Origin of the sequence: Pseudonocardia sp. CA-107938 (assembly GCF_050936315.1) — a bacterium.
Lineage (GTDB): Bacteria > Actinomycetota > Actinomycetes > Mycobacteriales > Pseudonocardiaceae > Pseudonocardia.
On sequence record NZ_JBNJNA010000001.1, the window covers coordinates 5,655,670 to 6,104,639 of the forward strand.

Genomic DNA, 448,970 nt, shown 5'->3' on the forward strand with positions numbered 1-448,970 from the left:
TCCTGGTCCCGCACATCACGCCGGGCGGCCTGGACGAGTTCGCCGACCGGGTGGTGCCGCTGCTGCAGGAGCGCGGGGCGTTCCGCTCCGAGTACACCGGCACGACCCTGCGCGAGCACCTGGGCCTCGACGCTATCCGCCGACCTTCGACCTGATCTTCGGCACCAACGCCACCGCGGCGTCGACGTCGTGCTGGCCGCTGTTGGTGGCGACCTGCACGCTGCACAGCCGGTTGCCACCGCAGACGAACTCGACCGCGCCGTTGATGTCGCGCATCCCGTTGGGGAGGTTCCGCTCGGGGCCGAGCGAGGGATCCCACTCGGGGAGCGTCCCGTTGATGGCCGTGTCGGTCTGGCCGACCTCGACCGTGAGCGAGAAGGCGTTCTGGGGGTCCTCCCACATGCAGGTGCCGCCGTCGTCGAGCTTGGTCGCGCGGCCGCGCGGCGCGGACTCGATGAGCTTCTTGACCTCCGCGTCGGTGAAGAACGAGCACACGTCGATGGGTGCCTTGCCGGCGCTGCCGCCGCCGCTCGGGGCGCCGGCCGGTGCGGCTGCCCCGACCGGGATCGCGGTGCCGTTCGTGACGGAGGTGCCGCAGCCGGTCAGCAGCGCGGCCGAGACGAGCGAACCCAACAGGAGGACGCGCAGGGTCGGGGCAGGCGAGGTCATGGACGTCCACTCGGTCGAGGTGCGGTTTCGTTAACCCGCAGTGATCGTCGACCTGGCACGTCGGTCAGGCACGAGTAGTGCGCTACCTAAAGAGGGCCGGACTTCCGCTCCGCGTCGCGGAGCGCCCGCATCTGCGGCGGCACCAGTTCCAGAAGCTGGTCGGGGCGCAGCGGGAGGTCGAGCAGGCTCAGCGCGACCCGGCTGCGGGCGCCGTAGCGGGCGGCGTCGAGCCGCACCACCTGGCCGGCGTCGCGCTGCAGCTCGACGTGCACCACGGTGTCGCGGACGGGCTCGACGGCGGCGACCCCGTCGATCTCGATGCGTGCCGGGTCGGTGACCGCGAGCCCGACGGGTTCGGTGTCGCCCAGCACGAGCGACCGGCTGATCCCGGCCATCGGCGCGACCGGCGTCATCAGCACCACCGGGGCGGACGGCGACACCACCGGCCCGCCGGCTGCGTAGCTGTACGCGGTCGAGCCCGTCGAGGTGGCGACGACGACGGCGTCGGCGCGGTAGTAGCCGTACCGGTCGCCGCTCACCGACAGGTCCACCGCGACGGCGGAGCGGCCGGGCGACCGGCTCACCACGACGTCGTTGAACGCAACGGCGCTGGGGCCGTCCCCGATCCGCACGCGCAGGGCGTGCCGCAGCTCCAGCGCGAACGCGCCGCTGGTGATCCGGTCCAGCGCGTCCGGCAGCTCGGCGGGCTGGATGTCGACGAGGAAGCCCAGGTGGCCGTGGTTGACGCCGATGACCGGGGCCGGGCGGTCGGCCAGCAGGCGCAGCGCCCCGAGCATCGTGCCGTCGCCCCCGAGGCTCACGACCGCGTCGACGGTGGCGGCGAACTCGGCGTCCGGCAGTCCGCGACAGCCCGCCCGGTCGGCGTCGACGCTCCTCGCCACGAGCTCCACGCCGTGTCCGGCGCTCCAGCTGCGGAGCGTGGCGAGCGAGTCGTCGGGGGTGCGGGTGGGGTGCAGGACGAGTCCCAGGATCTTCGACGGCACGTCACCCAGTCTGCCCGGCCCGCACAGTTCAAGGATCTTCGCAGCCGGGATCCTGCGCGACCCGTTCGTGGTGTGCTTGACCGTCCGGGTTTCGAGCCCGGTCGGATACACAAAGGGGGCCACGATGATGAAGCGCATGGCGCAGGCGGTCGTTGCCGCACTGCTGGTGGGGGCCGCGTTGACCGGCACGGTCTCGACGGCGGCGCTTGCGGTGCCGACGACGGGGGACGGCACGCGGGTGACCGACCCGGGCGACACCGGCGGCGGAACGCGGGTGACCGGCGTCGGCACCAACAGCACCGACTGGACGTAACAACCGGCACGCTCCCCGCGAGCGGGTGTGCCGAGGTGGTGCACCCGCTCGTCGGCGTGGGGTCACCCGCAGTCGGGCAGCGCGTCGAGCAGCGCCAGGTACTCCTGCACAGCGACCGCCGGCGGCCCGTCCACCACGATCCGGCCGCCGTCGAAGAGCAGCGCGCGGTCGAAGCCGGCGATGGCGTCGAGGTCGTGCGTGACCACGACGGCCTGCTGCGGCAGCGCCGCGATCACCGCCCAGGTGCGACGCCGGTTGCGCAGGTCCAGTGAGGTCGTCGGCTCGTCGAACACGATGCACGCCGGCTCGAGCACCGTCACGGACGCGATGGCGAGCAGCTGCTTCTCCCCGCCGGAGAGCAGGTGGGCCGGGCGATCGGCCAGCTCCGACAACCCGAACCGGTCCAGCGTCGCCGCCACCCGCTCGGCGATCTCCGCCCTGGGCACGCCCTGGTGCTTCAGCCCGAACGCGACGTCCTCGGCGACCGTGGGCATGACGATCTGCAGGTCGGGGTCCTGGAACACGAACCCGACCCGGCGGCGCACCACGCGGCCGGCCCGGCGGGTGTCGTGCCCGTCGACGGTGACCGTGCCCGCTGTGGGCAGCAGCAGCCCGTTGAGCAGGCGGGCGAACGTCGACTTGCCGGAACCGTTCGCGCCGATCACGGCGATCCGCCGCTCGCTCAACGTGACGTCGACGCCGTGCAGGACGGGCCGGCCGTCGTAGTGCAGGTCGACCCCGCGCACCTCGATCATGCGCGTTGCGGTGCCGCCTCGATCACCGGGTAGGCGCGGCGCACCGATACGGCGGCGACCGCCGCGATCGCGACCTTCACCAGGTCACCGAGCAGGAACACCGCCGAGGCGGCCGCGACGGGCAGCAGCGGCAGCCCGGACACGACGGCCGTCCACGGGATGCCGAACGCGTAGACGACGCCGATGCCGCCGACGACGTTGGCGAGCACGGCCCAGCCCAGGTGGTAGCGGTGCCACACCCGTTCGGTGATCAGGCCGACGACGAACGCGCCGACCACCCAGCCGATGATGTAGCCGCCGGTCGGGCCCAGCAGGACGCCGATGCCGCCCCGGCCGCCGGCCAGCACGGGCAGCCCCACGGCGGCCATCAGCACGACCACCAACATCGCGAGCGCACCTCGACGCGCGCCGATGATGGAGCCGGCGAGCATCACGCCCAACGACTGCGCCGTGACCGGCACGGGGAGGAACGGCACCGCGATCGGCGGGAACAGCCCCAGCACCACCATGATCGCCGCGAAGACCGCCACGTAGGCGAGATCCCGAGTGCGCACGCCGTCTCCCGTCACCGCTGTCGAGGCGCGCGACCCGGATCGACGCCGCGCGCGTCGAGAGCCTGAGCGAGACCGTCCGCCGTGCGCAACGTCTTGACCAGCAATGGGGTGAGGAACACGATGCTGCGTTCCACCCCACGGGCGCGCTGCGCCGCGCGGACCCCGTCGGCGTGCTCGCGCAGCACCGGCACGAACCGGATCGTCATCAGCACGACCATGCCGACGCGTTCGGGGCGCACGCCCAGCGGCCGCAGCGGCGCCAGCGCGGCCTCCACGACGGCGATCAGGGCGTCCGCTCGGGTGGTGAGCGTGACCAACCCGGCCAGCGCGAGCAGCGTCAGGATGCGCAGGCCGACCACCAGCGCGGCCAGCCAGCCGCCGACGAGGACCTGCACCACCAGGATGATCGCGAGGAACGGCAGCGCGATGCCGATCTGGCGGGCGGCGAGGCGCGCCGGCACGCGGGCGACGACGAACCCGACCGCGACGGCCAGCAGGAACCCGCCCAGCACCCACGGGTCGGTGACGAGGAAGAGGCCGATCCCGGCACCGAGCAGGCACGCCAGCTTCAGCCACGCCGGCAGCGCATGGACCGGCGTGCGCGCGTCGTGGTAGATGCTCAGCATGGCCGCCGAAGTCTCGCACGCCGCGGCGCAGGCGTTCGCCCACCTCGTCGGGCAGTGGCGCCTGCGCCGCGCGTTCGAACCGGGCATCGGCACGTTCACCGGCACCGCCGTCTTCTCCCCCGTGTCCGCGGAGCTGTTGCACTACCGCGAGGACGGCGAGCTGCACCTCGCCGGCGGGCACCGGGGCGCCGCGTGGCGCGAGTACCGCTACGTGCTCGCCGGCGCGGAGATCCACGTCTGCTTCGTGGAGGACGGCACCACCGGTCGGGTGCTGCACCGCCTGCAGGCCGCCCAGGTCAGCACGGACGTGCACCTCTGCGTGGCCGACACCTACACCGGCCGCTACGACCTCGGCGGGCTGCCCGGCTCCTTCACCGTCGAGATGGACGTGCACGGGCCGGCCAAGGACTACCGGACCCACACGGTCTACACCCGGCCCTCACTCGATCGGGTGCTCTCCGAGGGTTACTGAAGCGCTGCGCCGGGTAATCGCGATGGACGGGGTGAGATGGCCGGAGCGAGCGAGAGGTGGTCACGGGGTGCGCACGACGATCGAGCGAACCGGGACGGCACACGCGACGGTTCCCGGGCAGCGCCCCGCCAGTGACCCCGCCGCCAGTGACCCCGCCGCCGGTGACCGGGCCGACCTGGCGCTGCGCCTCGTCGACGCCCTCGGCCGACTGGGCCCGGTGCTCGATCCCGCACCCGCATCCCGCGACCGGGCGCGCGCCCGCATCGCCGCGCTCCTCGCCGCGGGGCGCCCCGCCTGACCTGATGACAGCGCTCGACCGGCTGCGCGACATCTGCACAGCACTGCCCGAGGTCGACGAGCGGCTGAACCACGGCGAGCCGTCGTGGACCGTCCGTCGACGCGCGTTCGCCACGTACACCGAGCGCTTCCACCAGCGGCCCGACCTCTGGTGCCCGGCCCCGCCGGGCGCGCGAGAAGCCCTGCTGGCGACCGAACGGGACCGGTACTTCGAACCCCGGTTCGGCGGGCGCGCCTGGATCGGGATCCGGCTCGACGGCGACCCGGACTGGCAGCAGGTCACCGAACACGTCCACGAGGCGTACCTGCTGGTGGCGCCGCAGCGGCTGGCCGCGGAGCTGCCGCCGCTCAGGCCACGGGCGAGGTGAGCTCCTCGCCGGGAACGCGTTCACCCAGCCGCACCGCCGCAACCCCGGCCAGCACCAGCACCGCACCCGCGATCTGCATCGGGCGCGGCACCTCGGCGAGCAGGAGCCACGCCAGCACGAGCGCGGCCACGAGCTCCGTCAGCCCGCAGAACGACGCCAGGCGCGCGCCCAGTCGTCGCGCTGCGCCGATCCCGGTGGCGTAGGACAGCGCCGCGGTGACCAGGCCGAGGGTCAGCATGGGCACCCACCACGCCATCGTGACGCCGCCGAGCGCGACGTCCGCGGCCGACGTGGCCAGCGGCAGCAACCCGACGGCTCCGGTGACCAGCAGGCCGACCCCGCCGACGAGCAACCCGGCGGCGGCGAGCACCACGCCGGGCAGCTCGGCGTCGACGCGGGCCGAGAGCACGAAGTAGGTGGCCGCGCCGAGCATGGCGAGCAGCGCCCACGCGATGCCGATCCCGCTCAACGTGCCCGCGCCGAGGTCGAGCACCAGGACGAGGCCCGTCATGCCCAGCAGCGCCCCGGCGACGGTCAGGCCCGTCGGCCGTTGCGCGTGCCGCAGCCACAGCCACACCACTACGGCGATGGGCGAGGTGAACTCGACCAGCAGCGCGATCCCGACGGGCAGGTAGCGGATCGCGGTGAAGTAGGCGAACTGGGTGCCCGCGACCGGGACCAGCCCGTACAGCAACACGACGGGCAGGGACCGGCGCAGGACGGGCCACCGCCCGCGCAGCACCACGAGGGCCGGCGGCACGAGCGCCGCGCCCCCGACCAGCACCCGCGCGGCGACGGCGGCAGCTGGGCTCCAGCCGGCGTCGAGCAGCCCGCGGCCGATCGGGCCGGAGAGCGCGAACGACACCGCCGACACCAGGGCCAGGCCGAACCCTCCGATCGTCCGGCGGGTCACGTCCTGCGCGTTGTCATGAGTCATGGCGCTCATGGCTCATGACGCTATGGACAGCGCGGTAAGCTGTCAACGTGGTTTTCGCCCATGACATCAACTCGACGCTCGTCGCAGCCGTCGCGCTGGTCAACTCCGCGGAGCCACCCGACACGCTCACCACGCTCGCCGAGCTCGACACGTTCTTCACCGAGCACCGCTACTCCGGCCGCCGGCCCTCCGGCGCCGACGACCTCGCCGCGGTGCGGGCACTCCGCGCGCCGCTGCGGCGGTTGCTCACCAGCGACCGCGACACCACGGCCGCGCTGGTCAACGCGATGCTCGCCGAGCACCGGGCGGTACCGCGGCTGGTCCGCCACGACGACCTGGACTACCACATCCACGCGAGCGACGACGACGCTCCGTTCGCGGAGCGACTGGCCGTGGAGACGGCGATGGCGATGATCGACGTCGTGCGCGCCGACGAGCTGAGCCGCCTCTCCATCTGCGCCGACGACACGTGCGAGGGCGTCGTGCTCGACCTCTCGCGCAACCGATCGAAGCGATTCTGCAGCGTGACCTGCGGCAACCGCGTCGCCGTCGCGGCCTACCGGGCACGGCGCAGCTGACTCCCCCCGACGGGACCGCCACGGGACTATGGTCCGAACGGCCGATCCACGTTCGCGGAGGGAACTGCTGATGAACCCGCTCAGCAAGATCGTCGCGGCGGCTCGCGGGCCCGTCCAGGCCGTGAACAAGGCGCTCACCCGACCGGCGGCGCACACCCCGCACGCAGTCGCGCGGATGCTGCGCGGCGGCTCACTGGAAGAGGCGGTCCGCGGGCGGATCGTGCTGATCACCGGAGCGTCGTCGGGGATCGGGCACGCGACGGCGGTGCGGATCGGCGCTGCCGGTGGCACCGTCGTGCTGGTCGCCCGCGGTGAGGAGAAGCTGCGCGCGACAGCGGCGGAGGTCGAGGCCGCGGGCGGCACCGCGCACGTGCATCCGTGCGACCTCACCGACATGGACGCGATCGACGCACTCGTGGCCGCGGTGCTCGAGCAGCACGGGCGCGTCGACGTGCTGGTCAACAACGCGGGCCGGTCCATCCGCCGCTCGCTCGCGCTCTCGTACGAGCGCTTCCACGACTTCGAGCGCACGATGCAGCTCAACTACTTCGCGCCGCTGCGGCTGATGCTGGGCCTGCTACCCGGCATGCGGGAACGCCGGTTCGGGCAGGTCGTGAACATCTCCTCGATCGGGGTGCAGACGAAGGTGCCGCGGTTCGGCGCGTACATCGCGTCCAAGGCGGCGCTGGACACGCTCTCCGACGCGTTCCAGGCCGAGACGCAGGACGAGGGCGTGCGGTTCACCACCGTGCACATGCCGTTGGTTCGCACGCCGATGATCGCGCCGACCACCCTCTACGACAACTTCCCCACCCTCACCCCGGAGGAGGCCGGCGCGGTGGTCTGCGACGCGATCGTGACGCGGCCGCGGCGGTTCAGCCCGGCGTTCGGGCGGGTGGCGTCGTTCGCCGACTCGATCACGCCGGAGATCATGGACTTCGTCCGCAACCGAGGGTTCAAGATGTTCCCCGACTCGGCCGCCGCGAAGGGTCGCCCCGACGCGGGTGCCGAGCAGGACGCGTCCGTGGCACAGCGGGTCTTCGTCGAGTTCACCAACGGCAACCACTGGTAACGGGAGGCGCAACCATGTCCCTGCCCCGTCCCAACCCGAACGCCCACGTCGTCGTCACGGGCGCGTCGTCGGGCATCGGCACCGAGCTGGCCCGCGGGTTCGCCGCCCGCGGGCACAACGTGGCCATCGTGGCGCGCCGGCGCGACCGCCTCGATTCGCTCGCCACCGAGCTGCGCGACGCGCACGGCGTCGAGGTGGACGTGCACGAGCGAGACCTGGAGGACCCGATCGACCGGGCGGCGCTCGCCGCCGACCTGCGCACCGGCGCGCGGGCCGTTGCCGGGCTGTGCAACTGCGCAGGGTTCGGCACCGCCGGCACCTTCCACGAGCTCCCGGTCGGGCGCGAGCTCGCCCAGGTGGAGCTCAACGTCCTGGCCATCGTCGAGCTCACCCATGCCGTGCTGCCGGCGATGGTGGCCGCCGGCCAGGGTGCGGTGATGAACGTGGCGTCGATCGCCGGGTACCAGCCGATCCCCGGCATGGCCGTCTACGCGGCGACGAAGGCGTTCGTGCAGACGTTCTCCGAGTCGGTGCACGAGGAGCTGCGCGGCACGGGCGTCTCGTGCACGGTCGTGTGCCCGGGGCCGGTGCCCACGGAGTGGGCCGACATCGCCGGCGCGCAGGCGGTGATGATCGAGCCGGCGCAGGTGTCCGCGGCAGAGGTGGCCGCCGCGGCGATCGCGGGGGTCGAGCAGGGCAAGCGCTCGGTCGTGCCCGGCATCGTCCCGAAGATCATGGGGTTGGGCGGGCGGTTCACGCCGCGTTCGGTGCTGCTGCCGGTGCTCAGCGCCGGTCGCAGGCTGCGGGGACGCTGAGCAGTCGATACCGAGCGGTCAGAGCGGGGCGCGGCGGTGCCCACACCGTCTTGCCGGTCGCGGTGCGGCGGACACCCCAGCGGGCCAGCGCGTTGACGAGCAGCAGACCGCGTCCGCGGTGATCGCCGAGCCGGGAGACGCCGAGGGTCAGCGGCGAGTCCGGTGCCGCATCGTCGACCTCGGCCGTGAACTCCGTGGCCGTGGCGGTCAGCCGCACGATCCGCGGGCCGGGCGCGTGCTCGATCGCGTTGCTGGCGAGCTCGGTGGAGATCAGCTGGGCGTCGGCCAGCACGTCCGGAACGGCGATGACGTGCGTGCGGATCCATCGGCGCAGCTCGGCGAGCGACTCCGGGCCGCCGAGCCGGCGCTCCAGGCCGGCCGGTGCTGGCCGGGGCGCGTCGTTGCCGGGTCCTGGGGATCCGACTCGTTCCACACCCCCACATTCGACGAACTGCGGTGCACCGTTACGTCGCGCAAGCAAGGGTGTCGGGACGCTCGCGTACGGTCACGAAGAGGCCGGATCATCGGGGTGGGCACGGCACCCGGTGGGTACCCGGCCGGTACGACCGCAGGAGGTGCCAGGTGGCCGAGCGACCCGGTGGGAACGGCGACGGTTCCGGAGCCGAGCTGCGGGAGAACGTCCAGGAGGACCTGCGCGACGGCGCGCCGGACGCGGCCCGGGACGTCGTCGCCGAGGCGGAGGCCCGCGCCGCGGCGATCAGCTCGCCGGCCCTGCCGCTCGGTGAGCCGGGGCGCCCGCTTAACCGACGCTCACCGTTCGTCATCGGCATGGCGGGTGCCGCCGGTGTGGCCGTCACCGCGCTGGCGGTCGAGCTGGTGATCGTCGCCCGTGACGTGCTCGTGCTGATCGGGCTCGCCCTGTTCCTCGCGATCGGGCTGGAGCCGGCGGTGGCCTGGCTGGGGCGGCGGCACCTGCCGCGCTGGGCCGCCGTGACCGTCGTGGCGCTGACCCTCCTCGGCGCGTTCGGCGGGTTCCTGGCCGTCGCGATCCCGCAGCTGGTGACGCAGGCGACGCTGTTCGTCACCCAGGTTCCGGGCTACCTGCAGGACTTCCAGAACGGCAACGCCTGGTTCCGCGACCTCGACGCGCGCTTCCACGTCGTGGAGGGTCTGACGCAGCTCGCCACCGGCGGCGCGCTGGAGCTGTTCAACGGCCTCCTGGGCGCGAGCGCCATCGTCTTCAACGTGCTGTCCAGCACGCTGATCGTGATCGTGCTGTTCGTGTACTTCCTGGGCGACTTCCCGCGGATCCGCCGCGGCCTGCACCGCGCCGTGCCCAACTCGCGGCGACCCCGCTTCATCCTGATCTCCGACGAGGTGTTCGCGAAGGTCGGCGCGTACGTGCTGGGGATCATGGTGTGCGCGGTGATCGCCGGCACGTCGTCGCTCATGTGGATGGCCGCGCTCGGGGTGCCGTTCCCGCTGCTCCTGGCGATCATGGTGACCCTGCTGGACGTCATCCCCGTGATCGGCACGTCGGTGGCCGGCATCGTCTGCTCGCTCGTCGCGTTCACCGTCTCCCCCGGCACCGGCATCGCCACCGCGGTGTTCTTCCTGGTCTACCGGGTGGTGGAGGACTACGTGCTGGTGCCCCGCATCGTCGGTCGGGTGGTGGAGGTGCCGGCGCTGCTCACGATCGTGTCGCTGCTCCTTGGCGGCGTCCTGCTCGGCGTCATCGGCGCGGTGGTGGCGGTGCCGGTCGGGGCGGCGGTCCTGCTGATCGCGAAGGAGGTCGTCGTCCCGAGGCTCGACGCAACCTAGTGTCCCGCACCTCGCAGAGGTCGAGGCGTCGTCGCAGACGTTCGACCTCCTGCGAGGACCACCTGCCCTCTGCGAGGTTGCGGAGATCGTCAGCTCCCAGGTCAGGTGGCCGTTCTGCGGGAGCCTTGCGGGGGTGCCGGGGCCGGCCAGGTCCGCGGCCGTGCCCAGCAACGGTTCCACCCCGATCGAGCGGTACGGGCCGGTGGTCGGCCAGCCCCGCAGGTTGCGCCACAGCAGCAGCGAGCACTCCGCGTCGCCTGCGTGGACCCGCCAGGACAGGTGCAGCTCGTCGGGCCCGTCGACGACGGTCGCCGCGGCGCAGCCGGGCAGGACGGCCGCCACCGCCGTGCCGTCGTCGGGGCCGAGCGCGTCGAGCCCGGACGGCCACGTCACCGCCCCGCCAGGCCCGTCGAGCAGGTGCGCGGTGGTGGCCGAAGCCTCCAGCCGGGCCTTCTCCGACACGTCGAGCAACAGGTGGACGGCGTGGACGAACGGGGAGCCGGGCGGCCCGGTGATCGCGTAGGTCACGGTGACGGGGTCGGCGCCGCGCACCTCCCGGCGAAGGGCCAGCTCGCCCGTGCGGACCGCGCCTCCCTCCCATGGGCGCGTCCACACGTCACCGTGGTCAGGGGTGCCGCGGACCGTGGGGAAGCATTCCTCCCCGCCACCCGCGTCGACGAACGCCGCGCCCGGTCGCACCCCGGCCCGGGCCGCGGCGAGCGGCGGGTTGTGCCACAGCCACTCCCGCGTCGGGGTGCGCAGGGAGGTCCAGCGGCCGCCGTGCCGCGCGTCGAACTCAACCGTCAGCGGGGACACGGTCCACCACGACGACGTCGCAGTCCGGGGCCAGCGCGAACGGCACGTCCAGCCCGCTGACGGCGAGGGTGGCGCCGGTGACGGTCCGCCCGTCGTGGAGGCGGTACGTCGCGCCCGGCTGGAGCCCGGCCAACCGCAGGCGCACGCCACCGGCGTCCGGGCGGGCCCAGACGAGCGCCACGATGCGGTCAGCCAAGGCGTACTGGACCGCGCACCACGGGTCGCCCGGTGCGCCGTGCCGCGTCACCTCGCCGCCGAGGAGCACCGGGCGCAGCTCGCGGTAGCGGGCCACCAGTTCGCGGGCGCGGTCGCGGGTCTTCGCGTCCCAGGCCAGGACGTCGGCGCCGATCCCGAGCACCCCGGCCATGGCGACGACGAACCGGAACTCCAGGCTGGTCGGCGCGGTGTCGAGCCGGTCCGGCTCGTCGGTGACCCACGAGCTCATCACGGACGGCGGGTACACGGACAGGAAGCCGTGCTGGATCGCGAGCCGGTCGCGCGGGCCGGTCTCGTCGCTCGGCCACACCACGTCGCAGCGGGCGAGCACGGCGTTGTCGACCCGCCCGCCGCCGCCGGCGCACGCCTCCACGGTGACGTGCGGGAACTCGTCCCGCAGCAGGTCCAGGAGCCGGTGGTAGGCGCGGGTGTGGGCGACGCTCCACTCCCGGCTGTGCGGGTCGCCGGGCCGCCCGCCGTCGGTGACGGCACGGTTCATGTCCCACTTCAGGTACGTGATCGGGTACCGGGTGAGCAGGCGGCGCAGTGTTGCCGCCGCCCAGGCCTTCACCTCGGGCCGCCCGAGGTCGAGGACGTACTGGTTGCGCATCGTCGTCAACGGGCGGTCGCCGGCTCGGTAGACCCAGTCCGGGTGCGCCCGGTACAGGTCGCTGTCCGGGTTCACCGACTCCGGCTCGATCCACAGCCCGAACCGCATCCCGCGCTCCAGCACACCGGTGACCAGCGGTTCCAGGCCGTCGGGGAACTTCTCGGGGTCGACGTGCCAGTCGCCGAGACCGGCCCGGTCGCTCGTGCGCCCGACGAACCAGCCGTCGTCGACGACGAAGACCTCGGCGCCGAGGTCCGCCGCGACGTCGGCGAGCGCGAGCTGGTGGTCCACGCGCACGTCGAACCCGGTGGCGTACCAGGAGTTGTACACGACGGGCGGCGGACCGACCGGGCGCAGCAGGACCTGCCGCTGGTAGGCGTGCCAGGCGCGGGCCAGACCGGCGGTGCCGGACGGGCTCCACGTGCCGAGCAGGTGCGGGGTCTCGAACTCCTCCCCCGGCGCCAGAGCGATCACCGTGGTCTCGTCGTCGACGCCGGCGCTCACCCGCACGACCTCGCGGAACGGGACGGCGTCGACCTGCATCCGCCACGAACCGCTCCACACGAGCGCGACCCCGTACGCCTCGGTCTCCCCGTTGCGCGAGCGCAGCGCCACCACCGGCGCGTACTCGTGCGAGGTGATGCCCTGCCGGCTGCCCAGCCGCAGCTGCCCCGCCGGCAGGTCCACCTCGACCGGCGAGAACTCCCGCGACCACGTCCCCACCAGCTCGGACACCCGCGCACCGGGCCCGACCGGCATGTTCCAGCCGGCCCCGAACGCGCGGGGCAGCGCCACCTCGTGCCGGGTGGAGCGGACCACCGCCCAGCGCTCGACGACGTCGTGGTCGGGTGCGGTGCGCCAGTGCAGGTCGACCTCGACCCCGGTCCGCTCGTCGACGAGCGACACGTGCAGGGCGTGCTCGTCGCCGTCCATCGAGCGCAGCTGCAGCAACGCTCCGTCTACACCGTTCGCCGGTCCCTGAACCAGCAGCTCGGCGGTCTGCGTGTGCCGGGTGCCGCCGGCGGCGAACTCCAGCGGGGCCACGTCGGCGGCGGTCTCGAAGGACGCCCGCCGCGTCGACGGGATGCGCGGCCAGCGCTCGGGGTCGCCCCAGTGCTGCAGCACCGGCCCGTACTCCGACGCGCCGACGACGTACACCGAGCGGGCCGTCCGCAGCACGTGGCTCACTTGTTCGACCCCACCAGCAGCCCGGACACGAACTGCTTCTGGAACAGGAAGAACACGATCGCCGTCGGTACCGCGGCCACCAGCGACCCCGAGGCGATCACGTTCCACGAGCTGGAGAACCCGCCCTGCAGGTTCAGCAGCGCCGCCGTGATCGGGAACTTGGCCTCCGTGCGCAGCACCGTCATCGCCCAGATCAGGTCGTTGAAGATCCAGGTCGTGGCCAGTGCCGCCAGCGCGGCCAGCGCGGGCCGGCACAGCGGCAGCACGACGCTCCAGAACGTGCGCGCCGGACCCGCGCCGTCGAGCACCGCCGCCTCGAAGACCTCCGCCGGCATCGAGCGCATGAACCCGTGCAGCACGAACGTGTAGAAGCCCATCCCGAACCCGACCTGCACCACCACGACCGCCAGCAGGGTGTCGTAGATGCCCATCGCCTGCGTGATCCGCGAGACCGGGATCAGCAGGATCTGCGGCGGCAGCAGGTTGCCGGCGAGCATGAGCAGCAGGACCGTGCGGCGGAACGGGATGCGGAACCGGGCCAGCGCGAACGCCGCCACCGCAGCGAGCGCCAGCGACGCGGTCACCGTCGCCACCGTGACGATCGCGCTGTTGACCAGCGCGCCCGCCACCCGTCCCGAGCCGAACGCCGTCGCGAAGCCGTCCAGCGTGAACGACGCGGGCAGCGCACCCAGGCCCCGCGCGGCGATGTCGTCGAAGCTGCGGACGGCCACCAGCACCACGAACACGATCGGCGCGAGCCACAGCAGCGTGAACGGCACCATGATCGCGTGGAACCACCCGGACCGCGGCTTGTTGATCACGCTCACGAGGCATCCTCCCGGGACTGCCGCACCAGGTAGGTGATGATGAACGCGATCGCCAGCAGGAAGATCACCACGGCGATCGCCGACCCGTAACCGAGGTTCACCAGCGTGAACCCCTGCTGGAACATGTAGGTCGAGAGCAGCTGCGTCATGTTGTACGGGCCGCCGCGGGTCATCGCCCACACGATGTCGAACGTGCGCAGCGAGTCGATCACCGTGACCGCGAAGACCACCGTGTTGACCCCGCGCAGCTGCGGCATCACCACCCGCCAGAACCGCTGCCAGGCGTTCGCGCCGTCGACGGCGGCCGCCTCCTCCAGCGTCGGGTCGCAGCCCTTCAACCCGGCCAGGTAGAGCACCATGATGTAGCCGACCTGCCGCCACACGGCCGCGACGAGCACCGCGTACAGGGCGGTGTCCGGGTCAGCGAGCCACGGGCGTGACCACTCCCCCAGCCCGAGGCCGTGCAGGCCGGCGTCGATCGGTCCGTCGGGCTGGTACATGACGCGCCAGAACAGCCCGGTGACGGCCAGCGAGACGACCATCGGCAGGTAGATCGCGCTGCGGTAGAAGCCGACGGCGCGACCGGGCCGGTTGAGCGCGACCGCCAGGCCGAGCCCGCCGATCACCGACAACCCGCCGAACCCGACCACCCAGATCACGTTGTTGGTCAGTGCGATCCCGAAGACCGGGTCGGCGAACAGCCGCTCGTAGTTGGCGAGCCCGACCGGCTGCGCCGCCCCGACGCCCTTCCAGCTGGTGAACGACAGCGAGAAGCTGTTGAGCGCCGGCCAGAACACCCAGTACAGCTCGACGGCCAGCGGCACCGCCAGGAACACCCACACCAGCACCGGAACCCTGGCGAGCACCCCGCGCCGGCGCCGCTGCGGCGGGTCGGTGACCGGCGCCCGGTCGGGCCGGGTGACCGTCGCGGCGGTCATGACGTGAAGACCTGCTTGGCCGCCGCCTGCCAGCTCCGCTGCGTCGCGCCGATGTCCGACGGGTCGGCGAGGAACTTGGTGAGCGCGGCGTCGGCGGTGGTCTGCAGCGCGTCGGAGGAGTCGCGGTTGAAGAACTGGGTGATCTCCTTCGTGTCGTTCAGCAGCTTGATGCCCTTCTGCACCAGCGGGCTGAACGTGGACGTGTCGACATCGGGGGAGGTCGGCATGTTCGACGAGCCGGACTTCTGGATGTACGACTGCTGCGCCGCCGCCGAGGCGAGGTAGGACAGCAGCTGCTTGGCGCCCTCGGGGTTCTTGCTGCCGGCCGCGGCGAAGAACCCGTCGGTCGGCGCCTCCTCGGCGCTCGGCACGCCGGTGTTGATGGGCGGCACGGAGAAGAAGTCCAGGTCGTCCTGCTGGTCCTTCGGGAAGTACTGGGTGCAGAACGCGCCCACGAGGTACATGGCGGCCTCGTTGTTGACCATGGGCTGCACGGCCTGCTGGGCGTCCCACGACGTCTGGTTGGGGTGGAAGTACGGGATGAGCCGCTTGTACTGGTCGAGGACGTCGGCGACCTGCTTGTCCTCGAAGGAGTGCTTCCCGGCCAGCAGCTCGCGGTGGTAGGTGGCGCCGTTGATGCGCAGGTCCAGGTAGTCGAACCAGCCCGACGTCATCCAGGCCGTCGAGCCGATGCCGTTGGTGAGCGGGTGGATGCCGCGGGCCTTCAGCTGGTCGCAGAGCGCGATGAAGCCGTCCCACGTCGTCGGCGGCTGGATGCCCCACTGCTGGAAGGCGGACTTGCGGTAGAAGATCGACCACCAGTAGTAGCTGGTCGGCACGAAGATCGCCTTGCCGTCGGCGGACGTGGAGAGCGCGCGCAGGGCAGGAGAGAAGTTGGCGCAGGCCCCACCCGGGGCCCACAGGTCCGAGACGTCGAGCAGGAGCCCCTGCTTGGCGTAGGTGTTGGCGACCGACCCGGCGTACCAGGCCAGCACGTCGGGCGGGGTCGAGCTGGACAGGTACGTCGAGAGCTGGGCGCGGAACTGCTCGGTCGCCACCGAGTTGAGCGTGACCTTCGGACCGGTGAACCCGCTCACGACCTGCTCCAGCGCGGCCTTCGGGCCGGTGTCCTGGATCGACGACTGCAACGTGAGCGTGGTGGCCGTGCCGGCGGACGAGCCGGCGTCCGCGCCCGAGCCGACGCAGCTCGCCAGCAGCGGGACCGCTCCGAGGGCGGCCGAGCCGATCAGGAACCGGCGGCGCGAGACGTTCATGACGACCTCCTGAGCGCCGTCGTTGGCGCGTCGGTGAACAGAGCGGTGAAGATGGCGCTGCATTCGCGCTGGAGTGCGATGTCGTCCCACATCGGGTGCTGAGGTGCGGCGTTGGAGCAGACGACGGTGCCCCACGCGCCCAGGCGGGCCGCCTCGCGGACGGCGAAGCGGCAGATCTCCGCCCCCACCGGCCCTTCCTCGAACTGGCCGCGCAGCGGCGTGTAGCCGACCCAGCCCTCGCCGAGCACGAGCGGGACCCCGTGGGCGGCGGCCCAGTCCGCGGCGACCTCCAGCCACGTGCGCAGCTTGTCCGCCATCGCGACGCGGTGCTCGCCGTAGTGGTCGTAGAGCCAGCGGTCGAACGCGGCCGGGTCGGTCCAGTCGTGCACGTACACCTCGGCCTGCCGGATGATCGTGGCCTGCATCCGCCACCGGTGCTCGTCCGGCACCGTCCACTCCGCTGCGGGCGGCGCGCCCGGCCGCAGGATGGCCGCGGCGGCGTTCTGCGGGAACTCGTCGACGGGCCGGCGCAGCCCGAACTCCTCGATGAGCGCGCCCAGCACCCCGTACACGTAGGGGTGGACGGCGAGCACGTCGAGGTTGGTGGGGATGCCGCGCATGCTCGCGTGCGGCACCCCGCCGTAGTTGACGGTGATCGGCCGGCCGGGGTGGCGGGTGCGGAACCGCTCGACCGCCTTCTCCAGCGCCGGACCCAGCTCCACGACCGGGTCGGCGCCGGCCGGCTGCCCCTCGGTGAGGTGCCCGTACTGCACCTCGTTGTGGAGCTCGGTGTAGGCGACGACGTCGGCGAGCCCTTCGGCGACGAGCAGGTCCATCAGGTCGGCGTGGGCGTCGGCGAGGCGGTCCGGCCGCTCCGCCGGCGGCACCGCGCGGAGGGTGTCCCACCAGTCGGAGGTGGCCGCGAACGCGGAACTCTGCTGGTACTCCCACGACGAGACGATCACGCGCACGTCGTGCTGCTGCGCTGCCCGGAAGAACGCGAGCAGGTGCGCCCGCGCGTCGATGGTCGTCTCCGCCTTGACGTCGTACCAGCGCAGACCCTGCCCGTACGCCCCGCCGAGCGGGCCGAGCCGCAGCGCCGAGGTGTCCAGGCCGGAACCGAACAGCAGGAACGGCATCGCGCAGATCCGCACCGTGTTGTAGCCGCGCTCCACGGCCTGCGCGAACGCGGCGTCGAGATCGGCGAACGGTTCCCCCGGGCCGGTGCGGACGTACCAGGAGAAGTCCCACAGCGAGATGACGAGCTTGTCGGGAGCGGGCGTCATTGCACCTCCAGCAGGTCACGGGTGGCGAGGTCGGCGGCGAGGTCGAGGGCGTCGGTGTGGTGCGGGTCGAGGTCGAGCAGGTCGGCGAGCCGCGTGCGGGCGCGGTCGGGCGTTCCGTCGAGCACGTCGAGCTGGGCACGCAGGAACAGCACGCGGCGGCGCTGCACCTCCGCCGGGTCCTCGGTGAACAGCAGCATCGACGGCAGCGAGGTCGCGAAGTAGTCGACGACGGCCGGGGTGCCGGCGAGCTGGTCGACGAAGCCGCGCAGGGCTTCCGTCAGCTCGCCCGCCTCCGCGCTGCGGCCGAGCCGGCGCAGGGCCAGCACCGCGGAGAACGTGGCCTCGGAGAACGGCTGGGTGCTCATCGACAGGAAGTCGCCGCGGTCGGCGGCGGCCCGCTCCCACGCGTCCTCCGCGGAGGGGTGATCGCCGGCCTCCGCGTGCACGTCGCCGAGGAGGAGGTGCAGTGCGGCGGTGGCGGCCAGCGGGTGGCGGGCCTCCCCGAGCGACGGCGGCGGTGCGAGGGCGGCGGCCGGGTCACGGGTGAGCCGGCACAGCCGGTCCCAGACGCGCAGCACCTCGCCCTCGCCGCCCTCCCACGGCTGGAAGGTGCGGCCGAGCAGCAGCGCCCGCGCGTCGTCCGTCCGGCCTGCGGTGAGCAGGAGGTCGGCGAGCGCCACGGTCGCGTCGTCGCGGGTCTCGACCAGGCCCCGGGCGGCGAGCAAGCGCTCCAGCCGCTGCGCCGGGGGCACCCCGCGTCGGGCGTCGAGGCGATCGCTCTCGATCAGCAACCGGGCGTCCGGCCCGGCGACGGCGAGTGCCCGGTCGTAGGCGTCCCGCGCCGCCGCGGCATCGCCCAGGTGGTTGTGCGCGGCCAGGCCGAGGTTGCGCCACACCACCGGATCCGACGGATCGAGCGCGACGCTCGCCCGCCAGGCGGCGAGGGCGTCGTCCGGCCGCCCCGCGGCGTAGCGCCAGTGCCCGAGCAACCCCCACGCGACGGCATCGGACGGGTTGGCGGCGACCGCCGCCTCCAGCGCGAGCGCGTCGTCCAGCCGGCCGGGGAAGCACCAGGTGGTGTCGCCGGGGTCGGCACGTTCACCGGTGAGCGCGGCCCGGTGGTAGGCGATCAGCGGACCGGCCGCGGTCTGCCCGACCGCGCGGTGCGGCTCCCGTTCCGCGGCGAGGTCCAGCACGCGCAGGGCGGCGGCGGTCTCGTCGATCCCCGCGTACTCGATGGCGACGTCGAGGCAGGTCTGGGCATCAGCGGACGGGGACAGCCCGGCGAGGTCGCGCGACCACGCGTCGAGCGGATCGAGCGCCGGGTCGGCCGTGGCCTCCTGCCCGGCCCGGCGGCGCAGCACCGTCTCCAGGGCCCGGGCCTGCAGGTGCTCGGGCTCCGTCCGCAGCACGTCGGCGATGCGGTGCAGCGCCTCCGCGTCCCGGCCGGCCGCGGCGTCCAGACGCGCCATGCGGTAGCCGGCTGCGGCGCGCCACGGCCGCGTCCAGGAGGCGGCGGCGAACCGGTCGTATGCCTCCTCCGCCCGCCCGGTCCGTTCCAGCACGAGGCCCAGCAGGTACAGGGCGGTCGTGTCGGCCGGGTTGGCGTTCAGGCTGGTCAGGCGGGCGAGCGCGGCGCGCAGCAGCCCTTCTGCGCCCGCCAGGTCGCCGCGGCGGTAGGCCCGGTCGGCCAGCCCGACGTTGCTCGCGACGTGCCCGGGATCCCGCCGCAACGCCTCGCGCCAGTACGGCTCCGGAGAGCGGGTGGCGTGCCGGTACTGCTGCAGGTGGGCCGCGATCACCGCCAGCTCCTCCACGGAGTCGACGTCGTCGGGCGCGGCCGGCTCCCGCGCCGGGACGACCTCCGCGGCGGCCGGCACCTCGGCGTCCCAGGTCACCAGGTCGACGCCGGCGTGGCGCACCTGCAGGCGCACCGGGACCGTCGGCAGCGTCGTGAGGTACGGCCGGCCGGGCGCGACGTCGGCGACCAACTCCGTGACCGTGCCCGCCGCGTCGACGGCGCGGATCGTGCAGCCCGCCCGCGGCGCGGTGACGGCCACGCCGATCTCGGCGCCGGCCACCCGCACCGCCGCGTCAACGGTGGCCGCCTGCACCGGCCCGATCTCCTGGATCGGGTACCAGACCTGCGAGAACACCTTCGTCTCGCCGGGCGCGATGTGCGCGAAGTCGGGCTGGTTGTCGGTGAACACCCCGGCCATCAGCTCGACGTAGTGCGCGCCGTCGTCGGCGAGGTTGCGGTCCCAGGCGTGCCCGAACGGCGCGTTGCCCCACGTCCACTGCTTCTTCCCGACGGCCACCCTGCGGTCGGCGACGTGCACGAACCCGGCCCGTGCCGCGTGGTCGTACCCGCCGAAGAAGCCCTCCCGGCTCCCGATGCACATGTACGACGTCGGGACGGGGATGTTGCGGTACCAGTCCAGCCGGTCCCCACCGTCGGCACGCCGGGCCGGGTAGTCGACGCCGTAGTAGGGGCGGTCCGCGGCGGGGAACGCGGTGACCGCGCGCCGGGCGTGGTCGGCGACGAGCCGCACGTCGCGGGGGAAGAACGACTGGTAGTGCTCGTCGACGCGGGCGGCGACGTTGGCCCACCACAGGAACGTCTGCGGCAGCTCGCTGCGGTTGTACAGCCGCACTCGCAGCTCCAGGACCGCGCGGTCGGGGTGCAGCCGCACCCCGTGCATGCCCTTCATGCGGGTGAACGGGTCGTGGTCGGAGCACCAGACCGTCACGGCGCCGTCGGGCTCGCGCTCGATCTCCACGTCCGTCGGCAGGAAGGTGGCCGGCCGGTGGTGCTGCGGCCAGTTCAGCTCCACCCCGCCGGCGATCCACGGCCCGGCGAGCCCGACGAGCGCCGGCTTGATCACCGGGTTGCGGTAGAAGAAGTCGTAGCCGCTCGTGCGGTCGTGGCCGACGTGGATGCGCCCGCCCAGCTCGGGCAGCACCATCACCCGCAGCCAGCGGTTCTCCAGGTGCACCGCCGCCCACTCGACGGGCCGCTGCTCGGCGCTGATCCGGTCGTGGAACGGCAGCGGGTACACCCGCCCCGACGACCCCTGGTACACCCGGCGGTCCAGGTAGGCGGGGTAGCGGTCGGGCAGTTCCGGCAGGTAGCTGTCGATCGTCACGGGCTCGTGCCAGGCGGCGACGCCGTCGACCGGCTGGTCGGCCGGTCGGGGCGGTAGGTCGAACATGCGGCGACGCTACGAGGGCCCGGCGCTGCGACCCATGGGTGAATCGACCGAGATGCCTGGACGATTCGACTGTCCACGGTCGGTTCGGCGTACGGTGGCGCGATGTTGCTGCCCGACGGGTTCCCCGGCCAGCGCCTGCGCGCGCTGCCGCGCCCGCTCGTCGCAGCCGCCCTGCGCCGCCCGCCGACGGCGGGGCTGCTGGTGACCGACGCCGGCTACTTCCCGCATGCAGCGAACCACGGCCGACGCCGGCCGGAGGGCACGCCCGAGGTCGTGGTGATCGTCTGCGTCGACGGTGTCGGGCACTGCGAGGTCGAGGGCAGGCGCACCACCGTGCGGCCCGGACACGCGCTGGTGCTGCCCCCGGACCAGCCGCACGCGTACTGGGCCGACCCCGTGCAGCCATGGACGATCTGGTGGTTGCACGCTGCCGGCGCGCAGGTGGCGCAGGTGCTCGCGGTCGTCGCCCCAGACGGACGCGAGCAGCTCGTCGAGCTGCACGACCTCTACCGCGCCGTCTCCACCATCGACGACACCATCGGCTTCCTGGAGCGTGACGAGACCGTGCCCAGCCTGATCTCCGCGTCCGGGACGGGCGGGGCGCTGCTCGCGCAGGTGGCGGCCGACACCGTGGCGGGCGGGCTGCGGGCGAGCGAACCCGTCCGGCAGGCCCACGACTACCTGCGCCGCAACTTCGCCAAGCCGGTGCGAGTCACCGAGCTCGCCCGCACCGCGGGCCTCTCGCCCTCGCACTTCGCGGCACTGTTCCGGGCCACCACCGGGCACGGCGTCGTCGAGTACACGAAGCGGCTGCGGATGGCTCGGGCCCGCGAGCTGCTCATCACGTCGTCGCGCGACATCGCCGCGATCGGAGCAGCCGTCGGCTACGCCGACCCGTTCTACTTCTCCCGCCAGTTCCGCACCGTGCACGGCTGCAGCCCCAGCGAGTACCGCACGCTGCACCGACAGAGCTGATCACGGTGTACAACAGGGCCACCACGTCGTCGGCCATCGGGGGGTGCCGGTTGTGCCTGCGTTCCTCCAGGACGTCCTCGACCACTGGCTGATCTACGCGACCATGCCGGTGATCGCCGCACTGATCGGCTACGGCACGAAGATCGTCGCCGTCGAGATGATGTTCGAACCGGTCGACTTCGTGGGCGTACGACCGGTGTTCGGCTGGCAGGGCATCATCCCCCGCAACGCCGGCCGCATGGCCACGATCGCCATGGACCTGCTGCTCAACCGGCTGATCGACCCGCGGGCGATCCTCGCCCGCATCGACGTGGACCGGCTGCTCGAGGAGATCGAGGCCCCGCTGAACAAGGCGGTCGTCGAGATCGGCACCGACGTGCTGGCGAAGTACCAGCCTGCGGTCTGGGAGATGCTGCCGACCGTGGCGCAGGACCTGATCCTGCGCCAGCTGCAGGCGCGTGCCCCGAAGGTCGTCGCCGAGATCATGACCGACATCTCGCGAGACCTCGAGCAGTACGTCGACGTCCGCGACATGGCGATCACGAACCTGGTGCGCGACCGCGCGGTGCTGAACCGCCTGATCCGCGAGATCTCACAGCCGGAGATGCGGTTCATCATCCGATCCGGCCTCTACTTCGGCGCGATCGTCGGCGTGCTGCAGGCCGTGGTCTGGGCGCTGACCCACGAGCCGTGGATCATGCCGTTCTTCGGTGGGCTGATCGGCCTCAGCTCCGACTGGCTCGCCCTCAAGATGATCTTCCATCCGCGGGAGGAACGGCGGATCCTCGGGATCTTCCGCTGGCAGGGACTGTTCCACCGGCGCCGCGAGCAGGTCGCCGCCGACTACGGCCGGCTCATCGCCGACGAGGTGCTGACCATCGACCACATCCTCGAGGCCGTGCTGGCCGGCCCGCGGTCCGACCGTCTGATCATGACGGTGCAGCGGCACGTCGGGAAGGTCATCGACGAGAACATCGGGCTGGCCAAGCCGCTCGTCGTGCTCAGCATCGGATCGACGGAGTATCAGCAGCTGCGCCGTGACGTCGCCGAGCGCGGACTGGCTGCCGTGAGCACGACGATCAAGCCGGCGCTCGGGTACGCGCACGAGGCGCTCGACGTCGAGCACACGATCGTCGACGCCATGCTGCGGCTCTCCCCGATGGAGTACGAGGGCGTGCTGCGGCCCGCGTTCCGGCAGGACGAGTGGAAGCTGATCCTGGTCGGCGGCATCCTCGGCGCGCTGGTCGGCGAGCTTCAGGTGCAGCTGCTGCTCGGCTGAGCGGCGATCGCGGCCCGCAGGCAGCGGGCCGGGTCGGCGGCGTGGAACGGGTGCTCGGACGGCTCGATGTGGTCGAGGAACCGCCGGTAGGTGACCGCGCCCAGCAGGTGCAGCCACGGCCGGGCCAGCTCGCTGGCGCGAGCCGCGTCGCTGCCGGGGACGCGCCGGGCCCACTCGGCCACCCACTGCGCGGTCGCCGGCGCCCGGTCGACCGCGGGCACCCAGTCGTGCAGGCGCAGGAAGTCGACGGCCGGATGGCCGATCACCGCGTCGCCCCAGTCGAGGACGGTGAGCGCGCCCGGCACGCCGCGGACGTTGCCGGGATGCAGGTCGCCGTGGACGAGCGTGTCGGGCAGGCCGGTGGCGGCGAGTGCCGCGTGCCGCTCGTCCAGCCCGGCGACGAGCACGTCCAGCGCGGCGCGCTCGGGCCGGGTCAGCTCGTGGGCGTGCCGCTCGACGACGTCGACCACGAGCGGCAGCGCGGCGGCGGGCCGCCGGTCCGGCAGACCCAGCTCCACCAGCTCCGGGGCGCGGCCGGCCCATTCGGCGTGCAGGGCCGTCGCGATGCCGAGGATCTCCAGCACCGGCGCACCGGTGGCGTCGTAGTGGTCGACGCCGGGGATGTCGGCCATCAGCATCCGGCTCGGCTCGGCCGCGAGCACGGTGGGCGCCACGTGCGGCCCGATGCGCGTGACCAGCGCCGGCTCGTGCCCGAAGAACGCCGGCACCTCCTTCAACCACACCGCACCGCGGTCGGTGGGCAGGCGCCAGATCGCCGACAGGTTCCAGGTCTTCACCTGCTGCGGCGGCCCGGTGCGCGCGGTGCCGGCCGCGCAGAGGGCGGCATCGGCCCACGCGAGGGCCGCGCGCTGCCCGTCCGGTTCCGCGTAGGGCGCGCGCAGCGGATGCGGAGCCAACGGGTCGGCGCCGGACCACGGCTGCAGCGGCGCATCGACGGGCCCGTCGACCTGGGCGAGATAGGTGCCCGATCCGCCGGGCCCGGCCCCGGGTGGCAGCTCGATCGCCCGCAGCACCGCCACGTCCAGTCCGTACCGCTCCCGGCACCCCGTGACGACCTGCTCGACGTCGGGCCAGAACGGCCACGGCACGTCGAACGGCGGCAACGCGCCGAGGACGGCGTCGTCGGTGCGCAGGACGACGGTCACGGTGCGCGGCACGTCTCGATCGTCCCGGTGCGCACAATCCGGTTACCACGCCGGGGCGCTTCGGCACCATCCCCGAAAGGTCGAGACAACCCTGGTGATGTCCAACGGAATCCCGGTGCCGGGGCAATCCCGGGTTCGGGCATTCTGGGCACCATGACCGTGGACCACCTGCTGCAGACGATCCCGCCCCTCGCGGTCTACCTGCTCGTCGGCGCCGTCATCGGCGTGGAGAGCCTCGGCATCCCGCTGCCGGGCGAGATCGTGCTGGTCAGCGCGGCCCTGCTGTCGTCGCACCACGAGCTGGCGGTGAGCCCGATCGGCGTCGGGGTCGCCGCGATCATCGGAGCGATCGTCGGCGACACGATCGGGTACGGCATCGGGCGGCGGTTCGGGATGCCGCTGTTCGAGCGGCTCGGCCGGCGGTTCCCCAAGCACTTCGGACCGGGGCACGTGGCGCTCGCCGAGCGGATGTTCGCGAAGTGGGGCGTGTGGGCGGTGTTCTTCGGCCGGTTCATCGCGCTGCTGCGGATCTTCGCCGGGCCGCTCGCCGGCGCCCTCACGATGCCGTACCGGCGCTTCCTCGCCGCCAACGCGTCCGGGGCGATCTGCTGGGCCGGCGGCACCACCGCGCTCGTGTACTTCGTGGGGATCGCGGCCGAGCGCTGGATGTCCCGCTTCTCCTGGGTCGCTCTCGTGCTGGCCGTCATCGGCGGGATCGCGGTGGCGCTCGTGCTGCGCAAGCGCACCGCGAAGGCGATCGCCGCCATCGAGGCCGAGGGCGAGACGCGCGGCGCCGATCCGGTGGTGTGACGGGCCCGACGATCGGCTAACACGCGCCGGGTCGGGGAGCGACAGCCCCACGTGCACGACCGCCAGAACCCCCCGACCCTCGTCGCCGTCGACCCGCCCACGCTCCCCGCGGGCGATCTCCGTCCCGCACTCGACCCCACCCTCGACCCTCCCGCGTTCCCGGCTCCCCGCCGTTCCAGCGGCGGCCGGTTCGCCCGCCTCGTCCGCCGGTGGCGCCACCGCCGACGCTGAGGGACGGTGGCGGCGTGACCGGACATCCCACGCTGCTGCACACCGTCCTCGACGCCACCGACGCCCGTGGGCTGGCCGAGTTCTACCGGCAGCTCATGGGCCTGGTGTACCGACAGGGTGACGAGGACGCGCACGACTGGTTCGTGCTGCTCACCACGGACGGGACGCGGGTGCTCGCCGTCCAGCAGGTCGACGAGCTCCCGCGGTCGACGTGGCCGCGGCCGGGCGTCCCCCAGCAACTGCACCTGGACCTGACGGTGCCGAGCACCGCAGAGCTGGACCGCCAGCACGAACGGGCGCTGGCGCTGGGCGCGCAGCTGCTGCTGGACCGGCGCGACGACCCGGAGGAACCGCTCTACGTCTACGCCGACCCGGCCGGACACCCGTTCTGCCTGTTCCTGGCCCCGCGTTGACTGGGCGGGGTCAGAGCTCCCGGACCAGCGCGATCGCCCTGACCCGGGTCTCCAGCCGCGCTTCGAGGGTGTCGCCGGCCGGGTAGAGCCGCACGGTGTCCACCCCGGCCGCCTGCCACACGCGCAGCCGCTCCCGCACCACGGGCTCGGTGCCGATGAGCGTGGTGGCCAGCACCATCTCGTCCGTGACGAGGGCGGCGCCCGCGCGGTCGCCGGCCTGCCAGCGGTCCCGCACCTCGACGGCGACCTCCGACCAGCCCTGCCGGCCGTACGCGTCGTGGTAGAAGTTCGTGGTCGCCGTGCCCATGCCGCCGAGGCTGAACGCGAGGCCCGACTTGGTCGTGGCGGTGCGCATCAACCCTGCTCGGCGTGCTGCTTGATCGCCGCGAGTGTGGTGGTCATGTTCGTCTCGAGCTCGCGCAGCCGCACGAAGACGATCTTCTGCTCCTTCTCGGGCATCGCCGTGATGGCGACGCTGAGCCCCGACTCACCCGGCCCCATGCGCATCCACTGGGTCAGCCGCGTGCCCCCCTCGACGGGTTCGAGCGTGAACCGCCAGCTCGCCGACAGCCACTCCGGGTCGCCGACGTCCCACGCGAACACCTCGGGCGCGGCGCAGGCGCTGACCGTCGACGGCGTGGACCACTGCCCGAACGCCGCGTGGCTGTTGAACCCCTGGAACCGGGCGCCCACCCGCGCGCCGGTCGCCCCGTCGATCCACTCGACCCGTTGCAGCTCGTTGCACAGCTTCGGCATCGCGACGGGGTCGGAGACCAGCGGCCAGACCCGCTCCGGCGGCGCATCGATGTCGATCTGCACCTCGACGGTGGGTTGGTCGGCGTAGCGGGCACCCGTCCACTCCATGGAGTCAGAGTTGCGCAACGCGACCCAGCATGTCAACGCGTGCACTACGGTCGGCGTCCGTGCTCGATCACATCTCCCTCCAGGTCGCCGACGTCGCGACCTCCGTCGCCTTCTACGAGCAGGTCTTCGGCCCGGCCGGCCTGCGGGTGATCATGCAGTTCCCCGGTCGCGACGGAATGCCCGTCGCCGGGCTCGGCGGACCTGACGGTCAGCCGCGGTTCTGGCTCGGCCCCGGTCGTCCGGACGGCGTGCCGGAGACGCACATCGCCTTCGCCGCGCCCGACCGGGCGGCCGTCGACGCGGTGCACGCGGCCGCCGTCGCAGCGGGGGTGGAGGTGCTGCACGGACCGCGCGAGTTCCCCGAGTACCACCCCGGCTACTACGGGGTGTTCGTGCGCGATCCCGACGGCAACAACGTCGAGGCCGTCCATCACGGCTGACATTGTCGGACCCGGGTGCGAACATATGTTCGTGTCCGACGACGGGTCCGGCCGCAGCGCCACACCGATCCTGCACGCAGATCTCGACGCGTTCTACGCCTCGGTGGAGCAGCGCGACGACCCGCGCCTGCGCGGCCGGCCGGTGATCGTCGGCGGCGGGGTCGTGCTGGCCTGCAGCTACGAGGCCAAGCGCTGCGGCGTACGCACGGCCATGGGCGGGCGGCAGGCGAAGGTGCTGTGCCCGGAGGCGATCGTGGTGCCGCCGCGGATGTCGGCCTACTCGACGGCGAGCAAGGCCGTCTTCGAGGTCTTCCGGGCCACCAGCCCCGTCGTGGAGGGCATCTCGATCGACGAGGCGTTCCTCGACGTCGGCGGGCTGTGGCGCATCGCGGGCTCGCCCGTCGAGATCGCGCGCCGGCTGCGTCGCGACGTCCGGGAGCAGGTCGGGCTGCCGATCACCGTCGGGGTGGCGCGCACCAAGTTCCTCGCGAAGGTGGCCAGTGGTGTCGCCAAGCCCGACGGGCTCCTGCACGTGCCGGCCGACGGCGAGCTGGCGTTCCTGCACCCGTTGCCCGTGGAGAAGCTGTGGGGCGTCGGCAAGGTCACCGCCGCGAAGCTGCACGCGCTGGGTGTCCGCACCGTGGGCGAGGCCGCCGAGATCGGCGAGGGCCCGCTCGTCGGGCTCGTCGGCAAGGCGGAGGGCCACAAGCTGCACGCGCTGGCGCACAACCGCGACCCGCGGCAGGTCGAGACCGGCGTCCGGCGCCGGTCCATCGGCTCGCAACGGGCGCTCGGCCGTCGCCGGCGCACCCCCGAGGAGCTCGACGCGATCCTCGCCGGCACCGTCGACCGGCTCGGTCGCCGGCTCCGCGGTGCGCACCGGGTGTGCCGCACGGTGGTGCTGCGGCTGCGGTTCGCCGACTTCACCCGGGCCACCCGCTCACGCACCATGGTGGCCGCCACCAGCCACACGCCCACGATCCTGGCCACGGCGCGGATCCTGCTGGCCGGCGCGATGCCGCGCATCGCCGCCGACGGGGTCACCCTCCTCGGCCTGTCGCTCACCAACCTGCGGGAGGACATGCCGCTGCAGCTCACCCTCCCCCTCGCCGCGCGCACCGTCGACGCCGACGAGATGGCCTTGGACGTCACGCTGGACGCGGTGCGCGACCGGTTCGGCTCACGCTCGGTCACCCGGGCCACGCTGCTGGGCCGCGACGAGGGCATCTCCGTCCCGCTGCTGCCCGACTGAAACCCAACCTGAGAGCCCGATCAGGCGGACGGCGGGTCGCAGTGCGGCCGAACGGGCGCATCGGCGACCGTTCGGCGCGTCCGGCGGCCCGAGCGGATCGCTTGCTCCTCAGGTTGGCAACCCGACGCCACCCTGCTCTGTCAGATTCGCGGACGTGCCCGACGACGTCCTCCTCCCGTCCACCGCGCCCGCTCCCCGCCACGTCGAGGGCTCGGTCGAGGGCGCGGTCGAAGGCCCGGTCGAAGGCACAGCCCGCCGGGTCGGCGCCCTCGTCGTGCTGGTCGCCGCGGTGGTCGTCGGTGCCTGGCAGGCCGGCCGCATCGTCGGCCCGCTCGACACCGGTGCCCCGCTGCCGGCGCACGTCTCCGTCCACGGATCGGTGGTGACCCGATGAGTGCTCCGGCCATCGACCCGGTGCTGGAGTCCGCGCCGGCGCCGGCCGTTCCGGCCCTCCCGGAGGGCGCGCGGATCACGCAGCTGCGCGTCGACGGCATGACGTGCGGGGCCTGCGCCGCCCGGATCGAACGGATCATGGGCCGCATCGACGGCATCTCCGCGCAGGTCAACTACGCCACCGGCACGGCGACGATCACCCACCCCGTGGGCGTCGCGGCGGACGCGCTGGTCGCCGTCGTCGAGGACGCCGGCTACACCGCGGCACCCGTCCCGGACCTCGCCACGGCCGAACCCGACGACGACGGGCACGCCGCCCGGCTCGCCGCCGCGGGTGGCCGGGCAGCGGCCTGCGTCGCGCTGGCGGTGCCGGTCGTCGTGCTGTCGATGGTGCCGGCGCTGCAGTTCCCGTTCTGGCAGTGGGTGGCGCTCGGGCTCACCCTGCCGACCGTGTTGTGGGGCGGCTGGCCGCTGCACCGGCGCGCCCTCGCGGCGGCCCGGCACGGCACGGCCACCATGGACACCCTGGTCTCGCTGGGCACGCTCGCGGCGCTCGGCTGGTCGCTGTACGCGATGATCTTCGGCTGGGCCGGGCTGCCCGGCCTCCGGCACGCGTTCGAGCTGACGATCGCCCGCAGCGACGCCGGGTCGGCCATCTACCTGGAGGTGGCCGCCGGGATCACCGCGATCGTGCTGGCCGGCCGGTACTGCGAGGAGCGGGCGCGGCGCAGTGCGGGCTCCGCGGTCCGCGCGCTCTCGGGGCTCGCCGCCGACGAGGCCACGGTGCTGCGGGCCGACGGCACCGTCCGGGTCCCGACCGCCACGCTCGTCGTCGGCGATCTCGTGCAGGTGGCCGACGCCGAGCGGATCCCGACCGACGGCATCGTGATCGACGGCTCCGCCTGGCTCGACGCGTCCCTCGTCACGGGCGAGTCGGCGCCGATGGCCGTCCAGCCCGGCACGGCGGTGATCGGCGGTGCCGTCGCGCGCGGTGGCCCGCTGCTGGTGCGCGCGACCCGGGTCGGCGCCGACACCCAGCTGGCCAGGATGGCCGCGCAGGTGCGCGCGGCGCTGGGACGCAAGGCGCGCGCGCAGCGGCTGGCCGACCGGGTGTGCGCCTGGTTCGTGCCGGTCGTGCTGGTGCTCGCCGCGGGCACCTGCGCGTTCTGGTTGGGCACCGGCGCGCCGGTCGCGACCGCCGCCGCCGCTGCGACGGCCGTCCTCATCGTGGCGTGCCCCTGCGCCCTCGGCCTGGCCACCCCGACCGCGCTGCTGGTCGGCACCGGCCGCGCAGCCCGGCTCGGCATCCTCAGCGCCGGCCCGCAGTCCTGGGAGGTCGCGCGCCGGGTCGACACGGTGCTGCTCGACAAGACCGGCACGGTCACCACCGGCGCGCTCGCCGTGCAGTCCGTGACGGTGGTGGACGACGAGGCGGGCGGCGCCACCGACGACGTGCTCGCCGCTGCCGGCGCGGTGTCGGCGGGCAGCAACCACCCGATCTCGCGGGCGCTCACCGCCTACGCGGCGGAGCGGGTCCCGTTCTGGCCGGCCGTGCACGACGTCGCGGTTCACGACGGGCGCGGCGTGTCCGGCGAGACCGGCGCCCGCTCGGTCCTGGTCGGTAGCCCCGCGCTGATGCAGGAGCGCGGCGTCGAGGTGCCGGGCGCGCTGCAGGACGCGATCGCCGACGCCGGCGCACATGCCCGTACCCCCGTCGTCGTCGCGTGGAACGGACGCGCGCACGGCGTGCTCGGGATCGTCGACACCGTGCGCCCGACGAGCGCTGCCGCGGTGTCCAGGTTGCGCGCGCTCGGGCTCGAACCGGTGCTGCTCACCGGCGACTCGCGCGCCGTCGCCGACGCCGTGGCCGCCGAGGTCGGCATCACCCGCGTGCTGGCGGAGGTGCTGCCCACCGGGAAGGCCGACGCGGTGCACGAGCTGCAGCTCGAAGGACGCGTCGTGGCGATGGTGGGCGACGGTGTGAACGACGCCCCGGCGCTGGCCGAGGCCGATCTCGGCATCGCGATGGCCGGCGGCACCGACGTCGCCGTCGCGGCAGCCGGGTTGACGCTGGTCCGGCCCGATCTCGGCGCGGCAGCCGACGCGATCGTGCTCTCCCGCCGCATCGTCGCGACACTGCGGGGCAACCTCGCCTGGGCGTTCGGCTACAACCTGGTGGCGCTGCCGCTGGCGGCGTCCGGGCTGCTGCACCCGATGCTCGCCGGGGCGGCGATGGTGGCGAGCTCGCTGCTCGTCATCGGCAACAGCCTGCGGCTGCACCGGTAGCCGTCAGCCGGGGCATCCTGGCCACCATGGTTCGCACGGCTCCGCTGCTCCGGCCCGCGGCATCCACGCTGTACCTCGCCGCGGCCGTCTCGTGGCTGGGCCTGCTGGTGCACAACGTCGCCGACCTGCCGGGGCAGACGCTCGCCAGCCCGGAGACGCTCTACCCGACGCTGGTGCTCGCCGCCGTCCTCGTCCTGCTCGGCGCCGGGGTGCGGCGGCTCGCGGGTGGGCTGCTGCTCGCCTGGGCCGTGCTCCACCTGGTGGGCGGCGCGATCCTCAGCGTCCTGCCGCTGCCCGTGCTTCCGTTCGCGCCCGAGCAGTCGGTGCGGCACTACTCGTTCCACGTGCTCTACGGGCTGACCCAGCTCCCGCTGCTCGTGCTCGCCCTCCGCGAGGTCAGCCGATCCGGTCCGCGTGGGAGTACAGGTTCATCGACCCGTTCCTGACGAAGCCGGCCAGCGTGATGCCGGCGTCGTCGGCCAGCTCGACCGCCAGCGACGACGGCGCCGAGACCGCGGACAGCACCGGCGCCCCGGCCATCGCCGCCTTCTGCACCAGCTCGAACGAGGCACGCCCCGACACTTGCAGCACGCAGCCGCGGGCCGGGACGCGGCCCTGCAGCAGGGCCCAACCGAGCACCTTGTCGACGGCGTTGTGCCGGCCCACGTCCTCCCGCGCGACGAGCAGCGTGCCGTCGGCGCTGAAGAGACCGGCGGCGTGCAGGCCGCCGGTGGAGTCGAACACCTTCTGCGCCGCCCGGAGCCGGTCCGGCAGACCGGCGACGATCTCCGCCGATATGCGCAGGTCGCCGTCGAGCACGGGGAAGGCGGTCTTCGTGCGCACGGCGTCCAGCGAGGCCTTCCCGCACACCCCGCACGACGACGTCGTGTAGAAGTTGCGCTCCAGCGACGCCGACGGCGGCGCGACCGACGGTGCGAGCGCCACGTCGAGGACGTTGTAGGTGTTGCGGCCGGCGTCGTCCACCGAGTCGCAGTAGCGGGCTGCGGCGACGTCGTCCAGCGACGTGATGACGCCCTCGGTCAGCAGGAACCCGTGCGCCAGCTCCACGTCGTGGCCGGGTGTGCGCATCGTGACCGACAGCGGGCTGCCTGCCACCCGCAGCTCCATCGGCTCCTCGGCGGCGAGGGTGTCCGGGCGGGTCGTGCGCCCGTCCGGCGTGATCCGCACGACCCGCCGACGCGCTGTCAGCCGCCCCATGTGCACCCCGTCCCTCGGTGATCAAGGGCAGAATGTCGCTTCCGAAGATCCGCTGGCGACAGTTTGCCCTTGATCACCGTTCTACTCCTCGCGCAACCGGGCCGCGGCTGCCGCCAACAGGGGGTCGACCGCAACCCCCGCGGCCAGCTCGGCGAGCAGGTGACGGCGCATCCGCGGGTCCCAGAACTGCCGGATGTGCGTCGCGATCGCCGCCGCGGCCTCGTCGGCCGGGCGGTGGCGGAACTGGGCGGCGATGTCCCCGGCGAGCCGCATCTCCGGACTGATCGTGTCGCTCATTCGCCCGCCACCGGCACGGCTGCCCGCCCTTCCTCGGCCTCGCGGCGGGCCGTCACCAGTTCCACCTGCACCGCGGTCACCTTGTACTCCGGGCAGTTGGTGGCCCAGTCGGAGTGCTCGGTGGTCACCACGTTCGCCCCGGTGACGGGGTGGTGGAACGTCGTGTAGCAGACCCCGACGGGCATCCGGTCGGCGATCACCGCCCGCAGCGTGGTCTTCCCGACCCGGCTGGCCAGGCTCACGGTGTCGCCGTCGGAGATGCCGCGCACCTCGGCGTCGTGCGGGTGCAGCTCCAGCACGTCCTCCGGGTGCCAGGTGCTGTTGGCGGTGCGCCGGGTCTGCGCGCCCACGTTGTACTGCGACAGGATCCGCCCGGTCGTCAGGATCAGCGGGTACTTGCGCGTCGAGCGCTCCGGGGTGGCCACGTACTGCGTCTCGACGAAGCGGCCCTTGCCGCGCACGAACCCGTCGACGTGCATGATCGGCGTGCCCAGCGGCGCCTTCTCGTTGCACGGCCACTGGATGCTGCCGACCTCGTCGAGCTTCGCGAAGCTGACGCCCGCGAACGTCGGCGTGGTCAGCGCGATCTCGTCCATGATCTCCCGCGGATGCGTGTAGCTCATGGGGTAGCCCATGGCCTGCGCGATCTCGCAGACGATCTCCCACTCGTGCTTGCCGGTGCGCGGCGCCATCACCGGGCGCACCCGGTTGATCCGGCGCTCCGCGTTGGTGAACGTGCCGTCCTTCTCCAGGAACGACGTGCCCGGCAGCAGGACGTGCGCGAACTTCGCCGTCTCGTTGACGAACAGGTCCTGGACGACGACGAGGTCCATGGCGGCCAGCGCGCCCTGCACGTGCCGGGTGTTCGGGTCGGACTGCGCGATGTCCTCGCCCTGCACGTAGAGCGCGCGGAACGAGCCGTCGAGGGCGGCGTCGAACATGTTCGGGATGCGCAGCCCCGGCTCGTCCAGGATGGAGACGCCCCACAGCTCGTTGTAGATGTCGCGCACCGACTCGTCCGACACGTGCCGGTACCCCGGCAGCTCGTGCGGGAACGAGCCCATGTCGCACGAGCCCTGGACGTTGTTCTGCCCGCGCAGCGGGTTCACCCCGACGCCGCGGCGGCCGATGTTGCCCGTCGCCATGGCCAGGTTCGCCATGCCCATCACCATCGTGGAGCCCTGGCTGTGCTCGGTCACGCCGAGGCCGTAGTAGATCGCGGCGTTGCCGCCGGTCGCGTAGAGGCGGGCCGCCGCGCGGACGTCGGCCGCGGGGACGCCGGTCTCGGCCTCGACGGCCTCCGGCGAGTTCTCCGGCCGGGCGATGAACGCGGCCCACTCCGCGTAGCCCTCGCACCGCTCGGCTACGAACGCGGCGTCGGTCAGTCCCTCGGTCACGACGACGTGGGCCAGCGCGTTCACGATCGCCACGTTGGTGCCCGGGGCGAGCGGCAGGTGGTACTGCGCCTCGATGTGCGGCGACCGAACGATGTCGGTGCGCCGCGGGTCGATCACGATCAGCTTGGCGCCCTGCCGCAGCCGGCGCTTCATGCGCGAGGCGAACACCGGGTGCCCGTCGGTCGGGTTCGCCCCGATGATCATGATGACGTCGGCGTCGTCGACGGACTTGAAGTCCTGCGTGCCCGCTGACGTGCCGAACGTCTGCTTCAGCCCGTACCCGGTCGGCGAGTGGCAGACCCGCGCGCACGTGTCGACGTTGTTGTTGCCGAACGCCGCCCGCACCATCTTCTGGACGACGTAGACCTCCTCGTTGGTGCACCGCGACGAGGTGATGGCGCCGATCGACCCCGACCCGTGCTCGGCCTGGATCTCCAGCAGCCGGCGCGCGGTGAAGCCGATGGCCTCCTCCCAGGAGACCTCCCGCCACTCGTCGGCGATCGAGTCGCGCACCATCGGGGCGAGCACGCGGTCGGGGTGGGTCGCGTAGCCGAACGCGAAGCGGCCCTTCACGCAGCTGTGGCCCTCGTTGGCGCCGCCGTCCTTGTACGGCACCATCCGCACCAGCTCGTCGCCGCGCATCTCGGCCTTGAACGAGCAGCCCACGCCGCAGTACGCGCACGTCGTGATGACGCTGCGGGTCGGCATGCCCAGCTCGACGACCGACCTCTCCTGCAGCGTCGCCGTCGGGCACGCCTGCACGCAGGCACCGCAGGACACGCACTCCGACGACAGGAAGTCGACGCCGCCCGGCGAGACCTTCGAGTCGAACCCGCGGCCCTCGATCGTCAAGGCGAGGGTGCCCTGCACCTCGTCGCAGGCCCGCACGCAGCGCGAACAGACGATGCACTTGGATGCCTCGAAGTCGAAGTACGGGTTCGACGAGTCGGTGAGCAGGTCCATGTGGTTGGCCCCGGCGTCCACCCCGCTGCCGTAGCGGACCTCGCGCAACCCGGTCACGCCGGCCATGTCCTGCAGCTCGCAGTCGCCGTTGGCGGAGCAGGTGAGGCAGTCCAGCGGGTGGTCGGAGATGTAGAGCTCCATGACCCCGCGGCGCAGCTTCGCGACCCGCTCGGTCTGGGTGTGCACCACCATCCCGGGCGTGCACGGCGTGGTGCACGACGCGGGCGTGCCCTTCGCCCCGTCGATCTCGACGACGCAGAGCCGGCACGAGCCGAACGCTTCGAGGGAGTCGGTGGCGCACAGCTTGGGCACCTCGATGCCGGCGTGCTTGGCCGCCCGCATCACCGACGTGCCCGGTGGGACGCTGACGGCGACGCCGTCGATCGTCACGTCGACGGTGGCCTCGCCCGGACGCGCCGGCGTGCCGAAATCGGGTTCCTTCAGCAGGCTCATCGGTGGAAGTCCTCTCCGAAGTGCTGCACCGCGCTGCGCACCGGCATGGGGGTCAGCCCGCCCATGGCGCACAGCGAACCGTCGGTCATGAGCTCGCACAGGTCCTCCAGCAGGACCAGGTTCTTCTCCCGGTCCTGCCCGGCCCTGATGCGGTCGATCGTCTCCACGCCCCGCACGGCGCCGACGCGGCAGGGCGTGCACTTGCCGCACGACTCCTCCGCGCAGAACTCCATCGCGAAACGCGCCATGCCTGCCATGTCCACGGTCTCGTCGAACACGACGATGCCGCCGTGCCCGACCATGGCCCCCACCTGCGCGAACGCCTCGTAGTCCATCGGCAGGTCGAACTGCGACACCGGCAGGTAGGCACCCAGCGGGCCACCGACCTGCACCGCCCGCACCGGCCGGCCCGACGCCGCACCGCCGCCGAGGTCGTTCACCAGCTCGCCCAGGGTGATGCCGAACGCCGTCTCGACGATGCCGCCCCGGGCGACGTTGCCGCCGAGCTGGAACACGCTGGTGCCCCGCGAGCGCCCGACGCCGAGCTCGGCGTAGGCCTGCGGGCCCTTGGCGAGGATCCACGGCACCGCGGCCAGCGACAGCACGTTGTTGACGACCGTCGGGCGGCCGAACAGCCCCTGCAGCGCCGGGATCGGTGGCTTCGCCCGCACCTGCCCGCGCTTGCCCTCGAGGCTCTCCAGCATCGAGGTCTCCTCGCCGCAGATGTACGCGCCGGCCCCGACCCGGACGTGCAGGTCGAAGGAGAGGTCCGAACCGAGGACCCGCTCCCCCAGCCAGCCGCGGGCGCGGGCCAGCTCGATCGCGGCGCGGACGGTGGCGATCGCGTCCGGGTACTCGGAGCGGATGTAGATGTAGCCCTCGCTCGCCCCGACGGCGTGCGCCGCGATCGTCATGCCCTCGATCAGGGTGAACGGGTCGCCCTCCATCAGCATGCGGTCGGCGAACGTGCCCGAGTCGCCCTCGTCGGCGTTGCAGCAGACGAACTTGACGTCCGACTCCGCGCCCAGCACGGTCTTCCACTTGATGCCGGTGGGGAAGCCGGCGCCGCCGCGGCCGCGCAGGCCCGAGTCGGTCACCGCCGTGACGACGTCGGCGGGGTCGAGACCGAGCGCCGCCCGCAGCCCCGCGTTGCCGCCGTGCGCCTCGTGGTCGTCGGCGGACAGCGGGTCGACCACGCCCACGCGGGCGAAGGTGAGCCGCTGCTGGCGGCGCATCCACTCCAGCTCCTCGACTAGCCCCAGCCCCGGCGCCGTGCCCTCCAGGAGTCCGGCCGCGACCAGGCCGTCCACGTCCTCCGGCGCGACGGGCCCGTACCCGATCCGGCCGTCCGGGGTCTCGACCTCGACCAGCGGCTCCAGCCAGAGCATGCCGCGGGAACCGGTGCGCACGACCTGCGCGCCGGCCCGTTCCAGCAGCGCGGCGACCTCGTCGGCGCCGACCGACCGGGCCGCGGAGTCGCGAGGCACGAAGATGCGGGTCATCGGACCTCCCCCAGCAGTGCGTCGAACCGGGCCGGGGTGACGCGGCCGTAGAGGCGCTCGCCCACCGTGATCGCCGGGCCGAGCGCGCAGTTGCCCAGGCAGAACACCTCGTCGAGGGTCACCGCGCCGTCCGCCGTCGTGGCGCCGAGGCCGATGCCCAGCTCGGCCTGCGCGTGCGCGACCAGCTCGGCGGCCCCTCGGGCCTGGCAGGCCTCCGCGCGGCAGACGCGCACGGTGGTGCGCCCGGCCGGTTCGGAGCGGAAGTCCCGGTAGAAGGTGACGACGCCGTGCACCTCGGCGATCGAGAGGTTCAGCCCGTCGGCGATCACCGGGATCACGTCGCGGGGAACGCAACCCAGCTCCTCCCGCACGGCGTGCAGGATCGGCAGCAACGGCCCGCGCCCGGTGCCGTGCTCGGCCAGCGCCGCTCTGGCGCACTCCTCCGCCGCGGTGCGGGAGGGTGTGACGCTCGTCATTGAGACACTGTCGCAAGCCGCACATGCCCAGGTCAAAGCATGCGTGCCGATGGCTCGATAAGCAGGGCCTATGAAGGGTCGGCTACGTAGGCGTCCATCAGTGCGTCCAGCTCCGTGCGCATGTCGATCCGGCGCGCGACGTCGACGAGCGCGCGGGCCAGCATGGGCTCCGGCTCCCGCTCGGTGAGCACCAGCCCGACGCGGTGCACCCGCCGCGGCGCGGCCATCGGCACCACCCGCAGACCGTCCGGCACCCCGAACATGTGCAGCCACGCGTGCGCGATCACCGTCGACCAGCGCCGGGTGGCGACGTGCGCGTAGAGCACGGAGATGGTGTCCGCCTCCACCGACGGCACCACCGTCACGCCGGCCTCGGCGCAGTTCCGGTCGATGATGCGGCGGTTCTGCATGACGGGCGTGAGCAGGCACATCGGGAGGTCCACGAGCTCCGCCCAACCGATCTCCGTCCGGTCAGCGAACGGGCCGTCGGCCGAGGTGAGGAGCAGGTACCGCTCCCGGTACAGCGGCGTGGTGCGGACCGCGCCGAGCGGCTCCCCGTCGACGTAGGTGATGCCGACGTCGAGGTCGAACTCGGCGAGCCGGTGCACGATCTCCCGGCTCGACAGCGACTCCACGGCCACGGTGACCTGCGGGTGCCGATCGCAGAACGGTGCGGTGAGCAGCGAGGTCACGGTCAGCGCGGTCGGGATGGCGCCGATCCGCAGCGTGCCGGTGAGGCCGGCCCGCATGCTCGTGAGGTCGGCCTTGAGCGCGCCGGCGTCGGACACGATGCGCTGCGCCCAGGCGACCGCCCGTTCCCCTTCCGGGGTGAAGCCCTCGAAGCTGCGGCCGCGGCGCACGATCTGCACGCCCAGCTCGGCCTCCAGCCGCCGGATCGCCTCCGACAGCGCCGGCTGCGACACGTGGCAGGCGTCCGCGGCGCGGCCGAAGTGCCGTTCCCGCGCGAGAGCGGCGAGGTACTCCAGGCGGCGCAGCAACATCGTCGGATCCTATGATCCGACGATGGTCGTATCGGGGGGAACGACGGCGAGGCCGGGCGGTGCACGGGTCGCTGGTGGCCTGCTCGCCGCTGCGGCGGTGCTGACAGTGGTGGGCACGGCTGTGCCGATCTACTCGTTCGGTGGCGGGTCGGAAGACCTCGTCACGGTGACGGGATGGGGCCTCACCGTCACCCATGGTGTGGAGTCCGTCACCTACCCGTCTCCGGGCGGGGGCTTCTGGCTGGTCGTCGTCGCGCTCATCGCCGTGGTCGCCGCCGGCACCGTGCTCGCCGGTGCGCGCGGGTCCTCCTCGCGCAGCCGCCTGTTCGGCGTTCTCGGCGCCGGCATCCTCATTGCCGGGGCGCTCGGGCAGACCCTGCCCACCCTCGACGGCGTTGTCTCCGCCGGGTTCTTCTCCGACTACCGGATGGACGTCGGCTGGATCCTGCTGGTGGTGGCGGCGGTCAGCGGCCTCGCGGCCGCCATCGTCGTGATCGCCACCGCCCCGCGCGCGGCTGCGCCCGCCGTACCGGCGGCGCCCGGTCCGACCCAGCCGTCGGGTGCTCCGCAGCCTCCGCCCACTCGACCGTTCCCGGCGCAGCCCCCGGACGCATGACTGCCCGCGCGGCTCAGAGCGGCAGCACGCACGCAGGCTTCGCGACCGGCAGCGCGCCCACCTGCGCGGCCTGCCCGCTCCCCTGGTCCAGCCGCAGCGCGGTCACCTCGTCGGTGTGCTGGCAGGCCACGAGGACGTGCTCGCCGACCGCGGCGAAGTGGCGCGGGCACCGACCGCCGACCGGCGAGTCCGCGAGGTGGACGGGCCCGTCGGCGGTGAGCCGGAACGTCGAGAGAACGTCCGCCCCGCGCACGGCGATGACCAGCAGCTCCCCCACCACCGCGATGTGCGAGGGGTGGTTGCCCGCATCCGCCGGCGCAGCGGCCGCCGTCGCCGGGACGTGGGCGACCACCGCACCGTCCCGGACGACGACGAGGCCGTCGTCGAGCTCCGTGGCCACCGCGACCGCGCCGTCCGGCAGGACCGCGAGGTGCCGTGGCCCGCACCCGGCGGGCAGCTGGATCGGGTCCAGCTCGGCGCCGCCGGCGAAGCGGCGCAGCCGGTCGGTGCCGAGGTCGGCCACCCACAGCTCGTCACCGACGGCTGTGGTGCTGTGCGCGTGCGGGCCGGACTGCCGGTCGGCGTCGGGGCCCGACCCGGTCGTCGGGAACGCCCGGCCGGGGCCGGCGAACCCGCCGTCGCCGTCGAGCGGGATCGCCGTCGCGGTGCCGTCGCCGTAGTTCGCGACCCACAGGTCGTCTCCGCTGACCAGCAGGTGGCACGGATCCGAGCCGCCGGACGGGACCGTGGCGATCAGCTCGCCCGCCCGGTCGAACGCGGACACCGTCCCGAGCGCCACCTCGGCGACCGCGTACCGCACGCCGGAGCGCGGGTGGACGGCTAAGAAGGAGGGGGCGGCGGTGGTGATCGCTGCCCCGTCCTCCTGGAGCGTGCCGTCGAAACGGGCCTGGTGGATCGCGTCGGAGTAGGTGCCGAGCAGGATCTGCGTCACGCAGAGACCTTCGCACGGGCTCGACGCAGGCCCCCGACGGCGGCCACCAGCCCGACGCCGACCGCGGCGAGCAGGAACGGTCGGGCGACGAGCCCGACCGGCCACCCCGGCCCGGTGAACTCCAGGTCGGCGTCCGGGTACTCCATCGCCCGCGCGACCCATCGGGCCGTCGGCACGTCGACGTGCGCCGCGACGTCGTGCAGGACGGCGTCGAACGGATCGGTGCCCCGTGCCGGAACGAGTTCGGGTGCCGGCCCGCCGTTGATGCGAGGCACGACTCCGCCCGGCACGAGGAGCCGGTCCACGGCGGTGTCCGCGACCGTGCCGCGGGTCAGGAGCACCAGCCCGTGTCGCGATCGCACGACCTGGGCTACTTCCGCGCCGAGCGCGACCGTGCGGGTGGCCAGCACCTGCGCCCCGTAGGTGTCGAACACGGCGGCCAGCGCGCTCTCGCTCACCCCGTCGGTCAGCAGGACCCCGATCCGCGGAGGATCCCAGCGGAAGCCGGCGTTCAGCGCCACGATCGCGTCCGCCGGACTCCAGGTGTGCTGCTCCTGCACGACGGGTCTCGGCGTCCAGTGCAGCGCGACCGCAGCCCGCGCGGCCGCAGCGGGCCCGAGGAGCCGGTCGATCGCGTGCAGGGTGCCGTCGATGCCGGAGAGGACGCCGGCGGTGCTGATCAGGGCGCCGTCGTCGATCCAGCGCTGGCCGCGCTGCCAGTCGACCGCCGGGAAGGCCTGCTGCCAGGAGTCGATGCGGGTCCAGTGCGCGGTCGCCCTGTGCCCGTCGAGCAGGCCGGCGGAGGCGAGCACGCCGGCCCCGTTGCAGATGCTCACCACGAGGCTGCGGCCCCACTGCCGAGCCACCCACTCCTCCACCGGCCGCGACGTCGGGGTCGCCGCGTCCGGCACGGCCGGGACGACCACCAGGTCGGGTGCCGCTCCGCCGAGCCGCTGGTCGACGTCGGCGAAGGACAGGTCCGGCAGCACGTCGAGGCCGCCGGTGAGCGGCAGCGGGTGGCGGTCCGGCGCGGCCAGGTAGACGTTGAACGCCCCGGTGGCGGCCAGCGCCTCGTAGGCGCCGAGCGCGTCGGAGACGGCCGCGCCCTGGGTGCTGGCGACGACCACGGCGGTCCGCCGGGTCGGGTCGTGCGCCGGCGGCGCCGGCAGCGGCGATGGTGCCGGCGGCGGGGCGGTGTACGAGCCGGCGAACGCGGCGCGCGTGTCCACCACGGCGACGGTGGCCGGCAGGGCCAGCGCCGCCACCAGGACGAGGACGATCCGGCCGACGCGACCTACGAAACTCATCAGTGGTGTCCGTGCATGGGGCGCACCAGCATCAGCACGAACATCGCGACGAACATCAGGACGTGGCCCCACAGCACCACGAAGCCGGTGCCGGCGACGCCGAGCCAGTACGGCACCAGCACGGCCAGGAAGGCCACGTACATGACGGCCGACATCTCGGCGATCGCGCGCCACGAGTGGCGGCGCAGCAGCATCGGGACGGCCATGCCGATCGCCATGTTCGTGGCCATCACGGCGAGGTGGATCTCGAACACGTCGGCCGAGCCGGGCCAGACGAACCGCCAGACCGGGGCGAGCGCCATCATCCCGATCATCATCGCGACGGACATCTCGGCGTAGTGGAGGAGGAAGCGGGCGGCCGCCCTGGTGCGGGTGGGCTGGAGGGTTGCGGTGGTCATGGCGAAGAGGGTCGCCGCTCAGGCACCGTGCCCAGCAGTGCCGAAGGTCATGGCCGGGGTCATGACCCGCTACAGGAGGCCCAGTGCCCGGGCCCGCAGTGCCGCCTGGGTGCGGTCGCGGGCGTCCAGCTTGGTCAGCACGTTCGTGACGTGGTTCTTCACGGTGCCCTCGGCGAGGAACAGCTCGCCCGCGATCTCGCGGTTGCTGCGGCCCTGCGCGAGCAGCCGCACGACCGCCAGCTCCCGCTCCGACAGGGGCGTGACCAGCGGCTGCGGCTGCGGCGTCGCCGGGTCGTCGGGCAGGCTCGCGATCCGGGACACCACCTTCGCCGCAACCGACGGGTGCAGCACCGACTCGCCGCGCGCCGCCGCCTGCACGGCCTCCACCAGCCGCGCCGAGCTGACGTCCTTGAGGAGGTAGCCGACCGCGCCGGCGCGCAGGGCGGCGAACACGTCGGCGTCGTCGTCGAACGTCGTCAGGGCGAGCACACGGACGTCCGGTTGCTCGACGCGCAGCCGCCGGGTGGCCGCGATCCCGTCGAGGACGGGCATGCGCAGGTCCATCAACACGACGTCGGGGCGCAGCTCCGCCGCGCGGGTCAACGCCTCGGCACCGTCACCCGCCTCCCCCACCACCTGCACGCCGTCGGCGACGTCGAGCAGCATCGCCAGGGCCTCGCGGAACAGCGCCTGGTCGTCGACGAGCAGCACGCGCACCGTCATCCGGGCACCGCCACGCGCAGGGTGGTACCGGCGCCCGGCACGGACGTGCGCTCCAGCGACCCGCCCAGTGCCTCCGCCCGCTCGCGCAGGCCCACGAGCCCGAAGCCGGGCGTCCCGCCGTCGGCTCCGCGGCCGTCGTCGCGCACCTCGACGGCGACGGTGTCGGCGGCGGTGAAGTCCAGCCGCACGGCCACCGAGCCGGCGTCGGCGTGCTTGCGCACGTTCGTCAGTCCTTCCTGCACTGCCCGGTAGAGGGCCTCGGTGCGCTCGGAGTCCAGCTCGCGGGCGGTGCCGACCAGCTCCAGCTCGGTCGCCACCCCCGCGGCCGACGACTCGGCGACCAGCGCGGCGACGGCGTCCGGCAGCGCCGGCAGCGTCCGGGGTTCGCGCAGCGCCGCCACCGAGCGCCGCACCTCGGCGAGCGCCTCGCCGGCCTGCTGCTGCGCCTTCGCCAGCACGGCGTCGGCACGGGCGGGGTCGTCGGGGAGCACGGCGCGCGCGGCCTGGACCTGCATCTGCACGACCGTGAGGTGGTGGCCGAGCCCGTCGTGGATGTCGCGCGCGACCCGGTTGCGCTCGCGCGTGGTGGCCAGCTCCTCGGCCTGCTCGGCGTAGCCGCGCAGCTGCCGGTGGGCGTCGGCCAGCTCGGCGCGGGCCCGCTGCTCGCGCTCGAAGAACACCACGACCACGGCCGTGAACGCGCCCGCGATGAGGCTGCCCGCCCCGGCCCGCAGACCCTCCCCCATGTCCATGCCGAGGTGCACGAGCGGGGTGACCGCGACGAGCACGACGGCCGGCAGCACCCCCAGCAGGTGCACGGTCTGCGCGATCAGCACGCAGATCAGCAGCGTCGCGCCGGTGCCCGGCTCGGTGCCGAACGTGGCGTAGCCGATCAGCAGCTGCCACCCGACGAACGCGATCGCCCACGACCGCCGGCGCGATCCCGCGTACTCGTCGACCCAGCGGTAGCCGACGATCGCGACCGCCGTGTACAGCAACCCCACGCCGAGCGCGAGCACCGGGACGGGACCGGTCGTGGCCTCCAACCCGAACGTCAGGAACGCCGCGACCGTCAACGCGGCGAGTGCCCACCTCACGGCGTCAGGGTGGAGGGCGTCGTCCCGCAGGTCAACACGGCTCAGTCGAGCACGACCGTACGCAGGTCGAGGCGGTTGAGGACGCGGTCGGCGGCCTCCGGGTCCACGCCCGGCTCACGACGGGCGGCGAGCACCTCGGCCCGGGCCGCGGCGAGCGTCTCGGCCTGCACCCGGTTGAGCAGCTCCCGAGCGCGCTGGACGGCGGCGATCCGCTCGCGGTCCTCCTCGGTCTCCGGCTCGCCGCGCAGCACCGCGCCGAACCGGGCGAACCGGCTGTCCAGGACGTCGGCGAGCTCCGGGGGCGCCTCGGCCCGGAACTCCGCCAGTCTGCGGAACGCCGCGGCCTTGGCCCGCTGCGCGAGGTCCTTCTCGGCCTGCTCCTCGGCCTCGGCGTCGGACGCCAGCCCCAGCAGCCGGACGAGGAGCGGCAGCGTGAACCCGGGCACGAGCAGCGTCGACACGAGCACCGTGCACGCGATGAGCACGATCTCGACGCGAGCGGGAACCGTCGCGGGGATGGACAGCGCGAGCGCCAGCGTGGCGAGCCCGCGCATGCCGCACCACGTGAGGACGACCGCCTCCCGCGCGCTGCGCGGCGCGGCGGTGGCGTCCGGTCGGCGCGTCCGCACCGAGACGAGCGCGCCGGCCATCCACACCGCCCGCACCGCGAACGTCACCGCGACGACGACCAGCGCGTGTAGGAGCATCCGGCCGAGCTCGGCACCGGCGGCCACCACGACCCCGCGCAGCTGCAGCCCGATCAGCCCGAACGCGATGCCGGTGACGAGCAGCTCCACCACGCTCCAGAACGACCGCTGCACCAACCGGTCGGCCGACTCGTCGGGGCCGGCGGCGGCGCGCAGCTGCAGCGCCAGCACGACGACGGCGACGACCCCGGACGCGTGGACCTCCTCGGCCGCGACGTAGACGGCGAAGGGCAGCACGAGGGTCAGTGCGCTGCGCCCGACGGTGTCGGTGACCCGTGCCGTCAGCCACCGCGCGAGCCGGGCGACGACCACCCCGAGCGCCACGGCCGCGGCCGCGCCCAGCACGAACGACAGCACCAGCCCGTCCGCCGTCAGGTCCTGTCCCTGAACGGTCGCGAGGACGGCCGCCTGGAACACGACCAGCGCGGTCGCGTCGTTGAACAGCCCCTCCGCCTGCAGCACGGTGATCAGCCGGCGCGGGATCCGCACCGGCCCGGCGACGGCCTCGACGGCCACCGGGTCGGGCGGCGCGACCATCGCACCGAGCGCCACCGCGGCCGTGATCCCGATGCCCGGGACGAGCAGCCACGCCGCGCCCGCCACCGTCGCCGTCGTCGCCACGACGAGCGCCACGGCCAGGAGCAGGATGCTGCGCCACCGGGCCCGGAACACCGACCACGACGTCCGCTGGGCGGTCGCGTAGAGCAGCGGCGGCAGGAACAGCGGCAGGATCAGGTCGGGGTCGATGTCCACCCCGTCCGGCAGGCCTGGCACCAGCGCGACGGCGACGCCCAGCAGCACCATCAGCGCGGGCCACGGCAGGCGCAGCCGGTCGCCGATGCCCACCAGCAGCACCGCGCCGAGCATCAGCCCCACGACCAGGACCAGCACCTCCATGCCGCCATGATCGGGCCAGGTCGACGGCCGAGGTGTCGCGGGGCTACCGTCCGCGCGGGGGTGCGGGATGGCGGAGACTCGGGTGCGGTCCGCGGCGCGGCGCAAGCTGCCGGCCGTGGCGGACCTGTACGCACGGGCGTTCCAGGACGACCCGGCGTACGTGTGGCTGTTCCCCGACCCCGCGCAGCGTGCCCGCCGGCTGCCCGTCCTGTTCCGGGCGTTCGTGCAGCACCTGCATCGCGGCACCGGCGCGCTCGACGTCGCCGTGCGCGACGGCCGCCTGGTCGGCGCCGCGCTGTGGGACCGACCCGGCAGGACCGGACGGCGCCGCGCTGCCCCGACCGGGGTACCGGCGCATAACGCGTCTGTTGCGACGCCTCGTGTAGCCCTGCTGTTGGTGTAACTTCCGCCCGTTGATCACCGGCCGATCATCCGAGCTTGCCAGGGTCTCGCGGACGCCGGTGAGCGGCGGACGATCTTGAGGAGGTCAGCGCTTGTCGGTGTCCGCGGAACCATCCGACCGGACGTCGGTCGGGGAGCGAGCAGCTCCGCCCGTGCAGCCGGTGCGGCGCCGGTTCGGTCCGCGGGAGCGGCACGACTTCCTGGTGTTCCTCGCCCTCGCGGGCCCGAACATCCTGCTGATCGTCGCCTTCAGCTACCGGCCGGTCCTGCAGAACATCCAGTACTCGATGCTCAACTGGACGCTCGGCTCGGCCAGTGCCACGGCGGTCGGGCTGGGCAACTACGCCGAGTTCTTCAGCTCGCCGAACACACCTGACATCCTGCGCGTGACCGCGATCTTCTCGGTCGCGACGGTCGGCGGCTCGATGCTGCTGGGCCTGATCATCGCGTTGGCGCTGAACCGGCGCATCCGCGGTGTCGGCGTGGCCCGTGCGGCCGTGTTCGCGCCGTACGTGCTGTCCGGGGTCGGCGTCGGCCTGGTGTGGCTGTTCATCTTCGACCCGGCGATCGGCATCCTCGGGGTGATCCTGCGCGGGATCGGGCTCTCCGGCCCGGAGTGGTTCCGCGACCCGAACCTGACGCTGGTCATGGTGATCATCGTCTACGTCTGGAAGAACATGGGCTACGCGGCCGTGATCTACCTGGCCGGGCTGCAGTCGGTGCCCAAGGATCTGCTGGAGGCCGCGTCCCTCGACGGGGCGTCGAGCTTCCGCACGTTCCGCTCGGTCGTGTGGCCGCTGCTGTCGCCGACGACGTTCTTCCTGCTGATCACGAGCATCCTCAACTCGCTGCAGGCGTTCGACATCATCCAGATCATGACCCCGCTGGGGAACGGCACGACGACGCTGATCTACGAGGTGTACCTGCAGGCGTTCGGCCAGTACAACCGCGCCGGCTACTCCGCGACGGTCGCGATCGTCCTGTTCGCGCTGCTCGTGCTCCTCACCCTGGTGCAACTGCGGTACGTGGAGAGGCGGGTGCACTACTCATGACGGTCGTCACCGAGCGGCCGGCGCAGCCGGCCCATCCGCTCGCCCCGCGCAACCTGTGGGCCGCAGCGGCCAGCTCGTACGTCGCGATCGCCGTCGTCGTGCTGCTCGTGGCGCTGCCGCTGCTGTGGATGGTGGTGTCGTCGTTCAAGTCGCCGGCCGAGCTGGTCACGACGACGCCGACGCTCCTGCCGGAGTCGCTCGCGCCCACCAACTACGTCGAGGCGGCCAAGCGGATCCCGCTGGCCCGGATCTTCTTCAACTCGGTGTTCGTCACCGCGGTCGGCGCCGGCATCAAGGTGCTGCTCGCGATCATGACCGCGTACGCGCTGGTGTACGTGCGGTTCCCGTTCAAGAACGTGATCTTCGCGGGGATCCTCGTGACGCTGATGGTGCCGCCCCAGGTCTCGATGCTGCCCAACTTCGCGCTGATCAGCCAGCTGGGCGGGGTCAACACGTACTGGGGCATCATCCTGCCCGGCCTGGGCACCGGGTTCGGCACGTTCCTGCTGCGCCAGCAGTTCCTGTCGATCCCGAAGTCGCTCACCGAAGCCGCCGAGATCGACGGCGCCGGGCACTGGCGGCGGCTCTGGCGGATCGTGGTGCCCGTCTCGGCACCGACCATCGCGACGGTCGCGCTCGTCAGCATCGTCTTCGAGTGGAACGACTACCTCTGGCCGCTGATCCTCATCACCGACCCGACCATGATGACCCTGCCGGTCGGGCTCAACACCCTGCGCAACAGCGAGTCCAGCGCGCTCGGGTATCCCCTGCTCATGGCGGGCTCGGTCGCCATCATCGTGCCCGTGCTCATCGTGTTCGTCGCACTCCAGCGCTACATCATCGCCGGGCTCACCCAGGGCGCGGTCAAGGATTAGATGGGAATGGCAATGACCGGTTCGATCCGCCTCCCCGACCTCGACCGTCGGGGCTTCCTGCGCCTCACGGGCGCGGCCGGTGCGGCCGCCGCCCTCGCCGCCTGCGGCGGCCCGACCGTCAACGCCCCCGGCAGCGGTCCGGCCGCTGTCGAACAGGTCGACTTCACGGGCGTGACGCCGGCGAAGACGATCACGTTCTGGAGCAACAACCCCGGCAGCTCGGGCGCGGTGACGCAGCAGATCATCGACGCGTACCAGGCGGCCAACCCGGGCACCAAGGTCAACCTCGTCAACGCCGGCGCCAACTACGAGGAGATCGCGCAGAAGTTCCAGACCGCGCAGACCGGCGGGCAGGTCCCCGACCTGGTCGTCCTGTCGGACGTCTGGTGGTTCCGCTACTTCATGCAGCGCTCGATCATCCCGCTGGACGGCGCGATCAAGGCCGCCGGGATCGAGCTGTCGGACTACCGGCAGACGCTGGTGAAGGACTACCAGTACGCCGGCGCCCAGTGGGCCGTGCCGTGGGCGCGCTCCACCCCGCTCTTCTACTACAACAAGAGCCACTGGGCCGCTGCCGGGCTGCCCGACCGGGCGCCGACCACGTGGCAGGAGTTCAGCGAGTGGGCGCCCAAGCTCAAGGCCGCAGGTCTGGGCACGCAGAACGCCTTCCAGCTGCCGGCGCTGGCCGACTACGCGGGCTGGACGTTCCAGAACAACCTGTGGGGTGAGGGCGGCGGCTGGAGCAAGGACTTCACCGTCACCTGCGACTCCCCCGAGTCGGTGACCGCGCTCGAGTTCATCAAGAAGTCGGCCGCCCCCGGCGGCTGGGCCGGTGTCTCGGCGAAGGACCAGGCCAACGACCTGGCTGCCGGCGCCGTCTCCGCCACCGTCAGCTCGACGGGTTCGCTCGCCGGCGTGCTCAAGACCTCCGCCGGCAAGTTCGAGGTGGGCGTCGGCTTCCTGCCGGGCGGTTCCAAGGTCGACAAGCCGGTCTGCCCGACCGGCGGTGCCGGCCTGGGCATCCCGAAGAACATCCCCAAGGAGAACCAGCTCGCCGCCGCGAACTTCATCAAGTTCCTCACCTCGCCGGAGAACTGCGTCCTGTTCTCCGAGGCGACGGGCTACCTGCCGATCCGCACGTCGGCGAAGATCGACGAGCTCATCGCCAAGAGGCCGCAGTCGAAGGTCGCCATCGATCAGCTCGCGGTCACCCGGCCGCAGGACAACGCGCGCGTGTTCTTCCCCGGCGCCGACGGGGAGATGGCCAAGGCCGCGGCGAAGATCCTCAACGAGCAGGCCGACGTGGCCGCCACCATGGCGACGCTGAAGACCACGCTCACCGGCATCTACGAGCAGCAGGTCAAGCCGAACCTCTGATCTCGATCCGGCGACAGGGCCACTCCTCCGGGAGTGGCCCTGTCGGCGTTTGACCTCAAGCCGACTTCAGCTCCTACCGTCGCGGTCATGCGCTCCAGCACGCCCATCGGCATCTCCCTCGGACCCGTCTCCGACGGCACCCACCTCCGCCAGGCCCCCGTCCTCGACGAGCTGGGGTTCAGCTCGCTCTGGATCGCGGGCGGGCAGCTCGACCGGCTCGACCACGTCGACGACCTGCTGCGCGCGACCTCGTCGGCCCGGATCGGGACGGGTGTCGTCCCGCTGGGTCGCTACTCCGCCGCCGACGTCGTGGCGCTGGCCGCCCGGGTGGGCACGGACCGGTTCGTCGCCGGGCTGGGCGGCCCCCAGTCCGCGCGTCCGGTGACGGACCTGCTGCCGCACCTGGACGCGCTCGACGCCGGCGGCTTCGGGCCCGAGCAGCGGCTCCTCGCGGCGTTGGGGCCGCGGAAGCTCGAACTGGCTCGCGACCGGGCGGCGGGAGCGCTGACGCTGCTCACGACGCCCGCGCACACCGCGGAGGCCCGCAGCGTGCTCGGGCCGGACCGCCGGCTGGTCGTCCACCAGTTCGTCGTCGACGACGGCGATGCCGTCCGGGCGCGGGCGACGGCGCGTCCGACCGTCGGATTCCTCGTCGGGGTCGGCGGGTACCGGGCCAGCCTGCGCCGGGAGGGCATGTCCGACGTCGACATCGACACTGTGTCCGACCGGCTGCTCGACGCCGTGGTCGCCCACGGGAGCCGCGCCGCGGTGGCGGAACGGATCGCCGCACACGCAGCGGCGGGAGCCGACGAGGTCGTGCTCTCCGTGCTGGCCGGAGAAGGCGAGCCGGATCTGCTCGCAACCGCTCGTCGCTGGATGGCGGCCGAAGAGCTCGAAATGATCTGAAGGCGCTGGTCAGCACTCTTCCGGCGATCTACCACTCGGCGCAGAGGATACGGCCAGATGCCTCGATTTGCGTCATCAGTCCTGTGCGGAGAGTAAAGTCCACCCGGTCGGTGGATGAGGAGCACGGGTGATGGGTCGCGGTGGGCTGGTCGTCCGGCTGATCGGACGCATGTGCTCTGCGATGTGGGGATTCACTCCCGACGTCATCCCCGAGATCGTCGTCGCCATGGGTGCCTGGCGGGCCATCGGCTGGTTCATGGCCAACTTCCCGCGCTACCTCGTCACCCTGTACGTGCTGGGTCCGATCCGCACCCACCTCGCCTGCCTCGCGATCTCGCTGGTCAACGGCTGCACCTACTGCGCGTACGGGCGCGCCCACGCCCTCGAGCTGATCTACCTGCGCGACCGCGGGCGGTTGCTGCCCGTCGACGCCTACACGCTCTCGTCATGGCACGACGTGCCGCTGCGCGAGCTGTCGGCCCGCCTGCGCGGCATGCTCGAGGAGGCCGGCCTGCACGCCGAGGTGATCTGGGTGGAGCGCACGATCGCGTTCAGCACCGGCGACGCCGACCCGATCAACCCGAGCGAGGCCCGTCTCGCGCACCTGTGCCGCATGCTGGGCACGATGAACCGCATCGCGATCGCCGCCGGCGTGCAGCCCGACCAGGCGCACGACATGATCAACAAGGACGTCGCGCTCAAGGCGAGGTTGGCGGAGCTGCAGTCCGCCGGCGGCTGAGCCCGTCAGGGTGAGACCGCGATGAACAGGAACGACGCGAAGATCATCAGGTGGATCACGCCCTGCAGGACGATCGCCGTTCCCCGCACGACGGTGAGCGCGCCGACCAGGCCGGTCAGGGCGAGCAGCACCACGTCGGTGCCCGACAGCCCGAGCATGAGCGGGCCACCGAACCAGATCGACGCCACGGCGATCGCCGGGATCGTCAGCCCGATGCTCGCCAGCGCCGAGCCGTAGGCGAGGTTGAAGCTGGTCTGCAGCCGGTCCCGGGTGGCCGCCCGCGCTGCGGCGAGCGTCTCCGGGAGCAGCACGAGCAGCGCGATCGCGACACCGACCACCGCGACCGGGGCACCGATGGCGGCCACCCCGGCCTCGATCGTCGGCGAGATCGTCTTGGCCAGCCCGACCACCGCGACGAGCGACACGACGAGCAGCAGCAGGCTGATCAGCGCGGCGCGGTCGGTCGGCGAGTCGACGTGACCGTCGTCGTTGACGTCGTCGGGCGAGTGGGGGCCGTCGTCCCCGCTGACCTCCGCCGGGAGGAAGTAGTCGCGGTGCCGCACGGTCTGCACGAACACGTAGACGCCGTAGAGCACCACAGACACGACCGCCGCGAACGCGAGCTGGGGTCCGGAGAACGTCGGCCCTGCCGACGTGGTGGTGAACGTGGGCAGCACCAGGCACAGCACGGACAGCGTCAGCACCGCGGCGAGCGCGCCGCTGGAGCCCTCGGCGTGGAACGACACGACGTGGTGGCGCACGGCCCCGATCAGCAGGCACAGCCCGACGATGCCGTTGCACGTGATCATGACGGCGGCGAACACGGTGTCCCTCGCCAGCGACGCCGTCTCGGGGCCGCCAGAGGCCGTGATGGAGAGGATCAGCCCGACCTCGATCACGGTGACCGCGACGGCCAGGATCAGCGACCCGAACGGCTCCCCCACCCGATGGGCCACGACCTCGGCGTGGTGCACCGCGACGAGGACGGCCGCGATCAGCGCGACCGCGACCAGCACCACCGCCCACGCCGCCAGGTCGCGGCCGTAGACGAACGCCAGCAGCACGATCGCGACGACCGGGATGCCGACGGTGCGCGGAGAGATCGGTGCGTGCACGCGCTCAAGGCTGGCACACGGAGATCACGAGCGCCCCCGGACGGGTCAGGTGGCGATGAAGACGTTCTTCGTCTCGGTGAACGCCAGCGGCGCGTCCGGCCCCAGCTCGCGGCCGAGCCCGGAGGACTTGTAGCCGCCGAACGGCGTCCAGTAGCGGACCGACGAGTTCGAGTTCACCGACAGGTTCCCGGCCTCGATGGCGCGGCTCACCCGGATCGCCCGGCCGACGTCGCGGGTCCAGATCGACCCGGACAGCCCGAACGCGCTGTCGTTGGCCACCCGGACCGCCTCGGCCTCGTCCGCCACGCGCACGACGGCCACGACCGGGCCGAAGATCTCCTCGTGCAGCACCCGGTCGGCCGGGTCGTCGGGCGTCAGGACGGTGGGCGGGAACCAGAACCCCGGCCCGTCGGGCGCGGAACCGCGGAACGCGACCGGCGCGTCCGAGCCGACGTAGGAGGCGACCCGCTCGCGCTGTCCCGCGCTGATCAGCGGCCCCATCTCGGCCTTCTCGTCGGCGGGATCGGTCACCACGACCCCGCGCACCGCCGTCTCGAACAGCTCCATGAACCGGTCGTACGCGCTCGCCTCGACGAGGATCCGCGACCGTGCGCAGCAGTCCTGGCCCGCGTTGTCGAACACGCCGTACGGCGCCGCGGCCGCAGCCGCCTCCAGGTCCGCGTCGGCGAACACCACATTGGCGCTCTTCCCGCCCAGCTCGAGCGTGACCGGCTTGACGTGCTGCGCGCACCCCGCCATCACCTGCTTGCCGACGGCCGTCGAACCGGTGAAGACGATCTTGGCGACGTCCGGGTGGTCGACGAACCGCTGCCCGACGACCGTCCCGGCGCCGGGGATCACCTGGAACACGTCCTCCGGGATGCCGGCCTCGCGGGCCAGCTCGGCGAGCCGGATCGCCGTCAGCGGGGTGAGCTCGGCCGGCTTGAGCACCACCGTGTTGCCGGCCGCCAGCGCCGGGGCGAACGCCCACGACGCGATCGGCATCGGGAAGTTCCACGGCACGATCGCGCCCACGACGCCCAGCGGCTCGTGGATGGTGACGTCCAGCCCGCCCGGCACCGGGATCTGCTGGCCGATCAGCCGTTCCGGCGCCGCCGCGTAGTACGCGATCACGTCGCGCGCGTTGCCGGCCTCCCACCGCGCGTTGCCGATGGTGTGCCCGGCGTTCTCCACCTCGATGCGCGCGAGGTTCTCCCGGTCCGCGTCGACGGCGTCGGCGAATCGGCGCAGCAGGCGAGCCCGGTCCCCCGGCGCCACGTCCCGCCAGGCGGGGAACGCCGCGCGCGCCCGCGCGATCGCCGCGTCGGTCTCCTCGACCGACGCCAGCGGCACGGAGGTCACGACGGTCTCGGTGGCCGGGTTGATCACATCGTGGGACGTGGCAGTCACCCGCCCATCCGATCACACGACCGTCAGATGTCGTTGTCCCAGCCCCGGCGGATGCTCCCGGCGTCGACCGGTGCGCTTACCCGCAGGACGTCCCACAGCTCGTGCGGGTCGGCCGAGTCCCGCAGCGTGATGCGGTCCCCGACCTTCACGCGCGGCTCCACCCAGCAGGTGCGGAACCGGTCGCCCGACCGCAGGTCGACCTGTACGCGGAGGTTCGTCGTGGTCATGACCCCGAGGCTAGAGGCGTCGCTGCGACAGGGCGACCGGATTGCGTCAGGCGAACCGCGAGCTGGGTACCGGGCCGGGCGACGACTCCTGGCCGCGTGAGGCCCGCGGCCACTCCGCGCGCACCGCGGCGGCCAGCGCGGCGGGCACGGTCACGGGATCGGGCGGGGTGGCCCCGTCGCCCGGGTCGATGTCGGGCTCGGCGGCCACGATCGCCGCGGCCAGCTCCTCCGTCGGCCGGTCGTCCGCCGGACCGGTCTCGACGTCGCCGTCCGCGCCGACCCGCAGCTGCCGGCCCCACGGCGCGTCGACGTGCTGGTGCAGGAAGCCCGTGATGTCGGCCGAGACCAGGGGCGGATCGGTCCAGCAGGTCGCGTGCTCGACCAGCACCTGCCCGGGCACCGGCTCATGGAGCGCGGCGAGCAGCTCCTCGTCGACGGCGTCGAGCTGGTAGGCGACGACGAGCGTGTCCGGCCGCTGCGGGTCGAGCGGAGCGGCCGGCAGGTCGAGGAGCTGGGCGGCGGCAAGCCCCAGCACACGGCTGGACCGGTCGGGCAGCAGGCCGACGGCGGTCGGCCGCACGTCCGCCGCCTCGAGGATCGCGCGCACCCGGTCCAGCGTCGTGCGGCAGCGCCCCAGCGAGTCCGACACGAACGCCCACCGGCCCGTCATGCCGGCGTCGAACCCGTAGGGCGAGAGCGTCGCGAGCACCCCGCCGGTCAGCACGTAGTGCCATCCGCGCAGGTCGGTGCGATCCAGCGGGCACACCGTCGCGGCGGTGCGGGCCCGCGCGAGGGCAGCCCGCAGCCGGGTGAGCGCCGCGGCCGCGCCCTCGTCGTCCTGCGGTGGCACAGCCTCGACCGCGACGGCCGCGCCGCGAACATCGCCGGCCAGGAGCGACGACCGGCCGAGCAGGTACCGGAACGGCCACGGCGGCAGGTCGTCCACCCGCGGCTCCAGCCGCGCGACGACATCGCCGTGCCGCTCCTCGTGCTGCAGCGCGGCGACCAGCTCGACCAGCAGCGCCGGCTCGTCCGGCAGCTGCGCGAGCGCCTCTTCGAGCGCCGGCACGGCGAGGAACGCGACACCGCGCTCGATGCAGGCGTACCCGTACTCGTACAGCTCCTGGGGACCCGCCGCGGCGGTCAGCGCCTCGGCCGCCGCCCGCAGGTCGTCGAAGCCGACCATCGCCGCGGCGCTCGCCACCACGCCGGCCACCTCCGGCAGCGGCGCATCGGCCGCGTCCTGACGCAGCTGACGGAGGGCGCCGGCGACGTCGCCGTCGGCGAGGAGTGCCCGAGCCTCGTCCATGATCGACGATCCTGGCCGATCGGCGCCCCGACGGCCACGGGGTTCCTCAGTCGCCGCGCACCGCGCGCCGCAGCTTCGGCACCCGCTCGGCCAGAGTGCGCTCGGCCCCGTGCGTGGTGGGGGTGTAGTAGTCGCGGCCCACGAGGTCGTCGGGCGGGTACTGCTGGGCCAGCACGGCGCCCGGGGCGTCGTGCGGATAGCGGTAGCCGATGGCGTTGCCGAGCTGCTTCGCGCCGGCGTAGTGGCCGTCGCGCAGGTGCGGCGGCACCGAGCCCACCGCGCCGCCGCGCACATCGGACATGGCGGCGTCGATGGCCGTGATCACCGCGTTGGACTTCGGCGCCGTCGCCAGGTGCAGGGTGGCCTGGGCGAGCGCGAGACGGCACTCCGGCATGCCGACCAGCTGCACGACCTGGGCCGCCGACGTGGCCGCCAGCAGCGCCGTCGGGTCGGCCAGGCCGATGTCCTCGCTCGCGTGGACCATCAACCGTCGCGCCACGAACCGTGGGTCCTCCCCCGCGACCAGCATGCGCGCGAGGTAGTGGAGGGCGGCGTCGGGATCAGAGCCGCGGATCGACTTGATGAACGCGCTGATCACGTCGTAGTGCTGGTCGCCCTGCCGGTCGTAGCGCACCGCCACCTCGGTGACCGCCCGCTCGACGGCCGCGACATCGATCGTGGTGTCGCCGGTGCCGGTGACGCCGTCGGCGGCCGCCTCGAGCGCGGTGAGCGCGCGACGGGCGTCGCCCGCGGCCAGCCGGACCAGCGCGTCCTCGGCATCGGGCGCGACCTGGACGGCGCCGTTCAACCCCCGCTCCTCGCTCACGGCCCGGCGCAGCAGCGTCCGCACGTCGTCATCACCGAGCGGCTGCAGCTGCAGCACCAGCGACCGGGAGAGCAACGCGGACACCACCGAGAACGACGGGTTCTCCGTGGTCGCGCCGACGAGCAGCACCACCCGGTCCTCCACCGCACCCAGCAGCGCGTCCTGCTGGGTCTTGGAGAACCGGTGCACCTCGTCGATGAACAGGACCGTGACCTGGCCGGAGCGGTCCCGGCGCCGGCGCGCGTCGTCGATGACGGCGCGCAGGTCCTTCACCCCCGACGACAGCGCCGAGAGCGCAACGAAATGCCGGCCCTCTCCGGCGACGAGCTGCGCGATCGTCGTCTTCCCGGTGCCGGGCGGGCCGTAGAGCAGCACCGATGCCGCCGTACCGCCCTCGACGAGCCGGCGCAGCGGAGCGCCGGCCCGCAGGAGGTGTGGCTGGCCGACGACCTCGTCGAGCGTCCGCGGCCGCATCCGTGCGGCCAGCGGTGAGCTCGCGCCCGCCTGCCGCACCGGCGCGGGCGGCGCCTCCTCGATGTCGAACAAGCCGTCCGGATCCATGCGTCCAGCCTGCCAAGGACGCCGCGGTGGGCGCACGGCGCAGGTCCGTTCCCACGATCCGGAATTCGGTACCGACCAGCGGGACGCGTCGGGCATCATCGAAGCGTCCGACACCCCGGACCTCTCCCGCCCTGCCGACCCAGGACGTGTCCCTCCCGTCCTCACGACAGGTGCCTCGATGATCCCCCTCGCCCGCAGGCTCGACGCCGTCCGCGGCTCGGCCATCCGCGACCTGCTCACCCTCACCGCCCGCCCCGACGTGCTCAGCCTCGCCGGCGGCCTGCCGGCGGCCGATCTCCTGCCCCGCGAGCGGATCGCCACGGCCGCCACCCTGGCGCTCACCGATCCGGCGAACGCCCAGTACAGCGCCACCATGGGTGTGGCCGAGCTCCGCGGCGTGCTGGCCGACCACGAGAGCGTCCGCGCCGGCCGGCCGGTCACGCCCGACCAGGTGGTGGTGACGACCGGTTCGCAGCAGGCACTGGACCTCCTGGCCCGCACCCTGCTCGACCCCGGGGATCCGGTGGTGGTCGAGGACCCGGTCTACGTCGGCGCCCTGCAGGTCCTCCAGGCCGCGGGTGCCGAACTGCACCCCGTCCCGCTCGACGGCGACGGGATGCGGGTGGACGTGCTGGCCGACCGGCTCGCCGCCGGGCTGCGGCCCCGACTCGTGCACACCGTGTCGAGCTTCCACAACCCGCGCGGCGTGACGCTGGCGCAGGACCGCCGCAGGGCACTGGCCGAGCTCGCCGACCGGTACGGCTTCCTCGTCGTCGAGGACGACCCGTACGGGCTCCTCGCCTTCGACGGCGTGCCGCCGCGGCCCGTCGCCGCGTACGGGGAACGGGTGGTGCGGCTCGGTTCCGCGTCGAAGGTGCTGGCCCCGGCCCTGCGGGTGGGCTGGCTGACCGGGCCGCTCGAGGTCTGCGCCGCGGTCGAGCGCGTCAAGCAGCTCACGGACCTGTGCACGTCGTCGCTCACGCAGGCGATCGCTGCCGAGCTGCTCGCCGACACGGCCTGGTTCGACGCGCACCTGAAGCAGGTCCGCGCCGTCACCGCCGAGCGCGCGCTGGCCTTCACCGACGCGGTGGCCGAGCTGCTGCCGGGCGTCGAGTGCTCGACCCCCACCGGCGGCATGTTCTGCTGGCTGGCGTTCCCCGACGGCACCGACACGGCGGCACTCCTGCCGCGCGCGCTGGAGGCCGGCGTCGGGTTCGTGCCGGGCAGCGCCTTCGCCGTCGGCGACGAGCCGCGCACCACGGAAGCCCGCTGCTGCTACGCCTCCTACCCGCCCGAGACCGTCCGGGAGGCGGTCCGGCGGCTCGCCTCCGTCGTGCACACGGCCGCGACGTAGGGTCGGACCCGTGCGGCAGATCCTCGAACTGCTGGAGCGCGACGCCCAGCTCACCCCCGACACCATCGCGACGATGCTCGACCTCCCGGTCGACGAGGTACGGGCGGCGATCGCGGGCTGGGAGGCGTCCGGGGCGATCCGGCGCTACCGCGCCGTGATCGACTGGGACAAGGTCGACGACGACCCCACCAGCGAGGAGGTCACCGCGTTCATCGACGTGTCGCTGACCCCGGCCCGTGGGGTCGGGTTCGACGACGTCGCCGAGCGCATCGCCCGCTTCGAGGAGGTCCGCAGCGTCTACCTGGTGTCGGGCACCCAGGACCTGCGGGCCACCGTCACCGGGCGCAGCATCCGCGCGGTCTCCGACTTCGTGTCCCAGAAGCTGTCCACGATCGACCGGGTGCGCTCCACGGCGACGCACTTCGTCCTGCGCACCTACAAGCGCGACGGCGACACGTTCACCGTGGCCGAGCCCGACCACCGGCTGCCGGTGACGCCCTGATGCGCCCGCTCAACGACGTCATCGCCAGCTGCCCGCCCTCGGGCATCCGGCGGTTCTTCGACATCGCCGCCGAGATGGACGACGTCATCTCCCTCGGCGTCGGCGAGCCCGACTTCGTCACGCCCTGGCGGATCCGCGAGGCGGGCATCTACGCGCTGGAGCACGGCTACACGACCTACACGTCGAACGCCGGGCTGCCCCGGCTGCGCGAGCTCATCTGCGCGGAGCTGGCCACCCGCTACGGCGCGCAGTACTCCTGGCGGGACGAGTGCCTGATCACCACGGGCGTGTCGGAGGGGCTCGACCTCGCGCTGCGGGTGCTGCTCAACCCGGGCGACGAGGTGATCGTGCCGGAGCCCTCCTACGTCGCGTACGAGCCGTGCGTGGCGTTCGCCGGCGGCACCCCCGTCCGGGTGGCGACCCGGTGGGAGGACGGCTTCGCCATCGACGCCGACGCCGTCGAGGCCGCGATCACGCCGCGCACCAAGGCCGTCCTGATCGGCTCGCCGGCCAACCCGACCGGTGCCGTGCAGCCGCGCCCTGCGCTGGAGGCACTGGTGCGGCTCGCGGAGAAGCACGACCTCTACCTGATCTCCGACGAGATCTACGACCGGCTCACCTATGCCGGCACCCACACGTGTCTCGGCGCCCTGCCCGGCGCCCGCGAGCGCACCGTCGTGCTGGGCGGGTTCTCCAAGGCCCAGGCGATGACCGGGTGGCGGGTCGGCTGGATCTGCGCGCCGCAGGCCGTCGCCGAGCTGGCCGTGCGGGTGCACCAGTACACGATGCTCTGCGCCCCGCACGTCTCCCAGATCGCCGCGGTCGAGGCGCTGGCCCACGCCGACGACGACGTCGTCGCGATGGTGGCCGACTACGACCGGCGCCGGCGCGTCTTCGTCAAGGGGCTGCGCGAGATCGGCCTCGACTGCCCCGAGCCGGAGGGCGCGTTCTACGCCTTCCCGTCGATCCGCTCGTCCGGGCTCGACTCGGAGACGTTCGCCGAGAAGCTGCTGCAGGCCGAGCACGTGGCGGTGGTGCCGGGCAGCGTGTTCGGGCCGTCGGGCGAGGGGCACGTGCGCTGCTCGTACGCCACGGCGCTGCCGCTGCTGGAGGAGGCGCTCGTGCGGATCGACCGGTTCCTGAACTCCCTCTGACACCCAGTAGTCGGACGTCGACGCACCGCAGTCTTCGCAGGCCGTTCACAGCGCGGCAACGCGGGCTCTCCATCCTCCAGAGGCATGGATACGACTGACACCGGCAGTTGCCCGCTCTGCGCGCTGGACCGTACGCCGGCCGACGTGGCCGGTTTGGCCTGGAGCAGTCAGCACGAGCTGGACGGCAGCATCACCTGGATCTGCCCCACCTGCACCCGTGCCCAGCTGTGGCGCATCGAGGCCCTGCTGGCGGTCGCCGGACCGACGGCCCCGGTGGCACCCACCGCCCTACGCCGGGCTGCGTGACCGCCCGAGATCGTCCACCAGGCCCTGCACGATGACGGGCCCGAGATCGCGTCCCCGCCGCACCAGCCACGGGATGCCCTTCACGACCAACCACGCGATGCGGTGCGCCGCGGTGATCTCCCGCCCGCCAGCGCACTCCAGCCCGACCGGGTGCGGCACCGCGAACCCGGCGTCCGCGATCAGCGCAGCGAACCCGGCGGCGAGCATCCGGTGCCCCAGCTCGGACGGGTGCAGCCGATCGACGGCCCACGCGGTGCGCTCGTAGGCGCCCGGGAGCGCGTCCAGGTCGAGCAGTGCCACCCCGTCCGCCGTCGCCAGCTCGTCCATGACGGCGTTGAGCTGCCCGATGCGGCGCAGCAGCGCCCGCCGCAGCGGCGCCGGGAGGTGGAAGACCCGGGTGTGGTCGTGGTAGCGGACCAGTAGCACCCGGGCGTCGACGCCGCGCAGCGCAGCGATCACGGCCAACCCGTCCGCCGCCATCGCGGCGGGGTCGAAGTCCGAGCGCAGCGTGTCGTTCATGCCGACGAACACGACCGCGACCTCCGGCCGCGCGGCGACCGCGAGCGGAACCTGCTCCTGCAGGACCGCCCGCATCCGGGCACCGGTGCGCGCCGGGTTCACCAGCGTCGGCGCGCCCAGCGCCGCCTGCAGCAGCTTCGGGAACCCGCGCCAGCCACCGGCGGCGGCCGGGTCGCCGAGCCCCACCGTCGTCGAGTCACCCAGCGTCGCCAGCGTGCCGACCCGCGGGCGGCGGGTGTCGGCCGTCGAGTGCGGGACAGCGGTCGATGCGGTCAGCGTCACGGCCTCACCATCACGGACGAGTACTCCGCGACGGTGTGCGCTGCGTGACGTGTCGTGGGCCGATCGGGGAACGCTCGGTGAGCCGGTCAGGCCACCGAACGGAAGGCCGGGAAGACGGGCAGCGCGCCCGGGGTGTCGGGGAACCGCTTGGTGAGGGCGTCCGCCACAGCCTCCCCCAGCTCGGCCGACGCGGGCCGCGCCTCCGCGGACGACCGCGCCACCTGCCGCCAGTAGTGGGCCAGCGCCGTGCTGATCCGCGGCGACCGGGTGGCGTCGCTGCCGACCGGCACGTCCCGCACCCGGATCCGGGGCAGCAGCCACCAGGTGCACAGCCACACCCACAGCAGCTGGGCGTCGAGCAGCCGGGTCTCCAGGCGCTCGTGGTCGTCGAGGTCGGGCCACACGGGCGCGATCTCGTTGCGCCAGGCCTCCAGCATGGCCTCGGGCAGCCCGGCCGGGAGCGCGAACGAGGCCTCGCACCCGGGGAACGGCACGCGGAAGTACGCCGCGTCGAGCGCGACGTCGCGGAAGCAGCCCCACTCGAAGTCGACGAACCGGACGCCCCGGCTGGTCACGAGGTTGTTGTCGGGGCAGGTGTCGGCCGGGCTGAACGCCCGGAACCGGGTGCCGCCGAGCAGCCGCACGGTGGCGTGGGCCTCGTTCACCGCGGCCGCCGGGACCGACACGCCCAGGTCCTGGCCGAGCATCGACGGCAGCTCGGCCAGCGCCACCCGGGCGTCCTCTGCCATCGGGTCACGCCAGGCCCGCGCACCCAGCCGGCGCAGCAGCGCCCCGAAGTCGTTCTCCCGCCCTGCCGTGGCGGCCTGCATCTTGCCCAGCGCGCGGGCCCAGGACAGCAGGCAGCGCTTCGCCGACTCCGGGTCGGGGCCGAACAGCTTGTCGGCGAGCGTCGAGCTGCGTCCGAGGTCCTCCAGCACCAGCAGGCGGGCCTGCTGGTCGTGGGCGATCAGCACCGGGCTCGGCCGCGCGTCCGCCGGCAGCGCGGTGAACAGCTGGCAGCTGGCCACCTCGTAGTGGAACGGGTCCGGGCGGTCGGGATCGGCGTCGCCGAGGTAGTGCTTGACGACGAGCGTGCGGGGCAACGAGAAGGGGTTGCGCGCCACCCGGGCCCTGGCCACGACCGAGCGGTCGCTGCCGCCGAGGTCCTCCGGATCGGCGAGCACCACCTTCGCGCCAGCACGCCGGGTGAGGAGACGTTCACCCGCCGCCAGTGCCGCCAGCACGGGCCGCGGGAAACCGGCGAGGTCGCGAGCCATCGTGGCCGACCCTACCCCGATCGGAGTCGGCGCATGGGCCGACTCCCGCGGAATCTGCGCGTGCCCACGAGCACGAGCGCGGCGGCCAGCACGATCCCCACGAGGTTCACGACGAGCTGCAGCGCCGACCCGGCGGCCTGGGTGAAGTTGCCCTCCACCAGCGCCGCCGCAGCGAACGCCGCGGCCGGCACCGTGGTGACCGAGATGAACACCCCGACCAGCGACGCCGACTTCGCCGACGTCATCGCCAGCATCCCCGCCGCGCCCGCGAGCAGCGCGACGATGAACGAGAACGGGCCCACCTCGTAGATGAACTCGACCTGCTGCAGCGACTCCAGCGTGCGCGAGTCCAGCAGCCCGGTGACCGTGAACGCCAACGTCGCTGCCGCGGTGACGGACATCGCGACCGGGAAACCGACGTACAGCGCCGCTGCCCCCCGGCGGATCAGGTCGCCGCGTCGCAGCACCAGCCCCACGGCGATGGCCGCCAGCGGCCCGAACTCCGGCCCGAGCACCATGGCCCCGACCACCGTGACCGGCGAGTCGGTGATCGCGCCGATCGCAGCCAGCACGCAGGCGATCGTCAGGAACGACTGGTAGCTGATCGACAGCCGCGACTCCTCGCCCGTCCGCGCCACGAGGTCGTCCCAGATGATCGCGTCGGCCGGGTCGCCCGGTGCCGCCTCCACCGCGCGGTCCGCGGCGTCGGAGAGGCTGGTGTCGATCACCTCGAGCGTGATGCCACCGTCCCGGTCGACGTCGAGCTCCCGCAGCCGGCCGAGCACGTCGTCGACGGCCTCCCGGGTGACGTCGGCCTCCACCACGTCACCGGCCGGCTGCACGGCGGCCCCGCGCAGCGCCACGACGTGCGTGGCCCCGATCTGGCCGAGCACGGCGTCGAGCACGGCGTCCGTGCGGTCGGGTGGGCTCAGTACCCGCAGATGCATCACAGCAGGGCACGCTATCGCCAGCGCCGGCCGAGATGATCAGAGCAGGGTCAGCTGCTCCCCCGTCACGACGGTGGGGGCGATCCGCTCCGGCGGCGTGATGTCGCGCGTCCGGTTGCGCCGGCGGTCCAGCCCGTGGCGGCGCAGCAGCGGCGCCACCCGTGCCGCCAACTGGTCGCGGTAGGCCTTGTCGACGTACGCGCCCCGCCGGTACAGCTGCGCGTACGGCTCGACCAGGTCGGGGCGTTCCCGCTCCAGCCACTGCAGGAACCACTCCCGGGTGCCCCGGCGCAGGTGCAGAGCCAGCACGGTGGCGCCCGTGGCGCCGGCCGCCGCGATCCGTTCGAACACGGCGTCGAGTTGCTCGGCGGAGTCGGTGAGCAGCGGCAGCACCGGCGCGACCATCACCCCGCACTCCAGGCCGGCGTCCGTGATGCGCCGGACCATGTCGAGCCGGGCCGTCGGTGAGGGAGTGCCGGGTTCGAGCCGCGCCTGCAGCTCGCGGTCCAGCAGCGCGATCGACACGCCGAGGCCCACCGGGACGTCGGCGGCCGCGGCCACGAGCTCCGGGAGGTCGCGCTGCAGGACAGTGCCCTTCGTCAGGATCGACAGCGGTGTGCCGGAGCGGGCCAGCGCTCGCACGATGCCGGGCATCAGCCGGTAGCGGCCCTCCGCCCGCTGGTACGGGTCGGTGTTGGTGCCCATCGCGACCTGCTCGCGCTGCCAGCGCGGCGCCCGCAGCTCGCGCTCCAGCACCCGCGCGACGTTGGTCTTCACCACGATCTGGGTGTCGAAGTCGGTGCCGGCATCGAGGTCGAGGTAGGTGTGGGTGTTGCGCGCGAAGCAGTTGTGGCTGATCACGCCCTCGGCGACGAAGTCGCCCGTGCCGGTGGTGATGTCGTACATCGCGATCGTGCGGCCGGTGGCCCGGACGTCCACCACCTCCAGCTCCGGGTCGCCCGCCGTGACCGGTGCGCCGCCGAGCCCGTGGCGTGCCCCGACGGCCGGGTCGACCGTCTGCAGCAGCCGCATCAGCGCCGGCGCCCCGCCGGCGAGCCGCACGGCCCGCACCCCGGCCCGGACGTCGGGGACGAGCTCGACGACGAACCCGAACCCGAGCCGGTGCACGGCACCCGCGATCCGGCCGATCATCTCCTCGTCGTGGTGCTCGATCCGCAGCTCACCGGCGGACACCACGCCGCGCGCGTCGACGCAGCCGGCGAGGAAGCCCGCGCACCACGCCTCGTCGGGATCCGCCGGCCAGGCGGCCACCTCCGCGGGGGTCGCCCGGCGCGCCGGACGGGCGGGCGCGACCAGCGCCATGCGGCCCGGCTCCACGCCGGCGGCGACCACCGGACGGGCCGGCGCCGTGGCCAGCGCAGCCAGGTAGTGGTGCGCGCGGCCGAGCACCTCCAGCGGGAGCCGGTCCGACGGGAAGGCGGCCGGCCCGTCGGACCGGACCAGCCCGCAGAGGTAGCCCCGCCGGTAGGCGCCGGTGTGGGCGGTGCCGCCCGGGGCCGAGCCGGCGTCGGCCGCGTCCCGGCGGAACCGCCCGATGCCCAGCAGCCGGGTGCCCGCCCGCAGGTGCGGCCGCCGCCCTGCGCGACACCAGCCCGGCGCGACGTGCCGCCAGCCGTGGTCGCTGAGGAACCGGTGCTCCGCGCTGGTGACCAGCGTGGTGCCGCCGGCGAGCCGCACGGTGTGCGCGGGCTTGCGGGTGCTCCAGTGCGCAAGCACGCGCGTCGGCACGTACCGGCGGGCGCCCGGTCGTTCCGGATCGGGTTCCGTGCCCAGCACCGCGTCGCCCACCCGCAACTCCGCGATGGGTCGCACGCTGCCGTCGGCCAGCAGGATGCGGGTGGGCCCGGCCAGGCAGTAGACGCACGCGTGCGAGCAGCCACGGTACGGGTTGACGGTCCACGTGAACGGCATCCGGGACGCGCCCGGCACCCGGTTCAGCGCCGACCGCGCCTCCACCTCGTGGAAGGTGATGCCGGCGAACTCCGGTGGCCGTACCGTGCGCAGGAGGCCGCGGAGGCCCGGGAGGGCGGGCTCGGCACCGACGCCGTCGTCCAGGACCTGCTGCCCACTCCATCGCATGGCGCGTATTCGAACACGCGTTCGATGTGTTGGCAAGCCCGTCCGCGGCAGCCACCCGGACGGACGACCGGTGCTTCATGCTGCAACCGCGCTTGACAGGATGGCAGCGTGCGCGGGCCCGATCCTGACAGGGCACCCGGGCCCGACGGGGCCGCGGGCGACTCCGGGTCCCACCGGCACGAGCAGCGTCCCCCGCGCCGACGGCCCCGGCCCGACGACCCCTACGCCGAGGAGCCGCGCCGGCGTGCGCGTCCGGTCGACGCCGAGGGTCGCCCGCGCCGCCGCGACACCGAACCGCCGCGCAGCCGCGACGACCGGCCACGCCGGACCCGCGCGGCCGACGACCCAGCGGGCCACAGCGGCTCCCACCGGCACCCGCGCCCGGACGACGACCGCCCTCGGCGCCGGCACCGATCGGCCGATCCCGACCGCCCGGCCACGGGCGACGAGCCCCGCCGCCGAGCGACCCACGCGTCCGGCGAATGGCCGGTCGACCAGGACGTCGACGGCCCGCCGCGCCGCGCACGGAGGCGCGTCGGCGCCCACGACCGCCCGGCCGGCCACGGACACGGCCATGGCCACGGTCCGGCGGCTCCGGTCGGGCGGCGGGTGCAGGTCGCCATCGCCGCGTTCCTCGTGCCCTGCGTGCTGGCCACGCTCGTCGGGCTGGTGCTGCTGTGGCCGCGGGGCGCGACGCCGCCCCCACCGGCCGGCGCCGAACAGCCGGTCCTCGGCACGGTCGTGTCCGCGATCGCGGCCGACTGTGCGCCGGGCAGCGGGGACGCCGCCTGCGCCGGCCTGATCATCCGCATGGCCGACGGACCCCGGCCCGGCCAGGACATCACGCAGGTCGTGCCGATCGAGCCGGGCACGCCGCGGTTCGCCGTCGGCGACCAGGTGGTGCTGGGCTGGTCGGGCGCGGACCCGACGGACCCGGGCGCGTTCCGGGTCGCCGACTTCCAGCGATCGGCACCGCTGTGGTGGCTGGCAGCCCTCTTCGCCGTCGCCGTCCTGGTGCTGGGCCGGTGGCGGGGGCTCGCCGCGCTCGTCGCGCTCGCGCTGAGCTTCGTGGTGCTGCTGCAGTTCGTGCTGCCCGCGATCCTCGACGGGCACGACCCCATGGCCGTGGCGATCGTCGGCTCGGGGTTGATCATGTTCATGGTCCTGTACCTGACGCACGGCCTCTCCGCCCGGACCTCGACGGCCGTGCTGGGCACCCTGTTCTCGCTTGCGCTCATCGGCGGGCTCTCCGCGCTGTTCTCCGCGACCGCCCGCCTCACGGGCCTCGACGACCAGACGAAGAACCTCATCGCGTCGCTCGGCACCGGCGTCGACGCGCGCGGGCTGCTGCTCGCCGGGGTGGTGATCGGCGCGCTGGGCGTGCTCGACGACGTCACCGTCACGCAGACGAGCGCGGTGTGGGAGCTGCACGCGGCCAACCCCGCGCTGGGTGCCCGTGGCCTGTTCACCGCCGCGATGCGGATCGGTCGCGACCACGTCTCGTCCGCGGTGAACACGCTGGTGCTGGCCTACGCCGGTGCGTCGCTGCCGCTCATGCTGCTGTTCACGCTCTCCGGCCAGCCGCTGGGCACGATCGCGACCCAGCAGGACGTGGCCACCGAGATCGTCCGCACGCTGGTGGGCAGCATCGGGCTGGTCGCCTCGGTCCCGATCACGACGGGGATCGCGGCGCTCGTGGCGAGCCGCGAGTCAGCCGGCTGAGCGGGCGACCAGCCCGGCCTCGCCGTCCTGCTCGACGTCGACGAGCACGTCGAGGCCGGCGAAGGCGGCCCGCAGCTCCCCCGCCGGGGCGCGGAACGGGCCAGGTCCCTCGTCGACCTCGGAGAGCACCGTGATCACCAGCAGCCCGCCCGGTGCGAGCGAGGCTGCCAGCTGCGGGTACAGGCGCGGGTCGCGGAACCGCTGGCACACGACGACGTCGTAGGGGCCGGTGCAGGACGGCGGCAGGCCGTCGTCCAGGTCGTGCAGCACGGTGCGGACGCCGGGACCGACCGCGGACAGCCCCACCGGCGAGACGTCGACGGCGTCGACGGCGAACCCGCGTGCGGCCAGCCACCGCGACACCGCGCCCCGCCCGCAGGCCACGTCCAGCGCCCGACCGCCCGCTGGCAGCAGGTCCTCCCGACCGCGCAGCAGGTCGGGCGGGAGCGGTCCGACGTCGTCCGCGCCGGCGTGCCGGGCGTCCCAGCGCTGCGCATCGTCTCGCACGCCGGTCGACCTTAGTCGGATGCGTCGCGCCACCGGCCCGCAGTAGCGTCGGCCCGATGGGGGTAGGGGTTCGGCTCGTCGATGCCGTCGCGCCACACCGGATGGGGCAGAGCTTCCGCCACCTCCTCGGCTCCACCCTGGTCGCGAACCTCGGCGACGGCATCGTGCTGGCCGCCGGCCCGCTGCTCATCGCGTCGCTCACCGACTCGCCGCAGCTCATCGCCCTGGGTGCCACCATGCAGTGGCTGCCGCCGCTGGTGCTCGGCCTGGCTGCCGGCGTGGTCACCGACCGGTTCGATCGGGTCCGGCTGGTGATCGTCGTCAACGTGGTGCGCTGCGCGGTGCTCGCCGCGCTGGTGCTCGGGGCGGTCACCGGGATGCTGACCGTCGCCGTGGCCCTCGTGCTCCTGTTCCTGCTGGGTACGGCCGAGGTGTTCGCCGACAACGCGTTCGCGACGCTGCTGCCGGCCGTCGTGCCCCGCGCCGACCTGGGGATCGCCAACGCCCGGGTGATGACCGGTTTCGTCACGCTGAACCAGCTCGCCGGCCCGCCGGTGGGAGCCGCGCTGTTCCTCGCCGGTGCGGCGTGGCCGTTCCTCGCCCAGGTCGTGCTGCTCGGTGCTGCGACGGTGCTGATCTCGCGGATCGCGCTGTCCCCGGCGGAGGCGCCGGCGGCGCGGACCGGGGTGCGCCGCGAGATCGCGGAGGGCGTGCGCTGGGTGTGGCGGCATGCCGCGGTCCGCACCCTGGTGCTGACGGTGTTCATCTTCAACCTGACCTTCGGCGCCACGTTCTCGCTGCTCGTCGTGTACGCCACCGAACGGCTGGCGGTGGGCCCCGTCGGGTATGGCCTGCTCACGACGATGACCGGCATCGGTGGACTCGTCGGCAGCGCCGTCTACGGGTGGATCTCGCGCCGGGTGTCGCTGGGCAACCTCATGCGCATCGGGTTGGTCCTGGAGACGTGCACGCACGCCGCGATGGCCGTCACCACGGTGCCCGCGGTCGCCTACGCGATCTTCCTCGTGTTCGGGGCGCACGAGTCGGTGTGGGCCACCACGGCCGCGACGATCCGCCAGCTCGCCGTGCCGGACGCGCTGCGCGGCCGGGTGGGCAGCGTGAACATGATCGGCGTGTACGGCGGGCTGGTCATCGGCTCGACCGTCGGCGGTTTCATCGCCCAGGGCTTCGGCGTCGTCGCCGTGCTGTGGTACGCCTTCTTCGGGTCCGCGGTGTTCGTCGTGGCGATCTGGCGCCAGTTGCGCCACGTCGCGCACGCCGAGGACGACGTGACCGTCAGCTCAGGCGGGTGACCAGCTCCGCGACCACCGTGTCCAGGGCGACGGTGTCCTGAGCGCCCGAGCCGAGGTCCTTGAGCCCGACGGTGCCGCCCTCCAGGTCGCGGTCGCCCAGCACCAGCGCGAAGCGGGCGCCGGAGCGGTCGGCCGACTTCATCCCCGCCTTCATGCTGCGGCCGCCGTAGGCGAGGTCGACGCGCACGCCGGCCCGGCGCAGCTCCGCGGCCACCAGCACGAGCCGGCGGCGGGCCGCCTCGCCCAGCGGCACGCCGAACACCTCGACGCGGGCGGTGGACCAGGGTGCGACGCCCTCGGCACGGCAGGCCAGCAGCACCCGGTCAACGCCGATGCCGTAGCCGATGCCGGCCAGGTCGTCGCCGCCGAGCAGGGACATGAGGCCGTCGTAGTGCCCGCCGCCGCCGATCGCGGACTGCGCCCCCAGGCCGGGGTGCACGAACTCGAACGTCGTCTTCGTGTAGTAGTCCAGCCCGCGGACCAGGCGCGGGTTCTCCTTGTAGGCGATGCCGAGGTCGTCGAGGTGCTGTTTGACAGCGACGTGGTGCTCCTGCGACGCCGCCGACAGGTGGTCGAGCAGCAGCGGGGCGTCGGCGACGAGCGCGCGCACGTCGGGCCGCTTGTCGTCGAGGACCCGCAGCGGGTTGATCTCCACCCGTGCCTTCGTGGCGTCGTCCAGCGGCAGCTTGCCGAGGTAGTCCTGCAGCAGCTCGCGGTACGCCGGCCGGCACTCGGCGTCGCCGAGCGAGGTCAGCTCCAGGGTGTAGTCGCGCAGGCCCAGCGCCCGGAAACCCTCGTCGGCCATGGCGATGACCTCGGCGTCCAGCGCCGGGTCGTCGACGCCGATCGCCTCGGCGCCGACCGTGTAGAACTGCCGGTAGCGGCCCGCCTGCGGCCGCTCGTAGCGGAACAGCGGGCCGGCGTAGCGCACCTTGACGGGCAGCCCCGCCTTGTCCAGCCCGTGCTCGATGACGGCACGCACGACCCCGGCCGTGCCCTCGGGCCGGAGGGTGACAGAACGGTCGCCGCGGTCGGCGAAGGTGTACATCTCCTTCGTGACGACGTCGGTCGACTCGCCCACACCGCGCGCGAAGAGCTGGGTGTCCTCGAAGACGGGCAGCTCGACGAGCCCGTAGCCGGCGCGGTCGGCGGCCGCGACGAGGGTGCGGGAGACGTGCTCGAAGGCGGCCGAGTCCGGCGGTACGTACTCCAGGACGCCCTTCGGGGCCGCGAACCGTCTTGCGCCGGAGGCGTTCCCCGAAGGGGCTGCGCCGGAGGCGCTCGTGGTGTCACCGTCGGTCACGGGGTGCTCCGTTCGTGCAGGTCCTGCAGGTAGGGGTTGGCGGCGCGCTCGCGCCCGACCGTCGTGGCGGCGCCGTGGCCGGGGAGCACGACGGTGTCGTCGCCGCGCGGGAGGAACACGGTGCGCAAGGACGCGCGCATCTGCGCCATGTCGCCGCCGGGCAGGTCGGTGCGCCCGATCGACCCGGCGAACAGGGTGTCGCCCGCGAACAGGATCTCGACACCGTCCTCCGTCGCGCTGCCGAAGACGACCGAGCCCGGGGTGTGCCCCGGCGCGTGCTCGACGCGCATCGTCAGGCCGGCCAGCTCCAGGTCGGCACCGTCGACGAGCTCGCGCACCTCGGCCGGCTCGCGGTACTCGAGCCGGCCGCCGAAGACCGTGCCGGCCTGCGCGGACATGCCCTTGGCCGGGTCGGCGAGCAGCTCGCGGTCGCCCGGGTGGATCCAGGCCGGGACGTCGTGACCGTCGCACACGGGGGCGACGCTGAACGTGTGGTCGAGATGACCGTGGGTGAGCAGGACGGCGACGGGGGTCAGCCGGTGCTTGGTCAGCGTCTCCTCCAGCGGCTCGACCGCGTGCTGGCCGGGATCGATCACCACGCACGGCCCGCCGGCGGCGGGCGCGACGACGTAGCAGTTCGTGCGGAACGAGCCTGCGGGGAATCCGGCGACGAGCACCTGCCAATGCTAGGCGGGCGGGTCCACGCAGTTCCGGCCCGGTGGAGGGGGCTCTCAGGTCCGGCCGATATCGTCCGGTGCCGTGGCGACCAACCAGATGCGACGTGAGGCCGCGAAGCGCAAGCTCGAACGGCAGCAGCAGCGCAGGATCGAGCAGGCGAAGAAGCGCAAGCGCAACGTCGTGATCACCGTCGTGGGGGTCGTCGCCGTCGCCGCCGTCGTCGCCGTGGTGTTCGCGCTGCTGCCGGCCCCGGTCCCGCCGCCGGCGGCGCCGGACGCGAACGCGCTGGGCAACTGCACGTTCGTGACCGGCACGGAGGCCGCGGCCAAGCCCGCCCCGGTGCCGCCGAACGGGCCCACCGCCACCACCGGCACCCAGGCCGTGGCGATGCAGACCTCGGCCGGCCCCATCGGCCTCACGCTGGACCGCGCCACCGGTCCGTGCGCGGTCGAGAGCTTCGTCAGCCTGGCGAAGGCCAGCTACTTCGACGGCACCCCCTGCCATCGGCTCACCACTGCGGGGATCAAGGTCCTGCAGTGCGGCGACCCGTCCGGCACCGGTAGCGGCGGCCCCGGCTACACGATGAACGACGAGCCGCCGACCCACCTGCCGCCGGGCCCGAACGCGCAGACGGCCACCTACCCGCGGGGCACGGTGGCGATGGCGAAGACGTCCGCACCGAACTCCGGCGGCAGCCAGTTCTTCCTGGTCTACGGCGACTCACCGCTGCCGCCGACCTACACCGTGTTCGGCACGGTCGACGCCGACGGCCTCGCCACCCTCGACAAGATCGCGGCCGCCGGTGAGGACGGCAGTAACGGCCAGGGCGACGGCAAGCCGAAGACCCCGGTCACGATCGAGAAGGTCACGGTCGCCTGACCGCTCACACCGCCTCGAGCCGGCGGCCGCGGAAGGTGCGGCGGCAGGCGTCCGGCGCCACGCCGACGGTCCGGCGGAAGTGCCGGCGCAGGGTCGCCGCCGAGCCCATCCCGACGTCGGCGGCGATCCGGTCGACGCCGTCGTCGGTGTTCTCCAGCAGCTCCCTGGCCCGGTCGAGCCGCTGCGTCAGCAGCCACTGCAGCGGGCTGACGCCGGTGGCTGCGAGGAAGCGCCGGCTGACCTGGCGCGGGCTCAGGTGCAGCCGACGAGCCAGGTCGGCGACGGTGATCGACTGGTCGAGGTGGCCCTTCGCCCACGCCAGCACGTCCGCCAGGCCGTCCGCATCGTCGGCCGGGACGGGGTGCTGCACGAACTGGGCCTGGCCGCCCGCCCGGTGCGGGGCGACGACGAGTCGTCGAGCCAGCGCGTTGGCGGCCGCTGCGCCGTGGTCGGAGCGCACCATGTGCAGGCACAGGTCGATGCCGGCGGCCTTGCCCGCTGACGTCAGCACCGTGCCTTCGTCGACGTAGAGCACGCCGGGATCGACGTCGACGCGCGGGTGGCGCCGCGCGAGCGTGGCCGCGTGCATCCAGTGCGTGGTGGCGCGGCGCCCGTCCAGGAGGCCGGCCGCGGCGAGCACGAACGCGCCGGTGCAGATCGACGCGACGCGGGCGCCGCGCTCGTGCGCAGCGCGCACCGCGTCGACGAGGTCGGGCGGCGGGTTGAGGGCGCTGTCGTGGCACGCCGGGACGATGACGGTGTCGGCCTGCACGAGCGCGTCCAGGCCCTGGGTGGTGTCGACCGTGAACCAGCCGCCGACCCGCGCGCCCGGCGTGGCGCAGAGGACGAGGTCGTACCACGTCGATGCCTGCTCGGGGGCGCGCGCTGCCGAAGATCGCGCAGGGCGGAGCGAGCTCGAACAGCGGCGTGCCGTCGGTGACGGCCAGCGCGACGACGGTCATGTCCCGAACTGTACGCATGTTGTCGTTACGGACGCTCGTGCAACCGGGGTGCACGCGCCGAGGATCGGCCCGGTGACGACACGACAGATTTCCGCGCCGGCCAGCACCGGGTGGCTCGGCGCCGCGCTCGCGGTGGCGGCCGTGGGGTGGGGCGCGAACCAGTTCGCCCCGCTCCTGCTGCTCTACCGCGCTGAGCTCGGGCTCTCGGCCGCCGTGGTGAACGCCGCCTTCGGTCTCTACGCCGTCGGACTGGTCCCCGGGCTGTTCGTCGGCGGCCCGCTGTCGGACCGCTACGGGCGCCGGCCGGTGGTGCTCGCCGGTCTGGTGGCCTCGCTCGTGGCGAGCGTGCTGCTGATCGTCGGTGGCGCGGAGGGCGTTCCGTGGCTCTTCGCGGGGCGGCTGGTGGCCGGGTTCGCGAGCGGTGCCGCGTTCAGCTCGGGCGCGGCGTGGATCAAGGAGCTGTCGCCGGAGCGGGCCGGTGCCCGCCGCGCCACCGTGGCGATGACGGCGGGGTTCGCCGGCGGGCCGCTCGTCGCCGGGGTGCTCGCCTATGCGGCCCCCCTCCCCACGACGCTGCCCTACCTGCCGCACCTGCTGCTGATCCTGCTCGCCGTCGCGCCGGCGTGCCGGGCCCGGGAGACCCGAGCGGTGAACCGTGCGGCGGGCCTGCGCATCGTCGGGGTGACGGATCGGCGGTTCCTCGGCGTGGTGGTGCCGCTGGCGCCGTGGGTGTTCGGCTCGGCGTCGGTCGCGCTGGCCTACCTGCCCGGTCTGGTCGGCGCCCGGCTGGGCGGCGCCGGCCTGCTGTTGGCCGCGCTGTTCATCTCCCTGGGCGCGTTGGCCGGGATCGTCGTGCAACCGCTGGCGCGTCGGATCGACGATCCGGGGCGGCCACGCCGGCTCCTGACCGCGGCCGCGGTCTCCGTCGTCGGCGGCCTGCTCGTCGCCGTCCTCGCCGCGGCGACCATCGACACCGCTGCGGGGGTCGTCATCGCCATGGTCGCGATGGTGGTGCTGGGGGCCGCCTACGGCGTCTGCCAGGTGTGCGGGCTGCTGGAGGTCACCCGGCTCGCCGCACCCGACGGGCTGGCCGGTCTCACGGCCGTGTTCCAGGCGCTGTCCTATGTGGGTTTCGCCGTGCCGTACGTGCTGGCCGAGCTGGACGCCGCCGCACCGCCGGCCGTGCTGCTCCTGGGTGTGGCGGCACTGGCGGCGGTGATGCTGGCCTGGTCGACCTGGCGGGCGTGACGCTCAGCTCGCGCTGGTGATCCGGTACACGTCGTAGACGCCCTCGACGTTGCGGACGGCCTGCAGGACGTGCCCGAGGTGCTTGGGATCGCCCATCTCGAACGAGAACCGCGAGACGGCGACGCGGTCGCGCGAGGTGGTGACCGACGCGGAGAGGATGTTGACCTTCTCGTCGGCGAGCACCTTCGTGATGTCGGAGAGGAGCCGGTGCCGGTCCAGCGCCTCCACCTGGATGCCGACTAGGAACACCGAACCCGGCGACACCGACCATCGGACCTCCACCAGCCGTTCCTCGCGGGTCTTCAGGTCGACGGCGTTGGTGCAGTCGGTGCGGTGCACGCTGATGCCGCCACCGCGGGTGACGAACCCGAGGATCTCGTCGCCCGGCACGGGGGTGCAGCAGCGGGCCAGCTTCGTGTAGACGTCGGCCATCTCGCTGGCGCCGTTGTTGACGGTGCCGTCGGCGTGCACGACCACCCCGGAGTCGGGGGCGGCACGGCGCAGGCGGACCGTCGACGGGGTGGCGCGCTCGGCGAGGTCCTCCTCGACCTCCTCCTCGCCGCCGAGCAGCGCGACCAGCCGCTGCACGACGTGCCGCGCCGACACGTGCCCCTCCCCCACGGCCGCGTACAGGCCGGAGAGGTCGGGGAAGTGCAGCTCGCGGGCGAGCGCGGCGACCGCGTCGGCCGACACGAGCCGCTGCAGCGGCATCGACGTGCGCCGGGCCTCCTTGGCGATGGCCTCCTTGCCCGCCTCGATGGCCTCCTCGCGGCGCTCCTTCGCGAACCACTGCCGGATCTTGGTCTTGGCCCGCGGCGACGCGACGAACGACAGCCAGTCGCGGCTCGGCCCCGCCTCCGCCGCCTTGGAGGTGAAGATCTCCACGACGTCGCCCGACTCGAGCTTGCGCTCCAGCGCGACCAGCTTGCCGTTGACGCGGGACCCGATGCAGCGGTGCCCGACCTCGGTGTGCACCGCGTACGCGAGGTCCACCGGGGTGGAACCCGCCGGCAGCGTGACGACGTCGCCCTTCGGCGTGAACACGAAGATCTGCGGCGCGGCGAGGTCGAACCGCAGCGAGTCGAGGAAGTCCGACGGGTTCGCCGCCTCGCGCTGCCAGTCGAGCAGCTGGCGCATCCACGACATCTCGTCGACCTCGACAGTGCCGGCGGACGGCCCGTTGTTGCCGCGCAGCTCCTTGTAGCGCCAGTGCGCGGCGATGCCGTACTCGGCGGTGCGGTGCATCTCGTGCGTGCGGATCTGCACCTCGAGCGGCTTGCCGTCCGGCCCGATGACGGTGGTGTGGAGCGACTGGTAGACGCCGTAGCGCGGCTGGGCGATGTAGTCCTTGAAGCGGCCGGGCATCGGCTGCCACAGCGCGTGCACCATGCCCATCGCGGCGTAGCAGTCGCGCACCTCGTCGACCAGCACGCGGACGCCGACGAGGTCGTGGATGTCGTCGAAGTCGCGGCCCTTGACGATCATCTTGCGGTAGATCGAGTAGTAGTGCTTGGGCCGGCCCTCGACGGTGGCGCTGATGCGGGCCGCGTCGAGCTGCTGGGTGACCTCGTCGACGACCTGCTTCAGGTACGTGTCGCGCGACGGCGCGCGGGTGGCGACCAGCCGCAGGATCTCGGAGTACTTCTTGGGGTGCAGGATCGCGAACGAGCGGTCCTCCAGCTCCCACTTCACCGTCGCCATGCCGAGGCGGTGCGCGAGCGGAGCCATCACCTCGAGGGTCTCCCGGGCCTTCTTCGCCTGCTTCTCGGGCGAGAGGAACCGCATGGTGCGCATGTTGTGCAGCCGGTCGGACAGCTTGATGACGAGCACGCGCGGGTCACGCGCCATCGCGACGATCATCTTGCGGATCGTCTCGGCCTCCGCGGCCGAGCCGAACTCCACCTTGTCCAGCTTGGTGACCCCGTCGACGAGGTGCGCGACCTCCTCGCCGAACTCCTCCCGCAGCGACTCCAGCGGGTAGTCGGTGTCCTCGACCGTGTCGTGCAGCAGGGCGGCCACCAGCGTGGTGGTGTCCATGCCCAGCTCGGCGAGGATCGTCGCCACCGCGAGGGGATGGGTGATGTACGGGTCGCCGGACTTGCGCTTCTGGCCCTCGTGCTTGACCGCGGCGACGTCGTAGGCCCGCTGCAGGAGCGCCAGGTCGGCCTTCGGGTGCAGCGCGCGGTGCACGCTGGCCAACGGCTCCAGCACGGGCGCGACGGTGGCCACCCGCGCCGGGGTCATGCGCCGCGCGATGCGGGCCCGCACGCGCCGCGTGGCCGACGGCCGGTTGGGCGTGGCGGGGACCGGCTGACCGTCCGTGTCGGGCACGGACGCACCGGATTGTTGAACCCCGGTCATCGACGAGACGCCCTCACGTCGACCAGGATAGTCCGCCCCACCCGTGACGCGACCGCAGGTTCAGACGGTGAGCAGGGCGTGCACCGGGACATCGCCGAGCCGGTCGCGCCCGCCCAGTCCCGCGATCTCCAGCAGCACCCCGAACCCGACGACCCGCGCGCCTGCCGCGGTGAGCAGGTCGCACGCCGCAGCGGCGGTCCCGCCGGTGGCCAGCACGTCGTCGATGACGAACACCGCGGTGCCGGGCGCGACGGTGTCGGCCGGCAGCTCGATGGTGGCCGTGCCGTACTCCAGCTCGTACGTGCGCGAGGCCGCGACCTTCGGCAGCTTCCCGGCCTTGCGCACCGGCACGACCCCCACACCCGCCACCAGCGCCGCCGCAGCACCCACCAGGAACCCGCGCGCCTCCACACCGGCCACCAGGGACGCCTCACCGGCGCGCGCGGCCAGCTCCGTGGCGACGGTGGTGAACGCCTCCGGGTCGGCCAGCACCGGGGTGATGTCGCGGAACAGCACCCCGGGCTGCGGGTGGTCGGGGACGTCGCGGACCAGGTCGCGGACCCGTTCCAGCTCCAGGTCGGGCGCCGTATCGGGCTCGCTCACCGGCGGCGCTTCCCGCTCGGACGGGCCGGAGCACCCCGCGTGCCGGCGCGCCGATCGGCCCGCTGTGCACGGGCCGGAGCGCTGGCCGCGGCGGCCATGGCCCGCTCGCGGCGCTGCTCGGCGGCCGACCCGTCGTCGACGGGCAGGGCCTCGGTCTCCAGGTCGACGTCGGTGCCGTCGTCGTCCGCGGGCTCGCCGGACGCTTCCTGGGCTCGCCGCCTGCGCTTCTGCGCGACGCGGGCGGCATGCGCCCGGTAGCGCTTGTCCCGCATCTTCAGGTCCACCAGCAGCGGCGTGGCCAGCAGGATCGAGGACAGCGCGCCCGCGATGATGCCCACCAGCTGCACGAGCGCGAGGTCGGCGAGCGTGCCGACGCCGAGCAGCCCGACGCCGACCACCAGCAGGCCGAGCACCGGCAGCACCGCGATCAGCGAGGTGTTGATCGACCGCATCAGGGTCTGGTTGACCGCGAGGTTCGCCGCCTCCGGGTACGTGCGGCGGGTCAGTCCGAGCAGCCCGCGGGAGTTCTCCTTGACCTTGTCGAACACCACGACGGTGTCGTAGAGGGAGAAGCCGAGGATGGTGAGGAGGCCGATGACCGTCGCGGGGGTGACCTCGAAGCCGACGAGGGAGTAGATGCCCGCCGTCACGAGCACGTCGTGCAGCAGCGCGACGAGCGCCGCGGCCGCCATCTCGCGCTCGAAGTAGAACGCCAGGAACAGCGTCACGAGCACCAGGAACACGCCGAGCGCGATCAGCGCCTGCCGGGTGATCTCCCCGCCCCAGGTGCCCGAGACGGCCGAGTCGCTGATCACCCGCAGGTCCGGCTGGCCGTCGGCACCGATCGGCCGGAACGTGTCGAACAGCCCCTGCCGGAGGTTCACCAGCTCCGTCGGGCTCAGCGCCTGGGCCCGGATCTGGATGGTCGCCGCCGTGCCCGTGCCGACCGCCTGCACGGCCGCGGGCTCGCGGCCGACCGTCCGCTCGAAGACCTGGCGGACGGCCTCCACGTCGGCCGGAGCGGCCGCCGTGTGGGCCGGGAACTGGATCTGGCTGCCGCCGGTGAAGTCGATGCTGGCGTTGAACCCCCGGAAGATGACCGAGAGCAGGCAGATCAGCATCAGCAGGCCGAAGACGGTGTACCAGATCTTGGACTTGCCGACGATGTCGAAGGCACCCGTACCGGTGTAGAGCCGGCTGAACACACCCTGGCGCCGGGGCGCGGCGGTCGCGCTCATGTCAGGCCCCCTTCGACATGGAGACGCGGGTCTTGGCCCGCCGGTCGGCACCGATCCGCGCCACGGCCCCGAGACCGGACAGCGACGGACTGGAGAACACCCTCGAGTTCGATGCCAGCGCCACCAGCGGGTGCGTCACGAGGAACACGACCACCAGGTCGAGCACCGTGGACATGCCCAGGGTGAACGCGAAGCCGCGGACCTGCCCGACGGCCAGGGCGTAGAGCACGCCGGCCGCCAGGAACATCACCGTGTCGGCCGACAGGATGGTGCGCCGGGCCCGTACCCAGGCCCGCGGGACGGCCGACCGGAACGACCGGCCCTCCCGCACCTCGTCCTTCAACCGTTCGAAGAAGATCACGAACGAGTCGGCCGTGATGCCGATGGCGACGATGAACCCGGCGACGCCGGCGAGGTCGAGGGTGAACCCGATCCAGCGCCCGAGCAGCACGAGCACCGCGTACACGATCGACGCAGACAGGACCAGCGAGAGGATCGTGAGGATCCCCAGCACCCGGTAGTAGATGAGGCAGTACACGAAGACCAGCGCCAACCCGATCGCGCCGGCGATCAGGCCTGCCTCCAGCGACGCCAGGCCGAGCGTCGCCGACACGGTCTGCGCGTCGGACGAGGTGAACGACAGCGGGAGCGAGCCGTACCGCAGGATCCCGGCCAGCTCGGTGGCCGAGCGCTGGGTGAAGTTGCCCGAGATCTGGGTGCTGCCGTAGATCGGGCCCTGGATCTGCGGCGCCGACACCACCGCGCCGTCCAGCGTGAAGGCGACGGCCTTCCCGACGTTGGCCGTCGTGTAGGCGCCCCACTTGCTCGCCCCGTCGGCCTTGAAGCTGAGGTTGATGATCCACCGGAAGCCCCGGTCGTCCTGCTGGGCCTGGGCGGTGGCGATGTCGGTGCCCTGCGGCAGCGGCAGCGCGCTCTTGTCCGCCGGATCCGGGCCGAGCAGGTACTTCGTGGTGCCCTCGCGGTCGCACGTGATGAGCGGCAGGTTCGGGTCGTCGAAGCCCCGCAGCGGGTCGTTCGGCGGGCAGGTGTAGCTGGCGAAGGTGGCCTGCACGACCTGCGGGTCGGTGCTCTGCCGGGTCGACTTCGCGAGTCTGATGGCGGCGGCCAGCTCCGGGTCGGCGGGTTCCTGCGCTCCCGGCGCGGCGGGGGCCGGGGTGGCAGCCGGTGGTGGCGGCTCGGGCGACGGCGGCGGCGTCTGCAAGGGGCGGTCGTACGACACCGGCGTGACCTGCGGGACCTGGCCGGCGCCCTGCGGCTTCTCGGTGGGCGATGCCGGGGTGGCGGTCGGGGCTGCGGTCGGGGCTGCGGTCGGGGCTGCGCTCGGTGCACCCGAGGCAGGCGTGCCCGCCGGGGGAGGCGCCGGGTTCACCGCCGCCGAGCTCAGCACCGAGCGGAACCGCACCTGCGCGGTCTGCCCGAGCGAGCGGGCCCGCTCGCCGTCCTGGCCGGGCACGGTGATCGTGATGTTGCTGCCGTCCAGCACGACCTCGGCGCCCTGCACGCCCAGCCCGTTCACGCGCTGGTCGATGATCTGCTGCGCCTGGACCAGCTGGTCCCGGGGCGGGATCGCGCCCTCCTCGGTGCGGGCCTGCAGGTTGACGCGGGTGCCGCCCTGCAGGTCGATGCCGAGTTTCGGGGTCGGGTTGCGATCGCCGGTGAAGAACACCAGCGCGTACATCGCGGCCACGATCGCCACGAACACCGCGAGATAGCGCCAGGGGCGGATCTGCCCCGGGGTCGTTGCCACTGGATCGCCACTGCCTTCGGTCTGAGGTTCCGGTGTGAAGAGTTCCGACCAGGCCGCGCCGCCGCGCGGCTACCGCTCAGCTGCGGGCTGCACCGTTCGAGTCGTTGTTCTTCTCGAGCGACGGCGGCGTGTCGTCGGTGGAGGCAGCGGGCGTCTCGGCCTCGGTGGCGGCGTCCGCGGTGTCGGGGGCGTCCGCGGTGTCGGTGTCCTCGACCTTCTGCCGGACCGCGCCGCGCACCCAGGTGGTGACGACGCCCTCGGCGATCTCGAGGTCGACGGTCTCCTCGTAGGACGCGTCGACGACCGTGCCGCGCAGGCCGGCGATGGTGATGACGACGTCACCCTCGGCCAACGAGGACTGCAGGGCCTGCTGCTCGTTCATCTGCTTGCGCTGCTTGCGCGCCTGCAGGAACAGCGGCACGAACAGCACCAGCAGGAGCAAGGGGAAGATCAGTGTGAGGTCCATGGTCTCCGTAGTCTCCGCACGTCGGAAGCCACCAGAGTCTGCCAGCTCCCACTTCAGAACAATGCGGCAGGGCCACCAGGGAGACTGTCGGGCGGCGGGGTGATCCCGAGGTGGGCCCATGCCGCCGCGGTGGCCACCCGGCCCCGCGGTGTGCGGGCCAGCATCCCGGCTCTCACTAGGTACGGCTCGCAGACCTCCTCGACGGTACCCGGCTCCTCACCTACAGCGACGGACAACGTCGAGATGCCCACCGGGCCACCGCCGAAGCTGCGGACCAGCGCACCGAGGACCGCGCGGTCGAGCCGGTCGAGGCCCAGCTCGTCCACGTCGTAGACGGCCAACGCGGCGCGCGCGACCCCGCGGTTGACGGCGCCGTCCGCGCGCACCTCGGCGAAGTCGCGCACCCGCCGCAGCAGCCGGTTCGCGATGCGCGGGGTGCCGCGGCTGCGGGAGGCGATCTCGGCGGCCCCGTCCGGGCGCAGGTCGACGTCGAGGATCGTGGCCGCCCGCCGCAGCACCCGCTCCAGGTCGGCAGGCTCGTAGAACTCCATGTGGGCGGTGAACCCGAAGCGGTCGCGCAGCGGCCCGGTCAGTGCGCCCGCCCGGGTCGTGGCTCCGACCAGCGTGAACGGGGCGATGTCCAGCGGGATCGACGTCGCGCCCGGGCCCTTGCCCACCACGATGTCGACCCGGAAGTCCTCCATCGCCAGGTACAGCATCTCCTCGGCGGGCCGCGCGATGCGGTGGATCTCGTCGATGAACAGGACGTCGCCCGGGGCGAGGTTGGAGAGCATCGCGGCCAGGTCGCCCGCCCGTTCCAGGGCCGGGCCGCTGGTCAACCGGATCTGCGCGCCCAGCTCCGCCGCGATGATCAGCGAGAGGCTGGTCTTGCCCAGCCCCGGCGGGCCGGACAGCAGCACGTGGTCGGGTGGGGCACCGCGCCGGCGAGCCCCTTCCAGCACCAGCTCCAGCTGCTCCCGCACCCGCGCCTGCCCGACGAACTCGGCGAGGTTCCGCGGCCGCAGCGACGCGTCGACCAGCAGGTCCTCCGGCCCGGGAACGGCCGACAGCTCGTCACTCACCGCAACCACCCTCGTTCCGGTGCCTCCGTCGAGAACGACGTTACGGTGATCAAACAGCCCTGTTGATCACCACAAGTTCGTTCTCGACGGGGGGTGGGGGTGGTGGGCATCACGGGGTGTGACGTCACCGGCTGCGGCCCAGGCGGGACAGGGCCGCGCGCAGCAGCGTGCTGGCGTCCGCGCCGGCCTGCTCGGCCAGCACCGCGGCGACGGCCTGCTCGGCCGGCTTCGCCGTGAACCCGAGCCCGACGAGAGCCTCGACGACCTCGTCCGTCGGCCCGCCGGCGCTGCCGGGCAGCACCGCGGGGGCCGCGCCGGGCGGGTCCACCTTGTCGCGCAGCTCCAGCACCAACCGCTCCGCACCCTTCCGGCCGATGCCCGGGACGCGCGTGAGCGCCGTGATGTCGCCCTCCGACAGCGCGCGGCGCAGCGCGTCCGGGTCGAGGACCGCGATCGTGGCGAGCGCGATCCGCGGCCCGATCCCGCTCACCGTCTGGACCAGCAGGAACAGGTCGCGCTCCTCGTTGCTGGTGAACCCGAACAGCGTCATCGAGTCCTCGCGGACGACGAGCGTGGTGGCCAGGCGTGCCTGCTCGCCGCGGCGCAGGGTGGCCAGCGTGCTCGGCGTGGCCTGGACGGCGTAGCCGAGGCCGCCGACATCGACGACGACGTGGTCGAGGCCGATCTCCAGCACCTCGCCGCGCACCGAGTTGATCATGTCCGTCCCTTCGCCGCGGCTGCCAGCCGCGCTTTGTGCGCTTTCGCCAACTCGTCGGAGCGGGCCTTCGCAGCGGCCATCCGGTCCAGCATCGGCGCCCGCCAGCAGTGGCAGATGGCCAGGGCCAGGGCGTCGGCCGCGTCGGCCGGGCGCGGCGCCTCGGCGAGCCGCAGCACGCGCGTCACCATCGCGGTGACCTGCTCCTTGCCCGCGCGGCCCTCCCCCGTGACGGCAGCCTTGACCTCGCTCGGCGTGTGGAAGGCGACCGGCAGACCGGCCTGCGCCGCCATCAGCGCCACGACGCCGCTGGCCTGCGCCGTGCCCATCACGGTGCGCACGTTGTGCTGGCTGAACACGCGCTCGATCGCGACGACCTCCGGCCGGTGCCGCGCGATCCACGCCGCCACCTCGGTGGCCACGACGTGCAACCGCCGCTCCAGCGGGGCGTCCGCCGGCGTGCGCACCACCCCGACATCGACCGCGGAGACCTGCCGGCCCCCGCCGCCGTCGACGACGCCGAGCCCGCACCGGGTCAGCCCCGGGTCGACGCCGAGCACCCGCACCGCAGCCCCTTCCGCTCCCGAGCGCGAACAGTCGTTCGAGCCGGAAGGTTACCGGGGCGCCGGGCGGACCCGACGAGGACGCGCCGTTCCGTTCAGGCGTGGCGCTCGAACACGCTGTCCAGGTGCGGCGAGCTGGACCAGCGGTCCCTCACGTCCCGGCCACCCGCGCCGTCAGGCTGAACCAGTTGCCGGAGTCGTCGCGCAGGATCGCCTCCAGCCCGTACGGCCGCTCCACCGGCTCCTGCAGGAACTCCACGCCCCGCGCCGAGAGTTCCGCGTAGGTCTTGCGCACGTCATCGGTCTCGAACACACCGGTGCCGAGCGCGCCCTTCGCGACGAGCGCGCGGATCGCCGCGGCCGACTCGTCGTCGTTACCCATGTGGGGATCGGCCAGGATGATCTCCAGCTCCGGATTGCCCGGCGGGCTCACCGTCAACCAGCGGAAGCCGTGGCCGGCGCCCTCGAACCCGTCGCCCATCGTCACGTCGGTGTTCAGGGTGAAGCCCAGTTTCTCCGTGTAGAACGCCTTCGCCCGGTCCTGGTCCAGCACGTAGCACGTGACGTGCGAGAAGCCACTGATCATGCGGTCGAGGCTAGGGCTGCGGACCACGTCGGAGCTTGTCCGAGGTTGCGGTACCCGGCCGGCCCCACGCCATCGCGAAGCAGCCGGGGATGCGCGGGCCGCCGTCGGCGTGCCGGGTGCGGTAGGCGCTCGGCGATTCCCCCATCAGCTCGGAGAACGTGCGGCTGAACGTGCCCAGGCTGGAGAACCCGACCGCCGTGCACACCTCGGTGACGGTCAGGTTCGCCGAACGCAGCAGGTCCGCGGCCCGTTCGATGCGTCGCCGCGTCAGGTAGCGGCCGGGCGTCTCGCCGTACGCGGCGCGGAAGGTGCGCACGAAGTGGTAGCGCGAGTACCCGGCGGCCGCCGCGATCGCGTCGAGGTCGAGCGGCTCGGCGAACCGACGGTCCATCAGGTCGCGGGCACGTCGCAGGTGGAACACGGCGGGCACCGCGGGACGTCCCGGCTCGGCCATGCGGACCAGTGTCGCGCGGCGCGGGCCGCCCGGTCACGCATCTGTCACCTCCCGGCTAGTACCGGCGCAGCCGCGCGGGCCCTACGGTCGCAGGCCATGCGGATGGGGACGCTCGTGGCAGGGGTGCTGGTGATGGCCGCCGGATTCGGCCTCGCCGCACTGCAGATCGGCTGGCCCGTGCTCGTCGCGGGAGCCCCGTTCGTGTTCGGCGGCGTGGTGGTCGTCCTCTTCACCTACCTCGACGCCATGCAGAAGGAGCACGCCCGGCAGTACCGCTACGCGCAGGCGCAACAGCAGTGGGCTGCGGCGACGGCCTGGGACGGCGGCCCCGACGCCGGCTACGACGAGCCACCCGCGTGGACGGGCTACCGCCCGCGCCAGGACGAGGACACCCTCGACTCCGAGGAACTCCTCGAGCTGATCCGCGGCGTGGAGACCGAGGCACCGGGCGACAGCGGAGCAGCGGAACCGGGCAGCACCGCCGGTTAGTGCGCGGCGTCGTCCCAGCTGCGCCCGTAGCCCACCGACACCTCCAGCGGCACCTTCAGGTCCGCCGCTGCCCCCATCTCGCGCCGCACGAGTGCCTCCACGGCCTCCCGCTCGCCGTCAGCGACCTCCAGCACCAGCTCGTCGTGCACCTGCAGCAGCATCCGGCTGCGCAGCCCCTCCGCTGCGAGCGCCCGGTGCACGCCCAGCATCGCGACCTTGATGATGTCGGCGGCGCTGCCCTGGATCGGCGCGTTGAGCGCCATCCGCTCGGCCATCTCGCGGCGCTGCCGGTTGTCACTCGTGAGGTCGGGGAGGTACCGCCTGCGGCCGCGGATCGTTGCGGTATAGCCCTCCTTGCGGGCCACGTCGACGACGCTGCGCAGGTAGTCGCGGACTCCGCCGAACACCTCGAAGTAGTCGTCCATCAGCGCCTTGGCCTCGTCGGTGGAGATCCGCAGCTGGTTGGACAGCCCGAACGCCGACAGCCCGTAGGCCAGGCCGTAGTTCATCGCCTTGATCTTGGCCCGCTGGGCGGGGGTGACCTCGTCGGTGGCCACCCCGAAGACCCGCGAGGCGGTGTCGGCGTGGAAGTCCTGCTGCGAACGGAACGCCTCGATCAGCGCCGCGTCGTCGGACAGGTCGGCCATGATCCGCATCTCGATCTGGCTGTAGTCGGCCGTCATCAGCTCGGCGTAGCCCTCGCCCACGATGAACTTGTCGCGGATCCGCCGACCCGCCGCCGTGCGGATCGGGACGTTCTGCAGGTTGGGCTCGGTGGACGACAGCCGGCCGGTGGCCGCGATGGTCTGGCTGTACGTGGTGTGGATGCGCCCGTCGGAGGCCACCGACTTGAGCAGGCCCTCGATGGTGACCTTGAGCCTGGTGGCGTCGCGATGCGCGAGCAGGTGCTGCAGGAACGCGTGCCCGGTCTGCTCGAAGAGGGTCTGCAGCGCGTCGGCGTCGGTGGTGTAACCCGTCTTCGTGCGCTTGGTCTTCGGCATGTCGAGCTCGTCGAACAGCACGACCTGCAGCTGCTTCGGCGAGCCGAGGTTGATCTCCTTGCCGATCACCGAGTACGCGTCCTGCGCCGCCTGCCGGACCTGCGCGGCGAACTCGGCCTCCAGCTCCTCCAACGCGGCGACGTCGACGGCGATGCCGGCGTGCTCCAGGTCGTTGAGGACGTACTGCAGCGGCAGCTCCAGCTCGGCGAGGAGCTCCGTGCCGCCCTTCTCCGCCAGCTCGACGTCGAGCGCGTCGGCCAGGTCGGCGACGGCGGACGCCGCCACCATCTGCCCGTCGGCGACTGCGGTGTCGGCCTCCTCCTCGCCCCCGAGCAGCGACAGCTGCCCGTCGGCCGGGCCGCCCTCGATCACGAGCTCCCGGCGCAGGTGGCGCAGCGTGAGGTCGGCCAGGTCGAACGTGCGCTGGCCGGGCCGCGACAGGTAGGCCGCGAGCGCGGTGTCGCTGGTGAGGCCGCCGAGGGTCCAGCCGCGGCCCCGCAGGGCGTGCAGCGCGGCCTTCGAGTCGTGCGCGGCCTTCGCGACGGCCGGATCGGCCAGCCACTCCCCCAGCGCCTGCTCGTCGTCGGGCGTGAGCATGGTGACGTCGATGTACGCGGCCTGCGGCACGCCGGCGGTGGCGCCCGCGGCGCGCGCCTCCACGGTGGGCTCGCCGGTGGCCAGCCCGATCCCTGCGAGGTCACCGTCGACGGCGCCGCCGGTGATGCCGTGGAAGGCCAGTCCGACCCGGCGCCCGTCGCGGGCGTGCTCGTCGAGCCAGGCCCGGACCGTGCCGGGCGCGAGCGCGCTGCCCTGCACCTCGATGCCGCCCTCGGCCTCCGGCTCGGCGCTCTGGAGGGTGGAGAACAGCCGCTCGCGCAGGACGCGGAACTCCAGCTCGTCGAACAACCGGTGGACCGCGTCGCGATCCCACGGCCGCACCTCGAGGTCGTCCGGCTCGGCGTCCATCGGCACGTCGCGCACGAGCTCGGTGAGCTGGCGGTTGAGCAGCACGTTGGCGAGGTTCGCGCGCAGCGTGTCGCCCGCCTTGCCCTTCACCTCGTCGACGCGGTCGGTGAGCTCGGCGAGCGACCCGAACTCGCGGATCCACTTCGCCGCCGTCTTCTCGCCCACGCCGGGCATGCTCGGCAGGTTGTCGCTGGGGTCGCCGCGCAGTGCCGCGAAGTCCGGGTACTGCTCAGGCGTGAGCCCGTAGCGGTCCATGACCGCGGCCGGGTCGATCCGGCCCAGCTCGGACACCCCGCGGGTGGGGTAGAGCACCATCACGTTGTCGGTGACCAGCTGGAACGAGTCGCGGTCGCCGCTCGTGATCTGCACCTGGTAGCCCGCCGCCTCCGCCTTGGTGGTGAGCGTGGCGATCAGGTCGTCGGCCTCGTACCCCTCGACCCCGAACCAGGGGATCTGCAGTGCGCCGAGCACCTCCTTGATCAGGTCGACCTGACCGCGGAAGTCGTCGGGCGTGGTGGTGCGGTTCGCCTTGTAGTCCGCGTAGCGCTCCGAGCGGAACGTCTTGCGCGAGACGTCGAAGCACACCGCGATGTGGGTGGGCTGCTCGTCGCGCAGCAGGTTGATCAGCATCGCCGTGAAGCCGTAGACGGCGTTGGTGGTCTGCCCAGTGCCGGTGCGGAAGTTCTCCGCCGGCAGGGCGAAGAACGCGCGGTAGGCGAGCGAGTGGCCGTCGAGCAGCATGAGTCGCCTCCCCGTCGACGGCGGTGCGGCGGGGGACTTCGCGGAAGCTGCTGCTGCGGGGCTCATCGACGGCGAGTCTAGGACCGGCCACCGACAGTTCCGACGGGGCCGTCGTCGCCGATCGTGCGGCCCCATGACGCGGTGGTGGTCCGCACCGGGTGGGGTAACCGATCGGTGAACGGTCAGTGCGTCGGGAACTCGCCGGGACCCCTCGCACGTTCGCAATACGGACAGATGCCGCGGTACGTCCCCGCTATGCTGCCGCGGCCAAACGCTCGGACAGGGGGATCTCCTCCCCTCGAACTAGAGATTCGGAGCAGTGATGGGCGTCAGCCTCACCAAGGGTGGAAACGTCAGCCTGACGAAGGAGGCCCCGGGCCTCACCAACGTGGTCGTGGGTCTGGGCTGGGACGTCCGCACCACGACGGGCACCGAGTTCGACCTCGACGCGTCGGCGATCCTCGTGGGCCAGGACGGCAAGGTCCTCTCGGACAAGCACTTCGTGTTCTTCAACAACCTGACCAGCCCCGACGGCAGCGTCGAGCACACCGGCGACAACCTCACCGGCGAGGGCGAGGGCGACGACGAGCAGATCAAGGTCAACCTGGCCGGTCTGACCGCCGACGTCGACAAGGTCGTCTTCCCGGTCAGCATCTACGACGCCGACACCCGCCAGCAGAACTTCGGGCAGGTGCGCAACGCCTTCATCCGCGTCGTCAACGCCGCGGACCAGAAGGAGATCACCCGCTACGACCTCACCGAGGACGCCTCCACCGAGACCGCCATGGTCTTCGGCGAGCTGTACCGCAACGGTGCGGAGTGGAAGTTCCGGGCGGTCGGCCAGGGCTACGCCTCCGGCCTCGCGGGCATCGCGCGCGACTTCGGCGTCAGCGTCTGAGGCCGCGGTCGTGGCCATCGACTACAACAAGCGTCCTTCACAGGGGCAGGGCGCCGCACCGCCACCCGCGGCGGGTGGCGGTGGGGTCTCGCTGTCGAAGGTCACCCTGACGAAGTCGGCGCCCAGCGTCTCGCTGACCAAGCAGGGCGCCACGAGCGGTCAGCTGCGGGTCAACCTGCAGTGGAGCTCCGGCGCAGCCCCGCAGAAGAAGGGCCTGTTCGGCAGGCTCGCAGGCGGGGGCAGCGGTGCGATCGACCTCGACCTGGCCTGCCTGTGGGAGTTCTCCGACGGCAGCAAGGGCGTGGTGCAGGCGCTGGGCAACGCGTTCCAGGCCCCGTACCGCGGGGCGCCGATCATCCGGCTGGACGGCGACGACCGATCCGGTTCCGCGGTCGGCGGCGAGAACATGTTCATCGACCTGTCCAGGGTCAACGAGATCCGGCGCATCCTCGTGTTCACGTTCATCTACGAGGGTGTGCCGAACTGGGCCAGCGCCGACGGGGTGGTCACGCTCTACCCGACGGCCGGCCCCGAGATCGAGGTGCGTCTCGACGAGCCCGACCCCGGCTCGCCGACGTGCGTCATCGCGATGCTCGAGAACCGGGGCGGTGAGCTCGTGGTGCAGCGCGAGGTCCGCTACATCCGGGGCGGCCAGGCCGATGTCGACCGGGCCTACGGCTGGGGCATGGAGTGGACCAGGGGCAGCAAGTAGGGGACACGAAGTAGAAACAAGCAACCCCTATCCCCGTCCGGCGGCGCACCACCACGCTGACTGACACCGTTCGTCCACTTTCCACAGGGCTCGTGTCACGTCGGGGTGACGCACCAGGAGGGGTTCCCGTGCGCCATTTCAGCCATCTCGCCGGTCCGGCCGAGGAGTCGCTGTTCGAGTCGCCACCCGAGGAGTTCCACCGCGACAGCCCGTCGCGGTTCCTCGCGGTGGCGCTCGGCGCGACTCTCTACATGCCGGCCGACCGGCCGTCGTTGCCGGCCGACATCACCAAGCAGGCCGCGGCAGGCGTCACGTCCGTCGTCGTGTGCCTGGAGGACGCGATCGCGGACGAGCAGGTCGCGACCGCCGAGGACAACCTGGTCGCCACCCTGCGCGGCTTCGCCGACCTGGGCGCGGAGCTGCCGCTGGTGTTCGTGCGGGTGCGCGACCACACCCAGATCCGCGGGCTCGTCAAGCGGCTGGGCACCGCGACCGCCGTGGTGGACGGGTTCGTGCTGCCGAAGTTCACGGCCACGAGCGGCGTCGACTACCTGCATGCCGTGGACCGCGCCGACCGGGCCGTCGACCGGATGTTCCACGTCATGCCGGTCGTCGAGTCCGGTGCCGCGCTCTACGCAGAGACCCGCGTCGACGAGCTGACCAGGATGCGGGCGGTGCTGCACCGCGACCGCGAGCGCGTCCTGGCGGTGCGGATCGGGGCCACCGACCTCTGCGCCTACTTCGGGCTGCGCCGCTCCCCCGACGTGTCGATCTACGACATCAAGGTGGTCGCCGACCTGATCGCCGACGTCGTGAACGTGTTCGGCCGCGTCGACGGCAGCGGCTTCGCCGTCAGCGGCCCGGTGTGGGAGTACTTCACCGACATAGAGCGCATCTTCAAGCCGCAGCTGCGGTCCACGCCGTTCAGCGAGCACAACGTGCCGGAGCTGCGCGGGCAGCTGCTCTCCCGCGCGCTGGACGGGCTGATCCGCGAGGTGCAGCTCGACCGCGCGAACGGGCTCACGGGGAAGACGACGATCCACCCGAGCCACGTCGCCGTCGTGAACGCGTTGCAGGTCGTCCCGCTGGAGGAGTACCGCGACGCGATGGACGTGCTGGGCGCCGGTCGGGCGAGCGGCGTCATGGCGTCCGGGCTCGGCAACAAGATGAACGAGATCCGCCCGCACATGGCGTGGGCGCGGGCCACGGCCGATCGGGCGCGGGTGTTCGGCGTGTCCCGAGAAGGCATCTCGTTCGTGGACCTGCTGGCCGCCGGGATGCGGCGGTGACGGCCGCGGCTGTCCCGGTCCTCGACCGGCTCGGCATCCGCTTGATCGCCCACGGCGAACCCGAGCCGGAGACGCTGCTCGGGCTGGCGCTGCGGCACAACCCGAAGCGCGCGCAGCTCCTGGTGTCGCGGCTGCTCGGCAAGCACGTGCCGACCGACCCGCGGCTGGTGCGGGCGGCCGGGCTGCTGCTGGGTGGCCGCGTCGCCGATGCGCTGGCCGGGCGCCCGCTCCGGGACCTGCCGCACGACCTGCTCCGGGCGGCCCTCGACGGCGATCCGGCCGCTCCGGCCGCGCTTCAGGGCCACGCCGTCGCCGGCGCCGAGCCGACCGATGCGCTGGTGCTCGGGTTCGCCGAGACGGCGACCGGGCTGGGGCACAGCGTCGCCGAGGCGCTCGCGGCCGACTACCTGCACTCCACCCGGCGTCCGGTGCCCTGGTTCGAGCCGGTCGGCGGGTTCTCCGAGGAGCACTCGCACGCCACCGAGCACCTGCTCCTGCCGGCGGGCGCCACCCTGCTGCGGGGTGACCGACCGCTCGTCCTGGTGGACGACGAGCTGTCGACGGGTCGTACCGCGCTCAACACCATCACCGCCCTGCACGCCGTTGCTCCGCGGGAGCGGTACGTGCTGGCGGCGCTCGTCGACGTGCGTCCCGAGACGTCGTCGCTGGTCGACGGCGTGGCGGCACTGGGTGCCCGGCTCGACGTCGTCGCGCTGGGCCGGGCGGGCGTGCACCTGCCGGCCGATCTCGCCGCACGGGCCGAGCAGGTGAAGGCATCAGCGGTGGCGCCGACCGGACCCGCCGGCGGCGGCAGCGGGCGTCCACCGGAGCGGGTGGTCCTGGCCGACCTCGGTTGGCCGGCCGGGCTGCCCGTCGGCGGACGGCACGGTTTCCGCCGGGCCGACCACGCCACCCTCGCGGAGGCGCTCCCCCGGCTGGCGCGGACCGTCGTCACCCTCGCCGGGTTCGCCGACGGCGACCGCACGCTCGTCCTGGGCACCGAGGAACTGATGGCGCTGCCGCTGCGGCTGGCGCAGACCCTCGCCGATGCCGGCCACGACGTCGCGTTCTCCACCACCACCCGCTCCCCCGCCGTCGTCGTCGACGAGCCGGGGTACGCGCTGCGCAGCGGGATCACCTTCCCCGCGCACGACGATCCGGTCGACGGCCCCGGCCCGCGTTTCGCGTACAACGTTGCCGGGCCGTGGGACCGGATCCTCGTCGTGGTCGATCCGGCGGGCGACACCCCCGCCCTGCACACCGGCCTGCTCGCCGCCCTCGCCGCGGCCGTCCCGTCGGCGCGGATCACGGTGGTGGTCACCCCATGAGGACGTTTCCGCCCGTCCTGCGCGGGCCTGCGTTCGGCAGCTACGCCGCCGACGAGGTCGGCTGGCTGCTCACCGACCTCTCCGACGTCGCGCTCGAAGCGCCGACCGAGGAACGCGAGGAGGCGGTGCAGTCCGGCGGCGCGCACTACGCCGAGTCGCTGCCGCAGGAGTTCCAGCCGGACGCCGCGTACCTGCGGCTCTACCAGGACACCCTGGCCGCCTCGGCGGACCGGCTCGCGCACGCCGTCGGCACGGTGGCCGAGCTCGTGCTGGCCGAACGCGGCTCCGACGTGACGCTGGTGTCGCTGGCCCGGGCCGGTACCCCGATCGGTGTGCTGCTGCGCCGGTGGGCCGCCGCTCGGCACGGGCTGGACCTCCCGCACTACGCCGTCTCCATCGTGCGCGGGCGCGGGATCGACCGGGTCGCGCTGGAGTGGCTGGCGGCGCACCACGACCCGGCGCGCGTCGTCTTCGTCGACGGGTGGACCGGCAAGGGCGCGATCACCCGGGAGCTGGCGGCGGCGCTGGCCGGCACCCCGTTCGATCCGACCCTGGCGGTGCTGGCCGATCCCGGCCGGTGCACCCCGGTCTTCGGCACGCGTGAGGACTGGCTGATCCCGTCGGCGTGCCTGAACTCGACGGTGTCCGGCCTGGTGTCGCGCACGGTGCTGAACGACCGGCTGATCCTCCCCGGCATGTTCCACGGGGCGAAGTTCTACGCCGAGCTCGCCCCGGCCGACGTGTCGAACGCCTTCCTCGACACCGTCACGGCGGCGTTCGCGCAGGTCGGCGACACGTCGGCGCCCACCGACCGCGCCCCGGACCACGCCGGGTGGGCGGCGGTCGACCGCATCGTCGACGAGTACGGCATCGGCGACCCGAACCTGGTGAAGCCCGGCGTGGGCGAGACGACGCGGGTGCTGCTGCGCCGCGTGCCGTGGAAGGTGCTGGCTCGGGCCGGAGCGCCGGCCGCCGATCTCGCGCACGTGCGGCTCCTGGCCGAGCAGCGTGGCGTGCCCGTCGAGGAGGTGGCGGACCTGCCCTACACCTGCGTCGGGCTGATCCATCCGCGGTTCACCCGCGGCGCCACCGGTGCTGACGGCCTGGCCGCGACGGGGGTCCCACGGTGACCACCGTGGCCTGCCTCGACCTGGACCGCACGCTGATCTACTCCGCGAACGCGCTCGACCTGCGCGTCCCCGACGCGCAGGCGCCGCGGCTGCTGTGCGTCGAGCTGTACAAGGGGATGCCGCTATCGTTCATGACCGAGGAGTCGGCGGCCGAGTTGGAGAAGCTCGGCGCGCTCGCGACGGTCGTGCCGACCACCACCCGCACCCCCGAGCAGTACGCGCGGGTGCACCTGCCCGGTCCCGCCCCGCGCTACGCGATCACGAGCAACGGCGCGCACCTGCTGGTCGACGGCGTGCCGGACCCGGCGTGGACGGCTGCCGTGCACGAGCGGCTGGCGGGCTGCGCGCCGTTGCCGCAGGTCCGGGCGCGCCTGGAGGCGATGTCCGGGCCGTTCGTCCTGACGCTGCGGACAGCGGGCCTGGAGAGCGGTCCCGGGTTCGTCTACGCGGTGGTCGACCGGGCCGCGCTGCCCGCGGGCTGGGTCGCCGAGCTCGCGGACTGGTGCGCGCCGCACGGCTGGCGGGTGTCGCTGCAGGGCCGCAAGGTCTACGCGGTGCCGGTGCCGTTGACGAAGTCCGCGGCCGCGCGCGAGGTGCTCGCCCGCTGCGGTGGCGACCGGCTGCTCGCCGCAGGCGACTCGCTCCTCGACGCGGACCTGCTCGAGGCGGCCGACGCCGCGGTGCGTCCCGCGCACGGCGAGCTCGCCGACACCGGCTGGACGCGCCCGCACGTGGCCGTCACAGCAGCGCGGGGCGGCTGGGCGGGCGCGGAGATCCTGGGATGGCTGCGTGAGCACAGCGCGCCACCCATGGCAGGCTAGAACCGGACGAAAGTCCTAAAAGGGAAGGGAAGGGGTGCCACCGATGGCACTGTGGGACCAGCTCAAGGCGCGGGTGGCCGACATGTCCGCCCAGACCAAGACACAGGTCGGCAAGTTCAAGAGCAAGGAGTTCGCGAACGCCAGCATGGCGATGTGCGCGCTCATCGCCGCCGCCGACGGCACCGTCGACGCCGAGGAGAAGCGCAAGACGGGCGCGTTCATCCAGAGCAACGACGTGCTGTCGGTCTTCGAGGCCTCCGAGCTGCTGGAGAAGTTCAACTGGTACGCCGGCAAGCTGCAGTCCGACTACGAGTTCGGCAAGGTCGAGGCCATCGCGACCATCGGCAAGCTCCGCTCGAAGCCGGACCAGGCCCGCGCGGTCATCCAGGTCGGCATCATCATCGGCGGCGCCGACGGCAACTTCGACAAGGACGAGCAGCAGGCCGTGCGCGAGGCGTGCAACGCCGTGGGCATCAACCCGGCCGAGTTCGACCTCTGAACACCCGCACCACACGCCGGAGCCCCCGTCCGATCATGGACGGGGGCTCCGGCAGTTCTGGGCTACAGGTGCGCGGCCGTGGCCGGCAGCAGGTCCTGGAACGTGCGGCCGGTCGCGATCGCGCCGATCGCGGTCATCGCCCAGCCGCCGCCGTCACGGCTCACCTTGGCCATGATCTGGGCGTTGTGCCGGCCGGAGCCGGTCAGGTCGTAGCGGGCCAGCTCGTCGCCGGTGGTCTCGTCGACGAGGCGGCAGAACGCGTTCTCGATCTGGGAGAAGTCCTGCCCGGTGAACGAGTTCACCGTGAACACGATCTGCGTGACGGCCGGCGAGAGCCGCGGCAGGTCGACGATGATCGACTCGTCGTCGCCCTCGCCCTCGCCGGTCAGGTTGTCGCCGGTGTGCTGGACGGAGCCGTCCTTGCTCTGCAGCTGGCGGAACCAGACCGCGTCGACCAGCCGGCGCTCGCCGTCGAACAGCAGCGCGGACGCGTCCAGGTCGATCGACTGCGAGCGCCTGCCGAACAGGCCGCGCTTCTTCACCGCGTCCCAGCCCAGGCCCATGCGGACCCGGCTCAGCGTGCCGCCCCCGCGTTTGGCGAGCGAAACCTTCTGGCCCTTGACCATGCTGACGGACATCGTCGTTCCCCCTGCTCGGACCGGCTCCTGGTGATCAGTGCTCGTGCGACGCCGCGGCGATCTCGTCCACGGTGTGGTGGGTCTCGATGCCCTCCGCCTCCAGCCTGCGGTTGCGCAGGACGCTGGACAGGAACGCGGCCGCGATGAACGCGACGCCGATGAGGCCCGTGATGATCTCGTTGACGTGGTAGCCGATGCCCACCAGCAGGATCACCGACAGCGCGCCGATCGCCCAGTGCGCGCCGTGCTCCAGGTAGACGTAGTCGGCCAGCGTGCCCTTGCGCACCAGGTAGACGGTGAGCGACCGGACGAACATCGCGCCGATGAGACCGAGGCCAAGCGCGATCAGGATCGGGTCGGTGGTGATGGCGAACGCGCCGATCACGCCGTCGAAGGAGAACGCGGCGTCGAGCACCTCGAGGTAGAGGAACAGGAAGAACCCGGCCTTGCCGGTGGCCTTCGCCAACTGCGACGGGCCGTTGCCGCTCTTCTTCGCCGCCTCGACCTCGGCCTCGTGCTCGGCCTCCATGCGCGACTCGAAGAAGTCACCCAGCCCGTTGACGAGCAGGTAGGTGACCATGCCCAGTGCGCCGGAGAGCAGCACGGCGCCGGGGTTCTTGGCGAGCGTCTCGGTGAGGACGGCCAGCGCCACGAGCGTGATCACGATGGACAGCCGGTTCAGCTGCCCGATCCGCGCGAGCGGGCGCTCGAGCCACTGCAGCCACTTGACGTCGCGGTCCTCGAACACCCAGTCCAGGAACAGCATGAACAGGAAGACACCGCCGAACGCGGCGATGTCCGGGTAGGCCTCGTTGAGCAGGTGCGCGTACGACGTCGGGTCGGTCTCCGGGCGCTGCTCCAGCGCCAACGTCAACGCCTCGATCGGGTTGAGCTGGGCCGTGATACCGACGATGAGCAGCGGGAACACCAGCCGCATTCCGAACACGGCGATCACGATGCCGACGGTCAGGAAGATCCGCTGCCACCACGGGTCCATGCGCTCCAGCACGGTGGCGTTGACGACCGCGTTGTCGAACGACAGCGAGATCTCCAGGATCCCGAGGATCGCGCAGAGGATGAGCCCGGGCAGCCCGCCGTAGAGGAAGCCGACGACCAACGCCACCGCTGTGACGGCGTAGGACCAGCCGAAGATCCGAAGGTGCATGTCCGCTGTTCCCTGCTTCCTCGCGGCATGGACCGCGTCGGTACCTCCATCTCACCGACGTCGCCGGCAAGTCCGCCGCCACCGTAGTACGCGGTGGGCACGCGATCGCGGGCGCGCCCGGTTTACCCGGTTTCGCCCGTACCGACAACGGGCCGGCGGTCAGTTCGGTTCCGACAGCACCTCGTCCGACCGGGACTTTCCCGCTGTGGCAGCGCTCACGCCGTAGATCGGGACGGGGCCGGGGGGCGCGCCGCCGTCCTCGATGACGGTGGCGCGGGTGCGGCCCACCACCCGCCAGCCGCCGTCCGGTCGCTGGCAGCGCACCCGGTACTCGGTGGCGCCGCCGTCGCCGGGGGCCGCGATCCAGCTGATCCGCACGGTGCCGCCGGCCACGCGGGCCGCCACCACCCCGGACGGCGCCGCGACCGCGCCCGTCGCCGGCGTCGCGGTTGTCGGCGTGGTTGTCGGCGCGGTGGTCGGCGCGGTTGTCGGCGCGGCACCGGCCGGACCGTCGGAGCGCGTCTCCGCCGAGGTGCGCCCGCCCTGAACGGCGGACACGGCGTACACCGGCGCCTCCACCCCGGGTGGCGCGCCACCGTCCTCGATCGACGTGTCGGGCACCCGGCCCACCACCCGCCAGGAGCCGTCGGTGCCGCGGCGGCTCACCCGGTAGATGACACCGGGGGTGTCCGACGGCGCCCACAGCACGAGCACGTCGCCGCGGGCGTCGCGGACGGCGTTGACCCAGGCCGGGGCGCCGATCGGGATGCGGGTGAGCGCGGCGAGCGCACCGGCGTGGTCGGCGCACTCGGCGAGCACCGCCTGCAGTGCTGCTGTGCGTCGCTCGGCCGGGCCGGCCTCGGCCGCCGCGACCGCCCGGTCTGCGGCCTCGACGGCCGCCCGCGCCCGGGCACGCAGGCCGTCGGCGTCGGGCGGTTGACCGAGGTCGGCGGCGGTGCGGGCGAGGTGGTCGAGGTGGTCGAGGGCCTCCACGAACCGGCGGGCCTCGACGGCGGCGACGGCGGCCCGTGCCCGTACCCGAGCTTCGGCGAGCACCGACTCGACCTCGTCGGCGACCGCCCTGACCTGCGTGGCGCCGGCGCTGCCCGCGTGCCGGCGCGCCTCGGCGACGAGCCGCTCCGCCTCGACGGGCCGGCCGGCTCGCAGTGCCGCTCGGGCGGCCTTCAGCGGCTCCTCCCAGGACGGCGGCCGGGCGCGGGCGGGTTCCGGGCGGGTCCGGGACCCGCTCGCCTGCTCGATGGTGGTGCCGAGCTCGGCGGCCAGCGCAGCGAGCAGGTCGGTGGCGCGGCGCCGGTCGAGCCCGCGGGCGATCGCCTCCTCCACCAGGTGCTCGTGGTCCTCCGCGACGAGGCGGTCCTCCACCAGCACGGCGGCGCGCACGCGCGGCATCAGGTGGTCGCGCACGTCCAGCACGACGGTGTCGAGGTAGGCCTCGACGGCGGCGCGCCCGGGCTCGATCAGCTCCGCGACGTGCACCAGCAGCTCGTCGAGCACGGCGCGCAGGCGGTCCGGCGGGAGCTCGCGGGCGCGGGCCCGCCAGGCCGCCGCCGTCGCGGCGATCTCCGCGTCCGGGGAATCGGGGGTGAGGCCGAGCAGCGCGAGCAGGGTGGGTGGGGCCGGCACGTCGGTGAGCCGGCCGAACTCGTCGAGCAGCGCCCGTACCTGGCGGCGGCGCTCCGGCCCGATCACCGGCTCCGCCGGTGCCGCCGGACCCGCCGGATCGACGATGCGGTGCCGGCGCAGCCGCGCGGCGACCTCGGCCGGGCTGAGCCCGGTCAGGGCGCCGACCTCGTCGAGGCCGGGGACCTTGTCGCGGGGCACCCCGCCGTAGCGGTCGACGAGCCGGCGGATCGCGGCGTCCAGCAGCTCGAACCGGGCGGCGTCGCGCTGCTCGCGCTGCTGGCGCACCCGCAGGGCCGCGGTGTGGCGGCGGCCGGCGTCGCGCAGCTCGGCGCTGCGCTCGGCGTGCGTCTCCACCAGCAGCCCGACGAGCACCCGGTACTTGGGGTGGTCGCGCTGGCGCTGCCAGAACCCCCACACCTCGTCGATGCGGGCTGCGACGGCGGCATCGGACAGCGTGCCCGCCAGCTCCAGCTCCAGCGGAAGGTCGTACAGCTCGAAGGGGTCGGACGCGTCCGGGCCGCCCCGCTTCTCGACGGCGGCGAGCACCTGCTTGCGGTAGGCGTTGGGATCGAACGGCGGGAGCCCGGTCATTCGCGCCGCCGCAGCTTGCCGAGCTGGTCGCGCTCGCGGGCCACCTCCGCCTGCGAGAGGGTGGCGCCGGTGGTGGCCGAGAGCTCCAGCGGGATGCCGGCGTCGACGTGGAAGGCGTGCACGTGCAGGACGCCGTCGAAGCCCATCTCGAACGTCACCCGCACCTCGCTGCCCTCGTCGAAACCGGGCGGGATACCGCTGATCTCCCCTTCGATCAGCACCTTCACGTCCCCCACGCGGTCGGACTCGACCTGGCCCTGCTGCTCCACGATCGTGACGTTGATCGCGTCCTGGTCGGGGCGCACCGTGCCGAACGAGCGGCGGGTGCGCACCGGGAGCCGGTCGTTGCGGTGCACCAGCCATGTCGGCTCAAGACGCCCGGTGAACCCGTTGACGGCGAGCACGCCGAACCCGCGCGACACGACCGTGTCCACCTGGATCTCGATCGCCCGGCGCACCTGCCCGATCGGCACCCCGTACGCGTCGGCGACGCGGCGGCAGGCGGCGTCCAGGTCGGCCGGGGCGGCGTCGCCCAGCGGTGCGCCGTCGCGCAGCCGACCGCGGCTGCGCAGGTCGGCGCCGACCATGCGCTCCAGCTCCTTCTTCTCGCCGTACAGCGCGGCGCCGCGAGCGACGGCGAGATCGGGGTCGTGCAGCCGCGGCTCGCCGGAGAACCGGTCACCCAACTCCTTGGTGATCGCCGCCGCGACGGCCGGCATCCGTGACGAGCCCCCGACCAGCAGGATCCCGTCCACCCTCGGGACGCCGCGCCTGGCGGCCTCGGCCAGGCAGGCCTTGGTGAGGTCGAGGGTGCGCCGCAGCAGGGGTGCGGTGAGCTCCTCCACCTCTGCCCTGGTCAGCGTGATCGTGGAGCGGGCGCCGTCGTGCGCGACCACCACGTCCGTGGACTCCGCGTCGGTGAGCTGGTGCTTGGCGCGTTCGGCGGCGAGGACGAGCGCCTGCGCGCCCGCCGAGTCGTCGAGGGGGTCCTCGGCGTCGGGGTTGTCGGCGCAGAACCGCCGCGACAGGTGCAGCGCGATGCGCTCGTCCCAGTCGGCGCCGCCCAGCTGGTGGTCGCCCTCCACGGCGAGGACGGAGATCCGCCGGTCGGCCAGCTCGATCACGGTGGCGTCGAACGTGCCGCCGCCCAGGTCGTAGACCAGCACCGTCTCGCTGGTGTCGCCCTTGCTCAGGTCCGGGCCGCCGTCGAGGCGGCCGAACCCGTACGACAGGGCGGCCGCGATCGGCTCGGACAGCACGTCGAGCACGTCCAGGTCGGCGTAGGTGCCGGCGAGCACGGTGGCGCGCCGCTCCTCGTCACCGAAGTAAGCCGGGACCGTGATCACCACGGACTTCGGGTGGTCCCCCGCGAACTCCGCGTCGGCGACGAGGCTCTTCAGGATCAGCGACGACACCGCGGGCGCCGACCACGCCTTGCCGTGCGCCACGAACCGCCACTCCGCGTCGCCCATCCGCCGCTTGACCAGCGCGCACACGTGCTCGGGGTCGAGCCGCGCCTCGCGCCGCGCGCCCTCCCCCACGACGTGCTCACCGGGAGACGCGAACAGCACCACGGACGGCGTGGTCGGCTCGCCGGACAGGCCGGCGAGGACCTGCGGACGCCCGTCCGCGCCGGTACGGGCGATCGCGGAGTTGGTGGTGCCGAGGTCGATTCCGTGGACGGCCACGCGGCCGAGACTATCGATAGCGTGGCGGGTGTGAGTGACCCTTCCCTCCGGGAGATCGCGGACAAGGTCGACGACGTCGCGCGGCTGGTCCACCGGCAGTCCGCGACCCTCGGACAGCTCGCCGACTCCCGCGCCGCGAACGGCTCCGCAGCGGTCGACGTCCCGCTGCTCGTGGAGCTGCACGCGCTGCGCTCCGACGCGCTGACCTGCGCGGCCACCGCCCGCTCGCAGAAGGAGCGGGCGGCGTTCACCGCGCTGGCGGGCGGGCTGGAGCGGCTGCTCGTCGGGCGCGGCGGCACGGTCGTCGCACCGGTCGCAGGCGCGGAGTTCAGCGGGGCGACGATGGAGGCCGCGGAGATCGTCCCTACGGACGACGTCACGCTCGACCGCACCGTCGCGGCGGTGCTGGAGCAGGGCCTGCAGGTGGGCGGTCGCTCGGTGCGCCCGGCGCGGGTCGCGGTGCACCGCACCCGGAGCTCACGCACACGCTGACGCGTTCACGCACACGTTCCACCGTGTGCGCGGGCACGTGAAGGTGTGCGTGAGCGCTGGATCAGCTCAGGCGTCGACCTCGGCCATGACCTCGTCCGAGACGTCGAAGTTGGCCCAGACGTTCTGGACGTCGTCGGAGTCCTCGAGCGCCTCGATCAGCCGGAACACCTTGCGCGCGCCCTCGGCGTCGAGCGGCACCGACACCGACGGCAGGAAGGTGGGGTCGGCCGAGTCGTAGTCGATGCCGTTGTCCTTCAGCGCGGACCGCACCGGGATCAGGTCGGTGGCCTCGGAGATCACCTCGAACGAGTCGCCGAGGTCGTTGACCTCCTCCGCGCCGGCGTCCAGCACCGCGAGCAGCAGGTCGTCCTCGGTCAGGCCGCCCTTGGGCACGATCACCACACCCTTGCGGGTGAACAGGTACGACACCGAACCCGGGTCGGCCATCTGCCCGCCGTTGCGGGTCATCGCCGTGCGGACCTCGGTGGCCGCCCGGTTGCGGTTGTCGGTGAGGCACTCGACGAGCACCGCCACCCCGTTGGGGCCGTAGCCCTCGTAGGTGATCGACTGGTAGTCGGCCCCGCCGGCGTCGGCGCCCGAGCCGCGCTTGACGGCGCGGTCGATGTTGTCGTTGGGGACCGAGCTCTTCTTCGCCTTCTGGATGGCGTCGTACAGCGTCGGGTTGCCCTCGGGGTCACCGCCGCCCGTACGGGCGGCCACCTCGATGTTCTTGATCAGCTTCGCGAACATCTTGCCGCGGCGGGCGTCGATGACGGCCTTCTTGTGCTTCGTCGTCGCCCACTTCGAGTGGCCACTCATCAACTACCCCTTGCTGCTCTGCTGCACAACCGGCCCGATGTTACCGACGTGGGTCGCGGCCGATGAACGCGAGCATCCTCGCCTGCACGTCGGCGCCGTCGGGCAGCTCCACCTTCGGCCCGTACTGGCCCGAGGAGCGCAGCAGCTCGTCCAGCGGTTCCATGCCGGCGAGCAGGGCGGCGCAGAAGTCGGGATCGAGCCGTTCGTCCTGCCCGGTGGCGCGGGCGAGGTCCCAGGTGTGCATGAAGACGTCCGAGGTGTAGAAGCGGTCGATCGCCTCGGCCAGGGGCTGCACGCCAGGGAGGCGCGGGTGGTCGAACGTGCGATCGGCCGTGGCCGGGTCGTCCAGCAGCACCTGCACGGCAGCGGCGTGCGCCTCCCACGCGCCGACGGGATCCACCGCCGGGTCCGGCCCGGCCGGGAGCTCGACGGCGGCCCCTGCGCTGAGGAACGCCGGGAACCACTCCACGAGGTGGACGACGACGTCGCGCGCGGTCCAGCCGGTCACCGGTGCCGGCGCGTCCCAGTCCCGGGTGCCGCGCACCCGTTCGGTGAACGCGCCGGCGATCTCACGGTGCCGCGCGGCGGGCTGCGCGGTGGTGAGCTCAGACAGCACCGTCGGCCACCAGTTTGTCGAGCTTCGCGTAGCCGTCGTTCACCCCGACCTCCATGCCGCTCTGCAGCCAGCCGTCGCGCTCGGCGAAGCTCGCGCACAGCGACGTGGTGTGCAGCCGGGTGCGCCCGTTCCCGAGGTCCTCGAACGTGAGCGTCTCCAGCGCGACGCCGTCGGGCTGGCCCTCCCACGTGAACGTCTGCACGATCCGGTCGGTCCGCACCTCGTGGAAGCAGCCGTGGAAGCCGTACTCGTCCTCGGGGCCGCCCACGAAGCGCCAGCTGCCGCCGGTGCGCGCGTCCCAGTGGTCGATGTGCACCGGCATGCCCTCCGGGCCGATCCAGCGGACGAAGATGTCGGGATCGGTGTGCGCGCGGAAGAGCTGCTGCGGGGTCGCCGCGAACTCGCGGTAGATGTGGATGACGGGCACCTCGGGGTCGGCCTCGATCGTGGCGTCAGGGGAAACGGTCTGCTGGCTCATCGTTCTTCCTCCTCGTTCATCTGCGCGAGCACGGCGTCGAGGCGCCGGTAGCGCTCCTCCGCGGCCCGCTTGTAGCGGTCGATCCAGGACGTCATCAGGTCGAACACGTCCGCCTCCAGGTGGACGGGGCTGCGGTGGCCCGGACCCGTCCGGGTCACCAGCCCCGACTGCTCGAGCACCTTCAGGTGCTTCGACACCGCCTGCACGCTGACGTCGTACGGGGCCGCGAGCCGGCCGACCGTGGTGTCGCCCGCCGTCAGCCGGGCCACCATGTCGCGCCGGATCGGGTCCGACAGCGCCGCGAACACGCGGGAGAGCTGGTCACTCATTCTCAACCTCTCGGTTGACGATGAGGGTAGACCTGTCCGCGGGCAGACGTCAACCTTGTGGTTGAGGAACTAGCTGGAGACCCGTTCGCGCACCATCGAGACGAACAGCGCGTGGACCCGCCCGTCCCCCGTGAGCTCGGGGTGGAAGGAGGTACCCAGCACCGGTCCCTGCCGCACGGCCACCGCATGGCCGGCGGCCGTCGCGAGCACCTCGACTCCCCCGCCGGTCTCCTCGACCCACGGCGCCCGGATGAACACCGCGTGCACCGGGTCGCCGGGTATGCCGACGACGTCGAGATCGGTCTCGAACGAGTCGACCTGGCGGCCGAACGCATTGCGTCGCACCACCACGTCCAGGCCGCCGAGCTGCTGCTGGTCGGGCCGCCCGTCGCGGACCTCGCGGGCCAGCAGGATCAGGCCCGCGCACGATCCGTACGCCGGCATGCCCGCGGCGATCCGCGCGCGCACCGGCTCCAGCAGCTCGAACGTCTCCAGCAGCCGGCTCATCGTGGTGGACTCACCACCCGGCAGGACCAGCGCGTCGACGGCGTCCAGCTCGGCTCGGCGCCGTACCGGCACGGCCGCCGCGCCCGCCGCCGCCAGCGCGCCGACGTGCTCGCGGACGTCGCCCTGCAGGGCCAGCACACCGATCGTCGACACCTCGGAATCGTAGATCGCGCGGACATGCGGTCAGGAACTGGCCGCAGTGAGCGCAACCATCGACGGATGCAGATGAAACTGGAGCTCGTGGCCGTGCCCGTCACCGACGTCGACCGCGCGAAGGCCTTCTACACCGGCAAGATCGGCTTCGTCGCGGACATCGACCACACCGTGCACGAGGGCCTGCGTTTCGTGCAGCTCACCCCGCCCGGCTCGGCCTGCTCGGTCGTCATCGGCGTGGGCACCACGGAGATGGCGCCGGGTTCACAGAAGGGCCTGACGATGGTGATTCCCGACGCCGACGCGGCGCACGCCGAGCTCGCGGCACGCGGGGTCGAGGTCGGTGCGGTCGACGAGCAGCCGTGGGGGCGGTTCGTGCGCTTCGCCGATCACGACGGCAACACGTGGGCGCTGCAGCAGCTGCCGCAGCGTCACTGACGACCGTCAGGTCCGCCCACTCGCCGCGGACCGGACCGCCTCGGCGACCGCCGGAGCCAGCGTCGAGTCGAACACGCTCGGCACGATGAACGACGCGTTCGGCTCGGGCACCACATCGGCGATCGCGGCCGACGCCGCCAGCAGCATCGCGTCGGTGATGTCGCGGGCCTGCGCGTCGAGCAGGCCGCGGAACACGCCGGGGAACGCCAGCACGTTGTTGATCTGGTTCGGGTAGTCCGACCGGCCCGTCGCGACGACGGCGGCGTGCTGCAGGGCGAGGGCCGGGTCGACCTCGGGGTCGGGGTTGGCCAGGGCGAACACGATCGCGTCGGGGGCCATGGTGGCGAGCTCGGCCGCGCCGAACAGGTTGGGCGCCGACACCCCGATGAACACGTCCGCGCCGACCAGCGCGTCGGCGAGAGTGCCCTGCTGGCCGTGGATGTTGGTGTTCTCCGCCATCCACGTCAGGTTCTCGTCGAGACCGGGGCGACCGCGGTACACGATGCCGTCGATGTCGACGGCGAGCAGGTCACCGGGCGTCGACGAGCCCTGCTTCGACTTCAGCAACCGGATGATCGCCGAGCCCGCGGCGCCCACCCCGCACACGACGATCCGGCAGTCGGCCGGCTTCTTGCCGACGACGCGCAGCGCGTTGCGCAGAGCGGCGAGCACCACGACGGCGGTGCCGTGCTGGTCGTCGTGGAAGACGGGGATGTCGAGCATCTCCCGCAGCCGAGCCTCGATCTCGAAGCAGCGCGGCGCGGCGATGTCCTCCAGGTTGATGCCGCCGTACGCCGGGGCGAGCACCTGCACCGTGCGGATGATCTCCTCGGTGTCCTGCGTGTCGAGGCACACGGGCCAGGCGTCGACGCCGGCGAACCGCTTGAACAGCGCCGCCTTGCCCTCCATCACCGGCATCGCGGCGGCGGCGCCGATGTTGCCCAGCCCGAGCACCGCCGACCCGTCGGTGACGACGGCGACGGTGTTGCGCTTGATGGTGAGCCGGCGCGCGTCCTCCGGGTTGGCCGCGATCGCCTGGCACACCCGCGCCACCCCCGGCGTGTACGCGCGGGAGAGGTCGTCGCGGTTGCGCAGGCTGACCTTGGAGGTCACCTCGAGCTTGCCGCCCAGGTGCAGCAGGAACGTCCGGTCGGACACCTTGCGCACGGTGACACCGGGCAGCGCCTCGAGCGCCTCGGTGATCTCCTGCGCGTGCGCCTCGTTGAGCGCGTTGCAGCTGATGTCGACGACGAGTGTCGAGGTCGCCGCCTCGACGACGTCGAACGCGGTGACGACCCCGCCGACGCGGCCGACCGCCATCGTGAGGTCACCCGCCGCGCTGGCGGAGGCGGGTACCTCGACCCGCGCGGTGATCGCGTAACCAGGACCGGGAACGGGCACGGCGAAACCCTACTCGGACGGGCCTGCGGCCCGGGATTGTGGACGTTGTGACCACCGCGCGGCTCAGCGACGGCACGGTGGGGAGGTGTCGGTGCCCTCGGGCAGGACGAGCATCTCCGCGTGGGAGTAAGGGCGGTCCATCAGCCCGCAGATGTGGCTGAACCAGTCCTCGGCGAGCAGCGGCAGCTCCACGAACGCCTGGCCCTTCGAGAAGCCGGTGGTCATCGACGGACGGATCGCCCGCGGTGCGAGGTTGCGCACCGTCGTGCCCGGCACGAACGTGCCGGCGCCTCGACCACGCGCCAGGTCGAAGAAGAGGACGGAGTTGTGGTGGAAGTCGTCGTTCCCGGTGGCGACCAGGAAGCCGTCGGGCCCGATGGCGATGAGCGCTCCCACATCGGTGGCGACGATCGGGTCCCGGACTCGGGAGAACGTGTCCACGTCGTAGACCTCGATCGCCCCGTGGACGGTGAGGACGGCCAAACGGCGGCCGGTGACGTCGAAGGCCACGCCCTCACTCCCGGTCGCGACGGCGGGGAACGATCCGAGGCGTCGACCCGCGACCGCGTCCCACAGGTCGATGCCGGTCAGACCGTTCGCCACGACCACCTGGCCCGGATGCCCAGGACGGGCCCACAGGTACGGCACCTGCACGGCGGCCGCCACCTCCGCCTCTGTCGTCCCGAGGGGGACGGTCGGGCCGAGCGCAGCACCCGTTCGCTTGTCGAGAGCCGCCATGAGCCCGTCCGCGATCACCACGAGGGGATCATCGGGACGTGCGCCGCTGTCGCCGTCACCGATGAACGCGCTCCCGCCACGCCGCTGGCCGCGCGGCATCGGGTAGGTCGCCACCACCCGCAGCGACGGGAGCTCGAGGCGTTGCAGTTTCCAACCCTCCGGATCGAGCACCTCCAACCACACCCCGTCGTCCACCTCGGTCCAGCTGTTGTCCGCCCGCAGATCCACGGGCAGCTGTGATACCTGCGCGCCGGTCGCGCGGTCGTACACCGTGACCCCGCGGCCCGCCGTCGTGAAGACCGCCCACCGCCCGTCCGTGCTCCGGCGCCGCTGGTCCCCGTCAGCAGTGACGGGTACGGCGCGAACCCGCAGCAGGCCGACGTTCGCCGCGCCGACGTCCACCGTGTTGCCGACCAGCTGCAGCACCATCACGCTGCCGTCCGGGCGCCGTTCCACGGACGTCTCGAACACCTCGGGGAGCGGTTGCTTCCGGGTGAGCGTCGCCGGGCGGATCCGAGGCACGAGAGCCTGGAACACCCCGGGTCCGCTGAGCTCGACGAGCCGGAGCACCTCCTGGTCGCGGTCGGGGAGCATCGCAACACGCTCCACCAGCCATCCACCGTCGACGCTGATCTCGGCCGTTGCACAGTCGTAGCCGGTGAGCGCGATCGTTCGGGCGGGGATGTCGCCGTGCACCGGTTCGAGCGTCACGGAGGCGGACGGGCCACCCGGCTGGCCCTGCACGCAACCCATCCGGGCAAGCCCGTGCTCGATGTTCCGCGCGTCGACGGGCAGCGGTGTCTCGATGTCCTTGGCCGGATCGTCGGAGAGGGTCCGCACCGCCCATCCGGTGGTGCTCCCGCCGGGGGTCGCGGCGAACCGCTCCAGCATCGTCGGTCGACCGTCGGCCAGTCCCATCTGGGTCAAGGTGGGCGCGGCGCCCGGCAGGGCCCGCTCCACCGCTGCACCGGTCCGCACGTCGACGCGGACCAGCACGAATCCCGTCGACCCGCGATCGACCAGCGCAGTGACCACGTCGTCGGCCGGCCGGGCGAAGGCACGCACGGTGCCGGAGATCGGCACCGTGCGCCGCAGCGTCCTGGTGGGAAGGTCCCAGATCCGCACCCCGCCCGCCCCGTCGGTGACGGCGACCCAGGTCGCGCCCAGCGACAGCGGACGATCCGATTGATCGTCCGGCACCTTCCACAGCTGCGGATCCGACCCGAACGCACCGGTGATCACGCCACGGCCGGACTTCGGCGTGGCCAGCAGCACCGCGTCCCCGACGACGTCCCCGATCGCGGCCGAGCTGCCGAACCCCCCGACGATCGTCTCGGCGCCCTGCAGGGACAGGTAGGCGCTGCCCAGCGCGGTGCGAGCGGCCGGGTTCGTCGGATCGGCCCGGTACGCCGCCAGCGCCAGCTGCGCGGCAGCCAACGGATCGGTGTCGGACCGGGCGGTCGAGAGCCGACCCAGCTCGTCGGCGTTCGCCGCCCGCAACTGGTCGGCCAGCCGGGCGCCCCGCTGCTCGGACACCACCACCAACAGCCCCGCGACCGCGGCGAGCACCGCGAGGAGCGCGATGACCAGCCGGGAACGGCGCACGTCGCGGCGCTGGCGCGCGGTGCTGCGGGCGATGAAGTCGCGCGTCTGGGGGGCCACCTCGGCCGAGCGGGACGGCAGCCACTCCCCCGCGGCCACCAGCGCCGATCCGCGCAGCAGGCTCCCGTCGTCGCGGCCGGCGGCCTCCCAGCGCATCCGCTGCTGGTCGGCCTGGGCCCGCCAGGCGAGGAACGCCCGGTCCTGGTCGAGCCAGTTGCGCAGCCGCGGCCAGTGCTCGATCAACGCCTGGTGCGCCAGCTCGACGATCTCGGCGCCGTGCGTGTCGCGGCCCAGCACGAGCAACCGGCCGGCCGCCAGCTGGGGCACCAGCGACCGCAGGTCCGGGGCCAGGGCGGCCGTGGGCACGGGCACGCGCACGATCCGGCCGCCGGCATCCGGGGCGGCGAGCAGCCCGAACAGGCGGCGCAACCGGTCGTGGAAGTCCTCGTCGCTGCGCGGGCCGGCGAGCCGGGACACGACGCGTTCGGCGTGCTGCGCCACCGCACCCATGACGCCCCCGGCTGCGGTGTAGCCACGCCAGGTCAGCCGGCCGCCCTCGCGACGACGCCACAGGTCGACCAGCAGCGACTCGACCAACGGCAGCTGCCCCGGCTCGGAACCGGCGTCGTCGAGGATCCGGTCGACCAGGCCGGGTTCGAAGTCCAGGCCGGGCGCGCGCTCGGCCGGGCGCACGATCGTCTCCCGCAGGTTCGCCCGGTCCAGCGGCGCGACGTGCAGCGTCGCCGCGTTCAGCACCTTCGCGAGGCCGGGAGTCAGCAGGTCGTCGAGGGCCGAGCCGCGCAGCGTCAGCACGGCGCGCACCGGTCCCGACCGGGTCAGCGCGACGACCGCCTCGAGCTGGCGGCGGGCCTGCTGCGGGTGGCGGGCGGCCAGCTCCTCGAACTGGTCGAGCAGCAGGACCTGGTCGGTGCCGTCCGGCTCGAAGTCGGAGATCGACGCCCCGGGCAACACCTCCACCATCTGCGCGCCCGCCCGGCGCAACCTCGGCACCAGGCCGGCGCGGAGCAGCGACGACTTCCCCGCTCCCGACGGGCCGGCGAGCGCCACGATCGGCTCCTTGCCGATGGCCTCGACCAGCCGTGCGATCTCGTCGTCCCGACCGAAGAAGAACGCCGCCTGCTCCTCGGTGAACGGTGCCAGCCCCTGGTACGGGCACGGCAGCAGCTCAGGATCCAGGCCCAGCACCCGGTCGATCGGCACCAGGTACGCCGTGGTGGTGCCGGACCGGTCCGCCGCCACGGTCATCCCGACCACCGCGGCGGCCTTGGTGTCCCACACGGCCGACCCGGAGAACCCGCCGACCACCGGCTGCTCACCGGCGAAGGTCTGCAACTGCACCCAGCCCGTGCCCTGCCCGGCCCGCAGCCGCCCGCTCGACCACACCCCGTCCCAGGCGCCGTCCGGGAACCCCAACGCCCGGAACGAGCGGCCCCACACCTCGTCCGCGCGGCGCAGCGGCGGCATGCGCGCACCGATCGGCAGCGGCTCCCGCACCCGCAGCAGGGCGACGTCGCCGGTGCCGTCCTGGCCGATCGGCAGCCACCGCGAGACCGTCGCGGTGACCCGCGGCGGCGTCCCCCGGCCACCCAGCAGCGGCAGGTCCAACCGGACGACACCGTGCGGCGGCGCTGCCGCGTACGGATCGGCCCCCAGCGCCTCCGCCACCACGTGCGCGCACGTGGCGACCGTGTCGGGACCGGCGACGAACCCGGCCCCCACGACCTCGCCCACCCGTGACCACACGCGGACGGCAGACCCCGCCAGCGCATCAGCTTCCCCCCGGAGCATGGCCGCAGACTAGGTCAGCGATCGCGGGGGCGGCGAGGTGTGGGAAGGGTCGGCGGCCACGCAGGTCGCATCGGATCCACCGGTTGTGTCCGAGCCGCGCCCGGGTGTGAGATGGACCACTCATCCGACGCAAGGACGCGGAGGTGGTCGCCATGGCCGGCAGAGCAGCGACGGGATCGCGACGGGTCGCCGGCAGTGCCGTCACCGATCCCTCCCGGATCCGCAACGTGGTGCTCGTCGGGCCTTCGGGTGCCGGAAAGACCACGTTGGTGGAGGCGCTGCTCGCGCACACCGGCGTGGTCGGGCGGGCCGGCACGATCGCGGACGGCAGCACGGTGTGCGACCACGATCCCGCTTCGGTGCGCCAGCAGCGGTCGGTCTCTCTCGCCGTCGCTCCCCTCACCCACGACGGGCTGCGCATCAACCTCGTGGACACGCCCGGCTTCGGCGACTTCGTCGGGGAGCTGCGCGCGGGGCTGCGCGCCGCGGACGCCGCCCTCTTCGTGGTCCCCGCGAACGCCGGCGCCACCGGCGGCATCGATCCGGTCACCGTCGGGCAGTGGGCGGAGTGCGGTCAGGTCGGCATGCCCCGCGCCGTCGTCGTCGCCCGCTGCGACCACCAGCGCGCCGACATCGAGGCCACCACGGCCGCCTGCCAGGACGCGTTCGGCGCCGGTGTCGCGCCGCTGTACCTCCCCCTGCTCGACGGCAACACGCTGGTCGGGCTCTACGGCCTGCTGTCGCAGACGCCGGCCGACCGTGCGCCGGCGCACGCCGAGGAGGCGCGGGCCGCGCTCGTGGAGGGGATCATCGAGCAGTCCGAGGACGAGACGCTCATGGAGCGCTACCTCGGCGGCGAGGACGTCGACCAGGCCACGCTCGTGGACGATCTGGAGACCGCGGTCGCGCGCGGCGGGTTCCACCCCGTCATCCCGGTCTGCGCCAGCAGCGGGATCGGCCTCGACGCGCTCCTCGAGGTGCTCGCCGGCGGCTTCCCGTCGCCTCTGGAGCGGACGTTGCCGGCGGTCACGGGCATCGACGGGAGCCCGCGACCGCCGCTGACGGCCGACCCCGACGGCCCGCTCGCGGCGGAGGTCGTGCACACGTCGGCCGACGCCTACGTCGGGCGGGTCTCGCTGGTGCGGGTCTTCTCCGGCACATTGCGGCCGGACACGGCCGTGCACGTCAGCGGCCACCACGTCACCGTGCCGGAGCAGCGCAACGGCGACGGCCTGCCCGAGGGGCACGACGAGGACGAGCGCATCGCGCACGTCTACAGCCCGCTCGGTGCCGAGCTCACCGACGTCGACGCGTGCGTGGCCGGCGATCTCTGCGCGCTGACGAAGCTGGCCGGCGCGGAGACCGGCGACACCGTCTCCGACTCCGCGGACCCGCTGCTGCTCTCCTGCTGGGACCTGCCGGAGCCGCTCCTGCCGATCGCCGTGGCCCCCGCCAACCGCGGGGCGGAGGATGCGCTGGTCAAGGCCCTGTCGCGGGTCGTGGCGGCAGACCCGGCGCTGCGCCTGGAACGCAACCCGGAGACGCGCCAGACCGTCCTGTGGACGATGGGCGAGGCGCACGCCGACGTCGTGCTCTCCCGGCTGCGGGCTGCCGGCGCCGACGTGGTCACCGAGGACGTGCGGGTGCCGCTGCGGGCCACCCTGCGCGGCGCGGCCAGGGTCACCGGGCGCCACGTCAAGCAGTCCGGTGGGCACGGGCAGTACGCCGTCTGCCACGTCGAGTTCGAGCCGCTGCCGCGCGGCTCCGGGTTCGAGTTCGTGTCGAAGGTCGTCGGTGGGTCGGTGCCCACGCAGTACGTGCCCAGCGTCGAACGCGGGATCCGGGCCCAGCTGGAACGCGGGATGGACGACGACCACCACCCGGTCGTCGACGTCCGCGCGGTGCTGGTCGACGGCAAGGCGCACAGCGTCGACTCCTCCGATGCTGCGTTCCAGACCGCGGGGGCGCTGGCACTGCGCGAGGCGGCCGCCGCGTGCGGAACGGTCCTGCTCGAACCGCTCGACGAGATCGCCGTGACGCTGCCCGACGAGCACCTCGGCACGGTCCTCGGCGACCTGTCGTCCCGTCGCGGCCGCGTGCTCGGCACCGACGCGGGCGAGGGGCTCGCGGCCGGCCGCACGGTGGTCCGCGCCGAGGTGCCGCGCACCGAGCTGCTGCGCTACGCCATCGACCTGCGGGCCATGACCAGCGGCGCGGCCACCTTCACCCGCACCTTCGCGCGGTACGAGCCGGCACCCACCTGACCCTGCCGGGGTAGCGTGCGGTCGTGTCACCGGTGACGCGGCTGTGGGTCGCGGTGTTCGTCGTCGCGTTCGGCACGAACGTGCCCACCCCGCTGCTGCTGGTCTACCGCGACGAGCTCGGCCTGAGCTCCGACGCTCTGACCGGCGCGTTCGCCGTCTACGCGGCGGGCTTGGTGCCCGCGCTGCTGCTCGCCGGGCCGGCGTCGGACCGGTTCGGGCGCCGGCCCGTCGTGGTGCCGTTCGTGGTGCTGTCGGTGGTCACCTCCCTGCTGTTCCTGGGCGCCGGATCGTCGGTGCTGCTGCTGTTCGTCTGCCGTTTCCTGCAGGGCGCGGTGTCCGGGGTGGTGTTCAGCGTGGGCACGGCGTGGCTGGCCGAGCTGATCGGCGACGCCGGCCGCTCGGCGCGTCTGACGACGGCGGCGCTGAGTGCCGGGTGGGCGCTCGGGCCGTGCCTGTCGGGTGTGCTCGCGCAGTGGTTGCCGTGGCCGACGGTGCTGCCGTACCTGCTGCACGTCGCGCTGATGGTGGTGGGGTTGGCGCTGCTGCCCCGTGTCCCGGAGACGCTCGCGGTCGCCGACCGGCGCCGCGGCGCGGTGGTGAACCTCGGCGTGCCGAGCGCAGCGCGGTGGCCGTTCCTGCTGGTCGTGGTGCCGATCGCGGTCGGCGTGTTCACGTTCCCGTCCATCGCGGTGACGGTGCTCCCGCTGCTGCTGACACCCACGATGCCGGAGATCGCGGTCGCGATCACCGGCTTCGTCGCCGGCGTGACGTTGTCCTCGGGGACCCTCGCGCCGCCGCTGGCCCGTCGCCTCGGCACGGCCGCCGGGCCGGCCGGGCTGGGTCTGGGCGCCGCCGGACTGGGCCTCGCACTGCTGGGCGTAGGCCTGCACGCCTGGCCCGTGCTGATCCCGACGGCGCTGCTGCTCGGCGTCGGGTACGGGCTGTGCCTGGCGGGCGGGCTGACGCTGGTCGGCGAGCTGGCCTCCCCCACGGCGCGCGGAGCGCTGACCGGCACCTTCTACGCCTGCGCCTACCTCGGTTTCGGGGTGCCGCTGCTGTTGTCGGTGATCGGCGGCGCCAACCGCGGCGTGCTCGGCTTCGCGGGCCCGCTGGCCGGGTTGGCCGTGCTCGTCGCCGTGGTCGCCGCGGTGCTGGCCGCGCCGCGCGCCCGGGCCCTCGTCAGCCGGGTCGGGTGATCCTGCGCTCGGCGACGCCGGCGATCGTGCGCGCCATCACCGCGAAGACGAACGCGTGCGCCGGCAGCTGCGCGTACCAGTACAGCCGCCCGGGCAGCCCGACCGGCTCGAAGGTCGTGCGCTGCACGTAGCGGCTGCGCGGGCCGTCGGGTTCGGCGCGCATCTCCAGCCGCGCGACGCCGGGCAGGCGCGCCTCCGCCCGCAGCCGCAGCATCCGGCCGTCCTCCACGGCCTCGACCCGCCACCAGTCGAGGGCCGCTCCGGGTTCGAGGCGATCCGGGCGGGTGCGCCGTGCACCGATGCCGCCGAAGAGCTCGTCGAGCTTGCCGCGCAATGCCCACACCCCGGGCACGGTGTACCAGCCGGCCCTCCCGCCGATGCCGCTGATCACCCCCCACAGCTGCGCCACCGGCGCGTCGACGTGCTCGACGCGCTGCGACACCAGTTCGAACCCGGTCGGGTCGGCCGGCATCGGGCCGGCCGCGCCCTCCGCGGCGAGCGCCCGGCGCACCGCCTCGGCGTACGGGGTCGGCCCGCCGGGCGGGACGCTGGTGGGTGGTTCGCCGTGGCAGACCAGGTCGTAGGCCATCGACTCGAGCAGCGGGCCGGCGAGATGACGATCGACCGGCGTCACGGCCTCGACGGCCCGCGCTGCGGCGGCCGGCGACACCGGCAGCGTCACGGGCACTCCCACCAGCGGGTACCCGGCCACCTCGGCGTACCCGACGAGCATGTCGCGATAGGTCAGAACGTCGGGGCCGCCGATGTCGAAGGCCGCGTTCAGCTGTGGTGGCAGGTCCAGGCAGGCGAGGAGGTGGTGCAGCACGTCGTCGATCGCGATGGGCTGGATGCGGTGGTAGGCGTCATCCGGCATCGGCAGCAGCGGTGCCGACGACGCGAGGTGGCGGAGCATCTCGAAGCTCGCCGACCCGGCGCCGACCACGATGCCGGCCTGCAGCACCGCCGTCGGCACCCCGGACGCCAGGAACGCCTCGCCCACCTCGTGCCGGGACGCGAGGTGCGCCGAGTTCGGCCCGGTCGCGGGCTGCAGGCCGCCCAGGTAGACGATCCGCGCCACCCCCGCGTCGGCGGCCGAGCGGGCGAACGCGCGGGCCGCGTCCAGGTCGCGCTGCCGGAACTCCGACCGGCCCGTCGCGTCCATCATGTGGACCAGGTAGAAGACCGCGTCGATGCCCTGGCACGCCGCCGCGGTGGCGGCGGGATCGGCCACGTCGCCGACGTGCACCTGCACCTGGTCGCCCCACGGCCGCGCCGCGACCCGGCGCGCGTCCCTGGCCAGCACCCGGACGTCGTGACCCGCGTCGAGGAGCCGCGGGACGAGGCGCGCCCCGACGTAGCCGGTCGCGCCGATCACCAGGCAGAGCACGGGCCCAGCATTCCCCAGTACCGGCGTCAGGACACACCGAGCAGCCGCAGACCGGCCGTGGTCGCCGCGGCGAGCACCACCACCAGCACGAACGGGACCCGCCACCACGCCGCGACCAGCCCGACGGCGACACCGGCCGGCCGGGCCCAGCCGGCGAACCCGCCGGCCGCGGTGAGCGCGGCGGTCGCGGCGAGCGCCACCAGGAGCGCCGTCGCGCCGAGGTCGAGCAGCCGCTCCACGTGCTGCGGAACGGTGAGCCGGCCGCGCAGGACGATCCCCGCCAGCCGCAGCAGGTAGGTGCCGGCCGCCAGGGCCAGCACGGCCGTCCACGTCACGACGTCTCCTCGGCGTCCGGCCGGCCCGCCGCGAGCAGGCCCAGCAGACCCACCAGCACCGGCATGCCGGCCGGCAGGAACGGCGTCGCGGCCAGTGCCGCCACCGCGGCGACGAGTCCGACCCGTGCGGAGTCGCTCCGCCCCAGCGACGGGAGCAGCAGCGCCGCCAGCGCTGCGGGGAAGGCGGCGTCGACACCGAACACGTTCGGGTCCGGCACGGCCGCACCGACGACCATCCCGAGCGCCGCGCACAGGTTCCACACCACGAACAGGACGATGCTCGACAGCCAGAACCCCTGACGCGCCCGCTCCGGTGTCGGACGGGCACGGGAGAACGCGACCGACTCGTCGATGATCAAGTGGGCGCCGAGCAGTCGCATCGGCCAGCGGTCCGCGATGACCGGTCCCATCGCCAGCCCGTACGGCAGCACCCGCGCGTTCAGGAGCAGGCCGCCGATGACCGCCGCGACGGGGCTTCCGCCGCCGGCGATCACGGCGACGAGCAGGAACTGCGAACCGCCTGCGAACACCAGCACCGACAGGGCGACCGTCAGGACCGGCGGCACGCCGGCGGCCGCTGCGAGCGCGCCGAACGACACACCGACCAGTCCGATGGCCGCCGCCAGCGCGAGGGCGTCGCGGACGTCGGATGCCAGGAGTGTTCGTTGTAACGACCGCACGTCCGTCATGCTGAACGATCGGTCGCGCGTTCGTCAAGCCGAACAAGTGACCGGCCTGACGAACGGACCTAGCCCACGTTCGGGTGGAACAGGGCGCTCTGGACGTACTGCATGTTCGCGAGGAACGTCTCGTCGCCGAACCGGCGCATCATCTCGTCCTCGTCGACGATCTCGATCCGCATCTGCAGCCAGTACAGGTTGCCGAACGGGTCGGCGATCCGGGCCACGAGGTCGCCCCAGAACAGGTGCGTCGGCTCGGTCACGATCCGCGCGCCGGCGGCGACCGCCTGCTTGATCGTCTGATGGATGTCCGCAACGTAGAACCGCAGGAAGGCCGGCGTCGGCGGCCAGTCCGGCTTGTCGAACATCATCACCATCGAGTCGCCGATGCGCATCTCGGCGTGCCCGACGTTGCCCTGCTCGTCGACGACGGGCTCACCGTGCGGTTCGGCGTCGAACGCGGCCGTCAGGAACTCCATCAACGCGAGGGTGTCGCGGCCGATGATCCACGGCGTGACGGAGTGGTAGCCGTCGGGGATCGGGCTGATGGTGGTCATGGAATCGTCCTCCTCGGTCGTGTGAGAAGGACGCTATCCATGAACTAGGTCTGGTCGCGTCCTAGTTCTGCGCGAGAATTCTCCTCGTGATCGACACCCCCGGACGGCTGCTCCGCCTGCTCTCCTTGCTGCAGAGCCCGCGCGAGTGGCCGGGCAGCGAGCTCGCCGAGCGGCTGGGGGTGAGCGCGCGGACGATCCGCCGCGACGTCGACCGGCTGCGCGAGCTCGGCTACCCGGTGGAGGCCTCGCTCGGCGTCACGGGCGGCTACCGACTGGGCGCCGGCAGCGCGATGCCGCCCCTGCTGCTCGACGACGAGGAGGCCGTCGCGATCGCGGTCGGCCTGCGCACGGCGGCGGGACTGGCGGTGACGGGGATCGAGGAGGCATCGGTCCGGGCACTGACCAAGCTCGAACAAGTGCTGCCGGCCCGGCTGCGGTACCGCGTCGGCACGATCGGCGGAGCGACCGAGCCGCTCGTGCTCCCACCTGCGCTGTCCGGGCACACCCCCGTTCCCGTCGATCCGGCGCAGCTCACGCTGCTGGGAGCGGCGATCGCGAACCGGGAACGGATCCGGTTCGAGTACGCCGGAGCGCCGGTCCGGCGCCGGGTCGACCCGTTCCGGCTCGTCGCGGAGGGGCGGCGGTGGTACCTCGTGGGCTTCGACCTCGATCGTGCCGACTGGCGGACGTTCCGCGTGGATCGCATGGCCGAGCTCGAGGCCACCGGGGCGCGGGTCACCCCACGGGAGTTCCCCGCCGCCGACGCCGCGACCTACGTCCGCGAGTCCCTGTTCACGTCCGCTCCGACGTACGCGGCCGTGGTGACCCTCCACGTCCCGGCCGACGAGGCGGCCCGCCGGCTCGGTGCCGCGGCGACCGAGGTCACGCCGATCGACGAGACGAGCTGCCGGGTGCGGCTCGCCGGCGACACACCCCTGTGGACCGTGCTCCGGTTGATCATGCTGGACGTCGACTTCGAGGTGCACGAGCCGCCCGAACTCGTGGACCAGGTTCGCCGGCTCATCACCCGGCTGAAACGGAGCTAGCTGTAGTCGATCACCTGCACGGGCTCGTAGGTGCGGATCAGGGCCTCGCCGGCTTCGGGGTGGCGGCGCAGGTGCTCGAACTCGGCCTCGGTGATCTGCGCGTGCGCCTCCACGCTCACGAAGCGCGACGTCGGGTGGTTGGTCAGCCAGCGCAGCACGCAGCCCTCGGGAGTGCGTTCGGCGATCCAACCCTGACCGGACAGGTTGTCCGGATCGTCGGATCTCGACGTGTCCGCAGGCACATCGGCACGCTACGCCGACGACACCCCGCGGGAGATCACGGGACTGTCGGTGGCGCAGTGCAGACTGCGCACCATGAGTGCGGCTGCAGCCCTGACCGACGCGGAGATCGACGAGGTGCGCGGGGAGTTGGCCGCCGGCCGACCCGTCACCGTGTGGTTCACGGAGGCGGCGGTGGGTGTGCCGGTCGGCGGGTCGGCGAAGGTGCTCGCGCTGGGCGATCCCGCGGCGGGCGAGTTCGTCCAGGTGCGGCCCACCGGGTCGCGCGACGAGCTGTTCTGCTCGCCGTCCGAGCTCACCCGGGTCCGGCCACCGCGCCGGCGCGCCGCCACCGCGAAGCAACCGGCCAGCGCCCCGGCCGAGGTGCCGCAGCCGCGCAGCGCGCCGCCGGCCGCCGTCGCGCAGCGCCGTGCCCCCGCGGCCCCGGCCGCGAGCGCCGCCGCCCGACCGGCCACGCGCGCCGTGGCCGCCGAGGCCCCGGAGAAGCCGCGGGCCGCGCGCAAGCGCCCGGGCCGCGACACCGGCGCCCCCGATCTCACCGTCGTCCTCCAGCCGTCGAGCGACGGCGAGTGGGTCGCATCCGTCACGCGCGGGGCGAAGACCGTCGTGCGGCCGACCCCGGTCGCGCCCGCCGACGTGGCCAAGGCAGCCCGGTGCCTGCCGCCGGCCGTCGGCGAGGCCGTCGACGCCGCGCTCGCCGCCGCCCGCACGCGGCAGCAGGAACGGGTCGCCGCGCTGCAGGCCGAGCTGGAGGCGGCCCGTCAGGCGTTGGAGGATCTCGGAGGATAGATTGTTCGACAGGTCGTACGGGCGTTCTCGCACCTGAACCCCGGTTCGAGGAGGTCCCGTGCAGCGCGCCGCACCCCTGGCCACCATCGCGGCCGCCGTCCGCCGCGAGCGCGAGCGGCTCGGGATGTCACTGACCGAGCTCGCCCGGCGGGCGGGTGTCGCCAAGTCGACGCTGTCGCAGCTGGAAGGCGGAAGCGGGAACCCGAGCGTGGAGACGCTGTGGGCGCTCGCCGTCGAGCTGGGGGTGCCGTTCAGCCGGCTCGTCGACCCGCCGGCAGCGCCCGTACAGGTGATCCGGGCCGGCGACGGCTACGTGGTGCACTCGGAGCAGGCCCCGTTCACCGCGGTCCTGCTGTCCACGTGCCCGCCCGGCGCCCGCCGCGACCTGCACATCCTGAACGCCGAACCCGGGGGCACCCGCGAGGCGCACGCACACATCGCGGGCACCACCGAACACCTCGTCGTCATCGCCGGCCGCTGGCTCGCCGGGCCGGAGGAGGAACCGGTCGAGCTCGCGGTGGGCGACTACATCCGCTTCCGCGGGGACCAGCCGCACCGCTACGAGGCACTCGAACCGGGCAGCTCGGCCGTGCTGGTGATGGAGCACGTCTGATTCGACGGCACTTCCCGCAGGAGCCTCGGGAAGTGCCGTCGAAGGTCACATCCGGTCGGGCCAGCCCTCGGTGCGGTCGCCCTCGGTGCCCGCCGTCGACGGGTACTGGCGGACCCAGTCCACCTGCATGCTGGACGGCGTGACCGGCCCGCCGGTGCCGAAGTAGTCGAGCTGCACGCACAGGTGCATCGGACCCTTCGGGATCAGCGCCGCGTCCGTCGTCTCGAACCAGCGGTGCCCGTCGACGTAGGTGGTCACGCGCGTCGGCGTCCACTCGACGGCCCAGTTGTGCCACTGGGTCGCGTCGATCGCGGTCTTGCCGACGGCCTGGCCGCCCTCGACGGCGTGCACCGCCGCGATCGCGCCGGCCCGGGCCGGGTCCTGCAGCTCCATGAAGTCGATCTCGGCGCCGTTGTCGTCGTCGGACCACAGCATGAGCACCGCGTTGTAGACCGGGTCCCCGGCCGGCACCCGGGCGCGGACCTCCCACCTGCCGAACGCCTGACCGGTGCCCCACGCCATGCCACCGGTCGCGCCCTGCGCGTCGCCCGTGATCGTCAGGATGCCGTCGGCGACGCTCAGGGCGTCCGGCGTACGGGTGCCGCGACCGGCGAACCCGGTGCCCGTGTAGGCCGTCCAGCCCTCCCTCGCCGTCGTCGTCGCGGCGGCGGTCGTGAAGTCGGCCGACCGGGTCGGCGTACCCCACCGCATGGTCGTCGCCGCACTCGCCGGTTCGGCGCACGCCCGCGTCGTCGCGGACTGCGGCGCCAGGCTGGTGTCGCCCACGGCCGGGGTGGCGGGTGCGGGGCCGTTCGGCGATCCTGCCTGCGGCTCGATCGCGGCCGGTACCGGGCCGGCCGGGTTGCCGGCGGCAGGACCTGCACCAGGATCGGTGGCCGCCGGGACGGGACCAGCGGGCGCGGCCGGAGCCTCCGCAGGCGCGGACGGTGCTGGAGCGGCCGGCACCGGCGCACTGCCGGCGGGTGCAGGAGCGGCCGGACCGCGCACAGCAGGGGCGCCACCCGCCGGGATCGGACCACTCGGATCACCAGCGGCCGGCGCCGCTGGACCCGCCACCGGCAGTGCCACCGCAGGAGCCCCGGCGGCGGGCGCACCACCCGCTGGTGCCGGAGCAGCCGGGTCTGCCGCCGGGGGAGCACCGCCGGCCGGAGCCGCCGGCGCGAGCGCAGGAGCGGCAGGTCCACCGAGCGCGGGAGCGGCGGGACCGACAGCGGCGGGCGCACCAGCCGTCGGAGCACCCACGGCTGGGTCCGCCCCTACCGGGGACGGCGCAGCTGGGTCTCCTGCTGCAGGAGCACCGCCGGCCGGAGCCGCAGGATCACCGACCGCGGGGGCCGGAGCAGCAGGAACAACTGCGGCAGGCGCACCAGCCGCCGGTTCAGCCCCTACCGGCGCTGACGCAGCCGGGCCACCCGTCGCCGGAGCACCGCCGGCCGGAGCCGCCGGTTCCGCAGCAGGAGCCGCAGGATCACCGACCGCCGGGGCAGCAGGACCACCTGCGGCAGGCGCACCAGCCGCCGGTTCAGCCCCTACCGGCGTTGAAGCAGCCGGATCACCCGCTGCCGGAGCACCGCCGGCCGGAGCCGCCGGTTCCGCAGGATCACCGACCGCCGGGGCCGGAGCAGCAGGAGCACCCGCTGCCGGTTCTGCCGCAGGAGCGGCAGGTTCACCGGGTTCACCGGCCGCGGGGCCCGCTGCAGGCGCCGCAGGCTCACCGGTGGCGGGTACCGGCGCTACCGGAGCACCCGCCGCTGGGGCGTCGCCGGCCGGAGCTGCAGCGCCGGCCACAGGGAGTGCCACCGTCGGAGCACCAGCGGCGGCGGGGTCACCACCGGCAGGCGCCGCTGGAGCAGCCGGCTCCCCCACCGCCGGAACAGCACCCGCTGGAGCCGCTGGTTCGCCGGCTGCCGGCGCGGGGCCGGCGGGAGGAGCCGGATCACCCGGAGCCGCTGGAACGGCGGGGGCGCCCGCAGCAGGAACCTTCCCTGCCGGAGCCGGCCGGCCGACGGCTCCTGCGGCTGGTGCGGTGGCCCCCGGTCCACCCGCCGCAGGGGCGGCCGAAGCCGGGGCGCCGGCAGCAGCCGCCGGGTTCGGCTCAGGCTCCACCGCGCTGGCTGCGGCGACGGCGCACGCGCCGGGTGCCGCGTCGCCCTCTGCGGCCATCGCCGCGGCGGGTCCGCCGAGCAACGCCAGCGCGAGCACGCTTCCGATGGTCACGGTCCGCTTCATCGGTCTCTCCACCCTTGCCGCCGACGATCACGATCGTGCGGACATTAGGCGGAGTCGACTACGCCGTGCGGCCGTATCACCGTTCCAGGTGACAGTGCCGATCGGGCGAATCACCGTGGGTCTCGGACACGCCGATCGACGGCGGGCGGGCCGTCACCATCCGCGACCGGCGTAGCGCTGGTCGGCGGGGAGCTCCGAGATGTTGATGCCCACCATCGCCTCGCCGAGGCCGCGGGAGACCTTGGCGATCACGCCGGGGTCGTCGTGGAACGTCGTGGCCTTGACGATGGCCTCGGCCCGGCGGGCCGGGTCACCGGACTTGAAGATGCCCGATCCGACGAAGACGCCCTCGGCGCCGAGCTGCATCATCATCGCCGCGTCGGCGGGGGTGGCGATGCCGCCGGCGGTGAAGAGCACGACCGGCAGCTTCTGCGTGCGCGCGATCTCCGCGACCAGCTCGACGGGGGCGCGCAGCTCCTTGGCGGCGCCGTACAGCTCGGCCTCGTCGAGGGTGGCGAGGCGCCGGATGTCGGCGCGGATGGTGCGCATGTGCCGGGTGGCCTCGACGACGTTGCCGGTGCCGGCCTCGCCCTTGGACCGGATCATGGCGGCGCCCTCGGAGATCCGCCGCAGCGCCTCGCCCAGGTTGGTGGCGCCGCACACGAACGGAACGGTGAACGGCCACTTGTCGATGTGGTGGGTCTCGTCGGCCGGGGTCAGTACCTCGGACTCGTCGATGTAGTCGACGCCGAGCGCCTCCAGCACCCGTGCCTCGACGAAGTGCCCGATGCGCGCCTTGGCCATGACGGGGATGGAGACGGCGTCGATGATGCCGCCGATCATGTCCGGGTCGCTCATGCGCGCGACGCCGCCCTGGGCGCGGATGTCGGCCGGGACCCGCTCGAGCGCCATGACGGCGACGGCGCCGGCGTCCTCGGCGATCTTGGCCTGCTCCGGCGTCACCACGTCCATGATCACGCCGCCCTTGAGCATCTCGGCCATCCCGCGCTTGACGCGCGCGGTGCCCTGCTGCGGGCCGGCAGGGGCGGGAACGAGCTGGTCGGACGACACGGCGGTACCTCTCGACAGGGCCTGATAGGGGTCCCGGTCAGGCTAAGCGCGCTCGGGTGCTCCGAGGGGTGTCACGCAGATTGCACCGAGCTCTGCCTCGGCGTGCTCGGGATCGGCGATCTCGAAGTACCGCGGCTCGGGCGCGTGTCCCGCGAGGTGCAGCCGCCGCACCATCCAGAGCTGCCGCAGGCCGAGTGTGTCCCGCACGGCGTCGTTGTGCACCCGCCTGGCGAGCGCGAGCATCTGCTCGGCGTCGGCGAGCTCGGTGCGCACGCCGTCCGGAAGCGCGACCCGGTCGATGACGGCCAGTGCCTGCCCGAGGACGTTCGCCGCCGCCTCCCGCTCCGCCCAGGTGCCGGTCGGCAGAGGGCCGGCCAGGCCCGCCGACCGCGCCGCCGCCGCCCGCCGGACGAGCGCGTCCTCCAGCGCGGACCGGGCGGCGTCGAGCCTGCGGTGCAGCCGGTCCAGCCGGCGCACCCGGGACGCCGCCAGGAGCACGATGCTCGTCGCCCAGACGGCCGACAGCGCCACGACCCAGCCGAGCGGCCCGGACATGACGACGCCGTCGGGGCCGGTCACGACGCGACCCGGTGCCCGCGCGGGTCGGCCGCGACGGCCGCTCGGTACACCTGCACCACCCGGGCCGCGACGGCCGGCCACGCGAACGCCTCCGCCCGGGTCCGGCCGGCAGCGGCCAGCTCGACGCGACCGTCGGGGTCGGCGAGCAGGGCGTCCACGGCGGTCGCCAGTGCCGCGGGATCGCCGGGTGGGACGAGCACGCCGTGCCCGTCTAGGACGGCGGCGAACGCGTCGAGGTCGGACGCGACGACGGGCGCACCCGCGGCCATCGCCTCGGCGAGGACCATGCCGAAGCTCTCCCCGCCGAGGTTGGGCGCGCAGAACACGTCCATGGCCCGCAGGGCACGGTTCTTCGTGGCGTCGTCGACGGCGCCCAGCACGGTGACGGGCACCCCGACGTCCGCGAACATGCTCGGGTCACCGGGCCCGACGACGAGCAGTCGCAGGTCCGGGTGGGTGCGGGCGAGCCGCCGGCAGGCGTCGAGCAGCACCGGCATGCCCTTGCGGGGCTCGCCGTAGCGGCCGAGGAACCCGACCGTCGGGCTGTCCACCGGCCACGGCTCCGCGGCGGCCAGCCCGGCGACGTCCACGCCGTTCGGGATCTCCACGGCGTCGCCGCCGAGGTGCTCCACCTGGACGCGGCGGGCGGTCGGCGAGACGGCGATGCGGGCGGTGACCCGCTCCAGCAGCGGTCGGGCCACCCCGCCCATGGCGCGCAGGACGAGCGAGCGGTCGGTGGCGGTGTGGAAGGTCGCGACGACCGGCCCCTCGGCGAGCATCAGGGCGAGTGCGGACAGGCTGAACGTGGTGGGTTCGTGCAGGTGCAACACGTCGAACCGGTGCTCGGCGAGCCACCTCCGCACCCGCGCGTACGACACGGGCCCGAACGCCACCCGTGCCACCGAGCCGTTGTAGGGCAGCCCGAGTGCGCGTCCGGCGGGCGTGACGAAGTCCGGGACGGGTCCGGCGCCCGGCGCGAGCACGGCCGCGTCGTGGCCGAGCGTGCGGAGGGCGTCGGCGAGCCCGAGCACGTGCGCCTGCACCCCGCCGGGCACGTCCAGCGAGTAGGGGCAGACGAGCCCGACCCTCACACCGCTACCCGCTCGCCGTCGGCCAGCCAGATCGGTTGCAGCGCGTGCCAGTCCTGTGGCCGTTCCCGCAGCAGCTCGCCCAACGCGTCGGCGACCTGCTGGACGGCAGCCGGGACAGCCGCCCGACCGGCGACCGGCACCGGGTCGGCGAACGCGATCGCCCAGCCGTCCGGGGTGAAGGTGGGGCAGGCCGGGACGAGCAGCGAACCGGTGAGCGCGGCGAGCCGCGCCGGTCCGGACGGCAGCCGGGCCGGCGCCCCGAGCAGGGTGACCGGCAGGCCACCCCCGGTGACGTCGCGGTCGGCGACCAGGCAGACGACTCCCCCGTCGCGCAGCCGCCGGGTCAGCGCGCGGTGCGCCGCGGTGCCGTCGCCGGCGGCGACAACCTCCATGCCGAGCTGCTGGCGGTAGCCGACGAACCGCCGGTAGAGCGACTCGGGCCGCAGCCGCTGCGCGACGGTCGTGAACCCGGGTTGCCGGCCAAGCGCCCGCAGCTGCTCGACCAACCAGGCGCCGGCCGCGTCCCAGTTGCCGCTGTGCGGCAGCGCGATCACGATGGGACGGCGCTCGGCGAGGGCTGCGAGCAGTACCGGCGCGCCGGGCCCGGTGATCCGGGTGGCCGCGTGGATGCGCGGCAGGTCCCGGGCGGCCAGCCGGAACGTCTCGCTCCAGTACCGCCCGTAGCTGCGCATCCCGGCCACGACCAGCTCGTCCAACGCGTCCGGCGAGGCGTCCGGGACGAGCCGGGCGAGGTTGGCGCGCAGCTGGTCCGGGCCGGCGCCGCCGCGCTGCGCCACCCGACCCGCGCCGGCCTCGAACAGCCCGCGGGCGGCCCGCTCCGGCACCGCGCGCAGCAGCCGCCACGCGGCGGCGTACTGGAGGTCGGCGAGGCGTTCGGCGCGGCTGACCGGCGCGTTCACGGGGTCGGCTCGCCAGGGTCGGCCGCCACCGACGGGCCGGTGCGGGAGTTGCGGCGCGCCGACCACAGCCGCTGCAGCATCGTCCACACCGATCCGGCGGCGAGCAGCCACAACGCGGCCGGCAGCGCGTACGGGACGCCGAGCCCGGCGAGCCCGGTGCCGACCAGCGCCAGCAGCAGCCGTTCGGCCCGCTCGACCACGCCGCCGTCCACGTCGACCCCGACGCCCTCGGCGCGCGCCTTGATGTAGGACACGAGCTGGCCGGTCACCAGGCAGATCAGCGCGGCCGCGCCGGTGCCCGGGTCGTCCGCCACCTCGAAGCACCACCAGATCAGCCCGGCGAACAGCGCCGCGTCGGCCAGCCGGTCGCACGCCGAGTCGAGGATCGCCCCGAACGGGGTGCCGCCGGCCGCGCCCGCGCGGGCCATCGCGCCGTCGACCAGGTCGAACAGCACGAAGAACGTCACCACGAGGGTGCCGGCGAGCAGCTCACCGCGCGGCAGGAACCACAGCGCTGCGGCGATCGAGCCGAGCGTGCCGGCCACCGTGACGGAGTCCGGGGTCACCCGATGCGCCACCAGCCACCGGCCGAGCGGGTCGGCCACGCGGTTGACGTGCTTGCGCGCGTGGGCGTTGAGCATGGACTCCTGCCTGGTGGGCGGTTCCCCCCGGAACCCGGGCAGCCTATCCCTGCGCCGGCCACGCCTCGGCGAGCACCGCCCGCGTCTCGCTCAACAGCTGCGGGATCACCTTCGTCTGTCCGATCACGGCGATGAAGTTGGCGTCGCCGCCCCAGCGCGGCACCACGTGCTGGTGGAGGTGGTCGGCCAGCGAGCCGCCGGCGACCGTGCCGAGGTTGAGTCCGACGTTGAACGCGTGCGGCGCCGACACCGTCTTCAACGTGCGCACCGCCTGCTGGGTGAACGCCATCAGCTCGGCCGACTCGTCGGCCGTCAGGTCCTCCAGCTCGGCCACGTGCCGGTACGGCACCACCATGAGGTGCCCCGGGTTGTACGGGTGCAGGTTGAGCACCGCGTACACGGCGTCCCCGCGGGCGACGAGCAGGCCCTCCTCGTCGTCGAGCGACGGGATGCGGCAGAACGGGCAGCCCTCCGTGCCGGCGTCCTTGATGTACGCGAGGCGGTGCGGCGTCCACAGCCGGCGGAAGCCGTCCGGGGTGCCGACGCCGTCGCGGGGCTCCAGGTCCGGCTCTGTCGGCCCGGGGACGTTCATGGCCGCGACTCTAGGCCCTGCCCTCGCCGAGGTCGTGGGTCCACGCTGCCACTTCGCGGAGGAAAGCCTGCGCGACCGGCGTGACGTCGACCAGATGCATCAGCGCGGTGCACGAAGGCTCACCGTCCGCGATCGGGATGAGGACGACACCGGGCTGGCGGTGGTAGTCGAAGATCGTCGAGACGGTCGGGTGGACGATCTGGCCACGAGCGACGGCCGCGAACGCCTCGGCGGTGGTCGTGACGTCGATGCCGACCCGGACGGGCCGCCCGGCGGGCGTGCGTTCGGGGATGACGGCCCGGACCATCTGCTCCGGGAAGCCGATGAGCCGGCACACGGCGTAGTCACCGAGGTCCTCCATGACGGCGTGACCGCGGCGGGCGAGCGGGTGATCGGCCGCGACCGCCATCATGCGGGAGTCGCGGGTGAGCAACGGCCCCTGGACGACCCCCGGAACATCCAGCGGCAGTCGGGCGGCCAGGAGGTCGAGCTCCCGCCGCAGCAACGGACCCAGCGGGTCCTGCAGCGACACGTCCACGACCTCGACCCGGCAACCCGGGTGGCTCCGCTCGAACGACTCCGCGATCTGCGGCAGCCGCGGCCCTCCCGCGGCCGGGCCGACCATCCCGACCCGCACCACACCGCTGCGCTGCGGGTCCGTCGCGGCGGCCATCGCGGCCAGCAGTGCCAGGTAGGCGGGTTCGACGAGCTCACGGACGCGGCGCCCGTGCGTCGAGACCACGACCCGCCTGCTCGACCGGTCGAACAGGCGGCCGCCGAAGCGCCGCTCCAGCATCGCGATCGTCTGGCTGACCCGCGACGAGGTCAGACCCAGCCGCGCCGCCGCCCGGCCGAAGTGCAGCTCGTCGGCGACGGCCAGGAACACCCGCAGATCTCGGAGCTCGATGCCGTCGATCGGTGAGCGCCGCTCATCACTGCGTTGCGGCATCCGCCGTTGATCAGCAGCGTCCACCGACCCGAGCCTAGCCGGGTGACCGACACTCTCGAACCGCGTTCGGCCGGCCTTGCACGGCGCGACCGACTGATCCTCCTCACCCTCTGCGCGGCTCAGTTCATGGTCGCGCTCGACTTCTCCGTCGTCACGGTCGCGCTCACCGCCATCGGGCGGGACCTCGACCTCACCTCCACGGCGGACGTGCAGTGGGTGATGACGGCGTTCGTGCTTCCCGTCGCGGGAACGATGCTGCTGTTCAGCCGGATCGGTGACCGGGTGGGCCGACGCAGGTTGCTCACGATCGGCGCCGCCGTCGTCGCGCTGGCGTCCGTCGTGGCCGGGTTCGCCCCGAACGCGGGCGTGCTGGTGGCGGCTCGCGTCGTGCAGGGGGTCGGCTCGGCGATGATCGGTCCGACCGCGCTGGCCCTGTTGACGACCTCCTTCGCCGAAGGGCCGACGCGGGACCGGGCGCTGGGGATCAACGGAGCGATGCTGTCGCTGGGCTTCGTCGTCGGCACGGTCGGCGGCGGCGTGCTCACCCAGACCCTCGGGTGGCGTTCCACGATGTTCCTGCTGGCCCTCATGTGCGCGCTCGTACTGGTGGGTGCTGCGACCGTCCTGCCGGCCGGGCGCGTCGCGCGGTCCGGGGCACAGCTCGACCTGCCCGGGGCGCTGCTGGTCACCGGCGGGCTCGTGGCGCTCGTCTACGCCATCTCGACGGGAGAGCACGCCGGCTGGACGAGCGCGCCGACGCTGGGGGCGTTCGCGGCCGCGGCGGTCCTGCTGATCGGGTTCGTGGTGGTGGAGGGGCGGCAGCGCGACCCGCTCGTGCCGCTCGGGTTCCTGGCCCGCCGGACGATCGGCGCCGGAGCGGTCGTCGGCTTCGTGACGTTCGGCATGTGCGGCGGCGCCACCGTGCTGCTCAGCCTCTACATGCAGGACGTGCTGGGGTTGACGGCCCTCCAGACGGGGTCGGCCCTGATCGGCGAGGGCGTCGCAGCCGCAGCGGCGGGCGCGCTGGCCGCAGGGGTGATCGCACGTCTCGGCACGACCAGGACCCTCCTCGTCGGGCTGCTCGTCCAGGCGGTGAGCACCGCGGCCATGGTGGCGTTGCCGGATGCGGGGGGCCTGGCACTGGTCGTGGTGACGTCGTCGGTGATGGGGCTCGGCCACGTGCTCGCCGTCGTCGCGTTCATGACGACGATGACCTCCGGCCTCACCGCGGCGGAGCAGGGGCTGGCCGGCGGGCTCGCCCAGACCGCGCAGCAGATCGGCACCGCGGTGGGGGTCGCGGTGCTCGCGACGGTCGCCGCGACGGCCGGCACGTCGCCGCGAGCCGCTGAACTGGTCGGGCTGCACGGCGGTTGGCTGCTCGCCGCCGTCGCGGTCGCCGCCGCTGCGGGGGTGGCCGCGGTGTTCCTGCGCAGTCCGGCAGCCGTTCCGGCCGGAGGCCTGCAGGCCTCCTGAACGGCCTCACGCACCGCTGGGTCAGGCGAGCGCGTCGGCCGTCGGGCTCTCGTTCTTCCGGTCCGCGATCCAGCTCGTCACCAGCTCGACGGCCTCCGCGACCGGCACGCCGTTGCGCTGGCTGCCGTCGCGGAAGCGGAAGCTGACCGCGCCCGCCTCGACGTCGCGCGCTCCGGCCAGCACCATGAACGGCACCTTCGCGAGGGTGTGGGTGCGGATCTTCTTCTGCATGCGGTCGTCGCCGGCGTCGACCTCGATGCGCACGCCCTTGGCCCGCAGCGCGGCCGCGAACTCCTCGACGGCCGGCACCTGCTCGTTCGTCACCGGGATCGCGACGGCCTGGACCGGCGCGAGCCACGCCGGGAACGCCCCCGCGTAGTGCTCGGTGAGCACGCCGAAGAACCGTTCGATCGAGCCGAACAGGGCCCGGTGGATCATGATCGGCTCCTGGCGGGAGCCGTCGGCCGCGGTGTACTCCAGCCCGAACAGGCCCGGTTCCATCAGGTCGACCTGGATGGTGGAGAGCTGCCAGGTGCGCCCGATCGCGTCCTTGGCCTGCACGCTGATCTTGGGCGCGTAGAAGGCTGCACCACCCGGGTCGAGCACCAGTTCCAGGCCGGACGCCTCGGCGGCCTCGCGCAGCGCGTCGGTGGCCTTGTCCCAGTCCTCGTCGCTGCCGATCGACTTCTCCGGGTCGCGGGTGGACAGCTCCAGGTAGAAGTCGTCCATCCCGTAGTCGCGCAGCAGGTCGAGCACGAACGTCAGCAGCGAGCGGATCTCGTCCTGCATCTGCTCGCGGGTGCAGTAGATGTGCGCGTCGTCCTGGGTGAAGCCGCGGGCCCGGGTGAGCCCGTGGATCACGCCGGACTTCTCGTAGCGGTACACCGAGCCGAACTCGAACATCCGCAGCGGCAGCTCGCGGTAGGACCGCCCGCGCGACCGGTAGATCAGGTTGTGCATCGGGCAGTTCATCGGCTTCAGGTAGTAGTCCTGGGCCTGCCGGCGCAGCTCGCCGTCGCTCCCGTACTCGGCGTCGACCTGCATGGGCGGGAACATGCCGTCGGAGTACCACTCGAGGTGCCGCGAGGTCTCGAACAGCTGCGCCTTGGTGATGTGCGGGGTGTTGACGAAGACGTAGCCCGCCTCCTCGTGACGGCGGCGCGCGTAGTCCTCCATCTCCTTGCGGATCACGCCACCCTTGGGGTGGAAGACCGGCAGGCCGGAGCCGATCTCGTCCGGGAAGGAGAACAGGTCCAGCTCCGAGCCGAGCCGGCGGTGGTCGCGCTTCTCCGCCTCGAGCAGCCGGTCGAGGTAGAGGTCGAGCTGCTCGACGGACTCCCACGCGGTGCCGTAGATGCGCTGCAGCATCGGGTTCTTCTCGCTGCCGCGCCAGTACGCCGCCGCGCTGCGCATCAGCTTGAACGCCGGGATGTACTTGGTGGTGGGCACGTGCGGGCCGCGGCACAGGTCCGACCAGACGACCTCGCCGGTGTGGGCGTGGACGTTGTCGTAGGCGGTGAGCTCGCCCTCGCCGACCTCCATCACCTCACCGGTGTCGACCTGCCCCTTCAGGTCGATCAGCTCCAGCTTGTACGGCTCGTCGGCGAGCTCCTTGCGGGCGTCGTCGAGGGAGTCGTAGCGGCGGCGGGAGAACCGCTGGCCGGCCTTGATGATCTTCTTCATGGCCGACTCGAGGGCCTTGAGGTCCTCGGGGGTGAACGGCTTCTCGACGTCGAAGTCGTAGTAGAAGCCGTCGGTGACGGGCGGGCCGATGCCCAGCTTCGCCTGCGGGTGCAGCTGCTGCACTGCCTGCGCGAGCACGTGCGCCGCCGAGTGCCGGATCACGCTGCGGCCCTCGTCGGTGTCGGCGCCGACCGGCTCCACCTCGACGTCGACGTCGGGCGCCCAGGCGAGGTCCTTGAGGTTCCCGTCGGCATCCTTGACGACGACGACGGCGCTCGGGCCGCTGGAGGGGAGACCGGCCTCGCGGACGGCGGCGCCCGCCGTCGTCCCGGCCGGCACCCGGACGCGAGCGGACGCGGGACGGGGTACGGGCGCGGACACGGGAAGCCTCCAGTGGGGATCGAGCGATGTCCTCCGATGCTAGAGGGGAGGTTGCACCGGCCCGAACCGGGTTTGCCCGTCGGTCAGGATCGGCCGGGTCCGGGCGGCGGAAGGGCGGAGGGTGGCGCAGGCCGCCGCTCGGGCTGCTCCTGCTGCGGGCCGGGCGGCGGACCCGGCGGCGCGGCAGGCGGATGGGCCGGCGCAGCCGGGGCCGCGGGCCGGACCGCAGGCATCGACGGGACCGTCGTGTTGCCCGACAGCGGCGGCGCGAGCCCGTCCGCATCGGCGAGACCGGGAACCGGGCCACGGGTGCTGCGCGGCCGTGGCGGCAGCGGATCGTCGAGGATGGCGAGCGCCGGCGTCCGGTCGACCGGGTCCGGCTCCGGGACGGCCCGGGGCGGGGTGCGAGACGGTGCCCGGAGCGCGGGGCGCTCCTCCACGGCGCCGGGCACCCAGGCACCGTCTCGCGGTCTCAGGCTCACCGTGGGACCTGCGGTGAGCGCGGCGGTGGACACCCAGCCGAGGCGGCGGCGCACCCGCCGCAACGCCCGCGGTGGCCCCTCCACCAGCAACGACAGGGCCAGTCGATCGCCGTAGGGGTCCGCGATCCGACGCACGACCAGGTGCTGCCGCGCCCCGCGGTGGACGGTGACCTCCGTGTCGAGCGCGCCCGGATCGACCGGTTCGCCGGCCCCGGCGCCTGGCACCGCACCGCAGGCCAGCCGCATCAGCTCGCCGTGCAGCGCGCCCAGTTCCTCCCGGTCCGCGCTCGTCGGGTGCCCGGTCGCGCCGAGCACCATCCCGCTGTCGATGTCGATCAGCAGGGCGGCACGCACCGCGGGATCGTCCCCGATCGGGCCGAGTACCGCCGTCAGCCCGTCCGCGCGGACGTTGACGGCGTGCCGGTGCCGTGCCATTCGACTCACGTCCCCCGGTGACCGCCGGTCAGCGCTGGCCGCTGGCCGGGAAGAACGGCGCGTTCTCCTGGGCGGGCGGCCGTCCCGGTGCGGGCACCGACATGTAGAACGACTGCTCGATGACCCGCAGGTCCCGGCGCGCCATCGCCAGGTTGGCCTGCGCCCGGCTCAGCACCAGGTAGAGGAACAGCTTCTCGTCGCTGCTGCCGTGGATCGGCCGGATCAGGTGGTACTGGGTGTCCAGGGTGATCAGGATGTCCTCGATGGTCTCGCGCAGGCCCAGCTTCTGCATGACCTCGAGCTTCGTGCGCACGACATCGCTGTTGCCCGGCGCGGCCACATCGAGGTCGAACTCGGGGCTGCCGCCGCGCGAGCCGAGGGTCATGCCGCTGTCGTAGTCGACGAGCGCCACCGCGAACGCACCCTTGATGTTCGCAGCCATGTCCAGGCAATGATCGATGTTGCTCATGTGGGATGAATTCCTCCAGGTTGGTGCGCCGCCGAATTGATCGAGGGCGCCCTCAGATCGAAAAGGGTGAAAAACTCTGCGGAATGGGCCCGACGACAATCATCGGAGTCTGCGCAGCGCGTGCAGGAGGCGGTCGAGCGTGTCGACGTCCGTGTGCCAGCGGCCACCCTCCGGCCGGACGCCGATGGTGCTGGGAGCGGGCGTCGGGAGCGGGCGGCGAGGGGCCGGCAGCGCCACCGGGTGGCGGCGCGGCAACGGGACGCGACCCGCTGCCACCAGGGCCGGGGCGGACTCCGCCCGATCCTGCTTCGGGACCGTCGGGGCCCGCGGACGCGCCGTCGACAGGCCGCGCCGGGCAACGGCGAGGTTGCCCCGGTGTCGATCGACGCGCAGGTAGACCAGCAATGACTCCTCTCCCGACGCGGTCGCGAGCGGGCGCACCAGGTGGTAGCAGGACCTGGTGGTGATGATCAGGTCGTCCATCTCGTCGTCGGCGTTCGACGCCAGGAAAGCTGCCGCACCGGCCCCCCACCCGAGCACGGCGAGTGACGTGTCGGCCTGGGCGCCGGGCTGCACACCGACCTCTTCCAGCACTCTCCCCTGCGCCGCGTCCGCGACGCAGCAGTATTGCGCACCGGTGTCTGCGATCAGATCGCGCAGCAGTTCCCCGAACATCGGGCGGGAGCCTGCCACCACGAATAGTCGCAACCGCGATTAGCCCTTTCAGTGAGCGACACGCCGAGGCGGGAAATGTCGCGGTCGGACCTTCGGCAGAATGACCGTGCGGCCTGATGGACCTGACCTTCGAGCGGGGTCGTGCACCATCCGGCTCAGGCGAGCCGGCGCAACCCGTCGAGCACGCGCTGGAGGGTGCCCAGATCGCTGCTCCACGTCGTGGCCAGGACACCGCCCGGCCGCGCGGCGCCGCCCCCGCGCCGCGGCAAGGGAACGGCGGCCGCGGCGAGATCACCGAGCACCTGGGCGGCCAGCCGGCCGGTCCGACGGGCCATCGGGGCCCCGCTCAGGGACGCCAACGCGGGCTGGCGCTCGCCCGGGAGCGACGGCTCGGGTGCGCGGGGCAGCGGCACGGCGTGCAGCACTCCCCGCCCCGACGCCCGCTGTTGCGGCAGCGCGCCGACCGACGTCGGTCGTGCTGGCGGCGGTGCCGTCGGCGGTGCCGTCGGCCGGAGCCCAGGCGCACCCGGATGGCCGGCGCGCAGCGCCGCGGCGAGCTGCGTGCTGGCCAGCGCGCGTCGCGCGGCCGCCACGTCCCCGCCCGGGCCGAGCCGCAGCGCGACCACCGATCCGTACGGCCCGGGCGCCAGCACGTGCGTCGCGCGTGGGCTCGCGAGCACCAGGTCCACGAACCCGCCGTCCGCCGTCGCCGCGGCGAACGCCGTCGAGGCCAGGCGGGCCATCGCCGCGTCACCTGCGGGATCGGCCGGGATCGGCCGGGCGACGCGCTCGCCGAGCGCCCGGCCCGTGCCCACGTCGATCACGCGGACCGTCTGCGTCCCCCGCACCGCGAGCAGGTCGGCGAGGGAGGCGTCGAGCTCCCTCGGTCCTCCGTCCGGGGTGCCCGTGGCGGAGCCGGCTGGCATCGACACGCGCACCTCCACCCGCCCGGACGGGGCGCCCGGGTCCAGGCAGCATGCCCTCGTGGTGGGGAGCAACGACGGTCCACCCGCACGGCCGACCGTCGCCGTCTTTCCGGCGGTCCCGGTCGGGGCCGATCGCCGTCGCCCCGGGCGGAACGGATCGCCCCAGGGAAGATCCGCCGGCCCGCGCGCGTTGCAGATCGTCGTGGTCCCGCTCTCCGTGCTCGATCTCGTCCCCGTCGGATCCGGCGTGTCCCCCACCGACGCGCTCGCGGCGAGCACTGCGCTCGCCCGCCGCGCCGACGAGCTGGGCTTCACCCGATACTGGGTCGCCGAGCACCACGCGATGCCAGGTATCGCCAGCTCCGCACCCGCCGTGCTCATCGCCCACCTGGCGGGCGCGACCAGCCGCATCCGGGTGGGATCGGGCGGGGTGATGCTGCCCAACCACCAGCCGCTGGTCGTGGCGGAGCAGTTCGGCACCCTCGACGCGCTGCACCCCGACCGCATCGACCTCGGCATCGGCCGGGCACCCGGCACCGACCAGCGCACCGCCCGCGCGCTGCGCCGCGGCACCGCGCCACTGGGCGCCGACGACTTCCCCGACCAACTCATGGAGCTGGTGTCGTACTTTCGCGGCGACGGACCGGTCCTCGCCGTGCCGGCCAAGGGCGCCCGGCCGGCACTGTGGCTGCTGGGCTCCAGCGACTACAGCGCGCAGGTCGCCGGCATGCTCGGGCTGCCGTTCGCGTTCGCCCACCACTTCAGCGCCCAGAACACGCTGCCGGCGCTCGCGCTCTACCGCGAGCGGTTCCGCCCGTCGGCCGTGCTGCAGCAGCCCTACGCGATGATCGCGGCCGCCGTGTTCGCTGCCGACACCGACGCCGAGGCACGCCGGCTGGCCATGCCGTCCGCGGTGCAGTTCCTGCAGCTGCGCAAGGGCAACCCCGGCCTGCTGCCGACCCCGGAGGAGGCCGCCGCCCATCCCCTCTCGGAGCTCGACGAGGCGTTCATCGCCGACCGGATGGAGCAGCAGATCATCGGCTCCCCCGACACCGTCCGGGACGGCGTTCGCGAGCTGCTGGACCGCACTGCAGCCGACGAGCTGATGATCGTCACCGCCATGCACGGCGCGGCCGACCGGATCCGCTCGTACGAGATCGTCCACGACGCGCTGGTCGGCACACCGGTCTGACCGCTTGAATGGCGGCATGGCCACCCCGTACGACGCGTTCCGAGCCGCCGTCGAGGCGAAGGACATCGACGCGGCCGTCGCGCTGTTCCGCGCCGACGCCGTGTTCAACTCGCCCGTCGTGCACAAGCCCTACCAGGGCGTTCCTGCGCTGCACGCGATCCTGTCGGCGGTCGTGCAGGTGTTCGAGGACTTCCGCTACACGGCGGAGTACGCATCCGACGACGGGCACGTGCTGCTCTTCGAGGCGCAGATCGGTGATCGCGAGCTGCAGGGCGTCGACGTCCTGCGCGCCGAGGGCGGCGAGCTCACCGAGCTGACCGTGATGATCCGCCCGTACTCCGCGGCGACGGCGCTCCGCGAACGCATGGCCGCTCTCCTCGCCTGACCGGCGCCTCCCGCTCACTGCTCCATTCGGCGGAGAGCAACTCACGCACCGTCGCCATACCGCATGCGCTGGTCGGCGTCACGGCAGACGCGCACGACCTTCGGGTGATCTCCCGTGTCGTTCCACATCGCCGTCGCCAGGCTGCACGTTGGGGGTCGCAGGACCGGGGAGGGGCAATCCGGTCCCGGTCGGTGGACGAGCGGAGGTGGCGGATGACGCGGGCCCACGACGCGCGCCCCCGGCGCGTCCCGACCCAGGCCGGGTCGCCCGCGGACTACCCGACCCACCCGAGCCTGCCTGCCATCCCTCGTGTCGTGCCCGGACAACAGCGTCCGCGCGCACGGCAGGCAGGCTCCTCCACCGACCAGCACCCTGCTCCGCTGCCGGGCCCGCAGATCCCGCGATTTCCGCGGATCCCGGCGGAACAGGCGCCCACGCGGCCGCGACCCCCCGAACGCGGCCGCCCGTCCGCCGCCGGCCCGGACACCACCCGGGCCGGCGGCCGACCTCTCGCAGGTCCGCCCGCGAGCACCGAGCGCGGCACCCGCCGGCACGCCGCGGCGGCAGGCGGCCCGGGCTGGTGGCGTCCCCCACCCCGTACGGGCCCCGTGCCCGCCGCCGAGGTGGAGCCCCGCCATCGCGCCGGTGCGCGCGCGGAGCACGACCCGGCGCCGAACGGGCGCCGACCGGCGGCCTGGGCGGCGCTCGAGCGACCGCCGTCGTCCGAGCGCCCCTCCCGAGCCGACCGGCAGCCGCGCACGCCGCGGGAGCTCCGCCGGTTCGTGATCAAGCTCGTGCTGTGGTCGCTCCTGGGCGTCCTCGCCGCCCCGGTGCTGGCGTTCGGGGCGGGCTACCTGTTCTTCCCGGTCCCCAACCCCGACGACGCCGTCAACAACCAGGTGGCGCTGGTGTCGTTCGCGGACGGCACCCAGCTGACCCGGCTGGTGCCGGAGGCCGGCAACCGCACCAAGGTCGGCATCGACGCGGTGCCGGTGCACGTGCGGGAGGCGGTGCTCGCCGCCGAGGACCGCACCTTCTACTCCAACCCCGGCTTCGACCTGGCCGGGATCGTGCGGGCGGCCTGGAACCAGCTGCGCGGCGGCGTCGGCGGCGGCTCGACGATCACGCAGCAGTTCGTCAAGAACGCGCTGGTCGGCGACGAGCAGACGCTGTGGCGCAAGTACAAGGAGCTCGTCCTCAGCGTCAAGATCTCGCAGGAGCGCACGAAGGACGAGATCCTCGGTGACTACCTGAACGCGATCTACTTCGGGCGCGGCGCGTACGGCATCCAGTCCGCCAGCCAGGCCTACTTCGGCAAGGACGTCGGGCAGGTCAGCTCCGAGGAGGGGGCGCTGCTGGCGGGGCTCATCCAGTCCCCGTCGCGGTGGGACCCGGCGATCAACCCGGACCGTGCGGTGCAGCGCTGGAACTTCGTGCTGGACGGGATGGTGGCCCAGGGCTGGCTCGACCCGGCGAAGCGGGCCGCCGCCCAGTTCCCCGCCACGATCCCGCGCTCGACGGCCACGGGCGGCGGCGTCCCGTCCGACAGCAGCGGCCACATCATCACCGCGGTCACCCGCGAGCTCGCCGACCTCGGCATCACCGATCAGGACCTCGCGCAGGGCGGGCTGCGGATCACCACGACGATCGACCCGGTCCGGCAGCAGCAGGCGGTGGACGCCGCGCACTCCGCGCTGCGCGGGCAGCCCGATGACCTGCGCAGCGCCGTGGTCGCGATCGACCCGAACACGGGCGCGATCCTCGCCTACTACGGCGGCGACAACGGACACGGCCTCGACTACGCCCGCACGCAGCGTCTCGCCGGGTCGACGTTCAAGCCGTTCGTCGTGCTCGCCGGGCTGCTGCGCGACCCGCCCGTCGGGCTCGGCGAGACCTTCGACGGCGCACCGCGGCGCGGCCTGCGCAACGCGGCGGGGGCGGACTGCGCGCGCTGCGACCTCAAGGAGGCGATGACGGTCTCCAACAACGTCGTGTTCGCCTCTCTCGCCCGCAAGGTCGGACCCGCCGCCGTCGCCGACGCGGCCCGCGCCGCCGGCGTCACCGCGCCGTTGACCGACCCGGACGGCGGGATCGCGCTCGGCAACAAGGAGGTCTCGACCATCGACCTCGCCTCGGCCTACGCCACGATCGCCGCGGGCGGGGTGTGGCACCCTCCGCACCTGGTGGCGAGGGTGACCCGCGCCGACGACACCGTCCTCTACCAGGCATCGCCGCAGGGTGAGCAGCGCTTCCCGGAGCGGGTCGCGCGCAACGTCACCGAGGCGATGCTCGACGTCGCGTCCGCCGACGGACTGGCGCTGCCCGACGGCCGCCCCGTCGCGGCCAAGACCGGGACGGTCGAATCCCGGGTGGAGGGCCAGAACAACGACGCGTGGATGGCCGGGTTCACCCCCACCGTCTCGACGTCGGTGTGGATGGGCACCGACATGAACTCGCCCATCCGCACGTCCGCCGGGACCCCCGTCGAGGGCAAGAGCCTGCCGGGCGAGGTGTGGCAGGAGTTCATGGCCGATGCGCACGACGACGCCCCGGTCGCGCAGTTCACGCCGTTCCGGCCGATCGGCGAGCCGCCGCGCAGCCGCGCCACCGCCCCGCCCACCGCCCCGCCCACCGCAGCGCCGGCCACCCCGACGGGAACCGCGCAGGCAACACCGTCGGGAGCACCCGCGGGAGCACCGCCCACCGGCGCGGAAGCGACCTCCGCGCCGGCGGAGCCGTCCGCCGATGCTGCCCGGCCGAGCCCGACGGCGAGCAGCGAGCCGTCCCGCACCGCCCGTCCCACCCCGCCGCCGCAGCACGACCCGGACGAGGACGGCGCGGAGCCCGTCGGCTGACCGGACCCCCGGGGACCGTCCGGACCTGTGGTCCGACGGTCCCCGCGGGCTACGGTGAACGCATGCGGCGCGCCGGACGACAGCCCACAGGCCCGTGACCGACGCGGCCGCGGACACGTTCGAGGTGGTCGCCTGGCCCGCCGAGCGGCGCCTCGTGCTCTACGTGCCCGCGATCGAGGCGGCCACGACCGTCACCTCGATGACCGAGGCACCCGACGCGGCCCGCTCCCTCATCGCGGATCTCACGGGACTCCCGGCGGAGTCGATCTCGTGCGACATCCACCTGCGCCGCTCCCCCGGGATGCTGGGTGGCTCGACGCCGCTGGCCTGATCCAGACTGGGCGCCATGGGCACCTCCCCGGCCGCGCAGGTCGCGAGCCGCATGGCCGATGCCGCTGCCGCCTGGCTCGACGGGCTCGACGAGGCACAGCGGGCGCTCGCCTGCTGGGCGCCGCCGAGCCCTGACCCGGCAGCCGACGCGGAACGCAGGCGGTGGTTCTACACGCCGACCGACCACGGCGGGCTCACCTTCCACCAGCAGCGACCCGCCCAGCAGCAGGCGGCGATGGCGCTGGTGGCGACGGGTTTGTCGCACGCCGGGTTCGTCACCGTCTCGACGATCATCGGCCTGGAGAACGTGCTCGACCACGCCGACGGGTTCACCGTGCGGTTCGACCGTGAGCGCGGCCGTGACCCCGGCATGTACTACCTGCGCGTGTTCGGCGAGCCCGGCGGCGGGCAGCCGTGGGGCTGGCGGTTCGGCGGCCACCACGTGTCGATGTCGAACCTCGTCGTCGACGGGGAGCTGGTCTCGACCACCCCGTCGTTCCTGGGCGCCGACCCGGCGACCGCGCCACTGCTCGGCTCCCGATTGCGTCCGCTCGCGGCGACCGAGGACCTCGCGCGCGAGCTGGTGCGGTCACTCCCCCGCGATCTCGCCGAGGTCGCCGTGCTGCTGCCGCGCGCGCCGTCGGACCTGGTGGGCGGCAACCGCACCACCCTCGCCGACGGCGACGAGGTCCCGTCCCTCAAGGACGTGTGGCGCGGCCCGTTCCGCGACGTGCAGCAGTGGGCCGGGCTCGTCCGCGCGAGCGACGCGATCGACGCCGCCAGCGCGCTCTCCGTCGACGACCGCCGCCGCATCGCCTACACCAGCACCCCGAAAGGGCTGCCGGCCTCAGCGATGGACACCGGCCAGCGCGAGCTGCTGCGCGCGGTGCTCGCCACCTACCTGGGACGGGTGCCCGAGGAGGTGTCCTCGCTGGACCGCTACCGCAGCGACACCGCCCTCGACGCCGTGCACCTGGCGTGGGCCGGCTCGACCGAGCCCGGCGCGCCGCACTACTACCGGCTGCAGGGCCCGCGGCTGCTCGTCGAGTGGGACAACACGCAGCGGTCGGCCACCACGCGCACGCGGCCTGGCGCGACCCCGGGCACGACTTCGGTGTCGACGCGCTGGCCGCGCACCGCTCCGCGCACCACGCGTGAGCCCCGCCGCGGGTCAGCGCGGGATCGTCGCGAGCACGTCCGGCCCCACGACGAGGTCGGCGCGCGCCCGGGTGGCCTCGACGAGCGCCGCGTTCGGTTCGTCGACGGCCGCCACCCAGGCCGCCGCAACCTCCGGCGGCTTGCCGAACGCGACGTGCCGGGCGGTCAGCCGGTGCAGCCGCAGCTCGGGGTCGGGCGCGCAGAACCACACCTCGTCCAGCAGCGCTGCGACCTCGGGCCAGCGGCCGCGCTGCAGCAGCAGGTAGTTGCCCTCCGTGACGACGAGCCGGACGCCGCGCGGCACCGCGATCGCGCCGGCGATGGGTTGCTCCAGGTCGCGCTCGAACGCCGGCGCGTAGACGACGTCCTCCGCGGCCGCCCGCAAGCGGCGCAGGAGGGCGATGTAGCCGCCGACGTCGAACGTGTCCTCCGCGCCCTTGGCGTCGCGGCGACCGAGCGCGTCGAGCGCCACGTCGGCGAGGTGGAAGCCGTCCATCGGGACGTGCACGGCGCCGTCGACGGCGGCGGCCAGTGCCGCTGCCAGTGTGGTCTTGCCCGCGCCGGGGCTGCCCGTGATGCCCAGCACCGCGGTGGGCCCGCCGCGCGCCGCCAGCGCGGTCGCCCTGGCGACCAGGTCGGCGAATCCAGCTGCATGATCCACCGCCGGATCGTAGGGCTGCCATGCTGAGCGCGTGGACCGGCCCGAGTACGTCAGCGGCCGGCCGCACCGCGCCCTCGCCGGGCTGGTGCTCGACTACGGCGGCTACGTCGAGGTGAGCCCGCACCCGATCCGCCGCCGGCAGGCCCCGACCGGCGCGCTCACGCTGATCGTCTCCTTCGGGCCGCCGCTGCGGCTGCACGGGCCGGCCGGCCCCAGCGTGCCGGGCTCGTTCCTCGCCGGCATGCACGACGCCGCCGTCGTGACGGAGTACGTCGGGTTGCAGCGAGGGGTGCAGGTCAACCTGACCCCGCTGGGCGGGTACGTGCTGCTCGGCGTGGCCATGGACGCGCTCACCAACCGCTCGACCAGCCTCGACGAGCTGTCCGTGCCCGCACTGGCCGCTCTTCCCGAGCAGCTCGCCGACGCGCCGGACTGGCCGGCCCGGTTCGCCCGCGTCGACACCGTGCTGGTGCGCCTGCTCGCGTGCGCCCGCCGGCTGCCCGATCCCGAGGTGCGGTGGGCGTGGCAGCAGCTGCGCCGCACCGGTGGCGCCGCCGGCGTCGCGGAGCTGGCCGCCGGCACGGGATGGAGCCGGCGGCACCTGCTCACGCGGTTCCGCACCCAGGTGGGGCTCACGCCGAAGACGGCGGCGCGGGTGCTGCGGTTCGAGCGCGCGGCACGGCTGCTGGTGCCCGTGCTCGCGGACGGCGGGCCCGGCGCCGGCACCGCACGGTCGATCTCCGACGTGGCCGCAGGCTGCGGTTACGCCGACCACGCCCACCTGACGCGCGAGTTCCGCGCGCTGGCCGGGGTCACCCCGTCGACGTACGTCGCCGAGTGGCGGGCGGCTGTTCCCATTCGTTCAAGCCAGGACGACGAGGCCGCCCTACCGTCGCAGCCATGAGCATCCATCCGACCCTGCGCTACGACGACGCGAAGGCGGCGATCGGCTTCCTGGTCTCGGCGCTGGGCTTCACCGAGAAGCACGTGTCGATCGCGGACGACGGCTCCGTCGGACACGCGGAGCTCGCCTGGGGAGCCGACGGCGACGAGGGCGTCGTCATGCTCGGCACCCGCACCGCCGACCGGCGGTTCGACACCGGTCGGGCAGTGGTGTACCTCGCCGTCGCCCCCGGCACAGCGGTCGATCCGCTGTACGACCGCGCGGTCGCGGCCGGTGCGACGGTCATGCACGAGCTGGTCGACCAGCCCTACGGATCGCGCGAGTTCGCCGTCGCCGATCCCGAGGGGAACGTGTGGTGCGTCGGCACCTACCGCCCGTCATGACCGCGGCCGTCGCCGACCGGGCCCGGGTCGTCCGGATGCTGTGGGGGTTCTTCCCCGCGCAGGTGCTGCGCACCGCCGCCGAGCTGCGCCTCCCCGAGCTGCTGGACGAGCCGCGCACCGCCGCCGAGCTCGCCGCCCGTGCCGGCACCCGGCCCGACACGACGCACCGGCTGCTCACGGCCATGGTCGGGCTCGGGCTGGCCACCCGCGACGCCGACGGCCGCTTCGCCCTGAGCCCCGACGGTGAGCTGCTGCGGCCGGGCGCACCGGGCGGGATCGGTGGGCTGGCCCAGCTCTTCTGCGGCGACGGTCCGTGGCGGGCCTGGGGCGAGCTGCCCACCAGCATCCGCGACGGGGAGCCCGCGCTCGCACGGATCACCGGTGCCGCGACGTACGAGGCGATGGCCGGCGACCCGGCGACGCTCGCCGTGTTCGTCGCAGCCATGACCGAGGGCACGCGCATGATCGCGGCCGACGTCGTCGCGCGCTGCGACCTGGCCGGCGTCCACCGGCTCGTCGACGTCGGCGGGGCCGAGGGCACGCTGCTCGCGGCGTTCCTGGCTGAGCACCCGCACCTGCAGGGCGTGCTGTTCGACCTCCCGCGCGGTGTCGGCGGCGCGGCCGAGGCCCTGCCCAGCGGTACCGAGATCGTGACCGGCGACATGTTCGTCGAGGTGCCGCGGGGTGACGCGCACGTGGTGAAGAGCGTCCTGCACAACTGGGACGACGAGCGCGCGGTCGCCGTGCTCTCGTCGGTGCGCGCCGCGATGCCCGAGCACGGCCGGCTGTTCGTGGTGGAGCCGACGCTGCCCGAGGACCCGGCCGAGCTGCCCGCCGCGTTCAGCACCCTGATGAGCGACCTGAACATGCTCGTCTGCACCGGCGGCCGGGAACGGACCGCGGCGGAGTTCGCCCGCCTGTTCGACGCGGCCGGGCTGGTCCTCACCGACCAGCGGCCGCTCCCGCCGCCGAGCGCCTACGCCGTGCTGCGGGCGGTCCCGGCGTGACCGGCGATCCGCTCCCCCGGCTGCGCGAGCTGTGCCTCGCGCTGCCGGAGGCGACGGAGAGGCTCAGCCACGGCTCGCCGACGTGGTTCGTGAAGAAGGTCTTCGTCACCTACGCCGACCACCACCACGACGACCCGCGCACCGCGTTCTGGTGCGCGGCGCCGCCGGGCGCCCAGGAGGCGCTGGTCGCGGCCCGTCCGGAGGCGTACTTCCGTCCGCCGTACGTCGGCCACCGCGGCTGGCTGGGCGTGAACCTCGACGCGCTCGGCACCGGTGAGCTGGACTGGGACGAGATCGACGAGATCGTCACCGACGCCTACCGGCAGGTCGCCCCGAAGCGGCTGTGCGCGCTGCTCGACACCCGGGACTGACCGCCCGGCCCGGCTAGGGTGGCGCTCGTGCCCACCGAGCTGCCGACCGTCGCCGTCCCCGGCGGGCGGGTGGAGTACGCGGACCTGCCCGGCCGCCCCGACCGTCCGCCGCTGCTGTTCCTGCACGAAGGCCTCGGCTCGGTCGGGCTGTGGCGCGGGTTCCACGACGACGTCGCCGCAGCGACCGGCCGGCGCACGGTCGCGTACTCGCGCCTCGGCCACGGGTGGTCCGACCTCCCACCGGCCAAGCGCACTCCTGCGTTCATGCACGAGGAGGCGCACGCCGTCGTGCCCGCCCTGTGCGCCGCCCTGGGCCTCGACAGGCCCGTGCTCGTGGGCCACAGCGACGGCGCCTCGATCGCCCTCCTGCACGCCGCAGCCGCCGAGGTGTCGGCGCTCGTCGTCATCGCCCCACACGTGTTCGTCGAGGACATCGGACTGGCCGGCATCATCGCCGCCCGCCGCGAGTTCGACGACGGCGACCTGCGCGCCCGGATGGCCCGCCACCACCGCGACCCGGAGGTCACCTTCCGCAACTGGAACGACGTCTGGCTCGACCCGGCCTTCCGCGACTGGGACCTCCGCCCCGACATCGCCACGATCACCTGCCCGGTCCTCGCCGTGCAGGGCACCGTCGACCGGTACGGCACCGTCGCCCACGTCGAGGCCGTCCGCGACACCGTCCGCAGCGACGACGTGCAACTGCTGGTGCTCGACGGCGGCCACTCCCCGCACCTGGAGCACCGCGACCGCGTGCGCGACGCGATCGTCGCCCGGCTCGACGGGGAGTAGCGGAACATTCGTACAAGACCGGTGTCCGCACCGCGGGTCAGGGTGACGCCATGCGAACCTACGATCCGGTCGCCATCGCCGGAGAGCTCTCGTCGTTCGAGTTCGTGGACGAGCTCGCGGCGTTCAACGAGATCCTGACAGTCGACGACCGCCACCGGCTCACCCTGTCGGCCGGGCAGTTCACGATCGTGCCGAAGGGTCGCTGGCACCGGCACGTCGACGCTCGTGACGTCGTCGAGCTGTTCCACACGCCCGGCGCCACCGTGAACTCCGACGCCGACGATCCCCGGGGCGCCGAGGCCGCGCCACTCGAGAGGAGCAGGTGACGTGGACCTCCAGGGAGCGAGAGTGCTGCTGACCGGGGCCTCGGGAGGGATCGGCCGAACCCTGGCGCGGGCTATGGCCGGACGCGGCGGCGACATGATCCTCACTGCGCGTCGCGCCGACCTGCTCGAGCCACTGGCCGCCGAGGTGGGCGGGCGGGCCGTCCCGGCCGACCTCATCGATCCCGACTCGATCGCCGATCTCCTGGCTCGGGTGGGCGAGTTCGACGTGCTCGTGGCCAACGCCGCGCTGCCCGCGACCGGCCTGCTGACCGACTACTCGATCGACCAGATCGACCGGGCGCTCGACGTCAACCTCCGCGCCCCCGTCGTGATGGCCAAGCTCGCCGCCGAGCAGATGGTCGCCCGAGGTCGCGGGCACCTGGTCTTCATCTCCTCGCTGTCGGGCAAGACCGCCTCGGCGCAGGCGTCGCTCTACAACGCCACCAAGTTCGGGTTGCGCGGCTTCGCGCTGGCCCTGCGCGAGGACCTGCGCCCGCACGGCGTCGGCGTCTCGTCGATCTTCCCCGGCTACATCAGCGATGCGGGGATGTTCGCCGACTCCGGCGCGATCCTGCCGCGCGGTGTCGGCACCCGATCGCCGCAGGACGTCGCCGACGCGACGATCCGGACGATCGAGAACGACGTCGCGGAGGTCGACGTGGCCCCGCTGGGCCTCCGGCTGGTCGCCCGGCTCGGCGGGGTCGCTCCCGGCCTGTCCGCCGCGATCCAGCGCCGCACCGGCGGCGACCGGGTCACCGCCCAGCTCGCCGAAGGACAGCGCTACAAGCGATGACGGATCCGCAGCAGTACGAGCAGTTCAGGGCGGCGCTGCTCGCCCGCCACGAGCACCCCGTCACCGCCCGGATCGCGACGCTGGGCGACGTCGCGATGCTCGCGGGACTCGGCATGATCCCCGTCCGCCGGCTCCGCGCCACCGCGTTCCTCGTGGTGGGGTTCGGGCTCGCGCTGGCCAACGTCGCGCACCTGTTCCAGCCCGGGACGCTGCTCCCGGAGAACAAGGCGATCATGGAGCATCCCCTCTGGGCGGCCAGGGCCGAGGCGCACCGGGTGCGACTCGCGTTCGCCCGCCGCACGCACCTCGGCTGAAAGGGCAACGCAGTTGTCGACCGCGCAGCAGCACCCGCCGCTCGTGCACACCGTGCGCATCCGTCCGGCGGACACCGACCACCAGGGAATCGTGCACGCCTCGAAGTACGCCGCGTTCTTCGAGGCGGCGTTCATCGAGGCACTCCGCGAGATCGCCGGCTCCCTCGAGGCGCTCGGGCGCCACGGTGTGGACCTGGTCATGGCCGAGATCACCATCCGCTACCGGTCGCCCGCCCGGTTCGACGACCTGCTCGACGTCGCGGTCCTGCTCCGGCACATCGGCACCACGTCGCTGGTCATCGACTACCGCGGCACGGTGAACGGCAGGGACGTGGTGCTCGCGTCGGCCCGCTACGTCGCGTTCACGTCGGGTCTCACGAAGACGGCCATCCCCGGGCCGCTCCGGGCGACGCTCGAACGCATCCCCCGCGCGCCCGACGACGTGCAGCAGGCGGTCAGCTCCCCGCCCACCCGGTCCACGCTGCCGGGATGATCGTCAGCACGGCGGCGAACGCGGCGTTCGCGTACTGCGGGTACCGGTCCCGCAGAGCGGCGACGGCGTCCGCGGGCCCGTCCTCGTGCACGGTGGCGACCCCGTCGACGCGCACCCACCACAGCTGCGACCAGTCCTCGGTGTAGCCGTCCGCGAGCAGGGCCACCCGCGGATCGCGGTCGACGTCGGCGAGGCGGGCGAGCCGTCGTCCCGACTTCGGCTTCACGTCGTCGATGCCGATGCAGATCTGCTCGGCGACCAGCGCGAACGTCACGGGGACGAGTCGCGGGGCACCGTCGGCGCGCAGGGTGGCCAGTCGCGCCACCCGCGCCGCGGCGAAGCGCGCACGTGCAGCGGCCGGATCGAGGCGGGGCACCCTACGCGGGAACCTCCACCGTGACGGCGAGGAGTCGGGCCTCCCGCGCCGCCCGGCGCGCGTGCTCGGCGAAGTCGGGGGCGGTGCACAGGAACAGGGTGCGGCCGTCCTCCCCACCGAGTGCGAGGGCGTACACCCCGGTTCCGACGTCGACGGTGTCGACGATCTCCCCGCCCCGCACGCGGGCGGCGCGCTGCCCGAGCGCGTCCGCGATCCACACGCCGCCCTCGGAGTCGACCGCCGAACCGTCCGGCCCCACCCTCGTCTGGCCGAGCACCGTGCCGAGGTCGTCGCCCGTGGGCAGGTCGCCGAACACGGCGAAGTCGCGCCGCGCGCCGAGCGAGCCGTCCGGCGCGACGTCGAACTCGCTGATGCGGTTGCCCAGCGTCTCGTTCACGACGAGGGTGTCGCCGATCTTCACCATCCCGTTGGGGAACCAGAGGTCCTCCGCCACGACGGCCACCGTCCCGTCGGGGTCGACGCGGACCAGGTCGGCGGTGCGCGGCTCCCCGCCGCCCATCAGGTCGAACCCGAAGTTGCCGGCGTACGCCCGACCCTGGTCGTCGACGAGCATGTCGTTGAGCAGACCACCGCAGTGCGCAGAGAGGTCGGCGTGCTCGACGAGCGATCCGTCCGACTCGCGCCGCAGGATCCGCTGGTCGCGCATCGAGACGACGAGCAACCGCCCGTCGGGCAGCCAGCCCAGCCCGGACGGCTGCGCGGGCACCTCCGCCTCGACGCGGACGTCGGAGCCGTCGGAGCGGGCCGAGACGACCTGGTTCGTGTAGAAGTCGGACACCCAGATGCGGCCGTCGTGCCAGCGCGGCCCCTCCAGGAACGAGTAGCCCTCGAGCACGACGACGGGTTCGGAAGACATGCGGTGACAATAGCGTTGAGCCGGGCAGTTAGTTGCACGCTCAACTTGGAGGTCGCCATGCCTGCCGTCACCGTTCCCGACATCACGGTGCTGCCCCGCGTGCCCGAGCCCGGCGAGGCCGCGGTGGAGCGCACCGTCCGCTCGGTGACGACCGCGCCGACCGGGTTCGAGGGAGAGGGCTTCCCGGTCCGCCGCGCGTTCGCCGGCATCGACCTGCGCGATCTCGACCCGTTCCTGATGATGGACCAGATGGGCGAGGTCGAGTACGCGCCCGGCGAACCCAAGGGCACCTCGTGGCACCCGCACCGCGGCTTCGAGACCGTCACCTACATCATCGACGGCACGTTCGAGCACCAGGACAGCCACGGCGGCGGTGGCACGATCACCAACGGCGACACCCAGTGGATGACCGCGGGCGGTGGCCTGCTGCACATCGAGCGGCCGCCGGAGACCCTCGTCGCGAGCGGTGGCCTGTTCCACGGGCTGCAGCTGTGGGTGAACCTGCCGAAGGCGCACAAGTGGCTCGAGCCCAAGTACCAGGACCTGCGCGCCGGCGAGTCCGCGCTGCTCACCACGCACGACGGCGGCGCGCTGCTGCGGGTGATCGCCGGCGAGCTGGCCGGGCACACGGGTCCCGGCTCCACCTTCACGCCCATGTCGATGATCCACGCGACCATCGCTCCCGGAGCCACCCTGCGACTGCCCTGGCGGCGCGACTTCAACGCGCTCGTCTACGTCCTCTCCGGGCGCGGCACCGCCGGCGCGGAACGCAGCCCCGTCCGCACCGGCCAGGCCGTCCTGTACGGGCGCGGCGACACGATCACCGTCGCCGCGGACCCGACGCAGGAGTCGCGGCTGTCCGGCATGGACGTGGTCATCCTCGGCGGGGCGCCGATCCGCGAACCGATCGCCTGGGCCGGCCCGTTCGTCATGAACACGAAGGCCGAGGTGATGCAGGCGTTCGAGGACTACCAGAAGGGCAAGCTCGGGGTCGTGCCCGCCACCTACGTGCCGCACGGATCCGCAGGAGGGAACGCCTGATGTCCAGCACATCGGAGACCACCGTCGCCGACGCGCCAGACCGCCACCGGTTCGAGATCACCGTCGACGGCGAGCTCGCCGGGTTCGCCGAGTACCGGCTCCGCGACGACCACATCACGTTCGTGCACACCGAGATCGACGACGCGTTCGCCGGGAAGGGCCTGGCCGGGGTGCTGGTCCGGGCCGCGCTCGACGACGTGCGGGGCCGCGGCCTGCGCGTGGTGGCGGTGTGCCCGTACGTGAAGGCGTGGATCGAGAAGCACCCGGACTATGCGGATCTCACTCGATCTTGACCTCGACTCGGGTCGAGGTCCCAGGCTTGCCCCATGAGAGCGATCATGGCCGCGCGCACGGGTTCCCCCGACGTACTCGAGCTGGTCGAACTGCCGACGCCGGCGCCGGGTCCGGGCGAGCTCCGCATCGCCGTCGACGTGGTGAACGTGACGTGGATGGACACGGCGATCCGGGCGGGCAACGGCCCCACTGTGTTCGCGGTGGCGCCGCCGTACGTGCCGGGGAGCGGGATAGCGGGCACGGTCGAGGCGCTCGGCACCGACGTCGACCCCGCCTGGCTCGGTGCGCGGGTGCTCGCCAGGGCCGGCACCGGGTACGGCGGTGGCTACGCGGACACCGTCGTCACACCGGCGGCGGGCGTGTACCGGGTGCCGGAGGGGCTCGACCTGCGCAGCGCCCTCGCCGTGATGGACGACGGCAGCACGGCACTGGCACTCCTCGAAGCGACGCCGGTCCGCGCCGGCGAGCGCGTGCTGGTCGTGCCAGGGGTGGGCGGCCTCGGGAACCTGCTCGTGCAGCTCCTCCTGCGCGCGGGAGCGGACGTCGTCGCCGGGGTCCGTGGCGCGGCGAAGGTGGCGACCGCACGCCGGCTCGGCGCGGGGGCGGTGGACTACTCCCACCCGGAGTGGCCCGATCAGGTACGAGCGCTCAACGCGGGCCACGGACTGGACGTGGTGTTCGACGGCATCGGCGGGTCGGTCGGCGCGACCGCCGCGGAGCTCCTCGTGGACGGGGGGCGGTTCTCCGGGTACGGCATGAGCAGCGGCGCGGAGGCCGAGATCGCCGCCGACCGGCCACTGAGCGTCGTCGGCATGTCCCAGCTGCCCGGGTTCTGGGCCGACACCGACCGGCGGGTGCGGCACGTGCTGGACGAGGCCGCCGCCGGCCGCTTGGCCCCGATCATCGGCCGGACCTACCCGTTGGCCGACGCAGCCGCCGCGCACGCGGACATCGAGGCCCGGCAGTTCGTCGGGAAGAGCCTGCTGCTGGTCTGAAGGCCGCCGCCGCGCGCAGCGTTGTCGGTGCCCGTCCGTAGCCTGGGCACGTGCTCGCCGTCCATGCCCTGTGGTCCCCCGGCCGGGGGCTGCTGCTGTGGGCCGAGGACGGCGAGCGGCCGGCCACCACGTCGAGCAGGGCGCTGCGCACGGCGCGGCCGCACCCGTTCGCCGTTCCGTCGGCCGAGCTGACGGCGCTGCACCCGGGCAAACCCACGTCGGTCACGTTGCTGCTGCCGTCGCGGCAGTCCGGGCCGCTGGCGTCGCCGGAGCTCGTGCGGTCCCGCCCGGAGGCGGCCCGGTTGCGCACCCCGCCCGAGCTGCGGCCGTGGTCGGTGCCCGCGCTGGTCGTCGACCCTGCCGAGCTGGGCGATCCGGTGGAGAGCGTCCGCTACGGGGCCACCGTCGCGCACCTGCGGGCCGTGGCCGAGCTGGCTGCGGACCTGGCGGCGCGCGGCCGGGTGCTGCCCACGGTCGACACCACCGGCGGCACGCCGGTGGCCCGATGGCGGCCGGTGGTCCAGGGCGTCGACGCCGTCGCGTTCGCGGCGCTGGTCGATGCGCTGCCGCCGGCCGGACGGGCCGAGCACACGGCCCGACCCGGTCGGCCGTTCACCGGCACCGATCCGCACGCCCTCCTCGTCGACGCGCTCGGGGTGATGGTCGACGGCCAGGTGCGCGACCGGCTGGCCCGCGCCGATCCGCCGCTGGAGCTGGCGCCGCCCGGCGACGGCCCGGTGCACGCGTGGCTCGCCGCCCTGCAGCACGTCGACCCCCGGTTGGAGCTGCCGCGCAGCGATCTCGCCGCGCTCGTCGAGGCCGTGTCCGGGTGGGACGCGGTCGGCGACGCCGAGCCGGTCGAGGGCCGGTTGTGCGTGCGGCTGGCCGAGGTGCCGACGCTGCACGATCCGCTCGATCCCGCGCCCGACCACGACGACCAGACCGGCGACGGCACGCGCTGGCAGCTGCAGTTCCTGCTGCAGTCCGCGGCCGACCCGAGCCTGCTGGTGCCGGCCGAGCAGGTGTGGACCGGCCAGGCCGACCGCCTGCTGGCCGGCCCCCAGGAGCTGCTGCTCGCCGAGCTCGGCCGGGCGGCCGTCGTGGTGCCGTGGCTCGCGCCGGCACTGCGCAAGCCCCGTCCCGGCACGCACGACCTCGCCGTCGAAGAGGCGCACGAGTTCCTCACCGCGTCGGCGGCGCTGCTGGTGGAGGCGGGGTTCGCCGTCCAGCTGCCGGCGAGCTGGGACGGCGGGCGGCGGCTCGGGCTGCGGCTGTCCGCGCGCAGCACCCCCACCGAACGCGTGGTCACCCGCGGCGGGTTGGGCCGGGAGGAGCTGGCGGCGTTCCGCTGGTCGCTCGCCGTCGGCGACGAGGAGCTGGGCGCCGACGAGCTCGCCGAGCTGGTGGCGGCGAAGGCGCCGCTGGTGCGGCTGCGGGGCAAGTGGGTGGCCGTCGACCCCGACCGGCTGCGCGCGGGCCTGGAGTTCCTGCGCCGCGAGGCCGACCGGCCCAAGGCGGCGATGCCCACCGCGGGCGAGCTGCTCGCGCTCGCGCACCGCCTGCCCGAGGAGTGGACGGCGGGCGGCGAGGTCCCGCTGCCCGTCACCGACATCCGCGCCGACGGCTGGATCGGCGACGTGCTCGCCGGGCGCGCGGAGCAGGCGGTCACGCCGGTCGAGCCGCCGCCCTCGTTCCTGGCGACGCTGCGGCCCTACCAGCAGCGCGGGGTCGCGTGGCTGGCCTTCCTGTCGTCGTTGGGGCTGGGGGCGTGCCTGGCCGACGACATGGGGCTGGGCAAGACCGTGCAGATGCTGGCTCTGGAGGCGACCGAGCGGGACGCCGGCGCGGAGGGGCCCACCCTGCTCGTCTGCCCGATGTCGCTGGTCGGCACGTGGCAGCGGGAGGCCGCGAAGTTCGCGCCCGACCTGCGCGTCTACGCCCACCACGGCAGCGCCCGCCTGCACGGGCCGGAGCTGCTCGCCGAGCTTGCGCAGGCCGACCTGGTGGTCACCACGTACGCGACGGCGGCGCGCGACGTCGAGGAGCTGTCCGGGTGCGCGTGGCGCCGGCTGGTGCTGGACGAGGCGCAGGCGATCAAGAACCCGCACGCAGCACCGGCCCAGGCGGTGCGCCGCATCGACGCCGAGCACCGGGTCGCGCTCACCGGCACCCCCGTGGAGAACCGGCTCTCGGAGCTCTGGTCGGTGATGGACGTGCTCAACCCGGGCCTGCTGGGCCCGGCCGAGCGGTTCCGCCAGCGGTTCGCCATCCCCGTCGAGCGCCACGGCGACACCGAGGCCGCCGGGCTGCTGCGGCGCATCACCCAGCCGTACCTGCTGCGGCGGGTCAAGACCGATCCCGCGATCATCGACGACCTGCCGGAGAAGATCGAGATCACCCAGCACTACCGGCTCACCCGCGAGCAGGCGTCGCTGTACCGCACGATCGTCGACGACATGCTGGAGCTGATCGAGGACTCCCAGGGCATCCAGCGCCGCGGCAACGTGCTGGCGGCGATGACGAAGCTGAAGCAGGTCTGCAACCACCCGGCGCACCTGCTGCACGACGGCTCCCCGATCGGGCGGCGCAGCGGCAAGATCGTGCGGCTGGAGGAGCTGCTCGCGGAGATCCTCGACGAGGGCGACCGGGTGCTCTGCTTCACCCAGTTCACCGAGTTCGGGCACATGCTGGTGCCGCACCTGTCGGCCCGCTTCGACACCGACGTGGCGTTCCTGCACGGCGGGGTGGCGAAGGCCCGGCGCGACGCGATGGTCGAGCGGTTCCAGGCCGGCGACGGGCCGCCGATCCTGCTGCTGTCGTTGAAGGCCGGCGGCACCGGGTTGACGCTCACCCAGGCCAACCACGTCGTGCACCTGGACCGGTGGTGGAACCCGGCGGTGGAGAACCAGGCCACCGACCGCGCGTTCCGCATCGGGCAGAAGCGCTCGGTGCAGGTGCGCAAGTTCGTCTGCCCCGGCACCGTCGAGGAGCGCATCGACGCACTGATCACGAAGAAGAAGGCGCTGGCCGGCATGGTCGTCGGCGACGGGGAGGGCTGGCTCACCGAGCTGTCCACCGAGACGCTGCGCGAGGTGTTCGCACTGGGCGACGAGGCCGTGGAGGACCGCGCTGAGGAGGGTGGCGACGATGCCTGACCGCGACGGCCGCCCCTGGTGGATGGACGCTCGCGGCGCGGACGCCAGGAGCCGCCCGCGCCGCGTCGAGGGCGGCATCCAGATCAACTCGACCCGCGGCCCGGTGGCGCGCACGTGGTGGTCGCAGCGGTTCCTGCAGGTCCTGGAGTCGATCGGGGTGGGCGGCCGGCTCGCCCGCGGGCGCACGTACGCGCGGCAGGGGCAGCTGGTCACGTTCGCCGTCGGCCCGGGCGCCGTCACCGCGGAGGTGCAGGGCACGCGCGCCGTCCCCTACGCGGTGCGGATCGGGGTGCCGACGTTCGGCAAGGCCGAGTGGGCACAGATCGTGCAGGCGCTGGCCGACGACGCCTCGCACACCGCGGCGCTGCTCAACGGCGAGCTGCCCCGCGAGGTGGAGGACGTGGTCGCCGCCACGGGGTCCACGCTGTTCCCGGCCACGAAGCGCGACCTCGCCATGGACTGCACGTGCCCCGACTTCGAGGTGCCGTGCAAGCACCTGGCCGCCGTCTGCTACGTACTGGCGGAGCGGTTCGACGCCGACCCGTTCACGATCCTGGAGCTGCGCGGCCGCACCAAGGAGGCGGTGCTGGAGGAGCTCCGGCGGCGGCGCGCCGACCCCGACGCCGCCCGGGAGAGCAGCGCCCGCCCGCTCACCGAGGTGCTCGACTCCTTCTTCGACGCCGGGGCCGCTCCCGGGCTGGGCCGCCCACCGCTGGTCGGGCCGCGCACCCGGCCCGACGCGCTGCTCGACCAGGTCCCGGCGTTCCCGATCACCGTGCGCGACGTGGACGTCCGGGAGCTCCTGCGTCCCGCCTACCTGGCGCTGCCCGACGGCGAGCGCGGCTGAACGCGACGCTGCCGACCGCGAGTCGCGGTTTCCGTCCCGGCGAGTCGTGGGTTCCGGTTGGGCGAGTCGTGGGTTCACGACGTCGAGATGCGAAATCGGCACGCCGTGCGCGTCCGAGCGGCGTCACGGAATCCACATCTCGGCGACAGGGAACAACGACTCGCCAACACGAGAACCACGACTCGCCGGCAACAGCAGCGGACGCCTAGTTTCCGCCGTCCGCGTTCTCCCCGCCGCCGTCACCACCTCCGTCACCGCCGTCGTCGCCGTGGGCGGTGTTGTCCGGGTTGCCGTTGCGGGCGTGCAGGTAGGTGGGATCGGGCGGGGGCAGCGGGAGGACGGGCTGCCCGGCGAGGATCGCCTGCATGGCGGGGTAGAAGGTGCGCGCGGGGACGGTGCCGCCGTAGATGTTGCCGGTGCCGCACGGGTGCGGCGGGTCGCCGATGCAGATCGGCTGGGGTGAACGCGAGTCGTCGAACACGATCGCCGCGGCGGCCAGCTGCGGCGTGGCACCGACGAAGGCCGCCGACTTGTACTCCTGGGTCGTGCCGGTCTTCGCGCCGATCGGGCGGTTCCAGCCGGCCGCTGCCGCGGCAGCGGCCGAGGTGCCGCCGGGTTGGTCGTCCTTGGAGAGGCCGTTCATCAAGGTGTCGGCGAGGCCGGGCGGCACGGCCTGCGTGCACGGCTGCGCCGCCACCGGTACGGCCGCTCCCGTCCGGTCGGTGACCGAGACGATCGGGTTCGGCGGGCACCACATGCCGTGGCTGGCCAGGGTCGCGTCGACGTTGGCGAGCTCCAGCGCGCTGGTCGGGGTCACGCCGAGCGTGAACGACGCCTGGTTCTGCTTCTTCGTCACGTCGGCGATGGACGGGCCGCCGTTCGGTCCAGGTTGCGCGAGCGAGGTCATGCCCAGCTTCACCGCCATGTCGACGACCGCCGGCACACCGACCCGCCCCTCGAGCTCGACGAACGCCGTGTTCGGCGACTGCGCCAGCGCGTCGGTGAGCGACAGCTGCCCCGGGTAGTTGCCGGCGTTGCGCACCGGCAGCGGGTGACCGGCGCCGTCGACGTAGTTGGGCATCGTCGCGCCGCTGGGCGGCACGTCGAGGATCGAGTCGATGCCGGCGACGCCCTGGTCCAGCGCCGCGGCCGAGGTGAAGATCTTGTAGACCGAGCCGGCGCCGAGGTTCTCCGGCACCGACGGCAGCCCGAACGCCGACTGGCCGGGCCCGTTGCCGAACGGCCGGTTCGCCGCGAGCGCCACGACCCGATGGCTGTCCTGCCCCGGCGCCACGATCGCCATCACGTCGGCGACGTGCGGGTTGTCCGGCGGGTCGGCGGCGTCGATGGCCGCCTTGAGGTGTGTGAGGGCTGATCGGTCCAGCGTCGTGCGCACCGTGTAGCCGCCGCTCGCCAGCTGCTCCGCCGAGATCCCGGCCGACTGCAGGTAGCGCTCGACGTAGAGGCAGAAGTAGCCGGCGTCGCCTGCGCCCGTGCAGCCCTCCCCCGGCGCGGCCGGCTGCGCGACCGTCCCGAGGGGTGCCGCAGTCGCGGCCGCTGCCTGCGTCGCGTCGATCGCACCCTGCTGCTGCATCGCGGCGATCACCGTGTCACGACGGGCCTTGGCCGCGTCGGCACGCTCGGCCGGGTCGTACGCCGACGGGCTCTGCACCATGCCGGCGAGCAGCGCGGACTGCGCAACGGTGAGCTTGTCGGCGGTGGTGTCGAAGTACACCTTCGCGGCCGCCCCGACGCCGTACGCGCCGTGGCCGAAGTACACGACGTCGAGGTAGCGGGAGAGGATGTCCGCCTTCGACAGCTCGTTGTCGAGCTGGAGCGCGAGCTCCGCCTCCTTCACCTTCCGGGTGATGCTCGGCGCGACCGCAGCCCGGCGCGCCGCATCGGTCTTGGCCGCCACGTAGAGCTCGTAGTTCTTGACGTACTGCTGGGTCAGCGTCGAACCGCCCTGCTGCGCGCCGCCGTTGGCGTCGTTCACCAGCGCCCTGGCCGTCCCGATGGGGTCGACGCCGCCGTGGTCGTAGAAGCGGCGGTCCTCGATGGCCACGATCGCAGCCTTCATCGACGGCGCGATCCGGTCACCCGGGACAGGGATGCGGAACTGGTCGTAAAGGTACGCGAGCGGCACACCGGCCGAATCGGTGACAACTGTCGTGGCCGGCGTCACGCCCGAGCGCAGATCGTCGGAGACGGTGGCGGCGGAAGTGCCGACCTGGCCGGCGAGAACACCGATTCCACCGACGACGGGAAACGCCATTCCAGCCGCGGCCACCCCTGCTACCAGGGACAACGCGGCGAGACGCCAGATACCGGATCGCGAACGCACCCACCCGGTGTATCAGATCCGGCCCGCCGGGGTGCACACTGACGGGCAGCATCACGTCGTACCGGGAAGGTGTCGGAAATGGGCGAGCTGAGTCCTTGGCATTGGGCTGTGGTCATCATTATCGCAGCTTTACTCTTCGGCGCGAAACGACTGCCCGACGCCGCCCGCAGCCTCGGCCGCTCGGCCCGGATCCTCAAGGCGGAGCTGCGGGCCGACGACGCACCGGAGAGCACCGGCTCCAGCTGATCTCGACCCGGGCTGCACCCGCGATGCACGATGGCCGGGCCCGATCCGGTCCGCGAAAGGTGCAGTCACGATGGCGTGGGACTTCTCCACCGAGCCCGAGTTCGAGAAGAAGCTGGACTGGATGCGCGGCTTCGTCCGCGACGAGATCATCCCGCTGGAGACGCTCGACCTCGATCGCGCGACCTACGCGCGGATCACCGCGCCGCTCAAGGAGCAGGTGAAGGAGCAGGGTCTCTGGGCCGCGCACCTGCCGCCCGAGCTCGGCGGTGGCGGGTTCGGGCAGGTCAAGCTGGGGTTGATGCACGAGATCCTCGGCCAGTGCGCCTACGCGCCCGGGATCTTCGGCAACCAGGCGCCCGACTCCGGCAACGCCGAGCTGCTCGCCATCGGCGGCTCGCCCGAGCAGAAGGAACGCTGGATGTTCCCGCTGCTCCGGGGCGAGCTGCGCAGCTGCTTCTCGATGACAGAGCCGGGCGCGGGGGCCGACCCGACCCTGCTCACCACCCGCGCCGTGCGCGACGGTGGCGACTACGTCATCAACGGGCACAAGTGGTTCTCCTCGAACGCCTCGCACGCCGACTTCCTGATCGTCATGGCCGTCACCGATCCCGACGTCTCGGCGTACCAGGGCTCGTCCATGATCATCGTGCCGGTCGACACGCCGGGCGTCGAGATCGTGCGCGACATCCCTGTCATGGACCATCCGGCCATCGGGGGCGACCTCTACGGCGGCCACGCCGAGATCGTCTACCGCGACGTGCGGGTACCGGCCGAGAACCTCGTCGGCAACCCGGGCGACGGGTTCCGGCTGGCCCAGCAGCGGCTCGGGCCCGGCCGGATCCACCACGCGATGCGCTGGCTCGGGCAGTCGCGGCGGGCGTTCGACATGTTGTGCGAGCGGGCCGTCAGCCGGTACACGCACGGCTCGGTGCTCGCCGAGAAGCAGATGGTGCAGGACTGGGTCGCCACGTCAGCGGCGGAGATGCAGGCGGCTCGGCTGCTCACCCTGCAGGCGGCGTGGACCATGGACCAGGTCGGCGCGTCCAACGCGCGCGTCGAGATCGCCATGATCAAGTACTGGGGTGCGCGGGTGCTGCACGACGTCATCGACCGCGCCATCCAGGTGCACGGCTCGCTCGGCTTCTCCGGCGACCTGCCGCTGGAGCAGATGTACCGCTCAGCCCGCTCGGCCCGCATCTACGACGGCCCCGACGAGGTCCACAAGCAGACGGTGGCCCGCCGCATCCTGCGCGGCTACCAGCCCGTCGAGGTGCCGACCGAACACATCCCCACCCGCCGCGAGGCCGCCCGCCGCAAGTTCGCGGAGTACCTGGACACGGCCACGGCCAACCTCTGACCACCCCACCGCCCGCGAGTTGCCCGGATCAGAACGGCGAGTTGCCCGTCCCGGGACGGCGAGTTGCCCGTCCCGGGACGGCGAGTTGCCCGTCCCGGGACAGCGAGTTGCCCGGCTCGCGACGCGCGGGTCGGCGTGATCGCCGTCCTGATCGGGCCAACTCGCGGTCCCGATCGGGACGACTCGCCGACCTGGAAGGGGCAACTCGCGCGGGACGGGACCGCACACCCCGGGGCCGCGATCCTCAGCTGCGGCTCTGCTCCACGCGCTCGTGGAGGCGGTTGCGGATCTCGTCGGGGGTGTAGGCGCGGCGCTTGCGCTCGCCGCGGGCGACGACGACGCCGGTGGCGGCGACGCCGGCGAGTCCCGCGAGCCCCAGCAGTTTCCACATCCGCATGCGGCTAACCTACCGCCGTGCCGCGGCAGGTGACGTCGATCTCCCTCGACGAGGCGTGTGCGCTCACCCGCACCGGTGACGTGTGGGTGTTCCGCGGCGACAGCGGCGCCGACCGCGCGATCCGCAGCCTGACGAACGCGCCGGTCAACCACGTGGGCATGGCGATCGTGGTCGACGACCTGCCGCCGCTGATGTGGCACGCCGAGCTGGGCAAGGGCCTGCCCGACATGTGGTCGGGCACCCACCAGCGCGGGGTGCAGCTGCACGACCTGCGGGCGGCGGTGCTGCAGTGGGGCCACCGCTACGGGCAGCAGGGGTGGTTGCGTCAGCTCGAGGGCCCGATGACGGGCGAGATCGAGGACGCCGCGCTGCGGACGGTGGCCCGGCTGGACGGCACCCCGTTCCCGTCGACGGCGCGGCTGGCCGGGCGCTGGATCCGCGGCCGGGTGCCCCGGCTGCGCCTGCGGCGCCGCCAGGACGCCACCACCGCCGACCCGGTCACGATGGAGACGGCGTACTGCGCGGAGGTCGTCGCGGTGACCTACGAGGACATGGGTCTGCTACCCCGCGGCCGCAAGGCGAACTGGTACGACCCCGGCCGCTTCTGGAGCGGCGACGACCTGGAGCTGGCCGACGGCTTCCGGCTCGGCGGCGAGATCGCGGTGACCCTTCCGCCCGCCTGACTACCGGCCCGGCCAGCGTGGCGCCCGCTTCTCCCGGAACGCCGCGACCCCCTCGGCCGCGTCGTCCGACGATTCGGCGAGCTCGCTCGCCCGTTCGGTGGCCGCCCAGCCGGGCCCGTCGAGCACGGCCTCGACCTCGGCGACGGCGGCCAGGGTCGCCGCCTGCGCGACCGGTGACTGCGCGGCGACCACCTCGGCGAGCTCCAGCGCCGCCGGCACCGCCGTGCCGGGCTCCACGAGCCGGTTGACCAGCCCCAGTGACCACGCGCGCTCGGCGCCGAGCGGTTCCCCGGTCAGCAGCATCTCCAGCGCGATGTTGCGCGGGAGCGCCCGCGGCGCGCGGAACAGCGCACCGCAGTTCGCGACCAGCCCCCTCGCCGTCTCCGGCAGCGCGAAGCGGGCGTCCCGGGACGCGACGACGAGGTCGCAGGCCAGGACGATCTCGAACCCGCCGCCGTACGCCAGGCCGTCGACGGCTGCGATGAGGGGTGTCCGCCGCGCCCGCCGGACCACGCCGTAGTTGCCTCCGCGGGCAGTGGGCTCACCGGGACCGTCGACGAGGTCGGTGCCGGCCGAGAACGCCACCGGGGTGCCCGCGAGCACGCCGACGGCGAGACCGGGATCGTCGTCGAGCTCGTTGAGCGCGGCGTCCAATGCGGCCGTGGTCTCGGCGTCGATGGCGTTGCGGCGGGCCGGCCGGTCGATCGTGACGAGCAGGGTGGGGCCGCGCCGCTCGGTGGTCACCGTCATGGCGTTCGACACTAGTGTCCCACCTCCGTTGCGCAACGAAACCCAGAGTTCCTACTCTCGTTCCATGAGCGCACCCGACACCGTCCGCGAACGGGTCCACGACTGGGACGACCCGATGGCCACCGCCGCCGGCGCGGTCGGCGTCGACGGCATCACGTTCCTCCGCCGCATCGCGGCCGGCGAGATCCCCGCACCACCGATCGCCCGTACCCTCGGGATGGACGTGGAGTCGGTCGAGGAAGGACGCGTGGTGTTCTCGCTCGTGCCCTCGGAGTTCCACTACAACCCGATCGGCTCGGTGCACGGCGGCGTGTACGCCACGCTGCTCGACTCGGCAGCCGGCTGTGCCGTGCACTCGATGCTGCCCGCCGGGGCGCGCTACACGAGCCTCGACCTCACCGTGAAGTTCCTCCGCGCCCTCGGCCGCGACACGGGCAAGGTGACGTGCGAGGGCACCGTGATCCACATGGGCGGGCGCACCGCGCTCGCCGAGGCCCGGTTGTTCGACGGTGCCGGCCGGCTCTGCGCGTACGCCAGCAGTTCCTGCCTGATCGTCCGCGCCGCGTCGTGATCCGCACCGTCGCCTCGCTGCTGGCCCTGGTCGGACTCGGCCGGGGCGTGGCGCGGTTGCGGCGTGCGGCGCGCGGCCTGCCGACGGCCATGGGCGCTCCGGCGGCGGACCTGCGCGTCGCAGCGCACGCGTCCCCGCACGGCCGGAACGGCCGGTTCACCAACACCGAGCCGGTCTCGCCGCTGCGGCCGCTCGCTGTGGCCGGCGTGCTGATGCACCGCGGCGGAAGCGGCCGCCCGCCCCGCCCGATCCCGCTGGTCAGCGATCCCGGGCCGGCCGTCGCCGCGCCGCTCGCCGTCACCTGGTACGGCCATTCGTCGGTCCTCATCGAGATCGACGGGTACCGCGTGCTGACCGATCCGATGTGGGGCGAACGGGCGTCCCCGTCGCCGACCATCGGACCGCGCCGGCTGCATCCGCCACCGGTCGCCCTTTCCGAACTGCCCGACGTGGATGCGGTGCTCATCTCCCACGACCATTACGACCACCTCGATCTGCCGACGGTGCGTGCGGTGACGACGTCGATGTCCGCACCGTTCGTGGTGCCGCCGGGGATCGGCGCGCATCTGCGGTTCTGGGGAGTGCCCGCGGAACGGATCGTCGAACTCGACTGGGGCGGCCAGGTCGGCATCGGCGACCTCGTCGTGCACGCCACGCCGGCACGGCACTTCTCCGGCCGCGGTCTGGTCCGCAACAGCACGCAATGGGCGTCGTGGGCGCTCACCGGGCCCGCGCACCGCGTGTTCTTCGGTGGCGACACCGGCTACACCAGCGCGTTCCGTGAAATCGGCGCCGAGTTGGGGCCGTTCGATCTGACCGTCCTGCCGATCGGCGCCTACGCCGATGCCTGGCCGGACGTGCACATGACGCCGGAACAGGCCGTGCAGGCGCATCTCGACCTGGCGGGCAGGGCGCTGCTCCCCGTGCACTGGGCGACGTTCGACCTCGGGATGCACACGTGGGCCGAACCGGTGGAACGGCTCACCCGCGCGGCCGCTCCCGCCGGAATCCCCCTCGCTGTGCCCCGGCCGGGCGCCCGGGTCGATCTCGCCCTGCTTACCGCACCCGAGCAGTGGTGGGCCGAACCGGGTGCCGGAATCACCTGATTCGACGATCTCCCCTGTTCCCTGTGGGTGGACGTGCGCTGCAGAACGACAGAGATTCGACAAAAAGCGCATGCCTGTTCTATTCTCCCCGCGAGAAAGAGTCCGGCTCCGGGCAGCGCCCCGAAATCCTCACCCCTTCCCCCGGGGTGGTTCGGCGTGCCCGGTCCCCTGGGAAAGGCACGCAGATGGCGAAGCAGACCACGGTCACACTGATCGACGACCTTGACGGTTCCGTGGCCGACGAGCAGGTGGAGTTCGCGGTCGACGGCCGCAGCTACGAGATCGACCTGTCCGCGGCGAATAGCGCGAGATTGCGCGAGCTCCTGGCGCCGTTCGTCTCGGCTGGTCGGCGCACGGGCGGACGCCGTTCCCCCGCCGGTCCGAGCCGTTCCACGAGCGATCGCGAGCAGAACCAGGCGATCCGGGAATGGGCGCAGCAGAACGGCTTCGCCGTCTCCGACCGCGGCCGCCTGCCTGCGAACGTGATCGAGGCCTACCAGAAGGCGCACTGACCGTCCGACACCGCGAACGGCCGGCCACCCGAGGGGTTCGGGGGGCCGGCCGTTTCGTGCTGTCAGCGGGTCAGCGCGGCGCCATGCGGATCGCGCCGTCGAGGCGGATGGTCTCGCCGTTGAGCATCGGGTTCGCGATGATGTGCGCGGCCAGCGCGCCGTACTCGGCCGGCTGGCCGAGCCGCGCCGGGTGCGGCACCTGCTTCCCCAGCGCCTCGCGGACGTCCTCGGGCAGGCCGCCCAGGAGCGGGGTCTCGAACAGCCCGGGCGCGATGGTCACCACACGGATCTGGGCAGACGCGAGGTCGCGCGCGATCGGCAGGGTCATGCCCACCACCCCGCCCTTGGAGGCGGAGTAGGCGGCCTGGCCGATCTGCCCGTCGAACGCGGCGACCGAGGCGGTGTTGACGATGACGCCGCGGTCGCCGTCGAGCGGCTCGTTGGCGACCATGCGCTCGGCGGCGAGCCGGATCACGTTGAACGTGCCGATCAGGTTGATCTCGATGACGCGGCTGAAGTCGGCCAGCGGGAACACACCGTTCTTGCCGACGGTCTTGGCGGCGTTGCCCACGCCCGCGCAGTTGACCGCGGCGCGCAGGGTGCCCAGCTCGGCCGCGACGTCGAGGGCGGCGGTGATCGCGGCCTCGTCACGGACGTCGGCGGGCGCGAACGCCGCACCGTCACCGAGCTCCTTCGCCCGCTCCTCCCCCGCCGAGGTCGGCAGGTCGACCAGCACGACCTTCGCCCCCGCCGCGACGAGGGTCTGCGCCGTGGCCAGGCCGAGGCCGGATGCGCCTCCGGTGATCAGTGCGACGCCGCCGTTGATGTCCAACTCGATCTCCTCCGCTCGAAAGGGCAGAACCGTCAGGTCTGACTGTTCATACCATCCTCGGCCGCGGCGGCGCCGATCAGCTCCAGTGCGACCTGCCGCGCCGCGGCCCGCCGCTCCTCCTGGGTGCCCGGCAGGTCGTCCTTCGCGAAGGTCCCGAAGTGGACGGCGACCAGGGCCAACCGCGTCTTGAGCAGCGCGGTGACCGACGCGTCCGGCTCGGCCAGCAGCTCGGTCAGCTCCACGAACCGGGCGCGCATCTGCGCGGCGGAGGTGAGCGACTTCACGGCCGTCTGGTTCTCCTGCAGGAACCGCACCATGTGCGGGTTCACCCCGGAGCCGGCGAGGTGCGCGGCGTAGCGCTCGACCAGATCGCGGCTGCGCTGCGGGCCGGGCGGCTGGGTCCGGCCCCACGCGACGATCTCGTCCATCCCGGCGAGCTGGTCGTCGAACAGGCTGCCGACGATCTCCTCCTTGGTGCGGAAGTGGTAGTAGACGGCCGCCTTCGTGACCCCGAGCCGCTCCGCGATCTCGCGCAACGACGTCTTGTCGTAGCCCTGCTCGGCGAACAGCTCCATCGCGACGATGCGGATCTGCTGTCTGGTGTCGGTGCGCCGCTCATCGGTCACCGACCGTCCTGTGTTCGTCACCACGCCCTCCCTGGCGCCAACTAGCTTGACGGCCGGCTAGTAAACGTCCTAGCCTGTCGACAAGTCAGATACTAGCCGGCCGGCAAGGCAGTCGGCGAGAGGGGGAGAAGATGGACACACCCGTGAAATCAAAACGCGAGGTCTACGTCGCGCTGAGCGGCCTGATGATCGCGATGCTCCTCGCGATGCTCGACAACACCATCGTCGGCACCGCGATGCCGACCATCGTCGGCGAGCTGGGCGGCCTCGCCCACCTGTCTTGGGTGGTCACCGCCTACGCGCTGGCCACCGCCGTCACCACCCCCGTCTGGGCCAAGATCGGCGACCTGTACGGGCGCAAGGGCGTCTTCATGGTCTCGATCGCGGTCTTCCTGGTGGGCTCGGCGCTCACCGGGCTCGCCGCCGACATGGGCCAGCTCATCGCCTTCCGCGCCCTGCAGGGCGTCGGTGCCGGTGGTCTGATGGTCGGCGCGATGGCGATCATCGGCGACCTCGTCCCTCCGCGGGAGCGGGGCCGCTACCAGGGCCTCATGGCCGCGATCATGCCGATCGCGTTCATCGGCGGCCCGCTGCTCGGCGGCTACCTCACCGACAACCTCAGCTGGCGGTGGGCGTTCTACATCAACATCCCGCTGGGCATCGCCGCGCTGATCGTCACCTGGTTCACGATGGACCTGCCGCGGGTGCGTCGCGAGGCCCGGATCGACTGGAAGGGCGCCGGCCTGCTCGGCGTCGCGATCTCGGCGCTCACGCTGCTCACCAGCTGGGGCGGCAACACCTACGCGTGGGGCTCGTGGCAGATCATCGGGCTGGCAGTGCTGGCGGTCGTCGCCGGCCTGCTGTTCGTCCGCGTGGAGCGGCGCCAGGTGGAGCCGATCCTGTCGCTCGACCTGTTCCGCAACCGCAGCTTCACCGCGGCCACGACGCTGTCGTTCCTCACCGGGTTCGCGATGTTCGGCGCGGTCACGTACCTGCCGCAGTTCCAGCAGATCGTGCAGGGCGCCTCGGCGACGAGCAGCGGGTTGCTGCTGCTGCCGCTGATGGGCGGCATGCTGACGATGTCGCTGGTCGGCGGGCAGATCGTGACCCGCACGGGGCGGTACCGCTGGCTGCTGATCGGCGGCTCGATCGCGATGACGGTCGGGCTCGTGCTGCTGTCGACGATGGGGCTGGGCACCACGCAGCTGACCAGCTCGCTGTTCATGGTGGTGCTGGGGATCGGCATGGGCATGCTGATGCAGACGACGATGCTCGTCGTGCAGAACAGCGTGCCGATGCGCGACCTCGGCGCGGCCAGCGGCGCGGCGACGCTCTTCCGCACGGTCGGCGGTTCGCTGGGCGTCTCGCTGCTGGGCGTGTTCTACACGAACCAGCTGCAGGGCACCCTGTCCGCGCACCTCGGTGACGCGGCCGGCGCCCAGGTCGCCGGCGGCCAGATCACCCCGGCGGCGCTGGCGCAGCTGCCGGCCGCCGTGCGGGACGCGTTCACCGCGGCCGTCGACAACGGCGTCACCACGGCGTTCCTGGCGGCCGGCCTGGTGGCGGTGCTGGCGATCGGGGCGGCACTGCTGGTCCGGGAGACCCCGCTGCGCGGCAGCACCCCTCCTGCCGAGCGGGAACCCGCCCTGGCGGCCTGACGCACACCTCCGCGTGCCCGCGCACATGTTCCGGCATGTGCGCGGGCACGTCAGCGTGTGCGTGCGGCGTAGCGGCGGCGGCCGACCGTCGCCGTGATCGCCACCGGCACCGCCACCAGGGCGGAGGCGGCGAACTGCGCCGGGTACCGCCCGGCCTCCGCCAGCGGGGCCGCCCCGGCGGCGCCGAGCGCGCTGCCGAGGAAGAGGCAGGCCGCGAAGAGTGCCACGGAGGTCGCTCGCTCCCCCGGCACCATCTCCGTCGCCCACGTCTGCAGGGTGGTGTGCAGGAACGCCCACGATGCGCCGACGAGCAGGCCGGCCAGGGCGAGCGTCGGCCCGCTCACGACGAGCACGGGCAGCAGCCACGCCACCACCAGGCACGACCCGCCGATCGCGGCCATCCCGGCAGGCGGGATCCGGGGCACCAGCGCCCGCACGACGCGGGAGCAGCCGAGCGCGCCCACCCCGAACGTGGCGGCGACCAGTCCCGCGACCCCGGCCGAGAATCCGAGCGACTGCACGGCCGGCGCGAGGTAGGTGAGCACGCCGAGCACGACCGAGCCCTCGACCATGACCACCAGCAGGACGAGCAGGCCCCAGCGCGACCGCAGCACCCGCCCGATCGACCGCACGGGCGTGCCCGTCACCGCTTCCCGCTCCGGCTCGGGCAGCCGCGCCAGCGCCACCCACAGACCGGCCGCCACCGCGCCCGTCACAGCGGGCACCGCTCGCCAGCCGACGAGATCGGCCAGGACTCCCGAGCCGACGGTGGCGAGCGCGATCCCCAGCGCCGACGCCGTGAGGATCTCGGAGACGGGCTGCTGGCGGGTCTCGACGGGCCACACGTCACCCACGTACACGAGCGTGGACGGCACGATGGCCGCGAAGAACGCGCCGGCGAGCACGCGGGACACCCCGAGGACCACGATGTTCGGCGCTACGACCGACACCACACCGGACAGCGCGGCGCCGAGCAGGGCCACGCGCATCACGCGGACCCGCCCGATGCGGTCGCTGACGATCCCCCACACGGGCTGCATCAGCCCGTACGCGAGGAAGTAGCCGCTGGCGACGGCCGCTGCGGCGACCAGCGGAACGCGCAGGTCGAGGCTGATCGCGACGAGGAGCGGCGCGATCGCGAACCGGTCGCAGTTGCTGGTGAACGTCGACAGCTGCAGCAGGCGCAGGCGGCCGCGCTCCCCGGTGACCGGCGCTGTCCCCATCGGGCCATCATGCGACCTTGTCGTGAGCCCGGCCGAGCGCAATGGTGTGGTGATGGGCACATCGCACGCGGGCATGACGATGAGCGACATGGTGGCGCGTCTCGCGCGCACCGCACCGGACGGCGTGGCGACCCGCGCCGGCGACGAGACGCTGACCTGGCAGCAGTTCGACGACCGGGTCACGCGCCTGGCGCACCTGCTGGCGACGGGCGGCGTGCACCGCGGGGACCGGGTCGCGGTGCTGGGGCTGAACAGCAGCGCGCTCCTGGTCGCGATGGCGGCGACGCTGCGCCTGGGTGGCATCTGCGTGCCGGTGAACTTCCGCATGGTCGCCGCGGAGATCGCCTACGTGCTGTCCGACAGCGGCGCCGTGGCCGCGGTGGCCGACGAGCGCTTCCTCCCCGTCCTCGACGTGGCGCTCGCCGAGGCGCACGCGTGCTCGACGGTCGTCCCGATCGATGCGGACTGGGCGGAGCGGCTGGCCGCGGCGTCGGACGCGCCCATCGAGCTCGACCCGCCGGACACGGACCCGGCCTTCATCATGTATACGTCCGGGACCACCGGGCGCCCCAAGGGAGCCGTGCTCACCCACCGCAACCTGCTGCTGCACGCCTACTCGAACGTGCTGCACATCGGCTCGGACGCGACGCCGACCGTCTCGATGTCCGGGGCGCCGCTGTTCCACATCGCCGGGGTGAGCGGCTTCTACATCACGCTGGTGCGCAGCGGCACCACCGTCATCACACCGTCCGGCGGATTCGATCCCGGGCACATCGTCGACCTCCTCGAACGGGAACGGGTCACGAGCACGTTCATGGTGCCCGCGCAGTGGGCCGCGATCGTCGCGCTGCCGGGCATCGCCGAGCGCGACCTGTCGGCGCTGCGGCAGCTGTCGTGGGGTGCGGCACCCGCGTCGACGACGCTGCTGCGGACGATGATCGACACGTTCCCGCAAGCCCAGGTGATCACGGCGTTCGGGCAGACCGAGTGCAGCCCGGTCACCTGCATCCTGCGCGGCGAGGACTCGATCACCAAGATCGGGTCGATCGGGCAGCCGATGCTCAACGTCGAGGTCCGCATCGTCGACGACGACATGAACGACGTGCCGCAGGGCGAGATCGGCGAGATCGTCTACCGGGGTCCGCTGGTGATGAGCGGTTACTGGAACAAGCCGGAGGAGACGGCGGCGGCGTTCACGGGCGGCTGGTTCCATTCCGGTGACCTGGTGCGGGCCGACCCGGACGGCTACCTGTACGTGGTCGACCGCAAGAAGGACATGATCATCTCCGGCGGGGAGAACATCTACTGCGCCGAGGTGGAGAACGTGCTCGCCGCCCACCCGCAGGTCGGCGAGGTCGCGCTGATCGGCGTCCCGCACCCGCGCTACGGCGAGACCCCGCTGGCCGTGATCGCCCCGCGCGACCCGGCGAACCCGCCGTCGGCCGAGGACATCGAGCAGTTCTGCCGCGAACGGCTCTCCGCCTACAAGTGCCCGCGGGAGATCGCGCTGGTCGACGCGCTGCCGCGCAACCCGAGCGGCAAGGTGCTCAAGACCCGGCTGCGGGAGGCGTACGGCGGTGCCGACATCGTGGCCGCGCCGGTGGTGTGACAGGTTCTGCCGATGACCGACCGCGACGATCCCGAGGAGTTCCGCGCGCTCGCGCACGCCGTCGTCGACTGGATCGCCGACTACCGCGCCGGCATCGCTGCCCACCCCGTCCAACCGCACGTGGAGCCGGGGTCGGTGCGGTCCGCGCTGGCCCCGCTGCCGGAGCAGCCGCAGCCGTTCGACGCGCTGCTCGACGAGCTCGACCGGGTCGTGGTACCGGCGTCGACGCACTGGCAGTCGCCCTCGTACTTCGCCTACTTCCCGGCCAACGCGTCGCTGCACTCGCTGCTCGGCGACATGCTCTCCGGCGGGCTCGGCGCCCAGGGGATGCTGTGGGCCACCTCGCCGGCGTGCACCGAGGTCGAGCAGCACCTGATGGACGAGCTCGCCGCCGCGATGGCGCTGCCGGACGCGTTCACGTTCGCCGGCGGGGGCGGCGGCACGATCGAGGACTCCGCGTCGTCGTCGGCGCTGGTGGCGCTGCTCGCCGCGCTGCACAGGGCGAACCCCGGCTGGATCGCCGACGGCGTGCGCGGGGACGAGCGCGTCTACGTCTCGGCGGAGACGCACTCGTCGCTGGCCAAGGCCGTGCGGGTGGCCGGGCTGGGCGCTCGCGCGCTCGTCGTCGTCGACGCCGCGCCGGGCGGGCACGCGCTGTCCCCCGACGCGCTCGACGCCGCCATGGCCGCCGACGTCGCCGCCGGTCTGCGACCTGTGCTGGTGTGCCCGACCATCGGCACCACCGCCACCGGCACCGTCGACCCCGTCCGCCGGATCGCCGAGGTCGCCCGCCGGCACGGCGCGTGGGTGCACGTCGACGCAGCGTGGGCCGGGGTTGCCGCACTATGCCCGGAGCACCGCGCCCTGCTCGACGGCGTCGAGCTCGTGGACTCGTTCTGCACCGACGCCCACAAGTGGCTGCTCACGGCGTTCGACGCGTCGCTGCTGTGGGTGCGTGACGCCGCAGCGCTCCCCGCCGCGCTGTCGCTGACCCCGGAGTACCTGCGCAACGCGGCGTCCGAGTCCGGCGCGGTCGTCGACTACCGGGACTGGCAGGTGCCGCTCGGTCGCCGGTTCCGCGCGCTCAAGCTGCGGGCCGTCGTCCATGCCCGCGGGCTCGAGGGGCTGCGCGCGCACCTGCGCGGGCACGTCGCGCTCGCCGCGGAGCTGGAGCGCTGGGTCGCGGCCGACCCGCGGTTCGAGCTGGCCGTGCCGCGCTCGCTGGCCCTGCTCTGCCTCCGCGTCCGCACCGGCCGCGGCCCCGAGGAGGACGACGCGGCCACCCGACAGGTGATGGAGCGCGTCAACGCGTCGGGCTCGGCGTTCCTCTCGCACGCGGTCGTCGACGGCCGGTACGTGATCCGGGTGGCGATCGGCGCGGTCACCACCGGGCCGGAGCACGTCGAGGCGCTGTGGCAGCGGCTGCAGGCGGAGGCCGCTGCGGTCTGACGCTGTGACGTGGGTCGCCGGGTCGGGCTGAGCCGCCGCACAGGCGTGCTACTGTCCCCGGCAGGTCATGAGTGCCAGCGTCAAGCCCCGGCTTGCTGGCCGGCAACCCTCCTCCGCGGTGGGGTGCTCCGGGTGACGACCAGGCCGCACGCGCCCGCGTGCCGGCAAGCGCGGACCTCTGCTGGGGTCCCCGGCATGGGAGATCGTCATGACTGCCGCCCTCACCCGCCTGCCCGCTGTCCTCGGTAGCGACCTGCAGGTCCCGCTCGTCACCGGCGCCCGCATCGGGTACGCCAACCTCGACGTGGCGGCCAGCGCGCCGGCCTTGGCCGCCGTGGCCGAGCACGTCGCGGAGGTGCTGCCGTTCTCGTCGAGCGTGCACCGCGGTGCCGGCTACGCCTCCCAGGTGTGCACGTCGCTCCTGGAGACGGCCCGCACCACGATCGGCCGCTTCCTCGGCGCCCGGCCCGACGACGCCGTCGTGATCACGCGATCCACCACCGACGCATTGAACCTGCTGGCCACGGCCGTGCCCGGCCCCGTCCTCTGTCTGGACGTGGAGCACCACGCGAACCTCCTCCCGTGGCGCGACGTCCGCCGCGTCACGGCCGCGCCGACGATCGAGCAGACCCTCACCGACCTGGCGACGGCGCTCGCCGACGGTGATCACGCGCTGGTCGCCGTCACCGGCGCCTCCAACGTGACGGGCGAGGCGCTGCCGATCGCCCAGATCGTCGCGCTGGCGCACGCGGCCGGCGCCCGGGTCGTCCTCGACGCTGCGCAGCTCGCCCCGCACCGGCGCGTGGACATCGCCGCGTGGGGCGTCGACTACGTCGCCGTCTCCGGGCACAAGCTCTACGCCCCTTACGGCGCCGGCGCACTGGTCGGACGCCAGGACTGGCTCGACGCCGCCCCGCCGTTCCTCGCCGGCGGCGGCGCCACCCTCGCCGTCGACAGCCGGTCGGTGCGCTGGGCCGCCGGCCCGCAGCGGCACGAGGCCGGCAGCCCCAACGTGCTCGGCGCCGCGGCCTTGGCCCAGGCCTGCCGCACCCTCACCCCCGTGCTGGACGCGGCCGCGCCCGAGCACGAGCGCGCGCTCTCGGCGCAGCTGTCCGCCGGCCTCGCCGCCATCCCCGGCATCGCCGAGCTCTCCATCTGGGCCGACTCGACCGACAAGGTCGGCGTCCACGCGTTCACCGTCGCCGACCGGCCCGCCGGCTACGTCGCCGCCTACCTCTCGGCCGAGCACGGCATCGGCGTGCGCGACGGCAAGTTCTGCGCGCACCCCCTGCTCGACCGGCTCAACCCCGGCTCCGGCGCCGCCCTCCGGGCCAGCTTCGGACTGGGCACGACGCCCGAGCACGTCGACCGCCTGCTGACCGCACTGGATGCGCTGGTGCGCCGCGGCGCCCGCTGGACCTACGCCCCGGTCGACGGCCGCTGGGCGCCCACACCGGACCCGCGCCCGCGCGACCCGTTCGGCGTCGGCGCGCCCTGACCGCCGGGGGCACGCGTCGAGAACGACGTTACGGTGATTTCGAATCGATTCAGTTCACCGCAACGTCGTTCTCGACGAGGATCCCGGGTCAGGCCAGCGGCAGCACGCGGGAGCCGAGGGCCGGCAGCACCGGCTCGCACGGCAACGGCCTGGCGGCGCCCGGGTCGAGCGCGTTGAGGATGATCTGGCCGGTCCGCCGCGAGGTGATGATCGACAGGTGGTCGGAGAGGTCGACCGCGCACCCGTCCTGGACGACGATGTTGGTGGCGCCGTCGAGCCGGCCGCTGGTGTACGGGACGACCAGCTCGTCGTAGCGCGTCATCACCGTCGTGTAGGTGACGCCGTCGACCTTGGGCCCGGCCTCGTGCATCCGCCTCAGGTACGGCGAGCCGGAGATGAACTGCGGGCACGAACCGCACACCACGCCGGCGACGGCCGAGGCCGGCTCGCGCACGCCGAGCGCCTCCGCGAGCTCCTTGGTCGGTAGCGGCGCGGCCAGCGTGCCGTCGTAGAGCGGGGTGACGGCGACGTAGTCGTCGGTCTTCGCCGCCCCGCCGAGGAACTGCAGCCAGTACTGCGGCATCAGCGTGCCCTCGGAGTGCCCGACCAGATCGACCTTCTCGGCACCCGTCGCCTCCAGCACGCGCGACACGAACGCGTCGAGCTCGCGGGCGCTGTCCTCCATCCGGGTCAGGCCGCCGACCTGGTCCTGCGGGTACCTCGCGCCGGGCGGCACGCCGTAGGTCAGAGCGAACACGCAGTAGCCGTTGTTCGCGAGCAGCGGCGACATCGTCCGCCAGTTGGTGGTCTTCGACCCGAGCAGGCCGTGCACCAGGACGACGGGCTCCGGGTGCTCGGCCGAGGGGCGACAGCTCCAGTCGTTCGCGCCGGGCGGGTCGGCGTACGGCGAGGTGGCGGCGTGCACCACCGCCGTCGCGAACCCGTACGGCACGGGGAGCGGCTGCTCCTCCGCTGCTGCCGCGGGCAGTGCGGCGGCGACCACGCCGACCAGCACCGCCGTCACCAGGACAACCCAACGACCGCGCTGTCGTCTCCCCATGGCGGGTCAACGACCGGTCGTACCGCCGGTTACGGCATCTCACCTGCAGGATCGGCCGGAATGTGCTGGCGCAGCAGCACCCGGCTGCCGCGGTCGTCGAAGTGGATCAGCACCGACTCCACCATGGTGTTCATCAGGCCGATGCCGCGCGACGCGTGCGGCGCGGTCTCCGGGACGTGCTGCGCGTCCTGCGGCGGGGGCCGCCACCGGCCGTGGTCGACGACCTCGATGCAGAGCGTGTCGGGTTCGGTCCACAGCGTCAGCTCGACCCGGCCCGACTCGCCCGGCCCGTACGCGTGCTCGACGGCGTTCGACACGGCTTCGTCCACGGCCAGCACCACATCGGCCGTCTCCACCTCGGTCAACCGCAGCGGCGCGAGCCAGTCGGCGAGCTGGTGCCGGATCGTCGAGAGTTGGACGGGATCCGCAGGCCAGCTCCGGTGGACGAACTCCACGTGTCCCGGTGCCTCCATGCGCCCGGTGTTCCCGACATCCCGTGTGCCCAAAACCCCGTTCACCGCACGTGGCAGGCCGTTCGTGGCGTGGCCCGTCTACGCGAGTCCCACGCGGATCACCTCGGCCGACTCGGCCAGCAGGGCCTCGGCCGCCGTCCTGCCCGTGGCTGCCAGGTAGGCGTCGACGAGCCGGTTGCCGGCCGCGTAACCGGCGCCCGTCGGCAACCCGACGGGCGTGCCGCCGTACCGCACGGCCGTCGCGTCGCCGTGCACCCAGGCGGCGAAGTTCTGCATGCCCGTGGTGCCGAGCCCGCTCACGACCTTCGCGAACACGGCGTCGTCCGCGAGCGACGCGACGCCGATGCGGGCACGACCCAGCTCGTCGCCGTAGAGCTGGCGGGCGAACGCGTCGGCCAGCCCCTCGGACACGACCTGCTCCCCCACCGTCACCGTCGCCGGGTTCCAGAAGTCCGGTCGCGTCGTGTAGCGGAGGTTGTGGTTCAGCTCGTGCACCGCCGTGGCCTCGATCCGATCCAGGTTCTCCGGGTACGGCCAGACGTTGATGACGATGTACCCCGAGACGCTGCTGTTGGCCGTCATGCCCAGGTTCGGGCCCATGAGGTGCGCGTCGCCGGGATCGGCCAGGGTCAGCAGCACGACGATGTCCGGCACCACCACGTCCGGCACCGCGGCCCGCTGCACGGCGACGGCCTCGTCGAGCGCCCGGCCGATGCGTTCCCACGCGTCGGCGGCGTGCAGAGCGGCGAGGCCCTCCCGGCACCGCTCCTCGTCGCGGTCGATCGGGAACCCCGAGCTCAACGCGTGCATCTGCACGACGTCGACCTCGCCGGGGAAGTACCGGTACATGCCCTTCGCCGGCTCGAGCATGGCCCGCAGCAACTCCGGCCGATCCGCCTGCGGCGCGTCGAGGATCTCCTGCATCGCCGTGTGCGTGTCGAGGACCGTGATCGTCATGTCCTCGACGTTAGGGGTTGACGCTCCGTCAACGGCAAATCTGGATCGAGCGGCGCCGCCGGCACCGCGCGCGGCGTGCCGAGCAGCACCCCGCCCACGATCACGACGGCCGACACGAGCTCGACGAGCGTCGGCCGCTCCCCCAGCAGCAGCGCCGCCATGGCGATCCCGACCACCGGCACGAGCAGCGAGTACGGGGCGACAACGCCGGCGGGGTGCCGGCGCATGAGGCTCGTCCAGATCCCGCTGCCCACCACCGTGCCGAAGACGACCAGGTAGCCGAACCCCACGAGGCCGGGCAGCGCGGCCACCCCCGTCAAGGCAGCGAACGCGGCCGGACCGGCGCCCGGCCCCTCCACGACGAGCGACAGCGCGAACATCGGGATCGGCGGGATCACCGACATCCAGAGCATGAGGTGCAGCGGGTTCACGCCCGGGCTGCGCAGCGCGACCTTGCTCGACAGGTTGCCAAGGGCCCAGCCCAGCGCGCCGAGCAGCGTCAGCACGACCGGCAGCAGCGCCGCTGCCTGCGCACGGGAGACGGCGATCGCGGCGAGGCCGGCCACGGCCAGCCCGATGCCGGCGGCCTGGCGCGGTCCGATCCGCTCCCGCAGCAGCACCGCGCCGAGCAGCACGGTGAACGGGGCGGACGCCTGCAGCACCAGCGACGCCAGCCCGGTCGGCATGCCGACGTCCATCGCGATGAACAGGAAGATGAACTGCAGCGTCCCGAAGCCGAGTCCGTAGCCCAGCAGCCAGCGCAACGGCACCTGCGGCCGCGGCACGAGCAGGATCGCCGGAACGGCCAGCACGGCGAACCGCAGGGCCCCGAGCAGCAGCGGCGGGAAGAGGTCGAGCGCCTGGTGGATCGCGATGAAGTTGCAGCCCCAGAGGACCGCCACGAAGACGGCGAGGAGACGGTCGCGCATGCTCACGAACCCACCCTCCGTGACGGATACCTGTAAGACCAGCGAATAGAACTGAACCATCTCTTCAGTCACGCTTCACGAACGCCCTACGATGGGATCGTGGACGTCCAGCGGCTCCGGGTGCTGCGGGAACTCGCCGACCGCGGCTCCGTCACCGCCGTCGCCGCGGCGCTGTCGTACACGCCGTCCGCGATCTCGCAGCAGCTGAAGATCCTCGGCACCGAGGTCGGGCTCGTCCTCACCGAACCCGACGGGCGCGGCATCCGGCTCACCGAGGCCGGCCTCGTCCTCGCGGGCGAGGCCGAGCACGTCCTTGCGGCGCTGGCCAGGGCGGACGCCGCGGTGGAACGGCTGCGCACGGAGCCGCACGGCGAGGTGCGGATCGCGCTGTTCCAGTCCGCGGCCCGCATGATGGTGCCCGGCCTGCTCGCCCGGCTCGACGAGGAGCCGGGCCTCCAGCTCGTCGTGCGCGATGTCGACATGGTGCCGGCGCAGGTGCCGGCGCTGGCCGCCGAGTACGACATCGTCGTGAGCCACCGCGACGAGCACACCGACCTGCCGCGGTACGTCACCGAGGGCCGCTGGCAGGTGGAGCCGCTGCTGCGCGAGCCCCTCGACGTGGTGCTGTGCCGGGATCACCCGCTCGCCGGCCGGAGCGGGGTGGCGCTCGTCGAGCTGGCGGACGAGGCGTGGATCGGCGTCCGGGTCGGCTGGCCGGTCGACGACGTGCTGCGCTCGCTGGCCATGCAGACCGGCACCACCCCGCGGGTGGTGCAGCGCCTCAACGACTTCTCGGTGACCGAGGAACTGGTCGCGGCCGGGCGCGGGATCGCGCTGCTTCCGCGCTGGTCCACCGACCTGCGCGGTGGCCGGCTGGTGCACGTGCCGATCACGGGCGTGCGTGCCGCCCGCCTGATCGAGGCGGTGCTGCGGCCGAGCGCCGCGCAGCGCCCCGCCGTCGGCGCGGTGCTGGCCGCGGTCCGCGCCGAGGCAGCCACGATCGCGGCGCGCTGATGCAGCCGGACCGGATCGCGGCCGCTGTCGCGATGCAGGAGCGGCTCGCGCCGCTGGTGCGGCACACCCCGCCCGCGGGATTCGTCCCGCGGATCGCGGCCGGCTGCGACGTCGCCTACAGCGGTGACGGGACCGGCGCCGCCCGGGTGGCCGCGGCCGTGGTGTGCATCGACGTCGAGACCGGGGCCGAGGTCGCGTCGGCGACCGCCACCGGCACCACCGACTTCCCGTACGTGCCGGGGCTCTTCGCGTTCCGCGAGCTGCCGATCCTGCTCGACGCGCTCGGCGCGCTGCGCACCGTCCCGGACCTGCTGGTGGCGGACGGGCACGGCGTCGCCCACCCGCGCCGGTTCGGCCTGGCCAGCCACCTCGGTGTCGCCACGGGCCTGCCGACGATCGGGGTGGCGAAGACCGCCCCCGGCCCGTTCGAGGCGCCGCCGCGCGACCGCGGTGCCGCCACGCCGCTGCTCATGGACGGCGCACAGGTGGGTGCGGTGCTGCGCACCCGCACCGGCGTCAAACCGGTGTTCGTCTCGGTCGGGCACCTCATCGACCTGACGACGGCCTCCGACCTGGTGTTGCGACTGTGCCGCGGAACCCGCCTGCCGGAGACCACCCGGGCCGCCGACCGGCGTTGCCGAACCGTTCTCGACGAACTCGCGACGCAGACCCAACCGCGGTCGTACGGTCCACCGTCATAGCGGTGGAGGGCGACGACCGCTGCCCGAGCCGACCACAGGGGGACCACATGACCGACGGATCCGACTTCGAGATCATCCACGCGCCCCGGGTGCGCTTCCCCGAGATCAGCCCGCGCGCCTACGAGCATCCGGCGGACAAGGGCGCGCTGGCCGGTCTGCGGGCGGTGCCCGGCGTGTCGGAGGTGCTCAAGGCGGCCGCCGGTCTGTTCAGCGAGCGCGGTGAGCGGCTCATGGCGCTGGCGTCGGCGATCCGGGTCGGCGAGCGGCAGTTCCCGACGCTCGACCGGCTCCGACTCGAGTGCGCGGCCACCCTCGACCTGCCCGTGACGCCCAACGTCTACGTCGCCCGCTCCGGCGAGGCGAATGCGTTCGCGATCGGCATGGACCAGCCGTTCATCGTGCTCACCACGGACCTGGTGGAGGCGCTCGACGCCGAGGCCCTGCGGTTCGTCATCGGCCACGAGATGGGGCACATCCTGTCCGGCCACGCGGTGCTGCGCACCCTGCTCATCCGGCTGGTCCAGCTCCAGGCGTCGATGTCACTGGTGCCGATCGGCGCACTGGGACTGCGGGTGGTGATCGCGGCGCTGCGCGAGTGGTTCCGCAAGGCGGAGCTGACCTGCGACCGCGCCGGCCTGCTCTGCGGCCAGGACGCGCAGGCGGCGCTGCGCACCCACGTCTACCTGGCCGGCGGCACCGACCTCAGCGAGATCGACATCCCGTCGTTCCTGCGCCAGGCCGAGGAGTACGAGCAGATCGAGGACATCCGCGACAGCATCCACAAGTTCCGCAACGTCGAGCTCATGACCCACCCGCTTGCCGTCGTGCGGGCCGCGCAGCTGCAGCGCTGGTCGGCCAGCGCGGACTACCGCCGGATCCTCTCCGGCGACTACCCGCGCCGCGGCGATGAGGACCCCGGCTCCACCTTCATGGACGACCTGCGCGGCGCGGCCCGCTCCTACCGCGACAGCGCCACCCAGTCCACCGACCCGCTGCTCAAGGTGCTCAGCGAGGTCGGGGCCGGGGTGAGCGACGCCGCCGGCCGGATCTTCCGCGGCTTCACCGGGGGCGGCCAGCAGGACACCGACAGAGGTTGACGGCTCACTGGAGGCAGAACTCGTTGCCCTCCGGGTCCTGCAGCACGATCCACCACCCCGTCGGCTCGTCCATCTCGCGCAGGATCGTCGCGCCGGCACTGACCAGCTGGTTGGCGTGCCGGCGCACGGCGGCCCGCCGGTCGGTCGCGCCGTGGCCGGAGTTGACGTCGAGGTGCAGCCGGTTCTTCCCGACCTTGTCCTCGGGGACGCGCTGGAACAGCACCCGCGGGCCGACCCCGGACGGGTCCACGATGGCGGTGTACTGCTCCTCGTCGTCGTCGTCGATGTAGCCCGGTCGCGGCGCCTGCTGCACGTAGCCCAGTGCGAACGCCCAGAACGCCGCGAGCCGGCCGGGGTCGTGCGCGTCGACGGTGATCTGCAGCGGAATCGCCATGCCGGCAGTCTGCCGCACTACGGTGGTCCTCGATGGTCGATCAGGCGACGGCGGTGCTGCACGACCCCTCCACCTACGTGTCCGGGGTCCCGTTCGACGTCCTGGAGCGGCTGCGGCGCGGGCCGGGGATCGTCCGCGTCGGCGAACCGGAGCAGGCGGGCTGGCCGGAGGGCACGGGCTACTGGCTGGTCCTGCGCCACGCCGACGTCGTCGACGTGCTGCGCAATCCGACCGCCTTCTCCTCGCACGCCGGCGGCACCCAGATCCGCGATCCCGCGACGCCCGCCGACCTGGCCTACGTGCGCCGGATGATGCTCAACATGGACCCGCCGGAGCACTCCCGGCTGCGGCGGATGCTCGCCCGCTCGTTCACGCCGCGAGCGGTGGCTGCCCTGGAGCGGCGCATCGCCGACCACTGCCGGCGCATCGTCGACCGGATGCTCGCCGGGCCCGCGTCGGTGGACCTCGCCCGCGACGTCGCCGCGGACCTCCCCCTCCTCGTGCTCTCCGACGTGCTCGGCGTGCCGGCGCAGGACCGGTGGCTGCTCTACGACTGGTCCAACCGCGTCATCGGCTGGCAGGACCCGGACTACGCGATCAGCGCGGCGTTCGACGCCTCCAGCGGTACGGACCTGGCGGCGGCCGCCGTCGCGCTGCGGCCGGCGCCCGACCCGGACGGCCGGATGCCGGATCCGCGCAGCCGCGCCGGCATGCCCGACCTGTACGCCTACGCGGCGGCACTGGGCGAGCACAAGCGCAGCCACCCTGGCGACGACGTCATGTCGATCCTCATGGCCCAACGGGACGACGCCGGCGGCCACGTCACGATCGAGGAGTTCGAGAACCTGTTCTGGCTGTTCGCCGTGGCGGGCAACGAGACGCTGCGCAACGGCATCCCGGGCGGGATGGTGGCGCTGCTCGCCCACCCGGACGCCCAACGCGCGCTGCGTGCCGACCCCGGGCGGGTGCCCGACGCGGTGGAGGAGATGCTGCGCTGGTGGACACCGGTGATGGTGTTCCGCCGGACCGCCACCGTCGACACCGAGATCGCCGGGCAGCCGATCGCGGCAGGCGACAAGGTGGTGGTCTCGTTCGCGTCGGCCAACCGCGACGAGACCGTCTTCGACCGGCCTGACGCCTTCGACATCGGCCGCCGGCCCACCGCGCACCTCGCGTTCGGACAGGGCCCGCACTTCTGCCTCGGCGCCCAGCTCGCGCGCCTGCAGATGCGCACCCTGTTCACCGAGCTGCTCACCCGCACCTCGTGGATCGAGGCGGACGGCGAACCGCGCTGGCTGCGCTCCAACTTCCAGCGCGGCGTGAAGCGGTTGCCGGTGCGCTGGACGGCTTAGGGCCGCAGCCGGCGGGGCAGCTTCGCGACGACCGCGTCGTACGAGGCGTCGACCAGCTCGCGCAGCTCGTCGTCGGGCACGGCCCCGTCCAGCGTGATCGAGTTCCAGCCGTAGCGGCCGATGTAGGCGCTCTGCGTGACGCTGCCCGGGTACGCGTCGCGCAGCTCGGCGGCCTCGTCGGCGTCACGCCCGCACTTGAGGCCGACCCCGGTGCCCGAGCCGAGGAACGCGAAGATCTTGCCGCCGACCTTCGCGACCAGGTCGCCCTCCCACGGCTCGTCCGGCTCGGCGCCGGGCTTGGCCAGGCAGTAGGCCACCAGATCCTCGTGCTTCACGCGACCACCCGCGCACGACGCCGCCAGACCAGCCACAGAGCCACGTAGAGCAGCACGGTGAACCACACGTAGGTGCTGCCGACGACCTGCTGCCACGGGGTCCAGGTCAGCTCGACGTCGCCGGACCGGGGCAGGCCGAGCCGGTGCGGCGCGATCACGAACACGGCCGCCATGAGCCCGGTGACCCACCACCAGCCCGTCGACCGCAGGCGGGCCGCCGTCGCTGCGGCCACGAGCAGCGCGGGGGCGATCCACACCCAGTGGTGGGACCACGACGTCGGCGAGACGAGCAGCCCGAACCCGGCCGTCGCCACCATCGCCAGCGGGGCCGGCGCGCGGGCGATCACCGGTGCGGCGAGCGCGAGCAGGGCCAGCGACAGCGCGACCCACACGACGGTGCGTGCGGTGCCGTCGACCCCGGCGCGCACCAGCACGGCCTGGAACGTCTGGTTCGTGAAGAACGGGGAGGCGCTGATCCCGGACACCGGGTTGTCCAGCCAGAACCGCAGCGACGCCGACGGCGCGACGGCGAACGCGAGTCCCGTCGCCAGCGCGCCGGACACCGCGGCGATCGCCGCCGCCCGGTAGTCGCGGCGCAGCAGGAAGTAGAGCACGAACACGGCAGGCGTCAGCTTGATGGCCGCGGCGATCCCGACCAGCACGCCCCGCGGCCACCGCCCCGACCGCGCCATCAGGTCGACCGCGACCAGCGCCATCAGGATCAGGTTGATCTGCCCGAACTCGATCGTCTGCAGGACCGGTTCCAGTGCCAGCGGCGGCAACCCGGGGACGGGGTGGTCGAAGTCGATGTCCTTGCCGGGCTGCACGGCCAACGCGAGCGGCAGCAGCACGGACGTCACCGACACCGCGCCGCCGACCCCGCCGGACGGCCACAGCCGGCGCGCCGTGACGTAGAGGACCGCGCCCAGCGCGAGCGTGGAGAGCGCGAGCAGCAGGATCCAGCTCGCCGGCCACGGCACCACCGCCAGCGGCACCATCACCAGCGCCGCGAACGGCGGGTAGATGAACGGCAGCGCGATGTGGCCGGCCGTCTCCGGCAGCGGGCCGTACATGTCGCCGCCCGCCAGCCAGGCCTGCACCCCGAACCGGTACACCTCGAGGTCGATGTGCCGCCCGCCCGTGTGCACGACGACACCCGCGAGCACGAGCGCGAGCAGCGGGATCGTGACCGGCAGGACCCGCCGCGGATGGCGCAGCACGTCGAGCAGCCGCTGGGAGTGCTCGGTCACCGTCACGTACCTCACGGTATCGTCCAGCGCTCGCGATCAGTCGAGCGGGCGGTGCGCCGTCTCGGGAAGTCGCAGGTAGACGACGAATCCGAGCACCGACAGCAGGACCACGTAGTACAGGAACCACTCCGGGTGGCCGAGGTCCTTGAGCAGGGTCGCGAGGTACGGGGCGGTGCCGCCGAACAGCGCCACCGTCAGCGAGTACGGGAAGCCGATGCCGGACGCCCGCACCTCACCCGGCACGATCTCGGCGTTGAGCGCCGCCGCGATCGACGTGTAGCCGGTCAGCAGCACCATGCCCGCCACCTGCGCGAGCAGCATCCCGGTGAACGACGTCATCGCGGCGAGCAGGGGGATCACCAGCAGCGCGAACCCGCCCGCGAACCCCAGCAGGAGCGGCTTGCGCCCGTACCTGTCCGACAGCATCCCGCCCAGCGGCTGCAGCACCGCGAACACGGCCAGCGCGATCGTGCCGACCACGAGCGTCGTCGCCGGGTCCAGCCCGCCGTTGAGCTGGGCGTACGTCGGCACGTACGTCGTCCAGGTGTAGTAGGTGATCGTGCCGGCGATGGTGACCCCGACGATCAGCAGCGACTGCCGCGGGTAGCGCTGCAGGGCGGCGAACAGCGGTGGCCGGTTCCCGGCCGCGAGCTGCTCCTGCGCGGGATGCGTCTCGTCGGCGGTGCGGCGGATCCAGAAGCCAACGAGCGCGATCACCGCCCCGACCACGAACGGGATCCGCCAGCCCCACGCCGTCATGTCCGGTTTCGCCAGCGTGGACGCCAGGACGGCCGAGAGCCCCGACGCGATCAGCTGCCCGATCGTCGTCGAGACGTACTGGAAGCTGGAGAACAGCCCGCGCCGGCCGGGTGGTGCGGACTCCACCAGGAACGTCGTCGACGCCGCGAACTCGCCGCCGATCGAGAGCCCCTGCACGAGCCGGGCCACGACCAGCAGGATCGGCGACAGCGCCCCGACCTGCGCGTACGTCGGCAGCACCGCCATCAGCAAGCTGCCGCCGCCCATGAGCAGGATCGTGAGGGTGAGGGCGTTGCGCCGGCCCACCCGATCGGCGACCCAGCCCAGCAGCAGACCACCGACGGGCCGCATGAAGAACCCGACGGCGAAGACCGCGAACGCGTTCAGCAACCCCTGCACCGGATCGGCGGTGTTCGGGAAGATCTGCGTCGAGAAGTAGACGGCCAGGAACGTGTAGGCGTACCAGTCGTACCACTCGACGGCGTTGCCGATCGACGCCGCGACGAGCTGCCGCCCCGGCCGCCGCACCCGCACACTCTGCTCCCCCATGCGCGCATCCTGCCTTCCCGGACGGGCACGTGCACGAGGGACACCCCGACGCCACGGCCGGGTCGGCCGTACCCCCAGGATGGGGGCGGAGGTGGGCGATGACGATGGACCGAGGCGCCTGGGAGGACCGCTGGTCGCAGGCCCTGCGCGAGCACGGCGACCGGATCGCGACGATGCCACCCAACGCGATGCTGAGGGGCGTGGCCACGGAGCTGCGGCCCGCTCGGGCGCTCGACGCAGGCTGCGGCCACGGCGCGGAGACGCTCTGGCTCGCGGCGCGCGGCTGGACGGTCACCGCCGTCGACTTCGCCGCGGCCGCGCTGGCGCACGCCCGCTCGACCGCGGAGACCCTCGGCACGGACATCGCTGATCGCGTCGAGTGGGTCGAGGCGGACCTGACCACCTGGACGCCCCGGCCGGAGTACTACGACCTCGTCGCCTGCCTGTACCTGCACGTCGCCGGGTCGGTGCCCGAGACGGTGCAGCGCCTGGCCACGGGCGTGGCCCCTGGTGGGACGCTGCTCCTCGTCGGCCACCGCCCGATCGACCCGGCCACCGGTGCGACCACGCCGGCAGCCGGCCAGGTGCAGGTCTCTGTCGACGAGGCGGTCGCCGCGCTCGACGCCTCCCGGTGGACGTTCGACATCGCCGAGGACCGTCCACGGGCCGCCGCCGGCACCGGTGTGGACGCCGTCATCTGCGCGCGACGACGGCGCTGAGCGGCCTACGACACGCCGGCAGCGTCCATCCCGCGCAGCTCCTTCTTGAGGTCCTGGATCTCGTCGCGCAACCGGGCGGCCAGCTCGAACTGCAGGTCGCGGGCCGCGGTGAGCATCTGGTCGGACAGCTGCTGCACCAGATCGGCCAGCTCGGCGCGCGGCATGTTCTTCGTGTCGCGACCGGCGACGATGCCCGAGCTCGCGGAGGCCCGACCAGGCTCCCCCGCCGCTCGCTTGCCCCGCGACGCGTTGCGGCCCGAGCCGCCCACCGGCACTGTGGTGCCGTCGTCCGCGGCCTCCCGATACACCTGGTCGAGGATGTCGGCGATCTTCTTCCGCAGCGGCTGCGGATCGATGCCCCGCTCCTCGTTGTAGGCGATCTGCTTGGCGCGGCGCCGGTCGGTCTCGTCGATCGCGTACTGCATCGAGTCCGTGATCGAGTCGGCGTACATGTGCACCTCGCCGGACACGTTCCGCGCGGCCCGGCCGATCGTCTGGATCAGCGACGTGCCCGAGCGCAGGAAGCCCTCCTTGTCGGCGTCGAGGATCGCGACGAGCGACACCTCCGGCAGGTCGAGACCCTCGCGGAGCAGGTTGATGCCGACGAGCACGTCGAACTCCCCCAGCCGCAGCTGCCGCAGCAGCTCCACCCTGCGCAGGGTGTCGACCTCCGAGTGCAGGTAGCGCACCCGGATGCCCAGCTCGAGCAGGTAGTCGGTGAGGTCCTCGGCCATCTTCTTCGTGAGGGTGGTGACCAGCACCCGCTCGTCCCGCTCCGAGCGCTCCCGGATCTCGTGGACGAGGTCGTCGATCTGCCCCTTGGTGGACTTCACGACGATCTTCGGGTCGACCAGGCCGGTGGGCCGGATGACCTGCTCCACGAACTCGCCGCCCGTCCGCGACATCTCGTACGGGCCCGGGGTGGCCGACAGGTAGACCGTCTGACCGATCCGGTCGGCGAACTCCTCCCACGTCAACGGCCGGTTGTCGACCGCGGACGGCAGCCGGAACCCGAAGTCGACGAGGTTGCGCTTGCGGGACATGTCGCCCTCGTACATGCCGCCGATCTGGGGCACCGTCTGGTGCGACTCGTCGATCACCAGCAGGAAGTCGTCCGGGAAGTAGTCGAGCAGCGTGGCCGGCGCGGACCCGGGGCCGCGGCCGTCGATGTGGCGCGAGTAGTTCTCGATGCCCGAGCAGAAGCCGACCTGGCGGATCATCTCGATGTCGTACTGGGTGCGCATCCGCAGCCGCTGCGCCTCCAGCAGCTTGCCCTGGCCCTCCAGCTCGGCCAGGCGCTCTTCGAGCTCCGCCTCGATGTCGCGCACCGCCCTGGCCATGCGCTCCGGCCCGGCGACGTAGTGCGTGGCCGGGAAGATCCGCAGCTCGTCGACCTGTCGCAGCACGTCACCGGTGAGCGGGTGCAGGTAGTAGAGAGACTCCACCTCGTCGCCGAAGAACTCGATGCGGATCGCGAGCTCCTCGTACGCCGGGATGATCTCCACGGTGTCGCCGCGGACCCGGAACGTCCCGCGGGTGAACGAGTGGTCGTTGCGCGTGTACTGCACGTCGACCAGCGCCCGCAGCAGCGCGTCGCGCTCCACCGTGTCGCCGACCTTCACCTGGACCGACCGGTCGAGGTAGGACTGCGGGGTGCCCAGGCCGTAGATGCACGACACCGACGCCACCACGACCACGTCGCGGCGCGACAGCAGGTTGTGGGTGGCGGAGTGGCGCAGCCGCTCCACGTCCTCGTTGATCGAGGAGTCCTTCTCGATGTACGTGTCGGTCTGCGCGATGTACGCCTCGGGCTGGTAGTAGTCGTAGTACGAGACGAAGTACTCGACCGCGTTGTTCGGCAGCATCTCGCGCAGCTCGTTGGCCAGCTGCGCGGCGAGCGTCTTGTTGGGCGCCATCACCAGCGTGGGCCGCTGGAGCCGTTCGATGAGCCAGGCCGTGGTGGCCGACTTGCCCGTGCCGGTGGCACCGAGCAGCACGACGTCCTGCTCGCCGGCCCGGATCCGCCGCTCCAGCTCGTCGATGGCAGCAGGCTGGTCACCGGCCGGCTCGTACGGGCTGACCACCTCGAAACGGCCGCCCTGGCGCGGGATGTCCCCCACCGGCCGGTGCTCGGAGTGCGCCAGCGGCACGTCCTCCATCGGGACGGCAGCGCTGCCCGGAACCTCGGTCGCGAATGCCACTGTCCTTACCCGCCCGTCTGCTTTCGACTTCCCACACCGTCGAGATCCAGGGTACGAGCCCGCCCCGACAGTTTCTGACACCATGGCCCCGGTGCATCCGCCGAAGATCTCGACCTTCGACGTGCCCGGCATGGTCAACATCGACACCAAGGGGTGCGTCCGGCCGGTCGAGGTCTACACCGAGACCTCCTTCGGCCTGTACATGAGCCGCCCCATCGTCGACCGGCCCACCGCGCACTGGCTCGAGACGTGGCTGCTGCCCGACCTGGGGATCGCGGTGAGCGACTGGTGGTGGAACCCCGGCCACGAGCGCGACCAGGACTTCTACCTCGACATCGCCACGATCACCCGCGACGGTGCACGCTGGGTGCTCGTCGACCACTACCTCGACATCGTCGTTCAGCACCGCCGGTCGACGCAGGTGGTCGACGTGGACGAGTTCACCGCCGCGGTGGCCGCCGGCCTGCTCGCCCCGGCCTCGGCCGAGTCCGCGCTGCACGCGACCCTGCGGGCGGTGCGCGGTCTCGCCGCGCACGGCAACGACCTCGACGCGTGGCTGGCGGAGCTCGACGTGCACCTGCAGTGGCGGAAGGGCGGCCGAACCGCCTGACGTCAGTTGCCGAACAGTCCGAGACCCGCCGGCTTCGCCTTCGCCTTCGGGGGCGGGTCCTGCTTGCCCTCGGTGTCGTCGCCGCCGTCAGCAGGCGGCGCGACGGCGGCCGGCTTCGGCTTCGCGGTGACCTTGGGCTGCACCGGCGTGGGCTTGGGCTTCGGCTTGGGCTTCACGGTGACCTTCGGCTTCACCACCACCGTCGGGCGGGACGCTGCGGCGCTGGTCGGCGGCACCTGGGCCGCCCGCTCCCGCTCCCCCAGCGACGGTCCCGGCACCGGCGCCGGGGCGGACAGCAACCCGGCCGGCGGCGGGGACGCCACGAGATCGGCGACCTCGGGTGCCCGTGGTGTGCTGGCCTGTGCGACGGCGGTGATGCCGCCCAGGCTGCCGACGGTGAACACCGCCGCGGCCGCCGCGGTGGTGGCGCGCGTGGTGGTGCCGGCCCGCCGGATCACGCTGTCGACGGCGGGCACTGCGACGGATGCGGCGAGCTCGTCGTCCATGCGCCGGAACTCACTGGTGAGCCTCCGGCGGGTGCGTGCCTCGTCGTCCAACACGGCCCGAACCTCTTCCTCGCCCCCGACGGGTGAACGTGACCGGCCGAAACGCGCCGGTCACCCACCCATCATACGGACACGGCGTGACGACTCATGTGCTCGGCGTCGCCGACTTCGTCTCCCCGGGATTGCCGGCCGCGGTCGTCGTCGCCGGCGGGTCGGTCGGCTTGGTCGTCGTGGGCGGCTCGGTCGTCGGCTTCGGGTCCTTGGTGGGCTTCGGCGGCTTCGGCTTCGGCGGCTTCGTCGGGTCCGGGTTGCCCTCGGAGTTGTCGTCGTTGTTGTTGTCATCGGCGACGGGGGGCTGCTCCGCGGCGGGTGCCGACGTCGCTGCCGGCGGCGGCTGCACCACGCGACCCTGAGGACGCGGCGCCGGTCCGGGCACGTGCGTCGCCTGCGGCGCGTTGCTCGTCTCCGTGATGGCGGGCTCGGTGCTCGTCGCGGCGGGCGGCGGCTGCTGCGCCGCCACGCCCGGAGCGGACAGCCCCGCGGCCTCGGTTCCGGACGGCCCCGCCTGCGCGACGGCCGTGATGCCACCCAGCGCGCCCACCGTCAGCACCGCCGCCGCAGCAGCGGTGCTCGCCCGGTTGGCGGTGCCGGCGCGGCGGATCACGGCGTCGACCGCTGGCAGGGTCACTGCCGCGGCGAGCTCGTCGTCCATCCGCCGGAACTCGTCGGTCACGCGCGTGAGCGTGTCGGTCACCGGTATTCCCCCTCGTCCCGCTGCGCGTCCTGCGCACCGGCCAGCACTGCGGGCAGCTCGTCGGCCAGCCCCTCGACGACCACGTGCCGGGCGGCACCCAGCCGGGACTCGACGATCTCGGCCGCGACCTGCTCGACCGCGGCGATCTCCTCCACGGAGACCCCTGCCATGTGGTAAAGCACCACCGCGCGGCGCTCGGCCGGCTTGAGCCGCCCCAACGCCTGCAGCAGCACGTGTGTCCGCGGATCGACCCCGTCGGCGACGCCGCGCCGGCGGCCGAGACCGATCGCACCGAGCATCCGGCGCCAGCTCCGCATCGTCGAGCGCACCGCGACGCTGCGCACCCACGCAGCCGGGTCGGGCTCGCGGCCGATCTTCGCCCAGTTGCGCCAGGCGCGGGAGTAGGCGTCCTGAACGGCCTCGTGCGCCTCGCCCGGGTCCAGGGTGATCGCGTAGAGCTGCGCGACGAGCCGCTGGTAGTTGGCTTCGAGGTGGGCGCCGAAGTCGATGCGCAGCTGGGCGGCCGCGCCCGACGGCGCGTCCTGGTCGATCTGCGCGGCCTCGTACTCGGCGTCCTCGATGTCGGCCTCGTCCCACTGGTCGACGATCGCGCTCACCTTCTCGCCCCTCATCACGGCTGACGTGTGCTCACTCCTGGGTGATCCCTCTGCGCCCTCATCGGTCACGAACCGTGGTCCGTTACCGACAAATGCGTCCGATCAGTGCAACGACGGTGCCCACCCGGAGGATGCGGCCCAGTCCTCGGCTCGTGGGGAAACAGCCGCCCACCAGGCACGTTCCGCCGTCGCGTACGCAGCGTCATCGCCTGCTCGCACTGTCCGCTCCGCCAGCTGCGACTGCGCCTCCGGGTCGGCGCGCAACCAGTCCCTGGAGAGCAGCGCGGCGCGCCACTCCTCCGATCCCACGGCGTTGACCTGCAGGTTCGCCGGCCGCCCGGGGTCGGCGGAGCGGAAGAGGTGGGCGCGCACCGCGTCGGCGACGAAGCCGGCCGGCCGCAGCGCATCACGCAGAGTGTCCGGGTCGACGTCCGCGTCGACGGCGAGCTGGAGCTCCACGACGTCGGGCGCGGGGAGTCCCGGCACGGCGGTCGGACCGATGTGATCGACGCCTCGTCCGGTCCCTCCGGCGGCGGCCGCGACCCGGGCCACCAGCCGGGCGCCGGCGCCGGCCCAGCCGGGATCGCTCGGCACGACCGGGTGCGGCCCGTCCCGCTCCACGCGGTCGCGCCGCAGGTCCGCCTCGAACGGCACCAGGCGCTCCGCCCACAACCGGTCGACGGCCGCGGCGACGTCGTCGGGGCTGCCGCCGTTGTCCAGCCACACGTCCGCGACGGCCCGCCGCGCGTCGTCCGTGGCCTGGGCGGCGATCCGCGAACGGGCGTCCGCCGCGTCCATGCCACGCTGCTCGACCAGCCGCGCCACCCGCACCTCCGCGTCGGCGTGCACGACCACGACCAGCGCGAACCGCGCCGCCATGCCGCCCTCCACCAGCAATGGCACGTCCTGCACGACGACCGCGTCCGGTGCGGCGGCCGCGACCATGGCGGTCGATCGCTCCCGCACCCGCGGGTGGACGATCGCGTTCAGCCGGGCTCGCGCCTCCGCGTCACCGAAGACGACCGCGCCGAGCGCCGGCCGGTCCAGCTCCCCGTCCGGTCCGACGACGCCGGCACCGAACTGGGCGACGACCTCGGCGAACCCGTCCGTCCCCGCGGCCACGACCTCCCTGGCCAGCACGTCCGCGTCGACGAGCACGGCGCCGCGGGCGACGAGCCGGCGCGCGACCGTCGACTTGCCGGACCCGATACCGCCGGTCAGCCCCACGTGCAGCACGCCGCCACCCTACGGATGGCCGGATCGCGGTGATCAGCCGCCCGTGGCCACGGGCGTCGGGGCGGCGCCGGGTGCTCCCACGGGGGAGCCGACCGCAGCGGCGGGGTCGATCTTCAGCGCGCGCTGGGCGAGGTCGGTCACGAGGTTCTCGCGTGCCCGCCCCTTCGGCACGGCCCGGTCGGGCAGTTGGACGGCGAGCGTCTTCGGCCCGTCGACGACCGTGAGCAGCAGCTCGCCGCGCCGCACGAACAGCACGCCGGTCGCCGTGCCGACCGTGATGTCGTGGCGATCCCCGTTCTCCAGGCCCGCGTTGAGCTGCCACTGCTGGCGCGCCGCCTCCGGGGTCGCGTACGTGGCGGCGCGCACCGTGAACAGCGGCCGCCCCTTCTCCGCCGTGTACGTGCAGTCCAGCTTCTCCGTGCGCCCGACGGCGGGGGCCGGCACGCCGCGCACGGTCCGCACGTCGGTCTGGGCCGGGTCGAGGCCCAGCACACCAGCGACGTCGGCCGGCGCGATCAGGGCGGCGCAGGGATCGAGCGGCGCCCGAGCCGGATCCGACGTCGGCACGGTCGCCGCGAACGTCGGCAGCCCGACGGACGGGCTCGCCCCGGCGCCGCTGCAGCCGGCCAGCACCCCGGCGACGAGCGCGGCCATGAGGATCGGGGCGACCGGCCGACCGGTGTGACGCCTGGCATGCCCCATGCCCCACACGTTAGGGGGTAACCGCCGTCGCTTCGCGCGGCGCGCCCGAATCGACACCCACCGCGACCCGTACGGCTGGAGCGGACCCGAGAAAACGCCGGCGGCCCCGGCGACCGAGTGGTCGCCGGGGCCGCCGGAGTGCTAGCCGGGAACTACCGGGCTCACGCCCCGCCGGACAGCTTCTCACGCAGAGCCGCGAGCTGCTCGTCGCTGGCGAGCGAACCGCCCGACTCGGCCGGGCCGCTGCTGCTGGCACCGGAGGAGTAGCTGGTGCCCGCACCGCCGGCCTCGGGAGCCTCGGCCTCGATCTCCGCGGCCTTCTTGAGCTGCGTGATGTGCTGCTCGTAGCGCTCGTGGGCCTCGGCGTACTGCCGCTCCCACTCCTCGCGCTGGCTCTCGAAGCCCTCCTGCCACTCGCCGGTCTCGACGTCGAAGCCCTCGGGGTAGATGTAGTTGCCCTGGTCGTCGTACTCGGCGGCCATGCCGTAGCGGGTGGGGTCGAACTCCGTCTCCGGGGTCATGCCCTCGTTGGCCTGCTTCAGCGACAGCGAGATGCGGCGCCGGTCGAGGTCGATGTCGATGACCTTGACCATGGCGTCGTCGCCGACCTGGACGACCTGCTCCGGGATCTCGACGTGGCGCTCGGCCAGCTCCGAGATGTGGACCAGGCCCTCGATGCCGTCCTCCACGCGGACGAACGCACCGAACGGCACCAGCTTCGTGACCTTGCCCGGCACGATCTGGCCGATCGCGTGGGTGCGGGCGTACAGGCGCCACGGGTCTTCCTGCGTCGCCTTCAGCGACAGGGAGACGCGCTCGCGGTCGAGGTCGACGTCGAGGACCTCGACGGTGACCTCCTGGCCCACCTCGACGACCTCGGACGGGTGGTCGATGTGCTTCCAGGACAGCTCCGAGACGTGCACCAGACCGTCGACCCCACCGAGGTCGACGAACGCACCGAAGTTGACCACCGAGGAGACGACACCCTTGCGCACCTGGCCGCGGGCGAGCTGGTTGAGGAACTCGCTGCGGACCTCGGACTGCGTCTGCTCCAGCCACGCCCGGCGCGACAGCACCACGTTGTTGCGGTTCTTGTCGAGCTCGATGATCTTGGCCTCGATCTTGCGACCCACGTACGGCTGCAGGTCGCGCACGCGGCGCATCTCGACCAGCGACGCCGGCAGGAAGCCGCGCAGACCGATGTCGAGGATCAGGCCGCCCTTGACGACCTCGATGACCGTGCCCTCGACGGGCTCGTCGGCCTCCTTGAGGGCCTCGATCGTGCCCCAGGCGCGCTCGTACTGCGCGCGCTTCTTGGACAGGATCAGGCGGCCTTCCTTGTCCTCCTTCTGGAGGACCAGGGCCTCGACGTGCTCCCCGACCTCGACGACCTCCGCGGGGTCGACATCGTGCTTGATCGAGAGTTCCCGCGAGGGGATGACGCCCTCGGTCTTGTAGCCGATGTCGAGCAGGACCTCGTCACGGTCGACCTTGACGATGGTGCCCTCGACGATGTCGCCATCGTTGAAGTACTTGATCGTCTGGTCGATGGCGGCGAGGAAGTCCTCCTCCGACCCGATGTCGTTGACGGCGACCTGCGGCGTGGAGCTGGTCGGGGCGGCGGTGGTGTCGGTGGACATGTAGTGGGGTGCTCCGGTAATGGATGGATTGGTGGTGCTGGCGTGGTGCGGGGTGTCTCGTGACGTGGTGCTGTCACCCTTGCTCGTGATGGTGAGACGCTGTGGTCGGCGACCGCAGGACGATTCCGCGACATTGACCACAGTGCGCAGGTCATGCTACGCGGCGGCGGATCACCGCGGCAACGCGGGGTCCCACCATGAGAACAGCCCTCCACCCCCGAGGATTCCCTGGTGAGCGCGGAAGAAGTGCTGGGCACGACGGGCATCGCCCGGCGGACCGTGGACGCGGTCGAGTCAGAGCGGGCGAGCCGCCGGTGGTGGGACGCCGACGCGGACGACTACCTGGCAGAACACGGCTCCGACATCGGCGACGCGGACTTCGTCTGGTGTCCGGAGGGGCTCCGCGAGGCCGATGCCGGCCTGCTCGGTCCGGTCGCCGGACGACGCGTGCTCGAGGTCGGGTGCGGTTCCGCCCCGTGCGCGCGCTGGCTCGCCGCGCAGGGTGCGGCCCCGGTCGCGCTCGACCTGTCCCGCGGGATGCTCGCGCACGCCGCGGCGCTGGGCCGTGCGACCGGTCTGGAGGTCCCGCTCGTGCAGGCCGGCGCCGAGCACCTGCCGTTCGCCGACGCCACGTTCGACGCCGCCTGCTCCGCGTTCGGCGGCGTCCCGTTCGTGGCCGAACCGGACCGGGTCATGCGCGAGGTGGCCAGGGTGCTGCGGCCGGGCGGGCGCTGGGTGTTCGCGGTGAACCACCCGATGCGCTGGATGTTCTCCGACGACCCCGGCACGGACGGCCTGGTGGTGCGCCAGTCGTACTTCGACCGGACGCCCTACGTCGAGGTGGACGGGACGGGCGCCGCCACCTACGTCGAGCACCACCGCACGATCGGCGACCGGATCCGCGACGTCGTCGCCGCCGGGCTCGTCGTCGAGGACGTGGTGGAACCGGAGTGGCCGGACGGCTTCGACCGGGTGTGGGGCCAGTGGAGCCCGCTGCGCGGCGCGCTCTTCCCCGGTACGGCGATCTTCGTGACGCGCCGCCCGACGTAGGGTCGAGCGGTGACGACCGAAGCCACTGATCCGACGGCCGGGATCAGCGCCGATGTGAGCACCGATGTGAGCGCCGATGTGAGCACCGTCGAGCAGCTCGCCGACCGCATGGGCATCGAGCTGCTCACGACCACCCGCGAGGAGGTCGTCGGGCGCATGCCGGTCGCGGGCAACCGGCAGCCGTTCGGCGTGCTGCACGGTGGCGCGAGCGCGGTGCTCGCCGAGACGCTCGGCTCCACGCTGGCGGCGATGCACGTCTACCCCGAGCGGTTCCCCGTCGGGATCGAGCTGTCGTGCACCCATCACCGGTCCGCCACGGCCGGCTGGGTCACCGGGGTGGCGCGGCCGATCCACGTCGGCCGCTCCACGTCGACGTCCGAGATCGTGATCAGCGACGAGCAGGGCCGGCGCGTCTGCACCGCGCGGCTGACCTGCCTGCACCGCGACAGCAGGCCACGCGTCTGAGCTGTTGCCGGGGCGGCCCGGCCGTGGCCAGACTGGCAGGGTGAACAGCCGGCTGCTCGAGCGCACGGTCGCCCGGATGGAGCGGCTGGCCGCGGCCGGACGCAGCACCGACGACCTCATGGACGAGGCCGGCGCGCTGCTCCAGACGGCGCTGCCGCACGAGTCGCGGTGCTGGCACACCACCGACCCGGACAGCCTGATCGAGACCGGTTTCCGCGCCTACCAGATGCCACCGCCGGACGTCGAGGTGGCGCGCTTCGCCTACCTCCCTGACGACTACAACGCGTTCGGCGCCCTCGCCACCGGCCGCCGGCGCAGCGGGGTCCTGAGCGAGGCGACGGGCCGCCGGCTCGACCGCAGCGTCCGCTACCGCGAGCTGCTCCGTCCCAACGGCATCACCGGCGAGCTGCGCGTCGCGCTGGTCGCCGGGGGCGCGTGCTGGGGCACGGTCTCGCTGTTCCGGGAGGCGCCCGGCGACTTCACCGACGAGGAGTGCGCGTTCGCCCACGCCGTGTCCGGTGCGCTGGGGCGGGGGCTGCGCGTCGCCGGACTGCGGGACCGCGTGGCCCCCGGGAGCGCCGCGCGGTGGCCGGGCGTACTGGTCGTCGACCGGAGCGGGGCCGCGGTGTCGGTCACCCCGCCCGCCCGCACCTGGCTCGCGGAGCTGGGCGCCGACCCGGACGGGCCGCCCGAGCTGCCGTTCGCCGTGCACGCGCTCGCGGAGCGGGCCCGCGCAGGGCAGGAGGCCACCGCTCGGGTCCGCACCACGCTCGGCCGCTGGCTCACGCTGCACGCGTCGACCCTCGACGGCACGCCCGCGGCCGACCAGGTCGCCGTCATCGTCCAGGAGGCGACACCGGAGGCCGTCGCGCCGCTGCTCTACGCCGCGTTCGGGTTCACCGCGCGCGAGCGCGAGATCGTCGACGCCGTCATCGAGGGCGGCAGCACCGAGGAGATCGCGGCCCGGCTGTTCATCTCGCCGCTCACCGTCCAGAAGCACCTGTCGTCGATCTTCGCCAAGACCGGGGTGCGCAGCCGCCGTCGGCTCGCGGGGTTGCTGACCGGGTCCGCGAATACCAGGAATCTGGCATAGGCGGGGGTCCCGCAGCTTCCTAGCGTCCTTCCCGAGCCCGCAGTCGCGGGCCGTGGGAAAGGATGGAAGACCTGTGCCGAACGTCGACACCGTCGCCGAGCTGAACGTGCTCGACCCGACATTCCGGCCGGACTCGGCCGAGGTGGCCGCTGCCCGCGCGGCGAGCTGGTACGCCCGGACCCCGATCGGGTTCGCGGTCCTGCGCCACGCGGAGGCGACCGCGCTGCTGGGCGACCGGCGACTGCGCTGGGGCGGCGTGGACTCGCTCGCCGCCCAGGGGCTCACCGCCGGGCCGGCCGTGGACTGGATGCGCACGATCCTGCCGAACATCGAGGGCGCCGACCACGACCGGTTGCGCCGGCTGATCAGCAAGGCGTTCACGCGCGCCGCGGTCGACCGGCTCCGCCCGTCCATGCGGGACGTCGCGAACGAGCTGCTCGACCCGATCGTCGCGGCGGGGCGCTGCGAGTTCATGGCCGAGTTCGCCGACCGCTACCCGGCCAGGGTGCTGGCCGACATGCTGGGGGTGCCGGCCGAGCACCGCGACGATTTCCGCACACTGCCGGCGCGGATGACGCTCATCTTCAGCGTCACGGCGCGCGCGAGCCTCGCCGGGATCGAGGCGGCGATCGAGCAGCTCAACGCCCGCATCGACGAGCTGATCGAGGCCCGCCGCGCCACCCCGGCCGACGACCTGCTCTCCGAGCTCATCGCCGCGGAGGAGGCGGGTGACCGGCTCTCGGGTGCCGAGCTGCGCGAGATCACCGGCTCGTTGCTGTTCGCCGGCCAGGACACCACCCGCCAGCAGCTGGGGCGGGCCGTGCAGACCTTCATGGCCCACCCCGACCAGTGGCGGCTGCTCGCCGAGCAACCCGAACTGGCGCCGCGAGCCGTCGAGGAGGTCATGCGGATCGCGCCGGCCGTCAACACGATCTGGCGGGTCGCCGACACCACGTTCACGTTCGCCGGCCTGACCATCCCGGCCGGCAGCTTCCTCAACATCCTCGCCGATCCCGCGCACACCGACCCGGCCGCGTTCGGCGACGCCCCGTTCGACATCACGGCGACGCGGTCGGCCGGGCAGCTCACGTTCGGCGGCGGCATCCACTACTGCCTGGGCGCGCCCCTGGCCCGGGCCGAGCTCGCCGAGGCACTGCCGATCCTCGCCCGGCGGATGCCCGACCTGGCACCGGACGGGGAGTCGGTGCCCGGCCCGACGCTGGGACCGACAGGACCGGCCACCCTCCCGATCAGGTTCGGTCGACAACACGTCGAGAACGACGTTGCCGTGATCAACAAGGCTTGTTGATCACGGCAACGTCGTTCTCGACGGGGGTGGGGCTCAGCTCGCGACGCCCTCGCCCAGGTACGCCTCCTGCACACGGGGGTCGGCCAGTAGCTCCTGCCCGCTGCCGGAGATGGTGGTGCGACCCAGGTCGATGACGTACGCGTGGTCCGAGAGGGCCAGCGCCGCCAGCGCGTTCTGCTCCACCAGCAGCACCGTGGTGCCCTCGGACTGCAGCTCCTTCACCGTCTGGAAGATCTTCTGCGTCATGATCGGCGAGAGCCCCATGGACGGCTCGTCGAGCATGAGCAGCTTCGGGCGCGACATCATCGCCCGGCCCATGGCGAGCATCTGCTGCTCGCCACCGGAGAACAGGCCGGCCTTGTTGCGCCGCCGCTCCCCCAGCACCGGGAACAGCGTGTACACGCGGTCCAGGTCCTCGAGGATGCCCGCCTCGTCGGTGCGGATGTACGCGCCGAGCCGCAGGTTCTCCTCCACCGTCATGCGGGCGAACAGCCGACGCCCCTCGGGGCTGTGCGCCACGCCGCGGCCGAGGATCTCGTGTGCCGGGAGCTGCTGGATGGGCTCGCCGTCGAGCAGCACCTCACCCGACACGGGCCGCAGCAGGCCGGACACCGTACGCAGCGTGGTGGTCTTGCCGGCGCCGTTGCTGCCGATCAAGCTGACGATCTGGCCCTGCTCCACCGTGAAGCTGACCCCGCGCACCGCCTGGATCGCACCGTAGGCGACGGTGAGATCGCGTACCTCGAGAAACGCCGTCACTGGGATCCCTCCGCGGTGTGGATCTGCGCCTCGACCTCGTCCGGTGGGGCACCGAGGTAGGCCTCGACGACCCGCGGGTCGCCCCGCACCTCGTCCGGGGTGCCCTCGACGAGCAGCTCGCCCTGCACCAGCACGAGCACCCGGTCGCACAGGGTGAAGATGAACTTCGTGTCGTGCTCGATGACCACGACCGAGATCCCGAGATCGCGGATCTTGAAGATCAGCTGCCGGGTGGCCTCGGTCTCCTGGGCGTTCATCCCCGCCGTCGGCTCGTCCAGCAGGAGGACGGCCGGGTCGGTGGCCAGCGCGCGGGCGATCTCGAGCCGCCGCTGGTCACCGTAGGGCAGGTTGCGGGCGAGCTCGCCGGCGAAGCGGGACAGGCCCACGTAGTCCAGCAGCTCGGCGGACCGGTCCCGCGCCTCCTTCTCGCTGCGCCGGAAGCCCGGCCCGTGCAGGAGCGACGACAACGGGCTCTGCTTCATCCGCACATGCCGTCCGACCAGCACGTTCTCCTCCGCCGTCATGCTGGGGAAGAGCCGGATGTTCTGGAACGTCCGCGCCACACCGGTCTCGGTGACGAGCGCGGGATCGCCGGGCAGCGCCTTCCCGCGGAACTCCACCGTGCCCGACGTCGGCGTGTACAGCCCGGTCAGGCAGTTGAAGAGCGTCGTCTTACCGGCACCGTTCGGGCCGATCAACCCGATGATCTCACCATCGGACAGCGCGAACGACACGTCGTTCAGCGCCCGCAGGCCGCCGAACTGCATCGTCACGCCGCTCGCCGACAGCACCGCCGCCGTTCTCACGTCCACCGGGGCGCTCATCGCTCGCCCTCGCCGGCGCTCGGCCGGCGCTTCGCGCGACGGCGCTGTGCCGATGATTCGCTCGCAAGCTCGCTCATGAGACCACCGCCTTGCTCTCCGCCGTCCTGGCTGTCGGCTCACCGGTGTCGACCACCGCCCCGGGTTCGGGTTCCTCCGCCAGCTCGGCGCGCCGGTGCGCGTCGGGCACGATGCCCTGCGGCCGGTAGCGCATGATCAGGACCAGCGCGATGCCGAACAGGAGCAGCCGGTAGTCGGCGAACTCGCGCAGCTTCTCCGGCAGCACGAACAGGATCGACGCACCCAGCACCGCACCCGGGATCGTGCCCATGCCGCCCAGCACGACCGCGGCCAGCAGGGTCACCGACTCCAGGAAGCGGAAGCTCTCGTAGGACACGGTCGCCGTCTTGTGGGCGAAGAACGCGCCCGCGAAGCCGGCCAGCGTGGCACCGATGAGGAACGCGAGGATCTTGATCGGGCCGGTGCGGATGCCCATCGCCCTGGCCGCGTCCTCGTCCTCGCGGATGGCGATCCACGCCCGGCCGAGCCGCGAGTTCTTCAGGTTCGCGAACACCGCCATCACGAACGCGACGATGAGCACGATCAGCACGTAGTAGAGGACGCCGCGGGGCAGCGTCACCGCACCGAGGTGCAGCGCCTGGTCGAAGCCGACGCCGAAGAGCTCCACGGGCGGGATGTTCGGGATGGCGTTGGAGCCACCCGTGAGTCCGCCGATGTTGTTCTGCGCGCTGCGCACGAAGATCTCACCGAACGCCAGCGTCACGATCGCGAGGTAGTCGCCGCGCACCCGCAGCGTCGGCGAGCCGACGATCGCGCCGAACATGCCAGCCACCACCGCGGAGATGATCATGACCAGCGCGAACGGCACGTGGATCCCGACGATCGACGCCGCCGCGCCCGACAGGTTCGCCGCCACGAAGGCGCCGATCCCGAGGAAGGCGACGTAGCCGAGGTCGAGCAGACCGGCAAGCCCGACGACGATGTTCAGCCCGATCGCGGTGGCGGCGTAGACGCCGATGTTCGCCGCGACCGTCATCCAGTACTCACTGCCGGCCGCGGTCAGGGGCAGCGCCAGCGCCGCCAGCAGCATCACGACGATGCTGAACGCCCGGTGCTGCTCGGACAGCGTCGAGATCCAGCCCAGCAGACCGGCCGCGTGCAGGGCACCGAGCAGCCCACCGACCGCCCCGAGGAACGACAGGAAGACCGCGCCTGCGTACGTGGCGGTGGCACCGAACCCACCGCTCGTCAGCACGGCCGCGACCAGGAGCAGGAGCAGCGCGTAGACGACGAGCAGGATCAGCCACTCGACGTAGCGCCCGAACCGCCGGGTGATCTCGGGGACGGGCTCGACGCCACCGGCCACCGCGGCAACCACCAGCACGATCCCGGCGATCAGCGCCACCACGGCGCCGAACGCGACCGCGCCGTCCGACGACGTGATCGCGCCGAGGCCACCGCCCTTGACGGTGATCCAGGCGCCGTTCACGAGCGCCACGACGATCGTGCCGAAGCCCAGCGCCCGCACGATCCGGTTCGCCGCCGGGACCTTGAGCAGCGTGACCGCGATCGCGGCGATCCCGAAGATCACCAGGTGCAGCCGGAAACCGCTGGAGGCCAACGGGTCGGAGAAGTTCTCGAGCGTCGCCTGCTCGGGGTAGCGGCCGTCGTTCAGCACGAACGTCGCCCACGGCAGGAGCGATCCGACCAGCGTCAGCACGCCGCCGAGGACGCTCAGCACGACCGAGTACGGCTTCAGCACGCCCAGGCCGGTGGGCCGCGGCGCCGCATGCCTCGCGATGGTGTTCATGCGCGCACCCGATCCGACTCGCCGAAGAACCCTTGGGGCCGGAACACCAGCACTCCGATCAGGACCACGAAGATCCAGACGTAGTCGTAGGCGGTGCCCCCGGGCATGTACTGGCCGGCCAGCGACTTGATCAGCCCGATCGCGACGCCGCCGACGATGGCACCGCGGATGTTGCCGATGCCGCCGAGCACGGCGGCCGTGAAGGCGAAGATGCCGTTCTGGAAGCCCATGTCGATGTTGACGCTGTTGTAGAAGTTGCCGTACAGCACGCCGGCGACACCGGCCAGTGCACCGCCGAGCGCGAACGTCAGCACGATGATCCGGTCGGGGTCGATGCCCATCAGGCGCGCCACGTCGCGGTCCTGCGAGGTGGCGCGCATGGCCCGGCCCATGCGGGTGCTCTCGATGAAGAAGTTCAGCGCGAAACCGAGGCCCAGCGCGACGACGATGAGGAGCATGCCGGCGTACCGGATCGGCACGCCGTCGCCGATCGGGACGACCAGCGCGCCGTCGAGGAAGATCGTCGGGAACGGGATGGCCGCCGTGGCGCCCGGGTAGAACACCCGGACGACCTCCTGCAGGGCGACCGACACACCGAGCGCGGTGATCAGGGGGGCGAGCCGGGGAGCGTTGCGCAACGGCCGGTACGCGAACCGCTCCATGAGGATGGCGATGACGGTCGAGACCAGCGCACCGACCACGACCATGATCGGCAGCAGGAACCACCACTGCGTCTTGATCGCAGTGGGGAGGATGAAGGTCGCGGTACCGACCGCGCCGTACGCGCCGACCATGAAGATCTCGCCGTGCGCGAAGTTGATCAGCTGGATGATGCCGTACACCATCGTGTAGCCCAGCGCGATCAACCCGATCAACGAGCCGAAGATGAGCCCGTTGACGATCTGCGACAACAGGATGGACAAGCTGTGGGTCCCTCCACGTGCGCCGGGGGCGGGGTGTCCCCCCGCCCCCGGCGTGTGTGCGTGTTCTGTGTCCTCGTGCCTTCGAAGAGGCGGATCAGCCCTGGAAGCTGCCCGTCGACCCCTCGACCGGCGCGAAGTCGTTGCCCTTGACCGTGTACACGGTCAGCACCTTGTTCGTGGTGTCGCCGTACTGGTCGAACGAGATCGGCCCACCGGCACCGTCGATCTTGGTGTCCTGGACGGCCTTCACGATCGCCGGCCGCGTGGTGTCGGCGCTGTAGGCGCCCGACGCGACCGCCTTCTTGACCGCCTGGATGATCACGTTCGTGGCGTCGAACGTGAACGCGCCGTACGCGCCGAACGGGTCGGCGTAGTTCGCCGCCTTGTAGTCGGAGAGGAACTTCGCCGCGCTCGGCAGGGACTCGGCCGGAGCACCGACGTTGGTGGCGAGGTCGCCCTCACGGCCGCCCAGCGCCACGAACTTCGGGTCGACGATGCCGTCGCCACCCATCACCGGGATGTTGAGGCCCTGACCGGCGAGCTGCTTCGACAGCGGGCCCGCGACCGGGTACTCGCCGCCGTAGTAGACCGCGTCCGGGTTGAGCGCGCGGATCTTGGTGATCACGCCGTTGAAGTCGGTGTCCTTCTCGCCGACCTTCTCCCGCGCGACGACCTTGGCACCCAGCTTCTCGGCCTGCTTCGCGAACTGGTCCGCGAGACCGGCACCGTAGGTCTTGCCGTCGTCGATCACCGCGATGTTCTTCTTGCCGGCCTTCTGCACCAGGTAGTTCGCGCCGAACGGGCCCTGGATCAGGTCGGTGGTGGCGACGCGGAAGTAGCTCGCGAACGGGCGCTTCGGGGCCGTGGTGGGCTGGTCGCCCAGCGTCAGCGTCGGGTTCGTGTTGGCCGGCGAGATCTGCACGATGTTCTTGCCCGCGAGGATCGGCTGCACCGTCTGCGACGTCGACGAGTTCAGCGTGCCGACGACGCCGACGACGTTGTCGTCGGACGACAGCTTCGTGGCCGCCTGGCCCGCGACCTGCGGCGTGGCCTGGTCGTCCTCCGCCTGGAACTTGAGCGCGTAACCGGGCACGGTGCACGCCGCGTTGGCCTGCTTGACCGCGAGGTCGGCCGAGTGGCTCATGCCGAGGCCGAGGGCCGAGAGGTTGCCCGACAGCGGCGCCACCATCCCGATCACCAGCGTGCCCTTGCTGGTGTCACAGGACGCCCCGCCGGCCCCGGTTCCCGAGGCCTCCTGCCGGTTGGTCCCGCACGCGGTCAGCGCCAGTGCGCCCGCGAGGATGGCAGCGGCGGCGATGGTGCGCCTCCGAGTCATGCTGTAGTCCTTCCGTTACACCGCAGCGCCAGGGCGCACCCGTCGGGGAGCACCTGCGGCGCTGACGATGACCGCGTTGCCGGGGTGCCCGAACACGCCCCTTGGCTCTCGCCAGTCGAGAGCTTGGCGGACGTTAGGACACCCCACCTCGAGTCGTCACCATCTCGGCCATCCTCTTTACCGGACCGCAACCCGCCATTGCGCGCTGTGACCGACCGAGCGGCAATCCGTCACCCGATCGCGGTGCCGGAAATCACGCCGATCACGCCTTCGGCGCGGCCAACCCGTCGACGACCGCCTCGGCGACCGCCTTCATCGTGGTGCGCCGATCCATCGCCGTGCGCTGGATCCACCGGAATGCCTCAGGCTCGGTCATCTGCTGCCGGGTCATCAACAGACCCTTGGCCCGGTCGACCACCTTGCGGGTCTCCAACCGGTCCGTCAGCGTCGCGACCTCGTCCTCCAACGCCCGCTTCTCCGCGAACCGCGACACCGCCAGCTCGATCGCCGGCACCAGCTCGTGCCGCGCGAACGGCTTCACCAGGTAGGCCATCGCACCCGCGTCACGCGCCTGCTCGATGAGATCGCGCTGGCTGAACGCGGTGAGCATCACCACCGGCGCGATCTTCTCCTCGACGATCGACGCCGCAGCCGTGATGCCGTCCACCTTCGGCATCTTCACGTCCATGATCACGAGATCGGGACGCAGCGCCCGCGCCTGCTCCAGAGCCTGCTCCCCGTCGCCCGCCTCGCCGGCGACCACATAGCCCTCCTCGGAGAGCATCTCCGCCAGGTCGAGACGGATCAACGCCTCGTCCTCCACGACCAGCACCCGCAGACCGGCGGCCGGCCGGGTGCCCTCCGCCACAGGGGCGCCATCCCCGGAAACCTGCTGGGTCACCGAACTTCTCCTCATACCTGGGGCCAACCGGAAGGATTCAGACTACCGGCGTACGAGGACCGTCGACTGTGATCTCAACATCGCCCAGTATGCTGCAGAACGCGATCAGCCCCCGTAGCCCAATTGGCAGAGGCGACGGATTCAAGTCCCGTTCAGTGTGCGTTCGAGTCGCACCGGGGGCACGCGGGTTGGGTGGGCTGTGCCCGCGGAGAGCGCGGGCCGTTCGCCGCGTGCTTCCTTCCTGGGGGCCGAGCCCCCAGACCCCAGCCGGAGGGGCTCCGCCCCCCGGGACCCCCGGGCCTGCCCCGTCCCCCACGGCGTGGTTCCTCTCCTCGCCTCTTCCTGCCGCCATCCGGCCCCGGACCCCTGCCTCTGCCCCGTCCCCACGGCGCGGTTTCTCGTCCGTGCCTGTCCCATCCGGTCTCCCGACCGCGTCAGCCCCCTTGCCGCCACGGGGTCACGCGTCGCTGACCAGCTCGTCCAGGGATCGGTTCAAGGCATGGGTGACGATCTCGGGCAGTGCGGTGCCGCGGGGCGCCGTCTCCGGTGCCGACGCGACGGACCCGAACAGGCCGTGGCAGCGGCACCCGGAAGCGCTGGGCATCGTCGAGCACGGCGTCCACCATGGCGGTGAAGGCCGACGGCCAGTCCTCCGCCAGCCCCAGCTGCGGGTAGCCGAACCCCGGGCCGGTCACGCGGTGCAGCCCTGCGACGAGCTCGCCGACCCGGTGCCGCAGCCTGCTCCGCACGTCGGGCGCCAGGTCGAGGCCGGCCCACGGCGTGCCGGGACTGGCAGGTCCTCGGCCGCAGCGCGGTCGAACGCGGCTCAGCGGAGTCCCCCGCGCTTGACCAGCTGGGCCGCGATGACGTTGCGCTGGATCTCGTTCGTGCCCTCGCCGACGATCATGAGCGGGGCGTCGCGGAAGTAGCGCTCGACGTCGAACTCGGTCGAGTAGCCGTACCCGCCGTGGATGCGCACCGCGTTCAGGGCGATCTCCATCGCCGCCTCGGACGCGAACAGCTTCGCCATCCCGGCCTCCAGGTCGCAGCGCTCGCCCGACTCGTACCGCTCGGCGGCGTAGAGGATCAGCTGGCGCGCGGCCGTCAGCTTCGTCGCCATGTCCGCGAGGTAGTTGCCGATCGACTGGTGCTGCCAGATCGGCCTGCCGAACGACTCCCGCTCCTGGCTGTAGCGCAGGGCGTCGTCGAACGCGGCCTGCGCCACGCCGAGCGCGCGCGAGGCGACCTGGATGCGGCCGGTCTCCAGGCCCTTCATCATCTGCCCGAACCCGCGCCCGGGCGCGCCGCCCAGTACGGCGTCGGCAGGCACCCGCATGCCGTCGAAGACCAGCTCGCAGGCCTCCACTCCTTTGTAGCCGAGCTTGGGCAGGTCCTTGGAGACGGTGAGGCCGGGACCGTGTTCGACGAGCAGCACCGAGATGCCGCGGTGCGCCGGTTCTGCGCTCGGGTCGGTCTTGCACAGCAGCGCGATCAGGCCGGAGCGGCGCGCGTTGGAGATCCAGGTCTTCGCCCCGTCGATCACGTACGCGTCGCCGTCCGGACGTGCCACGGTCGTCATGGCCTGCAGGTCCGAGCCACCGCCGGGCTCGGTCAGCGCCATGGTGGCGCGCACCTCGCCCGTCGCCATGCGGGGCAGGTAGCGGTCCTGCTGCTCGGGCGTACCGAACGCGACCAGCAGCTTCGCCACGACGGTGTGCCCGCCCATCGCACCGGCGAGGCTCATCCAGCCCCGGGCCAGCTCGGCCGTGACCAGCGCGTAGCAGGGCATCGACACCGGCGCCTCACCCCACGGCTCGGGGATCGCCAGTCCGAAGACGCCGAGCTGCTTCATCTGCTCGATCAGCCGCTCGGGATAGGTGTTGGCGTGCTCCAGCTCCTGCACGACGGGTCGGACGTCGCGGTCGACGAAGTCCCGCACCGTGTCGACGACGGCCTGCTCCTCGATGCTCAGCACCCGCCCATCCTGCACGCGATCAGGTGCAACCCCGGCGCGGCGCGAGGGGAATCCCGGCCGGCCCGCCACTATGGACCCGTGTGGATCACGCTGCGTGTCGGTGTCGTCACGGCGCTGTTGCTCGTCGTCGCGGCCTGCGGAACGGGCACCGGGCCGGGTCCGGCGCCGCTCGGCACGGCGGCCCCGACCGCGTCGCCGGCACCGTCCGGCGACTCCCTGCTGCCCACGGCGCCACTGACCCCCGCCCCCGCCGACGGCGGGCGGGCGATGCTGTGGCCCTTCGCCGACGTCGCCGCCGCTCAGGCCTGGCAGGCGGCGTTCCGCGCCGGCGGGGCGCAGCCCTGGCACCTGGACTCGGCGGCCACCGCGCTGGGCTTCACCCAGGGCTACCTCGGGTTCTCCGGGCTCGACCGCGTCACGAGCAAGGAGGGCGGCGGCGCCGAGGCCTGGGTCGGCGTGGGCTACCGCGTTCCGGGCGACGGCCGCCAGGTCACCGCGGCCGTCCTCCACCTCGTGCGCGTCGGCACCGAGCAGGACGCCCCGTGGGAGGTCGTCGGGACCCGCGACGACTCGCTCACCGTCGACACCCCCGCCTACGGCGCCCCGGCGTCCTGGCCGCTGACCGTCGGCGGCACGATCACCGGCGTCGACGAGAGCCTCCACGTGCGCGTGCTGGGCGCCGCCGGGCCGGCCGGCGACGCCTGCTGCACCCCCGCGGGCGGGCAGAACACGCGCTGGCGCGTCCAGGTGCCGCGGCAGACCCCGCGCACGGGCGACCTCACGGTGGTGGTCGCCACCGGCGGGCACGTGGTGGACGTCGAGCGGTTCGCCATCACCGCGGTGCGCGGCTGAGCACCCGTCAGGAGTCGGCGGCGCGCAGCACCCGCAGCACGTTCCGCCCGGCGAGCTTCGCGCAGTCCTGCTCCGACCAGCCACGCTCCAGCAGCGCGGCGAACAGCACCGGGTAGCTCGCCACGTCGCCCAGCCCGACCGGCAGGTTCGGGGTGCCGTCGTAGTCGCCGCCGATCCCGATGTGGTCGATGCCGGCCACCTCGCGCGCGTGCTCGATGTGCGCGACGACGTCGTCCAACGTCGCCTGCGGGCACGGCGACTCGTCCCAGTGCTCCTCGACGAAGCGGTAGCGGGCGGCCAGGTCGCGCGGGTTCAGGCCGGCGTCGGTCATCGACTCGCTCAGCGCCCGGTCCCAGTCCGCAGCCGCCGCCGATACGAACACCGGCACGAACGTGATCATGCAGACACCGCCGTTGGCCGGCAGCGCGGCCAGCACGTCGTCGGGCACGTTGCGCGGATGATCAGCCACCGCCCGGCACGACGAGTGCGTGAACAGCACCGGCGCCGACGTGGCCGCCAGCGCATCGCGCATCGTGGTGGCGGCGACGTGGGACAGGTCGACCACCACGCCGATGCGGTTGCACTCCCGCACCACCTCGACGCCGAAGTCGGTGAGCCCGCCGTGCACGGGCTCGTCCGTCGCGGAGTCGGCCCACGGGGTGTTCTCGTTGTGGGTCAGCGTCAGGTAGCGGACCCCGCGGCGGCGCAGCTCGCCGAGCGCGTCCAGCGACGAGTCGATGCTGTGCCCGCCCTCCGCACCCAGCAACGACGCGACCCGGCCTGCCGCGAACGCAGCCTCCGCCTCGTCCGCCGTCGTCGCCAGCTGCAGCGCCTCCGGGTAGCGCGCCGCGAGCCGGTGCACCAGGTCGACCTGCTCCAACGTCGTCGCGACGGCCTCCTGCCCGCTCAACGAGCACGGCACCCACACCGACCAGAACTGGCCGCCGACCCGGCCGGCGCGCAGGCGCGGCAGGTCCGTGTGCACGTCCGGGACGCCTGCGGCGAGGTCCGTGCCCGCCACCGCGGCCGCCGGATCCGGGCCGGCCAGCTCGCGCAGTGCCCACGGGAGATCGTTGTGCCCGTCCACGAGCGGGTGGTCGGCGAGCAGGGCGGAAGCGCGCGAGAGGTGATCCACCTTCACAGACCCTACGCTGGGCCGCGTGCGGGACCGGGACACGACAGGACGAGCACGCAACGCCCGCCCACGCGACGCGGCCGGGCGGCCGCTGCCCCGCGGCGCGACCGGGGTGGCGCGCGTGCCCGACGACCTCGTCCTCTCCCCCGACGCCACCGTCGTCGAGGCGCAGCGCCTCCTCGACGACGGGCTCCCGTTCCCCGCCCACGACGTGCTGGAGGCGGCGTGGAAGGCCGCGGCGGGGGCGGAACGGCCGGTGTGGCGGGCGCTCGCCCAGCTCGCCGTCGGCCTCACGCACGTGCAGCGGGGCAACGCCCGCGGCGCGGCAGCGCTGTTGACGCGGTCCGCCGACGCGCTGGCTCGGTGGATCGGCCCGCCCGTCGCCGGCGTCGACACGGCAGGGCTGGCGCGGTGGGCGTGCGAGCTGGCGGACCGGATCGAGCGGGACGGCCTGGACGGCGTGGCCGCGGAGGAGCTACGCCCCCAGCTGCGGAGGTGACCGAACCTACGCCGAGCCGCCGTGCCGGCCTGCTCCCCCGGCGAAGCGGGCGGCCCCGGCCAGCGCGTCCGCACCGAGCGAGATGCGGCCGTGCGCGAACTCCTGCGCCATCGCCGCCTCCTCGTCGAGGCCCCACTGCTCCAGTGCGGAGAGCCGGTCGTGGCGCAGGCAGGTCTGCGGCAGTGCGGCCAGTTCCGCGGCCAGCGCCTGCGCGGCGGCGAGCGCCTCCCCCGCCGGCACGACCCGCGTGGCCAGGCCCATGGCGAGGGCCTCGGCGGCGTCGACGGGGCGTCCGGTGAGGATCATGTCCATGGCCCGCCCTGCACCGACGATGCGCGGCAGCCGCACGGTGCCGCCGTCGATCAGCGGCACGCCCCAGCGGCGGCAGAACACCCCGAACACCGCGGTCTCCGACGCCACCCGCAGGTCGCACCACAGCGCCAGCTCCAGGCCGCCCGCCACGGCGTACCCCTCGATCGCGGCGATCACCGGCTTCCCCAGCCGCAGACGGGTCGGCCCCATCGGGGCGTCGCCGTCGTCCGCGAGGCGGTTGCCGCGCTCGGTGCCGACGGCCGTCAGGTCGGCGCCCGCGCAGAACACCCCGCCGGCCCCGTGCAGGACGGCGACGGCCGCGTCCGGGTCGGCGTCGAAGGCGCGGAACGCTGCGGCGAGCGCGGCGGCCGTGGCGCCGTCGACGGCGTTGCGCCGCTCGGGCCGTGCCAGGGTCACCGTGGTGACCGGGCCTTCGCGGGTGACGGTGACTGCTGCGGCTCCCATGCCGTCACCCTCCCGCAACCCGCTCGACCGGCCCAGCGGGGACTGACCAGGATGTCCGCATGACCGACCTGCCCCCGGTGCTCTCCGACGGCGTGGTGACCCTGCGCCCGCACCACACCGACGACGTCCCCGACATGGTGCTGACCGCGGAGGACCCGCTCTTCCGGCAGTACACGACCGTCCCGGTGCCGTACTCCGCGCAGGCGGCGCTGCAGCGCATCGAGCAGGTCCGCGTCGACATGGTGGAGCGCAAGGGCGTCTACTGGGCGATCGAGGCGCAGGACGGCGGGAGGGTGCGGTTCGCCGGGCAGGTCGACGTGCGGATGGGCCCGCCGCCTGACGTGGGGTACGGGCTGGCGCCGTGGGCGCGGGGTCGCGGGTTCATGTCGCGGGCGCTGCGCCTCGCGGCCACCTGGGCGTTCGACGAGCGGGAGCTGCCGATCCTGCACTGGTCGACGCACGCCGGGAACCTGGCGTCGTGGCGAGTGGCGCACGCGTGCGGGTTCACCTTCCACGGCGCCCGGCCGCTGGCCCTGCCACACCGCGGCGCGCTCGTCGACGGCTGGTTCGCGTCGCTGCGCCCCGGCACGGAGATGTCGCCGCGCACCACGTGGTGGGACATCCCGGTGATCGAGGGTGAGCGAGTGCGCCTGCGTCCCCTCACGGAGGCCGACGTCCGCCGCATCGCCGAGGCGTGCGCCGACCCGGCCACCCAGTTCTACCTCGCGCACCTGCCCTCCCCGTACACCGAGGACGACGCACGCGAGTTCGTCGAGCGCAGCCGGCTCAACGCCGCGCTGGGCACCGCGGTGTCGTGGGCGGTCGCCGACCGCGCCGACGACCGGCTGCTCGCCAACGTCAGCGTGTTCCGGCTGGACGACGTCTACCAGCCGGCCGGTGCCGAGATCGGGTACTGGGCGCACCCGGACGCCCGCGGCCGCGGCGTGGTCCGGGAGGGCGCGGCGCTCGCGGTCGCGCACGCCTTCCGCCCGCGGGCCGAGGGTGGCCTCGGCCGCGAACGGCTGCAGCTCGGCGCCTCCGTCGGCAACACCGGCAGCCGCGGCATCGCGGAGAAGCTCGGGTTCACCCTGCTCGCCGTCCACCACAACGACGGCGTCGTCGGCCGCGGCGCGGAGCACCGCCCCGACGACGGCGCCTGGTACGAGCTCCTCCGCCCGTCCCCCTGACGCGTCGAGAACGACGTTGTGGTGATCAACAGGGCGATTCGATCACCGCAACGTCGTTCTCGACGAAACGCCGGGGCTAGTTGCCGCCCTCCGTCAGCTGCACCGTCTCCGGCTTGAAGCTCGCCCCGACGACGTCGACGCCCTGGCCCTTGAGGATCTCCAGCGCCTTCTGCACGTAGGTGGTGTTCTTCGCGCCCGCGTCCGGGTCCTTGGTCAGGACGGTCTGGCCGTCCGCGTTGACCGCGGTGCGCGCGATCTGCACGGTCTTCGCCCAGGCCGCGTCGTCGATCGTGCCGGCGCCGGCGGCCGGGGACGGCCAGATCAGCTTGTTGATCTCGTTGACCTGCCACAGCTGGTGGCTGTTGCCGAGCTTCGACCCCGCCTTGACGACGATGTCGCGGCACTTCGCGGCGTTGTCCCGGCAGAACGCCCAGCCCTTGATCGACGCGGCGATGAACTTCGTCGTCGTGTCCTGGTAGGCGGTGTCGGACGCGAGCCGTTCGGTGTTGGCCCAGATGGCGTCCTGCAGCATCGCGCTGCCGGCGTCGTTCCAGTTGATCACCGAGAAGTCCGAGGGCTGGTAGAGCTGGCCGGTTGCCGGGTTCTTCGCCTCCAGCACCTGCGCGTACTCGTTGTACGACATGGCCTGGGCGGCGTCGATGTCACCGGACAGCAGCGCCTTCATGTCGAACTGCTGCTGCACCAGCGTCACGTCGGCCGGCTTCAACCCGGCCGCGGTCATGCCGGCGAACAGCTCGAACTCGTTGCCGAAGCCCCAGTTGCCGACCTTCTTGCCGCGCAGGTCGCTCGCGGCCTTGATGTTCTTGTTCGCGAACGACACCTGGTAGGTGCCGGAGCGCTGGAAGATCTGCGCGACGTCGGTGATGCCGGCGCCCTGCTCGCGGGAGGCGAGCGCCTTGGGCACCCACGCGATCGCGAAGTCGGCGCCACCGGTGGCGAGCACCTGCTGCGGGACGATGTCGACGCCGCCCTCCTTGATCGTGACGTCGAGCCCCTGCTCCTTGTAGAAGCCCTGGTCGACGGCCGCGAAGTAGCCGGCGAACTGGCCCTGCGTGAACCACTGCAGCTGCAGCGTCACCTTCTTCGGCCCGGCAGGGGCCCCGCCGCTCGAGCTGTCGCCGGACGGGGCGGTGGTCGAGCAGGCCGCCAGCGCGACCGCGGCAACCGCGGCGGCCGCGAGGGCGCGGAGGGATCGTCGGTTCATGGACCAACCTTTCTCGGGGTTCACGCGGTCCGGCCGCGCGTCGCGAGGCGCTCGACGAGCGTCCCTGCGAGGTGGAAGAGCAGCCCCAGCACGACCGAGGCGGCGACGAAGGCCCACGCGCGGGCGTAGGCGGTGTTGGCGGCTGCCGAGGTGATGCGGCTGCCGAGCCCGTTCTGGAGTCCCCCGAAGTACTCCGCGACGAGCGAGGCGATGACCGCCGCGGGTGCGGCGAGCCGCAGCCCGGTCATGATGAACGGCACCGCGCCCGGGATGCGCACGAAGCGGGCGCGCTGCCACGGCGTGGCCGCCAGCGACGTCATGAGCTCGGCGTGCACCGGCCGCACCTGGCGCAGCCCGCGCACGGCGGCGACGAACACCGGCACGGTCACCACGACCGTGACGACGAGCCGGCGCGGGATCTCGGTCGTGGAGCCGAACATCGTGGTGAAGATCGGCGCGAGCGCCACGATCGGGATCGCGCTGGCCGCCAGCACCACCGGCATCGTCAGCTCGGCGACGAGCCGGGAGCTCGCCGCGAGGACCGCCAGCACCACCCCGAGCAGGAACCCGGCGACCAGCCCGACCAGCGCGTTCCACCCCGTGACGCCGGCGGTCGAGACGAGCACGGGCAGGTTGGCGCCGATCTGCGCGCCGATCGCCGACGGAGCGGGCAGCAGGAACGCCGGCACTCCGAGCGCGCGGACCACGACCTCCCACAGCACGAGCGCGGCGATGCCCAGCACGACCGGCGGCCACACCGCGGCCACCCCGGTGATGTTCAGAGCCGGCCCACGCAGGCCGCTCTCCGACAGTGGCGCCGTCATTCGTGCCCCTTCCGCAGCGCCTCGCGCACGGCGGTCACGGCGGCGAAGAACCTGCTGCTCTCGCGCACGTCCTCCACGTCGTCGGGCGCGAGCTCGACGGACTCGCGGTCGCGCGGACGGCAGCCGTCGACGATCTCCGTGATCCGGCCGGGCCGCGGCGACATCACCACCACGCGGTCGGAGAGCACCACCGCCTCGGGGATCGAGTGCGTGACGAACAGGACCGCGGCGCCGGTCTCGCCGGCGATCCGCAGCAGCTCGGCCTGCATGCGCTCGCGCGTCATCTCGTCGAGCGCGCCGAACGGCTCGTCCATGAGCAGCAGCTTCGGTCGCGGCGCCAGCGCCCGCGCGATCGCGACGCGCTGCTGCATGCCGCCGGAGAGCTGGCTGGGCCGCGACGCGGCGAAGTCGGCGAGCCCGACCAGCTCCAGGAGCTCCGTGGCGCGCTCGCGGCGCTGCTGCTTCGCCACGCCGTGGACGTGCAGCGGCAGCTCGACGTTCTCCACGACGCTGCGCCACTCCAGCAGCCCCGCCTGCTGGAAGGCGATGCCGTAGTCCTGGTCGATCCGGGCCTGGCGGGCGGGTTTGCCACCGACCGCGACGGTGCCGGTGGTGGGCTGCTCCAGATCGGCCACCACGCGCAGCAGCGTCGACTTGCCGCACCCCGACGGGCCGATCAGCGACACGAACTCCCCGGCACCGACCGCCAGATCGATGCCCTGCAGCGCCTCCACGGTGGCCCCGAACGTCTTGCCCACACCGGTGAGCTCCACAGCAGTGCTGTTGTTCGTGGTGTTCACGCGACACTCCCCCGGTACCGGCGCAGCACGAGATCCAGCAGGCCGACGGCGCCTGCCGCCACGAGCCCCAGCACGGCGGCGCCGAGGATCGCGGTGTACATCCGCGACGGGTCGCCCGTCGCGGACTGGGCGTACTCGATGATCAACCGCCCGATGCCGCCGCGGGTGCCGGTCGAGATCTCCGCGACGATCGCGCCGACGACCGCGGCGGCCGTCGCCAGGCGCACCGCGGGCAGCAGGTGCGGGACCGCCGCGGGCAGCCGCAGGCGCAGCAGCGTGGTCCACCAGCCGGCGGCGAGCGTGTGGAACAGCTCGACATCCGGCTTCGCCGGCGAGGCGAGCCCGCGCAGCATGCCGACGGCGATCGGGAAGAACGACAGGTAGGACGAGATCACCATGACGCTCGTCCACGGCTGCCAGGCCCAGCCCAGGATCGCGATCTTGCCGCCCCACCCGGCGACGAGCGGCGCGATCGCGATCAGCGGCACCGTCTGCGAGGCCACCACGTACGGCAGCGCGGCCCGTTCGACGAGCCGGAACCGCTGCATGACCAGCGCGAGCGCGATCCCGAGCACCCCGCCGATCACCAACCCGCCCAGCGACAGCACCAGGGTGAACAGAGCGCTCTGCGCCACCGCACCGCCGACCGTCCGGGTGGCCGCGCCGCCGCCGACCTCGGGCGCGCCGAGCGCCGCGAGCACCGACCACACGTGCGGCATGGCCCCGTCGTCGGTGCGCGGCAGGAGCCGCGTGTCGCCGATCGTCAGACCACCGGCCGGCAGGACCAGCTTCGCCAGCTCCCACACCACGACGAGCAGCACGAACGCGGCCACCGCCGCAACCACTGACCGGTACCGCGCCACCCGTGCTCCTCCCGCTCGTTGCGGTGATCCTGCGAGGAAGCGATGACGCTAGCGTTTCCCGGGCGTTTCCCAGTAGGGGTCATTTCCGGTGATCGTCATCGCAGTGCCGCCGCCGCCTCCGCGATCACGGCCGGATCACCCGGACGTGGCCGCCACGGCAGCACCAGCCCGTCGCCGTGGTAGCGCGGCACGACGTGGACGTGGAAGTGGAACACGGTCTGCCACGCCGCCGGGCGGCACGCGTTGAGCAGGTTCACCCCGGCCGCGCCGAGGCCGTCGCGGGCACGCAGCGCGAGCCGCTGCGCGGCGACCGCGCACGCGGCGAGGTCCTGCGGGTCCACCGCGTAGAGGTCCTCGGCGTGCGCCTTGGGGATCACCAGGGCGTGCCCGCGGGTGCCCGGGTTGATGTCCATGAACGCGAGCGTGCGCTCGTCCTCGTCGACGACGGTCGCGGGCGCCGTGCCCGCGACGATCCGGCAGAACACACAGCTGGGAGCGGTCATGACCGCACCCTCTCACCCTCACCGGGGCATGCGCCGCCACAACGCCCGCGGCGCGTGCCGCAGCAGCGCGAAGATCGGCCGCAGGATCCCGGGCACCCACACCTCGCCGCGGCCCTTCGCCAGCGCCGCCACGGTGGCGTCGGCGACCTGGTCCGGCGTCGAGGAGAACGGGGCAGGCGGCATGCCGTCGGTCATGCGGCCGATCACGAAACCGGGCCGCACCAGCAGCATCCGCACCCCCGACCCGTGGAGGGCGTCCGCCAACCCGCTCGCGAACCCGTCCAGGCCGGCCTTCGCCGAGCCGTACACGTAGTTGGCGCGGCGCACCCGCGCACCGGCCACCGAGGAGTACACGACCAGCTCGCCGCCGCCCTGGGCACGCAGGATCTGCGCGAGGTGGGTCAGCACGGCCACGTGCGCCACGTAGTCGGTGTGCACGATCGCCACCGCGTGCTCGACGTCGCGCTCTGCGCGCGCCTGCTCGCCGAGGATCCCGAACGCCACCACCACCGTGTCCAGCCGGCCGCGCCGCGCGACCAGCCCGTCCAGGAACGGGCGCTGGGCGGCGAGGTCGTCGGCGTCGAACTCGACGCGCTCGACGTCGACGGCACCGGCCGCCCGCACCGCGGCCTCCTCGGCCGACAGCTCGTCGGAGCGGCGCGCCGCCAGGACCACCGTCGCCCCGGCCGCCAGTCGGCTCGCGACGGCAACCCCGATCTCGCTGCGCCCACCCAGCACCACCACGGTCCGACTCACCGGCGCACCCTCTCAGGTGGCTCCACAGCGCCACCGACCGGCTCGACCCTGTTCCCACCCTGCGAAACTGATCCGATGCACGCTGCCGTCCTCGGCTCACCCGTCGGCCACTCGCTCTCCCCGGTGCTCCACACCGCCGCGTACCACGCGCTCGGCCTCGACGGCTGGATCTACACCGCCCACGAGTGCACCGAGGACGGGCTGGCGGCCTTCGTCGACGGGCTGGACCGGAGCTGGGCCGGCCTGTCGCTGACCATGCCGCTCAAGCGCGTCGCGCTCGACGTGGCGACCGAGGTCTCGCCGCTCGCCGCCGCCGTCGGGGCCGCCAACACGCTGGTCCTCGGTGGCCGCCGCTATGCCGACAACACCGACGTCGCCGGTATCGTCGGCGCGCTCGGCCCGGTCCGTGGCCGCGCGGTGGTGCTCGGCGCGGGCGGCACCGCGCAGGCCGTGCTCGCCGCGCTCCGCGACCTCGGCATCGACCAGGTCGACGTGCTGGTGCGCGACCTCGCCCGCGCCGGCGAGCTGCGGGCCACCGCAGAACGGCTCGGCGTCGAGTCGGCGATCCACGCCGCGCTGGCCGATCCCGCCGCCTTCGTCGACGGGGCCGACGTCGTCATCTCCACGCTGCCGAAGGGCGCCGCCGACCACGTCGTCTGCCGCGGCGCCGGCACCGTCCTGGACGTCGTGTACGCGCCGTGGCCCACCCGCTTCGCGGCCCAGGCCGCCGGCGCCCGTGTGGTCAGCGGCATGGACATGCTGCTGCACCAGGCCGCCGTACAGGTGGAGCTGATGACCGGCCGCCCCGGCCCGTTGGAGGCCATGCGCGCAGCACTCGATGCGGCGGTGGCCGCGCGGGCGTGAGCCGCCGGGAGCAGCCTCAGTCGAGCAGGTGCGCTGCCCGCAGGGCGGCGCGCACGTCCTCGTGGTGCCACTCGTCGAGCGGGACGAGCGGGAGCCGGATGCCCGGCTCGATCAGGCCCATCTCGGCGAGCGCCCACTTCACGGGGATCGGGTTGGGCTCGGCGAACAGCGAGCGGTGCAGGCCTGCGAGGTCGGCGTCGACCGCCGCGGCTCCCTCAGCGTCGCCGCTGGTGGCGGCCTTGCACATGCGCGCCATGGCGTCGGGGGCCACGTTCGCGGTGACGGAGATGTCGCCGTGGAACCCGGCCAGCATGCTGGCGCGCGCGGTGGCGTCGTCGCCGGAGTAGAGGGCGAAGTCGGGCAGGCCGAGCGCCACGAGGTCGCGCACCCGGTCGAGGTCGCCCTTCGCCTCCTTGATGCCGACGATGTTGGGCACCTCGGCGAGCCGCTCCACGGTGGAGGGGAGCATGTCGCAGGCGGTGCGGCCGGGCACGTTGTACAGGATCTGCGGGATCTCGACGGCCTCGGCCACGGCCTTGAAGTGCCGGTAGAGGCCCTCCTGGGGCGGCTTGTTGTAGTACGGGGTGACGAGCAGCGCCCCGTCGGCGCCGGCGGCCGCGGCGGCCTCGGTGAGGTGGATCGCCTCGGTGGTGGAGTTGGCGCCGGTGCCGGCGATGACGGGCACGCGCCCGCCGACCACATCGATCGTGCGCCGGATGACGTCGGTGTGCTCCTCCACCGACAGCGTGGCCGACTCCCCGGTGGTGCCGACGGAGACGATCGCGGACGTGCCGGCGAGGACCTGGCGCTCCACGAGCCGCTCCAGGGCGGCGTGGTCGATGCGGCCGTCGGCGTGCATGGGGGTGACCAGCGCGACGATGCTGCCGCGCACGATGCCTTCGATCATGTGTCCCACCTCCGGGTCGACTGCCGCGACGACGATAACCCGGCGCCCGTCAGGCCGACCCCGCCGACGTCGCGACGATGGTCCGGCGCGAACGCCACGCACGGGCAGGCGTACTGCGGGTTGCCTCGACGACGCGCGTGGCCAATTCGGCGAGTCCGGCGGCACCCGACAGGCTCCACATCGCCCCGAAACCGCCCGCGATCACCGCCTCGACGAGGGCACCGCGCGAATCACCCGCACATCATCCACGCGGCGACCCCACGGACCGGTGGACCGACACGGCGTAGGGGCCGCCGGCGTAGGGCGCCCGGTCCCACGTGGCGAACCGTTCCGCGAGCGCCAGTCCGGCGTCCGCGCACCACCCGTCGTAGTCGGCGAGAGTGGGCCAGCCGGGACGCAGTGCGAACCCGGCGACGAGCCGACCGCCCGCCATGAGGTGCCGGGCGCAACCGGCCACGGCAGCGGCCCGGTCCGCGACGGCGACGTAGGGCACGACGTTGCCGGCCAGCAGCACGACGTCGTAGCGGTCGGGCAGGGCGAGCCCGGCGAGGTCGGCGCACACCCAGGCCAGCTCGGGCGCCCGGGCGACGGCAGTGGCGATCATGTCCGGGTCGGCGTCCACCACGCGGACGGGGATGCCGCGTCGGGCCAGCTCGATCGCGACCCGACCCGTGCCGCACCCGGCGTCGAGGACCGACCCCGGCTCGTACGACGCGACGAGGTCGGCCTCGCCGTGCGGGTTCTCGCCGCGCTCGACCATCCGCTGCCAGCGCTCGTCGTAGCGGGCGATGTCGAACGCGCCGCGCCAGGCCGTCCAGTCCTCCGGGAGGCTCACCGGAACACCCTGACAGCGCGACGGGTTGCAGTCAGCATGCATGTGGAGATCTGGTCCGACGTCGTCTGCCCGTGGTGCGCGATCGGGGGCGCCCGCTTCGCGAAGGCACTCGCCGAGTTCGAGCACCGCGACGACGTCGACGTGCGGTGGCGCAGCTTCGAGCTGGACCCGCAGACCCCGCGGGAGCCCGCCGGCGACCTGGCCGACCGGCTGGCCGCGAAGTACGGCATGACCCGTGAGCATGCGCTGGCCAAGAACCAGCAGGTCAGCGATCTGGCCGCGGTCGAGGGGCTCGAGTTCCGGCTGGACCGCGCGCAACCCGGCAACACGTTCGACGCGCACCGGGTGCTGCACCTCGCCGCCGACCGCGGCCTCCAGGAGGCGGCGAAGGATCGGCTCTTCCGCGCCTACTTCACCGACGGTGATCGCATCGCCGACCCGGAGACCCTTGTTCGGCTCGGCACCGAGGCCGGACTCGACGAGGCCGAGGTGCGCGAGGTGCTCGCCGGCGACCGCTACGCCGCCGAGGTGCGCGCCGACGAGGAGCAGGCCCGCGTGTACGGCATCAGCGGGGTGCCGTTCTTCGTCCTGGACCACAAGTACGGCGTGAGCGGCGCGCAGTCCACCGAACTGCTGCTCGCCGCCCTGCGGCAGGCCTGGGCCGAGAGCCGGCCACTGCAGCCGATCACCGTGCCGGCCACCACCGCGGACGGCTGCGACGACGGCAGCTGCGCCGTCTGAGTCAGCCGTCCGTTCAGCCCGCGCGGCCGACGAGGTCGCGCAGCCACTCCACCGAGCCGTCGCCGTGCAGCGCGACCGCGGCGGCGAGCTGCCACGCCAGCGACGGCAGGAAGTCGTCGCGCAGGGCGTCGCGGTAGCCCATGATGTCGGCCGCGCGCTCCTCGTCGACCAGCGGCTCGGAGGTGTACCGGGCCCGCGCGGCGTACCGCGGCCCCAGCTCGTCGCGGATCCACGCCAGCACCGGCTCCACGAGATCCGTCGACTCGACGTGGTCGCGGACGACCGACAGCCAGCGCACGAGGATCAGCGTCACCATCAGCTCGATGGTGCGCTGCTCGTCGGTGAAGCCGCCGGACAGCGGCGTCAGCGCCTGCCGCGCGGGCTCGGCGGAGCGCTCGGCGAGGGTCGCTCGCACAGCGTCCAGCACCAGCTCGGAGATCCGGTTGGTCGCAGCCGCGATGTCCGCCAGCTCCTGCTGCTTCGCCATCAGGAGCACACCGCGCCCTGCGCCGCCGACCCGACCAGCCGCGCGTACTTGCCCAGCACGCCCGTGCGCAGGGCGGGCTGCCTCGGCTCCCAGCCCTGCCTGCGCCGGGCCAGCTCGGCCTCGTCGACGCCGAGGTCGAGGGTGCGTGCCTCCATGTCCAGCACGATGGGATCGCCGTCCCGCACGAACGCGATGGGTCCACCGTCGACGGCCTCCGGTGCGACGTGCCCGACGCACAGCCCGGTGGTGGCGCCGGAGAACCGGCCGTCGGTGAGCAGGAGCACGTCCTTGCCCAGCCCGGCGCCCTTGATCGCCCCGGTGACGGCGAGCATCTCCCGCATGCCCGGGCCACCCTTCGGGCCCTCGTAGCGGATCACGACGACATCGCCGGGCTGCAGGTCGGGCAGCGCGTCCATGGCGTCCTGCTCGCCGTCGAACACCCGGGCGGTTCCCTCGAACCGCGCCGAGTCGAACCCGGCGCTCTTCACCACCGCCCCGTCCGGTGCGAGCGAGCCGTGCAGGATCGTGATGCCGCCGGTGGGGTGGATCGGGTTGTCGAGCGCGCGCAGGATCTCGCCGTCCAGGTCGGGCGGCTCGATCGCGGCGAGGTTCTCCGCCACCGTGGCGCCGGTGCAGGTCAGGGCATCGCCGTGCAGGAGACCGGCGTCGAGCAGCGCCTTCATCACCACCGGCACGCCGCCGACCTTGTCGACGGTGGACATCACGTGCGCGCCGAACGGCTTCACGTCGGCCAGGTGCGGCACCCGGTCGCCGACCCGGTTGAAGTCGTCCAGCTCCAGCGGCACGCCCGCCTCCCAGGCGATGGCGAGCAGGTGCAGCACCGCGTTGGTGGAGCCGCCGAACGCCATCACCACGGCGATCGCGTTCTCGAACGCCTCGCGGGTGAGGATCTGGCGGGCCGTGATGCCCTTGTCGATCAGCCCGACCACCGCCTCGCCGGACGCGCGCGCGATGCCGTCGCGCCGCCGGTCCACCGCCGGTGGGCTCGCCGACCCGGGCAGCGCCATGCCGAGCGCTTCGGCGGCGCTGGCCATGGTGTTGGCCGTGTACATGCCGCCGCAGGCGCCCTCGCCAGGGCAGATCGCCCGTTCGATGGCGTCGACCTCGGCCTCGGAGATCAGCCCCCGCTGGCACGCGCCGACGGCCTCGAACGCGTCCGCGATCGTCACCTCCCGCTCCCCCACGTACCCGGGCAGGATCGAGCCCGCGTAGAGGAACACGGCGGCCAGGTCCAGCCGCGCCGCGGCCATCAGCATGCCCGGCAGGCTCTTGTCGCAGCCGGCGAGCAGCACGGTGCCGTCGAGCCGCTCCGCCTGCGCCACGGTCTCCACCGAGTCGGCGATGATCTCCCGGCTCACCAGCGACCAGTGCATCCCGACGTGGCCCATCGAGATGCCGTCGGACACCGAGATCGTGCCGAACTCCATCGGGAACCCACCCGCGCGGTGCACGCCCTCCTTCGCCGCGATGCCGAGGCGCTGCAGCGACAGGTTGCAGGGGGTGATCTCGTTCCAGCTCGATGCGATCCCGATCTGCGGCTTGGCGAAGTCCTCGTCGCGCATGCCGACGGCGCGCAGCATCCCGCGCGCAGCCGCCCGTTCGAGCCCGTCGGTGACGTCCCTGCTGCGTGGTTTGCGGTCGTTCATGACGCTCCTGTGGTGGTGGTCGGGTCAGCTTCCCGCATGCCCCGGTCGCCCCGGCCCACACCCCCGGCTCGTCGAGAACGACGTTGTGGTGATCAACAAGGCCTGTTGATCACCACAAGTTCGTTCTCGACGGGTGCGTGGCGTCAGCTGATCCGGGTCGGGTCCGCCTCCCGCACGGCCTTCCCCAGCGCGAGCACCACCACACCCGACAGCACCATGAACGCGGCCACCGCGAGCATCCCGGCCTGGAACGCGCCGGTCAGGTCCTTCAGCCAGCCCGCGAGGTAGGGCCCTGCGAAGCCGGACAGGTTGCCGAACGAGTTGATCAGCGCGATGCCGGCCGCGGCGCCGACCCCGGTCAGGAACTTCGGGGGGATCTGCCAGATCACCGGGATCGCGGCGAACACGCCGCAGGCGGTGATCGTGACCGCGGCCATGACCAGGTACGGCGAGTTGAACAGCAGCGCGACCGCGATGGCGGCGGCCCCGACGAACGCCGGGATCGCGACGTGCCAGCGCCGCTCCCCCGTCGCGTCGGAGTGGCGGGACCACAGCACCATCACGACGGACGCGACCGCGTACGGGATGGCGGTGACGAGCCCGGTCTGCACGAGCGACAGCTTCGTCCCGAACTGCTTGCCGAATCCCTCGATCACGGTGGGCAGGAAGAACGCCAGCACGTACAGGCCGAAGACGATGCCGAAGTAGACGACCGACATGGCCAGCACCCGGCCGTCGGTGAGGGCCTGGCGGATGCCGACGGTGTGGGGCACCTGGCGCTCGTCCTCCGCGGCGATGACGGCCTCGAGCGCCTCGGCGTCGGCCCTGCCGAGCCAGCGGGCCTTGGTGGGCCGGTCGGGCAGCAGGAACAGCAGCGCGATGCCCAGCAGCACGGTCGGGATGCCCTCGACGAAGAACATGAACCGCCACCCGTGGTCGAACCCGAGCGCGCCGTTGCCGTTCTGGATGAGCAGGGTGGAGATCGGCGCGCCGAACACCGAGGACAGCGGCACCGCGAGGAAGAACAGGGCCACGACCTTCGCGCGTGTGGCTCTCGGGAACCAGTAGGTCAGGAACAGGATGATGCCGGGGAAGAAACCCGCCTCGGCGAACCCGAGCACGAACCGGACGATGTAGAAGCCGATCGGGCCGGTCACGAACGCCGTCGCCGACGCCACGATCCCCCAGGTGATCATGATGCGGGCGATCCAGATCCGCGCCCCGACCCGGTGCAGGATGATGTTGCTCGGCACCTCGAAGAAGAAGTAGCCGATGAAGAACAACCCCGCGCCGAGCCCGTACGCGGTGGCGGACAGGCCCAGGTCGGGGTTCATCGTGGTCGCGGCGAAACCCACGTTGACGCGGTCGACGTAGTTCAGCAGGTAGCAGAGGCCCAGCAGCGGCAACAGCCGCCACATCGCCCGCCGGACGGTCCCGTCAACATGCGTCGGTGCAGCTGCCATCGGGCGACCCTATCCCGAGCGGCCGTCGAAGTTGATCTGGAACGGGCTGCGCCGCCGCGAACGACGGCGACAGGTGCACATCGACCGAGATCTCGCGTCGACGGGTCGTGGAAGGCGACCCGTCGACGCGGTCCCGCGGCTCAGGTCCGGGCGAAGCCGCGGTCGCGGCGCACGTTGGCGCGGCGACCCTTCAGCGTGGTGCTGCCGCGGAGGCTGCGCAGCACGTCGTCGGCGGCGTGCTCCGGGATCTCGACGAGCGCGTGCCGCTCGTGGATCTGGATGGCGCCGATGTCGCGACCGGACAGGTTCGACTCGTTGGCCAGCGCACCCACGATGTCCTGCGGGCGCACCCCGCTCGCGCGACCGGCGTTGACGAACAGCCGGGTGGTGCCGGCCTTCGGCGGACGGGTGCCGGCGGCGCCACCGCGGCCCCGGGGCTCGCGAGCCGGACGGCCGTCGCGGCCGGTGCGCGCGCCTGCCTTCGGGGCGGCCACAACGGGGATGTCCTCGGCGTCGTCGGGTGCGCCGGTGGCGTCCTGCAGCAGCGCGATCGCCGCCGCGGCGACGTCGAGCAGGCCGTGGTCGGCCGCCAGGCCCGTGAGCATCTCGCGGATGTCGTCCAGCTCGGGGGCGTCACCCGCCAGCTTCTCCGTGATCGCGGACCGGGTTCGCTCAAGCCGCGCGGCACGCAGGTCGGCGGCGGTGGGCACCGGGGCGATCTCGATCGGCTGACCGGTGAGGCGCTCGACGGCGCGCAGCGCGTGCACCTTCGACGGCGGCGCCAGCGTGATCGCGACACCCTCGCGACCGGCGCGGCCAACCCGGCCGATGCGGTGGACGTACGCCTCCGACGTCTGCGGGACGTCGTGGTTGACGACGTGGGTGAGCAGGTCGATGTCGAGACCGCGGGCCGCGACGTCGGTGGCGACGAGCAGCTCGGTGCGGCCGCTGCGCAGCCGCTCCACGACGCGCGTGCGGTGCTCCTGGTCCATGCCGCCGTGCAGCGCCTCGGCGCGCAGGCCGCGGCCGGTCAGCGTCTCGGTGACGGCGTCGACGTCGGCGCGGGTGCGGCAGAAGACGATGGCGGCGGTGGGCCGCTCGGCCTCCAGCACCCGGCCCAGAGCCGCGGTGGTGTGCGAGCGCGGCACCAGGTACGCCGTCTGGCGCACCTTCGGCGCCTCGCCCTCCGGCACCTCCTGCCGGCGGATCCGCACGGTGACGGGCTCGCGCAGGTACTTCTGCGCCAGCGTCTCGATGCGCCGCGGCATGGTGGCGGAGAACAGCACCGCCTGGCGGGTGTCGGGGGTCTGGTCGAGGAGGGTCTCGATGTCCTCGACGAAGCCCATGTCGAGCATCTCGTCGGCTTCGTCGAGCACGACGACCTCGAGCTCGGCCAGCCGCAGCGCGCCGCGGTTGGCCAGGTCGATGGCCCGGCCCGGGGTGGCGACGACGACGTCGGTGCCCTGCTGCAGCGCCTTCCACTGCGGGCCGACGGGTGCGCCGCCGTAGACGGTGGCGACGCGGGCGCCGCGGCCGCCGTAGAGGCCGGCGCCGTAGCGGGTGACGGCCTCGGCGACCTGCAGCGCGAGCTCGCGGGTCGGGGCCAGCACCATGCCGAACGGCGCGTCGCCGCGGCCCTGCTCGGCGCGCAGCTCCACGAGGCGCGCGAGCATGGGCAGCGCGAACGCCGCCGTCTTGCCGGTGCCGGTGGCGGCCTGACCGAGCAGGTCGTGGCCGTCGGCGAGCGGGGCGATGGCCTCGGCCTGGATCGGGCTGGGGTGGGTGTAGCCGAGCTCGGCCACGGCGGCGAGCAGCTCGGCGGGGAGGGGGAGATCGGAGAACAAGGGCAGATCGAGCGCAGGCTCGGTGACGGTCACGAACATTCTTTCGTCGCAGCGAGCGGGCACGCGCGTCTCGGCGTCCCGCAGATCGTGTGAGTCCGCGGGGCCCTCTGCACGACTGCTGCCTGGCCTTTGCGGTCTCTCCAGATGGTGTCAACGCACCACCGCCACGACATCATCCCAGACGGGAGCGGCGTCCCGTCCACCGGGCCGGCACCTGTTCGTCACATGAGTCGCAGGTCACGATGTTGCGTGGCGTTCATCCGGCCCGCCGATCCTGGTTCGCATGACCGATCCAGTCAACCTGCGTGACGTCCGCGGGCTGCGCACGGGCGGCGGGCGGATCGTCCGGCGCGGCGCGCTCTACCGCAGCGAGGCTCCCCGCTCCGCGGCCGGGCCCGACGTGGCCGTGTGGCCACCTGCCCACGTCATCGACCTGCGCGCGCCTGAGGAACGCACCTGGGCGCACCCGCTCGACGGTCCGTCGACGGTGCACCAGGTGCCGCTGGGCCGCAGCCTCGCCCCCGCCCTCGCCGAGCAGACCGACGAACCCGACCTGGCGTGGGCGTACCGCCTGCTCGCCAAGGACGCCGCCGACGAGATCGCCGGCATCATCCGGCTCGTCGCGCACTCCCCCGGCCCGGTGCTGGTGCACTGCACGGCCGGGAAGGACCGCACCGGCATCGTCGTGGCCGTCCTGCTGCGCGCGGTCGGCGTGACCCGCAGGGACGTGGTCGCGGACTACCTGCGCACCGCCGACGTGCTGCCGCAGCTGTGGGCGGCGCTGGGCACGGTCGGCGTGCCGCACCCGCGCAACCCCGCGCTGCTGGGCGTCCAGGCCGACGCGATCGAGGCCGTCCTCGACGAGCTGGACGGGCATCCCGACGGCGTCGCCGGCTGGCTCTCCGCGCACGAGGTGCCGGCCGCCGACCTCGACCTGCTGCGGGTCCGGCTGCTCGCGCCCTGACAAGCTGGAGCGCATGCGGCTCGTCATGTGGGACGTCGACGCCACCCTGCTGCGCGACCACGGTCGCTGCTACGGCGCGTACGTCAGCGCGTTCACCGCGCACACCGGCCGGGAGTTCGCGGCGTCGCTCGTCACCGGCGGCCGCACCGACCGGTGGATCACCACCGAGGTGTTCGCCCAGCACGGGCTCGATCCCGGCGGCTTCGACGAGTTCTTCGCCCGCTACGCGACCGCCGTCGCACAGCTGCCGCCAGGGCCGGAACCGGCCGAGGTGCTGCCCGGCGCCGCCGACGTCCTGGCCGCCCTGCACGCCCACCCCGACGTCGTGCAGACGCTGGTCACCGGCAACATCGCGCCGGTCGCCGTGGCGAAGGTGGCCAACGTCGGCCTCGATCACTACCTCGACACGACCATCGGCGGCTACGGCGACCACCACGAGGTCCGCGCCGAGCTGGTGCGCGCGTCGCGTGCTCGCGCCGAGGCCGTCCACGGCCCGTTCGCCGACGCGGACGTGCTGGTCGTGGGCGACACCGAGCACGACGTGCAGGCCGCGCTCGAGTGCTCCGTCGTGGCCGTGGGCGTGGCCACGGGCCGGACCACCGCCGCCGAGCTGGCCGCGGCCGGAGCCCACCACGTGCTGCCCGACCTGCGCGACACCGAAGCCGCCCTGGCGGTGCTCGCCGGATAGGCGACCTCACACAGCGCGCGGCCCCTCACACAGGTTGGGCGGTGTGTGAGGGGGCCGCGCGGTGTGTGACGTCGTTCGCGCCGGTCACTTCTCCTTGGCGAGACCGGCCCTGCGCAGGGCGTCGGCCATCGCGCTGTTGGCGAGGCCCCCGCCACCGGAGCTGCCGCCGCGGCCGCCCCGGCCGTCGCGCCGCTGGTCCTGCTGGCGCTGCCCGCCCTTGCCGCGGCCGGGCTGGTCGCGCGGCGGCCGCTTGTCGGGACCGGACTGGCCCCGGCCGCCGTCACCACGACCGCGGGGAGCCTTCGCCGCGCCGGGCTCGTCGTCGAGCCGGAGGGTGAGCGAGATGCGCTTGCGGGCCTCGTCGACCTCCAGCACCTTGACGCGCACCACGTCGCCGGACTTGACGACCTCCCGCGGGTCGGACACGAAGGTCGACGACATCGCCGAGACGTGCACCAGCCCGTCCTGGTGCACGCCGACGTCGACGAACGCGCCGAACGCGGCCACGTTGGTGACCTGCCCCTCCAGGAGCATGCCCGGGCGCAGGTCGGAGATCTTGTGCACGCCCTCGGCGAACGTCGCGGTGCGGAAGGCGGGCCGCGGGTCGCGGCCGGGCTTCTCCAGCTCACCGAGGATGTCGCTGATCGTGGGCAGCCCGAAGCGCTCGTCGACGAAGTCCTTCGCGCGCAACGACTTGATCTTGGTGGCGTTCCCGATCAGCGTGGCGATGTCGGTCTTCGCAGCGGCCAGGATCCGGCGCACCACCGGGTAGGCCTCGGGGTGCACGCCGGAGACGTCGAGCGGGTCGTCACCGCCGCGGATGCGCAGGAAGCCCGCGCACTGCTCGAACGCCTTCGGCCCCAGCCGCGGCACGTCGGCCAGCGCCGTGCGGGTGCGGAACGGGCCGTTCGCGTCGCGGTGCGCGACGATCGCGGCGGCGAGGCTCTCCGAGATGCCCGACACGCGCCGCAGCAGCGGCACCGAGGCCGTGTTGAGGTCCACGCCGACGGCGTTCACGCAGTCCTCGACCACCGCGTCGAGCGAGCGCGACAGGGCGGCCTCCGCGAGGTCGTGCTGGTACTGGCCCACCCCGATCGACTTGGGGTCGATCTTCACCAGCTCGGCCAGCGGGTCCTGCAGACGGCGCGCGATCGAGACGGCACCGCGCAGCGACACGTCCAGGTCGGGCAGCTCCGCCGACGCGTACGCCGACGCGGAGTAGACCGACGCGCCCGCCTCGCTCACCACGACCGGCACCAGCTTCAGCGCCGGGTTGCGCGCGGCCAGCTCGCGGGCCAGCTTGTCGGTCTCCCGGGACGCGGTGCCGTTGCCGATCGCGATCAGCTCGACGTCGTGCGCCGCGGCCAGCTTCGTGAGCGTGGCCAGGGAGGCGTCCCACGCGCGGCGCGGCTCGTGCGGGTAGATCGTGTCGGTGGCGACGACCTTGCCGGTGGCGTCGACGACGGCCACCTTCACGCCGGTGCGCAGGCCGGGGTCGAGCCCCATCGTGGCGCGGCTGCCCGCCGGGGCGGCCAGCAGCAGGTCGCGCAGGTTGGCCGCGAACACGCCGATGGCGCCCTCCTCGGCCACCGTGCGCAGCCGCACCCGGATGTCGACGGACAGGTGCATGAGGATGCGCGTGCGCCACGCCCAGCGCACCACGTCGCGCAGCCACTTGTCGGCCGGTCGGCCCTGGTCGGAGATGCCGAACGCGGCCGCGATGGTGGCCTCGTAGTCGGTGGTCTCCCCCGGCTCGACGGGCTCGGCCGTCGGCTCCAGCGCGACGTCGAGCACCTCCTCCTTCTCCCCGCGGAAGGCCGCGAGGATCCGGTGGCTGGGCAGCTTGGTGAACGGCTCGGAGAACTCGAAGTAGTCGGCGAACTTCGCGCCCTCGGTCTCCTTGCCCTCCCGCACCTTGGTGACGAGCCGGCCGCGCGACCACATCCGCTCGCGCAGCCCGCCGATCAGGTCGGCGTCCTCCGCGAAGCGCTCGACGAGGATCGCACGGGCGCCCTCCAGGGCCGCCGCGACGGTGGCGACCTGGCCTTCCTCAGTGCCGGTGACGTACCCGGCAGCCACGGCCTCGGGATCCTGCGTCGGATCGGCCAGCAGGGTGTCGGCCAGCGGCTCCAGGCCCTGCTCCCGGGCGATCATGGCCTTCGTGCGGCGCTTCGGCTTGAACGGCAGGTAGATGTCCTCCAGCCGGGCCTTCGACTCGGCCGCGCGGATCCGCTCCTCCAGGGCCTCGTCGAGCTTGCCCTGCTTGCGGATCTCCTCCAGGACGGCGGCCCGCCGCTCCTCCAGCTCCCGCAGGTAGCCCAGCCGCTCCTCCAACGTGCGCAGCTGCGCGTCGTCGAGGGAGCCGGTGGCCTCCTTGCGGTAGCGGGCGATGAACGGGACGGTGGCCCCGCCGTCGAGCAGCTCGACGGCGGCCGCCACCTGGTTGTCGCGTACGCCGAGCTCGTCGGCGATGCGTTGCTGGACCCCGTTGCGGCCGGGCTTGACGCGGGATGCGGGCGGCGTGGTCGTGCTCGTCACCCCACCATCGTGGCGGGTGGGGCCGACAGAATCACGCCCCACCCGTCACCCGGTCGGGACGGCGGCCTCGCTAGCATCCCGCCCCTTGTGCCGTAGGAGCGCGCTCCTACGCCGGTCGCAGCTCGTCCTCGATCCGCCGGGCCAGCGCCGCGAGGCCGCGCCGGCACTGCTCCTCGAACCCGACGAACAGCCGGTTGGCCAGCGGCACCGCCCAGACGAGCCACTCCGCCGCGTTCACGACGCGGTGCACGAGCACGGTGGTGCCGCCGACGGTGCCCGCCGACCACTCCCCGCGGTACCACCAGCCGCCCTGGACGGCCACCGTGCCGGACCCGGCGGGCCTCGCCCCGGTCAGCGCGCGCATCCGGTCGCCGAGCAGGTACGCCCGCAGCTCGGCCTCCCCGACGGCCACCGGCGCCGACCCGTGGAAGAGCTCGCCGCCCGCCACCGCACGCCGGGAGACCCGAACCGCGCTGAGCACGCTCACCGCTGCCCGCCCGACACCCGGGTGTTCTGGAACGCGGCGACCGCCCAGCCGTCCGCGGCGCGCCGGAGCACGAACGAGACCGTCGAGGCGCGCTCGTCGGGCAGCTCCTCCTGGCCCTCCAAACGGATCCCACCCGCCCCGTCGACCAGCACGTACGCGACGTCGTCGGTGATCATGCGCACCTCGCCGGCGCCCGTGCCGGACATGCGGGAGCCGCGCAGCGGGCCGTCGAACAGGAACTGGTGGGTGGCGGCGATCGCCTCCCGCCCGCGCAGCACCTGGCCGGCGAACGTGACGTAGGTGGCGTCCTCGGTGAACTCGGCGCCGTACGCGGTGCCGTCGCCGGCGTTCCAGGCAGCGGCGAGGCGGCTCAGCACGGCGATGATCTGGTCGTGCTCGACGAGTGACGCGGACATGGCGCTGGACATAGTGGTTCCCCTTCCGGGTGGGTGTGGAGGTGCTGGATCCACCACCCGGCGGGCTACGATCGCGGTGCAGTTCCGAGCCGTGCCGCGCCTGGTGGTGCGTGCGGTTCCGGTGCGGGGGTGGGCGTTGCCGCGCCCGCCCCCGCCATCTGCGTCAGGTCATCGGGGGCACCTCCGCGAGCGTGACGAGATCGGCCTGCTCGCGCCACGGCAGGGCGCCGGACTCGATCTCGGTGACGACGCCGGCCACCCAGTCGTGCTCGGCGGTGATCCGGGAGAGCGCGTACTCCGCCTCCAGGAACAGCAGCCGCGGCAGCTCCGCGGGACGGTCGGCGAGGGCGGCCGATGTGCCGTCACGGTGCCGAGCGAGCGTCGCGAGCCGGGTCCGCAGGGCCGCGACAGCCTCCGCGGCCGTCAGGCAGCCGGCGAACGACAGCCCGGCGACCAGCAGGTCCGTGTCGGCGTCGGGCACGGCGAGCAGGCGGGTGACCCGTTCGGTCAGTTCGGCCCGGCCGCGCTCGGTGATCCCGTAGACGATCCGCTCCGGGCGGCCGGAGGGCCGCTCGGTGTCGACGACCTCGACGTGCCCGTCCCGCAGGAGGCGCTCGACGGAGTGGTACATGCTGCGCGGGAGCCCGGTGACGAAGTCCTTGTGGAAGTCGATCATCATCCGGTGCATCTCGTAGGTGTGCCGCGGGCCGGTGGTGAGCAGGCCGAGGACGGTCAGCCCGGGCAGGTCACGATCCGCTCGCTTCAGCTCCACCGGGCACCTCCTTAAGGCAGATTGCAGTATGGCAAGTTGCACTATACGCCGTCAAGGGTGACGGTCCCGGCCAGCGACGGAGCGGCCCCCGCGGCGCCCGCCACCACCGTTCCGCCCGGGTCGCCGCCGGCCACCACCTCGCCGGCGAACGCAGGGCGGGTCAGGCGGTAGGCGAAGGCGGTGACGCACCGCTCGGGCGCCCGGCGGCGCGGGACCTCCAGTGCGAGCAGCGCGAGCAGCGGACCGTGCACGACGAGCCCGGGGTAGCCCTCGACCTCTGTCACGTACGGGTGGTCGTAGTGGATGCGGTGGCTGTTGAACGTCAGCGCGCTGAACCGGAACAGGAGCGGCGGGTCGGCGGCGACGCGCACGAGGGGCTCGATCGGCGGCGCCTCGGCCGGAGCGGCGAGGCCGCGCGCGGTGCCCGGCGGCTGGCTGCGGTAGGCGAAGTCCTGCTCCTCGACCTGCGCGACCACCCCGTCGACGACGAACTCGCTGCGCACCGTCACGAAGACCGAGGCGCCGCTGCGCCCCTGCTTCGCGGTCGCGGACAGCAACCGGGAGCGGCGGGTCACCACGTCGCCGACGCGCAGCGGCGCCGTGACGGTCAACCGGCCGCCGGCGAACATCCGCCTGCGGTGCTCCATCGGCGGCTGGAAGGCGGCACCGACCGGGTGGCCGTCCGCGCCGAGGTCGGCCTGCCGGTGCACGTCGAGCAGGTGGAACGCGTGCCACAGCGGCGGCAGCGGGTCACCCGGCCCGCGCACGGGCGACGGCTGGTCCAGCAGCGCGGCGAAGGCCGTCGACGCCCAGGCGTCGATCCGAGCGGTCGTCTCCACCGGGGCGGGCGACCAGCCGGCTAACGGATCGGGATCCATCAGCCGACGGTAGTCAGTGCGCGGCGTTCCGGCCGCGGAATCGCTACCGTGGAAGCGGACCATGAGGGGGGAACATGGCGGTTGCCCGGGGCTCCGTCCTCGCGGACGCGGCGCTCACCGTCCTCGCCGTGGTGGTCACCGCGCTCGGCGTGCTCGCGCTCGCCCTCGTCACCGACGGCGCGCCCCCGCCCGGCGCGCCCATGACGGTGCTCGCCTGGTTCTACCCCGTCATGGCGCTGCTCACGGCGCTGGTCATCGGCATCGGTGTCCTCGTCGGACGCATCCCGGGCATCGCCACGGTCGTGCTGCTCATGGCGGCACCGCTGCTGGTCACGGCGCTGCCCGTCGAAGCGGTCGGGCTGGCGGACCGACTGCAGAGCCCGCTCGCCTCGTCCACCATCGACCTGCTCGGCACCTACGTGCCGTTCGTGATCGCCGGCGCGCTGCTGCCCTACGTCCTCGACGTGCGGATCCGGCCCGGCACCGTCGTCGCGGTGGTGGTCGGCGTCGCCGGCGCCGCCGTGGCCGTCTGGCTCTCCGGGACGGCGCTGCGGTTCCTGCCGGAGGCCGGTTCCGCGCCGCGCACCGGCACGCTGCTCGGTGCCGGGCTGATGCTCGCCGCCACCGCGGTCGTGGCGATGGTGAGCGCCGCCGCGCGCGGGCGACCGCTGGTCGGGCTGGTCGCCGCCGGCGTCCTCGTCGTCCTGTGGGCGGCCGCCGCCCTCGCTCCGGTGCAGGTCCAGGGCGTGCTCGGGGACGACGTCGGCACCCGCGCGCTGATGACGACGCTGTGCTCGCAGATCTGGTTCACCATCGCCGGACTCCTCGCGCTGCCCGCGGTCGGGCAGAGCGCCGAGCGCGGCGGCTGACCACCCGCGCTACGACGCGAAGACCCGTTGCAGCAGCGCCACGGCCGCGGCCTGCCGGTCCCCGATCGGTGCGGACGCCGCGAACACCTCCACCTCGACGAGCCGCGAGTCGTCGACGGCGATCGCGGCACTGCGCTGCTCGCCGCCGTAGGCCCGCCCCCGCGAGCCGACGGGGATCGGCGTCGACGTGACGTCCTGCGTGCCGGCGTCGCTCTCGAACGACTTGAACTGCTCGTCGGCGATCAGCGCCGGGCCGCTGGTGATCTGCACGTCGACGCCGGTGGCCCGGTCGTCGGACAGGTAGCTGCACCCCGACGCCACCACCACCGACACGCCCGCCTTGAGCTTCACCGGGGACCCGACGAGCGTGGACACCTCGGCCTCGCTCGGGCACTCGGTCTTCGCCCCGGCCGTCACCCCGGAGACCGCGGAGCCGACCCGGTACAGCGCCCACGCACCGAACCCGACCGCCACGAGCACCAGCACGCCGACGACGACCGCGGCGATCACGCAGCCTCGGTTGGAGCGACGCGGCGGTGGCGGCGGGTTCGGGCCCGGTCCGTACTGCTGGGGCTGGTACTGCGGCTGGTACGGCTGCTGGTACGGCGGCGGGCCCTGCGGAGGGCGCGGCGGATACCACCGCCCGTCGGGCGCCTGCCACCAACCCGGTCCCTGCGGCTGCTGCGACATGGCCCTCCTCGATCCCGGTGGACGCGCATTGTGGCGGGTCGGTCAGTCGCGGTCGAGCAGCGCCACGCACTCGAGGTGGTGCGTCATCGGGAACGCGTCGAACGCGCGCAGCCGGCGCAGCGCGTAGCCGCGGTCGGCGAACAGCGCGACGTCGCGGGCGAGGGCCGCCGGATCGCACGCGACGTGCACGATCCGCTGCGGTGCCCGCGCGACCAGCGCGTCCACCAGCTCGCGCCCCAGGCCGCGCCGGGGCGGGTCGGCGACGACGACGTCGGGTGCTTCGAGGATGCCGTCGAGCGCGTGCTCGACGCGCCCGGCCCGCCAGTCGATCCAGGTCAGGTCCGCGAGCGCGCGACGGCCGTCGGCGACCGCCTGCCGGGACGACTCGACCACGACGACCCGGCCAGCGGGTCCGACCTGGCGGGCGAGCACCGAGGCGAACAGGCCCACCCCGCCGAAGAGGTCCCACGCGGTGCCGCCGGCGGGCGCGTCCGCCCATTCCGCCACGACATCGGCGAGCGTGTCCGGCAGCGCCGGATGCACCTGCCAGAACGTGCCCGGGGACAGCAGCCACTCGCGCCCGGCCGCCCTGGCCACGGCCGGGCCGTCGCCCGGTCCGTGCACGACGCCCTCGGCGTCGACGCTCACCTCGATCTCGATGCCGGGCGGGAACTGCTGCGCCAGCACCGGTTCGAGCACGCCCTGCGGGGCGAGCGGGCAGTCGGCGACGGGCAGCACGTCGTGGCTGCGGTGCGCGCGCAGCCCGGCCCGGCCGAGGTCGTCGACGGCGAGGCGGACCCGGCTGCGCCAGCCGAGCGGCCCGCCGGGCAGCTCCTCCACCTCGACCGGCCGGTCGACCCCGGCCAGCCGGTGCAGCTGCTCGGCCAGCACAGCGGCCTTCAGCGCGCGCTGCCCGTCCGGGGTGACGTGCTGCAGGTCGCAGCCGCCGCAGCCGCCGGCGCGCGCCCACGCGCACACCGGCTCGACGCGCTGCGGGGCGGCCGTGAGCACGGACACGGTGTCGGCGCGGCAGAACGCGCCGCCGCCGTCCTCCGTCACGACCGCGTGGACGCGCTCTCCGGGCAGCGCGTGCCGCACGAAGACGACGCGCCCGTCGTGGCGGGCGACGCAGTGCCCGCCGTGCGCGACCGGCCCGACCTGGAGGTCGAGCACGCGGTCCGTCCAGTCGGTCACGGCCGACGCACGCCCGCCGTGGGACGTTCGGCGGCGCTGCCGTTGCCGGCCGTGTCGTCGGCGCCGGTCTCGCCGTCGTAGCCGCGTCGGGTCGAGCCCGGCGGGGTCTCCGGCCGGCGGGCTGCGGCCCGTTCCGACGACGCGAGCTGCCACGGCACGCTCGTCACCATCACGCCCGGCTGGAACAGCAGCCTGCCCTTCAACCGCAGCGCGCTCTGGTTGTGCAGCACCTGCTCCCACCAGTGCCCGACCACGTACTCGGGGATGAAGACCGTGACGACGTCGCGCGGGCTGGTGGTGCGGATCCGCTTCACGTAGTCGAGCACCGGCTTCGTGATCTCGCGGTAGGGCGACTCGACGACCTTGAGCGGGATCGGGATCCGGCGCTTCTCCCAGTCGCGCATCAGCCGCTTGGTGTCGGCGTCGTCGACGTTGACGGTGAGCGCCTCCAGCATGTCGGGACGGGTGGCGCGGGCGTAGGCGACGGCGCGCAGCGTCGGCTTGTGCAGGGTGGAGACGAGCACGATCGCGTGGTTGCGGGACGGGAGGACGCCGTCGACCTCGCCGGCGACGAGCTCGGCCGCCACCCGGTCGTAGTGCCGGCGGATCGCGATCATCAGCAGGTAGAAGAACAGCATGCCCGCGATGGCGATCCACGCTCCGCGGGTGAACTTGGTGATCAGCACGATCACCAGCACGACCCCCGTCATGATCGCGCCGAAGCCGTTGATGGCCTGGGAGCGGCGCATCCGCCGCCGGGCCGCCGGGTCGGTCTCGGTGGCCAGCAGCCGCTGCCAGTGCCGCAGCATGCCCGTCTGGCTCAGGGTGAACGAGGTGAACACGCCGACCGTGTAGAGCGCGATCAGCCGCGTGACGTCGGCCGAGAAGCCGACGACCAGCACGACGGCCACGCCGGCCAGCACGAGGATGCCGTTGGAGTAGGCCAGGCGGTCGCCACGGGTGTGCAGCTGCCGGGGCAGGTAGCGGTCCTGCGAGAGGATCGAGCCGAGCACCGGGAAGCCGTTGTAGGCGGTGTTGGCCGCCAGCACCAGGATCAGCGCGGTGCAGATCACCACGAACACGAAGCCGGGCGTGAACGTGTCGAACACGGTCTCGGCGAGCTGCGCGACCAGCGTCTCCTGGGTGTAGCCCGGCGGCGCGTTCGTGATCTGCTCGGCCGGGAACTCCGCCACCTTCGCCCTGGTCAGCATGGCCAGCGCGATGATCCCGGAGAACATCAGCACCGAGATCGTGCCCAGCAGCAACAGCGTGGTGGCGGCGTTGTGCGACTTCGGCTTGCGGAACGCCGGCACCCCGTTGGAGATGGCCTCGACGCCGGTGAGCGCGGCCGCGCCCTGGGTGAACGAGCGCAGCACCAGCAGCACCAGCGCCAGCCCGGTGAACGCGTCGCCCTCGGCCACGAGCTGCAGGTTCGCGCTCGGCGCGTCCAGCGGCTGGCCGAGGATGACGATGCGGGTCAACCCCCACACGATCATCGCCCCGATGCCGAAGATGAACGCGTACGTCGGCACGGCGAACGCCACGCCGGACTCGCGCACCCCGCGCAGGTTCATCGCCGTGAGCACGATGATCGCCACCACCGCGAAGCCGACCTTGTGCTCGCCCACGTACGGGATCAGCGCGCCGATGTTGGCCGCCGCCGACGAGATCGACACCGCGACGGTGAGCGTGTAGTCGACCAGCAGGGCGCTCGCCACCGTCAGGCCCGCCTTGCGGCCCAGGTTGACCGTGGCCACCTCGTAGTCCCCGCCGCCCGACGGGTAGGCGTGCACGTTCTGCCGGTAGCTGGTGACCACCGTGAGCAGCACCACCACGACCGCGAGCCCCACCCACGGCGCGATCGCGTACGCCGCGATCCCCGCCGCCGACAGCGTCAGGAAGATCTCCTCCGGCGCGTACGCCACCGAGGACATCGCGTCGGACGCGAACACGGGCAACGCCACCCGCTTGGGCAACAGGGTGTGTGCGAGGCGGTCACTGCGCTGCGGCCGTCCCACGAGGATGCGCTTGACGGCGACGCCGAACCGGGACACGGCGAAAGGGTATGCCGTGGTGGCGCCGGGTGAGCAGGCACCGTGCCCGGCGCGGTCGTGGTGTCCCTGTGAGGCTCACGCACACCGTGGTGTGCTCACGCACAGGTTCGAACGTGTGCGCGAGCACACGGAGGGGTGCGTGGGCGGGGGTTACCGGCACTGCCTACAGCGCTCCGTGACGTCGCGCGATAGCGTTTCCCCTCGTGTACGTCGTGATCATGGGCTGTGGGCGTGTGGGTTCCGCGCTCGCCGGCGGGCTGGAGCGCCTCGGCCACGAGGTCGCGGTCGTCGACAAGGACGCGCAGGCGTTCCGCCGGCTCGGGCCCGACTTCCGCGGCCGCCAGGTGGTCGGCCAGGGTTTCCACCGCGACGTGCTGCTGGAGGCCGGGATCGACCGCGCCGACGCGCTCGCCGCGGTGTCCAACGGCGACAACTCCAACATCATCTCCGCGCGCGTCGCGCGGGAGACGTTCGGCGTCGAGCGGGTCGTCGCGCGCATCTACGACGCCAAGCGCGCCGCGGTCTACGAGCGGCTCGGCATCCCGACCGTCGCCACCGTCCCGTGGAGCACGGACCGGCTGATGCGGATGCTGCTGCCCGACGGGGTGGCGTCGGCGTGGCGGGAGCCGACCGGCACGGTGGCGATCCTCCCGCTGCCCATCCACGAGGAGTGGGTCGGACGGCCGGTCCGCGAGCTCGAGGCGGCCACCGGTTCGCGGGTCGCGTTCATCGTCCGGTTCGGCACCGGGGTGCTGCCCAAGTCCGACACCGCCGTGCAGGCCGAGGACACCGTCTACGTCGCCGCCGTCTCGGGCACGATCGGCGAGGTCACCTCCGCCGCAGCGGCCCCACCGCAGGAGAGCTGAGCATGCGCGTCGCCATCGCCGGGGCCGGCGCGGTCGGCCGGTCCATCGCACTGGAGCTCGTGGAGAACCACCACCAGGTGATGCTCATCGAGCGGGAGCTGTCGCACATCGAGCCGGAGGCCGTCGAGCAGGCCGAGTGGGTGCATGCCGACGCGTGCGAGCTGGCGTCCCTGGAGGAGGCCAGCCTGGAGAGCTGCGACGTCGTCATCGCGGCCACCGGCGACGACAAGGTCAACCTCGTCGTGTCGCTGCTGGCCAAGACCGAGTTCGCGGTCCGCCGGGTGGTGGCCAGGGTGAACGACCCGCGCAACGAGTGGCTGTTCGACGAGAACTGGGGCGTGGACGTGGCCGTGTCCACCCCCCGGCTGCTCGCCGCGCTGGTGGAGGAGGCCGTCGCGGTCGGCGACCTGGTGCGGCTGCTCACCTTCCGGCAGGGTCAGGCCAACCTCGTCGAGGTCACGCTGCCCGCCGACACGCCGCTGGCCGGCAAGCCGGTGCGTGCGCTCGCGCTGCCCGCCGACTCCGCGCTGGTCGTGATCCTGCGCGGCGGGCGGGTCATCGTGCCGCAGTCCGACGACGCGCTGGAGCCGGGCGACGAGCTGCTGTTCGTGGCCACGTCCGCCGTCGAGGAGGACATCCACGCGGCGGTGCTGAAGGGCTGACGGGCTACGCGAGGTGGGTGCGCTGCTGGGCCCGCCGCACTGCCCAGATCGTGCCGAGCAGGGCGAGCCCGAACAGCGGGTAGCCCATCGCCAGGCGGGCGATGCCCAGCCAGGTCTCCTCGTTGGCGTCGTACAGGATCCCCTGCACCACCACGCGCGCCCCGAACACGATCGCCCACAGGCCCGTGGCCAGCATGTACGCGCGGCGCAGCGCGGGATCGTCGCGCCACCCCATGCCCTCGCCGTTGATGCCGTGCCAGACCACCCCCGCGAGTGGCCACCGGACGACGAGCGACACCACGAACGCCAGGAACAGCCCCGCCGACAGCAGCAGGCCGGGCAGGTAGAAGCCCCGGGCCTCGCCCGTGCGGCTCGCGATGAACGCGGCCACGCCGACGCCCAGCAGGCCCGACACGGCCGGCTGGAGCGCCTCCTTGCGCACGAGCCGCCAGACCGTGACGAGCACGGCCGCGCCGATCGACGCGAAGAGCGCCGGCTGCAGACCGGCCACGATGTTGACGACGACGAACACCGCCACCGGGATCGAGGAGGCGATGATCCCAGGGACCCCGCCCATCTGCTCCATGATCGTGGGGAACTCCCGCTCGGGGCGTTCCGGTCGATCGGGCTCGGTGGCGGGGTCGGTCATGGGGCCTTCCGGGGCTGCCGGACCGGTCAGGCCTCGCTCGCCTGACAGATCTCGTAGAACGGGTTGTAGATCACCTTGCGGCCGTCGCGGACGGCCAGGCGCCCCCGGGCCCGCATGGTGCGACCCGGCTCGATGCCCGGGATGCGTCGGCGGCCCATCCAGATCAACGTGACTCCGTCGGTGCCGTCGAACAGCTCGGCCTCGAGCGACGCGTTGGCGTCGGGCGAGCAGAACTCGACGCTGCGGAGCCTACCGAACACCGTGACCTCCTGGCCGCAGGCACACTCGGCGGCGCGCTGCGCCCCCTCGCGTTCGGCGTCCTCGGAGAGGTCGTCGGCGTCGAGTACCTCGACGTCGCTCGTCAGCTTCCGCAACATGCGACGGAAGGTGCCGGCCTCGGTGCCACCCATCTCGCTCCCGGTCCCCTTCGACCCACGGCTGTCACTGAGCCGGGCCTCTATGGTGTCCAGCGTAACTCGGATGAAACGATCCCATGTGACCCTGGATTCCGCAGACCGGAGCGCTGATACCCACACCACCCTTTCGGGCGACGAACGGTCGGTCGACAGCGGTGTACGGGCGGTGCTGCTGCCCGGTTCAGGCTCGGACGACCGGTTCGTCCGATCCGCCTTCGCAGGCCCCTTGAGTGCGTTCGGCATCACAGCCGTGACCCCCGTCCCACGTCCCGGGGCGGCGGTCGTCGACGGTTACCGCGCAGCTCTGGACGCTGCTGCGGCCGAACCGGGCCCCCTGGTCGTCGGCGGGGTGTCCCTCGGTGCGCACGTGGCGACGGCCTGGGCGGTGCGGCACTGCGCGGCGCTCGGCTCGCGGCTGCGCGGGGTGTTCGTGGCCCTGCCCGCGTGGACCGGCCCGGCCGGCGCTGCCCCGGCCGCGCAGGCGGCGCGGGCCACGGCGCAGCTCGTCCGGGAGGCCGGGGTGGCGGGCGCGCTCGCCCAGGCAGCCGCCGGGTCGCCGCCGTGGCTCGCCGACGAGCTCGGGCGGGCCTGGCCCCGCTACGGCCCCGGGTTGGCGCCGGCCCTCGACGCCGCGGCCGTCGAACCGGCGCCCACCGCGGACGAGCTCGCCGGCCTCGACGTGCCCGTCGGGATCGTCGCGCTCGCCGACGACCCCGTGCACCCGCTCGCCGTCGCCCGCCGGTGGTGCGCCGCGCTGCCGCGCGCCGAGCTGGTGATCTCCTCGCTCGCGGCGTTCGGCGCGGACCCTGAGCTGGCCGGCCGGGCGAGCCTGCTGGCCTGGCTGAAGGCCGGCGGGCGCTGACGGGCGCTGATAGGCGCTGACGTCAGCGCTGCCCGTCACCAGGCCGGGTGCGCCGGCTCCGCCGCGGGTCGCTGCCCTCGCGGGCCGCTCGCCGGGCGAGTTCGGCGACGGACAGCCGGCCACCACCCGCGCCGTCGTCAGCGCGGCGCCGACCGCCGCCGGTCTGCCCCGCGCTGTCCGAGCCGTTCACCGGCTCGGGTCCGGTGCCCGGCCAGCCCGTCGTCCAGCCACCGGTCCCCCAGCCGTCAGCGTTGCCGGAGGGCGCGCTCCGCCGGTCGGTTCCCCACGTCCGTGGCGGATCGGCCCGGACCCGGTCCTCATCGCCCCACCGCGGCCGCGGGGCCGACGCGGTCTCCCACGGTCGCGACTGCTGAGTGCGCGGGCTGTCCGGCTCGCCGCGTCGCGTCCGGTGCTGCTGGTCGATCCGGGCGAACAGGTCCGCCGGCTCGATGCGGGCCGGCATCGCCGGAGGGCGCACCTCCGCAGCGGGGGCAGCCGGAGCGCGCTCGGCCCACACGTCCCCGGCGCCGCCGCCGTGCCGGCCCGTCGTACCGGGGCGGGACGCCTCGCCGACGTCGCGAGCAGCCGCGCGCCGCCCGCCGGCGGCCCGGTCCGGTCCGGCCGTCCCCGCGGATCCGAGCGGCTCCTCGGCCCGGCGACGGCGTCCCTCGCGAGGCGGGGCGTGCCCGTTCGTCGGGGCGGGCTCGTCCGCGCGGCGGCTCCGGGCAGCGGTCAGATCGGCCCAGATGCTCCACTCGCCGGGGTCGGCGTCGCTCCCGTGCGACGGTCGCGCCCGGTCACCGGGGAGTTCCGGCGCGGGCTCCGGCGCCCTGGCCGCCTCGCGGGAGCGCCGACGGGCGGTGAACGGGTCGTCCTCGCCGTCCTGCCCGCTGCGGTGCCGCCGGGCCGCCCGCCCGCCCGCAGCGGGCTCGGTCAGGCCGTACCGGTCCCAGAACGACGCAGGTGCGGCGTCGTCGGTCGACGGATCCGCCGGCGCGGGGCGGGCCTGTTCTGCGACGGCCCGGTCGAGCTCCTGGCGGGCCCACTCGGCCCAGTCCTGCACCGGTTCCGGTGCCGGCTCGGCCGGTCGCTCGGCGACGACCGGCTCCCACGCGGACGTGACGCCCGGCTCGTCCAACCACCGTGTGTCCACCGGGGCGGCGGGGTCGAGCGGGTCGATCGGGCGCCGCGCGGTTTCGGCGGGCGGCGGCGTCGCGGCAGGCTCGGGCCCGGTCCGGCGACCCCACCCGAAGTAGGCGTCGATGCCGTCCCCGGGACGCTCCGGTTCCGCGGGCGGCGGAGCGGGCGGGGGCGGCGGAGCAGGCTGTGCGGCGGGCGTGACCGCAGGAAGCCTGGTCGTCGCCGCCGGCTCGTCGGCAAGGGGACGGCGGGGCGGCTCCGGCGGCGGGGGCGGTGCCGGCATCGCGGTGATGAGGATCGGCTCGGTTATCGCCGACGCCACCTCCGCGACCGGGGGCGCCGTGCGACGCCGCGGCGGAACCCGCTGCTCACCGGTCCACTCGGGGGTGCGGGGCCGTCCCGTGCTCTCGTCGACGGGCCACGACGAGGTCGCCAGCCCGTTGCCGCCCGCGACCTGGGTGGCCTCCTCGTCCTCGGGTGGAACGTCGGCGTCGCCGGCGTCGCCGATCCGGCGCACCGGATCCGCCCAGGACGGTTCCTCGACCCGTGCGGGCCGGCGCTGGGCCGGCCGTTCCGGGGCGGGCCGGGCGGGCGGCGGGGCCGCGGCTTCCGGCTCGACCTGGTCGGCCAGCTCCTCCGGCGTGGTCAGCGGCAGGACGGTGCGGACCGGGTACGGCGACTTGCCCCGCACCACGACGGTGCCGCGCAGCATGCGGCGCAGCTCCGCGTCGAGCGTCGGGTTCTCCTCGGAGGGACCGGTCGCGACGCCGTACACCATCCAGCGCGGCCCGTCGACGCCCACGAAGACCGACGTCGCGGCACCCGTGGTGGCGTGCAGCTCACGCCCCCACTCCCCCTTGTACGACCGCACCTTCGCGCCGCCCTCGCGCAGCGACGCGTCGATCTCCTTGGCCAGCTGCGGCCACAGCTTCGACGACTTCGGCGCAGCGAGCGCGCTCACCGACAGCCGTCCGCCGGGCAGCGTGACGTGCACGGCCTGCATGCGGCCGTTCGCGGTGGGCTCGACGGTCACGCGTCCGGTCGGGGGCAGCGGCACCCGCAACGAGCCGAAGTCGAGTACCCCGGGCGCGCTGGAGACGCGCGGATCGGCGTCGTCGACGTCGAACGGGCCGCCTGCGCTCGGGCCGGTGGCGGGCCGGGGCCGGGCCTGGCGGGCTCGCCCGGACCCGGTGCGCTCCACCGGGTGGCGGCCCGTGCGTTCGGCGGTGCGCACGGAACCGCCTGGCGGTGTGGGTGCGCCGTTGCGGCCGGCTGACACTAGGGCGTCACCCCGCCGAGCGCCGCGTGGCCGCCGGTGGAGCCGTGGCCGCCGTCGCCCCGCTCGGACTCCGGCAGGGCGTCGACCTCGACGAACCGCACCTCCTCGACGCGCTGCACGACCAGCTGCGCGATGCGGTCGCCGCGCTGCAGCACCAGCTCGGCGCGCGGGTCGAGGTTGATCAGGCACACCCGGATCTCGCCGCGGTAGCCGGAGTCGACGGTGCCCGGGGCGTTGACGATCGACAGGCCGCTGCGCGCGGCCAGCCCGGACCGGGGGTGCACGAAGCCGGCGTACCCGACGGGCAGGGCGATCGCGATCCCCGTGCCGACCAGCGCCCGCTCCCCGGGACCCAGCACCAGGTCGGTGCTGGTGTGCAGGTCGACTCCCGCGTCGCCGTCGCGGGCGTACGCGGGCACGGGCAGACCGGGATCGAGCCTGGTCAGCAGCACGTCGAGCCGCGCCCGCCCCGGGGCACCCGGAACGGGTGCGGTGAGCGGTGCGGTGGACGGCTCGTGCGGGGGAGCATCGACGGGGCCGGGCACGACGGGCGAGGCTACCCTCGTTCCTCGTGAGCGAGCACCCGAACCAGGCAGCACGTGCGACGTCCGGCGTCTCCGGGCTCGATGAGCGGTTGTCGGTGCCGTTGTGGTGGTACCTGATGGCCGCTGGGCTCGGTGTGCTGCTGGGCGCCGAGATCCACATGGGCTACCCGGGGCTGCGCTCGTGGATCGGGTACGCGACGCTCATCCCGCTGTTCGTGCTGGCGCTGGTGTGGCTGGGTCGCTCGCGGGTGCAGGTGACGGCCGACGAGCTGGTCGTCGGCGAGCGACGCCTGCCCCTGTCGGCGGTCGGCCGGGTCGACGTCGTCGCGAAGGCCGACAAGCAGGAGGCGCTCGGGCCGCAGCTGGACCCGTCGGCGTACCTGCTGCACCGGACGTGGGTGGGCCCCGTCGTCCGGGTGGAGGTGCTCGACGGCGCCGATCCCGCGCCGTACTGGGTGTTCAGCTCGCGCCGACCGGACCAGGTGCTGGCGGCGCTGGGTCGCTGACCGGGTCGGGGCACGACGGAACCCCGGTCCACCGGAGCGGAACGGGGTTCCGTGCGCTATGGCCTCGGGCTGCGCTCAGGCGGCGCAGTCGCGGCAGATGTACTGGTTGCCGTGCGTCTCCGCGAGCCGGCTGCGGTGGTGCACCAGGAAACAGCTGGCGCAGGTGAACTCGTCGGCCTGCTTGGGCAGGACCTTGACGGTCAGCTCCTCACCGGACAGGTCGGCGCCGGGCAGCTCGAAGCTCTCCGCGGTGTCGACCTCGTCGACATCGACCGCAGCGGACTGGGCCTCGGTACGGCGAGCCTTCAGCTCGTCGAGCGAGTCCTCGGCCATGTCGTCGGTCTCGTTGCGCCGCGGCGCGTCGTAGTCGGTCGCCATCGTTCCCACCCTCTGCACTGCATCTTGTTCTGTCGTGCCGCTGGAGAACGTCACGGCACCGTCGTTTGTGCCCGGCATCAGAGTGACGCGGGTCTCACCCGTTTGTGCGCTTCCCCCAGCTCGCGGCTCCCGGCGCAGCGCGATCGGCACCGCCGGGGCCGCAGCAGGGTAGCTCACGGGTCGAGCGGGCCGATCGAGGGACACGCCGCGCGCGCTCCCCGGCCGGTTAGGGTTCGGACCCGTGGCGGTATCCGAGCACGACGTTCCCGAGTCCGCGGCCGTGACGGCCGCTGCCGCGCAGCCGGAGACACCGGGTGCCGACCCGGCTGCCGTCGGCGCCTGGCTGGCCGCCGAGCTGGGCGATCCTGCCTGGCGCGACGCCACGCTGACCCCGATCGGCGCCGGCCGCTCCAACCTCACCTACCGGGTCGTCAGCCCGGCCGGAGCCGTGGTGCTGCGCCGCCCACCCGTGGGCACCGTGGCCGCGACGGCCCACGACATGGGACGTGAGCAGCGCGTCATGTCGGCGCTCGCCGGCACGCCCGTTCCGGTGCCTGCGGTGCTGGCCGCGTCCGCGGGTGGCCCGCCCGTCGATGCGCCGTGCTTCGTCATGGAGCTGGTGGACGGCGTCGTGCCGCTGCACGAACTTCCACCCGGTTGGGCGACCACGGAGGCGGAGCGGGCGAGGATCGGGGCGGCGCTCGTCGACGTGCTGGCCGAGCTCCACGCGGTCGCGCCGGACGCCGTCGGGCTCGGCGACTTCGGCCGGCCGGACGGGTTCATGGCCCGTCAGGTGCGCCGCTGGATGAAGCAGTGGGAGCAGGCCCGTCCGGTGCTGACCGCCGACGACGTCGACGACGCGACGGCGGCTGAGCTCAGCGCGCTCGCGGCGGACCTCGAGGCGAGCGTGCCGGCGGCCCAGCGCGCGGCGATCGTCCACGGTGACTACCGCATCGACAACTGCCTGTTCGCCGCCGACGACCCCGGCCGGATCGCGGCCGTGCTGGACTGGGAACTGTCCACGCTCGGTGACCCGCTGGCCGACCTCGGCCTGCTGCTCGTGTACTGGCGCCAGCAGCACGAGGACCCGGCATGGGCGGCCGCGCAGTACCTGCCGAGCCCGACCCGGCTGGCCGGCTTCCCGACCCGGGCCGAGGTGGCAGCGGCCTACGCGGCGCGGTCCGGGCTCGACCTGACCCCGCTGCCCTGGTACGTCGCCTTCGGCGCGTTCAAGCTGGCCGTCGTGCTCGTCGGCATCCTGGCCAGGGTGCGCGCCGGGATGGTGCCGGCCGCGATGGCGGCCGGTCTCGACGGCAGCGCGGGTCCGCTGGTCGCGCTCGGCCGGCACGTGCTCACCGAGGGTCTGCGGTGAGCGATGTGGGAGTCCGGCCCTACCAGCGACGGCGCAAGGGTCCGATCGCCGTCGTCGTCTCGGTGCTCGCCGTGCTCGCGATCGCCACGTGGACGACCGTGCTGACGACGTCGACGACCGGGTCGGGCCCGGGCGCGTGCCCGACGCCGAAGAACGGGGCACCGGTCGGCGAGGTCCTCCCCTCCGACGCGCTGGACGCGACGGCACCCGTGCCGGCGTCGTCGGTCGCGATGCGCGTGTTCAACGCGGGCGGGCAGCGCGGGCAGGGCCTGCTGGTGGCCGCCCAGCTCAAGGAGTGGGGTTTCACCGAGGCCGCGCCCCCGAACAACGACCCACGGTTCCCCGACGGTGACATGGACTGCGTCGGGCAGCTGCGGTTCGGGGCGTCGGGCGAGGCCGCGGCGAGCACCCTGAGCCTGGTGCTGCCGTGCGTGGAGCTGGTGCGCGACGGTCGGCCCGACGCCTCGGTGGACGTGTCGGTCGGCACCGCCTTCGGCGACCTCAACCCTCGCCGGTTCGCCGCCGGGCTGGCCGTGCTGGAGCAGCTGGCCGATCCGGCGCAGGGCGGCACCGGCGCCACCAACGCCGACCCCGACGCCCAGGGCGCGCAGCCGGCCGGGCCGGCCGCCGCGGATCCGGGGCTGCTGCAGAAGGCGCGCGACGCGCACTGCTGATCAGACGGCGCCCGCGCCGTGGGTGCGGACGAGGTCCGCGAGCTCGTCCGCGATGCCGGGGGTCGCGGCGAAGAGGGCGTCGGCGCCCAGGCCGTCGGACGGTGGCGCGCTGCCGGGCGCGCCCGGGGTGCGGACGACGGCACCGGCCTCGCCGGCGATGAGCGCGGCCGCCGCCCAGTCCCACCAGTTGCAGCCGTGCTCCAGGTACGCGTCGGTCCAGCCGGCGGCGACGGCGCACAGGTCCAGCGCCGCCGACCCGGTGCGCCGCACGTCCCGCACGTGCCCGAGGAGCCCGGCCACCATGCCCGCCTGCCGCAGCCGCCGCTCCGGGCGGTAGGAGAACCCGGTGCCGAGCAGGGACAGCCGCACGTCGGTCTGGCGCGAGACCTGCAGCGCCCGCCCGTCGCACGTCGCGCCGCCGCCCAGTGCGGCGCTCCACAACCGTCCCGACTCCGGCTCGATCACCGCACCGGCGACCGAGCGACCGTCCCGCACCGCCGCCAGCGAGATCGCGTACCAGGGCAGTCCGTAGAGGAAGTTGACGGTGCCGTCGATCGGGTCGACGACCCAGCTGATGCTCGACCCGGCGCGGCCCCCGTGCTCCTCGCCGACCACGTCCTCCCCCGGCCGCAGCGCGGCGAGTCGGGCCCGGACGAGCTCCTCGACCGAGTGGTCGGACGCGGTGACGACGTCGGTGGGGGTGCTCTTGGTGTCGACGCCGTCGCCGGGCGCGGCCTCCCACGGCCGGGGCAGGCCCCGCAGGTGCTCTGCCGCCTCACGTACGACCTGCTCCGCGACGGCCCGCAGCGCGGCCGCGTCCGCAGCACGGTTGCCCGATGTGGTCTCGACGTCGCCGCCGGCTTCCCTGCTCACACCGCCATCCGACCACAGCCGCGGCGGTGCCGGCCCGCCGCCCCGCGCCGCTGGTCGGACGCGCCGGACGGCGAGGCGGGTACGGTCCGGCACCCGCAGTTACAATGGTGCGGTACCCCACTTGGGACCGCCCCGGACGAGGCCCGGAAGGATCATCTTCCGGCAGGCTCTCGCCCACGCGCCGAGTTCGATCGGCTACGGTGGCAGGCCCGGGTTCGAACGGCAGATCAGACAGTAGCGAGAGGGCCTAGTGGCAGCCGCAGACTCCGCAAGCCGGAACGAGGACACCGTCGAGCTGACGGCCGCCCTTCCCGCACGTCGACCCCGCCGGGTGTCGGCGGCCGCGACCTCGACCACCACGGCGAGCAAGGCCGTGCGCGCGCCGGCGAAGAAGGCCGCGCCGAAGGCCAAGGCCGGTGCGAAGAAGGCCGCCGGGCCGGACGGTGACGACGTCGAGGGCGTCGAGCCGGAGATGGACGGCGTGCCGGAGGACGGCGAGCTCGAGGACGTCGAGGTCGACCTCGAGGAGGACCTCGCCGATGCCGACGAGCCGGCCGACGTCGCCGATGACGACGACGAGGACGACGACGACGAGGAGCCCGTCTCCGTCGCGCAGGCCACGGTCACCACGTCGGAGCGCCGGGCCGCCGCGGGATCGCGGTCGACGTCGGCCCCGCAGAAGTCGGGTGACTTCGTCTGGGACGAGGAGGAGTCGGAGGCGCTGCGGCAGGCCCGCAAGGACGCCGAGCTCACCGCCTCCGCCGACTCGGTCCGCGCGTACCTGAAGCAGATCGGCAAGGTCGCGCTGCTCAACGCGGAGGAGGAGGTCGAGCTCGCCAAGCGCATCGAGGCCGGCCTCTACGCCGCCGAGCGCATGCGCCGCTCGATCGAGGCGGGCGAGAAGGTGTCGCCGCAGATGCGCCGCGACCTCAACTGGATCGTGCGCGACGGCGAGCGGGCGAAGAACCACCTGCTCGAGGCGAACCTCCGCCTCGTCGTCTCGCTGGCCAAGCGCTACACCGGCCGCGGCATGGCGTTCCTGGACCTCATCCAGGAGGGCAACCTCGGTCTGATCCGCGCGGTCGAGAAGTTCGACTACACCAAGGGCTACAAGTTCTCCACGTACGCCACGTGGTGGATCCGCCAGGCGATCACCCGCGCGATGGCCGACCAGGCCCGCACCATCCGCATCCCGGTGCACATGGTCGAGGTCATCAACAAGCTCGGCCGCATCCAGCGCGAACTGCTCCAGGACCTCGGGCGCGAACCCACCCCTGAGGAGCTCGCCAAGGAGATGGACATCACCCCGGAGAAGGTGCTGGAGATCCAGCAGTACGCCCGGGAGCCCATCTCGCTCGACCAGACCATCGGCGACGAGGGCGACTCGCAGCTCGGCGACTTCATCGAGGACTCCGAAGCCGTCGTCGCGGTCGACGCCGTGAGCTTCACCCTCCTGCAGGACCAGCTGCAGTCCGTGCTGGCCACCCTGTCGGAGCGCGAGGCCGGCGTCGTGCGGCTGCGGTTCGGCCTCACCGACGGCCAGCCCCGCACCCTCGACGAGATCGGCCAGGTCTACGGCGTCACGCGCGAGCGGATCCGCCAGATCGAGTCGAAGACGATGTCGAAGCTGCGCCACCCGTCGCGGTCCCAGGTGCTGCGCGACTACCTCGACTGACCCCTTCCCGTCCCCGAACGGCCCCGGCCGGCGCTCTCGCCGACCGGGGCCGTTCGGCGTGCGCACCCGGCGCCCGCGAGTCGTGGTTCTCGGTCCCGCGAGTCGCGGGTCTCGGCACGGCGAGATGTGGGTTCGGGTCGCAAGGCGGCGGTCCGGCGTCTCCGTCCCGGCTTCCACATCTCGCCGACCCGATTTCCGCGACTCGCCCACCTGATTTCCGCGACTCGCCGACCTCGTTTCCACGACTCGCGGGGCCGTTCGGGCTGCTCAGGAGCGGGGTGCTGTCGTGCCGCGGTGGCCGTGCCCCTCGGCACCCGCCCCGCACGTCCACGGCGCGAACGCGGCGAGGGGGCGGCCGGGGGCGGACTCGCCGCGGTACACGAGCGGTTCCAGGCGGATCGCCGCGTGCGTCTCGTTCGGCGTGCCGAGCCACAGGTCGATCAGCTGGTAGGCCTGCCCGCGCACGGTGACGACGGTGCGGCCCTGCCCGCCGCACGAGGTCGCGGAGATGGCGCGTCGACCGTGCGGTGGTGCGCCCCACTCCGGGTTCTCGTTGCCGGGCGCGGTCCACTCCCCGTCCAGGGCGGCGGCCGTGGCGTAGCTGGTTGGCGTGCCGGTGCAGTACCCGCAGTTGGGGTCGTTGTACGTCATGATCCACCGGCCGGTGCGGGCGTCGCGGTACGCGCCGGGCGACTCGGTGCGGTCGAGCCCCGCGAGGTGGCGCTGCCCGTCCCCCACGCCCTCCGCCCCGGACGGGCCGAGCCGCTCGGACCGGAGCGTCTGGTCCGCCATCGTGCACAGCATCACCGGTGGCCGGGGGTCGTCGAGGACCAGGGAGAAGTCGCCGTTGCCGGTGCAGTCGTGCATCGGTGGCTTGACGGTCGCCGCGTCCGACGCGCCGCACGGACCGGTCGGGCCGGCGCACTGCAGCACGTAGTAGGCGTTCCCGTGGTCGCGCGCGTAGTCGGCGGGCGCGTTGAACCACAGCAGCCACGCACCGTCGTTCACGCCCCAGCCGGAGCGCTGGATCATGCGCGGGTTGAAGCACCCGAGCCCGGTGTCGCCGCACAGCTCCTGCCAGGTGCGGTCGGCGTACGGGCTGCGCCCGGCCGGCGCGACGATCGGGACGGGCGCCGTCCACGGGCCGGCGAGGCTGCTGGCCCGGGACACCCCGAACCCGCACCACGGCGAGGGCGCACCCCACTGGAAGCCGCAGCCGTACATCGTCCCGTAGAGGTGGAGGACGCCGCCGGACTCGACGATCGTGCCGTCGTGCAGGTCGAGCCCGGAGATCGTCACGCCGGCCGGTGGCGCGGCCGCGGCCGGTGAAGCCGGCACGAGCACGAGTCCCGCAGCGACGACGAGCCCGGCGAGCATCCGCCCGACCCAGCCCGCCCGCATGGGCGCCACCCTCTCAACCCCACGCATCGCGGCGGGCGAGATTCACCCGCCCGATCGGGCACGGCGGGTCAGGAGCGCGGGTCGAGCAGGTGCGCGTTCGGCTCGCGGGCGGCAGCGGCCAGTTCCGGCAGCTCGACGACCTCGACACCGGCGGCGGCGAGCACCGCGATGCCGCGCGCCGACGTGACGAACAGGTCCGGCTCGTGCCAGGCCAGCACTACCCGCGGCACCCCCGCGGCAATGATCAGCTCCGCGCACGTCGCCACCCGCGAGGCCCGCTCGCCGCACGGCTCGAGCGTCGAGTAGACGGTGGCGCCGGCGAGGCGCGGGTCGTCGGCCGCCAGCTTGGCCAGCGCCGACTCCTCGGCGTGCACCTTGTCGTCGGTCTCGCGCGACCAGCCGCGCGAGATCTCGTGCCCGTCCGCGTCGACGATCACCGCACCCACGGCGAACGCCGAGTCGCTCGGCGGGCAGCGGTAGGACAGCTCGATGGCCAGCCGCATCCAACCGACGTCGTCGCGCCCCTCGGCGCCCTCGGCGGCTGTGCGCACGCCGTCACGGTATCGGGGCCTCCGCGCCGGCTCCCGACCACTGCCCTGCTGCCAGGGCCGTCGGTGCGGCGCAGCGCGGGAACGCCGCCGACCGGCGTCCGGGCCGTCGAGGCGCGTGCCGACGTTCCCCGACGCGGCACTAGCATCCGATGCCATGTCCCTCGACGCGCCCGACCGCGCACCCGTCCGTGCAGCCGTCACCGACGAGGACCGGTCACGGGTGGCGGAACTCCTGCAGCGTGCCTGCGGGGACGGCCGCATCGGCCTCGACGAGTTCACCACCCGGGTGGGCGACGTCTGGGAGGCCCAGACCGAGCTGGAGCTGGCCCGCGCAGCCGCCGGGATCACGCCGTCCAGGGCGCGCCTGATCAACTGGTCACCCGCTGCCTGGCTGCGCTCGCTGACGGCGTTCGGCACGAGCATCGTCGACGTCCGGCACGCGGCACCCGAGGGTGTCGTCGAGGTCACCGGCACCTGCGTGTTCGGCGACGTCCGGTTGACGGTGCCGGCCGGGGTGGCGGTGGAGGTGCGCGGCATCTCGCTCTTCGGCACCCAGGAGGTCGCCGTGGCGCCCGCGCCGCGCTTCCCCGACACCCCGGTCGTGCGGGTCGCGGTGCACCTGCTGTTCGGGTCGCTGCGGATCACGCAGCGCACCGCGGAGCCGGCCCGCGACTGACTACCGCCCGGCGAACGCGTCGACGCCGGTCAGCTCGGCGGAGAGCGTCCACAGCCGGGCAGCCTGCTCCGGGTCGATCGCGTACGGCATGACCCCGGAGCCGAGCTCCGTCCGCTCGCCCTCGACCACGGTCGCGACGTCGCAGTCCTCCAGGTACAGCCCGCCCAGCCCGTCGAGCTGCGGGGAGAACGCGGCCCAGGTCTGCGTCGCGGCGCCCTGCTCGGGGGTCTTGAGGGTGAAGGCCGGGTTCGGCGTCCCGTCCGGGAGGATCCAGCCGCGCTCGATCTGCTCCTCGCGCGGGGTGTGCCGCTGCAGCGGGGTGAGGATCCCGCCCGGGTGCAGGGCGAACGCCCGCACGCCGGCGTCGCGGGCGAGTGCGTCGAGGTGGACGGCGAACAGCACGTTCGCGGTCTTCGCCTGGCCGTAGGCGGCCCACTTGTCGTACCCGGTGGTGAAGTGCACGTCGGCCCAGCGGATCGGCGAAGCCTGGTGCCCGCGCGAGGAGACGGCGACGACCCGGCCGCGACCGGCGGCGATGGCCGGCCACAGCCTGTTGACCAGCGCGAAGTGGCCGAGGTGGTTGGTGGCGAACTGGGACTCCCACCCGGGGCCGACCCGGGTCTCCGGGTTGGCCATGATCCCGGCGCTGTTGACGACGGCCCGCAGTGGGCGGTCGGTCGCGAGGAAGCGGTCCGCGAACGCGGCGACGCTGGCCAGGTCACCCAGGTCGAGCTCGTCCACCTCGACGCGCTCGATGCCGTCGAGCGCCTCCTTCGCCTGCGCGGGCCGCCGGGCGGGGACGACGACGTGCGCCCCGGCACCGACGAGCGCGCGGGTGGTCTCCAGGCCGATTCCGGAGTAACCGCCGGTGACGATCGCGGTGGTGCCGCTCAGATCGATGCCGTCGAGGGTCTCCCGAGCGGTTGACGTGACGCCGAACCCCGAACCGATGGGATGTTGAAGATCGTTGCTCACGTGTGACGACGCTAGGCCTTCGAGTGCGCGCGAAGGCAAGCCCCGCAGTGCGTCCGAGTCGGTGTGATCCGGGAGACGCCGGCTTGATCCATACCCAGGGTACTCAATACCTTGGGTATGTGAACGAGCACCATCCGGCCCCGGTCCCCCGGCCGAGCCGCTCCGACGTCCGCCGGCGGTTGCTGGAAGCCGCGAGCGTCGTGTTCCTCGAGGCCGGGTACGCCGACGCCCGGCTCTCCGACGTCGCCCGCGTCGCCGGACTGACCAAAGGCGCCGTGTACTCCAACTTCGACTCCAAGCTGGACCTCTTCGCGGAGGTCGTCCGCGGCCGCACCACCGAGCTGGCCGAGCGCGCCATGGCCGCGATCGCGAGCGGCGAGCCGACGGCGCGGGCGCTCGCCACCCAGCTCGTCACCGAGGCGCCCTGGAGCCTGCTGCTCACCGAGTTCGCGGTGCACGCACTCCGCCATCCCGAGCTGTCGAGCGCGTACGCGCAGGTCCGGCGGGCCCAGCGGGACGCGCTCACGGCCGCGTTCGCGGCGAGCGCCGCCACCGACCCGGTGTTCGCCGCCCGCATCGGCGGCCGTCCCGAGCACGCGGCCGTGCTGGTGCTCGCCGCGGTCAGCGGCCTCGCGCTCGACCGCAACGCCGATCCCGAGGCCGTCGGCGTCGACGAGGTCGCCGGCGCGTTCGCCGTCCTGCTGCCGCCCGCACCCGACGGGAGCAGCTGAGATGCAGTGGGAACTCGACGCGGTCTCCGTCGCCGGCGCGCACGCGCCGCTGCTGCACCCGACGTCGCTCGCACTCTCCAGCGGCCAGGTCCAGCTGGCCGTCGGCCCGGCCGGCGCCGGGCACACCGCGCTCGCGCTCGCCGCGGCCGGCCGGATCAAGCCCAGCTCCGGCCGCGTGCTGATCGACGGGCAGGACGCACCGGCGCAGCTGCGCCGCGCCGTCGCCATCGTCGACGCGCCCGGCGTCAGCGAACCCGACGACGCGCTCCCCCTCGCCACCGTCATCGGTGAGGAGCTCGCGATGGCCCGCCGCAGGGCCGGCCGCGGCGCCGTCCACGCCTGGCTCAGCGAGCGGTCCGCCGGTGATCTGGCCCGCACCCGCTACGAGGAGGTGCCGGCGGCCGTCCGGCTGCGACTGATGGTCGAGCTGGCCGCCGCCCGGCCCGGGGTCCGCGCGCTCGTGCTGACCTCGCCCGATCGCCACGGCATCCCGCCGGCCCTGTGGTGGGACATCGCACTCAACCACGCCGGGCAGGGCCTCGCCGTGCTCGTCACGGCCCAGGAGATCGCGGGCGCACTGCTCGACGCCGCCCCGGCGCTGATCGGCGCGAACCAACCCGGCAGAGCGACGACGGTGCTGGCCGTCGAGCCCGCCCCCGTACCGGAGAGGAACGGATCGTGACCTCGATCCGCATGGCCATCAGCGAGCTGCGCCGCATCACCGCGGGTCGGCTCCCGGCGCTGGCGGTGCTCGCGCTCTGCATGATCCCGCTGCTCTACGGCGGGCTCTACCTGTACGCCAACCACGATCCGTACAGCAAGCTCGACGACGTGCCGGCCGCGCTGGTGGTGGCCGACACGGGCGCCCGGCAGTCCGACAGCACCGTCCGCAACGTGGGGGCGGACGTCGCCAAGGAGCTGCTCGACGGGCACGCGTTCGACTGGCACCAGGTCAGCGCCGCAGAAGCGGCCGACGGGGTGCGCGAGGGGCGCTACACGTTCTCGTTGACGCTGCCCGCCGACTTCACCGAGGCGCTGACGTCCAGCAGCAACTACACGCCCCGGCAGGCGATGCTCGTCCTCACCACGAACGACGCCAACGGCTACCTGGTCCGCACGATCGCCGGCACCCTCACCTCGCGGGTGCACGACTCGGTCGCGAAGCAGGTGGGCACGGAGGCGGCCGACAAGTTCCTCACGGGGTTCGCCACCGTCCACGACAAGCTCAGCGAGGCCGCCGACGGCGCCGGGCAGCTGGCGACCGGAGCCGGCACGGCGCGCAACGGCGCCACGCAGCTCGCGTCCGGCAGCGGGCAGCTCCTCGACGGGCAGCGCAAGCTGCTGGACGGGGCGACCCAGCTGCACACCGGCGCGGTCCAGCTCGCCGAGGGCCTGGACAAGCTGCACGAGGGCACCCGCACCCTCCCGGAGGACTCGGCGAAGCTGGCCGACGGCGCCGAGCAGGTCGCCGCCGGCAACCGGAAGCTCGCCGACGCCGGCGCGAAGGTGGCCGGGGTGTCGCAGGAGATCGCCGACCAGCTCGACTCGGTCGACGACGGCCTGCGCGGCACCCTGGTCGGCCTCGGGCTCTCCGACGCGCAGGTCGAGCAGGGCCTGGCCGCGCTGCACCCGCTGCGGGCGAAGCTGCTCGCCGGCAACGACAAGCTGCAGGAGGTCAACGGGCAGCTCGGGCAGCTCGCCGACGGATCGGAGCAGGTCGCCCAGGGCGCCCGCAAGCTCGCCGACGCCGCACCCGCGCTCGCCGACGGCATCGCCCAGGCCGACGAGGGCGCGCACAAGCTGGCCGACGGCGCCGCGCAGCTGGCGACGGGCGAGAAGGCCGCCGTGGACGGCACCATCGCGCTCAACGACGGTGCCGGCAAGCTCGCCACCGGCGTCGGGCAGCTCGGCGACGGCGCCACCAAGCTCTCCGACGGCCTCCACGCCGGGCTCGGCGACGTGCCGAACCTCGACCCCGCCACGCGCGACGCGACCGCCAGGACCATCGGCGACCCGCTGGCCATCCAGAACACCGCCCAGAACGAGGCCGCCGACTACGGCGCCGGACTGGCCCCGTTCTTCATGACGCTGGCCACCTGGATCGGCGCGTACGTGCTGTTCCTGCTGCTCCAGCCGCTGTCGAGCCGCGCGCTGGCCGCGAACCAGACGCCGCTGCGGGTCGCGCTCGGCGGCTGGCTCCCGGCCGCGCTGCTGGGCATCCTGCAGACCACCGCCCTCTACGCCGTGATCGTGTTCGGGATCGGCATCCACCCGGTGCACCCGGTGCTCACCCTGCTCACGATGTGGCTGGCAGCGGGCTGCTTCACCGCGATCATCCACGCGCTCAACGCCGCCCTCGGTGCGGTCGGCCAGTTCCTCGGGCTCGTGCTGATGGTGCTGCAGCTGGTCAGCTCCGGCGGCACCTTCCCGTGGCAGACCATCCCCGACCCGCTGTACCCGCTGCACTACGCGCTGCCGATGAGCTACGTGATCGACGCGCTGCGGCACCTGATCTACGGCGGGGAGCTCGGACTGGTCGCCGTCGACGTCGGGGTGGTGGTCGCGTGGCTCGCGGTGGCGCTGCTCGTGGCCACCCGGGCGGCGCGGACGCGGCGGGTCTGGACCGCATCCCGGGTCCGTCCCGAGCTGGTCCTGTGACCCGCTCGTGACCCCGCCACCTGCGAGTTCGTGCTGTCCGAACGGTAAGGCAAGCGGATGGCAAGAAGTACGCAAACCTTCCGCCACAACGATGGTTGAGCGTGCACACGACCCGTAGCGTCGTCGGCATGAACCCCGGTTACGCCTCGCTCCGCGACGCCCCGCGCGTCCGGGTCCGCCGCCCCTCCGGCGTCACCCACACCATGGTGGCCCTGTGCGCCTGGGCCGTGGCCGCCGTGGTGACGCTCGCCGTCGCCGGCGAGACGAAGATCGGCCCGGTCGTGTTCACCCTCACCAAGACCCACGGGCTGCACGCGGGCGACGTCGTCGCAGCGGTGCTGATGTCGCTGTTCGCCCTGACCGTCACGATCTGCGTGGTCGTCCACTACTGGGCGGCCAGCCGCCGGGCACGGCGCAGCTACGGCGACCGGCGCTACGACGACAGGTACCGCTACCGGTACTGAACGACTCCGCCGCCACCACCGCAGGACCCCCCACCGCGGTGGTGGCGGCGGTTCTCACGCCACCGGTGGGGGCGGCTCCACCGCGCCGGTCATGATCGCCACCGCCTCCGCCATGGAGTGCGACTGCGGCGTGATCACGGTGGCGCGCCGACCGAGCCGCTGGATGTGGATGCGGTCCGCCACCTCGAAGACGTGCGGCATGTTGTGGCTGATCAGGATCACCGGGAGCCCGCGGTCGCGGACGTCCCGGATGAGCTGCAGCACCCGGTTGCCCTCCTTGACCCCCAGCGCTGCCGTCGGCTCGTCGAGGATCACCACCTTGCTGCCGAACGCCGCCGACCGGGCCACCGCCACACCCTGTCGCTGGCCACCGGACAGGCTCTCCACGGCCTGCCCGATGTTCTGCAGCGTCGCGATGCCCAGCTCGCTCATGTGCCGCTGGGCCTCCTCGCGCATGCGCTTGTGGTCCAACATGCGCAGCACGGAGCCCGCGAAGCCGGGTTTGCGCAGCTCACGGCCGAGGAACAGGTTGTCGGCGATGTCCAGGCCCGGTGCGACCGCCAGCGACTGGTAGACCGTCTCGATGCCGGCGCGGCGGGCGTCCATCGGGGTCCGGAAGTGGACCGGCACCCCGTCGAGCAGGATCTCCCCCGCGTCCGGGATGAGCGCCCCGCACAGTGCCTTGATCAGGCTGGTCTTGCCGGCACCGTTGTCGCCGATGACGGCGAGGATCTCGCCCGGGTACAGCTCCAGGTCGCCGCTCGCGATCGCGGTGACCGGCCCGTACCGCTTGACCAGGCCGCGGGCCTGGAGCACCGGACGGCGGACGCCGACCTCCTCGGCGTCCTTGGTGAGCGAGGGCCCCGACTGTGCCGATGATTCGCTCGCAAGCTCGCTCATCTCCGCACCTTCCTGATCCACTGGTCGATCGCCACCGCAACGAGCACCAGCAGGCCCACCGCGAAGCCCTGCCACACGACCTCGACGCCGGCCAGCGCCAGCCCGTTGCGCAGCACGCCGACGATGAGCGCGCCGACCAGCGTGCCCAGCACCAGCCCGCGCCCGCCGAACAGGCTGGTGCCACCCAGCACCACCGCGGTGATCGAGTCGAGGTTGTAGTCGATGCCGATGTTCGGGCTGGCGGACGCGAGCCGGCCCATGATGATCCACGCGCAGATCCCGTACAGCAGACCGGCGACCAGGTAGACGGAGAACAGCACCCGGGTCGTCTGGATGCCGGCCAGCCGCGCGGCCTCGGGATCGTCGCCGGTGGCGTAGACGTGCTTGCCCCACGCCGTGTTGGCCAGCGCGTACACGAAGAAGGCGAACAGGGCCAGCATGATGACCGACCCGTAGGTGACCCGGAAGCCGCCGAGGCCGAACGTGGTGCCCGTCCACGTCATGATCGCCGGCATGTCGGTCCCCCGGATGGTCTCGCTGCGCGAGACCACCAGGTTGAGCGACATGAAGATCGACAACGTGCCCAGCGTGACGATGAACGGGGGCAGCTTCACCCGGGTGACCAGCAGACCGTTCAGGGCACCCATCGCGGTGCCGGCCACGATCCCGATGACGATCGCGAGCACGCCGGGTACCCCGGCCTTCGTGGTCAGCGACGCCATGATGATCGAGGTGAACACCGCGATCGCGCCGACCGACAGGTCGATGCCGGCCGTCAGGATCACGAGCGTCTGACCCAGTGCCAGCAACGCGATGATCGTCACCTGGCCCAGCACAAGGCCCAGGTTGGCGGCTGCCAGGAAGCGCCCGTTGACCAGCGAGAACGCCAGGATCGCCAGGATCAGCACGGCCAGCGGGCCGAGGATGGGCTGGGCGTGCAGCACCTGCTGCACCCGGTCGACGGGCGTCTCCGGACGCTCGAAGTCCGTCGTGGCAGTACTCATCGAACCGATCAGCCCCAGCAGTTCTGCGCGCCGAACGTGGTGTCCTTGCTGGGCACCCCGGTCTGCGGCTCGTCGGTGATCAGCTCGACGCCGGTGTCGTAGAAGTCCTTGCCGGCGGTGGGCTGCGGCTTGGCGCCGTCCTTCGCGAAGGCCGAGATGGCCTCCACCCCGAGCTGGGCCATCTTCAGCGGGTACTGCTGCGACGTGGCGCCGATCTGCTTCGTCTTGACCTGGTTGACGCCGGTGCAGCCGCCGTCGACGGAGACGATCGTGACGTCGTTCTGCCGGCCCGCCGCCTTGATCGCCTCGTAGGCGCCGGCCGCGGACGGCTCGTTGATCGTGTAGACGAGGTTGATCGTCGGGTCCTTCTGCAGCAGGTTCTCCATGCCGGTGCGACCGCCGTCGGCGGCGCCCTGGGTGACCTGGTGGCCGACGATCCGCGGGTCCTTCTCGTCGCCGATGATGTTCTTGTCGCCCGGGTCGATGCCGAAGCCCTGCAGGAAGCCCTGGTCGCGGCCGAGGTCGACGGACACCTGGTTCGCCGACACGTCGAGCATCGCGATCTTGGCCTGCTTGCCCTCCTTGTCGAACTTGGCCTTGGCCCACTGCCCGATCAGGACGCCCGCCTGGAAGTTGTCGGTGGCGAAGGTCGCGTCGGCCGCCGACGGCGGGTTGATCGGGGTGTCGAGGGCGATGACGAGCAGGCCGGCCTGGCGGGCGCGGTCCAGCGTCGGCACGATCGCCTTCGAGTCCGAGGCCGCGATCAGGAAGCCCTTGGCTCCGGCCGAGATCAGCGACTCGATGGCCTGCACCTGCGCCTCGTTGTCGCCGTCGGACTTGCCGGCGAATGTGCGCAGGTCGACGCCGGACTTCGCCGCGGCCGCCTGCGCGCCCTCCTTCATCTTGACGAAGAACGGGTTGGTGTCGGTCTTGGTGATCAACCCGACGATCGGCTTGTCGCCACCGCCACCGCCGGATCCGCCGGCCCCGCCGCACGCGCTGAGGGCGAGCACCGCACCCGTGGCCAGCACGGCGGCAACCCGCCGGGACGTGACTCGCTTCATCCGCTGAACTCCTTCGTTCATCTCGCCGACAACGTTGTCAGCGCACTGTGGCCTGTGCCACCGTGTGCGCACAAGGGGCTCCGCGACAGGAATCGGTCACGGATCCGTAACGGACCACGATCACCCGGAGGCTCGATGGGCGACCGCCGACGGCGGACCACCCTGCGCGACGTCGCCACCGAAGCGGGCGTCAGCGTCAAGACGGTCTCCCGCGTGGTCAACGGTGAAGCCGGCGTCGCGCCGGCGGTGCGCGCGCACGTCGCGGCCGTCGTCGAGCAGCTCGGCTACCGACCGGACGTCGGTGCGCGCACGCTGCGGCGCAACGACCGGCGCTCGGCGTCGATCGCGCTGCTGCTGGAGGACCTGGCCAACCCGTACTCCGCGGCCCTGCTGCGGGCGGTCGAGGACGTCGCACGACCACGCGGCGTGGTCGTGCTCGCCGCCAGCCTGGACGAGGATCCCGTCCGGGAACGCGCGCTCGCCCGCGCCTTCGGCAGCCGCAGCGTCGACGGGCTGGTGCTGGCCCCCGCCGGGGACGACCAGTCGCACCTCGTGGAGGAGATCACCGGGGGAACGGCGGTCGTGTGCGTGGACCGGGCACCGGCCGGCATCGACGTGGACACGGTGGTCTCCACCGACGCCGCGGGGGTCGCGGACGGCGTCCGCCACCTCGCCGACCACGGGCACACCCGCATCGCCTTCCTCGGCGACCTCGCGACGATCGCCACCGCACGTCTGCGGCACGACGGCTACCGCGCCGGGCTGGCGGGCGCCGGCCTCCCGTACGACCCGCGGCTCGTCGTGCGCGGCGTGCGCTCGGACGAGGCGGTGCAGGAAGCGCTCACCGCGCTGCTGGCGCTGCCCGACCCGCCGACCGCCCTGCTCGGCGCGCAGAACCTCATCACGGCCGGGCTCGTGCGCGCGCTGCGCCGGCTCGACCTGCACCACCGGATCGCGCTCGTCGGCTACGACGACTTCCTCTTCGCCGACCTGCTCTCCCCCGCCGTCACCGTCGTCGCGCAGGACCCGGCCACGATCGGGCGCACGGCCGCCGACCTGCTGTTCGACCGGATCGGGGGTGCGCGGGAGGCGCCGCGGACCGTCGAGGTGCCCACCCGCCTGATCGTGCGCGGATCGGGGGAACTGCCGCCCGACCGATGAGTTCGCCTCCCTGGGAGGGTCCCCACTCGGAGGTCACAACCCGAGGAGGACGCATGACCGAACCGGTGGTCGACATCGATGCCCGCTACGGCGACGCCGAGGCTGCGCCCGTCAGCTGGTCGGAGGCGGAACGACTCCTGGCCGAGGCCGAGCTCTACTGGATCTCGACGGTGCACCCGGCCGGGCGCCCGCACGTCACGCCGCTGCTCGCGGTGTGGCGATCGGGCGCACTGCACGTCTGCACCGGGGCCGACGAGCGCAAGGCGCGCAACATCGCGGCGAACCCGCAGGTCACGATCACGACCGGGCGCAACGACCGCAAGGGTGGCACGGACGTCGTCCTGGAGGGCCGCGCGCAGCGTGTCACGGACCGTGCCGAGCTGGCCGCCCTCGCCGCGGCCTGGGAGGCGAAGTACGGCGCCGAGTGGCACTTCGAGCTGGCCGACGGCGGGTTCGCCGGCGGAAACAACGTGGTGGCGCTCGTCTACCGCGTCGAACCGACGACGGTCTTCGCGTTCGGCAAGGACCCGTACAGCCAGACGAGGTACCGGTTCGGGTGATCGACGCGGAATAACCGGAGGCTCCTCCGGCTTGTACGGGGCATGACGCAGAAGTTCTGGTTCATCACCGGTGCCTCGCGCGGGTTCGGCCGCGAGTGGACGATCGCCGCGCTGGAGCGCGGCGACTCCGTCGCCGCCACCGCGCGCGACACCAGCACGCTCGACGACCTCGCCACCAAGTACGGGGATCGCTTCCTCCCGCTGCAGCTCGACGTCACCGACCGCGCTGCCGACTTCGCCGCCGTCCAGGCCGCGCACGACCACTTCGGCCGGCTCGACGTCGTGGTCAACAACGCCGGCTACGGGCACTTCGGGTTCGTCGAGGAGCTGACCGAGGACGAGGTCCGCGCCCAGCTGGAGACCAACTTCTTCGGCGCGCTCTGGGTCACGCAGGCCGCCCTCCCGATCCTGCGCGCCCAGGGCTCCGGGCACATCCTGCAGGTCTCCTCCATCGGCGGGATCAGCGCGTTCCCGCTTGTCGGCGCCTACCACGCGTCCAAGTGGGCGCTGGAGGGCCTCAGCCAGAGCCTCGCCGGCGAGGTCGCCCAGTTCGGCGTCCACGTCACGCTCATCGAGCCGGGCGGGTTCGCCACCGACTGGGCCGGTCCGTCCGCGAAGCGGTCCGCGCAGCTGCCCGACTACGCCCAGTTCCACGAGGCGGTGCAGGAGCAGCGCAAGCAGCGCGTCGGCACCCCGGGCGACCCGACGGCGTCCGCCGCCGCCGTCCTCGAGATCGTCGACGCGGAGGAGCCGCCGCTGCGCGCGTTCCTCGGCAGCGCCCCGCTCGGCATCGCGAAGGCCGACTACGCGCAGCGGATCGCCACCTGGGAGAAGTGGCAGCCGGTGGCGGAGCGGGCGCAGGGCTGAGCCCCGGTCACCGGCCCGGACTGTCGGACCCCTGCCGCAGACTGGGCCGGTGATCGAAGCCCGGCACGAGCTGCCCCCTGACGTACTGGCCCGGCTGCGCGCGATCTGCCTCGCGCTGCCCGAGGCGGGTGAGGAGCCGGCGTGGGTCGGTATCCGCTGGTGGGTGCGGCGCAAGGCGTTCGCGCACCTGCTCGTCATCGACCACGAGTGGCCGCCCGCCTACGCCCGCGCCGTGCCGGTCGAGGAGCCGACGCCGGTGCTCACCTTCCGCAGCACCGGCGACGAGCTGGCCGCGCTCATCGCGACCGGTCCCCCGTTCCACAAGCCGCCGTGGCACCCCGAGCACGTCACGCTCACCCTCGGCCCGGACACCGACTGGACCGAGGTTGCCGAGCTGCTCACCGAGAGCTGGCGGCTGCAGGCGCCGAAGCGGATCGCCGACCTCGTCTGACCCACGTCTAACCCCGTGCGCCGAAGCGGGCCGTGCAGTGCCACACCCGCTTCAGCGTCTGCGGGTCGAACCGCTGGTCACGCACCGCTTCCCCGATCACTCGCGCGTCCAGCACGCCGTCCTGCGCGATCGCGCGGCCCGCGGCCACCACGTCCGGGCCGCGGTAGTCCGGGTGCCGTTCCAGCTCCGCGACGGTCAGCCGGAAGCCGTGGTGCCACTCGACCGGCACCGGCAGCGCCGCGGCGGCCGCCTCGACCTCCGTACCTCGGAACGCCGGGTCCAGCACCACCGCCTCCACATCGCGGGCCAGCAGCAACGGGCCGTGGACGTGGGCCTCGACGTAGTCGTCGAGCAGGTCCTTCTCGTCGGCATCGGCCAGCGCGACGAGCCCCGCCCGCGTCGCCGTCCCGAACGCCGACGGATCGAACACGCTGTCCGGGTAGCAGAACGTGGTGCGCGCCAACGTGGCCGCGGCCAGGCGCAGGTGTGCCGAGCCGAAGCGGACCGATCCACCGGCCGGACGCCCCCGGTGGTTGAGCGAGCCGTACTTGGGCCGGTCCGCGGGCGCCGCCGTGTCGTAGGCGCCGCCGAAGATGCGCTGCTCCCACCGCCACCGGTCGCCGCCGGCGTGCGCGGGTGAGCCCGCCGTTGCTGGTGCCGGTCTCGAACTGCGACCGGTAGACCCCGTCGGTGGCCAGGTGGGCCAGCAGCGGCCGGTCACCGACCAGCCGGTCGGGGTCGAAGTGCACGGTGACCCGCCAGCGCTCGGGCAGCGGCGCGCCCGTGGCCGTCCGCGCCACGTGGGCGAGCGCCCGTTCCACCGCGTCAGCAGGCACTGCGCGCGCCGGCCGCGGCGACGACGGGGGCGACCTCCGCCGGCGACGGCAGGCCGGCGATCTCGGCCGCCACCTCGACCGCCGCGGCGCGCAACGGCGCTGCGCTCAGCAGCGTGCGCAGGAGCGGCGCGTCGATCTGCGCCGCGGTGGTGGCCAGGCCCGCGCCACGGGCCGCGACCAGCCGTGCGTTGTACCTGCGGTCGCCGGCCCCGGCGACCACCAGCTGCGGCACACCGGCGGCCAGCGCCGCGAGGGTGGTGCCCGCACCGCCGTGGTGGACGATGGCGGTCGCGTGGGCGAGCGCCTGGTCCATCGGGACCCAACCGACCGCCCGCACGTTCGCCGGCAGGCCCGCCCGCACGATCTTCTCCGGGGCCCTGACCAGCACGACCTCGGCGTCGAGGGCATCGGCGGCCGCCACCACGCTGCGCAGGTGCGCACCCGCCCCGGGAAGCGTCGAGTGGCTCACGAGCAGCCGCGGCCGGTCCGACGGGCGCAGCACCCAGTCCGGCGCCGACCCGCTCTCCGCGACGCCGTCGGGGCGCATCAGCAGGCCTTCGCGCGGCCCGACGACGCTGCGCGGCGCGGTCGTCACGACGGCGGCCGGTACCGGCAGCTCGGTGACGCCGTACCGGGCCGCGGCGGCCACCATCGCGCGGTCGCGCGCCGTCACGGCCACCAGCTCCGGCCCGTCCCACAGCATGCCCGCGACGAGCGCGGCGGGCACCCGCCGGGCCGCGGCGACGACGGCGCCGGACACCGCGAGCGGTTCGTGCACCACCAGGTCCGGCGGCACAGCCTCGGCCAGCGCGGCCACCTCGTCGACCAGGCGGGCGTTGACGGCGCCGAACATCGGCCCGACCGCCGCGGTGCCGGCCGTGCCCCGCAGCTCCGGGCCGACCAGCCGCGGGTGCGTCGCGGCCAGGCGCAGCGCGAGCGGCGCGAGGCGCAGCCGGGTGCCGATGTCGTGCACCGGGAACCCGGCCACGCTCCGCAGCTCCCCACCGGAGGCGATCGTGACCTCGTGCCCCAGCGCCCGCAGCGCGACCGCGAGCGGGACGAGCGGGAGCAGGTGGCCGGTCAGCGGGGCGGCGACGACCAGGACGCGCATGACCGCACGGTACCGCCGATCACCGTCCGATGATCATCACTTGGTCGCGGCCTGCAGCGCTGCGTCGGTCAGCCCGATCCGCTGCCCGTCGACCAGCACCGTCGGGGTGCCGTTGACGCCCGCCTTCGACGCCGTGTCCGTGACGCCGGCCGCCCACCCCCGATAGGTGCCGCCGGCGATGCATTGGCCGACGGAGCCCGGCGCGCCCGCCTGTTGCGCCAGCGCGGTGAGCTGGGCGTCGGGCAGACCTGCCGAGTTCTCCGGTGGCTGGTTGGCGTAGAGCAGCTTCACGAACTGCGGGAACACCCCGGCGTCCGCAGCGCAGCCCGAGGCGGCCGCGGCCCGTGACGAGTACTGCGTCGACGAGAGCCGGTCCAGGATCGCGATCGGGTGGTAGACGACCTTCGCCTGGCCCGTCGAGATCAGCTGGTCGAGGGTCGCCCCTGACTGCTGCTCGTAGGCGCGGCAGATCGGGCACAGGAAGTCCAGGTAGGCGTCGACGGTGTGCGGTGCGGACGGGTTGCCGACGGTGACCCCGGCGGCGGTCGTCCCGGTCGGCACCGGGCCGCCGGACGCCGGTCGCTGCGCGTACCAGACCCCGAACCCGACCGCGCCCGCGAACAGCACCACCACGACGATCGCCGCGATCAGTGCCGCCGATGGCCCGCGGCGCCGCCCGAGCGCGCCCTTCCCGGCGCCCGCCGTCCGCTGCGCTGCCGCCATGCCGTCACTCCGTTCCCACGCCGGCGGGCCGGCGTACTCGTTCGTCGACCGGACGCCGGCCGAACAGTCCGTCCAGGGCGAACCGGCTCGCCGGCCACCTCGCCAACAGCAGCGCGACCAGCAGCAACCCGCCGTCGCGCGCGAGCTCCCACCCGTAGGTCGGCTCCTCGTCGGCGGCGAGCAGGCCGCCGGATCCGAAGCACCCGCAGTCGATGCGCAGCCCCCGCGCCCACGCCGACGCGATCCCGATCACGAACGCCGCCATCAGCACTGCGGACACCGCCGCGGCCGGGCGCACGAACGCACCCACGACGAGGAGGAGTCCGAGCAGGATCTCCACGAGGGGCAGCGCGGCACCGATCGCGGGCACGACGGGCTCGGGCAGGAGCTCGTAGGCGCGGACGGCGCGGACCGACGCGTCGAGATCGACGACCTTCGCGAACCCGGCCCACAACCACACCCCGCCGAGCAGCAGCCGCGCCAGGGTCGCGAGTACACGGGTCATGGATCACATGACGGTGCGCAGCGCCGTCCGGTTCCCCGCCGTGCCCCATCTCACCCGGGCGGGTGTCAGCCCGTCGTACGCTCACCAGGTGCCGAGCCGACCGTCTCCGCTGCGCCGTCTCGCGCTCCTCGTCGTCGCGGTGGCGGTTTGCACGGGCGCGGGGTGGCAGCTCGGGCGGGTCGCCGGCCCCGCGCTGCCGCCGCCCGGCGTCGAGATCCCAGCGTCGAGCGGGCACAACCACTGATGACGGCCGTCTCCGCGCCGGCCCCGCCGGTCGACCGCGAGTGGGACCGGCTGGTCACCGTCACCGGCTTCGGGCTGCCGGTGCTCGTGCTGGCCGTGGTCCCGGCGGTGCAGTACCCGTTCTGGCAGTGGACGGCACTCGCGCTCGCCACCCCCGTCGCGACGTGGGGGGCGTGGCCGATCTACCGCGACGTGCTGGCTGACCTGCGCCGCGGCACGGTCGGCGCAGAGGCGCCGGCCGCGCTCGCGGCGGCCGTCGCGTTCGCGTGGTCGGTGTGGGCGCTCCTGTTCGGCGGGGCCGGCGCTGCCACCCACGCCCACCCGCTCGAACTGCTGGCCCCCCCGTCCACCGGGACGGCCCAGATCTACCTCGAGGTCACCGTCCTGCTGGTGCTCGCCGCGCTCGCGCTGCGCCGGTTCGTCCCCGCGACCGCGCCGACCGGACGAAGGACCTGGGCCGGCCGCTGGTGCGCCCCGGCGACGCTGTGCCTCGCCGGGGCCGCGGCCGGCTTCTGGACCGGCGCCGACCTGGGCGGTAACGCCGTCACGGCCGGGCTGGCGGTGCTCGCCGTCGCCGCGCCGCTCGCCGTCGACCTGGCTGCACCCGTGGCCGCGGCCGCCGCGCTCCGCCGAGCCGACGAGCTGGACGTGCGCCTCGACGCGTCGGCCGATGCGGCCGCCGGCGCCGTCGACGTGGTCGTGCTCGGCCGCTCCCTCCTGTGCTCCCCGCCCGCCGTCGGCTCGGTCGCGCTCGTATCGGGCACGGGGGAACTCGACGCGCTCGCCGTCGCCGCGGCGCTGGCCGCGCACTCGCCCCTCCCGCAGGCGAGCGCGCTCCTGGGCGGCGCGACGTTCCCGCCGTCGATCGCCGAGGTCGCCGTCGACGGCAGCGGAACCGTCCGGGCGAGCACGGGAGCCCGGTCGATCACGCTCGGCCGGCCCGACGCACTCGACCTGGCCGTGCCGGTCGAGCTGGGCGCCCCCGATCTCGTCGTCGCGTGGGACGGGCAGGTCCGCGCCGGCTTCACCGTCGCGGCGCAGCGGCACCCCGACGCCGTCGACGCCGTCGGTGCGCTGCGCGCGCTCGGACTCACGCCCGTGCTCCTCACCTCCGCAACCGACGCTGAGGCGCAGGAGCTCGCGGCCGGCCTCGACATCGAGCTCGTCCTCCCGGCCGCGGAGGAAGCCGGGAAGGTGGAGGTGGTGCGGCGGCTGCGGGCCGACGGGCACGGTGTCGTGGTGGTCGCCGGCCCGGGCGCGGCCCACGCCGCCGCCGCGGACCTGCCCGTCACGGTCGGCGGCTCCGGCACCAGCGGGCTCGGGATCCCGACCGGGACTCCCCGCGCCGCCGCGACCGTGGTGCGGCTGGCCCGCCGGCTGTCCGGCGTCACCGAAGGCAGCCTCGCGGTCGCGTTCGGCGCCGCGCTGGTCGGGCTGCCCGTGGCGGCCGCCGGGCTGCTGCACCCGCTGCTGGCCGCCGGGTTGGGGCCGGCCGTCACCGCGTTCGTCGTGCTGAACGGGCTGCGGCTGCGGGGAACGCGGTGACGCTCGCCGCGTCGACCTGCTTCACCGGCCGGTGTGGATGCACTGCCCGCAGCCGTGCGTGCCATGGTGCAACGGCTCAACGCCGACCTGATCACGGGTCGGCTGCCCCCGGAGAGCACGGTTCGGCTGGCCTGCGACCTGCTGATGGTCGGCGTCGAGACACCCACGGTTGTGGAACTGGCCGGCGAATCACCGACCCGGCTGACGCTCGGCGATGCTGTACCGCTCGTGCGCCAGGTGTTGGTGGAGCTCGGCGTCGAACCGGTCGACCCCACAAAGGCGGCCTGGACCGTCGCCCGGGACGTCGCCCGCCAGATGCTCACCGGTGACCTGCTGCCCGAGGACGGCGCTGCGATGCTGTGGGATCTGTGGGAGGACTGCGAGAACTCGCCGGTGATCGCGCGCATGCTGGAGCCGCTGGAGGCGTGGCAGGAGACGCTTCCCGAGGACCGCGACGACGAGGCGATCAGGGACGAGATGCGCCGACTCGCCCCAGCCGTGGTCCACACCGGTGATGCGCGGCTCGCCGCCGAGGAGCCCGGCGGGCGGGCCTGATCCGCCGCAGGATCAGCCGCAGTGGTCCTCGTGGTGGGTGTGGGCGTGCGCCTCCACCTGCAACGTCGAGTGGGCGACGCCGAAGCGCTCGCGCAGCATCTCGCCGGCGTGGTCGAGCACCGAGCCGTCGCCGCAGGTCGTGGTGGCCGCGGCCGGCACGACGACGTGCGCGGAGAGGGCCGGGCGGCGGTCGTTGATCGCCCACACGTGCAGGTCGTGCACGTCGGCCACGCCGGGCACGGCGAGCAGCGCCGACTTCACCTCGGCGACGTCGATGTGCTTGGGCGCCCCCTCCAGCAGGACGTGCCAGACCTCCCGCAGCAGGCCGACGGCCCGCGGCAGGATCAGCACCGCGATGAAGAGCGACGCGATCGTGTCGGCGTACGGCCAGCCGGTGGTGAGGAGCACGACGGCGGCGGCCAGCACGCCGACCGAGCCCAACGCGTCGCCGAGGACGTGCAGCGCCGCGCCGCGCAGGTTCATGTTTCCCCGGTCGCCGCCGGACAGCACCGCCAGCGAGACGACGTTGCCCACCAGGCCCAGCACACCGATGATCAGCATCGGCAGGCCCGGGACCTCGGCGGGCGTGGCCAGGCGGCCGATCCCCTCGACGACCACCCAGCCGACCACGACGACGAGCGCCAGCGCGTTCAGCCCGGCCACGAGCACCTCGACGCGGCCGAAGCCGTAGGTGCGCTTCATGCTCGCCGGCCGGACGGCGAGCGCCGCGGCGATGAGTGCGGCGACCAGCGCCCCGGCGTCGGTCAGCAGGTGCCCGAGGTCGGCGAGCAGCGCCAGCGAACCCGTCAGCGCGGCCCCGGCGGCGCCCAGCACGGCGGCGACGAGCGTGACGCCGAGCGCCACCGCCAGCCGGCGCCGATCGCCTCCGCCCTGCCCGTGCCCGTGTCCGTGCCCCATGCGAACCACTAAAACATGCATACTTCTGCATGTAAAGGTGAGGGTCACCTCAGCGACGGTTTCGTGCTCGTTCGGGCGGGGAACCCGACCGTAGACCGGGCCCCCATCAGAACGGAGGAGACATGGGACTCGACGACAAGGTCAGCAACAAGGCCGAGGAGCTGAAGGGCGAGGTCAAGGAGGGCTACGGCAAGGCCACCAACGACCCCGAGTACGAGGCCGAGGGCAAGGGCGAGCAGGCCAAGGCCAACCTCAAGCAGGCCGGCGAGAAGGTCAAGGACACCGCGAAGTCGGTTCTCGGGCGCGACAAGACCTGATCCCGACCCCAGCAGTTCCTGACCACGGGCGGGCGCCGCGGCGCCCGCCCGTCGCGCGTCCGAGCTAGGGCGTGTCCTGTAAGGCTTCTGAGCTGCGGCCGGTGATCATGCTCCTGTGGTGGGACGCGGTGAGCTGACTGAGAAGGCCTGGGCTCGGATCGAGCCACTGCTACCACCGGTGGAGAGCGGGGGCCGGCGCTGGCGTGATCACCGCCAGGTGATCAACGCGATCTTGTGGAAGCTGCGCACCGGGGCGCCGTGGCGGGACCTGCCCGAGCGGTACGGGCCGTGGAAGACCGCGCACGAACGGCTGCGGATCTGGACCGCGGACGGCACCTGGGAAACCATCCTCGACCAGGTCGTGGTCAAAGACGACTCGGTCGGCAACGTGGAGTGGACCTTCAGCATCGACTCGAGCAGCGTCCGGGCCCACCAGCACTCAGCTGGAGCCCGGAAAAAGGGGGCTGCGCCACCGGATGGGTCGAAGCCCTCGCCGTCGAAGGGGAGGCCCTCGGACGCTCCCGCGGCGGACTGACCAGCAAGATCCACCTCGCCGTCGACGGGCGCGGGCTGCCGATGTCGGTGATCCTCACCGCGGGCCAGGCCGGGGACAACCCCCAACTGCTACCCCTGCTCGACCAGATCGCCGTGGACCGGATCGGACCTGGCCGGGCACGGACTCGTCCCGAGCGAGTGCTGGCCGACAAGGCCTACTCCCACCCCTCGACCCGCGCGGCGCTGCGGGCACGGCGGATCGCGTTCACCAGCCCGGAGCGGATCGATCAGATCCAGCGACGCCGCGCGAAGGGATCCCGCGGGGGACGTCCACCCGCCTTCGATCCCGACCTCTACCGCGGCCGCAACGTCGTCGAGCGCTGCTTCAACCGGCTCAAGCAGTTCCGGGCCCTGGCTACCCGCTACGCCAAGCGGGTCGCCTACTACCGCTCCGAGATCATCATCGCCGCCATCGTGTTGTGGCTGCGTGCCGACTTACAGGACACGCCCTAGGAGACTGCTGAAGAAGGCGGGTTCGGTGGGCAGGGCGCCTCGGCAGTCAGGCTGCGAGGGTCAGCACCCGTGGGTGCGACAAGAGGTCACTCCGCCCGGTGGGCAGCGTGGTGGTGTGGGTGGTGACCGTCAAGGCGGGTTTAGGTGATCGCCCATCCGGTGGTGGTGCGGTGCAGGCCCAGGGCGAGGAGTCGGCGCAGGTTGAGCGCGGCCGCGCGGTGGGACAGCCAGAGGTCGTTGGCTCGGGTGCCGCGGAAGCGCAGGCGGCGGTTGCCGCGGGTGAGCCAGGCGATGCTGCGTTCGACCATGGGTCGGTGCCGCCGGTATATCTCACCGAAATCGGCAGCAGCGGCGTGGGCGCGGTGCGCGCGGTGCAGTGCGTCGTGCGGGTGCAGCCGCAACGTTCGTCCGGTGGCCGAGGTGGTGCAGCGCGAGGCGAGGGGGCAGCCGCGGCAGCGGCGGCCGAAGGTGACGTTGCGGGTTCGGGTGATGTGAGCGGTCATCCCATTGGGGCAGGTCACCAGGCCGGTGGTCTCATCGATGGTGAAGTCGTCGATGGTGAACCCGCCGGGAACCGGGGGGCGCAGCGGCCAGGGTTTGATCACCGCGCGGTGCCCGGCATTGGCCAGCGCGGCGAGCATGTCCCCCGTGCCGTAGGCAGAGTCAGCCAGCACCTCCACCGCGTCGGGCGTGGTCTCGGGTGTTGTTGGGGACTGGTCGAGGTCGCGGTGGAGGAGGTCGATCCCGACGGTGGCGTCGGAGTTGTCTGGGCCGGACGCGGGGGTCAGGGCGGTGGCGGTGATGATCCCGGTGTCGGGTTCGACCACGAGGTGGGCTTTGTAGCCGTCCTGGCGCCGGTTGCGGGTCTTGTGGGCATGGCGGGCGTCGGGGTCGACGGTGGAGATGACGCGGTCCGCGGCGGTGCGCCGGGCGATGCGCCAGCGCCCGTCAGTGCCGTCTGAGCCCTGCGCGGGTTCGACGTCTTGACCCGCGACCAGCGCCAGCAACCCGACCGCCTCTGCCGCAGCGGGGCCCAGTTCCTGGTCAGGCAGATGTCCCAGGACCCGGTGGGCGTCACCGATCAGAGCGTCGACCAGCTCGGCCCGCGCTTGCTCGTCGTCCCAGGCGATGCGGGGCTTCCCGGGCTGGGTGTAGTCGTGTCCGCGAGCCTGGGTGGCGATCACGTGCGCGGCGTCGGGGACTTCCCGGGCGACGCGGCGGATCGCGGCGATGATCTGGGTGACCGTGTCCTGGGTGGCCACCGCGTCGTCGAGGATCGTGGAGTCCAACGCGCGCCGGTGCTTACCGGCCAGCGCGCCGGTCGCATCCACGACCGCGCGGACCGCGTCGAAGATCCGTTCCGGGTGCTGTGAGGCGCTCAGGCGGCGCCGCCAATAGGTCAGCGTGGTCGGGTGGAAACCCGTGTCGGTGATCGCGAGTCCGCACGCGGCCTTCCACCGCAGATCGAAGGTGAGTGCCTCGATCGCTTCCCGGTCCGACAGCCCATGCAGGGTCTGCAACACCAACACCGAGGCGACGTGCTCGACCGGCACCGATGGACGCCCCCGGCCGCTCGCGAACAGATCCGCGAACAGCTCGTCCGGGAACAGCTCGTGGCGGTGCGCGGCCAGGAACGCGAACACCCCGCCCGGCGGCAGCAGATGACCGGCTACGGACTCGACATCGAGCAGCTCACGCTGCGGATCAAACCGACCCTGCACACACCAGATCGTCCCAGCCCGCCGAGATCAACAACCGAACCGACATCCGCGATTTTCAGCAGTCTCCTAGTCCCCCGCGCCGGCGACGGGTTCCCGCACGGGTAGCTGCCCCGTGTCCGCCACGTCGGCGGCGACGTCGCGCAGCTTCACGTTCAGCCGCTGCGACGCCTCGCGCAGCACGCCGAACGCCTGCTCCCGGGTCAACCCGCCGCGGGCCATCAGCACCCCCATCGCGACGCCGATCTCGCGGCTGGAGCGCAGGGCCTGGTCGAGGTTGTCCGCGTGCTCCTTCTCCCGGGCCGCCGACACGGCCAGCGCCGCGTGCCCGGCCAGTATCGACGCGACGGCGGCGTCGTGGTCGTCGAACGCGTTGGGGGTCTCTGCGAAGAGGTTCAGCGCGCCGATCACGTCGTCCTGCACGAAGAGCTTGGCGGCGAGGATGGAGCGCACCGGGGTGTCGGCGACGGCCTGCGCCGCGAACCGCGGCCACCGGTCGTCGGTCGCGAGATCGTCGATGTGCACGACGTCGGAGTCCCAGATGGCCTCCAGGCACGGCCCCTGGCCGGTCCGGTACTGGATGGCGTCGACCATCGCCGGCACGTCGTCGGTGGGCGCGACCGTCGTGACGCCGCCGTTGCGGCGCACCATCGAGATCGACGCGTGCGCGCATCCGGGCACGGTGTCGACGGCGGCGCGGGTGATCCGGGCCTGGGTGTCCGCCGGGTCCTCCGCCGCCTCGAAGCGACGCGCGATGTCGACGAACGTCGCGGCGAGCGCGGCGTCGGGCAGGTCCTGCATGGGCGGAACCTAACCCAGCCCCCACACGGAAGGCCACGGCCGATCGGACTGCTCCGTACGGCCGCGACCTGGACCTGCTCAGAGGGCGATCGCGACGGCGGCCACGGCCGTGCCCAGCGCCACCACGACCGCCGCGGGGATCGCCAGCGTCGGGGTACCCCGCTGCACCGACGAGCCGGCCGCCCTGCGCCGCCGCGCGACGAACAACCCCGTCCCGACGAGCGCGATCCCCAGCACCAGCAGCACGAGCGCGACGACGACGGTGTCCGGGAACCGGTCGGCCACCACCCGCGGCACGGCGACGAGCGTCGCCACCGCGCCGACGCCGAGCAGCACCAGGTCCCGCTCCGCGACACCGCCGACGACCAGCAGCGCGGCAGAGCCGATCGCGAGCACCGCGCCCCAGGCGCCGTCGGCGAGGGCGACCGACCCGAGCACGACCGCGACGCCGCCGCACACGTACGCCGCGGTCCGCGGTGTGACCACGCCACCCCACCCGAGCAGCTGCCACGCCAGGCCGGCGCCCCACACCGCGAGCCAGGCGGACTCGCCGGTCGTGGCCGGCAGCAGCTCCGTCGCCGTTCCCGCGGTGGTGACCAGGGCCGCGACGAACGCGACGTGCTGGGGCACCGCATGGTGCGCCCGCCACAGCACGCCCGCGTAGACGGTGGCGCAGCCCGCGGCCAGCACGACCGCGGCGTCGGTGTCGAGGCCGAGCACCTCCTCGCCCAGCAGTCCGACCGCACCGGCCAGCGCGGCGACCGACAGCAGCCACACCACCGCGCGCAGCCGCCCCGGCGCGCCCGTGTGCGGGGCGGGCGCGGCAACACCGGCGACGAGCAGCACCAGCGCCGCGACGGCGGCCACCGCGAGCCGCCCGGCCGTGCCCAGCTCCGCCCAGAACCGCCCGGTCAGCGTGATCGCCGCGACCAGGACGAGGATGCCGCCGACGTAACCGAGCGCCTCGGCGAGCAGCGACGAGCGCGGCGCCGCTGTCCGGTCCGCCTCCGCAGCGCGGATCGCGTCCGCCTGCGCCGGTTCGATCAGCCCGGCCTCGACCCAGCGGTGCAGGGCGGCGTCGAGATCCGGTGACGTGGGCACCCGTCGGACGGTAGCGGTCCGGACGTCAGGACTTGCCGGTGCGCGTGAAGTTCTCCGGCACGATGAGGTCGTCCGGCACCAGGTCGTGCACCGACCCCCGGCCGAGCCCCAGCAGCGCCTCGTCGATGCCGCTGCGCAGGATCTGCAGCACATTCGCCACGCCGGCCTCGCCGTTGGCGGCCATCCCCCACAGGTACGCCCGCCCGATCAGGACGGCACGCGCGCCCAGCGCGAGCGCCTTCACGACGTCGCTGCCGCGGCGGATGCCGCCGTCGAGCAGCACCTCGACCTGGTCACCGACGGCGTCGACGACGGCGGGGAGCGCGCGGATCGAGGCGGGCGTGCCGTCGAGGTTGTTGCCGCCGTGGTTGGAGACGGAGATCGCGGTGGCGCCCGCGTCGACGGCCCGGCGTGCGTCGTCGGGATGCATGATCCCCTTGATCGCGAAGGGCCCGCCCCACTGCTCGCGCAGCCACCGGATGTCGTCCCAGGTGGGCAGCGGGGTGGTCATCCACTCGTAGTAGGCGCCGAAGAACGTGGGCGCCTGCTGGCCGGGGTCGGCCAGGTTCGGGGTCGTGAGGTCGGGCAGCGCGCCGCTCTTCACCCAGTCGAGCAGGTACCGCGGTCGCGACAGGCCCTCGGGCGCGAACTTCAGCATCGCCTTCAGGTCGAACTTCTCCGGGATGGGCGGGCTGCCCCAGTCGCGGCGGTGCGCGAACGTCCAGTCCAGCGTCAGGATCAGGCCCTTCGCGCCGGCGGCGCGGGCCCGTTCGGCGCGGTGCAGGATCACGTCGCGCCCGCCGACCCAGTACGACTGGAAGAACGTCTTCGGGTTGGCCGCAGCGACTTCCTCGATCGACTTCGAGGCGAACGACGACAGGCCCATCGCGGTGCCGGCCGCGGCCGCGGCGCGGGCCACCGCCAACTCGCCGTCGGGGTGGACGGCCTGCACGCCCGTCGGCGAGATCAGCACCGGGAACTCGACGTCCTGGCCCATCACGGTCGTGGCCTGGCGGCGTTCCTGCGGGAGGTCCGCGATGTGCGGGCGGAACCCGATCTCCGCGAACGCGTTGACGTTGTCGTCGAGCGTGATGCCCTGCTCCGCCCCCGCGACCAGCGCCATGTACACCGACTTCGGCAGGCGCTTCTTCGCCCGTCGCTGGGCCTCGGCGACCGACTCGAACCACTCCTTCGTGCTGGCCATCGCCGGTACCTCCAGTGGGTGGGTCGGGAACGGTCCGGCGGATCCTATATCGCCGCGGCAGGGTTGTGGCACCCGGTGCCGAATCTCGTCGTGCCAGACTGCCCCGATGGCGTGGGGGACGCGGTTCGCGGCGGCGCGCACGACGCTGACCGGCGTCGACCCCGGCCTCGAACGGCTGCGGTTCGCCGGTGTCGCGGTGCTGGCGATGGCGCTCGCCGTCGCCGCGATGACGGTGGTGCGGGCCACCACCGGCGAGCCCGTCACCGTGGTCTTGATCGCGGCGGTGCTCGCCATGATCTCCAACCTCGCGGTGAACGAGCCGACCCTGCCGCGCCTGCGGGCCACCACCGCGCTCATGGCGCCGCCGGCGCTCGCCGCCGTCGCCGCGGGCACGCTGCTCGCCCCATACCGGCTGCTGGCCGACGCGGTGTTCGTGGCCGTGATGGTCGGCGCCGTCCTCATCCGGCGCTCCGGGCCGCGGGGCACCGCACTCGGCATGGCGTCGGTCATGGGGTTCTTCTTCACCCAGTTCCTGCAGGCCTCCGTCACCCAGCTGCCGTCGCTGCTGCTGGCGGCCGCGCTCGGCATCGGCTCGACCCTCCTGCTGCGCGGTTGGCTGCTCGCCGAGAGCCCGCGCCGCACGGTGGACCGGATGCTGCGGGCGTTCCACGCGCACGTCCACGGGGTCGTGGCCGCGACGGGCACGCTGCTGGCCACCGACCCCGACGACACCGCCCGGCGCCTGCAGGCCTCCCGCGCACGCCAGACCCGCATGAACGCCACGGCACTGCTCGTCGCGGAGCGCCTCGACCGGCTCCCGGACGACCCGGACGACGCCGCCCGGCTCGAGCTGCGGCTGCTCGACACCGAGCTCGCCGCCGAACGGCTCGCCGTCACCGCGCGCCGGCTCGTGTCCGGCGCCGACGGTCCGAGCACCGAGCAGCGCCGCGCCCTCCGCGCCGGGCTGCGCGACCTCGCCGCGGCAACAGCGACCCGCACCCCTGTCGACCGGCGCCGGGAGCTGCTCGACGCCGCTCGACGCAGTGTCACTCCCCTGGTCGCGGAGACCGACGGGCTGGGTGATCGCGCACAGCGGGTCGCGTTCGCCGTCGCCCGGCTCGCGGACGCGCTGGACCCGGACGCCACCAGCACCGTCCCCGCCCATCCGGGCTCCCCCGACCTGCCCGAGCCCGCACCCGATCCGCAGCCGGCCGCTGCGCCCACCGGGCCGACGACCACCACCCGGCAGGCCGCGCAGGTGGGCGTCGCGACCACGCTGGCGATCATCGGTGGCGAGCTGGTCTCGCCGGCCCGCTGGTACTGGGCAGTGCTCACCGCGTTCGTCGTGTTCACCGGCACCACCAGCCGCGGTGACGTGCTCGCCCGCGGCTCCCAGCGGCTGGTAGGCACGATCGCCGGGGTCGCCGCCGGCATGGCGCTGGCCGTGCTCGTCACCGGGCACGAGCTGCTCGCACTCGGCCTGCTGCTCGCCTGCGTGTTCCTGGCGCTGTACCTGGTGCGGCTCTCGCAGGCGCTGATGGCGTTCTGGATCACCGCGGTGCTCGCGCTGCTGTACGGCCTGATCGGCCAGTTCAGCGTCGAGACGCTGCTGCTGCGGGTCGCCGAGACCGCCGTCGGCGCGGTCGCCGGCATGCTGGCCGGCTTCCTGGTGCTGCCCGTCCGCACGCGGCAGGCGTTCGGCGAGGCACTGGACGCGGCGGTCGCCGCCGCGGACGCGGTGCTCGCGGCGGCGACCGCGCACCTGCTGGGACGCCCCGCACCCGGGACGGTCGAGCTGGCCCGCGACATGGACGACGCCCTCGCCACGCTGTGGCAACGCGGCCGGCCGCTGGACAGCCGGCTCACCTGGCTGCGCAGCAGCACCCGGTCTAGCTACCACCGGACGGTGCGCGTGCTCGGCGCCGTCGACCACTACACGCGCCGGCTGGTCCGCGTCGCGGACGGCGTCACCGTGCCGGAGTGGGCGCCGACGCTCGAACCCGCCGTCGCGCGGGTCCGGGCCAACCTCGCCGCGCTCCGCGATCTCGTGCACAGCGAGGGCCGCACCGGCGACGTCCGCTCGGCGGAGGACGTCGTGGACGCCGCGGAGGCGGCCGCGGCCCGGCACCGCGATCCGCGCGAGCGGGCAGAGCTGCTGACGGTCGCGCGCCTGCTGCGGCGCACCGACCAGACCGTCGTCGGGCTCGCCGCGAGCCTCGGCGGCGTCCGCGAACCGGACGCCGCCGAGACCGACCAGCGCGATCAGAGGCCGGAGTCGCTCGACGCGTAGTGCGTGTGCCCGTTGGCGCCGGCCGGCTCCGTGGCCGGGATCGGGCCGGTGGGGGCGTTGGCGACGGCACCGTTGCGGGCGACCGTCGCGGTCTCCTGCTCGGCGCGGTCGAGCATCCGCTCCCAGCGCGAGCGCATCGGCCCGATCAGGCCGCCACCGACACCGACGACGAGGATGCCGCCGATCGTCGCCAGCACCGTGATCAGCACGGGCAGCGTGACCTCGACGGCGACGCCGATCTGCGAGAGCGCCGCGATCACGCCCAGGCCGATGATGAAGACCTGCGCGATGGTCGCGACGACCCGCCCGTAGGACAGCGCCGACATCATGCCGCCGACGAGGTCCTTCACCGCCGCCGCGATCGCCGCGGTCACCACCACGATGATCATCGCGACGATGATGCGCGGCAGGAACGTCACGATGCTCGCCAGCAGTGCGCTGACCGGGTTGTCACCGAAGGCGCCGAACGCGATCTGCAGCGTGATCAGCAGGATCGCGTAGTAGACGATCGCGGCGATCAGCCCGCTCGCGTCGTACTTCGAGCCGGCCAGCATGGTGGAGAGGCCACCCTTGGCGACGGCCCGTTCGAAGCCCACCTTGTGCAGCACCATCGTCACGAGCTTGCGCAGGCCCTTCGCGACCAGCCACCCGATCAGCATCACGACCAGGAACAGCAGCAGCTTCGGCACGAAGGCGGCGACCATGCCGATCAGGTCGGCCAGCACCCTCTGGATGTTCTCCAGCATTCGTTCAGTCCTCTCCGGAGGCGGTTGCGGGAGTGGACATCACCCCGACCCGTTCGATGTACCCGCAGTGCGTCCGAAAGATCACACTGTGTGATCCCTGTGGGTGTCACCCGACCCGGTGCGAAATGCGTTTGCGGCCGTGTCGGAGTCCGTCGTACGGTCAATTCGTGCTCTTCAGCTGACGCCTGCGCCCGCCGTCCGGCCCGCCTCGTCATTCCTGGAGCACCCTCATGTCACGCACGACGGTCGTGTGCAGCGACCTCTCCTTCACCTGGCCCGACGGCACCCCCGTGCTCGACGCGCTCGACCTGGCCGTCGAGGGCGGGCGCACCGGCCTCGTCGGGGCCAACGGCAGCGGCAAGTCCACCCTGCTGCAGATCATCGCCGGGCGGCTGACCCCCACCGATGGCGACGTCTTCGTGGCGGGCAGCGTCGGCTACCTGCCGCAGACCGTCGCGCTCGACGCCGACGCCACGGTCGCCGAGCTGCTCGGCATCTCCGAGCGGCTCGCCGCCATCGCCGCCGTGGAGGCGGGCGACGCCACCCCGGAGAACCTCGCCGCCGTCGACGACGACTGGCTGGTCGGCGAGCGCGCCCTCGCCGTGCTCGACCGGCTCGGCCTGCGGTTCGGGCTCGACCGGCGGGTCGGCACGCTCTCCGGCGGAGAGTCCGTCCTCACGGCGCTGGCCGGGCTGCTGGTCGACCCGCCGGCGGTCACGCTGCTCGACGAGCCCACCAACAACCTCGACGCGCCGGCACGGGAACGGCTCTACGCCGCGATCGACGGGTGGCCGGGTGTGCTGCTCGTCGTCAGCCACGACCGGGAGCTGCTCGAGCACGTCGACCGGATCGTCGAGCTGCGCGGCGGGGTCGCCCGCACGTTCACCGGCACCTACTCCGACTACACCGCCGTGCTGGCGGCCGAGCAGGAGGTGGCGCAGCGGATGGTGCGGGTGGCCGAGGCCGACGTGAAGCGGGAGAAGCGCCAGCTCGTCGAGGCGCACGTCGCTCTGGCCCGGCGCAAGCGCTACGCCGACAAGGACTTCGCCAACAAGCGCCGTCCGAAGATCGTGATGAACGGCAAGAAGATGCAGGCGGAGGTGTCTGCGGGCAAGTACCGGAACATGCACCGGGAGAAGCTGGAGGGCGCCCGCACCGCGCTCGACGACGCCGAGGCCGCCGTCCGCGACGACGACCGCATCCGCATCGACCTGCCCGCCACCGCGGTGCCGGCCGGTCGGACCGTCGTCGACATGGCCGGGTTCGCGGTGCGCGGGCCGGAACGGATCGGCGTCGTCGGTCGCAACGGCTCGGGCAAGACGACGCTGCTCAAGGCGGTGCGCGACGCCGCGGCCGTGCCCGTCGGGTACCTGCCGCAGCGGCTCGACGTGCTCGACGACCGGCAGTCGGTGCTCGACAACGTCCGGGCCGCCGCCCCGAACGCCACGCCGCAGCACATCCGGGCGCAGCTGGCCAGGTTCCTCGTCCGGGGCGCGGAGGTGGACCGCCCGGCCGGGACCCTCTCGGGCGGCGAGCGGTTCCGGGTGTGCCTCGCGACGGTGCTGCTCGCCGACCCGGCCCCGCAGGTGCTGCTGCTCGACGAGCCGACGAACAACCTCGACCTGGACAGCGTCGCCCAGCTCGTGGACGCCCTCACCGGCTACAAGGGCGCGCTCGTCGTCGCCACGCACGACGCGCACCTGCTGGCCGACATCGGCGCCGACCGCATCCACCGGGTCGGCACCTGAGGTCACACATCGTCGGGCCCCTTCACACATGTCCGGACATGTGTGAAGGGGCCCGACGATGTGTGAGGCGAGGTGTCGCCCCGTGGACGTCAGCTCGGGTGGACGGCGACCGTCAGGTTCAGCGCCGCCGTCGGCCCCAGCAGCTGCTCCATCCCGGGGCGCGTCAGCAGGGCGCCGATCTCCTTCCTCGGGATCCGGCCCCAGGCCCGCAGGGCCGTTGTGCCGCCGGAGAGTCGCGGCAGCTCGACGGCGAGGCGCAGCGGCGCGACCGCGCGGTCGGTGCTCACCGCGCCCTCCACCAGCAGCCCGGCCGCGCGTCGGACGACTCGGTGGGAGCGGAACCCCAGCAGCGGGCCGGCCGTCGGGTCGACCAGGCCGGCCGCGGCGAGCATCGCGTCCCGCGCGGCGCTGCCGGTGGTCAGCGAGGCCGTCGCGACGTCGACGTGCATCCGGCAGCCGGCCACCCGGTCGTCGACGTCGAGGTGGCCGGTGGCCTGGGTGAACCGCCCGCGCAGCGCGAACAGGCCGCGGAACGTGGTCTCCAGCCGCAGGCTCGACGCGGCCGCGTCCACGATCCAGCGGCCCGGGTCCAGCAGGGCGGGAGTCAGGGTCGGCGCTGTCATGGGAGCCAGCCTCTCGGCTGCGGTCTGCTCCGTCGTCCCCCGGCAGAGGTAGATCGACTACCGCCCTGGGTGGACCCTCACGCCCAGCCGGGCCGCACCAGCCCGCTCTCGTACGCGAGCACGACGAGCTGGGCCCGGTCGCGCACGCCCAGCTTCACCATCGCCCGGCTGACGTGCGTCTTCGCCGTCGCCGGGCTGACGAAGAGCTCTGTGGCGATCTCGTCGTTGGTCCGTCCCGCGGCGACGTGCGTGACGACCTCGCGTTCGCGCTCGGTCAGCGAGTCGATCAGCGCGGCGAGCCTGCGGTCGGGACGCACGGCCCGCGCGCGGGTGGCGAACTCCTCGATCAGCGTGCGGGTCACGGCAGGCGCGAGCAGGGCGTCGCCGCGGTGGACCACGCGGATGGCGTGCACCAGCTCCGCCGGCTCGATGTCCTTGACGAGGAACCCGCTCGCGCCGAACCGGACGGCGTCGAACACGTAGGAGTCCTCGGTGAACGTGGTCAGGACGATCACCTTCACGCCGGCGAGCTTCGGATCGGCGGCGATCTCCTTCGTCGCGGCCAGCCCGTCGGTGCCGGGCATGCGGATGTCCATGAGCACGACGTCGGGCCGGTGCTCCCGGGCCAGCTTCACCGCGGTGGCGCCGTCCTCCGCCTCGGCCAGCACCTCCATGTCGGGCTGGGGGCGCAGCAGCGCCCGGAAACCGGCCCTGACCAGCGCCTGGTCGTCGGCGAGCAGCACCCCGATCACGCCATGTCCCCCCTTCCGGCGGGCAACGTGGCCCGGACCCGGAACCCGCGGCCGGGCAGCGGCCCGGCATCCATCGAACCACCGAGCGCGGTGGCCCGCTCGCGCATCCCGGGAATACCGTTCCCGCCGCCCGGTTCCGCGGAGGTGGACGGGCCGGGGCCGTCGTCGTCGACCTGCACGGTGAGGCCGTCCTCGGCGTAGGTCAGCCGCACCGACGCGTGCGCTGCGCCCGCGTGCCGGCGCACGTTCGTCAACGCCTCCTGCACGATCCGGTACGCCGCGAGGTCGACGCTCGGCGGCAGGTCCCGGCGCTCGCCGACCACCTGCACCTCGACGGGCAGCCCGGCGGCGCGCACCTCGGCGGCCAGCGCGTCGAGCCGGTCGATGCCGGGCATCGGGTGATGGGGCGGTGCCTCGTCCACCGCGCGGAGCACGCCGAGGGTGGAGCGCATCTCGCGCAGCAGGTCCTTGCTGGACTGCTTGATCGCCGCGAGCGCGGTGCGCGCCTGCTCCGGGTCGTCGTCGAGCAGGTAGAGCGCCACCCCGGCCTGCACGTTGATCAGCGAGACGTGGTGGCCGAGGACGTCGTGCAGCTCCTGCGCGATCCGCAGCCGCTCCTGCACGCCGCGGCGGCGCTCGGTCTCGGCGAGGGTGGCCGCCGCCTGCGCCACCCGTTCGCGGCGGGCGCGCCACCCCTCGCTGCCCGCGATCACCGCGGTGAGGACGGCGAGCCAGAACGCCGACCCGCTCCAGATCTGCGGATCGCCGCCCGTCCGGATCAGGTGGTAGGTGAGCACCACGGCGAAGGTCGCGCCGACGATCGCGTACGCCGGCCACCGGTGCCCGGCGATGATCGTCGAGGCCAGCAGCAGGAGCAGCGGCAGGAAGATCGGGCCGAACGCGTAGCCGAGCAGGAAGTACGCGACGGTGGCCAGCGCGGTCGCCGCGAGCGCCACCGGCCGGTTTGCCCGGCGGAACACCAGCGCCACCGGCCCGACCAGCAGGAACAGCACGCCCAGCCAGTCAAGCGGGCGGAACCCCGGCAGCATCCTGGAGGAGAACGCGGACCCCATGAGCGTCACGAACCCGACGCCGAGCGGCACCAGGACCGTGGGCAGGACGCCGCCCCACCACACCGGTCGCCGGATCTGCACGGGCACACCGTAGAGCGCGGGCGGCCGTCCGGCGTCGTACCGGCGGCGCAGGCCCGGGTACCGCCCGGGGCGTACGCCGGGCCGGCGAGGTGTCGCCGCGCAACCGACGCGCCGGATGCCCTACGCGCGGAGCATGGCCGGCATGAGCCTTCCGGACCCTCTCCCGATGCCCGATCCCGCGCCTGCCCGTCCTGTGCTCGCCGACGGCGTGCGCGTCAGCGACGCCGACCGCGAGGCCGTCGCCGCGCGCCTGCGCGACGCCGCCGCCGACGGGTACCTGACGATGCCCGAGGCCGACGAGCGGCTCGTCGCCGCCTACGCCGCGGTCACGCGCGCCGAGCTCGCCACCTTGACCACCGACCTGCCCGCCCCACCTCCTGCGCCGGTCGAGATCGGCCGTGGTGGGCTCACCCCGCGGGCCCGGCGGCGCCTGGCGGTGCACGCCGCGATCGTGGCGGTGCTGGCGATGAACCTGATCGTGCGGTTCGTGCTCTCGGGCGCGCCGTTCTTCTGGCCGATCTTCCCGATCACGCTGCTGCTCGGCACGCTCCTGCTGCACTACGCCTTCGCGCGCCGCCCGACGTGGTCGGACATCCAGGCCGTCAACCGGGGCACGACCGCCGCGTAGAGGTCGGGGTCGGTGCCCATGCCGGTGTGCGTGGCGGAGATCTCGACGCACTCGGCGTGCGGGTCGCACGACGAGCGCCAGGCCACCACGCCGTCGGCCTTGGAGTACACCGACAGGGCGGGCACCTGCAACGGCTGCGCCAGCGACGCGGCGGCCTGCTCGTAGCACGGTCCCGAGAGGCAGTCGGCGTCGAGCACTCCGGGAAGCCCCCAGGCGGCGGCGCGCGGCAGCACCTCCGCGAGCCGCGCGGCCAGCCCCGTGAGCTGCAGCGGGGCGACGACGGGGCTGCCGAACATCACCAGGCCCGCCAGCAGGTCCGGGCGGCGCGCCGCGACCAGCCTGCCCAGCTGGCCACCGCGGCTGTGCCCGACCAGCACGACCGGCGCGCCGGTCGCCTCGACGTGCCGTTCGACGACGGCTTCCAGGCGGTCGACGAGGTCGGTCGTGCAGCCGAACACGCCGGCGAGGCCCGAGCCGACCGGACGGTAGCCCCACCGGGTGAGCCAGCGGCGCATCACGCCCAGGCTGGCGTCGACGCCGCCGAGGCCGGGCACGACGACCGCGCCGGTGCCGCGGCCGACGTCGTGCGCGTCCCGCCACACCGGGTGCGCGTAGAGCGCCCGTCGACCGACCCCGGCGACCGGTCCCACGATGCGCCACCAGTCGTGGACCATCGTCTGCAGTCGCGGGAGCACGGGCTGGAGCACTCCGCCGTCCGCCGTCATCGTGATCACCGTCCCCGTGGTTCGGAACCGGGGACCCGGTCCGTTCACAATGGACGTACCCGGCCCAGCTGCAGGAAAACCCTGGTGGGTCAGCCCAGCGGGCCGAGCGCCAGCACGCCCAGGACGAACAGCACGACGGTCGCGATGAACAGCAGGGACACGATCGGGCCGGCCCACGGCGCGGCCACGAGGCAGGGAGCGGCGGCGTCCGTGCGGTCGTCGACCTCGGGGGCCGGCTCCGGCGTGACCGCGCTCATACCCGTTTCTCGGCGGAACGAGTGCCGCCGTTACCGATTCGTCTCCTGATCGAGGACTGGGCATGCTTGCCGGATGCCGGAGATCGTGTGTGTGCGTGGCGACATCACCGAGGCCGACGTCGACGCGGTGGTGAACGCGGCCAACTCCAGCCTGCTCGGCGGCGGTGGTGTGGACGGCGCCATCCACCGCAAGGGCGGACCGGCGATCCTCGCCGCGTGCCGGGAGCTGCGGGCCGGGCCGTACCCGGACGGGTTGCCGACCGGGCAGGCCGTCGCCACGACGGCCGGGGACCTGCCGGCCAGCTGGGTGATCCACACCGTCGGTCCGGTGTACAGCCGGCGGGAGGACCGGTCGGACCTGCTCGTCTCGTGCTACCGCGAGTCGCTGCGCGTGGCGGACGAGCTCGGCGCGGCCACGGTCGCGTTCCCCGCCGTCTCGGCCGGCGTGTACGGCTGGCCGATGGGCGACGCGGCGCGGATCGCCGTGACCACCGTGCGGGCGGCCGCCACGAGGGTCGCGGAGGTCCGGTTCGTGCTGTTCTCCGACGACGCGCTGGCGGCCTTCACCGCCGTCTGATGATCATCACCCGGAACCCCGCGTCCACTGTGCTCGTTGAGCTGTCACACGAGTCGGGGGAAGGAACGTCTCATGCTGTGGTCGATCATCGGTTGGATCGTGTTCGGGCTCATCGCCGGCTTCATCGCCCGCGCGATCGTGCCGGGCAAGGACGACATCGGGCTCCTGCGCACGATCGTGCTGGGCATCGCCGGCTCGGTGGTCGGCGGGGTGCTCTTCGGCCTGCTGACCGGCGGGTTCCGCGGGTTCCAGCCGGCCGGGTTCATCGGCTCGGTCATCGGCGCCGTGATCGTCCTGGTGATCTACAACAAGGTCACCGGGCGCAAGAACCGGGTGTGATCCTCGGGGTCGGGGTGGGGCCAGCCCCCACCCCGATCTCCGGGTCTCCCGGATCGTGACGGGCCGCCGTCCGCGGCACTCTCGACGTCATGACGATCGCGCTCTCCCCACCCACCCCACCCACCCCGCTCGCTCCGCTCGCCCCCGCCCGTCCGGCGTTGGTCGGGTTCGCCGTGGCCGGGGTGATCCTGGTGGCGCTCGACGCGCGCAGCCCGGCCGCCGCGATCACCGACACGATCAGCTCGCACGCGGCGAGCGCGGCCAGGGTCGCGTTCGTGCTGGCCCTGCTGGCGAGCAGCGCCGGGGTCGCGGTCGCGCTGGGCCGGTCGTGGCGCGGGCTCGCCGCGCGGCGGCCGGCCGATCTCGCGCTCCTCGCGCTGTGGCCGCTCGGGATGGGGATCGCCTCGGTCGTCGACCAGAACGCGCAGTCGTGGACCGGGATGGTGCACAACGTCGCCGTGGGCGCCGCCATCGTCGGCGTCCACCTGGCTGCGGCACGCACCGGGTCGCGGCCGCTCGCCGCGCTGACGGCCGCCGGCCTCGCCACCATGACCACCCTGCTGGTGCTCATCGCGATGCACGTGGCCGGCGTGCCCGGCGTACCGGTCGGGGTGGCGGAGCGGGTGCTCGTGGTGATCAGCGTGGTGCTGGTCGTGGGCGCGCTGCGGGCACGCCGCACCGTCGAGAACGAACCTGTGGTGATCAAACAGCCCTGTTGATCACCACAACGTCGTTCTCGACGCGGACGGCCCTCAGCTCGGGCTGATGTTCACCAGCCACGAGACGCCGAACCGGTCGACGAGCATCCCGAACGTGTCGCCCCACGGCGCCTTCTCCAGCGGCACCGTGACCGAGCCGCCTGCGGCGAGGCCGTCCCACCAGCCGCGCAGCGTCTTCTCGTCGTCGCCTGAGAGGGAGATCGAGCCGTTCGGCGAGATCTCCATGCTCGACGGCACGTCGGCTCCCATGAGCGTGAGGTCCGGGCCCGCCTCCAGCTGGGAGTGCATGATGTTCTGCTGCTCGGACTCGTCGACCCCCATACCGCCCGCCTCGGCGAACGTGCTCGACGTGAGCTCGCCACCGAACACGGAGGCGTAGAACTCCATCGCCTCCCGGGCCTCGCCGCGGAAGTTCAGGTACGGGTTCAGCTTCGTCGCCATGGCCGGGCACAGTAGTGGCCCCGTCTGACAGAACGGGGCCACCGGACGGGTGGTCAGAAGTTGCCGCGCTTCTCCTGCTCCCGCTCGATCGCCTCGAACAGGGCCTTGAAGTTGCCCTTGCCGAACCCGAGCGAGCCGTGCCGCTCGATGAGCTCGAAGAACAGCGTCGGGCGGTCGCCGATCGGCTTGGTGAAGATCTGCAGCAGGTACCCGTCCTCGTCGCGGTCGACGAGGATGCCGCGCGACTGCAGCTCCTCGACCGGTACGCGGACCTTCCCGATGCGCGCCCGCAGCTCCGGGTCGCTGTAGTAGGAGTCCGGCGTGCTCAGGAACTCGACGCCGCGGGCGCGCAGGGCGTCGACGGAGGCGAGGATGTCGTTGGTGGCGAGCGCCAGGTGCTGCACACCCGAGCTGCCGTAGAAGTCCAGGTACTCGTCGATCTGCGAGCGCTTCTTCGCGACCGCCGGCTCGTTCAGCGGGAACTTGACGCGGTGGTTGCCGCTGGCGACGACCTTGCTCATCAGCGCCGAGTACTCGGTCGCGATGTCGTCGCCGACGAACTCCGCCATGTTGGTGAAGCCCATGATCCGGTTGTAGAAGTCGACCCAGGCGTCCATCTGGCCGAGCTCGACGTTGCCGACGACGTGGTCCAGCGCCTGGAACAGCCGCTTCGGCTTGCCGATCGCGGACGAGCGGGCGACGTACCCGGGCAGGTACGGGCCGGTGTAGCGGGAGCGGTCGACCAGCGTGTGCCGGGTCTCGCCGTAGGTGGCGATGCTGGCCAGCCGCACTGTGCCGTGCTCGTCGGTGACGTCGTGCGGCTCCTCGAGCACGGTCGCGCCCTGCGCCCGCGCGTGCGTGATGCAGCGGTCGACGTCGGGCACCTCCAGCGCGACGTCGACGACGCCGTCCCCGTGCCGGCGGTGGTGCTCCAGCAGCGGGCTGCTCGGCGAGACCCCGCCCTTCAGGACGAACCGGACGGCGCCGGAACGCAGGACGTAGGCGTGGTGGTCGCGGTTGCCGGTCTCGGGGCCGGAGTAGGCGACGAGCTCCATGCCGTAGACGAGCTGGTAGTACTGCGCGGCCTGGGTGGCGTTGCCGACGACCCACACCACGGCGTCCCAGCCGGTGACGGGGAACGGGTCGGCCGCGTCGTCGTGCTCCACCAGGCCGACGAGCTGGCGGAGCTGGTCGAGATCCAGCTCGGCGAGGCGTTCCTGGCTGGTCAGGGTGTGCTCGATGCTCATGGGGACCTCCTCGGCGACGCGGCAGCGATTTCGTCCAGGACACCTCGATGGGCTTAGTCGCGCAACCTGTGCATCAGATGCTGGTCGGGATGCCCATCTGGCACGTCGGGACCGCCCTTCATCTGGACGATCTGCATAGCCGTGAATTCGAGTGGCTCGATCGGTGCGGAGCTGCCAGCATCGGCGTCCGTGCGCAGTCGGGGCGGGACCGTGTTGGTGGTGGCCCTCGTGGTCGACGCGGCCGGCAACGGCCTGTTCGCGCCGCTGTCGCTGATCTACTTCACCCGGCTCACCGACGTCTCGCTGGCGCTGGTGGGCACCCTGCTCACCGTCGCCAACCTGGTGGCGCTGCCGCTGCCGATCTGGGCCGGGGCATGGGCCGACCGTATCGGGCCGCGCCCGCTGGTCGTCGCCTCCGAGGCGATGATGGCGGCCGGGTTCCTCGCCTACGCCGCGGTCGCCGGACCCGTCGGAATCCTGCTCTCGGCCACACTCGTCGCGGCCGGCGTCCGGGTGTTCTGGTGCACGATCTTCACGCTGCTCGCCGACTACGCCGACGGCGACGACCGCCCGCAGGCCCGCACGACCGACGGCTGGTACGCCGTGGCCAACATGGCCCGGACGGCCGGCATCGCGATCGGCGGGCTGGTCACCGGCGTGGTCGCCGCGGACGGCAGCACCACGGCGTACCGGGGCGTCGCGATCGGCGCGGCCGTGGCACTGGCCGCGGCGGCGGTGCTGGTCGGGGTCTGGGTGCGCACGCCGCGGCACGCCGCGGCCGCCGAGACGGAGCCGCTGGGCTACCGCGACCTCCTGCGCGACCACCCCTACCTGGAGCTGATCGGGATCAACACGGTCTGGGCGGGCACGAGCATGATGTTCGCGCTCGCGTTGCCGACGGTCGTGCTGACCACCGGCGCCCCGCCCTGGCTCACCGCCGCGCTGCTCGCGGCCAACGCGATCCTCATCGCGACGCTGTCGGCGCCGCTGGTGGCCCGGCTCGCCGGGATCCGCCGCACGACGGTGCTGGCCGGTGCGGCGGCCCTCTGGGCGCTGTGGTGCGCGCTGCTCGCCGTTGTCGGTGTGGTCGGCGCGGTCGTGGCGACCGTCGTGCTGATCGCCTCGACGCTGCTGTTCACCGTGGCGGAGACGGCGCACGCGCCCGTCTCGACCGGGGTCGCGGCGGCCGCCGCTCCGCCGTCCGCGCGGGGCCGGTACATGTCGACGTTCCAGTACTCGTTCGCGATCGCCAGCGTGATCGCGCCGGCGTTCTTCGCCACGCTCTACGAGGCCGGCCCGGCGTGGCCGTTCGTCGTGCTGGGCGCGATCAACGCAGTGAGCGTGCTGGGCGCGCTGCGGCTCGCCCGCACGCTCCCGCCCGTCGCCGTGGCGGGGCCGCTCCCCCGCGTCTGACCGGTCAGGCCAGCGCGTTCAGCTCCGCGACGACGTCGGCGGGCAGCTCCACGTCCCGCACGGCGGTGTTCTCCTCGAGGTGGGCCACCGACGACGTGCCCGGGATGAGCAGCACGTTCGGCGCAACGGTCAGCGTCCAGGCGAGCACGACCTGGGCCGCGCCGATGCCGAGCCGCTCGGCGGCCGCGCGCACGGTGTCGTTGTTCAGCACCGGGTTCTGCGGGTTGAAGCCCGAACCCAGCGGGAAGAACGGCACGAACGCGATGCCGGCTGCCGTGCACTCGGCGAGCACCGGGTCGGAGCTGCGGTCGAGCAGGTTGTACGGGTTCTGCACGCAGGCGATCTCGGTCTGCTGCCGTGCCCGGCGCAGGTGCTCCACGGTGATGTTGGAGAGCCCGATGCCGGCGATGAGGCCGGCGTCGCGTGCCTCGACCATCGCGCCGAGCTGGTCGTCGAACCGCTGGCCAGGCGGTTCCTTCTCGTCGAGGAGGCGCAGGTTGACCGCCGCGAGCTGCTCCACGCGCAGGCACGCCAGGTTGTCCTCGATGCCCTGGCGCAGGTCGGCGGGGTCGTCCCACGGCAGCCACGCACCGGTGTCGTCGCGGCGCGCGCCGACCTTGCTCACGATCGCGAGATCGGCCGGGTAGGGGTGCAGCGCGTCCCGGATCAGCTCGTTCGCCACATCGGGTCCGTAGTACTGGGACGTGTCGATGTGGTCGATGCCCAGCTCGACGACCCGCCGCAGCACGGCGAGCGCCTCGGCGCGGTCGCGGGGCGGGCCGAAGACACCGGGCCCGGGGAGCTGCATCGCGCCGTAGCCGACGCGGCCGACGGTGTGTCCGGCGAGCGGGAAGCGATCCATGCCCGCAGCCTAGGAGCCTGCCGCGCGTAGGGTGCGGCGGGTGAAGACCCCGGCCGTGGACCCGCGGCGCGCGGTGCCCCGCACCGACGCCGTGCTGGCCGAGCCGCCGGTCGCCGCGGCGGTCCGGCGCCTCGGGAAGGACCTGGTCAAGCAGGCCGTCGGACGCGCGCAGGACGCTGTGCGGGCCGGGCAGGTCGACCCGGCCGACGTCGTCGCCGCGGTCGTCGCCGAGCTGCCCGCCGGCGCCACCCGGCTGCGCCCGGTGCTCAACGCCACCGGCGTGCTGCTGCACACCAACCTGGGCCGGGCCCCGCTGTCGCCCGCTGCCCGCGACGCGCTCGCCGTGGCCGCCGGGACCTGCGACGTCGAGCTGGACCTCGACACCGGCGGGCGCGGGCGCCGCGGCGCGGCCGCGGTCGACGCGCTGCTCGCCGCCGTGCCGGCCGCGGCCGCCGCGCACGTCGCGAACAACGGGGCCGCCGCGCTGGCGCTGGTCGCCGCCACGCTCGCACCCGGACGCGAGATCGTCGTCTCCCGCGGCGAGCTGGTCGAGATCGGTGACGGCTTCCGGCTACCCGACCTGCTGGCCGCCACCGGGGCGCGGCTGCGCGAGGTCGGCACCACCAACCGCACCCACCTGCGCGACTACATCGACGCGCTCGGCGCGGACACGGCGTTCGTGCTGAAGGTGCACCCGTCCAACTTCGTCGTGCGCGGGTTCACCAGCGCGGTCGCGCCGCGCGAGCTGGCCGCCGCGCTGCCCGACGGTGTCCCGCTCGTCGTCGACATCGGGTCCGGGCTCCTCGCACCGCATCCGCTGCTGCCCGACGAGCCGGACGCCGCGGGGATGCTCGCCGACGGTGCCGCACTGGTCACGGCGTCCGGGGACAAGCTGCTGGGCGGGCCGCAGGCCGGGCTGCTGCTCGGCGGGCCGGGTGTCGGGGCTGCGCTGGTCGATCGGGTCCGCCGGCACCCGCTGGCCCGGGCGATGCGCGTCGACAAGCTGACGCTCGCCGCGCTGGAGGCGACCCTGCGCGGGCCGGTGCCTCCGGTGCGCGCCGCGCTGGAGACCGATCCGGCGGAGCTGCACCGCCGCGCCGACGCGCTCGCCGCGCGGCTCGCCGCGGCCGGGCTCGACGCCGTCGCCGTCGCGTCGACGGCCACCGTGGGCGGTGGAGGGGCACCGGGCACGACGCTGCCCAGCGCCGCGGTCGCGCTGCCGGAGCGGTTCGCGGCCGCCCTGCGGGCCGGTGACCCCGCCGTGCTGGGCCGGCTGGAGCGTGGCCGCTGCCTGCTCGACCTGCGAGCCGTCGCCCCGGCGGATGACGAGCTCGTCGCGCGTGCGGTGCTGGCGGTGCGCTGACGTGTCGCACGTCGTGGCCACCGCGGGGCACGTCGACCACGGCAAGTCCGCGCTGGTCAGGGCGTTGACGGGAATGGAGCCGGACCGGCTCGCCGAGGAGCGCCGCCGCGGCATGACGCTCGATCTCGGGTTCGCCTGGACCGATGTCGACGGCGAGCCGGTCGCGTTCGTCGACGTGCCGGGCCACGAGCGGTTCGTGACGACGATGCTCGCCGGCGTCGGGCCGGTGCCCGCGGTGCTGTTCGTGGTGGCGGCGGACGAGGGCTGGATGCCGCAGTCGGCCGAGCACCGCGACGCCCTCGCCGCGGTCGGCGTGCGGCACGGTGTGCTGGCGGTGACCCGGAGCGACCTGCGCGATCCCGCCCCGGCGATGGCCGCTGCGACTGCCGAGCTGGCGGCGAGCCCGATGGGCGCGCTGCCGGCCGTCGCGGTCTCGTCGGTGACCGGTGCCGGGCTGGCCGAGCTGCGCGCAGAGCTCGCGGCGCTGGTCCATCGCCTGCCCGCCCCCGATCCGGCCGCCGACGTGCGGATCTGGGTCGACCGCGCGTTCACCGTGCGGGGCGCGGGCACCGTCGTGACGGGCACGTTGCCGGCCGGCACGGTCCGGGTCGGCGACACCTTGGTGCTGGCCGGTGCCGCCGGCGAGCGCGAGGTGGTGGTGCGCGGCCTGCAGAGCCGCGGCACGGCCGTCGGCTCGGCCACCGGGGTCGAGCGGGTGGCGCTGAACCTGCGCGGCGTACCGGTGGAGGGGATCGCGCGCGGCGACGTGCTGCTGACCCCGCAGGTGTGGCGGCCGACGGCCGAGCTGGACGTGCGGCTGGTGCGTGCCGACGCGGTGCCCGAGCAGCTCATGTTGCACGTCGGCGCGGCGGCGGTGCCGGTGCGGGTGCGCCCGCTCGGCGCCGACGTGGTGCGGCTGCGGCTGCGGCGCCCGCTGCCGCTGCGCATCGGCGACCGCGCTGCCCTGCGGGACCCGGGCCGCCGGCAGGTGGTGGCCGGTGTGGTCGTGCTGGATCCGGCGCCGCCCGCGCTGCGCCGGCGGGGTGCCGCGGCCCGGCGCGCGAGCGACCTGGGCGGCGCCACCGGCGTGCCCGACGCGGCCGCCGAGCTCGCGCGGCGTGGGCTCGTGCGCGGCGCCGACCTGGTCGCGCTGGGCGTGCCGGCTGCGCAGGTGGCCGCCGTCGAGGCGCTGCGGGCCGGTGGCTGGCTCGTCGACCCGGACCGGGTTCCCGCGCTGACGGCTGCGGTGCGGGACGCCGTCGCCGCGCACGCCCGGGCGGCACCGCTCGAACCCGGGATGCCGCTGGATGCCGCCCGCCGGGCCGCCGACCTCCCGGACGCGGCGATCGTCGCCGCGCTGGTGGCCGGCACCGCGGACCTGCGCACCGCCGACGGTCGGGTGACCGCCGGCGGGCCGGCCCTGCCGCCGGCGCTGGCCACCGCGCTGGCGGCGCTGCGGGCAGATCTCGGGCGGGACCCGTTCGCCGCTCCGGACGCCGCACGCCTCGCCGAGCTGGGGCTGGGGCACCGCGAGCTGGCCGCGCTGGAACGGGTCGGGGCGGTGCTGAAGGTGGCCGACGGCGTGGTGCTCCTCCCCGGAGCGGACGCGCAGGCGCTGGACCGGCTGCGCACGCTCGACGGCGCGTTCACGCTCAGCGCCGCCCGGCAGGCGCTGGGCACGACCCGCCGCGTGGCCGTGCCGCTGCTGGAGCTGCTCGCCCGCACCGGACGCACCCGGCGGACGGCGGACGGGCTCCACGAGGTGGTGTGACGCGCGGTCGCCACGCTGCGTCCATCCGCTGCGCGCGGTGCGCCCGGACGGCCTAGTGTCCGTGACGACCTGACGCTTGGGTTAGGCAATCGGTCGTCCCGATTGATCCTTTCGGGTGAACAAAGCGATCATCGGGCATTCCGTATCTGCGCCTCCTCAGACTGAATTTCTCCGCAAGAGAGGTAAGTACAGCCTCACCTCCGATCCGCTGAGCTGCGGCGGACTGTCGCGTCACCACGGCACCCGTTCGGAACGTGCTACGAAAGTTCGCCGAAACGTCGCGCACCTGTAGCAGCAAAGGGGTCGTTGGCAGCGCAACTGACCTGGCCGTGACTCCGCTCCCCCACGAGATCACCGCGCCGGGCCACGCCGAGAGGACGACGATGCCCGCTCACCGCGCTGCCAGCCGCCGCGACACGGCCGCGTTGAACGCCGAACTGCGCGCCGAGGCCGCCACCCTGAACGCCCGATCCATGCTGCGCCAGGACGTCGGCCGACGCCGCTTCCTCGGCTACCTCGTGGCCGCCCCGACGCTCGTCGTCGCGGCCGAGATGACCCGGGAGGCTGTGGTCGGCTCGCCGTCGGCCGCCGCACTCGGGCTGCCGTCGCCGCCGCAGACCCCCGAGGTCTACGACCTGCTGGACGCGATCCGCGACTCCTGCCGGCCCACCGCGAACCTCATCCGCGTCGAGGTCCGCAAGGACGGCACGGTGCACTTCGCGCTGCCGCGCTCGGACAATGGGCAGGGCATCATCACGTCCACGCAGATGATCATCGCGGAGGAGATGGGCCTCGACGTCGACCAGGTCGAGGTCACCCTCGCCGACGCCCGTCCCGAGCTGGTGTTCAACCAGCTCACCGGCGGTTCCAGCTCCACGTTCTCCACCTACACGCCGATCCGGGTCGCAGCCGCGCTGGCCGCGGGCCGGCTGCTCGAGGCCGCGTCCGCGATCCTCGGCCAGGAGAAGGCCACGCTGCAGGCCCGCAAGGGCCTCATCACCGGGCTGAACGGCCGGTCGCTCCCGTTCGGCGAGCTGACCGAGGCGGCCGCGAGCCCCGTCGACCAGGTCGTCGACGTGGTGCTGAAGGACCGCAAGGACTTCACGATCATCGGCAAGCCGCACACCAAGACCGACGCGCGCGACATCGTCACCGGCCGCAAGAAGTTCACCACCGACCTGCGGATCCCCGACGCCCTGCCCACCATCATCTGCCGGGCGCCACAGCTCAACGGCATCCCGGTGAGCCTCGACAACACCGCGGCCATCCTGGCCATGCCCGGCGTGACGGACGTGGCGAAGGTCGGCACCGGCATCGCGGTGCGCGCGCAGACGTTCGGCCAGTGCATCGAGGCCGTCCGCGCGATGGAGGTGCAGTGGAAGGACGGCACCGTCCCCGGCGAGGACGACGAGTCGGTGCTGGCCAAGGTCCGCAAGGCCGAGCTGCCGCTCGCCGTGCCGGCCGGGGTCGGCGAGACGATCGAGCACTCGTTCACGTTCTACTTCCGCAGCAACTCCTCGCTGGAGACCAACTGCGCCATCGCCGACGTCCGTGACGGGAAGTGCGAGATCTGGGGCCCGTCGAAGAGCCCCATCGCCGCGCAGGCGGACATCGCGAAGAAGCTCGGCCTGTCCGTCGGCGACGTCACCTTCCACGTGATGCAGGGCGGCGGCTCGTTCGGCCGCAAGCTCTTCTACGACGCGGCCCTGGAGGCTGCGCTCGTCTCGCAGAAGATGGGCAAGCCGGTCAAGCTGATGTGGAGCCGCGCCGACGACGCCCGGCAAGGCAGGGTGCATCCGCTCGCCACGTCGCGAATCCGGGCGCTGGTCGGCGCGGACTCCGTGCTCTCGTTCGAGCAGCGCCACACCAGCGTCGCCACCGAGATCAACCCGGGGTTCTCCGAACCGATCACCGCAGCCGCGGCGAAGGCGCCCGGCGGCAACCTCACCGTCTCCGAGCTGATCTTCGAGCTGAGCCAGGTGACGCCGTACAACCTCGGCGTCTCGACCCGGTTCCTCAACGAGGTCGACATGCGCTTCAACACGAGCGCGATGCGCAACATCTACTCGCCCGACACCGCCACCGCGCGCGAGCTCGTCATCGACCGGATCGCGGCGAAGCTCGGCAAGGACCCGTACGAGTTCCGGGCCCAGACGGTCAAGTACGACCGCTGGCGCAACGTCCTCGACCGGGCCGCCAAGGAAGGCGAGTGGGGGAAGTCGATGGCCCCCGGGACGGCCCAGGGCATCGGCATGCACGTCGAGTACAAGGGCGCCGCTGCGTGCGTCGTGGAGATCGACTGCACGCCGGGCATGGTCGACCGGCCGATCCGCGAGGGCGTCACCGGTCCGCGCGTGACCCGCGTGACCTACGTCGTCGACGTCGGGCTCGTGATCAACCCGCGCGGGCTCGAGGCCCAGATGATGAGCGGCATCAACGACGCCATCGCGATGACGCTGACGTCCAGCATGCACCTCGTCGACGGGCACTTCGTCGAGGCCAGCTGGGACAACTACTTCTACACGCGGCAGTGGAACACGCCGTACGACATGAAGATCGTGATCATCGACGACTCGCCCACCGACGAGCCCGGCGGGGCCGGCGAGTTCGGCGTCGCGGCGGCCTGCGGCGCCATCGCCTGCGCGTACGCCCGCGCCACCGGGAAGGTCCCCGACTACTTCCCGATCAACCACAAGGACCCGTTCCCCTTCGAGCCGAAGCCGCTCGTGCCGCCGATCCCGCCCGCACCCACCAACGGCCTCGACTACACGTACTGAGCTGATCCGACTGGAGCGCGCCATGCCCGAACACCGCTTCCACCTCAACGGCCAGCAGGTCAGCGTCGACGTCGACGACGACGTGCGGCTGCTCTGGGTGATCCGCGACATCCTCGGCTTCACCGGCCCGAAGTACGGCTGCGGGATCAACGTCTGCAAGGCCTGCACCAGCCACATCAACGGCCGCGCGTTCAACCCGTGCTCGGTGCGGGTGTGCGACATCGCAGAAGACGACGAGATCACCACCATCGAGGGCCTCGCCGACGGGGAGAACCTGCACCCGATGCAGCAGGCCTGGATCGACCACGACGTGGCCCAGTGCGGCTACTGCCAGCCCGGCCAGATCATGGCCGCGGTGGCGAAGGTGCGCCAATGCACCGAGGAAGGACGCGCCGTCGACGACGCCGCGATCGAGGAGATCCGCAACATCTGCCGTTGCGGCACCTACAACCGGATGCGTGCGGCCATCAAGGCCGGCGCGGCCAACATGTGAGGACGGGGACCCATGAGGATCCGCAGGAGCTACGCCGTCGCCGCGGCGCTCGCCGCCGCCGTCGCCATCCCGGTGGTGCTCGCCGGGATGGCGTCCGCCGAGGAGGACACCCAGTCGCCGCTGCAGGGGCTCGACGCCGGCGTCGCGACGCTCGGGACGCTGACCGCCTCGTTCATGGACGCCGTCAACGGGCCGAACCGCCCGGCCGGCGCCGACGGCACCGAGACAGAGTTCCCGACGGACGCGCCGAACCTGGTGGAGGGCCCGCCGGCGGGTCTGGTCAAGAACGGCCCGTTCGAGTAGTCCCTGCTGTTGACCCGTGCTCCATGATGGGGCGGAGGTCGAGGAGGGGACGGCGTGGAGCTGCGGGAGATCGAGGTCTTCCTCGCCCTCTCCGAGGAGCTGCACTTCGGCCGCACCGCAGAGCGGCTGCATCTGTCGCAGTCGCGAGTCAGCCAGTCCATCCAGGCGATGGAGAGCCAGGTCGGCGGCGCCCTGTTCGAGCGCAGCAGCCGCCGGGTACGGATCACGGCGCTGGGGGCGCAGCTGCGTGACGGGCTGCGGCCCGGCGTCGAGCAGATCCGGCGGGCCGTGACCGAGGCCCGCGACGCGGCGCGCGGACCGAGTGGCGAGCTGCGCATCGGCCTGCTCTCCCTCGGTGCCGGCGGCCCGGAGTTCGACGCGCTCGTCGAGGGGTTCGAGCAGCGCTTCCCGGCGTGCCGGGTCGAGGTGCTGGAGGCGTTCCCCGGCAAGGCGCTGGAACGGCTGCGCACCGGGGAGCTCGACGCGCTCGTGCACTGGCTGCCCCTGCGCCAACCCGGGATCAGCGTGGGTCCGGTGCTGCTGGACGCCGAGCCCGTGCTCGCGGTGCGGCGGGGCCATCCGCTCGCCGAACGCGGGTGGGCGAGCGTGGAGGACCTGGCCGACCACGCGGTGCTCGACGCCGAGGGCGTGCTGCCCCCCGAGACCATCGAGGAGCTGACGCCGCGGTTCACCCCGTCCGGGCGGCCGATCCCCCGGCACGGGCGGGAAGGGCGGATGGCCGAGGTGCTCTCCCTCGTCGCGCGGGGCCAGGTGGTGCACCCGACGGCGGCCTCGGTCGGGGATCACTACGGTCATCCCGGAGTCGTGCTGGTCCCGCTGCGGGACGGGTCGCGCAGGCGGTCCGCGCTGGCATGGGTGACCGACCGGCCGAACCCGGCACTGCACGCGTTCGTCGCGTTCGTCGCCGCGGCCCGGCAGCCGAGCGACGCACCCGCGACCAGCGCGCCGCCCTGGTAGACCTGCCACACGCGGGCGGGATCGCGCAGCGCGTCGACGTCGAGTGTCCGCGCGTCGAGCACGACCAGATCGGCGATCATCCCAGGGGCGACGGTGCCCACGTGCTCGGCCAGGTCCAGCGCCCGGGCCGCCCCGCCGGTGGCCGCGGCCAGCGCGTCGAGCAGCGGCAGGCCGTGGTGCACCATCCGGGCCAGCTCCAGCCCGACGTCACCGAAGGGCTGCCAGTCGAACCCGAGCGCGATCGGCACCCCGGCCGCGTGCGCCGCCCGCAGCGTGCGCCCGGCCTCGTCGAGGTTGTGGTGGGCGAGCTCGACCAGCGGGCGGACCCAGCCGCTGCCCGCCCCGTCCTCGGCCGGGTCGACGCCGACCCGGTCGCCGAGTCCGGCCACCCCGTAGTAGCACGACAGCGTGGGCACGAGCGTCTGACCGGCCGCGGCCATGGCGTCGAGCAGGTCGGGCCGACGCCACAGGTGCATGCCGTGCTCGATGGTGTCGGCCCCGAGTGTCACCGCCAGCTCGGTGCCGGCCAGGCCCTCGGCGTGCGCGGCGACCCGGTAGCCGAGCCGGTGCGCCTCGTCGACCAGCGCACCGATCTCGGGCCGGGTCAGCTGGGCCGGTTCCGGAGCCTCCAGCTCGACCGACCGCGCGCCGGTCGACATCACCTTGACGAAGTCGGCGCCGCGGCGCAGCTGCTCCCGCACGGCGCGGCGCATGTCGTCGCATCCGTCGGCCTCGCGGTACATCCCGTCGAACCACCGGCCGCCCGGAGCCGTCGCCGAGACGATCCGTCCGCAGGTCAGCAGGCGCGGCCCGCGGAACGCGCCGTGGCGCATCGCCTGCCGCGCGGTCAGCACCTCGTCGCCGTAGGAGCCGACGTCGCGCAGCGTCGTCACCCCGGCGGCGAGCCGCTCCCGCAACCGGGCGGCGACCAGGTGCGCGGTCACCCCGGGAAAGGGCACCTCGGCGCCCTCGGCGGGCACCGGCGGATCGGCGTAGACGTGCGCGTGGGCGTCGATCAGGCCGGGCAGCAGCACGCGCCCGCCGAGGTCCACCACCTGGGCCCCCTCCGGCACGGGGTCACCGACCGTGCCGACGCGCGCCACTCGGCCGTCCTGCACGAGCACGGCCGAGCCAGGGACCGGCGCGGCGCCGGTGCCGTCGAACAGCAGGGCGTCGGTCAGCCAGGTCCGACCTGGCCGGGGCGGCGGATCAGCGATCAGGCAAGGGCGGCGATGCGGCATGCCGACACCGTCGCCGCACGCAGGTCGGGCGATCAAGCGCCGATCCCTGCATCCAGCGATCAGCCGGGCTGATCGCTGCGTCCACGGATCGCCCGTTGATCGAGCAACGTGGGGTCCGCACGCTGGAGGCATGTCGCAAGGTGTGCTCCACGACCGGGTCCAGCGCCGTGTCGACGATCTTGTCGACACCGGCGCGGAGGCCGGCCTGCAGGTGGCCGTGTACCAGGACGGCGTGCTCACCGTCGACGTCGCCGCGGGCACCGTCGACCACGACACCCCGATCTTCAGCTTCTCCACCGGCAAGAACGTGGCGGCGGTGCTCGCGCATCTCCTCGTCGCGCGTGGCTTCCTCGACTACGACACCCCGATCGTCGACCTGTGGCCCGAGTTCGGCGCGCACGGCAAGGGCACCGCGACGCTGCGGCACGTGCTCACCCACACCGTCGGGCTCCCGGCCATGCCGCGCGAGATCACCCCGCGCGAGCTCCCCGATCGGGCCAGGGTGTGCGAGTCGTTGGCCGCCGCCGAGCCGCGCTGGCCGCCGGGCACCGCCGTCGGCTACCACTCGTACACGTTCGGCTTCCTGGTCGGTGAGGTCGCCCGCCGCGCCACCGGCCGGACCATGAGCGAGCTGCTGGCCGAGTGGATCACGACTCCGCTCGGCATCGAAGGGCAGCTGCACTTCGGCGCGCCCACCGACGTGCTGCCGCTGCTGGGCCGACTCGAGCAGCCGACGGGGTGGACCGATCCCGGGAACGCGATCCTCGCGCCGTGGGAGAGCCGCCCGAGCGCGGAGTTCGGCACCAGCGAGGACATCCTGCGGGCCGACATCCCGTCGGTGGGCATCGCCACGGCCCACGGCCTCGCCGCGATGTTCAACGGCGTGCTGCAGGGCACGCTCGTCGACGCCACGCGGCTGGCGGAGCTGTCCGCCGTCGCGTTCGAGGGTGTCGACCAGGTCTTCGGCACCCCGGCGCGGATGGCGCTCGGCTTCCCGCTCGGACGGATCGGCGCTCCTGCCGAGGAGCACTCCGGGGCGTTCGGCTGGCCGGGCGGCGGCGGCAGCTACGCCTACGCCGACCCCGCCCGCGGAACCGCCTTCGCGCTGACGAAGACCCGGCTCCTCCCGACCTTCGACACCGTCCTGTCGATCACCGCGATCGTCGCCGACCACACCGGGAGCAGAACATGACCACCGCGCCACGGACCAACCTGGGCCCCTTCTCCGCCCCGGACGCCACCCCGACGCCCTGGGAGGAGGCGGAGTGGGTCCTGCGTGGCACCCAGAAGTTCCACCTGTGCACGGTCCGGCCCGACGGCCGACCCCACGTCACACCGCTGCTGGCGATCTGGGCGCTCGGCGCGATCTGGTTCACCACCGGGGAGAACGAGCAGAAGGCCAGGAACCTCAGCGCCGACCCGCGGTGCGTGCTCACCGCCGGGACCGAGACGCTCACCGGCACCGACGTCGTCATCGAAGGCACCGCCGAGCTCGTCACCGACCCGGCCACGAGGGACGCCGCGGCGACCGCGTTCGAGCAGGCCTACGGCTGGCACCTCACCGGCGAGGACGGGACCTGGCACGGCCTCGGCGACGCCGTCCGGGCCGGGACGACCCAGCTCTACCGGGTCCGGCCCGAGAAGGGGTTCGCCTTCGTGACCAGCAACCGGTCGTCCCAGACCCGCTACCGCTGGAGCTGACGCCAGCGCTGCGCGTACCGCTCCTGGGCCGCCCGCTGCTCGGCGCCGTCGCCCTCGGCACGGGCGGCGGTGACCGTGCCGCGCGGGTAGCCGGCCTTCACGGCGCGGTGCTCGACGGAGAACTCCATGTACGCGAACGAGTAGAAGTAGCCGATCAGCAGCCCGCCGAGGACGGCCATCGCGCGCACCCACGGCTCGCCCGGGACGAACAGGTAGAGCAGCACCGCGATCGGCGCCAGCTGGGCGGTGGCCCGCACGAAGTGGCGCAGCTGCCACGTCGGCGCCGTCACGTCGTGCAGGACCCAGCCGCGGTTGCGGGCCGGCAGACCGGCCCCGTAGGCGTACAGCAGCCAGCGCAACGGACCCGGCCGGACGATCTCGGTCGTCATTTCTCACCCCAACACTTGGCGTACAAAGTATTCTACACTGCCGGCATGACCGAGTCACCCGTCGATCTGCTCAAGCTGGACCGGCAGGTGTGCTTCGCGCTCGCGGTCGCGGCGCGCAACGTCATCGCGCTCTACCGCCCGCTGCTCGAGCCGATGGGCCTCACCCATCCCCAGTACCTGGTGATGCTCGCCCTGTGGGAGCGCGCGCCGCGCTCGCTCACCGATCTCTCCGGCGAGCTCGCCCTCGACCCCGGCACCCTCTCCCCGCTGCTCAAGCGCCTCGAGACCGCCGGGTACGTGACGCGCAGGCGCGTCGCCGGTGACGAGCGCACCCTCGCCGTCGAGCTCACCGACACCGGACGCGCCCTGCGCGACCAGGCCGAACGGATCCCGCCCGCCGTCGTGGAGCGGCTCGGCATGCCGCTCTCCGAGCTCGACCACCTGCGCGAGGTGCTGACCGCGGTCATCGCGGCCACGAAGAACCCGTAGGATGTCGATCATGTCGAGCCCCGAGGCGGACACGGTCGGGCTGGCGGCGCCGCCGTCAGCCCGGTTGAACCCCTGAACCAAGCCGGGTTGTCCGCGGCGCCGAGAAGCCCCGTACCTCGGAGTTCTCGGAGCACCTCGTGCCGTCTCGCCTGCCTCTCCCCCTGTACCTGCTCGCCCTCGTCGTGTTCGCGATGGGCACCTCGGAGTTCATGCTCGCCGGCCTCGTGCCGGACATCGCCGCCTCCCTCGACGTCCCCGTTGCCTCGGCCGGGCTGCTGACCTCGGCGTTCGCCGTCGGGATGGTCGTCGGAGCGCCGCTCACCGCGGCCTGGGCCCGCCGCTGGCCGCCCCGGGCCACCCTGGTGGGGCTGGTGGCGGCGTTCGCCGTCGCGCACGTCGTCGGCGCGCTCACCACCAGCTACACCGTGCTGCTCGGCACCCGCGCGGCGGCCGCGCTCGCCAACGCCGGCTTCCTGGCGGTCGCCCTCTCCGTCGCGATCCGGCTCGTGCCGGCCGATCGGCAGGGCCGTGCGCTGGCCGTCCTGCTCGCCGGCACGACCGTCGCCACCGTCGCGGGTGTGCCGGGTGGCGCGGTCCTCGGTGCGCTGCTCGGCTGGCGGTCGACCTTCTGGGCCGTCGCGCTGCTGTGCGTCGTCGCTGCCGTCGGGCTGGCGGCAGGCCTCCCGACCGGCGCCGCCCCGAACGGGCCGCGGCCCGCCCTGCGCGCCGAGCTGGCCCAGCTCCGCCGGCCGCGTTTGCCGCTCGTCATGATGCTGGGTGCGCTGGTCAACGCCGCGACGTTCGCCACGTTCACCTACCTGGCACCGATCGTGACGGGCACCGCCGGGCTCGATGCGCTGTGGGTGCCCGTCGCGCTGGTGCTGTTCGGCGCCGGTTCCGCGCTCGGCGTCGCGGCGGCGGGCCGGCTCGCCGACGGGCACGCCGGCGCCGTCCTCGGGATCGGCGGCCCCACGCTGCTGGCGGGCTGGCTCGGCACCGCGCTGGTCGCGCACGTGCCGGCGGCGCTGCTCCCGCTCGTGTTCGTCCAGGGCGCGCTGTCGTTCGCCGTCGGGGCGACGCTGATCGCGCGCGTGCTGCGCGAGGCACACGACGCTCCGACGATGGGCGGCTCCTACGCCACGGCCGCGCTCAACGTCGGAGCGGCCGCCGGCCCGGCCGTCGCCGCCGCGGCACTCGGCGCGGGTGTCCTCGGCCCGGTCCTGGTCAGCGCCGGTCTCGTGACGCTGGCGTTCCTGGTCGACCTGACCCAGCGTGCCTGCTAGCCGTCTGACGTCGAGGCGGCCGTGCGGGGCCGGGAGAGCAGTTCGTCCGGACGGCCCGCGATCGGGACGAGCGCCAACGCCAGTACGGTGCCCAGCAGCATCGCGCCCACGACGTCCGACGGGTAGTGCGCTGCGAGCAGCACCCGGGTGGCGGCCACCACGGCCATGACGACGAGGCTGCCGACGACGAGCAGCCACCGCCACCAGCGCCGGTCCACCGACCCGAGCAGCAGCACCGTGACCGACACGCACGCGACGGTGATGCCCATCGTGTGTCCGGACGGGTAGCTGCCCGTCGTGGCGTGGACGAGTTCCACGGGCACCACCGGACGCGGCCGGCCGATCCCGTGCTTGAGCCCGTTCTCGACGACGAACTCGAGCAGCCAGCAGGCCACCAGGTACCCGGCAGCCCGGTAGCGGCGCAGCAGCAGTGCCGCCACGACGACCACGCCCGTGAGCACCCACACCGCGGTCTCGGAGCCGACGTCGGTGACCGCGCCCAGCAGCGTGACGAGCTCGGCGTGCGGCGCCACCTGCGCGTTCAGCGACTGCACGACCATCTCGTCGAACTGCGCGAGCGGGACCCACAGCGCCACGACGAGCCCGGTCAGCACTCCGGCGGCGCCGGCGAGCACGACCAGCAGGACCCGGTGCGCCGGGTACGCGGTGGCACGCGGTCCGGACGACCGCGTCTGCCGCACGGGGGTGTCCGTCACGGCGAGAAGGCTAGGGACTGCTCCCCCAGCGGACGGCCAGCCGAAAGCCAACGGACGGTAAGAACTGGGAGGCCGACGTCTCGGTTCAGGCGTGCTGGGCGAACACCAGCTCCGGATCCCATGCGGCCCGCACCCGCATCCACCGCACCGGGTCCGGTGGGGCCGGCCGCGCCGCCGTGCACGGCCGGGTCAGCAGCCGCAGGGTGCGGGCGGTGACGATGCCGAACCCCGCCGCACCCGCGTGCCCGGCGGCGATCGCCCAGATCAGCTCGGGCGCGGCCGTCCGGGACGCGGCGACCACATGCCCGTCGGCCGTGACCATCTCGACGGCGAGCAGGTCGGCACTCGGTCGCAGATCGTGCGCGGCGGCCGCCGCCTCCACGGCCGACGGTTCCGCCGAGATCTGCACGACCGCGATGCCCAGTGCGGGGTGGACGGTCACCGCGTCCAGCGCGCTGACGTCCACGGCGATCTGGCCCGCTCCGGCGGCGGGACGGCCCGGACCGAGCACCGCGATGCCGAGCCGTTCCCGCCGGGCGAGCCGCACCGTCGCAGCCACCTCGGCCGCCGTTCCGGCGTGGACGACGGCCACCGGCCCGCCGGGCCCTCCCGAGGACGTGCTGACGCGGTCCGCGATCGTGCAGAGCGCCGCCTCCGCGGCGGCGGTCAGCACCGCCGGCCCCACGCCGGGCCGCTCCGTGATCCCGTCCTCGCGCATCCGCCCTCCCCGTCGTGCCGGTGCTCACCACGCTAGGAGCGGCCCGTTTCGCCGCGGTTTCAGCGCGCTCTCCCCCGGCGGGCGGAGAAGCCCAGCCGGTCCCCAGCGCGGTTCTCGAGGCCCAGAACCACCGTGGTGTGCCGTTCGCGCGTCGAACCAGGCCGTGCTCGGCGGATCAGCGGGGGCGGCGCCAGAACGTGGCCAGCTGGGCTGCCGCACCGATCAGCCCGAGGCCGGCGGTGAGGGCGGTGCGCTGGCCGGCGGTGAGCCGGCCGTCGACGCCGAACGCCCGGTCCAGGCTGGCCCGGCCCGGGCCGAGTGCCGATACCGCCACCGCTGCGGTCGCGAGGTTGAGCACGTACTCGTAGCCCTCGGCCGTGATGAAGAACCCGTTGCGTGCGTGCACCGACCGGGCGGCGACGGCGAGCGTGCCCACGACCGCCGACGCCGCCAGCGGGGTGGCCGCGCCGGCGACCAGCGCGGCTCCCGAGCCGATCTCGACGACCGCGCTCGCCCTTGCCTGCAGCGCAGGCCGCCGGAACCCGATCGAGCCGAACCAACGCGCGGTGCCCTCCAGCGAGCGCCCGTGCTTCACCCCGTGCGCGATCATCGTGCCGCCGACGATGCTGCGCAGCACCAGTCGGCCAAGATCGCCTGCGTCCACTCGTCGCCTCCCTCTCGTCCTGGGCCGATCCTTGCACTGCGCGTTCGACGCGCGCCGGGGCCGGGCAGCCGGCAGACTCGGAGCTGTGGCGCGGAGCATGGTCGGGAAGCGGACCCGACAGGTGCTGGTGTTCGTGCACGTGGTGGTGTCGCTGGGCTGGATGGGCGCCGGAGCGGCCAACGTGGTGCTGGCGATGACCGCCGGCTACACCGGCAGTGCCGACGTCCGCCGCGTCTGCTACCTGATGATCGACCGGATCGACCAGTTCCTCGTCATCCCCGGCGCGTTCGCAGCGCTGGCCAGCGGCGTCCTGCTCTCCGTCGTGACGCCGTGGGGGCTGGCCCGGTACTGGTGGGTGCTGGTCAAGCTGGTGCTGACGGTCGCGGTGATCCTCTACAGCACCTTCGGGCTCGGCGTGTGGGTCATCGAGAGCATCGAGGCCACGGCTGCCGGCGCCCCGGAGAGCACGGTGGCGGGCCCGCTGGCCTACGGCGCGACGCTCAACCTCGTGGCGTTCCTGTTCATGACCTGGGCGTCGATCGCCAAGCCGTGGGGCACCACCCCGTGGACCCGCCGCACCCCCGCCGCGCGACGCACCCGGGCGGCCCCCAGCACCTCACCAGCCTAGGGGCGCACGTCAGCCGTACGCGGTGGCGAGCACACCCGCCAGCGCCTGAGTGATCTCCTCCCGCAGGCTGTCGTGCCTGGGGCCGAGGGCGTGCTCCGGCGCGGTGCGCTCGTCCCCGTAGTGCCACACCGGGCCCTGCAGGAGTCGCGGCGGTTCCCAGTCGTAGCGCGGGTGGACGTGGCCGTGCAGGTGCTCCCACGAGTTGCCCAGCACCTCGTAGTTCAGTCGACGAAGTCCCCTGTCGCGCTTGCCGCACGCCAGTTGCACGGCCTCGCCGAGCAACGAGAGGTCGAGGAGGAACTGGGCCCGCTCGGTGCGCGGCAGGTCGGTCAGGTGGTTCGCGCGTCCGGCGTACAGCAGCAGGCAGTATCCGGGGAGGTGCTGGGTGTCGCCGATGACGGCCCAGCCGGTTCTCGTCCGGGCCAGGACGGTCGGGTTCTCGCCCCGCTCGGCGGCTGCCACCCGATCCCTCGTCCAGTGCTCCATCACCCACGGATACCAGGCCTGCGACGCACGGCCATGTCCCGGAGACGCTGCGCCATGGGCATCGCGGCGACGGCCGGATTGACTGCTCCCATGCGCTCGGCAACCCTCGTCATCGTCTGGATCGTCCGCATCGCCGGGATCGTGCAGATCCTGCTCGGCCTGTCGATCTGGATCGGCATCGGCTCGAACCTCTACTCGATCCACATCGGCAACGGCCTGCTCATCGTCATCGGCCTGTGGCTACTGGCGTTGCTCGCGCTCGTCGCACGGGGCCGGGCCGGCCTGGCCGGGTTCGCGCTCGTCTGGGGGCTGGCGCTCCCGGCGTTCGGCATGGTGCAGGCCGACATCCTGGTGGGGTCGTTCCACTGGCTGGTTCGCGTCCTCCACCTGCTGATGGGCCTGATCGCCCTCGCGACGGCGGACGCGCTCGCGAAGCACGTCCTCACGCGGGCCGGGGCCGGGACGGTTTCGCGCAGGTGAGTCGCGGGGTTCAGGCCGGGTTCGGTGCCGTCGCGCCCGTCCACATGCTGGCCACGGCACGCAGGTAACCGCGCACCGCGTCGGGATCGTCGGCGTCGACCGTGCCGGCGGTGAACACCAGCGACAGCACCACCCGCGTGAGCACGTCGACCAGCACGTCGACGTCGACGGCGGGCATCTCCCCTGCCGCGATCGCCTCGGTGAGCACGGGCCCGACGTGCGCCTTCGCCATCGCGATGACGACGTCGGCGCGCGTGGTGAACCACGGCAGCACGATCTCGGGCGAGTCGCGCAGCGCAGCCTGCAGCAGCTCGTGGCGACGGGCGTGGTCGACGATCGTGACCAGCACGTCGACGACGTCGTCGGTGGTCCAGCGAGCGCCGGCGATGCTGGCACGCACCACCTCGAAGAACCGTTCCGTCTCACGGCGCAGCAGCGCGGCCTTGATCTCGTCGATCGAGCCGCCGTGCTTGTAGAGGGTGGGCCGGGAGAGGCCGGCGATCCGCGCGATGGACGTGATCAGGCGGGAGTCGGCGAACCCGCCCGCGGCCATGCAGGCCGCGGCGGCGTCGAGGATCCGGTCGCGGATCTGCGCTCCAGCATCAGAGACGCCCACTGTCCGTCCTCCGATCGCGGTCTTCCGGTTGCGACTTCCGTACCGTGGACTTACGGTAACACCTGGAAGTGTAAATCAGGATGTCTCGTCGAGGAGGCAACGATGGCACCGTCGACCCAGCGCACCGCGCAGCCGGCCGTGTACGCGGTCCCGGACCTGCCGGATCTCGCCGACCTGTCCAAGGACGAGTACCGGCAGCTGCTGCAGACCCTGTCCGAGGGCTCGGTGAACCGGCACTTCGACCCGTACGTCGACATCGACTGGGACTCCCCCGACTTCCGCATCGACCCCACCGACCCGCGGTGGGTGCTCTCGCCCACCCACGACCCGCTGGGCGCGCACCCCTGGTACCAGGCGCAGCCGCTGGAGAAGAAGGTCGCGATCGGGCTCTGGCGCCAGGCCAACGGCGCCAAGGTCGGCCTCGAGTTCGAGAGCGTGCTCATCCGCGGCATGCAGCAGTACGTCATGACGCTGCCGAACGGCTCCCCGGAGTTCCGGTACTGCATGCACGAGATGACCGAGGAGTGCAACCACATCCAGATGTTCCAGGAGCTGGTGAACCGCACCGGCGCGGACGTCCCGGGGATGCGGCGCATCCACAAGCTCACCGCCCCGCTGTGGGGGCTCGCCGCGGTCGTGCCGCAGCTGTTCTTCATCGGTGTGCTCGCCGGTGAAGAGCCGATCGACCACCACCAGAAGAACGTGGTGCGCGACGGCGAGGACATGCCGCCCGTGCTGCGCCGCATCATGGAGATCCACATCGCCGAGGAGGCGCGGCACATCTCCTTCGCCCACCAGTTCCTGCGGGAGCACGTGCGCGAGCAGTCGGCCTTCGGCAAGCTGGTGACCTCGATCGCCTACCCGCTGATCATGCGGATGCTGTGCGGCGCCATCGTGACGCCGCCGCCGGTGATGGCCAAGAAGTTCGGCATCCCCGCGCACGTCATGAAGGAGGCGTTCTTCGCGAGCCCGCGCTCGCAGGAGATCCTCGCCGACTACTTCGGCGACGTGCGGATGCTCGCCGAGGAGCTGGGGCTGCGCAACCCGATCTCCAACGTGCTGTGGAAGCTCTGCGGCATCGACGGGCGCCCGTCCCGGTACCGCGGCGAGGAGCACCGCAAGGCCCGCACGGCCGCCTGACCAGGACCACACCCGTGCCCCACGTCATCACGCAGTCGTGCTGCAGCGACGGGTCGTGCGTGTTCGCCTGCCCGGTGAACTGCATCCACCCGACGCCCGACGAGCCCGACTTCGCGACCTCGGAGATGCTCTACATCGACCCGGCGACCTGCGTCGACTGCGGAGCGTGCATCACCGCGTGCCCGGTCGGGGCGATCGTGCCGCACACCCGGCTGCCCGTCGACCAGCTGGACTTCCTCGACGTCAACGCCGAGTTCTACCGGACCGAACGGCCGCGGCCGCTGCTCGCACCGCGCACCCCGCCGCTGGAGCTCGGGCCGCGCGTGGGGCCGTTGCGCGTCGCAGTCGTCGGCTCAGGGCCGGCGGCCATGTACGCCGCCGACGAGCTGCTCACCGTGCCCGGCGCGCAGGTCGACGTGTACGAGCGGCTCGACCGCCCGTACGGCCTGGCCCGCTGGGGAGTCGCGCCCGACCACGAGCGCACCCGCGCGGTGGCCGCACTGTTCGACGTGATCACCCGGGAGCGCGGGCTGACCCTGCACCTGGGCGTCGAGATCGGCCGCGACCTCTCCCACGACCAGCTGCTCGCCGACCACGACGCGGTGCTCTACGCCGTCGGCGCCGCCTCCGACCGCCGCCTCGACGTGCCCGGCATGGGGCTGCCCGGCACGGGCACCGCCACCGAGTTCGTGGCCTGGTACAACGGCCACCCCGAGCGCGCCGGCCGCAGCTACGACCTGTCCCACCCGCGGGTGGTGATCGTCGGCAACGGCAACGTCGCCCTCGACGTCGCGCGCATCCTCACCGCTGATCCGGACCGGCTCGCTCGCACCGACATCTCCCCCACCGCGCTCGCGGCGCTCCGTGCGAGTGCCGTCGAGGAGGTCGTGGTCGTCGGCCGGCGCGGGCCGCAGTTCTCCGCGTTCACCCTGCCCGAGCTGATCGGGCTGGTGGCCGAACGCGCGGTGAGCGTGCCCGAGTCCGATCTGGTGGACACCGCCACGGACCCCACTGCCGCGCAGAAGCTGCGCATCCTCGCCGAGCACGCCGGAGCGCCCGGCGACGGACGGCGCGTCGTGTTCCGCTACGGGCTCACCCCGCACGCCGTGACGGGTGCCGGCCGGGCCACGGGCATGGAGTTCCGCCGCACCGGCACCGACGAGGTCGAGGTGCTCGACGCCGGCCTCGTCCTCACCTCCATCGGCTACCACGGCCGCCCGGTGCCCGACCTGCCGTTCGACGACGCGGCCGGTGTGGTGCCCAACAAGGGTGGGCGGGTCGTCGACCCCGCGACCGGCGCGATCGTGCCGCGCACCTACGTCGCCGGCTGGATCAAGCGCGGGCCGACCGGGTTCATCGGCACCAACAAGTCCTGCTCGCTGGAGACGGTTCGGGCGCTGGTGGCCGACCACACCGGGGTGCCGGCGCGGCTGGGGTGAGCACGGGCCGGGCCGGCTGCGGTGGCGGTGATCAAGGGCAAACTGTCGCAGTTCACGATCGATTCGCGACGGTTTGCCCTTGATCGACGAAACCCCGACCCCGGCCTCAGCTCACGGGGAGCGGCTCCGCCGGGCACGAGGCGAGCACCTGATCCATGGCGTACCGCTCGGCCGCCGTGACCCACAGGTGGTAGCGCTGCTTCACCGCGATCTGACGGGCCACGTACGCGCAGCGGGCGGACTTGTTCGGCGGCAGCCAGCTCGCCGCGTCGGAGTCGCCCTTGCTCTGGTTGGTGGGACCGTCGGTGGCGACGAGGTTGAGCGGGTCGTTGGCGAGCGACGTCCGTTGCAGCGGGTCGAGCTGCTGCGCGCCCTTCTGCCATGCGTCGCTCAGCGCGACGACGTGGTCGATCTGCACGTCGGCCGAGTTGGGACCACGTTCGAAGGTGATCGTCCGGCCGGTGTAGCGGTCGTACAGGATGCCCGAGCGGACGACGCAGTCGTGGGTGCCGCGTACGGCCACGACGCCCACCAGGTCGCGGCGCAGGATGTCGTTGCGCTGGTCGCAGCCGTTGTGGTCGATGTCGGTCCAGGCGGCGCCGAACTGGGTGCGTTCGTAGCCGGTCTTCGGTGCGCGACCCTTCACCGGCAGCTGGGCGAGCGCCTCGCGCGCCAGACGAGCCGGCTGCGCGGGCGGAGGCGTCGGGGTCGGAGCTGGGGTCGGGGTGGCCGTCGCCCTGAGCCGCGGGTGCACGACGGCAGCGGCCGGTGCCACCAGCGCGGCCGCCGCGTCGGTCCCGGCAGCAGCCGACGGCGGGACGGGCGCGCCGAGGCCGGCGAGCAGCAACGCGGCCGCGGCTCCCGTACCGATCGCGATCCGCCGCAGCACTTGCATTCGTCACACTCCGTGCGCCTGGATGGCCTCTTCCACTGCGCAGCGTGTCGACCGGAACGAGCAGTGCGGCGCGGACACGCGGACTCGATCGGGTGTTCCGGCGGGCGCTCCCCCAGGTGCGCCGAGCGGTCCCCGATCCATGGTGCGTTGCGGCCGTCCGTGATCGGAAGACCACCGACCGTATCGGACGCGCCGGAGGCAGGGGCGCTACGCCGGCCGGGACCCGCACGTCCGGCGGTTGTGGTCGAATGGCTCCGTGGGGGACGCGCACACGCAGACCGGCCCGGAGCAGCTCCCGGCCCCGGAGGCGCTGCTGGCCGCTCCGGGCTACGTGGCGCGCCGGCTGCACGCCGCGTACACCGCGGCGTGGGTGCGCCACGTCGACCCGGTGCTCACCGGGCCGCAGTTCGCGGTGTTGACCGCCGTCGACGTCTACCCCGGCGTCGAGCAGGGCTCGTTGGCCCGCGCCGTCGCGCTGGACCGCTCGACGATGGCGAGCATCGTGCGCCGGCTGGAGGAACGCGGCCTGATCACCCGCGAGGTCCCGCCGGAGGACGGGCGCAAGCGCCTGCTGCGGCTCACCGACGACGGCACGGCGACGTTGCGCTCCGCGTACCGGCGCGCGCGCGAACTCGACGTGCTGCTCATGAAGGGCATCGACGGCGACGCCCAGCACGAGCTCCTCACCCGGCTGAACACCATCGCCGAGCACTGGGAAGGCCTCGTCGAAGACTGAGCGTCCCCCCGTTTCTGACGCGTTACAGATCCCGCTACCACTTGCGCTCCAGAGATAGTCAGTGTTCGGATTATCTCGACGGGCGGATCGGACGCGGGAGGACAGCGTGGCCAGCCAGACGTTCACGATCACCATCGCCGGCGGCGGGCTCGGCGGTCTCACCACCGCGCTCGCGCTGCGTCGGCGGGGGCTCCGCACCGTCGTGCTGGAGGCGGCCGACCAGCTCGGCGAGGTCGGCGCCGGCATCCAGACCGCACCCAACGCCAGCCGGATCCTGTTCGGACTGGGCCTGCGCAGGCAGATGGCGGCCATCGCCACGGTGCCCACCGACCAGGTCCGCCGCCGATGGTCCGACGGCAGCATCATCGCGTCGCTGCCGCTGGGCGAGCGGGTGGTCCGCGAGTACGGGGCGCCGTACTGGCACTACCACCGCGCCGACCTGCACCGCATGCTGCTCGACGCGTGCCTCGACCCGGACGGGCCGGGCCCCGTCACCGAGGTGCACACGGCGTCCGGCGTCGTCGACGTCGACCGGACCGACCCCGAGCACCCCGTCGCCGTCACCGCCGACGGGCGGCGCTTCGCCGGCGACGTGCTCGTCGGCGCCGACGGCATCCGCTCCCGGGTGCGCGACGCCTGCGGCTTCGCCGACACCCTCGTCTTCTCCGGGGAGATGTGCTACCGCGCACTCATCCCCGGCGACAAGATCGCCGCCGACCCCGCGACCCGGTTCCTCGGCGACCGCTTCCACTCCACGATCTGGTACGGCCCCGACCGCCACCTCGTGCACTACTTCGTGCGCAGCGGTGAGTTCCTTAACGTGGTGGCGGTGGTGCCCAACACCCTCGACACCACCGACGCCTGGACGCTGCCCGCCACCGCCGACGAGCTCGTCGACGCCTTCCCCGGCTGGGACGACCGGGTGGCCTCGATGCTGATCAAGGCCGAGGGTGATGCGTCGAAGTGGGCGCTGTTCCGCCGCCGCCGCGACCCGGTATGGGTGGACGGGCGGGTCGCGCTGCTCGGCGACGCCTGCCACGCGATGCTGCCCTACCAGGCGCAAGGAGCGTCCCAGGCCATGGAGGATGCCGCGGTGCTGGCCGAGGAGCTGGGCGCGGTGACGCGGGACGGGATCGACGGGGCGCTGATCCGCTACGTCTCCCGCCGGGCCACGCACGCCGGCATGGTGCAGGACGCGTCCCTGCAGAACATGCGCTTCTACCACCTGCCGGACGGCCCCGAGCAGCGCGAGCGCGACGCGCACCTGCAGGACTTCCGCGGCGAGTCCGACGTGTCCTACGACTGGCTCTGGGGCGGCACGCCGTTGAACGATCCGGACCTCGAGTCCCACTCCTATCCGTTCGCACGTTGACCCGCACAGGAGCACCCATGCGTACTGGCGACCAGATCGTCCAGGACCTCCCGTGGAAGTGGGGCGTCCAGGGCCGCATCTTCGTCATCGGCGGTCTCGGCTACATGTTCGATGCCTGGGACGTCGCCCTCAACGGCTTCCTCACTCCCCTGCTGGGCACCGAGTTCGGGCTGTCCACCGGCCAGAAGGGCCTGGTGGCCACCGCCAACCTCGTCGGCATGGCGGTCGGGGCGATCGCGTGGGGCACGATCGCGGACCGGATGGGCCGCAAGAAGGCCTTCTCGATCACCCTGGCGATCTTCGCGATCTTCTCCGTGCTGGGCGCGCTCTCGCCGAGCTGGGAGGTGTTCCTGGTGCTGCGGTTCCTGGCCGGCATCGGCCTGGGCGGCTGCATCCCGGTGGACTACGCGATCGTCAGCGAGTTCTCCCCCCGCAAGCAGCGCGGTCGCGTCCTCGCCGCGATGGACGGCTGGTGGCCGATCGGCGCCACCCTGGCCGGCGTGACGGCGACGTTCCTCGTGCCCGTCACCGGGAACTGGCGGTGGATGCTCGCGCTGATGGTGTTGCCGGCGCTGCTGCTGTTCTGGGTGCGCCGCGGCGTGCCCGAGTCGCCGCTCTACCTGGCGCGCACCGGTCGCGAGGCCGAGGCCCGCGTCGTCATCGACGACCTGGTGGCGCGCACCGGAGCTGCGCCGGAGCCGTACGCGATCCCGGCGCCGCCGGCGGCCGGACCGCGGGTCCGTGGGATCACCGTCGCGCTCGACCAGCTCCGGCGGGTGTGGGCGTTCAACCCCGTCATCACCGGGGTGGCGTGGTCGCTGTTCGTGTCGGTCATGGTCGTCTACTACGCCGCGCTGTCGTGGATGCCGTCGATCCTGCGGGCGCAGGGCATGGGCGAGGTGGCCGCCTTCGCCTCGACGACCGTCATGAACGCGGTCGGCATCCTCGGCGTCCTCACGTCGGTGCTGCTCGTCGAGGTGGTCGGCCGCAAGTGGATCATCGGGGTGGCGGGACCGCTCGCCGCGCTGTCGCTCGTGGTGTTCTCGCTGGTCATCGGGTCGCCCCCGGCTGCCATCACGCTGATCGCGGTGTTCGGGTTCTTCGCGCTCGTCGTGATCCCGGTGATGTACGCCTACGTTTCCGAGCTCTACCCCACCGAGCTGCGGGCGAGCGGCTTCGGGTGGGCGTCGTCGATGAGCCGGGCCGTCACCGGGTTCGTGCCGCTGATCTTCGGCACGGTGCTCTGGCCGCTCCTCGGCCTGCCGCTCACCTTCATCCTGATGACGGTGATCGTGCTCGGCGCCGTCGCGTACATGGCGGTGGCGGCGCCGGAGACCCGTGGGCGCGAGCTGGACCGGATCGTCGAGCCGGTGGACCCTGCTGCGGTGGAGCCCGTCCGCTCGTGAAGCCCGCCGCGTTCGACTACCACCGCGCCCGCTCCCGGGCGGGCGCGGTGGCGCTCCTCGCCGAGCTCGCCGACGAGGAACCCAAGATCATCGCCGGCGGGCAGAGCCTCGTCGCGATGATGAACTTCCGGCTCGCCCGCCCCGGCCACCTCGTCGACATCACGGGCATCGACGACCTCGCCGGCATCGCGCACGACGGCGCCGGACTGCGTCTCGGCGCGCTCACCACGCACCGGACCGTCGAGAAGGCGGGGCTGGGCGTGCTGTCGGACGCGATGCGCTGGGTGGGGCACCTGCCCATCCGCACCCGCGGCACCGTCGGCGGCAGCATCGCGCACGCCGACGCCACCGCCGAGTGGTGCCTGCTCGCCACCCTGCTCGACGCGCGCGTCCGCGTCCTCGGCCCGTCGGGCACGCGCGAGATCGCCGCCGGCGAGTTCTTCCTCGGCCCCTTCTGGACCGCGCTGGAGCCGGACGAGCTGATCGTCGAGATCGCGTTCCCGTGGCCGCTCCCCCGCGCCGCGCTCACCGAGTACGCCGACCGGCGCGGCGACTTCGCTCTCGTCGCCGCCGCCGTCGACGTCGACCGCGGGCGGACGGTGCTCGGCGGCGTCGCCCCCGTCCCGCTGCTGGTGGAGAGCGTGGACGCCGACGAGATCGCGGCCGGCCTGGACCTGCGCGACGAGCCCGGGATCAGCGCCCACTACCGCCGCGGCCTGGCCCGGACCATGGTGCAGCGCGCGGTGGCCCAGGCGACGTCACACACCGCTGGGCCCGTTCACACACGTCCGGACGTGTGTGAAGGGGCCCAACCGTGTGTGACGTCGATCGGGGAGGGGTCGTGAGCGGGCCGCACCTGCGCCGGGACGGCGCCTGGGTCGGGGCGTCCGTGCCCCGCCGCGAGGATCCACGCCTGCTCACGGGGCGCGGCCGGTTCGTCGACGACATCCGGCTCCCCGGGATGCTGCACGCGGCGTTCGTGCGCAGCACGGAGGCGCACGCGCGGATCCTCTCCGTCGACCTCGACGGGGTGCGCACGACACCGGGCGTCGTCGCCGCGTACGCCGCCGCCGACCTGGACCTGCACGACATCGTCGCGTTGCTGGACCGCCCTGCCCACGAGTTCGTGCCCACCGCGATGCCGGTGCTGGCGCGGGACAAGGTGCGGTTCGTCGGCGAGCCGGTCGCGATCGTCGTCGCCCGCGACCCCTACGCCGCCGAGGACGGGCTGGAGGCCGCGGCCGTCGAGTACGCGCCGCTGCCGCCGGTGGTCAGCGACACCGCGGCGCTCGCCGACGGCGCCGCGCTCGTCCACGAGGAAGCGCCGCGCAACACGCTCGTCGACGTGTCGCTCTTCGCCACGGAGGGCATCGACGCGGTGTTCGACGCGGCACACACGGTCGTCGAGGTGCGCACCCGCACCGGCCGGCAGAACGCGCTCCCGCTGGAGACGCGCGGCGCGGTGGCCGAGTGGGACGACCGCGACGAGCAGCTGCGCGTGCACACCTGCACGCAGGTGCCGCACCAGGTGCGCACGGTGCTGGCGCGGAGCGTCGGCCTGCTGGAGAAGCAGGTCCGGGTGATCGTGCCGGACATGGGCGGCGGCTTCGGCCAGAAGTGCGTGGTGGGGCGTGAGGAGATCGCCGCGGCGGCCGTGGCCCTGCGCCTGCGCACCCCGGTGAAGTGGATCGAGGACCGCCACGACGCGCTCACCGCGTCGTTCCTGGCCCGCGAGCAGCACTACACCGTCCGTGCCGCCTTCGACGCCGGCGGCACGATCCAGGCCCTGGACGCCGACGTCGTCTGCGACATGGGCGCCTACTCCTGCTACCCGTTCACGGCGGGGATCGAGCCGCTGATGGCGTCGGCGGAGATGCCGGGCGTCTACCGCGTCCCTTCCTACCGCGTGCGCGGCCGCGCGGTCACGACGAACAAGGCACCGACCGCCCCGTACCGCGGGGTGAGCCGGCCGCAGTACGTGATGGTGATGGAACGGGTCATGGAGAAGGCCGCCCGCGCGCTCGGCATGGACGCCGTCGAGCTGCGGCGCCGCAACGTGATCACCGACTTCCCGTACCGCGGCGTCAACGGCATCACCTACGACCCCGGCTCCTACCGCGAATCGCTCGACTTGTGCGAGCAGGTCCTCCGCGACGAGGGTTGGTTCGACCGCCGGGACGCCGACGCGACCGTCGGGATCGGGTTCGCCTGCTTCTCCGAGCGCACCGGCTACGGCTCCGGCGCGTTCGCGCAGCGCAAGATGGCCGTGGTGCCCGGCTTCGACGTGTCGGAGATCCGCATGGACCTCGACGGCACCGTCTCCGTCACCAGCGGCACCCTCTCCCACGGTCAGGGCCACGAGACGACGATGGCGCAGCTCGTGGCCGACCGGCTCGGCATCGGCTACGACCAGGTCAAGGTCGTGCAGGGCGACACCGACCGGATCCTCTACGGCTGGGGCTCGTTCGCGTCGCGGTCGATCACGATCGGCGGCAGCGCGGTGGCGGCGTCGGCGGAGCAGCTCGGCACGCAGCTGCGGGAGATCGCGGCGCACCTGCTGGAGGTCGACGTCGAATCGACGGAGCTGGACGGCGGCGGCGTGCGCGCCGGCGACCGGCGGCTCTCGTTCGCCGAGATCGCCGACGTCGCCTACCTGAAGGCGCACCTGCTGCCGAAGGGCGTAGGCCCCGGCCTGACGGCCACGGCGAGCTTCGACGTCGGCGGCGACGGCACGTTCTCCAACGCCACGCACGGCGTCGTCGTCGAGCTCGACCCGGGCACCGGCGGCGTGCAGATCCTGCGCTACGTCTGCGTCGAGGACTGCGGGGTGGCGATCAACCCGAAGATCGTCGAGGGGCAGGCTCGCGGCGGCATCGCGCAGGGCATCGCGGGAGCGCTGTTCGAGGAGGTCCGCTACGACGACGCCGGGCAGCCGCTCGCGCCCAGCTTCATGGAGTACAAGGTGCCCACGGCCGCGGAGATCCCGGACGTGCGCATCGAGCACCTGGAGACCCCGTGCGCGTTCACCGCGAACGGTGCGAAGGGGGCCGGCGAGGGCGGCACGATCGGTGCCCCCGCGGCCGTCCTGAACGCGGTGAACGATGCGCTGCGGACCACCGGCGTCGAGCTGGACGACACCCCGATCCCGCGTGAGGCCATCTACCGGGCCCTCGAATCAGCCCTGGAGGCGCGATGATCCAGCTCATCGAGCTGCGCGTGAACGGCGTGCGCCACGACCTCGTGATCGAACCCCGCCGCACACTCGTCGACGTGCTGCGCCACGACCTCGGCCTCACCGGCACGCACGTCGGCTGCGAGCACGGCATCTGCGGAGCCTGCACCGTCCTCGTCGACGGGCAGCCTGCCCGCGCGTGCCTGGTGTTCGCCGTGCAGTGCGAGCACGCCGAGATCCGCACCGTCGAGTCCCTGGCCGAGGCCGACGGAACGCTCAACGACCTGCAGCAGTGCTTCGTCGAGCACCACGGCCTGCAGTGCGGGTTCTGCACGCCGGGGATGCTCATGCTCGCCGAGGGCTACCTCGCCGAGGAACCGGACGCGACGAAGGAGGAGATCCGCGAGGTGGTGGCGGCGAACCTGTGCCGGTGCACCGGCTACCAGACCATCGTCGAGGCGATCGACGACTGCGCGACCAGGCGGCGGGCCGCGCTCCAGGACCTCCTCGACGGGAGCACGCCATGACCCTCCACGGAGACGCCACCGACGCGACGTACGAGCGGGCCGGCTTCGGCGCCGCCGTGCGGCGCGGGGAGCGGCCGGCCATCGTGGTCGTCGACCTCACCAACGGCTTCACCGACCCCCACTGCCCGACCGGCGCCGACCTGTCCGGCCCGATCGCCGCCACGTCGCGGCTGGTCGACGCCGCCCGACCGACCGGAGTGCCGGTCATCTGGACGACGATCGCCTACTCGCCGGCCGAGCTGCACACCGTGGTCTGGCTGGACAAGGCGCCCGGGCTCCGCGCGCTGGTGGCGGGCTCGCCGGCCGTCGAGATCGACGAGCGGCTCCCGGTCGCGAGCACCGATCACGTGATCACGAAGAAGGGCGCGTCGGCGTTCTTCGACACCGGGCTCGCGGCGATGCTCGCCGCGGCGGGCGCGGACACCGTCATCGTCTGCGGCGCCACGACCAGCGGATGCGTCCGCGCGACGGTCGTCGACGCCGTGCAGAGCGGCTACCCGGTGCTGGTGCCGCGCGAGTGCGTCGGCGACCGCGCCGAAGGCCCGGCGGCGGCCGCGCTGTTCGACATCGAGGCCAAGTACGGCGACGTCATCACCCTCGACGACGCGCTGGCGTACGTGGCGGGTGCCAAGTGACGCGGACGGTCCGGCAGGACGCACTGGCCGATCTCGCCGACGTGCCGGCCTCCTCGCGCTGGGTGCGCAGCGGTGACCTGCGCCTGCACGTGCTCGACTACGGCGGCGACGGGGTGCCGCTGGTGGTGCTGCCGGGGATCACGAGCCCGGCGATCACCATGGACTTCGTCGCGCGCGAGCTGCGCGACCTCGTCCGGCCGGTCGTCGTCGACGTGCGCGGGCGCGGACTGTCCGACTCCGGCCCGTCGTACACCCTCGACGACTACGCCGACGACGCGCTCGCCGTGCTCGACGACCTCCCCGACCCGTTGCTGCTGGGGCACTCGATGGGCGCCCGCATCGCGGCGGCCACGGCGACCCGGCGGCGCCTGCGCGGCACCGTCCTCGTCGATCCGCCGATGAGCGGGCCGGGCCGCGGGCCCTACCCGACGCCGCTGCGCGCGTTCCTCGACCAGCTGGCGCAGGCGCAGCGCGGCACGGACGCCGACGAGGTCGCGCAGGCGTGGCCGCGCTGGCCGCAGCGCGAGCAGGAGCTGCGGGCGCGCTGGCTCTCCAGCTGCGACGCCGACGCCATCACGGCCACCCACGAGGGTTTCGAGAGCGAGGACTTCTTCGCCACCTGGCCGGCCGTTCCCGCGCCCACGACCCTCCTCTACGGAGCCGACTCCCCCGTCGTCACGACGGACGGCGCGGAGGAAGCGGCGAAGGCCAACCCGGCCGCCACGCTGGTGGCGATCCCGGACGCCGGGCACATGGTGTTCTGGGACAACCCCCCGGCGGCTCTGCAGCTCCTCCGGGGCGCACTGCACGACCTGGTGTAGCCCCAGCCGACGTCACACAGCGCGCGGCCGCCTCACACACCGCCCAACCTGTGTGACGTGGCCGTGCGGTGTGTGACGTCGTTCAGCAGTTCGTCCACCTCGGCCCGGGTCGGGGCCGTGGCCGGGCCGTGCCGCGTCACCGCGACGGCCGCGGCGACGTTGGCGCGGCGGGCCGCGTCCAGCACGTCCGCGCCGCGGAGCAGCTCGGCGCCGAGGACTCCGCAGTGCGCGTCGCCCGCACCGTTGGTGTCGACCGCTGTGACCGCCATCCCGGCCACCGGGGTGACCTCGTCGTTCCGCGCCACCACGCAGCCCGCCGCGCCCCTGCGCACGACCGCGACCGGCACCTGCCGGGCCAAGGAGCGGGCGGCATCGGCAGTGTCGGCGATGCCGGTGAGCAGCGCGGCCTCGCGCGCGTTGCAGCTCAGCACCGCCGTCCTGGCGAGGGTCCGTGCCCAGATGCCGGCGTCGATGTCGGCGACGAGCGGGCCGGGATCCACCAGCAGCGTCCCGCCCCGGACGGCCAGCACCTGCTCGGCCTTGTCCGGGACGAGCAGGCTGTACCCGCTCACGTAGCCCAGGTCGTCCGCGGCGAGGTCGCGCAGGGGCGCCGCCACCGCGGTCTCCGCCCCCGTCCCCGTGACGAACGTGCGCTCGCCGGTGCCGTCGACCAGCACCACGCAGACGCCGGTGTCGGCGTCGGGCGTCGGCGCGGCCGCGACGGCGACGCCTTCGGCGGCGAGCGCCGCACGCACCAGGTCACCGCGCCGCCCGACGCCGTGCCCACCGGCGTAGACGACCTGCGCGCCGGCCCGGGCGGCCGCTGCCATGACGTTGAACCCGCCGCCGACGTACTCGTGCGTCGACGAGGCGAGCACGTCACCGCCGGCCGGTGGCAGCGCGGGCACCCGCAACACCAGGTCGACGACGACCTGCCCGGTGTGCACGAACCGGCCCTGCTGTGCCCGTGATCCGCTCGCACGCTCGCTCACCGCAGCGGAACCCCCGGCACCGGGCGCGCGCCGCCGAGCAGCGCGTACCCGCCGGCCGCGACGACGAACGTGATCACCCAGGCCAGCCCGTTCTCGCCGGGCCAGGTGTGCGCCAGCGGGCCGACGAACCACGGCGCTGCGGACGGGCCGAGCGTGGTGAACAGGTACCCGGCGACGATCGCCAGCGCCCACGCGCCGAACGCCCGCCACGCAACGCCGCCGCGGTACCAGTACGCGCTGGTCCGGCCCGTGTCCATCAGGGCGGCCGGGTCGAAGCGGTGGCGGCGCACGAGATCGACGGCGAACACCCCGACCCACGCCGTGATCGGCACCGCGAGTGCGCTGATGAACGCGATGAACGGGCCGTAGAACCCGTCGGCGACCAGGATGAAGTAGATCGCGCCGACGAAGGTCACGACCACGTCGACGACCACCGCGTACACCCGCCGGATGCGGATGCCCAGGGTCAGCGTGGTGAGCCCGGCCGAGTAGACGGAGAGGTGGTTGGACAGCAGCAGCCCACCGAACGCCGCGATCAGGTAGGGCACCGCCATCCAGGTCGGCAGCATCGCGCGGATGGCCGCGACCGGGTCGCCCGCGTCGGCCAGCGCCGGGTCGCCCGCCGCGAGCAGGCTGCCCAGCGAGATCAGCAGCACCAGCGGGACGCCCGCGCCGGCGGCCGCCGAGGTCACGAGCGCGCCGGCCCGCACGGCGGGCGACTGGTAGCGGCTCATGTCGGCGGACGCGTTGGCCCACCCGATGCCCGTCCCGGCGGCGATGACGCCGATGCCGGCGATCACCACACCGACCGGTGCCGGCATCGCCGCCCCCACCGCGGTCCAGTCGACCGTCGCCACGAGGAACCCGCCGACCACGATGTTGAGCGCTCCGAACCCCCACGTCGCCCACCGCTGCACGGCGACGAGCACCGCGTGCCCCAGCCCGGCGACCAGTACCGTGAGCAGCTCGAACACCGCGATCGCGACGATCGTGAGCACCGGGTGCTGCTTGGCCTCCGGGCCCGTCCCGAGCAGGATGGTGGCCAGCGCCAGCAGCGTGAACGCCGCGGTCGTCGTGTTCACCGTCTCCCAGCCCAGCCGGGAGAGCAGCGACACGACCGTCGGGCCGATGTTGCCGCGGACGCCGAACGTGGCTCGCGACAGCGTGAGCCCCGGCGCCCCGCCGCGACGACCGGCGATCGAGATCGCGCCGACGATCGCGAACGAACCGACCGAGCCGACAGCGGCCGCGACGACGGCCTGCCACACCGTCATGCCCATCGCGACCAGCGTCGCGCCGAGCGGGAGGCCGAGGATGGAGATGTTGGCGGCGAACCAGACCCAGAACAGCTGGCCGGGGCGCCCACCGCGCTCGGCGACGGGCACCGGCTCGATCCCGCGCGTCTCGAGAGCGGACTCCCGGGCCGGGCCGGATGTGACGGTCGTTCCGGTGGCCATGGCGGCCTCCTTCGACGATGTGGATCAGCGAGGCACGTGCTGGGTGCGGAGCGCGAGCAGCCCGTCGACGATCGGGTCGAGGTCGAGCTGGTTCACCTGCCGGACCTGCGCGAGCAGGTCGCCCGGCAGCCCCGCGGCGCCGTGGTGGGCGCCCAGCACCGCGCCGCAGATCGCGGCCACGGTGTCGGTGTCGCCGCCCAGCGAGGCGGCGGTGGTCAGTGCGGTCCGCACGTCCGAGCCGAACACGTCGACCAGCGCGAACGCGGCGACGACCGACTCGTTGGCGGCGACGGAGGTGCCGACGACCTCGGCCAGCGCGGAGGCGACGGCGTCCGGGCCCAGCTCGCGGACCCAGCCGCGCACCCAGCGCAGCCGGGCGGCGATCTCACCGCCCGCGACCCAGTGCCCGCGCCGCGCGCCGGCCGCGGCGGCCTCCTCGGCGGCGTCGACGGCCGCGGGCAGGCCGGCACCACCGACGCCGGCGGAGACGGCCGCTGCGACCGCCGCCGCCGCGGCGATGCCGAGGCTCGTGTTGTGCGTGACGACGCAGGAGTCGACGACGGCATCCAGCAGCGCGGCACCGTCGACGTCGCCGTCGACCGCGATGCCGATGGGGGCCACCCGCATCGCGGCCCCGTTCGTGGTGCCGTCGCGGCCGGTCTCGGTGATCGGCTCGCCCGCGGCCAGCCGCTCCAGTGCTCTCCGCGTGGACGGCCCGAGCAGGTCGAGCGATCCGCGGCGGATCACGTCCTGCTCCCAGACCTGCAGCCCCGTGGCGAACGCGCGCGGGTCCAGCCGGCCGTCCCCTGCGACGAGCTGCCGGGCCAGCAGCAGCGCCTGCTCGGTGTCGTCGGTGATCGTGCCGGCCGGCAGGTTCGGCGCGATCGGCTGGTCGGGGGCGCCGGCCAGCAACCGGTCGACGACGCCGTAGCGGGCCGCGATGCCTGCCCGCGACAGCGACTGCGTCGGCATCCCCAGCGCGTCGCCGATCGCCAGGCCGTAGAGGGCCCCCAGCGCCCGGTCCCGGGTGGTCATCCGTGCTCCGGGAACGTCAGGTGGAAGCGGAACCGCTGCGGGTCGAGCAGGCTCACGACGTGCTCGACGAGCCCGCCCTCGCGGCTGCGGGTCACGCGCACGGCCCGCAGGAACAGCTCCCCCGGCGCCCGGTCCAGCAGCGCGGCGTCCGCGGCGTCCAGCGGCTCGACGGAGATCCACTGCTCGCCGCCGGCGCCGCGCAGGCCCGCGGCGCGAAGGGTGGCGGTGATGGAGTCGTCGACGAGGCCGGTCGTGGGGAGCTCGGCGAGCGTCCCGACGGCCGGCAGCGCGGCCACCTCGAGGGAGATCGGGCGGCCCGCGGCGCGGCGCAGCCGCCGGATCGTGACGACCGGCCCGTACCGCTGCTCGACGTCGGGATCGCCGCCGCGGGTGATCCCGAGCAGCTCGGTGCCCACCACCGCGCCCGTGTCGGCCAGTGCCCTGGCCCAGCCGACGCGCTGGTCCAGGCGCAGGCCGTCGAAGGTGACGAACGAGCCGACACCGGTTTGGGTGGTGATCAGCTCGAGCCGCTGCAGTTCGGCGAGCGCGCTGCGTACGGTGCCTCGGGAGACGGCGTAGCGCGCGGCGAGCTGGTGCTCGCCGGGCAGCCGGTCGCCTCGGCCGAGCCGGCCGGCGTGGATGTCGGCGGTGAGGTCCGCGACCAGCCGGGAGCGCTTCGAGAAGCCCGCCTGTTCACTCATGTACATACATGTACAGACGCTGTCCACCGGTGTCCAGACCGCTCGGCGAACAACCTGGTCAGCCGGCCGGCAGTGGCGGGCCCGACCTCAGCCGGCCAGCAACCGCCCCGCGCCCGGCACGACGGGCGGCAGCCCCAGTTCCTGCAGGATCCGGTAGGTCGTGGCCGTGGCGGCCGAGAGCACCGGGATGCCCGCCTCGTCCTCCACCGGCTGGATCGACGGCAGCGACGGCATCTGCACGCACGCGCTCAGCACCAGCGCGTCGGCGCGGGAGAGGTCGAGCGTGCGCCAGTGCTCGCGCAGGTCGGCCGGATCGAGGCGGGCGACCGCGAGGTTGTCCGGCACCTCCAACGACAGCGCGTCCACCACCTCGACGCCGGCGTCCTCGAGGTAGGCGACGACGGCCTGCGTGAGCGGCTTCAGGTAGGGCGTGATGATCGCGACGCGGCGCGCGCCGAGCGCGGCGATGCCGGCGAGCAGCGCGCCGGCGGACGAGATCACGGGCGCCGATGCACCCTCCGCGCGCAGGGCGGCGGTGATCGCGTCCTCGGCCGTGCAGTGGTAGCCGGGACCCTGCGCCATGATCGCGACGAGGCAGGCCGTCGCGACGACGTCCGGGCGCGCGTCGGCCAGCTCGGTGGCCGCGCGCTCGGCCTGCGCGTTCATGACGCGCAGCTGCTCCGGCGTGACGTGCTGCATGCGTGCTCGCGCGGCGTGGAAGACGAACCTGTCCTCGGGCCGGGTCTCCTCGCGGGCGCGCAGCATGCGCGGCAGCTCGGTCTCCATCGTGAGGTTCGAGCTGGGGACGATCATCCCGATGTGGTGGTCGGTCATCGTTTCGCAGCCGGTCGCATCTCGGGCACCGTCAGCTCGCCCGCGTCCACGATCAGCTCGTCGTCGAGGTAGAGGCTGTTGCCGCGCATCGGGATGTCGAAGTGGCAGGGGGTGTCGTTGGGGCCGCCGAGCTCGTTGTTGGGCCCGATGGAGAACATGACGTTGCCGTAGAAGCTGCGCAGCTCCATGCCCATGCCGCCGCCGAACTGGGTCAACCCGTGCCAGTGCGCGCGCTCGTCGAGGCCCCAGCCGACGTGGCTCATGCCGTAGCCGCGCGGGTCGTCGAAGGAGCGGATGTAGGAGCTGAGCAGGTCGGCGTCGAGGCCGCCGCGGATGTCGCGGACGAAGCCCTCCTCGATCGTCAGCTCGACCGGCGTCTGCACGTAGGTGTTGAACGGCAGCAGCACGTCGCCGGGCGCGAGCACGATCTTGCCGTCGACGCCGTCGTCGGCGCCGCCGGTGAACACGAACGCGGCCGGCCAGTGGTCCCAGCGCCCGGGCTGGTCGGTGTAGCCGTACTCACTCATCGTCGGGTAGACGCCCAGCTTGTACGTGACGTCGGTGCCGTGCGGGCTGGTGATGCGCATGGTCTGCGCCTTGGCCAGCAACTCGGCCCCGACCTCGACGCGCTCGCGCAGCTCCTTCGTCGGCATGAGCCGGGCCAGCAGCGGGGCGGGTTCGACGGCGGTGAGGATGCGGGTGCCGGCGCCCTGGATCTCGAACTGCTCCGGGGAGAACAGCAGGAACGTGCAGTCGACGACCATGTCGACGCTCTTCAGCGCCTCGACGGCCAGCCGGTTCTGCGCGAGGCCGGAGTCGCCCACCGCCCAAGCGCCGGACGCGCTCGCGGGCGCGGGCAGCCGCAGGTGGAAGCCCTGCGCGCCGAGCTTCTGGACGGCCCACAGGAAGGCGTCGGCGTACTCGGCGCGATCGGCGCCGCGGGTCAGCACCGCGACGGTCTCGCCCTCGTGCACGCCGGAGAGGGTGAGCTGCTGCAGGCAGATCTCGTTGAACAGGTTCTGGTCCACGCTCGCCTCCGAGGTCCGAACGGAGATAGTCCGAACACTGACGATCGCAAGGTCTGCGGCGTCCGTCAAGCGCTGGGCGTGACGGGTCAGTAAACGATGACTCCCCGCAGATTGCGGCCGGCATGCATGTCGTCGAAGCCTTCCGCCACCTGGTCCAGCGTGTACCGCGTGGTGATGAGCTCCTCCAGCTTCAGCGCGCCCTGCTGCCACAGCCGCAGCTGCGCCGGGATGTCCGCGCTCGGCGCCGACGCGCCGAAGAGCGATCCCTGCAGCCGCTTCTGGTAGAGCACCAGCTCCATCAGCGGGATGTCGCCCTCCCGCGACCGCACCTCGCCGAGCCCCACGACCACGCACGTGCCGCCCTTGCGCACCGCGCGCAGCGCCTGCCCGACGTGTCGGCCCAGCGTCACCCCGACCGTGACGATCGCGGCGTCGGCCCCCTGTCCGTTCGTCAGCTGCCGACCCAGCTCGGTGGCCTCCGCGATGTCCGTGACGGCGTGCGTCGCGCCGAACCGCAGCGCCGACTCGCGCTTGAACGGCACCGGATCGACCGCGATGACCGTCGCCGCGCCCGCGTGCGCCGCGCCCTGCACGGCGTTGATGCCGATGCCGCCGATGCCCATCACGATCACGACCTGGCCGGGCCGGACCGCGGCCGAGTTGACCGCCGCTCCCCAGCCGGTGCCGACACCGCAGCCGGTCAGGCAGGCGACGTCCAGCGGGATCGCCGGGTCGATCTTCACCGCCGACGCCGTCGACACCGTGGTGACCTCGCAGAAGGTGGACAGGCCGCACATCTGGCCGACCGGTCGCCCGTCGAGCGACAGGCGGAACGACGTGGGATCGTCCCAGCGGGCGTTCGTGCCGAGCGAGGCGCCGAGGTCGCAGAGGTTCTGCATCCCGTGCGCGCACCACCGGCAGCGACCGCAGGCCGGCAGGAAGGAGAACACCACGTGGTCCCCCTCCGCGAAGCCCGTGGTGTGCGGCCCCACCGCCTCCACCACGCCCGCACCCTCGTGGCCGCCGGCGAACGGCAGGATCGCGACGCGCTGGTCGCCCCTGGCGTGGTGGTCGTCCGAGTGGCAGAGCCCGGAGGCGGCCATCCGCACCCGGATCTCGCCCTGCCGCGGGTCGTCCACTTCCAGCTCGGCCACCTCGAACCGGCCGGGCACCTCCCGCAGCACCGCTCCCCTGGTCCGCATCCCGCCCTCCTCACCGGCCGCGACGGGCGACCGCGGTGATCAGCATGCCGGACTGGCGCGAGCGTGCCGAGCAGCTCGTGGCCGAGCTGGTCGCGCACGGCACACCGATCGATCCGCGCTGGCAGGCGGCACTGCGCGAGACCCCACGGCACGAGTTCGTGCCGCGCTGGCTCAGCCAGGACGAGCAGGGCCGCTGGTACCCGGTCGCGCCCGACGACCCGGCCACGGCGGCGGAGTGGACCGCCCGCACCTACACCGACGTGCCTCTCGTGACCGCCGTCGACGACGCAGGCATGCCGATCTCGTCGAGCAGCCAGCCCGGGCTCATGGTCCGCATGCTCGACGCGCTCGACATCGCCGACGACTCGACGGTGCTGGAGATCGGCATCGGCACCGGCTACAACGTCGCGCTGCTGTGCCACCGGCTGCCCGCCGAGCAGGTGCACAGCATCGACGTCGAGCCGGAGCTGACCGAGCTGGCGCGCGAGCGGCTGGCCCGGCTGGGGCACGCGCCCCGCCTGGCCACCCGCGACGGCGTGACCGGCTGGCCGGAGCACGCCCCGTACGACCGGATCATCGCGACCTGCGCCGTGCCCCGCATCCCGCCCGCATGGGTCGAGCAGGTGCGGCCCGGCGGGTTGGTGCTGGCCGACGTCAAGATCGGCGCCGGGTCCGGCAACCTGGCGCTGCTGCGGGCCGGGCCGAACGGGTTGCAGGGGCGCTTCGATGCCACGTCCGCCGGGTTCATGGCCCTGCGCTCGCCCACCGTGCCCCTTCGGACCACGTCCAGGGCCGGGGTGTGGGGCAGCGCGGAACGCGCACTCGAACCGGGTGCGCTGCCCGAGCCGTTCGGGCCGGTGGAGGTGTTCTTCGCCGCCCTCGACCTGCCGGGCAACCACCTGGCCAGGGAGCTGCTGCTCGACCACGACAGCCGGGCGGTGCTGGCGGACCGCTACACCGCCGCCGACGGGTCGTGGGTCGAGGTGGACCGCACCGGGCCGGTCGCCGCCGGACGGGCCCGGACCGCCGGCGCCACCCCCTTGCTCGACCTCCTGCTGGACGCGCACGCCCGCTACACCGCGCTGGGCCGGCCCGGGTGGGACCGCTTCACCCTCGCCGTCGCCACCGACGGCACCCACACGGTGACGGTGGACGCGCCCGACGCGCCGTCGTGGGTGCTGCCGCCGCTGTGACCAGGCTCAGACCGGTTCGCGCGGGCCGGCCGCGCGCTGGTCCGCGAGCCAGGACTCCACCTCCGGCGCGGCGGTGGGCAGTCCGGCCGACAGCACGCTGTTCCCGTCCGCCGTGACGAGCACGTCGTCCTCGATGCGGATGCCGATGCCGCGCAGCTCCGCGGGCACCAGCTCGTCGTGCTGCTGCAGGTAGAGGCCTGGTTCCATGGTCAGCACGTGGTTCTCCCGCAGCACGCCCCGCGCGTAGTGCTCGGGTCGGGCGTGCCCGCAGTCGTGCACGTCGAGGCCGAGCATGTGGCCGAACCCGTGCAGCGTCCAGCGCCGGTACGCCGTGGTCGCCGGGTCCAGCGCCTCGTCGAGGCTGCCCTTCAGCAGGCCCAGACCGGCGAGGCCCTCGGCGAGCACGCGCGTGCACACCGCGCCGACCTCGGTCAACTCCGCGCCGGGCCGGATGACGGCCAGCCCGGCGTCGTGCGCGGCATGGACGATGTCGTAGACGTCGCGCTGGGCCGTGGTGAACGTGCCCGACACCGGGAGCACGCGGGTGACGTCGGCGGTGTAGCCGTGCACGTTCTCCACGCCCATGTCCATGAGCAGCACCCCGCCCGGCTCGACGGCGCCGCTGTTGCGCTGCCAGTGCAGGATCGTGGATCGCGGCCCGCCGCCGACGATCGAGCTGTAGCCCACGCCGTTGCCCTCGACCCGGGCCCGCCACGCGAACACGCCCTCGACGTGCCGTTCCGGCACCGCTCGGCCAGCGGGCAGCCGCCGCGCGACGTCCTCGAAGCCACGCACCGTCGCGTCGATCGCCTGCTGGAGCTGCGCGATCTCCCAGGGGTCCTTGTCCATGCGCAGCTCGGACAGAACAGCTGCCAGCAGCGCGTCGCGCGCCACGTTCTCGGCCGTCACGGGCAGCGCGCCCGGCGCCAGGCCGCCGTCGATCGAGGCGTCGTAGCCGCGCAGCACGCGCGCCCGGTCGGACCCGGCGAGCTTGTCCAGCACGGCGCCGAGCTCGGCGAGCGGCGCCGTCTCGATCTGCAGCACCGCGGTCTTCTCGGCGGGCGCGAGCCGCCGCCCGTGCCAGATCTCGCCGTCGCCGCGGTCCAGGTACTGCGCGCCCGACGCCGTGTCGGAGCGTGGCCGCGCGTACAGGACGGCGTCGTGACCGGTGGCGGCAGGATGCAGGACGAGCACCGAGTCCGGGTCGGTGTCGCCGGTCAGCCACAGGAAGTCACTGCCGCCGCGGAACAGGTACGGCGCGCCGAACGTGCGGGAGTGGACGTTGCCCGTCGGGATCACCAGCGTGTCGCCGGGGAACGCCGCCGAGAGCAGTGCGCGCCGCCGCGCCAGGTGCTCGACGTGCGGGGCAGGCGCGGTGTCGATCCCCTCCTCGCGCCACCCGGACAGCATCAGGTCCAGGAACCGCTGCGGGACCTCCGTGTCGTGGGCTCCCGAGAGCTCCTCACGTCCGATGTTGGCCACCCGTCGACGGTACCGACCACCAGCATCTCCTCTGCGCCGCGCTGGAACCGGTACGGGACCGGCCGCAGCTCGGAGGGCAGCCCGGCCGCGTCGAGGTCGGCCCGGAGCGCGTCGAGGAACGGGACGGGTTCGCCCGAGCCCTGCAGGACCAGCGGGTACACCCGCACCTCCTGCCGCGCGACGCGGGCCAGCTCGACGAGCGCGGCGCGGTGCCAGTGCTCGTCGAACCGGTCGGCCCAGGTGAACAGCAGGTGCGAGCAGAGCGCGAGGTCGACGCTGCCCGTGGCCAGCGGCAGGTGCGGCAACGCGCCGGCGACGTACCGACCGGGACGATCTGCGAGGTCGGCGAGGAACGCCGCGGCGGCCGCCGTGCGCATCGACGCGCGGGCCGCGCGGTCGCCGTACCAGCTCCAGTCGAAGCGGTCGGCGTGCGCGGCGATCATGCGGTCGCCGTCGACGAGCCCGGTGCGCACACCGTCGGCCAGCTCGGCGCGGCCGCGCGCGTACGTGGGATCGACGGCGACGACACCGGCCGTCTCCGCCGCGAAGCTCGCGCCACCGGCGCAGCAGTCGAGGACGGTGCCGGGCAGCTCGGGCGGGAGCGCGAACATCGCCCGGTACTCGGCGGCGGACCGCGAGGTCACGAGCACGGCACGAGCTCCTCGACGCGCTCGGCGACCGCCACCGTCACCAGCAGCGCACCACCGATCTCGACGGGCATGGCGTACCGCGCGACCTCAGCCCACCCGACGGACAGACCCATCGCCACCAGGTAGACGGTCAGCAGGCCGGCCGTTGCCTTCCCGGTCCACCGCCGCTGCCACCCCGTCAGCAGGGCCGCGGCCAGCGCGACCTCGGCCGCGGTCGCCGCGACCGCCGCCCCGACGGCGATCGGCGTCGGTGCCCCGAGCAGCAGCACCTGCGTGTAGTCGACGAACGCCGCCCAGCTCCCCCACGACACCCCGGCGCCCCCGGGTGGCCCCCACACCCCGAACCGGTCCGCCACCGCACCGGCGAACGCGACGGCGAGGAGCACCGCGACCACCCGCCCGGCGAGCACCGTGGCCCGTCCGGCCGGTCGCACCACCAGCGCGGCGAGCACCAGCACCGCAGCGACGACCGTCAGCGTCACGACTCCTGGCATCGGGTCGCCCAGGAGCACCCGGACGATGCCGAACACGATCCCTGCGGCCACCCACATCAGCCCGCCCGTCCGGCGCGCCCCGTCCATCCACTCCACGCGATCCCCCAGATTGGTAAGGTTCCGTACTACTTGGCCCGACGGTACGAGCGTGGAGCACAATGGTCAACCCCCTTACCAACCCGCTCCGGGAGCGACCCCTCCCCCTGGGCTCCCTGCTGAACGCCGCCGGCCAGCGCCTGTCCGCAGAGCTGGACGAGGCCGTGGCCGAGGCCGGCTTCGCCGACGTGCGCGCGGCCCACGCCCCGGTCTTCATGGCCATCGACCCGGACGGCACCCGGGTCACCGACCTCGCCCAGCGCGCTGCGGTGTCCAAGCAGGCGATGGGCGAACTGATCCGCCACCTCGCCGCGCACGGCTACCTGACCGTGGAGACCGATCCCGTGGACCGGCGCGCCAAGCGCGTCCGGCTCACCGAACGCGGCTGGGCTGTCGTCGAGGTCGGCGAGCACGTCATCGCCTCGTTCGACGCCTGGCTGGCCGACGGGATCGGCGCCGCTGCCGTCGGCGAGCTGCGCGCCAGCCTGCACCGGATCATCGCCGCGCCGCCGCGGGTCGGGCGGTCGGCCGGAGATCACGCCGTCCGGTCGCTCCGCGCGTAGGCGCCGGGCGGCACTCCGACGACGCGGGAGAAGTGTCGGGTCAGGTGGGACTGGTCGTAGAAGCCGACGGCGGTCGCGACCTCGCGCGCGGGCATGCCGTCGAGCAGGAGCCGGCGGGCATGGTCGACCCGCCGGCTCGTCAGGTAGCGGTGCGGAGCCATGCCGAACACGCTGGTGAACGTGCGGACGAGATGGGCGGGGTGGGCGTGCAGCACGCCGGCGGCCGCCGCCAGGCTGATGCCGGCCGTCCGGTGCGCGTCGAGCAGGTCGCGCAGCCGGTGCGCCAGCACGGCACCGCCGGCGGGCGGGTCGACCGGCGCGCGGGTGCGCAGATGGCCGCGCAGCCGCTCCCCCACCAATGCCAACCGGCCCTCCGCGGCGAACTCCTCCCCCGGCACGACCAGCGCGGCGTGCAACCGCGCGATCCACGCGCGCAGCAGCTCGTCGACGATCACCGGCTCGTCGACCGAGCGGCCGATCAGCTGGTCACCGAGCTGCGAACCGTCGAGGTACACCACGCGCTTGCGGAACCCCGCCGGCGTGGCCGACCGCCCGTTGTGCGGCACGAAGGGCGGCAACAGTGTCACGACCTGCGACGCCGCCAGATGCGGGTGCCGCTCCAGGTCGTAGGTGACCGTTCCGCTGTCGACGATCAGCAGGGTCCACGAGTCGTGCGCGTGCATCGGGTAGGCGTGATCGGTGAACCGGGCGTGGAACACCTCGGTGACCCCCGGCACGGCCGGGCGCCACGCGCGGACCGTCGACGCAGGTCGGCCGGACACGCGCAGATCGTACAAGACGTGCAGGTCGCCGACGGTGTCCACTGGTGGGATGGAAGACCCGACCGGCCCCGTCCGCTTCCCGACCAAGATCGCCGTGCTGGTGCGCGACGACCTCCCCGTCTGGCAGCGGCTCAACATGACCGCGTTCCTGGCCGCGGGGATCGCGCACGCCGTCCCCGAGCTGATCGGCGAGCCGTACGCCGACGCCGACGGCACGCCCTACCTCGCGACGTTCGGGCAACCCGTGCTGGTCTTCGAAGCGACGAAGGAGCAGCTGGTCACCGCGCACCGGCGGGCGACGGACCGCGGCCTGCCGGTCGCGGTGTTCACCGCGGAGCTCTTCACCACGGGCAACGACCGGGACAACCGCGCCGCAGTGGCAGCGGTGCCGCGCGACAAGCTCGATCTCGTCGGACTCGCCGTCCACGGACCGCGCAACGGGATCGACAAGGTCGTCAAGGGTCTCCCGATGCATCCCTGACATCGATCGGCCGACAGGCGTCGTGATCGCGTCGGGCCAGCTAGGCTTTTCGGATGCCCACGGGACGCGCCGCCGGTCAGGCACCGGTCCGCGTCGTGCTCGCCGACGACGAGCCGCTCCTGCGCACCGGCCTGCGCACCGTGCTGGAGGTCGGCGGGGCCGTCGAGGTCGTCGGGCTCGCCGCCGACGGCGACGAGCTGCTGCGGGCGGTCGCCGAGCACCGGCCCGACGTCGCGCTGGTCGACGTCCAGATGCCCGGCACCGACGGGCTCGCAGCCCTGCGCACCCTGCGCAGCCGCCCGGATCCACCGGCCACCGCCGTGCTGACCACGTTCGACCTCGACGACTACGTCGCCGAGGCGCTCCGCATCGGCGTCCAGGGGTTCCTGCTGAAGGACGCCGACCCGGAGGTGCTGGTCCGCGCGGTGCTCGACCTCGCCAACGGCGGCGCCGTCCTCGACCCGCGGATCACCGCGCGGCTGCTGCCCCGGCTCGCCGCCGGCTCCGCCGCCCCCGTCCGGCCACCCGTCGACCTGACGTTGCGGGAGCGGCAGGTGCTCGGCAGGCTCGCTGCCGGCGACTCGAACGCGGCGATCGGCTGCCGGCTCGGGCTCGCCGAAGCTACCGTCAAGAAGTACGTGTCGGCGCTGCTGATCAAGCTGGGCGCGGAGAACCGCGTGCAGGCAGCACTGCTGGCGCGCAGCTGGGAGCGGGAATGAGACCGGAGGCAGCGGCAGTGCGAGCAAGGACGGCGGTGGAACGCCGGTGGCGCGCCACACCGCTGTGGATCCGGCGAACCCTCGCCGAGATCGCTGCGGTCACCCTGCCCGCCGTCGCCGCCTCCTGGGCCGTGCCGCCACACCCGTGGTCGCTCACCGCGGCGCTGATCGGCTGCGCGCTGCTGCCGCTGCGCCACATCCGCCCGGAGCTCGCCGTCATCGGTGTGCTGCCGGCGGTCGCGAGCGGGCTGGGTTGGCCGGCGGCCGCCGTCGCCCTCTACGCGCTGGGCCGCCGCAACCGCCGCGGCGCCACGATCTGGCCGTGGGTCGCCTCCACGGTGCTGGTCGCGGTCGGATCCGTCATGTACTACGAGACGCTGCCCTGGCAGCGCTGGGTGCTCACGTTCACGCTCACCGGCCTGATCGCGGGCGCACCGGCCCTGCTGGGCATGTTGATGAGCACCCGGGAACGGCTCACCACGAGCCTCCAGGAGCTGCGGCGCGCCCGCGAGGACGTCGTCGCCGCCACCCGGGAGACGGCCCGCACCCAGGAGCGCGCCCGGATCGGGCGGGAGATCCACGACTCCGTCGGCCACCACGTCACGCTGATCGCGGTGAGCGCAGCCGCCCTGTCGGCGTCCACCACCGACCCGTCGAGCCGCGACACGGCCGAGCAGATCCGCGAGCTCGCCAAGAGCACCATCGCCGAGATGCGCACCGCGCTCGGGCTCATCGACGAGGCCGAGCAGCGGGCCGGCAGCGGCGCCGAGGTCACCGCGCTGGTCGCGGGCGCCCGCGCGGCCGGGGTCGACGTCGACGTCGTCCACGAGGGGAAGCCCCTCGAACTCGGTCCCGCCGTCGGCCGGGCCGTCTACCGGGTGGTCCAGGAGTCGCTCACCAACGCGGTGCGCCACGCCCCCGGCGCGTCCGTCGAGCTCCGCTACGCGTGGGAGCACCCGCAGATGCGGCTGCAGATCAGCAACCCCCTGCCGTCCCGCGCCCCGCGGGCTGCGGACCGTGGCGGCCGCGGCCTCAGCGGCATCATCGAGCGCGTCCAGCTCGTCGGTGGTCACGTCGACGCCGGACCGCGCGGCGACTCGTTCACCGTGACGGCGACGTTCCCGCAGGCCACCGCGGCAGCCGCGGGCGTCATCCCGCTGCTGGACCCGCCCGCCGGCCAACCCCACCCCGCCTGAACTACCCGCCGGTACCCACGAAAGTCGCCCCCGGTGGGGCGACGTTGGACGGTGGCGTCCGCGCACATCGTCCGATGAAACTGCAAGGACGCGGACGTCCGAACACGAACGGCCGCGGCCAGCAGGTGCGGCTACCGGCGACCTTGGGGGGAGCCACGACCGGCCGAACGGCTCGGATCCGGCGTGTTGTACGCTGATCCAGCCTCCTCGGGGGCGGCCGGGACGTGGCGCAGCTTGGTAGCGCACTTGACTGGGGGTCAAGGGGTCGCAGGTTCAAATCCTGTCGTCCCGACGGCGAAAAGGGCGGTACCTCGCAGCACGAGGTGCCGCCCTTTTGCGTGTCCTGACCTGGGCAACCACGGAATGCGCACGATCATGGGGTGATCGTCTTCAGCGTCGCTCGAAGATCACGTCCGGCGGCGCCTGGGGACCATTTGGGGACCAGCCGCCTTTAAGGTTCGAACGCACCGGTTGCCGCAAGCTCGTGGCCTGCGGTTGCGCGGCCGCCGGTCGCGCTCTCACTGAGGGATTCCCGGCGTGTCGCGCCGACCGACGTGCCGGCGCCGACTTCGGCGAAGCCGAGAGCCGGCCGATCCGCCGCGACGGCTTGCGCCGATCGGGTGGAATCGCCGCTGCTGATCCAGCGGCGGCGATCCACCGGACGATGTCGCGGTGCCCGACGCTGATCTCCGTCCCGGGCAGCGACGCGAGCCTCGACCGCATGCCCGTCGCAGCTGCGCCGAAGCCAGGTCAGCCGCGGTCCCGACATCGCGTGCCCACTCAGCCGGACACGCGTCAGCCACGGGCCGGGTCACCGGCGTGCGGACGGTCGGTCGACGTGGATGTTGCGTCGGGCGCGGGAGACCAGATGAGCGTTGACGAGCGATGGCTGAGCACGCACGAGGTCGCCGCAACGTTGGGCGTCGATCCCTCGACCGTGCGACGGTGGCGCTCCACCTGTCCCCCGCAAGGCCCGCCGTTCGTGAAGGTGTCACCACGCCGGACGATCTACAGCGCCACCGACCTCGAGACCTGGCTGCGCTCGCGCCGCGTTGATCCGGCAGGCCCATCATGAGCACCCGTCCCGTCGAGCTGCCGGTCGGGGTGGCGATCCGCGACGACATCGAGCACCGACCGGACCGGCCCACGCCCTACCGGGCGCGGCTGAGGTGGAACGATCCCCTCACCCGCCAAGTGCGGACGAAGTCGCAGTCCTTCGCCACCGTCGACGAAGCGCAAGCGTGGATCGACAGACTGCTGCGCCTGGCCCACGGTGGCGTCGACCCGGTCAACGCCACATTCACCCTGGCCGAGTACGGCGATTCGGTGATGCCCTTGGCGGTACGTGGCCTGGAGTCCAAGACCCTCGACCCCTATCTCGCCGGCTGGCACAAGCGAGTCGTGCCGAGCCTGGGCCACATCAACGTCTCGATGATCACCAACGGGTTGGTCGACCGGGCCGTGCACGCTTGGATCACCGACGAATGCAGCCGCTCGACGGTCAAGAACAGTCTCGCCATCCTCGTGCGAGTGATGGAACAGGCGGTGCGGGACGGGATCATCGACCGCAACCCTGCCCGCGTCACCGGCTGGCAGCGCGACTACCAGCAGTTCGAAGACGAACTCGACGACCCGCGTGCGCTCGCACTGCCCGACTGGGCCACGTTGGTCGCCCTCGCCGACGAGTTGGTAGCCCGCTCCACTGACAACTTCTCGGCCTGGGGCGAAGTCGTGATCTTCGCCGCGTGCACCGCGGCCCGGATAGGGGAGGTGTCCGGCTGCCGGGTACGCGACATCGACACCGACAGGTGGATCTGGACGGTGCGTCGTCAAACCACGCCGTCGCCGGGTGGACTGATGGACAAGGGGACGAAGGGCAACCGAGCTCGCGCCGTGCCGTTGATCGCCGAGATTCGCGAAATGGTCGAGCGCCGAGTCCACGCCGTCGGGCACCGCCCGGACGCGCGGTTGTTCACCGGCCCGCGCGGTGGGCGAATCGCCACCGCGGTTCTGCGTGACGCGACGCATTGGGATGAGGTCGTCGCGGCACTGGGCTACGAGCACCTGCGGCGGCACTCACTGCGTCACACCGGCTTGACCTGGATGGCCGATGCCGGGGTTCCCGTCCATGTTCTGCGCAAGATCGCTGGGCACGGCAATATCACGACGACCCAGCGTTATCTTCATCCGGACGCAGCGGCCATTGCTGCCGCAGGGGACTCTCTCACCACCTACCTCAACGCGCCTCGTATTCCCGCCCACCGGCATCTCCGCCCGGTGCGCTCACCTCGCGACTTCGCTGCCGGGATCCAACGTTAGTGATTTACGTAGGTCAGCGGTCGAGCCCCGGCGCCTATCTCATCCGTGAGACCACGGCCGGGCCACGACGTGGACGACCTGGACCTCAACCGTCGCTTGCATGACCAACTCTCTTTCACAGCCACACTCGCATGATCATGAACCCGGGATCTCTGCGACGACTACCCCCGACCAGAATTCGGGTCCTGCCGACCGATTCATGGTGGTCCTCGGGACGAACGATGAAGCGCCCGTCATCGAACGGATGCCCACCGAACAGAACCTGCTCCAGTCGCTGTACGACCGGATCGGCTGCCGGACAGTGGACGTCGTCAGCCTCCGCATCAACGGTACCGATGTCACGGCGTGGGTCGATGACGAAGGCGCGTTCACCCAGCGGGAACGCATGAATGCGCAGGCCATGCGGCTGGTCGCGACGCTCGGACGACCCGGATTGATGCTCTTCGGGACCATGGTGATCACCGGGGGCGCTGACCATGACGGCAATGCCCTGGGCTTGCCCAAACACATCGCTGACCAAGTTGCCGCGCATGCGACCGACAGCAGACGTGGAGTCGACCGCCTCATCCTCAGGGCCCTGATCATGAACGGAATGCCGATGTTGGCGGTCGAGCGAATCGCCGCGAATTTGGGCCAAAGCAGGCTCCGCGCTGGCACGTCGCAGAACCCTGCCCCCGCCGTGGATCAGCCTCGGCATGCCGAGCGTGGCGCGGGCGACGGCCAGGTTCCGACAACCGATGATCGGCACCGCAACCCGCGAATGGCGTCACGGCCACACAGACAGGACCCGACGCCGCGGCACGGGAATGGCCCGACCGCAGGCCCCGGTACGTCCTGAGCAACCGGGCCGGCGCTGATCGCGATCTTGCCACGAGCAGCGTTCCGGAGTGTGAGGCGCGGGCTGTCGCGACGACGTGCTGCTGGTTCGTGGTCTGGGAGTACGAGGCGACCACAGCGTGACCACGCGTGGGTGGTCAACCTGGTCACGACGTGCGCCGCGGCACGTGCACCCCCTTGGCGACAGGCGAACCGGCGAGCGCCCGTCGCGAGCACAGCGGCCTCCGTGGTCACGCGACCCGCTGTCACGACCACGGGTTCGCCGACACCGATCGACACAGTTCGCCCGGTGATCAGCACAACAGAGGTAAGCCATCGTCGAACAACGGGGCGAACAGCGCACCGCATCGATCGGGGGGTCAGGTAGTGAATTCTCTGTCCAATCGAGGTCCGCAGATCGCCAGGGCGCTGCTCGCCGTCATGGTGGCTGGGTCATCGGTGGCGTCCTGTGGGGCTGCAGCCGTCGCATCCGGCGGTCCCGCCGCGCTACCGCGCCAGGCCGCAATGGTTTCGCCGAACGCATCCAATCCGGGGAACAGTTTGATCGACCCTGCGATGCTGGAGTCGGCGCAGCGGTCGATCGTCGGTGTGGTCACGATCTGGAAGGAGCCGATCGACCCGCTGTCTGGACTCTTCGCCCCCTACAGCGCCGTTTCACCGGACTCCGGCGACCAGTCGCACATTCCAGTGGTGTCGTTCTGCACGGGGTGGTTCGAGGCAGCGGACACGATCGTCACCGCGGGCCATTGCGTGGATCCGAAGGAAGGTCGGCTGGCGCTGGGTCTGAACGGCCCGCTCCAGGTCGATCCCGAGACAGGGATGCCGGCACCGTTGCCGCCGGTTCGGCCGGACCCGGAGCGGACGGTATTCGTGTTCCAGCCGCGCGAGCTGGAAGGGCGGGTGATCACGGCGCCGACCGAGGTGCGGGTCCACAGTTTCCGATCGGCGGAGGAGGGCGATACAGCGAAGCTGGAGGTTCACGGGCTCCCTGCCGGTCACCCGTTGCCGATCGCGGAAGAGGCGCCCTTACTGGGCGAGCCGGTGACGTCCATCGGCTTTCCGGGGATCAACATCAGCCAGACCGACGGTGTCGAGCTGGATGCGTTGATCAGCGGCAAGAACCCAGCGGAGGTGTTGCAGGACTCGCGCCTGCAGCCGGTCTCGTCCTCGGGCACCATCACCGCCCGGCAGTTCCGCCACGGCTCGGCGGTGTTCCAGACCAATGCCGACGTTGCCACCGGGACATCGGGCGGGCCGACGATCAACGCCCGCGGCGAAGTGCTGGGCGTGAACTCGATGATGAGCATCTCGTTCACCGCGCAGAACTTCAACATCATCACGGACACGGGAATGATGCGGGAGTTCCTCGGCAAGGAGTCCCTACCTGGCGATAGCAATGAATCGGCCGGCGACCACGACCCGCCCGCATTCCCGACGGGCCCGTCGGCCGATCCGTTGCCTAATCCGCCGACAAAGGCGCCGTCGGAGCCACAGCCGATGCCCGCCCCCGCGCTCGGTGGTTCTGTCGCTTCGCCGCCGACGCCGACGCCGATGATCGAGAACGTACCGGTCGGTTGGTTGATCGGTCTGCCAGCCCTGGGTGCGCTCGCGGCCATCGGGATCTCGTGGTTGGCTCGTCGAACGCGGTTCCGTCGGGCTGCTGGGCCGAGCGCTGGCGCGACCGACCAGCCAGAACCCGACGCGAAGATCGTTCCCGAGCGGACAATGTAGACGCCATTCCGCGACGTCACTGCCTACGATCCCGGATCTTGCGTCCTCCTGAGGGGGCGCAGGGTCCGGGATCCTGGCGTTTCGGGGAACAACCCCGTTGGCCTTGGGCACTCCGCGGGCATCGACGCGAGATCCCGCGGGGCAGTCGCTCAGTCGGCCGTCGGGTAGATGCGTCCCGGCCGAACGCTGCGCGGCGGCTGCTCGGCTCCGTCGATGTACCAGGCAATGGAAGTTCGCGTGCCGAGCTCGTCGACGACGAATCGCGTCACGCTCGCGGCAAGTGGCTGTGTCAACCAGAAGTGGCCCCGGAGTTCTTCTCTGATCTGGCCCCACCGGTGGTGCGCGACGGGTCGGGTGTTCTTCTCTGATCTGGCCCCACCCGCTGTTGCGGGATCTGTAGCTGGGCTTGCTCGGCGGCGGCGCGGGCGTCGGCGGCCATCTGCCGGACTTGGCGGCTGTAGTCGTCGACGCGGGTCCGCTCGGGCGGTCGCGGTGCTGCACCCGCTGGGCCGGATCGAGGTCGAGGTCGAGCTGGCCGAGCGGGACGGCGAGACGGTGATCGAGCGCGCATCGCTCGTCCGCACCGCCCGCAAGATCCTCCAGGGTGAGCTGCACCTGCCCGACCACGTGTTCTCGGGAGGTGCGCGAAGCGCCGGCCCAGCGGGCCGAACGGTGCGCTCCGACCGGTCCCGGCCCATCAGGCTAATCGTCCCGACCCCGGCGGCGGGGGCCAACGACGTGATCGCCAGGGCGATCGCGCTCGAGCTCGGACCGCTCCTCGGCCGGCCGGTCGTCGTGGACAACCGGCCGGGCGCGAACGGCGGCATCGCGAGCGAGCACGTGGCCCGCGCGACACCCGACGGCGACACCCTCCTGCTCGGCTACGTCGCCACCCACGCCATGCACCCCGCGCTGCAGAACGTCGCGTACGACCCGGTCGCCGACTTCGCGCCCGTCGGACTGATCGGGCACTCCCCGACCGTGCTCGTCGCAGGCTCCGCAGTCCGCGCGCGGACGGCCGCGGAGCTGGTCGCGCACCTGCGGGCGAACCCCGCGGCATGCACGTACGCCTCCGCCGGGGAGGGCACGGCGCCGCACGTCGCCGCCGAGCTGTTCACGCTCGCCGCAGCCGTCGACATCCCGGGCGTCACCTTCGCCGGATCGTCCGCCGCGATCAACGCCGTCGTCACCGGACGGACGCAGCTCATGTTCTCGAGCCTGTTCACCGGATATCCCTGGATCGCCGGCGGTCGGCTACGGGCACTGGCACTCGCCGGACCCGACCGCGTCGCCGCCCTGCCCACCACCCCGACCCTGCACGAAGCAGGTGTCGACGGCGTGGACGTGACCCAGTGGTACGGGCTCTTCGCCCCGGCGCGGACTCCCGCCGATGTCGTCGGCGACGTCAACGCGGCGCTGAACCAGATCCTCACCAGGACCGACTCGGCCGGACTCATCGCCTCCCGCGGGATCGACGTGCGACCCGGCACCCCGGACGAACTCGGCGCGCTCGTCGTCCACGAACTCGCGAAGTGGCGGCAGCTCGTCGACCATGCCGGTCTCGCTGCCCGCCGGTGGCCGACCACGGTCCCGATGTCCGACATGTCCCTCTCGGGAGGGTGAAGCAGAGCTTCAGGGCTCTGTTCATCGTCGCGATGGTGCTGACACCACCGCCCCGTCATTCTGAAAAGAACTTCGGCTCACGCACTCGGCCGCGTCGTCAAGGGAGACACTCGCCATGCTCAAGAAAGCGTTGAAACTGCTTTACGTGCAAGTGCTGATCGGTGTCGCACTCGGCATCGCGGTGGGGTTCTTCTTCCCCGATTTCGGGGCCGGACTCAAGGTCGTCGGCGATCTGTTCGTGCGCGTCGTGAAGATGATGATCGCCCCGATCGTCTTCTGCACCATCGTCACGGGCATCACGTCGCTGACCGACTCGCGCAAGATCGGGCGGACGCTCGGCAAGTCGCTGGGACTGTTCTACGTCCTGACGATCCTGTCCCTGGTCATCGGCCTCGCCGCCGTGCTGCTGATCCAGCCTGGCCACGGCATGCACATCGACCCGGCGCACCTCGACGCCTCGGCGGCCGCCACCGCGACCAAGGGGGCGCCGCCGGACTCCTTCGCAGAATTCATCCTGCACATCGTCCCGGAGACCTTCTTCGGTGCGTTCAGCGAAGGGCAGGTGCTCCCGGTGCTCCTGCTCGCGGTGCTCTGCGGATTCGGGCTGAGCAAGATCGGCCGGGCCGGTCTGGCTGTTCTCAACGGCATCAACAGCTTCTCGCACCTGCTGTTCGCAGTCTTCGGCTACCTGATGCGCCTCGCCCCGGTCGGCGCGTTCGGCGCGATGGCGTTCACGGTCGGCAAGTACGGCCTCAAGTCGATCGGTTCGCTCGGCCTGCTGATCGCGACGTTCTACATCGCCTGCGCATTCTTCGTGATCGTCGTACTGGGGATCCTCGCCCGGACCCACGGCCTGCGCCTGTGGCAGGTGCTGCGCTACTTCCGGGAGGAGCTGCTGATCGTGCTGGGCACCTCGTCGAGCGAGCCGGTCCTGCCGCGGGTGCTGATGAAGCTCGAACGGCTGGGCTGCAGGCGCGGTGTCGCCGGCCTGGTCCTGCCCACCGGCTACTCGTTCAACCTCGACGGCACGGCGATCTACCTGACGCTGGCGTCACTGTTCATCGCCCAGGCCTGTGACATCACGCTGTCATTCGGGCAGATCGCGGCGATGCTCGGACTGATGCTGCTGACGTCCAAGGGCGCCGCCGGCGTCACCGGCAGCGGATTCGTCGCCCTGGTCGCCACGCTCACGGTGTTCCCGAGCCTGCCCGTCGCCGGCGTCGCCCTGATCGTCGGCATCGACCGGTTCATGTCCGAGGCCCGGGCCCTCACCAGCACGATGAGCAACATCGTGGCCAGCCTCGTCGTCGCGAAGTGGGAGAAGGCCGTCGACGAGCAGACCCTCGCCTACGAGCTGACCACCGGCTACAAGCACACCGAGGAGGTTCTCGAGCACGGCGGCGACATCCTCCAGGACGACAGTGACGGTGACGACGACCACGTCGAGGTCGACGGTCGCCGGTCCGAGGTCGCCGCCGCCACCTGAACCGCAGACCGCCGGGCGCCCTGGTTCGTGAAGACGCAGCCGCGCCGGTCTGCGGCGCGGTGCCCGGCGGTCCACCACCGGCCTCTCCTGGCGGGTGCACCGGCCAGGAGGCCGGAGCGGCTGCGGACGCCGAGCCAGCCCTACGGGGCCGCTGCCACTCCGAGCCGTCCACGACCAGGACAGCACCTGCGGCGCGCCACGGATCACCGCCGAACTCAACGACGGCGTCCAGCCCGGTGCGCGGGTCGACCACAAGCGCGTCGCGCGGGTGCTGCGCGCGCACGGTATCGCCGGCTGTCGGCGCTGCCGCCGGGTGCGCACGACCGTGGCGCAGCCAGCGGATCAATGGGTGCCCGATCTACTCGGCCGCGACTTCACCACCGGCCGCGCCTCACCGTCGCGAGATGTTCACCGCTGTCGAGTGGGTGGTCACCTGCTCGACGCCCCGAAGCGACCCACGCTCCGAGGTCGGCGAGCCGCAGCGCGCACGCTCGCCCGATGCCCCGGGCGCCGCCGGTCACGACGGCAACCGCACCGCTCAGTTCCTGTTCCCATGGTCGCTCCGCGCTGCGCGCCCTCAGAGCGCGACCAGGTCCCGGTCCTTGGTCTCCCGCAGGAAGATCAGGGACACGACACTGATCGCGACGGTGGCCGCCATGAACAGACCCATCGCGACCACGCCCTGGCCGTCGGCACCGATCACCGCCGTCAGCAGCGGCCCCAGCGCTCCACCGAGCATCGCCGCACCCTGGTAGGCCACCGCAGTGCCGGTGAACCGCACCTTCGTGGGGAAGAGCTCGGAGTACAGCGCACCGACCGTGCCCAGCACCGCGCCGTAGAGCAGACACCCCTGCACGATGTAGAACAGGGCGATCAGCCAGACGTTGCCGGTCTGGATCGCCGGGAACAGCAGGAACGACGTCCCCAACATCGCCACGACCGCCGGCACGTAGATCTTCCGGCGCCCGAAGCGGTCAGACAGCCGCCCGTAGAGGGGCATCAACGCCAGATTGATGACCGACACCGCGATCAGGATGTTCAGCATCGCCTGCCGGGGCACCCCCGAGAATGTCGTTGCGAAGGTGATGGCGAACGTCGAGAAGATCGAGTAGATCGTGAACGGGCCGACGTAGATGCCCACCGCGAGCAGCGTGCGCTTCCAGTGCGACCGGACCAGCTCGGCCACCGGGACCGAAGCGACCTCCCCCTCCGCGCGCGCGATCTGCTCCGCCGGCGACGCCTCCAGCTTCGTCCGCATCCACAACCCGAGAACCAGCAGCACCAGGCTGGCCAGGAACGGGATCCGCCACCCCCACGACAGGAACTGTTCCTGGGGCAACCCGGCCAGCAACGAGAACGCTCCGGTTCCCACGAGGAAGCCCGCACCGGAGCCCATCGCCGTCGCACTGCCGGAGAGCCCCCGACGGTCCGGGCGGGCCGACTCCACCGACAGCAGGACCGAACCCGCCCACTCGCCCCCGACCGCGAGGCCCTGGACGACCCGCAGCACGACCAGGAGCACCGGCGCCCACACACCGATCTCCGCGGGCGTGGGCAACAGCCCGATCAGGATGGTCGCCACGCCCATGAGCACCAGCGTCGCGATCAGCGAGTTCTTCCGGCTGAACCTGTCCCCCCAGTGACCGAAGAGGATCCCGCCGATCGGCCGGGCGAAGTAGCCCACCGCCAAGGTGCCGAACGAGGCGATGATCCCCACCGACGGCGGCATCCCCTTGAAGAAGACCGGCGCGAAGACCAACGTGGCCGCCGTCGCGTAGATGATGAAGTCGTAGAACTCGATGGTGCTGCCCAGGAACGCGGACAGGAACGCCCGCCGCCGCTGGGTCGGGGACGCCACCGGGGTCTCCGCGGGACTCGGCTCGGCGGCCACACTCTCGGGAACGGACACGGAGTACCTCTCAGATCGACGGTGACGCGAGGGGTTGATCGGGACGGCGTGCCCGACCCCGACTGTCGACCCCGCTACGTCCTGACGGGAACGGGCGCGGCCGACGCGGTGGGCCTCCCTAGAGCGCAGGCTGGAAGGCCGACCGCAGGAGGTCGAAGTCGCAGACCGCCAGCGCAGCTGCCGAGCGGTACCACAGCTCGACCGGGTGGTCCTTGATGAACCCGTGCCCGCCCAGCACCTGGACCGCGTCGCGGGTGGACTGGGTCGCTGCCTCGGCAGCGCAGCTGACCGCCTCGCTCACCAGCTCCGATGTGGTGTCGTCGCCGGCGTCCAGCCGGGATGCGGCGTCGTGGATGGAGTGCCGTGCGGCCGACAGCCGCATGACGGCCTCGGAGAGCAGGAACGAGACCCCCTGGAAGCCGACGATCGGCCGGCCGAACGCTACCCGATCCTTCGCGTAGTCGGCGGCGTACTCGATGGCCCGCTGCGCGCAGCCCACCAGCACCGCAGCGGGCACGAGCCGGATCCGCTCGACCGAGCACGCCAGCGCCGCCGGCTCGGCATCCCCGCCGCCGACCAACGCCGTGACGGGCACGGTCACGTCCAACTCGAGCGTCGCGGTCGGGACGGCACCGAGGGCCAGTCCGGGCGGGTCCGGGATGACCGCGACGCCAGGGGCGTCCCCGGCAACGAGCACCGCGCGCAGGCCACCCCCGTCCGGATCGTTCCCGACCACGACGATGTCGGCCGCCTGGCTCGCGAACGCCACGCTCTCCTTGCGACCACGGACGCGGATCCCGTCCGCGTGGACCGCAACGGTCGTCTCGTACTCGCGCGGGCTGCGCCCGAACCCCTCGTAGATCGCCACGCTGCCCCGCCAGGCGGCGTCGACGCTGCGCAGGGTCTCCCGCTGCTCCGTCGTTCCGTGCGCACCGACGAGGAGCGCCGCGGCCCCGCTGCGGAGAGCGGCAAGCGCGATGCCGGGGTCGCCGTGGGCCAGGTTCTCGGCCGCAACGACCTCCTCGAGCGCCGACAACACACCGCCGCCGCCGAGTGCCTCGGCGATCGGGGTCGTGAGGCCGGTGCCGAAGACGGTGTCCCACACCTGCGGCGGGACCCCACCGGCCTCGGCCTCGCGAGCCGCGGGTCCCAGCACCTGCAGCCCGACCTCGCGGGCCAGGCCTGCCAACTCGGCGAGCTCTTCGGGCCAGTCCAGGTTCGTCATCGCTCCTCCTCGCCGCAGCGGTCAACATCCGCTGTGCGGGGACACGGTGGCGCCCAGGATGTCTCTCGACAACACCGCGTTCCGTCCCCCGGGACTGCCGGTCGGCGCGCCCGCCGAGGCGCTGGTTCCGGTGGCCGGACCCGCACACTGACGACGACGGCACCAGCACCTACCGTGGCGGCAGTCGTCCCGCGCGGCCGATCACGTCGGTACGGCACGCGGAGCGGTCTGGGAGGTGGGGGCGTGCGGGAAACAGGAGTGGTCGTCGCGGGCGGGGGCGTGGTCGGCCTCACGACGGCGCTGGGCCTGGCCCGGGCCGGTGTGGAGGTCACGGTCTACGACGATGCGGCCGTCGCCCCGATGGGCACCGCGGACGCGGTCTACCACTGGTCGGTCCTCCCGGTGTTCGCCGGGTTGGATGTGCTCGACGAGCTCGTGGCCGCCGGGACCACGTCTGCCCGGTGGGCGTTCGTGGTGCCCGAGCGGGATCTGCGCTTCACGCTCGACCTCGAGGTCCTGGCAGACGAGATCGAGCACCCGTACCACTTGACGGTCCAGCGCGACGTGATCGTCGCGCACCTCGTCGGAGCGCTGGCCGCGCATCCGTCGGCGCGGTTCGTCCGCGGCACGGCGGTGACGGGCCTCGCCCAGGATGCTGGCGGTGTCACCGTCGAGCTCGACGGAGCGGAGGGACCGGACCAGGTGCGGGCGGGCTGGATCGTCGGGGCGGACGGGGCCGGTAGCCGCGTCCGTCAGTCACTCGGGCTGGGCCTGGCGGGCCACACCTGGCCGGAGCGACTGGTGTCCACCACGATCGGGTTCGATCTCGCCGAGCTCGGCGGCCCGCCCTACCAGTCGTGGCTCGGTGCCCTCCAGCCCGCCGTGGCCAACCTGATCCAGGCCGGCCCCGGGGTCCCCACACGCTGGCGGTTCGCCTACCCCGAACTCCGTACGCTGCCCGAGGAGACGGTCGACGCCCGGATGGCGGACGTGTTCGAGGCGATCCTGCCCGACGGTGCGGATCCGCTCGTCGTCGACTGGTCGGCCTACCGGATGCACGAGCGCGTGGTCGAGACCTTCTGCCTCGGACGGGCGCTGCTGGTCGGCGACGCCGCGCACCTGACCAATCCGACGTCCGGCCTCGGAATGGCGACCGGCCTGTTCGACGCCGCGAGCGTCGTCGAGCACCTCCCCCGGGTCCTCGACGGTGCAGATCCGGTGCTGCTGGAGCGCGCCGCGCAGGAGCGTCGGGCCGTCTTCTGCGACCAGGTGTCCCCGGCGTCGGCCGAACGGAAGGACCTGCTCTTCCACTCGGCCGCGACCGGTCGGCTCGACGCGCGGATCGAGTGGCTGCGCGAAACCGTCACCGATCGCGACGCCGCACGGTCCCTGCTCCGCAAGGAGAACCGCCTCGTCCGGGAACAGATCGGCCTCCGCGCCCGGTGATCAGGTCCTGGTGAAGGCCGCCTGCACTGTTCCCAGTCCGCCGATCTCGGCGGTGTAGCGCCCGCCCGGGCTGACGGGGACCATCTGCCCCAGAGCCCCGGACAGCACGATGTCCCCCGCCATCAGGGGCGAGCGGACCGCGTGGGCCGCCCGGGCGAGCCACGCCAGTGCGGCCACGGGGTCACCGAGGCAGTCCGCGCCGCGGCCCCGGCTCACCACCGACCCGGCGCCGTCCGTCAGCCGCATCTCCAGTGGCCGCAGGTCGACGTCGCTGAGTGGGACGGCCTGGGCGCCGATCACGAACAGACCGCTGGAGGCGTTGTCGGCCACCGTGTCGGCGAAGGTGATGTCCCAGCCCGCGATCCGCGAATCGACGATCTCCAAGGCCGGGCTCATCGTCGCGACGGCCGCCCGGACCTGAGCGAGCGTCGGCTCGGCCAGATCGAGATCTGCTCCGAGCCGGAATGCGATCTCGGCCTCGATGCGGGGCTGGAGCAGCCGGCCGAAGTCGATCGGCTCGTCTTCGGAGCAGCGCATGGAGGTGAACAGGAACCCGAAGTCCGGCTGGTCCACGCCCAACTGCTGCTGGACCGCCGGCGAGGTCAGCCCGATCTTCCGGCCGACGATCCGGGCGCCGTGGTCGAGCGCCTCCTCCGTCAGGAGGTCCTGCACCGCGTACGCGGTCTCCAGGGAGGTGTCCGGCAGGATGTCGCGCACCGGCGCGCACGGCGTGCGGGTGCGCGCGGCCTCCGAGAGCCGCAGTGCGGCCACCCGGATCGGGTCCCTCACCGCCTCCTCGGACATCGGCGTGACGGGCTCCGCGCTCACGGTTCCACCGCCGCGCCCCAGCCGGGGGCCGCGGCCGACTCACAGCAGCACGTAGACACTGTCGCCCTCGATCTCCAGCGGGTAGGTGCGCAGCGCGATCGTCGCCGGGAGGCACAACGCCGCCCCCGTCCGGACGTCGAACCGCGCCATGTGCAGGGGACAGATCACCTCGTTCCCCTCGAGATCGGCATCCTCCCCGAGCGACCACTTCTCGTGGCTGCACGTGTCGGCGGTCGCGTGGAACTCGCCGTCCTCGGTGCGGTGGACCGCAATCGGCTCGGCGCGGTGCAGGGTCATGGACGTTCCCGGCTCCAGCGCGTCCACCGTGCAAGCGAAGACCCGCTCTGCCGTCGTCGCGCCCGCCGGGTCCGAGCGTGTCATCGCGCGCCTCCTCGTTCAGTCGTGGTCGTTCGAGTGTCGAGGAGGTCGGCCGCGCTGCGAAGGCCCCGTCTCAGCCGCCGGAACCAGGGCCGGGCGATCTCCGTCATCGCAGATCGGGATGCCATGACCAGTACTTCGCGGTCGCCCCGCCATCGACCGTGGCACTGGAACCGGTGATCATGGAGGCGGCGTCGGCCGCCAGGAGGACCCGCGCAGAGCGATGCGCCTGGGCCGCCCCGGGACCCGGTCGACGTCACGAGACGGCGGCGCGCGGCAGTTCGTGCCACGAGGGGTCGGGAAGGAGCCTGGCGATCCGGGTGGCCGCCTCGATGGCCTGCGCTCCATAGGACCCGAGGCGTCCGTCGATGCCTCCTGACACGACGCTGGGCACGGACAGCGAGACCGCAGCCCGCGCCGTGCCGTCGATGAGGACGGGCGCGGCCACGCACACCATCCCGTGGCAGGCCTCCTCCGCCTCGGTGGCGTAACCGAGGCGCTTGATCTCAGCGAGCTGCGTGGCGAGTCGCCCGGGCCCAGTGACCGAGCGAGGGGTGGCGCGGGCGAGCGGCTCGTCGAGAACGGACGCGACGACCGCCGGATCGGAGTGGGCGAGCATGGCCTTCCCCAGCGCGGTGCACGTCGCCGGGAACCGGCCACCCACCCGCGACGGCAGCCGGGTCCCCGCCGGCTTGCAGATCTTGTCCAGGTACAGCACGTTGCTCCCGCACAGCACCGCCAGGTGCACCGCGACCGCCTGGGACCGCTCGAACAGCCACGCGAGCGGCCGGCACGCGACCTCACGGAGCTCGCCGTACTCCGACCACCGAGCCACCTCGCTCAAGCGGAAGAACAAGGAGCCGACCCGGTACTTGACCCCGACCCGGTCCACGAAACCGCCGGCCTCCAGCGCCTTGAGCAGGCGATGCGCAGTGCTCTTGGGCACTCCGATCATCTCGCCGAGCTGCGTGACCCCGAACTGCGGTTGCGCAGACTCCGCCATCGCCGCGAGCAACGCGAGTGTCTTCGACGCCGACGAGGCGCTCAGCGCCACCTCGGCCAGAGCCACCCCTGCGCCGCCGGACCGTTCCGCCATTCGGTCTGCGCTGACCAACATGTCCGCTCCCGTCCTCGGGCGCCCACCCCCGACGGCCGCCGCACCTCCATGTGACCCGTACGACACTGAGCAGTCCGCACGACGGCGGGAACCATGTGTTCCAGCCACCGGGACCACACGATGCCCGCGCCGCCGCGCCGCAGGCGTTCGCATCGAGGTTCCGGCCCCCAGAACCCGGCCTCGTCCGGGCAGGGCGCCTGCGCGGGGATCTGCCCCTTCGAGGCGTTGATCGCCGTCGCCGAGCTACTGGAGTGGAAGCACGGATGCCGACCTGTTCGCCCTGCAGGACGGGCCCGACGACATCGTCCGGCCACCGCAGGACCGGCCCGCGCGGGTCGATCACCGGTTCCGCCCGCCGGGACGGGCAGTTGGTCGCCGGCCGTGCACAGGTAAACCTTGCCCCGTGACCACAACCCCCTCCCTCGTGCCTGCCGACGCAGACGTCGTCGTGGTCGGGGCCGGTCCGACCGGCTTCGCGCTCGCCATCGACCTCGGCCTGCGCGGTGTGCGCACCGTGCTGCTGGAGCGTGATCCCGGGACCAAGCCGTACCCGAAGATGGACCGGTCCAACGCCAGGACGATGGAGATGTACCGCCGCCTGGGCATCGCCGGACGCGTGCGATCCCTCGGCTACCCGCCCGAGGCGTCGATGGACGTCTTCGTGGCGAGGACCCTCTCCGACCCCGAGCTCGTGCGCCTGCGCTATCCGTCCGTCGCCGAGCACCGGGCCCTGATCGCCGAGTGCGCGGACGGATCCGAACCACTGGAGCCCTACCAGCTCGTGTCCCAGAACGACCTCGAGCCGCTCCTGCTCGAGGTGGCACGCACGACCCCGAACGTGACTGTGCACTTCAGCCACGAGCTCATCGGCTTCGAGCAGGACGCCGACGGGGTGAACGTGCAGATCCGCGACCTCGACGGTGCGGAGCACGGCGTGCGCTGCCGGTACCTGGCCGGGTGCGACGGCGGCCGCAGCACGGTGAGACGCCGCCTCGGCATCGCCCTCGCCGGCCAGGGCGGGCTCTCCGAGCTGCGCCAGATCTCCTTCCGTTCCGAGGGTCTCTACGAGGCCATCCCCATCGGGCAGGGCCGGCACTACTACCTCACCGGCCCGGAGAACGCGACCTTCGTCGTGCAGGGCAGCAGGCGCCACTTCACCCTCAACGCCGTCCTGCCGGCAGACGCCGACCTCGAGGCAGAGGTGCGGTCACGGATCGGCGGCGAGCTCGGGCGGACGGTCGACGTCGAGATCCTCTCCTGCCTCGAGTGGAAGCTGCACCTGCTCCTCGCCGAGCGCTACCGCGACGGTCGGGTGTACATCGCCGGCGACGCCGCGCACCTGGTGATCCCCACCGGCGGGCTGGGCATGAACACCGGTGTCGGCGACGGACTCGACCTGAGCTGGAAGCTCGCCGCGGCCCTGGCGGGGTGGGGTGGGCCCGCCGTGCTGGACTCCTACGAGACCGAGCGGCGACCGGTGGGGGCACGCAACGTCGAAGCCTCCGGCTGGGCGGCCGCGGGGATGATGATGTGGCGCGACGCCTGCCCGCCCGAGATCAACGACGACGGGCCCGAGGGCGCGGCCGCCCGTGCAGTCGTCGCCGAACTCGCCGAGGTCGAGCAGCGCCGCGTGCACGAGATGCTGGGAGCCGAGCTGGGGTACACCTACGCCGGATCGCCGCTGGTCGCCGAGGAGCCCGACAACCCGCGAGAATGGCCGATCAGGCACTACGTGCCGCACACCCGTCCCGGTGTCCGCATCCCCCACCTCTGGTTGGCAGACGGCCGAGCGGTCCAGGACGTCCTCGGCCGCGGCTTCACCCTCCTCGATCTCACCGGCGCCGCCGACACGTCGTCGCTCGCGGCAGCCTTCGCCGAGCGCGGAGCCCCGTTCGAGGTCGTCTCGACGGACGACCCGCACGCCCGGGACGTGTACGGCTGCGGGCTGCTGCTGGTGCGGCCCGACCTGCACGTGGTGTGGCGGGGCGACCGCCCGCCCACCGATCCCCGGGCGCTGGCGTCGACCGCGACCGGGAACGCCGTCGAGCCGTACCGCAGTCCCCGACCCACGGGCGCAGCGCCCGTTCGATCCGGAGCATCGGCGTGAGCGCGTCCGGCATGCCGGACGGTGTCGACGTCGTCGTGGTCGGCGCCGGGCTGGCGGGAGCGGCGGCTGCGGTGACGGCCGCCGAGGCGGGTTGCACTGTCGCGGTGCTCGAGAAGTGCGCGTCGCCGGGCGGCTCGTCCGTCCTGTCGGGAGGCGGGATGATCCTCGCCGGAACGCCCCTGCAGGAGCGCGAAGGCGTGGACGACGACCCGGAGCAGCTGCGGGCCGACATCCTGGCCGCTGGCCAAGGTCGTAACGACCCCGAGGCCGTCGAGGCCTACATCGCCAACCAGGCGGAAGCGGCGCGGTGGCTGGAGGAGTGCGGGGTCGAGTGGACGCTCGTGAGCAACCCCGGCGACGCGCGGCGCCGCCTGCACTCCACCACCCGCGGCTACCTCGTCCCGTTCCTGCTGGACCGACTCCGGCACCTGCAGCCTGATGCCGTGCGCACCGAGACGGCCGCCCGCCGGCTGCACACCGACCCGAGCGGGCGGGTCGTCGGCGTCGAGGTGGAACGGGCGGGGTCGCGGCACACCGTCACCGCGCGTCGCGGAGTGGTGCTCGCCTCCGGCGGGTTCGGCCGCGACGCGGAGCTGTTGGAGACCTTCGCCCCGTCCTGGGCCGGCGCCGTGCCGATGAGCGGCCCCGGCAGCACCGGCGACGGGCTGCGGATGGCCTGGGCGCTCGGCGCCGGGCTCCGGGACATGGCCTGGGTGTCGGCATCCTTCGGGGCCTCGCTGGCGCACTACCCCGACGTGTCCCCGCACCCGGACGACCGGCCGCGACTGCTGTACCCGACCATGGCCGGGGCGATCGTGGTGAACCGTGAGGGCAGGCGCTTCGTCGACGAGTCGTGGAACTACAAGCGCGTCTCCGAGGTGTGTCGCAACCAGCCCGACGGGGTGGGGATCATGGTCTTCGACCAGAAGGTCATGGACCGCTCCGTGGTCGAGCCGCAGCCGCTCAACTGGCGCAGCGGGCTCGACGACGGCACCGTCCGCGCTGCGGACACCGTCGAGGACCTGGCGAAGCTGCTGGACGTCGTCCCTGAGGTGCTCGTCTCCACGGTCGACGACTACAACCGGCACGTCGCGGACGGGAGCGATCCGGACTTCGGCCGCCCGCTGTCGGGTCTGGCGCCGCTCGACACGGGCCCCTACTACGCCTTCCCCTGCGGCAACGGCCTCACCACGACCTACTGCGGGATCCGGGTCGACGCGCGACTGCGCGTTCTGACCGTCTTCGGCGAGCCGATCGAGGGCCTCTACGCCGCCGGCGAGGTGGTGGGCGGTTTCCACGGGGCGGGCTACCTCAGCGGCACGGCACTGGGCAAGGCGCTGATCTTCGGCCGCACCGCGGCCCGGGACCTGGCCCGAGGAGTGAGCTGAACGGCCCGCTGGTCGCGGTCTCCGCGTGTCGGAGGCCCCGTCGGCGGATCTCGCCGACGGGCCCTCGCGCATGGCAGACCGCCCCGGTCAGCCGGCGTCACCCACCCGCGCAGCCTCCTGCGCAGGACCTTCCCGGACGCGTTGCGCGGGAGCAAGCACTGCTGCTGGAGCCGGGGGGACATCGGAGCCCCACATAGCCGATCCTGTCCAGGCTGGACAAGTCCGATCATTCCGCAGTCCGCGAGTCGGTTCGCGACCTCCGGCCGTATCGCATCCACCGAGGCCGGCTCGGGCCACCCCGTCGTCCTCCTGCACGGGAGCGGGCCCGGCGCGACGGGCTGGAGCAACGTCAAGAACAACATCGAGGCGCTGGCCGAGAGGTACCTGGTGCTCGCCGTCGACGGATCCGCGAGATCGCGGTGCCGATGCTGTCGGTGCACGGCCGCGACGACCGCGTCGTCCCGTCAGAGCAGCATCCGCTTGGTCAAGCAGGTGGCCGCCGTCCGGCTGCTGCTGAGGCGGTGCGGGCGCTGGGCCATGATCGAGCAGCCCAGGAGTTCAGCCGCGCGGTGCGCGACGTCGTCGCGAACAACTGAGGTCGGCTTCCGATCGGGACCGGTAGCTCAGCGCTCCTGGTCCCGTGCAGGCCAGGCTCCGGGCTGCTCGGCGAGCGCGGCGAGCACGTCCGCGGTGTGCTGCCCTACCCCAGGAGCACCGACGAGGGGCCGGCCGGGGCTTTCGTGGAAGTCGACAGGCGTGGAGACCTGCCGGACGACCCCGTAGGTCTCCTCGACCTCGACGAAGGCGCCGGCTGCCGTGGCCTGCGGATCGGCGAGGATGTCGTCGACTGTGTTGACGGGAGCCCAGAGCAGGTCCGGTTCGGTGGTCAACAGCCTTGTCCAGTGGGCCAGATCGCGGCGGGCGAAGATCTCGTCCAGCTCGCCGATCAGCTCCCGGCAGTGCTCGGTGCGTGCTGCCTGGCTCACGTAGCGCGGGTCGTCCAGCCAGTCGGTCCGGTCCAGCAGCTTGGCGAGGATCGGCCACGCCCGGTCGGGCGCCGGGTTGATCAGCCACAGCCGGCGGCCGTCGGCGGTGGCGTAGTTGTTCCACAGTGGGTTGAACAGGGACTCCCGCTGCGGGAACTCGGGGTCGTCGTCGCGCATGAGCTTCGTGTTGAGGTCCGCGGCGATGTGGTAGGCGGCAACACGCAGGAGGGACGTGGACACCAACTGCCCCGCACCGGTCCGTTCCCTCTCGAACAGTGCTGCGCTGATCATCGCGGCGGCGGTGACTGCGGTCTGGTGGTCGCCCATGGCGGTGCGCTGGATGGGCGGGGCCTGCCCCGGCACGGTCAACAGACCGGCGACCCCGCCGCGGGCCCAGAACGCACCGAGATCGAATCCGCCGGCCCCGGCGTCGGGCCCGGTCATCCCGTACGCCGTGATGACGGCGTAGACCAGGCGCGGGTTGCGCGCACGAACGGACTCGGGATCGAGACCGAGTCGCGCCAGCCCGGCGAGGCGCACGTTGGTGACGAAGACGTCCGCGGCGTCGAGCAGCGCCAGCATGCCGGCGCGCCCCTCGTCGGACCGGAGATCCAGGACGGCGCTGCGCTTGCCCCGATTGTCCGGTCCGAAGTGCGGGTTCACCTCGGCATCGGGTTGCAGCACCGCGGCGCTGGCCGCCCGGAGCGGGTCACCTCCGGGTGACTCGATCTTGATGACGTCAGCACCCCAGTCCGCCAGCATCGAGCCGGCCGCCGGAGCGGCCACCCAGATCCCCAGCTCGACGACCTTCACGCCCTGCAACGGTCCGTTCACGGCTCTCCTTCACTCCATCGTTCCCCGGACGCCCAGCACCGACCTGCCGGGGACGTCGCCCTCGGCGGGTTGCGTGGTGGAACGGCCTGCCGCCGCTCACGGCTGCGTGAGATCCGGGTTCTTCGTGGTGGGCTGGGCGCGCATCACGCGAGATCGGCCCCAGCGTCGCAGAAGCGCCGGGCGTCGAGAACGGGTCGTTCCGCGACCCGAGACGGACGCCGAGAAGCTACTCGCCGGTGGTCGCGGCGGACCCGGGCCAGCGCTGGGCCAGGCCGGACATCCACCGCAACCGGTCCGGGGTGAGACCGAGGCGGAGGTCCCGGGCGAGGGCGGCCGCCGTCTCGCGAACGGCGCGGGAGGTGTTCGGCTCGGCCGGCGCATCACTCGGGAAGGCGACGGAGAGCGCTCCCACTGCGTATCCGTTGACGATGATCGCGGCACCGAGTCCCGAGAAGCCCAGGTGGTACTCCTCGACCTCGAGTGCGATGCCGTCCCGCCGGACCTCGCGCAGGGCGCGGACGAACTCGGTGGCGGAGGTCTGCGATCTCTCGGTCAGCGCGGACAGCCGCGACGGGAGGAAGAGCGCGAGGTCGTCGAGCTCCTCGTGGGCCAACAAGGCCTTGCCCACAGCGACGCAGTGCGCCGGCACCCGCGCGCCGATCGCGATGGGCGGCGAAGGGTGCCCGACCCCCTCCAGCTTGTCGAGGAAGACGACGTCGAACTGCCGCAGGACCGCCAGCTGGACCGCGTAGCCGGTCCACCGGTTCAGCGCGTGCAGAGCGGGCACGGCCTGGTCCCGCAGGCTGACGGCCGGGCTGACCGCACCGATCCGCAGCATGCTGAGACCGATCTTGTACTCGGCTGGCCCATGGTGCTCGACCACGTCGAGCTCGACGAGCCGGCCCAGCAGCCGGTGCACGGTCGACTTCGGCAACCCGGACGCACGTGCGATCTCGGAGAGGGTCATGACCCGGTTCGCCGAATCGAACGCACGCAGGATGTCGAAGGCCTTCGACAGGATCGACGGTGCCTCGGGAGCGGGGTTCCGCTGCACGTTGTCCGTGGGCCCCATGCTTGTTCTCCGGTTCCCTTCGGCCCGGCCACCCTAGCGAGTCGACAGCGCTCGCGGCACCTCCTCGCCGGTGCAGTGAGCAGCGCGGGCCGATCAGGGCACGACCGTACCGCCGTCCACCGGCAACGCGACGCCGGTGACGTACCGGCCGGCAGGAGAGACGAGCCAGGCGATCGCCTCCGAGACGTCCCCCGGCTCCACGTAGGGGTTGCGCATCGGGGTCATCGCTGCGGCCCGCTTGAAGAACTCCTCGTCCGAGGGCTCCGGGTCGCCGGGCACGTAGAGCTTGCGAATGCCCTCGTTGTCGAACATGGGGGTGTTGCAGTTGCCAGGCATGATCGCGTTCACCCGGATCTGGTGGCGACCGAGCTCCTTCGCCAGGGTGCGGACGATCCCGAGCACGGCGTGCTTCGATGCGACGTAACCGCCCAGGTTGGTGATGCCGCTGACCGAGGCTGCCGAGCCGGTGAGCACGATGCTGCCGCCGTCACCCTGCTCGATCATGATCGGCACCGCGGCCTTGACGGTGTGCCACACCCCCACGACGTTCACGTCGATGACGTTGCGGAACTCGTCCTCGTCGAGCAGCCAGGTCCGCTTGTAGTCGTGGAGGATCCCGGCGTTGCCGAGCACGATGTCCACCCTGCCGAACCTGTCCAAGCCGGCCCGCAGCGCCGCGTCCACCTCCTCCTGGTCGCGGACGTCGCCCTCGACGGCGACCATCTCGCTGCCCGCCTCCTTCACCCGGCGGGCGGACTCGGCGAGGTCGTCGGGGGTGGACATCGCGAACGGCACCGTGTCGATCTGGCGGACCAGGTCGAACCCGATGATCCGGGCACCGGCGCGGGCCAGGCGGACCGCGTGCGACCGGCCCTGCCCCCGAGCAGCCCCGGAGATGAACGCGACCTTTCCCTCGAGCGCCTGCTCACCCGGTGTCGCCATGTCGACCCCTCATTCCGTTCCTCGGTTTCGTTGCGTCGGCGCTGCCGACGGGTACGGGGACCGCACCATCACACGTCGGGAAGCCGACCTCTCCCGACGTTCCGGCTGCCGGAACGACGTCACAGCGGATCGTCGACCACGGCGGCGAACTTCGGGGACCGCTTCTCGGCGAAGGCGGCGAGTCCCTCGCGCGCGTCCTCGCCGACGACGAGGCCGGCCGCGGCCTCGAGCTCGAGCTCCAGGCCGCGCACGTCGAGGGCCGGTCGGCTCATCCGCTTCATGAACGCCAGCCCGGGCTGGCTGCGTCCGGCCATCTTCTCCCCCGCCGCCCAGGCGCTCTCGTCGAACTCGTCGTCGGCGAGCACCTCCTGCACGAGCCCCACCTCCGCGGCGCGGTCGGCGGTCAGGATCTCGCCGGTGTACATCAACCAGCGCGCCACCCGGGATCCGACGGCATCGGGCAGTCGCTGGCTGCCCCCGCCCCCGGGCACCAGCCCGAAGTTCGCGTGGACGTCGCCGATCCGCGCCGAGCGCCGCGCCACGATGTAGTCGCACGCGAGCGCCAGTTCGAGTCCGCCGGCCAGCGCGAGGCCGTTGACGAGGGCGACGATCGGCTTGGGGCAGTCCTCGAACGTCGCGAACGCCCGGTGCCATGCGGCCACCCAGCGACGGAACCTGTCCGCGGTCGCCGTCACCGTACGGGCCTCCACCAGGTCCGCGCCTGCGCAGAACGCACGACCTGCGCCCGTGATGTGCACGACCCGCACGGAGACGTCCCGACGGGCGTCGGTGACCGCGTCCGCCAGACCGGCCACGAGCTCCGTGTTCAGCGAGTTCATCTGGTCCGGGCGGTTCAGCGTCAGCCGCAGGACCCCTCCCCGCTGCTCCCGCAGCACCAGTTCTTCCACGATCTGCGCCTTCCGATGTCGGTGCCTTGCTCGACGGCGCGGGCTCCGGTCGCCCGCGGCGTTCACCGTCCATCTCGCGGGTACGGCAGGAAGTCCCGGCCGAAGAGCTCGCGAGCGATGATGATCTTCTGGACCTGGGCGGTGCCGTCCGCGATCTCGACGGCCAGCACGTCGCGCAGGCGCTGCTCGTGCGGGTACTCGCAGGAGTAGCCGTAGTGCCCGAACTGCAGCAGGCAGTCGTGGATCGCCTGGGAGGAGTAGAGCGGACCGACCCACTTGGCCATCGCGGCGTCCGCCGTGTGCGGCTCGCCCGCGGTGCGCTTGGCGAGCGCCCGGTAGCAGATCATGCGGGCGAGATCGAGGTGCGTGGCGTGCTCGGCGAGGGGGAAGGAGATGCCCTCGAACCGCGCGAGCGGCGATCCGAACGCGGCGCGCGACCGGACGTGCTCCACCGTCTCGTCCAGAGTGGCCTGCGCTGCTCCGATCGCCGTGAGCGCCAGCAGCGGCCGGGTGAAGTCGAAGTTGCGCATGACCGTGCGGAACCCGTCGCCGACGTTCCCGATGAGCGCGTCGCCGTCGACGTCGACGTCGGTCATGGCGATGGTCCCGCGCCCGACGGGGAGCCAGCCCGGGTCCTCGATCGCACCGGTCCGCACACCCCGGTGATCCATCCGCACCATGAAGGCCGACACACCACCGGCGCCGAGGGCCGGATCGGTGCGGGCGAAGATCACCGCGGCCTGGGCGAACGGAATGGCCGTGATCGAGGTCTTCTCCCCGTTGAGCCGCCAGCCCGTCGCGGTCCGCTCCGCAGTGGTGCGCATGGCCCCGGCGTCGGATCCCGAGCCGGGCTCGGTCAGGCCCAGAGCGACCATCGTGTCGCCCGCCACGAGCCCGGGCATCCACTCCTGCAGCATCGACTCCGACGCGTGCTCGCGCAGGATCGAGGTGATGATCAGCGGCGGCAGCATGCAGTTCGCGATGTTGAAGTCGGCGTAGGCCAGTTCCTCCATCGCCAGGCCCGGGGCCGTGAAATCCGGCTCGCCCTCCCCGCCCCAGTCCGGGCCGGCGAGCAGGCCGAGCAGTCCCAGCTTGCCCAGCTCGCGCTGGCAGTCCCAGGGGAACTCCGCCACCCGCGCGCGCGCCAGGTAGCCCGGCGCCAGTTCCCGCCGGGCGTACGCGCGCACCACGTCCCGCAGGTCCCGTTGCTCCTGCGTGAGCCCGAAGCTCATGGAGTCCCCTTCCCGACGACCCGAACGCAGGTCACGAGGCCTGCCAACCCCCGTCGACGGACACGACCTGTCCGGTGACGAACGAGGCGCGGGGCGAGACGAGGAACGACACCGCCGCTGCCAGCTCGGGAGGCCGGCCCCACCGTCGCATCGGGGACTGGTTCAGCGACCATTCCTCGGCAGCGGGGTCCGCGCGGAAGACATCGGTCATGTCGGTGTCGAACATGCCGGGCGCGACGGCGTTGACCGTGATGCCCCGACGGGCGACCTCGACGGCGAGGCACCGCGTCAACGCGACCACGGCGGCCTTCGTCATCGCGTACGCCAGGGCGCCGGGCACCCCCACGATCCCGGTCGTCGAGGACACGTTCACGATCCGCCCGTAGCGCCGCTCGCGCATCCGTTCGACGGCGTTCTTGCAGATCAGCATGGACGCGACGCTGTTGACCGCGATCATTTCATGAAGCGCGTCCAGGTTCACCTGCGCGATGCCGCCCGAGGCGTAGACACCGGCGTTGTTGATGACCGCGGCCAATGGCCCGGCGGCGTCCTCCACGGTGGCGACGAGGGCGTCGGCGACGCCGGCGTCCACCAGGTCGGCGGCGAACGGCACCACCCGGGCACCGGCCGCCTCGGCCGCCTCGGCGGTGTCGTCGAGGGACGACTCCTTCCTCGCCGTGACCGCGAGGTCGAACCCGTCCGCGGCGAGCGCCTCCGCGATGGCCCGGCCGAGCCCTCGGCTGGCCCCGGTGACGAGGGCCAGCGGACGCTCCTGCTGCGTGGTCATGGGCGTACTCCCGTCGTCGCAGGGATGCTGGCGCCGGAGCGCCCCGCGAGTTCGGCCAGCACCTCGCGGGTGTGCTCCCCGTGCCGGGGCGCGCCAGTGGTCTCGGCCGGTCGTGCCCGGTCGATGCGGAACGGCGGGGCGAGCAGGTGCATGGGCAGGCCGGCGACCTCTCGGATGAGCTCGCGGGCGACGGCGTGCGGGTCCTGCAGCAGGTCCGCGAACGAGTTGACGACCGTCGTGCAGGTGTTGCGCCCCGCCAGCAGCTGCTGCAGGGCCGACTTGGTCAGTCCCCGGAACCGCGTGGAGAAGGCTGCCACCACGTCGGCTCGGCGGGTCTCGTCGTGCTGCGCGTCGGCGTACTCGTCCAGGCCGAGCGCGGCGCACAGCGCGGCCCAGTAGTGCGCTTCCACCGCACCGACGGCGACGAAACCGTCGACGAGCTCGTACACGCGGTAGAACGGGCGGCCGTCGTACTCCACCGATCCACCCGACCGCAGCGCCGCACCGGCGAGGTGATCGGCGAGCTCCACGGTGGGCAGCAGCGCTGCCCCGTCGGCCAACGCCGCGTCCAACCATCCGCCCTCGCCCGTCGTGCGAGCTCGCAGGACGAGCGCGACCAACCCGAGCGCGGGCATCAGGCTGCCGCCGACCAGGTTGGCGATGGGCAGGGTCGGCGCGGACGGCACCGTTCCGCTCTCGCGGGGGAGACGCTCGAGGTGGCCGGAGAAGGCGAGGCCGTTGATGTCGTGGGCCGGGAGCCCGGCATGCGGTCCCTCGGCACCGAAGCCGCTGATCGACCCCACGACCAGGCTGGGGCGCCGGGCACGCAGCGTATCGGGGCCCAGGCCCAACCGGTCCATGACACCCGGTCGGAACGAGTCGACGACGACATCGGCCGTGTCGACGAGGCGGAGGAACGCGTCCCGGCCGGCTCCGTCCTTGAGGTCGAGCACGACGGAGCGCTTTCCCCGGTTGACGAGGTGATGTGTCGCGCCCTGGCCGTTCACCTGGACACCCACGGATCGCATCGGATCGCCGGTGACGGGCGACTCGATCTTGATCACGTCGGCACCCAGCGAGCCCATCAACCACGTGCAGTAGTTGCCCGGCAGCAGGGTCGTCACGTCCAGCACGCGTACACCCGCCAGCGGCAGCGCCATGCGACCTCCCTCAATCTATGACCACAATAGTGACAATAGATCTGGTCGCGAGCAAGGGGCGATGCCACGGCTTGGAACACGAGCGACGGTCGAGCCCGTTGCCCCCGGGCCGCACGAGCCGCGCGTTCCGGCTACGCGCCGACGCCGACAGCGGACCGGACGCCGGGCGTGCGCCTACGTCCACCGCCGGAGAGGACACGGCCGGCGGGAGGGCGGCGCAAGCGGCGTCAGTGCAGCCAGCGCACGCCGCGCGAGGTCAGCTCCGGGTACTTGCGGCGCCAGTACTCCCCCGCCTCGCGCATGTGCTGGCGCATGGCCTCCTCCGCGGAGTGCGCGTCACCGGAGGCCAGCGCGTCGACGATCTTCTCGTGCGCCGCCGCGACTGCCGCGCGTCGGGGCGGCGAGTACTCGACCCCCATCACTCCGCCGTCCGCGATGGATTTCAGCGTCTCGTTGAAGACCCAGAGCACGCTGCTTCCGGCCGCCTCGGCGACGAGCGAGTGGAAGACCTGGTTCTCCTGCAGGAACTGCGCCTGGTTTTCGGAGTTCTCGCGCATGCGCTCGACACTGCGACGCAGTTCCGCAACCTGCTCGGCGTCGATCCGCTGCGCGGCGAGCCCGGCCATCATCGGCTCGAGCGCGAGCCGTGCGTCCAGGACGTCGGTCAACGAGCTCCCCGTGAACTGCAGCATCAGCGTCAGCGATTCCCGCAGGTCATCGGGCCGCGGGCGACGAACGACCGGCCCGCCGCCCGGCCCGGAGCGGATGGTGATGACACCGCGGGTCTCGAGCAGCCGCAGCGCCTCGCGCAACGTGGTCCGACCGATGTCGAAGACCTCGACGAGCTGCTTCTCGTTGGGCAGCTTCGTGCCCTCGGCGAGGTCGTTGTCCACGATGTGGTTGACCAGCTCACGAGCGACCCGCTCGGAGGTCTTCGGGGGGCGGACCTTCCCGACCGACCCCGACGTCAGGCCCGACGATGCTGACACGTGCACCTTCCCCCGACAGCGACCCCACATTCCAGCGCTACTGATTCTACTGTAACCAGCTTTTCGTCTCCCCGCAGCCCGAGGTCGGCCGATCAGAGCCATGACAAACAGCCAATCTCTACATACAGTAACGTTAGTAGTGACGAAGCTGGGAGGCACCGATGAGCGCGTTGTCCACCACGTCGATGATGCTGTCGAACATCCACGACGCCGACGAGCTCCTCGCGCTCGCGGACGTCATGGTCGAATGCGGCTACCACCGGGTCTGGCTGGCCGAGACCGGCGGCCTGGACGCCGCCGCGCTGGGCGCCGTGCTCGCGCGCACGACGCCGCTCGAGATCGGGACCTCGATCGTCCCCGTGTACAGCCGCACCCCCGCGCTGCTGTCGATGATGGCGTCCACGATCAGTCATCTCGGCAACGGACGCGCCGTCCATCTCGGCATCGGGGCAGGCGGGCAGGTCATCGTGGAGAAGTGGCACGGCCGGCCGTTCACCAAGCCCGTCGCGACCACGCGGGAGACCGTGGCCGTGCTGCGCCAGGCCCTGGCCGGTGAGCGGACGTCCGTCGAGGGTCAGATGCTGCGGTCCACGGGATTCCGGTTGCTCACCGGAGCCGCACCGAAGGTGAGCATCGCCATCGGCGGAATGGGGCCGGCGATGGTCGACCTCGCCGCCGAGGTCGCCGACGCGCTGATCGTCACGTGGTTGTCGCCACGAGTGCTGTCGACGTTCCGCGCCGCGTTCTCCGACGCCGTGCTGCACCACGGCCGGGACCCGCGTGCGGTCCGACTGGTCGCCCGGGTCTACGTCGGGGTCACCGAGACCCCCGACGAGGCCCGCGAGCACGTTCGCCGTGAGCTGGTCGAGTACCTCGTCTCGCCCCCCTACGGTCGCTACTTCGCGTCCGCGGGGTTCGGCGACGAGGTGCAGCGGGTGACGGCCGCGTTCCAGGCCCGTGATCGCGTCGAGGCCGTGGCGGCGGTGAGCGATCGCCTCCTCGACGAGGTCCTCGTCCTCGGGCGCGATGCCGGCGACATCGAGGGTCCGCTACGCGCCTACCTCGCCGAGGGGGCCGACGAGATCGTCGTTCAGCCCGTCCCGAGCTTCCGCGGCGGCGACCCCGAGCGCACGATCCGCGCCGTGGCCAAAGCGCTCGGGTGACGCTGCGTCCGGTCAGGCGCTCAACGCGTGGGCGCGCTCGTACATCTCCTCGAGCCGAGCAGCGTCCGATCCGAGCAGCCAGCGACTGGTCTGCGCCCACGTGACGTAGCGGTGGCACGGGCTCTCCCATGTGAAGCCCATACCGCCGTGGAGCTGCACGGCATCCGCAGCCGCGCGGACGAGCGTCTCCGTGGCGGCGTGCAGCGCCAGGGGCGCGGATGCCGACGCCGCATCCAGGTCGCCGGCCGCCAGGTGACACGCGACCAGGTAGACCGCGGACGTGGCGAGCTCCACCTCCACCAGCAGGTCGGCGAGACGGTGCTTCACGGCCTGGAAGGCGCCGACCGGCTGCCCGAACTGCTTGCGGGTCGTCACGTAGGAGGCGGTCACGTCCATGACGGCCCGGGCGGCGCCGACAGACTCGGCCGCGAGCGCCGTGGTGGCGCGCAGCCCGGCACGCCGGATCCGATCGCCCGCCCTGCGCAGCAGCAGCTCGGCCCGCGCGTCGGCCAGCGTCACGCGGCAGAGGGAGCGGGCCGGATCGAGCGCCGGCAACACCTCGATCCCGGCGTCGTCCGGGGCCACGGCGAACAGCGCGATGTCGCCGCCCGCACCGCCGCCCGCACCGCCGTCCGCACCGCCGTCCGCACCGCCGTCCGCACCGCCGTCCGCACCGCCGTTCGCACCGCCGTTCGCACCGCCGTCGTCGATGCGCGCCGCCACGAGCAGCACGTCGGCGCGGTCCGCCTGCAGGACGCCCTCCTTCACCCCACGCAGGCGCCAGCCGCCGTCACCGAGGTAGGCGGTGGTGGTGACGGCCGCCGCCGACCACGGGCCGGGTCGGTCGGGCACGGCGGCGCAGGCCACCCAGCCCTCGGCCAGCCGTCGACACACCGCTGCGGATCGATCGTCGTCGCCCGTCACCAGACCGGCCGCGAAACCGGTGGACGCCAGCAGCGGTCCCGGATAGAGGACGGCGCCGGCCTGCTCCAGGACGATGGCGAGCTCCACGACGCCCAGTCCGGTGCCGCCGTGCTCCTCGGCCAGGTCGACGGTCGCGGCGCCCATCTCCAGCAGGGCCGCCCACGCGCCGGGATCGGGCGGTGCCCCTGCGTCGGCTCGCGCTCGCGTCAGTGCGAGGGGGGCCTGCTCGGCGAACAGGCCGGTGGTGGCCGACCGGAGCAACTCCTGGTCGGCCGTCAGCGCGAATCGCATCGGTCTACTGCACCCACCTCACGCCCCGAGCGCTGAGCTCGGGATAGTGGCGGCCCCAGAACGCACCCGCTTCCTCGACATGGGCCCGCATCGCCGCCTCGGCGGAGCGGGGATCGCGGCTGCGCAGGGCCTCGACGATCTTGTGATGAGCCTCGGCGACCGCTAGCCGGCGCCGCGGCGTGTACTCCACCCCGACGACCGCGCCGTCGGCGATGGACTTCAGCGTCTCGTTGAACACCCACAGGCCACTGCTGCCGCTGGCCTCGGCGATGGTGGTGTGGAAGCGCCTGTTCTCGTCGAGGAACACGTCGTGGTCCTCGCAGCTGTCCCGCATCGTCTCGACGCTGCGGGCCAGCTCCTCGATCCGGTTCGACGTCAGGCGGGTCGCGGCGAGACTGGCGATCCTCGGTTCGAGGGTCGCCCGCGCCTCCAACACGTCCGTGAGCGAGGCCCCGGCGAACTGCAGGATGAGGGTGAGTCCCTCCCGCAGGTCGTCCGGGCGGGGACGGCGGACCACCGGCCCACCCCCGGGCCCGGACCGGATGGTGATGACGCCGCGCGTCTCGAGCAGGCGCAGCGCCTCGCGCAGCGTCGTGCGCCCCACGTCGAACACCTCGACGAGCTGCTTCTCGTTGGGCAGCTTGGCGCCCTCGGCCAGGTCGTGGCCGATGATGTGGTTCACCAGCTCACGAGCCACCCGCTCCGACGTCTTTGGCGCGCGGGTGGTCCAGGCCCCGCCGGGGAACAGACCTCCCGCTCCCGTGGTGCTCGACATCCGGACCTCCTTTCCGCGCGTCGCCGTATGCAGGAGCCGGCCCGTGATCAGCGCAGCCCGAACACCGCACGCGCCGCACCGCCGACGACGAGCTCGCGCGCCTCGTCCTTGAGCGGCAGCTGGGCGATCGCCGTGAGCGCGTCGTGGTGGCCCATCACCGGGTAGTCGGTGCCGAAGAGCACCTTCCCCTTCCCGCGCGAGTTCGCGAACCGGACCATGCTCGGATCCCAGTAGCGCGGGTGGTGGGCTGACGTGCCGACGTAGACGTTGCGATGCTTCCAGGCCATGGCCAGCAGCTCCTCCACCCACGGCCAGCCGGTGTGGGCGGCGACGATCGTCAGCTCGGGGAAGTCGAGGGCGATGTCGTCGATGTGGATCGGCCGCCCCATCTCCGACGGCATCCGCTCGGCCGAGTGCCCCACCTGCATCACCACCGGCACGCCGAGCTCGACGCACTTCGCGTAGAACGGGTAGAACCGCCGGTGGTTGATCGGCAGCCCGAAGCCGTAGGCGTGCAGGTGCGCCCCGACGAAGTGACCGGTGCGCACCCACTGCTCCAGCCGGCGAACCCCCCGCATCCCCTCGCGCGGGTTGATGCCGAACAGCCCCTTGATCCGGCCGGGCACGGCCTCGGCCACCGCGACCACGTCCTCCTCGGGCACGTCCCAGATCAGCTGGGACGTCTCGAACGACGCCATCTTCGCCGACGGGATCAGGACGACGTCGACGTCGGCGTCGTCGAGGTCGCGGGTGAACTCCGCGACCGACTTGCCCGTGAACTGCAACCCCCACCACTTCACGACGTCGGCGACCTCCGCCGGCTCCTCGAAGGTGTGCTTGATCCCCTCGGGGGTGAAGAGGTTGCACCAGTAGTCGATGGCTCCCATGCGGCCCGTGCTCCTTGTCGTGTCATGTGTGGCGGTGTGGGTCGCGCCGGTCAGCGCGGCAGGTGCAGCACCCGCTCGCCGAGGATCGACCGCTGGATCTCCGAGGTCCCGCCGGCGATGGTGGCGCCGTGGCTCGCCAGGAAGCGGTGGCGCCACGCCTCGCCGTCGCGACCCGTGACGAAGGCGGGTCCCAGCACGTCCGTCGCGAGGGCCGCCACCTGTTGCTGGAGCTGCGAGGAGGTCAGCTTCAGCACCGACATCCGCGGGTCGGTCGCCGAGCCGCGGTCGTCGGACAGCAGCCGGAACCAGGTCCAGCGCAGCATCTGGACGCGGCCCCAGAGATCTGCCCAGCGGGCCCGGAACACGCCGTCGGCGCTGCCGCGTTCCTCGGCGACCTCGCGGATCTCGGTGAGCCCGGCACCCAGGCCGATCGCCACGGCACCGAGCATGCGCCGCTCCCGGCCGAGCACGGAGAGCGCGACCTGCCAGCCGCCGCCCACCTCACCGAGCACGTCGGCCTCGCCGACCTCGACCTCGTCGAGGAACACCTCGTTGAACTTGGACTCGCCGTCCATCTGCTGGATGGGCCGCACCGTCACACCCGGGCGGTCCATCGGCAGCGCGAAGCAGGTGATACCCCGATGGCGCCCGGCAGCGCGATCGGTGCGGGCCAGCAGGAGCCCGTGGTGCGAGTAGTGCGCACCACTGGTCCAGACCTTCTGGCCGGTCACCCGCCAGCTGCCGCTCCCGGTGGCGTCTGCGCGCGTGGACAAGCCCGCGAGGTCCGATCCGGCGCCCGGCTCGGAGAAGAGCTGGCACCAGAGCGCCGCGCCCCGGCGGATGGGCTCGAGGTGGGCAGCCTGCTGCGATGGGCTCCCGAACGCGATGATGATCGGCCCCGCGAGCTCCATGCTCACGAAGCTCAGCTGGCGCGGCAGGCCGCGGCGGGCCAACGCCTCCGCGAACAACGCCTGCTCGGACGGGGTGGCTCCGACACCGTGCGGCGCGGGCCAGGACAGCGCCGCCCAACCCGCCTCGACCAGCAGCTGTTGCCACGCACGGCCCGCGTCGATGTCGTCGGCTGTCGGCGTCGATCCGTAGTCACGTAGCCCCTCCGGGATCTCGACGACCGCCAGCCAGTCCTCCAGGCGCTTGCGGAAGTGCTCCTCGTCGGCCGTGAGCGAGAGATCCATCGTCAGCTCGCCATGTAGAGGCCACCGTCGATGCTGAGCACCTGGCCGGTGACGTAGCTCGACGACGGGCTCGCGAGGTAGGTGAAGGCGGTGGCGATCTCCTCGGGCGTGCCGAAGCGCCCCAGCGGGATCTGGTCGAGGAACTTCGTGCTGAGCTTCTCGTCGGTGCGCAGTCTCGCCGTCATCGGGGTCGCCGCGACCGGCGCGACCGCATTGACCCGGATGCCGTGGCGCGCCAGCTCTTTCGCCGCCGACTTGGTCATCGCGATGATCGCGCCCTTGGCCGCCGAGTAGTTGATCTGGCCGATGGTGCCCTGCAGTCCGGCCGACGATGTCACGTTGAGGATCACGCCGCCGCCGGCGCCGCCTTCGCGCATCGTCCGGGCGGCCTCCCGGATGCCGAGGAAGGTGCCCCGCGCGTGCACCCGGAGCACGAGGTCGAAGTCGTCGACCGTCATCTTGTGGAGCATGGCGGGCCGCGTGATCCCGGCGTTGTTGATCCAGACCGCCGGGACCCCGTACTCGCTCACGACCCCCGCCGCGAGCTCCGCAACGGCCGCCTCGTCGGCCACGTCGCACGCCAGCGCCACTGCCGACCCGCCGCGGTCACGGATCTCGGCCGCCACCGTCTCGGCCGCGTCGGCGACGACATCGGAGACCACGACCGCGTCGCCCTGCGCCGCGAAGGCCTCCGCAACGGCACGGCCCAGCCCCTGCCCCGCACCCGTGACGACGACAGAGCGCAGGTCACTCACGTGCCGCCCCCAGGATCGTCACGGCGGAGACCGCCGTCGGGCCGCCGACGTTGTGGGCCAGCGCCCACCGTGGCGAGCCCACCTGGTTGCAGGCCTGCCCGCGGAGCTGCTCGAACAGCTCCACGCACTGGGCCACGCCCGTCGCGCCCGGCGGATGTCCCTTGGCCTTCAGCCCGCCGCTGGGGTTCACCGGAAGGCTGCCGCCGATCTCCGTGGCGCCGGACTCGATGAGCTTCTTCGCCTGGCCGCGCTCGCAGAAGCCCAGGTCCTCGTAGTTCATCAGCTCGACCCCCGAGAAGCAGTCGTGCACCTCGGCGACGTCGATGTCCGCCGGACCGATGCCCGCCATCGCGAACGCCGCCCTGGCCGCCTTGACGGTCGCCGGGAACGTCGTCATGTCCGCCTTGTGGGCGTGCATGACGCGGTCGAGGCCGAGTCCCACACCGCGGACCCACACGGGGCGGTCGGTGTAGCGGTCGGCGAGCTCTCCGCCGACCAGGAGCAGCGCTGCGGCGCCGTCGCTCTGCGGGGTGCAGTCGAGCACCCCGAACGGGCCTACCACCCGGGGTGCCGCCAGCACCTGCTCGACGGTGACCTCCATGCGCAGGTGCGCGATGGGGTTGGTGACCGCGTTGTGGTGGTTCTTCACCGCCACCATGGCCAGGTGCTCGGGAGCGACGTCGAACTCGTGCATGTACCGGGCCACGTGCAGGGCGAAGTTCGCCGGCGCGATCAGCCCCAGCGGATAGTCCCAGCCGCGGTCGCGCGCCAGCCCCATCCAGTCCCAGAAGGTCGAGACCGACGGCGTCTCCCGGGTCTTGTCGGCGCCGATGACCAGTGCGACGTCGACGACCCCGCTCGCGATGGCCAGTGTCGCGTTGCGCACCGCGTCGTTGCCGGTGGCGCACTGGTTCTCGATGCGCGTGACGGGGATGTCCAGCAGCCCGCAGGAGTCCGCGAGCACCCCCGCCGGGTGCCCGTCGGAGGTCTGCAGCTGACCGAACCAGGCCGCCTGGATCTCCGACCTGACCATCCCCTTGTCGACCGACGCCAGCGCGTTGCGCAGTGTCGTGGGGAGCAACTCCTTCATCCCCTGGTCGAACCGCTCCCCGAAGGGCACCATCCCGGCGCCGACGACGGCCACGTCCCTCATGCCGACACCCCCTCGTCCACCGCGCCCGGCTCGCACCGGAACGCGTAGCCGTAGTCCGGCACGCCTTCGCGCACCGCGAGTCTCCGCAGGATCAGGCTGCCCCGTTCCCCGATCCCCGCCTCGCGCCGTCCTACGTCCGCTATCGGGGCCAGCACCCGGACCGGGGACTCGTCCAGCGCCACGATGGCCAGACCGTACGGGCCCGCCACGCCCGGGATCGGCACATGCACCTTCACGCAGGTGTACACCTCGCCCGTCCGGCGCAGCGAGACCGGTCGGGTGTCGTCCTCCGTCCCGCAGTTCAGGCAGACCTGCCGCGGTGGATAGCTCATCTCGCCGCAGCTGCACCGCGCGGCCACGAGACCGACCTTCGCCTCGAACGCCCTGGCGTAGGCGGGCATGGAGAAGGGGATCTCCACATCCTCACCCACCACCGGACGCTCACCGGCGGGCAGCGCCGGGCGCTCGTCGCGCAGCACGTCGACCGGCCCCGGCAGGAGATCGGCGGCAACGCCGCTGCCGGCGTCGAGCGCCACGATCCGTACCTCGGGACCGGGTCCGGAGACCGCCTCGGCCATGGCGAACACCACGCCGGCCGGGCCCTGCGTGGGCGGTGCGGCAGGGTGCGCCTTCCAGCGCCGGGCCTCACTCGGGGAGACCCCGACGAGCAGCGGCGCGCCCTGCGCGCGCAGGCGCTCCACCACGGGCCGGGTGGCGAGCTCGCGCTCGACCCGCCCGTCGCCGTAGACCGCGGTGCGCGCCGAGTCGACCGTGCGGACCCGCATCGGGAGGGATCCGTTGACCCGCCCCGCTGGGTGCAGCTCGGCGCCCCGGCCGTCGCCCACCCGGACCGCCCCCGCTGCGGCTGCGCCCTCGGCCAGGTCGACACCCACGACCAGCGTGCCGGCGCCGGCCGACAGCACGGCGTCGAGCAGTGCCGGCCCACCTCCCACCCGCAGCTCGACCGTCGCGTCGTCCGGCAGGTCGAGGGCTCGGGCCACGACCCCGGTACCGAAGCCCACGACCACGTCGGGCGTGGCCGTGACCACGACGACGCGCTCGACCGAGCGGCTCTCGGTCAGCGGCCGGGCAGCTGCCACCGCCAGGGTGAGAACGTCCTCGTCCGGGCCCGCGACCCGGTTCCCCGACTGCTCCCACGCCGGCCGGTACAGCGACAGCGCCCTGATGCTCATGCGGCACCCCTGACCCGAGCAGTGCGTCCGGCCGACCGCAGCAGCTCGCGCGCGATCACGACGCGGTGGATCTCGTTGGTGCCCTCGACGATCTGGAAGACCTTCGCGTCGCGGTAGGCGCGCGCGACCGGGAACTCGTCGGACACGCCGTACGCGCCGTGGATCTGCACCGCCTCGGTGGCCGCGCGTTGGAACACGTCGGACGCGTACATCTTGGCCATGCTCGTCTCGACCCGGCCGCGCGTGCCGGAGTCGAGCGTCCGCGCGCAGTGCCCGACGAGCAGCCTCGCCGCCTGGATCTCCGTCGCCATGTCGCTGATCTTCTTCTGGATCTGCTGGTAGGACCCGATCGGGGAGCCGCCGACGACCCGCTCGTCGGCGTAGGCGATGCACGCGTCGAGGCAGAGCTGCGCGCCACCGACCGCACGGGCGGCGACCGAGAGCCGCCCCTTCTCGACGGCAGTCATGGCGACCTCGAAGCCCGACCCCTCCTCGCCGAGCAACGCCTCGGGGCCGAGCCGCACGTTGTCGAGCACCAGCTCACCCGTGCAGATCGGGCGGAAGCCGAGCTTGTTCTTGAACGGGTGGACCGACACACCCGGGGTATCGCGGGGGATGACGAACGCCGTGATGCCGGCGTGCCGCAGCGAACGGTCCCGGGAGGCGAAGGTGACGAAGAACGACGCGATGTCGAGGTTGGAGATCCACGTCTTGGCGCCGTTGACGACGAAGCCGTCCCCGTCGCGGACGTAGGTCGTCTCCATCCCCGCCACGTCACTGCCGGACTGGGGCTCGGTCACGCCGGCACCGCCGAAGATCCGGCCGGACGCGAGCGGCTCGAGCCACTGCTTGCGCTGCTCGTCGGTGCCGTAGCGCAGCAGGCCTGCCCCGACGAGGGCGGAGGGCATGCTCATCAGCACCCCGAGGCAGTGGTCGACCCGCGAGATCTCCTCGATGAGCTCCCCGTACAGCACGTGGTCCAGGCCGCTGCCACCCCACCGCTCGGGAACCAGGCCGCCGAACAGGTCGAGGCGGGCCATCGCATCGAGGATGTCCCGCGGCAGCCGTTCCTCGGCGTCGTACTCGCGGACCCGCGGAGCCACCTCACGCTGGGCGAAGTCCCGCACCAGCCGCAGCATCGCGTCGCGTTCGGCATCGCTCACGTCGGACGCCCTCCACTTCCCTGATATCTGTACATACAGTAGCAGGCGAACCGGCTTCCGCAATGAGCCATCAGTCAAACTCTGTGTATGATTATCACTCATGTCAGGCATGTTCGCGGCGGACAGCGACTCCAGCCGGTTCGTCACCGTCTCGCCGGGCTCGGTAGCCCTGGCCCGCGAGCCTTCCGGCGCCCGCCGGCCCGGCCCCGACGACGTCCGCGCAACCGTGCTGGCGTGCGGCATCTGCGGCACGGACCTGCACCTCTGGCACGGCATGCGGCTCCCTCCGGGCGCCGCGTACCCGGTCCGTCCAGGACACGAGGTCTGCGGCCGGGTACTCGAGGTCGGGTCCGCGGTCGGCCGGGGAGTCGACGCCGACGCACCGCGCGTGGGCGATCTCGTCGTGCTGCACCCCGTCGCGTCGTGCGGGGTGTGCCCGCTCTGCGCGCAGGGTCGCGACCAGCTGTGCCAGCAGGGGCGCATCCTCGGCATCCACGAGCCGGGCGGGCTCGCGGACGAGGTGATCTGGCCCGCGTCCCGCACGGTGGTCGTCGACGGCATCGCCCCCACCGCGGCGGCGGTGCTCGCGGACGCGGTCGCGACGGCGTACCGCGCCGTCCGGATCGCGGACATCGCGCCCGAGGCGGTGGTGTGCGTGCTGGGCGCCGGGGGCGTCGGGACGCACGTGCTGGAGCTGATGCGCGCACTGACTCCGCGCGCCACGCTCGTCGGGGTCACCGGGACCGAGCGCAGCGCCGAGCGGTTGCACTCCGCCGGCTTCGACGCGGTGGTCGCCGGGGACGACCTGGTGAAGCGGCTGCGCGCGAGCCACGGGAGCTTCGACACCGTCGTCGAGTTCAGCGGCGCGCCCGCCGCCCCCGCTCAGGCCGTCCGGCTGCTGCGCCCGGGTGGCACGCTGCTGTTCGGGTCCGTGGTCGACGGTCCGCTCGCGCTCGGGCCGGCCGTTGCCCTCCAGTCCCGCGAGCTGGTGGTCAGAGGGGTGTACTCCTCCAGCCTCGCCGATCTGCGCGACGTGGTGGACCTCGCATCGGCGGGTCGCATCGACCTCAGCGGGAGCGTGACCCACACCGTGTCCCTGGACGACGCGCCGGACGCGTTCCGGACGCTCGACGCGCGGCCCGCCGGCCTGGTGCGGATGGTGGTGACGACGGGGGCCGCAGGTGAGTGAGGATGCCGTCGCCGCGTTCGCGACCGAGTTGCGGCCGGGCATGCGGGTGGTGGTCGGCGACGGGGCGGGCTCACCGACCCACCTGCTGCCGGCGCTGGGCGCTGCGGCGCGAGCGGTCGGCGGGGTCTCGCTCGTGCTCGGGTGGTGCGTGTCACTCCCTGAGGACTTCGACCCCACAGATTTCCACGAGGTGCGCTGCCTGATGGGCGGATTCGCGCTGCGCCGGCTGATCGCGAGCGGCGCCGCGCACTACGTTCCCGAGCGCCTCACCGGCGTACCCGCACTGCTGCACGGCCCGTTGCGACCCGACCTCGCACTGCTCGCCCTGCGCCCGGGCCCGTCGGGCTGGGAGTGGGGCAGCGAGGTGTCGTGGATGCGCAGCCTGCTCGATCTTCCGGACGTGCGACTGCTGGTCGAGGAGGACGAGGCGCTGCCCCGCGCCTCGCGGGAGGTGCCCGTGCCGCGGTCCCGCGGAACGGTCGTCGCGCGCAGCCGACGCGCCCCCGACGTCGTGCAGCCACCCGCCGTGCACGAGATCGACCGGGCGATCGCCACCCGGCTCGCACCCCTCGTGCCCGCGGGCGCGTCCCTCCAGTACGGGCCAGGACCTGTCGCCCAGGCGCTTGCGGACGCACTCGAGGTACCGGTCGCCATCCGTTCGGGCATGGTGACCGACGCCGTCCTGCGGCTCGCCGAGCGTGGCCTCCTGGCCGGTACCCCGACCGGGGCCTACCTCTGGGGAACCCGACACCTCTACGACTGGGCCGACGGCAGGCCGGTCCTCGATCGGGTGGAGCGGACCCATGCCGCCGACGCCCTCTCCGGCCCGTTGATCACGGTCAACGCCGCGCTCGAGGTGGACGAGACCGGCGCGGTGAACGTGGAGCGTTCCGGCGACCGGCTGGTGTCGGGCATCGGCGGCCACCACGACTTCGCCCTCGCCGGCCACGTCTCGCCGGGCGGCCTCAGCGTGATCGCCGTCCCGACGTCCCGACGCGGCCGCAGCACTCTCGTCGAGCGACTACCCGGACCGACCTCGTCCCTGCGCACCGATGTGGACCTGGTGGTCACCGAGCTGGGAGTGGCCGACCTGCGGGGGCTCGACGACACCGAGCGCCGTGCCGCCCTCCGCGCCGCGTGGCGGGCCTGAGGAAGGCCGTCCAGCGCACGAGGTGCCGGCCGCCAGCAAGCGGCGCCGCACGTCCGCCCGGCGCGGCTCGGCCAGGTCGGTCCGCGGCACCCGGCGCACATTGCACACCCTCCCAGCCGCTGCCGGTCAGGTGCGCGCGGAGCGCCTCAGCGGGTGGACCGACGCGACCACGGAGACTCCTCAGCCGCCCAGCACGTGGCGGGCGACGACCAGGCTCTGGATCTCCGCGGTGCCTTCCTCGAACCAGAACCCGCGCGCGTCCCGGTAGATCCGTTCGATGGCGGCGTCCGTGGTGTAGCCGAAGCCTCCGTGCACACGCAGGGACAGATCGGTCACCCGGCCCACCATGTTCAGGCAGAACAGCTTCGCGGTGGCTGCGGCCGCGGTGTAGTCCTCCCCGGCGTCGCAGAGTCGCGCCGCTTCGCGCACGAGTCCGCGACCTGCGTTGACGTCGGCGTGCATCTCGGCGATGTGGCCCTGGACGGCCTGCCGGGACGCGATGGGTTCGCCGAAGGTGACGCGGCGCTTGGCGAAGGCCACCGCCTCGTCCAGGGCTCGCTGCGCAAGTCCGACCATGCAGTTCGAGAGCGAGACCCGGCTGTAGTCCAGGAAGCTCAGCGCGACCTCGAGTCCCTGGCCCAGCGCGCCGAGCCGGTGCTCGTCGGCGACCTCGATGTCCTGGTAGCGCAGCCAGGCGTGACCCGTTCCGTGCAGGCCCATCGTCCGCTGGGTGGCGTCGACCTCGAGGCCCTCGGTGTCGCGCGGCACCAGGAAGGCCGTCAGGCTGTCCCGCGCGCGCCGATCGTCGGTTGCCACGACGAGGATGAAGTGGTCGGCCCGGTCGGCGAAGGTGATCAGGTGCTTCTCGCCGCTGATCCGCCAGCCGGTTCCGTCGCGGCGCGCGACCGAGTGCATGTCCCGCCCGGTGCCGCCGGCCTTCTCCGTCAGGCAGAACGCGACCACGACGTCACCGGACGCCATGCCGGTGATGAGGTCGCGCTGGTCCGCGGACCCGAACATCGAGAGGGGCCGCCAGACCCCGTTGGTCAGGTGCACCAGCATCCGGCCCGATCCGTGACCGCGTGCTGCCGCCTCCAGGTACGGCAGGTAGTCGGAGACGGACAGCCCGTACCCGCCGAACTCCGCAGGCACCGTGAGCCGGTAGCTCCCGACCTCCGCCGCCCGCTTCAGCAGCTCGCCGGGGATCTCGTCGGACTCCTCGATCGGCCCGGACGCGAGCTCGTACTCCTCGAGGAAGAACCGGGCGAACTCCTCGACCGTGGGTTGCGACATGTGACCGACCTCCGCTGAAGGAACGCAGCTGCGCTGCGCATGGCGTGACGAGAGTTGACGGGCCGGCGCACGACCGGCGCCGGCGGGGCGCGCTCAGCCCCCGGGTGCACTCAGCTCGGCCGCGCTGCGCTGTCCGACCGCTGCCCGCAGCTCGACCTTGCTGATCTTCCCGCCCGCGCTCTTCGGGAGTTCGTCGAACACCTCGACGCGCTCGGGCAGCTTGAACTTGGCCACCCCCTCGGACAGGAGGAACGCTGCCAGGTCCGCCACGTCCACCGTCCGTCCCGGTCGGCACGTCACGCAGGCGCACACGCGCTCCCCGTACACCGGGTCCGGCGTTCCGATGACGGAGACCTCGCTCACCGACGGGTGGCGGGCCAACACGATCTCGAGCTCCTGCGGGCTGATGTTCTGCCCGCCCCGGATGATGAGGTCCTTGACCCGGCCGGTGACGAAGAGGTAGCCGTCCCCGTCGATCCGCCCGAGGTCGCCGGAGTGGTAGTAGCCGTCGGCGTCGAAGGCCGCATCGGTGCGCTCCGGTTCGTTGAGGTAGCCGAAGGACTTCGTCGGCGAACGCCAGCAGATCTCCCCCGGCTCCCCTACCGCGACCTGCTCCCCCAGCGGGTCGACCAACCGGAGGTCGGTGCCGCGCAGCAGCCTGCCCACGCTGGTCAGGCGCTTCCCGACGGGATCGTCCACGCGAGTCATCGAGGGCACGCCGCCGTCGGTGGAGCCGTAGATGACGTGCGAGGTGCAGCCGAACACCGTCTCCACCTCCTGGGCCGCCTGCGGCGGCATGGCCGCTCCGGAGTTCGTGAACAAGCGGAGCGAGGTGAAGTCGCGGTCACCCAGGCCAGGCTCCTGCAGCATCTTCATCACCTGGGTCGGGATGGCGGTCGCGGTCGTGGCCCGCTCGTCCTGCATCAGGTCGAGCGCCGCCCGCGGTGACCACTCCTCCAGCAGGATCGAGGAGGCTCCGACGAGCAGGGGACCGAGGACCGGGAAGACGTAGCCGGTCGCCCCGGTGTTCGCCGGGCACAGACCGACGGCGATGTCCTCCGAGGTCAAGGCGACGGAGTCGATGAACGACCGCATGAAGAACCAGAGGTTGTCGTCGGTCCACTGGGCCAGGCGCGGCAGGTCCGTGGTCCCCGACGTCACCATGACGAAGCGGGGCGCCTCGGGATCGCGGTCGACTACCACCACTCCCGTCCTGCGCCGCGTCACCTCGTCGAAGTCGAAGTCCGCGCCCGGAGCGAGCCCGTCCAGGCTGCCCAGGTGCGCGAGCTCGGGCAGGCCGGGGCGCAGGTCGTCGATGACGGACATGTAGTCGACGCCGCGGGCGGCCTGCGGCACGACCAGGACCCGCGCCCGCGACATCGCGAGAAGGTGACTCAGCTCGCGGTGGCGCCACGCGGTCGAGAGCGGCACGAAGACCAGGTCGGCCCGGTCGCAGGCCAGGTGGGTGATCCCGATGGCGTTCCGGTTGGGGCTCTGCAGGGCCACCGCGTCGCCCGGCCGGAGGCCCAGACCGAGCAGGTGATCGGCGAGCGCATGGCTGCGCCGCACGAGCTCCGCGTAGGTCATCCGCTCGTGCTGGTCGGCGAGCGCAGGTGCGTGCGGCCGCATGGCCGCGTGCTGGTCGACGACGGCGTAGAGCGGTCGCCCCGGCCAGAACCCGGCAGCGCGGTGCGTCTCGACGAGCTCCTGGGTGAGTTCACGCACTGGCATCGGAGCCGCCCTTCGTCGTCGAATTCATGACTACAGTAACTATTCTTCCTACAGAGAGGAAGACCTGGACAAGGAGACTTCCGGCAATGGCCGCGACAGCCGCAGACCCATCAGCCGCGCCGCCGGATGCGGTCCAGCCGGGCCCGCCGGTCGGCGTCGTTGTTCGCACCGCCGAGGCCGTCCTGCCACATTGTCGTAATTCCAGCTAACTATGACTACTATAGTCTTCTATGACACAGAGTGGTGACCAGGTCGCGATCGTCACCGGTGCCGCCGGCGGCCTCGGCGCAGCGACCGCAGCAGTGCTGTCGGCGCGCGGCTGGACCGTCGCCGGCCTCGATCGCACTCGACCCGGGACGAAGCACGCCTACGCGGTGGACGTCACCGACCGGGACGCCGTGGACGCAGCAGTCGCGGACGTCGTCGAGAAGTGGGGGCGGATCGACGGCGTCGCCCACTGCGCCGGGATCTTCCGCAACTCGCTGGCCCCCCTGCACCTGTTCGACGACGACGCGTGGCACGAGACCATCGCGGTCAACCTCACCGGCACGTACACGGTGGCCAAGGCCGTTCTGCCCGCCCTGCTGCGCACCCGGGGTGCGCTGACCGTCGTCTCCAGCATCAGCGCCACCTTCACCCAGCCCGGCGGCACCGCCTACGCGGCGTCGAAGGCGGGGATGATCGGCCTGGCGAACGCCATCGCGGTCGAGTACGGGATGCAGGGCGTGCGGTGCAACTCGGTGCTGCCGGGGTACATGGCGACCGGGATGGCCGCACCCCTGCTCGAACGACCGCACCTGCGCGAGCAGATCGAGCGCGAGATCCCGTTGGCACGGGTCGCCGAGCCGACCGAGGTCGCCGAGGTGGTCGCCTTCACCCTCTCCCCCGAGGCGTCGTACCTGAGCGGGCACTCCCTGGTGGTCGACGGCGCTGCCCACCTGACGTCGATGACGACTCGCCGCGACAACGACCGGATGTGGCGCCTCGCCGGCGTCGACTGAGCACCACCCCGTCCTCACGCGCCGAAGTAGGCGAGCCGCAGCTCCTCCTCGCCGAGCCCCTCGGGGCCCGACTCGGCCACGATCTCGCCCAGCCGCATGACGTGGATGCGGTCGCAGAACCCCACCGCTCGGGTGCTGCTCTGCTCGACGAGCAGCATCGACAGGCCGGTGTCCGCGCGCAGCCTCCCGAGCCTGTCGTAGATCTCGTCGACGACGATCGGCGCCAGGCCGAGCGACGGCTCGTCCAGGAGCAGGAGCGTCGGCTGTGCCATGAGAGCGCGCCCGATCGCCAGCATCTGCTGCTGCCCGCCCGAGAGCAGCGACGCCACCTGGTGCCGGCGTTCGGCGAGGATCGGGAAGAACTCGTGGATCAGGGCGAGGGTCTCCTTCGCGGCCGGCGGCGTGCGCGGCCAGAAGCGGAAGGCGCCCAGACGCAGGTTCTCCGCGACCGTGAGGGGCCCGACGACGTCATGCCCCTCAGCGACCAGCACCACTCCGCGCCGGACCATCCGGGCGGGGCTCGTCCTCGTCAGTGGGGAGCCGAACACTTCCAGCTCGCCGCGGCGGGCGGCGAGCTGACCCGAGAGGACCCGCATGAGCGTCGTCTTGCCCGCCCCGTTGGCACCCAGGACGCCGACGGCCTCCCCCGCCGCGACGTGCAGGTCGACCCCGCGGAGCACGTCGGTGCTCCCGTAGCTCGCGTGCAGGCCGGCCAGTCGGACGATCATCACCGCCCCTTTCCGAGGTAGGCCTCGACGACCGCGCCGTGGGCCAGGACGGTGGCGGCGGCACCGGTGGCGATGACCTCACCACCGGCCAGCACGACCAGGTCCTGGCACAGCGACGACACGAACGACACGTTGTGGTCGATCAACAGGCACCCGACCCCCCGTCCGACCGCTGCCCGGATGGCGGTGGCGATCTCGTCGCGCTCGAAGGAGCTGAGGCCCGCTCCGGGCTCGTCGAGCAGGAGGAAGGCCGGATCCAGAGCCATCGCCCTGGCTATCTCGGCCCGGCGCAGGACACCGTAGGGCAGGTCACGGGCCGTGTCGTGGGCATGGTTCGCGACCCCCACGAGCTCGAGCAGCCCGAGGCAGTGGTGGTAGGCCTCCTCGTCGTCGCGGCGGCTGCGGGGGAGATCGAGGAGCTGCCCGGCCAGCCGCGAGCGACCTGCTCCGCCTCGCCCCAGCATCACGTTGGTGACCAGATCCATCTCGGCGACGATCTGGGCGCGCTGGAAGGTGCGCACCACCCCGCGGCGTGCGACCGCGTGCGGTGTCAGGCCGATCAGGTCGTCGCCGCCGAGCAGCACGCTCCCCGCCTGCGGTGCGACGAGGCCGGACACGACGTTCACCACCGAAGTCTTCCCGGCACCGTTCGGCCCGATCAGCCCGAGGACCTCGCCGCGCCGGACGGTGAACCCGACCTCCCGCAACGCGGTCACCCCGGCGAAGGCCAGATCGACCCCGCGCACCTCGAGGGCGCGCTCCGCGGCTCCGACCTCCGGGTCGGGCAGCGCCACAGCGGCGTGCAGAACGCCCGGTCCGCGGCGCGTGCCGCGGCGCAACCGCTCCGGCAGCCGGGCCGCCACCTGGCTGCCGAGCCCGACCAGACCACGCGGGGCGAGGGCGAAGATCGCGATGATGACCACGCCGAACAGCAGGTTGCTCATGTCGCCGAGCCGCTCGCCGGCCTCCTGGATCGCGACCAGCGCCAGTACCCCGATCACCGGTCCGAGCCGGGTGCCGCCGCCCCCGATCAGCAGGACGATCAGCACGTTGATCATCACGTGCAGGGACGAGGACTCCGGACTGAGGAAGAGCATCTGGTGGGCGACGAGGGTTCCCGCCAGACCGGCGAAGGCCCCGGACACGGCGAATGCCAGCAGTCGCCTCCGCCACGGGTCGATGCCGCAGGCCTGGGCCGCAACGACGCTCTCCCGGACCGCGATCAGCTCGCGCGCCACCCGCGACCGACCGAACCGGTAGAAGAGCTCGAAGCAGACCACGGCGATGATCGCGACGAGCCAGTAGAACGGCAGCTCACCGGAGAACAGGTCGACGCCGGCGACGGTGGGTGGCGCGATCCCGAGGAACCCGTTGGCCCCGCCGGTGAGGTCCGACCATCCCACCGTCACCTCCTCGACGCCGACGGCGAAGGCGAGGGTGCCGAGCGCGAAGAAGGCGCCACCCAGCCGGGAGGTGGGGAAGGCGACGATCAGTGAGGCCACCAGCGCGACCACGACGGCGACCGGGAGGGACAGCCAGAAGGACAGCCCGAGCCGGGCCTCGGCGATCACGGCCGCGTAACCGGCGACGCCGTAGATCGCCACGTGCGCGAGGTTGAACAGGCCCGCATAGCCGAAGATCACGTTGTAGGCGGCGACCAGCACGTAGAGGATCGCGGACGACGTGACCAGCCGGAGCAGGAAGCCGTCGTCCGATGTCAACAGCCCGAGCCCGGCCGCGAACACGGCCACTGCCACCGGGCGGGCGAGGTCGCCGATCCAGCGCCGGCGGCCGGCCGGGGGTGCCGCACCGCGACCCGGATCCACGGGCACGGCCGACCTGACCGCGGTGTTCGGGTCGCGCTGTACCCGTGATTCGCTCGCAAGCTCGCTCATGTGCGCACCACGTCACGTCGGACCCCCATGATGCCCTGCGGACGGACCGCGATCATCACGAAGAGCAGCAGGAAGGCGAGCAGGCTGGCGTACTCCGAGCTCACGTAGCGGACGAACAAGGCCTCGGCGAAGGCCACGATGACGGCACCGATGGCGGCGCCCCCGATGCTGCCGAGCCCACCCACGACCGCGGCGGCGAAGCCCTGGATGGCCAGCGGTAGGGCGAGCCCCAGCGAGACCACCGATGTCTGGGTGGCGAGCATCCCGCCGAGGCCCGCGACCGCCCCGGCGAGCGCCCACACGACCACGAGGACCGCGATCGGGTTGATCCCGTAGAGAGCCGCGGTCGAGCGCCGGAAGGCGACGGCCTCGATCGCCCAGCCGGGCATGGTGCGATCCAGCAGCAGTCGCAGGGCGAGGAAGACGACGACCGCGAGCGCGACGGTGAGGATGCGCTGGTGGCCGATCGTGACACCCCCGAGCTCCTGTGCGCCGGGGACCAGCGGAGGCGCGTTGAACCCCTGCTTCGGCCAGAACGTCCCGCCGAAGTAGTCGATCACGAGACCGAACCCCAGGGTCGCGATGGCCAGGGCCGCATGCGTGGCGCCCGCCCGCTCCGCGAGCCGGATCGCCACCAGGTACATCGCGACGCCCACGCCGGCGCCGACGAGGAGCCCGAATCCCAGCCCGGTCCAGCCCGCGCCCGCGGTGCCGGCGAAGAAGATCCCGACGAACACGGCGAGGTAGCCCACGCCGAAATTGATCACACCGCTGCCGCGGTAGACCAGGACGAGCGAGAACGCGATCAACGCGTTGATGGCGGCATTGGTGCCGGCACCGACGAGCAGGACCAACCAGTCGCCCATGTCAGCCTCCTCTCGGGAGAGGGCACAGCCGGCAGCCCCACCTGCTCCGCCCGCTCGCCTCAGCTGTCGATGTCAAGGCTCGCCTGCACCGTCTTGCCGCCCTCGACCTTGTACGGAACCAGGTAGTCGCTGCCGTAGCCGTCGTGGTCGGTGGCGGTGAACTGCTGCACCGCGCCCGTCCGGCCGCCGATCGACGGCGTTGCGGGCAGGTTCTCGAGCGCCGACGCCAGGTCCTCGCCACCCTTGCCCGCGGTCTTGCCGAACCCGGCGACGAGCCAGTTCAGCGCGTCGACGGCCTGGAGCACCTGCTCGGGCAGGACCGACACCGGCGGGTGCTTCGCGTTGTAGGCGTCGAGCAATTCCTTGACCTGTGGCTTGGACCCGTCCACACAGCCCAGCGTGTACACGCCGGGCAGTGCGTCGTAGGCGCTGCCTGCGATCTTGATGGCGTCCGGCGTGATGACCGGACCGAACCCGATCAGCGGCACGTTCAGCCCCTGCTCGACCATCGTCTTGCCGATCAGGCCGTAGTCGGCACCGCCCGCTCCGGCCACGAACACGGCCTGGGGCGTGCTCTTGGCGGCCGCGGCGACCTGCGCCGAGACATCACTGGCGCCGATCGGGTACTCGATGCCGGCGGTCAACCCGATGCCCGCAGCCTTCGCCGCGTCCTCGAGGGGACCCTTGGCCCCCTTGCCGAAGCTGCTGCTGTCGTAGAGCAGAGCACCATTCGCCCGCCCGGCCGCCTTCGCCAGTCGCATCATCCCGGTGGCGAGGTCGTTCGTCAGGGGCCCGGTGCGGAACACGTACTTGCGCCCTTGCGTGATCGCCGCCGCCGCGGCGCTGGAGTTGATGTCGACCACCTTGGCCCGCTCGACGACCTCGGCGACGGCCAGGCCCTCGGTGCTGGTCCACGGACCGATCAACGCGCCGACGCGGTCCTGGCTGATCGCGCGCTGCGCCTGCTGGGTCGCGGTCGCGGGGTCCGTCTTGGTGTCGTAGACCTTGAGCGTGAGCTGCCGGCCGGCCACCCCGCCCGCCGCGTTGATCTGGTCCACCTTCAGCTGCACGACGTCGCGCTGCTGCTCCGCCGTCTGAGCCACTGTCCCGGTGAGCGGCGCGAGCAGCCCGACCGTCAGCGTCTCGCCGGAGCTGCTGCCACCGCCCGGGCCGCCACCACAGGCCGCCAGCATCGTGGTCGCCGCGATCGCGGCGACCGTCCAGTGAGCTCGACGCACGTTTCCTCCGTCATGGGAATCGAAGTCGCACCCGATGCCCCCGGACACCTCGGATGCCGGGTCACCTCGGTGTGACCCGCGCCACGGTTAACTATGACTACTGTAAGCTCGATATGCTCTAATTCACAAGGAGGTCGGCGGCCGTCGCCGCCACCCGACGACGACCAGTGAGGATCGGCGCCACGTGAGCAGCGCTCCCGTCCAGGGCCGCAGGGACCCGGCCGACAGTCCGGCCGAGCGGCCCGGCTGCGCAGGCTCGAGCCCGTTCCCGCACGTGTTCTCCCCCCTGGTCCTGGGGCCCCTCCGGCTGCCCAACCGCCTGGTGATGGGCTCGATGCACACCGGGCTGGAGAACGACCGGGACCGGCTCGTCGCGTTCTACCGGGAGCGGGCCAGGGGCGAGGTCGGACTGATCATCACCGGTGGATTCGCGCCCAACGCCGCCGGCCGGCTCGACGCCCACGCGGGCGTGCTGGCGACGGCCGACGATGTGGCCTGGCATCGACCGGTCGTCGCCGCCGTCCACGAGGAGGGCGGCCGGATCGCCCTGCAGGTGCTGCACGCCGGTCGGTACGGCACGCACGAGGAGATCGTCGGTGTTTCCGAGCTGGCCAGCCCGCTCACGCGCCTCCGTCCGCGGGTCCTCACGGTCGACGAGATCGAGCAGACGCTCGACGACTTCGCCCGCACCGCCGGCCTCGCGGCGGAGGCCGGGTACGACGCAGTGGAGATCATGGGCTCCGAGGGATACCTGATCAACCAGTTCCTCGCTCCGGCCACCAACACCCGCACGGACCTCTGGGGCGGCACCGCACCCCGCCGTCACCGCTTCGCGGTGGAGGTCGTGCGGCGCGTCCGCGCGATCGTGGGCGACGTCTTCCCGGTCGTCTTCCGGCTCTCCCTCGCGGACCTGGTGCCGGGCGGCCAGACCTGGCCCGAGGTCCTCGACCTCGCCGCCGCACTCGAGGGAGCGGGGGTCTCGGCGTTCAACACCGGCATCGGCTGGCACGAGGCGCGCGTCCCCACGGTCATCACCCAGGTTCCGCGGGGCGCGTGGCTCGGCTGGACGAGCGAGCTGGCCCGCCGCGTCGACGTGCCGGTCTGCGCCTCCAACCGGATCACCACCCCGGTGCTCGCCGAGCAGATCGTGGCGTCCGGTCAGGCCGCACTGGTCGCCATGGCGCGGCCGTACCTCGCCGATCCGGAGCTGCCGCGCAAGGCGCGCCAGGGGCGGGCGGACGAGATCAACGTCTGCATCGGGTGCAACCAGGCCTGCCTCGACCACGCCTTCACCGGGGAGGACGTGTCGTGCCTGGTCAATCCGCGGGCAGGCCACGAGACGACACTCGTGATCACCCCGGCTCCGCGCCGGCGGTCCGTGGCCGTCGTCGGTGCCGGTCCGGCCGGGATGTCCGCAGCGGTCACCGCTGCGGAACGGGGGTTCGCGGTCACGCTCTTCGAGAAGGAGGCGCACCTCGGCGGGCAGTTCCGGCTCGCCATGGCGATCCCGGGCAAGGCCGACTTCGCGGAGTCGCTGCAGTACTTCGCCACGCGACTGGAGCGGCTGGAGGTCGACGTGCGCCTGGCCACCCACGCCGACCCGAGCACGGTGTCGGGCTTCGACGAGGTCGTCATCGCGACCGGAGTCCGGCCCCGTGTTCCCGACCTGCCCGGTGTCGACCTGCCCGGGGTCGTCACCTACGCAGAGGTGCTGACCGGACTCTACGTGCCCGGCCCCAGGGTCGCCGTGATCGGAGCCGGTGGGATCGGGGTCGACGTGTGCCACTGGCTCACCCACTCGCCGGAGACGACCGCGCAGTGGCTGGACAGGTGGGGGGTCGAGGAGCGGCGCGGACGGCGCGGCGACCTGTCGGCGGCGCCCGCGCCCCGCACGGCGCCTCGCGAGGTGACGTTGTTCCAGCGCAAGCCGACGACGATCGGCAAGGGTCTGGGCAAGACCTCGGGTTGGGCGCACCGTGCGGCGCTGCAGCAGTTCGGCGTGGCGGCGGTGACCGGGGCGACCTATCGCGGGATCCGTGCGGAGGGGGCGGATCTCGTGCTCCGGTTCTGCACGGCGACCGACGAGAACGAGCTGGCGGTGGACTCGATCGTGCTCTGCACGGGCCAGGAGTCGGTCCGCGACCTCGTCGACGGCGCAGACAGCGCCTCCACCCGTCGGGCGCACGTGATCGGCGGGGCACAGCTCGCCGTGGAACTCGATGCCGAACGGGCGATCAGGCAGGGCGTCACGCTGGCCGCCCGCCTGTGAGCGGATCACCGGACCCCGTTCCTGCGCACACCGAGGCGCCACCGATGAGGATGGAGATTGCCATGACGCTGCCCACGGGCGAGGAGCCCTCGGCCGGCCCGCTGCAGGGGACGAGGGTCCTGGACCTGACCCGGCTGATGCCCGGGAACTACAGCACCTGGGTGCTCGCGTCCTTCGGCGCCGACGTGATCAAGGTGGAAGACCCGGGCGCCGGTGACTACATGCGCAGCTTCGGTGTGCAGGTCAACGGCCAAGGGGCCCTCCACCACCTCGTGAACCGGGCCAAGCGATCGATCGTGATCGACCTGAAGGCCGCGGAGGGCCGCGAAGCGTTCCTCCGTCTCGTCGACACCGCGGACGTGGTGGTCGAGTCCTTCCGCCCGGGCGTTCTGGACCGGCTCGGGGTGGGCTTCGACGTCCTGCGCCGGCGCCGGCCGCGACTCGTCTACGCGAACCTGTCCGGCTACGGGCCGACCGGGCCACTGGCCCACCGCGCGGCCCACGACCTCAACTACGTCGCCTTCTCCGGGCTCCTGCACCACCTCGGCACACCGGCATCCGCGCCCCCGGTTCCGCCGGTGGCGGTGGCCGACCTGATCGGGGGCGGGCTCAACACCGCGCTCGCGGTCATGGCGCTCCTGCTGCGTGCCCAGCGCACCGGGGTAGGTGGGCGGGCCGACACCGCGCTCGCCGAGGGCGCGGCCCTGGTCCCCTCCAACCTGGTCGCAGACCTGCTCGGCGGGCTGCCCGAACCCGACCAGGGCACTGCGGAGTACGCCGGGGCCGTCCCGGTGTACTCGGTCTACGCGCTGCGGGACGGCTACGTCACGGTCGGCGCTGTCGAGCCGCAGTTCTGGCGCGCCGTCTGCGACCTACTCGGGGAACCGGAGCTGGTGGAGCGCCGCGCCGACGCGGAGTTCGTCCGGGAGCGGCTGACCGCGCGCTTCGCCACCTTGACCCGGACGGAGGCCAGGGAGCTGTTCGCAGGCGACGACACGTGCGTGGAGGTCGTTCAGACCTACACGGAGGCCTTCGCGTCGCCGCACGCCAAGGAGCTGGGTTACTTGCAGGACGTCCCGGGCCTGGACATGCCGGTGACCGCAGCGCCCTACCTCATCGACGGCGTCCGGCCCGCGGAGACCGTTCCGGCGCCGGTGCAGGGCCAGCACACCCGTGAGGTGATGGCGGAGCTCGGCTACACCGACGCCGACCTCGACGACCTGCAGCGCCGGGAAGTGCTCGCCCCGCGCAGGACCGCCGGATGATGCGCGCGGCGCGCTGGTACGGGCGCGGCGACGTCCGCGTGGAGGAGACTCCCGACCCCGGGGAGCCGGCGCGCGGTGAGGCGATCCTGCGGGTCCGCCGCGTCGGTCTCTGCGGCAGCGACCGGCGTGAGTTCCTGGCCGGTCCGGTGCTCATCCCCGGTGAGCCGCATCCCCTGACCGGACGGTGCGCGCCCGTGACCCTTGGCCACGAGATCGTGGGCGAAGCCGTTTCGGTCGGCGAGTCCCGCGACACGGAGCTGCTCGGGCACCGGTTCGCCGTCGATCCGACGATCTCCTGCGGACGCTGCCGGGCGTGCCGACGTCGCGAGGGCAACCTGTGCTCCACCGCCGCCTGCCTCGGGGTGTCGGCCGACGGTGGACTGGCGACGTTCGTGACGGTGCGCGTCAGCAATCTGGTCCCGGTCCCGGACTCCGTGCCCGACGAGCACGCCGTGCTGGCAGAGCCGCTGTCGGTGGCGCTGCACGCCATGGACCGGGCCGGCCTGCGTCCGGGTGAGCGGGTGCTGGTCAGCGGATTCGGCCCGATCGGCGCGGGAGTCGTGCTGGCCGCCCGGGCATCCGGTGCCGCGGACGTGATCGTCCTCGAGCCCGACCCCGAGCGGAGGTCCCGGGCGGCCGACGCCGGGGCCCGGCCGTTCCCACCGTCGGCCGCCCGCCGCGAGCTGCGGAGCTTCGCGGACGTCGGGTTCGAGTGCTCGGGCGCACCCGGGGCCCTGGAGTCCGTGCTGCGGGTGGTGCGCCCCGGCGGGCGGGTCGTCGTGCCCGCGATCAACGCCGACCCGGCCGTCCTCGATCTCCGCCGGCTGGTCCTGAGCGAGCGTGCCGTGCTCGGCTCCATCGGCTACCGCGGCGACGTCGCCCGCGCGGTGTCGATGCTCGCGTCCGGTGTCCTCGACCCGTCGGTCCTCGCAGGACCCACCATCGGCCTGGACGCTGTGCCCGGCTGGTTCGCCGACCCCGGGCCGACGGCACCGATGAAGGTGCTGGTCGCCCCCTGATCGTGCGTCCCCACCGGCGACGCCCTTCGCAGGACTCAGCGCATCGAGGAGAACAATGTCTGGTACACCCGCACTCGAAGCCTTCCGGTCCTTCTTCCTGGACACCTACGAGGCCCGCACACCCGAGATCGAGCGCACCGACCGGATTCCCGACGACCTGTTGAAGCAGGTTGCCGAGCTCGGCGCCTACCGGCTCACCGTGCCCGTCGAGTACGGCGGCTTCGGGCTCGAGATGCTCGACTACCTGCCCTACCTCGAGGTCGCGGCGATGTCGTCAGGCTCGGGCCGGCTCCTCGTGCACCACACCAACGGACTGTGGCGACCCATCGCGTGGTTCGGCAACGACGAGCAGCGGCAGCTGATCCCCCGGATCGCGGCCGGAGCCGTCGTTCCGGCCTTCGCGCTCACCGAGAAGACCGGCGGCACCGGTCGCGACCTGCATTCGAGGGCAGTTCGCGACGGTGCTTCCTGGAAGCTGAGCGGCGAGAAGCACCTGATCACCTTCGCCGACCGCGGCGACTGGTTCATCCTCGTCGTCGCCACCGACGACCGGCGCGCGAAGGACTCGCTCACCGCCTTCCTCATCCCTCGCGGCACCCCAGGCTTCGAGATCGACACGTCGCAGTCGATGATGGGCTGCCACGGCACTGGGCACGCGTTCCTCCGCTACCACGACATGGAGGTGCCGGACGGGCAGCGGCTCGGCGAGGTCGGACAGGGGCTCGAGGTCGCCCTAAGCTTCCTCGACTACAGCCGGGTCTCGCTGTCCAACTCCATGGTCGGCATCGCGCAACGGGCCCTGAACGAGGCGGTGGCCTTCGCCCAGCGCCGCGTCACCTTCGGTCAGCCGATCGCCTCTCGGCAGGCCGTCCAGGGCCACATCGCCGAGATGCACGCCGACGTCAACGCCGGACGCCTCCTGGTGCGACACGCCGCGCAGCGATTCCAGAAGGGCGAGCCGTACACCGCGGAGGCGTCCACCGCAAAGCTGTTCTGCCTCAACATGGTCGGGCGGGTGACCGACCGGGCGCTGCGGGTGCACGGCGGCTACGGCTACACGACCGACGCGCCCATCGAACGGATCTACCGCGACGCCCGCAGCTTCTGGTTCGAGGAGGGTACTGCGGAGATCCAGCAGCTGGTCGTCGCGCGCGCGGTCCTGCGCGCGGGCTGACGGGGATCTGCACCCGACACCAGAAGACGGCAGATCCGACCCAAGGAGCGCCTCGGTGAGCAGCACCAGATCGACCTACTGCCGCATCTGCGTCGCGGGCTGCGGCCTGCTCGTCGACGTCGTCGACGAGCAGGTCGTGAAAGTTCGTGGCGATGCCGCGCACCCGCTCTCGGCCGGCTACACCTGCGCGAAGGGGCGCGCGCTCCCGCTCGCCCACGCCGATCCGCTCAGGCTCGACCACCCGGGCATCGGTCGGCCCCGCACCCGACGCGCGGTCACCTGGGACGAGCTCTACACCGACCTCGGCGGCCGGCTCGAGGCGATCATCGCCCGCCATGGGCCGGACGCCGTGGCGTTCTTCAACGGTTCGGGGGCCGGCATGGACGCCGCCGCAACGCTCCTCGGGCGGGCCCTGGCCAAGGCCGTCGGCACGCGCAGCCTCTACAGCTCGTTGACGATCGACGCGCCGGCCAAGCCGCTCGTCGGCTCGCTCGTCGCGGGCCAGCCCGGGCTGTTCGCCCTGCACCCGGACTACGCCCGGACCTCGCTCACGCTCCTCGTCGGATCGAACCCCGTGGTGTCCCACGGCCACACGAGCGCGACCCCCAACCCCCGGGCCCGCCTGCGGACCCTGCTCGAACACGGTGAGGTGTGGGTGGTCGATCCACGGCGGACCGAGACGGCCGGTCTCGCCACCCGACACCTCGCACCGCGCCCCGGGACGGACCACATCTGGCTAGCGGCGATGGTCCGCGAGCTGCTGCCCACGATCGACCGGCCGGCGCTCGGGCGGACCTGCACCGGCCTCGACCACCTGACCGAGGCCGTGGAACGGTTCACGCTTCCCCACGCGGCCGACGTGACCGGCATCCCCCTCGCGGACCTGCAGGATCTCCGCGCCGCGCTGGTCCGCCACCGGCGGTTCGCAGGAGTCACCGGTACCGGGGTCACCATGTCGCCGGACGGGGCCCTCGCCCAGTGGCTTCTGCTGGTGCTGGGAGTGATCACCGACTCGGTGGACGCGGCCGGCGGCACCCTGGTCAATCCTGGGTTCCTGCGCTCGCTCGACCGCGGGCGGTGGCGGGGCGGCGAGCACCGCCCGGCTCCCGGCCCGCGCAGCCGGCCGGAGCTGCCCCGCCAGTACGGGGAGTACCCGGCCGTGGCGCTGCTCGACGAGATCGAGGCCGGCAACGTCCGCGCGGTCGTCGTGCTCGGGGCCAACCTGGCCTCCTGCCTGCCGGATGCCGAGCGGGCCCGCAGCGCGCTGGGCGGCGTCGACGTGCTCGCGGTCGCCGACGTCGTCGAGAACGGCATGACGGAGCTGGCCACCCACCTGCTCCCCGCGGCCGCACAGCTCGAACGGGCCGACATCACTTTCGTGACCGACCAGTACGCACCCGACATCGCCGCGCAGTACACGCCGGCGGTCGTCGCGCCCGCCGCGGACCGCCGCGACCTGGGGCGCATCCTCACCGAGCTCGGGAGTCGACTCGGCCACGACCTCATGCACGGCCGTCCGTACTCCGCCGAGACCGTCTTCGCCGACGCCATGCGGTCCGCGCGCAGCGACTTCGCGACCCTGGCCGGCGCCCGGGTGCTCGTCGACCCCGAACCCGCCATCGGCTGGGTGCGCCGTGGAGTGGCCGAGCGGGGCGGCTGGAACCTCGCCCCATCGCCGCTGATCGACGCGCTGCGCGCCGCACACGCGCCGCCGCCGGGGACGCTCCGCCTCGTACCGAGTCGGCGGTTGACCCACTTCAACTCCCAGCTGACGTCACTGTCCCCGAACGCGGGCCTCGACGTCGCGTCCATGAACCCCGACGACGCGCGCGAGCATGGCCTCACCGACGGCGCGGAGATCGTGGTCAGCAGCGCCAACGGGGCCGTGCGGGCCCGGCTCCGCGTGGATCCCCGCCTGGCTCGCGGGGTGGTCGCCGTCCCCCACGGGTTCGAGGAGACGAACGTCAACCTGCTGACCTCGGGAACCGCCGACGTCGACGCGCTGACGGGCATGCCCGCCTTCTCCGCGGTCGCCGTACGGGTCGAGCGAGCCACGGCCGACCCCTCCGCAGTCGGTCCGTCCGGGTCTCGAACGCCTCTGGGCCGGCGGTGACCGCGCCGAGCCCATGAGGCATCAGGCGTCGGCGGCCGCGACGACCCCCTCGGCAGGCTCGCGCCGCTGCCCCAGGTAGAAGGCGGACGGCGGGTCGTGCGGCTCGTCGGGGAGCTGCTCGCCGGTGACCAGGGCGTTCCAGCGCCGCCAGAAGACCCGCATCTGCAGCTCGTCGGTGGAGACCGGGGATGCCGTGTTCATGCCGCGGGAGATGTCCGACCACGGCAGCTCCGCGCGAGTGGCGAAGGAGCGCTGACAGGTCTCCAACGCCTCGACGTCGTCGGGGGTCGCCAGCCCGCCAGGACCCCAGAACGTGAGGTAGTCGTCCAGGCGATGACGCGTCAGCTCGGGCCCGTCCTCGGCCGGCACCAGCTCCCAGCCGGTCACCTCCATGTAGTCCGGTGTCACCGGGTCGATCTTGCGGACGACGACGCCCATCACCAGGTCGATGAGGACCAGGTTGGGGAAGATGATCAGGTTGCGGGTGCCGTCCATGCGGTCGACCCAGGCGTCGCCGTAGCGCTCGCGCAGGCGGGCGAAGCGGGCGGCGCGCTCGGCCTTCGCCGCCTCGGACAGCGGACGCCCGAGCAGCCCGTCGCCGACGGGCTCACCGACGGCGACGGCATGACCGTTGCCGAGGTCGAGGCTCGACGACCTGGCCAGAGCGCCGGCCGGGATCTCACCGCGCGCAGCGACGATCATCTCGAAGTACCGCTGGTGCGTGGTGATCGCGTGGTAGCCGTCGACGCTGTTCTCGACGAGCAGCTTCCAGTTGGCCTTCACGCTGTACTCGTGGGTCCCGGGGACGACGCGCATGCCCACCTCGGACTGGTCCATCACGAGGTCGATGTACTCGCGGGCACCAGCGAGGTACTCGACCAGCTCCTCGACCTCGGGATCGAAGCTGACGAACACGAACCCGCGGTAGGAGTCGACGCGAGCCGGTGCGGCGAGGCCGGGCCGGTCGAAGTCCGGCCCGTACGCCTCGTCGCTGGGCATCGACACCATCTTGCCCGCGTTGTTGAACGCCCAACCGTGGTAGAAGCAGGTCATGAACCGGGCATTGCCCTGCTTCTCGCGGCAGAGCATCGCTCCCCGGTGCGGGCACGAGTTCGCCCACACCTGGATCTTCCCCTCGTGGTCCCGGAAGAAGATCATCGGACGACCGGCGACGTTGCGGGTGAGGAAGTCGTTGCGCTTCGTCAGCTCGGTCTCGTGTCCGATGTACAGCCAGGTTCTGTCGAAGATCCGCTCCCGCTCCCGCTCGAGGACCGCGGGGTCGGTCATCGCCGCGCGGTTGACGCGGAACTTGGGCATATCGCGGTCGTCGATGACGTACTCGGACATCTCAGTCTCCATTCCGGCGAGTTCGAGGTGAGCGCGGCCGCGCGCGCTCTCGCGAAGCCCAACTCCGCGCGAAGGGCGTCAGGCAGGGCTCGACCCGCAGGTTGAGCCACTCGATCGTGCGCTGCCAGGAGTCGAAGGCGACGGCGTGGTCCGCAGCAGGACCGTCCGACCGGTGGAACGCCGGTGTCGCTCCGGGATAGAGCACCAGGCGGGAGTAGACGGCCTGCCGGTCGAGCAGTGCTCGCAGCGCCCCGCCGTACTCGCCGGCACCCGCGTACAACCCGAGCCACGGGGCCTTCAACGACCGGGTGTCGACGCCGACGGGGAGGGGCCCCGGCGAGGCGGCCACCCCTACCGCGGCGCCCACCTCGGTGTCGAAGGCGACGGCGAGCGCCGTGCTGGCTCCCTCGCCGTAGCCGACCACGCCGAGTTGGGCATCCGGGACGCCGGCGGCCCGAACCCGGTCGAGCAGGGCGGCGACCGCATCCGTCACCCCGAGCCCGTCGGGTGGCCCGATCTCGGCAGCCAGTGCGCAGTAGCCGTGTTCGGCGAGCCGGTTCAGGACGTCGACCACCGCGTACCCGAGCACGCTCGAGTCGGTGAGGACGACGACCGTCCCTCGCGGCGTGCCGCCCAGGCGGATCTCCGCGACCGAGAGCACGCCGCCCGCATGGGGCACGGTGCTGAGCGCGGGCTCGATCCGGGTCACGGGTGTCGGGACCCGTCGCGCGATCTCGCGATCACAGGATCACGCTCAGCTTCCCGTGCGGCCGCAGGGAGTCGAGGACGAGCTCCGCTCGCCGCAGCACGAACACGTACTCGTGCTCGGCGTCGGGCGCGAGCAGCATCCGGTACCGCCCGACGTAGGTGTCGAGCACCCCAGGCCGGGTCCGGTACAGCGCGAAGTTCGCGGTCACCTCGCGGAGGTCACGCGGCCCACCGACCTGCGAGGCCCGGATGTTGCTGATCATGCGCCTGGTCCGGGAGTGCGGGTACTCCGCGTGGGCGGCGCGGGTGAGCAGCGAGTTCACCCGCTGCTCGAGCAGGAACCGGTCGTCGGACACGAGCATCAGGTCGGTGTCGGGATCACCGGTCGGCAGGTCGGTGCTGGGCACCAGGTAGTGCGCGTCGGCGGAGAATCTGGCGAGCCACTCGTGGAGCTTCCAGTCGTCGAGGAGATCGGCGTCGCGATAGAGGAACTGCTCGATGCGGCGCAGCTCGGCGTCGGTCACCCCGACCGCTCCTGCGGTCTCGGTCTCGGTGCTGGTCATCGGCTTCTCCCTCACCCAGCCGCACGGCCGACGAGGCCGCGCGCCACGATGAGGCGCTGCACCTGGCCGGAGCCCTCGAAGATGTCCATGATCTTGCAGTCGCGGTACCACTTCTCCAGCAGCAGGTCGGTGCTCTGTCCCTCGGGCCCCAGCAGCTGCATGCTGCGCCTGATGACGCGCTCGGTGTTCGGCGGACCGTAGGCCTTGGCGATGGCCGGGAGCAGCCGGTCGTCCGCGGCCTTGTCGGCCACCCACTGCGCCTGCAGGTTGACCTTGCGGCTGCGCTCGAGCACCGCGTTCATGCGGGCGAGCTCGGACTCGATCGCCGACCACCGCTGCACCGTGAACCCGGCGCGGCGTTCGCGGAGCAGTTCGGTCGCGGTGTCGAGTGACGCCTGGGCGATGCCGATGGCCATCGCCGACATCGTGGGCCGGTTCTGGGACAGGGCACCGAGCGCACCGCTCTGGCCGCCCGCCAGGTCCTCGTCGTCGGCAGGCCCGTTCTCGTCCCACCCGAGCCGGTTCTCCAGCGGGATCCGGCAGTCCTCGAAACCGAGCGCCGAGGTCACCCAGCTGCGGATCCCGAGCTTCTCCTCGTTCCGCTTGACGATGACGAGCCCCGGGGTGTCCTGGGGGACCACGAACGCGGAGATCCCCCGGGGACCCAGAGACTTGTCGACGGTGGCGAACACGGTGATGAAGTCGGCCGTCGCTCCACCGGTGCAGTAGATCTTCGACCCGTTCAGCACCCACGAGTCCCCGTCCTGGACCGCGGTTGTGGCGACCAGCGAGGTGTCCGAGCCGAACCCGGGCTCGGTGAGCGCGAACGCCAGGGTGAGACCGCCACCCGCCACAGCGGGTTCGTACCAGCGGCGCCGCTGCTCACTCGTGCCCATGCTCGCGACCGGGAGGTGACCGAGCCCGCCACCCATCGTGGGCTGGACCCAGATGTCGCCGTACGCGAGAGCCTCTGCCCACACCAGCTTCGTGACCCAGGTGCCCTCCTCGAACTTCGGGAACGGCTCGGCATCGGGGACGTCGAGCCGCCCGAGCGGAACGGGCGCGGTGTCGAGGATGGCCCGGAGGTTCTCCGGCGGCCGCTTCGCGGTGTCGGCCTGACGCGCGTGCGGCCGGACCTCGGCAACCGCCCAGTCCCGTACGGCCCGCCCGTACTCGGCGAGATCCGGGCTCAGCTCGAAGGTGAAGGACATTCTCGCTCCTCAGCGATCCTGATCCGCCTGCCCCGGCGCGGGCCGGCATGGGCGGGCTCCTGGCGCGACCGAGTGGTGGCGCAGATGTGGCGAAGCGTGGGTGCGATGCCGGCGGCACGTCGGTTCGTGAGGAACACCGATCTCCTCCTCGTCGATCGAGCGGCGGCTGATGCGACAGGACCTGCATCGAACCTCGTCCCGAGCAGACTGCGACGCCGGCGATTGACCAACAACCCGATGTTCCGGCGGCTGGACCTCTCGATCGCCATAGGCGCCGATCGGTCGCTCGGGCACCGCCGCGGACCGGGACGGGCCGAGCGGGAGGAGATCGGACCCGGGCTGCGGCAGGTGTCAGGCGTCGAGCTCGGCGCCGCCGCGTCCGAGCCGGGACAGCTCGTGGAAGTCCGCCGGTGTCGTCCGGATGTGGCGGAACTGCTCCTGCGAGTTCCCCAGCACGAAGGAGCCGTCGCGCTCGCAGATGTCGTCGATGTGCGCAGCGACGTCCTCGGCCGTCAGCGTCGCCGAGCCCCACCTGCGCGTCATGCAGTACCGGGTGCGGGCGACCCGGCCGCCCGCCGCGTAGGGCACCTGGCCGTCGAGGCGGCACGACCCGTGCGAGGTGGACCAGCGCGGGGACCACGCGGGACGCGGACACGCGGTTCCGTCGAGCGGCGGGTCGACGAGACGGAGGTCCGGGCGACATGCGCGTCGCCACCAGGGGCGAGATGGCGTCGACGGCGAGCCGCACAGCGCCTCGAGTCGGAATCGGCCTGCGATCGGACCGTCGAACGCCTACGCGGACCGGGTCGGGTTGTAGTACTCCCGGTGCAGGGCGGGTCGGCCGTCGTGGAGGTCGGAGCGCGGTACGTTGCGGTTGCGGTACTGGCCGCTCTCCATCGTCAGGTGGGCGGTCAACTCCACGACGGCGCCGCGGGTGCCGCCTTCGCGTCGTCGCCCTGGCCGATCAGGACGATCACTGCAACGCCGTCATCGGAGTCGGCGGCCCGCAACACTGCCGCCAGTGCGCGGGCCGTCTCCGTCGAGATCGCGCTGAGCGCGTGTGGGCGTTGAACGTCAGGATCTTGACGCGTTCACTTCCGGCCGAGCAGACCCTTGACCCGGGACTCGTCGAGGAACGCGGTCGGTGCGTCGGCGAAGGGTCGCAAGTAGTCCTCGTGCAGCCACAACGCCGTGGCCGGAGGTAGTCCCGCCACCGCGTCCCACTCCCGGCGCATCGTGCTCACGGCGGCCGGGTCCTGGGCCGCGACCGCCCCGGCGAGCTCGAGGGCTCGAGCAACGACCTGCTCGTGCGGGACGACCTCGTTCACCAGCCCGATGCGCAGCGCCGTACCGGAATCGACCGGCAGACCGGTCAACGTCATCTGGCGGGTCCATGCCGATCCCACACGGCGCTGCAGCCCCGACATGAGCTCGCGGTTGCCGTACCCGATGACCTGCAGCTCGGTGTCCCGGAAGGTCGCGCGTTCCGAGGCGACGGCGAAGTCGGCGTTGACGACCATGGCCAAGCCTCCGACGACGGCCGGGCCGTTGACGGCCGCGATGATCGGAACGCGCGAACGGTGCATCTCGGCCCAGCCCACCTCGTACCCGCTGCTGGGCAGATCGGCCGGATCCGCCCGGAGGTCGAGGCCCGAGCAGAAGCTCGGATCGGACCCGGTGATCACGATGCAGCCGTGCTCCTGGCCGGCGGCGAGAGCCGCGCCGAACTCGCCGTTCATCCGGGCGTTGAAGGCGTTGCGCTTCTCCGGCCGGTTGAGGACCACCAGCAGCACGTCCCCGTGGACCTCGGTGCGGACGAACGACGTCACGGAACCGCCTCCTGCGATCTCGACGTCATGGCGCGTGCTGGTCGTCGACCACGGCACGGGCGGTGGCGGTGAAGACCTCCACCCCGTGCTGGTTCACCGTCCGCAGGTCGAGCTCCAACGCGACAGCTCCGGTCGGGGTGCTCGACGCAGCTGTCACGCTGAGCGATGCGCTCAAGCTGTCCCCGGGCCACACCTGGGCCTTGAACCGACCGCCGAACCGCGTGACGTTCTCGATCCCGACGACGTCACCGAGGAGCGTCCCGGTCATGGCCATCGTCAGCATCCCGTGGGCGAAAACCCCGGGAAGGCCGGCGGCCTCGCGGGCGTGCCGCTCGTCGCTGTGCAGGGGGTTGAAGTCGCCTGACGCGCCGGCGTACTGGACGAGCCGGGTCCGCGTGAGGTCCTCGACGAGCGACCTGGTGTAACGGTCCCCGACCGTGAAGGTGCGGGCTCTCACGCTTCCCCCTGCCGCTTCTCGGTGCGCACCAGGACGGCACGGGCCGTCACCACTGGCTGCCCTGCCGCGTCGCGGAACCGGGTGATCCGCTCGGTGAACTCCAGCACCCCGCCGGCCCGGCCCGTCCTGGTCCACTGCTCCCCGTCGACGACCTCCCACGTCAGCACGTCGCCCACGACGAGCGGCCGGTGATACTCGAAGTGCTGCTCGCCGTGCAGGGTGTTGGCCAGCGCCGGGTGCGGTGTTCCGGGGCCGCCGGCGGAACCGAACCACGGCTCGTCCGCCTTCGGGCGCAGCTGGTAGTCCGGGTCGACGTGGGCGCTCGCCTGGACGAACGTCAACGGGGCGGCGAGATCGGGGAGACCGGCAGCCCGGGCCACCTCCCGGTCGAGCACGACCGGGTTCTGCTCACCGATCGCATGCGCGAATGCGAGGACGAGACTCCGGTCGACAGGGAACTCCCGGTCCGTGATCCGGTGCTCGCCCGGATGATCGTCAGTCACGGTCGCTTCCTCTCCTCGACGGACGGATCACGTGCCGGTGGAGGGGCCGAGCGGACCCCGCGCCCGCTCCCATGACGACGGGCACCGGCACTGCCACCACCGGATCCTTCGTGCATCTCCGGCATCGGTGCGCCCGGATCCGTCGCGCGTCCCGCTCAGACCCGGATGATCGCGGCGGGACGGGACGCTAGGCCGCACCGCCGGCGGGGCCCACCTCGAGTTCCGGTTCTCGGAACGCCGTGCCCGTGGAACCGGACCCAGCCGGCGCCCGACCAGTGGACGAGACCCGCCCTCGGACCGCTCCGACTCGGCCGGCCAACCGGAGGCTGTTGACGGCCGTTGCTCGGGAGCGCTGCGCACCTTCTTGTGAATTAGAGCATACGAACATTACAGTAGCCATAGTTAGCCAGTGGGGTCGCGTCTTGGCGACCTCCACCCGACGGGTCCGGGCGTCGGTGGCGACGTCGATTCCCATGACGGAGGGCGCGTGCGTCGAGCACAGTGGACAGTCGCCGCGATCGCTGCGGTCACGATGCTGGCAGCCTTACGGGCTCATCGCCACGACGATGGTCGAGCAGGGGCTGGACGTGCCCTTGATCAGGTTCGCGCCGGTCATCACCCCAGACGCCATCACGATCGCCGGCAGCGCGTAGGACTCCCTGCCCGGGGTGTACACGCTGAGCTGCCTCGACGCGACGAAGCTGCAGTACATGGGGCTGCTCGACGCCTACAACGCGAAGCACACACCGGTCACGATCCTGCCCGAGATGGTGCCGCAGGCGGTCGACGCGCTGAACTACCGTCCTCGTCGCCGCGAATCGATGCGATAGGACCGCACAGTAATCATGAAATAGGGGTCGCGAGGGCGCGATCCCGTCGAGTCAGGACGGTGTAGATCGATGAACGGCTCCGCCGCACAGTCCGGTACCGAACGAGTCCTGATCATCGACGAGCCGTCGCCGGGAGTCCGCCGGTTGACCATGAACCGTCCGCACAAGCGGAACGCGCTCTCCCGCGAGCTGGTCGAGTCGCTCGTCGCCGAGTTGAACCGGGCCGACGACGATCCCGAGGTCCGCGTGCTCGTGCTGCAGGGCGCAGGCACCTCCTTCTCCGCCGGGGCGGACTTCGACGAGCACTTCCAGGAGGACGGCTACGACGTGGGGCGCAGCGACCTGTGGGAACGGCTGGAGACGGTGCGGGTCCCGGTCGTCGCCGCTGTGCAGGGCTGGGCCGCGACGGGTGGGTTCCTGCTGGCCTACTGCTGCGACATCGTCGTGGCTGCCGAGGACGCGCGGTTCCGGGACACGCACGCGCTGCTGGGCCTGGTGCCCACCGGTGGGGAGAGCCAGCGCATGCCGCGGCGTCTGGGCCCGTTCGTCGCCCGCGACCTCATGCTGACCAGTCGGCCCATGGCGGCTGAGGAGGCCCACCGCATCGGGTTCGTCTCCCGCGTGGTGTCGCGCGAGGACCTGGAGAAGGCCGCGCTCGAGGTGGCGCAGCAGATCAGCGAGAACTCCGCCCGCTCGGTGACCACGATCAAGCGCCTGATCAACCTCGGCAGCCAGGCCGATCTCGGGGTCGGTCGACGCCTGGAGCTCGAGTACAACCGCTTCGGCAGCGCGAACAACGACGACGACGCCGACCGGCGGGCCCGACTGAACCGCATCCGGCGTCGGGACTGAGGGAGTCGCCGGGGATGGACGTCCCCCAGTTCCCGAGTCCTACCGCGCGCCCGCCGAGGGACGGGCCGCCCCATGACTCGAACCGATCGAAGGAGATCAGCATGCGTGCCGACGCCATCGTCGACGAGGGTTTCCTCGCCGAGCTCACCACTGCCGGCCTGTACGAGCCCCAGACCCTCTGGGACCTCGCGACGGCCGCCCCGGCGGAGCGCACCGCCGTCGTGTGCCCGGCGAACGGGGAGATCACCTACGGCACCCTCGTCGAGGAGGCGACCGCGCTCGCCGCGCAGTGGCAACACGACGGCCTGCGCCCCGACGACGTCGTGGTCCTGCAGTTGCCCAACTGCTACGAGTTCGTCCTGAGCCATCTGGCACTGACCAGGCTCGGCGCCATCACGCTGGCCGTGCCCACCAACTACCGCGGCACCGAGCTGGCGGTGATCGCCGGCGCCAGCCGTGCGCGCGCGGTGGTGTGCAGCCCGAGTCACCGCGCCTGCCCCGAGATCGACGTCTACGAGCGGCTGCGCGATGACGTCCCGTCGCTGACGTTCCTGTGGCCGATCGAGAACGGCGCGCTTCGGGCTGCCGTCGACCACCGCTCCGGGGCGCCGCTCGGAGCGCCGCCGGACCCGGAGGACGTCACCCTCGTCATGGCGACCTCGGGAACGACCGGGGTGCCGAAACTCGTGCTGCACACCCACCGCGGCACCGTCGGGGGCACGCTTCAGGCCGTCGCCGCCGAGATGGGGATCGACTCGTCCGACGTGCTGTTCGCACCGTCACCTCTGGCGCACGCCTCCGGCCTGCAGTACGGGGTGCGGCTCGCACTCGCACTCGGCACCACCTTGCTGCTGCTGGACAGGTGGGACCCGACGGAGGCGGCCCGCCTGATCGAGCGACACCGGGCGACCTGGGCACTCGGGGCCACCCCCTTCCTCTACGACCTCAGCAAGCTGCCGGAGCCGGACAGGCAGCGTCTGCGATCGTTGCGGGTGTTCGCCTGCGGTGGCGCACCCATCCCTCCGAGCATCGCGCAGGCCGCGCGCGAGGCGCTCCCGAACGTCTCGATCTGCCCCGTGTGGGGGATGAGCGAGACCGGCATGGTCACGATCGTGCGGCCCGACGATCCGGCCGAGAAGATCGTCAGCTCGGACGGCCGCGTCGTCCCAGGCTGGCAGCTGCGCATCCGCACGATCGACGGCCACGACGCCGCCCCCCACGAGATCGGCGAGATCGAGGTCCGCGGTGCCGCGCTCTTCCACGGCTACTACGAGCGCCCCGATCTCACCGAGGCCGCGGTCCCCGACGGCTGGATGCTCACGGGCGATCTCGGCTACCTCGACGAGGACGGCTTCCTGCGGTGCCAGGGCAGGATCAAGGACCTGATCATCCGCGGTGGCGTCAACATCTCGGCAGGCGAGGTCGAGGACGAGGTGCGCAGCCACCCGCAGATCGAGGACGTGGCTGTCGTGGGGGTCCCGGACCCACGGCTCGGCGAACGAGTCGGCGCGATCGTCATCCCCGCGGCCGACGCCGAGCAGGTGCCCGGGATCGACGAGCTCGACACGTACCTCACTGACCGGGGTCTTGCACGCAACAAGCACCCCGAGCACATCCTGATCGTCGACGAGTTCCCCAGGACCCCGGCCGGAAAGGTCCAGAAGCACCTGCTCCGCGCCCGCTTCGATCCGGCCGCGGCGGTCTGAGGCCCGAGGTCCCGCGGCGCCGGGTCCGTTCCCGGCGCCGCGCGGGTCCGCCGAGCCCGGCGCACCGGCCTGAGGCGGGGCTCGGGCCGGCCGCCTCCCTCCCGATGATCTCGTGCGAGCTGTGGCGCTGCGATGCGGCCACCGCTTCCCGTCGTGATCGAGGCCGGCACGCCCCCCGTCCTTGCGGCTACCCCGGACAGGACCGCCGACAGGACCTGGACGACGGGGAAGGTCACGGCCCGCTGACGGGACCACGACCACCTCGTTTCCCCTGTCACCACGACGGGTCCGTCCGGGCTGTGCTCCACCGCGGGATCCACCGCGGGATCCACCGCAGCCATCGATCGGCGCTTCGAGGCCTCGGTCACCGCGGTGGTGACGACGTCCAGGACGCGCAGCGCCACCACCGTCGGTGGCGGCAGGAAGGTCCCCCCGCGCTCCCCTGCCGCGAGCACCTCGGCCACACCGACCCAACCCGCCGCGCTTGATCAGGAGCGACTCCTGCGCCCAGGACGGTTGCAGTGGACCCCTCGACGAGCTCCCGAGTGTGGGTCAGTGCCGGCAGCTCGAGCAGCTCGGCCACCATCGCCGACACCGCACCGCAGATCCCGGCTCCGTGCGGTCACCCACGCTCGGATCCGGCAGGTCGTGGAGCATGAGTTGCTCCCGCGCCTCGCCCTCCCCGTTCACGGACGCAGAATCAGCTTCGTCCCGGGGCTTTCGGCCTGCGACTTCCAGCCCTTGGCCACGTCGTCGAGCCCCAGTTCGTGGAACGACGGCCGGATGCGACCCGCGACCACGTAGTCGACAAGCTGACTGAACGCCGCGCGCCGAATCTCGGCCGGGACGTCGTTCCCGCTGTACGTGAGGAGGTCGCGTCCCTTGAGAGCCAGGCCGGACAGGTCGACCCGGCGGCCGGCACGCATGCCGACGTTCACGAGCCGTCCGCCGGATCGGGTCGCCGAGAGCGCAGCGACCATCGGCTCGCCGAACAGCGTGTCCAGGACGACGTCGAACCCTTCCCCCGCGACGCGACGCAGCTCAGCGGGGTAGTCGTCCTCCAGCGCGACCACCTCGTCGGCACCGAGATCCCGCAGCTCGGCGAGAACGTCATGGTTCCGCCCCGCAGCGACGACCGTGGACGCACCCAGCAGCTTGGCTACCTGCACACCGATCCGCCCGACCGCGCCGGTCGCGCCCAGCACCAAGACGGTCTCGCCGGGCTGCAGGCGCGCCTTCCAGGTCAACGGGAGGAACGCCGACACCCCGGCCGCCCCCACCGCCAACGCGGCGCCGTCGGAGAGCTCGTCCGGAATCGGCTGAACGGCGTCGCGGGCGGCGACCGCTCGTTCGGCGAACGATCCGTGCGGCGTGATCGCCCAGCCGAAGTAGACACGGACCCCGTCCAGGGTCCGACCGACCCCCTCGACACCGGGTACGTACGGTACGGGCGCGGGGGCGGCCACGCCCGCCGCGACGACAAGGTCATGCGGGTTGATGCCGGCTGCGGCGACGTCGACGAGCACACCACCGTCGACAGGACCTGGACGATCGACGTCCTCCACGACGGGGACGCCACCGGACTCTCGCAGCACTGCGGCCTTCATGGTCGCGACGCTAATGGGGGCCGCTCGCGGTGCGACATCGCGTGTCCCGGACGCCGGAACGACCGATCGCACCCCTCCCTGCTGCACCGATCAGAACGACATGCGAGCAGGTCGCAGAGCGTCGAGGCCCGCAGCGGGCCGGGCTGTCGTTCCCGGGACCGATGCGGGCCTCGTCATTCTTCGCTCTCGGTTCGGCTGCGCACCCCCCGTTGGCCCCAGGTTCTGGCCGGTCGCCCGCGACGACGAGGAACTGCTCAGCAAGGCCATCGCGGCAGCCCCCGCGGGCACCCCTGGCATCACGCCGCGATCCATCCCCAAGGCGCCGTCGTCGATTGCCCCTGCGAGGGTCGAGGGGGCGCGCCACGGCGCGATGGGCCTGCATCACCGACCGGAACACCGACCGGCGGGGCCGATCTCGTCACTGCAGGCCCGGACGCCACGGCCAGTACTTCGCCGTCGCCCCGCCATCGACCGTGATGTTGGAGCCCGTGATCATCGCGGCGTCGTCGGAGGCCAGGAACACCAGGGCGGGAACGTAGTCCCGGGTGGTGGGCAGCCGCTTCCAGGGGAACTGGCCGGTGAAGTCCATCGACGGCCCGCTCGTCCCCGCGGCCGCCGCCTTGCGGGCGTGTTCCTCGGGATCGTCGGGCGCGGTCGCCGTCGGGGTGAGCCCGTTGACCCGGATCCCGTGCTCGGCGAGGTCCATCGCGGCCGACCGGGTGAAGTTGATCATCCCGCTCTTGGCCGTGGAGTAGCCGATGTTGCCCGGCTGCCCCTGCCACGCGGCGGTGGACAGGATGTTGACGATGCTGCCCTGCGTACCGGTCGTGATCATCGACTCCGCGGCCGCGCGGGTGAAGAGGAAACCCCCGGCGAGGATGACGTCCAGTTGGCGTCGGTACTCGTCGACGGGCATGGTGAGCAGCCCCTTCTGGTTGAACCAGACGGCGTTGTTGACCAGCACGTCGACGTGCCCGCCGAGCTCCATGGCCCGGGCGATCGCCTCCCGCGCGTGCTCCGGATCGGTGACGTCGCCGGCGACGGCGACGGCTTGCCCGCCCGAGCCCGTGATGCTGTCGGCGCACTTCTGCGCGACCTGGGGATCGATGTCGGTGCAGACGACCTTCGCCCCGGCGGCCGCGAGGCCGAGGGCGAACGCACCCCCGATGTTCGGGCTGGTGCCGGTCACCACCGCCGTCTTCCCCGCGAGTCTCTGCCGTTCGTCCATTGCGGACCTGACCCTTCCGTACGGTCGCCGTGCGGACCGGAGTCCGGTCCGCCGCGAGAGGAGGTCACTGGGTCGGGGCGGCCGCCTGCCGCGACACGGCCCCGCTGTTCACTGTCGTTCGGGCTCGAAACCGAGGAAACGCAACGCATTGCCGCCGAGCACGTCGGCGAGCGCCTCCGGGGGCAGGACCCCCCGGAGCACCGCCTCGCGGACCTCGGTCTCGGCCGTCTGCAGCCGACCCGGGACCATGGGGTCGTCGGTTCCGAGCATCAGGTGGGAGACACCGACCCGGGCCGTCACCAGGCGGAGGTGCTCCGGGTCGAACACGAGCGTGTCGGTCCAGAGCCGTCCCACCAGCTCCTCGGCCACCGCGAGGTCGATGCCCGACTGTCTCGTCGCCACGAAGAGCGACCTGTGGAAGGTCCACGGCAGGGCGCCGCACCCGTGGCACAACGCGATGCGCAGGCGGGGGAAGCGGCCGAGCACCCCGCCGAACAGCAGCGCCGAACCTGCCAACGCGGTGTCGGTCAGCATCCCGATGCCGAACTCGTAGGGCTGCCCGGCCCGGCGGACGGCCTGCGTGTCGGTGGGGTGGACGAGGACGGGCAGCCGGAGCTCGTCGAGCGCGGCCCAGAACGGATCCAGCGCCGGGTCGTCCAGCTCGCGCCCGCCGGGCAGCGTGGACATCTCGACGCCGACCAGCCCGCGGTCGCGGATGCGACGGGCCTCGGCGACCGCGGCGGCCACCGACGATCCGTCCGGGCCGAGCGGCACGGCGCCCAGCCCGGCCAGTCGCCCCGACGACGCGCGCACGGCATCGGCGAGCCCTTCGTTGAGGGACTCCACCCACCCCATCGCCGCCTCGATGGGCGCCCACGGGACGAGCGCGATCGGCACGGGCGAGATGACCTGCACGTCCACACCGACCGCGTCGAGGGCGGCGACGCGCGCCCCGACGTCCCACAACGAGCTCCCCGCCCGGCGGGTCACCACACCGTCGACGACGATCTTCGCCTCGTCACCGTCGATCTCCAGCACCGGCCATCGCGCGTCGCCCGCGGACACCCGAAGATCAGGGAGGTCCCGGGGGAAGAAGTGCGCGTGAACGTCCACCGTGGGTCCGACAGGTCTCGCCATCCCTCGACGCTCCTCCGCCTCGGCCCCGTGGATCAACAACACTTCCCGACGGCCGGAACGCGGTGCCCGCACGCTACTTGAAGACGGCGAACGCCTTGTTGGAGTTGAAGATCTCCGTCTCGACGAAGTCGCTCCAGTCCAGCCTCAGCCCGAGCTCGGACATGGCACCCAGCAGGCAGAACCAGTTCAGCATCTCGTGCTGCCCGTCCCGGATGATCTCCGAGCCCGTCGCCGAGGTCCACACGTCGTAGTCGCCTGCGACGAGGGCGTCGTAGAAGCGGCGGTCCGACTCCGTGTCCGGGCGCAGGTGCCAGTCCTTGTCGTTGAGGAACGCGTGCGACCAGCTCGACGAGGCTACGAGCGCGACCCGCTCCTGGCGACCACGCACGGCCTTCGCCACGGCCCGGCCGAACTCGAAGCAGCGCTGCGGCGTCGGCCCCGGCGGGTCGAGCACCTCGCCCGCGTTGATCTCGGCGAACCTGGCCATCCCTCCGCGGCGGGCGATGACGTGCTCGCCGTAGCAGTTCACCGCGAGCGGAACGATGGGGTACGGGAATTTCCTACCCGCGTTCTCGTAGTCCAGGAAGACCTGCGTGTTGGCGAAGGCGTGCGGGAAGTACTCCCCCTTGCGCTGCTCGTACGAGTAGGCGGTGTCCACGCCGTTCGCGAGCACGCCGGTGGCGATGTCCTTCGCGAACTGCTGGTTGCCGAGCATCGTGAAGGTCTCGTCGTCGGGCAGTCCCCAGTGGTTGGTCGCGCCGACCTTCTTGAGGACCCCGAACGGCTCGACCACGGTGTCGTTGTAGGCCAGGACGCAGAAGGACGGGATGACCTCCTCGCGGAAGTTCTCGTACTGGTCGTCGCCCCACACCAGCAGGACGTCCGGGCGGAAGGCGTCGAGCTCCTCCCGGCAGTGCTTCAGCCCTGCGAGCAGCCGCGCCCGGTGCCCCGCCGCCGCCGTGGTGCCGGTGTCGTCACCCCATTCGCGCTGCGCGAGCTCCGACCAGTTCCGCGGGTCCTTCTTCTCCGCGGGGATGTCGGGGTCCTTGAGGGTCGACCGGAGCAGACCGGCCATGCCCGCATCGGTGCCGGACAGCATCGGGTAGTGGGTCAGGCCGAGGCCGATGACCTCTGTCATGGTGTTCCTCCTTGTCTGGTGGGCGCGGCCCCGACGGGCGACCGCGACCGCTCATCCTGCGGCCGTGCTGGTACGGACGCCGGCCATGCCCGCCAGGTCGAGCTCGGCGAGCGGGAGGCGCGCCAGCACCGCCTTGCGCAGCTTCATGAGGGCGCGCGGGTCGTCGACAACGACGGCGCCGACGAGGACCCCGCCCGGGTCGGTGTAGACGGCGAGCGGAGCCGGACCCGGCTTGACCAGCACCGGAGTGCCCGCAGCCGGCCGGCCGACGATCTGGATGCGGCGCCCGTACTGGTCGGACCAGACGTAGGGGAGCGTCGGGCGGGGCATCGGACCGCCGGTGAGGTCAGCGGCGACGACGGCGGCGTGCTCGTTGGCGTTGGTCCAATGCTCGATCCGCATGCCGGTCCCGTAGAACGGGTGTGGCCACCGGGCGACGTCCCCGACGGCGTGCACGTGGTCGACACCCACCGCCCGGAGCCGTTCGTCGCAGAGGACACCGTTCTCGGTCGACAGTCCGGAGCCGGCCAGCCACGCCGTGCCGGGCACAGCCCCGATGCCCACCACCACCACGTCGGCGGCCAGCAGCCGGCCGTCGGCCAGCCGGACCCCCCGCACGCGCTCGTCGGCCTCGACGCCTGCGACGGCCACCCCCGTCAGCAGGGCGACGCCGTTCGCGGTGTGCAGCGCGGCGATCTCCCGCCCGACCTCGGCGCCGAGCACGGACGCCAGGGGCTGTTCCTGCTGCTCGACGATCGTCACGTCGACACCGTGGGCACTGGCGGCCGACGCGAACTCGGCTCCGATGAAGCCGGCGCCGATCACGACGGCCCGCCGACCACCTTCGAGCTCGCCTCGCAGGGCGATCGCGTCCTGCGCGGTGCGGATGGTGTAGACGCCCCCGATCCCCTCGGTCCCGGGCAGCGTCCTGGCCGCGGCGCCGGTGGCGATGATCAGCTCGTCGTAGTCCGTCTGCCCGCCGTCGGCCGTGCGCACCGTCCTGTTCCACGGGTCCAGGCCCGTGGCCCGCACGTTCAGCCGGACGTCGAGCCCCAGGTGAGCGACGTCCTCCTCCGAGAGCAGCGGGACGGCCGCCCCGTCACCGCCAGGGAGCAGCATCTCCTTCGACAGCGGCGGCTTGTCGTAGGGATGGTGCGGCTCCTCACCGAGGACCGTGATCTCGGCGGTGCTCCCCGCCGAGCGAAGCGCCTGTGCCGCGCGAACCCCCGCCACGGAGGCCCCGACGATCAGGACTGCCATGTCCGCCCCGTTCTGTGCCGTCGGCACTTCGTTCCCGGCAGTGCCTCGACTCCCCGTGGCGCCGTGCCGCCGGGATGCCTGCTGCCTCTCCACCGAGTCTCTGCCGACCGCGGGCGGCCCGGTATCGCCCGTCCCGACCCCCGGAACGGCCTCGTCGAGATCACGAGACGGCTTGCGCGCGGGCGTTCCTGCCACGTCGGGTCGGGAGGAGACGGGCGCGGGTCCCGGTGGGCTTGTGGAGCACCGCCAGGTGCAGCGCGACCGCCTGGGAGCGCTCGAAGAGCCAGGCGAGCGGCCTGCACGCGCCAGCTCCCCGTACTCCGACCACCGGGCCACCTCTCTCAGGCGGAAGAACAGGGGCCGACGCGGCCGCCGCACCTTGTTGTGGCCTGTACGACGCTGGGCGGTCACGACCGCCGCCGGAACAAGGTGCTCCAGTGAGCGAGACCGTGCTCGACGCCCGCCCGAACATGGGGCGATGGCTCGCCGGTTCCGGCCCCCAGAACCGCTGCTCGCGGTGCCCGGCACGGGCGGTGACACTCGGCCGCACGGCGAGAGGAGCCGCCGCGGTGCCTGCCGCACTCGCTCGTCATGGAGGAGATATGACCGCGACCAAGGTGGCCGTCATCGGCTCCGGAAACATCGGCTCCGACCTGATGTTCAAGGTCATCCGACTGTCGACCGTCCTCGAGATGGGCGCGATGGTCGGGATCGACCCGGAGTCGGACGGGCTGGCCCGCGCACGCAGGCTGGGCATCCCGGCGACGAGCGACGGAGTGCAGGGTCTGATCGACCTGCCGGGTTTCGACGAGATCGCGGTCGTCCTCGACGCCACGTCCGCCCGCGCCCACGTCGCCAACGCCGAGGCCCTGGCGCCGTACGACAAGATCCTCGTGGACCTGACGCCCGCCGCGATCGGTCCGTTCGTCGTGCCCGCCGTCAACCTCGAACAGCACCGCCACGCGCGCAACGTGAACATGGTGACCTGCGGGGGCCAGGCGACCATCCCCATCGTCGCGGCGGTCTCCCGTGTCGCGCCGGTGAGCTACGCGGAGATCGTCGCCTCCATCTCGTCGAAGTCCGCCGGACCCGGCACCCGGGCCAACATCGACGAGTTCACCGAGACGACGTCGAAGGCCATCGAGGTGGTCGGGGGCGCGGCCCGGGGCAAGGCCATCATCGTGCTCAACCCGGCCGAGCCGCCGATGATCATGCGGGACACCGTGCTCTGCCTGGTCGGGGACGCCGACGAGGACGACATCACGCGCTCCATCGCCGAAATGGTCGAGCACGTCGCCCGCTACGTGCCCGGATACCGGCTCAAGCAGGAGGTCCAGGTGGTGCCGGTGGCCGCCGACGAGGACCTGCACACCCTCGTCGGCGACGCGCCCCCGCCCCGGTGGAAGGTCTCGGTCTTCCTCGAGGTCGAGGGCGCCGCCCACTACCTGCCCGCCTACGCCGGGAACCTGGACATCATGACCTCCGCCGCGCTGCGGACCGCAGAGGAGCTCGTCGTGCACGCACACCAGCCGAAGCCCCGGGCGGAGGTCGCGCCGTGACCGTCCCCGTCACACCCGACCTCTACATCCAGGACGTGACCCTGCGGGACGGCATGCACGCCGTCCGGCACCGGCTGAGCCCTGATCGCGTGCGCGCCATCGCGAGGGCGGTCGACGAGGCGGGCGTCGCGGCCATCGAAGTGGCCCACGGTGACGGGCTCGCAGGCGCGAGCCTCACCTACGGGCCCGGCAGCAACACCGACTGGGAGTGGATCGCGGCCGCCGCCGAGGTGGTGGAGAACGCGGTGCTCACCACCCTCCTGCTCCCCGGGATCGGCACGGTGGAGGAGCTGCGCAAGGCCTACGACCTCGGGGTCCGCTCGGTGCGCATCGCCACCCACGCCACCGAGGCGGACATCGCCATCCAGCACATCGAGACGGCTCGTGAGCTGGGGATGGACGTCTCCGGCTTCCTCATGCTGTCGCACATGGCCCCGCCCACCCAGCTGGCCGCACAGGCCCGGATCATGGAGTCGGCGGGCGCCCACTGCGTGTACGTGACCGACTCGGGCGGGCGGCTGACGATGAACGACGTGCGCGATCGCGTACGCGCCTACCGGGACGTGCTCTCCCCCGAGACCCAGATCGGCATCCACGCCCACGAGAACCTCTCCCTGTCGGTGGCCAACTCCGTGGTGGCGGTCGAGGAGGGGGTCACCCGGGTGGACGCCTCCCTGGCAGGCCAGGGCGCAGGGGCGGGGAACTGCCCGATCGAGGCGTTCGTCGCCGTCGCGGACCTGCTCGGGTGGAAGCACGGCTGCGACCTCTTTGCCCTGCAGGATGCCGCTGACGACATCGTGCGACCGCTGCAGGACCGGCCGGTGCGGGTCGACCGCGAGACGCTCACGCTCGGCTACGCCGGTGTGTACTCCAGCTTCCTGCGGCACGCCGAGCGGGCCGCCGCCGACTACGGTCTCGATGCCCGCGACATCCTCGTGGAGGTCGGTCGGCGCGGTCTCGTCGGCGGCCAGGAGGACATGATCGTGGACATCGCGCTCGACCTCGGCGGGCGCCGCGGCTGACCGCCGCTCCCCTCCCCCGACGACGCCCCGGGGCCCGCGAGGGCGGGTCCGCAGGAGCGCGACCTCGACTCGAAGCCGGATCCGAAGATGGACCGGCCGACGGCCCGCACGGCGGAGCTGTACCGCGCCCCGACGACCGCCCCACCAACTGCAGCCGCTCGACTGCCGCAGCGGGCTCGACGGCACCGTCCGCGCCGCGGACACCCCTCGAGGACTGGCGACGCTGCTGGAGATCGCGCCGGAGGCGCCGACCTCGACGGTCGAGGCGTACGAACGGCACGTTGCGCCGGCGCCGGCAGGGCTGACCGCCGGGGCGGACCACGCGTGCGAGAGCCCCGTCGACGGATCGTCGACGGGGCTCTCGTGGCGCGCGCAGCGTCGGTCAGCCTGCGCCTTCGGGTTCCCGCAGCTTCCGGCGGAGGATCTTCCCCGAGGCATTGCGCGGGAGCACGTCGACGAAGTCGACGGTCGTCGGGCACTTGAAGTGCGCCAGCCGCTCCCGGCAGAAGGCGACGAGCTCGTCGGCCTCCACGGCCGCGCCGGGACGGCGCACGACCACGGCGCGGACCGTCTCCCCCCAGCGACGGGACGGCGCGCCCACGACACCCACCTCCGCGACGGCGGGATGCTCGACGAGGACGTTCTCGACCTCGGTGGGGTAGACGTTCTCGCCCCCGCTGATGATCACGTCTCGGATGCGGTCGGAGAGGTAGAGGTAGCCGTCGCGCAGGTAGCCGCCGTCGCCGGTGCGGACGAACCCGTCAGTGGTGATCACTTGAGCGGTCTGCTCCGGTTCACGCCAGTAGCCCGTCATGGACGTGCGGTTGCGCACCCACACCTCACCCGGTGTCCCGTCGGGGCGGTCGAGGCCGGTGACCGGATCCACGACCCGCAGCTCCGTGCCGGGCAGCGCTCTCCCCACCGAGTTGCGCCGCTGCGGGTGCTCCTCGTCCACGTGGTCCGCATGGTCCAGTCCGGTCCCGGACATGACCTCCGTGGACCCGTAGACCTGGAAGAGCCTGCACGGCAGCCGAGCCAGGCACTCCTGCTGGAGCTGGGGGGACATGGGAGCCCCGGCGTACCCGAGCCGTTCCAGGCTCGACAGGTCCGCCGTCTCGAGCACCGGGGAGTCGACCAGCATCTGCAGGACCGTGGGGACCACGACCGTCGTCGTCACCCCGAACTGCTGCACCTGTCGGACGAACCCCTCCGGCGACAGGTCCGAGGACACCACGACGTGGGCGCCGAGGCACAGGGAGAGAAAGCCCATCCCGCCGCCCGCGGCGTGGAAGACCGGCAACGACACGAGCACGACCGAGTCCGGCCCGGTGGCGGAGATCTCGGCGACCACCGTCGCGGCCCGGATCGCCGAGTGCGAGAACACCGCCGCCTTCGGCAGACCGGTCGTCCCCGACGTGTACATCTGGAGGACGGGCTCGGACGGCGTCAAGCGCTGCGGAGGGTCGACCGCGGGGTGACGGGACAGCCACTGCGTGAAGCCGGTCACCGGATCGCCGAGGCCGATGACGGTGCGCGCCGCCAAGCTCTCGAGCGGTGCGACCAGGGCCGGCTCGGCGAACAGGACCGCCGGCTCGGAGCGGCTCAGCAGAGCGGACATCTCCGTGGGCGACAGTCTCCAGTTGATCGCGGCGAGGACCGCCCCGACCAGAGAGGCACCATAGGCGATCTCGTAGAACTCCGCCCGGTTGCGTGCGAGGTAGACCACCCGGTCGCCAGGACGGACGCCCTCGGCGAGGAGGCCCTGCGCCACCCGCAGGACCCGCTCGTGGAGCTGTGCCCAGGTCCGGGTGACCCCGTCGGACGTCAGAGCAGACCCGTCGGGCCTGACCTCGGCCCAGTACCGCAGCGGCCCGGTCAAGGTCGGATCCGAATCGGCCGGGGCCCGGTCCGGCAGGATCATCTGGTTCCGGTCGGCATCGTTCATCACCATTGACGTCCTCTCGCCCGGCAGCGAGCCTCCCCGCAGCCCGGGCGCTCAGCCACACGACGTTCCGCTTCGCGGAACCCACCCTCCGCCCGCAGGTCGATCCCCAGCGGGCTCGCGGCGACTTTCCGGCGATCGGAACAGCCGGTTGCCGATCGCCCCGACCCGGCCGGACGGTACCTCTCGCCTCCCTCCCCCACTCCGGGAGGGAGGCGTGAGATCGAGAAGGAGAAGCTCGTCATGACCGTGTTCGGCCCGATCACCCCGGAGTCTGCGAGTCGCTTCGCCGACCTGACGCCCTACCGCATCCACTACTACGAGGCCGGCGAAGGACATCCCATCGTCCTCCTGCACGGCAGCGGGCCCGGAGCGACCGGATGGAGCAACTTCAAGGACAACCTCGGCCACCTCGCCGAGACGAACCGGGTGCTGGCGGTCGACATGCCCGGGTGGGGCCGCAGCGACACCCAGAACGACGCGGACGGACGCGACCACGCGGCCAACCTGGTGGCGCTGCTCGATCATCTCGGGATCGAGAAGGCCGCGCTGGTGGGGAACTCGATGGGTGGCATGACCTCCATCATGACCGCGATCCGCTTCCCCGAGCGCGTCTCGCACCTCATCACCATGGGCGCCCCTTGCCCCGGGGTGGACGTCTCGGCGCCCGACGGCCCCAGCGAGGGGCTCAAGTTCCTGAACGCCGCCTACCAGGACCCGACACCGGAGACCATGAAGAAGCTGGTCCAGGTGATGTGCTTCGACGACGCCATCGCCACGGACGAGCTGGCCAAGCTCCGCTCGGAGGCAGCGCTCGCGAGGCCTGACCACCTGCAGGACTGGGGAAAGACCTTCCCGGCGATGAACGCCCGCTTCCAGGGCTTCATCGGTCGCATCCCCGAGATCGGGGCGCCGACGCTGGCGGTGCACGGCCGTGACGACCGCGTCGTCCCGTTCGAGGCCAGCATCCGACTCATCAAGCAGGCGGCCGACGCCCGCCTGCTCCTGCTGGCCCGATGCGGACACTGGGCGATGATCGAGCACCCCCAGGAGTTCAACCGGGCGGTTCGCGACTTCGTCGCGAACAACTGAGCGGCCCGACTCACCAGGGGTCCGGTGGTGGGTCGGCTCAGTGCCCGTGGCGCAGGACGGGCCCATCGCTCACGCACATCGTCGTGTGCTCACGCACGTGGTCGAACCTGTGCGTTGGCACATCGGCGTGTGCGTGAGCTGCAGCAGTCCATGACCCGATCATTCCGGGCCGAAGACCGGTGCCCTTCGCTCCTGCAGGGCGGTCACGGCCTCGACGACGTCCGCAGCCCTCGTCTCGAGATCCCGGTCCGCCGTGACCCAGTTGGCCATGCCGAAACACTCCGCGTCGACCGCAGCCACTCGCTCGCCCAGCAGCGAGACCTGCATCGCGCGGGCGAGCCCGATCCGGCGGGGCAGCAACCAGCACTCGCCGTGGTCACTGGTGTGCCCGAGACCTACCTGGGGCACGGTGACGAGCGCCGTCTCCGAGAGCACGACCACGTCCGCGGCCGACAACAGCGCCGCGCCCAGCCCGATGGCGTGGCCACGGGCGGAGGCGACGACGATCTGGGGGAGGCTGAGCAGCCCGGCCATCAGTGGACGCACCGTGGTGCTCAGCCCGTGCGCGAACGACCTCGCCCGCTCCGCGGGACCCAAACAGAGGACGGCGGCGATGTCGCCGACATCGGATCCCGAACAGAAGTCGGGGCCCACAGCCGACAGCGCGACGACGTCCACCGTGTCGTCCTCGCGGAGGGCTGCGAGCATCCCCACGAGTGAGTCGATCATCGGAGTGGTCAGCGCGTTCCTCGACCCGGGTCGCTCGAGGACGAGGCGTCCGACCCGCCCCCCTCGCGGTGCCACCGCACCACACCGGCGCCGTCCCGTGTCGGTGCGACCATCGGCGCGAGCTACTTGTTCCGGGCCGGCCAGGCTCCCGGCCGGTCCGCGAGTTCCGTGAGCAGGTCGTCGGTGTGCTGCCCCATGTCGGGCGCGCCGACGAGAGCTCGGGCGGGGCTGGGGTGGAAGTCGACGGGCGTAGCCACCTGCCGGGTCCGGCCGTAGGCCTCCTCGACATCGACGAACGCACCGGCCGCCGCAGCCTGCGGATCGGCGACGATGTCGGCGACGGTGTTCACCGGGGCCCACAACAGGTCCGGCTCGGTGGACAGCAGCTCGACCCACTGGGCCAAGCTGCGCTCGGCGAAGATGGCGTCGAGCTCGGCGATCAGATCCCGGCAGTGCTCGGTGCGGGCCGCCGCGGTCACGTAACGCGGGTCGCCCAGCCAGTCCGTGCGATCCACGAGCTTGGCCAGGATCGGCCAGGCACGGTCCGGTGCCGGGTTGATCAGCCACACCCTGCGGCCGTCGGCGGTCTCGTAGTTGTTCCACAGCGGGTTGAACAGCGACTTGCGCTCCGGGAACTCCGGGTCCTCGTCGCGCATCAGCTTCATGTTGAGGTCCGCCGCGGCGTGGTAGGCGGCGACGCGCAGGAGAGAGGTGGAGACCACCTGTCCCTCACCGGTCCGCTCCCGTTCGAAGAGCGCTGCGCTGATCATCGCCGCGGCGGTCAACGCGGTCTGGTGGTCGCCCATCGCGCTGCGTTGGATCGGTGGGGCCTGGCCGGGTGCGGTCAGGAGATCCGCGATCCCGCCCCGCGCCCAGAACGCGCCCAGGTCGAAGCCGCCCGCTCCGGCATCCGGACCGGTCATCCCGTAGGCCGTGATGACCGCGTAGACCAGCCGCGGGTTCCGGGCCCGGACGGACTGCGGATCCAGACCGAGTCGGGTGAGCCCCGCCACGCGGACGTTGGTCACGAAGACGTCCGCCGTGTCGAGCAGGGCGAACATCACCGCTCGCCCCTCCTCGGAGCGGAGGTCGAGAACGGCGCTTCGCTTCCCCCGGTTGTCCGGTTGGAAGTGCGGGTTGACCATCGCACCGGGCGGGAGCACCGTCGCGCTGGCGGCGCGCAGCGGGTCACCGCCCGGCGACTCGATCTTGACCACGTCCGCACCCCAGTCGGCGAGCATCGAGCTCGCTGCCGGAGCGGCCACCCAGACCCCGAGCTCCACGACCTTCACGCCCTGCAACGGTCCGCTCAAGGCTCTCCCTCACATCGTCGCTCTTCGTCGGGGCAGGGACGGTCGCACGCGGTGCGCCTCACCTCGTCGACCACGGCGTGCAGAGGCTGCTCCTGCGACACGCCCGTGGCGACGAACCGCGAGATCAGTTCAGGGGTCGGGCTGGTCACCGGCATGGCCGGTACCTCTCCCCGTCACTCGCGCCTCGGGAACCGACGGGCGGCCCCACCACGACGCAGACGCGGCAAGCCCGCCGCCGCCTCGACCTCCAGCTCGAGCCCGCGCGCGGCCGACGACGGCCTGCTCATCCGGCTTCATGAACGCAAGGGCAGGTTGGCTGCGCGCGGCCATCTTCCGTCCCCCGCCCAGACACCGGCGTCGTGGACCGGACGGCCCACAGCGTCCATCACGGCGGCGTGACGGGTGTTCAGGTGGACCTCGACGACACCGATGACGTCGCCGGGCGAGAGGATGTCCTGCACGTGCGTCCTTCCTGTTCGTCGTCGTCCCCGGCACATGCTGGTCGAGGAGGGACGAGACCTGCGTCGATCAGGACGATCAGACCGGTGAGCCGCCCACCGGCGACGGTGATATCAGGCCGTCGCGAGCAGGTCGGCGTCCCTGGTCTCACGAAGGAAGATCAGACAGACGAGGCTGAGAACGACACCGGCCGCCATCATCAGACCCATGCCGAACACGCCTTGTCCGTCGGCGCCGATCACGGCGGCGGACAGAGGACCGAGAGCACCACCGATCAGTGCCGCTCCCTGGTAGGCCACCGCCGCGCCGGTGAACCGCACGTTCGTCGGGAACAGTTCCGCGAAGATGGGGCCGACCGTGCCGAAGATCGCAGCGCTGAGGACGGACCCCTGCAGGACGTAGTACGCGCCGATCAGCCAGACGTTCCCGGTCTGGATGGCAGGAAAGAGCAGGAAGGACGTCACCAACATCACCGCGACCGCTGGGACGTAGACCCTTCTCCTTCCGAAGCGGTCCGACAGTCGGCCGTAGAGCGGGTACAACGCCAGGCTCACGATGGAGACCACGATCAGGATGTTCAGCATCGCCGCTCGCGACACACCCGCGAAGGTGACCGCGAACGTGACCGCGAAGGTCGAGAAGATCGAGTAGATGGCGTACGGGCCGAGGAGAATGCCCACCGCGAGCAGCGTGCGCTTCCAGTGCGACCGGAACAGCTCGGCCACCGGAACGATGGCGACAGCTCCCTCGGCCTGCGCGACCTTCTCCGCAGGGGACGGTTCCAGCTTGGTTCGCATCCACAGCCCCAGCGCCAACAGCACCAGGCTGACCAGGAAGGGGATCCGCCATCCCCAGGACAGGAGCTGTTCGGCGGACAGGATTGCGCTCAGCAGCGCAAAAGCACCGGTGCCCAGCAGGAATCCGGCGGCGGTGCCCATGGCGGTGGCGGTGCCGAACAGCCCCCGCCGCTCCGGGTCGGCCGCCTCCACCGACAGCAGGACCGAGCCCGCCCACTCACCACCGACCGCGAGCTCCTGGACCACTCGCAGCACCACCAACAGCACGGGCGCCCACACCCCGACCTGCGCCGGTGTGGGCAGCAGCCCGATCAGCGTGGTGGCGAAGCCCATGATCAGGAGCGTGGCGATCAGCGAGTTCTTGCGACTGAACCGGTCACCCCAGTGCCCGAACAGGATGCCACCGATCGGCCGGGCGAAGTACCCCACCGCCAAGGTGCCGAACGAGGCGATGATCCCGACCGACGGCGGCATGCCCTTGAAGAACACCGACGCGAACACCAGCGTCGCCGCCGTCGCGTAGATGATGAAGTCGTAGAACTCGATCGTGCTGCCCAGGAAGGCCGACAGGAACGCCCGACGTCGCTGGATCGGCGACGCCACCAACGAGTGCGGGGGATTCACCTCGACGGTCTCGCTCTCGGGAACGGACATGGAGTACCTCTCAGATCGACGGTGACGTGAGGGTGGGGATCCGGGATCCCCTGTCCCGGATGCCGACGATCGTCCGCGGCCGGTTCAGAGCTGAATCGGCCGAGGACGAAGGGAAGTGCCGTTCTTCAGAGCGCCGGCTCGAACGCCGAGCGTTGGAACACGATGTGCCGCACGTCTGCCGGAACCTCACGGGCCTCGGCGTTGCGGCCCACGGGTCCGCGCAGCTGCGACCCCGTCCCACATGCTGGGCAGGCGGGCTCGGTCTGCTCCTCGGGCCGGTCCGGGTTCGGCATCGCTCCTCCTCGGCGCAGTGTGGTGGACCTGCGGTGTGCGCGGGATCACGGTGAGGCTTCGCGCCGCCTGGCGACAACACATCGTTCCGTCCCTCGGGACCGGCCGGCGGATCGTGATCCAGCGGCCGCTCCGTGGACGGGCCGGGTCAGCCCTCCCTGTTCTCGAACGCCGCCAGGCCGGCTCTGACGCCGGCCGACCCCATGATCTCGTCGGCCACTGCGTCGTCGGCCTTCCACAGCTCGGCCTCGTAGAGGTCCCATGCACGGGTGGCCAGCCGGAGGTTCGCCCGGATCACGTCCGGCTCGAACACCGCGATGGCAGTGGCGCGTTCCATCGCCGCCTCCCGGACGTCACCCTCGACCAGCGTGGACACCAGCCCGAGCTGGTGGGCCCGCTCGGCCGAGAGCGGTCGGCCGGTCAACATCATGTCGAGGGCGTCGCCTTGCCGAGGACACGCGGGAGCCGGATCGCGCCGCCCGCGAGGGCCACCAGGTTCCACTTGATCTCCGCCACGGCGAAGGACGACCTGGTCGTCGCCGCGACCAGGTCGCAGGCCAGCACGATCTCGCAGCCGCCCGAGGAGGCCAGACCGTCCACCGCGACCACGAGCGGCTTCGTCCGCGGGTGGTGGATGAGCCCGGCGAACCCACCGTCCGCCGTCACCCCCGGTGAACGGTGGAGAGCACGCAGGTGCTGCCCGGCGCAGAAGACCGGGCGAGGCTCGCGGACGGCCGCCGCGGGAACCCCACCCTCAGGTCCGGGTCGGCCTCCAGCCGGTCGACCGCCGCGCCCAGCTGCGCAGCCCTCTCCCCGTTGACGGCGTTGCGCACCTCGGGTCGGTTCAACGTGATGACCGCGATCCGTCCTACCTGCTCGAACTCGACAGCGTCATGAGCTCCTCCAGCGAGCAGCGACTGCTGGCCGTGTCAGACGTGCACCGACGTCGTCCCGGCCCCACTCCGGCGACGGCGCTGCTGCGACACCCCGGTGCTCCGACCGTAGGACCCGCCGCCGTCGGCCCCGTCTGTGCAGCGACACCTGCTTGACGTGCGATCTCCCCCGGTGGTTCTCATCGACCCACCCCGCTGACGCCGCGCGGTGTCCGGGCCAGCTCGGCGAAGTCCGCCGGGGTCGTCGGGATGTGGCGGAACTGCTCGTGCGAGTTCTCCAGCACGAACGCACCATCCCGGTCACAGATGTCGTCGATATGGGCGCTGACGTCCTCGGCCGTCAGCGTCTCCGACCCCCACCCGCGGGTCATGTGGAAGCGGCTGAGCGCGACCCGGCCGCCCGCGGCATAGAGCACCCGCCCCTTGAGCCGGCAGGACTCGTGCGCGAGGTAGATCAGCGCGGGGACCACGCGGGTGGGCGACATGCGTTCCGCGTCCAACGCGGGGTCGACCAGACCGAAGTCGGGTGCCATCCCCGTCGCCGCCAAGGGCGAGATGGCGTTGATGACGATGCCCTCGACGTCGGCGTTGTCCTCGACGGCGCACTGGTTCATGGCCAGCACAGCACCCTTCGCGGCGGCGTAGGCATGGGCCTCGGCACGACCGAACATGGCCACCCCGGAGACGGAGTTGACGATCCGCCCGAACCCCTGTCCGCGCATGTGTTGCAGGGCGGTCGACGTCGTCCAGAAGGACGCCAGGTAATGCACGTCCAGCATGGAGCGGACCTGGGCGGTCGTGCCCTCCTGGATCGTCGAGACCCATGCGCTGCCTGCGTTGTTGACCAGGACGTCGAGCCGCCCGTGCTCCTCGATCGCACCGGTCACCAGACCGCGCGCGGCCGTCTCGACGGTGACGTCGGCCGGCACCAGCTGAAGGGCCAGCCCGGCTGCGGCGCTGCCGGCCAGCAGGGCGTCTGCCTCACCGGACGCCTGCGCCCTCGCCGTCGTCGTCCCTACGACGGTCGCGCCGCGCCGGGCGAGCTCCAGCGCGTACTCCCGGCCCAGCCCCGACGTCGCACCGGTGACCACGGCCACCTGCCCGTCGAACCGCAGCGGACCGCCGCTCACAGCGAGTCGAGCCGCAGGTGGCCTGCGATGGGACGGTCGAAGGCGTACGCGGATTGGATCGGGTTGTAGTACTCCCGGTACAGCGCGATCCGTTCGCCCCGGAGGTCGAACCGCAGCACGTACCGGTTGCGGTACTCGCGGCCGCTATCCATCGTCAGGTGGGCGGTGAACTCGACGAACACGCGGGTGCCGCCCTCCCCGACGCTGACCTCACCCTCCCCGATCCCGTGGGTGACACCCTCACCGGCGAAGGCCGCCGACCAGAAATCCCGCACCTCGTCAGTGCCGCTGTAGATGCGGATGGACCGACGATCGGTCCGGCCGGACTCGGTGAACGGCAGTTCGACGAGGCAGTCCTCGGTCATCAACGCGCACAGGGCCTCGAGGTTCTTCGCCGCGACCGCGGCGAAGAACCCCCGGACCACCGGGGCCCAGCCCGCCCCTTCCGCCGGACCGTCGACGCCCAGGTGGCGGTCGACCAGGCCGGCGAGGTCGTCCGTGCGGACGTCGTCCCCGGTCTGAGCCCAGGTGTCGATCATGGTGCTCTCCTGCCGCCGAGTGCGAAGGACAACCCGGCCGTCGTCGTGCGGTGGGGTCCAGACGTCTCGGGTCGTCAGGCCTGCGCGACGATCGAGGCGATCTCCGGGCGGTTCTTCGAGACCCCCGCGGCATCAGCGGTCTGCCGCGTGATCACACCGTCCCGGAAGAACTCCAGGAACAGCTGGTTGAACAGCTCCGGCTGGTCGGTCTGCCCCTGGTGGCCGGTGTCCGGCGGGTAGAAGCACTGCACGTTGGGCAGCGCCTTCTCCTGCTCGTATCCCCACTCGACGGGGCAGAGCACGTCGTCCTGCCCGTACAGGTAGACACCCGGAATCGTGAGCTTGTCGAAACGACCCTTCGTCGACAACCGAGCGGCGAGGTTCGGGTCCGAGAACGTCTGGTTGACGTACTCCATCATCGCCGCGAAGTACTCCGGCGCGCCCTCCACGTGCCGCTGCGCGGCACCGTGGCGCATGTCGACGAGATCGTCGGTGATCGCCTCGGACTTGTGGATGATGGCTCGCAGGTTGTCCCGCATGCTCTCGCGCGTGCCGTCGTAGTTCGGGACGAAGGATCCCGCGGGCCGCGGCAGCAGGTGCGCCGTCACATCCCCGAAATCACCCGCGATCAACGCGAAGCTCAGGATCTTCTCCGGATGCGCGGTGATGTAGTTCACCGAGTTCATGCACCCCATCGAGTTCCCGGCGATGTGGAACCGGTCCAGACACAACGCCGTCACGAACTCGTGGAGGAACTCGACCTGGGTGTGCAGACCCTTGGGCCGATGCTCCGGCGCCGTGTCGGACAAGCCGTAACCCGGCATGTCCGGCGCGTACACCCGGAAGCCGTGCGCCCCGAGGAAAGGCGCCATGAACCTCCACCCCGCCGTCGCCGACGAACCCGGCAGACCGCCGTGCAGCAACAGCACGGCAGGTCCCTCCTCACCCGCGGTCATGTAATGGGCCTTCGCACCACTCGCCAGGCGTACATACCGGCTGGCGAGGCCGTCGACCCTGATGATGCCCTCGTCCGTCAACGCCACAGCAGCTCTCCTCCGTCGAGTCCTCCGGCCCGCCACCGGTGCTCAACCCGGCGCCGACCCACCGATCCCGGTCGATGCCGGCGGCGGGGCTCACCACCGGGCGACTCGGAATGCAGCCTGGAGCCTCGCCGCCGCGGGGCGCAGCGAGCAACATCAGGTGCCACTGGGCGGAACCGAGCGTCCGGCCCCGACACCTGCGGCGACCCCATGCCCCGCCACGCTGACCTCGCTGCCGCCCACGGACCGACGCACTGTTGCCGAGGATGACGGTCCTGGCGCGCGCTCGAACGTCCTTCTCCCCGTCCCCGCTGGCACACGCCTCGGGCTGCAGCACGGCGTCCGCCCGGCCATCGCGCTCGGCATCAGCCTGCAGCTGCTCAACGCGCGGTGACCGGGGTCGAAGATCATCAGCTACGACGGCCCAGCCCCGCCCGGACGCGAGTGCCGGGTGGTTACCCAGGAACGGCTGGGACGCCGCTCCTCGGGACGTCGGTGAGATCATGGCCCGCGGCGCCGCACTCTTCCACGGCTACTACGAGCGATCGGACCTCACCTCGGCAGCGGTGCCGGACGGGTGGCTGTGCACCGGTGACCTCGACTACCTCGACGAGGACGGTTCCCTGCGATGCGAAGGTCGGCCGAAGGAGCGCATCATCGGCGACGGCGGTGCCCACTCAGGCTGCGTCAGCGTCCCGTGAAGTGGGGCCGCCGCTTCTCCGCGAAGGCTCGTAGACCTTCGGGCGCGTCGTGCGACGTGAGCAGGTAACGCATCACCGTCTCACGCTCGACCTGCGCCGCCGCCGCGGACCGTGCGTTCTGCGTCATCACTCGCTTCGCCTCCGCGAGCGCGAGGGGGCTGTGACCCGCCACCTCGACGCCGAAGTCGAGCGCCGCGGCCATGAGTTCGTCGTCCTCGACGACACGGTTGACCAGTCCCCACGCCAGGGCCTCCGCCGAGCCGAGCAGTCGACCGGAGAAGGTGAGCTCCTTGGCCCGGGGCAGCCCGATCACCTGCGGAAGCACGCTGAGCGCCCCTCCACCGCCCATCTGCCCGAAGTTCGCGTGACCGTCGCCCAACCGAGCCGAGCGGGCCGCGATGGCGAAGTCGCACGAGAGAACGAGCTCGAGACCACCCCCGACCGCCACCCCGTTGACGAGCGCGATCACCGGCTTGCCCATGCTCGAGGGCATCTCGAGGGCCTCGGCAACGTCGTCGAAGTAGCGCGGCAGCGCGACCGGATCGCGCTGCAGCGTCAGATAAGCCCGCAGGTCGCCCCCGGCACTGAAGGCACGCCCGGTCCCGGTGATCGCAACCACGCGAACGGCGTCGTCGGCCTCCAACTCGGCGAGACCGGCGTGCAGTTGACGGAAGGCCGCCCAGCTGAGTGGGTTGAGCCGGTCCGGCTCGTCGAGTCGGACAAGGCCGAGCTGCGCTCCCTGGGCGTCCGGCAGCTCGAGTCGCTCGACGACGACGATCCGCTCGTTCGGGGGGTCACTGTGCTGAATCACGGTCACGAACTTCCTCTGATCATGCCTACGGTGGTCTCTGGTCGCCCCGGCCGAGCCGTCGGCAGACACCGTCGAATCACGAGCGGCCGAGCAGGCCCTGGACCCGGGACTCGTCCTGGAACGCGGCCGGAGCGTCGGCGAAGGGACGCAGGTAGTCCTCGTGCATCCACAGTGCGGCGGTCGGCGACAGCCCTTCCACCGCATCCCACTCCCGCCGCATGACCGACACGGCAGCCCGGTCATTGACCGCGATGGCCGCGGCGAGCTCGAGAGCGCGTTCGACGAGCTCCTCGTGCGGGACGATCTCGTTCACCAGCCCGATGCGGAGCGCCGTCGCGGCATCGACTGTCATACCGGTCAGTGTCATCTGTCGCGCCCAGGCCGATCCCACCCGGCGCTGGAGGGCCGACATGAGCTCGGCATTGCCGTAACCGATGACCTGCAGCTCCGTGTCACAGAAGCTCGCGTGGTCGGACGCAACAGCGAAGTCCGCATTGGCGACGATCGCGAGACCACCGACGACGGCGGGACCGTTGACCGCGGCGATGATCGGCACCCGCGACGTGCGCATCTCGGCCCAGCCCACCTCGTAACCGCTGTTGGGCAGATCAGCCGGGTCGAACCGCAGGTCGAGCCCCGAACAGAAGCCGGGGCCCGCGCCTGTGATCACGATGCAGCCGTGTTGCTGTCCCGCGAAGAGCGCCGCCCCGAACTCGCCGTTCATCTCGGTGTGGAAGGCGTTGCGCTTCTCGGGCCGGTCGAGCACGACCAGCAGTACGTCTCCGTGAACCTCGGTACGGACGAAGGACTCCACGACAACCTCCTGGCGCTCGGGCTCCATCACCCCTTCGGACAGCGGACTCGATCAGCCGGATGCGCCTCACCGGGGCCCGTCGTGGACCAGGGCGCCGTGCCCGCGAAGACCTCGACACCGTGATGGTTGACCATCCGTAGATCGAGGTCGAGGACTACGTCCCCGGCCGGGGCGGTCGACGAGTGGCCGGCGGTGAAAGACGGGGCAAGCTGTCCCCTGGCTGGACCTGGCCGTGAACCGGCCGCCGAACCGCGTCACGTTCTCGATCCCGACGACGTCGCCGAGCAGGGTGCCCGTCACGGCCATTGTCAGCATGCCGTGGGCGACGACGCCCGAGAGGCCGACGGCGTCCCGAGCGTGCCGCTCGTCGGTGTGAACGGGGTCGACGTCGCCCGTGGCGCCCGCGTGCTGGACCAACCACGATCGGCCGGGTGGTGCTCGGGCACGTCGCCCCCTGTCGTCGAGCGGAGCCGACCACTGGTCGTGCGGACGACGCTGGGCGCGACCGCAGGCCGCGCCCAGGACGAATTCCGATTCGCGGAACTCTCCTCGCAGAACCGCTCGGCTCACGTCGACGGCGTCGCAGCGGTGGCGGGGCGTGGCGAGGTGACGACGACGACCTCACCGCCGCCGGACACCGCGACCGAACCATCCGGATGACGCTCGATCTGGGGCTCGACCACGCTCATCGAGCGCCGTGGTGCCGCCTGCAGCACCGCTGCGGCACCGCCGGCGTCGCGAAGGGCCCGAAGGGCCACCACGGTCGGCGGGAGGAGCCATGTCTCGCCGCGCTCACCCGACGCGAGAAGGTCCGCCACCCCGACCCAGCCCGCCGAGGACGCCTCGGTGTTGGGCGCTCCGACCTCGAACGACGACGGGAGGACGGCGACGAAGAACCAGGTGTCGTAGCGGCGACGCTCGCTCGCGGGGGTGACCCAGCGCATCCAGGGGATCAAGCTCCGGTACGGCACCACAGAGCGGCTCGCAAGGAGGTCGGCGAAGGCCGTGCGCCCCTCCTCCAGCGCCTGGCGGGCGCCCAGGTCCACCAACGTGGGCTGTTCGCCCAGGAGCACGCCCGCCTCCTCGACGACCTCGCGCAGGGCCGCGGTCGCCAGGGATCCCGCGACCAGGTCGTCCACACCCAGCCGGGCCGCCCACTCGCGGCCGTCCGCGCCGTCTCCGAGCCGAGCGGCGCCGTCGGACGGCTCGACCCGTCCGCCGGGGAACACCGAGGCGCCCGCGGCGAAGGCCATGCCGGCGGGTCGGTTCATCATCCACGTCTCGAGACCGCGGCTCCCATCCCGCACCAGCGCGACCGTCACGGCCGAGCGGGGGTGGGCCACCGTTCCCGCCTCTGCTCCGACACCGCGATCCCGATCGCCACGCACGCCGGTCACGTCCCGGTCCACTTCGACACGAGCGCAGAGTCTGCCCGCTGTGTCGATCGGGGGACGTGCCCCGTTCCGCGGAGAGGAACCACGGGCTGCGCACCGCGGGAAGGTGTTCGAGGCACGCAGCGTGCGCTCCTGGGCGGAACCCCGAACCCGAGCGCGTGCACGGGCCTGTTCCGGACGATAGAACGCCGAGTCGACCGACCCTGCGCCGGTGCACAGACTCAGGGCATGGGAACTGGACGAGAGGGCGTGACTCCGCTCAAGGTCGCCGTGGTGGGCGCTTCGGGTGCGGTGGGGCGGCTGGTGGTGGAGGAGCTCGTGCAGCGGGGGCACTCCGTCACCGGACTCTCCACCCACCCCGACCGGATCCCGAGCGCGCCCTCGGTGACCGCCGTCGAGGCCGATGCGAACGACTCCGCGACCCTTCCCACGCTGCTGGCCGGGCACGACGTGGTCGTCACGTCGATCCAGTACGCCAAGACCGACCACGCTTCCCTCATCCGGTCGGTGCGGGAGTCGGGCGTTCCCCGCTACGTCGTCGTCGGCGGATCCGGCACCCTACTGGTGCCGGGCACGACGACACGGATCATGGACACCCCGCAGTTCCCGCAGTCCTACCGACCCCCCGCCGAAGCGGCGGCGCACTTCTTCGACCTCCTGCAGGTGCAGGACGATCTCGACTGGACCATCCTCTGCCCTCCGCCCGCCTTCTTCGAGGGCGAGCGGACCGGACGGTTCCGGCTGGGTGAGGACGAACTGCTGTCCGACGAGGACGGAAAGGCCGCGATCTCCTACGAGGACTACGCGATCGCGTTGACCGACGAGATCGAGCAGGCGCGGCACTCGCGGCGCCGGTTCACCCTCGCCTACTGAGGCTCGGTCACGAGGTCGGCCGGCCGCGCGGGTGCGCCCCTCATCCGACCGGGCGCCGCAGTACCCGCCTGGCGAGGACGTTCCGCTGGATCTCGCTCGAGCCGTGCACCGTTGCCGATCGACGTGACCGGGGCGATTGCGGCCATCGCGGCCATCGCGACCGACCTGGGCTATCCGTCGAGCCGGCTGCGGGCCTTCCCACTCGCCGCGCGGACCCGGGTGCGCGCAGCGCGGGTCCAGCAGCGCCCCGACGGTTCGAGCCGGGTTCGCGAGCGACCGGTAGCGCCTCCCGGCGATCGTCGCCGTGCCGGCGCTGGGGGCGTCGAGCCCCAGCACCATCCGCGAAGGCCTCCAGCGGACGGAGGTGTCGTGTGCCGGGGCCGACCGGAGCGCCCCTCCCCCCCGCGTCAGCTCAGGCGAGATCCGCACGGTTGCGCAAGGAGGCTGTGACCCGACCTGCCTCGACCGCGCCGGGTGGCAGCGAGGCGAAGTACTCCATGCCTCGTTGCCGCTCCATCGGCAGTGCGTCCCCCAGCGTCATCAGCAAGCCGTCGTCGATGATCTGCTTGTACGCCTGTACGACCGCGCTGTCGTTGTCAGCCATGGTCTGTGCCAGCTGCAGAGCTTCGTCAAGGAGCACGGCCGGTTCGACAAGGCGGTTCACCAAGCCGTACTCGCATGCGCGGGAGGCCTCGACGAAGCTGCCGGTGAGCGAGATCTCCTTGGCCCGCTGGGGCCCGATCTGGCGCGCCAGCCGTTGCGACACGCCCCAGCCGGGCAGCAGGCCCACCCGGACGTGCGTATCCGCGAACCGTGCGGTGGTCGACGCCAAGACGACGTCGCAGCAGAGGATGAGCTCCACGCCACCCGTGATGCACAGACCGTTCACCGCGGCGATGATCGGCTTGCGGAACCGGGAGATGGCGAGGCCGACGTTCGTCTCGGGCTTGTTCAGCTCCTCCCCGCCACGTGCTGCCTCGTGAAGATCCATGCCCGCCGTGAACGCCCGATCACCCTGCCCGGTGAGCACGACGGCGCCGATGGTGTCGTCGCCGTCCGCGTCGTCGAGCGCCCGGATGAAGAGGCGGATGAGCTCGCTGGAGAGTGCGTTGTGCTTGTCCGGACGATTGAATGTCAGCAGCAGTACCCGGCCGTGGCGCTCCTGCAGAAGCGGTGTTCCCAACGTCGTTCCTTTCGCGTCGCGGGCCGTCAGATCAGGTCGATCCCGCCGCCGACATGGAGGTGGTCACCGGTGACGTACGCAGCGAGGTCGCTCGCGAGGAACTCGACCACGTTCGAGACGTCGTCCGGGGTGCCGGTGCGGCGCAGGGGGATGGTTGCGGCCGGATCAGCCCCGCCCAGGCCCGGCCGCGAGGCGGCGAGTGCCTTGATGCGGGCGGTTTCGATGAGCCCGGGCGACAGCGAGTTGGCGCGGATGCCCTCGGGCCCGAGCTCGACGGCGAGCGAGCGCGTGTAGCGCACAACCGCAGCCTTGGCCGCCGAGTAGAGAGCCAGCCGGCCGCCGGCCGATTCGGTCTCGACGCCGATGGTGGCGATGTTGATGATGCTCGCGCCGGGCCGGCGGAGGTAGGGGGCAACGGCCCGGCAGCAATTCACGGTCGACACCAGGTTGAGGTCGATGACGCGGCGCGTGTCCTCGGCGGTCGTGGTGGTCGGAGTGCTGCGCTCGTACGGCGTCACGGCCCCGCCCGCATTGTTGACCATGATGTCGATGGTCGTCCACTCGGCGACGACGTGCTCGATCGCTGCTTGGGTGGCAGCGGAGTCGGTCAGGTCGACCTGCACAGCGATGCACTCGACCCCCAGCGCCCGGATCTCGTCTGCCACCGTGTCGGCGTCGAGCGTCTCGTTCCAGCGCTTAGCGATCTCGAGGTCGATGTCGAAGATCGCGACGTCGGCGCCGTGCCGGGCCAGCCGGAGCGCGTGCGATCGGCCCATGCCGCCGGCGCCGCCCGTCACGATCGCCCGCTTGCCCGTGAAGGAGTGTTCCATCGTCGTCGTGCCCTGCCTTCTACCTGGGAGATGCCGGCGTCGTTCCGTTGAGGCGACGAGCCGTGGTGGAGCCGTTCTGGGCACGATAGGTTCGGCAGGCACCGCGTCTGCAGATCGGGTTTCGGATGGCGGAACCGCCCCACCGCTGCTGCAGCCGCCTCTGTCGTGCGGGCATGGCCGCAGCTGAGTCTGCCGACGACGTCGATGTGCTGGTGGTCGGCGCCGGCCGGTAGGGCTCACGCTCGCCATCGCTCTCGGGCGACGCGGCGTGCGAACCCCGTTGATCGAGAAGGACTCCGGCACCGAGGCGCGCGGCTGCTGCGCGCGAGCTGGCGGGCCCGCGCTCCGGTGGTAATCGCGATCCGGTCGAACGGGACGCGACCACCGTCGTCGAGCAGGATCGAACGAATCCCGACGGGCATCCTCTGGGTCAACCAGTGGGCAGCAGGTGACTTCGGCCGGCACAGGGAGCCGGCCGGCGCGAGCGGTTTTGGCGCGTCCAGGGGGGCCGGCTCTCCTTCGATGCCGCGACAGGCCCGATGGCCCCTCCACCTCCCGACGGCGGAAGCCGCCGTACGGGCTCGCAGTCGCTCGTTCGCGGCGGGACCGTCCTCGATCCGCACTCCGGCAACGCCACCGGCGCTGATGTGGTTGTCGAGGATGAGCGCATCGACGGCGACCGCAACGATCACGTTCGCCGCCGGTCCCCACGCGTGGCCCATGGCCGCGCACGGGCGAGACAGCCTTCATATCCCCGCGGTACGGTCGTTGCGTGGTCTCACAGTGGTCGCATCGGGGTCAGGAATGCCGGGCTGGCGTCCGGGGACCGCATGGGGACCAGCTCCCCTGCACGCTCCGCCGGGCCACACACGTCCTGCTCCGTCGCGAACGTGCACACACGCACCCGACGTGCAGGAACGCTTACCGCTCCCAACTGGGGGTCAAGGGGTCGCAGGTTCAAATCCTGTCGTCCCGACGGCGAAAAGGGCGGTACCTCACAGCACGAGGTGCCGCCCTTTTGCCTGCCCTGACCTGGGCAACCACGGGATGCGCACCATCATGGAGTGATCGTCTTCCGAGCCGCACGAAGATCGCGTCCGGCGGCGCCTGGGGACCACGTGGGGACCAGGGGCCTTCAAGGTTCGAGCGCACCGGTTGCCGCAAGCTCGTGGCCTGCGGTTGCGCGGGCGCCGGCCGCGCTCTCACCGAGAGACTCCCGGCGTGTCGCGCCGACCGACGTGCCGGCGCCGACCCCGATCTCCGTCCCGCGCTGCGACGCGAGCCTCGACCGCATGCCCGTCGCAGCTGCGCCGAAGCCAGGGCAGCCACGGTCCCGCCATCGCGCGCCTACTCAAACGGCGCCGACCGAGGTGCGGGTCCACAGTTCCCGATCGGCGGAGGAGGGAGACACGGCAAAGCTGGAGGTTCACGGGCTGCCAGCCGGTCACCCGTCGTGCTCAACCCGCTCGTCGTCGGCGCAGAGACCCCATCCCCGGAGAACTCGCGCGCGAGTTCGATGTCGCCTTTGACGGCGGCGCCCTCATGCCCCCCTACGGCTGCACGGAGGTCGTGGCGGCGGCGTGCTGCCACCCCGGGAACGGCGCGCAGGCTCTGACGGAACGGCCGCGCTGGACGGCATCCGGATCAAGCTGGTCGACGCCGACGGCGAGGAGGTGCCGACCGGCAAGGAGGGCGAGATCTGCTACTGGGGTCCGGGCGCGATCCTCGGCGCTCGGCGACATCACCGACTTCCTGCGCGAGAAGGACAGCTCGCTGCAGAAGCCGCCGGAGAGCCTGCTCTGCGACGTGGCCAGGCAAGTTGAACCGGATGGCGTCAGCTCTCCCCGACCATCAGCGTTGCCGACGACAGCGGGCTGCTGCCGGCGATCGCGGGCGCCGGGTCACTGCCCCGCCGCGCCGTCCGCCACCTCGAACCGGGTCCCCGTGAGCTCCTCGGACACCGTCCACAACCGCGCCGCGACGGCGGCGTCGTCGGCCTTCGCCGGCCACGGCCCGATCGCGGCGGAGCCGCGGACTCCGAAGACTCGGGGGCCGGCGAAGCTGGCTCCGGGCACGTCACCGGTCGCGGCGAGCAGGGTCGGGCGGGCGCCGGCCGACGGCCGCTGGGCGAAGAGGCGCGTGCTGACCGCGGCGGTGATGTCGGCGATCGGGTTCCCGGTGGTGATCGTGAAGCCGGTGGCGGCCCAGCCGGGATGGGCAGCTGTGGCGATCACCTGCGATCCGGCCGATGCCAGACGGCGCTGCAGCTCGGCGACGAAGAGCAGGTTCGCCAGCTTCGACTGCCCGTAGGCGCCGAAGGGCTTGTACCGCCGCCGCTCCCAGTGCAGGTCGTCGAAATCGATGTACGCCTTGCGGAGTGCGCTCGAGGCGACGGAGACCACCCGTCCGGTGATCCGGTCGAGCAGCAGGTTGGTCAGGGCGAAGTGGCCGAGGTGGTTCACCCCGAGCTGGAGCTCGAACCCGTCGGCGGTGTGCTGGAGTGCAGCGGTCATGGTGCCCGCGTTGTTCACGAGCAGATCGACCGGTTCGCCGATGCCGGCGGCGAACTCGCGGACCGACGCGACCGAGGCGAGGTCCAGCGCGCGGGCCTCGGCCTTCCCGCCGATCTCCCGGGCGACTGCGCGGCCGCGGTCCAGGTCCCGGACGGCGAGGACGACCCGCGCTCCGCGCGCGGCGAGCGCGGCGGCGGCCGCGCGACCGATCCCGCTGCCGCCTCCGGTCACGATCGCGGTGCGGCCGGTCTGGTCGGGGATGTCCGTGCTGCTCACAGCGTCACCACGATCTTGCCGTGGACGTGCCGGTCGGCCTGGAGCGCGACGGCGTCGCGGATCTTCTCGATCGGGAAGGTCGCCGCGACGGGGACGGTGATCGCGCCGGCGGCGACCGCGTCGGCGATCGCGTCGAGATCGGCCGACACCGCGGAGGCACCTCCGGTGGCGCGCACCCCGCCCGGCGGCATCGGCCCGGCGGCGATGGTGGAGATGCGGTCCGCGGGCACGCCGAGCGCCAGTGCCGCTTCCGCGGTCTCGGTGCCGAACAGGTCGGTCGCGGCGGTGATGCCGCCGGGGGCCACGTCCCGAACCCGCTCCACCAGGCCGGGGCCGTGCGCGACGGGCTCGACGTCCCACTGCCGGAGGAAGTCGAACGTTCCCGGTGACGCGGTGCCGATCACCCGGGCACCGGCGCGCTTCGCCAGCTGCACGACCAGCACGCCCACCCCACCGGCAGCGCCACCGACCAGGACGGTGTCACTGGACCGAATATCGATGGCGGCGAGTGCGGCGGCAGCGGTGAGTCCGGGGGTCGGCAGCGCCGCGGCTACCTCGTCGCGGAGACCGTCGGGTGTGCGGACGAGCCGGAACAGCGCGGACGGGCCGGTGTCCACGACGGCGAAGTCCGCGGCGGCCCGCGCCATCGCGCCGCCGTACACGCGGTCGCCCACCGCGAAGCGGTCGACACCCTCACCGACCTCGTCGACGACGCCGGCCAGGTCGCAGCCGAAACCGGCGGGCAGGCTGATCCCGAACGCCGCGGCGATCGAAGGCGTCGAGGAGATCAGCCAGTCCATCGGGTTGAGGCCCATCACGGTCACGCGGACGCGCACCTCCCCGGAGCCGGCATGGGGCTCGGGCACCTCCCGCACGTCGAGGACCTCCGGCCCACCGAACCGCTCGTACACGACAGCACGACTCACGACAGCCTCCGAAGGCGCAGTGAAGAGACTTGGTCTCATCACCGTACACGAGTGACGAGACTTGGTGCCGTAACATGGCGGCATGGCCCGCTGGAAGCCCCATGCGCCGGAGCGGCTGGCGACCGCGGCCCTTGAGCTCTTCGAGGAACGCGGGTACGACAGCACGACGGTCAACGAGATCACCGACCGCGCCGGGCTCACCAAGAGCTCGTTCTTCCGCCACTTCACCGACAAGCGGGAGGTCCTGTTCGACAGCAGGGCCCTCTCCGACGCGCTCCTCGACGGCATCGCGGGTGCGCCGCCCGAGGCCGCCGCGATCGACGCCGTGGCTCGCGGCTTCGGCTGCGCCGGTGACGCGGTCTTCACTCCCGAGCGCCGCGAGTTCCTCGCCCGCCGAGCCGCCGTGATCAGTCGGACCCCGGAGCTGCGGGAACGGGAGGCGCTCAAGGAGATCGGCCTGGTCGATGCCATGATCGGCGCCCTGCAGGAGCGCGGCGTGCCGCACCTCACCGCCCGGGTGGTGGCGGTGCTCGGGGCGCTCGCGTTCACGATCGCCTACGAACGTTGGCTCGACCCCGCTGCCACCGACACCTTCCCCGAGATCCTGCAGGTCGCGCTCCGCGACGTGCGCGCAGTCAACCTGCCAGGCTGAGTGAACGGTCCGGCAAGACGACCGTCGCGGCGAACCCGACGCTGATCAAACAGGCACCGGGGCGGATCGCTCATCCTGACCAGCTCGATCTCCGGACTGGTCGCGGAGCCCACCTCGTCCACTACACGGCGAGCAAGCACGGCGTGAACGGCCTGATGCGCACCCTCGCCGTCGAGCTCGCCCCCTACCGGATCCGGGTGAACTCGGTGCGTCCCTGCACCGTCCGGTCACCGATGATCGACAACGGCACCCTCTACACGCTGTTCACCGGCGGACACGATGCTGCCACCTGGGCGGACGTCGAGCGGCCAGCACGGCGCAAACGCGCTCCCCGTCCCGTGGATCGAGCCGGCGGACGTGTCCAACGCGGTCCTCTACCTCGCATCGGAAGAGACCCGGTACGTACGCCACCGGGACGACCCATGTCGTCGATGCCGGGTACTCGCTCCCTTCAAGAGGCGCTGACTCGGCCCGCGGACCTCGACGGCACGAGCGGGCCACGGGGCCACCCCCGACGGCTTCCGCGCGATGAGCGAGGGAGACGTGGCCGGGAAGATCATCTTCGCGTGATGTGCTCAGGCCACTGCGGTCGCACAGGCCGCGCGGATCGAGGGCTCTGCCGTGGTCACCCCGCACCAAGGATCGCTACATCCGCACACCGGCAGAGATGATCAACCGCCGGTGATCACGAGACCCTCACGACACACCCGGACGAGGCCGTCGATCACGCAAGGTGGGCAAGATCCAGATCAGAGTGCTACAGCCAGCGGCCCGTCTCTGGCGAATGCCGGTCCCCCCTATAGGAAGAGCATGTCAAGGGATTGAGGCCGACAGGCGGTCGTCGTCTCGCCGCGCGGCGCGGAATCGGCCAGGCGTCACACCGTGGGAACGGGTGAAAGCCCTGCTGAAGGCGGGGACCGACATGTAGCCGACCGCCGCGGCTACGGACTCGACCGGGTCCCGGGTCTTGCGCAGGCGGACCGCGGCCAGGTCCATGCGCCACTGCGTCAGGTAGGCGGCGGGGCTCTGCCCGGTGGCTGCCAGGAACCGACGGGACAGGGTCGCCCGGGAGACGTGGAGAGCGGAGGCCAGCGTTGTGGTGGTCCATGGCCGTGCGGGCTCGGCGTGCAGAAGTTCCATCGCGCTGTGCACGAGCGGGTCTTCGAGCACGCCGAGCCAGGTGCCACGATGTCCGGACCGAGTGGGCAGCCAGGCCCGCACGAGCTGTACGAGCAGGACGTCGACCAGGCTGTTCAGCACCGCCCTTCCCGCCAGCCGTGGGTGGCTCAATTCTCGTCCGAGCATCCGGACGGTGTCGTCGAAACCGGCCTCGCCCTGGTCCCCGCGGATGTGCACCACCTCCGGCAGCGCGCCGAGGACCTGGGTGTGCACGGTGTGGTCGCAGTCGTAGCTGATGGTGAGGATGCGGGTGCGGGCGGGCTGCGACCCGAGGCGGATCACCTCGCCCGCCTCGAACGCCCGAGCGACCACCGCCGGATCGGCTACCGAGGTACCCGTCGCTGGCGCGCTGCCGAGCACGTGCGACGGCCCGCCCGGCATGAGCACCACGTCTCCCGCCGCGAGCTCCAGCCACTGTGGCGGCGAGTCTTCGAGACCGAGCCAGGCGCTGCCGGCGGTGACCACGTGCAGGACCGCCATGGTGCAGCCTGCCACCGGGACCGACCAACTCCCGCCCGCCTCCATGTAGGCGCCGATCGTGCCGCGCACGCCGGAGATCTCCAGCACATCCGCAATGAGATCCATGCAGTCATGCTATGACGCAAACGAGCAAGATTCGTGAGCATTTCGAGCCTTATACGCTCACGAGCCGCTCCATACGGTGAGTTCATGACGACCGAAATCATGCGGGCGCTCGTCGCGACCGGCTACGGCGGTCCCGAGCAACTCACGATCGCCGAACTGCCTGTCCCGCGCCCCGGCACCGGCCAGACCTTGGCGAAGATCGCCGCCTCGACGATCAACCCCACCGACCTGCGCGTCATCTCCGGTGGCTTCCGCGACCTCGTCGAGCTGCAGTTCCCCTACACACTCGGTAACGAGTTCGCGGGCACCGTCACCGAAGCCGGACCGGGCGTCACCCGTTTCCGTGCGGGCGATGAGATCTTCGGCCTGGCCCTGCCCCGCCAGCTACGCCTCGCCGCCGACCCCGTACGACCGTCGCTGAGCACCGGGGCGCTCGCCGACTACGCGGTCTTCGAGGCGGACACGCCCGCGCTGGGCCACCGCCCGGCCGCCCTCGGCGCGGAGCAGGCCGCGTCCCTGCTGATCGCGGGCGGCACCACGCTGGCCCTGATGGACACGGCGAAGATCCGCCCCGGCGAGTCCGTCCTCGTCATCGGCGCTACGGGCGCGGTCGGCCTGACGCTGATCCCGGGCCTGGCCGCCGCCGGTGCGGAGATCACTGCGACCGCCCGCACCACCGAGGCCGTCAACCTGCTGCACAGCCTCGGCGCCCACCACGTTGTCGGCTACGACGACTACCCCACCGGCGTCGACGTCGTCCTCAACCTTGCACTCTTCCCCGACGGCCTCCCCGCGGCGGCCCGCAGCCTGCGCCCTGGCGGCCGGCTGATCTCGATCATCTTCCCGCCACCGGAGCTCCAGCAGCTGGAACGCGACGACGTGGAGCTGGCCTTCGTGATGCATACGGGCGACGAGACCAACGGCGCGCGGGCCGTCGCCGAGGCCGCGATCGCGGGCCGGCTCTCCACGCCGATCGCCCGCCGGTACTCACTCGACGACGGCGTCGAAGCGGCGATCGACTATGCGCGCCGGCACCCGCTCGGCAAGATCGTCGTGACCGTCTGAGCAGCGACCCCGCCGACGAGCGCACATCCCCCAGTCACGGTGGAGACCCATGAGAGCGACGAGGCGACGGGCACGCGGCGGGCTCCGACCTGGCCGCGCGGACGGCCGGGTCGTCGTGACGGCGAGCCACGGCGTCACCGGCCGGTCGGCGCGCCGGCCCGAGCGCCTCGACTGGCTCGTCGAAGCGTCGTGCGATCTTGACGTCCGAGCCGCGCACCACCTCGCACAGGATCCACCACCCGAAGTCGCCGAGCACCGTGAAGGAGGTCATGGGAGCTGCTCCCGGGCAGCACCGGGTACGTCCTCGGAGATGACCTCCAGGGACCGGTTCCGCGTCCGTTCGCCGAACAGGCCGATCACGAGGCCGGCGAGGATCGCGGCTGCAGCGAGGCCGGCGAAGACGGTGCTGCTGCCCAGTCCGGTGAGCAGCGACGCGATGAGGAAGGTGCTGGCGAAGGTGGCCAACCGCCCCGCGCCGTTGCCGATGCCGGCGCCGAACGCCCGCAGCCGGGTCGGGAAGATCTCGGGCAGGTAGGCGTAGGTGCACGCCACCCCAGCCTGCATGAACAGCACGATGAGGAAGCCGCACACGAGCAGCACGGCGTAGCTGTCGACCACGGCGAACGTCACCAGCAGCACTGCGAGCGCGATGTTGACCAGCAGCATCGCGGTGCGGCGCTCGATCCGGTCGATGAAGAGCATCGCGAGGAGCGCGCCGGGGCAGGCGGCGATGCTGACGATCGAGCTGAAGGTCAGGCTCTGGGCGGTGGTGAACCCGTTCTCGACGAGCAGGGTCGGCAGCCAGGCGTTGAAGCCGTAGAACATCGACACCGCCAGCACCAGGTAACCGCTCAGGACGACCAGGCGCCGGCCGAAGGGCGCGCGGAACACCTCCCGAGGCGTCGCCGGCAGCGGGGCAGGCTGCGGCTCGACCGGGGGCAGGTCGGCACCGGTGCGGCGGCGGGTTTCCTCCTCGAGCCGCGCGATCAGCGACTCGCTCTCGGCGCCGCGGCCGTTGGCGGCGGTCCAGCGGACGGACTCCGGCAGGATCCGCAGCGCGACGACGGCGGCGACGATGCCGGTCGCGCCGAGCACGAAGATCCAGCGCCACGAGCCGTCGCCGTGCGGGACCACCCAGCGGGCGAACCCGGCCATCGCGGGGATGCCCAGCAGGCTGAAGGCCAGCACGAGTGCCTGTACGCGGCCGCGGGTCCGACGCGGGAACATCTCCGAGATGTAGGTCAGCAACACCACGGTCGCGGCCTGCAGGCCGACGCCGGTGAGGACCCGGTATACGGCGAGGTCGACCACGCCGACCGCCACAGCCGAAGCGAGCGAACTCAATGAGTAGAACAGCGTGGCCGCGACCATCACGCGCTTGCGCCCGAACCGGTCGGCGAGCCGTCCGCCGGCCACCGACCCGACGAACATGCCGAGGAAGGACGCGGCGGTGATGAGCCCGACGTCGCCCACCGACAGCCCCCACTCCTCGCGGATGGCGGGTGCGGCGTACGCGAACGTGTTGAGGTCGGCGAAGTCGAAGAAGAGCAGCAGCCCGAGGACGACGAGCCATGTGCGGTGCGATCGGGTGAGGACCGGGATGCGTTCGAGCCGGTCGCTGGGAACCGATCCGGTGGGCTCGGACGGATTTCCGACCGTCACGGGGTCGTGCTGCGTCATCGTTCCTCCGCAGTGAGGCGTCCCGCAGGGCGGGCGTTTGGATGTGATGGCCGCCCCGATCGGGGTGGTCCCGGTGGGCAGCCGACTCAGGCGATGCTGCGGCCGCGGTCGACGTCGAGACAGACCTCGGTGAGGAAGCCGGCCTGGTCCGAGGCGAGGAAGAGCGCGGCGCCGGCCACGTCCTGTGGAGCCGCCGGACGGCACATGGGGAACCCGGCCACGATCTGCGCCCGCACCTCGGCAGGGACGTCGTCGACGCCGAGCGAGTGCCGGACGAAGCCGGTCGCCTTCGTCAGAGCCACCCTGTCGTGGTCGGCGGGACCCGCGACCGCTACCCACGTGTCCCGCGTCGACAGGATGTCGAACGGCGACAACAGCGGGAGGGTGTTGTCGGGGGTCGACTCCCCCACAGCGGCGACGCTGAGCGGCATGGACACAGCATGACGGGCAAAATAAGTTTGTCAACCATATAATTGTTGATCGACGTGCAGATTCTTGGGTATTCGGCCGATCGGGTTGCCCTACCGGAGGTACGTCGACGGACCGGCCGCACCGCCCCGACCATCAGCACGCACAGCGCCGCCATCCCTGGTCGGCGACCGCTGCCAGCTCTGCTAGGACCACCGCACGATCGTCGAGGCGCCTGCCGGTCAACCCACCCCTGCGCGGCACCCGCGGGTCGCGCACCGCGGACGCCCAGCACAGGATCCCGCGCACGGGATCGACGCCGACCGCGTCCGAGCTGGTCCGGCATCGTGGGCAGCGCCTCGGCATCCCTGCCGTCCCGTCGACGGCTCCGAGCGCGCCCGCTTCGGCGCCGGCCGATGGTCCAGATGCGCCCGGGCCGCGGGCCAGAAGGTGGGCGGCGTCCATGGTGGCGAGGTGTCGTAGGCCGCGGCTGTCATGGACTGTGGCTTCCAGGCCGGTACTGGGACGGCGCTCCCGCCCACTGAAGGTGCGGCCGGCAGCTCGGTGATGGTCGGCGTCGGCGCGGTGGCTCCCAGCCCCCTGAGGGCCGCGAAGCTCGCCGGCGCCGAGACCATCCGGCCGCCACCAGGCCGGTCCTCGCCATCCCGCGACCGAGGTGCGCAGAACTATGTTGTCGAACAACTAGTTTCCGGGTAGTGTCGCTACTCGACCTGCTCTCGCGCAGCTGTTCAGCGGCCGGTTTACCGGGGCCTCAGGCCCCGATCGCGAGGACGAGATGAGAGACCACCATGGATTTCGATGACCTCCCCGAGGCGCCCGCCTACCGGGCCAAGGTCGACCGGCACCTGCTGGGCACCGGCACGTGCCACCAGGACCGGGTCGCCCACCTGCCGCGGAAGGACCGCCAGTCGCTCGACGAGTCGGCACCCACACTCGAGGAGGTCTAGCGTCTGTTTAGAAAGTGGATCTTCGTTGCTGGTCTGGGCGCGTCGGTCCGCGGAGATGAGTGAGGTCTCCGGTAGATGGGTCAACGACCAAGAAGACCATCACCACCGGAGACCTCGTGGGCACCGTACCCGCGGGCGCCCGTCACGACCTCACTGACGCGCAGTGGCAGCTGCTCGAGCTGCTTCTACCTGCGGATAGTGGACGTGGACGGCCCCGAAAGTGGACCAGACGGCAGTTGATCGACGGGATCCGCTGGCGGACCCGCGCGGGCGCCCCGTGGCGGGACGTGCCTGAGCGGTACGGGTCCTGGCAGTCGATCTACAGCCTGTTTCGACGCTGGCAGCGCGACGGTGCCTGGACCCGGATCCTGCAACTGCTTCAGCAGATCGGTGACATGGCGGGGCTGATCGGGTGGGACGTGTCGGTGGACTCCACGATCGTGCGAGCACACCAGCATGCCGCGGGCGCTCGTCGGGATCCAGCCAGTCAAGTGGAGCCGCCAGGGCCTGAGCCGGCCGACCATGGGCTGGGCCGATCCCGCGGCGGGTGGACCACCAAGCTGCACCTGGCCGCTGAGCAGGGACGTAAGCCGTTGTCGATGCTGGTCACTGCCGGGCATCGGGGAGACAGCCCGCAGTTCGTGCCGGTGCTGGAAGGCATCCGGGTGCTGCGCCCGGGGCGAGGTCGGCCTCGGACCCGGCCGGACCGAGTCCTGGCCGACAAGGCGTACTCGTCGCGGGCCAACCGCGCTTACCTGCGCGATCGCGGCATCCGGGCAACGATCCCGATCAAGCATGACCAGCAGGCCCACCGGCTCAAGCGGGGATCACGCGGCGGGCGGCCTCCGAAGTTCGATCCCGAGCTCTACCGCCAACGACACGCTGTCGAATGCAGCATCAACCTGCACAAACAACACCGAGGGTTCGCCACTCGCTACGACAAACTCGCCCTCCGCTTCGAAGCCACCACCCAGATCGCAGAGATCAACATCTGGCTCCGCCGATTAGTAAACACGGGCTAGCCGCCATGACCAACCCAGATCCCGACTTCAGCACCTTCCCGGTCTGCGAGAAGGGCAACAAGTACGAAGACTTCGCCGTCGGCGACACCCTGCCGCACCACTGGGGCCGGACGCTCACCGCTGGTGACAACGCGGTCTTCAGCACCGCGACCTGCACGTGGCATCCGCTCTACCTCAACGCGGACTTCGCCCGCCAGCACGAGCACCCCGACATGGTGGTGAACCCGATGCTGGTGCTGTGCACCGTCGTCGGGCTGTCGGTCGAAGACCTGTCCGAGGCGGGTGGTCCGTTCCTCGGGCTCAACGATTGCTCGTTCCACCGGCCGGTCTATCCAGGCGACACCCTCGTTGCCCGGTCGACCGTCCTGGACCGGCGCCAGTCCTCGAGCTACCCGGGCGTCGGGATCGTCAGCTGGCGCACCGAGGCGTTCAACCAGGACGGCGAACTGGTCGTGGACCTCGTTCGAACCAACCTCGTCGAGCTCAGGGAGGCGGCATGACCCCGACCCAGTTCGTGGTCCCGACCGACGTCACCGACACGGCCGCGGCGACCTCGACCCTGCTGAGCCAGACCGGCTGGTTCGAGGACTTCGCCGTCGGCCAGCGGATCCGTCACGCCCGCCAGTCCACGTTGGGTGACGTCGAGGCGTCGTTCCTGGCCAAGCAGGCCATGAACACCGCCCAAGCGCACTTCAACGAGACCTTCCTGGACGGACACCCGCTTGGTCCGGGTCGGCTCGTGTTCGGGCTGGCGACCATCTCCACCGTCTTCGGACTGGCCGCGCAGGACACCACCGAGCACTGCCTGACGGAGCTGTCCTATGACCGGATCAGGTTCCGTGCACCGGTCCGCCACGGCGACACCGTCTCTGCTTACACCGAGGTCATCGCAGTCGCGGACGCAGACCGGCCCGATGCCGGTGTCGTGACGTTCCAGCACTGGGGCGTGCGGCAGGACGGCGTCGTGGTGGCCGAAGGTCGCCGCACGGTTCTCATCAAGCGCAAGAAGCATTGGAGTCCCTCATGAGCGAGCGTCCGCAGCGGCTTCGTCGCAGCGAGTTGTCCACGCCCGGCACGAGCCCGAAGATGATCGGCAAGGCCGCCGCCAGCGCGGCCGACCTGGTCTTCCTCGACCTCGAGGACTCCGTGGCACCCGCTTCGAAGGCCCCGGCACGCGCCAACATCGTGGCTGGGCTCAACGAGCTCGACTGGGGACGCTCCGTCCGGGCATGCCGAGTCAACGGCGTCGACACCGAGTGGTGCCACGACGACATCATCGAGATCGTGACCGGTGCCGGCGCCAACCTCGATGTCGTGATCGTGCCGAAGGTCAAGGGACCCCGTGACGTCTGGTTCGTCGACGACCTCCTCACCCAGCTGGAGCTCAAGCTCGGCCTCGAAAAGGGCCGGATCGGGCTCGAGGTCCTCATCGAGGAGGCCGAGGCCCTCGCCCGCGTCGAGGAGATCGCTGCCTCCTCGGACCGGCTCGAAGCCCTCATCCTCGGCGTCGGAGACCTCTCGGCGAGCCAGGGCATCCGGATCGGGCACATCGGCGGGACCGGGAGCGGCGATGGACCCGGATATCCGGGCGACATCTGGCACTACGCCCGCAACCGGATGATCGTTGCGGCCCGTGCGAAGGGCCTCGACGCCGTCGATGGCCCCTTCGCCAACATCGGCGACCCGGAGGCCTACCGGCGCGAGGCCCGTTGGGCCACGACGTTGGGTTCGGTCGGGAAGTGGTGCATCCACCCGACCCAGATCGCGATCGCCAATGAGGTCTTCGCCCCCACCGACGACGAGATCAAGCAGGCCAGTGATGCGGTCGACGCGGTCCGTGAGGCCGAGGAGCAGGGGTTGGGTGCGGCGAACCTCAACGGGATGATGGTCGATGCAGCAACTGCCCGGGTCTTCCAGGCAGTCCTGGACCGTGCCGACATGTGCCGGTCACGCTGATGGGCGCGGCCGTCGGAGCCACGAGTGAGGCGGGCGTGTGATGCGGCCGATCGACATCCTGGACCAGGCGACCGAGTCGGCGCCCGATCGCCTGCTCCTGGTGTCCGACTCCGAGGCGTGGACCTACGCCGAGGCGCGTCTTCGTACCCGGCTCATCGCGGGCCGGCTGGCCGCCGACGGGTTCGAGGTGGGCGCACATGCGGCTGTCCTCTCTCCCAACTGTGCCGATGCCGTGCTGTTCGCTCTCGGGGCGATGCGCGCCGGACTGGTGTGGCTGCCGATGAACCCTCGCCACAGCGACACCACCAACGCGGGTCTCCTCGAACATCTGGACTGCGACATCCTCTTCGTCCACTCGAGCCTCGCCGAAGGCATCCGTGACGCGATGACCCGGGCGCGCGTCCGCGTGCGTCAGGTCGTCGTGTTCGATACCGAGACCGACTCTTGGCTTGGCGGCATCGACCCCGTGCAGGCGCCGACCGTGGACGCGGCACCTGACGACGTGGCAGCGATCTGCGCCACGAGTGGCACCACGGGTGAGCCGAAGGGAGTCATGCTCACCAACCGCAACTTTGATGCGTTCAGCCGCACGTACCAGCACATGCTGGGCAACGCGACGCCTCCCGTCTGCTTAGCCGCGGCGCCGCTGACCCACGTCGCCGGCCGAATCTGCTTCCCGATCATCGCCCAGGGCGGCACCATCGTGGTCCTTCCGCGCCCCGAGCCCGGGCTGGTCATCGAGGCGATCGAGAAGCATCGCGTCACCGAGTTGTTCCTGCCGCCGACCGCCATCGGATCGTTGCTGGAGCATCCCGCACTGGCGAACGCCGACCTGAGCTCGCTGCGCTACCTGTGCTACGGGGCGGCGCCGATGCGGGTCGAGATGCTCAAGCAGGCTCTTGCGACGTTCGGTCCGGTGATGGTGCAGGGATATGGCCAGACCGAGGCACCGATGATGATCGCGATGATGCGTCCCGAGGACCACTACCTCGGCGGGCGGATCGCACCCGACGAACGGCTCCGCAGCTGCGGGCGCGCCACCCCGGCCGTGGAGATACGGATCCTTTCCGGCGAGGGGAAGCCGGTGCCGACCGGCGAGGTCGGGCACGTGTGCGTGCGCGGCGAGATCGTCATGAAGGGCTACTACAAGGACCCAGACGCGACCGCCGAGGCATCGCGGTTCGGCTGGCACCACACCGGCGACCTCGGCTACCTGGATGAAGACGGGTACCTCAACCTGGTCGACCGGGCCAAGGACATGATCATCACCGGGGGGTTCAACGTGTACTCCGCCGAGGTCGAGAACACCCTCGCCCTCCATCCAGCCGTCGAGGAGGTCGTCGTCATCGGCGTCCCCGACGACAAGTGGGGCGAAGCCGTCACCGCCCTGGTCAAGCTCAACGACGACGCAGTGACCGACGAAGAGCTCGTCGCCTTCGCCAAGAAGGAGCTGGGCAGCGTGAAGGCTCCCAAACGCATCGAACGCTGGAACGAGTTCCTGCGCAGCGACACCGGCAAGGTGCAGAAGAAGGCGATCCGGGACCAGTTCTGGTCCGGCCAGGCACGACGCATCTGAGTGCACTCCGCGACGTCGTCAGAGAAGGAACGAAGGATGAAGCGCTACGAGCACTGGATCGCTGGGAAGTGGACCGCGCCCGCCGACGGCGAGTACCTCCCCTCGCACGTCCCCGGCGAGAACACGGAGCTGGTGTGCGAGATCGCCGCCGGCACCCCCGACGACATCGATCGCGCCGTCGCCGCCGCGCACGAGGCGGGCGCGGGGTGGCGGGACCAGAAGCCTGGCGCGCGCGGGCGGGTCCTCGCTGCCGTGGCGACCGCGATCCGTGACAACGCCGCGGAGCTTGCGGAGCTCGAGAGCGCCGAGACCGGAAAGCCGGCCTGGCAGGCCCCGCTCGAGGTCGAGGGCACGGCAGCGTACTTCGACTTCTACGCCGGTCTGGCGAACCAGCCGGGCGGCGAGGTGATCGACCTCGGCCCCGGCATGATGGGTTACACCCGTCATGAACCGTTCGGCGTGGTCGGCGTCATCACACCGTGGAACGCTCCGCTGAACCAGGGCGCGCGAGCGATCGCGCCGGCTCTCCTGGCCGGCAACACGGTCGTGGTGAAGCCTTCGGAGTTCACCTCGGCGACAACCCTGCGGCTCGGGGAACTCGCGTCGGCTGCCGGCCTTCCTTCCGGTGCCCTCAACGTCGTCACCGGCAGTGGCCTCCAGGCCGGTGCAGCCCTCGTGCAGCATCCGGAGGTACGGAAGCTCGCGTTCACCGGCTCGGTACGAGCCGGGCGCCAGATCGGTCATCTCGCGGCCGACAAGATCATTCCCCTCACCCTGGAGCTCGGCGGCAAGTCGGCCAACATCGTTTTCGACGACGCAGAGGTCGAGGCTGCGGTGCGCGGTTCCATCATGGCCTTCGTGACCAACGGTGGGCAGATCTGCAGTGCCGGGACCCGGCTCCTGGTCGCGCGCAGCATCCACGACCAGTTCGTGAAGGCGCTGGTGACGGAACTGGAGTCCACGGTCGTCCCAGGGCATACCTACGGCCCGATGACCACTCGAGCGCAGTACGAGAAGGTCTTGGACTACTACCGCATCGCCCAGGAGGACGGCGCGACCCTCGCGGCGGGTGGCTCCCCGACCGGCAACGGCTGGCTGGTCCCGCCCACGGTGTACACCGGCGTCACCAACGACATGCGGATCGCGCGCGAGGAGGTCTTCGGACCTGTCCTGACGGTGACGCCGTTCGACACCGAGGACGAGGCTGTCGCCTTGGCCAACGACAGCGACTACGGCCTGGCTGCCGGGATCTGGACCACGAACCTGAGTCGCGCGCACCGGGTGGCGGCGTCGCTGCATGCCGGCCAGGTGTACGTGAATGCATGGCAGGCCGGGCTCGTCGAAGGGCCGTTCGGCGGGTACAAGGCGAGCGGCTACGGGCGGGAGAAGGGCATAGAGGCGCTGCACCACTACAGCCAGACGAAGTTCGTCGCCATCACGCTCTGACAACGCCAGCCCTCCCGCGCCGCAAGCGCACGCGTAGTGCCCGAGCAGCCCCTCTGAGCAAGTCCCGCTCGCGTAAATAAGTTAGTCGACAAGCAACTACATTATCGGCAGGCTGGTGACCGCGGTCACACCCACTCCCCCGGCGCGCTGAAGACGACGGGCCGCTGACCCCGACGACAGGATCGAGAGTCCATGTACGACTACATCGTGGTAGGCGCAGGCTCGGCAGGATGCCTGATCGCGAACCGCCTCAGCCGCGGTCGCCGGGTGCTGCTCATCGAGGCCGGCGGGTCCGACGACGAGATCTGGACGCAGGTGCCGATGGGCCTGCAGCGTCTTCTCGGAGACCCGGACAAGGTCTGGCTCGACCGCACCACCTCAGGTGCACACATCGCCGGCCGGTCCATCGTCCTCGCTCAAGGGAAGATCCTCGGTGGATCCAGCTCGGTGAACGGGATGATGTACGTCCGCGGTCAGCGCGAGGACTACGACGGGTGGGCCCGAGAAGGCTGCCCGGGCTGGTCCTGGGACGACCTGCTGCCGCTGTACCGCAGGCACACCCGATTCGACGGCGCAGACCCGACCGTCTTCGGCCGCGACGGCGAGCTGAACGTGTGCTTCATGCCGGAGGTGCATCCGACGACAGAGGCGTTCATCCGCGCTGCACAAGCGGCCGGTCTGCCGTTCAACGAGACGATGAACGATGGCGACCAGGTCGGGGTCGGGCGGGTGCTGGGCACGATCCGGGAGGGGCGACGGCAATCGTCCTCGGTCGCGTTCCTCCAGCCGGTTCGGCACCGCGACACGTTGGACGTCGTGTTGCACACCCAGGTGCGGCGCGTGCTGTTCGACCACAACAGGGCGGTCGGTGTCGAAGTCACCGACCGCAACGGGCAGGTCCGTGAGGTGGAGTGCAGCCGCGAGGTAGTGCTGTCGGCCGGCGCCCTGAGCTCCCCCGCCCTCCTCCAACGCTCCGGCGTCGGGGACGCTGTTCACCTGGTTCGCTCGGCATCCCGGTCATCGCGGACGTCCGGGGCGTGGGTCGCAACCTGCAGGACCACCTGTTCGGCCACCTCAAGTTCCGCCTCCGCAACGACTCGGACAGCAACAACCACGTGTTCGCGGACCCCGCGTCGCTGGCGGCGAGCCTCGAACGCTGGCAGGCCGACGGCACGGGGCCGTTGAACTCCACGTCCTCCCAAGCGGTCGCGTTCTTCAGCACCGACCCAGATGCCGTCGGCCCGGACGTCCAACTTGCGATGCGTCCGCTGTCGCTGAGCGTCGACGCTCGGGGAGGCGCCCAGATCGACGCCTTCCCCGGCATGATGGTGTCGGCGATCGCGGCACGCCCGTGGAGCCGAGGCACCGTCATGATCAGCTCGGACGACCCGGAACAACGCCCGGAGGTCGACCCGAACTATCTCGCCGACGTCCGCGACGTCGAGACACTCATCCACGGGATCCGCAAGGTCCGAGACATCGCCGCGCAGGAACCGTTGGCGGGCCTGATCGAGGCCGAGCTCGAACCTGGCCCGGCGACGGCCACGCAAGCGCAGCTCGACGACTACCTGCGTGCGGCCGTGGCCACCGTGTACCACCCCGTGGGCACGTGCCGGATGGGCGTCGGTGAGGACGCGGTCGTCGACCCGTCGCTGCGGGTCCGTGGCCTGTCGGGTCTGCGTGTGATTGATGCATCGGTGATGCCTCGGATCACGTCGGGCAACACCAACGCACCGACTTTTCTCATCGCCGAGAAGGGCGCTGACCTGGTCCTGAACGATGCGGACTCCCTGGCGGCGACAGGCAAGCGCGCGTGAGGATCGACGTAGACGACTCGAGGATCAATCACCAGGGGCGTGAACATGGACAACGTGAAGCTGCTGAAGAATCTGTACGACGCGTATGGACGCGGAGATATCCGGACGGTTATTGGTGCGATGAGCCCGGACATCAGGTGGCATCAGGCGGACAGCAATCCCTACAACATCACCGGGGAGGCCGTGGTGGGGCCGGACGCCATACTGAGCAACGTGCTCACGGAACTGGGCACGAGGTGGGAGGACTTCACGTTCCACCCCAAGACATTTCACGGCGCCGGGGACAGCGTCATCGTCGAAGGACGCTACAAGGGCACGTACAAGGCGACAGGCAAGAGCATGGACGCGCAGGCCTGCCACGTCTGGGATGTCGAAGACGGCAAGTTGACCAGATTCCAGCAGTACGTCGACACCGCAAAACTGCGCAATGTGGTCATGGGAGCGGGCTAGCACGCCGCGTCACACGTGTGCGCCCGGGCGAGATCGGCACTTCCTGCTCGGCCCGGCCAGCCGTCGCATGCCCCGGGCGCTGCTGGCGGGCACGGCGTCGTTCACCGGCTGGACGGACACAGCGGAATCAGCAGCAACTCGGAAAGGGTCAGCGAGTGGCAACGGACGAAATCCCCATGATCACAGAAGGAGGCCGAGGCCTCGGCCCAGGCAGTGCCTTGTTGCTGGCTGAGTGGGTCTGGAGTGTCGACAGGGCCGGCCGGGCGTCAGACGACCGTCGCATCGACGGAGCGTCGTCATGAATGCCGCCCCCGCGGTCGCCGCGCTCCGCAAGACCTACGCCACCGGCCGGACCCGGCCCTTGGAGTGGCGGCTCGAGCAGCTGCGGCGCGTCGAGGACATGCTCACCGATGGTGAGCTGCGCGCCGAGGCTCTCGCCGCCGATCTGGGCCGTCCTGCCAACGACAGCTTCCTCGGTGACATCGCGCCGACGCTCGCCGAGGCGCGCTACGCGCGCAAGCACCTGCGCGCCTGGACGAAGCCGCAGCGGGTGCGGGTGCCGCTCTCGGTGTTCCCGGGCCGTGCCTGGTACGGCTACGAACCGCTCGGCGTCGTCCTCGTGATCGGACCGTGGAACTATCCGGTCTACCTCACCATCGGTCCGCTGGTCGGCGCCATCGCAGCCGGCAACTGCGCCGTTCTCAAGCCCAGCGAACACGCACCGGCGACCGCCGCGGTCATGGCGGAGCTCGTCGAGGAGTATCTCGACCCGGACGCGTTCACGGTGCTGCAGGGCGGACCCGAGGTCACTCAGGACATCTTGGCGCAGGGGATGGACCACGCCTTCTTCACCGGAGGACCCGAGATCGCCAAGGCGGTCATGGAGGCCGCCGCCCGGCACCTCACGCCAGTGACGCTCGAGCTCGGCGGCAAGTGCCCCGTGCTGATCGCTGCCGACGCCGACCTCGACGTCGCCGCCCGTCGCATCGCGTGGACCAAGCTGCTCAACTCCGGCCAGACCTGCGTCGCGCCCGACTACCTGATGGTGGACGCGTCAGTGCGGGACACGTTCCTACCGAAGCTCAAGCAGGCATTCATCGACCTGAGCCCCGGCAACGACGGCGGCCGCCGCCTTCCCATCGTGTCGAACCGACAAGCCGAAAGGCTCGCACGGCTCCTCTCCGACCACGGTGGCGACGTGGTCATGGGCGGCGGGTCGACACCGGCCGATGCCAAGGTCGACCTCACGATCCTGGCCGATCCCAGCACCGAGGCCGCGGTGATGACCGAGGAGATCTTCGGTCCGATCCTTCCGGTCCTCACGGTCGACTCCCCGGCCCAGGCGATCGACCGGATCGGGAGGGGACCGAAACCCCTCGCGGCCTACGTCTTCACCAAGTCGGGCGAGCTGGAGCGCACCTTCCGGAAGGAGGTCTCCGCGGGCGCCATCGTCTCCAACCATGCCGCGATACACGTGTTGGTGCCGGGCCTCCCGTTCGGCGGAGTCGGCAACAGCGGGATGGGGGCCTACCACGGCAAGGCCGGGTTCGAAGCGTTCAGCCATCGCAAGGGCCACGTCAGCAGACCCACCAGGCCAGATCTCCGTATCGTCTACCCGCCGTACAGCAAGGCCACCCAGCGGCTGCTACGCGTCATCTTCTGACCCTTCTTCCGCACTCGCACTTCGTCGAGCGTCGGCCGGCGGACGACCATCACGGTGACGCGATACGCCGCGTTCCTGAGCTGCGCGACCCTCGGCGACCACACCCGCCTGCCAGCCTGCAGCGCAGGTTGACCCACCTCGGAACCGCCTCGTCGACGCCGAGAAGTCCACCTCTTTGGAACGGAGCCGAACCATGTCAGGAAAGCAGCCACTCCGCGGCAAGCGCGTCGCCATCACCGGTGGCGGCCGCGGGATCGGACTCGCGACCGCCCGGGAGCTGCATGCGCGCGGCGCCGAGGTCGCGATCGGCGATCTCCACCTCGACGTCGCCAAGCACGGCGCCGCGTCCATTGCACCGGAGGTCGTCGCGCTGGGACTCGACGTGTCGAACCGGGACTCGTTCGCCCAGTTCCTTGAAGACACCAAGGCCCGACCTGGAGCGCTTTCGACGGCTTCATCCGCTGGCCCTGCCCGACGACCTTCACCATCGCGTCGGCGATACCGATCATGCGCACGACCCGGGTGACGCCGCCCGCACCGGGCAGGACCCCGAAGGTGACCTCGGGAAGTCCGAGGAGGACGCCCGGCTTGTCCAGGACGATGCGGTGGTGACAGGCGAGCGCGAGCTCGAATCCGCCGCCGAGGGCGGTGCCGTTGACCGCTGCGACCACGGGCTTGCCGAGGGTTTCCAACCGACGGAAGGAGGCCTTCCAGGCATCCGTCGCGGCGGCGATGGTCGCGACGTCGGCGGGCCCCGCATTCATCAGCAGGTTCAGGTCAGCGCCGGCGAAGAACGTGTCTTTGGCCGAGGTGACGATGACACCGTCATAGGTGTCCTTCTCGGCTTCGAGGCGGTCGACGGTGGCCCGCAAGGCGGCCTCCATCGGCGACGTCATGGTGTTGGTGGATCGCGCCGGGTCGTCGATGGTGAGGACGAGGATCCGATCGTCGAGGTCCCAGCCGATGGTCGGGGAGGAAGGAGTAGCAGTCATGGCGATCGGTGCCTCTCAGACGCGCTCGATGATCGTGGCGATGCCCATGCCGCCGCCGATGCAGAGGGTGATCAGTGCGTAGCGGCCACCACGACGCTCGAGCTCGTCGACCATGGTTCCGGTGATCATGGCGCCGGTGGCGCCCAGCGGGTGGCCCATGGCGATGGCGCCGCCGTTGACGTTGAGCTGCTCGTCGGGGATGTGCAGCTTCTTCTGGTAGTTGAGCACCACCGAGGCGAACGCCTCGTTGAGCTCGAACAGGTCGATGGCGTCGATGGTGAGCCCGGCCATCCCGAGCACCTTCTGCGTCGCCGGCACGGGGCCGGTGAGCATGATGGTGGAGTCGGCGCCGCTGACCGCGGACGCGACGACCCGGGCGCGCGGAGTGAGCCCGGCCCGGTTACCGGCGTCCTCGCTGCCGACGAGCACCAGGCCGGCGCCGTCGACGATGCCGGAGGAGTTGCCGGCGTGGTGAACGTGGTTGATGCGCTCGATCCAGTGGTACTTCTGCAGTGCGACGGCGTCGAAACCGCCCGCTTCACCCATGAGCGCGAACGACGGCTTGAGCGTGGCGAGAGATTCCACAGTCGTGTCGGGGCGCACCAGTTCGTCGTGGGCGAGCAGGATCTGCCCATTGAGGTCGCGCACCGGCACGATCGACTTGGCGAAGTAGCCACCGCTGATCGCTGCGGCGGCACGCTGCTGGCTGCGGACCGCGTAGGCGTCGACGTCGTCCCGGGTGAAGCCCTCCACGGTCGCGATCAGGTCGGCGGAGACACCTTGGGGGACGAAGTAGGTGTCGTAGTTTGTTTGCGGGTCCATCGACCACGCGCCTCCGTCGGCGCCGAGTGGTACTCGCGACATCGACTCGACACCGCCTGCGATGACCATGCGGTCCCACCCGGACCGCACCTTCTGCGCAGCGGTGTTGACGGCTTCCAGACCCGATCCGCAGAAGCGGTTGAGCTGTAGTCCGGACACCGTGTCCGGGAGGCCTGCCTTGAGAGCGGCGGCCTTCGCGATGTCCCCGCCTTGGTCACCGACCGGGGAGACGACCCCGAGGACGAGGTCGTCGATGAGCGCCGGGTCGAGTCCGGGGTGACGGGCACGGAGTTCGGCGACGAGTCCGACGACCAGATCGATGGGCTTGGTCGAGTGCAGGGAGCCGCTCGACTTCCCCCGGCCCCGGGGTGTGCGGATGGCTTCGTAGATGTAGGCGTCGGTCACCGGTCTCCTCCTGGACGGCGGGTTCCCGCTGACGCGGGCTGTCGAGGGCTCTCGGGCGCCCTGCGTTGCGCGTCACCGGGCACAACGCACCTGGCGTTCTCGACGATAACCACAAAATAGTTGGTACACAACTATTTTTGGCCTAGGCTCCGTGCATGCGAACGCCGGACGACGTCCTGGATGCGACCGTCAGCCTGACCGCCGACCAGCACGCCCTGCGTGACGAGGCACGCGCATTCATGCGCGACTACGTGCTGCCCGAGGCCGACGTGAGCGATCGCCGGCGCGCGGACATCTCCGACGATCTGCTGGCTCGGCTCGCATCCGCCGGATACTTCGGGCTCCGCGTCCCCAAGGAGCATGGCGGCCTCGGCCTCGGCATCACCGAGTACCTTGGTCACCGAGGAGCTCGCCCGCGGCTGGATGAGCGTGCCGAGCCTGCTGGCACGTGGCAACACGATGGGTTGCGACGTCGCCGACCCCGACCGCCGCGCCGAGCTCCTGCGACGCAGCGCCCGCGGCGAGTGGATCGGGGCATTCTCCGGGTCCGAGCCAGGCGCCGGTTCAGACCTCGCAGCCGTCTCGTGCCGGGCCACCCGCGACCGCGAGGAGTGGGTGATCGACGGCGAGAAGCGCTGGACCGGCAACGCGATCCGGTCGCACTTCATCCTTCTGCTTGCGCGCACCCGCGACCCCGCGCCGGGCGAGCCGCGATCGGCCGGCATCGACCGCTTCCTGATCGAGAAGGAGCCGGGCACACTCCCGCCCGGCGTCACGGCCACCCCGATCGACAAGGTCGGCTACCACGGGATCACGACCTTCACCCTCACCATCTCCGGCCTGCGCCTGCCGGAAAGCGCGAAGCTCCCCGGAGAGGGGTTCCGGGACACCGTCCAGGCCCTCAACATCGCCCGCGTCCACACCGCAGCGCGCGCTGTCGGACTCGCACGCGGGGCACTCGAGGACTCTCACGAGTACCTGCTGGAGCGGCAGCAGTTCGACCATCCGTTGGCCGACTTCCAAGCCCTACGGTTCGCAGTGGCCGACATGGCGACCGAGATCGCAGCCGCGAAAGCCCTCACCTATCAGGCCGCCGCCGCGATCGACGCCGGCGACCTGTCCCCCACGTTCCCGGCGATCTGCAAGCTCGCAGCCACGGAGATGGCAGTACGGGTGACGAACCAGGCCATGCAGTTGCACGGCGGCAACGGATACACGACCGAGCGCCGGGTCGAGCGGTATTGGCGCGATGCACGACTGACCACGATCTTCGAGGGGACTTCGGAGATCCAGAAGACGCTGATCGCCGATCAGTTGCTCGGTCGCCGGCGCTAGTCGCCCCTCCCGGGCGCGGACGCCTGACCCGGGCGCGAGCGTCTCAGCGCTGGGCCGGGATGAGCGCGTCGACCAGAGACTCGACGTCAGAGAGGGCCGTGCTGATCGTGACCTTCTTCGGATCCAGCATCGTCTGGTAGATCGCGCCGCGGATTCCGCCGACGACGAGTCGCGCCACGCGCAGCACGTCGAGGTCGTCGGGAAGCACTCCCTTGTCGATGTCGCGCCGCAGCACTTGCTCGATGTCGTCGCGCAGCTTCCTGTGCAGCTCCCGCATGCGCTCGTTCAACAGCGGAATCGGCAGGAGCGCCTCGAACATCAGGCCGTAGAGCGCCTGCATGTGCTTGGGGTGACGTGACCAGCTCTGACGCATCCCCCTGAGCAGGGCGTGCAGCGAGTCGGACGCTGACGGGGGCTCGCCCATGGTCTCGACGTCGATCTGCCAGGCATCGACCATGCGCTCGACCAGGGCCCACAACAGCCCCTCCTTGGACCCGAACCGCGCCGTCACGAGCCCGTGGCTGTATCCCGCCCGCTGACCGATCGCCGCCAGCGTCATTCGCTCGTAGCCGACTTCTGCGATGAGTTCGGCTGCAGCGTCGAGGAGCTTTCCTGTCGACAACGCCGACCGCTCCTGCTTCGTCTCAGGCAACCGCATGTTGACCACTCGGGGTCCTTCCTGCTTGCGCGCGCATGCCGGGACTGCGTCGTGAACCTCGAGGTAAGACTATATGGCTGGGCAACAAGATTTTAGGCGCAGTGACCTTCATCAAGATCACGCGGAGACGATCTTGTACACCACCTCCGCGGACGTGGCCGCCTGCGGACCGCGATCGCGGTCCGAATCCTGGCCGAAGGAGCCAGGCGAGCCGCGCAGGTTCGGTCGGCAACGGGTCGGCGAATTCGACGTCGCGCCGTACACTTCGCCCGCGTCCCGGAGACGAGGGGAAGTGGCCATGAATCCGCTCCCAGCTGCCGGCGCCGACCTCGGCGGGCCCGCTCTGTCTGCGAGCGTGGTCGAGCGCGCCGAGCAGGCCGTCCAGCTGCTGCGCGGGCTCGTCCGGTGCGAGGCGATCATGCTGACGGCGGCGAACCCGTTCGCGCGGACCCCGCGGCACGAGGTGCTGGTCGCTGACGGGTACAGCGAGCGCGCCCTCGACGACGTGCTGGCCGACTTCGTGCCGGACACCGACAACCTGGGCTTCCGCCTCCTGCGCACCAGGTTGCGCAGCGCGCTGCGGTGGTCGGACCTCGCCCGCGACTGGAAGGTCCAGTTCGCCGCCACGCCCCTCGCCGAGAACCACCTGCTCCCCGCCGGGTTCCACGAAGGTCTCACCGCGTGTCTGTGGCTGCCCGGCGGCGTGCACGTCGGAGCCGTCCACATGAACTGGACGAGCTCGCACGCGGCCACCGACGAGCGGCGCGAGGTCGTGGAGCGGTTCCGCCCGCTGCTCGCCGGCTCGTGCAACCTCCTCGCCCCGCACCGGGTCATCGCCGACGCCGCCCACCCGGAGGCGCACGTGGCGGTGATCGGCGCCGACGTTCCGCAGCGCGTGCCGGGCCGGGAGGTCGGCCCGATCCTGCAGGACGGCGGCCCCCTGTGGCCGCACCTCGCGGGGTCCGCCATCCCCCAGGACGGCAGCTTCCTGTGGATCGACGGTTCGGGCGGTGTCCACCGGATCGACCTCACCCGCTGCGCCGGCGGGACCGTCCTGGTGGCCGAGCGCGCGACGCCGGCCCCGTACGGCCTGACCGCCCGCGAGCTGGAGGTGCTGACCCTGCTGGCGACCGGGGCCAGCAACCCGCAGATCGCGGCCGAGTTCGTCCTCAGCCGGCGGACGGTGTCGACCCACGTCGAGCACATCCTCGCGAAGCTCGGAGCGGCGTCCCGGGCCGAGGCCGCAGCGCTGGCCACCCGCGAGGGTCTGCTGCTGATCCCGGCCGGGCTGGCGGCGACGCGGCGCCCCTGAGTCCGCACGGGCGTGACCAGCACAGATACGTCAGCTGACCGATGCTGCGCGGCCCGGGCCGTCCCTAGACTCCCTGATCACAGCTCCTGATCGGTCCGCGGATCGGGCACGGCGCCGAGACCGGTGCCGGCCCCTGCACCGCGCGCACCTCGTGCGTCCCTCCTGGCCGGCGCCGAGCACCCCACCCACGCCTGTCCGTCGAAAGGGCACCCGTGACCGCGACGACTCCCGCCCGTTCCGCCACGGCGACCGTGCACCCCCTGGACCCGCTGTCGGCCACGGAGATCACGCGTGCGGTGGCCGTGCTGCGCGGCGGGCCTGCGGCGGCGGACTCGTTCCGGTTCGTGTCGGTCACCCTCGCCGAACCGGCCAAGGAAGCGCTGCGGGGCGAGCTGTCCGCGGTGCCGCGCACCGCGTTCGCCGTGCTGATCGACCGAGCCACCGGCAGCGCCCACGAGGCCGACGTCGACCTCGGAGCCGGCACCGTGACCCGGTGGACGACGCTGCCGGCCGGCACCCAGCCCGCGATCATGCTCGACGAGTTCGACGAGGTGGAGCGCGCCTGCAAGGCGGATCCCCGGGTGGTCGAGGTGCTGGCCGGACGCGGGCTCACCGACCTCGATCTCGTGTGCATCGAGCCGTGGTCGGCCGGCTACTACGGCGTCGACGACGAGGGGCGCCGGCTGATGCGCGCGCTCGTCTACACGCGGCTCCACCCCGACGACAACCCCTACGCCCACCCCGCGGAGAACCTCGTCATCGTCTACGACCTCAACGCGGGCGAGGTCGTCGAGATCGAGGACCACGGCGTCGTCGAGGTCCCCCGGGTCGAGGGCAACTACCTGCCCCGGCACGTCGGCCCGGCCCGCACCGACCTCAAGCCCCTCGAGATCGTCCAGCCAGACGGCCCGTCCTTCGACGTCGACGGCCACCACGTGCGCTGGGCGAACTGGTCGTTCCGCACCGGCTTCACCGCCCGCGAAGGTGTCGTCCTGCACCAGCTGCGCTACCGCGACGGCGACGAGGACCGCTCGGTGCTGCACCGGGCGTCACTGGTCGAGATGGTCGTGCCCTACGGCGACCCGTCGGCCGTGCAGTACCGCAAGAACGCCTTCGACGCCGGCGAGTACAACATCGGCGCGCTGGCCAACTCGCTGGCGCTCGGCTGCGACTGCCTCGGCGAGATCCGGTACTTCGACGGCGTCGTCACCGACAGCCACGGCAACCCGGTGACGATCCGCAACGCGGTGTGCATGCACGAGGAGGACGACTCCATCGCGTGGAAGCACTACGACTTCCGCGACGACTCGGCCGAGGTCCGCCGTTCCCGCCGGCTGGTCGTGTCGTTCATCGCCACCGTCGCCAACTACGAGTACGGGTTCTACTGGCACCTCTACCTCGACGGCACCATCGAGTTCCTCGTCAAGGCGACCGGCATCCTCTCCACGGCCGGCCAGCCCGCAGGGCAGAAGTCGCGCTACGGGCAGACGCTGAACAACGGCGGGCTCTACGCCCCCATCCACCAGCACATCTTCAACGTCCGGCTCGACTTCGCCCTCGACGGCACCGAGAACGCCGTCTACGAGGTGGAGACCGAGGTGCCGCAGGACAACCCGATCGGCAGCTGCTTCTACACCGTCGACCGGCTCCTCGAACGGGAGCAGGACGCCATCCGGCTCGCCGACGCCTCCCGGCACCGCTTCTGGAAGGTCGTCAACCACGGGCGGCGCAACCTCGTCGGCGAGCCGGTCGCGTACCGCCTCGTCCCCACCGACGCGATCACGCTCGCCGCCGCGCCGGACGCGCACGTGTCCGCGCGCGCCGCGTTCGCGACGAACACCCTGTGGGTGACCGCGTACGACCCGCAGGAGCGGTTCCCCGCGGGCGAGTACCCCAACCAGTCCCGCGGCGGGGACGGCCTGCCGGCCTGGACCGCAGCCGACCGCGAGATCGCCGACCGGGACCTGGTCGTCTGGTACACGTTCGGCATGCACCACGTGGTGCGGCTCGAGGACTGGCCGGTCATGCCCCGCCAGCACGTCGGGTTCGCACTGCAGCCGTTCGGGTTCTTCGACCGCAACCCCGTGCTCGACCTGCCTCGGCCCGTGCCGCACGCCGGCACAGCCTGCTGCCACGAGCCGCAGTGACGGGCCCGTCCCGCCGCTGAGCACACCTATCCACCGCAGGAATCGAGGGACCATGACCGACATCGCCGAACGCCCGACCACGACCGGAGCCGACGCGCTCTGCTACACGACCGCGACCGAGGCCGTCGACCTGTTCACCCGACGCGAGCTCTCCCCCGTCGAGCTGCTGCAGGCGCTGATCGAGCGCTACGAGGCGGTCAACTCGAAGGTCAACGCCGTCACGGCGACGCACTTCGACCGCGCGATGGAGCAGGCCCGGGTCGCCGAGCAGCGCTACGCGGCCGGCGAGCCGACCCGGCCGCTCGAAGGCATCCCGGTGGCGATCAAGGACCTGCACCCGATCGAGGGCGAGGTCGTCACCTGGGGATCACGGGTGTACGCGGGAGTTCGTGCCGAGGTCACCATGCCGACGGTGCAGCGGCTCTTCGACGCGGGCGCGATCATGCACATGCAAACCACCACGCCCGAGTTCGGGCACTCCGGCAACACCTCGTCGCCACTCTGGGGCATCACCCGCAACCCGTGGAACCTGGAGTGCAGCGCAGGCGGGTCCTCCGGTGGGTCCGGGGTGGCCGTCGCGACCGGGATGGCGACGATCGCCGACGGCACCGACGGCGGGGGTTCGATCCGCATCCCCGCCTCGATGAACGGGATCTTCGGGCTGAAGCCGGCGTTCGGCCGCAACCCCTCCGGCCTGCTGCCGTCGACGCTGGAGGAGCTGCTGCACTTCGGGCCGATCACCCGCACCGTGGCCGACGCCGCCCTCATGCAGAACGCCATGGCCGGCCCGCACCCCCGCGACATCTCGACGGTGCGCCCGACGCAGACGCTGCCCACCACCTTCGACCTCGACGCGGTGCGCAGCTGGAAGATCGCGTACTCACCCGACCTCGGATACTTCGAGGTCGACGACGAGGTCGCGACGAACACCCGCGCCGCCGTCGAGGTCTTCCGCGAGCTCGGCGCGACCGTGGAGGAGGTCGACCTGGGCTGGAACATGGCCACCTACGACGCCTGGATGGTCCACTGGGAGGCCATGTTCGCCGCGGCGTGCGGCGACCTGCTCCCCCGCTGGGGCTACGAGATGGACCCCTTCGCCCGGGGCGTCCTCGAGCGCGGCCTGACCCACCCGGCAGTGCGCGACATCCGCACCCAGTACGTCCGCACCGAGATGTACAACTCCCTCGGCCCGATCCTCGACGACCACGACTTCCTGCTCTGCCCCACGATCGCCGCCAAGGCGCTCAGGGCCGACCACGACAACGCCGACCCGGACTTCCGGATCAACGGCAAGCGCGTCGACGCCTACGTGCAGTGGGCGCTGACCTACCCGTTCAACCTGGTCAGCCAGTGCCCCGTCGCCTCGGTCCCCTCAGGCTTCAGCTCCGCAGGTGTGCCGACCGGGCTGCAGATCGTCGGCCGCACCTACGACGAGCTCACCGTCATGACCGCCGCCGCAGCGTTCGAAGCGGCCCGGCCCTGGCGCACGCAGGTCCCGACGCTCTGACGGCTCCGCGGGATCGACGGCCGCCCCGCGCCATGCATGTCGGCGCGGGGCGCAGTCGTCGGTGGTGCGAGCCACACTGATCATCCCGGACGGGCCCCTACGGGACGCTGGCCGAACGTCCGGCGAAGTACGAGGTGCCTGCGTCGTCCGGCACGCGCAGGTGGGTGCTCGGCCTCGACGCGGAGGTGGCGGACAGGGGATCTTCGCCGGCCACGTCGCGATCGGCGCGCCGGCCGCCCCCGGAAGGCGCGGTGCTCACCGAGCCCGAGCAGATCGGGCGCCGCCACTGGGACCTGCACGTCCGCCGCGAACCCGTCGACCAGCTCGTCACCGGCTGAGCGTCGGCGCTCGGGGCCGATCGGGCGGATCAGCAGGTGGTTGACGTCGACGTCGGCCCGCGGCCGGCGACTCATGCGATCGACTCGGCGACCGTGGCCGGATCCAGGTACCCGCCGGGGCGTCCGTCGGGCGGGCCGCCGATCGGCTCGAAGGAGCCGGTCCGTACCGCTCCTGGAGTGCCGTTCCCCGATCGGCGCCCGCGCCCGACAGGATGACCCGACTGGCTTTGGAGGTCTCCACCAGCACCGTTTGCAGGTCAGTGCTGGGTCACGTCCACGGGAGTGGTGGATGGAGACGGTCCACCTCGTGTCCTTCGTGGGTGCAGGTTAGGCGCTGATCGCGGTCGGTGTCACCACTTCTTCTGGCGGTGGTGGTGCGGGTTGGCGGGTTTGGCGGGCTTTGGCGAGGACTTCCACGCCCATGTAGCGGCGTTGCTCGGCCCATTCGTCGGTCTGCTCGGCCAGCACGGCCCCGACCAGGCGGATGACCGCGGCCCGGTCGGGGAAGATCCCGACCACGTCGGTGCGGCGGCGGATCTCCTTGTTCAACCGTTCCTGGGGGTTGTTCGACCAGATCTGGCGCCAGATCACCCGCGGGAACGGGGTGAACGCCAACAGGTCGGCCCGCGCGGAGTCCAGATGCTCGGCTGCGGCGGGGAACTTCGCCTCCAGGCCCTCGACGACCCGATCGAACTGGGCGTGGACCTCGTCGGCATCGGGTTGGTCGAAGATGGTGCGCAACAGCGTCAGCACCCACGGCTGCGCCGATTTCGGCACCTTGGTGGCCAAGTTACGGGCGTAGTGGGTGCGACACCGTTGCCAACTGGCCCCGCTCAAGGTGGCGCCGATGGCCTCGACCAGCCCG

The 448,970-nt window shown here is 72.7% G+C and carries 447 protein-coding genes, 2 tRNA genes, 8 pseudogenes and 1 riboswitch (2 of these 458 only partly in view); of the genes and pseudogenes, 201 read left to right on the forward strand and 256 right to left on the reverse strand.

Features of this window, described 5'->3' with window-relative positions; translation table 11 throughout:
- On the forward strand, window positions 1-155 hold the end of the coding sequence (locus tag ACQEVB_RS27935; RefSeq protein ID WP_432977322.1) for an NtaA/DmoA family FMN-dependent monooxygenase. Its footprint begins 1,201 nt before the window's first position; only the last 155 of its 1,356 coding nucleotides appear in the window; its start codon lies off the left edge, out of view; its stop codon occupies window positions 153-155.
- Here ACQEVB_RS27935 and ACQEVB_RS27940 read toward each other — a convergent pair.
- The gene (locus ACQEVB_RS27940) at window positions 133-669 is read right to left on the reverse strand and encodes a DUF3558 family protein (protein ID WP_432977325.1); all 537 of its coding nucleotides are present in this window, start codon (window positions 667-669) and stop codon (window positions 133-135) included. The two genes, ACQEVB_RS27935 and ACQEVB_RS27940, sit on opposite strands and share 23 nt — an antisense overlap.
- A gap of 86 nt (window positions 670-755) precedes the next feature.
- Complete coding sequence (locus ACQEVB_RS27945; protein WP_432977327.1) at window positions 756-1,673, reverse strand: NAD(+)/NADH kinase; 918 nt, start codon at window positions 1,671-1,673, stop codon at window positions 756-758.
- A 124-nt stretch (window positions 1,674-1,797) separates the two neighbouring features.
- On the opposite strand from ACQEVB_RS27945, the gene ACQEVB_RS27950 reads away from it, so the two are divergent.
- Window positions 1,798-1,986, forward strand: a complete 189-nt coding sequence (locus tag ACQEVB_RS27950) for a hypothetical protein (protein ID WP_432977329.1) — start codon at window positions 1,798-1,800, stop codon at window positions 1,984-1,986.
- A 62-nt stretch (window positions 1,987-2,048) separates the two neighbouring features.
- Here ACQEVB_RS27950 and ACQEVB_RS27955 read toward each other — a convergent pair whose 3' ends face one another.
- From ACQEVB_RS27955 to ACQEVB_RS27965, 3 genes are read right to left on the reverse strand one after another with little or no spacing between them, the layout of a single operon-like run.
- Window positions 2,049-2,741, reverse strand: coding sequence for an energy-coupling factor ABC transporter ATP-binding protein (locus ACQEVB_RS27955; RefSeq protein ID WP_432977332.1), 693 nt, complete (start codon window positions 2,739-2,741; stop codon window positions 2,049-2,051).
- Window positions 2,738-3,295: a biotin transporter BioY gene (locus ACQEVB_RS27960; protein ID WP_432977335.1), complete on the reverse strand. Its 558-nt coding sequence runs from the start codon at window positions 3,293-3,295 to the stop codon at window positions 2,738-2,740. Before ACQEVB_RS27960 ends, ACQEVB_RS27955 begins: the two co-directional genes overlap by 4 nt.
- A gap of 11 nt (window positions 3,296-3,306) precedes the next feature.
- Complete coding sequence (locus tag ACQEVB_RS27965) at window positions 3,307-3,921, reverse strand: energy-coupling factor transporter transmembrane component T family protein (protein WP_432977338.1); 615 nt, start codon at window positions 3,919-3,921, stop codon at window positions 3,307-3,309.
- Between ACQEVB_RS27965 and ACQEVB_RS27970 the strand changes: the two genes are divergently transcribed.
- The 3 genes from ACQEVB_RS27970 (at window position 3,920) to ACQEVB_RS27980 (ending at window position 5,058) form a co-directional block, all read left to right on the forward strand.
- Window positions 3,920-4,393 carry a DUF6314 family protein gene (locus tag ACQEVB_RS27970; protein WP_432977341.1) on the forward strand — a complete coding sequence of 158 codons (474 nt, stop codon included), beginning with the start codon at window positions 3,920-3,922 and terminating at the stop codon, window positions 4,391-4,393. The two genes, ACQEVB_RS27965 and ACQEVB_RS27970, sit on opposite strands and share 2 nt — an antisense overlap.
- 67 nt (window positions 4,394-4,460) lie before the next feature.
- Window positions 4,461-4,691, forward strand: coding sequence for a hypothetical protein (locus ACQEVB_RS27975; RefSeq protein ID WP_432977344.1), 231 nt, complete (start codon window positions 4,461-4,463; stop codon window positions 4,689-4,691).
- Window positions 4,692-4,695: 4 nt separating this feature from the next.
- Window positions 4,696-5,058 (forward strand): MmcQ/YjbR family DNA-binding protein, encoded by a 363-nt coding sequence (locus tag ACQEVB_RS27980; RefSeq protein WP_432977347.1) that lies wholly within the window; start codon window positions 4,696-4,698, stop codon window positions 5,056-5,058.
- Here the strand turns inward: ACQEVB_RS27980 and ACQEVB_RS27985 are convergent.
- Window positions 5,039-6,004: an EamA family transporter gene (locus ACQEVB_RS27985; protein ID WP_432977350.1), complete on the reverse strand. Its 966-nt coding sequence runs from the start codon at window positions 6,002-6,004 to the stop codon at window positions 5,039-5,041. The genes ACQEVB_RS27980 and ACQEVB_RS27985 overlap by 20 nt on opposite strands.
- A gap of 38 nt (window positions 6,005-6,042) precedes the next feature.
- On the opposite strand from ACQEVB_RS27985, the gene ACQEVB_RS27990 reads away from it, so the two are divergent.
- The 3 genes from ACQEVB_RS27990 to ACQEVB_RS28000 all read left to right on the forward strand — a co-directional run bounded on the left by ACQEVB_RS27990 (window position 6,043) and on the right by ACQEVB_RS28000 (window position 8,460).
- A complete protein-coding gene (locus tag ACQEVB_RS27990; protein ID WP_432977353.1) occupies window positions 6,043-6,573 on the forward strand; it encodes a CGNR zinc finger domain-containing protein in 531 nt (176 codons plus the stop codon).
- 70 nt (window positions 6,574-6,643) lie between these two features.
- Window positions 6,644-7,645, forward strand: a complete 1,002-nt coding sequence (locus ACQEVB_RS27995) for an SDR family NAD(P)-dependent oxidoreductase (RefSeq protein ID WP_432977356.1) — start codon at window positions 6,644-6,646, stop codon at window positions 7,643-7,645.
- Between the two features lie 14 nt (window positions 7,646-7,659).
- Complete coding sequence (locus ACQEVB_RS28000; RefSeq protein WP_432977359.1) at window positions 7,660-8,460, forward strand: SDR family NAD(P)-dependent oxidoreductase; 801 nt, start codon at window positions 7,660-7,662, stop codon at window positions 8,458-8,460.
- On the opposite strand, the gene ACQEVB_RS28005 is transcribed toward ACQEVB_RS28000, so the two are convergent.
- Window positions 8,429-8,893, reverse strand: coding sequence for an ATP-binding protein (locus ACQEVB_RS28005; protein WP_432977362.1), 465 nt, complete (start codon window positions 8,891-8,893; stop codon window positions 8,429-8,431). The two genes, ACQEVB_RS28000 and ACQEVB_RS28005, sit on opposite strands and share 32 nt — an antisense overlap.
- A 149-nt stretch (window positions 8,894-9,042) precedes the next feature.
- Between ACQEVB_RS28005 and ACQEVB_RS28010 the strand changes: the two genes are divergently transcribed.
- Entirely contained in the window at window positions 9,043-10,242 is a 1,200-nt protein-coding gene (locus ACQEVB_RS28010; protein WP_432977365.1) for an AI-2E family transporter, read from the forward strand.
- 160 nt (window positions 10,243-10,402) lie between these two features.
- Entirely contained in the window at window positions 10,403-10,765 is a 363-nt protein-coding gene (locus tag ACQEVB_RS28015; protein WP_432977368.1) for a hypothetical protein, read from the forward strand.
- Between the two features lie 273 nt (window positions 10,766-11,038).
- On the opposite strand, the gene ACQEVB_RS28020 is transcribed toward ACQEVB_RS28015, so the two are convergent.
- Genes ACQEVB_RS28020 through ACQEVB_RS28045 form a run of 6 tightly spaced genes read right to left on the reverse strand, consistent with a single transcriptional unit; the run spans window position 11,039 to window position 20,609 of the window.
- Window positions 11,039-13,072, reverse strand: coding sequence for an alpha-galactosidase (locus ACQEVB_RS28020; RefSeq protein WP_432977371.1), 2,034 nt, complete (start codon window positions 13,070-13,072; stop codon window positions 11,039-11,041).
- Entirely contained in the window at window positions 13,069-13,899 is an 831-nt protein-coding gene (locus ACQEVB_RS28025) for a carbohydrate ABC transporter permease (RefSeq protein WP_432977374.1), read from the reverse strand. Before ACQEVB_RS28025 ends, ACQEVB_RS28020 begins: the two co-directional genes overlap by 4 nt.
- Window positions 13,896-14,837: a carbohydrate ABC transporter permease gene (locus ACQEVB_RS28030; RefSeq protein ID WP_432977377.1), complete on the reverse strand. Its 942-nt coding sequence runs from the start codon at window positions 14,835-14,837 to the stop codon at window positions 13,896-13,898. Before ACQEVB_RS28030 ends, ACQEVB_RS28025 begins: the two co-directional genes overlap by 4 nt.
- Complete coding sequence (locus tag ACQEVB_RS28035) at window positions 14,834-16,111, reverse strand: ABC transporter substrate-binding protein (protein ID WP_432977380.1); 1,278 nt, start codon at window positions 16,109-16,111, stop codon at window positions 14,834-14,836. Before ACQEVB_RS28035 ends, ACQEVB_RS28030 begins: the two co-directional genes overlap by 4 nt.
- Entirely contained in the window at window positions 16,108-17,397 is a 1,290-nt protein-coding gene (locus tag ACQEVB_RS28040; RefSeq protein WP_432977383.1) for a cellulase-like family protein, read from the reverse strand. Before ACQEVB_RS28040 ends, ACQEVB_RS28035 begins: the two co-directional genes overlap by 4 nt.
- Window positions 17,394-20,609, reverse strand: coding sequence for a DUF5107 domain-containing protein (locus ACQEVB_RS28045; RefSeq protein WP_432977386.1), 3,216 nt, complete (start codon window positions 20,607-20,609; stop codon window positions 17,394-17,396). The genes ACQEVB_RS28040 and ACQEVB_RS28045 overlap by 4 nt, the downstream gene beginning before the upstream one ends.
- A 102-nt stretch (window positions 20,610-20,711) precedes the next feature.
- Between ACQEVB_RS28045 and ACQEVB_RS28050 the strand changes: the two genes are divergently transcribed.
- The gene (locus tag ACQEVB_RS28050) at window positions 20,712-21,584 is read left to right on the forward strand and encodes a helix-turn-helix domain-containing protein (RefSeq protein ID WP_432977389.1); all 873 of its coding nucleotides are present in this window, start codon (window positions 20,712-20,714) and stop codon (window positions 21,582-21,584) included.
- A gap of 52 nt (window positions 21,585-21,636) precedes the next feature.
- Window positions 21,637-22,863, forward strand: a complete 1,227-nt coding sequence (locus ACQEVB_RS28055) for a DUF445 domain-containing protein (RefSeq protein WP_432977392.1) — start codon at window positions 21,637-21,639, stop codon at window positions 22,861-22,863.
- On the opposite strand, the gene ACQEVB_RS28060 is transcribed toward ACQEVB_RS28055, so the two are convergent.
- On the reverse strand, window positions 22,839-24,041 hold the full coding sequence (locus tag ACQEVB_RS28060; protein ID WP_432977395.1) for an aminoglycoside phosphotransferase family protein: 1,203 nt from the start codon (window positions 24,039-24,041) through the stop codon (window positions 22,839-22,841). The two genes, ACQEVB_RS28055 and ACQEVB_RS28060, sit on opposite strands and share 25 nt — an antisense overlap.
- Before the next feature lie 141 nt (window positions 24,042-24,182).
- Here ACQEVB_RS28060 and ACQEVB_RS28065 point away from each other — a divergent pair, with 141 nt between their 5' ends.
- Both ACQEVB_RS28065 and ACQEVB_RS28070 read left to right on the forward strand, forming a co-directional pair.
- Entirely contained in the window at window positions 24,183-24,839 is a 657-nt protein-coding gene (locus ACQEVB_RS28065; protein WP_432977398.1) for a DedA family protein, read from the forward strand.
- 245 nt (window positions 24,840-25,084) lie between these two features.
- Entirely contained in the window at window positions 25,085-25,483 is a 399-nt protein-coding gene (locus tag ACQEVB_RS28070; protein WP_432977401.1) for a VOC family protein, read from the forward strand.
- 10 nt (window positions 25,484-25,493) lie between these two features.
- On the opposite strand, the pseudogene ACQEVB_RS28075 reads toward ACQEVB_RS28070, so the two are convergent.
- Window positions 25,494-25,829: pseudogene (locus ACQEVB_RS28075) on the reverse strand (LLM class flavin-dependent oxidoreductase); the annotation flags it as partial.
- 8 nt (window positions 25,830-25,837) lie between these two features.
- Complete coding sequence (locus ACQEVB_RS28080) at window positions 25,838-26,347, reverse strand: SRPBCC family protein (RefSeq protein ID WP_432977404.1); 510 nt, start codon at window positions 26,345-26,347, stop codon at window positions 25,838-25,840.
- Between the two features lie 59 nt (window positions 26,348-26,406).
- On the opposite strand from ACQEVB_RS28080, the gene ACQEVB_RS28085 reads away from it, so the two are divergent.
- The 5 genes from ACQEVB_RS28085 to ACQEVB_RS28105 all read left to right on the forward strand — a co-directional run bounded on the left by ACQEVB_RS28085 (window position 26,407) and on the right by ACQEVB_RS28105 (window position 31,164).
- Window positions 26,407-26,787 carry a VOC family protein gene (locus ACQEVB_RS28085; protein WP_432977407.1) on the forward strand — a complete coding sequence of 127 codons (381 nt, stop codon included), beginning with the start codon at window positions 26,407-26,409 and terminating at the stop codon, window positions 26,785-26,787.
- Between the two features lie 25 nt (window positions 26,788-26,812).
- On the forward strand, window positions 26,813-28,039 hold the full coding sequence (gene dinB, locus ACQEVB_RS28090) for a DNA polymerase IV (RefSeq protein WP_432977410.1): 1,227 nt from the start codon (window positions 26,813-26,815) through the stop codon (window positions 28,037-28,039).
- Between the two features lie 154 nt (window positions 28,040-28,193).
- A complete protein-coding gene (locus tag ACQEVB_RS28095; RefSeq protein ID WP_432977413.1) occupies window positions 28,194-28,433 on the forward strand; it encodes a hypothetical protein in 240 nt (79 codons plus the stop codon).
- Window positions 28,430-30,718: a heavy metal translocating P-type ATPase gene (locus ACQEVB_RS28100; protein WP_432977416.1), complete on the forward strand. Its 2,289-nt coding sequence runs from the start codon at window positions 28,430-28,432 to the stop codon at window positions 30,716-30,718. The genes ACQEVB_RS28095 and ACQEVB_RS28100 overlap by 4 nt, the downstream gene beginning before the upstream one ends.
- Before the next feature lie 26 nt (window positions 30,719-30,744).
- Window positions 30,745-31,164: a hypothetical protein gene (locus ACQEVB_RS28105; RefSeq protein WP_432977419.1), complete on the forward strand. Its 420-nt coding sequence runs from the start codon at window positions 30,745-30,747 to the stop codon at window positions 31,162-31,164.
- On the opposite strand, the gene fdhD is transcribed toward ACQEVB_RS28105, so the two are convergent.
- The 6 genes from fdhD to ACQEVB_RS28135 all read right to left on the reverse strand — a co-directional run bounded on the left by fdhD (window position 31,115) and on the right by ACQEVB_RS28135 (window position 38,025).
- Window positions 31,115-31,936, reverse strand: coding sequence for a formate dehydrogenase accessory sulfurtransferase FdhD (gene fdhD, locus ACQEVB_RS28110; RefSeq protein ID WP_432977423.1), 822 nt, complete (start codon window positions 31,934-31,936; stop codon window positions 31,115-31,117). The two genes, ACQEVB_RS28105 and fdhD, sit on opposite strands and share 50 nt — an antisense overlap.
- A gap of 81 nt (window positions 31,937-32,017) precedes the next feature.
- Window positions 32,018-32,233 carry a formate dehydrogenase subunit delta gene (locus ACQEVB_RS28115; protein WP_432977426.1) on the reverse strand — a complete coding sequence of 72 codons (216 nt, stop codon included), beginning with the start codon at window positions 32,231-32,233 and terminating at the stop codon, window positions 32,018-32,020.
- Window positions 32,230-35,046, reverse strand: coding sequence for a formate dehydrogenase subunit alpha (fdhF, locus tag ACQEVB_RS28120; RefSeq protein ID WP_432977429.1), 2,817 nt, complete (start codon window positions 35,044-35,046; stop codon window positions 32,230-32,232). The genes ACQEVB_RS28115 and fdhF overlap by 4 nt, the downstream gene beginning before the upstream one ends.
- On the reverse strand, window positions 35,043-36,548 hold the full coding sequence (locus ACQEVB_RS28125; protein WP_432977432.1) for a formate dehydrogenase beta subunit: 1,506 nt from the start codon (window positions 36,546-36,548) through the stop codon (window positions 35,043-35,045). Before ACQEVB_RS28125 ends, fdhF begins: the two co-directional genes overlap by 4 nt.
- A complete protein-coding gene (locus ACQEVB_RS28130; protein ID WP_432977435.1) occupies window positions 36,545-37,024 on the reverse strand; it encodes a formate dehydrogenase subunit gamma in 480 nt (159 codons plus the stop codon). The genes ACQEVB_RS28125 and ACQEVB_RS28130 overlap by 4 nt, the downstream gene beginning before the upstream one ends.
- A 68-nt stretch (window positions 37,025-37,092) precedes the next feature.
- Complete coding sequence (locus ACQEVB_RS28135; RefSeq protein WP_432977438.1) at window positions 37,093-38,025, reverse strand: LysR family transcriptional regulator; 933 nt, start codon at window positions 38,023-38,025, stop codon at window positions 37,093-37,095.
- Between the two features lie 22 nt (window positions 38,026-38,047).
- On the opposite strand from ACQEVB_RS28135, the gene ACQEVB_RS28140 reads away from it, so the two are divergent.
- Entirely contained in the window at window positions 38,048-38,641 is a 594-nt protein-coding gene (locus ACQEVB_RS28140) for a hypothetical protein (RefSeq protein ID WP_432977441.1), read from the forward strand.
- Between the two features lie 13 nt (window positions 38,642-38,654).
- Here ACQEVB_RS28140 and ACQEVB_RS28145 read toward each other — a convergent pair whose 3' ends face one another.
- From ACQEVB_RS28145 to ACQEVB_RS28170, 6 genes are all read right to left on the reverse strand, one after another.
- Window positions 38,655-39,593, reverse strand: coding sequence for a lactonase family protein (locus ACQEVB_RS28145; RefSeq protein ID WP_432977444.1), 939 nt, complete (start codon window positions 39,591-39,593; stop codon window positions 38,655-38,657).
- Window positions 39,590-40,900: a DJ-1/PfpI family protein gene (locus tag ACQEVB_RS28150; protein WP_432977447.1), complete on the reverse strand. Its 1,311-nt coding sequence runs from the start codon at window positions 40,898-40,900 to the stop codon at window positions 39,590-39,592. Before ACQEVB_RS28150 ends, ACQEVB_RS28145 begins: the two co-directional genes overlap by 4 nt.
- Entirely contained in the window at window positions 40,900-41,298 is a 399-nt protein-coding gene (locus ACQEVB_RS28155; protein WP_432977450.1) for a hypothetical protein, read from the reverse strand. The genes ACQEVB_RS28150 and ACQEVB_RS28155 overlap by 1 nt, the downstream gene beginning before the upstream one ends.
- Window positions 41,299-41,367: 69 nt before the next feature.
- Window positions 41,368-42,021 carry a response regulator gene (locus ACQEVB_RS28160; protein WP_432977453.1) on the reverse strand — a complete coding sequence of 218 codons (654 nt, stop codon included), beginning with the start codon at window positions 42,019-42,021 and terminating at the stop codon, window positions 41,368-41,370.
- Window positions 42,018-43,118 (reverse strand): sensor histidine kinase, encoded by a 1,101-nt coding sequence (locus ACQEVB_RS28165; RefSeq protein ID WP_432977456.1) that lies wholly within the window; start codon window positions 43,116-43,118, stop codon window positions 42,018-42,020. The genes ACQEVB_RS28160 and ACQEVB_RS28165 overlap by 4 nt, the downstream gene beginning before the upstream one ends.
- Before the next feature lie 41 nt (window positions 43,119-43,159).
- Entirely contained in the window at window positions 43,160-44,722 is a 1,563-nt protein-coding gene (locus tag ACQEVB_RS28170; protein WP_432977459.1) for a cation:proton antiporter, read from the reverse strand.
- 67 nt (window positions 44,723-44,789) lie between these two features.
- On the opposite strand from ACQEVB_RS28170, the gene ACQEVB_RS28175 reads away from it, so the two are divergent.
- From ACQEVB_RS28175 to ACQEVB_RS28200, 6 genes are all read left to right on the forward strand, one after another.
- Window positions 44,790-45,125 (forward strand): hypothetical protein, encoded by a 336-nt coding sequence (locus tag ACQEVB_RS28175; protein WP_432977462.1) that lies wholly within the window; start codon window positions 44,790-44,792, stop codon window positions 45,123-45,125.
- 97 nt (window positions 45,126-45,222) lie between these two features.
- The gene (locus tag ACQEVB_RS28180) at window positions 45,223-46,176 is read left to right on the forward strand and encodes a carbohydrate ABC transporter permease (protein WP_432977465.1); all 954 of its coding nucleotides are present in this window, start codon (window positions 45,223-45,225) and stop codon (window positions 46,174-46,176) included.
- Window positions 46,173-47,051 (forward strand): carbohydrate ABC transporter permease, encoded by an 879-nt coding sequence (locus ACQEVB_RS28185; protein ID WP_432977468.1) that lies wholly within the window; start codon window positions 46,173-46,175, stop codon window positions 47,049-47,051. Before ACQEVB_RS28180 ends, ACQEVB_RS28185 begins: the two co-directional genes overlap by 4 nt.
- Before the next feature lie 12 nt (window positions 47,052-47,063).
- Window positions 47,064-48,428 (forward strand): ABC transporter substrate-binding protein, encoded by a 1,365-nt coding sequence (locus tag ACQEVB_RS28190; RefSeq protein WP_432977471.1) that lies wholly within the window; start codon window positions 47,064-47,066, stop codon window positions 48,426-48,428.
- Window positions 48,429-48,515: 87 nt separating this feature from the next.
- A complete protein-coding gene (locus ACQEVB_RS28195) occupies window positions 48,516-49,334 on the forward strand; it encodes a TIGR03620 family F420-dependent LLM class oxidoreductase (RefSeq protein ID WP_432977474.1) in 819 nt (272 codons plus the stop codon).
- A 127-nt stretch (window positions 49,335-49,461) separates the two neighbouring features.
- Window positions 49,462-50,073, forward strand: coding sequence for a hypothetical protein (locus ACQEVB_RS28200; RefSeq protein ID WP_432977477.1), 612 nt, complete (start codon window positions 49,462-49,464; stop codon window positions 50,071-50,073).
- Window positions 50,074-50,078: 5 nt separating this feature from the next.
- Here the strand turns inward: ACQEVB_RS28200 and ACQEVB_RS28205 are convergent, their stop codons facing one another.
- Genes ACQEVB_RS28205 through ACQEVB_RS28225 form a run of 5 tightly spaced genes read right to left on the reverse strand, consistent with a single transcriptional unit; the run spans window position 50,079 to window position 55,521 of the window.
- A complete protein-coding gene (locus ACQEVB_RS28205; RefSeq protein WP_432977480.1) occupies window positions 50,079-51,188 on the reverse strand; it encodes a calcium:proton antiporter in 1,110 nt (369 codons plus the stop codon).
- A gap of 45 nt (window positions 51,189-51,233) precedes the next feature.
- Window positions 51,234-52,598 carry an aldehyde dehydrogenase family protein gene (locus ACQEVB_RS28210; RefSeq protein WP_432977483.1) on the reverse strand — a complete coding sequence of 455 codons (1,365 nt, stop codon included), beginning with the start codon at window positions 52,596-52,598 and terminating at the stop codon, window positions 51,234-51,236.
- 23 nt (window positions 52,599-52,621) lie between these two features.
- Window positions 52,622-52,825, reverse strand: coding sequence for a hypothetical protein (locus ACQEVB_RS28215; RefSeq protein ID WP_432977485.1), 204 nt, complete (start codon window positions 52,823-52,825; stop codon window positions 52,622-52,624).
- A gap of 46 nt (window positions 52,826-52,871) precedes the next feature.
- Window positions 52,872-54,134, reverse strand: coding sequence for a hypothetical protein (locus ACQEVB_RS28220; RefSeq protein ID WP_432977488.1), 1,263 nt, complete (start codon window positions 54,132-54,134; stop codon window positions 52,872-52,874).
- A gap of 46 nt (window positions 54,135-54,180) precedes the next feature.
- The gene (locus ACQEVB_RS28225) at window positions 54,181-55,521 is read right to left on the reverse strand and encodes a replication-associated recombination protein A (RefSeq protein WP_432977491.1); all 1,341 of its coding nucleotides are present in this window, start codon (window positions 55,519-55,521) and stop codon (window positions 54,181-54,183) included.
- Between the two features lie 178 nt (window positions 55,522-55,699).
- Here ACQEVB_RS28225 and ACQEVB_RS28230 point away from each other — a divergent pair, with 178 nt between their 5' ends.
- From ACQEVB_RS28230 to ACQEVB_RS28245, 4 genes are all read left to right on the forward strand, one after another.
- Window positions 55,700-56,875, forward strand: a complete 1,176-nt coding sequence (locus tag ACQEVB_RS28230) for a PLP-dependent aminotransferase family protein (protein ID WP_432977494.1) — start codon at window positions 55,700-55,702, stop codon at window positions 56,873-56,875.
- Window positions 56,876-56,885: 10 nt separating this feature from the next.
- Window positions 56,886-57,377 carry an Lrp/AsnC family transcriptional regulator gene (locus ACQEVB_RS28235; RefSeq protein WP_432977497.1) on the forward strand — a complete coding sequence of 164 codons (492 nt, stop codon included), beginning with the start codon at window positions 56,886-56,888 and terminating at the stop codon, window positions 57,375-57,377.
- Window positions 57,377-58,531 carry an aminotransferase class I/II-fold pyridoxal phosphate-dependent enzyme gene (locus ACQEVB_RS28240; RefSeq protein WP_432977500.1) on the forward strand — a complete coding sequence of 385 codons (1,155 nt, stop codon included), beginning with the start codon at window positions 57,377-57,379 and terminating at the stop codon, window positions 58,529-58,531. The genes ACQEVB_RS28235 and ACQEVB_RS28240 overlap by 1 nt, the downstream gene beginning before the upstream one ends.
- Before the next feature lie 84 nt (window positions 58,532-58,615).
- On the forward strand, window positions 58,616-58,837 hold the full coding sequence (locus tag ACQEVB_RS28245; protein WP_432977503.1) for a hypothetical protein: 222 nt from the start codon (window positions 58,616-58,618) through the stop codon (window positions 58,835-58,837).
- Here the strand turns inward: ACQEVB_RS28245 and ACQEVB_RS28250 are convergent.
- From ACQEVB_RS28250 to ACQEVB_RS28270, 5 genes are all read right to left on the reverse strand, one after another.
- On the reverse strand, window positions 58,820-59,638 hold the full coding sequence (locus ACQEVB_RS28250) for an SGNH/GDSL hydrolase family protein (RefSeq protein WP_432977506.1): 819 nt from the start codon (window positions 59,636-59,638) through the stop codon (window positions 58,820-58,822). The two genes, ACQEVB_RS28245 and ACQEVB_RS28250, sit on opposite strands and share 18 nt — an antisense overlap.
- An 86-nt stretch (window positions 59,639-59,724) precedes the next feature.
- On the reverse strand, window positions 59,725-60,915 hold the full coding sequence (locus tag ACQEVB_RS28255) for a hypothetical protein (RefSeq protein ID WP_432977509.1): 1,191 nt from the start codon (window positions 60,913-60,915) through the stop codon (window positions 59,725-59,727).
- An 11-nt stretch (window positions 60,916-60,926) separates the two neighbouring features.
- Window positions 60,927-61,865, reverse strand: a complete 939-nt coding sequence (locus ACQEVB_RS28260) for a DUF389 domain-containing protein (RefSeq protein ID WP_432977512.1) — start codon at window positions 61,863-61,865, stop codon at window positions 60,927-60,929.
- A 36-nt stretch (window positions 61,866-61,901) separates the two neighbouring features.
- Window positions 61,902-63,962: an intein-containing Rv2578c family radical SAM protein gene (locus ACQEVB_RS28265; protein WP_432977515.1), complete on the reverse strand. Its 2,061-nt coding sequence runs from the start codon at window positions 63,960-63,962 to the stop codon at window positions 61,902-61,904.
- Window positions 63,963-64,037: 75 nt separating this feature from the next.
- Window positions 64,038-64,538 (reverse strand): hypothetical protein, encoded by a 501-nt coding sequence (locus ACQEVB_RS28270; RefSeq protein ID WP_432977518.1) that lies wholly within the window; start codon window positions 64,536-64,538, stop codon window positions 64,038-64,040.
- 33 nt (window positions 64,539-64,571) lie between these two features.
- Here ACQEVB_RS28270 and ACQEVB_RS28275 point away from each other — a divergent pair, with 33 nt between their 5' ends.
- Complete coding sequence (locus ACQEVB_RS28275) at window positions 64,572-65,684, forward strand: YibE/F family protein (protein WP_432977521.1); 1,113 nt, start codon at window positions 64,572-64,574, stop codon at window positions 65,682-65,684.
- On the opposite strand, the gene ACQEVB_RS28280 is transcribed toward ACQEVB_RS28275, so the two are convergent.
- Window positions 65,673-66,191: a class I SAM-dependent methyltransferase gene (locus ACQEVB_RS28280; protein WP_432977524.1), complete on the reverse strand. Its 519-nt coding sequence runs from the start codon at window positions 66,189-66,191 to the stop codon at window positions 65,673-65,675. The two genes, ACQEVB_RS28275 and ACQEVB_RS28280, sit on opposite strands and share 12 nt — an antisense overlap.
- 56 nt (window positions 66,192-66,247) lie before the next feature.
- Between ACQEVB_RS28280 and ACQEVB_RS28285 the strand changes: the two genes are divergently transcribed.
- Window positions 66,248-67,504 carry an MFS transporter gene (locus ACQEVB_RS28285; RefSeq protein ID WP_432977527.1) on the forward strand — a complete coding sequence of 419 codons (1,257 nt, stop codon included), beginning with the start codon at window positions 66,248-66,250 and terminating at the stop codon, window positions 67,502-67,504.
- Here the strand turns inward: ACQEVB_RS28285 and hisS are convergent.
- On the reverse strand, window positions 67,488-68,807 hold the full coding sequence (gene hisS, locus ACQEVB_RS28290) for a histidine--tRNA ligase (RefSeq protein ID WP_432977530.1): 1,320 nt from the start codon (window positions 68,805-68,807) through the stop codon (window positions 67,488-67,490). The two genes, ACQEVB_RS28285 and hisS, sit on opposite strands and share 17 nt — an antisense overlap.
- Entirely contained in the window at window positions 68,804-69,484 is a 681-nt protein-coding gene (locus ACQEVB_RS28295) for an MBL fold metallo-hydrolase (RefSeq protein WP_432977533.1), read from the reverse strand. The genes hisS and ACQEVB_RS28295 overlap by 4 nt, the downstream gene beginning before the upstream one ends.
- Before the next feature lie 82 nt (window positions 69,485-69,566).
- Between ACQEVB_RS28295 and ACQEVB_RS28300 the strand changes: the two genes are divergently transcribed.
- Complete coding sequence (locus tag ACQEVB_RS28300) at window positions 69,567-70,364, forward strand: peptidylprolyl isomerase (RefSeq protein ID WP_432977536.1); 798 nt, start codon at window positions 69,567-69,569, stop codon at window positions 70,362-70,364.
- A gap of 4 nt (window positions 70,365-70,368) precedes the next feature.
- Here ACQEVB_RS28300 and ACQEVB_RS28305 read toward each other — a convergent pair.
- Window positions 70,369-71,326: pseudogene (locus ACQEVB_RS28305) on the reverse strand (GlxA family transcriptional regulator).
- 72 nt (window positions 71,327-71,398) lie between these two features.
- Between ACQEVB_RS28305 and ACQEVB_RS28310 the strand changes: the two are divergent.
- Window positions 71,399-72,574, forward strand: coding sequence for an MFS transporter (locus tag ACQEVB_RS28310; protein ID WP_432977539.1), 1,176 nt, complete (start codon window positions 71,399-71,401; stop codon window positions 72,572-72,574).
- Between the two features lie 3 nt (window positions 72,575-72,577).
- Here the strand turns inward: ACQEVB_RS28310 and ACQEVB_RS28315 are convergent, their stop codons facing one another.
- The 10 genes from ACQEVB_RS28315 to ACQEVB_RS28360 form a co-directional block, all read right to left on the reverse strand.
- Window positions 72,578-74,935 carry a RelA/SpoT family protein gene (locus ACQEVB_RS28315; RefSeq protein WP_432977542.1) on the reverse strand — a complete coding sequence of 786 codons (2,358 nt, stop codon included), beginning with the start codon at window positions 74,933-74,935 and terminating at the stop codon, window positions 72,578-72,580.
- A gap of 60 nt (window positions 74,936-74,995) precedes the next feature.
- On the reverse strand, window positions 74,996-75,538 hold the full coding sequence (locus ACQEVB_RS28320; protein WP_432977545.1) for an adenine phosphoribosyltransferase: 543 nt from the start codon (window positions 75,536-75,538) through the stop codon (window positions 74,996-74,998).
- Window positions 75,535-76,776, reverse strand: coding sequence for a protein translocase subunit SecF (gene secF / locus ACQEVB_RS28325; RefSeq protein ID WP_432977548.1), 1,242 nt, complete (start codon window positions 76,774-76,776; stop codon window positions 75,535-75,537). Before secF ends, ACQEVB_RS28320 begins: the two co-directional genes overlap by 4 nt.
- Before the next feature lies 1 nt (window position 76,777).
- Entirely contained in the window at window positions 76,778-78,544 is a 1,767-nt protein-coding gene (secD, locus tag ACQEVB_RS28330; protein ID WP_432977551.1) for a protein translocase subunit SecD, read from the reverse strand.
- Window positions 78,545-78,620: 76 nt separating this feature from the next.
- Window positions 78,621-79,010 carry a preprotein translocase subunit YajC gene (gene yajC, locus ACQEVB_RS28335; RefSeq protein WP_432977554.1) on the reverse strand — a complete coding sequence of 130 codons (390 nt, stop codon included), beginning with the start codon at window positions 79,008-79,010 and terminating at the stop codon, window positions 78,621-78,623.
- Between the two features lie 53 nt (window positions 79,011-79,063).
- Window positions 79,064-80,092 carry a Holliday junction branch migration DNA helicase RuvB gene (gene ruvB, locus ACQEVB_RS28340; RefSeq protein WP_432977557.1) on the reverse strand — a complete coding sequence of 343 codons (1,029 nt, stop codon included), beginning with the start codon at window positions 80,090-80,092 and terminating at the stop codon, window positions 79,064-79,066.
- A 124-nt stretch (window positions 80,093-80,216) separates the two neighbouring features.
- Entirely contained in the window at window positions 80,217-80,810 is a 594-nt protein-coding gene (gene ruvA / locus ACQEVB_RS28345; RefSeq protein ID WP_432977560.1) for a Holliday junction branch migration protein RuvA, read from the reverse strand.
- On the reverse strand, window positions 80,807-81,373 hold the full coding sequence (ruvC, locus tag ACQEVB_RS28350) for a crossover junction endodeoxyribonuclease RuvC (RefSeq protein ID WP_432977563.1): 567 nt from the start codon (window positions 81,371-81,373) through the stop codon (window positions 80,807-80,809). The genes ruvA and ruvC overlap by 4 nt, the downstream gene beginning before the upstream one ends.
- Window positions 81,374-81,521: 148 nt before the next feature.
- Window positions 81,522-81,956, reverse strand: coding sequence for a VOC family protein (locus ACQEVB_RS28355; protein ID WP_432977566.1), 435 nt, complete (start codon window positions 81,954-81,956; stop codon window positions 81,522-81,524).
- A gap of 10 nt (window positions 81,957-81,966) precedes the next feature.
- Window positions 81,967-82,410 carry a helix-turn-helix transcriptional regulator gene (locus ACQEVB_RS28360; RefSeq protein WP_432977569.1) on the reverse strand — a complete coding sequence of 148 codons (444 nt, stop codon included), beginning with the start codon at window positions 82,408-82,410 and terminating at the stop codon, window positions 81,967-81,969.
- A gap of 96 nt (window positions 82,411-82,506) precedes the next feature.
- On the opposite strand from ACQEVB_RS28360, the gene ACQEVB_RS28365 reads away from it, so the two are divergent.
- Window positions 82,507-82,899 carry a hypothetical protein gene (locus ACQEVB_RS28365; RefSeq protein ID WP_432977572.1) on the forward strand — a complete coding sequence of 131 codons (393 nt, stop codon included), beginning with the start codon at window positions 82,507-82,509 and terminating at the stop codon, window positions 82,897-82,899.
- Here the strand turns inward: ACQEVB_RS28365 and polA are convergent.
- The gene (polA, locus tag ACQEVB_RS28370; protein ID WP_432977575.1) at window positions 82,896-85,673 is read right to left on the reverse strand and encodes a DNA polymerase I; all 2,778 of its coding nucleotides are present in this window, start codon (window positions 85,671-85,673) and stop codon (window positions 82,896-82,898) included. The genes ACQEVB_RS28365 and polA overlap by 4 nt on opposite strands.
- 256 nt (window positions 85,674-85,929) lie before the next feature.
- Here polA and ACQEVB_RS28375 point away from each other — a divergent pair, with 256 nt between their 5' ends.
- The 7 genes from ACQEVB_RS28375 to ACQEVB_RS28405 all read left to right on the forward strand — a co-directional run bounded on the left by ACQEVB_RS28375 (window position 85,930) and on the right by ACQEVB_RS28405 (window position 92,284).
- The gene (locus ACQEVB_RS28375; protein WP_432977578.1) at window positions 85,930-86,505 is read left to right on the forward strand and encodes a TerD family protein; all 576 of its coding nucleotides are present in this window, start codon (window positions 85,930-85,932) and stop codon (window positions 86,503-86,505) included.
- Window positions 86,506-86,515: 10 nt separating this feature from the next.
- The gene (locus tag ACQEVB_RS28380) at window positions 86,516-87,217 is read left to right on the forward strand and encodes a TerD family protein (RefSeq protein ID WP_432977581.1); all 702 of its coding nucleotides are present in this window, start codon (window positions 86,516-86,518) and stop codon (window positions 87,215-87,217) included.
- Window positions 87,218-87,345: 128 nt separating this feature from the next.
- Window positions 87,346-88,506 carry an HpcH/HpaI aldolase/citrate lyase family protein gene (locus tag ACQEVB_RS28385; RefSeq protein ID WP_432977584.1) on the forward strand — a complete coding sequence of 387 codons (1,161 nt, stop codon included), beginning with the start codon at window positions 87,346-87,348 and terminating at the stop codon, window positions 88,504-88,506.
- On the forward strand, window positions 88,503-89,834 hold the full coding sequence (locus ACQEVB_RS28390; RefSeq protein WP_432977587.1) for a phosphoribosyltransferase family protein: 1,332 nt from the start codon (window positions 88,503-88,505) through the stop codon (window positions 89,832-89,834). Before ACQEVB_RS28385 ends, ACQEVB_RS28390 begins: the two co-directional genes overlap by 4 nt.
- The gene (locus tag ACQEVB_RS28395; protein WP_432977590.1) at window positions 89,831-90,964 is read left to right on the forward strand and encodes a cysteine protease StiP family protein; all 1,134 of its coding nucleotides are present in this window, start codon (window positions 89,831-89,833) and stop codon (window positions 90,962-90,964) included. The genes ACQEVB_RS28390 and ACQEVB_RS28395 overlap by 4 nt, the downstream gene beginning before the upstream one ends.
- Window positions 90,961-91,785 carry an HAD family hydrolase gene (locus tag ACQEVB_RS28400; protein WP_432977593.1) on the forward strand — a complete coding sequence of 275 codons (825 nt, stop codon included), beginning with the start codon at window positions 90,961-90,963 and terminating at the stop codon, window positions 91,783-91,785. Before ACQEVB_RS28395 ends, ACQEVB_RS28400 begins: the two co-directional genes overlap by 4 nt.
- Window positions 91,786-91,828: 43 nt before the next feature.
- The gene (locus tag ACQEVB_RS28405; RefSeq protein WP_432977595.1) at window positions 91,829-92,284 is read left to right on the forward strand and encodes a tellurite resistance TerB family protein; all 456 of its coding nucleotides are present in this window, start codon (window positions 91,829-91,831) and stop codon (window positions 92,282-92,284) included.
- Between the two features lie 62 nt (window positions 92,285-92,346).
- On the opposite strand, the gene ACQEVB_RS28410 is transcribed toward ACQEVB_RS28405, so the two are convergent.
- From ACQEVB_RS28410 to ACQEVB_RS28425, 4 genes are all read right to left on the reverse strand, one after another.
- Window positions 92,347-92,922 (reverse strand): TerD family protein, encoded by a 576-nt coding sequence (locus tag ACQEVB_RS28410; protein ID WP_432977598.1) that lies wholly within the window; start codon window positions 92,920-92,922, stop codon window positions 92,347-92,349.
- Window positions 92,923-92,956: 34 nt separating this feature from the next.
- Complete coding sequence (locus ACQEVB_RS28415) at window positions 92,957-94,087, reverse strand: DUF475 domain-containing protein (RefSeq protein WP_432977601.1); 1,131 nt, start codon at window positions 94,085-94,087, stop codon at window positions 92,957-92,959.
- Between the two features lie 159 nt (window positions 94,088-94,246).
- Complete coding sequence (locus ACQEVB_RS28420) at window positions 94,247-96,322, reverse strand: hypothetical protein (RefSeq protein WP_432977604.1); 2,076 nt, start codon at window positions 96,320-96,322, stop codon at window positions 94,247-94,249.
- Window positions 96,319-98,010 (reverse strand): Hsp70 family protein, encoded by a 1,692-nt coding sequence (locus tag ACQEVB_RS28425; protein ID WP_432977607.1) that lies wholly within the window; start codon window positions 98,008-98,010, stop codon window positions 96,319-96,321. The genes ACQEVB_RS28420 and ACQEVB_RS28425 overlap by 4 nt, the downstream gene beginning before the upstream one ends.
- Before the next feature lie 30 nt (window positions 98,011-98,040).
- Between ACQEVB_RS28425 and grpE the strand changes: the two genes are divergently transcribed.
- Window positions 98,041-98,502 (forward strand): nucleotide exchange factor GrpE, encoded by a 462-nt coding sequence (gene grpE / locus ACQEVB_RS28430; protein ID WP_432977610.1) that lies wholly within the window; start codon window positions 98,041-98,043, stop codon window positions 98,500-98,502.
- 66 nt (window positions 98,503-98,568) lie between these two features.
- Here the strand turns inward: grpE and ACQEVB_RS28435 are convergent, their stop codons facing one another.
- From ACQEVB_RS28435 to pdxT, 5 genes are all read right to left on the reverse strand, one after another.
- Window positions 98,569-99,321 (reverse strand): YebC/PmpR family DNA-binding transcriptional regulator, encoded by a 753-nt coding sequence (locus tag ACQEVB_RS28435; protein WP_432977613.1) that lies wholly within the window; start codon window positions 99,319-99,321, stop codon window positions 98,569-98,571.
- Window positions 99,322-99,361: 40 nt separating this feature from the next.
- Window positions 99,362-99,937 (reverse strand): TIGR03086 family metal-binding protein, encoded by a 576-nt coding sequence (locus ACQEVB_RS28440; protein WP_432977616.1) that lies wholly within the window; start codon window positions 99,935-99,937, stop codon window positions 99,362-99,364.
- Window positions 99,927-100,415, reverse strand: a complete 489-nt coding sequence (locus ACQEVB_RS28445; RefSeq protein WP_432977619.1) for an SRPBCC family protein — start codon at window positions 100,413-100,415, stop codon at window positions 99,927-99,929. The genes ACQEVB_RS28440 and ACQEVB_RS28445 overlap by 11 nt, the downstream gene beginning before the upstream one ends.
- The gene (locus ACQEVB_RS28450; protein ID WP_432977622.1) at window positions 100,412-100,744 is read right to left on the reverse strand and encodes an ArsR/SmtB family transcription factor; all 333 of its coding nucleotides are present in this window, start codon (window positions 100,742-100,744) and stop codon (window positions 100,412-100,414) included. The genes ACQEVB_RS28445 and ACQEVB_RS28450 overlap by 4 nt, the downstream gene beginning before the upstream one ends.
- A 69-nt stretch (window positions 100,745-100,813) precedes the next feature.
- Window positions 100,814-101,404 carry a pyridoxal 5'-phosphate synthase glutaminase subunit PdxT gene (gene pdxT, locus ACQEVB_RS28455; protein ID WP_432977625.1) on the reverse strand — a complete coding sequence of 197 codons (591 nt, stop codon included), beginning with the start codon at window positions 101,402-101,404 and terminating at the stop codon, window positions 100,814-100,816.
- Between the two features lie 66 nt (window positions 101,405-101,470).
- On the opposite strand from pdxT, the gene ACQEVB_RS28460 reads away from it, so the two are divergent.
- Window positions 101,471-101,842 (forward strand): VOC family protein, encoded by a 372-nt coding sequence (locus tag ACQEVB_RS28460; RefSeq protein WP_432977628.1) that lies wholly within the window; start codon window positions 101,471-101,473, stop codon window positions 101,840-101,842.
- A 6-nt stretch (window positions 101,843-101,848) separates the two neighbouring features.
- Here ACQEVB_RS28460 and ACQEVB_RS28465 read toward each other — a convergent pair whose 3' ends face one another.
- Both ACQEVB_RS28465 and ACQEVB_RS28470 read right to left on the reverse strand, forming a co-directional pair.
- Window positions 101,849-103,243 carry an NAD-dependent malic enzyme gene (locus tag ACQEVB_RS28465; RefSeq protein ID WP_432977631.1) on the reverse strand — a complete coding sequence of 465 codons (1,395 nt, stop codon included), beginning with the start codon at window positions 103,241-103,243 and terminating at the stop codon, window positions 101,849-101,851.
- Between the two features lie 63 nt (window positions 103,244-103,306).
- A complete protein-coding gene (locus tag ACQEVB_RS28470; protein ID WP_432977634.1) occupies window positions 103,307-107,392 on the reverse strand; it encodes a trypsin-like peptidase domain-containing protein in 4,086 nt (1,361 codons plus the stop codon).
- Between the two features lie 152 nt (window positions 107,393-107,544).
- On the opposite strand from ACQEVB_RS28470, the gene ACQEVB_RS28475 reads away from it, so the two are divergent.
- Together ACQEVB_RS28475 and ACQEVB_RS28480 are read left to right on the forward strand one after the other, a co-directional pair.
- Entirely contained in the window at window positions 107,545-109,656 is a 2,112-nt protein-coding gene (locus tag ACQEVB_RS28475) for an elongation factor G-like protein EF-G2 (protein WP_432977637.1), read from the forward strand.
- A 23-nt stretch (window positions 109,657-109,679) separates the two neighbouring features.
- Complete coding sequence (locus ACQEVB_RS28480) at window positions 109,680-110,852, forward strand: MFS transporter (protein ID WP_432977640.1); 1,173 nt, start codon at window positions 109,680-109,682, stop codon at window positions 110,850-110,852.
- On the opposite strand, the gene ACQEVB_RS28485 is transcribed toward ACQEVB_RS28480, so the two are convergent.
- From ACQEVB_RS28485 to ACQEVB_RS28500, 4 genes are read right to left on the reverse strand one after another with little or no spacing between them, the layout of a single operon-like run.
- Window positions 110,836-112,239: an SDR family oxidoreductase gene (locus ACQEVB_RS28485; RefSeq protein WP_432977643.1), complete on the reverse strand. Its 1,404-nt coding sequence runs from the start codon at window positions 112,237-112,239 to the stop codon at window positions 110,836-110,838. The genes ACQEVB_RS28480 and ACQEVB_RS28485 overlap by 17 nt on opposite strands.
- A 26-nt stretch (window positions 112,240-112,265) precedes the next feature.
- The gene (locus ACQEVB_RS28490) at window positions 112,266-112,574 is read right to left on the reverse strand and encodes an AzlD domain-containing protein (RefSeq protein ID WP_432977646.1); all 309 of its coding nucleotides are present in this window, start codon (window positions 112,572-112,574) and stop codon (window positions 112,266-112,268) included.
- On the reverse strand, window positions 112,571-113,263 hold the full coding sequence (locus ACQEVB_RS28495; RefSeq protein WP_432977649.1) for an AzlC family ABC transporter permease: 693 nt from the start codon (window positions 113,261-113,263) through the stop codon (window positions 112,571-112,573). Before ACQEVB_RS28495 ends, ACQEVB_RS28490 begins: the two co-directional genes overlap by 4 nt.
- 59 nt (window positions 113,264-113,322) lie before the next feature.
- Window positions 113,323-113,811, reverse strand: coding sequence for a VOC family protein (locus ACQEVB_RS28500; protein WP_432977652.1), 489 nt, complete (start codon window positions 113,809-113,811; stop codon window positions 113,323-113,325).
- An 86-nt stretch (window positions 113,812-113,897) separates the two neighbouring features.
- Here ACQEVB_RS28500 and ACQEVB_RS28505 point away from each other — a divergent pair, with 86 nt between their 5' ends.
- Window positions 113,898-114,857 carry a helix-turn-helix transcriptional regulator gene (locus ACQEVB_RS28505; protein ID WP_432977655.1) on the forward strand — a complete coding sequence of 320 codons (960 nt, stop codon included), beginning with the start codon at window positions 113,898-113,900 and terminating at the stop codon, window positions 114,855-114,857.
- Here ACQEVB_RS28505 and ACQEVB_RS28510 read toward each other — a convergent pair.
- The gene (locus ACQEVB_RS28510; RefSeq protein WP_432977658.1) at window positions 114,854-115,099 is read right to left on the reverse strand and encodes a hypothetical protein; all 246 of its coding nucleotides are present in this window, start codon (window positions 115,097-115,099) and stop codon (window positions 114,854-114,856) included. The two genes, ACQEVB_RS28505 and ACQEVB_RS28510, sit on opposite strands and share 4 nt — an antisense overlap.
- A gap of 73 nt (window positions 115,100-115,172) precedes the next feature.
- Between ACQEVB_RS28510 and ACQEVB_RS28515 the strand changes: the two genes are divergently transcribed.
- Together ACQEVB_RS28515 and ACQEVB_RS28520 are read left to right on the forward strand one after the other, a co-directional pair.
- Window positions 115,173-115,886 (forward strand): DUF6319 family protein, encoded by a 714-nt coding sequence (locus ACQEVB_RS28515; protein WP_432977661.1) that lies wholly within the window; start codon window positions 115,173-115,175, stop codon window positions 115,884-115,886.
- Between the two features lie 58 nt (window positions 115,887-115,944).
- A complete protein-coding gene (locus ACQEVB_RS28520; RefSeq protein WP_432977664.1) occupies window positions 115,945-116,499 on the forward strand; it encodes a helix-turn-helix domain-containing protein in 555 nt (184 codons plus the stop codon).
- 45 nt (window positions 116,500-116,544) lie between these two features.
- Here ACQEVB_RS28520 and ACQEVB_RS28525 read toward each other — a convergent pair whose 3' ends face one another.
- The 10 genes from ACQEVB_RS28525 to ACQEVB_RS28570 form a co-directional block, all read right to left on the reverse strand.
- Entirely contained in the window at window positions 116,545-117,465 is a 921-nt protein-coding gene (locus ACQEVB_RS28525) for a family 16 glycosylhydrolase (protein ID WP_432977667.1), read from the reverse strand.
- A gap of 584 nt (window positions 117,466-118,049) precedes the next feature.
- Window positions 118,050-118,235 (reverse strand): hypothetical protein, encoded by a 186-nt coding sequence (locus ACQEVB_RS28530; RefSeq protein WP_432977670.1) that lies wholly within the window; start codon window positions 118,233-118,235, stop codon window positions 118,050-118,052.
- Window positions 118,236-118,253: 18 nt separating this feature from the next.
- Entirely contained in the window at window positions 118,254-118,562 is a 309-nt protein-coding gene (locus tag ACQEVB_RS28535) for a hypothetical protein (RefSeq protein WP_432977673.1), read from the reverse strand.
- 340 nt (window positions 118,563-118,902) lie between these two features.
- On the reverse strand, window positions 118,903-119,820 hold the full coding sequence (gene pdxS, locus ACQEVB_RS28540) for a pyridoxal 5'-phosphate synthase lyase subunit PdxS (RefSeq protein ID WP_432977676.1): 918 nt from the start codon (window positions 119,818-119,820) through the stop codon (window positions 118,903-118,905).
- Between the two features lie 42 nt (window positions 119,821-119,862).
- Window positions 119,863-120,399, reverse strand: a complete 537-nt coding sequence (locus ACQEVB_RS28545) for an NUDIX hydrolase (RefSeq protein ID WP_432977679.1) — start codon at window positions 120,397-120,399, stop codon at window positions 119,863-119,865.
- The gene (locus ACQEVB_RS28550; RefSeq protein ID WP_432977682.1) at window positions 120,396-121,490 is read right to left on the reverse strand and encodes a glycosyltransferase family 4 protein; all 1,095 of its coding nucleotides are present in this window, start codon (window positions 121,488-121,490) and stop codon (window positions 120,396-120,398) included. Before ACQEVB_RS28550 ends, ACQEVB_RS28545 begins: the two co-directional genes overlap by 4 nt.
- Window positions 121,487-122,410 (reverse strand): phosphatidylinositol mannoside acyltransferase, encoded by a 924-nt coding sequence (locus tag ACQEVB_RS28555; protein ID WP_432977685.1) that lies wholly within the window; start codon window positions 122,408-122,410, stop codon window positions 121,487-121,489. The genes ACQEVB_RS28550 and ACQEVB_RS28555 overlap by 4 nt, the downstream gene beginning before the upstream one ends.
- Window positions 122,407-123,051 carry a phosphatidylinositol phosphate synthase gene (gene pgsA, locus ACQEVB_RS28560; protein ID WP_432977688.1) on the reverse strand — a complete coding sequence of 215 codons (645 nt, stop codon included), beginning with the start codon at window positions 123,049-123,051 and terminating at the stop codon, window positions 122,407-122,409. The genes ACQEVB_RS28555 and pgsA overlap by 4 nt, the downstream gene beginning before the upstream one ends.
- Before the next feature lie 43 nt (window positions 123,052-123,094).
- The gene (locus tag ACQEVB_RS28565) at window positions 123,095-123,643 is read right to left on the reverse strand and encodes an HIT family protein (protein ID WP_432977691.1); all 549 of its coding nucleotides are present in this window, start codon (window positions 123,641-123,643) and stop codon (window positions 123,095-123,097) included.
- A gap of 10 nt (window positions 123,644-123,653) precedes the next feature.
- Window positions 123,654-124,616, reverse strand: a complete 963-nt coding sequence (locus tag ACQEVB_RS28570; RefSeq protein WP_432977694.1) for a LysR family transcriptional regulator — start codon at window positions 124,614-124,616, stop codon at window positions 123,654-123,656.
- Between the two features lie 18 nt (window positions 124,617-124,634).
- On the opposite strand from ACQEVB_RS28570, the gene ACQEVB_RS28575 reads away from it, so the two are divergent.
- The gene (locus ACQEVB_RS28575; protein ID WP_432977697.1) at window positions 124,635-126,065 is read left to right on the forward strand and encodes an MFS transporter; all 1,431 of its coding nucleotides are present in this window, start codon (window positions 124,635-124,637) and stop codon (window positions 126,063-126,065) included.
- A 21-nt stretch (window positions 126,066-126,086) separates the two neighbouring features.
- Here the strand turns inward: ACQEVB_RS28575 and thrS are convergent, their stop codons facing one another.
- From thrS to ACQEVB_RS28600, 5 genes are all read right to left on the reverse strand, one after another.
- Entirely contained in the window at window positions 126,087-128,129 is a 2,043-nt protein-coding gene (gene thrS / locus ACQEVB_RS28580; RefSeq protein ID WP_432977700.1) for a threonine--tRNA ligase, read from the reverse strand.
- 83 nt (window positions 128,130-128,212) lie between these two features.
- Window positions 128,213-129,046, reverse strand: a complete 834-nt coding sequence (locus ACQEVB_RS28585) for a hypothetical protein (RefSeq protein ID WP_432977702.1) — start codon at window positions 129,044-129,046, stop codon at window positions 128,213-128,215.
- Between the two features lie 28 nt (window positions 129,047-129,074).
- On the reverse strand, window positions 129,075-129,515 hold the full coding sequence (locus ACQEVB_RS28590) for a hypothetical protein (protein ID WP_432977705.1): 441 nt from the start codon (window positions 129,513-129,515) through the stop codon (window positions 129,075-129,077).
- Between the two features lie 99 nt (window positions 129,516-129,614).
- Entirely contained in the window at window positions 129,615-130,190 is a 576-nt protein-coding gene (locus ACQEVB_RS28595) for a hypothetical protein (protein WP_432977708.1), read from the reverse strand.
- Window positions 130,191-130,345: 155 nt separating this feature from the next.
- Window positions 130,346-131,122 (reverse strand): hypothetical protein, encoded by a 777-nt coding sequence (locus ACQEVB_RS28600; RefSeq protein WP_432977711.1) that lies wholly within the window; start codon window positions 131,120-131,122, stop codon window positions 130,346-130,348.
- 211 nt (window positions 131,123-131,333) lie between these two features.
- Between ACQEVB_RS28600 and ACQEVB_RS28605 the strand changes: the two genes are divergently transcribed.
- From ACQEVB_RS28605 to ACQEVB_RS28625, 5 genes and pseudogenes are all read left to right on the forward strand, one after another.
- On the forward strand, window positions 131,334-132,308 hold the full coding sequence (locus tag ACQEVB_RS28605) for an LLM class flavin-dependent oxidoreductase (protein WP_432980623.1): 975 nt from the start codon (window positions 131,334-131,336) through the stop codon (window positions 132,306-132,308).
- Window positions 132,309-132,324: 16 nt separating this feature from the next.
- Entirely contained in the window at window positions 132,325-132,693 is a 369-nt protein-coding gene (locus tag ACQEVB_RS28610; protein WP_432977714.1) for a nuclear transport factor 2 family protein, read from the forward strand.
- 608 nt (window positions 132,694-133,301) lie between these two features.
- Window positions 133,302-135,548 carry a transglycosylase domain-containing protein gene (locus ACQEVB_RS28615; protein WP_432977717.1) on the forward strand — a complete coding sequence of 749 codons (2,247 nt, stop codon included), beginning with the start codon at window positions 133,302-133,304 and terminating at the stop codon, window positions 135,546-135,548.
- A 94-nt stretch (window positions 135,549-135,642) separates the two neighbouring features.
- Complete coding sequence (locus ACQEVB_RS28620) at window positions 135,643-135,879, forward strand: hypothetical protein (protein WP_432977720.1); 237 nt, start codon at window positions 135,643-135,645, stop codon at window positions 135,877-135,879.
- A gap of 51 nt (window positions 135,880-135,930) precedes the next feature.
- Window positions 135,931-136,884 (forward strand): annotated as a pseudogene (locus tag ACQEVB_RS28625) (DUF3500 domain-containing protein); the annotation flags it as partial.
- A gap of 165 nt (window positions 136,885-137,049) precedes the next feature.
- Here ACQEVB_RS28625 and ACQEVB_RS28630 read toward each other — a convergent pair.
- Window positions 137,050-137,697, reverse strand: coding sequence for a nucleoside/nucleotide kinase family protein (locus tag ACQEVB_RS28630; protein ID WP_432980626.1), 648 nt, complete (start codon window positions 137,695-137,697; stop codon window positions 137,050-137,052).
- Between the two features lie 31 nt (window positions 137,698-137,728).
- Between ACQEVB_RS28630 and ACQEVB_RS28635 the strand changes: the two genes are divergently transcribed.
- Genes ACQEVB_RS28635 through ACQEVB_RS28675 form a run of 9 tightly spaced genes read left to right on the forward strand, consistent with a single transcriptional unit; the run spans window position 137,729 to window position 143,080 of the window.
- Entirely contained in the window at window positions 137,729-138,601 is an 873-nt protein-coding gene (locus tag ACQEVB_RS28635; RefSeq protein WP_432977723.1) for a helix-turn-helix domain-containing protein, read from the forward strand.
- Window positions 138,598-138,984 (forward strand): VOC family protein, encoded by a 387-nt coding sequence (locus ACQEVB_RS28640; RefSeq protein ID WP_432977725.1) that lies wholly within the window; start codon window positions 138,598-138,600, stop codon window positions 138,982-138,984. Before ACQEVB_RS28635 ends, ACQEVB_RS28640 begins: the two co-directional genes overlap by 4 nt.
- Window positions 138,981-139,991: a methyltransferase gene (locus ACQEVB_RS28645; RefSeq protein ID WP_432977728.1), complete on the forward strand. Its 1,011-nt coding sequence runs from the start codon at window positions 138,981-138,983 to the stop codon at window positions 139,989-139,991. The genes ACQEVB_RS28640 and ACQEVB_RS28645 overlap by 4 nt, the downstream gene beginning before the upstream one ends.
- Window positions 139,988-140,362, forward strand: coding sequence for an MmcQ/YjbR family DNA-binding protein (locus ACQEVB_RS28650; RefSeq protein ID WP_432977731.1), 375 nt, complete (start codon window positions 139,988-139,990; stop codon window positions 140,360-140,362). Before ACQEVB_RS28645 ends, ACQEVB_RS28650 begins: the two co-directional genes overlap by 4 nt.
- 27 nt (window positions 140,363-140,389) lie before the next feature.
- Complete coding sequence (locus ACQEVB_RS28655; RefSeq protein ID WP_432977734.1) at window positions 140,390-141,154, forward strand: alpha/beta fold hydrolase; 765 nt, start codon at window positions 140,390-140,392, stop codon at window positions 141,152-141,154.
- Window positions 141,155-141,204: 50 nt separating this feature from the next.
- On the forward strand, window positions 141,205-141,480 hold the full coding sequence (locus ACQEVB_RS28660; RefSeq protein WP_432977737.1) for a hypothetical protein: 276 nt from the start codon (window positions 141,205-141,207) through the stop codon (window positions 141,478-141,480).
- Window positions 141,481-141,502: 22 nt separating this feature from the next.
- Window positions 141,503-142,273: an SDR family NAD(P)-dependent oxidoreductase gene (locus ACQEVB_RS28665; RefSeq protein WP_432977740.1), complete on the forward strand. Its 771-nt coding sequence runs from the start codon at window positions 141,503-141,505 to the stop codon at window positions 142,271-142,273.
- On the forward strand, window positions 142,270-142,587 hold the full coding sequence (locus ACQEVB_RS28670; RefSeq protein ID WP_432977743.1) for a hypothetical protein: 318 nt from the start codon (window positions 142,270-142,272) through the stop codon (window positions 142,585-142,587). Before ACQEVB_RS28665 ends, ACQEVB_RS28670 begins: the two co-directional genes overlap by 4 nt.
- A gap of 13 nt (window positions 142,588-142,600) precedes the next feature.
- On the forward strand, window positions 142,601-143,080 hold the full coding sequence (locus ACQEVB_RS28675) for an acyl-CoA thioesterase (protein WP_432977746.1): 480 nt from the start codon (window positions 142,601-142,603) through the stop codon (window positions 143,078-143,080).
- Here ACQEVB_RS28675 and ACQEVB_RS28680 read toward each other — a convergent pair.
- Both ACQEVB_RS28680 and ACQEVB_RS28685 read right to left on the reverse strand, forming a co-directional pair.
- Window positions 143,043-143,456: a TIGR03668 family PPOX class F420-dependent oxidoreductase gene (locus ACQEVB_RS28680; protein WP_432977749.1), complete on the reverse strand. Its 414-nt coding sequence runs from the start codon at window positions 143,454-143,456 to the stop codon at window positions 143,043-143,045. The two genes, ACQEVB_RS28675 and ACQEVB_RS28680, sit on opposite strands and share 38 nt — an antisense overlap.
- 1 nt (window position 143,457) lies before the next feature.
- Window positions 143,458-144,333, reverse strand: a complete 876-nt coding sequence (locus tag ACQEVB_RS28685; protein WP_432977752.1) for an SMP-30/gluconolactonase/LRE family protein — start codon at window positions 144,331-144,333, stop codon at window positions 143,458-143,460.
- A 57-nt stretch (window positions 144,334-144,390) separates the two neighbouring features.
- On the opposite strand from ACQEVB_RS28685, the gene ACQEVB_RS28690 reads away from it, so the two are divergent.
- From ACQEVB_RS28690 to ACQEVB_RS28710, 5 genes are read left to right on the forward strand one after another with little or no spacing between them, the layout of a single operon-like run.
- Complete coding sequence (locus tag ACQEVB_RS28690) at window positions 144,391-145,374, forward strand: pirin family protein (protein WP_432977755.1); 984 nt, start codon at window positions 144,391-144,393, stop codon at window positions 145,372-145,374.
- A complete protein-coding gene (locus ACQEVB_RS28695) occupies window positions 145,374-145,667 on the forward strand; it encodes a GNAT family N-acetyltransferase (protein WP_432977758.1) in 294 nt (97 codons plus the stop codon). Before ACQEVB_RS28690 ends, ACQEVB_RS28695 begins: the two co-directional genes overlap by 1 nt.
- A 33-nt stretch (window positions 145,668-145,700) precedes the next feature.
- The gene (locus ACQEVB_RS28700) at window positions 145,701-146,663 is read left to right on the forward strand and encodes a zinc-binding dehydrogenase (RefSeq protein WP_432977761.1); all 963 of its coding nucleotides are present in this window, start codon (window positions 145,701-145,703) and stop codon (window positions 146,661-146,663) included.
- A gap of 50 nt (window positions 146,664-146,713) precedes the next feature.
- On the forward strand, window positions 146,714-149,818 hold the full coding sequence (locus ACQEVB_RS28705; protein ID WP_432977764.1) for an SNF2-related protein: 3,105 nt from the start codon (window positions 146,714-146,716) through the stop codon (window positions 149,816-149,818).
- Entirely contained in the window at window positions 149,811-150,665 is an 855-nt protein-coding gene (locus ACQEVB_RS28710) for an SWIM zinc finger family protein (protein WP_432977767.1), read from the forward strand. The genes ACQEVB_RS28705 and ACQEVB_RS28710 overlap by 8 nt, the downstream gene beginning before the upstream one ends.
- 205 nt (window positions 150,666-150,870) lie before the next feature.
- On the opposite strand, the gene ACQEVB_RS28715 is transcribed toward ACQEVB_RS28710, so the two are convergent.
- Complete coding sequence (locus tag ACQEVB_RS28715; RefSeq protein ID WP_432977770.1) at window positions 150,871-152,940, reverse strand: transglycosylase domain-containing protein; 2,070 nt, start codon at window positions 152,938-152,940, stop codon at window positions 150,871-150,873.
- A gap of 147 nt (window positions 152,941-153,087) precedes the next feature.
- Here ACQEVB_RS28715 and tatA point away from each other — a divergent pair, with 147 nt between their 5' ends.
- On the forward strand, window positions 153,088-153,255 hold the full coding sequence (tatA, locus tag ACQEVB_RS28720; protein ID WP_432977773.1) for a Sec-independent protein translocase subunit TatA: 168 nt from the start codon (window positions 153,088-153,090) through the stop codon (window positions 153,253-153,255).
- A 70-nt stretch (window positions 153,256-153,325) separates the two neighbouring features.
- Complete coding sequence (locus ACQEVB_RS28725) at window positions 153,326-154,612, forward strand: acyl-CoA dehydrogenase family protein (protein ID WP_432977776.1); 1,287 nt, start codon at window positions 153,326-153,328, stop codon at window positions 154,610-154,612.
- A 244-nt stretch (window positions 154,613-154,856) separates the two neighbouring features.
- Here the strand turns inward: ACQEVB_RS28725 and ACQEVB_RS28730 are convergent, their stop codons facing one another.
- The gene (locus tag ACQEVB_RS28730) at window positions 154,857-155,009 is read right to left on the reverse strand and encodes a hypothetical protein (RefSeq protein WP_432977779.1); all 153 of its coding nucleotides are present in this window, start codon (window positions 155,007-155,009) and stop codon (window positions 154,857-154,859) included.
- Between the two features lie 17 nt (window positions 155,010-155,026).
- Between ACQEVB_RS28730 and ACQEVB_RS28735 the strand changes: the two genes are divergently transcribed.
- Window positions 155,027-155,692 (forward strand): hypothetical protein, encoded by a 666-nt coding sequence (locus ACQEVB_RS28735; RefSeq protein WP_432977782.1) that lies wholly within the window; start codon window positions 155,027-155,029, stop codon window positions 155,690-155,692.
- On the opposite strand, the gene ACQEVB_RS28740 is transcribed toward ACQEVB_RS28735, so the two are convergent.
- A complete protein-coding gene (locus ACQEVB_RS28740; protein ID WP_432977785.1) occupies window positions 155,693-156,442 on the reverse strand; it encodes an enoyl-CoA hydratase-related protein in 750 nt (249 codons plus the stop codon).
- A 64-nt stretch (window positions 156,443-156,506) separates the two neighbouring features.
- Between ACQEVB_RS28740 and ACQEVB_RS28745 the strand changes: the two genes are divergently transcribed.
- From ACQEVB_RS28745 to ACQEVB_RS28755, 3 genes are all read left to right on the forward strand, one after another.
- On the forward strand, window positions 156,507-157,013 hold the full coding sequence (locus tag ACQEVB_RS28745; protein WP_432977788.1) for a PaaI family thioesterase: 507 nt from the start codon (window positions 156,507-156,509) through the stop codon (window positions 157,011-157,013).
- Window positions 157,010-158,119, forward strand: a complete 1,110-nt coding sequence (locus tag ACQEVB_RS28750) for an MBL fold metallo-hydrolase (RefSeq protein ID WP_432977790.1) — start codon at window positions 157,010-157,012, stop codon at window positions 158,117-158,119. The genes ACQEVB_RS28745 and ACQEVB_RS28750 overlap by 4 nt, the downstream gene beginning before the upstream one ends.
- Window positions 158,120-158,304: 185 nt before the next feature.
- Window positions 158,305-158,631 (forward strand): histone-like nucleoid-structuring protein Lsr2, encoded by a 327-nt coding sequence (locus ACQEVB_RS28755; protein WP_432977793.1) that lies wholly within the window; start codon window positions 158,305-158,307, stop codon window positions 158,629-158,631.
- A gap of 70 nt (window positions 158,632-158,701) precedes the next feature.
- On the opposite strand, the gene ACQEVB_RS28760 is transcribed toward ACQEVB_RS28755, so the two are convergent.
- On the reverse strand, window positions 158,702-159,463 hold the full coding sequence (locus ACQEVB_RS28760; RefSeq protein ID WP_432977796.1) for a 3-hydroxyacyl-CoA dehydrogenase: 762 nt from the start codon (window positions 159,461-159,463) through the stop codon (window positions 158,702-158,704).
- 32 nt (window positions 159,464-159,495) lie between these two features.
- Complete coding sequence (locus tag ACQEVB_RS28765) at window positions 159,496-160,110, reverse strand: TetR/AcrR family transcriptional regulator (RefSeq protein ID WP_432977799.1); 615 nt, start codon at window positions 160,108-160,110, stop codon at window positions 159,496-159,498.
- A 110-nt stretch (window positions 160,111-160,220) separates the two neighbouring features.
- Between ACQEVB_RS28765 and ACQEVB_RS28770 the strand changes: the two genes are divergently transcribed.
- Window positions 160,221-161,747, forward strand: a complete 1,527-nt coding sequence (locus ACQEVB_RS28770) for an MDR family MFS transporter (protein ID WP_432977802.1) — start codon at window positions 160,221-160,223, stop codon at window positions 161,745-161,747.
- Window positions 161,748-161,797: 50 nt separating this feature from the next.
- Here the strand turns inward: ACQEVB_RS28770 and ACQEVB_RS28775 are convergent, their stop codons facing one another.
- Window positions 161,798-162,970: an MFS transporter gene (locus ACQEVB_RS28775; RefSeq protein WP_432977805.1), complete on the reverse strand. Its 1,173-nt coding sequence runs from the start codon at window positions 162,968-162,970 to the stop codon at window positions 161,798-161,800.
- A 52-nt stretch (window positions 162,971-163,022) separates the two neighbouring features.
- Between ACQEVB_RS28775 and ACQEVB_RS28780 the strand changes: the two genes are divergently transcribed.
- From ACQEVB_RS28780 to ACQEVB_RS28790, 3 genes are all read left to right on the forward strand, one after another.
- Window positions 163,023-164,579 carry a long-chain-fatty-acid--CoA ligase gene (locus ACQEVB_RS28780; protein WP_432977808.1) on the forward strand — a complete coding sequence of 519 codons (1,557 nt, stop codon included), beginning with the start codon at window positions 163,023-163,025 and terminating at the stop codon, window positions 164,577-164,579.
- Between the two features lie 12 nt (window positions 164,580-164,591).
- Entirely contained in the window at window positions 164,592-166,028 is a 1,437-nt protein-coding gene (locus ACQEVB_RS28785; RefSeq protein WP_432977811.1) for an aminotransferase class V-fold PLP-dependent enzyme, read from the forward strand.
- 63 nt (window positions 166,029-166,091) lie between these two features.
- Window positions 166,092-166,205: riboswitch (SAM riboswitch) on the forward strand.
- 31 nt (window positions 166,206-166,236) lie between these two features.
- Window positions 166,237-167,526 (forward strand): aminotransferase class V-fold PLP-dependent enzyme, encoded by a 1,290-nt coding sequence (locus tag ACQEVB_RS28790; protein WP_432977814.1) that lies wholly within the window; start codon window positions 166,237-166,239, stop codon window positions 167,524-167,526.
- Between the two features lie 88 nt (window positions 167,527-167,614).
- On the opposite strand, the gene ACQEVB_RS28795 is transcribed toward ACQEVB_RS28790, so the two are convergent.
- The 4 genes from ACQEVB_RS28795 to ACQEVB_RS28810 form a co-directional block, all read right to left on the reverse strand.
- Window positions 167,615-168,550 carry an esterase/lipase family protein gene (locus tag ACQEVB_RS28795; protein ID WP_432977817.1) on the reverse strand — a complete coding sequence of 312 codons (936 nt, stop codon included), beginning with the start codon at window positions 168,548-168,550 and terminating at the stop codon, window positions 167,615-167,617.
- Between the two features lie 65 nt (window positions 168,551-168,615).
- Window positions 168,616-169,059, reverse strand: a complete 444-nt coding sequence (locus tag ACQEVB_RS28800; protein ID WP_432977820.1) for an ATP-binding protein — start codon at window positions 169,057-169,059, stop codon at window positions 168,616-168,618.
- 78 nt (window positions 169,060-169,137) lie between these two features.
- On the reverse strand, window positions 169,138-170,016 hold the full coding sequence (locus ACQEVB_RS28805; RefSeq protein WP_432977823.1) for a DUF2268 domain-containing protein: 879 nt from the start codon (window positions 170,014-170,016) through the stop codon (window positions 169,138-169,140).
- On the reverse strand, window positions 170,013-170,951 hold the full coding sequence (locus ACQEVB_RS28810) for an EamA family transporter (RefSeq protein WP_432977826.1): 939 nt from the start codon (window positions 170,949-170,951) through the stop codon (window positions 170,013-170,015). The genes ACQEVB_RS28805 and ACQEVB_RS28810 overlap by 4 nt, the downstream gene beginning before the upstream one ends.
- A 93-nt stretch (window positions 170,952-171,044) precedes the next feature.
- Here ACQEVB_RS28810 and ACQEVB_RS28815 point away from each other — a divergent pair, with 93 nt between their 5' ends.
- From ACQEVB_RS28815 to ACQEVB_RS28825, 3 genes are read left to right on the forward strand one after another with little or no spacing between them, the layout of a single operon-like run.
- The gene (locus ACQEVB_RS28815) at window positions 171,045-171,959 is read left to right on the forward strand and encodes a LysR family transcriptional regulator (RefSeq protein ID WP_432977829.1); all 915 of its coding nucleotides are present in this window, start codon (window positions 171,045-171,047) and stop codon (window positions 171,957-171,959) included.
- Window positions 171,959-172,660, forward strand: coding sequence for an endonuclease V (locus ACQEVB_RS28820; RefSeq protein ID WP_432977832.1), 702 nt, complete (start codon window positions 171,959-171,961; stop codon window positions 172,658-172,660). Before ACQEVB_RS28815 ends, ACQEVB_RS28820 begins: the two co-directional genes overlap by 1 nt.
- Before the next feature lie 47 nt (window positions 172,661-172,707).
- Window positions 172,708-173,757, forward strand: a complete 1,050-nt coding sequence (locus ACQEVB_RS28825; RefSeq protein ID WP_432977835.1) for a M48 family metallopeptidase — start codon at window positions 172,708-172,710, stop codon at window positions 173,755-173,757.
- Window positions 173,758-173,761: 4 nt separating this feature from the next.
- Here the strand turns inward: ACQEVB_RS28825 and ACQEVB_RS28830 are convergent, their stop codons facing one another.
- On the reverse strand, window positions 173,762-174,151 hold the full coding sequence (locus ACQEVB_RS28830) for a VOC family protein (protein WP_432977838.1): 390 nt from the start codon (window positions 174,149-174,151) through the stop codon (window positions 173,762-173,764).
- A 32-nt stretch (window positions 174,152-174,183) separates the two neighbouring features.
- Here ACQEVB_RS28830 and ACQEVB_RS28835 point away from each other — a divergent pair, with 32 nt between their 5' ends.
- Complete coding sequence (locus ACQEVB_RS28835) at window positions 174,184-175,503, forward strand: cytochrome P450 (protein WP_432977841.1); 1,320 nt, start codon at window positions 174,184-174,186, stop codon at window positions 175,501-175,503.
- On the opposite strand, the gene ACQEVB_RS28840 is transcribed toward ACQEVB_RS28835, so the two are convergent.
- The 3 genes from ACQEVB_RS28840 to ACQEVB_RS28850 are packed head-to-tail and all read right to left on the reverse strand — an operon-like array spanning window position 175,500 to window position 178,396.
- Complete coding sequence (locus tag ACQEVB_RS28840) at window positions 175,500-175,838, reverse strand: MmcQ/YjbR family DNA-binding protein (RefSeq protein WP_432977844.1); 339 nt, start codon at window positions 175,836-175,838, stop codon at window positions 175,500-175,502. The genes ACQEVB_RS28835 and ACQEVB_RS28840 overlap by 4 nt on opposite strands.
- A complete protein-coding gene (locus tag ACQEVB_RS28845) occupies window positions 175,835-177,094 on the reverse strand; it encodes a glycosyltransferase 87 family protein (protein WP_432977847.1) in 1,260 nt (419 codons plus the stop codon). Before ACQEVB_RS28845 ends, ACQEVB_RS28840 begins: the two co-directional genes overlap by 4 nt.
- A 30-nt stretch (window positions 177,095-177,124) precedes the next feature.
- Window positions 177,125-178,396 carry an MFS transporter gene (locus ACQEVB_RS28850; RefSeq protein WP_432977850.1) on the reverse strand — a complete coding sequence of 424 codons (1,272 nt, stop codon included), beginning with the start codon at window positions 178,394-178,396 and terminating at the stop codon, window positions 177,125-177,127.
- Window positions 178,397-178,494: 98 nt separating this feature from the next.
- Here ACQEVB_RS28850 and ACQEVB_RS28855 point away from each other — a divergent pair, with 98 nt between their 5' ends.
- Window positions 178,495-179,115 (forward strand): methyltransferase domain-containing protein, encoded by a 621-nt coding sequence (locus ACQEVB_RS28855; protein WP_432977853.1) that lies wholly within the window; start codon window positions 178,495-178,497, stop codon window positions 179,113-179,115.
- A gap of 5 nt (window positions 179,116-179,120) precedes the next feature.
- On the opposite strand, the gene uvrB is transcribed toward ACQEVB_RS28855, so the two are convergent.
- Window positions 179,121-181,316, reverse strand: coding sequence for an excinuclease ABC subunit UvrB (uvrB, locus tag ACQEVB_RS28860; protein WP_432977856.1), 2,196 nt, complete (start codon window positions 181,314-181,316; stop codon window positions 179,121-179,123).
- Window positions 181,317-181,398: 82 nt separating this feature from the next.
- Between uvrB and ACQEVB_RS28865 the strand changes: the two genes are divergently transcribed.
- Window positions 181,399-181,926, forward strand: a complete 528-nt coding sequence (locus tag ACQEVB_RS28865; protein WP_432977859.1) for a DUF402 domain-containing protein — start codon at window positions 181,399-181,401, stop codon at window positions 181,924-181,926.
- Window positions 181,927-181,928: 2 nt separating this feature from the next.
- Here ACQEVB_RS28865 and ACQEVB_RS28870 read toward each other — a convergent pair whose 3' ends face one another.
- The 6 genes from ACQEVB_RS28870 to rpsA all read right to left on the reverse strand — a co-directional run bounded on the left by ACQEVB_RS28870 (window position 181,929) and on the right by rpsA (window position 187,381).
- Window positions 181,929-182,486: a hypothetical protein gene (locus tag ACQEVB_RS28870; protein WP_432977862.1), complete on the reverse strand. Its 558-nt coding sequence runs from the start codon at window positions 182,484-182,486 to the stop codon at window positions 181,929-181,931.
- A 91-nt stretch (window positions 182,487-182,577) separates the two neighbouring features.
- Window positions 182,578-183,165 carry a hypothetical protein gene (locus ACQEVB_RS28875; protein ID WP_432977865.1) on the reverse strand — a complete coding sequence of 196 codons (588 nt, stop codon included), beginning with the start codon at window positions 183,163-183,165 and terminating at the stop codon, window positions 182,578-182,580.
- Window positions 183,166-183,182: 17 nt separating this feature from the next.
- On the reverse strand, window positions 183,183-183,803 hold the full coding sequence (locus ACQEVB_RS28880) for an RNA polymerase sigma factor (RefSeq protein WP_432977868.1): 621 nt from the start codon (window positions 183,801-183,803) through the stop codon (window positions 183,183-183,185).
- Between the two features lie 102 nt (window positions 183,804-183,905).
- On the reverse strand, window positions 183,906-185,039 hold the full coding sequence (gene coaE / locus ACQEVB_RS28885; protein ID WP_432977871.1) for a dephospho-CoA kinase: 1,134 nt from the start codon (window positions 185,037-185,039) through the stop codon (window positions 183,906-183,908).
- Between the two features lie 33 nt (window positions 185,040-185,072).
- The gene (locus tag ACQEVB_RS28890) at window positions 185,073-185,741 is read right to left on the reverse strand and encodes a hypothetical protein (RefSeq protein WP_432977874.1); all 669 of its coding nucleotides are present in this window, start codon (window positions 185,739-185,741) and stop codon (window positions 185,073-185,075) included.
- Between the two features lie 161 nt (window positions 185,742-185,902).
- Window positions 185,903-187,381, reverse strand: coding sequence for a 30S ribosomal protein S1 (rpsA, locus tag ACQEVB_RS28895; RefSeq protein WP_432977877.1), 1,479 nt, complete (start codon window positions 187,379-187,381; stop codon window positions 185,903-185,905).
- Between the two features lie 231 nt (window positions 187,382-187,612).
- Here rpsA and ACQEVB_RS28900 point away from each other — a divergent pair, with 231 nt between their 5' ends.
- From ACQEVB_RS28900 to ACQEVB_RS28915, 4 genes are all read left to right on the forward strand, one after another.
- Window positions 187,613-188,431, forward strand: coding sequence for a class I SAM-dependent methyltransferase (locus ACQEVB_RS28900; protein WP_432977880.1), 819 nt, complete (start codon window positions 187,613-187,615; stop codon window positions 188,429-188,431).
- A gap of 42 nt (window positions 188,432-188,473) precedes the next feature.
- Window positions 188,474-188,896, forward strand: coding sequence for a PaaI family thioesterase (locus tag ACQEVB_RS28905; protein WP_432980629.1), 423 nt, complete (start codon window positions 188,474-188,476; stop codon window positions 188,894-188,896).
- Window positions 188,897-188,936: 40 nt separating this feature from the next.
- Window positions 188,937-189,989 carry a helix-turn-helix transcriptional regulator gene (locus tag ACQEVB_RS28910; protein ID WP_432977883.1) on the forward strand — a complete coding sequence of 351 codons (1,053 nt, stop codon included), beginning with the start codon at window positions 188,937-188,939 and terminating at the stop codon, window positions 189,987-189,989.
- A gap of 73 nt (window positions 189,990-190,062) precedes the next feature.
- On the forward strand, window positions 190,063-191,298 hold the full coding sequence (locus ACQEVB_RS28915) for a cytochrome P450 (RefSeq protein ID WP_432977886.1): 1,236 nt from the start codon (window positions 190,063-190,065) through the stop codon (window positions 191,296-191,298).
- A 33-nt stretch (window positions 191,299-191,331) separates the two neighbouring features.
- Here ACQEVB_RS28915 and ACQEVB_RS28920 read toward each other — a convergent pair whose 3' ends face one another.
- The 6 genes from ACQEVB_RS28920 to ACQEVB_RS28945 all read right to left on the reverse strand — a co-directional run bounded on the left by ACQEVB_RS28920 (window position 191,332) and on the right by ACQEVB_RS28945 (window position 197,836).
- Complete coding sequence (locus ACQEVB_RS28920; RefSeq protein WP_432977889.1) at window positions 191,332-192,057, reverse strand: ABC transporter ATP-binding protein; 726 nt, start codon at window positions 192,055-192,057, stop codon at window positions 191,332-191,334.
- On the reverse strand, window positions 192,054-192,881 hold the full coding sequence (locus tag ACQEVB_RS28925; RefSeq protein WP_432977891.1) for an ABC transporter ATP-binding protein: 828 nt from the start codon (window positions 192,879-192,881) through the stop codon (window positions 192,054-192,056). The genes ACQEVB_RS28920 and ACQEVB_RS28925 overlap by 4 nt, the downstream gene beginning before the upstream one ends.
- Window positions 192,882-192,954: 73 nt before the next feature.
- Window positions 192,955-194,709: a branched-chain amino acid ABC transporter permease gene (locus ACQEVB_RS28930; protein WP_432977894.1), complete on the reverse strand. Its 1,755-nt coding sequence runs from the start codon at window positions 194,707-194,709 to the stop codon at window positions 192,955-192,957.
- Window positions 194,706-195,632, reverse strand: coding sequence for a branched-chain amino acid ABC transporter permease (locus tag ACQEVB_RS28935; RefSeq protein WP_432977897.1), 927 nt, complete (start codon window positions 195,630-195,632; stop codon window positions 194,706-194,708). Before ACQEVB_RS28935 ends, ACQEVB_RS28930 begins: the two co-directional genes overlap by 4 nt.
- 94 nt (window positions 195,633-195,726) lie before the next feature.
- Window positions 195,727-196,968 carry a branched-chain amino acid ABC transporter substrate-binding protein gene (locus ACQEVB_RS28940; protein WP_432977900.1) on the reverse strand — a complete coding sequence of 414 codons (1,242 nt, stop codon included), beginning with the start codon at window positions 196,966-196,968 and terminating at the stop codon, window positions 195,727-195,729.
- Window positions 196,969-197,230: 262 nt separating this feature from the next.
- Entirely contained in the window at window positions 197,231-197,836 is a 606-nt protein-coding gene (locus ACQEVB_RS28945; protein WP_432980632.1) for an ANTAR domain-containing response regulator, read from the reverse strand.
- Between the two features lie 141 nt (window positions 197,837-197,977).
- Between ACQEVB_RS28945 and ACQEVB_RS28950 the strand changes: the two genes are divergently transcribed.
- Window positions 197,978-198,051, forward strand: a tRNA-Leu gene (locus tag ACQEVB_RS28950).
- 275 nt (window positions 198,052-198,326) lie between these two features.
- Here ACQEVB_RS28950 and ACQEVB_RS28955 read toward each other — a convergent pair.
- Both ACQEVB_RS28955 and ACQEVB_RS28960 read right to left on the reverse strand, forming a co-directional pair.
- Entirely contained in the window at window positions 198,327-198,473 is a 147-nt protein-coding gene (locus ACQEVB_RS28955) for a hypothetical protein (RefSeq protein WP_432977903.1), read from the reverse strand.
- Window positions 198,474-198,695: 222 nt separating this feature from the next.
- On the reverse strand, window positions 198,696-199,841 hold the full coding sequence (locus ACQEVB_RS28960; protein WP_432980635.1) for an acyl-CoA dehydrogenase family protein: 1,146 nt from the start codon (window positions 199,839-199,841) through the stop codon (window positions 198,696-198,698).
- 81 nt (window positions 199,842-199,922) lie between these two features.
- Between ACQEVB_RS28960 and ACQEVB_RS28965 the strand changes: the two genes are divergently transcribed.
- Window positions 199,923-200,696 carry a hypothetical protein gene (locus ACQEVB_RS28965; RefSeq protein WP_432977906.1) on the forward strand — a complete coding sequence of 258 codons (774 nt, stop codon included), beginning with the start codon at window positions 199,923-199,925 and terminating at the stop codon, window positions 200,694-200,696.
- Between the two features lie 7 nt (window positions 200,697-200,703).
- Here ACQEVB_RS28965 and ACQEVB_RS28970 read toward each other — a convergent pair whose 3' ends face one another.
- Window positions 200,704-201,837, reverse strand: coding sequence for a dipeptidase (locus ACQEVB_RS28970; RefSeq protein ID WP_432977909.1), 1,134 nt, complete (start codon window positions 201,835-201,837; stop codon window positions 200,704-200,706).
- A gap of 19 nt (window positions 201,838-201,856) precedes the next feature.
- On the opposite strand from ACQEVB_RS28970, the gene ACQEVB_RS28975 reads away from it, so the two are divergent.
- A complete protein-coding gene (locus tag ACQEVB_RS28975; RefSeq protein ID WP_432977912.1) occupies window positions 201,857-202,330 on the forward strand; it encodes a DUF309 domain-containing protein in 474 nt (157 codons plus the stop codon).
- Window positions 202,331-202,336: 6 nt separating this feature from the next.
- Here ACQEVB_RS28975 and ACQEVB_RS28980 read toward each other — a convergent pair whose 3' ends face one another.
- Window positions 202,337-203,107: a crotonase/enoyl-CoA hydratase family protein gene (locus ACQEVB_RS28980; RefSeq protein WP_432977915.1), complete on the reverse strand. Its 771-nt coding sequence runs from the start codon at window positions 203,105-203,107 to the stop codon at window positions 202,337-202,339.
- 59 nt (window positions 203,108-203,166) lie between these two features.
- On the opposite strand from ACQEVB_RS28980, the gene ACQEVB_RS28985 reads away from it, so the two are divergent.
- Window positions 203,167-204,294 (forward strand): GNAT family N-acetyltransferase, encoded by a 1,128-nt coding sequence (locus ACQEVB_RS28985; RefSeq protein WP_432977918.1) that lies wholly within the window; start codon window positions 203,167-203,169, stop codon window positions 204,292-204,294.
- 76 nt (window positions 204,295-204,370) lie between these two features.
- Here the strand turns inward: ACQEVB_RS28985 and ACQEVB_RS28990 are convergent, their stop codons facing one another.
- The 6 genes from ACQEVB_RS28990 to ACQEVB_RS29015 form a co-directional block, all read right to left on the reverse strand.
- Window positions 204,371-205,519, reverse strand: coding sequence for an ABC transporter substrate-binding protein (locus ACQEVB_RS28990; RefSeq protein ID WP_432977921.1), 1,149 nt, complete (start codon window positions 205,517-205,519; stop codon window positions 204,371-204,373).
- Window positions 205,520-205,539: 20 nt separating this feature from the next.
- A complete protein-coding gene (locus tag ACQEVB_RS28995; protein WP_432977924.1) occupies window positions 205,540-206,343 on the reverse strand; it encodes an ABC transporter permease in 804 nt (267 codons plus the stop codon).
- Window positions 206,340-207,143: an ABC transporter ATP-binding protein gene (locus ACQEVB_RS29000; protein WP_432977927.1), complete on the reverse strand. Its 804-nt coding sequence runs from the start codon at window positions 207,141-207,143 to the stop codon at window positions 206,340-206,342. Before ACQEVB_RS29000 ends, ACQEVB_RS28995 begins: the two co-directional genes overlap by 4 nt.
- The gene (locus tag ACQEVB_RS29005; protein WP_432977930.1) at window positions 207,140-207,976 is read right to left on the reverse strand and encodes an ABC transporter permease; all 837 of its coding nucleotides are present in this window, start codon (window positions 207,974-207,976) and stop codon (window positions 207,140-207,142) included. Before ACQEVB_RS29005 ends, ACQEVB_RS29000 begins: the two co-directional genes overlap by 4 nt.
- A 125-nt stretch (window positions 207,977-208,101) precedes the next feature.
- The gene (locus ACQEVB_RS29010; protein WP_432977933.1) at window positions 208,102-208,509 is read right to left on the reverse strand and encodes an HIT family protein; all 408 of its coding nucleotides are present in this window, start codon (window positions 208,507-208,509) and stop codon (window positions 208,102-208,104) included.
- Between the two features lie 18 nt (window positions 208,510-208,527).
- A complete protein-coding gene (locus ACQEVB_RS29015) occupies window positions 208,528-209,265 on the reverse strand; it encodes an SDR family NAD(P)-dependent oxidoreductase (protein ID WP_432977936.1) in 738 nt (245 codons plus the stop codon).
- A 75-nt stretch (window positions 209,266-209,340) separates the two neighbouring features.
- Here ACQEVB_RS29015 and ACQEVB_RS29020 point away from each other — a divergent pair, with 75 nt between their 5' ends.
- Entirely contained in the window at window positions 209,341-210,129 is a 789-nt protein-coding gene (locus tag ACQEVB_RS29020) for a shikimate dehydrogenase (protein ID WP_432977939.1), read from the forward strand.
- Between the two features lie 16 nt (window positions 210,130-210,145).
- Here ACQEVB_RS29020 and dapA read toward each other — a convergent pair whose 3' ends face one another.
- Window positions 210,146-211,036 carry a 4-hydroxy-tetrahydrodipicolinate synthase gene (gene dapA / locus ACQEVB_RS29025; RefSeq protein ID WP_432977942.1) on the reverse strand — a complete coding sequence of 297 codons (891 nt, stop codon included), beginning with the start codon at window positions 211,034-211,036 and terminating at the stop codon, window positions 210,146-210,148.
- Window positions 211,037-211,277: 241 nt separating this feature from the next.
- Entirely contained in the window at window positions 211,278-211,871 is a 594-nt protein-coding gene (locus ACQEVB_RS29030) for a class I SAM-dependent methyltransferase (RefSeq protein ID WP_432977945.1), read from the reverse strand.
- A gap of 36 nt (window positions 211,872-211,907) precedes the next feature.
- On the opposite strand from ACQEVB_RS29030, the gene ACQEVB_RS29035 reads away from it, so the two are divergent.
- A complete protein-coding gene (locus ACQEVB_RS29035) occupies window positions 211,908-212,612 on the forward strand; it encodes a DsbA family oxidoreductase (protein ID WP_432977948.1) in 705 nt (234 codons plus the stop codon).
- Window positions 212,613-212,625: 13 nt separating this feature from the next.
- On the opposite strand, the gene ACQEVB_RS29040 is transcribed toward ACQEVB_RS29035, so the two are convergent.
- The 4 genes from ACQEVB_RS29040 to ACQEVB_RS29055 all read right to left on the reverse strand — a co-directional run bounded on the left by ACQEVB_RS29040 (window position 212,626) and on the right by ACQEVB_RS29055 (window position 218,112).
- The gene (locus tag ACQEVB_RS29040) at window positions 212,626-213,099 is read right to left on the reverse strand and encodes a hypothetical protein (RefSeq protein ID WP_432977951.1); all 474 of its coding nucleotides are present in this window, start codon (window positions 213,097-213,099) and stop codon (window positions 212,626-212,628) included.
- Window positions 213,099-214,766, reverse strand: coding sequence for a dihydroxy-acid dehydratase (ilvD, locus tag ACQEVB_RS29045; protein ID WP_432977954.1), 1,668 nt, complete (start codon window positions 214,764-214,766; stop codon window positions 213,099-213,101). Before ilvD ends, ACQEVB_RS29040 begins: the two co-directional genes overlap by 1 nt.
- A 143-nt stretch (window positions 214,767-214,909) precedes the next feature.
- On the reverse strand, window positions 214,910-216,229 hold the full coding sequence (locus ACQEVB_RS29050; RefSeq protein WP_432977957.1) for an MFS transporter: 1,320 nt from the start codon (window positions 216,227-216,229) through the stop codon (window positions 214,910-214,912).
- A gap of 140 nt (window positions 216,230-216,369) precedes the next feature.
- Entirely contained in the window at window positions 216,370-218,112 is a 1,743-nt protein-coding gene (locus ACQEVB_RS29055) for a DEAD/DEAH box helicase (RefSeq protein WP_432977960.1), read from the reverse strand.
- A 244-nt stretch (window positions 218,113-218,356) separates the two neighbouring features.
- On the opposite strand from ACQEVB_RS29055, the gene ACQEVB_RS29060 reads away from it, so the two are divergent.
- Entirely contained in the window at window positions 218,357-219,037 is a 681-nt protein-coding gene (locus tag ACQEVB_RS29060; RefSeq protein WP_432977963.1) for a tyrosine-protein phosphatase, read from the forward strand.
- A 13-nt stretch (window positions 219,038-219,050) separates the two neighbouring features.
- Window positions 219,051-219,725, forward strand: coding sequence for an HAD family hydrolase (locus ACQEVB_RS29065; protein ID WP_432977966.1), 675 nt, complete (start codon window positions 219,051-219,053; stop codon window positions 219,723-219,725).
- An 84-nt stretch (window positions 219,726-219,809) separates the two neighbouring features.
- Here the strand turns inward: ACQEVB_RS29065 and ACQEVB_RS29070 are convergent, their stop codons facing one another.
- From ACQEVB_RS29070 to ACQEVB_RS29090, 5 genes are all read right to left on the reverse strand, one after another.
- The gene (locus ACQEVB_RS29070; RefSeq protein ID WP_432977969.1) at window positions 219,810-222,263 is read right to left on the reverse strand and encodes a Tex family protein; all 2,454 of its coding nucleotides are present in this window, start codon (window positions 222,261-222,263) and stop codon (window positions 219,810-219,812) included.
- A 106-nt stretch (window positions 222,264-222,369) separates the two neighbouring features.
- Window positions 222,370-222,750: a hypothetical protein gene (locus tag ACQEVB_RS29075; protein ID WP_432977972.1), complete on the reverse strand. Its 381-nt coding sequence runs from the start codon at window positions 222,748-222,750 to the stop codon at window positions 222,370-222,372.
- A complete protein-coding gene (locus ACQEVB_RS29080; RefSeq protein WP_432977975.1) occupies window positions 222,747-223,166 on the reverse strand; it encodes an SgcJ/EcaC family oxidoreductase in 420 nt (139 codons plus the stop codon). Before ACQEVB_RS29080 ends, ACQEVB_RS29075 begins: the two co-directional genes overlap by 4 nt.
- A gap of 163 nt (window positions 223,167-223,329) precedes the next feature.
- A complete protein-coding gene (locus ACQEVB_RS29085; protein WP_432977978.1) occupies window positions 223,330-223,938 on the reverse strand; it encodes a PadR family transcriptional regulator in 609 nt (202 codons plus the stop codon).
- Between the two features lie 41 nt (window positions 223,939-223,979).
- Window positions 223,980-224,816 (reverse strand): FAS1-like dehydratase domain-containing protein, encoded by an 837-nt coding sequence (locus ACQEVB_RS29090; RefSeq protein WP_432977981.1) that lies wholly within the window; start codon window positions 224,814-224,816, stop codon window positions 223,980-223,982.
- A gap of 74 nt (window positions 224,817-224,890) precedes the next feature.
- Here ACQEVB_RS29090 and ACQEVB_RS29095 point away from each other — a divergent pair, with 74 nt between their 5' ends.
- Window positions 224,891-225,685: a hypothetical protein gene (locus tag ACQEVB_RS29095; protein ID WP_432977984.1), complete on the forward strand. Its 795-nt coding sequence runs from the start codon at window positions 224,891-224,893 to the stop codon at window positions 225,683-225,685.
- Between the two features lie 9 nt (window positions 225,686-225,694).
- On the opposite strand, the gene ACQEVB_RS29100 is transcribed toward ACQEVB_RS29095, so the two are convergent.
- The 3 genes from ACQEVB_RS29100 to ACQEVB_RS29110 are packed head-to-tail and all read right to left on the reverse strand — an operon-like array spanning window position 225,695 to window position 229,623.
- Window positions 225,695-226,375, reverse strand: a complete 681-nt coding sequence (locus tag ACQEVB_RS29100; RefSeq protein WP_432977986.1) for a hypothetical protein — start codon at window positions 226,373-226,375, stop codon at window positions 225,695-225,697.
- Between the two features lie 42 nt (window positions 226,376-226,417).
- Window positions 226,418-227,569, reverse strand: coding sequence for a class I SAM-dependent RNA methyltransferase (locus tag ACQEVB_RS29105; RefSeq protein WP_432977989.1), 1,152 nt, complete (start codon window positions 227,567-227,569; stop codon window positions 226,418-226,420).
- A complete protein-coding gene (locus ACQEVB_RS29110; protein ID WP_432977992.1) occupies window positions 227,566-229,623 on the reverse strand; it encodes an APC family permease in 2,058 nt (685 codons plus the stop codon). Before ACQEVB_RS29110 ends, ACQEVB_RS29105 begins: the two co-directional genes overlap by 4 nt.
- Window positions 229,624-229,826: 203 nt before the next feature.
- On the opposite strand from ACQEVB_RS29110, the gene ACQEVB_RS29115 reads away from it, so the two are divergent.
- Both ACQEVB_RS29115 and ACQEVB_RS29120 read left to right on the forward strand, forming a co-directional pair.
- Window positions 229,827-230,489: a potassium channel family protein gene (locus ACQEVB_RS29115; RefSeq protein ID WP_432977995.1), complete on the forward strand. Its 663-nt coding sequence runs from the start codon at window positions 229,827-229,829 to the stop codon at window positions 230,487-230,489.
- A gap of 2 nt (window positions 230,490-230,491) precedes the next feature.
- Entirely contained in the window at window positions 230,492-231,151 is a 660-nt protein-coding gene (locus tag ACQEVB_RS29120) for a potassium channel family protein (protein ID WP_432977998.1), read from the forward strand.
- 4 nt (window positions 231,152-231,155) lie between these two features.
- Here ACQEVB_RS29120 and ACQEVB_RS29125 read toward each other — a convergent pair whose 3' ends face one another.
- On the reverse strand, window positions 231,156-231,800 hold the full coding sequence (locus ACQEVB_RS29125; RefSeq protein ID WP_432978001.1) for a DUF3159 domain-containing protein: 645 nt from the start codon (window positions 231,798-231,800) through the stop codon (window positions 231,156-231,158).
- A 26-nt stretch (window positions 231,801-231,826) separates the two neighbouring features.
- On the reverse strand, window positions 231,827-232,210 hold the full coding sequence (locus tag ACQEVB_RS29130; RefSeq protein WP_432978004.1) for an OB-fold nucleic acid binding domain-containing protein: 384 nt from the start codon (window positions 232,208-232,210) through the stop codon (window positions 231,827-231,829).
- A 172-nt stretch (window positions 232,211-232,382) separates the two neighbouring features.
- Here ACQEVB_RS29130 and ACQEVB_RS29135 point away from each other — a divergent pair, with 172 nt between their 5' ends.
- On the forward strand, window positions 232,383-233,078 hold the full coding sequence (locus tag ACQEVB_RS29135; protein ID WP_432978007.1) for an alpha/beta fold hydrolase: 696 nt from the start codon (window positions 232,383-232,385) through the stop codon (window positions 233,076-233,078).
- Between the two features lie 22 nt (window positions 233,079-233,100).
- On the opposite strand, the gene ACQEVB_RS29140 is transcribed toward ACQEVB_RS29135, so the two are convergent.
- A complete protein-coding gene (locus tag ACQEVB_RS29140) occupies window positions 233,101-235,452 on the reverse strand; it encodes a DUF3710 domain-containing protein (RefSeq protein ID WP_432978010.1) in 2,352 nt (783 codons plus the stop codon).
- A gap of 44 nt (window positions 235,453-235,496) precedes the next feature.
- A complete protein-coding gene (gene dut, locus ACQEVB_RS29145) occupies window positions 235,497-235,949 on the reverse strand; it encodes a dUTP diphosphatase (protein ID WP_432980638.1) in 453 nt (150 codons plus the stop codon).
- Window positions 235,950-236,068: 119 nt separating this feature from the next.
- Between dut and ACQEVB_RS29150 the strand changes: the two genes are divergently transcribed.
- Window positions 236,069-236,548, forward strand: a complete 480-nt coding sequence (locus tag ACQEVB_RS29150) for a DUF3093 domain-containing protein (protein ID WP_432978013.1) — start codon at window positions 236,069-236,071, stop codon at window positions 236,546-236,548.
- Between the two features lie 75 nt (window positions 236,549-236,623).
- Here ACQEVB_RS29150 and ACQEVB_RS29155 read toward each other — a convergent pair whose 3' ends face one another.
- A complete protein-coding gene (locus ACQEVB_RS29155; protein ID WP_432978016.1) occupies window positions 236,624-236,926 on the reverse strand; it encodes a DUF4193 domain-containing protein in 303 nt (100 codons plus the stop codon).
- A gap of 241 nt (window positions 236,927-237,167) precedes the next feature.
- Between ACQEVB_RS29155 and ACQEVB_RS29160 the strand changes: the two genes are divergently transcribed.
- Both ACQEVB_RS29160 and cei read left to right on the forward strand, forming a co-directional pair.
- The gene (locus tag ACQEVB_RS29160; RefSeq protein ID WP_432978019.1) at window positions 237,168-238,298 is read left to right on the forward strand and encodes a phosphotransferase family protein; all 1,131 of its coding nucleotides are present in this window, start codon (window positions 237,168-237,170) and stop codon (window positions 238,296-238,298) included.
- On the forward strand, window positions 238,295-238,972 hold the full coding sequence (cei, locus tag ACQEVB_RS29165) for an envelope integrity protein Cei (protein ID WP_432978022.1): 678 nt from the start codon (window positions 238,295-238,297) through the stop codon (window positions 238,970-238,972). The genes ACQEVB_RS29160 and cei overlap by 4 nt, the downstream gene beginning before the upstream one ends.
- On the opposite strand, the gene ACQEVB_RS29170 is transcribed toward cei, so the two are convergent.
- The gene (locus ACQEVB_RS29170) at window positions 238,973-239,845 is read right to left on the reverse strand and encodes an inositol monophosphatase family protein (RefSeq protein WP_432978025.1); all 873 of its coding nucleotides are present in this window, start codon (window positions 239,843-239,845) and stop codon (window positions 238,973-238,975) included.
- Window positions 239,846-240,095: 250 nt separating this feature from the next.
- Here ACQEVB_RS29170 and ACQEVB_RS29175 point away from each other — a divergent pair, with 250 nt between their 5' ends.
- Window positions 240,096-241,520: an RNA polymerase sigma factor gene (locus tag ACQEVB_RS29175; RefSeq protein WP_432978028.1), complete on the forward strand. Its 1,425-nt coding sequence runs from the start codon at window positions 240,096-240,098 to the stop codon at window positions 241,518-241,520.
- A gap of 267 nt (window positions 241,521-241,787) precedes the next feature.
- On the opposite strand, the gene ACQEVB_RS29180 is transcribed toward ACQEVB_RS29175, so the two are convergent.
- The gene (locus ACQEVB_RS29180) at window positions 241,788-242,921 is read right to left on the reverse strand and encodes a hypothetical protein (RefSeq protein ID WP_432978031.1); all 1,134 of its coding nucleotides are present in this window, start codon (window positions 242,919-242,921) and stop codon (window positions 241,788-241,790) included.
- Between the two features lie 68 nt (window positions 242,922-242,989).
- Window positions 242,990-243,472: a deaminase gene (locus tag ACQEVB_RS29185; RefSeq protein ID WP_432978034.1), complete on the reverse strand. Its 483-nt coding sequence runs from the start codon at window positions 243,470-243,472 to the stop codon at window positions 242,990-242,992.
- A 154-nt stretch (window positions 243,473-243,626) separates the two neighbouring features.
- Here ACQEVB_RS29185 and ACQEVB_RS29190 point away from each other — a divergent pair, with 154 nt between their 5' ends.
- Window positions 243,627-244,148: a DUF1707 SHOCT-like domain-containing protein gene (locus tag ACQEVB_RS29190; RefSeq protein ID WP_432978037.1), complete on the forward strand. Its 522-nt coding sequence runs from the start codon at window positions 243,627-243,629 to the stop codon at window positions 244,146-244,148.
- Here ACQEVB_RS29190 and ACQEVB_RS29195 read toward each other — a convergent pair whose 3' ends face one another.
- The gene (locus ACQEVB_RS29195) at window positions 244,149-245,123 is read right to left on the reverse strand and encodes an SDR family NAD(P)-dependent oxidoreductase (RefSeq protein ID WP_432978040.1); all 975 of its coding nucleotides are present in this window, start codon (window positions 245,121-245,123) and stop codon (window positions 244,149-244,151) included.
- Between the two features lie 119 nt (window positions 245,124-245,242).
- Between ACQEVB_RS29195 and ACQEVB_RS29200 the strand changes: the two genes are divergently transcribed.
- From ACQEVB_RS29200 to ACQEVB_RS29215, 4 genes are all read left to right on the forward strand, one after another.
- Window positions 245,243-245,854, forward strand: a complete 612-nt coding sequence (locus tag ACQEVB_RS29200) for a TetR/AcrR family transcriptional regulator (protein WP_432978043.1) — start codon at window positions 245,243-245,245, stop codon at window positions 245,852-245,854.
- Window position 245,855: 1 nt separating this feature from the next.
- Window positions 245,856-246,536, forward strand: a complete 681-nt coding sequence (locus ACQEVB_RS29205; protein ID WP_432978046.1) for an ATP-binding cassette domain-containing protein — start codon at window positions 245,856-245,858, stop codon at window positions 246,534-246,536.
- On the forward strand, window positions 246,533-248,512 hold the full coding sequence (locus ACQEVB_RS29210; RefSeq protein ID WP_432978049.1) for a YhgE/Pip family protein: 1,980 nt from the start codon (window positions 246,533-246,535) through the stop codon (window positions 248,510-248,512). Before ACQEVB_RS29205 ends, ACQEVB_RS29210 begins: the two co-directional genes overlap by 4 nt.
- A 128-nt stretch (window positions 248,513-248,640) precedes the next feature.
- Window positions 248,641-248,976: a hypothetical protein gene (locus ACQEVB_RS29215; protein WP_432978052.1), complete on the forward strand. Its 336-nt coding sequence runs from the start codon at window positions 248,641-248,643 to the stop codon at window positions 248,974-248,976.
- Window positions 248,977-249,030: 54 nt separating this feature from the next.
- Here ACQEVB_RS29215 and ACQEVB_RS29220 read toward each other — a convergent pair whose 3' ends face one another.
- The 3 genes from ACQEVB_RS29220 to ACQEVB_RS29230 are packed head-to-tail and all read right to left on the reverse strand — an operon-like array spanning window position 249,031 to window position 251,944.
- On the reverse strand, window positions 249,031-249,876 hold the full coding sequence (locus ACQEVB_RS29220; RefSeq protein ID WP_432978055.1) for an ATP-binding cassette domain-containing protein: 846 nt from the start codon (window positions 249,874-249,876) through the stop codon (window positions 249,031-249,033).
- Window positions 249,873-250,880 (reverse strand): ABC transporter permease, encoded by a 1,008-nt coding sequence (locus tag ACQEVB_RS29225; protein WP_432978058.1) that lies wholly within the window; start codon window positions 250,878-250,880, stop codon window positions 249,873-249,875. The genes ACQEVB_RS29220 and ACQEVB_RS29225 overlap by 4 nt, the downstream gene beginning before the upstream one ends.
- Window positions 250,881-250,888: 8 nt before the next feature.
- The gene (locus ACQEVB_RS29230) at window positions 250,889-251,944 is read right to left on the reverse strand and encodes a sugar ABC transporter substrate-binding protein (protein ID WP_432978061.1); all 1,056 of its coding nucleotides are present in this window, start codon (window positions 251,942-251,944) and stop codon (window positions 250,889-250,891) included.
- A 135-nt stretch (window positions 251,945-252,079) separates the two neighbouring features.
- Between ACQEVB_RS29230 and ACQEVB_RS29235 the strand changes: the two genes are divergently transcribed.
- Genes ACQEVB_RS29235 through ACQEVB_RS29250 form a run of 4 tightly spaced genes read left to right on the forward strand, consistent with a single transcriptional unit; the run spans window position 252,080 to window position 254,983 of the window.
- A complete protein-coding gene (locus ACQEVB_RS29235; RefSeq protein WP_432978064.1) occupies window positions 252,080-253,105 on the forward strand; it encodes a LacI family DNA-binding transcriptional regulator in 1,026 nt (341 codons plus the stop codon).
- A gap of 53 nt (window positions 253,106-253,158) precedes the next feature.
- On the forward strand, window positions 253,159-253,665 hold the full coding sequence (locus ACQEVB_RS29240; protein ID WP_432978067.1) for a pyridoxamine 5'-phosphate oxidase family protein: 507 nt from the start codon (window positions 253,159-253,161) through the stop codon (window positions 253,663-253,665).
- A 42-nt stretch (window positions 253,666-253,707) separates the two neighbouring features.
- Window positions 253,708-254,532, forward strand: coding sequence for an SDR family oxidoreductase (locus ACQEVB_RS29245; protein ID WP_432978069.1), 825 nt, complete (start codon window positions 253,708-253,710; stop codon window positions 254,530-254,532).
- A gap of 49 nt (window positions 254,533-254,581) precedes the next feature.
- Complete coding sequence (locus ACQEVB_RS29250; RefSeq protein WP_432978072.1) at window positions 254,582-254,983, forward strand: MmcQ/YjbR family DNA-binding protein; 402 nt, start codon at window positions 254,582-254,584, stop codon at window positions 254,981-254,983.
- A 7-nt stretch (window positions 254,984-254,990) separates the two neighbouring features.
- Here ACQEVB_RS29250 and ACQEVB_RS29255 read toward each other — a convergent pair.
- From ACQEVB_RS29255 to ACQEVB_RS29270, 4 genes and pseudogenes are all read right to left on the reverse strand, one after another.
- Window positions 254,991-255,783, reverse strand: a pseudogene (locus ACQEVB_RS29255) (DUF3626 domain-containing protein).
- Window positions 255,784-255,808: 25 nt separating this feature from the next.
- Window positions 255,809-256,930, reverse strand: a complete 1,122-nt coding sequence (locus ACQEVB_RS29260) for a nucleotide disphospho-sugar-binding domain-containing protein (RefSeq protein WP_432978075.1) — start codon at window positions 256,928-256,930, stop codon at window positions 255,809-255,811.
- Between the two features lie 36 nt (window positions 256,931-256,966).
- Window positions 256,967-257,653 carry a thioredoxin domain-containing protein gene (locus ACQEVB_RS29265; protein ID WP_432978077.1) on the reverse strand — a complete coding sequence of 229 codons (687 nt, stop codon included), beginning with the start codon at window positions 257,651-257,653 and terminating at the stop codon, window positions 256,967-256,969.
- A gap of 4 nt (window positions 257,654-257,657) precedes the next feature.
- Window positions 257,658-258,158 carry a MauE/DoxX family redox-associated membrane protein gene (locus tag ACQEVB_RS29270; protein ID WP_432978080.1) on the reverse strand — a complete coding sequence of 167 codons (501 nt, stop codon included), beginning with the start codon at window positions 258,156-258,158 and terminating at the stop codon, window positions 257,658-257,660.
- A 243-nt stretch (window positions 258,159-258,401) separates the two neighbouring features.
- On the opposite strand from ACQEVB_RS29270, the gene ACQEVB_RS29275 reads away from it, so the two are divergent.
- Complete coding sequence (locus ACQEVB_RS29275; RefSeq protein WP_432978083.1) at window positions 258,402-259,946, forward strand: hypothetical protein; 1,545 nt, start codon at window positions 258,402-258,404, stop codon at window positions 259,944-259,946.
- Between the two features lie 63 nt (window positions 259,947-260,009).
- Window positions 260,010-260,501 (forward strand): hypothetical protein, encoded by a 492-nt coding sequence (locus ACQEVB_RS29280; protein ID WP_432978086.1) that lies wholly within the window; start codon window positions 260,010-260,012, stop codon window positions 260,499-260,501.
- A gap of 12 nt (window positions 260,502-260,513) precedes the next feature.
- Here the strand turns inward: ACQEVB_RS29280 and ACQEVB_RS29285 are convergent, their stop codons facing one another.
- A complete protein-coding gene (locus ACQEVB_RS29285) occupies window positions 260,514-261,419 on the reverse strand; it encodes a cation diffusion facilitator family transporter (protein WP_432978089.1) in 906 nt (301 codons plus the stop codon).
- A gap of 122 nt (window positions 261,420-261,541) precedes the next feature.
- Here ACQEVB_RS29285 and ACQEVB_RS29290 point away from each other — a divergent pair, with 122 nt between their 5' ends.
- Together ACQEVB_RS29290 and ACQEVB_RS29295 are read left to right on the forward strand one after the other, a co-directional pair.
- A complete protein-coding gene (locus tag ACQEVB_RS29290; protein ID WP_432978092.1) occupies window positions 261,542-261,736 on the forward strand; it encodes a CsbD family protein in 195 nt (64 codons plus the stop codon).
- Between the two features lie 118 nt (window positions 261,737-261,854).
- Window positions 261,855-262,744 (forward strand): IS5 family transposase gene (locus tag ACQEVB_RS29295; protein WP_432973438.1). Its coding sequence is split into 2 segments (ribosomal slippage): window positions 261,855-262,227 and window positions 262,227-262,744, totalling 891 coding nucleotides; the frame shifts between segments, so codons are not numbered across the junction.
- Between the two features lie 140 nt (window positions 262,745-262,884).
- Here ACQEVB_RS29295 and ACQEVB_RS29300 read toward each other — a convergent pair.
- From ACQEVB_RS29300 to mftD, 4 genes are all read right to left on the reverse strand, one after another.
- Window positions 262,885-264,465, reverse strand: a complete 1,581-nt coding sequence (locus tag ACQEVB_RS29300) for an IS1182 family transposase (protein ID WP_432964610.1) — start codon at window positions 264,463-264,465, stop codon at window positions 262,885-262,887.
- 66 nt (window positions 264,466-264,531) lie between these two features.
- Window positions 264,532-265,263 (reverse strand): GAF and ANTAR domain-containing protein, encoded by a 732-nt coding sequence (locus tag ACQEVB_RS29305; protein ID WP_432978094.1) that lies wholly within the window; start codon window positions 265,261-265,263, stop codon window positions 264,532-264,534.
- A gap of 78 nt (window positions 265,264-265,341) precedes the next feature.
- On the reverse strand, window positions 265,342-266,364 hold the full coding sequence (locus tag ACQEVB_RS29310; RefSeq protein WP_432978097.1) for a DUF2157 domain-containing protein: 1,023 nt from the start codon (window positions 266,362-266,364) through the stop codon (window positions 265,342-265,344).
- 25 nt (window positions 266,365-266,389) lie between these two features.
- The gene (gene mftD / locus ACQEVB_RS29315; RefSeq protein ID WP_432978100.1) at window positions 266,390-267,568 is read right to left on the reverse strand and encodes a pre-mycofactocin synthase MftD; all 1,179 of its coding nucleotides are present in this window, start codon (window positions 267,566-267,568) and stop codon (window positions 266,390-266,392) included.
- Between the two features lie 106 nt (window positions 267,569-267,674).
- Here mftD and ACQEVB_RS29320 point away from each other — a divergent pair, with 106 nt between their 5' ends.
- Window positions 267,675-269,858 carry an FUSC family protein gene (locus tag ACQEVB_RS29320; RefSeq protein ID WP_432978103.1) on the forward strand — a complete coding sequence of 728 codons (2,184 nt, stop codon included), beginning with the start codon at window positions 267,675-267,677 and terminating at the stop codon, window positions 269,856-269,858.
- Here ACQEVB_RS29320 and ACQEVB_RS29325 read toward each other — a convergent pair.
- Window positions 269,831-270,604: a mechanosensitive ion channel family protein gene (locus ACQEVB_RS29325; RefSeq protein ID WP_432978106.1), complete on the reverse strand. Its 774-nt coding sequence runs from the start codon at window positions 270,602-270,604 to the stop codon at window positions 269,831-269,833. The genes ACQEVB_RS29320 and ACQEVB_RS29325 overlap by 28 nt on opposite strands.
- 230 nt (window positions 270,605-270,834) lie before the next feature.
- Here ACQEVB_RS29325 and ACQEVB_RS29330 point away from each other — a divergent pair, with 230 nt between their 5' ends.
- Complete coding sequence (locus ACQEVB_RS29330) at window positions 270,835-272,352, forward strand: ABC-F family ATP-binding cassette domain-containing protein (RefSeq protein ID WP_432978109.1); 1,518 nt, start codon at window positions 270,835-270,837, stop codon at window positions 272,350-272,352.
- A gap of 89 nt (window positions 272,353-272,441) precedes the next feature.
- Here ACQEVB_RS29330 and ACQEVB_RS29335 read toward each other — a convergent pair whose 3' ends face one another.
- From ACQEVB_RS29335 to ACQEVB_RS29345, 3 genes are all read right to left on the reverse strand, one after another.
- Entirely contained in the window at window positions 272,442-272,975 is a 534-nt protein-coding gene (locus ACQEVB_RS29335) for a YceI family protein (RefSeq protein ID WP_432978112.1), read from the reverse strand.
- Window positions 272,976-273,052: 77 nt separating this feature from the next.
- Entirely contained in the window at window positions 273,053-273,727 is a 675-nt protein-coding gene (locus tag ACQEVB_RS29340; protein WP_432978115.1) for a response regulator, read from the reverse strand.
- The gene (locus tag ACQEVB_RS29345; protein WP_432978118.1) at window positions 273,724-274,881 is read right to left on the reverse strand and encodes a sensor histidine kinase; all 1,158 of its coding nucleotides are present in this window, start codon (window positions 274,879-274,881) and stop codon (window positions 273,724-273,726) included. The genes ACQEVB_RS29340 and ACQEVB_RS29345 overlap by 4 nt, the downstream gene beginning before the upstream one ends.
- A 166-nt stretch (window positions 274,882-275,047) precedes the next feature.
- On the opposite strand from ACQEVB_RS29345, the gene ACQEVB_RS29350 reads away from it, so the two are divergent.
- Complete coding sequence (locus tag ACQEVB_RS29350; protein ID WP_432978121.1) at window positions 275,048-275,509, forward strand: DUF1707 SHOCT-like domain-containing protein; 462 nt, start codon at window positions 275,048-275,050, stop codon at window positions 275,507-275,509.
- Here ACQEVB_RS29350 and ACQEVB_RS29355 read toward each other — a convergent pair.
- Together ACQEVB_RS29355 and ACQEVB_RS29360 are read right to left on the reverse strand one after the other, a co-directional pair.
- Complete coding sequence (locus ACQEVB_RS29355) at window positions 275,440-276,234, reverse strand: esterase/lipase family protein (protein ID WP_432978124.1); 795 nt, start codon at window positions 276,232-276,234, stop codon at window positions 275,440-275,442. The genes ACQEVB_RS29350 and ACQEVB_RS29355 overlap by 70 nt on opposite strands.
- Window positions 276,235-276,323: 89 nt before the next feature.
- A complete protein-coding gene (locus ACQEVB_RS29360) occupies window positions 276,324-276,491 on the reverse strand; it encodes a hypothetical protein (RefSeq protein ID WP_432978127.1) in 168 nt (55 codons plus the stop codon).
- A 73-nt stretch (window positions 276,492-276,564) separates the two neighbouring features.
- On the opposite strand from ACQEVB_RS29360, the gene ACQEVB_RS29365 reads away from it, so the two are divergent.
- The 3 genes from ACQEVB_RS29365 (at window position 276,565) to ACQEVB_RS29375 (ending at window position 278,126) form a co-directional block, all read left to right on the forward strand.
- Window positions 276,565-277,068 carry an O-acetyl-ADP-ribose deacetylase gene (locus tag ACQEVB_RS29365; protein ID WP_432978130.1) on the forward strand — a complete coding sequence of 168 codons (504 nt, stop codon included), beginning with the start codon at window positions 276,565-276,567 and terminating at the stop codon, window positions 277,066-277,068.
- 72 nt (window positions 277,069-277,140) lie between these two features.
- Window positions 277,141-277,407 carry a GlsB/YeaQ/YmgE family stress response membrane protein gene (locus ACQEVB_RS29370; RefSeq protein WP_432978133.1) on the forward strand — a complete coding sequence of 89 codons (267 nt, stop codon included), beginning with the start codon at window positions 277,141-277,143 and terminating at the stop codon, window positions 277,405-277,407.
- A gap of 89 nt (window positions 277,408-277,496) precedes the next feature.
- Window positions 277,497-278,126 carry a hypothetical protein gene (locus ACQEVB_RS29375; RefSeq protein WP_432978136.1) on the forward strand — a complete coding sequence of 210 codons (630 nt, stop codon included), beginning with the start codon at window positions 277,497-277,499 and terminating at the stop codon, window positions 278,124-278,126.
- Between the two features lie 33 nt (window positions 278,127-278,159).
- Here ACQEVB_RS29375 and ACQEVB_RS29380 read toward each other — a convergent pair whose 3' ends face one another.
- Window positions 278,160-278,567: a VOC family protein gene (locus ACQEVB_RS29380; protein ID WP_432978139.1), complete on the reverse strand. Its 408-nt coding sequence runs from the start codon at window positions 278,565-278,567 to the stop codon at window positions 278,160-278,162.
- A 53-nt stretch (window positions 278,568-278,620) separates the two neighbouring features.
- Window positions 278,621-279,814, reverse strand: a complete 1,194-nt coding sequence (gene hppD, locus ACQEVB_RS29385) for a 4-hydroxyphenylpyruvate dioxygenase (RefSeq protein ID WP_432978142.1) — start codon at window positions 279,812-279,814, stop codon at window positions 278,621-278,623.
- Window positions 279,815-280,033: 219 nt separating this feature from the next.
- Here hppD and ACQEVB_RS29390 point away from each other — a divergent pair, with 219 nt between their 5' ends.
- Entirely contained in the window at window positions 280,034-281,227 is a 1,194-nt protein-coding gene (locus ACQEVB_RS29390) for an MFS transporter (protein WP_432978145.1), read from the forward strand.
- Between the two features lie 4 nt (window positions 281,228-281,231).
- Here the strand turns inward: ACQEVB_RS29390 and ACQEVB_RS29395 are convergent, their stop codons facing one another.
- A complete protein-coding gene (locus ACQEVB_RS29395) occupies window positions 281,232-282,089 on the reverse strand; it encodes an oxidoreductase (protein WP_432978148.1) in 858 nt (285 codons plus the stop codon).
- 40 nt (window positions 282,090-282,129) lie between these two features.
- On the opposite strand from ACQEVB_RS29395, the gene selA reads away from it, so the two are divergent.
- The 6 genes from selA (at window position 282,130) to ACQEVB_RS29425 (ending at window position 289,774) form a co-directional block, all read left to right on the forward strand.
- On the forward strand, window positions 282,130-283,452 hold the full coding sequence (gene selA, locus ACQEVB_RS29400) for an L-seryl-tRNA(Sec) selenium transferase (protein WP_432978151.1): 1,323 nt from the start codon (window positions 282,130-282,132) through the stop codon (window positions 283,450-283,452).
- A 1-nt stretch (window position 283,453) separates the two neighbouring features.
- The gene (selB, locus tag ACQEVB_RS29405; RefSeq protein ID WP_432978154.1) at window positions 283,454-285,223 is read left to right on the forward strand and encodes a selenocysteine-specific translation elongation factor; all 1,770 of its coding nucleotides are present in this window, start codon (window positions 283,454-283,456) and stop codon (window positions 285,221-285,223) included.
- A 473-nt stretch (window positions 285,224-285,696) separates the two neighbouring features.
- Window positions 285,697-288,000, forward strand: coding sequence for a molybdopterin cofactor-binding domain-containing protein (locus ACQEVB_RS29410; RefSeq protein WP_432980641.1), 2,304 nt, complete (start codon window positions 285,697-285,699; stop codon window positions 287,998-288,000).
- Between the two features lie 22 nt (window positions 288,001-288,022).
- Entirely contained in the window at window positions 288,023-288,493 is a 471-nt protein-coding gene (locus ACQEVB_RS29415; protein ID WP_432978157.1) for a (2Fe-2S)-binding protein, read from the forward strand.
- A 12-nt stretch (window positions 288,494-288,505) separates the two neighbouring features.
- Window positions 288,506-288,796: a hypothetical protein gene (locus tag ACQEVB_RS29420; RefSeq protein WP_432978160.1), complete on the forward strand. Its 291-nt coding sequence runs from the start codon at window positions 288,506-288,508 to the stop codon at window positions 288,794-288,796.
- Between the two features lie 54 nt (window positions 288,797-288,850).
- On the forward strand, window positions 288,851-289,774 hold the full coding sequence (locus tag ACQEVB_RS29425; RefSeq protein ID WP_432978163.1) for a LysR family transcriptional regulator: 924 nt from the start codon (window positions 288,851-288,853) through the stop codon (window positions 289,772-289,774).
- A 38-nt stretch (window positions 289,775-289,812) separates the two neighbouring features.
- On the opposite strand, the pseudogene ACQEVB_RS29430 reads toward ACQEVB_RS29425, so the two are convergent.
- A pseudogene (locus ACQEVB_RS29430) lies at window positions 289,813-291,147 on the reverse strand (amidohydrolase family protein); the annotation flags it as partial.
- Between ACQEVB_RS29430 and ACQEVB_RS29435 the strand changes: the two are divergent.
- Together ACQEVB_RS29435 and ACQEVB_RS29440 are read left to right on the forward strand one after the other, a co-directional pair.
- Window positions 291,146-292,207, forward strand: a complete 1,062-nt coding sequence (locus tag ACQEVB_RS29435) for a serine hydrolase domain-containing protein (RefSeq protein WP_432978166.1) — start codon at window positions 291,146-291,148, stop codon at window positions 292,205-292,207. The pseudogene ACQEVB_RS29430 and the gene ACQEVB_RS29435 overlap by 2 nt on opposite strands.
- Window positions 292,204-292,716: a pyridoxamine 5'-phosphate oxidase family protein gene (locus ACQEVB_RS29440; protein WP_432978168.1), complete on the forward strand. Its 513-nt coding sequence runs from the start codon at window positions 292,204-292,206 to the stop codon at window positions 292,714-292,716. Before ACQEVB_RS29435 ends, ACQEVB_RS29440 begins: the two co-directional genes overlap by 4 nt.
- On the opposite strand, the gene ACQEVB_RS29445 is transcribed toward ACQEVB_RS29440, so the two are convergent.
- Complete coding sequence (locus ACQEVB_RS29445) at window positions 292,701-293,105, reverse strand: DUF5313 family protein (protein WP_432978171.1); 405 nt, start codon at window positions 293,103-293,105, stop codon at window positions 292,701-292,703. The genes ACQEVB_RS29440 and ACQEVB_RS29445 overlap by 16 nt on opposite strands.
- Window positions 293,106-293,150: 45 nt before the next feature.
- Here ACQEVB_RS29445 and ACQEVB_RS29450 point away from each other — a divergent pair, with 45 nt between their 5' ends.
- Both ACQEVB_RS29450 and ACQEVB_RS29455 read left to right on the forward strand, forming a co-directional pair.
- Window positions 293,151-293,594 (forward strand): MarR family winged helix-turn-helix transcriptional regulator, encoded by a 444-nt coding sequence (locus ACQEVB_RS29450; protein ID WP_432978174.1) that lies wholly within the window; start codon window positions 293,151-293,153, stop codon window positions 293,592-293,594.
- Window positions 293,595-293,743: 149 nt separating this feature from the next.
- Complete coding sequence (locus ACQEVB_RS29455) at window positions 293,744-294,877, forward strand: Cmx/CmrA family chloramphenicol efflux MFS transporter (RefSeq protein WP_432980644.1); 1,134 nt, start codon at window positions 293,744-293,746, stop codon at window positions 294,875-294,877.
- Here ACQEVB_RS29455 and ACQEVB_RS29460 read toward each other — a convergent pair.
- The 3 genes from ACQEVB_RS29460 to ACQEVB_RS29470 all read right to left on the reverse strand — a co-directional run bounded on the left by ACQEVB_RS29460 (window position 294,874) and on the right by ACQEVB_RS29470 (window position 296,975).
- Entirely contained in the window at window positions 294,874-295,593 is a 720-nt protein-coding gene (locus tag ACQEVB_RS29460; protein ID WP_432978177.1) for a phosphatase PAP2 family protein, read from the reverse strand. The genes ACQEVB_RS29455 and ACQEVB_RS29460 overlap by 4 nt on opposite strands.
- An 85-nt stretch (window positions 295,594-295,678) precedes the next feature.
- Window positions 295,679-296,311, reverse strand: a complete 633-nt coding sequence (locus ACQEVB_RS29465) for an FAD-binding protein (RefSeq protein ID WP_432978180.1) — start codon at window positions 296,309-296,311, stop codon at window positions 295,679-295,681.
- Between the two features lie 175 nt (window positions 296,312-296,486).
- Entirely contained in the window at window positions 296,487-296,975 is a 489-nt protein-coding gene (locus ACQEVB_RS29470; RefSeq protein ID WP_432978183.1) for a DoxX family protein, read from the reverse strand.
- Window positions 296,976-297,060: 85 nt separating this feature from the next.
- On the opposite strand from ACQEVB_RS29470, the gene ACQEVB_RS29475 reads away from it, so the two are divergent.
- Window positions 297,061-297,603 (forward strand): hypothetical protein, encoded by a 543-nt coding sequence (locus tag ACQEVB_RS29475; protein WP_432978186.1) that lies wholly within the window; start codon window positions 297,061-297,063, stop codon window positions 297,601-297,603.
- A gap of 9 nt (window positions 297,604-297,612) precedes the next feature.
- Here the strand turns inward: ACQEVB_RS29475 and ACQEVB_RS29480 are convergent, their stop codons facing one another.
- Window positions 297,613-298,089, reverse strand: a complete 477-nt coding sequence (locus tag ACQEVB_RS29480) for an HIT family protein (RefSeq protein WP_432978189.1) — start codon at window positions 298,087-298,089, stop codon at window positions 297,613-297,615.
- Between the two features lie 90 nt (window positions 298,090-298,179).
- Between ACQEVB_RS29480 and ACQEVB_RS29485 the strand changes: the two genes are divergently transcribed.
- Entirely contained in the window at window positions 298,180-298,569 is a 390-nt protein-coding gene (locus ACQEVB_RS29485; RefSeq protein WP_432978192.1) for a hypothetical protein, read from the forward strand.
- Between the two features lie 10 nt (window positions 298,570-298,579).
- On the opposite strand, the gene ACQEVB_RS29490 is transcribed toward ACQEVB_RS29485, so the two are convergent.
- A complete protein-coding gene (locus ACQEVB_RS29490) occupies window positions 298,580-299,185 on the reverse strand; it encodes a TetR/AcrR family transcriptional regulator (protein ID WP_432978195.1) in 606 nt (201 codons plus the stop codon).
- A gap of 102 nt (window positions 299,186-299,287) precedes the next feature.
- Here ACQEVB_RS29490 and ACQEVB_RS29495 point away from each other — a divergent pair, with 102 nt between their 5' ends.
- Window positions 299,288-300,325, forward strand: a complete 1,038-nt coding sequence (locus ACQEVB_RS29495) for an AurF N-oxygenase family protein (RefSeq protein WP_432978198.1) — start codon at window positions 299,288-299,290, stop codon at window positions 300,323-300,325.
- A 14-nt stretch (window positions 300,326-300,339) separates the two neighbouring features.
- Complete coding sequence (locus tag ACQEVB_RS29500) at window positions 300,340-301,764, forward strand: FAD-dependent oxidoreductase (RefSeq protein ID WP_432978201.1); 1,425 nt, start codon at window positions 300,340-300,342, stop codon at window positions 301,762-301,764.
- Between the two features lie 106 nt (window positions 301,765-301,870).
- On the opposite strand, the gene ACQEVB_RS29505 is transcribed toward ACQEVB_RS29500, so the two are convergent.
- The gene (locus ACQEVB_RS29505) at window positions 301,871-302,659 is read right to left on the reverse strand and encodes an HNH endonuclease family protein (protein ID WP_432978204.1); all 789 of its coding nucleotides are present in this window, start codon (window positions 302,657-302,659) and stop codon (window positions 301,871-301,873) included.
- Between the two features lie 256 nt (window positions 302,660-302,915).
- On the opposite strand from ACQEVB_RS29505, the gene ACQEVB_RS29510 reads away from it, so the two are divergent.
- From ACQEVB_RS29510 to ACQEVB_RS29545, 8 genes are all read left to right on the forward strand, one after another.
- Window positions 302,916-303,395 (forward strand): MarR family winged helix-turn-helix transcriptional regulator, encoded by a 480-nt coding sequence (locus ACQEVB_RS29510; protein WP_432978207.1) that lies wholly within the window; start codon window positions 302,916-302,918, stop codon window positions 303,393-303,395.
- Between the two features lie 106 nt (window positions 303,396-303,501).
- A complete protein-coding gene (locus ACQEVB_RS29515; protein ID WP_432978210.1) occupies window positions 303,502-304,767 on the forward strand; it encodes an FAD-dependent monooxygenase in 1,266 nt (421 codons plus the stop codon).
- 17 nt (window positions 304,768-304,784) lie between these two features.
- On the forward strand, window positions 304,785-306,173 hold the full coding sequence (locus ACQEVB_RS29520; RefSeq protein WP_432978213.1) for an MFS transporter: 1,389 nt from the start codon (window positions 304,785-304,787) through the stop codon (window positions 306,171-306,173).
- Window positions 306,170-307,018, forward strand: a complete 849-nt coding sequence (locus ACQEVB_RS29525; RefSeq protein WP_432978216.1) for an FAD binding domain-containing protein — start codon at window positions 306,170-306,172, stop codon at window positions 307,016-307,018. The genes ACQEVB_RS29520 and ACQEVB_RS29525 overlap by 4 nt, the downstream gene beginning before the upstream one ends.
- The gene (locus ACQEVB_RS29530; RefSeq protein WP_432978219.1) at window positions 307,015-309,369 is read left to right on the forward strand and encodes a xanthine dehydrogenase family protein molybdopterin-binding subunit; all 2,355 of its coding nucleotides are present in this window, start codon (window positions 307,015-307,017) and stop codon (window positions 309,367-309,369) included. Before ACQEVB_RS29525 ends, ACQEVB_RS29530 begins: the two co-directional genes overlap by 4 nt.
- Window positions 309,366-309,872: a (2Fe-2S)-binding protein gene (locus ACQEVB_RS29535; protein ID WP_432978222.1), complete on the forward strand. Its 507-nt coding sequence runs from the start codon at window positions 309,366-309,368 to the stop codon at window positions 309,870-309,872. Before ACQEVB_RS29530 ends, ACQEVB_RS29535 begins: the two co-directional genes overlap by 4 nt.
- Entirely contained in the window at window positions 309,869-310,507 is a 639-nt protein-coding gene (locus ACQEVB_RS29540; RefSeq protein WP_432978225.1) for an isochorismatase family protein, read from the forward strand. The genes ACQEVB_RS29535 and ACQEVB_RS29540 overlap by 4 nt, the downstream gene beginning before the upstream one ends.
- Window positions 310,504-311,328, forward strand: coding sequence for an alpha/beta fold hydrolase (locus tag ACQEVB_RS29545; protein ID WP_432978228.1), 825 nt, complete (start codon window positions 310,504-310,506; stop codon window positions 311,326-311,328). Before ACQEVB_RS29540 ends, ACQEVB_RS29545 begins: the two co-directional genes overlap by 4 nt.
- Before the next feature lie 32 nt (window positions 311,329-311,360).
- Here ACQEVB_RS29545 and ACQEVB_RS29550 read toward each other — a convergent pair whose 3' ends face one another.
- From ACQEVB_RS29550 to ACQEVB_RS29580, 7 genes are all read right to left on the reverse strand, one after another.
- Complete coding sequence (locus ACQEVB_RS29550) at window positions 311,361-312,320, reverse strand: PfkB family carbohydrate kinase (protein ID WP_432978231.1); 960 nt, start codon at window positions 312,318-312,320, stop codon at window positions 311,361-311,363.
- Window positions 312,317-313,777, reverse strand: a complete 1,461-nt coding sequence (locus ACQEVB_RS29555) for a purine-cytosine permease family protein (RefSeq protein WP_432978234.1) — start codon at window positions 313,775-313,777, stop codon at window positions 312,317-312,319. Before ACQEVB_RS29555 ends, ACQEVB_RS29550 begins: the two co-directional genes overlap by 4 nt.
- A 24-nt stretch (window positions 313,778-313,801) precedes the next feature.
- Window positions 313,802-314,812, reverse strand: a complete 1,011-nt coding sequence (locus ACQEVB_RS29560) for an ADP-ribosylglycohydrolase family protein (RefSeq protein ID WP_432978237.1) — start codon at window positions 314,810-314,812, stop codon at window positions 313,802-313,804.
- Entirely contained in the window at window positions 314,809-315,519 is a 711-nt protein-coding gene (locus ACQEVB_RS29565; RefSeq protein WP_432978240.1) for a GntR family transcriptional regulator, read from the reverse strand. Before ACQEVB_RS29565 ends, ACQEVB_RS29560 begins: the two co-directional genes overlap by 4 nt.
- An 81-nt stretch (window positions 315,520-315,600) precedes the next feature.
- Entirely contained in the window at window positions 315,601-316,347 is a 747-nt protein-coding gene (locus ACQEVB_RS29570) for a maleate cis-trans isomerase family protein (RefSeq protein ID WP_432978243.1), read from the reverse strand.
- Complete coding sequence (locus ACQEVB_RS29575; RefSeq protein ID WP_432978246.1) at window positions 316,344-317,375, reverse strand: leucyl aminopeptidase; 1,032 nt, start codon at window positions 317,373-317,375, stop codon at window positions 316,344-316,346. The genes ACQEVB_RS29570 and ACQEVB_RS29575 overlap by 4 nt, the downstream gene beginning before the upstream one ends.
- A gap of 86 nt (window positions 317,376-317,461) precedes the next feature.
- The gene (locus tag ACQEVB_RS29580) at window positions 317,462-318,577 is read right to left on the reverse strand and encodes an NDMA-dependent alcohol dehydrogenase (protein ID WP_432978249.1); all 1,116 of its coding nucleotides are present in this window, start codon (window positions 318,575-318,577) and stop codon (window positions 317,462-317,464) included.
- Between the two features lie 44 nt (window positions 318,578-318,621).
- Between ACQEVB_RS29580 and ACQEVB_RS29585 the strand changes: the two genes are divergently transcribed.
- A complete protein-coding gene (locus ACQEVB_RS29585; protein ID WP_432978252.1) occupies window positions 318,622-319,770 on the forward strand; it encodes a methyltransferase domain-containing protein in 1,149 nt (382 codons plus the stop codon).
- 6 nt (window positions 319,771-319,776) lie between these two features.
- Here the strand turns inward: ACQEVB_RS29585 and ACQEVB_RS29590 are convergent, their stop codons facing one another.
- From ACQEVB_RS29590 to ACQEVB_RS29600, 3 genes are read right to left on the reverse strand one after another with little or no spacing between them, the layout of a single operon-like run.
- Window positions 319,777-321,252 (reverse strand): aminopeptidase P family protein, encoded by a 1,476-nt coding sequence (locus tag ACQEVB_RS29590; RefSeq protein ID WP_432978255.1) that lies wholly within the window; start codon window positions 321,250-321,252, stop codon window positions 319,777-319,779.
- The gene (locus ACQEVB_RS29595; protein ID WP_432978258.1) at window positions 321,180-321,902 is read right to left on the reverse strand and encodes a hypothetical protein; all 723 of its coding nucleotides are present in this window, start codon (window positions 321,900-321,902) and stop codon (window positions 321,180-321,182) included. The genes ACQEVB_RS29590 and ACQEVB_RS29595 overlap by 73 nt, the downstream gene beginning before the upstream one ends.
- Entirely contained in the window at window positions 321,893-322,492 is a 600-nt protein-coding gene (locus tag ACQEVB_RS29600; protein WP_432978261.1) for a hypothetical protein, read from the reverse strand. The genes ACQEVB_RS29595 and ACQEVB_RS29600 overlap by 10 nt, the downstream gene beginning before the upstream one ends.
- 62 nt (window positions 322,493-322,554) lie before the next feature.
- Between ACQEVB_RS29600 and ACQEVB_RS29605 the strand changes: the two genes are divergently transcribed.
- Window positions 322,555-323,055 carry a MarR family winged helix-turn-helix transcriptional regulator gene (locus ACQEVB_RS29605; RefSeq protein ID WP_432978264.1) on the forward strand — a complete coding sequence of 167 codons (501 nt, stop codon included), beginning with the start codon at window positions 322,555-322,557 and terminating at the stop codon, window positions 323,053-323,055.
- Here the strand turns inward: ACQEVB_RS29605 and ACQEVB_RS29610 are convergent.
- The gene (locus ACQEVB_RS29610) at window positions 323,028-323,837 is read right to left on the reverse strand and encodes an AraC family transcriptional regulator (protein WP_432978267.1); all 810 of its coding nucleotides are present in this window, start codon (window positions 323,835-323,837) and stop codon (window positions 323,028-323,030) included. The two genes, ACQEVB_RS29605 and ACQEVB_RS29610, sit on opposite strands and share 28 nt — an antisense overlap.
- Window positions 323,838-323,886: 49 nt before the next feature.
- On the opposite strand from ACQEVB_RS29610, the gene ACQEVB_RS29615 reads away from it, so the two are divergent.
- The 11 genes and pseudogenes from ACQEVB_RS29615 to ACQEVB_RS29665 all read left to right on the forward strand — a co-directional run.
- Window positions 323,887-324,318 (forward strand): DUF2000 family protein, encoded by a 432-nt coding sequence (locus tag ACQEVB_RS29615; RefSeq protein ID WP_432978270.1) that lies wholly within the window; start codon window positions 323,887-323,889, stop codon window positions 324,316-324,318.
- Between the two features lie 53 nt (window positions 324,319-324,371).
- Window positions 324,372-325,037 (forward strand): response regulator, encoded by a 666-nt coding sequence (locus ACQEVB_RS29620; protein WP_432978273.1) that lies wholly within the window; start codon window positions 324,372-324,374, stop codon window positions 325,035-325,037.
- Window positions 325,038-325,072: 35 nt separating this feature from the next.
- Complete coding sequence (locus tag ACQEVB_RS29625) at window positions 325,073-326,233, forward strand: sensor histidine kinase (protein ID WP_432978276.1); 1,161 nt, start codon at window positions 325,073-325,075, stop codon at window positions 326,231-326,233.
- A 218-nt stretch (window positions 326,234-326,451) separates the two neighbouring features.
- Window positions 326,452-326,525, forward strand: a tRNA-Pro gene (locus ACQEVB_RS29630).
- A gap of 576 nt (window positions 326,526-327,101) precedes the next feature.
- Window positions 327,102-327,308, forward strand: coding sequence for a helix-turn-helix transcriptional regulator (locus ACQEVB_RS29635; protein WP_432978279.1), 207 nt, complete (start codon window positions 327,102-327,104; stop codon window positions 327,306-327,308).
- Complete coding sequence (locus ACQEVB_RS29640) at window positions 327,305-328,552, forward strand: tyrosine-type recombinase/integrase (RefSeq protein WP_432978282.1); 1,248 nt, start codon at window positions 327,305-327,307, stop codon at window positions 328,550-328,552. Before ACQEVB_RS29635 ends, ACQEVB_RS29640 begins: the two co-directional genes overlap by 4 nt.
- 199 nt (window positions 328,553-328,751) lie before the next feature.
- Complete coding sequence (locus ACQEVB_RS29645) at window positions 328,752-329,390, forward strand: DUF3846 domain-containing protein (RefSeq protein ID WP_432978285.1); 639 nt, start codon at window positions 328,752-328,754, stop codon at window positions 329,388-329,390.
- Window positions 329,391-329,944: 554 nt separating this feature from the next.
- Window positions 329,945-331,120, forward strand: a complete 1,176-nt coding sequence (locus ACQEVB_RS29650; RefSeq protein ID WP_432978288.1) for a trypsin-like serine peptidase — start codon at window positions 329,945-329,947, stop codon at window positions 331,118-331,120.
- A gap of 492 nt (window positions 331,121-331,612) precedes the next feature.
- Window positions 331,613-332,743, forward strand: a complete 1,131-nt coding sequence (locus ACQEVB_RS29655) for a tripartite tricarboxylate transporter substrate-binding protein (protein WP_432978291.1) — start codon at window positions 331,613-331,615, stop codon at window positions 332,741-332,743.
- Between the two features lie 115 nt (window positions 332,744-332,858).
- A complete protein-coding gene (gene dctA / locus ACQEVB_RS29660; RefSeq protein WP_432978294.1) occupies window positions 332,859-334,229 on the forward strand; it encodes a C4-dicarboxylate transporter DctA in 1,371 nt (456 codons plus the stop codon).
- Between the two features lie 157 nt (window positions 334,230-334,386).
- A pseudogene (locus ACQEVB_RS29665) lies at window positions 334,387-334,617 on the forward strand (IS3 family transposase); the annotation flags it as partial.
- A 189-nt stretch (window positions 334,618-334,806) separates the two neighbouring features.
- On the opposite strand, the gene ACQEVB_RS29670 reads toward ACQEVB_RS29665, so the two are convergent.
- Together ACQEVB_RS29670 and ACQEVB_RS29675 are read right to left on the reverse strand one after the other, a co-directional pair.
- Entirely contained in the window at window positions 334,807-336,087 is a 1,281-nt protein-coding gene (locus ACQEVB_RS29670) for an MFS transporter (RefSeq protein WP_432978297.1), read from the reverse strand.
- A gap of 169 nt (window positions 336,088-336,256) precedes the next feature.
- Complete coding sequence (locus ACQEVB_RS29675; protein WP_432978300.1) at window positions 336,257-337,363, reverse strand: acyl-CoA dehydrogenase family protein; 1,107 nt, start codon at window positions 337,361-337,363, stop codon at window positions 336,257-336,259.
- A gap of 243 nt (window positions 337,364-337,606) precedes the next feature.
- Between ACQEVB_RS29675 and ACQEVB_RS29680 the strand changes: the two genes are divergently transcribed.
- Window positions 337,607-338,809 carry an FAD-dependent oxidoreductase gene (locus tag ACQEVB_RS29680; RefSeq protein WP_432978303.1) on the forward strand — a complete coding sequence of 401 codons (1,203 nt, stop codon included), beginning with the start codon at window positions 337,607-337,609 and terminating at the stop codon, window positions 338,807-338,809.
- On the opposite strand, the gene ACQEVB_RS29685 is transcribed toward ACQEVB_RS29680, so the two are convergent.
- The 3 genes from ACQEVB_RS29685 to ACQEVB_RS29695 form a co-directional block, all read right to left on the reverse strand.
- Complete coding sequence (locus tag ACQEVB_RS29685) at window positions 338,810-339,637, reverse strand: 2-keto-4-pentenoate hydratase (protein ID WP_432978306.1); 828 nt, start codon at window positions 339,635-339,637, stop codon at window positions 338,810-338,812.
- Window positions 339,638-339,676: 39 nt separating this feature from the next.
- On the reverse strand, window positions 339,677-340,018 hold the full coding sequence (locus ACQEVB_RS29690) for a non-heme iron oxygenase ferredoxin subunit (protein ID WP_432978309.1): 342 nt from the start codon (window positions 340,016-340,018) through the stop codon (window positions 339,677-339,679).
- Between the two features lie 253 nt (window positions 340,019-340,271).
- The gene (locus tag ACQEVB_RS29695) at window positions 340,272-341,111 is read right to left on the reverse strand and encodes an IclR family transcriptional regulator (RefSeq protein WP_432978312.1); all 840 of its coding nucleotides are present in this window, start codon (window positions 341,109-341,111) and stop codon (window positions 340,272-340,274) included.
- 424 nt (window positions 341,112-341,535) lie between these two features.
- Here ACQEVB_RS29695 and ACQEVB_RS29700 point away from each other — a divergent pair, with 424 nt between their 5' ends.
- The 3 genes from ACQEVB_RS29700 (at window position 341,536) to ACQEVB_RS29710 (ending at window position 345,223) form a co-directional block, all read left to right on the forward strand.
- Window positions 341,536-343,239 (forward strand): FAD-dependent monooxygenase, encoded by a 1,704-nt coding sequence (locus ACQEVB_RS29700; RefSeq protein WP_432978315.1) that lies wholly within the window; start codon window positions 341,536-341,538, stop codon window positions 343,237-343,239.
- Window positions 343,236-344,627: an FAD-dependent oxidoreductase gene (locus ACQEVB_RS29705; protein WP_432978318.1), complete on the forward strand. Its 1,392-nt coding sequence runs from the start codon at window positions 343,236-343,238 to the stop codon at window positions 344,625-344,627. The genes ACQEVB_RS29700 and ACQEVB_RS29705 overlap by 4 nt, the downstream gene beginning before the upstream one ends.
- Before the next feature lie 419 nt (window positions 344,628-345,046).
- Window positions 345,047-345,223 (forward strand): hypothetical protein, encoded by a 177-nt coding sequence (locus ACQEVB_RS29710; protein WP_432978320.1) that lies wholly within the window; start codon window positions 345,047-345,049, stop codon window positions 345,221-345,223.
- 27 nt (window positions 345,224-345,250) lie between these two features.
- On the opposite strand, the gene ACQEVB_RS29715 is transcribed toward ACQEVB_RS29710, so the two are convergent.
- From ACQEVB_RS29715 to ACQEVB_RS29750, 8 genes are all read right to left on the reverse strand, one after another.
- Window positions 345,251-346,447, reverse strand: coding sequence for a CaiB/BaiF CoA transferase family protein (locus ACQEVB_RS29715; protein WP_432978323.1), 1,197 nt, complete (start codon window positions 346,445-346,447; stop codon window positions 345,251-345,253).
- 226 nt (window positions 346,448-346,673) lie between these two features.
- Window positions 346,674-347,519: an IclR family transcriptional regulator gene (locus ACQEVB_RS29720; RefSeq protein WP_432978326.1), complete on the reverse strand. Its 846-nt coding sequence runs from the start codon at window positions 347,517-347,519 to the stop codon at window positions 346,674-346,676.
- A 93-nt stretch (window positions 347,520-347,612) separates the two neighbouring features.
- Window positions 347,613-348,461, reverse strand: coding sequence for a mycofactocin-coupled SDR family oxidoreductase (locus ACQEVB_RS29725; RefSeq protein WP_432978328.1), 849 nt, complete (start codon window positions 348,459-348,461; stop codon window positions 347,613-347,615).
- A gap of 119 nt (window positions 348,462-348,580) precedes the next feature.
- Window positions 348,581-349,369 carry an enoyl-CoA hydratase/isomerase family protein gene (locus tag ACQEVB_RS29730; protein ID WP_432978331.1) on the reverse strand — a complete coding sequence of 263 codons (789 nt, stop codon included), beginning with the start codon at window positions 349,367-349,369 and terminating at the stop codon, window positions 348,581-348,583.
- A 62-nt stretch (window positions 349,370-349,431) separates the two neighbouring features.
- Window positions 349,432-350,601 (reverse strand): acyl-CoA dehydrogenase family protein, encoded by a 1,170-nt coding sequence (locus ACQEVB_RS29735; protein ID WP_432978334.1) that lies wholly within the window; start codon window positions 350,599-350,601, stop codon window positions 349,432-349,434.
- Between the two features lie 31 nt (window positions 350,602-350,632).
- Window positions 350,633-351,388 carry an SDR family NAD(P)-dependent oxidoreductase gene (locus ACQEVB_RS29740; protein WP_432978337.1) on the reverse strand — a complete coding sequence of 252 codons (756 nt, stop codon included), beginning with the start codon at window positions 351,386-351,388 and terminating at the stop codon, window positions 350,633-350,635.
- A complete protein-coding gene (locus ACQEVB_RS29745) occupies window positions 351,385-352,548 on the reverse strand; it encodes a CaiB/BaiF CoA transferase family protein (RefSeq protein WP_432978340.1) in 1,164 nt (387 codons plus the stop codon). Before ACQEVB_RS29745 ends, ACQEVB_RS29740 begins: the two co-directional genes overlap by 4 nt.
- A 227-nt stretch (window positions 352,549-352,775) precedes the next feature.
- Window positions 352,776-353,537: a FadR/GntR family transcriptional regulator gene (locus ACQEVB_RS29750; RefSeq protein WP_432978343.1), complete on the reverse strand. Its 762-nt coding sequence runs from the start codon at window positions 353,535-353,537 to the stop codon at window positions 352,776-352,778.
- Window positions 353,538-353,698: 161 nt separating this feature from the next.
- On the opposite strand from ACQEVB_RS29750, the gene ACQEVB_RS29755 reads away from it, so the two are divergent.
- Window positions 353,699-354,700, forward strand: a complete 1,002-nt coding sequence (locus ACQEVB_RS29755) for an LLM class F420-dependent oxidoreductase (RefSeq protein ID WP_432978346.1) — start codon at window positions 353,699-353,701, stop codon at window positions 354,698-354,700.
- 12 nt (window positions 354,701-354,712) lie between these two features.
- Here ACQEVB_RS29755 and ACQEVB_RS29760 read toward each other — a convergent pair whose 3' ends face one another.
- The 8 genes from ACQEVB_RS29760 to ACQEVB_RS29795 are packed head-to-tail and all read right to left on the reverse strand — an operon-like array spanning window position 354,713 to window position 363,034.
- The gene (locus ACQEVB_RS29760; protein ID WP_432978349.1) at window positions 354,713-355,915 is read right to left on the reverse strand and encodes an acyl-CoA dehydrogenase family protein; all 1,203 of its coding nucleotides are present in this window, start codon (window positions 355,913-355,915) and stop codon (window positions 354,713-354,715) included.
- A gap of 4 nt (window positions 355,916-355,919) precedes the next feature.
- On the reverse strand, window positions 355,920-356,690 hold the full coding sequence (locus ACQEVB_RS29765) for a FadR/GntR family transcriptional regulator (protein ID WP_432978352.1): 771 nt from the start codon (window positions 356,688-356,690) through the stop codon (window positions 355,920-355,922).
- 47 nt (window positions 356,691-356,737) lie between these two features.
- Window positions 356,738-357,577 carry an amidohydrolase family protein gene (locus tag ACQEVB_RS29770; protein ID WP_432978355.1) on the reverse strand — a complete coding sequence of 280 codons (840 nt, stop codon included), beginning with the start codon at window positions 357,575-357,577 and terminating at the stop codon, window positions 356,738-356,740.
- Between the two features lie 50 nt (window positions 357,578-357,627).
- The gene (locus ACQEVB_RS29775; RefSeq protein WP_432978357.1) at window positions 357,628-358,770 is read right to left on the reverse strand and encodes an acyl-CoA dehydrogenase family protein; all 1,143 of its coding nucleotides are present in this window, start codon (window positions 358,768-358,770) and stop codon (window positions 357,628-357,630) included.
- Between the two features lie 2 nt (window positions 358,771-358,772).
- The gene (locus tag ACQEVB_RS29780) at window positions 358,773-359,525 is read right to left on the reverse strand and encodes an SDR family NAD(P)-dependent oxidoreductase (RefSeq protein WP_432978360.1); all 753 of its coding nucleotides are present in this window, start codon (window positions 359,523-359,525) and stop codon (window positions 358,773-358,775) included.
- Entirely contained in the window at window positions 359,518-360,678 is a 1,161-nt protein-coding gene (locus ACQEVB_RS29785) for a thiolase C-terminal domain-containing protein (RefSeq protein ID WP_432978363.1), read from the reverse strand. The genes ACQEVB_RS29780 and ACQEVB_RS29785 overlap by 8 nt, the downstream gene beginning before the upstream one ends.
- Entirely contained in the window at window positions 360,675-361,871 is a 1,197-nt protein-coding gene (locus ACQEVB_RS29790) for a Zn-ribbon domain-containing OB-fold protein (RefSeq protein ID WP_432978366.1), read from the reverse strand. Before ACQEVB_RS29790 ends, ACQEVB_RS29785 begins: the two co-directional genes overlap by 4 nt.
- A complete protein-coding gene (locus ACQEVB_RS29795; protein ID WP_432978369.1) occupies window positions 361,868-363,034 on the reverse strand; it encodes an acyl-CoA dehydrogenase family protein in 1,167 nt (388 codons plus the stop codon). The genes ACQEVB_RS29790 and ACQEVB_RS29795 overlap by 4 nt, the downstream gene beginning before the upstream one ends.
- 100 nt (window positions 363,035-363,134) lie before the next feature.
- Here ACQEVB_RS29795 and ACQEVB_RS29800 point away from each other — a divergent pair, with 100 nt between their 5' ends.
- Complete coding sequence (locus ACQEVB_RS29800; protein WP_432978372.1) at window positions 363,135-364,223, forward strand: alcohol dehydrogenase catalytic domain-containing protein; 1,089 nt, start codon at window positions 363,135-363,137, stop codon at window positions 364,221-364,223.
- The gene (locus ACQEVB_RS29805; RefSeq protein ID WP_432978375.1) at window positions 364,216-365,373 is read left to right on the forward strand and encodes an acetyl-CoA hydrolase/transferase C-terminal domain-containing protein; all 1,158 of its coding nucleotides are present in this window, start codon (window positions 364,216-364,218) and stop codon (window positions 365,371-365,373) included. The genes ACQEVB_RS29800 and ACQEVB_RS29805 overlap by 8 nt, the downstream gene beginning before the upstream one ends.
- Window positions 365,374-365,553: 180 nt before the next feature.
- On the opposite strand, the gene ACQEVB_RS29810 is transcribed toward ACQEVB_RS29805, so the two are convergent.
- A complete protein-coding gene (locus ACQEVB_RS29810) occupies window positions 365,554-366,666 on the reverse strand; it encodes an acyl-CoA dehydrogenase family protein (protein ID WP_432978378.1) in 1,113 nt (370 codons plus the stop codon).
- 93 nt (window positions 366,667-366,759) lie between these two features.
- The gene (locus ACQEVB_RS29815) at window positions 366,760-368,397 is read right to left on the reverse strand and encodes a class I adenylate-forming enzyme family protein (protein WP_432978381.1); all 1,638 of its coding nucleotides are present in this window, start codon (window positions 368,395-368,397) and stop codon (window positions 366,760-366,762) included.
- A 230-nt stretch (window positions 368,398-368,627) separates the two neighbouring features.
- Between ACQEVB_RS29815 and ACQEVB_RS29820 the strand changes: the two genes are divergently transcribed.
- On the forward strand, window positions 368,628-369,398 hold the full coding sequence (locus tag ACQEVB_RS29820; RefSeq protein WP_432978384.1) for an SDR family NAD(P)-dependent oxidoreductase: 771 nt from the start codon (window positions 368,628-368,630) through the stop codon (window positions 369,396-369,398).
- A gap of 14 nt (window positions 369,399-369,412) precedes the next feature.
- Here ACQEVB_RS29820 and ACQEVB_RS29825 read toward each other — a convergent pair whose 3' ends face one another.
- Genes ACQEVB_RS29825 through ACQEVB_RS29840 form a run of 4 tightly spaced genes read right to left on the reverse strand, consistent with a single transcriptional unit; the run spans window position 369,413 to window position 374,125 of the window.
- Complete coding sequence (locus tag ACQEVB_RS29825; protein ID WP_432978387.1) at window positions 369,413-370,126, reverse strand: ABC transporter ATP-binding protein; 714 nt, start codon at window positions 370,124-370,126, stop codon at window positions 369,413-369,415.
- Window positions 370,126-372,021: a branched-chain amino acid ABC transporter ATP-binding protein/permease gene (locus ACQEVB_RS29830; protein WP_432978390.1), complete on the reverse strand. Its 1,896-nt coding sequence runs from the start codon at window positions 372,019-372,021 to the stop codon at window positions 370,126-370,128. Before ACQEVB_RS29830 ends, ACQEVB_RS29825 begins: the two co-directional genes overlap by 1 nt.
- Window positions 372,018-372,887 carry a branched-chain amino acid ABC transporter permease gene (locus ACQEVB_RS29835; protein ID WP_432978392.1) on the reverse strand — a complete coding sequence of 290 codons (870 nt, stop codon included), beginning with the start codon at window positions 372,885-372,887 and terminating at the stop codon, window positions 372,018-372,020. Before ACQEVB_RS29835 ends, ACQEVB_RS29830 begins: the two co-directional genes overlap by 4 nt.
- Window positions 372,888-372,946: 59 nt before the next feature.
- The gene (locus ACQEVB_RS29840; RefSeq protein ID WP_432978394.1) at window positions 372,947-374,125 is read right to left on the reverse strand and encodes an ABC transporter substrate-binding protein; all 1,179 of its coding nucleotides are present in this window, start codon (window positions 374,123-374,125) and stop codon (window positions 372,947-372,949) included.
- 274 nt (window positions 374,126-374,399) lie between these two features.
- On the opposite strand from ACQEVB_RS29840, the gene ACQEVB_RS29845 reads away from it, so the two are divergent.
- The 5 genes from ACQEVB_RS29845 to ACQEVB_RS29865 all read left to right on the forward strand — a co-directional run bounded on the left by ACQEVB_RS29845 (window position 374,400) and on the right by ACQEVB_RS29865 (window position 381,965).
- Window positions 374,400-376,394, forward strand: a complete 1,995-nt coding sequence (locus ACQEVB_RS29845) for an FAD-dependent oxidoreductase (protein ID WP_432980647.1) — start codon at window positions 374,400-374,402, stop codon at window positions 376,392-376,394.
- A 62-nt stretch (window positions 376,395-376,456) separates the two neighbouring features.
- Entirely contained in the window at window positions 376,457-377,659 is a 1,203-nt protein-coding gene (locus ACQEVB_RS29850) for a CaiB/BaiF CoA transferase family protein (protein WP_432978397.1), read from the forward strand.
- Window positions 377,656-378,678 (forward strand): alcohol dehydrogenase catalytic domain-containing protein, encoded by a 1,023-nt coding sequence (locus ACQEVB_RS29855; protein WP_432978400.1) that lies wholly within the window; start codon window positions 377,656-377,658, stop codon window positions 378,676-378,678. The genes ACQEVB_RS29850 and ACQEVB_RS29855 overlap by 4 nt, the downstream gene beginning before the upstream one ends.
- 55 nt (window positions 378,679-378,733) lie before the next feature.
- Entirely contained in the window at window positions 378,734-379,852 is a 1,119-nt protein-coding gene (locus ACQEVB_RS29860) for an acyl-CoA dehydrogenase family protein (RefSeq protein WP_432978403.1), read from the forward strand.
- Between the two features lie 55 nt (window positions 379,853-379,907).
- Window positions 379,908-381,965: a molybdopterin-containing oxidoreductase family protein gene (locus ACQEVB_RS29865; RefSeq protein ID WP_432978406.1), complete on the forward strand. Its 2,058-nt coding sequence runs from the start codon at window positions 379,908-379,910 to the stop codon at window positions 381,963-381,965.
- Between the two features lie 21 nt (window positions 381,966-381,986).
- Here ACQEVB_RS29865 and ACQEVB_RS29870 read toward each other — a convergent pair whose 3' ends face one another.
- The 10 genes from ACQEVB_RS29870 to ACQEVB_RS29915 all read right to left on the reverse strand — a co-directional run bounded on the left by ACQEVB_RS29870 (window position 381,987) and on the right by ACQEVB_RS29915 (window position 389,295).
- On the reverse strand, window positions 381,987-383,312 hold the full coding sequence (locus ACQEVB_RS29870; protein ID WP_432978409.1) for an aromatic ring-hydroxylating oxygenase subunit alpha: 1,326 nt from the start codon (window positions 383,310-383,312) through the stop codon (window positions 381,987-381,989).
- 1 nt (window position 383,313) lies between these two features.
- Window positions 383,314-384,021 carry a dienelactone hydrolase family protein gene (locus ACQEVB_RS29875; RefSeq protein ID WP_432978412.1) on the reverse strand — a complete coding sequence of 236 codons (708 nt, stop codon included), beginning with the start codon at window positions 384,019-384,021 and terminating at the stop codon, window positions 383,314-383,316.
- Window positions 384,022-384,052: 31 nt separating this feature from the next.
- Window positions 384,053-384,583 carry an aromatic-ring-hydroxylating dioxygenase subunit beta gene (locus tag ACQEVB_RS29880; protein ID WP_432978415.1) on the reverse strand — a complete coding sequence of 177 codons (531 nt, stop codon included), beginning with the start codon at window positions 384,581-384,583 and terminating at the stop codon, window positions 384,053-384,055.
- An 11-nt stretch (window positions 384,584-384,594) separates the two neighbouring features.
- Window positions 384,595-385,794 (reverse strand): acyl-CoA dehydrogenase family protein, encoded by a 1,200-nt coding sequence (locus ACQEVB_RS29885; RefSeq protein ID WP_432978418.1) that lies wholly within the window; start codon window positions 385,792-385,794, stop codon window positions 384,595-384,597.
- Window positions 385,795-386,145: 351 nt separating this feature from the next.
- Window positions 386,146-386,337 (reverse strand): hypothetical protein, encoded by a 192-nt coding sequence (locus ACQEVB_RS29890; protein ID WP_432978421.1) that lies wholly within the window; start codon window positions 386,335-386,337, stop codon window positions 386,146-386,148.
- A gap of 249 nt (window positions 386,338-386,586) precedes the next feature.
- Window positions 386,587-386,715, reverse strand: a complete 129-nt coding sequence (locus ACQEVB_RS29895) for a hypothetical protein (RefSeq protein ID WP_432978424.1) — start codon at window positions 386,713-386,715, stop codon at window positions 386,587-386,589.
- A gap of 170 nt (window positions 386,716-386,885) precedes the next feature.
- A complete protein-coding gene (locus ACQEVB_RS29900) occupies window positions 386,886-387,623 on the reverse strand; it encodes an enoyl-CoA hydratase/isomerase family protein (RefSeq protein WP_432978427.1) in 738 nt (245 codons plus the stop codon).
- A gap of 25 nt (window positions 387,624-387,648) precedes the next feature.
- The gene (locus ACQEVB_RS29905) at window positions 387,649-388,080 is read right to left on the reverse strand and encodes a MaoC/PaaZ C-terminal domain-containing protein (protein ID WP_432978429.1); all 432 of its coding nucleotides are present in this window, start codon (window positions 388,078-388,080) and stop codon (window positions 387,649-387,651) included.
- The gene (locus ACQEVB_RS29910) at window positions 388,077-388,583 is read right to left on the reverse strand and encodes an FAS1-like dehydratase domain-containing protein (RefSeq protein ID WP_432978431.1); all 507 of its coding nucleotides are present in this window, start codon (window positions 388,581-388,583) and stop codon (window positions 388,077-388,079) included. Before ACQEVB_RS29910 ends, ACQEVB_RS29905 begins: the two co-directional genes overlap by 4 nt.
- Before the next feature lie 544 nt (window positions 388,584-389,127).
- The gene (locus tag ACQEVB_RS29915) at window positions 389,128-389,295 is read right to left on the reverse strand and encodes a hypothetical protein (RefSeq protein ID WP_432978434.1); all 168 of its coding nucleotides are present in this window, start codon (window positions 389,293-389,295) and stop codon (window positions 389,128-389,130) included.
- A gap of 187 nt (window positions 389,296-389,482) precedes the next feature.
- On the opposite strand from ACQEVB_RS29915, the gene ACQEVB_RS29920 reads away from it, so the two are divergent.
- Window positions 389,483-390,265 carry an enoyl-CoA hydratase/isomerase family protein gene (locus ACQEVB_RS29920; RefSeq protein ID WP_432978437.1) on the forward strand — a complete coding sequence of 261 codons (783 nt, stop codon included), beginning with the start codon at window positions 389,483-389,485 and terminating at the stop codon, window positions 390,263-390,265.
- Window positions 390,266-390,366: 101 nt separating this feature from the next.
- Window positions 390,367-391,971 (forward strand): class I adenylate-forming enzyme family protein, encoded by a 1,605-nt coding sequence (locus tag ACQEVB_RS29925; RefSeq protein WP_432978440.1) that lies wholly within the window; start codon window positions 390,367-390,369, stop codon window positions 391,969-391,971.
- 686 nt (window positions 391,972-392,657) lie between these two features.
- Here the strand turns inward: ACQEVB_RS29925 and ACQEVB_RS29930 are convergent.
- From ACQEVB_RS29930 to ACQEVB_RS29950, 5 genes are all read right to left on the reverse strand, one after another.
- Entirely contained in the window at window positions 392,658-393,497 is an 840-nt protein-coding gene (locus ACQEVB_RS29930; protein WP_432978443.1) for a quinone oxidoreductase family protein, read from the reverse strand.
- 499 nt (window positions 393,498-393,996) lie between these two features.
- Entirely contained in the window at window positions 393,997-394,806 is an 810-nt protein-coding gene (locus tag ACQEVB_RS29935) for an SDR family NAD(P)-dependent oxidoreductase (RefSeq protein ID WP_432978446.1), read from the reverse strand.
- A gap of 108 nt (window positions 394,807-394,914) precedes the next feature.
- Window positions 394,915-395,919: an amidohydrolase family protein gene (locus ACQEVB_RS29940; RefSeq protein ID WP_432978449.1), complete on the reverse strand. Its 1,005-nt coding sequence runs from the start codon at window positions 395,917-395,919 to the stop codon at window positions 394,915-394,917.
- Window positions 395,920-396,016: 97 nt separating this feature from the next.
- Window positions 396,017-397,081, reverse strand: a complete 1,065-nt coding sequence (locus ACQEVB_RS29945) for an extradiol ring-cleavage dioxygenase (RefSeq protein ID WP_432978452.1) — start codon at window positions 397,079-397,081, stop codon at window positions 396,017-396,019.
- A 51-nt stretch (window positions 397,082-397,132) separates the two neighbouring features.
- Complete coding sequence (locus ACQEVB_RS29950; protein WP_432978454.1) at window positions 397,133-398,341, reverse strand: NAD(P)/FAD-dependent oxidoreductase; 1,209 nt, start codon at window positions 398,339-398,341, stop codon at window positions 397,133-397,135.
- Window positions 398,342-398,943: 602 nt separating this feature from the next.
- Here ACQEVB_RS29950 and ACQEVB_RS29955 point away from each other — a divergent pair.
- Together ACQEVB_RS29955 and dmpG are read left to right on the forward strand one after the other, a co-directional pair.
- On the forward strand, window positions 398,944-399,900 hold the full coding sequence (locus ACQEVB_RS29955) for an acetaldehyde dehydrogenase (acetylating) (protein WP_432978457.1): 957 nt from the start codon (window positions 398,944-398,946) through the stop codon (window positions 399,898-399,900).
- Window positions 399,897-400,922, forward strand: a complete 1,026-nt coding sequence (gene dmpG / locus ACQEVB_RS29960) for a 4-hydroxy-2-oxovalerate aldolase (RefSeq protein ID WP_432978460.1) — start codon at window positions 399,897-399,899, stop codon at window positions 400,920-400,922. Before ACQEVB_RS29955 ends, dmpG begins: the two co-directional genes overlap by 4 nt.
- 382 nt (window positions 400,923-401,304) lie before the next feature.
- Here dmpG and ACQEVB_RS29965 read toward each other — a convergent pair whose 3' ends face one another.
- Window positions 401,305-402,867, reverse strand: a complete 1,563-nt coding sequence (locus ACQEVB_RS29965; protein WP_432978463.1) for an AMP-binding protein — start codon at window positions 402,865-402,867, stop codon at window positions 401,305-401,307.
- 240 nt (window positions 402,868-403,107) lie between these two features.
- Between ACQEVB_RS29965 and ACQEVB_RS29970 the strand changes: the two genes are divergently transcribed.
- The gene (locus tag ACQEVB_RS29970; RefSeq protein ID WP_432978466.1) at window positions 403,108-403,956 is read left to right on the forward strand and encodes an alpha/beta fold hydrolase; all 849 of its coding nucleotides are present in this window, start codon (window positions 403,108-403,110) and stop codon (window positions 403,954-403,956) included.
- Window positions 403,957-404,115: 159 nt separating this feature from the next.
- On the opposite strand, the gene ACQEVB_RS29975 is transcribed toward ACQEVB_RS29970, so the two are convergent.
- The 11 genes from ACQEVB_RS29975 to ACQEVB_RS30025 form a co-directional block, all read right to left on the reverse strand.
- Window positions 404,116-404,760, reverse strand: coding sequence for an enoyl-CoA hydratase/isomerase family protein (locus ACQEVB_RS29975; RefSeq protein WP_432978469.1), 645 nt, complete (start codon window positions 404,758-404,760; stop codon window positions 404,116-404,118).
- A 47-nt stretch (window positions 404,761-404,807) separates the two neighbouring features.
- The gene (locus ACQEVB_RS29980) at window positions 404,808-405,998 is read right to left on the reverse strand and encodes a CaiB/BaiF CoA transferase family protein (protein WP_432978472.1); all 1,191 of its coding nucleotides are present in this window, start codon (window positions 405,996-405,998) and stop codon (window positions 404,808-404,810) included.
- Between the two features lie 293 nt (window positions 405,999-406,291).
- Window positions 406,292-406,459, reverse strand: coding sequence for a hypothetical protein (locus ACQEVB_RS29985; protein WP_432978474.1), 168 nt, complete (start codon window positions 406,457-406,459; stop codon window positions 406,292-406,294).
- 111 nt (window positions 406,460-406,570) lie between these two features.
- Window positions 406,571-407,908 carry an MFS transporter gene (locus tag ACQEVB_RS29990; RefSeq protein WP_432978477.1) on the reverse strand — a complete coding sequence of 446 codons (1,338 nt, stop codon included), beginning with the start codon at window positions 407,906-407,908 and terminating at the stop codon, window positions 406,571-406,573.
- A 125-nt stretch (window positions 407,909-408,033) separates the two neighbouring features.
- A complete protein-coding gene (locus ACQEVB_RS29995; protein ID WP_432978480.1) occupies window positions 408,034-408,201 on the reverse strand; it encodes a hypothetical protein in 168 nt (55 codons plus the stop codon).
- A gap of 146 nt (window positions 408,202-408,347) precedes the next feature.
- Window positions 408,348-408,629, reverse strand: a complete 282-nt coding sequence (locus ACQEVB_RS30000; RefSeq protein ID WP_432978483.1) for an enoyl-CoA hydratase/isomerase family protein — start codon at window positions 408,627-408,629, stop codon at window positions 408,348-408,350.
- Window positions 408,626-408,865 carry an enoyl-CoA hydratase-related protein gene (locus tag ACQEVB_RS30005; RefSeq protein WP_432978486.1) on the reverse strand — a complete coding sequence of 80 codons (240 nt, stop codon included), beginning with the start codon at window positions 408,863-408,865 and terminating at the stop codon, window positions 408,626-408,628. Before ACQEVB_RS30005 ends, ACQEVB_RS30000 begins: the two co-directional genes overlap by 4 nt.
- On the reverse strand, window positions 408,862-409,047 hold the full coding sequence (locus tag ACQEVB_RS30010; protein WP_432978489.1) for a hypothetical protein: 186 nt from the start codon (window positions 409,045-409,047) through the stop codon (window positions 408,862-408,864). Before ACQEVB_RS30010 ends, ACQEVB_RS30005 begins: the two co-directional genes overlap by 4 nt.
- 224 nt (window positions 409,048-409,271) lie before the next feature.
- Window positions 409,272-410,222, reverse strand: a complete 951-nt coding sequence (locus ACQEVB_RS30015; protein ID WP_432978492.1) for an SDR family NAD(P)-dependent oxidoreductase — start codon at window positions 410,220-410,222, stop codon at window positions 409,272-409,274.
- The gene (locus ACQEVB_RS30020) at window positions 410,219-410,761 is read right to left on the reverse strand and encodes a nuclear transport factor 2 family protein (protein ID WP_432978495.1); all 543 of its coding nucleotides are present in this window, start codon (window positions 410,759-410,761) and stop codon (window positions 410,219-410,221) included. The genes ACQEVB_RS30015 and ACQEVB_RS30020 overlap by 4 nt, the downstream gene beginning before the upstream one ends.
- 74 nt (window positions 410,762-410,835) lie before the next feature.
- Entirely contained in the window at window positions 410,836-411,804 is a 969-nt protein-coding gene (locus ACQEVB_RS30025) for an alpha/beta fold hydrolase (protein WP_432978498.1), read from the reverse strand.
- Between the two features lie 500 nt (window positions 411,805-412,304).
- Here ACQEVB_RS30025 and ACQEVB_RS30030 point away from each other — a divergent pair, with 500 nt between their 5' ends.
- On the forward strand, window positions 412,305-412,502 hold the full coding sequence (locus ACQEVB_RS30030; protein ID WP_432978501.1) for a hypothetical protein: 198 nt from the start codon (window positions 412,305-412,307) through the stop codon (window positions 412,500-412,502).
- On the opposite strand, the gene ACQEVB_RS30035 is transcribed toward ACQEVB_RS30030, so the two are convergent.
- The 4 genes from ACQEVB_RS30035 to ACQEVB_RS30050 all read right to left on the reverse strand — a co-directional run bounded on the left by ACQEVB_RS30035 (window position 412,489) and on the right by ACQEVB_RS30050 (window position 415,401).
- Window positions 412,489-413,319, reverse strand: coding sequence for an enoyl-CoA hydratase/isomerase family protein (locus ACQEVB_RS30035; protein ID WP_432978503.1), 831 nt, complete (start codon window positions 413,317-413,319; stop codon window positions 412,489-412,491). The genes ACQEVB_RS30030 and ACQEVB_RS30035 overlap by 14 nt on opposite strands.
- 70 nt (window positions 413,320-413,389) lie before the next feature.
- Window positions 413,390-414,127, reverse strand: a complete 738-nt coding sequence (locus ACQEVB_RS30040; protein ID WP_432978506.1) for an enoyl-CoA hydratase/isomerase family protein — start codon at window positions 414,125-414,127, stop codon at window positions 413,390-413,392.
- Window positions 414,128-414,193: 66 nt separating this feature from the next.
- Window positions 414,194-414,697, reverse strand: a complete 504-nt coding sequence (locus tag ACQEVB_RS30045; protein ID WP_432978508.1) for a MaoC/PaaZ C-terminal domain-containing protein — start codon at window positions 414,695-414,697, stop codon at window positions 414,194-414,196.
- Entirely contained in the window at window positions 414,694-415,401 is a 708-nt protein-coding gene (locus tag ACQEVB_RS30050; protein ID WP_432978511.1) for an NUDIX hydrolase, read from the reverse strand. Before ACQEVB_RS30050 ends, ACQEVB_RS30045 begins: the two co-directional genes overlap by 4 nt.
- A gap of 369 nt (window positions 415,402-415,770) precedes the next feature.
- Between ACQEVB_RS30050 and ACQEVB_RS30055 the strand changes: the two genes are divergently transcribed.
- Window positions 415,771-416,394, forward strand: coding sequence for an NAD(P)-dependent oxidoreductase (locus ACQEVB_RS30055; RefSeq protein WP_432978514.1), 624 nt, complete (start codon window positions 415,771-415,773; stop codon window positions 416,392-416,394).
- 412 nt (window positions 416,395-416,806) lie between these two features.
- On the opposite strand, the gene ACQEVB_RS30060 is transcribed toward ACQEVB_RS30055, so the two are convergent.
- The 4 genes from ACQEVB_RS30060 to ACQEVB_RS30075 all read right to left on the reverse strand — a co-directional run bounded on the left by ACQEVB_RS30060 (window position 416,807) and on the right by ACQEVB_RS30075 (window position 422,122).
- Window positions 416,807-417,577, reverse strand: a complete 771-nt coding sequence (locus ACQEVB_RS30060; protein WP_432978517.1) for an enoyl-CoA hydratase — start codon at window positions 417,575-417,577, stop codon at window positions 416,807-416,809.
- A 26-nt stretch (window positions 417,578-417,603) separates the two neighbouring features.
- Complete coding sequence (locus tag ACQEVB_RS30065) at window positions 417,604-418,509, reverse strand: SDR family NAD(P)-dependent oxidoreductase (protein WP_432978520.1); 906 nt, start codon at window positions 418,507-418,509, stop codon at window positions 417,604-417,606.
- Between the two features lie 1,799 nt (window positions 418,510-420,308).
- Entirely contained in the window at window positions 420,309-421,196 is an 888-nt protein-coding gene (locus ACQEVB_RS30070; protein ID WP_432978523.1) for an oxidoreductase, read from the reverse strand.
- Window positions 421,193-422,122 carry an alcohol dehydrogenase catalytic domain-containing protein gene (locus tag ACQEVB_RS30075; RefSeq protein ID WP_432978526.1) on the reverse strand — a complete coding sequence of 310 codons (930 nt, stop codon included), beginning with the start codon at window positions 422,120-422,122 and terminating at the stop codon, window positions 421,193-421,195. Before ACQEVB_RS30075 ends, ACQEVB_RS30070 begins: the two co-directional genes overlap by 4 nt.
- Window positions 422,123-422,204: 82 nt before the next feature.
- Here ACQEVB_RS30075 and ACQEVB_RS30080 point away from each other — a divergent pair, with 82 nt between their 5' ends.
- Both ACQEVB_RS30080 and ACQEVB_RS30085 read left to right on the forward strand, forming a co-directional pair.
- Entirely contained in the window at window positions 422,205-422,774 is a 570-nt protein-coding gene (locus ACQEVB_RS30080) for a TetR/AcrR family transcriptional regulator (RefSeq protein ID WP_432978529.1), read from the forward strand.
- 155 nt (window positions 422,775-422,929) lie between these two features.
- On the forward strand, window positions 422,930-423,445 hold the full coding sequence (locus ACQEVB_RS30085) for a hypothetical protein (RefSeq protein WP_432980650.1): 516 nt from the start codon (window positions 422,930-422,932) through the stop codon (window positions 423,443-423,445).
- A gap of 142 nt (window positions 423,446-423,587) precedes the next feature.
- On the opposite strand, the gene ACQEVB_RS30090 is transcribed toward ACQEVB_RS30085, so the two are convergent.
- Window positions 423,588-424,538 carry a cupin domain-containing protein gene (locus tag ACQEVB_RS30090; RefSeq protein ID WP_432978532.1) on the reverse strand — a complete coding sequence of 317 codons (951 nt, stop codon included), beginning with the start codon at window positions 424,536-424,538 and terminating at the stop codon, window positions 423,588-423,590.
- 33 nt (window positions 424,539-424,571) lie between these two features.
- Between ACQEVB_RS30090 and ACQEVB_RS30095 the strand changes: the two genes are divergently transcribed.
- Window positions 424,572-425,603 (forward strand): NADP-dependent oxidoreductase, encoded by a 1,032-nt coding sequence (locus tag ACQEVB_RS30095; RefSeq protein WP_432978535.1) that lies wholly within the window; start codon window positions 424,572-424,574, stop codon window positions 425,601-425,603.
- Between the two features lie 267 nt (window positions 425,604-425,870).
- On the opposite strand, the gene ACQEVB_RS30100 is transcribed toward ACQEVB_RS30095, so the two are convergent.
- Both ACQEVB_RS30100 and ACQEVB_RS30105 read right to left on the reverse strand, forming a co-directional pair.
- Window positions 425,871-427,283 carry an MFS transporter gene (locus ACQEVB_RS30100; RefSeq protein WP_432978538.1) on the reverse strand — a complete coding sequence of 471 codons (1,413 nt, stop codon included), beginning with the start codon at window positions 427,281-427,283 and terminating at the stop codon, window positions 425,871-425,873.
- Window positions 427,284-427,369: 86 nt separating this feature from the next.
- Complete coding sequence (locus tag ACQEVB_RS30105) at window positions 427,370-427,714, reverse strand: SDR family oxidoreductase (RefSeq protein ID WP_432978541.1); 345 nt, start codon at window positions 427,712-427,714, stop codon at window positions 427,370-427,372.
- Window positions 427,715-428,500: 786 nt separating this feature from the next.
- Here ACQEVB_RS30105 and ACQEVB_RS30110 point away from each other — a divergent pair.
- The 12 genes from ACQEVB_RS30110 (at window position 428,501) to ACQEVB_RS30165 (ending at window position 439,115) form a co-directional block, all read left to right on the forward strand.
- Complete coding sequence (locus tag ACQEVB_RS30110) at window positions 428,501-428,659, forward strand: hypothetical protein (RefSeq protein ID WP_432978544.1); 159 nt, start codon at window positions 428,501-428,503, stop codon at window positions 428,657-428,659.
- Between the two features lie 116 nt (window positions 428,660-428,775).
- Window positions 428,776-429,681 carry an IS5 family transposase gene (locus ACQEVB_RS30115; RefSeq protein WP_432978547.1) on the forward strand — a complete coding sequence of 302 codons (906 nt, stop codon included), beginning with the start codon at window positions 428,776-428,778 and terminating at the stop codon, window positions 429,679-429,681.
- A gap of 5 nt (window positions 429,682-429,686) precedes the next feature.
- The gene (locus ACQEVB_RS30120; RefSeq protein ID WP_432978550.1) at window positions 429,687-430,181 is read left to right on the forward strand and encodes a MaoC family dehydratase; all 495 of its coding nucleotides are present in this window, start codon (window positions 429,687-429,689) and stop codon (window positions 430,179-430,181) included.
- Between the two features lie 14 nt (window positions 430,182-430,195).
- Complete coding sequence (locus ACQEVB_RS30125) at window positions 430,196-430,708, forward strand: MaoC family dehydratase (protein WP_432978553.1); 513 nt, start codon at window positions 430,196-430,198, stop codon at window positions 430,706-430,708.
- On the forward strand, window positions 430,705-431,637 hold the full coding sequence (locus ACQEVB_RS30130; protein WP_432978556.1) for an HpcH/HpaI aldolase/citrate lyase family protein: 933 nt from the start codon (window positions 430,705-430,707) through the stop codon (window positions 431,635-431,637). The genes ACQEVB_RS30125 and ACQEVB_RS30130 overlap by 4 nt, the downstream gene beginning before the upstream one ends.
- Before the next feature lie 40 nt (window positions 431,638-431,677).
- Entirely contained in the window at window positions 431,678-433,213 is a 1,536-nt protein-coding gene (locus tag ACQEVB_RS30135) for a class I adenylate-forming enzyme family protein (RefSeq protein WP_432978559.1), read from the forward strand.
- Window positions 433,214-433,249: 36 nt separating this feature from the next.
- Window positions 433,250-434,659, forward strand: coding sequence for an aldehyde dehydrogenase family protein (locus ACQEVB_RS30140; RefSeq protein ID WP_432978562.1), 1,410 nt, complete (start codon window positions 433,250-433,252; stop codon window positions 434,657-434,659).
- 192 nt (window positions 434,660-434,851) lie between these two features.
- Window positions 434,852-435,844, forward strand: a complete 993-nt coding sequence (locus ACQEVB_RS30145) for a GMC family oxidoreductase (RefSeq protein ID WP_432978565.1) — start codon at window positions 434,852-434,854, stop codon at window positions 435,842-435,844.
- Window positions 435,775-436,476: a GMC family oxidoreductase gene (locus tag ACQEVB_RS30150; protein WP_432978567.1), complete on the forward strand. Its 702-nt coding sequence runs from the start codon at window positions 435,775-435,777 to the stop codon at window positions 436,474-436,476. Before ACQEVB_RS30145 ends, ACQEVB_RS30150 begins: the two co-directional genes overlap by 70 nt.
- Before the next feature lie 54 nt (window positions 436,477-436,530).
- Window positions 436,531-436,926: a nuclear transport factor 2 family protein gene (locus tag ACQEVB_RS30155; RefSeq protein WP_432978570.1), complete on the forward strand. Its 396-nt coding sequence runs from the start codon at window positions 436,531-436,533 to the stop codon at window positions 436,924-436,926.
- A gap of 298 nt (window positions 436,927-437,224) precedes the next feature.
- Entirely contained in the window at window positions 437,225-438,589 is a 1,365-nt protein-coding gene (locus ACQEVB_RS30160; protein WP_432978573.1) for an aldehyde dehydrogenase family protein, read from the forward strand.
- Window positions 438,590-438,782: 193 nt separating this feature from the next.
- Window positions 438,783-439,115, forward strand: a complete 333-nt coding sequence (locus ACQEVB_RS30165) for an SDR family NAD(P)-dependent oxidoreductase (RefSeq protein WP_432980653.1) — start codon at window positions 438,783-438,785, stop codon at window positions 439,113-439,115.
- Here ACQEVB_RS30165 and ACQEVB_RS30170 read toward each other — a convergent pair.
- Both ACQEVB_RS30170 and ACQEVB_RS30175 read right to left on the reverse strand, forming a co-directional pair.
- Window positions 439,030-439,581, reverse strand: a pseudogene (locus ACQEVB_RS30170) (enoyl-CoA hydratase/isomerase family protein); the annotation flags it as partial. The gene ACQEVB_RS30165 and the pseudogene ACQEVB_RS30170 sit on opposite strands and share 86 nt — an antisense overlap.
- Before the next feature lie 15 nt (window positions 439,582-439,596).
- Window positions 439,597-440,808 (reverse strand): acetyl-CoA C-acetyltransferase, encoded by a 1,212-nt coding sequence (locus tag ACQEVB_RS30175; protein ID WP_432978576.1) that lies wholly within the window; start codon window positions 440,806-440,808, stop codon window positions 439,597-439,599.
- A gap of 239 nt (window positions 440,809-441,047) precedes the next feature.
- On the opposite strand from ACQEVB_RS30175, the pseudogene ACQEVB_RS30180 reads away from it, so the two are divergent.
- Window positions 441,048-441,140 (forward strand): annotated as a pseudogene (locus ACQEVB_RS30180) (hypothetical protein); the annotation flags it as partial.
- A 61-nt stretch (window positions 441,141-441,201) separates the two neighbouring features.
- Complete coding sequence (locus ACQEVB_RS30185; RefSeq protein ID WP_432978578.1) at window positions 441,202-442,143, forward strand: acyl-CoA dehydrogenase family protein; 942 nt, start codon at window positions 441,202-441,204, stop codon at window positions 442,141-442,143.
- A 43-nt stretch (window positions 442,144-442,186) separates the two neighbouring features.
- Here ACQEVB_RS30185 and ACQEVB_RS30190 read toward each other — a convergent pair whose 3' ends face one another.
- Window positions 442,187-442,801 carry a TetR/AcrR family transcriptional regulator gene (locus ACQEVB_RS30190; protein ID WP_432980656.1) on the reverse strand — a complete coding sequence of 205 codons (615 nt, stop codon included), beginning with the start codon at window positions 442,799-442,801 and terminating at the stop codon, window positions 442,187-442,189.
- A 298-nt stretch (window positions 442,802-443,099) separates the two neighbouring features.
- Here ACQEVB_RS30190 and ACQEVB_RS30195 point away from each other — a divergent pair, with 298 nt between their 5' ends.
- The 4 genes from ACQEVB_RS30195 to ACQEVB_RS30210 all read left to right on the forward strand — a co-directional run bounded on the left by ACQEVB_RS30195 (window position 443,100) and on the right by ACQEVB_RS30210 (window position 448,105).
- Window positions 443,100-444,113: a response regulator transcription factor gene (locus ACQEVB_RS30195; protein WP_432978581.1), complete on the forward strand. Its 1,014-nt coding sequence runs from the start codon at window positions 443,100-443,102 to the stop codon at window positions 444,111-444,113.
- Window positions 444,114-444,325: 212 nt separating this feature from the next.
- Window positions 444,326-446,260, forward strand: coding sequence for a primary-amine oxidase (locus tag ACQEVB_RS30200; protein WP_432978584.1), 1,935 nt, complete (start codon window positions 444,326-444,328; stop codon window positions 446,258-446,260).
- A gap of 52 nt (window positions 446,261-446,312) precedes the next feature.
- Window positions 446,313-447,767 (forward strand): amidase, encoded by a 1,455-nt coding sequence (locus ACQEVB_RS30205; protein WP_432978587.1) that lies wholly within the window; start codon window positions 446,313-446,315, stop codon window positions 447,765-447,767.
- Window positions 447,768-447,901: 134 nt separating this feature from the next.
- Complete coding sequence (locus tag ACQEVB_RS30210) at window positions 447,902-448,105, forward strand: hypothetical protein (RefSeq protein WP_432978590.1); 204 nt, start codon at window positions 447,902-447,904, stop codon at window positions 448,103-448,105.
- A 327-nt stretch (window positions 448,106-448,432) separates the two neighbouring features.
- On the opposite strand, the gene ACQEVB_RS30215 is transcribed toward ACQEVB_RS30210, so the two are convergent.
- A protein-coding gene (locus ACQEVB_RS30215; protein WP_432963330.1) for an IS256 family transposase crosses the window boundary here: on the reverse strand, window positions 448,433-448,970 show its 3' portion. The gene runs 710 nt beyond the window's last position; 538 of the gene's 1,248 nt are visible here — the last part of the coding sequence; its start codon lies off the right edge, out of view; the stop codon is at window positions 448,433-448,435.

Coding starts and splice junctions, on each gene's coding strand:
- dctA (WP_432978294.1), top strand. CDS start 332,859: ATGCTCAAGAAAGCGTTGAAACTGCTTTACGTGCAAGTGCTGATCGGT.
- ACQEVB_RS28470 (WP_432977634.1), bottom strand. CDS start 107,392: ATGCTCCGGGGGGAAGCTGATGCGCTGGCGGGGTCTGCCGTCCGCGTG.
- ACQEVB_RS29965 (WP_432978463.1), bottom strand. CDS start 402,867: ATGAACGATGCCGACCGGAACCAGATGATCCTGCCGGACCGGGCCCCG.
- ACQEVB_RS29330 (WP_432978109.1), top strand. CDS start 270,835: ATGTCACGCACGACGGTCGTGTGCAGCGACCTCTCCTTCACCTGGCCC.
- ACQEVB_RS29240 (WP_432978067.1), top strand. CDS start 253,159: ATGACCGAACCGGTGGTCGACATCGATGCCCGCTACGGCGACGCCGAG.
- ACQEVB_RS27970 (WP_432977341.1), top strand. CDS start 3,920: ATGGCCGCCGAAGTCTCGCACGCCGCGGCGCAGGCGTTCGCCCACCTC.
- ACQEVB_RS29505 (WP_432978204.1), bottom strand. CDS start 302,659: ATGCAAGTGCTGCGGCGGATCGCGATCGGTACGGGAGCCGCGGCCGCG.
- ACQEVB_RS29830 (WP_432978390.1), bottom strand. CDS start 372,021: ATGAGCGAGCTTGCGAGCGAATCACGGGTACAGCGCGACCCGAACACC.
- ACQEVB_RS28405 (WP_432977595.1), top strand. CDS start 91,829: ATGGCACTGTGGGACCAGCTCAAGGCGCGGGTGGCCGACATGTCCGCC.
- ACQEVB_RS29585 (WP_432978252.1), top strand. CDS start 318,622: ATGCCGGACTGGCGCGAGCGTGCCGAGCAGCTCGTGGCCGAGCTGGTC.
- ACQEVB_RS28245 (WP_432977503.1), top strand. CDS start 58,616: ATGGATACGACTGACACCGGCAGTTGCCCGCTCTGCGCGCTGGACCGT.
- ACQEVB_RS29880 (WP_432978415.1), bottom strand. CDS start 384,583: ATGACCAGCACCGAGACCGAGACCGCAGGAGCGGTCGGGGTGACCGAC.
- ACQEVB_RS29480 (WP_432978189.1), bottom strand. CDS start 298,089: ATGGAGCACTGGACGAGGGATCGGGTGGCAGCCGCCGAGCGGGGCGAG.
- ACQEVB_RS29125 (WP_432978001.1), bottom strand. CDS start 231,800: ATGACCGACCCCGCCACCGAGCCCGATCGACCGGAACGCCCCGAGCGG.
- ACQEVB_RS28475 (WP_432977637.1), top strand. CDS start 107,545: ATGGCCGGCAGAGCAGCGACGGGATCGCGACGGGTCGCCGGCAGTGCC.
- ACQEVB_RS29270 (WP_432978080.1), bottom strand. CDS start 258,158: ATGACCCGTGTACTCGCGACCCTGGCGCGGCTGCTGCTCGGCGGGGTG.
- ACQEVB_RS28500 (WP_432977652.1), bottom strand. CDS start 113,811: ATGACCACCATCAGCCCGATCCCCGACGGCTACCACTCCGTCACGCCG.
- ACQEVB_RS27980 (WP_432977347.1), top strand. CDS start 4,696: ATGACAGCGCTCGACCGGCTGCGCGACATCTGCACAGCACTGCCCGAG.
- ACQEVB_RS30105 (WP_432978541.1), bottom strand. CDS start 427,714: ATGCCGCTCAGCGTCGCCGCTGTGGGGGAGTCGACCCCCGACAACACC.
- ACQEVB_RS28695 (WP_432977758.1), top strand. CDS start 145,374: ATGTCCAGCACATCGGAGACCACCGTCGCCGACGCGCCAGACCGCCAC.
- ACQEVB_RS29235 (WP_432978064.1), top strand. CDS start 252,080: ATGGGCGACCGCCGACGGCGGACCACCCTGCGCGACGTCGCCACCGAA.
- ACQEVB_RS30190 (WP_432980656.1), bottom strand. CDS start 442,801: ATGCGGTTGCCTGAGACGAAGCAGGAGCGGTCGGCGTTGTCGACAGGA.
- tatA (WP_432977773.1), top strand. CDS start 153,088: ATGGGCGAGCTGAGTCCTTGGCATTGGGCTGTGGTCATCATTATCGCA.
- ACQEVB_RS29050 (WP_432977957.1), bottom strand. CDS start 216,229: ATGGCAGCTGCACCGACGCATGTTGACGGGACCGTCCGGCGGGCGATG.
- ACQEVB_RS28230 (WP_432977494.1), top strand. CDS start 55,700: ATGATCCCCCTCGCCCGCAGGCTCGACGCCGTCCGCGGCTCGGCCATC.
- ACQEVB_RS28355 (WP_432977566.1), bottom strand. CDS start 81,956: ATGATCAGTGGCTTCTCGCACGTCACGTGCTACGTGCTGGACCAGGAC.
- ACQEVB_RS28140 (WP_432977441.1), top strand. CDS start 38,048: ATGGTCGTATCGGGGGGAACGACGGCGAGGCCGGGCGGTGCACGGGTC.
- ACQEVB_RS29855 (WP_432978400.1), top strand. CDS start 377,656: ATGATGCGCGCGGCGCGCTGGTACGGGCGCGGCGACGTCCGCGTGGAG.
- ACQEVB_RS29320 (WP_432978103.1), top strand. CDS start 267,675: ATGGCGTGGGGGACGCGGTTCGCGGCGGCGCGCACGACGCTGACCGGC.
- ACQEVB_RS28130 (WP_432977435.1), bottom strand. CDS start 37,024: ATGACGAGCGTCACACCCTCCCGCACCGCGGCGGAGGAGTGCGCCAGA.
- ACQEVB_RS29620 (WP_432978273.1), top strand. CDS start 324,372: ATGCCCACGGGACGCGCCGCCGGTCAGGCACCGGTCCGCGTCGTGCTC.
- ACQEVB_RS29380 (WP_432978139.1), bottom strand. CDS start 278,567: ATGGCGACGAAGCTGAACCCGTACCTGAACTTCCGCGGCGAGGCCCGG.
- ACQEVB_RS28825 (WP_432977835.1), top strand. CDS start 172,708: ATGACCGACGGATCCGACTTCGAGATCATCCACGCGCCCCGGGTGCGC.
- ACQEVB_RS29375 (WP_432978136.1), top strand. CDS start 277,497: ATGACGATCGCGCTCTCCCCACCCACCCCACCCACCCCGCTCGCTCCG.
- ACQEVB_RS30160 (WP_432978573.1), top strand. CDS start 437,225: ATGAATGCCGCCCCCGCGGTCGCCGCGCTCCGCAAGACCTACGCCACC.
- ACQEVB_RS28590 (WP_432977705.1), bottom strand. CDS start 129,515: ATGAGCAACATCGATCATTGCCTGGACATGGCTGCGAACATCAAGGGT.
- ACQEVB_RS29265 (WP_432978077.1), bottom strand. CDS start 257,653: ATGGCGGCAGCGCAGCGGACGGCGGGCGCCGGGAAGGGCGCGCTCGGG.
- ACQEVB_RS27940 (WP_432977325.1), bottom strand. CDS start 669: ATGACCTCGCCTGCCCCGACCCTGCGCGTCCTCCTGTTGGGTTCGCTC.
- ACQEVB_RS28040 (WP_432977383.1), bottom strand. CDS start 17,397: ATGACGCCCGCTCCCGACAAGCTCGTCATCTCGCTGTGGGACTTCTCC.
- ACQEVB_RS28125 (WP_432977432.1), bottom strand. CDS start 36,548: ATGACCCGCATCTTCGTGCCTCGCGACTCCGCGGCCCGGTCGGTCGGC.
- ACQEVB_RS30145 (WP_432978565.1), top strand. CDS start 434,852: ATGTACGACTACATCGTGGTAGGCGCAGGCTCGGCAGGATGCCTGATC.
- ACQEVB_RS28265 (WP_432977515.1), bottom strand. CDS start 63,962: ATGCGATGGAGTGGGCAGCAGGTCCTGGACGACGGCGTCGGTGCCGAG.
- ACQEVB_RS28155 (WP_432977450.1), bottom strand. CDS start 41,298: ATGACCACCGCAACCCTCCAGCCCACCCGCACCAGGGCGGCCGCCCGC.
- ACQEVB_RS28375 (WP_432977578.1), top strand. CDS start 85,930: ATGGGCGTCAGCCTCACCAAGGGTGGAAACGTCAGCCTGACGAAGGAG.
- ACQEVB_RS28565 (WP_432977691.1), bottom strand. CDS start 123,643: ATGAACGTCCCCGGGCCGACAGAGCCGGACCTGGAGCCCCGCGACGGC.
- rpsA (WP_432977877.1), bottom strand. CDS start 187,381: ATGTCCACCGACACCACCGCCGCCCCGACCAGCTCCACGCCGCAGGTC.
- secF (WP_432977548.1), bottom strand. CDS start 76,776: ATGAGCGCGACCGCCGCGCCCCGGCGCCAGGGTGTGTTCAGCCGGCTC.
- ACQEVB_RS28930 (WP_432977894.1), bottom strand. CDS start 194,709: ATGAACACCATCGCGAGGCATGCGGCGCCGCGGCCCACCGGCCTGGGC.
- ACQEVB_RS28775 (WP_432977805.1), bottom strand. CDS start 162,970: ATGGGGACAGCGCCGGTCACCGGGGAGCGCGGCCGCCTGCGCCTGCTG.
- ACQEVB_RS29555 (WP_432978234.1), bottom strand. CDS start 313,777: ATGGCCACCGGAACGACCGTCACATCCGGCCCGGCCCGGGAGTCCGCT.
- ACQEVB_RS29360 (WP_432978127.1), bottom strand. CDS start 276,491: ATGAGCGCGGTCACGCCGGAGCCGGCCCCCGAGGTCGACGACCGCACG.
- ACQEVB_RS28710 (WP_432977767.1), top strand. CDS start 149,811: ATGCCTGACCGCGACGGCCGCCCCTGGTGGATGGACGCTCGCGGCGCG.
- ACQEVB_RS28595 (WP_432977708.1), bottom strand. CDS start 130,190: ATGTTCGGGGAACTGCTGCGCGATCTGATCGCAGACACCGGTGCGCAA.
- ACQEVB_RS28100 (WP_432977416.1), top strand. CDS start 28,430: ATGAGTGCTCCGGCCATCGACCCGGTGCTGGAGTCCGCGCCGGCGCCG.
- ACQEVB_RS28850 (WP_432977850.1), bottom strand. CDS start 178,396: ATGGGGGAGCAGAGTGTGCGGGTGCGGCGGCCGGGGCGGCAGCTCGTC.
- dapA (WP_432977942.1), bottom strand. CDS start 211,036: ATGATCGAAGGCATCGTGCGCGGCAGCATCGTCGCGCTGGTCACCCCC.
- ACQEVB_RS29860 (WP_432978403.1), top strand. CDS start 378,734: ATGTCTGGTACACCCGCACTCGAAGCCTTCCGGTCCTTCTTCCTGGAC.
- ACQEVB_RS28690 (WP_432977755.1), top strand. CDS start 144,391: ATGCCTGCCGTCACCGTTCCCGACATCACGGTGCTGCCCCGCGTGCCC.
- ACQEVB_RS29090 (WP_432977981.1), bottom strand. CDS start 224,816: ATGGATCCCGATCCGTTAGCCGGCTGGTCGCCCGCCCCGGTGGAGACG.
- ACQEVB_RS28170 (WP_432977459.1), bottom strand. CDS start 44,722: ATGGAGGTGCTGGTCCTGGTCGTGGGGCTGATGCTCGGCGCGGTGCTG.
- ACQEVB_RS29395 (WP_432978148.1), bottom strand. CDS start 282,089: ATGGATCGCTTCCCGCTCGCCGGACACACCGTCGGCCGCGTCGGCTAC.
- ACQEVB_RS28270 (WP_432977518.1), bottom strand. CDS start 64,538: ATGGCCGTGTCCGTGGCCGGCCGGGCGGTCGTGGGCGCCGACGCGCCT.
- ACQEVB_RS29675 (WP_432978300.1), bottom strand. CDS start 337,363: ATGACGAACCTGGACTGGCCCGAAGAGCTCGCCGAGTTGGCAGGCCTG.
- yajC (WP_432977554.1), bottom strand. CDS start 79,010: ATGGACCTCACACTGATCTTCCCCTTGCTCCTGCTGGTGCTGTTCGTG.
- ACQEVB_RS28700 (WP_432977761.1), top strand. CDS start 145,701: ATGAGAGCGATCATGGCCGCGCGCACGGGTTCCCCCGACGTACTCGAG.
- ACQEVB_RS29785 (WP_432978363.1), bottom strand. CDS start 360,678: ATGAGGGACGTGGCCGTCGTCGGCGCCGGGATGGTGCCCTTCGGGGAG.
- ACQEVB_RS29120 (WP_432977998.1), top strand. CDS start 230,492: ATGCGCGTCGCCATCGCCGGGGCCGGCGCGGTCGGCCGGTCCATCGCA.
- ACQEVB_RS28065 (WP_432977398.1), top strand. CDS start 24,183: ATGACCGTGGACCACCTGCTGCAGACGATCCCGCCCCTCGCGGTCTAC.
- ACQEVB_RS29245 (WP_432978069.1), top strand. CDS start 253,708: ATGACGCAGAAGTTCTGGTTCATCACCGGTGCCTCGCGCGGGTTCGGC.
- ACQEVB_RS30120 (WP_432978550.1), top strand. CDS start 429,687: ATGACCAACCCAGATCCCGACTTCAGCACCTTCCCGGTCTGCGAGAAG.
- ACQEVB_RS29945 (WP_432978452.1), bottom strand. CDS start 397,081: ATGACAGAGGTCATCGGCCTCGGCCTGACCCACTACCCGATGCTGTCC.
- ACQEVB_RS29615 (WP_432978270.1), top strand. CDS start 323,887: ATGGAAGACCCGACCGGCCCCGTCCGCTTCCCGACCAAGATCGCCGTG.
- ACQEVB_RS30030 (WP_432978501.1), top strand. CDS start 412,305: ATGGCCCGCGGCGCCGCACTCTTCCACGGCTACTACGAGCGATCGGAC.
- ACQEVB_RS28830 (WP_432977838.1), bottom strand. CDS start 174,151: ATGGCGATTCCGCTGCAGATCACCGTCGACGCGCACGACCCCGGCCGG.
- ACQEVB_RS29215 (WP_432978052.1), top strand. CDS start 248,641: ATGAACCCCGGTTACGCCTCGCTCCGCGACGCCCCGCGCGTCCGGGTC.
- ACQEVB_RS28185 (WP_432977468.1), top strand. CDS start 46,173: ATGACGGTCGTCACCGAGCGGCCGGCGCAGCCGGCCCATCCGCTCGCC.
- ACQEVB_RS29560 (WP_432978237.1), bottom strand. CDS start 314,812: ATGACCACCCGGGACCGGGCGCTGGGGGCCCTCTACGGCCTGGCGATC.
- ACQEVB_RS29130 (WP_432978004.1), bottom strand. CDS start 232,210: ATGGGTGGCACCGAGGCCGGCACCTTCCGTCGCATGTTGCGGAAGCTG.
- ACQEVB_RS29035 (WP_432977948.1), top strand. CDS start 211,908: ATGCATGTGGAGATCTGGTCCGACGTCGTCTGCCCGTGGTGCGCGATC.
- ACQEVB_RS28365 (WP_432977572.1), top strand. CDS start 82,507: ATGCGGATGGGGACGCTCGTGGCAGGGGTGCTGGTGATGGCCGCCGGA.
- ACQEVB_RS29540 (WP_432978225.1), top strand. CDS start 309,869: ATGACCCTCCACGGAGACGCCACCGACGCGACGTACGAGCGGGCCGGC.
- ACQEVB_RS29280 (WP_432978086.1), top strand. CDS start 260,010: ATGGTGCAACGGCTCAACGCCGACCTGATCACGGGTCGGCTGCCCCCG.
- ACQEVB_RS28420 (WP_432977604.1), bottom strand. CDS start 96,322: ATGACCGGGCTCCCGCCGTTCGATCCCAACGCCTACCGCAAGCAGGTG.
- ACQEVB_RS30130 (WP_432978556.1), top strand. CDS start 430,705: ATGAGCGAGCGTCCGCAGCGGCTTCGTCGCAGCGAGTTGTCCACGCCC.
- ACQEVB_RS30020 (WP_432978495.1), bottom strand. CDS start 410,761: ATGATCGACACCTGGGCTCAGACCGGGGACGACGTCCGCACGGACGAC.
- ACQEVB_RS29580 (WP_432978249.1), bottom strand. CDS start 318,577: ATGCGGACCAGGGGAGCGGTGCTGCGGGAGGTGCCCGGCCGGTTCGAG.
- ACQEVB_RS29420 (WP_432978160.1), top strand. CDS start 288,506: ATGAGGATCCGCAGGAGCTACGCCGTCGCCGCGGCGCTCGCCGCCGCC.
- ACQEVB_RS29950 (WP_432978454.1), bottom strand. CDS start 398,341: ATGGCAGTCCTGATCGTCGGGGCCTCCGTGGCGGGGGTTCGCGCGGCA.
- ACQEVB_RS30165 (WP_432980653.1), top strand. CDS start 438,783: ATGTCAGGAAAGCAGCCACTCCGCGGCAAGCGCGTCGCCATCACCGGT.
- ACQEVB_RS29790 (WP_432978366.1), bottom strand. CDS start 361,871: ATGAGCATCAGGGCGCTGTCGCTGTACCGGCCGGCGTGGGAGCAGTCG.
- ACQEVB_RS28045 (WP_432977386.1), bottom strand. CDS start 20,609: ATGTTCGACCTACCGCCCCGACCGGCCGACCAGCCGGTCGACGGCGTC.
- ACQEVB_RS29065 (WP_432977966.1), top strand. CDS start 219,051: ATGCGGCTCGTCATGTGGGACGTCGACGCCACCCTGCTGCGCGACCAC.
- ACQEVB_RS29760 (WP_432978349.1), bottom strand. CDS start 355,915: ATGCGATTCGCGCTGACGGCCGACCAGGAGTTGCTCCGGTCGGCCACC.
- ACQEVB_RS30140 (WP_432978562.1), top strand. CDS start 433,250: ATGAAGCGCTACGAGCACTGGATCGCTGGGAAGTGGACCGCGCCCGCC.
- ACQEVB_RS28670 (WP_432977743.1), top strand. CDS start 142,270: ATGACGGATCCGCAGCAGTACGAGCAGTTCAGGGCGGCGCTGCTCGCC.
- ACQEVB_RS28685 (WP_432977752.1), bottom strand. CDS start 144,333: ATGTCTTCCGAACCCGTCGTCGTGCTCGAGGGCTACTCGTTCCTGGAG.
- ACQEVB_RS28410 (WP_432977598.1), bottom strand. CDS start 92,922: ATGTCCGTCAGCATGGTCAAGGGCCAGAAGGTTTCGCTCGCCAAACGC.
- ACQEVB_RS28790 (WP_432977814.1), top strand. CDS start 166,237: ATGACTGCCGCCCTCACCCGCCTGCCCGCTGTCCTCGGTAGCGACCTG.
- ACQEVB_RS30100 (WP_432978538.1), bottom strand. CDS start 427,283: ATGACGCAGCACGACCCCGTGACGGTCGGAAATCCGTCCGAGCCCACC.
- ACQEVB_RS28240 (WP_432977500.1), top strand. CDS start 57,377: ATGCGCCCGCTCAACGACGTCATCGCCAGCTGCCCGCCCTCGGGCATC.
- ACQEVB_RS28030 (WP_432977377.1), bottom strand. CDS start 14,837: ATGACCGCCGCGACGGTCACCCGGCCCGACCGGGCGCCGGTCACCGAC.
- ACQEVB_RS29010 (WP_432977933.1), bottom strand. CDS start 208,509: ATGACCGCTCCCAGCTGTGTGTTCTGCCGGATCGTCGCGGGCACGGCG.
- ACQEVB_RS28835 (WP_432977841.1), top strand. CDS start 174,184: ATGGTCGATCAGGCGACGGCGGTGCTGCACGACCCCTCCACCTACGTG.
- ACQEVB_RS29040 (WP_432977951.1), bottom strand. CDS start 213,099: ATGGCGAAGCAGCAGGAGCTGGCGGACATCGCGGCTGCGACCAACCGG.
- ACQEVB_RS29835 (WP_432978392.1), bottom strand. CDS start 372,887: ATGGGCGACTGGTTGGTCCTGCTCGTCGGTGCCGGCACCAATGCCGCC.
- ACQEVB_RS28785 (WP_432977811.1), top strand. CDS start 164,592: ATGACCGACCGCGACGATCCCGAGGAGTTCCGCGCGCTCGCGCACGCC.
- ACQEVB_RS29190 (WP_432978037.1), top strand. CDS start 243,627: ATGTCCCTCGACGCGCCCGACCGCGCACCCGTCCGTGCAGCCGTCACC.
- ACQEVB_RS29955 (WP_432978457.1), top strand. CDS start 398,944: ATGACCGCGACCAAGGTGGCCGTCATCGGCTCCGGAAACATCGGCTCC.
- ACQEVB_RS28660 (WP_432977737.1), top strand. CDS start 141,205: ATGCGAACCTACGATCCGGTCGCCATCGCCGGAGAGCTCTCGTCGTTC.
- ACQEVB_RS29870 (WP_432978409.1), bottom strand. CDS start 383,312: ATGTCCGAGTACGTCATCGACGACCGCGATATGCCCAAGTTCCGCGTC.
- ACQEVB_RS30085 (WP_432980650.1), top strand. CDS start 422,930: ATGCGCACCCTCGCCGTCGAGCTCGCCCCCTACCGGATCCGGGTGAAC.
- ACQEVB_RS29080 (WP_432977975.1), bottom strand. CDS start 223,166: ATGTCCGCGTCACTCGTCGAGCACGACCAGATCATCGCCGTGCTGAGC.
- ACQEVB_RS29095 (WP_432977984.1), top strand. CDS start 224,891: ATGGCGGTTGCCCGGGGCTCCGTCCTCGCGGACGCGGCGCTCACCGTC.
- ACQEVB_RS29815 (WP_432978381.1), bottom strand. CDS start 368,397: ATGCCAGTGCGTGAACTCACCCAGGAGCTCGTCGAGACGCACCGCGCT.
- ACQEVB_RS28955 (WP_432977903.1), bottom strand. CDS start 198,473: ATGCCCAGCGCTTCCGGGTGCCGCTGCCACGGCCTGTTCGGGTCCGTC.
- ACQEVB_RS29775 (WP_432978357.1), bottom strand. CDS start 358,770: ATGGATCTCTCGCTCACGGCCGACGAGGAGCACTTCCGCAAGCGCCTG.
- ACQEVB_RS27950 (WP_432977329.1), top strand. CDS start 1,798: ATGATGAAGCGCATGGCGCAGGCGGTCGTTGCCGCACTGCTGGTGGGG.
- ACQEVB_RS28645 (WP_432977728.1), top strand. CDS start 138,981: ATGACCGCGGCCGTCGCCGACCGGGCCCGGGTCGTCCGGATGCTGTGG.
- ACQEVB_RS29365 (WP_432978130.1), top strand. CDS start 276,565: ATGCCGGAGATCGTGTGTGTGCGTGGCGACATCACCGAGGCCGACGTC.
- ACQEVB_RS29635 (WP_432978279.1), top strand. CDS start 327,102: ATGAGCGTTGACGAGCGATGGCTGAGCACGCACGAGGTCGCCGCAACG.
- ACQEVB_RS29535 (WP_432978222.1), top strand. CDS start 309,366: ATGATCCAGCTCATCGAGCTGCGCGTGAACGGCGTGCGCCACGACCTC.
- ACQEVB_RS28105 (WP_432977419.1), top strand. CDS start 30,745: ATGGTTCGCACGGCTCCGCTGCTCCGGCCCGCGGCATCCACGCTGTAC.
- ACQEVB_RS29995 (WP_432978480.1), bottom strand. CDS start 408,201: ATGCCGAACCCGGACCGGCCCGAGGAGCAGACCGAGCCCGCCTGCCCA.
- ACQEVB_RS29275 (WP_432978083.1), top strand. CDS start 258,402: ATGACGGCCGTCTCCGCGCCGGCCCCGCCGGTCGACCGCGAGTGGGAC.
- ACQEVB_RS29225 (WP_432978058.1), bottom strand. CDS start 250,880: ATGAGTACTGCCACGACGGACTTCGAGCGTCCGGAGACGCCCGTCGAC.
- ACQEVB_RS30135 (WP_432978559.1), top strand. CDS start 431,678: ATGCGGCCGATCGACATCCTGGACCAGGCGACCGAGTCGGCGCCCGAT.
- ACQEVB_RS29435 (WP_432978166.1), top strand. CDS start 291,146: ATGTCGCAAGGTGTGCTCCACGACCGGGTCCAGCGCCGTGTCGACGAT.
- polA (WP_432977575.1), bottom strand. CDS start 85,673: ATGAGCCCCGCAGCAGCAGCTTCCGCGAAGTCCCCCGCCGCACCGCCG.
- ACQEVB_RS28725 (WP_432977776.1), top strand. CDS start 153,326: ATGGCGTGGGACTTCTCCACCGAGCCCGAGTTCGAGAAGAAGCTGGAC.
- ACQEVB_RS30080 (WP_432978529.1), top strand. CDS start 422,205: ATGGCCCGCTGGAAGCCCCATGCGCCGGAGCGGCTGGCGACCGCGGCC.
- ACQEVB_RS29570 (WP_432978243.1), bottom strand. CDS start 316,347: ATGACCGACCACCACATCGGGATGATCGTCCCCAGCTCGAACCTCACG.
- ACQEVB_RS28800 (WP_432977820.1), bottom strand. CDS start 169,059: ATGGAGGCACCGGGACACGTGGAGTTCGTCCACCGGAGCTGGCCTGCG.
- ACQEVB_RS28415 (WP_432977601.1), bottom strand. CDS start 94,087: ATGCACCTTCGGATCTTCGGCTGGTCCTACGCCGTCACAGCGGTGGCG.
- ACQEVB_RS29885 (WP_432978418.1), bottom strand. CDS start 385,794: ATGTCCTTCACCTTCGAGCTGAGCCCGGATCTCGCCGAGTACGGGCGG.
- ACQEVB_RS29765 (WP_432978352.1), bottom strand. CDS start 356,690: ATGTCGAGCACCACGGGAGCGGGAGGTCTGTTCCCCGGCGGGGCCTGG.
- ilvD (WP_432977954.1), bottom strand. CDS start 214,766: ATGAACGACCGCAAACCACGCAGCAGGGACGTCACCGACGGGCTCGAA.
- ACQEVB_RS29370 (WP_432978133.1), top strand. CDS start 277,141: ATGCTGTGGTCGATCATCGGTTGGATCGTGTTCGGGCTCATCGCCGGC.
- ACQEVB_RS29410 (WP_432980641.1), top strand. CDS start 285,697: ATGCTGCGCCAGGACGTCGGCCGACGCCGCTTCCTCGGCTACCTCGTG.
- ACQEVB_RS28820 (WP_432977832.1), top strand. CDS start 171,959: ATGCAGCCGGACCGGATCGCGGCCGCTGTCGCGATGCAGGAGCGGCTC.
- ACQEVB_RS29695 (WP_432978312.1), bottom strand. CDS start 341,111: ATGGCGGAACGGTCCGGCGGCGCAGGGGTGGCTCTGGCCGAGGTGGCG.
- ACQEVB_RS29350 (WP_432978121.1), top strand. CDS start 275,048: ATGCCCGATCCCGCGCCTGCCCGTCCTGTGCTCGCCGACGGCGTGCGC.
- ACQEVB_RS28460 (WP_432977628.1), top strand. CDS start 101,471: ATGCAGATGAAACTGGAGCTCGTGGCCGTGCCCGTCACCGACGTCGAC.
- ACQEVB_RS28805 (WP_432977823.1), bottom strand. CDS start 170,016: ATGACGATCACGGTCCTCGACACGCACACGGCGATGCAGGAGATCCTC.
- ACQEVB_RS29415 (WP_432978157.1), top strand. CDS start 288,023: ATGCCCGAACACCGCTTCCACCTCAACGGCCAGCAGGTCAGCGTCGAC.
- ACQEVB_RS27965 (WP_432977338.1), bottom strand. CDS start 3,921: ATGCTGAGCATCTACCACGACGCGCGCACGCCGGTCCATGCGCTGCCG.
- ACQEVB_RS30050 (WP_432978511.1), bottom strand. CDS start 415,401: ATGATGAACCGACCCGCCGGCATGGCCTTCGCCGCGGGCGCCTCGGTG.
- ACQEVB_RS29810 (WP_432978378.1), bottom strand. CDS start 366,666: ATGTCGCAACCCACGGTCGAGGAGTTCGCCCGGTTCTTCCTCGAGGAG.
- hppD (WP_432978142.1), bottom strand. CDS start 279,814: ATGAGCATCGAGCACACCCTGACCAGCCAGGAACGCCTCGCCGAGCTG.
- ACQEVB_RS29935 (WP_432978446.1), bottom strand. CDS start 394,806: ATGGACGAACGGCAGAGACTCGCGGGGAAGACGGCGGTGGTGACCGGC.
- ACQEVB_RS28255 (WP_432977509.1), bottom strand. CDS start 60,915: ATGGCTCGCGACCTCGCCGGTTTCCCGCGGCCCGTGCTGGCGGCACTG.
- ACQEVB_RS28115 (WP_432977426.1), bottom strand. CDS start 32,233: ATGAGCGACACGATCAGTCCGGAGATGCGGCTCGCCGGGGACATCGCC.
- ACQEVB_RS28315 (WP_432977542.1), bottom strand. CDS start 74,935: ATGACCGGGGTTCAACAATCCGGTGCGTCCGTGCCCGACACGGACGGT.
- ACQEVB_RS27955 (WP_432977332.1), bottom strand. CDS start 2,741: ATGATCGAGGTGCGCGGGGTCGACCTGCACTACGACGGCCGGCCCGTC.
- ACQEVB_RS29740 (WP_432978337.1), bottom strand. CDS start 351,388: ATGACCACGCAGCAGGAGCGTCCGCTGGCCCTCGTCACCGGGGCCAGC.
- ACQEVB_RS29645 (WP_432978285.1), top strand. CDS start 328,752: ATGGTGGTCCTCGGGACGAACGATGAAGCGCCCGTCATCGAACGGATG.
- ACQEVB_RS28225 (WP_432977491.1), bottom strand. CDS start 55,521: ATGGATCCGGACGGCTTGTTCGACATCGAGGAGGCGCCGCCCGCGCCG.
- ACQEVB_RS28715 (WP_432977770.1), bottom strand. CDS start 152,940: ATGGCGTTTCCCGTCGTCGGTGGAATCGGTGTTCTCGCCGGCCAGGTC.
- ACQEVB_RS28160 (WP_432977453.1), bottom strand. CDS start 42,021: ATGACGGTGCGCGTGCTGCTCGTCGACGACCAGGCGCTGTTCCGCGAG.
- ACQEVB_RS28435 (WP_432977613.1), bottom strand. CDS start 99,321: ATGAGTGGCCACTCGAAGTGGGCGACGACGAAGCACAAGAAGGCCGTC.
- ACQEVB_RS29915 (WP_432978434.1), bottom strand. CDS start 389,295: ATGTACTGCAGCTTCGTCGCGTCGAGGCAGCTCAGCGTGTACACCCCG.
- ACQEVB_RS29450 (WP_432978174.1), top strand. CDS start 293,151: ATGACCGAGTCACCCGTCGATCTGCTCAAGCTGGACCGGCAGGTGTGC.
- ACQEVB_RS28865 (WP_432977859.1), top strand. CDS start 181,399: ATGGCCCCGGTGCATCCGCCGAAGATCTCGACCTTCGACGTGCCCGGC.
- ACQEVB_RS29745 (WP_432978340.1), bottom strand. CDS start 352,548: ATGGCGCTGCCGCTGGCGGGTGTACGCGTGCTGGACGTGACGACCCTG.
- ACQEVB_RS30090 (WP_432978532.1), bottom strand. CDS start 424,538: ATGGATCTCATTGCGGATGTGCTGGAGATCTCCGGCGTGCGCGGCACG.
- ACQEVB_RS29605 (WP_432978264.1), top strand. CDS start 322,555: ATGGTCAACCCCCTTACCAACCCGCTCCGGGAGCGACCCCTCCCCCTG.
- ACQEVB_RS29285 (WP_432978089.1), bottom strand. CDS start 261,419: ATGGGGCACGGACACGGGCACGGGCAGGGCGGAGGCGATCGGCGCCGG.
- ACQEVB_RS28000 (WP_432977359.1), top strand. CDS start 7,660: ATGTCCCTGCCCCGTCCCAACCCGAACGCCCACGTCGTCGTCACGGGC.
- ACQEVB_RS29850 (WP_432978397.1), top strand. CDS start 376,457: ATGACGCTGCCCACGGGCGAGGAGCCCTCGGCCGGCCCGCTGCAGGGG.
- ACQEVB_RS28515 (WP_432977661.1), top strand. CDS start 115,173: ATGAGTGCGGCTGCAGCCCTGACCGACGCGGAGATCGACGAGGTGCGC.
- ACQEVB_RS29725 (WP_432978328.1), bottom strand. CDS start 348,461: ATGGCGACACCGGGTGAGCAGGCGCTCGAGGGAAAGGTCGCGTTCATC.
- ACQEVB_RS28995 (WP_432977924.1), bottom strand. CDS start 206,343: ATGACGGCGCCACTGTCGGAGAGCGGCCTGCGTGGGCCGGCTCTGAAC.
- ACQEVB_RS30110 (WP_432978544.1), top strand. CDS start 428,501: ATGGATTTCGATGACCTCCCCGAGGCGCCCGCCTACCGGGCCAAGGTC.
- ACQEVB_RS28220 (WP_432977488.1), bottom strand. CDS start 54,134: ATGGACGAGGCTCGGGCACTCCTCGCCGACGGCGACGTCGCCGGCGCC.
- ACQEVB_RS28985 (WP_432977918.1), top strand. CDS start 203,167: ATGACCGACCTGCCCCCGGTGCTCTCCGACGGCGTGGTGACCCTGCGC.
- ruvA (WP_432977560.1), bottom strand. CDS start 80,810: ATGATCAACTCGGTGCGCGGCGAGGTGCTGGAGATCGGCCTCGACCAC.
- ACQEVB_RS28780 (WP_432977808.1), top strand. CDS start 163,023: ATGGGCACATCGCACGCGGGCATGACGATGAGCGACATGGTGGCGCGT.
- ACQEVB_RS27995 (WP_432977356.1), top strand. CDS start 6,644: ATGAACCCGCTCAGCAAGATCGTCGCGGCGGCTCGCGGGCCCGTCCAG.
- ACQEVB_RS28285 (WP_432977527.1), top strand. CDS start 66,248: ATGGGGGTAGGGGTTCGGCTCGTCGATGCCGTCGCGCCACACCGGATG.
- ACQEVB_RS29445 (WP_432978171.1), bottom strand. CDS start 293,105: ATGACGACCGAGATCGTCCGGCCGGGTCCGTTGCGCTGGCTGCTGTAC.
- ACQEVB_RS28450 (WP_432977622.1), bottom strand. CDS start 100,744: ATGAGTGACCAGCTCTCCCGCGTGTTCGCGGCGCTGTCGGACCCGATC.
- ACQEVB_RS28445 (WP_432977619.1), bottom strand. CDS start 100,415: ATGAGCCAGCAGACCGTTTCCCCTGACGCCACGATCGAGGCCGACCCC.
- ACQEVB_RS28940 (WP_432977900.1), bottom strand. CDS start 196,968: ATGACTCGGAGGCGCACCATCGCCGCCGCTGCCATCCTCGCGGGCGCA.
- ACQEVB_RS28190 (WP_432977471.1), top strand. CDS start 47,064: ATGACCGGTTCGATCCGCCTCCCCGACCTCGACCGTCGGGGCTTCCTG.
- ACQEVB_RS29220 (WP_432978055.1), bottom strand. CDS start 249,876: ATGAGCGAGCTTGCGAGCGAATCATCGGCACAGTCGGGGCCCTCGCTC.
- ACQEVB_RS28135 (WP_432977438.1), bottom strand. CDS start 38,025: ATGTTGCTGCGCCGCCTGGAGTACCTCGCCGCTCTCGCGCGGGAACGG.
- ACQEVB_RS29920 (WP_432978437.1), top strand. CDS start 389,483: ATGAACGGCTCCGCCGCACAGTCCGGTACCGAACGAGTCCTGATCATC.
- ACQEVB_RS28990 (WP_432977921.1), bottom strand. CDS start 205,519: ATGAACCGACGATCCCTCCGCGCCCTCGCGGCCGCCGCGGTTGCCGCG.
- ACQEVB_RS29020 (WP_432977939.1), top strand. CDS start 209,341: ATGCACGCTGCCGTCCTCGGCTCACCCGTCGGCCACTCGCTCTCCCCG.
- ACQEVB_RS28360 (WP_432977569.1), bottom strand. CDS start 82,410: ATGGCCGAGCCGGGACGTCCCGCGGTGCCCGCCGTGTTCCACCTGCGA.
- ACQEVB_RS28175 (WP_432977462.1), top strand. CDS start 44,790: ATGGCGGAGACTCGGGTGCGGTCCGCGGCGCGGCGCAAGCTGCCGGCC.
- ACQEVB_RS28080 (WP_432977404.1), bottom strand. CDS start 26,347: ATGGAGTGGACGGGTGCCCGCTACGCCGACCAACCCACCGTCGAGGTG.
- ACQEVB_RS29260 (WP_432978075.1), bottom strand. CDS start 256,930: ATGCGCGTCCTGGTCGTCGCCGCCCCGCTGACCGGCCACCTGCTCCCG.
- ACQEVB_RS29180 (WP_432978031.1), bottom strand. CDS start 242,921: ATGCGGGCGGGCTGGGTCGGGCGGATGCTCGCCGGGCTCGTCGTCGCT.
- ACQEVB_RS29820 (WP_432978384.1), top strand. CDS start 368,628: ATGACACAGAGTGGTGACCAGGTCGCGATCGTCACCGGTGCCGCCGGC.
- ACQEVB_RS29800 (WP_432978372.1), top strand. CDS start 363,135: ATGTCAGGCATGTTCGCGGCGGACAGCGACTCCAGCCGGTTCGTCACC.
- ACQEVB_RS28215 (WP_432977485.1), bottom strand. CDS start 52,825: ATGACCACGACGAACCTCCGCGTACAGGTCGACCTGCGGTCGGGCGAC.
- fdhD (WP_432977423.1), bottom strand. CDS start 31,936: ATGGGGCGGCTGACAGCGCGTCGGCGGGTCGTGCGGATCACGCCGGAC.
- ACQEVB_RS28395 (WP_432977590.1), top strand. CDS start 89,831: ATGAGGACGTTTCCGCCCGTCCTGCGCGGGCCTGCGTTCGGCAGCTAC.
- mftD (WP_432978100.1), bottom strand. CDS start 267,568: ATGGCCAGCACGAAGGAGTGGTTCGAGTCGGTCGCCGAGGCCCAGCGA.
- ACQEVB_RS28640 (WP_432977725.1), top strand. CDS start 138,598: ATGAGCATCCATCCGACCCTGCGCTACGACGACGCGAAGGCGGCGATC.
- ACQEVB_RS29440 (WP_432978168.1), top strand. CDS start 292,204: ATGACCACCGCGCCACGGACCAACCTGGGCCCCTTCTCCGCCCCGGAC.
- ACQEVB_RS29055 (WP_432977960.1), bottom strand. CDS start 218,112: ATGTTCGTGACCGTCACCGAGCCTGCGCTCGATCTGCCCTTGTTCTCC.
- ACQEVB_RS29890 (WP_432978421.1), bottom strand. CDS start 386,337: ATGACGCGCAGGTGGGGCTCGGCGACGCTGACGGCCGAGGACGTCGCT.
- ACQEVB_RS29100 (WP_432977986.1), bottom strand. CDS start 226,375: ATGTCGCAGCAGCCGCAGGGACCGGGTTGGTGGCAGGCGCCCGACGGG.
- ACQEVB_RS28770 (WP_432977802.1), top strand. CDS start 160,221: ATGGACACACCCGTGAAATCAAAACGCGAGGTCTACGTCGCGCTGAGC.
- ACQEVB_RS29520 (WP_432978213.1), top strand. CDS start 304,785: ATGCGTACTGGCGACCAGATCGTCCAGGACCTCCCGTGGAAGTGGGGC.
- ACQEVB_RS29690 (WP_432978309.1), bottom strand. CDS start 340,018: ATGACACGCTCGGACCCGGCGGGCGCGACGACGGCAGAGCGGGTCTTC.
- ACQEVB_RS28585 (WP_432977702.1), bottom strand. CDS start 129,046: ATGGCACGGCACCGGCACGCCGTCAACGTCCGCGCGGACGGGCTGACG.
- ACQEVB_RS28740 (WP_432977785.1), bottom strand. CDS start 156,442: ATGACGGTGACCACCGAGCGGCGCGGCCCCACCCTGCTCGTCACGATC.
- fdhF (WP_432977429.1), bottom strand. CDS start 35,046: ATGAGCCTGCTGAAGGAACCCGATTTCGGCACGCCGGCGCGTCCGGGC.
- ACQEVB_RS28050 (WP_432977389.1), top strand. CDS start 20,712: ATGTTGCTGCCCGACGGGTTCCCCGGCCAGCGCCTGCGCGCGCTGCCG.
- ACQEVB_RS29640 (WP_432978282.1), top strand. CDS start 327,305: ATGAGCACCCGTCCCGTCGAGCTGCCGGTCGGGGTGGCGATCCGCGAC.
- ACQEVB_RS29770 (WP_432978355.1), bottom strand. CDS start 357,577: ATGGGAGCCATCGACTACTGGTGCAACCTCTTCACCCCCGAGGGGATC.
- ACQEVB_RS29465 (WP_432978180.1), bottom strand. CDS start 296,311: ATGCGCGAGGACGGGATCACGGAGCGGCCCGGCGTGGGGCCGGCGGTG.
- ACQEVB_RS28755 (WP_432977793.1), top strand. CDS start 158,305: ATGGCGAAGCAGACCACGGTCACACTGATCGACGACCTTGACGGTTCC.
- ACQEVB_RS29970 (WP_432978466.1), top strand. CDS start 403,108: ATGACCGTGTTCGGCCCGATCACCCCGGAGTCTGCGAGTCGCTTCGCC.
- ACQEVB_RS29825 (WP_432978387.1), bottom strand. CDS start 370,126: ATGATCGTCCGACTGGCCGGCCTGCACGCGAGCTACGGGAGCACCGAC.
- ACQEVB_RS29335 (WP_432978112.1), bottom strand. CDS start 272,975: ATGACAGCGCCGACCCTGACTCCCGCCCTGCTGGACCCGGGCCGCTGG.
- ACQEVB_RS30195 (WP_432978581.1), top strand. CDS start 443,100: ATGAATCCGCTCCCAGCTGCCGGCGCCGACCTCGGCGGGCCCGCTCTG.
- ACQEVB_RS29735 (WP_432978334.1), bottom strand. CDS start 350,601: ATGAGCTTCGGGCTCACGCAGGAGCAACGGGACCTGCGGGACGTGGTG.
- ACQEVB_RS29720 (WP_432978326.1), bottom strand. CDS start 347,519: ATGGGGCCCACGGACAACGTGCAGCGGAACCCCGCTCCCGAGGCACCG.
- ACQEVB_RS29925 (WP_432978440.1), top strand. CDS start 390,367: ATGCGTGCCGACGCCATCGTCGACGAGGGTTTCCTCGCCGAGCTCACC.
- ACQEVB_RS28745 (WP_432977788.1), top strand. CDS start 156,507: ATGAGCGCACCCGACACCGTCCGCGAACGGGTCCACGACTGGGACGAC.
- ACQEVB_RS29060 (WP_432977963.1), top strand. CDS start 218,357: ATGACCGATCCAGTCAACCTGCGTGACGTCCGCGGGCTGCGCACGGGC.
- ACQEVB_RS29485 (WP_432978192.1), top strand. CDS start 298,180: ATGCGCTCGGCAACCCTCGTCATCGTCTGGATCGTCCGCATCGCCGGG.
- ACQEVB_RS28855 (WP_432977853.1), top strand. CDS start 178,495: ATGACGATGGACCGAGGCGCCTGGGAGGACCGCTGGTCGCAGGCCCTG.
- ACQEVB_RS28610 (WP_432977714.1), top strand. CDS start 132,325: ATGGCCACCCCGTACGACGCGTTCCGAGCCGCCGTCGAGGCGAAGGAC.
- ACQEVB_RS28925 (WP_432977891.1), bottom strand. CDS start 192,881: ATGAGCGCCCCGGTGGACGTGAGAACGGCGGCGGTGCTGTCGGCGAGC.
- ACQEVB_RS28495 (WP_432977649.1), bottom strand. CDS start 113,263: ATGACGGACGTGCGGTCGTTACAACGAACACTCCTGGCATCCGACGTC.
- ACQEVB_RS29650 (WP_432978288.1), top strand. CDS start 329,945: ATGCTGGAGTCGGCGCAGCGGTCGATCGTCGGTGTGGTCACGATCTGG.
- ACQEVB_RS28890 (WP_432977874.1), bottom strand. CDS start 185,741: ATGGGGCATGCCAGGCGTCACACCGGTCGGCCGGTCGCCCCGATCCTC.
- ACQEVB_RS29290 (WP_432978092.1), top strand. CDS start 261,542: ATGGGACTCGACGACAAGGTCAGCAACAAGGCCGAGGAGCTGAAGGGC.
- ACQEVB_RS29230 (WP_432978061.1), bottom strand. CDS start 251,944: ATGAAGCGAGTCACGTCCCGGCGGGTTGCCGCCGTGCTGGCCACGGGT.
- ACQEVB_RS28980 (WP_432977915.1), bottom strand. CDS start 203,107: ATGGGAGCCGCAGCAGTCACCGTCACCCGCGAAGGCCCGGTCACCACG.
- ACQEVB_RS30000 (WP_432978483.1), bottom strand. CDS start 408,629: ATGATGTTGACCGGCCGACCGCTCTCGGCCGAGCGGGCCCACCAGCTC.
- dinB (WP_432977410.1), top strand. CDS start 26,813: ATGTTCGTGTCCGACGACGGGTCCGGCCGCAGCGCCACACCGATCCTG.
- ACQEVB_RS28035 (WP_432977380.1), bottom strand. CDS start 16,111: ATGAACGTCTCGCGCCGCCGGTTCCTGATCGGCTCGGCCGCCCTCGGA.
- ACQEVB_RS28730 (WP_432977779.1), bottom strand. CDS start 155,009: ATGCGGATGTGGAAACTGCTGGGGCTCGCGGGACTCGCCGGCGTCGCC.
- ACQEVB_RS29755 (WP_432978346.1), top strand. CDS start 353,699: ATGAGCGCGTTGTCCACCACGTCGATGATGCTGTCGAACATCCACGAC.
- ACQEVB_RS29355 (WP_432978124.1), bottom strand. CDS start 276,234: ATGACGGCGGACGGCGGAGTGCTCCAGCCCGTGCTCCCGCGACTGCAG.
- ACQEVB_RS28195 (WP_432977474.1), top strand. CDS start 48,516: ATGCGCTCCAGCACGCCCATCGGCATCTCCCTCGGACCCGTCTCCGAC.
- ACQEVB_RS29495 (WP_432978198.1), top strand. CDS start 299,288: ATGGCACCGTCGACCCAGCGCACCGCGCAGCCGGCCGTGTACGCGGTC.
- ACQEVB_RS29305 (WP_432978094.1), bottom strand. CDS start 265,263: ATGCAGGACCTGCCCGACGCCGCGCTCGCCGCGACGTTCGTCGACATC.
- ACQEVB_RS30205 (WP_432978587.1), top strand. CDS start 446,313: ATGACCGACATCGCCGAACGCCCGACCACGACCGGAGCCGACGCGCTC.
- ACQEVB_RS29565 (WP_432978240.1), bottom strand. CDS start 315,519: ATGTACATGAGTGAACAGGCGGGCTTCTCGAAGCGCTCCCGGCTGGTC.
- ACQEVB_RS28150 (WP_432977447.1), bottom strand. CDS start 40,900: ATGAGTTTCGTAGGTCGCGTCGGCCGGATCGTCCTCGTCCTGGTGGCG.
- ACQEVB_RS29155 (WP_432978016.1), bottom strand. CDS start 236,926: ATGGCGACCGACTACGACGCGCCGCGGCGCAACGAGACCGACGACATG.
- ACQEVB_RS29205 (WP_432978046.1), top strand. CDS start 245,856: ATGCAGTGGGAACTCGACGCGGTCTCCGTCGCCGGCGCGCACGCGCCG.
- ACQEVB_RS29325 (WP_432978106.1), bottom strand. CDS start 270,604: ATGCTGGAGAACATCCAGAGGGTGCTGGCCGACCTGATCGGCATGGTC.
- pgsA (WP_432977688.1), bottom strand. CDS start 123,051: ATGCTCAACGCCCACGCGCGCAAGCACGTCAACCGCGTGGCCGACCCG.
- ACQEVB_RS29990 (WP_432978477.1), bottom strand. CDS start 407,908: ATGTCCGTTCCCGAGAGCGAGACCGTCGAGGTGAATCCCCCGCACTCG.
- ACQEVB_RS27985 (WP_432977350.1), bottom strand. CDS start 6,004: ATGAGCGCCATGACTCATGACAACGCGCAGGACGTGACCCGCCGGACG.